Here is a 461,373-nt window from a genome sequence, read left to right as displayed (position 1 = left end):
AGAAATGGCCAATGGCGACATGGCTGCTATTTCTTATGTAAATAGCTCGCTATTTATCAATGACTCGGCAATCACAGAGGCAAATGTAACCGCTAGCAATGGCGTTATTCATGTATTAAACAAAGTGATTATGCCACCGGCTGAAGTAGGCACACCGACTAAAACTATTGCTACCGTTGCTACAGAAACACCCGCATTGTCAACACTAGTCACGGCACTGCAAGCGGCAGGATTAGTTGATACGTTCAACGATACCACTCAATCATTTACGGTATTTGCACCAACAAATGCGGCATTTAGTAAAATTCCTACCGCTGATTTAAATGCTTTATTAGCTGACACCGCTGCACTAACAGGTGTTCTAACTCAACATGTATTAGGCGCTCAAGTTGGAAGTACCGATGCATTTGCAGCCAATGGTAAAATGGTCACTACACTTGCTGAGAATATGTTAAGCGTAAACGTAGTAGATTTTACCAGCACCGAAAATACAGTAACAGACAGCGTAGCTTATGATGTAACCAATGGCAGATTAGTAACGGGAATGGCCGATGCAATGCCTGGTAAAACGCTCTACGTATTTGATAACGACTTAGGCGAGGCAATGAGTGTATGTGAAGCAGCTTGTGAAACAACGTGGCCACCCGTGCTCGGCACTGCGGCGTCTATTGAAAATATTCCGGGTTTATCATTGATTGCTCGCTCAGATGACAGCATGCAAGTCGCTTACCTTGGCCGCCCTTTATATACCTTCTCAGGTGATACGGCAGCAGGTCAAAATAATGGTCAAGCTGTGAACGATATTTGGTGGCAAGTAAGCTTACCGGCTACATCACTACAAGTCGCTGGCAGCAATGTAGCAACCACTGATATTTACACTAGCAATGGCGTTGTACACTTAATTGATACAGTGATCACAACGGCCAAATAATTAAATTTTACTGTGAGATAAGCCAGGAGTGATACTATTTGCTCCTGGCTTTTTTATATAAAAAATAGGCTTACTTATTAATACCTTGGGAGCTTGTTGGGTAACCAAAGACTACTTTTAACTTTGCTTTTAATCCCTTTGCCCTGTAAGTACTTTTAAATAAATACTGCCACTGATGAAAGGTAATTTTAATCGGGTTATTACTGTGTAGTTGACCAATAATGCCGTATTTACAGGGTTTGTTTTCATCCTCTTCGACGTAAGTGCCAAATAATTTATCCCAAATAATTAAAACACCAGCAAAGTTTTTATCTAAGTAGCCATTATTTATAGCGTGGTGCACCCGATGATGCGATGGGGTATTAAATAATGCTTCAAACCAACCGAGCTTTTTTACCACTTGCGTGTGTACAAAAAATTGATAAGCCAAATTAAGTGCCACCACAGCAAAAACAATCACAGGCTCAAAGCCTATTAATATCATCGGCAACCAAAATAGCCACATTCCCGCCAGCGGATACATTAAACTTTGCCTAAATGCCGTGGTAAAGTTCATTTTAGTAGAACTATGATGTACGACATGAGCGGCCCATAACCAATGAATATGGTGTGATGCACGATGAAACCAATAGTATAAAAAGTCTTGCAGTAAAAAAGCGCCTAATACAGTAAATACTGTTAATTCAATATCAAATAGTCGAAACTGATACAGCCAATAAAAAAACGGCATTAATAATAATAACGCAATGGCATCGGCTCCTTGATGTAATAAAGCAAGTAACGCGTTGGCTAAGCTGTCTTTTATAGCGTAGTAACGTCTGAATTTTATAAACTCAAACCCTACAAACAGCAAAAAAATAGGGCTCAGCGCCAATAAAATAATTTCAATGCTCATGGCGTTTGCTCCTGAAAATAGCTGGCTATTTTTTTAACTGCTTGGCTAACATCTTTTTTTATAAAAAAAGCCAGTATAAAATCAGGTAACCAAAAAGGTGCAATGCAACGAATATGGTAATTAACCTCAGTGAGCGATGGCTCTTCGTTATTGGTATTTAAGTAAATATCACCACGATGCTGTGCAACGGGTTTATCCCCTAAAATACGGTAACTAATGTGGCTATTATCGGCCGTTATTATTTGCTCTTTAAATGTTGTACCTTGCATTTTTATTTCTCTAATGGTGCCTTTTCCGCCACTTATTTCACCCGAGTCTTGCGGTGTTAACACTTTAAACTGCGCATTAAAAAAGCGCCCCAAATCAGCATGCGCTAATAATAAGGTGCGTAATTGTTCAGGCGTTGCTGCTACTCTCTTTTTAACGTTTACCTTAATCATTGTGTGTTTAATACTAATTTTATGGATCACTAGCATATAAAAATATTGCATGGCAAACTTGCGATTAGATGACTATTTTTTAGCTTTAGGCGACAAATGAAAACCTTAGCCGATCATTACTTTTCTAGCTGTTTGGATTACCTTGAAACCAGAGGTTTAGCTAGCCATGCGGTTTTAACTGCTATTGAATTTAACGAGTATTCCAATAAACAGCCACAACAATTGGCGCCGCGTATTAGTTTAAAAAGCTATAATGCGTTGCTTAGTTATGCACAGCAAACGTTAAATGACTCCTTATTTGGGTTTGAATTAGGAAAACAAATACGTACCGCTGATTTTGGTGTACTTGGGTATTTAATTGAATCGAGTACTAATCTAGCCAGCGCTATTACTGCATTGCTTAATTACGACAGCCTAGTGGCTAACATAGGCCGTGCTGAGTTTGCACAGCAACAAACATTTTGCAAGGTAACTTGGTTAGCCGATCCGCAGTGCAGCTCACAGGCCGTATTACGAAATATGACCGCGTGGGTAAGTGTTGTACGCCAACTACTTAATCCTCAGCTTTCGCCTAGTTGCGTTTATTTTTCAGCACATTTCTCAAACAGTGAGTTACAACAATTAGCGCAGTGGTTTAATTGTCCAGTAAAAGTTGGCGCTAGCTTTAATCAAATAGAGTTTCCAAGTAGTTACTTAACCTTACCTTTTAAAACCGATAACTCCCAGATTAACGCTGTGCTTAAGCAAATGTCAGAGCAACAGCTATCCCAGTTTAAAAGTCAGCAATTATTAACAGAAAAAATTAATCATATTTTAATGGCTAAATACGACTTGCAGGACTGTTCACTGATCATAACGGCTAGTGCTTTAAATATGACGCCGCGCACAGCACAGCGCTATCTAAAAAAAGAACAAACCACCTTTTCTGCACTGCTTGAAGCAGAGCAAAAACGACGTTTACCACTTTACATTAATCAATACCCTTTAAACACAATTGCATTTATGTTGGGTTTTAACGACCAGAGCTCATTCAATCGTGCTTTTAAACGCTGGTATCACATCAACCCACGCAACTATATAAAAAAGCACTCACTGACTTAGCAAATCAGTATCGTTTAAAAAATGGCGTAACGATAAAAACAAAGGTGTTGGCAAGTCATTAATATCGCACCAACGCCACTGTAAACATTTGTGTGGCTCTTTATTTACAGGCTCGCCACCTTCATATTTTGCCTGCACATATAAAGTAATATAGTGCTTATTTTCGGCGCTAAAAATATCGTTGGTAAAATCGAGTTTACGAATATTAGTAACAGTAAGCCCTGTCTCTTCTACGACTTCACGCACTGCACATTGCTCAACCGTTTCACCAAATTCTAAATGCCCCCCAGGGGTTGCCCAGGTATTTGCACCATGCGCACCTATACGCTCACCGAGTAAAATTTTATTATCATGCATTACTATCACTGCAACGCCTACTCTGACAACTTGACTCATTATTATCACATTTAATAGTTCATCATTTTTATATGTTACCTCATTTAAGTCATCAAACTAGTTGTTAGTTCTTTATAAACCACTGTGTTAGCTAAAAACCACACAACCCGTTCATTATTCAACCGACCATAGTCGAATATCACTCCTGATAAAAAGCGCTTAGTTTTAAATAAAGTTATATTAAATTTTGCTCAGGAGCCTTTATGTCAGGTGAATACAAGCTTTAAATACGTTTTAACTGTGTAATTAACCATTGATGAATATCGCTGTTATTTGAACGCGGATGCCATGCAGCAATCACCTTAAATGGCGGCGGTAATAACTCAATCTCAAGCGGCTTTACCTTCGCATTTGGTAATAGCCGTGATGGGTAAAACGCAATTAAATCCGTAGTATTGAGTAAATCAGGCACTGATGAAAACCCAGGTACTGACATAACAATATTTCGCTTGTAACCTTTATCAGCAAACCAGCGATCGTGAGAGCCACGTAAGTTTGCTCTAGATGCCGACACCACTAACTGCGCCCTGCTCGCAACCTCAGCCAAACTTAAAGGCAATGAGGAAGTAGGCGCATGCGCTCCTGCAATACAAATATGCTGCTCTTCAAATAATGTCTCATAGACTAAATTATCAGGAATAAATTCAACAAAGCTAATAAGTAAATCAAGCTCTCCTGCGCTGATCAACTGATTAACGTTATCGGATGCAAAATCACGAACGATCAACTTTAAATCCGGTGCTTCACGGCGTGTTATTGCCAATAACTGAGGTAAAAGTGCGGCAATCGCATAGTCTGTTGCGCTAATAGTAAAAATGCCTTTGTAGCTTTTGGGGGAAAACTGCTGCGGCACCAATAAGGCATCTAATTGGCTCAATATTTGATTAATAGGTATCTCAAGTGTGAGCGCTTTTGGCGTTGGCAACATGGTATTGCCCTGGCGTATAAATAGCCTATCATCAAATAAATCGCGCAATTTTCTCAGCTGCTCACTAATTGCTTGCTGGGTTAATCCCATTTTTTGTGCTACCTGCGATACATTTTTTAATTTAAGTAGCGTACTTAAAACGCGCAACTGCTTTATATCTAGCCTAGCAATACCATTCATAATTGTATCTAAAACAAAAAAGTGTTGTTTCAAATTGTAACTTTTAATCTCTATGCTCACCAGCATTGTTATTAGCGCAAAGTAATCAGCGCATTATTAATTTAAAAAAGGTATAAAATGAGTCAACTAAGTAAAAATATCGACAGTCTATTTTCAACAATTAATTTAGGCCCATACACACTTAAAAACCGCATTGTTATGCCACCACTGACTCGTTCACGCAGCACAGTTCCTGGCAATATTCCTAATGAAGTGATGGCCACTTATTATGCACAGCGTGCCAGTGCTGGTTTTATGGTTACCGAGGGCACTCAAATTGAACCAAGAGGACAAGGGTACGCTTGGACACCCGGTATTCATTCGGCTGAACAAATCGCAGGCTGGAAAAAAGTAACGACTGCAGTACATGCAGAAGGTGGAATTATATTTGCCCAGCTTTGGCACGTAGGCCGTGTGTCGCATACCAGTTTACAACCTAATAAAGCAAAACCTGTTGCTCCCTCAGCGATAGCAGCTGATAGTGTTAAAGTATTTATAGAAACAGGGCCAAGCCAAGGCGCTTTAGCCGACCCTAGTGAGCCTCAAGCTTTAACAACCGATGAAGTAAAAGAGCTTGTTGGCATGTATGCTCAAGCCGCTCGTAATGCGCTAGAAGCTGGGTTTGATGGTGTAGAACTGCATTGCGCTAATGGCTATTTAGTGAATCAGTTTATTTCTGAGCATAGCAATAAACGAGATGATGAATACGGCGGTTCTCTTACTAATCGTCTGCGCTTTTTAAAAGAAATTGTCGCGGCAGTCAGTGACGTAGTAGGCGCTGAGCGTTTAGGGGTTCGTTTTGCGCCCTTGTTTAGCAGTACCGATGAAACCCGCGTTTATTTAGGGCTTGTAGAATCAAACCCTCACCATACTTACATTGAAGCAATTAAAGTGCTTGAGCAAGCAGGGATTGCTTACTTATCAATTGCTGAAGCTGATTGGGATAACGCCCCTGATTTACCCGAGCAATTTTATCAAGCGGCACGCGCACAATTTTCTGGACGGATCATCTACGCTGGTAAGTATACGGTTGATAAATCTGTGGCGATGTTAGCTAAAGGCTACGGTGATTTGTTTGCCTTCGGCCGCCCTTTTATTGCAAATCCTGATTTACCAGCGCGCATAAAAAATCAATGGCCATTAAATGAAGCCGATACCAGCACTATGTATGGTGGCACAGAGATTGGCTACAGTGACTACCCTTACTACAAAAACGATTAACCAACAGGCCATGGATGGCCTTAATAAATTAGTTTTAAAGCTGACGAATCCCCACAAAATAAAAATTAATGGTAGACTCTCATGATTATTTGTGATCAAATTTTTTCACTATAAAAAAACTCACTCATAATCATGAAAGCCACCGAAATATTACACAAAGATATTGCCATTGCCTACCCTGAAATTCATAAAACACGTTTAAATACAGTCTTTACGTTTGTTAACTCAGGCTTGCGTGACCAGCGCGTTACTGTCACTTACCTAGGCCGCGGATTAAAATCATTTTCTAATACCGATAAAAAACATGATATTAAACGCGCAGACCGTTTGATTGGTAATGCTAACCTGCATCAAGAACGTCTTTGTTTCTATGAACATATGACCGAATGCTTAGTAGGCCAGCAACAACACCCACTTATTATCGTTGACTGGTCACCTATTAATGGCGGCGAAATATTTCAAGTGCTCAGGGCAAGCATACCAATGGGGGGAAGAGCGTTAACGCTCTATGAAAAAGTGTATCCTGAAAGCGAATTAAATACCGAAGCGGCTCATCAACACTTACTCGATAGCTTGGCACAGTGTTTACCTGCAGATTGTCAGCCTATTATTTTATCTGATGCTATTTTTAGAACGCCATGGTTTAAAGCCATAGAAGATAAAGGCTGGTATTGGCTTGGGCGCGTCAGAGGCAATGTGACCTTATCTAGCGACCTTGAGACATGGCGAAATTGTAAATCATGGTTTGAGCAAGCAACAGATAAACCACACCTTCTGACACAGATTTACTACGGAAAAACAGTTCGTTTCGCGTGCCAAGGTGTTTTGTTTAGAGGGAAAAACAAGGGACGTAAAAAAATCAAAAAACGGGGTGGGCAATCTCAATGTACAACGGTTAAATACCAACAACAAAAGGCCAAAGAGCCTTGGCTACTTGTGTTTAATTTACCTACACAATTTACAGATAAGCCTCAACGGATTGTGACTTTATATAAACAACGTATGCAAATAGAAGAAAGTTTCAGAGACACTAAGAATGCAAAACTTGGCATTAGTTTAGCCTTTGCAAATTCAAGAAGCGCAGAAAGGTTTGATAATTTATTGCTCATAGCGGCGTTAATGTTGTTTGTCTTATGGTGCATAGGGTACACCGTGTCGGCACAACAAGGGGATGCGGCATTACAAGCGAATACAGAGAAAAAACGACGAGTATTGTCCTATATTTATCTTGGCAAAGAAGTGGTTGATGATCCTAGGTATGAGCCTGATGGGCAGTTCATTATTTATGTGTATAGCCAGTTGTCACTTCTGACTATACAAATTGATAATTTAGGCTAAATTCGTGGGGATCTCTCAGGTTTTAAAGTATTATTTTTAAATAGTTGAAAAGCATTAAAGTAGTAATATTTTTTAATATCAATACAATAAGCCTTTATTTTTGAGACAAGGGTCTTTGGAGCATGGGTTGTTAAAATTAGCAGGCGTTAAATCAACTTCTTTGAGCCTTATAGGTGTTTGTGGTTTATTTTTATTATTAGTTCAATTTCAAGCTCAATGGCAAAGTAAGCTCTCGCTTATTAATTATTTTGTTTATCCATTACTTATTATTACTGCTGTATTTGCCACTTTGTTTAATCGTAGTCGAGTTGCGCTATTATGCGCATTTTGGCTACTTTATTTATTGTCAACAGACTACACTTTACCTTGGTCTGAGTGGCTTAAAGCACAACCTGATTGGACGTTATTATGCGCTGCAAGTTTATTAATGTTGTTAGCCGTGATAAAAGATCGCGCACTTTTATCAATACACACTGCGACCCGAACCTTATTAATTATTCTATGTGGCGGCGCAGCGTTTGCGTGGCTGGCACTGAGTCTGCATTTACAAGAGCTATCATTACAATCCTCTGTTTATACTCTACTGCTTCCTTATTTACCCATAGCTTTACCACTGTCGCTCATTGGCAGCTTACTCATTTGGCAAAGCGTAAGAACACATAACCTGACGCAAACGGCCTTACTCATCACTTTTATTGTGTGGTGCCTTAACCAACAACATATTATCGATTTTCCTTGGTCTGTCATTGCTGTGCTTATGGCTTCTTTGTATTTATTAGCGGTAAGTACTGACTCTTATTATTTAGCTTATAGAGATGATTTAACAACTTTACCGACCCGAAGAGCGCTCAACCAATTGGCTTTATCATTAGGGCGAAAATACACCGTTGCTATGCTCGATATTGATCATTTTAAAAAATTCAATGACACCTATGGCCATGATATTGGCGACCAAGTGCTTAAGCTAGTGGCAGCAAAAATGAGCGGGGTGAAAGGCGGTGGAAAAATTTACCGTTATGGGGGCGAAGAGTTTACGGTGGTGTTTCCACGTAAAACAGCTGAGCAATCGATTCCAGAACTAGAAACACTGCGCCACAATATTGCAACCTACGACATGGTGATCAGAAACCCAAAGCGCACCGATAAAAAATCTCGAAAAGGAAAACAAACAAATGACTATAAAACGGTAAACGTCACGGTCTCTATTGGCGTAGCACAAAGAACAGCAAAACAAAGCTTTGACGAGGCTCTAAAAAATGCTGATTTAGCGCTTTATAGAGCTAAAAAGAAAGGCAGAAATAACGTTAGCCAATAATGCTTTTATAACGCGGCACGCTAACCTTAATCATAGCGTGCCCAAAGGCAACTAGCTTTACCTGCAATTTATTGCTTTTCAATCACCGCTTTTAAATTATTTAATGCAGCAACAGAAAAACCACGGTCGTAAAAGTAAGTAATTTTACCCTTCTCATCCAGCAGTATGACGCGACTATTATTAGGGTTTTCGTTGCCAGTGAATGCTTGAACTTTATCGCCATCTTTGTAAATTGTGATCACCCCACCCCACAACTCTTTGGGGATCCCTTTGCGCATACCGCTATCGATTAAGGGGCTAAACATACGAGGAACCATACCCTGAATGGTTGGCAACTCATAAGCGGTGACATCCACTGCACTCATGTCTAAACCAATCAACCAGCGGTCAATATCAAATTGGCTATCTTGTTTATAACCAATTAATAACAAGGTATTTGGATTGTTAAAGTCATCGGGGATGGTAAATCGCTTTTGTTCTAAGCTTTCTCCCGTCACAGTGGGAAATTGCTTACCAAGTAGTGCTTGGTTTGGATACTGAGTTGAACAGCCACTCATCACTACAATAATCACCAGTGCCATTATTGCCTTTAACATACCTACACTCCCTCTTTTAAATAAAAACTAAAGTGAACAAATTAACTTAATGCTTCGTAATATGCTTACGATTTTAACGGTAATTAAGATCTTACTTTCATCGAGTAAACGCCGTTTTTAAAGAAATACAATAATATGGGTTAGTTTCTTCAACAATGCGCTCATTCATTATACTTTAATATTATTAGTATATTCATTTTAATTCTATTCCATAGCGAAAGTGTATTTTGTTAACGTCTTACAAAGCGTTAAAGTGCCGCGCTAATTCACAGCTATAAAAGAGGGTACCATGTCGCTTGCTGTATTATTAATGTTGGCACTATTTGTTGGTTTGCTGTTCGCGATTTATCTTTTTTCGCAAAAAAATAGTTCTTTATCTCGTACCGTTTTATTTGGCTTAGTGCTTGGCAGCACCTTTGGTTTAGCCCTACAGTTTTTGTTTGCCCACTCTCCAGAGGCGATTAAAGAAATACTCAGCTGGGTAAGCATAGTTGGTAAAGGCTATGTCGGTTTATTAAAAATGATCATTATGCCATTGGTGTTGGTATTTATGATTGCCGCTGTGGTAAAACTCGAAAATCAAGGCTCTCTGGGTAAAATATCCTTTATTAGCATTTCTGTTTTACTCTTCACCACTGCAATTGCCGCTTTAGTGGGCATTGCCGTAACCTATGGATTTGATTTAAGCATAGAAGGGCTGGTTTCGGGTACTCGTGAAGCCGCTAGAATGGACACCCTACAAAGCAAAGCTGCGAATGTAGCTGATTTAAGTGTGCCACAAATGCTACTGAGTTTTATTCCTGAAAACCCCTTTGCTGATTTAAGTAATCAACGTTCAACTTCTATTATTGCCACGGTTATATTTGGTGTACTTGTTGGTATTGCGGCGCGCAAAGTCATGCTTGAAAAAGCAGATCTTGCCAGCCCAATTCGTAACGGCGTAAATGCGCTACAAGCCATTGTGATGAGCTTAGTTCGTATGGTGATTGCACTAACGCCATATGGTGTTGCAGGTTTAATGGCAAGTGTAGTGGCAAACTCAAGCAGTAGTGATATTTTAAATTTACTCGCCTTTATTGTGGCCTCGTATGTGGCTATTTTATTGATGTTTGTTGTACACGGTTTACTACTTAGTTTAGTAGGCGTTAATCCAAAGCATTACTTTGAAAAAATATGGCCAGTACTCACCTTTGCATTTAGCTCGCGCAGTTCAGCGGCCTCTATTCCAATGAACATCGATGTGCAAATTAACCAATTAAAAGTGCCACCTGCAATCGCTAATTTATCGGCCTCTTTTGGTGCCACTATTGGTCAAAACGGCTGTGCGGGTATTTACCCTGCCATGTTGGCTATGATGGTCGCGCCTAGTGTAGGAATAGACCCGCTTACATTTGAGTTTATTTTACCGTTAATTGGCATTGTGGTTATTAGCTCATTTGGTATTGCAGGTGTCGGCGGTGGTGCCACCTTTGCTGCGCTGGTTGTATTACCCACCATGGGACTACCCATAGAGGTGGTTGCACTGCTTATTTCTATCGAGCCACTAATCGATATGGCACGCACAGCGCTTAATGTATCGGGCTCTATGGCCTCAGGTGTTATCACCAGTAAGTTAATTAAGGTAGAATAAGCATTTTAATCTATTAAAAGCTCAGCAATCGCTGAGCTTTTTTATAACGATCACTACCTTTCATATAATCCATTTATTTAATCAGCTTCCATCAAAAAATCATTTTTATAGATTGCAGCAATCGCTTTATTTCGCACACAGTTTTTAGCTCCTTTACTATACTATTGCCGTTGCTAAGTCATTCATGCTTAGGTAACAACGACTTGAATGAATTAACAGCCTGCTAATTTTTAAATTATTAGGCTTTATGTTTAATACGCTTTGTATAACGAAATTCGTTAACTTTAAGGAAGCTGACAATGAAAAAACGATCATTTACTAAAAAAGCGCTTGTTGGATTTATAAGTATGGCACTTATATCTGGCTCTGCTTTTAGCCAAGAAAAACCACAAATGTCTAAACCACAAGGTGCTGTAGGCATGGGTGAGGCAAAAATGGGCGCAACCAGAACCAATCAATTTTGGTGGCCAGATCAACTTAACTTATCTCCACTTCGTGATCATGATGAACGCTCAAATCCTTATGGTAGTGATTTTAACTATGCAGAAGCATTCAATAGCCTAGATTTAGACACAGTAAAAAAAGATATTGATGCCCTACTCACCGAATCTCAAGATTGGTGGCCGGCAGATTTTGGTAACTATGGGCCATTTTTTATTCGTATGACTTGGCACAGCGCAGGCACCTACAGAACGCTTGATGGTCGTGGCGGCGCAGGCGGTGGTCAACAACGGTTTGAACCGCTTAACAGCTGGCCAGACAACGTAAGCCTAGATAAAGCACGCCGTTTACTTTGGCCAATTAAGCAAAAATACGGAGAAGCACTTTCATGGTCAGACTTAATCGTATTAGCGGGTAACGTTGCCCTGGAAAACATGGGGTTTGAAACCTATGGTTTTGCCGGCGGCCGACCAGATGACTGGGAACCAGACATGGTTTACTGGGGTCCTGAAGTAGAAATGCTTGCCAGCGATCGTGAAGATGTGAGCGGTAAATTAGAGCGCCCATTAGGTGCAACGCACATGGGTTTAATTTACGTAAATCCTGAAGGCCCAAAAGGCGTTCCGGATCCAATTGGTTCAGCTAAAAATATTCGTGTTGCGTTTTCACGCATGGCCATGAACGACGAAGAAACCCTAGCACTTATCGCCGGTGGCCACACCTTTGGTAAAATGCATGGTGCGCACAAGCCTAAAGATTGTGTCGGTGCAGAGCCTGCAGCAGCAGGCATTGAAGAACAAGGGTTAGGCTGGAAAAACAAGTGTGGTAAAGGCCACTCTGAAGATACGGTATCAAGTGGCCTAGAAGGCGCATGGACACAAGCACCAACGCGTTGGTCATCACTGTACTTGAGCAACCTGCTTAACTTTGAGTGGAAACAAACACGCAGCCCAGCGGGTGCTATTCAGTGGATCCCAACAAATGAATCACTGCATAATGCCGTACCTGATGCGCACGTTAAAGGTAAATTTAATCCACCAGTAATGACTACCGCCGACTTAGCGTTAAAGTTTGACCCTGAGTATCGTAAAATTGCTGAACGCTTTTTAAATGACCCTAAAGAGTATCAACTTGCCTTTGCAAAAGCTTGGTACAAATTAACGCACAGAGATATGGGACCGGCCCGTCACTTTTTAGGTAAAGAAGTGCCTAAAGCAGAGCTAATCTGGCAAGATCCAATTTCAGCAAAGACGCAATCAAACATAGATGCAGATGCTGTGAAAGAGCTTAAAGCCAGCATTTTAGATTCAGGTCTTAGCGTATCAGAGCTAGTACGTGTTGCCTGGGCTTCAGCTGCAAGCTACCGTGATTCAGATATGCGCGGTGGTGCCAACGGTGCGCGTATTGCGCTTGCACCACAAAAGGATTGGGCGGTAAATAATCCGGCCGAAACCGCAAAAGTAATTAAAGTATTAAAGGCGATTCAAGCCGACTTTAACGACAGCTTATTTAGCAAAAGCCAAGTATCACTGGCCGATTTAATTGTACTTGGTGGTAATGCAGCGATTGAAAAAGCAGCGAAAGATGCAGGTTACACAGTAGACGTACCGTTTAATGCCGGCCGTGGCGATGCCACGCAAGCGCAAACTGACGTTAATGCATTTAGTTTATTAGAGCTGCCTGCCGATGGCTTTAGAAACTACTTTGACGCTGAGCAAAGCTACAAATCGCCCACTGAAATGCTAATAGACAAAGCCGATCAGCTTGACCTAACCGTGCCTGAAATGACCGTGTTAGTCGGCGGCTTACGCTCACTTGGTGCGAACTATAAAGGCACTGACTATGGCGTATTTACTGATAAGCCAGGCACATTAAATAACGATTTCTTTGTTAATTTATTAGATATGTCGACGGTTTGGAAAAAGTCATCCGATGCGGGGATTTATCAAGGCTTTGATCGTCAATCAGGTGAGCAAAAGTACACTGCCACTTCAGTTGACCTTATCTTTGGTTCAAATTCAGAGCTGCGTGCAGTTGCCGAAGTATATGCTTTTGATACCTCTAAGCAAAAGTTTGTAGAAGACTTTGTTGCCGCATGGACTAAGGTAATGAACTTAGACCGTTAATAACCATTAAGTAATACAACCATAGCGCTGCAATTAATTGCAGCGCTTTTTTGTCAGGTTACTTTAAAGCAATCACCCGCTCACGCAAGTCATCAGCATTTACGTTGTCAGCAGCAACCGGCTCTCCTATGGTCACAGTGACCAACGACCACTTTGGTCTAGGCAACCGCCATTTTGTTTTTCTGCTAAACATACTGCCCCATAAGCCATCTAAATGAACAGGAATAACAGGCAACGGTGTACGCTGAATTATTTTTTCAATGCCACGACGAAACACATCGACCTCACCATCACCACTGAGTTTACCTTCAGGAAAAATGCCCACCAGCTCCCCACGTTCCAGCGCCTGAGCTATGTCATCAAAAGCTTTATTAAACGCTTTTGGGTTGGCCTTTTCGCTATCAATTGGTATTGCTTTAGCCATTTTAAACAACCAATTAAGTGCTGGAGAATAGTAAATAGGCGCAAATACCACAAACCGAATCGGCCTAGGTGACGCCGCTAAAATAAACATCCAATCAACAAAGCTAACATGGTTACTTACCACTACCGCAGCTCCCTCATCGGGAATATTAAGCTCGCCTTTAGTGCGTACTCGGTACATACAAATTGCTAAAATATAAATAATAAAACGTAAAAAGAACTCAGGCACTTTAGTGTATATATAAACTGATATTAATAAATTAAGCCCTGCTAATAGCAACAATAATTGTGAAATTTGCCAGTGCAACAGCGTTAAAGTAACAATACTTAAGATGGCACTGCCCACCATAAAGAGTGCGTTTAACACATTATTAGCAGCAATAATTCGTGAACGGCTGTCTGGGTGAGTGCGCTGCTGAATGAGTGCATAAAGAGGCACCGTATAAAAGCCAGCCGCTATACCAATTCCAGCCATCCATACAAAATGCCATAGCATATCGCCAGTATTAATCACTTGCTCTAGGGTAAGCTGCAACTCATTAACTTGGCGATAAGATTCGATGTTAGGCTCTTGGCTCAATAAATATAAGAACAGGGTAATTAACAGTGCACCAAATGGCACAATCCCCAACTCAATTCGCGAACGAGATAGCTTTTCACATAACAAAGATCCCAAAGCAATGCTCAAAGAAAACACCACTAATGCTGAGGTAACCACCAGTTCATTACCTCCCATTCCATGTTTTACGTAATTAGGGAGTGAGGTTAAAATGACGGCTCCAATCAGCCAAAACCAGCTGATCCCCAGTACTGATTTACCCACCGACTCGGTTTGTGCGTTAAGCGCATTAAATACACTTTTGGTTGAAGTAACAGGGTTAAGTGATACCTTTAAGTTAGCATCATTGGCAGCACTTTTTGGGATAAAACGGCTGCTCAAATAGCCAATAATCGCCAATAATCGCCAAGCTCACTATCGCTATACTAATATACACAGGACCTGCTGTTTGAGTTATATAATAGGTGCCAAATACGGTGCCTAATAAAATAGCCACAAAGGTACCTGATTCAACTAACCCATTCGCTTTTGTTAGTTCATTTGAGGCCACGTGCTGCGGTAAAATAGAGTATTTAAGTGGCCCAAAAAAGGTGCTTTGCAAGCCCATTAAAAATACCGTGGCTAGCATAAGCCAAACCTGCTCGGTTAAAATCGATACTACACCCACTAGCATAATTGGAATTTCGCACAACTTAACCATTCTTATCAGCTTTGATTTTTCAAGCTTTTCGGCAATTTGCCCCGCCAAACCTGAAAATAAAAAAAACGGCAAAATAAATAATCCTGCAGCCACATTAGAGTAAAAGGCACCATCGGCTACTGTAGCAGCCTGAAAGATTAGAATAAGAAGGATAGATTGCTTGTAAACATTGTCATTGAGTGCTGAGAAAAACTGTGTCACGAACAGAGGCAAAAATCGTTTACTATTCAGCAAAGCTCCTTGATATTGCTGTTTATTTTTCTGCATTAGGATCTCTTAAAAATTAGCTACAGCGGTTAGATTATCATTTTAGGTAAAAAATACGAACCCACTTTTAATAACTTACTGATGCAATCAAAAAGTCAACCTCAACAAAAATGGCTGACAAATGAACAACTCAACTAAATCTTACGTATTGATTGTTTATAGGTTGTAAATAAAGCACCTGTGTTCTAAAACTAAAAGGTGACTAAAAAAAGGAGCATCTTTATGCCAACTACCAACACGATAGAAAAAGACACAAAATTTGCACGCTGCCTAGAGTGCAACAAAGTAAATACATTCGCCGCTTTTCACTGGCTTTCATTAGCATTTAAAGATATGGCGCGTGCGCCCATGCTGAGCTTGATTTATGGCTTAATCTTCACCCTAATCCCTATTGCGATTGTTTACTCTGTTGTACTTACTGACAGCCATCTCGCCATTTTACCTGCCACTGTAGCCTTTGCACTAATAGGCCCCGTATTTGCAGTTGGCTTATACGATGTAGCATGGGAGCTTGAAAAAGGTCACAAACCCACATTAAAGCATTCACTTAAATCAATGTTTCGTAACCCAGTAGGTGAGTGGGGGTTTGCGGTTTTACTATTGGTAATTATGATAATCTGGATGCGACTCGCAGCGATAGTACACGCACTTTACCCAAGCCATGCAAACCCAACATTTGAGGAGCTTTCTGCATTTTTGACTATAGGCAGTATTATTGGCGGTATTTTGTTAGTGAGTGTGTTTGCAATCTCAGCGTTTACTCCACAAATAATGATGGAAAGACGCGTAGATATTATGACTGCGGTTGTATCTTCAATACATGCGGTTAAAGAAAACTTTGCTGCCATGGTTGTGTGGTCTATTTGTATATTTGTACTCGTGGCGCTTGGTTTTGCAGCAGGTGCTGCAGGTTTTATTGTTATTATGCCACTTCTTAGTTACGCCAGTTGGCATGGATACATTGCGGTAATTAAAACTAAAACCCCCCGTGGTTATGAATAAATTTTGCTCTGATTTTTAACCTTCTTCATACCATCATCTTATTGAGATGATGGTATCTATACAAATAAACTGCAAGAAACATTGATCTTAACAAGGTAAGAAGCTTAAAAAGCGCGCTAATATAAGCCTGTATAGTTAAGAATATAAAAGGAAAAAAAATGATTCATAACGTGACAGATTTAATGACACCTAATCCATTTTCATTAAATGTTAAAAGTACTTTGCACGACGCCCATAATTTAATGAAAGATAAAAACGTCCGTCATATTCCTGTCATCGACGACGACGGTGCGTTTGTTGGTATGCTTACACAAAAAATAATGGTCGCAAAAGTTATGGGAATCATGGCAACGTTCGGCGCAAATGCATTACAACGCAAAGAAAAACTAACTAAAGTAGAAGATATTATGGTGAGTGACTTCGTTAGTGTCACCCCTACTCAGCCTTTGTCTGATGTTGTTAAGTTTTTTGTAGAAAACCGTCATGGTTGCATGCCTGTTGTTAGCGAGCAAGGCAAGCTAGTAGGTATTTTAACATCCTCTGACTTTGTACGTTTAGCTGCTGCATTATTATCTTAAACCGTTAGATTTAATGGCTGCGTATTGACTCAACAACACGCAGCTGTTTTAAAACCTTTTTCATATAGCCAAACCACGAACAGCTTGTTAATGTAAGCTCCTAAACCTATAACAGTTATTATTACAAGGTAATATTGCTTATGGCTAATCAATTAAATGTACTCGGAACCGCGCTGCAACTATGCTGTGGTAATGGTGGCTATACTCGTGAAGGGTTTTGCTATGTGCCTGATTCTGATTTTGGTAATCACAGTGTTTGCGCCATTATGACCGATGAGTTTCTACAATTCTCTAAGGCGCAAGGTAACGACCTAATAAACCCTAACCCTTTGTATGATTTTACTAGTTTGAAAGCGGGTGATAAATGGTGTTTATGCGCGGTGCGTTGGTATCATGCTATTGCTGCCAATGTTGCGCCCCCTGTTGTACTTGAGGCAACAAACCAAAAAGCGCTTGAGATTATCCCACTCGATATATTAAAAGCCCATCAATATACCAGTTAGATTATAAATTAAGTTGTAATACGTAAACACTACAACCACCCTTTATGTTTAAAAAATAAATAAGGAGCAAACCCCGATAACAACATAACGCCAATGGCGAATGGGTAACCCCACTGCCATTGCAGCTCTGGCATTATATTAAAATTCATTCCGTAAACACTGGCCACAACAGTGGGCGGTAAAAAAACCACTGAGGCAATAGAAAAAGTTTTGATAATTTGATTTTGTTCAATATTTATAAAACCTTGCGTTGAATCCATTAAAAAATTCACTTTATCAAACAAAAAAGTGCAGTGAGACATTAAAGTATCTATATCAAGTACAATTTCTCGAAGCGATTCGCGCTCTTCATTTTGTACACCTAAACGACGTATTAAAAACGAAATATTGCGCCGCGTATCCATTAAACATAAACGCACCTTGCCATTAGCATCTTCTAGGCGTGCAATACGACTAACGGCTTCTTCTAAATTAGAATCGTCGTCTTCAAGTACATAAGCACTGAGTTTTTCTAACTGATGATGCATATCTTCAAGCATATCAGCATGGTTTTCGACTTTTTGGTCAAATAAGGTAATTAGTAACTGTTTTGGTGTGTCGCACATTACTTGACCTTTGCGTGCTCTTAAGCGCAATAACCGAAAGTCAGCTAGTTCATCATCACGAATAGTCAGTAAACAGTTATTTTGTAATAAACAGGCAACAGTGACTGTGTTAAAACGCCCCTCATTAGGTGACATAAACAATGCATGTACATGCAAACCTTCATTATCAACAAAGCAACGCGATGACGCTTCAATCTCTTGAACATCGCCAGATTCAGGAAACGTTATATTGAGCGTTTTTGCTAAGGTATTTCGCTCATCTTCTGTTGGGGCTATTGTATCAATCCAATGAGCAGTTCGGATTAATATCTCAAGGGGGGTGTCAGGCGAAGCTGATAATTCTTTAATTACCCCTCGTTCGATAGAAAAAAACCTTAGCATGCCCTGCTCCTTTAATAGCAAAATAAATTAAGTATATGTAACAGATGATTAATCAACAATGACTACACTCAATAAGGTTGTTCTGTTTTGCAAAATTTACAAAAATATGCATTTTTTTCATTATTATTAGTGTTGATATAATTTAACTGCCAAAAAAATAAAATTAAAATATTATTTTTCAATAACTTAAAAACACCACAGACGGCATAGCTATTGCTTTAGTAAGTGTAAGCACGTTCGTTATCGCAATTAAACACTCATATGAGTAAAACGAACACTCTTTTAGTAATAGCAGGAGGAATGATGAGTAACAGTAATAATGCAAATAAAGTCGCTGAATTTACCGCCCCAGGTGTAGAAAATGAATCAGCAAATAAAGCAATATCTGTTCTAGAAAATCGCATGGTAGCACTAATTGATTTACAGCTAACCTTAAAGCATATCCACTGGAATGTAGTGGGCCCAAACTTTATTGGTGTACACGAAATGCTTGATCCACAAGTTGAAGCTGTACGCGAAATGACAGACACTCTAGCCGAGCGAATAGCTACGTTAGGCGGCGTGCCAGTAGGAACACCAAAATCGATTGTGGACCGTAGAACGTGGCAAGATTATTCAGTTGGTAAAGCGCTGGTAACTGAGCATTTAGGTGCTTTAGACAAAGTATATAACGGCGTTAACGGTGATCACCGTAAAGCCATAGAGCCTCTTTCTGAGCTTGATCCAGTTTCTGAAGATATGATCATCTCGCAACTTGCTGAACTAGAACAATTTCAATGGTTTGTACGTGCTCATATAGAATCATCTACTGGTCAACTTACTAACTAATTTAGCAATTAAGCTTAAATAATGGCTTAATTTAAACAAAGGCTCGGCATTAACATGCTGGGCTTTTTTCGTATCAACAAAGCAATAATCAATACTTTAATTCAAGATGTTATTATTTTTTACATAAGCAGTAATATTGCTCAGTTAATAGCTATATAATAAATTTACTATCAAAGCGTTACTACTATTAGCAGGAAATTTCAGTGCTGTCGCGTTTATATAATTTTATGCCCGGTTTACAAACGTTGTTTAATTATCAGCGTCAATGGCTTGCTGACGATGTGCGAGCAGCGTTATCAGTAGCATCCGTCGCGTTGCCTGTGGCAATTGCTTATGCCCAGCTTACGGGTGTAAATGCCGCTGTTGGCTTGTATTCTTGCATATTACCTATGATGTTGTATGCGCTATTTGGCACCTCTAAACAACTTATTGTTGGCCCAGACGCCGCAACATGTGCTGTAATTGCTGCAGTTGTAACCCCTTTGGCAGCAGGTGACAGCTTTAAACACTGGCAATTAGTGATCACCATGACCGCAATGACCGGCTTTTGGTGCTTTATAGCCAGTCGCTTTAAGTTAGGTGTATTAGCCGACTTTTTATCAAAACCGATATTAATGGGATTACTAAATGGTGTTGCCATTACTATTATTGTTGGTCAGTTTTCAAAAGTGTTTGGTTTTACGTTTGATGAACGCTACTTACTTGAGCGCTTAAGTAGTATTACCTCCTATTTATCACAAACTCATATCCCAACTTTACTAATGGCTTTATTTACTCTGGGTATTTACTTTGCTATTAAGCGTGTTAAACCAAGTTGGCCAGCTTCTATGCTGGCAATTTCTCTAACGGCACTGTGTGTTTGGCTATTTAACTTAGAACAATTCGAAATAAAAACCATAGGCACAGTAACCGGTGGTTTGCCCATATTTAATTCGCCAGTATTTGATATTGGGGTTATACGCGAGCTGGTAATACCGGCACTTAACCTAGCAATTGTTAGCTTTGTGAGTATGATGCTGACCGCAAGAAGTTTTGCAGCAAAGAATGGTTATGATATTGATGCAGACAAAGAGTTTAGAGCTTTAGGAATTGCTAATTTAGCATCAGCGTTATCACAAGGCTTTGCCGTTAGTGGGGCCGATTCTCGTACTGCAGTAAACGATAACGCTGGCGGTAAAACCCAATTAGTATCAATAATAGCAGCGGTAATAATTGCTATTATTGCTTTATTTTTAACGGCTCCCCTTGAGTATATTCCAAGCGCAGCATTGGGAGTTGTACTTATTATTGCTTCGGTTCACTTACTCGATTTAAAGGCGTTATGGCAATTAAAGTTTAAGGATAAACAAGCATTTTACTTAGCGTTAGTCACTCTGTTTGCAGTGCTATTCATTGGTGTTATTCCAGGGATCACACTTGCTGTATTATTAGGTTTATTTCAGTTTATTCGTACTGTAATGCGTCCATCAGACACTATATTAGGTATTGATGTTAAAGGTGTCGTAAGAAGCATTGACGAGACAGACAAAGCCAAAGCTGTCCAAGGCGTTTTTATATATCGCTTTAACTCCCCCTTAACTTATTTTAATGCCAGTTACTTTAAACGCCGCTTGCTAGAACAATACGCAAAACAAAAAAATGATATTGAATGCGTTATAATTGACGCAGTGCCTTGTTTTACCCATCTTGATTTAAGTGTCATGAGCATGTTGGCAGATTTAGATGTGATCTTTAAAAAACGGGGTATTCGATTAGAGCTTGCTGGAAGAAAACGTCAATTACTCACGTGGTTTAAAGCCGCAGGTATTACATCTGGTAAAGATGGCATTTATGTTCATTCCGATCTTTATATAGCGCTTAAAAAAAACAGCGTTAGTCAACATATTACGCAAGCCACCTTATTTAGGTCGCAAACAGAGCAAGAGCCTAACACCAGCTAATTGGAGGCTTACTCCTTACCACAAAGGTAACTATTGGTGATTTTACTACAAATAAATACTAACAGCTTTGTGGAAAAATAATTATTACCAGCTGTTTTTACTTACTTTATTCTGCATTAACCATATTTTCAAATTTCATACCGGTTAATTTAGTCAGCACTTTAATCACATAAATAAAAATACCAATCAACATTACCATAGAAGGAATCGCAATAACGGGGTAACTCAATAAGGTCATTTCACCAAGCTGTTCGTTAAATTCCACACTGCCCGCGGGGCTGGTTACAATCCATTTAGCCAACATGTAATTCATAGTTGATGAAAAAACAAACGTAAGCGCTAACAAATAATTAGCCTTGGTAATTTTTTGCTTAAAGATTTGCGTGTTACCACGTACATCTAAGGCATCGTAAATAGTATCTAGCTTAAATAAAAGTGAGTTTAATAAAAGTTTTGCCAACAAGGGTTTACCAAAAAATCCCGACATTAACACTGTAAAACCAATAATCGCCGGAATAGCCGCTTCTTTAATGGCTAGCCACTCAACATCCATTTCAAATAAAGCAATTCCACCTGTTAATAAGGTACTTAAAAAGCCTAAAAGTGAAATAAAATTTAACGAGCCCGCTTTAATAAAATCATAAACACCGTAACTGATCGGAAATATAAGCGCCACAATTAATCCGGTTACATTGCCTAAATACTCAGGGCCAGTAAACTTCATCAAAATAACTGAAGGAATAATAATATTAAATACGATTTCGATAAGCGGATTATTTTTTTTACGCTTGTTTATGGATTGATTATTACTGGTCATTTTTAATTCCAAAAAATATTACGACTGACATTAACTTACTCAACTAAACAAAAAAGCACTGAAAATTACCCTGCTGATAATAACTGGAATGTACTCGCTATTCTAGCCTGTACCGCCAAAGTATTAATTTATATAAATCTTTATGCCATGGTATTGCTGATTATTGCATTGAAATCAAATTATTTATAAATACATAAATACTAATTTTAACAACTTGGAAAAACGATCGATTTACTCTAGTATCTAGTGGTCTTATGTAACTATTTATATTTTAATGAAATCATTTCTGTCGCTGTATTTTGCCAATTTATTTTTAATTATTGGTACTGGTTTACTTACTACTTATTTGGCCCTTTATTTGGGTAAACAAGGCACGTCCACCTTTTGGATTGGCTTAATGACCTCATGTTATTACCTCGGCTTATTACTGGGTTCTAAACTTGGCTATCATCTAATAAAATCGGTAGGCCACATTAGAACCTTTGCTGCCAGTACCGCAGCAGTAACAGCCTGTGTTGCTGCACATGGTGTAAGTGACAACGTTTATATTTGGTTAGCTTTAAGGCTGTTTGTTGGCTTAGGTATGATGTGTAATTACATGGTGCTTGAAAGCTGGCTCAATGAGCAATCGGCGCCTGAATCGCGAGGCCGAGTATTCTCGTTTTATATGATCACGTCTTATTTAGGCATGATTTTAGGGCAATTAGCACTCGCTCAATTTCCAGAGTTGGGTTATGCGCCACTGTTTTTAGTGTGCATGGCGTTGGCCATTGGCATTATTCCCATTTCGATCACCCGAAGAATTCACCCAAAACCTTTAAAGCCTATAAAAGTGAGTTTACTCGGTTATGCTAAAAAAGTGCCGCAATCACTCACCGCAGTTCACTTTGCGGGCATTATTAATGGCAGCTTTTATGGTCTGGCGCCAACCTTTGCTAAATTATCGGGCTTTGATGCCGCTGAAATTGCTATTTTTATGTCACTTACTATTTTAGCGGGGTTATTGGCACAATGGCCTATGGGAATGCTTTCAGACCGCATTCGTCGCAGCGTGTTAATACGCACTAATGCCGTTGCTATTGGCTTGATAAGTTTAGCATTTTTCATACTCCCTATGTCGCAGCAGCTATCGTATATATTAACCTTTATATTTGGGTTGTTTGCCTTTACCTTGTATCCGCTTTGTTCAGCATTAGCCAATTCGCGGGTTGAAGACGAGGAGCGCGTAGGCGTGTCATCAGCATTACTTGTCGCTTTTGGTGCAGGTGCCGCTCTAGGTTCAACCGCGAATGCACAGGTTATGACCTACTTTGGACACCAAGCGTTATATGCGTCTATTTCGCTATTAACCATAACCATGTATTTATTGCTTACATTTATTAACTCTAAACAAAAAGTAGAGCAACCAGAGCCCAGCGATTATGTGGTGGGCACTTCCGATGTAACCAACTCGCCACTGGCTGCCACCATGGACCCGCGTATTGAAGAAACCACCGCACAAGATCAAATGCTGGTGGTAGATGAAGATGATTACGAAGAAGTAAATGATGAGTCTTTTGAACACCCCCAAGGGGAGCTGTTTAAAGACCTTCAAGAAGATGACGTGAAAAACTAATTTTCACTGCTTTTAAAAAATATAAGCTAAACATCAATTAAACGGGAGTAAACATACTCCCCTTAATTGTTTTATATTTTAAGCACACGCGTAAAGTAAATAGCCAGTTACCCTACAGCTACCGAAAAGCATTATTAACATGACGCGAGCAGGTTTATAGGCATTAAAAAAACACATAACTAAATATGCCAATAATTGCACCATAGATCAGCATTGGCAGCACTGTTTTTTTGATCACCACGCCTTCTTGGTTATTTAAACCAACAATACTCGCCACCGCGATAATATTACTTATACAGACCATATTACCCATTGCTGCACCAACGGACTGTAGTGCAAGTATTAATGTAGTCGGTAAACCAACCTGCTGCGCTATGCTGTATTGAATACCAGCAAAAGTTAGGTTAGAGACCGTTGCGGAGCCGGAAAAAAATGTTCCTAAGGCACCGAGAAAAGCCGCAAACAAGGTCCAATTCTCGCCACTCAGTTGCGCAAACGATTGCGCCATATAAAAAATTGGCGCGTTGTGTTCACCTAACATCATAAAATTAACCATGATCAATGCCCCCAGTAGCGCAACACAAGGTAAAACGATTCGTTGCGCTGTTTCATGGCACATTTGTTTAACTTGTTTAGCGCTCATTTTTAATAACGGTAAACACACCATCACCACGAGTACAAACGGAATAACGGCAGGTACATACAGCGTTTTATACGACCAGCTAACCCCAGTGGCAAAAATATCTTGCAGTGAGATTATTAAGGCTGCACTAAGTTGAAATTGTGCAAAACTCAAATCAGCCGTCAACCAGGCACTGTCGTTATTTAACCAGTCTTTGATGCCTAATTGTTGAATTCGCGTAAGCAATAAAACAATCATCAGTAACAATAATGGCGATAACGCAATAAGCAGTGTTTTGCGCGAAATGTTCACGCTGCGCGTTATCTGTTTGTCTGCGGCGCTTAAACCAATATTAAATTTAGCAAACACAACGCTCAGCACTAAGCCGATAGCGCCACCAAGCAAAGAAGGAAATTCGTAATTCCACTGCGCTATCCACCAATAAGGTAACACGCAGGAAAAAACACTTAAGTAAATATAGATCCCATTGCGACGGATCACCTCTGCAGGTAACACAAACCGCAAGGCAATGGGCACAATGATCATTGCCGCAATAACATGGCATAATGCAGTCCATTGCGATATAGCCAGTATTTGCTCCGGTACTAAATTTAAACTCGAAAAACCAAACCATGTAGGTGTACCCACAGCACCAAACGAGACCGGTACAGAGTTTAATATTAAAGTAAATACCACAACTTTAAGCGGCGCAAAACCCAGACCCACTAATAAAGGAGCTGCAATAGCCGCTGGCGTGCCAAATCCAGAGGCACCTTCAATCATAAAAGCAAACGCCCAACCGATGATCATTAGTTGCGCAACAGGATTACTGCTTATTGATTCTAACCAGCTTTTAATCGTTGCCTCAGCACCAGAAATAGCTAACAGTCTATTGAGCAAAATAGCACCGGCAATAATAGAAATAGGCGTAGCAACCGATAAACCACCAGCAAGTGAATTAGCGGCGACTAACTGCCAATCAGCGCGAAAATAAACTAGCTGTAAAAACCCAGTTAATAACGCCATGGCTGGCAGCGCAATATATGAAGGAAGCGGATCACGCTTAGTCATTAACCAAATTAAAAGAATAATCGGTAAAGCGGCTATCACGGTATTCATCAACACATCCTTATTGATATCAAGCTATTTACTGTCAGCAATTAATCAGCTCTAAGCAAAAATTAAATAGTTTAAAGCGCGGCTCACGAATAGCGAATAAAACCAGCGTACACCAATTTTAGAGCCAGAGCCGCTCTTTTAAAACAAATCGCGGTGGTCAAACAAATCGTGGTGGTCAGGTCTTTCTTTTTGCCACAAACAAATCGTGGTGGAAACAAATCGTGGTGGTCAGGTCCTGAGGGATCCCCACATTTTTTATCCAAGCTACAAGCACTCACGGCAATCCTTATTTAATTGGTTGAGTGCTTCTAAAAACGTTTTCAATTTTATTTTATAGCCAAATTTTTCGAAGTATTGCGTTCCTAAACTAAAACAAGACAGCACATTTCTATCCTTTATCGTATTCGCCTGAAAGCTTCTATGCACATTCAATATTTTTGCCGTTAAACCTGCTAGCCAAAGGATAAAATTAGCAATTAATGCAATCAATAATGCGACATTCAAGCGGCCTTTTTCATAGCTACGACAATGACGTAAGTTCAAGCCGTTACTTGTGTTTTTTAAGTCTCTAAAGGACTCTTCTATTTGCATTCGTTGACTGTAAATTTTAACAATATCTTGTGCTGAATAATTAATATTGCACAATGAGGTAAATAATAACCATGGCTCCGTCGCACCTTTAGCATATTTCAAGCTTACGCTGCTGCGAATAGTTTTTCCTCGAAGGTTTTTCTTCTTTCTTTGTTTAGGTTTTGATTTAAATAAGTAAAAGTGACCACTCAATGAATTGGCTTTAGCGAGTTGTGTTTCAAATAAATAAGCGGGTCTTGCAGTTGCTTTTGAGTAAAGTGTTTTGACTGGTGACCAACATGTATCATCTTCTGGCTTTTGATATTGTGTTTGATGCCTCACTCTGCCTACAAAATCCCAACCAAATTTAAGCACTAACTTAAACCAAGGATTGCGAAATCCTGCATCGGTAACGATGATCGGCTTGCACTCAGAAGGCAATATTGATTTAAGTGTTTTGAGGAAATCCTTATGCACGCTTTGCTTCATGTATTCACATTCACGAAAACTTTGCTCATAGATTGTCATTGCTCGACCTTTAACTGGGACTGCTGCCCGTAATAAATGAAACTCGCCACAGGGTGTTAACCCAGACCAATCAATCGTCACGCATGGACGTCTAATTTGACCAATCACGCGGCGAGTGATTTCTTGGTAATAGTGGTTGCGGGAGTGCTGGACGCGAGGGTTGCCAAATAACCTATCCATTCGTTTAATAGTGTGTTTAACCTTCGCGTTGCTCTTTAGTTTTCGCCCTAAAGCAGCAATGGATAAGAACTTATGTTGGCAGAGTGTTTCTACCGCTTTCATTAATGTGCAGTGGTTACGCTTATCAATAATACCAGCTGTATTAGAAAATGTTTTATGTAATAATTTACTCAAGTGCATAGTCGATTTACTTTGTAATTTCTTTGGTCGGAAAAAACATATAAGATCAGAATTGGCTGTGCACTTCAACTATTTTTTACATTATCTTATTGATTTATATTATCAAATTGTGGGGATTCGTCAGGGTCAGGTCTTTCTTTTTGCCACTATTTTACTTATTCGAGAATAATGCAGCTGAAAATAATCGCCAACCTCTTTCAACGTATACCCGCCAGATGCATAAGCAGCTCTTATGGCATCATTACGGTTATTAAACCGTTGAGCATATTCTGCTAATGGTAATGCTGCTCTGCGCCTTTGCTTTTGGGGCACTTCCGATAAATCGCCTTCCTGCTCTTTAAGTAATTCTAAATGCTCCTTTACAAACTCAGCACTACCTAAAAACACCTGATTTGAAATATTTCCCCAAGGATCCAGCCCTTTTCCTTGCTCAACAAACTGCGCAAACTTACGCTTGGCTATTGTTTTATACTTTGCAAATTGCAATAACATTTTATCTACCGCAAGCCATTGGGGAATAGGCGCTTGGCCCATCACAAAATGCCAACTACTCCAAGGCCACTCCGATAAGTTATCAACCATTTTCGCTCTGATTGGGTTTAAAACAATATACCTAGTTAACTCTAATAAATACCTATCTTTATCAACTAATATAGCTTTATAACGCCCTTGGAATAAATGCCCTACACGTCGATGCTTTCTATTAAACCATTGCGTATACACACCGTTTAATTGTCGCATCCCTTTGCTTAAATTTGCATCCGGCGTTTCGACTAATAAATGGTAATGATTGGTCATTAAGCAAAAAGAATGGATCACCCAATTATAGCGCTCACAAACATCTCCTAAGGTTGTTAAAAACCCTTCAAAATCGGATTCATCTAAATAGATAGGTTTTCTTTCATTCCCCCGTGAAGTTATGTGATATAGCGCACCCGCAAACTCTAATCTAAGAGGCCTTGCCATCTTTTCACCTATCAATTTGTATAAATTAATACCTAAAGATTAGCCGCAACCAACAAAAAGGCAAGAAGAAAGACCTGACCCTGAGGGATCCCCTTACCCATTAATGTCTGTTAACAATTACAAGTAATAATAATTGCATATATATGGCTTTTTGTTTATAAATGTCCTCGGAACGGATTCTTGAATAATGTAATAAGCTTATCAGTGTAAATACATCCCAAGTGTTCGTTTAATTATTTACCCACTACGAACATTGGAAATTTCATGTTAAAAAATAAAAAACACTTAGCAACAGCTCTAATAGCTGCACTTGCAGCTGCCACTTTATCTGGTTGTGCAACTACCTCGTCAAAGGCTATAGACACACCAACAGTAGCAACTTACAACACCACTTACTCTGGCACCAAGAGTAAATTAGTTGTGGGTCAATTTGTAAATCGCTCAAGTTTTCAAAATGGTATTTTTTCATCAGGCCAAGATCGTTTGGGTAGCCAAGCAAAAACAACCTTAATGAGCCACTTACAACAAACTAACCGTTTTAGTGTGCTGGACCGCGACAATATGCAAGCACTTGCAGAAGAAGCTAAATTAACAGGCGCAAAACAAGTAATTAGCGGTGCAAAATTTGTAGTAACCGGTGATGTAACTGAGTTTGGCCGTAAAGCGATTGGCGACCGTCAATTATTCGGTTTACTAGGAAAAGGCAAGTCGCAAATTGCATACGCCAAAGTAACACTTAACATTGTTGATGTAACAACATCAGAAGTTATTTACTCAGTCCAAGGTGCTGGCGAGTATAGCTTGTCAGAGCGTGAAGTAGTTGGCTTTGGTAGCACAGCTTCATACGATGCAACATTAAACGGAAAAGTACTCGATTTAGCGATTCGGGAAGTTGTAAACAAACTAGTTACTGGTCTTGAAGCAGGTCAATGGGGTAGTAAAGCATGAAAAAACTAATCGCTACCGCTATAGTATGCGTCGCGCTTACTGGGTGTAATAACACCAAAGAACCGCTTTATTATTACGGTGACTACAACAGCGCCGTTTACGCCTATTTAAAGGCAGATGAGGTTTCGGTTGAAGAGCAAATAACCATTCTAGAGCAGGTTATTGCTGATGCAGCTAATAACAGTAAAGCAATAGCACCAGGATTACATGCTCATTTAGGTATGTTGTATTTTGATACAGGCAATGCTGTGCAAGGTATTGCTCATTTTGAAACAGAAAAACAATTATTTCCTGAATCAGTTCAGTATATCGACTTTCTTCTAAAATCGGCAAAGGGTGCTTAATATGCGTTATTTAAAGCTCATCTCTATCGCAACATTATTAACAGCACTCGCAGGCTGTGTATCACCACCACCAAGCCATGATTACAGTGCATTTAGACAAGCAGATCCTCATTCGATTCTTGTGTTACCCCCTTTAAACAACACACCAGAAGTAATCGCGCCATATAGCGTAATGACGCAAATGATGACCCCTATAGCTGAATCTGGTTTTTATGTATTCCCGGTCGCGGTTGTTGATCAAACCTTTAAAGGTAATGGCTTAACGGTTGCAAACGATATTCACCAAGTGCCAGTTAAAAAGTTACATGATATTTTTGGTGCCGATGCAGCCCTGTATATCAATATTGAAGAATACGGTACTAGCTACGTAGTTATTTCAAGTGAAACAGCGGTTACTGTATCAGCCAAACTTGTTGATTTACGCACTGGCGAAGTACTTTGGCAAGATAAAGCCAGAGCGTCATCTGCAGAGCAACAAAACAATAACACTGGTGGTGGCTTAGTCGGTATGCTGGTTGTTGCAGCTATTAATCAAATTGCTGAAACAGTGAGTGATAAAGGCTTTGAAATTGCTGCAATTAGCTCTCATCGTTTACTTTCATCAGATACATACAATGGCTTATTGTATGGTCCACGTTCGCCAAACTATGGCCAGCCGGCACTAAGTGAAAAGAAACAATAACTTGCAAAAACGTAAGTGATAAAATATAAAAAGGCCGAGTTAAATACTAACTCGGCCTTTTTAATAAATTAAATTTTTAAAACTATTTCACCCCATTTCTATTTGCCAGCCGTTATAGCTCTTAAACAACATAATAAGTTAATTTGGAGCGGCTTATGCACACACTTGAATTCCCTAAAAACCCCATGTTCAAAACATCAACAGCTGTTATTGGCGGTGCTACGATGACCTTTATCGCATTCGCCTTTATGCAATACTTAATTAGTGGCGAACAAAGAGCACCTATCAAATTGGGTGATGATATTACTGCTGAGATTTTTCAAGCGCCAGAAGATAAACAAACCACGCATATTAAAAGAATACCGCCCCCACCCACACCTAAAATGCCGCCTAAAGCACCACCACGTGTAACACCTAGTAATGAGCCAATAACAGCAATAAGCACAGCACCACCCATAGTAATTGACAGATTTGGTGATAATATGAAGCAAACACTTACCCGCCCTACGGGAGATGCTTCACCCATTGTGCGTATAAATCCTAAATACCCAACTAGCGCAGCACGTGATGGTATAGAAGGCTGGGTGCAACTTAGCTTTAATATTTCACCCACAGGTGAAGTGATTGATGCCACGGTAGTAAATTCCGAGCCAAAACGCATATTTGATCGCGAAGCACTTCGCGCCATTAAACGCTGGAAATATCGCCCAAAAGTAATTGAAGGTGTGGCACAATTACAAACAGGTCAAACCGTACAGCTTGATTTTAAATTAGACAGTTCGCAGTAAAGGAATAAGCGCCTATGCTATTGAGTATTAAGTCATGGTTATTTGAAACGCCAAGCAAAGACTGCATGGCGCGGTATGCAAAAAGTGGCGACAACCGCCACTTAGAGCAGCTTATTGCCTTATACAGTAACGATTTATATCACTACCTAGTTACCCAATCTAATACACATTTAGCATACGACGTAAGCCAACAAACATGGCTAAAAGTTATTGAAAAGCGCTACCTTTACCAAGCACAAACCACGCCTAAAGCCTGGTTGTTTCGACTCGCACGTAACACATTAGTAGACGAATACCGTAAACAAAAACACTTTGTAGAGCTTGACGAAAACAGCCAACTGCCTGCGCAAAATGACAATCAAAGTGAATTAACAAATAGTGATTCGCATATAGGTAACACACACATAAGTTACGAAGCATTTAACACAGCGCTCAAGCAACTTAGCTTTGTGCAGCGCGAAGCCATCACCCTACAACAAGAAGGCTTTAGCCTTGCCGACATAGAACTTATAACGCAAAGCAACGCCCAAACTATAAAAACAAGGCTACGCTACGCCAAGCAAAACCTAAAACAATTATTGGGAGACTATAATGAATAAGCCTGATGAGCAGTTTGATGAAAAGCTCACACAACATTATAACGAGCGAAAAGCGCGCACCAGCCTTTCGCACGCTCAGCAACAGGCGTTAAAACACTCCGTAATCCAAAAACAACCTAAAAAGCTTGGCTTTGCCCTGCAACTCACAAGTCTTACCTGCGCATTGGGATTACTGGCCTTTATAGTGCTTGACAGTAACAACGTGATAAATACTGCCCCTAAAACCGTATTAAACACCATAGACATACACGACTACTCGTTTATAACAACGCATGAAATAGATCAAACAGGTAACTACGCAAGCACCATAACGCAAAAAAAACGCGCGCTCGACACTCAACTAGCAAACGATTTACACCGCCATCAACAACACTACATAGAATACGGCACGCTCGTAAAGGTCGATAACGACTGGTACATAGCCAGCTGTAATGACGAGGTACTGGTACAAATTAAGCAGTCACTGCTCAGTGATTTAAAAGGGAAGCATGCAGTTGAAAGTAATATAAATACCGGTGACATGCTCGCTATAGCACATAACGGCAAAGGGCAGATAATTGCGCTGAAGCATGCGGGAGATGGGGTTAAGATGTGTAGGGGGGGATTTTTACCACAACAATAAGCAGTAATATAAATCTAGATTTTTGACGCCTGAAGTCAAAATTTTGATCTCACACTTTGGGCTCTATATAAGTGTTTTAGGGATCTCAAGTCTGTATGGGTGAGGCCAATTCTAAATAAGTGTAACAGAATAAGTATACAAGAAAGTCAAATTTTGGGTTTGAGCGCCTCTACATTGATTAGGCCAAAAAGCTCATCAATGTTAAGGCGCTTAAACGGTAAAACTCAGGTGGATTCTACCCAGTAAAACTTCCGTGCATAGGACAGTGATACCTTTTTACGCTGGTGTGTGTGGCTGCCAACAGCCATTAAGGTTACCTGATGCGTTCAAAATTAGTATACTTCGTTACTAAGCTTAGAGTCTAGCTCTTTGGCGAAATTAAAATTTTTCCATTTGGTAAACCAAAAGGTGTTAATTTCAACTATTTTCTTCACGCTAGAAGTTGGTATCCCATACTTTTTCAATAGTGACTTTTTATAGCTAACATCTAAAAATGGGCAAGCTATCAAATCTAATGTCAAATGTACCATTTCTGAATCAGATGTTAACGTGTCCGCTCTATTTATATAAAGCTCATTAATGTACTCCATCAAGGTACTTTTTATCGGCTCGTAGCGCTTTTTGTTACATATATAAAATAGCAAAGTGGTTATTGAGAAATAATTCAAATCACTCTCGAGTTTCAGGCTTTCTTCACTTTTAGCAATATTGAAATATTTAATTAGAGTAGCTTCATCCAACCAATAATATTTACCAAGCTGTCGTAGCAATACCAATAGATAAAGTGTCTCAATAGGTGTGAACTTATTAACCGAATATTTGTTTAAAATCGAACATGTATTATCAAAAATGCATTTAAAAATAATATGTTGAAACTCGACTCCTAACTTCTGATCTTTTATGAATAAAATTATTTGCTGAATTATTCTACAAAGCTTTATCGTGCTATTCACCCTAGGAGCAACAGAGTAGGTAAAGTAAGTAAAATTAATTATTGATACCAATGCATTAATTAGCTGGCGAGCTGTTGACTCATTTTCCTGAATTGTTTTGTAATCAAGAAGAATCTTTTTGGTCTTCTTTTCTATTATAGCCAAAGAATAGTTTAGTATATCTGAATAAGTTACGCCTGAATCAGCCAAGATAGACTTAAAGTCTGTAGATAGACTACTCTGATTAATGTAAATTGTGCCTTCTTTAAGCTCTTCTTCATTTTCATTGGTTTTCTTTTCAATTTTATACTCAAGTTTTTCAGATATGAGGTTCGCGATTTTTTTCTTTGCAATCGTGATTGGTGTTATTATTGGCCGCGAATAAGTCTCCTCTTTGTGCTTATTCAATGAGAGCTTATAAACTTTCAACTTTACTTGTATAATGTCTCTGATTGTATTAAAGATATTTTCATCATTATAAAAAATAAAATAGTCGTCTACATATCGATATATTTGAAAATCCCTGCCAAGAAGGAGACCATACTTGTCTGATCCGAGATCTTCAACTACTTCCCTATCTGTAGCCTGCATGATTATCTCTGCAAATATTCGCGAAAGTTCAGGCCCTATAATTATTCCATTTGTTTCGTTATAATTAACTCTCTGCATTAGCTGATCAAACTTATACGCAAAAGTGCCCTTTGTCGTATCTAAATTTTGTTTTGCATAAGTTTTTTTGAATACTGCCCACGCCATTGAATGTGTGTAAATCGAATCAAAACATTGTGTAACGTCTAGTTTTGAGAGGTAATTAAATCGCTTTTCACACCAGTGATGATCTTGAGACTCATAGAACTCAAAAATGTTCTTGTATTTTTTATAAACAAAAAATGACCGTAAATTTTCATAATCTTGCCCCTCTACTTCAATCTGTGAGTCATCCTTATCAAAGCTCTCCATAAGTGACTTCGAGTCTATGTAAGTACATCCAGCAACCCTCTTTGCAGAGCGTAAACTCAAAGGACTTAGATCCGAGTAATATGTAATCAAATCCTTGTATTTATCATAGAAATCTACAGCTAATATCTGCCCTTTTGGATGAATAACAGATAAATATCGAAATTCGTTATGCTTATGTGAGATAGGAAAAGTAAAAGAAATTGAAGGTAATTTACCGTAACCGATATCAGTTTTTACATACTTAATTCCAATGTCTTCATAAAAAGTAAGTGGAGTTGTTTGCTCAAGACCTAAAAGTAATAGTATAAGCTGATCTAAAGGTTGATTCTTTCGTTTCCATGAGAAGTTCTTTCCGTCATGCTTTAAATTGTGCTCAACTAAAAAGTTGTAAAAGTGTCTATTCGAAAAAGTGATTGGAACTTCGAACGGAGAAAAGTCCGATAATACAGCTCTTTCGATTGGAAAATTTATTGATAGCGCTTTCTTAGCCATTGTCCCATCCTTTTGAAACTAAACTTAAATCCTTCATATCAAACTTTCTAAAAATCTGATTTTCAAACCCTTGTTCAAATGACATCTTTTGAAGACGCTTTTTAAGCTTAAGATCAGGAAGTAAGGTCAGTTTATGCTTTAGAAACCTGTCTAACGCTACTAAATCAGAAGTGTCAGTAATGAACTTGTTACTAAAAAAAACACCTACAAAAGCGTTTGACTTACTATTGAGAAGTCTTGTATTTCCAGTCAGAAAACGAATTCTTAAAAATAAATTTCTGCAAGCAACTCTTGGCGTATTTTTGTACTCTTTATCAAAGTAATTGAACGATTGTATAAGTCTATCCTTCAATTTGTTTTTTTTCTTGCAACTCAATTTAATAGCGCAAGATTCATTTTCGATTTTGAAATGATAACCAAGATACTCAAAACTTCTAGGACTACCGTTTAAGAGATCTAGCTCTTCAGTTTTATCATTTAATAGGTAAGCGCTCAATTCTGCGCGTATATTGACAATTATGCTAATTGATCGCTGTTGCTGATATTCCATGGCAGCAGCGCGTCGATTTGCTCTACCGTTTTTGCATAAGGTAACTTGGTTAGCAAGTCATGAAGATACTGATACGGCTCAAGGTTATTAAGCTTGGCACTTTCTACGATGCTGTAACACACCGCGCTGGCATGGGCACCCTGTGGGGTGTCGGCAAACAGCCAAGCTTTGCGCCCAACCACGAACGGGCGAATGGCATTTTCGGCTAAGATATTGCTGATGCGCAGCTCACCACAGGTGCTGTAAACCGTCAGTTTTTTCCATTGGTTCAGCATGTAGTGAATGGCGATGCCCGTTAAGCTGTCTTTGGGCACTTTGTTCACGTTGGTATCGAGAAACGCTTTGATGTCATTTAATATCGGCACGCTATTTTGTTGCCGATACGCTTTGATGTGCTCAGCCGTGAAGTCTGTTTGTTTCTCGCTTAGGTCGTTTATCTGGCGCTCAATATTGTAGAGCTTTTTAATCAAGGCGAGTGCCACGGCAGCCTTGCCGACGTTGTTGGTTTTTTTCTTTGGCGCAGCGTCGAAGGCATCTTTAAATTTGCGCCGTGCATGGTCCATGCAGCCCACACTAATAAGGCTATATTTTTTACACGCAGGACTGTACCCATCATAACCATCAGTTTGCAGGTAGCCTTTAAAGCCCTCGAGTAATGTCAGCGGTACTTGGCCGCTACGCGACGGGTCGTAGTCATACAACACGCTTTGTTGCCCCGGCAAACCGCCAAGGGAAACCCACATGTATTTCTTGGAGGTCGCGGCTTTGCCGGGCTCCTTCAATACTTGTAGCGGCGTTTCATCCATCGCAATAACGTTGCCTTCATGGTGTTTGTCGCGCATCAGGTTAATGATGGGCTGCAGCACGTTGGCCGATTTCATCACGTAATTGGCCAAGGTGGCGCGGGAGATGTTGCCGCCATAGCGCGCGAGCTGCTTTTCAATCCGATATAACGGTAAACCATCCACGTATTTAGCCGTAATGGCATGGGCGATTAAACCAATACTGCCCATGGCGCCTTTGATGGGGTGTTTTGGCAGTGCAGCCGCCACGATTTTCTGGCTTTCTTCGCCTTGCCCGAACACCGCTTTTTCCTGCATGTATTCCAATACGCGAATTTTAGCGGGGATAATGTCTAATTCTTCTTTAACCTTGGCGAAGAAGGTGCTTTTAGCGCCGGTTTTTTCCTTATCAGTAAGGTATAAGAAGATTTGTTCACGGGGTAAATCAGCCGCGAACGGTTTACGGCCACGTGGTGTAGAGGGGGCTTTTTTATTCGTGTTAGTGGCCAGCGTTTCGTCTTGCTCATGAGCAATCACATCAGGGTCGGTGACTAACTCGGCTTCATCAAACAACAAGAACTGCCCTTGGCCGATTTTTTCACTGCTGGGGGCAAAGCGTTTTAATTTGAGGTGGCGCACCACCTCTTCTAAAATATCGATGCGACTCGCTTGAAATTCGATGCGCTCAAACTGCTCTCTATTCACACGGACTTGCTCTGCTAACTGAGCACGAAGCAACTCAATTTCAGTTAGATTTTTAGAAGAGGAAGTCACGATACAAACAGCCTTTAACGCCTTATTTTAACTGGGCTTATTGTATCAAAACAGGCTGTTTTTGTCGCTAAAAAACTGACTCAAATTGCAATTTTTTATGGGGTTTCATCAGGTTAATATCATAGCCATCGAGTAACCAATTAAGTTGTTGCCCCGTTAAGTTTACCAGCTCATCAGGGCGCTTGGGCCACTTAAATTTATCCTCAGTTAACGCTTTGTAATACAGTACAAAGCCATTATCTTCCCAGAATACGCATTTGATTTTGTTGCGCTGTTTATTGGTGAACGCATACAGCTCACCACTAAACGGGTTGTGGCCTAATTGCGCTTCAATCAAGGTGCTTAAGCCGCGATGAGACTTGCGAAAATCAATCGGCTCACAATATAAGTACACGCGCGGTAAATGCGGAGGGTCAGGTCTTGTTTCTTGCCAAGACCAAACACCAATCTCACGTTTAAAACCCTCCCCCCTTCATCACGCCCTGAAAATAAGTAATTGATGAGTAATGCATTTCATGAATGAAATGAAAGCCATGCTTGCACATAGATGTGTTTTCATGGTGTTTACGCTTAAATTAATTGTGTTTTGAAGGATTAAGCGGTGATGCTCGGATGCGCTGGGAGGTGACGAATAACCGAAGCGCAGCTTCGCTGTATGAGGAAGTGGAAGCAAGGATGAATTACTTGCAGCAGAGCTAAGTTTGAAAAGCTATAGTCCCTCTTTGGCTGCTGTCGCCAGCGCGACAAAACCTTGAATAAGGCTTTTAATGTAGGTCGCGGATTTATCCCGACAAAAGTTAGCAGTAAAAACCAATCGAAAAATCACACACGTCAGCAAACTTAGCGTCTACAGTGGTAAAATTCATTTATCGCCCTAAAGGGCGACCTACAATTTAAACTAAGCCTGTTGAGTTTCGTTGCACTCTAGCCAACCTACAATCACACGCGCCAGCAAGCTCAGCGCCTACGGTGATATCCTTGATCTCAGTGTTAAACCATTCGTGGCTAAAGTCATCTTATACAAGTAAAGTAACACATACTCTTGGCTATTGAGCGAGTAAGCATATTTGTGATTTGTTGGGTTTCGCTACGCTCTACCCAACCTACAAAACAATTAAGCTCGTTACTAAGTAAGCCACAAACGTGAGGCCGCCGCCCACTAACGCATAGGGTAACTGGGTTTTAACGTGGGTGAGTAAATCACAGCCTGAGGCGATGGCCGATACCGCGCTGGTGTCGGATATAGGCGAGCAATGATCGCCAAATATACCGCCACCCAAAATAGCGCCTACCACCAGCGATGGCGGTAAACCAAGTGCTTGAATAAGCGGTACGCCAATGGGAATGAGTATGGCAAACGTGCCCCACGATGTACCTGTAGTAAATGACATAACCGCGCCAGTTAAAAACAGCACCGGCACAATTAAATATATTGGTAAGTAGTCGCCAACCAGTGATGCCACAAATACGCCTGTACCCAGCTCTTTTAAACTTGCGCCAAGCGTAAGCGATAACAATACAATGCTGACCAATGGTAATAGCTCACCCATGCCTTTAAAGCCGGTATCGACTAATTGATGGTGAGTAAACTGGCGTGAGCTAATCATTAAACAATACGCCACAACAATAGCCAACACCGTGGCATACAACACCGATTTTGAACCACTGCCCTCGGCAAGTACCCCGTTACCGGTGTAAAACATAAAACCGACCATACTAACAATGAGCGTTAACAGTGGCACTAACATAAAGCGCGCTTTAGAGCCGGTTACTTCTTCTTTTAGTTCGGTTTTTTGTAGCTCTAATGTTTGCTCAGCTACTTTCATTGGGCCATGCACTTTATCAAAGGCGATAGTATAAAAAACAATAACTAAGGTGATTATAGCGTAAAAGTTATAGCCTACACTGCCCCACAATACCGATACCGCCGATTCGCCTAATTCATAATTACCCAATAAGCCCAATACAAATGCGCCCCAGCCGTTAAGCAAGATTAAAATACATACCGGAGCGCTGGTACTATCAATAATATAAGCCAAACGCGCGCGGCTCATTTTAAACTTGTCGAACAGGCCACGCGATAAAATACCCGAGGTAAGCACACTTAAGTTTGACTCTATAAATACTGCAATGCCGGTAAACATAGTTAAAAAACCCACTTGGCGCTTACTTTTAGCAACGCCTTTATTCATCAGTAAATTAACCGTGGCAGCCACCCCGCCCGACTCGCGAATATAGGCAAGTAAGGCACCAATTAAAATCTGAGAGATCCCCACGAATTTAGCCTAAATTATCAATTTGTATAGTCAGAAGTGACAACTGGCTATACACATAAATAATGAACTGCCCATCAGGCTCATACCTAGGATCATCAACCACTTCTTTGCCAAGATAAATATAGGACAATACTCGTCGTTTTTTCTCTGTATTCGCTTGTAATGCCGCATCCCCTTGTTGTGCCGACACGGTGTACCCTATGCACCATAAGACAAACAACATTAACGCCGCTATGAGCAATAAATTATCAAACCTTTCTGCGCTTCTTGAATTTGCAAAGGCTAAACTAATGCCAAGTTTTGCATTCTTAGTGTCTCTGAAACTTTCTTCTATTTGCATACGTTGTTTATATAAAGTCACAATCCGTTGAGGCTTATCTGTAAATTGTGTAGGTAAATTAAACACAAGTAGCCAAGGCTCTTTGGCCTTTTGTTGTTGGTATTTAACCGTTGTACATTGAGATTGCCCACCCCGTTTTTTGATTTTTTTACGTCCCTTGTTTTTCCCTCTAAACAAAACACCTTGGCACGCGAAACGAACTGTTTTTCCGTAGTAAATCTGTGTCAGAAGGTGTGGTTTATCTGTTGCTTGCTCAAACCATGATTTACAATTTCGCCATGTCTCAAGGTCGCTAGATAAGGTCACATTGCCTCTGACGCGCCCAAGCCAATACCAGCCTTTATCTTCTATGGCTTTAAACCATGGCGTTCTAAAAATAGCATCAGATAAAATAATAGGCTGACAATCTGCAGGTAAACACTGTGCCAAGCTATCGAGTAAGTGTTGATGAGCCGCTTCGGTATTTAATTCGCTTTCAGGATACACTTTTTCATAGAGCGTTAACGCTCTTCCCCCCATTGGTATGCTTGCCCTGAGCACTTGAAATATTTCGCCGCCATTAATAGGTGACCAGTCAACGATAATAAGTGGGTGTTGTTGCTGGCCTACTAAGCATTCGGTCATATGCTCATAGAAACAAAGACGTTCTTGATGCAGGTTAGCATTACCAATCAAACGGTCTGCGCGTTTAATATCATGTTTTTTATCGGTATTAGAAAATGATTTTAATCCGCGGCCTAGGTAAGTGACAGTAACGCGCTGGTCACGCAAGCCTGAGTTAACAAACGTAAAGACTGTATTTAAACGTGTTTTATGAATTTCAGGGTAGGCAATGGCAATATCTTTGTGTAATATTTCGGTGGCTTTCATGATTATGAGTGAGTTTTTTTATAGTGAAAAAATTTGATCACAAATAATCATGAGAGTCTACCATTAATTTTTATTTTGTGGGGATTCGTCAGAATTAAAATACTAAATATGAGAATACGGGTATTACCAGGCGAGCTTGCCACTGCCACTATGCGCTCAATACTATTTAAAAACGTGGTAAATACGCTATTGCCTTCGCCTTGCAGTGCAAGTAAAAATTCCGATGAAATAACCGCAACAAGTAACGCCATAATCACTTCTTTGCGCCAAAACACAATAATAATGGCAATCAGTGGCGGTAAAATAGAATACCAAGACATAGCTAAACCTTTTTAATTTTTATAATAAACGCGGCTTTAACAGCCTTGGTTAGTTAATAGTAAGCAGTTAACTTAATAGATTTAAACAATTAAGTCACTTACTGAGTTTGCTGATTTAAAAATGCCTCATAAATTAATGAAATAACAGAGCCATATTGAGCGGTTTCATAGGTTTTACCCACAAACTGATAACGTTTTTCACTGCCTTTAATTGGTGAATGGCGTGCATTGGTAAGTAAAATGATGGCTAAATCGTAAGCAGGATCAATCACAGTCACTGTGCCAGTCCAACCTGTATGCCCATAAGCCTGAGCGCTCGCGTACGGGCCAAAGTGCCAACGCCGCGCCTGATTATTACCCGCAAGACGAAAACCTAAGCCGTAGGTTTCATCACTGCTTTGTGGGGTTAAAAATTGCGCTAAGCTACTGGCATTAAATATTTGCGTATCACCATAACCGCCTTTGTTTAGCAGCACTTGGCATAAAACGGCTAAATCGGGGGCATTACTAAACAAGCCCGCATGGCCTGCTACGCCATCCAGTGAATAAAAAGCTCGTTCGTCATGCACCTGCCCTTGCAATACATGGGTACGAATATTATCAAAATGAATTCGCCCATCGCGGGTATTACCGCCAAGCTCTGTGGCGGCAAATTGCTGGCGATTAAAGCCTTTTTTAAGCGGATTAAATAAAGTGTTTTTCAATTTTAAAGGCGCATAAATATGCTGCTCTAGGTATTCATCGAGTGGTTGGCCACTAATGCGTTCAATTAAAACGCCTAAAATCATGTAATCAATATCAGAATAAACATGCTGTCCGCTTGGCTCATTGGCTAATGGCACGCTGGTGAGCAGTAATTGTTTAGTGGTGTCGCTGGCTTGTGAAAAAAACGCCTCGCCGTAAGCGGTGTCTTTACGGTGAAAGTCGAACACCGGTGGATAGCCTGCTTTATGAGTGAGTAAATCTTTTATTTGGCGATACTCTCGTCCATCGCCTTGATATTCTGTTAAGTAATCACTCACTTTGTTATTGATATTTAACCGCCCTTCGCTCACCAGTTTCATTAGCGCAAAGTTAGTGGCAAATATTTTAGTGTTTGAGGCTAAATCAAATAAGGTATTTGTTTGCATTGGCTCTGGGCGCAATAACATTAAATCATTTTGCTGATATTGCTTAGCATCGCCATACGCAGTTAATTTTAATAACTTACCCGCTTTAATTACCGCTAATACCGCACCAGGAAAGCCCGCTGCAACATCTTTTTCTATTAGCTTGTCTACCTCACTAAAATCAACCGTTTTAGCCGCTGAGCTATTTAGAGTAGCAAAGGCAAATCGCAGCGTTAAACTGCCGTCTGCAGGCTGAATATTCGCCACTTTAAAGGTGTTAACCCCATTATGAGTATATTGCCCTAAATTAAAATCGTACTCGGTGTTAGCGCGTAAAGGCTCATTAAGAGAGAGCTTTTTATTATTGATGTATATATCGGCGCTAACCGCACTGACATTTTGTAGCAATAGTTGTCCACGGCCACGGTAGGCTTTAAAAATGCCGCGGTTATTTACATATTCTCTGCTGCTGGGGTTTGCATCTGGAAAAGTCGCAATCACCTGAGCATTAGCTAACGCATTGATATTTTTAACCGTTAAAGGGCGTTCTGATTTAATAGCGGTGGAGCCACTGCAACCAGCGATAATAATGCTCAGCAGTAATATAACTACTTTATAGTACGTTTTATTATTTATCATTTTTAAAGCCCACTGCACGCTTATTAATAAAGCAAATAAGGCGCTCTTTGCTGTTTAAATTGCGCAAGCCCCGCTTGCCAACTTTGCTTAATTTGTTGTGCCGATTGGCCCGCTTCGATGGCGAGTCTTAATTTATCGGTGCCTGCGAGTTTATCCATAAAATCGGCACGTTCAAAAAATAGCTGTTTAGCCTGAGTCAGTTGCTGGTAAGCATGTATTAAATAATTTAAATTTAAGCCTGTGGTTTTACTATGGCGTAAATCAATCCCTTTCACTAGCTGGTCTTTAAATTTAGGATTAAGCGCTGCGCCTTTTATTGAGCGAGGGGTAAAACTAAAGCTCCCAAGCGCGACTGGCGAATAGCCTATTACCTGAAAGGCAAAATCGGTTCCTCTGCCAATACTTATAGGTGTCGCTTCAAAAAAACACAACGAAGGGTACAGTGCAACGGCCTGATCGTTAGGTAAATTAGGGCTTGGTTTTACCGGCAAACTATATGGTGTTGTGCGGGTGTAGCCGGCAACAGGGATCACGTTTAGCTTTAAATCACGAGCCTGATTGATCCAGCCCTCGCCCTTGATCATTTTAGCCAGCTCGCCTACTGTCATGCCATGTAAAATAGGAATAGGATGCATCCCCACAAACGATTTAAATTTTGGCTCTAATAACGGGCCATCTACATAAGCAATGTTAGGGTTTGGCCTATCAAGTACAATAAATTCAACGCCCTGCTCAGCCGCGGCCTCCATCATGTAATGCATAGAGCTTATGTAAGTATAAAAACGTACGCCCACATCCTGAATATCAAAAATAATCACATCAAGGTCGCTAAGCACAGCGGCGCTTGGCTTTTTGTGTTTACCGTAAATAGAAATTAGTGGAATACCAGTTTTGTTATCAACAGCGTTTTTAACATGCGCTCCGGCATCATGATCGCCCCGAAAGCCATGCTCAGGGGCAAAAATTTTAGTGATGGTGATATTTTTAGCCAATAAGCTATCAACTAGATGCGTTTGCCCCACTACGGATGTTTGGTTAACCACCAGCCCAACTCGTTTATTTTTTAATAGCGGTAAATACAAAGCAAATTGCTCTGCCCCAACACTAATGGCATGGTTCGCTTCATTAGCGTGTACGGTAAGTGTAAACATGGCGCTTATTATAAAAAACAAGGTAAAAAATATGGCCTTAAACATACAGCAAGCTCCTTTTAAACAAGACGTTTAAAATAACACAGTTTTAGGGATTAGGGATTAAGTGTCAGCTAGTAAATAAAACACCGCGTTTAATCTAAGCGCGGTGTTTTATATTTGTAGCAGCGAGTTCACCTCGCGTCTGTTTCAAGTTTTAGGTTTTAGGTTTTAGCAATGAGAAGCTGCGCTTTTAGATAAGTGGCTGAATGTAAAATTTGGCGATGTGTGGTTAGGTTTAACTAATATCTGATATCTGATAGCTTTCTCAAATTTCAGGCACAAAAAAACCGACTTAGCGTCGGCTTATTTATGAAAGTGGTGGGCGCAGGACGTATCTTGCAAGAGTGAACCTCCGACTGCTTGGTTCGCAGTAAGTTACTCTACCCACATCCACGCTTTAATTTATTTCAGACATAAAAAAACCGACTTTCGTCGGTTTCTTTTCTATTAACTTTAATAGTAATAGAAAGTGGTGGGCGCAGGACGTATCTTGTAAGAGTGAACCTCCGACCGCTTGGTTTGTAGCCAAGTACTCTATCCCATTTTTACTTTATTTTAGGCACAAAAAAACCGACCTAATGTCGGCTTATGTATGAAAGTGGTGGGCGCAGGAGGATTCGAACCTCCGACCGCCTGGTTCGTAGCCAGGTACTCTATCCAGCTGAGCTATGCGCCCACTTTCATATTTACTTATTTATACTCTTAATAAGAGTTCTAATTAAAGTGCTGGGCGTAGGACGTATTTAATAACAATGAACCTCCGACCGCTTGGCTTTAGCCAACACTTTACTTATTTAGACTCTAAGTGAGAGTTGAAAGTGGTGGGCGCAGGAGGATTCGAACCTCCGACCGCCTGGTTCGTAGCCAGGTACTCTATCCAGCTGAGCTATGCGCCCACTTTCATTTTACTTATTTAAACTCTAAGCAGAGCGTTCTCTAAAAGAGAATAAAGTATGGTGGGCGCAGGAGGATTCGAACCTCCGACCGCCTGGTTCGTAGCCAGGTACTCTATCCAGCTGAGCTATGCGCCCATACTTTATTTTACAAGATTCGCCATTAAAAATGGTGGAGAGGGAGGGATTCGAACCCTCGATAGAGCTACAAACTCTATACTCCCTTAGCAGGGGAGCTCCTTCGGCCACTCGGACACCTCTCCGTCTTGTGGGGCGTATAATAAAGATTTCAGAAAATATGTCAAACAATTTTCTGACAAAAGTGACTATATGACCATAGATTGCACATATGCTTAGCATTAAACTTAAATTAGTTTGATATTTAATCAGGTTAGGTATTTGAACTACCTGAGTTCACGCCCATTACTGGGACTAATTCATCCGTAAGTTCAGCGAGATATTGCTCTTGGTAGCCCAATTTTTGAAACTCAGCAATACACGCACGGTAATATACTTGTCGCTCTTGCTCTGTGGTGTTCTCGTTAGATGAGGGTTCTGCACGTTTAACTTTCATATTATTTCTCTAAGTCCTTTAGAAATTTTATTTTTTCGACTAAGAATGGCGGCGTATAAATTTTGGCCATAGTCTAGCTAAAAAATTCACATAAATACAACATAATGTTTAAAAAACAATCATATTAAAAAGTTATATCACTGCTGTAATGTTGCTAAGCAGTATCGCTACACTACACTTGCGAAACTGAATTAAAGATTAACTCACTTTTATATCTAGACTTCATTATCAATGTGAAAACAATTAATTAAAAGAGTTAACGAGCAGTTTAGGCAATGTCTCACAAACAATAAGGCAAAAAAACGCCGCTAATTAGCGGCGTTGATAATTTTTGGTTTATCCCTGCAGGTTTAGTCAGCTTGTGGGCGCATATGCGGGAATAAAATAACGTCTTTAATCGTTGATGAATCCGTAAATAACATCACTAAACGGTCAATACCAATCCCTTCACCGGCAGTCGGCGGTAAGCCATACTCAAGTGCGCGAATGTAGTCCTCGTCATAATGCATTGCTTCATCATCACCGGCGTCTTTTTCTTCAACTTGACGAGAAAAACGCTCTGCTTGATCTTGTGCATCATTAAGCTCTGAGAAACCATTGGCTAGTTCACGGCCACCCACAAAAAACTCAAAGCGATCCGTTACAAATGGGTTTTCGTCATTACGACGTGCAAGTGGAGACACTTCCCATGGGTAACCGGTAATAAATGTTGGCTGAATAAGCATGTGCTCAGCGGTTTCTTCAAATATTTCACATAAGAACTTACCTGGGCCCCATACGCAGTTTTCAGGAATTTTAACGTGTACTTGTTTAGCGTACGCTTTTAATTGTTCAAAATGATTTTCTGGGTCGTTAAATACTGCCGCATCAAACTCAGGGTTATATTTTAAAATAGCATCTGCCATGCTTAAACGTGTGAACGGTTGACCAAAGTCATACTTTACAGAGTCAACAACATCGCCGTTTTCATCTTTAGTGGTATTAACCACAATAGGGCTACCTAATACGTTAGTTGCAACCGTACGTAACATGTCTTCGGTAATGTTCATTAAATCAATGTAGTCAGCGTAAGCTTGGTAGAATTCAATCATGGTAAATTCTGGATTGTGACGCGTTGATAACCCTTCGTTACGAAAGTTACGATTAATTTCAAATACGCGATCAAAGCCACCTACCACTAAACGCTTTAAGTAAAGCTCAGGTGCAATACGAAGGTACATATCAATATCAAGTGCATTGTGGTGCGTCACAAATGGACGTGCTGATGCGCCACCAGGAATAACCTGTAGCATAGGCGTTTCTACTTCCATAAAGTCACGCTCTGCTAAAAAGCGACGAATACCTTCAACAACCTGCGAGCGAATGCGGAATGTTTCACGCGTTGCTTCGTTAGTAATTAAGTCAACGTAACGTTGGCGGTATTTTGTTTCTTGATCCGATAGGCCATGAAACTTTTCAGGAAGTGGACGAAGTGACTTAGTCAGTAGTTCATACTCAGCCATGTCTACGTATAAATCGCCTTTACCCGATTTATTAAGCGGACCTTTAACACCTATAATATCGCCAATATCAAGCTGGCCATATTTTGCTTTTAAATCTTTTTGTACGTCTTTAGATGCGTAAACTTGTACACGGCCTTTCATATCTTGAATAGACATAAACGGACCACGTTTAGCAAGAATACGACCCGCAACCGATACTACGTGCTGTAATTCGATTAACTCTTCTTTAGTTTTATCACCAAACTCAGCCTGCAAATCTGCCGTGTAATGCTCACGACGGAATGTGTTTGGATGACCGTTGGCTGGGCAATTTTCGCGAATAGCGTCTAATTTGCCGCGACGCTCAGCGATTAACTTATTTTCGTCTTGGATTTGATCAGTCATTTTTTAGCTCTTTTTTAGCTTGGTGGTTATAAACCAGATTTTAAGCTGGCTTGAATAAATTTATCTAAGTCGCCATCGAGTACGGCTTGCGTGTTGCGGTTTTCAATGCCGGTACGTAAATCTTTAATGCGCGAATCATCAAGTACGTAGGAACGAATTTGACTTCCCCAGCCAATATCAGACTTGTTGTCTTCTTGGCTTTGCTTTTCCGCATTTTGTTGCTGCAGCTCAAGCTCAAATAATTTAGCTTTTAGCTGTTTCAATGCTTGGGCTTTATTTTTATGTTGTGAACGCTCGTTTTGACATTGCACCACGGTATTGGTGGGTACGTGGGTAATACGTACCGCCGATTCTGTGGTATTTACGTGCTGACCACCCGCGCCTGATGCTCGATAAACATCTATACGTAAATCAGCCGGATTGATATCAATTTCAATGTTGTCGTCAACTTCTGGATAAACAAACGCGGACGCAAACGAGGTATGACGACGGCCACTTGAATCAAATGGGCTTTTACGTACAAGACGGTGTACGCCTGTTTCAGTGCGTAACCACCCATAAGCATATTCACCAGAAAAACGCACCGTTGCGCCTTTAATACCGGCCACATCGCCATCGGTCGCCTCGACTAGCTCAACTTTAAAGCCTTTTGCCTCACCCCAGCGTAAGTACATACGCAGTAACATATTACACCAGTCTTGTGCTTCGGTGCCGCCTGAGCCTGACTGCAAATCAAGATAAGCATCGTTTGAATCGTGAGGACCTGAAAACATACGACGAAATTCAAGGCCTTCTAGCTGCTGGTTTAAATCAGCCAATTCACTTTGCGCTTCATCAAAGGTGTCTTGATCTTCGGCTTCAACAGCCAGTTCAAGTAACCCTTCTACGTCGTCAGTACCCGCTACTAAGGTGTCAATGGTTTCAACAACCGCCTCGAGTGCTGACTTTTCACGACCAAGGGCTTGTGCGCGCTCAGGCTCATTCCATACGGCTGAATCTTCAAGTTCGGCGTTAACTTCTTCTAAACGTTCTTGTTTAAGAGCGTAGTCAAAGGTACCCCCGAAGCAGTTCAGTACGTTCGCGAATTTCCTTGATTTGATTAATCACAGGATTCACTTCAAACATGGTCATTACTCCAAAAATGGCTAGGTTATTACGCACTTAAAAAAGGGACCGAGCGCAATTAAAAATCATCAAATAATAAAAACGCCCGATTTTAACAAAAAACCGCGCGTTTTATTAGCCTTTTATGCATGGTTTGAAGAACTTTTTTAGCCCACTTTTTCAAGCTCTCTTACTATTAGTTGTAAGCTAAATTTACCTCTAAACTCATTTATATCGAGCTGGTAGGCTACTTTAACAAACTGCGCCTCAGTATCTGGCCACGCTTTTACATCAATGCCAAAAGCAATGGCGTCAACTAAGCGTGCTGATTGATGCTTTAACACCAGCTTTAAGTGTTTTTCACCCACAATACGTTGTTGTATTATTTCAAAGGTATGCTCAAATATTGGCTCAGGAAACTGCTGCCCCCATGGGCCTGATTGTTTTAAGAGCTGCGCAAAGTCCATGCTAAAGCAATCATTAGGTAACTCGCCATCGGTAAACACAATACAGCGTTTACTTTCTTCACTCAATTGCGCGCTAACCGCACTATCAAAGGCACGTTTAAACTCTGTAAACTGCTGCTCATTAATAGTTAAACCTGCCGCCATTGCATGGCCACCAAATTTATTAATTAAGCCGGGCTGGGCGGTGTTTAATCCCTCTAGTAGGTCGCGCATATGCAAGCCTTCAATTGAGCGACATGAGCCTTTTATTTCACCGTTTTCGCCTCCCGCAAAAATCACTGTTGGGCGGTGGTATTTTTCTTTTAAGCGCCCCGCTAAAATACCAATAACCCCTTGATGCCAATCATCTTGGTATAAACAAATGGCATCGGGCACACTGTTGTCTTTGAACGCGAGCCTATCGAGTACCGCTTGCGCCTCTACTTGCATGCCTTGCTCTATTTCACGTCTGGCAAAGTTTAAGCTATCAAGTTCACCGGCTATTCGCCTTGCTTGATTTATATCACTACTAAGTAAGCAGGCTATACCTAAACTCATGTCATCTAAGCGCCCTGCTGCATTTAAGCGCGGCGCCAATGAAAAACCAAAATCACTGGCACTTAAACGGGCTGCATTACGATTAGCCACTTCAATGAGTGCAGTGATACCTGGGCGGGTTTTACCACTGCGAATACGCGCCAAGCCTTGATGCACTAACGTGCGGTTATTCGCATCGAGTGCCACCACATCGGCCACCGTGCCAAGGGCAACAATATCAAGCAAATCGGCAATGTTTGGCATGGGGTGTTGTTCAAAATAGCCTTGTTCACGCAGTGCGCTTCTCAGGGCTATGAGTAAATAAAACGCCACACCAACACCCGCTATCGACTTAGAGGGGAAATCACAGTCATGGCGATTAGGGTTAACAATGGCATCGGCGTTAGGCAGTTGTTCGCCTTGTAAATGGTGATCTGTTACCAGTACTTTTATGCCCGCTGCTTTAACAATATCAATCCCCGCTATACAGGAAATACCGTTATCTACGGTGATCACTAAATCGGGCCCCATAGTCACTATTTGCTCTGCCAATGCGGGGCTTAGGCCATAGCCTAAACTAAAACGATCTGGTACTAGGTAATCTAAATTCGCAAAACCAAACATCGCCAAGCCTTGCATTAAAGTCGCGGTGCTGGTTGCGCCATCGGCGTCAAAGTCGCCCACAATCAGTATTTTGCTTTGCGCTTGCAATGCATCAATTAATAGGTGGCTGGCTTTGTCTATATCTTTAAATAATTTAAAGTCGAGTAAGGTCGCCGCACTATTGTTTAATTCATCGGCATGAGAAACATTACGCGTGGCGTATATTTGCTTAATAACAGGGTGAAGATGGTTCGGTAGGTGAGAGTCGTCAACGGGTTCTCGCGCAATGATCATTTTTTTCATGCTGATTTTTAACTTATTATATTCATAATTAAAGACAAAAAAAGGCCATTAAGGCCTTTTTAAACACATACTTGCAGTATTAAATTAACCTGCTTTATTTGCCTCAAGCGCAGCACTTAATGCCGCCGCTGGTTGGTAACCTGGGATCATCGTGCCATCTTCTAAAATAATGGCCGGTGTACCACTAATACCAAAACTCTGGCCTAACTGATAATGCTCTGCAATCGGTGCGCTACAATTTTTTACTATTTTCGTATCTGAACCCGCTTTGGCTTCAGTGAGTGCTTCTTGCTGATCTTTCGCACACCACACATTCATTAAATCTGCATAGGCTGGCCCTTGTAAGCCACCGCGTGGAAACGCTAAATATTTAACTGTAATGCCCGCATCAAGTAAGTCATCTAATTCACGGTGCAATTTACGACAGTAACCACAGCTAATATCAGTAAATACCGTAATGCTATGCTTCTCTTCGGGCGCTTTGTATACAATCATTGAGTCTTCATATTCTTTTAACCCCGATTGGCGCACACCATTGAGTGCTTGCTCGGTTAAGTTATTACGGTTGTTTAAATCAATTAGCGTACCTTGCATTAAAAACTGACCGTCTGAACTTGCATACAGCACGCCTTTGTTAGTGATCAATTCTTTTAAGCCTGCAACCGGACTTGAATTAATTTGTTTAACGGTTACCCCAAGCGCAGCAAATTTTGTCACGATAGGATCATTGACATCGGGTGTTATTGCAACGCCATTAGCAAAGGCGCTCAAACTAGTGCACAACATGGCACCTGCTAACATTAATTTTTTCATAACGGGTTCTCTATCTTAAAAATACTTATCTTTTATATGACCGACATAGTGACAAAAAATTCGCTTAAGCGCGAGGATGATGTTCTGCATGCACCGATTTTAATCGCTCGTTCGCCACATGGGTATAAATTTGTGTCGTTGATAGGTCGCTGTGACCAAGCATCATCTGTACCACTCTTAAGTCAGCCCCATGATTTAACAAGTGCGTTGCAAACGCATGTCGCAAGGTGTGGGGTGATAACGGCGACTCAATGGATGCCAAAATAGCATAGTGTTTGATCCGATGCCAAAAAGTTTGTCGTGTCATGCCCACTCCTCGCTTAGAGGGAAATACAAAATCGGTGGCATGTTTTATCATTTGTGCGCGCCCGAGCTTTAAAAATTGCTCAAGCCAGTACATGGCCTCTTCACCTAATGGCACTAGCCGCTCTTTGTTACCTTTACCTTTTACAAACACCACGGATTGGCGCAAATTTATTTGCTCCATTCTAAGCCCCACCAGCTCAGTTACCCGCAGGCCAGTTGCATACAGTAACTCCAGCATGGCTTTATCGCGCAGCCCCATTGGCTCTTCAATATTGGGCGCACTTAATAACGCGTCTACTTCGGCCTCCGAAAGTGTTTTTGGTAACGACTGCCCTGCCTTTGGCTGAGCAATATTCACCATCGGTGAGTCGCTAATTATTTTTTCACGCACAAAATACTGATAAAAACGTTTTAATGCACTAATACTACGTGCTGTACTGCGTGGTTTTAGCCCTAAATCAACGCGGTGTGCTAGGTAACTTTCGACGTCAAGGCTGGTTACCGTCATTAAATTTTCGCCTTTTAAAAACTGGCAAAACTTGTCTAGATCACTGCGATAAGCGCTCAACGTGTTCTCACTTACGCCTTGCTCTAAGTAAAGATTATCTAAAAAGCGCTCTAAAAAATCGCTATTGCTGCTTAGCTCAGTATTTTGTTCAGGTAAATCGTCAGATAACGTTGTCACAGTGTGATCTCATGTTGGCAATACCACGGGAGAAGGTATCAATTAAAAATACCTTACGGTAAACTTGAGCCTATCATAACAGGCAATTACACAGTGATAAATACGATGCAGATTGGTTTATTTTTTGGTTCTACTACCTGCTATACAGAAATGGCGGCAGAAAAAATACGCGATATTATTGGCGCCGACATTGTCAGCTTACATAATATTAAAGACGAGCCGCTTAAAAACGCTGAGCAATATGACTTTATCATTTTTGGTATTTCGACGTGGGACTTTGGCGAAATTCAAGAAGATTGGGAATCAAAGTGGGACGACATAAAAGACGTTGACCTAAATGGTAAAACCATTGCCTTATTTGGTATGGGCGACCAGCAAGGGTATGGCCAATGGTTTCAAGACGCATTAGGCATGTTGCATGATGAAATAAATGCCCAAGCCATTACTCAACTTGGCTTTTGGCCGAACGACAGTAATTATGAGTTTGAAGCGTCTAAAGCCCTTACCGAAGACGGTAAACAATTTGTTGGTTTAGCGCTTGATGAAGACAGTCAATACGAGCTAAGCGATGAGCGCATTGCCACGTGGGTAGAACAAGTGATGACAGAGTACGCTGAAACCCTATAACTCAGCGCTATTGCAAAGAGCGCTGCCATGCAGCGCTTTTTAATTTTTAACTATTCTACTTTTAACCAGTATTGGTTACGGTAAAAAAAGCCCACATAACCGCGCACTTCAAGTTTTTCGCCATTTTGCTGCGGTGTTAAACGCACGCTGTAGGTTTTACCGTTATTTGGGTCGAGAATTTCACCGTCTTCCCAACTCCCGTCACCGGCATAAGTTACATCTTCAATAATAGTCATGCCTAACATAGGCTGATTCTTTTTATCACCATCGCACTCAGTGCAAAGCGCATCTTGCTTATTTTTATTAAGTATTGTTTCAATTTTGCCAGTCAGCACGCCATTTTTCTCAGTAATGCGCACGTACGACTTTGCTTGGTTGGTCTCTTCGTTAATAGTTTTCCAAAGCCCAACCGGTGTGGGGTTAGCAAACACACTATAAGTGTTAAATAAGCTGCCCGCTAAAAGGGCTAGTAATAGTATTTTTTTTGATTTTTTAGTTAATAAATTCATCAGATTACTTTAAACATGAGTCAATAATGGCGCCATACTAACAACTCTAAATAAAACACTCTACGTAAAAATGCTTTAGGTATACACCTTGGTATTACATGTTTAAATAAAACGCCTTGCACAGTGAAATGTAATCTTGGCTGTAAGTATTATTTAGCTCCCTTATGCATAAGGTACTTTTACTTACCTCGCTATTATCAAAACTAAACGTCATCAAACTGCGGCTAAAAGGTTTATTTGGCATAGCTTGTACTTGGCAGTGACGGTTTAAATACAGCCCTTGCTGCTGCGCCAAGGTTATGAATAACTGCGCCTCTTCGCTGGGCAAAATTAAATTAAAGTGTGCCTGTTTATGCGTTAAACGTTTAAACGCAGCGATGAGCTCTACAAAGCTCAAACCATCAGTATGGCGAGCAATATTACGCGCTGCATTATCACCTTTTAAACTGTGATTAAAATAAGGCGGATTAGCGATAACGCAATCAAATAAAACCGTGGGCTCAAACTGCTGCACGCCCTGATGAGAAATAGTAATATCTGGCCAAGGACTTTGCTGGCAATTTTGTAAAGCTTGCTGGTAAGCGGCTTTGTCAATCTCCACCGCACTCACCTTTAAATGTGGCGCTCGTTGCTTACACATTAACGCCAGCAACCCTGTACCGGTTCCTATATCAAGTAACGAACTCGCCCCGCTTAAATCAGCCCATGCACCCAGTAAAATACCATCGGTAGAGACTTTCATGGCGCACTGGTCGTGCTCAACCTTAAATTGTTTAAATGCAAAACCAGACATTTTTTCACCTTTTCATTCACCAAGTAGGTTTAAGTGCGTATAATTAGCGGCAATTGTCCCCTATTTTTGACACGCTATGCAATTTTCTGATTTTGATCTTGATGATAAGCTACTTAATGCTATTAACAAAATGGGTTTTGAAACCCCAACGAGCATTCAACAACAAGCCATTCCTGAGGCGTTACAAGGGCGCGACATTTTAGCATCGGCTCCAACCGGCACGGGTAAAACGGCGGCATTTTTAATTCCGGCAATTCAATATTTAATGGATTTTCCGCGTCGCGATCCGGGCTTTGCGCGGGTATTAATTATGACCCCAACACGCGAGCTTGCTTATCAAATTCATGAGCAATGTGAAATACTTGCAAAGCAAACCCAGTTAAAAATCGGAGTCGTTACCGGCGGTATTAACTACGGAACACATAAAGAAATTTTTGAAAACAATAACGACATTTTAATCGCTACCCCTGGGCGATTAATGGAATATTTAGAAACTGAAAACTTTCACGCAGAAAACGTAGAAATGCTCATTCTAGATGAAGCAGACCGCATGTTAGACCTGGGCTTTCGTAAAGAAATGATGCGTATTTGTGAAGAAGCAAAAAACCGTCGCCAGTGCTTTTTATTTTCAGCAACCCTTGAAGGCGACAGCGTAGAACGATTTGCAGAGCAAATTTTAAACGATCCAGCGCTGCTTGAAGCTGAATCATCACGTAAAGAAAAAGCGAAGATTCATCAATGGGTACATTTAGCTGATGATTATCGCCACAAACTTGAGCTATTAGTTAATACCTTAAACGGCCCTGATGTAAGCAAAGCAATAGTGTTTGTAAAAACCCGTGAGCGCCTAGAAACTTTAATTGGTGAACTGACCAATAACGGTGTAAAAGCCGCGTGGTTACGTGGCGAAATGCCACAAGATAAACGCATGAAAGCCATGGAAAACTTCCACAGTGGTAAAACGCGGATTTTAGTCGCTACCGACGTGGCAGCACGCGGCATTGATGTTGCTGACATTAGTCATGTGATTAACTTTGACATGCCGCGTACCGCAGATGTATACGTACACCGTATTGGTCGTACAGGCCGTGCTGGTAAAAAAGGGATTGCGATTTCACTCATTGAAGCGCACGACATTGGCATACTTTACAAAGTAGAACGTTACATAGAGCAGAAGCTAAAACGTCGTGTATTTAAAGGATTAGAACCAAAGCACAAAGAAGCCAAGCCACCGGTTAAAAAGCGTAAAGATTTAGTAAAAATGAAAGCGAAGAAAAAAGCCAAAGTTAAAAAGAAAAAGTAACATTAACTTTATTGCCATAATTTAAGCTTAGCTAAAAATCTAAGATACACAAAAATAACGCCAACATAACAAGCCATGCAATGCATGGCTTGTTATATATTTTAAAACCTGTGTTAGTTTTGCTCTTCGCGCAAAAATACCGGCTCAAGCTCTTTGGTGGTTGCCTCTGGGCTAAAGTAATAACCGGCCACGGTAAACTCTTTAAGCTGACTCAATTGCGTAACTTGGTTTTCGATAATGTAACGCGCCATCATGCCGCGTGCTTTTTTAGCGTAAAAGCTAATCACTTTGTATTGGCCGTTTTTACAATCTTTAAAGTGTGGCGTAATGATTTGTGCGTCAAGTGTTTTTTTATCTACCGCTTTAAAGTATTCGTTAGAGGCTAGGTTTACTAAGTATTGTGCATCTTGCGTTGCTAGTACGCCGTTAAGTTTATTCGCAATTACACTGCCCCAAAACTCATATAAGTTTTTACCCCGGCTGTTTTCAAGTTTTGTTCCCATTTCTAAACGATAGGCTTGCATTAAATCAAGGGGTTTTAACACCCCGTATAAACCCGAAAGTATACGCAGGTGACCCTGTGCGTAATCAAGCTGCTTAGCAGTGAGTGTATTAGCATCTAAACCGCCGTAAACATCGCCATTAAAAGCAAGTACCGCTTGTTTGGCGTTATTAGTTGTAAACGGCTGCGCCCATTCACTAAAACGCGCAGCATTAAGCCCTGCGAGTTTATCGCTAATTTTCATTAAACTTGAAATTTGTGCTGGCGTTAGTTCACGGCATACTTTCATGAGCGCTTCACTGTGCTCAAGTAATTCAGGCTGAGTGAACTTATTTGTTGCGGGTGGCGTGTCGTAATCAAGATTTTTTGCTGGTGAAATAACAGTGATCATAGTTAGCTATTGACTTGTAAATTATTTAATGTCAATTTCAACATTAAATTAAACGAAAAGCACGTTTTGTTTAAAATTATCCTACCTAAAACTCAACCGTTACCGTTTTTTTATTGATAAGGACATAAGACCTATCAAGCATTGTTACACTGTTGCAGTATAGTTATATTAAGGTAGATAAGATTTTCTTTTAACATGCTTGGAATGAGGAAAAACAAATGACTAGCGCTCTACAAAGGCTTAAACAACATTCTTCTATCGTGGCCGACACGGGCGACATAGAAGCAATAAAAAAACATCAACCTGAAGATGCGACGACTAATCCATCGCTACTTTTAAAAGCCAGCGAAATTGAAGCTTACAAACCTTATCTAGATAAAGCATGGCAATATGCAAAAGAAACCGAGCAACTGCCGGCAAAACAGTTAGAACTCGCTTGCGATTATTTTGCTGTATTAATTGGTAAAGAAATTAGCGCCATTGTACCGGGTTATATTTCTACTGAGGTTGATGCACGTTTATCATTTGATACCCAAGCAACGATTAACAAAGCACACACTCTCCTAAGTCTTTACGAAAAAGAAGGCGTAAGCAAAGACAAAATTTTAATTAAAGTAGCGTCAACCTGGGAAGGTATTAAAGCGGCTGAGCAATTAGAAAAAGAAGGCACTAAGTGTAACCTTACTTTATTATTTAGCGACGCTCAGGCACGCGCCTGTGCTGATGCAAACGTATTTTTAATCTCACCATTTGTTGGCCGAATTTTAGATTGGCACGTGGCAAATGGCATGGAAAAACCAACCGACCCACTACAAGACCCAGGTGTACAGTCGGTACGTAGTATTTTTGAGTTTTACAAACGTCACGACTATAAAACCGTTGTTATGGGCGCAAGTTTTCGTAACACTGGTGAAATTATTGCTCTTACAGGTTGTGACAAGCTCACTATTAGTCCTAACTTATTAGAAGACTTAGGTAATCTTGAAGATGCACAAGAATATTTGCTTGAAACAGATATTCCTAAAGAGCCAAAACCAGAGCCGCTTAGCGAAGCACAGTTTCGTTGGTTACATAACCAAGATGCGATGGCAACGGAAAAACTAGCTGAAGGTATTCGCGCATTTGCTGATGCCCAAGAACAATTAGAAGCGCGCTTTACAGCGATGTAATTAATAGCGGCTTAACTTGTTTAAAAACGTCGCTTTTTGCGGCGTTTTTTATACCTGCAACTTTATTTTAAATATTCGCTTTGTCCCCATTTAAATGCCGCCCTCATTGATCTTCATCAAAACACCATCCATTAGTAACAGTTTTGTCACATTTATATTCTATTTTATTTATAGTTGTGGTATTAATACTGCTAATACTGCTGAGGTTCAAAAAGTGGTCAATAGGAGATAATCAATGGATAGCCTAAATGAAATAATAGAAATATTAGACGGTTCTGATACATCGAAAAAAACCTCTCAAAAAAATAAAAAAAGAAAATGGCGCGAAATAGAAGCAATAAAAGACAGACAACGATTGCGCAAAGAACTACAGGAGCTCGACTATTTTGCAGACAGTGTTGCTATTGATGAGTTGGAGTTTTGATCTACAAATCCTAATAGCAACTAAAAAGGCCTTCATTTATGAAAGCCTTTTTTAATGCCTGTTACACTTGCCAATTAATCGGTTGTCCACCGTTTGCTTGCAACAATGCATTAGTTTTTGAAAAATGCTGACAACCAAAAAAACCGCGGTGAGCCGAAAGCGGGGAAGGATGTGGCCCCGCCAATACATGATGTCGCTGACGGTTAATACTTTTACCTTTTTTTTGTGCGTGTGCGCCCCACAAAATAAACACCACATTTTGGCAGTGCTCATTTATATGCGCAATTACCTTATCGGTAAATTGCTCCCAACCTAAATGTTTATGCGAGTGGGCTTGCCCCTGCTCGACCGTGAGTACCGTGTTGAGCAAAAACACACCTTGCTCTGCCCAACGTTGTAAATAACCATGTTCTGGTGTAATAAAGCCATTAATATCAGTGGTTAATTCTTTATAAATATTTTTAAGTGAAGGCGGCAGCTTTTTAATCTCAGGTAATACTGAAAAACATAAGCCGTGTGCTTGCCCCTCTCCATGGTAAGGGTCTTGCCCCAATATAACTACTTTAATATTACGCAGTGGGGTTGCATCAAACGCGCTAAATACCTGTGATTCAGGCGGGTATACAGCAATCCCTTCAGCTCGTTTATTGGCAACATATTCAAGGGTTTGCTGCATATAGGTTTGCTTAAGCTCTTGATTTAAAAAGGATGCCCAGTTGTTCATAATTGACTCTTAATAAATTCTCTCGATGCCTCTACTTTATCACACATCTGTATAAGCCCATCGAGCATTCTAGGGGTAAAACGATGTAATAAATCAGCATTGACGCTAATAAACTGCGCATACTTAACCGCCGGAATTTCAGGCCATAGCTGCCAATTAACATCAGGTATTACGTGCGTGGATTTTTCATCAGGGATAATAATAATCTGTGGTTTCGCAACGATTACATTTTCAATGCTAATTTGTGGGTAATCGGTATTGCTGTCTGCAAATACGTTTTTTACTTGGCAGGTTTCGATTAACTGATTGATCCAGGTATTTTTTGAGACTGTCATCATAGGCTCTGGCCATAATTGATAAAACCCACTAAGCGTCGCTTTGCCTTGCTGCTTAGTTTTAATCGCATTAAGCCTGATTGTAAATGCCTTAGCGACTTGTTTACTTTGCTCAATATGGCCGGTTAGCTGGCCTAGTTTAAGTATTTCTGCTGCAACATCGTCAATAGAGCGGGGCTCACTGACATGCAATTTAATTCCTAAACGTTTTATCTGTATTAAATCTTCAGCCTGATTACCTCCTTTCCAAGCAATCACCAGGTCGGGTTTAAGCATCAGTAGTTTTTCAATGGAAATGCCATTGTAACCGCCAATACGCTCAATTTTTCTCGCTGCTACTGGGTAGTCGGCATACTCAACCGTGCCCACAATCATATTGCCAGCGCCAATTGCAAACAAGTTTTCAACTATATGTGGCGCTAACGCTACAATACGCAGCTGATTACCCGCCAAAGCTTGCGGCGCACTTAAAATAACCAGTAGAAGCCCTATTACAGCGCGCCTAATCATTAATAATCAAAGCCTTTTAACGCTTTTACACCTGATTCAAAAGCATGTTTTACATTACGCACTTCACTTACGGTATCGGCAAGGTCAATTAAGGTGCGATGCGCAGCACGCCCAGTAATAATCACCGACTGCATCGGCGGCCTATTGCAAATTGCAGCCACCACTTCATCAAGTTCAATATAACCATAGGTCACCATATAAGTAAGTTCATCGAGTAATACCACATCAATACTGCTGTCACTTAGCATACGTTTTGACGCTTGCCATGTTGCTTGCGCAGCCAAGGTATCGGCTTCTTTATTTTGCGTATCCCAGGTAAAACCGGTATTCATAACAGCAAATTCAACCCCTGCACCTTGCAGTAAATTACGCTCACCACACTCCCATGTGCCTTTAATAAACTGACACACGGCGGCTTTTTTACCGTGCCCAACACAACGTGCAACCACACCAAAACCAGAGGTTGATTTGCCTTTACCATTGCCGGTAATAACCTGAAAAATACCTTTTTCTTGTTGCGCTGCGGCTACTCGTGCATCAACCTGTTCTTTTACTTTTTGCTGGCGCTGTTGGTGCTTATCGTTATTTGATTCACTCATTGTTACCCCCTTGATAAATTTTAATAATACAGTCGACGCTGATGAAAATACAATATACTCAAAAAGAACAAGCTACCGATAGCCGCGGTAACCACGCCGATTGGAAGCTCTTGATTACTCAATAGCGAGCGAGCGAGTACATCGACCCATACCATAAAGGTGCCCCCTACTAATCCTGTTATTAATAACCCAACACTGCTGCCCTGAGAGATAAAAAAGCGCACTATATGTGGCACCATTAAACCCACAAAACCAATTCCGCCACAATTTGCAACCAATACGGCGGTGATCAGCGAGCTTAAAACAAGCATTAAAATTCTAAAACGATGAACACGTACGCCAAGCGTTGTTGCACTTTCATCACCTAACAACATCGCATTAAGTTGGCGCTTAAAGCCCAACATTACCGCTGTACATACCATAATCACTAAAGCAGGTAACAGCAACGATTGCCACTGTGCCCGCGCAAAGCTACCTAAAGTCCAAAATAATATAGCCGCAACGGCTTGCGGGTCGCTCCAATAGAGCAGCAAACTGGTAAACGCACTAAATAAAAATGATAAGGCCACCCCTGCCAACAACATCGACTCAACTTGCGCGTTGCGCTGGCTGCCTGCAATTAGAATTAATAACCCCATAGCCACTAAACTGCCAATTAATGCAGCCCCTGATAAGGCAATGCCTGCCCCCATTCCCACAAACGACATTAAAATAACCACCCCTAATGAAGCCCCCGACGAAATACCAAATAAATAAGGGTCTGCTAATGGATTACGGGTGACAGTTTGTAGTATTAAACCAGCAATCGCTAAGCCAAAACCCGCTAAAAAGGCCAGTAATGTGCGCGGCATTCTTAACTCAATAATGATGCGGCTAGTAAACGAAGGCTCGTTGGTAAACATTAAACTCTGATATACCTCTATCAATGAAGTGGGGGCTGCGCCAAAGCCAAGTGCTATAAATAAACTTAATACAGCGCATAGCAGTGTGATGATTAACGCAACTAAGTGGTTAGGGGTAGCCACCATGTTATTGGTATCCATAATAATAAGTAATGTGTGGAATAGCGTCGCCACTGGTGGCTATTTGAGGGTGAGTATTCACTTGTGCGCAAACACCAAAAACGTGGTCAAGCATTTGTTCGGTGATCACCTTATTAGGCTTACCGACATCAATGATTTCTCCGCTTTTAATTATTACCAACTCATCGCACATTGCTGCGGCTAAATTTAAGTCGTGAAATGAGGCAAACACAGTAATTCCTAAAGATTTAGCCAGCTCCATGAGCTGAATTTGATATTTAACATCGAGATGGCTGGTCGGTTCATCCATAATCAGTAATTGTGGTTGCTGTACAATAGCACGGGCAATAAACGCACGCTGTTTTTCACCCCCCGAGAGTGAGTCAAATAACTGAGTGCTATGCGATTGAAGCCCAACATGATTAATCGCCTGCGCTATTTTTTGTTTATCTGCTTGAGTGGTTGAGCTAAATAGCGTTTTATGAGGAGTAAGCCCTAACGCCACGACATCGAATAACGAGAGATTAAATTGCAGCGGCGTTTCTTGTAATACAACCGCGACTTGCTTGGCGTAGTCTTCGCTTTTTAGCTGCCAAATATTAGTATTATTCAATTTAATTTCACCTGCTGATGGCCGATTAAATCGATATAAACACCGCAGTAAACTTGACTTACCCGCGCCATTAGGGCCGATTAAGCCAATAAACTTCCCACTTTCAATGCTCACATTAATGTGTTTAAGAATTGAGGTAGAGCCTACCTGCCAAGAGACGTTATTAACGGTTAAAAGCGGTGAATTTTTCGAGGTTTGAGTGTGCAAATAATTACCCTAGGCAGGAAAACACCCACACTCAGTACGCATAAGTACCAAAAATAAAATGAGTTAACCCGCTCGTTAAATGAAGTTTTAAGGCATTTGTATCTGACTTACAGTAAAACTGCTTACAGTTACGGGAATAGTTGAGGAATTGAACCTCATTCCAAATGCTTTGCTATTATGCGCAGATAAGCAAATAATTTAAAGCAAAAAAAACGCACTCAACTGAGTGCGGTTAAAAATGAAGGGGGAGTAAAGCGTCACTTAAAATTTATATTCTATACCTAAACCTAGGTAATCTTGGTCAACATTATTGTTCATATCAAAGCTTGAGTAAAAACCAAATACCTTGAAGTTTTTATTAATATTATGATCAACACCTACCGATACCGCGCTTTTATCATCACTGTTATCAAAATCCATTACTTGGTATTGTACTTTAAACGTGTTGTTACCCATAAGGTAAGCAGCATTCACTAAGTAACCATCGGCTTCAGCGCTGCCATCTACTTTTTCTTGTGTTTGGTACATAGCGCCTAATTTAAAGTTTTCAATTTTACCTTGTATTGTTGCACGTATTACATCGTAACCGTTTACTTCACTGTCTGCAGCAATAGCAGCATATACAGCGCTCTTTTTAAGGCCTGCGTCACCGTAAGTTAATGCTACGGAGTAACCATTTTTTGCATCAATATCATCTTCTGCAATAAATGATGCTAATACTTTAAAGCCTTCATAACTGCTTGAAGCATAGGACACTGAGTTACCTAAACGGTTTTCACCTTTGAAGGTATTTTTAATATCGCCCTCAAGGTCATTAAATAAATCAAGCTTACCTTGCGCTTGTTTCAGTGCTGTATCGTTGCGACCAATGACTATTTCTCCAAACGCTCCTTTTAAGCCTACATATTGATTACGCGCTGAAATATTATCGTCATCGCCTTTTGAATCAGCATCAGACACATCCACTTGGAATTCAAACTTGTAAACAGCCTCTAAGCCGTCTGAAATATTTTCAGACCCTTTTAGCCCCAAACGAGATGCATTACTTTTAATTTCAGTGAATGACCCTTTACCCTCATCAGCTGATTGAACAGTTACATTTGCTTTACCGTAAATAGTTACTTCTGCAAATGCATTAAACGATACACCACTGAGTAGAGCAAAGCATACGCTCGATTTTACAAATTTCATGTTATTTCCTCGATAATCACAAAGACTCACTTTTAAAACAGCAGCAGTGTGCCACCACTAAATGACAAAAATATTACAACAGACATATTTATGACTTTAAAGGTTAATAAAAGTGTATTAATTATGAAATTAAAATAACATAAAGCAATTATTTAGCGACTACTTACTTTTATCAGATAAATTTGGTGTCATCTGCAACAGTAAATTAACCAAGGTTTCTATTAACTCTTTTTGTTCATTATCTTTATGATAGGCAATAAATACCTCTCTTGAGGTATTTTCTACCCCTTTAACATGAAAAAGTTCGCCCTTTTCTAAATAATCTTTAACCAATACCTGCGGAATAAACGCACTGCCGCCACATTGCAGTATTAAATCAAGCGCAATTCGCCCTGTACTGGTTCTAAAATAGGGCGGCGTTTTACCAGTAAACTGACGTGCATGCCAAAGCGAAAATGCAGTTCCCCAATCAACATACACATACTGATTATCGAAAAAGTTATCCGCAGTGGCAGTATCATAACCACTGACCGGAATAATAGGTAATTCGCAAATTCGCTCAACAACGAGCTCATCAACTTTAGGCGGGTCAAATAAAATAGCGATATCTAGCGTGCGTTCAAGTAACAATCGAGTGCTTTCTTGCTGTGCTTTAACCTCTGCCACCAGCGATACACCCGGCATTGCCGATACAATATTAGTAATGCCAAATTGTAAAAATGCATCCCATATATTCGGCGTTCCCGCTAAGCTAATTTGCTTACGCATATTATCTGCAAGTGCAACATCCACTTTCGCACGTTGCATGCCCGTAATAATCATCTTTGCGTGGGGCAACAAACGTTCGCCAGGCGCGGTAAGTTGAATATTATTACGTTGACGAATAAATAAATTTACCCCCAGCCCTTGCTCCAATTGGCGAATTCTGAAACTCACCGCAGACTGGGTTATATATAGGTTTTCTGCTGCTTTACCAAAGTGGCGCGTTCGCACAACTTCGACAAAGGTTTTTAATAAATCTATGTCCAATTTTTTATCCTCACGATAAAAATATTTTGTTTAAAAAAATAGCGATTATGTCCCATACTCCAGTTAATAATTGGCATGAGGGTACAGCTATGAGCAATGATATTTCACTACTTCGTCAAGCATTTGTTAGTCAACGTCATTTTTACGATGACCAAAACTTTCCCCGCGGATTTAGCCGCAGCGGGCACTTTACCCTGTTAGAGGCAAGTATATTAGAACAACATGGTGTTGTTTTAAAAAATTTGTATAACAAAACAATCGAACCACAAAATGACCACCAGCAACAATTTGTAAATGCTGCAAGTGGCATAATAGAGCCTAGCAACCCAATAGAGAAAGCATGGGTTAAATATTTAAAACTAACGACGTGTAAAACTAAGTTTCATACTTTGTTTGGTCGCTCAAAAATTTCAAGCCCGGCACCAATAAGCCAAGATTACTACTCTGAGGCTGATAACCTTTAAGTCATTACGATAGTTGCATTTTGGCGTTTTAGCAGTTACAACTTGTATAAGCAAATATTTTTGTAAAATATTAAACAGGGTCGTTAACTGGTGCATAAAATACTTATTATTGAAGACACTCCGACGATTGCGCGCGTGCAAAAGCATATCGCGCAAAAGGCGGGTTTTGAAGTTGATATCGCAAGCTCGTTAGCTGAGGCTAAAAAGCTAATAAATAAGTTTCGTTATTTTTGTGCGGTGGTCGACTTCATATTACCTGACGCGCCAAAAGGTCAGGCAATACCCTGTACAGTTGCTGCAGATATTCCTACCATTGTTATGACAGGTAATATTGATAAGCAAACTCGTGATACAGTCGAAAAATACCCGATCATCGACTACATCATTAAAGGCAATAATCAAGCCTATGAATACCTTCAAAAACAACTCTACCGCCTTCCACGTAACGAACGAGTTAAAGTGCTGGTTGTTGATGACTCACTATCATCACGCCAATACATTTGTAGCTTATTAACCCGACATAAATATCAAACCTTTCAAGCAACCGATGGGATAGAAGCCCTTAAAGAGCTTGAAAACACACCTGATATTTCAGTCATTATTACTGACAAAGAAATGCCCAATATGGGAGGGATTGAGCTGTGCAGTGAAATAAGGCGTCTGTACGGTAATGGCGAAAAAGCTGTCATAGGTATTTCAGCTGTTACTTCATCCAATCTATCCGCTTTATTTTTAAAAAATGGCGCTAATGATTACTTATACAAACCCTTTAACAGTGAAGAGTTTTATTGTCGGTTAACTCAAAACGTTGATATGCTTGAGTATATAACCACTATAAAACGCCAAGCCAATACCGACTATTTAACTAAACTACCAAATCGCCGCTACTTTTTTGAAAAAGCGAATGATTTTTTAAACGAATTAACAAAAAGCCAAACACCCGCCATGCTCGCGATGCTCGATGTTGACCACTTCAAAGCCATTAACGACACCTTTGGCCATGATGCCGGTGATGAAGTACTTAAAAAGCTGGCGACATCACTTAATCAGCATTTTGAAAATCAGCTTATTGCACGCTTAGGTGGCGAAGAATTTGCGGTGCTTTTTACACAATCCACCAAGCAAAAAGCGTTAAACCAATTGGAAGAATTTAGAGCCTTTATTGAGTTTAACAGCCATAAATTTAGCAAAGATAATATTAATTTTACACTGTCGATAGGCTTCAACCACAGTGAAACCGATCAAATTGACGAGCTATTAAAACAAGCTGATTTAAAACTCTACAAAGCAAAAGAGTCGGGTCGCAATAAAGTGGTTAGCTAAACCACACCAGAGGCAATGATAGCGGCCTTTTTTCGTTTACGCGACTGATGGTATGAATCCCAACTAAAGATAGCCAGTGCACTCCAAATACAAGCAAAAGTAATCACGCGTTCAGCATCAAATACTTCACCGTAAAACACCACCGCTAAAATAAACATTAAGCTGGGGCCTATATACTGAAAAAAACCGAGTGTTGTGTACTGTAAACGTTTAGCCGCACCAGTAAAACACAATAATGGCAATGTAGTCACTATGCCCGCACTCACTAAAAGTACATTGGTTAACCAATCGTTGGTCGGTAAATTAGAGGTTTCGGTGGGTAGCATTAACCACCAGTAGATAAGTGCAACAGGGAGCAAAATAAATGCTTCAATTAAAATACCCGGCAATGCATCTACTTGTAGTTTTTTACGCAATAAACCATATAACGCAAACGAGGTCGCCAACGAAAACGCGACCACCGGAAATGAGCCAAAACTAATTAACTGTAATAAAACGCCGGTAAAAGCCAATGCAACGGCTGCTCCTTGTAGTTTACGTAATCGCTCGTTTAAAAATACCATGCCAAGCAAAACATTTAATAGAGGATTAATATAGTAACCTAAGCTAGCATCTAACATATGGTTGTTATTGATGGCCCATATAAACAAGCCCCAGTTAAACCCCAGTAAGGTGGAGGTAATAACTAACATCAAAATAAGTTTAGGCTGGATTAAAATGCGTTTAATTTTATCCCAGTAGTTGAGCACACTCACCACTAAAACTAAAAACACAACAGACCAAATAACACGATGCATTAAAATTTCAAATGCTGACACATGTTGGATCATCTTAAAATAAATAGGTGCTAGGCCCCACATAAAAAAAGCAAGGCAAGCGAAAATAGCGCCCTTTCGCTGCTCAATATCAGTCGACATAATAAACACTTGATGATTTAAAAGGTAGTCAGTTTAACTCCCTCTTACTTTTTAGCCAACTAAATACGTGCCCGTACCAAAAGCAATTTGTACTGACTGCTCGTTATGTAACTCCATTCGGCACACACAGACTTTATTTCCTGAACGAATCAATTTTGCACTGGCAATAAACACCTCGCCTTTGCCTGGACGTAAATAATCAGTACGTAAATCTATGGTGCCAAGTGTTGCTAATTTTTTATGTACACTAGGCAAGTCAGCATCATCTAGCTTTCCTATCACACTGGCTGCTGCCAACATTCCGCCCACATTGTCGAGCACCGCTGAAATAACCCCACCATGAAGAATTTTTTGCGCTGGGTTGCCTATTAACACATCTTGCCAAGGAAAGGATATTTTAGCTTGTTCCGTACTGAGTGACTCCACCGCTATTTTTAAAAATTGATTAAAAGGCATATTATTTACAAACAGCGCCCCAACTTGGTCAATCAACATTTCTTTATTCATTATTATTCTCTATGCTTTAAAGTGGTACGATGAGTAAAGCACAACTGGAAGCTGTTGTAACCTCTTTGATTATCATTAGCTGATGTTTAATGAAAGCTAAAGACATCCTGATAAAAAACCACTAAAATAGCGCCAATGAATACACAACCCCCCTCTTCTAATACGCTGGTGCGTAAACCCGAAACTGTACTCAAACAAGTGTTTGGTTACAGTGAATTTCGCGACGGTCAAAGTGCTGTGATTGATGCCGCCATTAATGGCCAAGACTCGTTAGTTTTACTGCCTACCGGTGGTGGTAAATCGGTGTGTTACCAAATACCTGCATTAGTATTAGAGGGAGTATGTATTGTTATCTCGCCGCTTATCTCTTTGATGCAAGATCAAGTCACTCAATTACAGGCACTTGGCGTCAAAGCGGCTTATATAAATAACAGCCTAGCCCGTGAAGAGCAGCAATTAGTGTATCAACAGCTACATCAGGGGTTAATAAAATTACTCTATGTTGCCCCAGAAAAAGTGCTGCAGAGAGAGTTTTTAGAGCGACTGTCACATTTAAAGGTAAGTTTGTTTGCCATTGATGAAGCGCACTGTGTTTCTCATTGGGGTCACGACTTTAGGCCGCACTACTTTAGATTAAATGAACTTAAACAACGTTTTGCCCATGTGCCTATGATGGCACTGACAGCCACCGCCGATAAAGCCACTCGTTTTGATATTGTTGAACAATTAAAGTTACAGCAACCTTATATTCATACTGGCAGTTTTGACCGCCCAAATATTCGTTACACCATAGAAGAAAAATTTAAACCTATGGTGCAATTGTTGCGCTACTTAAAAGAGCAAAAAAATCAAAGTGGTATTATTTACTGTACCAGCCGCAAACGTGTTGACGATATTGCCGAAAAGCTCGCTGATGCAGGCTTAAACGCAGCAGCTTATCATGCTGGAATGAGTAACGAGCAACGTCAGTTTGTGCAAACAGGCTTTGCCCGTGATGATATTCAAATTGTGGTTGCCACTGTAGCCTTTGGTATGGGAATTAATAAACCAAATGTACGCTTTGTGCTGCATTATGATATTCCAAAAAGTATTGAAGCTTATTATCAAGAAACAGGCCGTGCTGGGCGTGATGGACTTGCTGCAGAGGCCATTATGTATTTTGATCCTGCCGATATTGGTCGTGTTCGCCGCTTTTTTGAAGACATTGACGATGAACAACGCCGCCGCGTAGAAGAGCAACGATTTAATGCTATGGCCAGCTTTGCAGAAGCGCAAACCTGTCGTCGACAAATATTATTAAATTACTTTAGCGAATACCAACGTGAGCCTTGCGGAAACTGTGATATTTGCTTAAATCCACCTAAAAGCTTTGATGGCACCTTGGTTGCCCAACAAGCGCTGTCGTGTGTATATCGCGCGCAGCAACGGTTTGGTTTGGGCTACATAGTCGAATTATTACGCGGTGCTAACACCAGCCGCATTCGCGATAACAACCATCATGAGCTCAGCACCTACGGCATAGGTAAAGATAAGAGCAGTGAATTTTGGCTGAGTATTTTACGCCAGCTTATTCACCAAGGACTATTAAGCCAAGATATAACCCAAGGCGCTTCGCTAAGATTAACGGAAGCCGCACGCGCTATTTTAAAAGGTGAATATGCGCTACAACTGGCCGAGCCTCGCCTGCAAGCTAAACATGTTTATCAAGATAAACTAGCGAAATTTAATTACGATAAAAAACTATTTGCTCGCCTGCGTGCATTACGCAAAGAGCTGGCCGATGCTGATGATGTACCGCCTTATGTGGTATTTAACGATAAAACGCTGGCCGAAATGGCGCAGCTTATGCCTACTAACGACAGTGAATTTTTAAAAGTGTCGGGGGTTGGTTTTACTAAATTAAACAAATATGGCGGTGAGTTTTTAACCGCAATTCGACATTATCTAGCAACGCAATAAGCCTTCTATGACCGAACTTGAATACGATCACACACATCAATGTATTATTGTTAAACCGACAGAGCTGCCGCACGATGAAGACTTTGAGTTGTGGGGTACGCTATTTTTACATGCAGATAATATCAGCATTAGTGAATATGCCGCTGGTGCGGATCGTCATCAGTTGCGCTTTAGCTATGCTAACCACACGTTTAATCTCAATTTTGAGCATTACAGTCAAAGTCTCTGGATTAATGGCGAAGGCCAAGATGCCGATAACTTGTTGGCAGCGCTAACATTTTATTTAACTTAAAATTGTAGTTTACCGCTTGTTAAAACAATAAAATAAAGCCGTGCTTTTACTTACATATTAATAACAATGATGTAAGCTTATATTAGATGAAAGCTTATACTAAGTGTTTTATTTTGCAAAATAGCGCTAAAGAGGATTAATGGTAAATAGAAAATGGATTACATGTAATTGTTTTAGCCTTTCTATTTTGGGTATGTTGATGCTCGATGTTTGTGCGCAAGAAGCGCCATTAACCCAAAACTGCACTGATGGCGACTCCACGCAAACGTATGAAAATAATCTGCGTCGTCAAATTGAATCACCAACGCTAACCCTCACAACAAAAAGTAATGCGCAAATAGCTTCTATTACGCTTAAAAAACTCAACGTATTTAATACCGAGCTCGAGGCTGAAAATAACGCATTGTTTCGCTTTGCAAATCGGGCGCATATACAAACTGAGCCCGAGGTAATTAAGAGTATTTTATTATTTCAAACCGGTGATGCTTTTAATCCAAAAACCTTGGCCGAATCTGAGCGATTACTTCGCAAACAAAGCTATTTATATGACGCACAAATCATTGCCAACGAAAACTGCGATGGCGATATTGATGTAGTTGTTATTACTCGCGACTTATGGACTTTACTGCCAGAGCTTAGCTTTAGTCGCAGTGGCGGCGAAAATAAATCAAGTATTGGCTTTCGTGAATCGAACTTATTTGGTTGGGGTAAAAGGCTATCGTTTGCACGCAAAACCGACAGTGATCGTAACGGCTATTTATTTGTTTACGATGATCCAAATATCTTATCAACTCGCTACCGCGGGCGAATAGAGTACGCCGATAACAGTGACGGTAAAAGCCATTTAGTTGAATTAACCTACCCGTTTTATGCCATAGATACACCTTACAGCTATGGTGCCCTGAGTTATTCAACCCAGCGAGAAGAAGCCTTGTATCTTAGAGGCGAAAAATTCAGCGAATTTGAACAAACAACCGACTTTAACCAAGTGTTTTTTGGCCACGCTAAAGCCCTAACTCATAACTGGACCCAGCGCCTAACCATTGGTTATATTGACGAGCAGCAAACATTTAAAAGCATCGATGAAACCACGATTCCGCTGGCTCACGATAGGCAGCTTAGTTACCCTTATGTAAGCGGACATTGGTTTGAAGATAACTTTATTAAAGTGCGTAACTTTGACAGTATTTATCGTACTGAGGATTTAAATTTAGGCTGGAATATAAAAGCCACACTGGGCTACTCTGATAAGTCAATCAGTAACGACGATAGCCGTGCTGTTTACTCGTTTAATTTTAATAAAGCCCATTTTAGTGGTGAGAATACCCTTTGGCGCTTTTATGGGGATATTCAAGGCTATTGGAATAACGAGCAAAAACAACTCGAAAACTTACTCACCACCAGCCAAATTCAATATTATTTAAATACCAGTATTGATCAATCTTGGTACGTAAAAGCTAGGCTGCAATACGCAAAAAATCTTACTAATGATAAACAAATTACCTTAGGCGGTGAAACAGGGTTACGTGGTTACCCTATGGAGTTTCAACACGGGGATCGTAGTTTTTTAATTAGCTTAGAAAAGCGCTATTACTGGGAATATGACTTACTGCAGCTATTTAAGGTCGGTGGTGCCGCCTTTTTAGATGTTGGCCGTGCATGGTACAACAGCAACTCGAATACTCAATATCAAGTTGAAAACACCCCAGTGCTCAAAAATGTCGGTTTAGGTTTACGTCTTGCACCAAGTCGCGCCAATGCAGGTACCATGATCCACCTTGATATTGCAGCCCCATTAAATAAATACCATGATGTTGACTCTGTTCAATGGTTACTCAGCGTAAAAAATTCTTTTTAAAACACTACTGTGCACTGAGCTAAAACGTTACACTTTGCGCATATTATTATTGTGAGAGTATATTTTGGAATTAATCACCCTTTTAGAACTTTTGGCCGCACAATATAAACTTATCGTTACCATTATTGCACTATTGAGCTTTCCACTGTTGCTAAAAGTAACCACCAAGTTACTCGAAAAAGCCATAAGAGGTAAAATTGATTTACATCGAAAACACCGTGCTGAGCTGCTGTTAAAAATAATTTTAGCTTTTGTTATGCTCTGTTTAGTACTCGTTTTTTGGGGAATAGAGCTACGCGGCTTGCTGGTATTGGGCTCTTCATTATTTGCCATGTTAGGGGTAGCGCTGTTTGCTGCTTGGTCATTGCTGAGCAATTTAACTGCTTTCTTATTAATGTTTATACAAAATGATTGCCGCGTTGGCTATTGGGTCAGAATTGTTGATGGTGCTAATGCCATTGAAGGGCGTATTATTGAAATGGGCCTCATGAATGTTTTATTAGAACATATTGATGGCCATCGGGTTATTTACCCTAATAATTTGTTTGTTACTCGTCCTGTTTTGGTATTGAACAAAGCGCCTAAACCAACAAAGGCGCTGGCAATCAAGCGCGTTATTGGCCCTAAATCACGTAGTTAACATGTTAAAAAAGCCAGTTGAGTTAAAAATCAGACTGGCCTTTTATTCACTTTTATATTTAACAGTTAATTATTTAATTCGGCCGTTTTTAGCTCATCATCTAAATCACTGATCTCATCAATAAAGGTTTCTAACTGCTGCTCTACCAAGCTATTTGAATGAGCAAAATAAGCAATGTGGAATACAGCATCACCTTCATTCACCAGTGGCATAGTTTGCTGACCAATAACAATGCCACTTCGAGGAGCGAGCAGTTCAAGCTCTGAATCACCTAGCGGGCTACTAATGTAGGCTAATATTTGCCCTTTAGTAACACGCTCTCCTAATGAGACCTGCGCCCTTACTATGCCATCAACCTCTGCACGCACCCAACTAGTGGAGCTGGCAATAACAGGATCTGGTAGCTTTTTAGGGCGCTTACCACGCATCATTTTTAAATGACGCATTACATAATCGACCCCTTGCACACCTGCAGCAATCGCAATTGGGTCAAAACGCAGCGCTTCGCCTGCTTCATAGGTAATTACAGGAATACCTAAATTAGCCGCCTCACTGCGCAGTGAACCATTGCGTAATGACGCATCTATCACTGCGGGAGTACCAAAAGCCTTAGCCATTTGTGCGGTTGCTTCATCGGCTAAATTAGCCCGTATTTGCGGTAAATTAGTGCGATGAATCGCGCCAGTATGTAAATCAATAATATGCGTACAATGCACAGCAACTTGATTAAAAAACATATACGCCATGCGACCTGCTAATGAGCCCCGCTCAGAACCTGGGAAACTGCGGTTCATATCACGACGATCGGGCAAATAACGCGACTTATGAATAAAACCAAATACATTAACAATAGGTACAGCAATAAGTGTACCACGCAGCTGGTTAGCGTCGATTTTAGCGAGTAATTGGCGCACAACTTCAACACCATTGAGCTCATCACCATGTATTGCAGCGCAAACCATTAATACAGGGCCTTGCAAAACACCGTTAACCACTTCAATAGGAATATTAAGTGGTGAGTGGGTGTAGAGTTTTGCAGCTTCAAGCGCTAAGGTTTTACGCTCACCCACGCCAATGCTTTCACCTAATAGGGTAAAAGCTTTATTAACTTTAACCTTTGCCACGAGTTGCTGTTCCTTTACTTGCGGCATTTTTCTCAATGAAGTCAATCACCATGCCTGCAATATCCTTACCTGTTGCTATTTCAATTCCCTCAAGACCTGGTGAAGAATTTACTTCCATTACCAAAGGCCCACGTGATGAGCGAAGTAAATCAACCCCAGCTACATTTAAGCCCATTGCTTTTGCAGCAGCGACCGCTGTTTTACGCTCCTCTGGTGTAATACGCACCAAGGTTGCACTGCCACCACGATGCAGATTTGAGCGAAACTCACCCTCTTGGGCTTGGCGTTTCATTGCTGCAATCACTTTATCGCCGAGTACAAAACAACGAATATCCGCACCACCCGCTTCTTTAATATACTCTTGCACCATGATGTTTGCTTTTAAGCCCATAAACGCTTCAATAACACTTTCTGCTGCTTTGCGCGTTTCAGCAAGCACTACACCTATACCTTGAGTCCCCTCAAGTAATTTAATAACAACAGGTGCACCACCTACCATTTCGAGTAAATCTTTAACATCATCTGGTTTACAGGCAAAACCAGTGACCGGCATACCCACGCCTTTGCGTGATAGTAGCTGTAATGAACGTAACTTATCGCGCGAACGAGAAATCGCCACAGATTCATTAACCGGGTACACCCCCATCATTTCAAACTGTCGTAATACCGAACAGCCATAAAAGGTAACTGATGCACCAATACGCGGCACAATAGCATCAAAATCATTTAAGTTTTCGCCGCGATAATGAATTTCAGGTTGCTCTGAGTTTATATTCATGTAGCAGCGCAATGCGTTAATTACTTTTACTTCATGGCCACGCTGCTCAGCCGCTTCAATTAAGCGACGAGTTGAATACAAGTTTTTGTTACGAGATAAAATACCAATTTTCATAGTTAAAACCTTAACTAAGTTAATTTGAGCGTCGCGCTAAAACCCAGCGCTGCTCAACATGTTCTTATAATAAATGAGATAAAGCCGGATCAACGACTATTCTATTTTCCATCGCAGTGCGCCCTAACAGCATTCTAAATTTCATTGACGCACGACTGGTTAATGTTATTTCTATAGGCCAGCTATAAGCGCCTGCATGTAGTGTCGTTTCAATAAAGTACCGAAGTTCTTTTTGTCCGCTTGAACTCGTAACGTACTTCATTTTTTTCACTTTTGCATTGCAGGTAATTTGCGTTTGCTCGTCTTCTTGCAATGGTTGCGCTATAAATTTAACCCATTTTTCGCCATTTACTTCATATTCTTCAATATTAATTGCATGAATACAGGAAGTGCGGGCGCCAGTATCGATTTTTGCTTTAATTCGATCGATACCTAATTCTGGTAAACCCAACCACTCACGCCAACCGACTGTTATCTTTGTCGTCATAAATACGCCTTTAATAAAAAGTGTCTTATACGCTACAACCGATAAAACACCAACAAAATAAACTAATCCAATCGACAAGCTAATTTAATTGACCTTTAAAGTTAACTCGTTTAACAATGCAGGTATAACAATCGTGCCTAACAAGAATAAGCACAATTTATTTACACTTAGTTAAATCTTACCGCATTCTCAGTAAATGCTGAATGTTATTTACTCATCTGAGTTAACTATATTAAAAATACACCACTATGAGAAGTTATTATGATTAACGGTTTATTACACGCACTTATTCTTAATGAAAAAGGCGGCGCGCGTGCCATCGAAAATAACGAACAACTGCACCAATGGCAACCAGCAAAAGGTAAGCTTTGGGTACATATGGATTATAGTCAAGATGAAGCTGTTCAGTGGCTAAAAAACTGTAACTTGTTAAATGACTACGAGCTGGAATCACTCACCGCAGATGAAACTCGCCCACGAATTACTCCCACTACCAATGGTCATATGCTATTTTTGCGCGGAATTAATCTAAACCCAGCACAAAGTCCTGAAGATATGGTGTCTATTCGCCTATTTATTAATAAAGATGTGCTGATCACTACCCGCAAGCGCCGGTTATTATCAGTACAAGATATTTTGACCTCACTAAATAATAACGAGGGACCAAGCAGTATTTCTGAGCTTGTGTGCTCACTGACGCAAAAGCTCACCTCGCGAATGCACACCGTAATTGATGAGCTCGATGAAAATTTAGATAAATTTGAAGAAGAAATCGATGAGCCAAGTAAAAAGTTTGATAATCAGGGCTTATCGCAACTTCGCAGGCAAACAATAGCGCTTAAACGTTATCTAAAACCACAAAAAGAAGCACTTAGTAATATGGTTAATAATCATTACCCATGGCTTTTTGATGATGATAAAGCCAAATTAAACGAAACTACCAATTTACTTATTCGCTATTTAGAAGAGCTAGATAGCGCAATAGAGCGCGCGCAGGTTATTCAACAAACTATCACAAACCAAGTGTCTGAGCAGTTAAATCAACGCATGTATGTAATGTCGGTAGTGGCGGCTTTATTTTTGCCGCTGGGGTTTTTAACTGGATTATTGGGCGTTAATGTCGGTGGTATACCGGGCACAGAAAGCCCTTATGCGTTTACTACGTTTGTGGTGTTATTAGTTGTACTGACAAGCGTTATTGGTATTTACTTTAAAAATAAAAAATGGCTGTAGTTTGCTTTTAAAAACCTAGGCACAAAAAAGGCGAATATCGAGCATTCGCCTTTTCCTTTGGTTGCGCCTTACTCCTGAAAGTAAGTGCCCCAACCGTCGTATTCTACATCGCATTCAACCGCAAGCTGCGCGAGCTTATCAACGTCTTCCATTATCACGTCAACATCTAACTCGGCCTCAATAACAATATCAAAACCCCAAATTTTTTCACCCTCTTCAAGCTCAAGTTCTGCTGGCTCTTCAACATCATAACCTAGTTTAAACGCAGCCAATGCCGCCTGTTCTAACTTAGCAAAATCTTCGCTTACAAAGTGGTGCTCTACTTCGTAAAGAATCTCCGGATCAGAACCATCTTCAAGTAATGAAGTTACGATGTCTTCACTTATTTCACGCCAGTTTTCCATTATTTCTCTCTCACTTGAGCATCTAACTCTGTTATTTTGGTAGCCATAATACGGTGTACATTTTTAGCATGTTCGCGCACGCTAATGCTATTATCAAGTATTATAGGGGCTAACATTTCGATATAAATTGTACCATTATCCCATCGGTTTAGTTTAATGGTTTTATCGGTTGTGCTCATACACACTGGCACTACCGGCACACCTGCACTCATTGCCGTGTGAAAAGCACCGGTTTTAAAGGGTAATAAACCACGCCCGTAACTGCGTGTCCCCTCTGGGAACATCCATACAGATAACCCTTTTTGCTTAATTTTAGCGGCTGCTTTAGAGATGGTTCCCGCCGCCTTTGAACGATTTGACCTGTCGATTAATATATTACCTGACAACCAGTATAACTGACCAAAAAAGGGGATCCATTTAAGATTTTTTTTGCCAATAGTTACACAATTTTGCGGCACCATAGCTGCAATGGTAAAAATATCATAATTATTTTGATGATTCGCTACATAGACAGCAGGCCCCACTTTAAGCGCATCCGGATGATATTTAAGTTCTAATTTCACCCCGAGCATTCTAGCCATTGAACCAAACAAGCTCGATACAATATGCATATTATTGGGATGAAATGGTCTGAAGATTGATAACAACAAACCAAAAAAACAACTTAATACTATAAACAACAGCATCAAAAAAATACGTATAACAGCTAGCAAGTGCGCCTCTCCAATATAACCACCCTGATCGATTTCTTTATTATAACGTTATTTCAAACTAATTAATCAGCAGATTAACGTTGATCATAGTCTAAACTTGGTTCATCCGTTTGTTGAGGCGTTAATTCCACCACGGCCTCATCAACGCGCTGTAATCCACGAGGTAACTTATTACCTCTGCGGCCTCGCTCACCGTGATAATGCTCAAGATCGCTCGGTTTTAGGGTTAATTTTCGCTTACCTGCATGCAAGGTGACACTGCTGCCTTGCGGTACAACGGCTAATACCTTTACAAACTCTTCGCGCGCTTGCACTTTAGCACCGGGAATGGAAATAATTTTATTACCCTTACCTTTACCTAGCTTAGGTAAGTCACGCAGTGGGAATAATAACATGCGACCTTCGTTAGAAATCGCCATACAGTAGTCGGTAGCCACGTCGTTAACCCGAATTGGCGATAACAACACCCCGCCTTTTGGTACACTTACTAAGGCTTTACCATTTTTGTTTTTACTGACTAGGTCTTTAAAGTCAGTAATAAAGCCATAACCTGCATCAGAGGCCATTAACAATACTTGGGCGTCTTCCCCCATTACAACGTGTTCAAAGCTCGCACCTGAGGTTAAGTTAAAGCGCCCTGTCATCGGTTCACCTTGGCTTCTTGCTGAAGGTAAACTATGGGCATCGCTGGCAAATGCTCGCCCTGCTGAATCTAAAAACACGGCAGGCTGATTACTTTTGCCCCGCGCTGAAGCTCTATATCCATCACCGGCGCGATAACTTAACCCCTCAACATCTAAGTCATGACCTTTACCAACACGGGCCCAGCCTTTGTCTGATAGTACGACAGTCACCGACTCTGATGGAATTAAATCTTTTTCACTGAGGGCTTTTGCTTCGACACGCTCAATTACAGGGGAGCGGCGATCGTCACCGTACATTTCTGCGGCTTCTTGAATTTCTTTTTTCAATAAGGTCGACATCCGACGGTCTGAACCCAATGTTTGCGCTAATTTGTCACGCTCTTTGGCTAATTCGTCTTGCTCACCACGAATTTTAAACTCTTCAAGTTTGGCTAAATGACGAAGTTTTAATTCTAAAATGGCTTCCGCTTGAATATCGGTTAACTCAAAGCGTTCCATTAATAAGGGTTTAGGCTTATCTTCAGAGCGGATAATCTCTATTACTTCATCAATGTTTAAAAAGGCAGCAAGTAAACCCTCTAAAATATGTAATCGTGCCAGTACTTTATCGAGTCGGTATTGTAAACGACGACGCACCGTTTCGCGTCTAAAGGTCAGCCACTCAGTTAAAATACTGCGTAGGTCTTTAACTTGAGGGCGGCCATCTAAGCCCAACATGTTTAAGTTTACGCGATAGTTTTTTTCAAGATCGGTGGTCGCAAATAAGTGCGCCATTAAGGGCTCAGCTTTAATTCGATTTGAACGTGGCACAATCACAATACGCGTTGGGTTTTCATGATCAGATTCATCGCGTAAATCGGCCACCATTGGCAGCTTTTTAGCATTCATTTGCGCTGCTATCTGTTCAAGTACTTTACCACCCGAGCATTGATGCGGCAGCGCTGTGATAACGATATCGCCCTGCTCTTCACAATACACAGCACGCATTTTAATTGAGCCACGGCCAGTTTTATAAATTTTGTGAATATCAGCCTTAGGAGTAATTATTTCAGCATCAGTAGGATAATCTGGTGCATGCACCAACTCCAGTAGCTCTTCGAGTTCTGCTTTTGGTTTATCAAGCAATAAACAACAGGCACTGGCCACTTCACGTACATTATGCGGCGGAATATCGGTGGCCATGCCTACGGCGATACCGGTTATTCCGTTAAGTAAAATATGCGGTAAACGCGAAGGCATTACAACTGGCTCGTTCATAGTGCCATCAAAATTTGGCGTCCAATCAACGGTCCCTTGGCCTAATTCTTTAAGCAATACTTCAGAGAATTTAGATAAGCGCGCTTCGGTATAACGCATTGCCGCAAACGATTTAGGATCATCCGCTGCCCCCCAGTTACCTTGACCATCGACTAACGGATAGCGATAAGAAAACGGCTGCGCCATCAGTACCATGGCCTCATAACAGGCACTATCACCATGAGGGTGGTATTTACCTAATACATCACCCACGGTGCGGGCTGATTTCTTGTATTTGGCATTTGCCGATAATCCCAATTCGCTCATTGCATAAATAATGCGACGTTGTACTGGTTTTAGGCCGTCACCTACGTGCGGTAAAGCACGATCCATGATGACGTACATTGAATAATTTAAGTAGGCGTCTTCGGTAAAACGCCCCATTGTTTGCTGTTCAATTCCTTGCATTAGCAAGGTATTTGTATCACTCATTAAAGCTTACCTAGTTTTTCTTATAGCTTACGCGGTAAATTACGTTAGCGTAATCATCGCTTATTAATAGACTGCCATCATTTAATTGTGCAAATGCTACGGGGCGGCCAAATATTGTTTCGTCTTGCATAAAACCTGTGATCAATGGCGTATACTTTGTAACCTTGCCATTTTCTATGGTTGCCACAGTCACCTTATAACCCACCTTTTTAGAGCGGTTCCACGAACCATGCTCAGCAACAAATAGCTGTTGTTTATAACTGTCAGGGAACTGCTTACCGGTATAAAAGTGAATCCCTAATGGCGCAACATGTGCGTCCAGTGCTAAGGCAGGCTGGGTGTAGTCAGCAATATTTTTACCTTCACCAAATTCGGGGTCAAGAATAACGCCCCCATGTACGTACGGAAAACCAAAGTGCTCTTGCTCTTTAGTGACACGATTTAACTCATCAGGTGGAATGTCATCTCCCAGCATGTCGCGGCCATTATCACTAAACCACAGCGTTTGCGTGACAGGGTGAAAGTCAAAGCCCACGGTATTACGCACACCTTTAGCTAACGTTGTGATCTCTTTAGTCTCGGTATTTAACGAAAAAATACGACCAAAGCGGGGATCGTCTTCACAAATATTACACGGTACGCCCACCGGAATAATAAGCTCGCCGTTAGGGGCAAAGCGTAAAAATTTCCAACCATGATGGCGCTCAGAGGGTAAATCGCTATAAAACACTTCAAACGTTGGATTTTTTAAGTGTCTGTCGATATTTTTAAAACGAATAATACGGTGTACTTCAGCGACATATAAGTCACCGTCTTTGATGGCTAAACCTGAGGGCATATTTAACCCCTCTGCAATGACTATTGTTTTATCTGCGACACCATCACTATTATGGTCAATCAAGGCATACACATTACCTGCCTTACGTGACCCTGCATACACTATACCTCGGCTTGAAACTGCAATTTGTCGTGCATTTTTAATATCATCTGCAAATAAACTAATTTCAAACCCCGGAGCTGCCGTCAGTTTGTCGAGTATATTTTTCGCCATTACTGGCGATGATATGAAAACCAGTAACAACAATGTGCTAAATAATGTTTTCATTTATCTCTCCTGTTTTAAGCCCAAAGGCTTGTTAAACCTGCGCCTTGTTGCCGTGATCTTCTAACCATTGACGGCGATCTGATGAGCGTTTTTTGGCCAGTAGCATATCCATCATTTCCATTGTTTGCTCTTCTTCATCAAGCGTTAACTGCACTAAACGACGAGTATTCGGATCCATGGTTGTTTCACGCAATTGTAACGGGTTCATTTCACCCAAACCTTTAAAACGCTGTACGTTGACCTTGCCACGTTTTTTCTCTGCTTCTATACGGGCTAAAATACCCGTTTTTTCCTCTTCATCAAGTGCGTAATAAACATCTTTACCAATGTCGATTCTAAATAGCGGTGGCATAGCAACATACACATGCCCTGTTCTAACCAATTGTGGAAAATGACGAACAAATAAAGCACACAATAAGGTAGCAATATGCAGCCCATCCGAGTCAGCATCCGCTAATATACATATTTTATTGTAACGCAACCCAGATAAGTCACTCGAATCGGGGTCTATACCAAGCGCCACTGAAATATCATGCACCTCTTGAGAAGCCAAAATTTGTCCTGACTCAACCTCCCAGGTGTTTAAAATTTTACCTCTTAAGGGCATAATTGCTTGGAATTCACGATCTCGCGCTTGTTTTGCCGAGCCGCCTGCTGAATCACCCTCGACTAAAAACAATTCTGTGCGGTCATTATCTGCGGCGCTACAATCGGTAAGCTTACCCGGTAATGCCGGGCCTGAAGTAACACGTTTACGTACTACTTTTTTAGCGGCGCGTAAACGACGTTGTGCATTAGAGATACACAGTTCAGAGAGCAACTCAGCGGTATCTGTGTGCTCGTTTAGCCATAAGCTAAAGGCATCTTTTACTACTCCAGATACAAACGCGGCACACGAACGCGATGATAATTTTTCTTTAGTTTGGCCTGCAAATTGGGGATCTTGCATTTTAACCGATAATACATAGCTACAACGCTCCCAAATATCATCTGGAGTTAGCTTTACGCCACGCGGTAATAAATTTCTAAACTCACAAAACTCACGCATTGCCTCTAAAAGCCCTTGGCGTAGGCCGTTAACGTGAGTCCCCCCTTGCGCAGTAGGAATTAAGTTTACGTAACTTTCTGCTATTGATTCCCCCCCATCAGGCATCCATACCACGGCCCAATCAGCACCTTCAATAGAACTTGAAAATTCACCGACAAAGGGGTCTTTAGGCAGTATTTCATACCCTTTAATAGCTTCTATTAAGTAGTCTTTTAAGCCTGTTTCGTAAAACCACTCTTGGGTTTCTTTCGTTTGTTTATTTACAAACTTAATACGCAGCCCTGGGCATAAAACCGCTTTGGCTTTTAATAAGTGGTTAAGTTTAGTCAGTGAAAAATTAGCTGAATCAAAATAGCTGGTATCTGGCCAAAAACGAACCGTAGTACCGGTGTTGCGTTTGCCCACGGAGCCTATAACATTTAAATCTTCAACTTTATCGCCATGCTCAAAAGCCATTCTAAATTGCTGTGCATCACGGCGAACAATAACTTCTACACGAGTAGACAGTGCATTGACTACGGAAATACCTACACCATGTAAACCACCTGAAAACTGATAGCTTTTGTTTGAAAATTTACCCCCGGCATGCAGTTTGGTAAATATGAGTTCAACCCCAGAAATACCTTCCTCTGGATGAATATCGATTGGCATACCACGGCCATCATCACTCACTTCCAGTGAATTATCCTCATGCAGAATGACATCAATACGCGTTGCATGCCCAGCCATTGCTTCATCAACACTGTTATCTATAACCTCTTGGCCTAAATGGTTTGGGCGCGACGTGTCTGTGTACATGCCTGGGCGACGTTTTACCGGCTCTAATCCATTAAGTACTTCAATGGCTTCGGCGTTATAATTTTGTTGTGTCATAGTTTTTATCTTTGTATACGCTAATTATTTCTAACTGATTTTAAGAAAATCAACAATGTTTGAAAAAGCCCGCTCAAAGCCATTAAAGCTATGATCACCGCCAAATTCAATTAACTGTTTGCATTGTGAGTAATACGTTATTGCGTGTTGAAAGTTTAACACTTCATCCCCTGTTTGTTGTAATAAGTACAGCAGCTCAGGAAACTTTAACTCTGTCACCGTTAATGCTTTTAGAGCATCTATATGACGAGATTGTAATTGGTAATTATAATCTTGGTACGGATTATAATTAGGCCCAAGTATAGGCGTTAATAAAGTATCTGGGGCAACAGCGGGATTAATTACCACCGCAGGAATATGATAACGCTGCGATAAATACGTGGCAAAAAAACCACCTAACGAGCTGCCTAGTAATACCGTATTTGGTGTTAACAATTGTTCAAGCGTTATAATCGCCTCTATAGGCTCATGATTTAAACGCGGCACACAATAATCAACATCATAGTGTGCCATAAGCTCACCAAAGCGCACAGCTTTATATGATTTCTCAGAGCTATTAAAACCGTGAATGTAAATTACCCGTTTAACCATACCACTTCCGTATGAATATGCACTTGTTGTTGCTCAGCATTTAAATACAGCATGCGATAAGCGGCCCCTTTATCGTGTTGCTGCCATGTAGCACTGTGTTTGGTAAATTGAATAGAACTGGCGGGTGTGGCGTAAATATCAAGCCCTCTAAATTGTTGATGATAATCATTATGAACATGCCCATGAAACAGCGCATCAACCACCGTACTATTGACCAATAAATTTAATAACTGCGGCCCATTTTCAAGCATATGTTTATCTAAATAACCATTAATAGGCAATGGATTATGGTGACAAAATACAACATGGCGACTATGTGAATCAACTAAACATGCAGTAATTTCCTCTAAATGCGCAGCGGTTATCCATCCAGCAGGTGTATCGCCTTTAGAGTTTAGCAATACAAGTTCAACCCCAGGTGCCACAATATGTTTAGCCCGTTGTATTTGCCCACCGCTAATTAAATTAAGCATCTGAATGTCATCATGGTTGCCAGGAACCCAAAATACGGGACAGTTTAGCTCACTGTTATGGATGATATCTGCAAATAATAAATAGGAATTCAAGCTGTGATCTTGAGTTAAATCCCCCCCAAATATTAAAGCATCAGGCTGCTGATTTGCTATATCAGCTAACGCCTTAGTAAAATGCTCAGCAGTATTAACCCCAAAATACTCGGCATGTTTATCACTAAAAAGGTGACTGTCAGTTATATGTGCAATTCGTAGCTGAGCGTGTTCAAAGCGATAGGTGTCATCAAACCAAGCCATTATTTATATCCCAATTAAGTGTTGATTGACCTCTTTCAACACATGCCACTAACCAGTCATATAAAAAGGCGTTTAACTGATACTTTTCATCTTTTTGATGCATTTTAGGATTAGGGTAACCGTAAGAAGGCTTAATGCGTTGGTGATAATCATGATGAACAATTTCTGCAACTTTGGCATCGTTATACAAACGAGCCGTTAAATATAATGGTGTTATACCTTTGACCATTCCTGTTAACTGTTTAATAGATATATCAAGGGTGTACTTGGCACTATGATCTATATTAATAACAAATTCACTGTGGCCTAATTTGATTTCTCTAACACTACCGACCGCTCGCTCGTGAGGTAATAATTTTAAAAGGCGCACATAATTATGCTCACAAAGCGTTAAATACTTTGGAAGACTTTGAATGTATCGATTAGTGGTTAAAAGTGCTGTCAAAATACCGCCATTTTTATTAAAAATTAAAAACTATGCCCATTTTTTACGTATCTTATCGCGATTTAGTGCTAACCATTGCAAGCAAATTACAGTGGCCGCATTATCTATTTCACCGCTATTGAGTCGCTCAAGTGCTTCATCTAGCCCCATAATGTGAGTTTTAATATCTTCACCTTCGGTTTCTAATCCATAAATGCCGGTACTCATTTGGCTTAAATCTGCCTGAGCTAAATATAAAAACAAACGCTCTGTGGTGCCACCAGGGCTTGAAAGGTACGACAGCATAAACTCAAGTTTTGTTAAGTTAAGCCCGGCTTCTTCAAACGCTTCTTTTTTCACCACCAATTCGTAATCTTCACTGCCATCAGTCATACCCGCTATACATTCTAACAGCCAAGGCGTGTGTTTGCTTTTAATTGCGCCAATTCGAATTTGTTCAATTAGCAACACTTGCTCAGTCAGCGGATCATAGGGTAATACCGCTACCGCATCACCGCGCTCAAGAATTTCACGGCGAATAACCTCAGACTCTCCACCGGCAAATAAAGCGTGTTTAAATTGATAAAGATTTATTTTAAAAAACCCTTTATACAGGTTTTCAATCGGTTTTAAGGTCACATCGTCATGAGTAAATTTAATACGACTTTTATTCGCCATCTTATTTTTCCTTTTTAAAGCGCAAAGACATTAGCGCCATTTAGATATATATTCTGTTACACTTGAAAACGTTATTTTACGAATTTTTTTTTAGTTATTAGGTAAAACAGGTTAACATACCCCTAGTATAAAAATTGTCTAAGGACCGAACATCACATGAAAAAAAACATCCTTGCAGCATTGGTTAGTTTATCATGCGCATTGGGCTCAACCGTAGCCAATGCTGAAGATTTACTTCACGTTTTTGAAATCGCAACAGCCAACGATCCTACCGTTTTAAAAGCAAAAGCCCAAGCCGATGCACAATCATACCAAAGCGATCGCGCTATGAGCGCATTGTTACCGCAAATAGGCTTGAATATGGGTTATGAAAAAAGTGACTCAACCTCTTTTCAAAGCGTAGGCGATTTATCAAACCAAGTTAAAGTAGAAAGTGACACCGATCAATTTACACGGGGCATTAATTTAAGCCAAACCTTGTTCGATTTAGGTGCATGGAATTCGTTAGGTATTGCCGACAAACAAGCACTGCAAGCGAGTGGCCAATACGACTTTGCTAAACAAAACTTAATTGTGCGTGTTGCTGAAGGCTATTTTAACGTATTAAGCGCTATTGATAACCTAGAGTTTGTGCAAGCAGAAAAACGCGCCATTGAGCGTCAACTAGAACAAACGAAACAACGTTACGCTGTGGGCTTAACCGCTATTACCGATGTACATGAAGCACAAGCACAGTTTGATAACTCAGTAGCGCAAGAAATCATAGCGAATAACGCGGTAGAAACAGCACGTGAGCAACTACGTGAAATTACGGGTAAATATCACGCAAAGTTAGATATGTTAAACACTGATACGTTTTCAACCGTTAAGCCAAATACGCCTGCGGCTGATTTAGTGAAAATTGCAAAAGATAAAAACTTAAACCTGCAAGTGTCTAAAATAACGGTTGATATTGCTAAAGAGCAAATTGAACTTGCTAAAGCTGGTCATTATCCAAAACTGACCTTGAATGCCAGCTACGGGGATTCATTAACCGACCGTGAAATAAATGGTACTCGTTTTGACAGCCAACCTCGTTCAGATTCAAGCTCTATTGGGCTAAATTTCAGCGTACCACTGTATTCAGGTGGAGCCACTGTTGCTGCCACTGATCAAGCGCGGGCATTTTACGTTGCTGCGAGCCAAGACTTTGAAACCAACTATCGCGCCGTTACTCGCTCTGTTATTACTTCTTACAATCAAGTGGTATCTGACATTGCGACCTATAAAGCACTTGAACAAGCCGTTGTCTCGGCTCAAAGTGCGCTTCAAGCCACAGAAGCGGGTTTTGAAGTAGGTACACGTACCATTGTTGATGTGCTCGTAAGTACGCAAAATTTATTTAATGCAAAGCGTAACTTAGCTAATGTACGTTATCGCTACGTAGTATCAACACTTCGTTTAAAACAAGCCACCGGCACATTAAATCGTGAAGATTTAGTCGGTATAAACCAAGGTTTAAATGCCGTAAACTAAGCACTTTTAGTGTACTCACTAAAGCCAGCTTTTTGCTGGCTTTTTGTATTTTTGAGTGCATAGCGTTAGACTAGGGTCTGTTGGCCTTTCAAGGTTAAATTTGCAGCAGCCTGTTTGGTATTTAGGCAAGGCAGAGCCTGTGTGGTGTGGTTATTCCCCATAAATAGGCGATAACGCAGCATCAATGCCAAACAGGCGCTGCCCGAAGGGTTCTGCCTAGGGGCGATTAACTCTTTGTTGCTCGGTTTTTACTTAGCCCACTAGGTTAAAAACCTCGCGCCGCGATTAAATCGCCCCTAGTTTGAACAAATTTTAATCCGCAAAGGTCAACAGACCCTAGCATTTTTTATTTTAGAGAAATTTTTTGTGGTCAACTCATCCCCTTTTAAAGCCTCTTTTTTAGGTCCTCGTTATTGGCTAACATGGATTGGCGTGCTTTTTTTATACTTAGTTTCTTGGTTACCACAAAAGCTACAATTAGCTATGGGTAAACAGCTCGGCCGTTTAATTTATAAATATATGAAGCGCCGAAAACACATTGCTGAAGTTAATATTAAACGCTGTTTTCCAACGATGAGCGAAGTTGAGCAGCAAAATTTAATCCTACAAAATATGGAAAATACTGGTATTGCCATGGTTGAAACTGGTATGGCTTGGTGGTGGCCAAAGTGGCGGGTCGAAAAAGTAGTAGGATCGTTTAAAGGGCTTGAGCACTTTGAGCGAGTACAACAATCTGGAAAAGGTGTTTTATTACTTATTCCACATGTGCTTCACCTTGAGATGGCCAGTCGAGTGATGGGATTAAAATGCCAAGGTGTTGGCTTTTATCGTCCGCATAACAATCCGCTTATGGAATATTTTACGACTAACGGGCGACTTCGCTCTAATGAATACCTTATTGGAAAAAAAGACGTAAAAGGCTTATTAAAAGCACTCAAAAATAAAAAAGTCTGTTACTACTTACCCGACCAAGATTATGGTCGTAACCGCTGTGAGTTTGTGCCATTCTTCGCAGTACCCGATACTGCAACAACCACCGGTACACTGATGTTTGCGGGCAGTAAAAACTGTGAAACAATGAGCTTAATCACTCGCCGTGATAATGATGGACAATACCACTTAGAAATAATTTCTGAGCTTGAACATTTTCCAAGCGGTGATGATAAAGCCGATGTAATACGTGTTAATCAGCGCATGGAACAATCAATAAATGCCGCCCCTGAGCAGTATATGTGGCTACACAGGCGTTTTAAAACACGACCAGATAAAGACGCGCCTTCTTTTTATTAAAGATAGGTTATTAAATAACAACAATGAGTAACGACTATGTGGTTTTGGATTAAATATTTAATTTTAGCGGTTTTGTTAATTGGTGCGGCCATTTACTTTTTACTAAATGGCGCTTCAGTACTAAATTATCAACAAACCACCAATGCTGCAGCGGATGGGTTATCACGGTTTTATGCCTCTATTCGCGATAAAGTAACTATCGACAAAGATAATGAAAAGTTTGTTATTAAACTTGATAAACCCGATTTAAGTCTCGACAGAGCGCTTAATCAGCGCTCTTTTGTGGCCGAGCCTATGCCCCTAAATTGGAGTGGTGAGGTGGGGCCGCGTCGCTTTCAACGTGATTCAACCTTACGTACGGTACTGACTCAATATGCCAATAATGAAGGTATTACTTTATTGTGGTACTTAGATAAGGATTACGTAATAAAAGAGCACTTTCGTATAGATGGTAGCTTCAATTCCGCTTTGTATCGCGTTAGTCGCTCTATTAATGATGACTTTGTAAACGAAGTGTACGCGTATTTTTGCCCTAAACAACGCGCTGCGGTTATTACCGAATTACCCTCTGAATTTGTGCGTTCAAATTGTTTAAAATTAAATAATTAAAATACTGAGCGCCTAATTATTAACTAGTCCAGCTCAAATACAACTTTCCAAATGGTACTGACGTTATTAATGTTTTCACTAAACTGCTGGCGTTTTACGCAGCGACCTTGCTGATTCAGGCTTAACACATGGTAACGTGAACGATAATCTATATAAGCTTGAACCAGCTGCTGTTTTTGTATATCACTAATACAGCCTATTTTAGCAGCATCGGTTAAAATTCTAACGTTATCAGAGTTTTCACATAAATGGCTATGCTCATGCGCATGCTTAAGCACTAAATATTGAGTTATAAACTCAATATCGGTCATCCCCCCTGCATCTTGCTTTAAGTCAAACTGCTGAGCATTGCCTTTGGCTAAATGACCACGCATTTTTTCGCGCATATTAATTACGTCTGTTTTTAAAACCTCAACATCGCGCTTTTGACACAATATATCGGCGCGAATTTGGGCAAATCGCTCTATTAGTTCAGCTTGGCCTAGTATCAGTCGGGCTCTGACTAACGCTTGATGCTCCCATGTCCACGCCTGGGTCTGCTGATAATGATTGAAGCTCTCTAAATTAATAGCTAATAACCCAGAAAGTCCTTCTGGGCGCAGGCGAGTATCTAATTCATACAAAATACCTGAAGCGGTTCGGGTATTAAATAAATGCATTAATCGCTGTGCAAGCTTTAAATAAAACTGCCTTGAGTCAATTGCTTTATCGCCACTTGTGTAACTAGTGCCGTCATGATTATGGACAAATACTAAATCTAAGTCAGAATCGTAACCCACCTCAAAGCCACCGGTTTTACCATAAGCAATAACGGCAAAGCCTTTATGTTCAACACTGGTATTAGGTGGCATGCCAAAGCGTTTTACACAATGATACCAAGCAATATTGACAGCCTGCTCTACTATAGCCTCAGCGAGCGCGGTTAAGTGATCGCTTACTTTCATTACATCAATAATGCCTGTGGCATCCGCGGCTGCTATTCTTAATTGATGAGTTTGTTTAAACTGACGAAGTGCCTCCATTTGTTGCTCAAGATCGTCATGTTCGATACGTAAAAAATACTGCCTTATTTCGTCTTTGTAGGCCGTTAAAGGGGTTGGTTGATAAAGTACCGCAGGGTCGATAAGCTCATCGAGCAATATTGGATACAAGGAAATATGCTCACCAATCCATTTACTATGACAACATAATAAAACCAGTTGCTTTAATGTTCCTGGATTTTCATACAACAGCTCTAAATAAGCAGTGCGCGAAATAATTTTATTGAGTATTTGGCAAACTGAGGCAAATACGCTGGCACTGGCATTAAAGTCACTTAGCTGTTTAAGTAATGCAGGCATTAATTTGTCGAGAATATCACGACCTCGGTTACCTACTTTAGCTTTAGAAAGACGCTGTTTAAAATCATGCAAGGGGGTTTGCCACTCATCTCTAGGATCAGTTAAAAAGCTGACATCACCGTGATCCCACGTACTAATAAACGCCCCTTCACAGGTATCAAGCGGTTCTGTTTCTGCACCTATCACTTGGGTAAACTCATTATGAACCTGACTCATAACATGCTCGATTTTTTTAAGCGTTGCCGTAAAGTCAGGCAGCTCAAGTAACACATTTAATCGTTGTTGATTTAACTCATCATCAGGTAATGTTTGCGTTTGTTGATCATCAAAAATTTGTAGGTATTGCTCTACTTTACGTAAATATAAGTAGTTAAATTTCAAGTCGCTAGCTTCAAGCTCATCAATCACTTGACTAAGGGATAGCTCTTTTAATGCAATTAATAAAGATTGCGTTTGTAAATTGGCTTCTCTGCCGCCTCTGACCATTTGCAAAGCTTGAACAATAAACTCCACTTCTCGAATGCCACCCCCACCTAACTTTATATTATTAGTTAAGCGCTTACGCCGCACCTCTTGCGCAATCATAAGCTTCATTTTTCTGAGCGATTCAATCACCGAAAAATCAATATAACGCCTATATACAAAGGGCCTCAGTAAAGTATTAAACTCCTCCCAATAAATATTAGGCGTGCCAATTAAGCGTCCTTTTAACATCGCGTAGCGCTCCCAATCACGTCCTTGCTCTTGGTAATAATCTTCAATGGCATTAAAACTCATCACCAATGGACCACTTTCACCGAATGGTCGCAAACGCATATCAACCCGAAACACTTGACCGTCTAGGGTGCATTGATTAAGTGCTGCAATCAGTTTTTGCGCTACCTTGGTATAAAACACAGAGGCCTCAAGAGAGCGACGCCCCCCTTGGGTTTTAACATTGCGAGGGTATGCAAAAATAAGGTCGATATCAGATGAGTAATTAAGCTCTTGCCCACCTAACTTGCCCATGCCTAGTACCATTAATGGTAACGAATTGGTGTATTCATCTAATGGCTCACCGTTAGTTTTAGCCACATTTTTGTAAGCCCACTGGTTAGCACTGTCGATCAATTTATTGGCAAGTTCACTGATATATTTAATACTATCGTCAATCGGATTAGCACAACAAATGTCTAAAAATGCCACCTTTAGCCAGTATTTTTCTCGGTATTGGCGAAGTAATTGATGACATTCATGCTCTTCTATTTTATTTATGTCGAGCTGTGCAAAGGGATCTGAGATTTCTCTATTGTTAATTTCTTGCTCACATAACAACCAAGACAGTAGCCTAGGTTGAGAGCTTAAACTGCGCCAAGCAAAATCACTTAACGCTAACAAACGCACGATTTGCTGCTGTTTTTGTTGCTTTGAGTACAGCGCTTCAAAACGTGTTTCGCCCAGTTTTTGTAATCGAATCGGCAGCTGCGTGTTGTTACTCATCAATATCCTCTTTTATCTCACCAATAACCATACTAGAATGATTAAAAACCTATCAAGGTAAATACTATTAGGAACACCATGTCATATTTGTCATTATCTAACACTAGTTTAGTTGCGATTGCTATTAGTTTTGTTGTTATTTGTATCATCATCATCAGTTTAAGAATTATTACTCAAATAAAAACAAAACAAGCACTTAAAGAAGAATTAGCACAACATGATAACTTTGCAATGGGGATTAGTTTTGCCTGTGAAATATCAGTTGTGATTGCCACTGTGGCATTTTTGTTTGACGAAATAAGCATTAGTACCGCCCAATCAAACCCGTTAAAGGTAATTTTGTTAATTGTGCTGTTATTTTTATTTATAAAAATGGGGCATTTAATTCATCGTAAATGGATATTAAGTCGTTTTAATGAAGAAGCTGCAATATTGAAACAAAACGTCTGTGCAGCTATGGTTGATTCAGGCATGTTGATTGCAAATTGTATTTTAGTGCTGGGTTTATATACGTGGACACACACACAAGGCTTTAGTAATTTATTAATAGCCTCGGTAAGCTTTTTTGTTTTACAAGGGTTGTTTGCCCTAGATAGTAAAATACGCGAATATCGCTTTGCTAAAACCAATCAAGGCGCGTCATTACAAAGTAATTTTGGCTTAGAAAATACTTCAATCGGTATTCGCTATGCGGGTAAGTCAATTGGTTTGGCGCTTGCTGCGTATGCTGGTTTATCAAGTGCGGCATTTCAAAGCGGTAAAATGGTAGAAAATTTATTCACTTTAGTAATGCACTGCGGTGTGATGTGGTTATTACTGTACTGTTTAACGTATATTATAAAAATTATCGCAATGCCAAACATTGATACTGCACATGAAGTTGATCATCAAGATAATATTGGCATTGCATGCATCGAGTTTGCTGGATTTTGTGCTATTGGTTATTTATTGATAAGTATGTTTTCAATTTAGTACCAAACTGATTAAATTAAGCCGTTACTAAACGTCCCTATTTGATATTCTAGTAAATTAACAGGGACTATAGGCATGTGGAAATTAACAAGGACTTTAGGCATATGGAAATTAAAACAGCGAGTTATCTATTAATTGATTTAGACAACGAGTTTAGTCATTCATTTATTAAATACTACATAAATACAAATGCTCCAGAAAAAAAAGATATCATCATTGCTGGGGCTAATACTCAAAAGCTGGTTAAAATGATGTTTGACGAACTCGTTAAAGATTTTTGCTATTGCGATATTAAAAACGAAATAAGCGTTTCTGAGCTTGCCAACTACTTACACGAACACCACAATATTCAGGGTGTGCTGTTAAATCAAACAGACTACTTACTAGCCGAGGATACACAACGCTTTATTTATAATTCACTACATGAAAAACGTTACATGATCATTCAAACAGACCAAGGATATAACATTAAGCCCATAAATGAAGAGTGCCATTCAAACTATTTGTTCTGTGATACCGATATAGCTCAAACCTCAGAAGAACTAACAGAGCTTACAGTCCCTTAATATGAAAAATAAATAATTGCACCTAAGCCTTTGCTTACTTACCATAGCGGAATATAACTTCTATGTAAAAAGTGATTAATCATGCGAGTGCCTCATATTTATCAATCATCACCGATTGCTGTTAACACCCCTTTAAACCTTGACGATGACGCAGCAGGTCATGTAGGCCGAGTGCTGCGTATGAAAGTAGGCGAACAGGTTTCTGTTTTTAATGGTCAAGGGGGGGAGTTTCTCAGTGAAATTATTGAAGTGAGCAAAAAAAACGTCGTCGTTATGCCCCTTGAATTTAATCCTCATGATGTTGAATCGCCACTAAAGATTCATTTAGGCCAGTGTGTATCTCGTGGCGATAAAATGGATTTTACCATTCAAAAGTCGGTTGAACTTGGCATCACTGAAATCACGCCTATTTTTAGTCAGCGCTGCGGCGTAAAACTCAGCGGTGACCGCCTAGAGAAAAAACATCAACAGTGGCAAAAAATAGCCATTGCCGCTGCAGAGCAATCGGGACGTAACTTTATACCCATAATCAACCCACCCGTTGCTTTAAAACATTGGCTGGAACAGCAAACTGATGCAATTAAGTTAACCTTGCACCCGCGCGCCGAGCACAGCATTAAAACAATTACCGTCCCCGATGGTGGCGTGCGTTTTTTAGTCGGCCCTGAAGGCGGTTTTACCGATGATGAAATGGCGCAAACTAAACAACAAGAATTTGTAGATATTCGTTTAGGTCCACGAGTACTGCGAACAGAAACAGCGGCTTTAACCGTTTTAAGCGCACTGCAATTACAATTTGGCGATTTAGCTAATTGAAATAACTAAAAGCACCCACATATCAGAGTTACAGTTGTAAAAAACAGATAAATTAAGGCACAGCGCATGGCAATTAAGTTAGGTATTATTTCAGATCCTATTAGTGGATTTAATATTAAAAAAGACACCGGTTTTGCAATGATGATGCAAGCGCAAACCCGTGGCTACGAAATTTACTATATGGAAATGGATGATTTATCGCTGCGTCAAGGCAATGCCTACGCCACTGCAGCCAAAGCTCAAGTTTTTGATAACCCACAAAAGTGGTATCAACTTGAAGAAAAACAAACCATAGCGCTGGCTGATTTAGACGTTATTTTAATGCGCAAAGACCCCCCTTTTGATACTGAATATATTTACGCTACATACATTTTAGAGCGCGCTGAACAAGCCGGTACATTAGTGGTTAATAAACCTCAAAGCTTGCGCGACGCCAATGAAAAACTCTTTACCGCTTGGTTTAGTGAACACACGCCTGATACCTTAGTTACACGTAGTCAAAAGCAAATCCGTGAATTTTTAGCGCAGCATAAAGATATTATTTTAAAACCGCTTGATGGCATGGGCGGTGCTTCTATTTTTAGAGTAAAAGCCGATGATGCCAATATTGGTGTAATATGCGAAACCTTAACTGAGCATGGCAGTCGCTTTGCGATGGCGCAAAATTATATTGAAGAGATCACTCAAGGCGATAAGCGTGTATTAGTTGTTGATGGTAACGTTATTCCTTATTGTTTAGCGCGTATCCCACAAAATGGCGAAACACGCGGTAATTTAGCCGTAGGTGGACGCGGCGAAGCACGCCCTATTAGCGCATCAGATCTTAAAATTGCCGAGGCCGTTGCCCCAACGTTGAAAGAAAAAGGCTTAATATTTGTTGGTTTAGATATTATTGGCGATAAGTTAACCGAAATTAACGTCACAGCCCCAACCTGTGTAAAAGAAATTGAAGCGGCCTACGATATTTCTATTACTGGCATTTTATTCGATGCCATAGAAAAGAGGTTGAGTAAATAACGCCAAACTGTTCTAAATTATTACCTAGTTTATCGCTATAAACTTGAATAAGTTTTTAGTTCTAAAAACATCGGACTATGCCATACTCAATATTCAATAATTAAAAGGGTAAAAATTATGCAGTCATTAGAAAATCACTTTTTAATCGCAATGCCATCAATGCAAGACCCTTTTTTTAAACGTGCCGTCACGTATATTTGTGAACACAATGAAGAAGGCGCTATGGGGCTTGTCATCAACCAGCCTATTGATGTTACCGTAGGTGAATTACTGGACAAAATTGAGATTGATAACGATAAATCTCAGCATGCTGCTCAGGTAAGTGTATTTGCTGGCGGGCCAGTAAAAACCGACCGTGGTTTTGTGCTGCATTCACCTAAACCTGGGTACTCGGCAAGCCAAAAATTGAGCAGTGATATTATGATCACTACCTCAAAAGATGTATTAGCAACCTTAACAACTGCTCAAGCGCCAGAACAATTTATAATTACATTAGGTTATTCCGGTTGGGAGCAAGGCCAGTTAGAGCAAGAGCTACTGGATAATAGTTGGTTAATAATTAAAGCCGATCCTAAAATAATTTTTGATACACCCGTAGAAAAACGCTGGGAAATGGCTGTCTCTATGCTTGGTTTTGATATTGGTCAACTGAGCCCTGAAGCCGGGCATGCTTAGCGCATACTATTATTAAAGAAATACATGACTAAAAAAACAGTAAAACCGCAAGGTGAGCGCACCGTGATGGGATTTGACTTTGGCACCAAAAGTATTGGTATTGCTATTGGTCAGGAACTGACCGGGAGTGCCACCAGCTTAAAGGCAGTCAAAGCCCAAGATGGCATCCCTAATTGGGATGACATTGCTGTACAAGTAAAAGAATGGCAACCCGATTTAATGGTTGTCGGCCTGCCGCTTAATATGGATGGCACAACACAGGATGTGACGTTTAAAGCCAAAAAATTTGCTAATCGACTGCATAATCATTATGGCATTGAGGTTCAAACTCAAGATGAACGCTTAACCACTGCCGATGCTAAAGCACGATTATTTGAACGTGGCGGCTACAAAAACTTAGGCAAAGGGAACGTAGACAATATGTCTGCGGTGATCATTTTAGAGAGCTTTTTTGAAACCCGTTATGGTTAATACATTATTCAAACATACATAAAAAGCGCTCTAGGCGCTTTTTTTATTTAACTTGGTTTTAAACAAATTTTAATCAGCAAAGGTCAACAAACCCTAAGTGACTTAGGTCATATTACCTTTATCATCAAGGCCATCAATGGTCACACCTTGTAAAAAACCTGCGCCTTGTTGCTCATTATTACGCAGTTTAATCATTAAGCGTAAGTCATTTGGTGAATCAGCATGATGAAGTGCATCGGCGTAGTTAATACGTTGCTGTCTGTAAAGCTCAAATAAAGCCTGATCAAAGGTTTGCATGCCCATCTCTGTTGATTTAGCCATGGTCTCTTTAATACCACCAATATTCCCGTTTTTAATTAACTCACTGACCATGGGCGTATTAAGTAATACCTCGATTGCAGCTACACGTCCCTCACCATCTGAGGTTGGAATGAGCTGCTGAGCAATAATGGCACGTAAATTAAGCGCTAAATCATATTTTAATTTATCGTGCTTTTCTTTTGGCACCAAGTGCATAATACGGTCTATGGCTTGGTTAGCGTTATTGGCATGCAAAGTAGCAACACATAAATGCCCTGTCTCTGCAAAGCTCAATGCATACTCCATGGTTTCTTGCGATCGAATCTCACCAATTAAAATAACATCTGGCGCTTGGCGTAAAGAGCTTTTAAGTGCTGATTCAAAACTTTCAGTATCTAAACCCACTTCTCGCTGAGTAATAATGCTCTTTTGGTGCTCATGCACAAACTCAATCGGGTCCTCTATGGTTAATATATGCCCGCGCTGATTACGATTTCTGTAGCCAATTAATGCTGCCAGTGATGTTGACTTACCGGTGCCGGTGCCACCTACAAATAGCACTAACCCACGCTTTGACATAATGACATCAGTCAGGGCTGAGGGTAGCCCAAGATCTTTAACATCAGGGATTTCAGTCACTATTCGGCGAATAACCATACCCGCTCTGTCGCGCTGCCAAAAAGCAGAAATACGAAAGCGCCCTTCACTGGTCGCAATCGCAAAATTACATTCTTTGGTATTATGAAATTCAGCTTTTTGTTTATCGCTCATCGCCGATTCAACCAACTCTAACGCCTGTTCATCAGTTAATTTTTGATCGTCAAGCGGCGTAAGCTCGCCATTAATTTTAGCGCTAATCGGCAGCTGACTCGACACAAATAAATCAGAGCCTTTTTTGTCGATCATTACATGTAAAAAATGATTTAAAGATAAAGTCATAATAATTCCTTAAGCGCTAAACTGGGTTTTATCTTGCGCTTTTGCATACGCCGCTGTGTGAGTAATGATTCCACGATTAACTAAGTTTGTTAAACATTGATCCATGGTTTGCATTCCCAGTGACGCACCCGTTTGAATAGATGAGTACATTTGTGCAATTTTATCTTCACGAATTAAATTACGAATCGCCGGCGTTGCCAGCATAATTTCATGGGCCGCCACTCGCCCCCCCCTACTTTTTTTATCAATGTTTGCGAGATAACCGCACGCAGTGATTCAGAGAGCATAGAGCGGATCATATCTTTTTCTTCACCAGGGAATACATCAATAATACGGTCTATCGTTTTAGGGGCTGAAGTTGTATGCAATGTGCCAAACACCAAATGACCGGTTTCAGCCGCGGTCATTGCAAGGCGAATGGTTTCTAAATCTCGTAACTCCCCCACTAAAATAACATCGGGGTCTTCACGCAAAGCACTTCGCAGAGCGTTAGAAAAACTATGTGTGTCACGATGTACTTCTCGCTGATTAATTAAGCTTAGCTTATTGTCGTGCACAAATTCGATAGGATCTTCAATGGTTAGTATATGTTGATGCTTAGTTTGATTAATGTAATCAACCATCGCCGCCAGTGTGGTCGACTTACCTGACCCCGTCGGGCCGGTCACGAGCACTAAACCGCGCGGGTTATCTGAAATTTGTTTAAATATTTCAGGCGCGCCTAAATCCTCAAGTGATAAAACATCACTAGGAATAGTACGAAACACCGCAGCAGGACCCCGATTAGAATTAAAGGCATTTACACGAAAACGTGCTAAATTAGGCACTTCAAAAGAAAAATCAACTTCGAGATTTTGTTCATAGTCCTTGCGCTGGTTATCATTCATAATGTCATAAACCAGACTACTGACTTCTTTATCTCCAAGTGCTGGTATATTAATACGTCGCACATCACCATCAACACGTATCATAGGTGACACCCCTGATGATAAGTGCAAATCTGATGCTTTATGTTGCACACTAAATGCCAATAATTCGGTGATATCCATTTATGACTCCACAACTAACTGATAAATATATGGTTACAATAGCAGAACGACTCACATCCGCCTACGCTAGAATTGCAGAGGCAGCGCATAATGCACAGCGTAATAGTGACGACATAACGTTACTCGCAGTATCTAAAACCAAGCCTGTCTCTGATATTATGGCAGCTTATGAGCAAGGGCAACGCCAATTTGGTGAATCTTATGTTCAAGAAGCTGTGGATAAAATAGCGCAACTTGACACATTTAGCGATATTGTTTGGCATTTTATTGGCCCCATTCAGTCAAATAAAAGCGCCTTGGTGGCCAGTCATTTTGACTGGGTACAAAGTGTCGATAGACTAAAAATAGCAAAGCGTTTAAACAGCCAGCGTCCTCAAACAATGCCCCCACTGAATGTACTTATTCAAGTCAACATTAGTGAAGAGGAGGCAAAATCTGGTTGTCAGCCAGGTGAAATTACTGAGCTCGCCCAGTATATTGATCAATGCGCGCATTTAAAGCTGCGCGGATTAATGGCTATTCCCGCTAAAAGTAACGATGCAAACACGCAAGTTCAATATTTTGAGCAATTACAAACTTGCTTTGATAAACTACAGGCCCAATATCCTCATATAGATACGCTGTCGATGGGGATGAGTAACGATGTAGAAGCTGCCATAGCGGCAGGTTCAACCATGGTGAGGATCGGCACAGATATTTTTGGAACACGAACTTAAAAGGTGATAACAGACATATGTCAGATAAAAAAATCGCATTTATAGGCACAGGTAATATGAGCTACGCCATCATTGGTGGCATGGTAAAAAACGGCTTTAACGCAAACAACATTATTGCAACCAACCGCAACCAAGAAAAACTAGCGAAGGTCGCAGCAGATTTCAAAGTGCAAACTACCCGTGACAATAACGAAGCACTGCGCGATGCCGATGTCATTGTTTTGTCTGTTAAACCACAAATGATGGGCGACTTATGCCAGTCGTTTCAAGATTCAGGCATCGATTTTAGTGATAAATTATTTATCTCAGTCGCTGCAGGCTTAACCGTTAAACGCTTGCGTGAGATGCTTGGCCAAGATGTAAAAATGGTACGTTGTATGCCAAATACGCCGTCATTACTTGGCCGCGGGGTATCCGGTTTATATGGCGCAGGCGAAACCCAAAGCGAGCACGAGTTTGTACAACAAGTATTTGAATGTACTGGCATTGTTGTTTGGGTTGAAAAAGAATCACAAATTAACGATATTATTGCTGTTACCGGCTCTTCACCGGCTTACTTCTTCTTATTTATGGAAGCCATCGAGGAAAAAGCCAAAGCACTTGGGTTTAGTGATGAAGACGCGCGCCGCCTTGTACAACAAACCGCCCTTGGCGCAGCTGAAATGGCCCTTAGCCAACCAGATATTACTATTTCGCAATTACGCGCTAATGTAACATCTAAAGGTGGAACCACCCATGCTGCTGTTGAGCATTTAAAAAATAAAGGCTTAACCCAAACCGTTGCCGATGCCATGGATGCGTGTATTACTCGTGCACAGCAAATGGAACAAGAACTTTAATTTTATTTAACTCATTAGCGTTAAATAACGTTATAACCTATTGAACGATACTAAAGGTTACACTATGAATGCCATGCAATTTTTAATTAGCACCTTGTTTGATCTATTCTTAATGGTGGTACTGCTGCGCTTTTGGCTACAGTGGGCAAAAGCCGACTTTTACAACCCAATGAGCCAATTTGTGATCAAAGCTACGTCGTTTGCAGTTAACCCACTGCGAAAGGTTATTCCGGGGGTGGGTGGGCTTGATTTAGCCTCTTTGCTACTGGCATTTATAGTGGCTGTGGCAAAAATAAGTACCTTAATGTGGCTTATTTATAGTTCTTGGGCTGTTGGCCCAGTATTAATACAAGCGCTGATAACGGTTTTAAAAGAAGGTTTAAACTTAGTCTTTTGGGTGTTAATTATCCGCGCTATTTTAAGCTGGGTAAGCCAAGGGCAAAATCCTATGGAAGCAGTATTCCACCAGCTTACTGAGCCAATGTTAAAGCCAATACGTAAAATTTTACCACCACTTGGTGGCTTAGATTTATCGGTACTGGTGGTGATCATCGGGATTCAGTTTTTACAAATGCTGCTGATGGACCTTTTAGCTTAAGTAACATAAGAGGCCTAGCGCCTCTTTTTTGGAGTTAACTATGCATAAATTTATAACGTTTTGTTTTATCGCAGGTCTCGCTCTGGCATTTAATGCCTACAGCGCACAAGAACAAGGTGCCCAATACAAAGAACTGGGTCCTTGGCAAGTTCACTATATTGCTTTTCCATCCACATTTATTCAGCCGCAAATAGCTAAAGCGTACGGCCTTGAACGCAGCGGTTATAAAGGCATTGTTAATATTTCTATTTTAAAAAATGATGCTGATAAAACAGCGCAAAAAGCAACATTACAAGGCACCGCTAGAAACTTATTAGGTAATAAACAAAGCCTCAATTTTAAAGAAGTGGTTGAAGGCGACTCTATTTATTATCTTGCCCAAGTCGATTACACCAACGAAGAAATTTTACGTTTTGAAATTGAAATTAAACAAGATAACCAATTTCAAACCTTACAGTTTCAGCAAAAATTTTACGTAGATTAAATATGACCAACACCTTAGTCCTTGCAACCGGTAATCCCGGTAAAGTCAGTGAGCTGGCTAACATGCTCAGCGCACTTAATATAAATGTTGTGCCACAAAGCGACTTTAATGTCAGTGACGTAGCCGAAACGGGCACCACGTTTGTAGAAAACGCGATAATCAAAGCACGCCATGCGGCTAAAATAACAGGGCTGCCCGCCCTTGCTGATGATTCTGGGTTAGAAGTTGATAGCTTACATGGCGCACCTGGTGTTTACTCAGCCCGCTTTGCCGGTATTGGGGCAAGCGATCAAGACAACATAAATAAGTTACTCACGGATTTAGGCGATAACCCTAATCGTAGTGCCCGCTTTTGGTGTGTATTGGTATTGATGCGTCATGCTGATGACCCAACCCCACTTATTTGTAGTGCCAGCTGGGAGGGCGAAATTACCCTCACCCAGCAAGGTGAAGGTGGCTTTGGTTACGATCCCATCTTTTTTGTGCCCTCAGAAAATTGCACCAGTGCCGCACTAACAAAAGCGCAAAAAAACGCACTAAGCCATCGCGGCCAAGCACTTAAAATGTTACTGCAAACGCTACAACACAAAGGCGGCCTGTGAACCTTCCCCCACTGAGCCTATATGTGCACGTACCATGGTGCGTGCAAAAATGCCCTTACTGCGACTTTAATAGCCACGGCCAAAAAGGTGACATTCCTGAAGCTGAGTATGTGCAGCACTTAATTGACGATTTAAACGCTGATTTACACTTAGTACAAGGGCGTAAAATTCACAGTATTTTTATAGGTGGCGGCACGCCAAGCCTATTAACCGGCGCGGCATATACTCGTTTACTTAACGAAGTCGATAACCTAATTGGCTTAAGCGATAACTGTGAGATCACCCTTGAAGCAAACCCCGGCACCGTAGAAACGAATCGATTTAAAGACTATGTAAAAGCAGGCATTAATCGTATTTCTATCGGCGTGCAAAGCATGCAAAACGATAAATTAAAAGCCTTAGGCCGAATTCATGGCGCCGATGAAGCCAGTTATGCCGCACAGCAAGCCAATGAAGCGGGGTTAAATAGCTTTAACCTTGATTTAATGCACGGCTTACCCGGGCAGTCACTTGATGACGCGCTCAGTGATTTAAAACAAATTATTGCGCTTAATCCACCGCACATTTCGTGGTATCAGCTCACCATTGAGCCCAATACACAGTTTGCTTCAAAACCACCTACTCTGCCACAAGACGAAATCTTATGGGATATTCAAGAGCAAGGCCAAGCACTGTTAGCACAAGCAGGCTATCAGCAATACGAAATTTCAGGGTATGCAAAACCGGGCTATCAATGCCAACATAACTTGAATTATTGGCGGTTTGGCGATTATCTTGGCATTGGCTGTGGCGCTCATGGTAAGGTCACAGATGCGAAAACGGGGGTGATAACACGCACTGAAAAGGTTAAACACCCTCGGGGCTACATGGACATAATTAAACCCTACTTGTACAAAAGCTGGCAGGTAGAGCAAGACGACTTAGCGTTTGAGTTTTTTATGAATCGCTTTCGTTTAATTGAGCCATGCCCTATAAATGATTTTAATGCGCTAACGCAGCAGCCACTGCAAAGCCAACAACATGCACTAGACAAAGCCATTAATGCCGGTTTACTTACAAAAACTGACCGTCATTGGCACGTTACACTCCAAGGGCAACGTTTTTTAAATGATCTGCTCGCGTTATTTGTTTAGTGATAACAACAAAAGGAATACTAATGCGTAAACTTACTCTAATTGCTGCCACAGTTAGCGTGGCACTGCTTGCAGGTTGCCAGCAAGCAACACAACAGTCCACGCCAGCTCCTGTGGTTCAGGCACAAACTGTGCAAAGTGAAATTGATAAAGCGAATGCTTTTTTTGAAGACACCTTTAATCGTGATGTAATGAGCAGTCCGGTTTATCAAACCTACATGGGCATCAAAAAAGATTATGATAAATGGGATGACAACAGCGAAGAAAAAGCACGTAAAGACCTAGCACAAGCTAAAACGGATCTTGAAACACTTAATAACATCAATCGCTTACAATTAGATACAGCAACTCAAGTAAGCTATGACTTAAAAAAACAAGCTCTAGAAGCCAGCATTGCCGATTTTAAATGGCGTTACCATAACTACCCAGTTAACCAAATGTTTGGTACCCACTCTATGGTGCCGGCTTTTTTAATTAACCAGCATCAAATTAGCAACGTAAAAGAAGCCAATGATTACATTGCTCGTTTAAATGGGGTACCGGGTGTATTTGATCAACTTATTACCGGCTTAGAGATTCGCGCTGATAAAAATATCATCGCGCCTAAATTTGTATTTCCACACGTTATTGATTCAAGCAAAAACATCATCAAAGGTGCACCGTTTGAACAGGGTGAAGATTCAACGCTTTTAGCTGACTTTAAACGCAAAGTAAATGCCTTAGAAATTGACCAAGCTGAAAAAGATGCACTTATTAATAAAGCGACAGACGCATTAAAAACAGCGGTTAAACCGGCCTACACTAAGCTTATTAATTACATTGCACAGTTAGAAAAACGTGCTGATGAGCGTGATGGCGCTTGGAAATTTCCTGATGGCGAAACGTTTTACAATAACGCCCTTAAACGTACCACCACCACAGATCTTAGCGCAAAAGAAATTCATGCTATTGGCCTTGCTGAAGTGTCACGTATTCATGATGAAATGCGTGTCATTAAAGATAAAGTCGGCTTTGAGGGTGACTTAAATGCCTTTATGCAGTTTATGAAAACAGACGCGCAATTTTATCTAGCTAATACTGAAGCGGGTAAAGCGCAGTACCTAAATGAAGCGAAAGGCTTAATTGATAATATGAAAACACGCTTAGATGAGCTGTTTATTGTAAAACCAAAAGCCGACATGATTGTAAAACGTGTTGAAGCCTTCCGTGAAAAAGCGGCAGGTAAAGCGTTTTATCAACAACCTGCACCGGATGGTTCGCGTCCAGGTATTTACTACGCCAACCTCTACGACATGGAAGCCATGCCAACTTATCAAATGGAAGCCTTGGCTTATCATGAAGGTATTCCGGGTCATCACATGCAAATTGCTATTTCACAAGAACTTGAAGGTGTGCCTAAGTTCCGTAAATTTGGCGGTTACACAGCCTACATAGAAGGCTGGGGGTTATACTCAGAATTACTACCAAAAGAAATGGGGCTTTACCAAGACCCCTACTCTGACTTTGGTCGCTTAGCCATGGAATTATGGCGTGCATGTCGTTTAGTGGTTGATACCGGTATTCACGCAATGAAGTGGACTCGCCAAGAAGGGATTGATTACTACGTTAACAACACCCCTAACGCCACTTCTGACGGCGTGAAAATGGTTGAACGTCATATTGTAATGCCATCACAAGCAACGGCTTATAAAGTAGGTATGCTGAAAATTTTAGAACTACGTGAAGATGCTAAAAAGCAACTTGGCGATAAGTTTGATATTCGTCAATTCCACGATGTCGTTCTTAAAAATGGCCCAGTCCCATTAAATGTACTTGAGAACTTTGTAGATGAATGGATTGCCAGTAAACAAGCTTAATTGTTAATTAGGTATACAAAAGGTCGCTATTGCGACCTTTTGTGTTATAAAGCAAAAATTTAAGCTAGGATAAGCTTAATTCCAATTGCATTACATTTGTATTTCTGAGGATACTAGGATGGATTTGAGCATACAGCTACTTGATGCGCGCATTAAACAACAACAGTTTAGTGAGCTTGACAATGACTTTAAAAAACTCACTAGCGCACAACAAACCATGCAGCTTAATTACCTGTTTGAAAGCGCACTGCGCATGAGTATTAAATACGATTTTATGCAAAATATCGCTGTGCGCATTTTAACCACTAATACGCCGCCTGCTCAGTTTATTGAGCAACTAACCAGTTTAGACGCACTGAGCTTTTTTACCCCTGCACTTAAATTAAATAAAGGATTTATTAGTACCGATGACGCTGGCAATAACGCCTTACATAATGTGTTTAAGCAAGCAAAGCCTACACAATTGCCTTTTAACTATGTTCGCTCGTTAATGTTATTTGAATCTAACGAAGAACTATTAGAAGCGTTAGCACACACAAATCAGCAAGGGCTGACTGCGGTTGCCAGTTATATTGCCTATGCACATAAACCAAACATACCCGTAAAACATGAATTTTCAGCCTTACTGGCATTAATGGAAATAGAACAAAAGCAAAACCCTACAGCAAAACTACAGTTGCTTGAGGCATTAAAAAGTAATCCCCCAAGCGAAATAACCTTACTGCTAAGTGCCGCTTATTTACAGCGCTCTACCAAGCAAGTGGCAGCGTTAATCTGATAGGTAATATTCTACGCTGGTAACAACACGTACATTTTTAATTTGCGGTGTGTTTGAATCCCGATCGCTAATACTAAACTGACCTTGGCGAGCAGTTTTAATTTTACCTAAGCGTGAATTTGAATCTTTGGCAAACTTATCGGCCACTTCACGGGCCTTTTCTGTGGCTTCTTGCACCATCATAGGTTTTATATCGTTAAGCCCAGTAAAAATATACTCAATACGGGTTTGATAGTTATCTTGTACTATGGCAATGTTTTGTTTTGCTAACTGACTTACTTTGCTCAATGCGTTTTTAACTTTATCGGGGGCATTAGAATATACAATGATATTAGAGCTAACCACATACCTAAACTTTTGATTATCGTTCGCGTATTCACGTGCTTGTTTATCGATGATAGATTGCGTACCTGTTGTTATTTCTTCATCATCAAAACCATGTAACTTTAAAAAAGCGATCACTGCATCGTTTTTTTGCTCAACCCGCTCAACTAACTTTTCAAGGTTGTTGTCGGCATCATTAAACTGCAAAGGCCAAATAACCGTATCTGCAAGCACTTCACGTTCCGCTAAGCCTTTGACCTGGACGGTACGCTCCATCCCTTTAATATCAAGCGCGGCTCCTTTGACAATAAAACCCAACGCAATTAAGCCAATACTTAGGCACATCGCTGCCACAACAACGGTTACATTCGATATTTTATTCACCTTACTCTCCTTGACTGATATCAATAATCGGCATATTCACGCTCGAAAAAAACTATAAAACAGGTTACATTGAGAAAGTACATAACGCAAAGTTTAATCTGCCAAGGAAACGCAATGAGTTTAAAACGTATTAGTCAGTTTTTTAATCCAAGCTCAGTCGCTGTTATTGGCGCATCAAATACCGCAACGCGAGCTGGTAATGTGGTAATGCGCAACCTACTGCAAGGCGGGTTTAAAGGGCCGATTATGCCCGTTACACCTAATCATACTGCAGTGCATGGCGTGCTGGCTTACCCAAGCATTGCAGCGTTACCAAAAATACCTGATTTAGCCGTTATCTGTACCAACAAAAACACCCTAATAGAAATTATTGAGCAACTTGGCACGCTTGGCTGTCATAGTGCGATTATCATTGCTGATGGCCTTACTATGATTCAAAAGCAGGCGCTTAAAGACTGCGCGGCAAAACACAAAGTAACGCTGCTAGGCTCAAATTGTTTAGGGTTACTCATTCCCCATATAGGTTTAAATGCAAGTTTCTCCCACACCGTTGCGACATCTGGAAAGCTGGCTTTTGTGTCGCAATCAGCAGCCGTTTGCTCGACTATTCTTGACTGGGCAAAAAATAAAGAAATTGGCTTTTCCTATTTTATATCTATGGGGGATTGTTTAGATATTAAATTTGACGAAATTCTCGACTTTTTAGGCCGTGATGCTAAAACCAAAGCGATTCTACTCTATATAGATAATATTAATGATATTCGTAGCTTTATTTCTGCCGCTCGTGCCGCGGCATTTTCTAAACCGGTTATTGCCATTAAAACAGGTAGAACCAGCGCAGGCGCGCGCGCCGCTGAAATACACACCGGCGGAAAACAAAGCTCAGATGCGGTGTATGATGCGATGTTTCAGCGCGCGGGTATGCTAAGAGTAAAAGATTTGCGTGAGCTTTTTGCCGCGACCCAAACCTTGGCAATGCACCCTAAATTATTGCAAGTAGAGCAGCTAACCATATTAACTAATGGGGGGGCCCTGGTGTGATGGCCGTTGATGAACTCATTCAAAGCTCAGGCAAACTTACCCAGCTAAGTGATGCCACACGCGATGCGCTCAATAACGTCATCCCGCATTCAGATACAGTTACCAACCCAGTAGATATATTTGGCGATTCGGCCCCGGTGCGTTATAAGCACGCATTAGAAATACTGCTAAACGCTAAAGAAGTTAAAAACTTATTGATTATTCACACCCCTTCGGCATTAGCACCCAGTGAAAGTTATGCCCACGTTATTGTTGAAGCCCTTAATAAGTTGCCCAAAATGGCTCGCCCATACGTTATTACTAACTTTATGGGTGAAGATGCCGCCTTTGCAGCCAGACGCATCTGCGCTAACAACGCCATCCCCACCTACCGCACTCCCGAAGGAGCGGTGGGGGCGTTTATGCACTTAGTCAGCTACCGTCGAAACCAAAAACACTTAACCCAAACACCTGAATCAAACACCGATGATGCCACTATCAACAAAGTCGCCGCTAAAGCAGCGATTAAAGAATTTTTAAATGATCAACAACACTACTTATCAACCCATCAAGCAAGTCAAATTTTAAGTAGCTACGGCATAGATTGTATTCAAACCGAGGTGGCTTACACCCCCACCGAAGCAAAAGAACAAGCAATAGAACTGGGCTTTCCGGTGGCATTAAAGCTGATAAGCCCCAGTATTCCCTCTAAGTCTGAAGTCGGCGGCGTAGTACTTAACCTCAATGATGCACAAGAGGTAGAGCAAACGGCATTTGCCATGTTACTGAGAATAAAAAACACTTACCCTGATGCCATTATTGATGGTTTTTCGCTGCAAAAAATGGCCCCACGAGCCGGTGCAAACGAGCTGCGTATAGCCATTAAAACAGAGCCTAATTTTGGCCCCGTTATTTTATTAGGGGAAGCCGGCACTGGGCTTGAATATGCTCAAGCTGCGGTCGCATTGCCACCACTTAATATGAACTTAGCTAAGTATTTAATTGCCGCGGCTCATGATAAAGGGGTACTTAAAGATCGCGTTCTGCCTGAAAAAGTAGATAAATATCGCTTGTGTGCATTACTCACGCGAATATCTCAATTAATTATCGATCAACCCGATATTACTTCGTTAGAGCTTAACCCTATTTTAGCCAGCAATGGGCAGTTTTTGGTGCTCGATGCCACCATGAACTTGAGTCAGTATCAAATTCAAGCACACCGAAAACGTCTATCTATTCGCCCCTACCCTATCGAATTGGTTGAAACGGTAACCTTAAAAAATAACACCTTAGCAACACTCAGGCCCATCAAACCAGAAGATGAGCAAGCACACCAAGAATTTGATCGTTCTTTAACGAAAGAAGACCGATATAAACGCTTTTTTGGCGAGTTACCACAGTTTAATCACGATCAACTCGCTAAAATGACACAAATCGATTACGACCGTGAAATGGCGTTTATTGTTACTCAAGCTCAAAACGAGCAGCAACTAACATTAGGCGTCTCACGAGTGATTATGGATCCTGATAACTTACAGGCCGAATTTGCCATTGTGGTGCGCTCAGATTGCCAAGGACTTGGATTAGGGCGTATCTTAATGAATGCAGCCATTGCTCACTGCAAACGCCAAGGAGTAAAAACCATTGAAGGTATTACACTGCCAGAGAATACCGGTATGATTGAACTGGCCCGTAAACTTGGGTTCAAAATTAGTCGTGATTTTGAAGAAGGCAGTATCAATATGCTGCTGACGTTGTAAGAAACACTATGCATACACTCAGACACACAATTGCACGAATATTTGAATCATCCGGGAAATATCGGCGAGCTGGCCATATTTTAGATATCCTACTCATTATTATTATTATGATTAATGTAGTGGCAATTGTACTTGAATCGGTACGTTCCATCGCAGCTAAATATGCTAGCGAATTTTTAATTTTGGAACTAGTATCGGTCAGCATCTTTACCATTGAGTACCTGATACGCACTTGGACTTGTGTTGATCGAACTAAGTACGCAGCAATGGACTGCTCAATGACAAAAAAACGAATTAAGTATATTTTATCACCCTTAGCGATTATTGACTTAATGGCTATTTTACCTAGCTTATTAATGTTTTTCTTTGCTATGGATTTACGTTTTTTACGCGTGCTACGGTTATTGCGGATATTTAAGCTCACTCGCTATTCCCGCGCAATGCAACTGTTATTGCAAGCATTTATTGATGAGTCGAGCTCATTATTAGCCGCTTTTTTTATTATGTTTGTCATGCTGATTCTCGCCTCTTGCGGTATTTACTTATTGGAGCACGATATTCAGCCTGACAAATTCGGGTCTATTCCTGCAGCAATGTGGTGGGCAATGGCAACCCTTACAACTGTAGGTTATGGCGATGTTGTGCCTATCACCCCTGTAGGTAAGCTATTCGGAGGGGTAATAACCTTAGTGAGTATGGGAATGGTAGCCATACCGACGGGCTTATTAGCATCGAGTTTTTCAGAGCAAATACGCAAACGCCGTCAGCTATTTGAAGATGCTACCCACGAGAAAATAACCGATGGTAAGCTCTCTGACAAACAGTTACATCACCTTGAAGAGCTGCGTTATAAGCTCGGGCTAAGTAAACTAGAAGCCAATAAAACCATTAACGCCGAAGTTAATAAACGCAGCTCACATTTATTTTGTCGCCATTGCGGTAAACGCCCTTAACAAAGAGATGCGCTTTAGGCCTTTGAAAATACAGCTTGCCAGTCGTGCTCAATTAGCCCGAGCACCTGTTCTTTAGGCACAGCTTCACTAAACAAGTAACCTTGAAAGTAGCCACAGCCTTGGGCTTTTAAAAAAGCCAATTGGTGCGCGCTTTCAACACCTTCTGCGATACACTCTTTACCTAAACTGCTGGCTAAAGTTAGAGTGGATTGAATAATCGCTTCGTTATCCGAATCAATCCCGATATCTTGCACAAAACTACGATCAATTTTTAAAACATCTATTGGGAAGCGCTTTAAATAAGTTAATGAAGCATAACCAGTGCCAAAGTCATCCATATACAATTTACAGCCTAACTGTTTTAATAAATCCATATTTTTAACTGCATGCTGTGAGTCTCGCATCAAAATAGACTCTGTTATTTCAAATACAATAGCCTCTGGCGGCAGGGCCGCGTTATTCAACGATTGGCGAATTTCAGGCACAAGTCCTACAAACTCAAAATCGAGCGCTGAAAGATTAATTGATAAATATAAATCAGGACATACTGTGCGCCAGTCGGTCAATGCTACTAATGCACGCTTAAACGTTTGCAGCATTATTTTAGTAATTAAACCAATATTTTCAGCCACATTAGCGAGCTCTTGGGTATTCGCTAACTGGTTTTCAGGCCAGCGTAGCAACACCTCAAAGCCCACAGTTTTTTGCGTAGAGGCGTTAATAATGGGTTGATAGTAATTACAAAATTGATTGTCTTGATACGCTTTAATCAGTTGCGATTCTAAATGCAGTGTTTTTTCAACCTGCTGATTCATCTCTTGTTTATAAAACTTATAGCTGCTCTCTAACACTTTTTTAGCGTAATAGAGTGCGACATTTGACGCCTTCAACAACGCTTTATACTGCACTGCATCATCAGGGAAAATAGCCACACCAATACTTAAATGTACTGAGACACTTTGCTGGCTTATTTCGATGTCTTTACTCACGCAATCCATTAACTTGGTACATATGAGTAATACTTCTTCTATTTGCTGAATATCTTCAACTAAAATAACAAATTCATCACCGCCTAAACGCGCAACGCTGTCACAGGGGCGTAATGCTGTCTTTAAGCGGTTTGCTACTAACTTTATGATCTCATCGGCGCTTTGTGTGCCAAATGAGTCGTTAAAATACTTAAAACGTTTTATGTTGACGTGCAACAAAGCCACTTTACAATGATGACGACGGGCCTGACCGATGCCATGCATGGCTCTGTCGTTAAATAAGGTTTTGTTTGGCAGTCCAGTCAGAGCGTCGTAATTTGCCAATATATGCAGCTCATTTTCAGCGACCTTTTGCGCATGAATATCGGTTAAGATCACTATGTAGCTACTCAACCTTTGGCTTTCATCAGCAACTGCGCTTATTTTAACCAACACATGGCGTTGCTCTTTGTTTGCCAGTACCACGGTGTCTTCACATGAAAAATGCTCTCCTACTTCAAGCTTTTGCATAATTCGTAAATAGTCAAAGTAGCTGCTGCGTGTCATCCCTAAATTAAGTAAGCGGGTTGAACGAGGCTCTGCTGATAAGCCAAAAGCGCTTTGCAGCGATTTATTTGAAGCGCGTATACTAAAATTTTTATCTAAAATAAACACCCAATCTCGGGTCTGTTCAAATGCAGCGGTAAATAAACGAGCATGTTCCTCAAATACCATTTCGCGTGTCATATTGGTATAAGTACCTGCTACCTTTTGCGGTGTATTTTCATGCCATTCAACCACTTTGCCAAAATCTTTATACCAGCGCCAGTGCCCTTTGGCATGGCGTAATCGGTAGGTACAATTAAAATACCCCTTATCAGTTGATAAAAACTCTAACCACTCTAATCTAAAAATAGCCCGCTCATGCGGATGAATTTTCTCTAAGTAACCATCTAAACTAACAGAGTCATCTTCATAGCCTAATTCATTAACTAACCTAGGCTGATAAATATTAAGCTGATCCGATTGCCAATCCCATACACCTGATTCACTGCCCTCTAACGCGAGCTTTAAACGTGCCTCGCTATCTTGGCTCTCTTTATGGGCAGCTAATAAAATACGCTGTATTTTATTACGTCGCATTACCCAAACACTTATTATGGTAATTAGAATAATTGCATACAGGGCTAAAAAGTATGGTGCTCGCCATAAAGGATAGTTTACTTTAATGTTTAAAATAGCAGGCGGTGTATAGGCACCGGTTAGGGGGTCTTTTGCCCATACTTTGAACTGGTAAGTGCCGGGGTTTAATTTAGGAAATACCACACGATTATTACGCGTGTAACTCTTTTTGCCTTTATTGAGCTGATACTCATAAATAATACGCTCTTGAAAGCTAAATGACATCGCTGAAAATGCAATCTCAAGCCCTATATCATCATGATTTAAAGTAATATTCTCTAATGGTTGTTGTAAGTTAATAGACAAGTCTCGAGACATTAAATTAATCCGAGTTATATTCACATGGTTCAATAAACCTTGGCTATTTTTATTCTCTTTGGGGTCAAAGTAGGTAAACCCTTTGAGGCTACCGTAGGCAATTCGTCCATCATTTAATTTAACCATAGCACCACTGTTAAATTCAGCAGAGAGCACCCCATCTGATGATGTAAACTGCTGAAAATGAAGTGTTTTAGGATTTAATCGCCATATGCCTTTATGGCTACTCATCCAAATCATTCCCTCTTCATCAAGCACCATACCGTATAATAAAGTACCTAACTTATTTTTATCTAAATCAATGGTGTGTACTAACTCATAAGTGATTGCATCAATACCAATGAGCCCAAAATTAGATAGAGACAGCCACAGTATATTTTGTTCATTTACCACGTAGGAAAGAATACTCACCGCCACATTGTCATGATGCTCAGGTACTTTATAAATAGTGTTCAGGCTCAAATCATTAGGATTAAATTGATATAAAACACCGCCACTGAAAAATAATGGCCATTTAGGCCGTGTTGGTAATGGCGGTAAAAAGCCATGCGCTAAAAATGGATCAAATTGTGTCAACTGCCCTTTTAAGTGAGTTAAAAGCCGACTATCAATATTATATTGAAACATGCCGTGATCAGGATGAACAAAATATAAATCCCCATTCGCTAGCAATGTCATGCCATGCACCCAATCATTTAAAAAAACTTGATTAGCAATATTGGCGGTTTTTGGCTTGGTAAGTTGTTGGCTTTGCGGGTCAAAAATAAACAATCCTCGGTTTGAATGTAACCAGAGTTTATTTTTATAAGGCATAATTTTGAAAATAGTAAACTCAGTGGTCAATAAATCGGCTTTATAGTCTTTTAAATACACATCTGATCTATTATTTTTCAAATCGACGGCAGTTAAGCCATTGTGCGTGCCCAGCCATAACTTATTTTGATACTCAGTTATTGCCCATACAGAGTGGTGTGATAGCCCATCACCTGTTAAAACATTACCTTCTATATTATAAAATTTATAATTGTCACTGGACAAATAAAAGGCACCATCAGTTTTTGTTGCTAGCCATACTCCACCCGACTTATCTTTAACCATATCAATAATACTGGTATCAGCAAGCGTATATTTACTCTGCTGAATACGTTTATTTTTAACAACCTCTGCGGTGCTTAAGTTAAAACTCAGTAAGCCTTTATCTGTCGCTAAATCAAGCACGCCTTGTTGATTATCAATATCCCAAATATTCAAATCAGTCAGTAATTTTTTATTTTTGAATGCCTGGTCGTAATCATTAAACATTGCATCTAAATTACTAATATCAACAGCGTATAAACCCTTAACAGCACCTACAAGCAACTGATTATGATTGCCAAGGGCAAATGACTTCACATTGTTTTGATAAATGTGCACATCGGCTTCGCTCAAATGCTCTAATGGTCGCACTTGCTCAGTTGCTATGTTAAAAACATACGCACCATCGGTGCTACCAATAAAAATATAATCCTTGTAATGAAACAAAGTGCGCACAAACGCATTTTCAAATTGCTCAGGAAGTTTAAAAAAAGGCGTAATAGAGCCGCTATCTATATCCAGTTTCGCGAACGCACGTCCTTGCCCAATCCATAAAGTTTTGTCATCTGTGGCAAGCATAGTAAAAACAGACTGCTGCAAAATTTGCTCTTCAGTCACTGGTTTTTCTAAATACTGCTGGTAGGTATCTGTTTGCGGATCGTATCTAAACAAGCCGGCCAATAAAGACGCTATCCAAATATATCCTTGTTGATCTTGGTATATACGGTCAATAATCGCTTCTTCCAACTCACCATTTGGACCATTAATTGGAATAACCTGATAACCATCATAACGATTTAAGCCACCTTCGGTAGAAAGCCATAAATAGCCATTCTTATCAATAAGCATAGTATTAACGTAACTTTGAGATAAACCTTCGCTTGGGGATAACCGTTTAACTTGCGCTGTTGCTACAGCGCTTATGAGCATAAATAGCACAAATATGGCCATAACAAAGCTATTAATACTCATGAGTACCCTATTGCTGGTTAATGATTGATGATTGGCTGAAATTTAATACGATGATATTTCGGTGCGTGTTTTTTTGCACGGCCACAAACTTTACATAAGCTATAAAACTTATTTGCCAAGGGCATTTTAATTGATTCTAATTGTTTAAAAACCAGCATAATAAGCAGACTCTAGCTAAGCATAATTGCCAAATAATGCTCAAACTTCTGTTTTAAAACACCTTGCTCAGCCACTGGACGGCTATGTAAAGTGTTGTAAACTTGCTCGCGTGTTTTTTTTCCGCGTTTAATTTGATAAGCCCAAAATGAAGCCTCATAATCTAGCTGAATTTGATACTTTTGCTCGCGCGGCAGTAAGCATAAGTTAAACGACATAAATTACCTGTTTTTACTAATCATAATGATATTCAGAGTATAGCATCGGAGTCATGGCTAAACTTGCGCTTTTTAACTTTTAAACGTAGATTGATAGCGTTTTTGTCCTTCTATGGAAACACTGTGATTAAATACGTTCTTCAATGCATAATGCTGTGTGGCTTACTAGCGCCATTTTTCACTTTAGCAAACACACAACATATGCTATTCAATCGCCCAGCAGATACACCACAAGCTCGCTATGTTATTGAGCTGATGACTATTGCATATAAGGAACTTGGCTATGCTGTACATATTATTGACTTTAATCATCAAAGTGCGTTATCTGCTGCCAATAATGGCACCCTTGATGGCCAATTAGGACGGGTTTCAGCTATTAGTCAACAGTATACAAATCTGCATGCGGTTAACTTTCCACTGTTTGAATTTAACCTTGTACTATTAAAAAATTGTCAACAATGTACCTTTGAGCAGCTAAATAGTATAGCTATTCAAGCTGGTTACCCAGCGGTACAAAGTTACTTAAATAAGCGCTCATTTATTGGTGATGTTATTAGCGTGAAAAGCGTGACTGCGCAGCTCAATTTACTCACTCAAAAAAAAGTACAAGGGGTATTATTACTCGACTTTTTATTGTCGACTAAACATCCTCAGTTTGATGCTAATCAATTTCAAATGGAAATACTTGCACCGATCAAGAGTTTTCATTTTTTACATGCTCGCCATAGTGCATTAATACCGAAACTTGAGGAGCAACTGCATAAATTAAATGAAAATGGCACTCTACGATTACTCAGAGCTAAATATAGCCTTGATTAAAAGCCAAAATCGTCCTGCTTAGGCGAAACTGGCTGCTCAATAAGTGCTTTGTGTTTTTGTAAATAACGTTTGTAGCGCTGCTGGCATAAGCTTAACACCTTCTTTTTTTGCGCATTAGTTAATGAGTTCCATGAAAACCGCTCATCACGACTGCGATAACATCCTTTGCAATAACCTCGATTATTGACTAAACAAATACCTTTACAAGGGCTAGGAATATCAAATATTTCAATTTGTTGCATTTCACCCTCCGGTATTAAAAGCATAGTTTGAGTATAGCGCTATTTTTGCGCAAAAAAAAGCAACAAATTAATTGCTGCTTTTATTTTAGTCTGCTCAAGCTGTTAATTACTGCTCACAGCTTTGTTCATGAGTTTGTGTTTTTCGATGATAGGGCTTAGCGTACATAGCTAACACCAGCTGTTTTAACTCTTCTGGCACTTTGGCCAAATGCGCTTCAAATTGCGCCGCATCATTTTTATCAATGGCCACTTCAGTACTGCCACCGGCAATAAAGTTACCTGAGTGTAAGTAAAACGAATCAATAATTTGCTTATCAATAGTTTTTGCTAATTCTTCAGCGCTATCGCAGTGCGATTCAATAGGTTGGCCAAACGATAAATGCACATGCCCTTTGGCTGAACTAAATCCTTCAACAATGCTGGCAATATCTTCACCCGCCGATTTTACATATTTACCATGATGCTGTTTATGGTACAGCTCTTTTGCTTTAGCAATTGCACAAGGTTCATATTGGTAAGATATTGCAACGGGCACTATTTTTAGCTCTTTAATATATTCGCCAAACTCTTTTTTTTGTTTACGGCCATTAAGCTGCAACATTTTTAATAACGCAGGATCGGTTTGATCTACGCCATCTTTTGCGCGTCCTTCTTTTTGCGCAATCCAAATTGAATGCCCGCTTTTAAGCGAATCATAAATATAAGCCGATAGCTGAGTGAGTGCTTTTAACATCTCTTTAGGAGCTTTTGCTGAGCGTTTTACAATAAAGCTTTTATTTAAACGCATAAGCTCAGTAATATAAGGAATTTGCAATAAATTATCGCCAATCGCAATTCTGACTGTTTTCATTTTATGTTGATATAGTCCCCAATTAACCAGCGCGGGGTCTAAAACTATATCTCTGTGGTTTGAGACAAAAAGATAGGCTTGATCTGGATTTAATGCTTCTAAGCCCGAAAAAGTAACGTTTGAGGTTGTGCGTTTTACTAATTTATTTAAATAATGCGCCACTTCATTTTGTACATCTTCAACTGTATTAACTTTGCCCCACTTTTTACGTAACTGATGTTTTATTATGGCGCGTGCTAAAAATCCAACGGCGGATATAAAGCGTGGCAAATTGTACTTTGCAATTACATCAAGAAACGCATTATCGTTAATTAATCGCGTTAATGAGGCGGCAACTTCATCGTCATTATAAGGTCTTATATCTGCGTACTTATCTTCTAATTCAATCATTTACTGCATCTATAAAGTTAAAAAAACGGCACGTAAAATACGTACCGTTTATATTCTATAGGCGATTATAACTCAGGCAAACAAAAATGCGAACTAAGTCACACGATTGCTTTTAGTTCAAAATTAATAAGCGCTGTTAAAAGTACTTATAGAACAATTGATTAAGCAATGCTCTTACCAGTTATTTTTCGCTTTGCTTGCCACGCTTTCGCTACTAAACGCAGCATAAGTGCCATTAAAATAACGCCGCAAATAAAGCTTAACCAATGGGGCAGTACTTCATGCTCTTCACCGAGTAATGGGGTGACAACAAAGCCAAACTCAGCCACTAAATAATCAGTTAAAAAACCAAATATTAGCGCCACACCAATCACCCCAGTTAAATAAGCGGCCACAGCACGTTTACCAAGTTCATTTGCCACAACACCCAATGTAGCGATATTCGTTGCAGGCCCTGCGAGCATAAACACTAACACCGCCCCCGGAGATACCCCGCTCAATAATAAGCCAGCGGCAATGGGCGTAGATGCGGTGGCACAAATATACATGGGTATACTTACCAATATCACCACCAACATGGCAACAATACCGCTGCCCCATTGCGTTAAAAATGACTCTGGCACATAGGTTTGTACCAGTGCCGCAAAGAACAAACCAATCATTAACCACACCATGGTATCTGATAACAGTTTATTACAGCTAAAGCTTATCGCTTGTTGCATCTTTTGCCATGAACTTTGTGATGTTGCGCTTGGTGTATCGCAACAGCTGGTTTTAGCTTCAGGTTTTACTGGTTTGGGTGCACAACAACTCGCTTTAACTTCAGGTTCAACTGATTTAGACGCACAGCAACTGGTTTTTGCTTTAGGCTCCGCTGGTTTTGCTTGCTGCTTGTCAGTATCTCGTCCTACTAATACACCTGCAACAATGGCACTGCAAATTGCAGCAATAGGTCGAATAATCGCCATAAATGGGCCTAATAACACATATGATACTGACACCGAATCAACCCCAGTTTCAGGAGTCGACACTAAAAACGCAGTGGTCGCACTTTTTGAAGCACCAGCACGTCTTAAGCCAATTGCAGCAGGAATAACACCACATGAACACAACGGCATTGGTGCGCCAATTAAAGCGGCTTTCACTGTGGTCCAAAAGCCTTCTTTACCTAAATGCTTATTTAAAAAATTTACCGGTAAATACACATTTAATAACCCAGCAATCAGCAAACCAAGCATTAACCAAGGGGCAGATAATAAAAATAACTGCCAAAAGTTATTGAGTAAGTCCATCGATGTCCTCCAAAGTGGTTAATATTGAACAGTTATCTGCGGGCTCTTAGCCGCCACAGCATTTATCAGCAAGCACTGATAGCGATTGATGAAAACGTGTTAGTTCAGCAATGCGCTCTGCAACGAGATCACGCTTTTGTATTGTTAACTCTTTGACTTCATGGCATGAGTGCTGATGCTTTTTAAATTTAATTTGCAGCAACTCTTTGATCTCAGCCAAGCTAAAGCCAACATTTTTAGCGCGTAAAATAAATTCCATTTGCTTTAATGCTGCTTCACTATAATCGCGATAACCAGCTCCGGTTCGACTTGATGGCGTTAACAAATTATGTTTTTCATAGTATCTTAGAGTATCGGTAGAAACACCTAACTGATTAGCAAACTGACCTATTTTCATCTGAGTCTCCAATGAGTCTATTATCAACTGATGTCAACTATAAACCTTAGAGTACACATCAAGGTCAAGCATTAAAATTATTTTATTTAATAAGGACAGCACATGAATATTACTCTTCTCGATACTGCCACATTAGCAGGTACATCACTTGAACCTTTTCAATCACTTGGCAATTTCACCAGCTACCCACTAACCAGCCCAGCACAAGTATTAGCGCACAGTGCAGGCGCTGATGTGTTGATCGCCAATAAAGTACTACTAAATCGCGAAACATTGGCAAAACTTCCTGAGTTAAAGCTCATTTGTGTTGCCGCTACAGGCACCAATAATGTTGATTTAAATGCCGCAAAAGACTTAGGCATTGCAGTCACTAATGTTGCAGGTTATTCAACCCCCTCCGTTGTGCAACACACCTTTTCGCTAATCACAAATTTATTAGGCAATACTCACCGCTACCAGGCTGATTGCCAACAAGGCGCATGGCAAAAAAGTGAGATGTTTTGTCGACTTGATCACAGCTTTAATGACATTCAGGGTAAAACGTTCGCTATTATTGGCGGTGGTACTTTAGGCAATGCCGTATCTAAAGTTGCAGAGGCATTTGGCGCCCATGTAATTATTGCAGAGCGCAAAGGCGCCGCCTGTCGTGAAGGTCGCACACCTTTTGAAACAGCAATAAAAATAGCGGATATTATTAGCATTCACTGCCCACTTAATGATGAAACGCGCGACTTAATTACCCTTGCTGAATTAAAGTTAATGAAGCCAACAGCGCTCATTATTAATACCGCACGCGGTGGGATCATCAACGAAGCCGATTTAGCACACGCCTTAAAAACCAATATTATTGCTGGTGCGGGCGTTGACGTACTGACCAAAGAGCCTGCTGAGCAAAGCAATCCACTGGCTAATTACACAGGCGATAACTTATTACTGACCCCGCATATAGCGTGGGCCAGTACAGAATCTATAGTGCGTTTAGTAAAAGAAGTGAGTTTAAACATTGCCGCATTTGCTCAACAAGCATCGCGTAATCGCTTAGTTTAATGCTGTAAAAGTAAGTTACAAAATAACTAAATGGCTTTTTAATTTTATTTTTAAAAAACACTTTTAATTATTGTTGGCTCAAAACTCACGCGAGAACATGAGCCAACATAGTTTGTTATAAATTTTCCTCCGCAAATGAAGCTAGCCTGCTACGTACCACGCCATTAAGATTAACCGTAGCGCCACCTTCAAAATGCTTAAATCGCTCCACAATATAGGTCAATCCCGAGGTAACAGCGGTAAGATAATTACTGTCAATTTGCGCTAAATTACCGGTGCAAATAAGCTTAGTGCCTTCTCCGCAACGGGTAATAATGGTTTTTAGCTGAGAAGCGGTTAAGTTTTGACTTTCATCTAAAATCACCACCGCATTTTGAATACTACGGCCACGCATAAAATTCACCGACTTAAACTGGATATTGGCTTTTTCCATAATATAGTTGCGACTCGAAACTGGGTTTTCATCGCCTTTGTGCAGTACTTCTAAGGTATCGGTAATGGCAGCCAACCAGGGCGCCATTTTTTCTTCCTCGGTACCCGGTAAAAAGCCAATCGATTCAGCAATTTCAGGCGTGTTTCGAGTTACAATGACTTTGTCGTAAATGCCTTTTTCTATTACCATTTCAAGCGCACAAGCTAAGGCAAGTAAGGTTTTACCACACCCTGCGGGGCCGGTTAAAATAACAAGTTCAATAGAGGTATCAAGCAGTGCATCGAGCGCCATTGCTTGGTAAATATTTTTTGGTTTTATTCCCCAAGCGCTTTGATGCATTAGTCGCTCTGCACCAATATCTTTAATGGTAATGTGCTCACCATCATACGATTTAACTCTCGCAGCAAACTGATCGCCATCATCAAGTAAATATTCATTACAAAACACATCAGGAATTAAATCTTTAGGGATATGATGAACTGTTTCACGCCCGTGTTGCTCAGTGTTGCACTGACCAACATGCTGCCAAAAATCTCCCTCTATCTTTTTGTAACCACTAGTAAGCAAAGCAATATCGTCAATGAGTTGATCTGTACGATAATCCTCAACATATTTAAGCCCCGCCCCTTTGGCTTTTAAGCGCATGTTAATATCTTTAGTCACCAGTATCACTTTTTTATCACTGTGCTGGTTTTGTAAATGCACTGCGCAGTTAATGATACGGTGATCATTTTCATTGCCTGGTAAACCAGAAATAGAATCAGCAAATAAATGATCGTTTACTACAACTAGACTCCCGGTTAAACCAACTTTTTTATTACTTGGCAAGGCGACGCCTTGTAACATTTGTTCAGGAGTTGCTTGGCTTAATACACCATCAAGGCCACGAATTGCGACCCGAGCGTCGCGACTCACGTCATGCTTTCTGTCCTTTATATGATCAAGCTCTTCTAACACCGTCATGGGAATAACCACTTGATGCTCTTGAAAAGACAAGTATGCCAGGGGTTCATGAAGCAATACATTGGTATCTAACACATACATTTTACAATCAAGGTTTGACGTTTTTCCCATAATACTTTCCTTACGTTTTATGATTTTTATGCTATACCCAATAAACTAATCAATAAACATAATTAACTACTTAGGTATAGTTTGAGTTTAGTCTATTTATCATAAAAGTCTGTTTTATGACAAATATCATTTAGTTTGAATTTCCTACTAAAAATGCGCGCCAATAGGCGCTTACAGGTGGGAATAATTATTACTTATAAAATTAATTAAAAGTCAGGCAACTCGCGCCTTGCAGTGGTGATATCTAACAGGTAACATAGCCGCCTTTTTCTTCATAGACGAGACATACATGAATTTTTCCTTAGGTCAGCGTTGGATCAGTGATACAGAGTCAGATTTAGGATTGGGCACCGTTGTTGCTATTGATGGTCGCCAGGTCAGTATTTTATTTCCTGCCAGTGGTGAAAACCGTGTTTATTCTTCTGCAGAAGCACCCGTGACCCGTGTAGCATTTAATCCTGGTGATGTGATCAAAAGCGTTGAAGAATGGGAACTACAGGTTGAATCTATTGAAGTGCAAGGCGAATTACTGTGTTATCACGGTGAACGTATTGATAACGGTGAAAAAGTACAATTAAAAGAAACCTTTTTAGATCATTTTATAAAATTTAATAAACCACAAGACCGTTTATTTGCAGGTCAAGTAGACCGCTTTGATCGGTACACTTTGCGCTACCAAACTTGGTTACACCAATTTGAACGCCAACAATCACCCATTAAAGGTTTAATTGGTCAACGCGCTAACCTTATTCCGCATCAGCTATATATTGCCCAAGAAGTGGGTAAACGTTTTGCGCCGCGTGTATTACTCTCTGATGAAGTAGGTTTAGGTAAAACCATTGAAGCTGGGATGATTTTACATCAACAAATTATTACTGGCCGCGCCAGCCGTGTGCTCATTATTGTACCTGAAAACTTACAGCACCAATGGTTAGTAGAAATGCTACGCCGTTTTAATTTACACTTTTCTATTTTTGATGAAGAGCGCTGTGACGAAGCCTTTGCTGATTCGCCAAATGTATTTGATACCGAGCAACTAGTACTTACCAGCCTTGAATTTTTAACTAAGAAAAAACGTTGGTTTGAACAAGCAACGTTAGCCGACTGGGATTTACTGGTTATTGATGAAGCCCATCACCTAAGTATTAACAACAACAAACCCAGTGCGGAATACCAGCGCATGGCAGAGCTAAGCCAAGATATTCCAGGGCTCATTTTATTAACAGCAACGCCTGATCAGCTTGGTCATCGTAGCCATTTTGCGCGCTTACAGTTACTCGATCCAGACCGTTTTTACGACTACGATGTGTTTAAAGAAGAAGAAGCAAATTACAAAGACGTTGCACAGGCCGCTAATCAATTACTGCAAGAGCAAGCATTGGATGACAGCGCCAAAGCCACATTGATTGAGCTATTAAAAGAAACCGATATCACCGATATTCTTGAAAAAGCACAGCAAGGCGACCTTGCTGCACGTAAAGAAATTTTAAATATGTTATTGGATCGTCACGGTACTGGGCGTATATTATTTAGAAATAGCCGCAGCGGTATTGATGGCTACCCAAGTCGTAAGTTACATGCCTACCCTATGGCTTTACCTAAGCAATATAAAACAGCAATGACCGTACTCGGTAATATGAGCGGCATTCAAAATGCAGAGCTCAGTGCTCAACGTGCCCTGTTCCCTGAAAAAATATTTCAAGAATTTGAAGGCCAAAGCGCCAGCTGGGGTTTATTTGACCCCCGCGTAGATTGGTTAATTGACACGCTAAAAACGCTCAAACGTGAAAAAGTACTGCTTATTTGTGCTAAAGCCGAAACAGCCATTAGCCTAGAGCAAATATTACGTGAACGCGAAGCAATTAAAGCGTCGGTATTCCACGAGGGCATGTCGATTATTGAACGTGACCGTGCTGCCGCATTTTTTGCCGATGAATACGATAACGCACAAATACTGCTGTGCTCTGAAATTGGTTCAGAAGGGCGTAACTTCCAGTTCTCGCATCACTTAGTGTTATTTGATTTACCCCTAAACCCAGATTTACTTGAACAACGTATTGGCCGATTAGACCGCATTGGACAAACACAAGACGTTAATATTCATGTGCCTTATTTTGAAAACACTGCACAAGAAGTGCTACTGCGTTGGTACAACGAAGGGCTAGATGCGTTTGAAAGCACTTCAACTACAGGGCAGTTACTGTACAAAGAGTTTAGTGAAGATTTACTTGAATATATTGCAGCGCATAATTGTGACGAAGATGAGCTAGATCCATTACTTGAACAAGTTGCACAGAAAAATGCGGTATTACGTAAACAAATGGAAAGTGGACGCGATCGCTTATTAGAGTTGCATTCATCAGGGCAAGGCGCTGCTGATTCGCTCGTGGATGAGATTGAAAAGCTGGATAATCGGTTTGAATTGCCAAGTTACATGATTAATGTGTTTGACACCTTTGGCGTAAGCCAAGAAGATAAAGGTGAAAACACTATTATTTTAAAACCCACTGAGCATATGTTAAATGCCTCATTTCCTGCGTTAAAAGAAGATGGCATGACGGTGACGTTTGACCGTGATACTGCGCTTTCGCAAGAAGATGTGCACTTTATTAGTTGGGATCACCCTATGGTGCAAGGCACTATGGATATGATTTGCGATGATGACTTTGGCAGTGCGTCAGTGGCGTTACTTAAAAACAAAAAGTTACCACCTGGCACCTTTTTTGTTGAGTTGATATTTGTTGCCGAAGCCATGGCACCAAAAGTACTGCAAGTGGGCCGCTTTTTACCGCCTACCCCAATTCGTATATTACTCGATAAGAGCTGCAATAACTTAGGTGAAAACGTTGGCTTTGATGGTTTTAATCAGCAACTTTCTGCGGTAGGTCGTCAAACAGCGAGTAAATTAGCGGGTGCATTACAAAGTGCGGTACACCCGATGATCGACACCGCAAAAGATATGGCGCAGCAAAAGTTGGATGTTATTCGTGCTGAAGCATTAGCCAAAATGCAAACATCGCTAAATGAAGAGCAACAGCGATTAGTTGCACTGAAGCAAATTAACCCAAACATTCGCCAAGAAGAAATTACCTTTTACGATAAACAACGCAATGAGCTAACCGCACATATTGAAAAAGCGCAGTTAAAACTCGATGCCATTCGTTTGATAGTGGTTTCGCACTAAGGAATCTAGTTGTCAGTTGTCAGTTGTCAGTTGTCAGTTGTCAGTTGTCAGTTGTCAGTTGTCAGTTGTCAGTTAAAGATTACTAACGTGGGTGTATTGAAAGAAAGCGCGGTATTTATATCGCGCTTTTTTCATCTAGACATGTCAAAAACGCCACTTCGCTATAAGCGAGTTGTTATATAATTTAACATTCAAAAAATATTTATAAATCAATGCCATTCATCAGTATCTTGACCGCCTAAAATAGCCATTATTTCAACATCCGTTGCTGAAATTCTGTAATAAATACTGTCTGAGCCACAAACGGCACGCCAATAACCTGTACGAATATGATCAACTGATTGGTAGCAATAAGGATTGGCAGCTAGCTTTTCAAACATAGAAAAGAAACTGTAAAAGTAAATATCTGCTTGCTGTTGTGAAAATGCTTTGCAACCATATTGATAAATACGACGTAAGTCTTCTTTGGCATCGTTTGAAAGTTTAAATGTGCGCACTACTTAATGCTTGCTTTAAATTCTGCTAACATTTCATCGGCAGATTGAGCACTAAAACCGCTCTTTTCTGCGTTAGCAAGCTTACTATTTATAGCTTCAGCCCTTCTTGCACGGCGAATTAAATCATTTACCAATTCACTTTTATTTGCGTAATCACCGATGTTCTCAACGTGATTACGTAGCCATAAATCATTTTGTTCAGTAAGTGAAATACTTTGTCTTGCCACAATAAATTTCCAAAATGTTAATCTGGTGCAATTTTACACCAGATTAAAAAATATGCAATTAAACTTTTACCTTTTCCCTTGAGCCTTTGCGTTCACTCCACTAAAATAGCGCACTTCAAAATCACTGAGGTCTGCCGTGTTAGTTAATTACAATCCCCCTATGAGTCCGTATTTAACTATACTGTTTCAAGACGATGATTTACTTATTATAAATAAGCCTAGCGAGTTACTCACCGTCCCCGGTAAAGACCCAAAACACGCCGATAGCTTAATTAATCGTGTGAACCGTGTTTTTCCTAGTGCTAAAATTGTTCACCGTTTAGATATGGCCACCTCTGGCATACTGTGCTTAGCAATGAATAAAGCCGCGCATCGGCATTTAAGCATGCAGTTTCAAGAGCGTGAAACTGCAAAACGCTATATTGCCCGAGTTTATGGGCAGCTTGAAACTGAAATAGGCTCAGTTGACTTACCCCTTATTTGTGATTGGCCAAATCGCCCTAAGCAAATGGTTGATCACGACAACGGTAAACCTTCACTTACCCACTTTAAAGTGCTGGAGCACGAAGCGGATGCAACCCGCGTAGAGCTGACTCCCATTACTGGGCGCTCACACCAATTACGCGTGCATATGTTAAGTTTAGGCCACCCTATTTTGGGCGATCGTTTATATGCCCATAAAGACGCGCTCGCAGCGGCTCCTCGATTACAGCTTCATGCACAAATGCTGCAACTAAAACACCCTGTTACAGAGCAAGTTTTAACATTTGAAGTGCAGCCCGAATTTTAAATAAACCTGCAAATAGCTAAACTTTTATAACTCTGCGCCGATACTTAACTACTGTTTATTATTTAGGTTGATTATGGTTGTTGCGCAATTTATAAAAAAGTCACTCTTGGCGTTATTCGCTGGGTGCTTGTTAATGCATTGGCAAACGGGTGCCGTTGAGCATATTTCGCCAATGCCATACTCAACCATCATTGAAAAAGATATTAAACGCTTAGCGCCAGGGGATGAAATTAAAACCGTTGAGCTTGGCGAGACCGCATTTTTAACCTTGTATCGTGAATACATGAGCGCCGATTTTAGAGGGGTAGTGATCCTCATCCCCGATTGGCAATCAACCCCTACCAACAATGCCGGGATGAATTTTTTACGTAAAGAGCTAAACACTCATGGTTTCACCACCTATGCGATGACCGTGCCCGATATTAACTGGCAAACAGTTAATGATAATGAACAACAAGCCAATGAACCCGCTTTAACAGATAACACCGCAACCGAGCCCCCTCACTATGTTGATTACATTGAGCAGGTCGATATTGAAGTGTTAGATAACTACAAAACGAATTTAATTTCTCGCTATGAGGCGCTTTATCAGCAAGCAAGTGCTGTTTCTAGCGATATTGTTGTGATTGCTCAGGGGACAAGTGCTGGGGTATTAATGGAATATTATGCTGATTTTTCAGATTTACAAATTAACGCTTTTATTAGTTTAAGTAGCTTTTTACCCAATACAAAACGTAATGCACGCTTAAGCCAAACCACCTCTTTGGTGACACCCGCATTATTGGATATTTATTTTTCAGGCGATCATAATGATATTTTAATGAATCTTAAAAATCGTCAGCGTTGGGTTAACCGCAACGCTAAATTTGACTATCGCCAGCGTCAGTTATTTGGTTTACGCGATGCGCCTTCGCAACATGCTCGTTTAAGCAAAGAGATCGACGGCTTCTTACGCCGCCTTTTTTAAATACTCGTAAGCCGCTTGAATATCTTGGCTTTTTTTAACAGCGACTTCCATCATATGTTTAGGTAAACCTTGCGATACCAGTTTATCAGGATGGTGCTGCGACATAAGTTTACGATACGCCACTTTGATATCTCGTTGCGATGCTTGTTTATCTAAACCAAGTAGCGCTAATGCTTGTGAGCGGTTCATGTCATTACTTGGCGGTACACGGTGCCCTGAGCCTTCGCGATAACTGCTGCTTTGGCTTTGTTGCTGTTTATAGCGTTGTTGTTGCTGCCTAAAATTAAACTCTGCTTGATAACGTTTTAGTACAAAAGCAAAATGCGCTTTAGATACGCCCAGCTGTTTGCTTACCTCTTGTAATAATTGCTTTTCTTGTGTGGCAAGTACCCCATCAGAAAACGCCATCTGAATTTGAATTTCTAAAAAAAGTTGCAATAAATCATAACGTTTAGCAAAGCGTTCTTTAAAATCATAAACCGTGTCTTTGAGTGAAAAGTCGCTGTCTTTACCCGATTGAAACGCGTGTTGTGCTTCACGGCGTTCGTCGCCTTTTAAGCCCATTTCATCCATAAACAACGTCGCCGCTTTAATGTGGGTTTCATTAACACGGCCATTCGATTTAGCAATATGCCCCATCACCGCAAAGCAACTGGAAAAAAACAGTGCTTGGCGCTCGTTAACATCATCACCCTTAAATAAGTTAGAAAAGCCCCCCGCTTTATCAAAGTCTTTTTTGAGGCTTTTATCAAACATATGCCCTAGGTATAAGCCTAAAATGGCACCAAATATTTTGCCAAACATAAAACCAAAACAGAAACCGAGAATTTTTCCCCACATTTTAAAACTTACCTCTATGTTTTATATTTAGCTTATGATGCTAATTGTTGGTTAAGAGCCGATAAACGCTCTGGCGTACCTACATCGTCCCATTGGCCAATATAGAGCTCGGTGGAGACTAAATGTTCATTTAATTTTTCACGTAACAAAGGCCCTAACAGACGAATGCCTGGAGCTAGCCCCTCAAAAAAATCAGCTTGATAGCGGCCTATCCCTGAAAAAGTATATCGCTGATCACCTGTTAGAAAGTGGCTTAATGAAAAATCGCCCTCGGGATTATGTGCAGGGTTTTCAACTAATACGATGTGTGCTTCTTTTGGCTGTAAATGCAGCTGCATTAATGCACTGACATCGTAGTCACTGTAAACATCACCATTAATAACAATAAATGACTCCCCTAATAACGCCAGTGCTTGAATAATACCACCAGCGGTTTCAAGCCCGCCTGACTCTTCTTGGCTATACGTTATATTAACGCCCCATGCACTGCCATCAGCAAAATAGCTCTTTATTTTATCTCCATGCCACGCAAGGTTTATCACAATTTCAATAATGCCTGCTGCTTTTAGGCGCATAATATGATGCTCAATAAGCGGTTTACCTGCCACGCATAACATAGGTTTTGGCAACTGTGCGGTGAGCGGCATCATACGTTTGCCACGTCCGGCGGCTAAAATCATGGCTTTCATCGTTGCTCCTGCTTTAACCGCTGTTGCACCTTTTGCACCACGCTAGTTTTTATCCAAGCCGATAAGTCGCTAAGCTCAGGGTATTGTGCCGCCACCTCTATTACGTATTCAAGTGTCGGGAGAATATTTGCTAAGTACCCTTTTTTACCATCTCGAAGATACAGGCGACAAAAAATACCGGCAGCTTTTAAATGACGCTGTAAGCCGGTTAAATCAAACCAATATTTAAATTGTACAAATGACTGATGAGTAACTAAACCTTGGCGCTTAAATTCGTGATAACCAAACTCAAGTAACTTTGCAAGTTCATGCTCAGGTAATTTAAAATAACAGTCTCGCAAGAGTGACACTAAGTCGTAGCATAAAGGGCCTTGTACCGAATCTTGATAATCAATAATCGCCCATTGTTGGCCGCAGCGCATAATATTACGGCTATGGTAATCACGGTGCATAGTAACTTTGGGTTGCTCAAGCAGTGTATTTATTAGCAGCGCGGTACTTGTTTGCCAAATGTTTTGCTGCTCATCACTGAGTTCTGCGCTAATAAAGTCATTAACCAGCCAATTTTTAAAAATATCCAGCTCTAATGCAATAAAGTCACGGTCATAAGCAGCCATTGCTGGCGAACCCGGTGTTTTTGCCCATTGCGCGCTTACACTAATCAGCTGCTGATAATAATCGCTGCGATTAGCCTCCTCAAGTAAGTCGGCTAAATGGGTGCTGCCCAAATCACTTAAAATAAAAAAGCCCTGCTGCTCGTTACTATAAATAATACGTGGCAACAAAAAACCCTGCTCAGAAAACACTTTGTTTAATGCAATATAAGAAACATTGTTAACTTTTTTGGGATCTGAATCCATGACTATAAAATCACTATTTTCAGTACTTAACCGGTAATAACGGCGAAAACTAGCGTCAGCGGTTATTGCATTAAGTGTACAAAATTGCTCACTAAAGTGGGTATAAATAAACTGTTGTAGTCTCTCAAAGCGTGTCATTTTATAAGCTATCTATTTTTCACTAATTACTTTGCCTTTGTTTTCCTTTATTATATATAGCTTATAACTAATTACAGAGCATAAAGGTCAATAAATGAGCAAAACCTGGGGCATTTTGATGCTAAGCGTACTGAGCGCACCATCGTTTGCCGAAACTGAACTGACACACAATCTTTGTGGCACTTCAATGCAAACCAGAGCTTGGCAACCGCTTGCAGGCCTTACGCTTGGAACGGTTGATATCAGCGCTGACGATGTTGAACTTTTAGGCACACAAAGCGCTGAATTTACTGGCAATGTAGATATTAACACCGTTAACATGAGTTTGTCCGCACAATCAGCATTGATTGATAAACAACGCGGGCTACTCAATGCCACCGGCCCAATTATCTATCGCGATTATGTGAGCAAAGTTCAAAGCGCAGGCTTAAATGCAGATTTAAACAACTCAACATTTAGCTTGTTAGGCGCACAATATAGCCTAACACAACAGCAAGGCAAAGGCGGCGCAGAAAAACTCACCATTGATAAGTCTGGCTTAATGCTGATGAATGCAAGCTTTACCGCCTGCCCTGGTGAAACGCCTGTCTGGGCGATTGAAGCCGATGAAATTAATCTGTCCCGTGAAGAGGGTTGGGGTGAAACGTATAATGCCATATTACGTATTTTAGATACGCCGGTACTCTATCTACCCTATTTTACTTTCCCACTCGATGAACGACGCAAATCAGGCTTGTTAACGCCTAGCTTTTCAAGCTCCGATCGCTATGGGTTAGAAACCATTACGCCTTATTATTGGAATATTGCGCCAAATTACGATGCCACAATTACACCTCGTTATATGTCGCGCAAAGGCTTGCAGCTACAAACTGAATTTAGGTATTTAACACAACAGCACCAAGGTTTGGTCGCTATAGAGTATTTAAATAAAGACGATTCTGAGCCTGAGCTTGACCAGCGTTTTTTGTTTCATTGGCAGCAAAAAAGTTATGTGGGTGAAAACTGGCGTGCCAGTGTTGATATTACCAATGTCAGTGATGACAACTACCTCACTGATTTAAACTCAGCCTATGCAAGCAAAACCGATACTCAGCTTTATCGCACTGGTTCACTTACTCACATGGGCGAGATGTGGCGTACTGACATAAAAATACAAAACTTTGAAGTGCTGGGCGATCACTTAGAATCATACACTGCATTACCACAAATTAGCTTTACGCAAACCACACCGTGGAAAGTTAATTATTTTGATTTTAGTGTTTCAGGCGAAGTCAGTCATTTTACTAACAGCTCAGCGGTTATTGATCAAGCGACTCGTGTACATATAGAACCTAAAGTGCAATTTGATCACAAGGAGTATGCGTGGTCATTTTTATCTGAAGTGAGTTTATTGCAAACCAACTATAAACAAGACGGTGATTTACAAGGAACTCAGTACAGTGAAAATGTTTCGCGAACACTGCCTAAGGTGCGTTTATATTCTCAACTTAATTTTGAGCGTGACACTTCACTATTTATCGCTGACGGTATTCAAACCTTAGAGCCACAAATTCAGTATTTATACACCCCTAACAAAGACCAATCTGACATTGGTTTATTTGACACCACAAAGTTACAAGATGACTTTTTTGGGTTGTTTAGAGATACGCGTTTTTCAAGTGTTGACCGAATTGCTGCCGCAAATCAATTTACCCTTGGGGCTACAACCCGTTTATTTGATAATAAAAATGAGGAAGTATTTAACTTCAGCGCGGGGCAAATCTTTTATTTAAATGACTCGGCTAAACCCACAGAGCAAGGACCAAACAGCAACAGTAACTACAATGCCTTGTTTGCAGCGCAAACCATGTTACATTGGCATCGCCGCTGGTATTTATCCGGTGGTATTCAGTACGACACAGATGGCAAACAAATTATTCAGTCAAATTTAACCTTAGACTATAAAGGTGACGATAATCAACTAGTGCAATTGAACCATCGCTATGCAAATGATGTCTCAGGAAATACAATCGAACAAGCCGGTTTATTTACTAGTATCCCTATCAGTGATGAATGGCAATTTATTGCAAGTTACCATCGAGATCTTGATAATAACCGAAGTATTGAAGCATTTAGTGGATTACAGTACGAATCGTGCTGTTGGGCGTTCCAAATTACCGGTCATCGCCAAATTGAAACTGATTTAAATCAGTCAATTGGGCAACCCCAAGCCACTTTTGATTCAAGTATTCGTTTAAATTTTGTATTAAAAGGTCTTGGTAGCAAAGGTCGTTATGATGCTCAAAAACTATTACAACAAGGTATTTTTGGTTATCGTAGGCCGTATTTTCTTAATGACTAAAGCGCTTTTTTTATAGTAAAAATTTACAAATAACTATACCAATTTAGACGCATTTAGCATTACAACAGTACTATTAGTAAGAGTAGTAAAAAGAATATGAATTTAAAAAAATTATTAACATCAGCAGTTTTAACGTTCAGCTTATGCCAAAGTGTATTTGCCGCCCCAGTCGAAATAGATAAAGTAATTGGTATTGTAAACCAAGGCGTTATTTTAAAAAGTGAAGTTGCCACTATTGTTGAACGTGTAAAAAAACAAGCACAAGAGCAAGATCAGCAGTTGCCAAAAGACGAGACCTTGCGTGTTCAAGCAATCGAACGTTTAGTAAATCAAACCTTAATGATGCAAATGGCTGAACGCATGGGGTTAGAAATTTCAGATAGTCAACTTGACCAAACGCTCGCCAACATGGCAAAAGAGCAAGGCGGCACTATCGCTGATTTACGCCGTACTATTGAAGCCTCAGGTGAAAGCTTTCAAGCCTACCGTGAAGAAATTCGTAAAGAGATCACCACTCAACAGGTTACTCGTGCCAACGTAGACCGCCGTATTTATGTAAGTGACCAAGAAGTTGACAACTTACTAAAAATTATGGATAGCCAAGGTCAAAATGCAGAAGAGTATGATATTGGCCACATCCTTATTGATATTCCAAGTGGGGCAAGTGCAGAAGATGTTAGCTCTGCAAAAACGCGAGCGGATAAAGTGATTGAGCTATTGCAAGATGGCCAAGAATTTAAGCGTATTGCTATTTCATCATCAAGCGGGTCAAAAGCCCTAGAAGGCGGCCAGTTAGGTTGGATGGGTATTAACGAAATGCCCTCGCTATTCGCTGAGGCTGTAAAGGGCAAGAAAAAGGATTCAATTATTGGCCCTCTTCGCTCTGGTGCAGGCTTTCACATCATTAAAGTACAAGATGTACGTGGTCGCCAAGTAGTAGAAACCACTGAAGTTAAATCTCGTCACATCCTTATTAAGCCTTCAATTATTTTAAGCGAAGAAAAAGCGCGCACTATGTTAGCTGGCTTTGTTAAAGACTTACGCGCAGGCGATGCCGACTTTGCAGAACTTGCTAAAGCGCATTCACAAGACCCAGGCTCGGCGCTTAAAGGCGGTGAATATGACTGGACCGATCCAACAACTTACGTTCCCGCGTTTAGAGATACATTGCTATCACTTGAGCAAAACGAGATCAGTGACCCATTTAGAAGTCAGTTTGGCTGGCACATAGTGCAATTATTAGACAAACGTATTGCAGATAAAACCGAGCAAGCTAAACGCAACCGCGCACATGGCATGTTGTTTAATCGTAAATTTAAAGAAGAAAGCTTTAACTGGCAGCAAGAAATGCGCGAACAAGCCCATGTTGAAATTTTCCCAATAGACGAATAATTATGACCTTAAGAATTGCGGTTACCCCTGGTGAGCCCGCTGGCATTGGTCCAGACTTGCTACTCAAATTGGCACAGCATAGTTGGGATGCACAACTTGTTGCCATTGCTGACGCGTCGCTATTAAAGCAGCGAGCTAAACATTTAGGCCTAAGTATTAAGTTAATTGAATTTAATGAACACGCTAAAGCCACGCCAACCGCTGCTGGCAGTTTATACATTAAACAAATTGATTTAGCCGCCCCTGTTGAAATGGGGGTGCTTAATGACGCCAATGGCCAGTATGTTTTAGATACATTACGCATTGCTAGCGAAAAGAATATGGATGGCACGTTTGATGCCGTAGTTACAGGCCCTGTGCATAAGGGGATTATTAACCAAGCTGGTATTTCTTTTAGTGGCCATACTGAGTATTTTGCTCAGCAGTCAGGCACAGCCGATGTGGTTATGTTGTTAGCTACTGAAGGATTGCGCGTAGCTTTGGTAACAACGCATATTCCGCTTGCCTATGTTGCTCGTGCTATTACACAGGAGCGACTCATTAAAGTGGCTAGCATTCTAAATCATGACCTAAAAACCAAGTTTGGTATTGAGCAACCGAGAATCTTAGTGTGTGGATTAAACCCCCACGCCGGAGAAGACGGTCACTTAGGTCGAGAAGAAATAGACACCATAACCCCAACGCTTGAAATATTAAGGGCAGAGGGAATGAACCTAATTGGCCCTTTACCAGCCGATACATTATTCCAAGATAAATACCTAAATGAAGCCGATGCAGTGCTGGCTATGTATCACGATCAGGGATTACCTGTGTTAAAATACAAAGGATTTGGTAAGTCAGTGAACATAACACTGGGGCTGCCATTTATTCGCACCTCAGTTGACCACGGTACTGCGCTCGATTTAGCCGGTACAGGCGACGCTGATGTTGGCAGTTTTGAATTAGCGATCCGCGAAGCAATTAAGCTCGCCCATGAAAAAGCACAGAATCAATGACCGATAAAGTACACTTAGGACACCGCGCCCGTAAACGTTTTGGCCAAAACTTTTTATTCGATGAGTCAATCATCGACAAAATCGTTAGCGCTATCGATCCCCAGCCGCAAGATAATTTAGTAGAAATTGGCCCAGGCTTAGGCGCTATTACCGAGCCTGTTGTTGATTTAAGCGGCCACTTAACCGTTGTAGAGTTAGATAAAGATTTAGCCCAGCGTTTAATTGAACACCCATTTTTAGGGCCAAAATTAACCGTAAACCAAGGCGATGCAATGAAGTTTGATTTTGCAAGCCTAGTTAAAGATGACAAAAAGTTAAAAGTATTCGGCAACCTACCGTACAACATTTCAACCCCTTTATTGTTCCACCTTTTTGAATTTGCTGATCATATTGAGCACATGCACTTTATGCTGCAAAAAGAAGTGGTAAAACGCATGGTAGCAGGCCCAGGTAGTAAAACCTTTGGTCGTTTGAGTGTGATGACTCAGTATTATTGTAATGCAATGCCTGTGGTAGAAGTACCGCCTGAGTGTTTTAAACCGGCGCCTAAAGTCGATTCTGCGGTTATTCGCTTAATCCCTAAAAAAGCACAGCAACGCACCGCTAAAAGCGTTAAAATATTAAACACCGTTTGTTTAGAAGCGTTTAATCAACGCCGTAAAACATTACGCAATAGCCTAGGCAACCTGTTAACCGCTGAAGAGTTAACTAGCATTGGCATTGATATTACTTTGCGTGCTGAGAGCCTATCGTTACAACAATTTATTGATATAGCTAACTGGATTTATGACAACAAGCAGTAATATAGGATCACCTGTAAAGGTATCTGTAGAAACATTTTATGTACAAGAGCAGTCGCAACCTGAACTAAATAAGTTTGTGTTTGCTTACTCCGTTACTATAAAAAATCACAGCTTATGCAGTGCAAAACTGTTAAGACGCTATTGGTTGATCACTGATGCCAATGGCAAAGAAGTTGAAGTGCAAGGCGAAGGGGTGGTGGGTGAAACGCCTAATATTGCCCCCGGCGAAAGCTACCGCTATACCAGCGGAGCAATAATAGATACACCGGTAGGCACCATGCAGGGTTATTACACCTTACGCAACGAATTTGGTGCTGAGTTTGAAGCGCCTATAAACGTGTTTCGTTTAGCCTGCCCTAATATTTTACACTGATAAATACAATTAACGATGGCCGACTATGCAATAGGTGATTTACAAGGCTGCTTTAACGAATTTAATTTATTATTAAAGCAAGTCAACTTTAACCCTAGCAAAGATCATCTTTACTTGGTTGGTGACATTGTGGCTCGTGGCCCAGACTCCAAAGCCTGCCTTGATTATATTTATCAACATCAAGACAGCATAAGTGTCACTTTAGGCAATCATGATTTACATATGATTGCCTGCTATTTAAATAAAGTAGCCCCTAACCCCAAAGACAAACTAGCTACACTGTTTAGCAGTAGCAAGCTCCCCCACTACATCGCGTATTTGCAAACGCAGCCTTTAGCACTTTATTTAGAACAATATCATTGTTTTATCTCTCATGCAGGGCTTAACCCTGATTGGTCATGTACGCAGGCTATTGAACAGGCCAAATTTGCACAGCAGTGCTACCGTGCTGACAACGCTCAATTCTTTTTTAAACACATGTACCAAGCTCACCCCTTAAAATGGAGTGAGCAACTTAATGACGCCGCTAAATTTCGTTATATTGTTAACTACTTTACCCGTATGCGCTTCATTACACCTGATAATTTGCTCAATTTTAATGCAAAAGAAGCAACAACAAATTCGTCATCTCTTATTCCTTGGTTTGCTCATCCAAAAATTGTTAACACGAAGCATGCGCTGATCTTCGGGCATTGGGCTGCTCTTGAAGGCAAAACGCCCTACAAACACCTTTATGCCTTGGATACTGGCTGCGTATGGGGTGGGTCAATGACTTTAATTGAACTGCAGAAAAAACAAAAATTCTCACAAAAATCACAACTTTTGTCTAAATAAACTGAAAAAATTCAATACATCTGTTAAGTTTACGGTTGGATGTTAAATTGCGTAATTACAAAATATTCACAACAATCGAATATCTGTACTTTCTGTACTAAGCTAGTAATTAAATTTCGTAGTCAATTTAACGACAAACCATTAACAGTAAAATTTAATTATTTTTAATTACTTAACTTATTGTTGAAAGCGCCGATAAGTTTTAATAGACGTATTTTTGAATGGAAAACCATATGAATCTAACAGTGAGTCAACGTATTTGGGGTGGTTTTATATTTATCACTTTATTACTTTTAATTATTGGCGGTAACTCTTTAATAAAAATAGCGAATATTGATCGTTCTACCCAAAAAGTTAACCAGTTATCACTGCCTGCATTAAATAAGAGCGCCCAATTACAAGCTGAATTTATTATGATGAGTAAGGCAGCTCAAGCAAGTTTCCATACTTCATCAGCTCAAGAACTGGCACCAATAAAAGCAAAAATAGAAGAGCAAAAGCAGTTATTTGATAACTTACACCGCGAATTACAACACGTTGTTAAAGATGATCCGCAATTAAATAAAAGCAGCCTAGAGGTTGAGAAAACCTATCAAAGTTTTTTAAGTATTATTGAAAACTTACTCAAAGATAAAAACACCCAATTAGTTTTAAATAAAAAATTAAAGGCGCAATTAGAAGCTATTGAACTAGCAGCAGAAGATGCGAACTCTGTGGTACTTGATATTATTGATATTGAAGGGTTTGAAGATAATTACCCGCGTGCTTACCAAGCAGCAAATAACCTAGAGAATAACTTTGTATCAGTAGTAACAAGCAGTACCGATATGTTAACAGTTAAAACCCTTAACACGCTTGATATTGTTAAAAATGAACAGCTATATTATTTTGAAGAGGTGGTTCGTACAGTTTCGCTTATAAAGCCCGCAATAGAGCAAAACCATAGCAGCCTATTTAATGACCTAAAAAGCTATGTTGATACACTTGAAACAAATATTTTAAGTAACGACAGCCTCTTCGCGAACAAAAAGCGCCTTATTGATGCAATTAGTACAACCCAACGTGAGTTAGAAAAATCAGAGGAAGCAACGAAAACAGCGCTAAGCCAAATTGATGAGCTTGTATTGCAAGCCAGTAATGTAGCATTCACCTTACAAAAAGGTGTTCGTAGTGATGTAGACTCTGCTAACTTATGGACTTGGATAGGCATGATCATCGCGACCATAATTGCTGTTCTTGTCGCTATTATGACTGTTAATCGGATCACTAAGCCATTAGCAGAAGTAAATCGAGTATTGGATATTGTTGCCAGTGGTGACATGACTCAGCGCCTAGATGACAATGCCAAAGACGAATTTGGCGAACTATCTAAAAGCTGTAACACATTAATTGATAGCTTACGCAGTTTAATTACCGGTATTATTTCACGTTCAACTCAACTTGCTGCCGCTTCAGAACAAACATCAACAATTACTGCTGAATCGAGCAAAGCGATTAGCAATCAACAAGCACAAGTTGAACAGGCTGCAACTGCAACGACTGAAATGAGCAGCACATCACAAACGGTAAGTAATAGCGCGCAACAAGCCCTAAACGAAATTAAAAATGCGGATAAAGAAGCAGAACGCGTAAAAGGCATTTCAAATCAAAATAAAGCAACGATAGAACAGCTGGCCCGCGAAGTAGACGAAGCATCAAGCGTAATTAATAAACTACACAAAGACAGCGCATCAATAGGCAGTATTTTAGATGTTATTCGCGGGATTGCCGATCAAACTAATTTACTGGCACTAAACGCCGCTATTGAAGCTGCTCGTGCAGGTGAGCAAGGTCGAGGCTTTGCGGTGGTGGCAGATGAAGTAAGATCCCTTGCCAGTAAAACACAAGAATCGACTCAAGAAATTCAATCTATGATTGAATCATTACAATCAGGGGCTGAAGAAGCGGTTAAAGCCATGGAACAAGGTAAAGATCGCGCCGTTTCTTGTGTTGAACAAAGCGATTTAGCCAATAGCGCCCTTGATTCGATAACGCTTGCAGTATCACAAGCGCATAATGTCAGTGAAGAGATATCAACAGCAGCACAAGAGCAACAACAAGTATCACAAGAGATCAGTGAACGCTTAGAGTCTATTGTGGCTATTGCAGAGCAAACAGCAGAAGGTGCTGCACAAACAAATATTTCAAGTTCAGAAGTGGCTAAATTAGCTGAAGAACTGAGAATATCGGTAGAGAACTTTAAAGTATAAATATACCGAGCTGTAAGTAACGATAAGCGACTTACAGCTCATCCTCAAGCACACTTAATAAAACACCGAGCTACCTCCTCAGCGACTCATACACAAAGCCTAATACCACACCAAAAGCCAAACACCGTCTACTTTTTCACTTAAGCTACTTAATACTCATAACACTATGTATATTTACATAATCTAGAGCGCCGAAAACGGCATGAACAAAATGACATGACCCTAAGCGCTTAGAATAAGCTAATGAGTGATTAACCTGATGGTTATAAATGCGGAAGATATAATAAGAGAATTTAAACACAAAAAACCCAGCATAGGCCGGGTTTTTACATTTCTGAAAGAAAACTAAATTACTTGATTTTAGCTTCTTTGAAAATCACATGTTTGCGAACCTTAGGATCGAACTTTTTGATTTCCATTTTTTCAGGCATGTTACGCTTGTTCTTGTCGGTAGTGTAAAAGAAACCAGTACCAGCAGTTGAAACTAAACGGATTTTATCGCGCATAATTCAGTTCCTTAAACTTTTTCGCCACGAGCACGGATTTCTGTAAGAACCGTGTCAATGCCTTTTTTATCGATAATACGCATACCTTTAGTCGTGGTGCGTAATGTTACAAAACGTTTTTCACTTTCAACCCAAAAACGGTGCGTTTGTAGGTTAGGTAGGAAACGACGTTTAGTCGCGTTTCTCGCGTGTGAACGGTGGTTACCAACCGCTGGACGCTTACCTGTAACTTGACATACTTTAGACATGTCTATATATCTCCAATAATTTCGCTCGAGCTTAATTTTCCCTAAGGCCATGTATTTGTGCCCTAGAGATAAATCGAAAGGGCGCTCTTTATACAGCTTTTACAGGCAAAGATCAAATTCTGATCCTATCCAACCAGCTCATGTGTAAATTTGATAGCGGCTAATTATAAAGATCGAATGCCCTTAGGGAAAGTAAAAACTGCATTTAAATTAAACTAATTTGCCAAAACTCACTAAACCGCTCATTTTTAGCACATATATGTAAAGGATAAAATTAAATCAGTCCTCGTTCGGCAAACGATACACATTTTTCACCACCAACAATAATATGATCCAACACATTTATGTCGACTAATTGCAGCGCTTGGCATAATTTATTAGTAATTAGCTTATCGGCTTGACTCGGTTCTGCAATACCACTGGGGTGATTATGCGCAAAAATAACGGCTGCAGCATTGTTTTTAAGTGCCGCTTTAACCACTTCACGCGGATAAACACTGGCAGCGTTAATCGTACCATAAAATAATATTTCATCTTTTAATAAACGATTTTGGCTATCAAGGTACAACACCATAAATATTTCTTGTTGCAGTCCTCGCATTTGCAAGGTTAAATAATCATAAACGGCTTGCGGAGAGTTAAAAATAGCGTCACGCACAAAACTCTCTTGCATATATCGCTGACTTAACTCAAGCACCGCCTGCAGCTGCACATACTTTGCCATCCCCAACCCTTTTTGTGCACAAAACTCATCCATACTGGCATTGAATAAATTGTGTAGGGTTTTATTTTCATTTAGCAGGTGCTGTGCAAGCTCTATCACATTCATACCAGGTAAACCGGTACGTAAAAATATAGCCAACAACTCGGCATCACTGAGCGCTTTTGCACCTTTTTCTAGTAACTTTTCGCGAGGCCGCATTGAGCTGGGCAAAGAGGTTAATTGCATTACTCATCCTTGAAAATCAACAGTACTGTATAACTGTAATGCAAAATTTAAATTAAGCATCATAAATATCATTTTATCTTAGCTGTCACGCTCAAGATTTGTTATTTTAGCCAACATATTTTATAAAATTGACGAACAATCATGATTAGTTTAACAAATAAAAAAATAGTGCTGGGCATTAGCGGTGGCATTGCAGCCTATAAATGTGCCGAACTTGTAAGACGTTTAAAAGAGCATGGTTGTGACGTTAAAGTAGTAATGACTGAATCAGCAAAACATTTCATTACCCCACTGACTATGCAAGCTGTCAGTGGTGAGGTGGTGTCTGACTCTTTACTCGACCCATCTGCTGAGGCGGCCATGGGGCATATTGAATTTGCTAAATGGGCCGATTTAATTTTAGTTGCACCCGCTACCAGTAATATTATCGCAAAAATGGCTGCAGGCATTGCCGACGATTTACTTACTACCTTGTTACTTGCTACACCGGCTAAAGTGGCTATTGCCCCTGCAATGAACCAACAAATGTATGCCCACCCTGCCACACAAGCAAATATAGCAACACTTAAAGCGCGTAATGTTGCAATATGGGGGCCTGGCAAAGGCGAACAAGCATGTGGTGATGTAGGTGCAGGTCGAATGCTTGAGCCACATGAGCTTGTGATCTTATGCACTAAGCCGGCTCAACCACAACTATTGGCGGGTAAAACAATTACGATTACAGCGGGCCCTACTCGAGAGCCCTTAGACCCGGTTCGTTTTATATCAAATAACAGCTCTGGAAAAATGGGTTATGCATTGGCGCAAGCTGCACTATTATTTGGCGCACACGTAAACTTAATTTCAGGCCCGGTAACTATTACAGCACCGCAAGGCGTTAATTTAATTAATATAGAAAGTGCTGAGCAACTATTGCAAGAGTCACTCAATTACGCTCCTCAATCAGACGCCTTTATTGGCTGCGCGGCTGTAGCCGATTACCGCGCAGCAAATATCGCCACACAAAAAATGAAAAAACAAGGCGATGAACTCACTCTAAACTTAGTAAAAAACCCTGATGTAATAGCTGCGGTCGCAAACCTCACACAAAACCGCCCCTATACAGTAGGCTTTGCCGCTGAAACTGAAAATGTTGCCAACTACGCCAAAGGTAAACTTAGCAATAAAAAACTCGATATGATTTGTGCCAATGACGTTTCACAAAGCGGCTTAGGCTTTAACTCTGATCAAAATGCATTAACACTCTATTGGCAAAATAAGCAACTAAATTTGCCTGCAATGAGCAAAGCTGAAATAGCAATAAAAGTGATCGAACAACTTGCTAAACGATTATAAAAGGCTGGAAACAAACTGAATAAAACATTAACATAATGATGCCCTGCGACTAATTAGTGTAATTATACGACGCTAAAATAACGTATCGTATGCGCAGTATCAGAGCTTCACAGTCTAGGCATATAGCTGTGTTATCGCACATTTATGTAGAAAAATAACTATTAAAAAAGGAATGTTCATGCCTGCGACAAAAAAAAGTAATCGCAAAGAGCAAATACTGCAAGCACTCGCACAAATGTTAGAAACCAGCCCAGGTCAGCGTATTACCACAGCCAAACTTGCCGCAGAAGTTGGCGTATCGGAAGCCGCACTATATCGTCACTTTCCTAGTAAAGCGCGGATGTTTGAAGGATTAATAGAATTTATTGAAGACACCTTACTTTCGCGTATCAATCTTATTTTAGATAACGAAAAAGAAAGCAAAGCACGCATATACAACACCTTATTACTGTTACTCACCTTTGCTGAAAAAAACCCGGGGATCACTCGTATATTAACCGGCGACGCCCTACAAGGTGAACAAGAGCGATTACGTGAACGTGTACAAGGTTTATTTGAAAAACTAGAAACGCAATTGAAGCAAATTCTCAGAGAACGTAAATTACGCGAAGGTAAAAACTTTCAAAGCGATGAGTTAACCCTCGCTAATTTCTTGCTGGCCTATGTAGAGGGTAAAATGAACCAGTTCGTACGCAGTAACTTTAGCGCCCAACCTAGTGAACAATTTGAAAAACAATGGCCAGAATTACAAAAAATTTGGTTATAAGGTTTTAGGCCCGTAAAAAAAACACAGTGTTTATAACCCCCTGTAGCAGCGGGTTTACCCCGCGTCGGGTTTAAGTTCTAGGTGTTAGGCCCGTAAAAAAACACAGTGTTTATAACCCCCTGTAGCAGCGGCTTTACCCCGCGTTTTTTAAAGGTTAAAGAGCAGTTTTTAGCTGTCAGTCGTCAACGTTCAGCAATGGATTACTCTGTGCAGAGCATCGGTGGTTCAAAGCAAAAGTTAACGGGTTACGGGCCTAAAATCTAACACCTAATACCTAACACCTAACACCTAACACCTAACACCTAGAGCTTAAACCAGACGCGGGGTAAACCCGCTGCTACATAACTTAAACTCGCTGCCCGTTGCCCGTAAATCTAACCTTTAACCTTTAACCTTTTACCTGTCATTCCGCACCCCTATTTTGAATTAAACCTGCTCATTAATTGAGCGGTTAGACTGTTGTTGTTAAAAAATACTTGACGGCGATCCCTATATTTGATCTATTACTCTCTTTTGAGAGCGCGTATTTATGTCTATCCCTTATGCCCAAAAACTCGAACACCACGGCTTAGTTGCTGGATTTTGTCACGATCTAGGTTTTGTCGATATGATTGATAACGCACTCGGTGGCGTGGCGCCTGAGCGCAACATCAGTTGTGGTCAATTAGTGTTGGCTATGGTGCTAAACGGCCTAGGTTTCACTGGCCGCACACTGCATATGTACAGCGAGTATTTTCAAGGCAAGCCGCTTGATAGATTAATTGGTGAAGGCGTAAAGTCCGAGCACATCAACGACGATGCGCTTGGTCGCTGTTTAGACACCTTATATGAATACGGCGTATCGAAGCTGTATCAGCAATTGGGTGAGGCGGTGGTAGAGAAATTAGGGTTACAAACCGAAGCTTTACACCTTGATTCAACAAGCTTTCATTACGATGGCAAAGCGACAAGCGAGCCTGATGATGACGAACCAAAACCTATCCGTATCGCGAAAGGTTATTCGCGCGACCATCGCCCTGAGCTCAACCAAGTGATACTCAATCTTATCTGTGAGAACCAGTCAGGCATTCCGGTTTATATGAAGCCTGCCAGTGGCAACAGCAATGATATGGAAGGCTTTAAACAGATTGTAAAGGCACATATTGGCAGTTTAAAAGCCGCGCAAGCCAGCCGCTACTTTGTGGCCGATGCCGCCTTGTATGTGCAAGAAACCATTAAAGATTTACATACTCAAGGCCAACTGTTCATTACGCGGGTACCGCAAACCCTCAAAGAAGCTAAAACCCTTGTTAAGCAAGCGCCTAACTTGAATTTCACCCCTATCTCACCTGGCTATGAAGGCGTGAGTTATGACAGTGAATACGGGGGGGTGAAACAAAAATGGCTACTCATTCGCAGTGAGCAGGCGTATAAGCGAGAGCAGCATAACCTGAACAAGCGTATGCTAAAAGCCGGAGAAGTTGCCCGCAAAAGCTTTAAAAAACTGTGCCAACAACGCTTCGCTTGCCAAAATGACGCACAAAGCGCCCTTATAAAATGGCGAGGTAAACAAGCGGTATGTGATGTGGATGCAAATGTTGTTGAAGTAGCCATTTTTAAGGGAGCAGGACGCCCTAAAGCAGGGCAGTTACCTGAGCGTATCGAGTATCAGATAACAGGCGTGTTGTGCACACTGTTAGCGGCACGGGAGAGTGCGTTGCAACAATTAGGGTTATTTATTATTGCCACCAATGATGTGAGCGAGCACCTTGATATGGCCAGCTTGTTGAGCAGTTACAAAGCGCAGCAAAACGTGGAAAAAGGCTTTCGCTTTTTAAAAAGTCCCGACTTCTTAACCAGCGCCATTTACCTTAAAAAGCCTGAACGCATTGAAGCCTTACTCATGGTGATGACCTGCTGCTTAATGGTGTATGCAGGGCTGGAGCACCAAATCCGTAAAACCTTGGTGGAGAAAGACTGCTACTTCCCCACGATGAAATACAAGCCGGGCCAACGCCCCACGGCACGCTGGGTGTTCCAGTGCTTCGAGCATATCATCATCATGTACATACCAGATAAACCACCCATAGTGGCGAATATGCAACCGCGCAATCAAACCATTGTTGATTGCTTGGGTGAAAAATATCAGCGGATTTATTCTTAAAATGGGTGCGGAAGATCGGTTTTACCTTTTACCTTTTACCTTTTACCTTTTACCTTTTACCTTTCATTTTTAACCTCTCATCTCTGCCCTGCTACCACTTATCGTATCTACTCGAATTGTTATTAAAACTCGTTACAATAAAATAATGTTAAAAAACGAGAATCTACAATGAAAACACAACTCACTCTTATAGGCTGTGCCCTTATTACGGGCTTAACGAGCGCCAGTGCCTTAGCAAATAAGCCATTAGAATTTAAAGACGTATTTGATTTTAAGTCTGCAAAAGGCACACAGCTGTCTGAAAATGGCCACGTTTTATCTTTTAGTGTAACGCCTTACCGTGGTGAAGCCATAGGGCAAGTTTACTCGCTAAGTAATAACAAGCTTATTGCTGAGGTAGAGCGAGGCACTCGCCCTACAATTAACAAAACGGCGAACTGGGTCGCATTCACTCAAGTGCCTACCCTACTTGAAAAAGAAACCACTAAGAAAAAAAGCGACTTAAAAAACCATCTAGTATTAGTAAATACCCAAACCGGTGAGCAGCAAAAATTTAGTGATGTAACAGACTATGTACTTGCAAATAACGGCCAGTGGCTAGCCTATCGTAAAAATGAAAACACTGACGACGATGATAAAACGTCTAACAGCGATAGCGCTATCACTGCTGATAAAAAAGATAAAAGCTACCCGTTAGTTATCGTTAACTTAAGCGATAAACGCACCCATACTGTTGAAAATGTATTTACTTATGCTATTAGCGCCACCAGCGATCAGCTATTAGTGAGCCAAAGCTATGTGGATGGTAACAATAATCAAATTACTTTATTTTCACTCGATAATTTTACCAGCACCGTATTAATTGATGAGCCAGGTGTGGTTGCCAGCAAAATAGTGTGGCATCCAATCGATAAGACTGTTGCATTTACCTTGGGCAACTATGTAAATGATGATGCGCGCAGGCGCCAGTATGAATTAATACTATGGCAAAACGAGCAATTAACGACAATTCAATCACCCGATCCAAAGTGGTTATTAGGTAAAACAGCAACGTTAACGTGGTCAAAAGATGGCAGCCGTTTGTACTTTGAAAACCGCCCTCAATTAGCAAAAAAAGTTAAGCAAAAAGCATACACTAACCAGTCATCCTTGTATGATTTTGATGTTATTCGCGATCAAAAAAAGCTTAATGTATGGCACAATAACGACGCTCAAATTAAACCTCGCGAAGAACAACAATGGAATGAAAATAATAAAAACCGACATTATACGGCGGTATATCATGTAAACTCGCAACAAGTTGTACAGTTAAGCACACCCACTATGCCAGAGCTGGCGATTAATACTGAGCGTGCGACTTCATTATTAGGGTATTCAAATTTAGCCCACCTTGAAAAAGTAATGTATGGCGGTTTTTTTGCTGACTACTTTGCGGTTGACATAAACACCGGTAAACACACTCCCATTATCAACAACACCCCTTTTAGACCAAGCCTTGCGCCCAATGGCCAGTTTGCTGCTTACTTTGATAATAACCATCTACAACTTAAAGACTTAGCTAATAACAAAGTAAGTGTTTTAAGCAAAGCAATTAACGCCACGTTTGCCGATGATAAACATGATTACCCATCTAAACAGCCAGGCTATGGCTTTGCAGGCTGGCTTAACGATAGCAGCGAAATATTGGTGTACAGTAAATACGATATCTGGTCATTTAATGTCAATACCAAGCAAGCTAAACGCTTAACTAATGGTAAACAAAGTAACACTCAGTACCGCGTGATCACGCTTGATAAAAACCACGTTGGCTTTAATAACAATGACACCCTCCTACTTTCTGCGATTAATTTACAAAGCAAGCAAAGTGAAGTGGCTAAACTTAATTTAGCAACCCTTGAAGTCACTAAAGTACTTACAGGTAACAAGCGATTTGATGTCATTAAAAAAGCCAAAAATGCCGACACATACTTATTTACAGAACAAACATATCATCAGTTCCCAGATTTTTATCACACAGACTCTAGCTTTAAACAACCACAACGTATTACTGAGTTAAATCCTCAAGTTAGCCAATTTTCGTGGGGAGAAAAACCCGAGTTAATTAGCTACAAAGGCTTTGATGGTGAAGACTTACAGGGGGTATTAATCAAACCCGCTGGCTATAAAAAGGGTGATAAGGTGCCTGTTGTGGTGTACTTTTATCGCTACATGAGCCAACGCCTGTATGACTTTCCTAAAATGGAATTAAATCATCGCCCTAACTTCCCAATGTTTACATCAAATGGCTACGCTATATTCTTACCTGATATTCGCTTTGAAATAGGTCACCCCGGTAAATCATCAACCCAAACTATGATTAACGCCACTCAAAAGCTGATCGATTTAGGCATTGCTGATCCTAATAAAATTGGTTTACAAGGGCACTCATGGGCGGGCTATCAAAGTGCGTTTATGATCACCCAAACCGATATGTTTAAAGCGGTAGTATCGGGCGCACCGGTGTCTAATATGACCAGTGCTTACAGTGGTATTCGCTTAAAATCAGGACTTGCACGACAGTTTCAATACGAAACAGGGCAAAGCCGTATTGGCAAAAACTTATTTGAAGCCCCTGAGCTTTATATTGAAAACTCACCGGTATTTTTTGCAGATAAAGTAAATACCCCTATCTTGATTATGTTTGGCGACAAAGATGATGCGGTGCCATGGCATGAAGGTGTGCAATATTACTTAGCGCTGCGCCGCGCAGGTAAAAACGCCACATTTTTACAATATGAAGGCGAACCACATCATTTAAAGCAATTCCCGAATCAGGTGGATTTTTCAGTGCGCATGATGCAGTACTTTGACCATTACCTAAAAGGCAAACCTGCTGCCAAATGGATGACACAAGGCGAGGCTTTTAACGAAGAGTAACCTTCTTGAGCACTCAAAGCCCCCAGTAAAATAAAACATACGGGGGCTTTATACTATAGCGACAAGATTCTAAAAAATAACTTTGCTATTTATACTTCTCTATAAAGCCTAATATGAGTAATACTATTGATATAAAAATAATAAAGAGGCGTTAAATATGCTGGATTTTTGGTACAAAGGCCTGCCACAGCACCCAAAAGATCATAAAGATTTTTGGCGCACACGTTTAATTGCTCATTCATTATTAACAGCAACCTGCTACTTTTTAGTTTTAACCCTACTCAACCTGTTCTACTTTCACAGTTACGATATTGCTTTTATTGATGCGCTTGGCTTAGTTATATCATTAGCTATTTATAAATGGTTTAGTAAAACAGCAAATGTAAGTGCTGCGGCATGGGCAGTGACCTTTATGGTCGTTAGCCTAATTTTGACATTTGTTATCTCTGTAAATGGCCTTGCTCACTCTTTATTTTGGGCAACACTAATTCCTCCTTTTGCATTTTTCCTCGTTGGCAGAAATTGGGGGAGCATTTTCAGTGCCATTGCTTTTTGTATTTGCGCTTATTTAACTTATAAACAACAGCAGCTAACGGTGACTATAGGACTCGGCTCTTTGTTTAATATTATTGAGGTCAGTATTGCCCATATCGTCATCTTCAGATTTTATGAAAAAACGCGTTTTTCTGCGTATGCACATTTAACAACGCGTAATATAGAAATTCAACATCTCGCTGAAACAGATAAACTAACAGGGCTTTATAACAGACAAAAATTTGACTATGAATTGTCACAGGTTATTACTAACAGTCAAGGGACTAAAGCCGTAAACTGCTTAATTATTTGTGATATCGATCATTTTAAAGATATAAACGATAACTACGGCCATCTAGTAGGTGATAAAGTTTTAAGCGAATTTGCCAATTTAATTAACGGTAAAATACCAAACCATTCGCTAATTGCACGTTGGGGAGGGGAAGAGTTCACGATTATTTTACCAAATACGTCACTCACGGATGCAGTAACACACGCTAATGAGTTAAAGGAATACATTTCGTCTCATCCTATTGCAAACATTCCGCTCACAATGAGCATAGGGATTGCCGTCATCAATTCAGACGATTCGGTTATCAGCGTATTAGAACGTGCAGATAGCGCGTTATACGAAGCTAAAAATAATGGCCGTAACTCAGTTCACTTTAAAAATTGATATATCAAAAATAAACCATAAAGAACTACAATAAATATAAAAAACCATACTAAAAAACCATTCAAACTGACTTTTATACTCAGTTAGCGTATCCTAAACCCTGATTTAAATAACCTCTATAACGAAATGAGCAATACCACTCCCCCATTTTCGATTTCAGCGAACATGACTCACAGTATTATAAATATTAGCGAGATGTTAGGTAAGATCAGTGCATTATATTCTCCAGCAATTCTTGAGCACTATAAGCAACAAAAAACCGCCTCTTTGCAAATGAATAACTCTGAGCGTCAATTCACAGCATCTGAGATGTCAAATCCAGATAACTTATTAGCCTTACATCGTAACTTAATCAAAAATAGGAATGAAAAACCGGGCTGTTATAGAGTACACAGTTTAGCGTTAAAAAATGGCTTGCAAATGGCACCTCAAGCAATGCGAGTGCCACAAATGATAAAGGAATTATTTGCTTGGTTTAAAACAACCGCGCATCATCCTTTAATTAGCAGCACAGTATGTCATTACGAATTACAGTTTATTCAACCTTTTGCACAAGGAAATACTGAGGTCGCGTGTAGGTGGCACTCTCAGCAGCTGTCACAGTGGCATCCACTATTTTTATTACTAAATATCAATAATGTTATCGCTACAACCCATCAGCATTACTATGAAAGCATTAACCTAAGTACCCAAGCCGGCGATTCATCCGTGTTTGTTGAGTATATGTTAGAGGCCTTATTTGCAGCGCTGACTTTTTTAGAAAGTGATTTAAAATCAATAACAAAAAACAACCCCCCCACAAGAAACCCCTCAAGTTGAGAGTATTGTAAATGCAGACTTACAAGCCCCCCAAGTCATCGCTTTAATTAATGTATTTAACCAAAGCGAAAAATCACTAAACCGACAAGAACTACAAAATAAGCTAGGGTTAAAAGATCGTAAACATTTTAGAGAGCGTTACTTAAAGCCAGCAATTGATGCAGGCATAATCGAAATGACTATTCCCGAAAAACCGAACAGCAAAATGCAGCAGTATAAACTTACCCAGACGAGTTAAAAACAGAGTAGGAATAAACGCCACCTCAAAGATGAATTGACGTGTTAATACGCAGTTTGTAGCTAAATTCTATAATTGTTTGAAAAGAACTTGCTTTATTCAATTATAAGTGAAGACAGAAACCCTCTGTATCCTGCATTTTTAGCATGTTATTTTTATAGTGTTTTTAATAGTGAATCTACAAAGAATTGTACTAATTCACCCTGTATTCTAAATACTTTAACAAGTTACCTTGCTTTATTTAAATCAGATATATAACAGTAAATTTATCTAGATGAAAATGTAAAATTTCTAATTGAGCAAACGCATCAATAGGGTCCCCCTCTCGTACTTCAGAGCGTAAATGCAGTACTGAATTACCATACTCAATGGATTAATCACAAATAATACAATGTAATTAAATTTACTGAGTACGTTTATGCGTTAATTAACTTAAATTGCAATGAAAGTACACTTAAATGTTATGAGCTCATATGGCGACTTTTTTTAAAAATATCATGGTTTTTTGATCGCCAAACAAATCAAATAAGGGCCGGAGATTCTGGGTTGTTAAAGGCTTTTACTTTGATCCTATTGCGGGTACAATAAAAAAGTAAATAAAAAGTTAATAGTGTTTTCGCAAATCTTATAGATAGTCAAATTCACGGCAATCCCTGAGTACACGCATTAAAGCACATGACTTCTGTTGATCCGAAATTCTTGTTACAAACATTTGTTATCAACAGCCTCTAATTAAAAATGAATAAAGGAAGAGTAATATGATGGGTAAAAAAAATATTATTAACAAATATAACGTCAACTGATTTAAGCACATTATTAAACATACTAAATAAGGAAACCTATAACGTATTTCACCTACTGCCGAAGCAACTCGAGACAGAACCCCCCTTCCTATTCGACCTAATTATTACAGGTACGGAGCACTTATCGATAAATAAAAAGCAAACCCCACTCTCTGATATAACAGAAAGGATTACGCACAAACAATTTATTACTCCACCTATCCTTGCATTAACTAATATAAACACAGACAACCGAACATGGTTATTTGAGCAAGGTATACATGATTATATTTTTACACCGATTATTGAGCCCGAGCTGTTGTTACGTGTCAAGTTAGCCTTGCTTTTTCAAAAGGAAGAGACAGCAATAACTGAATGCATGGCCTGTAGAGAAAAATCAAAACAGCTACTTTTACTAAAACATAACTTAAAACTTGATCCCATCTTCGCTTTAGCAGAAAAATCCGCATCGTACCTATTATCGGAAATGGCGAATGATATTTCAATATCAACACTTATTCGTCACATGGGCACAAATCGAAATAAGCTTTCTTTTGCTTTTAAAACCCACTATGGCGCCACCCCATTAAATTGGATTCGAGAGCAACGCATGCTGCATGCAGCACAGTTACTTACCTCTACAGATCAAACCATTTTAGCTATTTCCCACGCCGTGGGTTACCCAGATTCCAATAACTTTTCTACTGCGTTTAGAAGAAAATATCAATTATCCCCAGTGCAATATAGGCAAAAACAAAAAAGTCATCAAACAAAGAATACCATGCAAAGGGCAAAGGTATAAACACTAGGAGGTGGATAATGTTAACTCCTCTTCAAAAGCGCTGTAATTACTCAAAAGAGTTGAGAGATAAAAAGTACTTATAAAGAGAGTTCAAAAAATAGCGTGTGGTCTTTTAACAGCCGTTTTGGCTGTTATTAGTTCACATTTATAGAAGGTATAACGTAAATAAAGTCCACTAATGGACTTTAACACCATGTTATAGGTAATAAACAAAGCCTATTACAGATAAATTAAAAATAGATGTTGGAGAGAAATATGATTAGTGAAAATACTGTAGTAAATACGCAAATTATTGATGCAATTATTTTATATCACAGAAAAAAAATAGTGCCCGCAGGTGGTTTGGGTATTGTACTTAACGGTACGATTCTCGAAATTTCCTATGGTTATAATAATGTTCAAAAAGGCAAAATAGCAATGGATAGGAATCAATTTGAGATAACCCAAGTGACAAACTCGCATGGCAATTTAGTGAACTTGATAAGCTATAATCATTTCGGAAGCAATAAAACTAAACAAAAATATATCGATGCATTAAAAGATACTAACTTGAGCGATAGTAAAGAACATGTGTCTGCATTGATAATACTCACATCGGAATCTTGTAGATCACAAATGGTGTCTAGTGCCCTGACTATCCTCTTGAATAATGGACCAAACTTCGATGATGATGTCTGGGCTGGATTAGAGTTTGCTTTCAAGAATTATGGTTCTACTGCGAAACATATGGGGTTTAATATTCAGGCAGGGGGAGAGCCATGGTCATGGTTAAGTTCTTCCAATTACCTAAGCTACATTAAAAGTGACACATTTACGGGAGATAAAAAGGTAGCCACTGCCCGAATAAATGCTGTGGAGAAATACATTAATTCAAACTAATTCTGTTCCCCAACTACTTAAGCCGTGTAGCATAGTATTTAATTAACAAATCGATTGACCTTACATTAACCTACTGTTGCATATGATTTTTTCATCTTGGCGTCTAAGTAAGCACATTAAAAACTGGGAGACCGAAAATAATCCCATAACAAAACCTAAAGCCCATTAAAACGGGTTCTAGCTCAGGCAACTGAAGAAAGCCTATAACAATTAATGAGATCTAACAAATTATTGGAGACAAAAAATATGACTTACAGTTTTAAAGATGCAGCAAATGCAATGGTAATAGAAGAAATGGAATGTGGTGAAGGTAAAAGGATTCAATTTACACCTTTTTCATCTTGTCTTGGTGTGGTAAGTCGCAAAGGAGATCTACTAACAGGAATACATTTAGTAGAAGTTGACACACAAGGTCTATTTAATGATGAAAAGGCGAATGCAGTTAAAGACAAAATAAATGGTTGCGATGAATGGTTTTTTGTCGGATTTGTAACAGATTGGGCATCTGGTAATACAAAAGATCAAGTCGATATAATAAAGACTGTTCCAAAGCAAAAAAACTCTGTTGATTTAGGTGATGGGGTATACGGGGCAAAATGGGAATTTAATGAATTGGCCTATCTAAAAGCGCCAAAGTATTTGAAATTGTAATAATTTTTCGCCTGTAAGGTACGTATGGCTTGAGCAAAGTGCGTGCGTTTCGCTTAAGCCTATAAAAAAACTAAAACCTATTAAAATGGGCTTTAGCCCAATTGATAACTATAGTAATGAAGATCTAACTCCGAAGTATTGAGAGTAGATTTTCAATTAAACTATTTTAGCCATACTTAAATAGAAGGAACTACAATGAAAGATTATAAAGTCGTAGGATATTTCAATGGAAGTGTCACAGTAGATAGCGTGACAAAATGCATCGGTGGTTATACAGATGTTATATTTTCACTTTGGGTAAGCCCTGAACAGGGAGTTGCCGGCGCAGCTGTATCTGCGGTAAGTAACTCAGACATTATAAATTCAGTGAAGAAAGCGGGGAAAAAGTGTATTTTGGCTGCAGGCGGCTCAACTTACCTACCTGAAGTAGCAGATCTACAACATGCTAAAGAGTATGGAAAAGCCCTTGCCGAATACGCCCTAGCAAACGGTTTTGATGGGGTAGATTTAGATATTGAAAATATTCAAATGAATCAGCAGACCTTACAATGGTTGGCTGCTGTGACGAACGCAGTTGCCGGTGTCGCAACTGAAAAAAACCACGCTGCAAATATCTCACGCACCTCAGGCACCTTACTTTCATAAGTTCGAAGGCTATGCAAAACTTGAAGAGCTAACTGCTGGTAAAGTCGATTACTACAATATTTAATACTACAATCAGGGATCTTATGCTTATCAAGCATATGAAGATTTCAGCTCTATATTTGACATTGAATATCTAGGTGTAAGTAATGAAACATCAGTAAAAAGCATTATAACTCAAGACTCACCAAAGGTCCCCTTTGAGAAAGTGTTATTGGCAAACCTATCACTAAAGACGATGTCGGCAGTAGCAACAGTACTGGTTATATACCTACAGGTGCGTTAGTAGACATTTTGAATCAGGCTAAAGCACGAAAAATTCCATTTGGTGGGGTAATGGGCTGGAAAATTGATAGTGATATCTACGGAATTTGGGGTGAAACTCTGAATAAATGCTTAAATGGAAGTAAAGCCTAATAGCATCAAAAATATTGACATTAAAGCAATCAAAGTGAGGTCAAATAAAATTGCCATCACCTTTGCTGCTTTATACTTCCCTCTAATTTATTCTTATTTAATCAACTGATTATAAATAACCTTTAAAGTAGCTAGATTTAAACCTCAATACATAACCCTCCCATAATATCTATTTTATTTATCATTAAAAATGACGTAAGCAAAGAAAAAATAACCTCATATAAAGGTTTATTATTTCGATATTTATATCATTTATCTGGCGATATCGCATAAATAATATATAAATATGGAGAAAATATATGTTGCATTATCAATTACAACAACTACAAGCAGTACCGTTAGCGGCCAATATTACAGCTGCAATAGAGGAAGGAATAAATGGCATAACGGGATGGCACAATTTATTTCAACAACCCGCCTTTGCTGAATACCGAATTAAAGTCGTAACTACCGATCAATTGCTTGGCTTTAATGGCATAACAGTACCCAACCTATATCTGAATACGGCTAATAATATCGTTTACACAACGGCACTAGCTAGAAGGTTAGCTTTACTAGCTAATGATGTTGACCGCACCGATATGGTGATTTTTTTAAACTCAACCGAAATAAATAATAATACAAATCCTCAAAACTTTGCCCGTATTCTCGCTATGCATGAATGTTGTCATGGGTTAGGATTTCTAGGGCTATGTAATATAGTAAATAATGGCGCAGGTAATATTGGGCAATACTCAAGTGACAGCCTAATAGCTGCCATTCAACCATTATTAAATGGGCTGGTTGCTCATTATGCTCTTGCTGATATAGATGTTTTAATTCCATTTTGGAATGATCTTAACAATCCTATGAATCCAAATTCGGCAGTAAACCTCAATGGCCACCCGACAGTATTCTGTCAACTCTGGAATAATGCACCCGTCAACAATACACCATCGCTGGCTAATCGTTTGCGTGGTCTAAATAATGCTGGTCTACTAGCAGAGAGTTTTCAGCTTACAGCCGGTGGCGTTGCTTATGACATATTTACTCCGATCCCTTTTCTTCCCTTCACATCCGCAGACCACCTTCAAGCACATTATAATCACTGTTTAATGCGAGCAGGAGGTATTCCTGATCAACCCGGCGGTGTCGATGCTATTACCATGGCAATAATAAATCAGTTAGGCTGGTAGAAACCCACTTTATATTGACAATTTATTAACGAAAGTGAATAAATCAAAGAAAAGTGAATATCTAGCAAAGGTTTTAGTGTGTTATATGACCTAAATTAATTCCTGTGCTAAGCAAAACGCTCAAAGCATAAATAGTTATTAACTATAAATTTTTATTTAATAACTTAATACTCAAATAAATAAGAGAAATATAAAATGGCTCAAGAAAATATTAAATTAAACTTTATCAACCGTTCTAACGATATCAATAATAGTGAAGTCGTTATTTTTCAAAAAAACGTCGCGGAAACTTTTGACGAACTAGCTGTTGCTTGGCGAGTTATTCAAAATTGTGGCCGTAACGATAACCACCCTTTTAATTACCCGTTGCAATTTCAGGTCTGTGCAAGTGATTCATATGGTAACTATTCACCAGAATTTACTGCCTATGAAGGTCAATCCTTTGAAATGGTCAAAGATACCTCTGGTGATGTGTTGCAGCTATCGTCAACACCTGCAGTATCTCCACAGGAAGTTGAAATAAAAAACAATTTAAGTACTGGTGCTATGAATGGGAATATTTACCGTGATGGTAAACTACTGGCTGCGAAAACCAATATTGCACCGGGTCAAAAGGGGGTATTCCAATTTCAACCACGAATATTTATTGGTACTGCTTCTCAAATAGTCGAAGGAGACGTTATGAATTCGGCAATTATTCAGCAAATCAATACTGAGCTTAACCTTTTTGGTATTCAAAGTGCTGACATTGTGATGACTGGCGGTGGTTCAGGACCTAGTGCGACAGCATTTAGTTTTCATTTAGAAAATATTAATAAATAGCAGTATCATCCAAATGTTGTAGGCTATTTATTTAGCCTCAACATTTTCACACGCTAAAAAACTTACATTCATAAGGACAAATAACATGGCAAACGACCCAACTTTACAAATATGGCAATCTGGTGACTGGAGCAAACGTCCAAATTCGGAAGCCCCCTATAATGGTATCGAAATTTCCGGATTACCTGAGTACGATGAAAACGGCATGTTGGTATCAGTAGCTGTAACACTCACCGATTACACACTTAATAAACAAGGTGTTGCTAGTATTATTCCTGAACTAACCGTTTTTGCTGGTCGAGTTGATATTATTGCACCTATAGCGCAAACATCGCCACCTAGCTCTCCCCCTAAACCAAGTAGTGACTTCACTATAAAAGGCTGGGTCTCTCTTGAACCTTCTGGTGTTAATGTTTGCTTAAGGATCAATTTAAGCTACGGTTTAGAACACTTAATAAGAGAAGAAATTGGTTACGTAATGTGTTTTGATTTAACAGCCGTTTAGTAATTGCTGATACACCATCAGGATTAAGAATACTATGTTTACTGATATTTGCTCAGGGCAAACGGGTAAAAAACATACAAGTACTTTTTGATCATTTGACCGATCCTAATGATCGTGGTTTATAATAGTCTTTGCCTGTACAAAACATGAAAGAAACGACTATCAGCCAAGCTTTTAATCAACTAACCGATCCAAGAAACTCTGCCAGTGTCCGCCATCCACTTATTAATATTCTGAGTATCGCTATTTGCGCTATTATCAGCGGTTGCAATAATTTTAACGAGATAGAAGAATACGGAAAGTCAAAAGTAAAGTGGTTACGGAAATTTTTAGACCTGAAAAATGGTATTCCTAGTCATGACACTTTTAATGACGTACTCAATCGCCTCAACCCAACTGAATTTAATAGCGCATTTACCAAATGGGTCACTGAAATAAGTAAGAATAAAGAAGGAGTGATTGCTCTGGATGGTAAAGTAATGCGCCGTACATTAGATAAAGCCTCAGGTATGCCCGCAACTCACTTAGTCAGTGCATGGTCTGTTGAGAATAATTTTTGTTTAGGACAAGTTAAGGTTGCTGATAAATCGAATGAAATAACCGCTATCCCCATTTTGCTTGAGCTCCTTGACATAAAAGGAGCAACAATTACAACAGATGCCATGGGATGCCAGTATAAAATCGGTGAGCAAATAATCTCTAACGAGGGTAACTATGTGCTTGGACTTAAGGGGAATCAAGGGGAGATTTATGATGACGTTAAACTACATTTAGATACCCAGCTCAACACGCAATTTAAAAATATCCCACACAGCGTGCATCGTTCACTAAATGGTGATCACGGGCGAATAGAAAATAGAGAGGTTTGGTTAACGACAGAAGTAGATTGGTTGGTAGCACGACATCCACGATGGAAAAGCTTAAAAAGTATTGCCGTAATATGCTCAACACGAGAGGTAAATGGTGTAAGTTCGAATGAGAAGCGGTATTATCTTAGTAGCCATAAAGATAAAGACGCTGCATTTATTGCTGATGCTATCCGTAGTCATTGGCATGTGGAGAATAAATTACATTGGCAACTCGACGTTAGCTTTAATGAAGACCAAAACCGTTTACGCAGTGGGTATGCAGCTCAAAACATCGCGTTAATTAATAAAATAGCACTTAATCTATTGAAGAACGAAAAAAGTGCAAAGGTTGGAGTGAAAAGCAAGCGCTTGAAAGCGGGTTGGGATAATGTTTATATGATGAAAGTGCTAACCGTTGGGCTAACTGTATAAAATCAACCCGTTTGCCCTGGATATTTGCTTTACTAACATGTCAACCAATAATCATCGGCCTAGGGTAACGCTATTCCAGCGGAACCTATTTGGAAATATTAACCAAATGCTGGCATGGAAGGTGATAAACAACTGCAATTATCAGTGGACCCACCCTTTTCGTATAAATTGGGCCTATGAGTATCAATTATTCGACGCTTACGGCAACGTTAGCGCTATAAATTCTTTATCTGCAAATAATAAGCCCGATATGGGAAACGGTGGTATTGCTATAGACTACCAATCTGATCATGTTATTTTTCAAAAAACTATGGAGAATAAAGTTGAGGGTATTAACCTTATTAAGAATAAACGCATTATTGCCGCTCAAAAAATTGACTTTAATAACCAAGTAAAATTTGAGTTATCGACAACTATTTATATTTGTGCTGATTTAAGAGCTCAACAAGGTGGAATGATTCATCCTGGTGATTTAAACGTCAGTTTAAACAAGTTAGATATCTCCGAGAACAAGAAGGTCAACCTCATTATGCAAGGAGGACAACCTGGAGAATTTTCTAAACCGTTAAAATTTTTAATACGTTAATTGCGTATTAATTACTTGCAAAATATTTCTATTTTCTCTCTTTAAATATGCGATAAGCGAAATACCCATCATTACTTTTATAACAAAACGGGTGTGAAAAATCTTAAGGATAAACTGAAAATGAACAAGAATAGTACGATAATTGGTGTTTATATTGATTTACAAACAACCAGCCTTCAACTACATAATGTGTTATACCACTTGCACCTAAATGCAGCAGAAGTTAAAAATGCGACACTGCTTTTATTATTGGATCAGCCAAATGAGCAGCTTAAGCAAACTATTCAGCAATTGCCCTATTCAGTTATCGAATTAAACGCACAACAAAGCGGTCACGTGTATTACTTTAACCAGCTTATTGCACAACAAGCCGACTATTATGTATTTATAACCTGCGAGATGTTGCTAGCACCACATAGTCTTAAATTATTATTGTCGGAATTCACGTCAAACGAAAATATTGGCTTAGTAGGCCCTTCAAGCAATAATGCTTGGAATCAACAAAGTTTGTATCAGGATGAATCTCCTAAAAATATTAACTTATTGCTAAGAAGTCAAAAACTTCAGTATAAATTTAACCCTCTTTCAAATACAGAATCATTGTGTCCATTATTAGAGTCTTGTTTTGTACTCAATCAAGCCGTAATTAACACTATTGGTTATGCCGATGAAGATTTTAAAAATGGATTTTGTTGGGAAATAGACTACCAACAAAGGGCTATTGAGGCCGGATATGATGCTGTATGGGTAAAAAATGCCTACGCTCATAAATTCTACTTTACTGATAATACGAACAGAGACAAAACCTTCTTAGCAGACTCACGGTTGCTAAGCATGAAGACTGATAAATATTCAACTAAAGTAAAAGATTACTACTTGCCATCAAAACAATTGAATAAGGAAGATAAACCATTAATCTCCTGCATTATGCCAACGCAAGATAGAGCTAATTTTGTCAAACAGGCTATTGTCTACTTTTCACGACAAGATTACCCACATACCGAGTTGATCATTGTCTATGATACGCTAACAGACTTACCCACGGGTATTGAACAATTTAGTAATATTTATTGCATAAAATCACCAGAGAGATCCAGTATAGGCTACAAACGAAATATGGCAGTAAAACTTGCTTGTGGTCAGATTATTGTGCACTGGGACGATGATGATTGGTATGCCAACAACAGATTATCTGAACAAGCCAAGCCTATTTTACAAGGAGAAGCTGATATAACAGCCTTATATAATACTGCTTTTTTTAGCCCTTCTCGTTGGGAGGCATGGGAGACGAGTTCAGATTTATATAATGACATGTTTGTAAAAGGAGTGCATGGCGGTACATTGATGTATACACGTAAGTGTTTAGGTCACTCTCAATTTCTTGACATTTCACTTCGCGAAGATGCTGTGCTGTTGGAAGAGTTAATTAATAAAAAAGCACGTTTAGCAAAAATAGACGGCTGTAATTTATTTATATATTTACGTCATGATACCAATAGTTGGTCTTTTGAAAGTGGTCAGTTTAAAAACAAAAATGGTTGGATAAAGACTGATGTTTTTTCTTTATTGGCAAGCGATCTAACATTTTATCGTCAATATTATGAAGCAGTGAAAGAGGAAACTATTGCCCCATCACCGACAAAGCATCTTATTGGGGAGCAAAGCTCTTTACCCAAAGTATCTTGCATTATGCCAACCAAAAATAGAAAGCAATTTGTCGTCAAAGCAATCCAACATTTTTTAAAACAATCCTACAATAACAAGGAATTAATAATTGTCGATGATGGCAATGATCCTGTAGATAAACTCATACCTTCTAATATAAATAACATTAAATACTTAAAGCTGACGAATCCCCACAAAATAAAAATTAATGGTAGACTCTCATGATTATTTGTGATCAAATTTTTTCACTATAAAAAAACTCACTCATAATCATGAAAGCCACCGAAATATTACACAAAGATATTGCCATTGCCTACCCTGAAATTCATAAAACACGTTTAAATACAGTCTTTACGTTTGTTAACTCAGGCTTGCGTGACCAGCGCGTTACTGTCACTTACCTAGGCCGCGGATTAAAATCATTTTCTAATACCGATAAAAAACATGATATTAAACGCGCAGACCGTTTGATTGGTAATGCTAACCTGCATCAAGAACGTCTTTGTTTCTATGAACATATGACCGAATGCTTAGTAGGCCAGCAACAACACCCACTTATTATCGTTGACTGGTCACCTATTAATGGCGGCGAAATATTTCAAGTGCTCAGGGCAAGCATACCAATGGGGGGAAGAGCGTTAACGCTCTATGAAAAAGTGTATCCTGAAAGCGAATTAAATACCGAAGCGGCTCATCAACACTTACTCGATAGCTTGGCACAGTGTTTACCTGCAGATTGTCAGCCTATTATTTTATCTGATGCTATTTTTAGAACGCCATGGTTTAAAGCCATAGAAGATAAAGGCTGGTATTGGCTTGGGCGCGTCAGAGGCAATGTGACCTTATCTAGCGACCTTGAGACATGGCGAAATTGTAAATCATGGTTTGAGCAAGCAACAGATAAACCACACCTTCTGACACAGATTTACTACGGAAAAACAGTTCGTTTCGCGTGCCAAGGTGTTTTGTTTAGAGGGAAAAACAAGGGACGTAAAAAAATCAAAAAACGGGGTGGGCAATCTCAATGTACAACGGTTAAATACCAACAACAAAAGGCCAAAGAGCCTTGGCTACTTGTGTTTAATTTACCTACACAATTTACAGATAAGCCTCAACGGATTGTGACTTTATATAAACAACGTATGCAAATAGAAGAAAGTTTCAGAGACACTAAGAATGCAAAACTTGGCATTAGTTTAGCCTTTGCAAATTCAAGAAGCGCAGAAAGGTTTGATAATTTATTGCTCATAGCGGCGTTAATGTTGTTTGTCTTATGGTGCATAGGGTACACCGTGTCGGCACAACAAGGGGATGCGGCATTACAAGCGAATACAGAGAAAAAACGACGAGTATTGTCCTATATTTATCTTGGCAAAGAAGTGGTTGATGATCCTAGGTATGAGCCTGATGGGCAGTTCATTATTTATGTGTATAGCCAGTTGTCACTTCTGACTATACAAATTGATAATTTAGGCTAAATTCGTGGGGATCTCTCAGTACTTAAAGTTAAATTCACACCATTCTATAGGTAATAAACGTAATATCGCTAACGAACTCGCCAGTGGTGATGTCATTATTCACTGGGATGATGATGATTGGATGGCTAAAGACTGGATAGCTACACAAGTTCATGCTTTATTAAGCTCAAAAGGCGATATTACTGGGATAACCAATGTCTATTATTTCGATCCTAAAAAAAGACTGGCTTGGCTTTATTCTTACCCGCAATCAGAGCGGAATTGGGTATTAGGCGGCTCGCTTTGTTATTGGAAAAAGTTCTGGATCAATAATCAATTTAAACACCAAACAATAGGTGAGGATGCGGAATTTTTATGGACAAAAAATACAAAAAAAATTATTCCTCATCAAGAGTATTCAGGCTATGTAGGTTTTGTTCATAGTGATAACACCTCACCAAAAGACACTAGCAGTCATTATTGGACTAAAGTTGATCCACAGTATGTACAGGCATTAATGAGTAATGATAAATCTAGCTAACCTTAAGTTTCATGCATTAATTTTATAAAGTTCATATAGGGAATTAAAATATATTATGGATAACAATACTTCATTTGCAATAATGCCAATTGTTTCGGCCATAGACGACGGAGCATTCGGCCAGGAAATATTATTACGAAAATTTAACTCTATACCACTTGAAGTATTTAATCGTAATCCAGAACTATATACAGAGTTTTCATTTGAACTTCTCACTGAAATATTCAAAATTGATGCAACTAAAAATATCAGAACAGAAGCTGAGCTGCTATTTATAAACTTTACTGTAAAACAGTTCTTATCAGCTGCCACACTAGATTTTTTAACTACTGCGCATACAAAAAATACTAGGTTGCACAATATTGTTATCGAAATTACAGAACAAGAATTACTCTATAGCGATGTGCGTATACAAGAGCGAATATTACTTTTTAAACGCTTTGGTTGCCTGTTTGCCATTGACGATTTTGGAACTAAACATTCAAATTTTAAAAATGTCTTTGACCTTAACCCAAATTATATAAAGTTAGATGGTGACATGATTTTTCAGTATTGCCAAACCGATGTTTGTGATTCTGCGCTTGTTAAGTTAGTCGCTTTTTGTCATGAGCTAGGCGCTAAGGTTATAGCTGAGGGCGTTGAAAATATTGATATATATAAAAAAGTAAAAGATATGAATATAGATTATGTGCAAGGATATTATTTAGGAAAACCAGAGTTAATTCCCTCAATAAAATAGACTGAAAATGTACAACAATAATAAGGGGTGAAGCATTCATCCCTTATTATTGCTCCTAAACATTTACACGTACTGCCCGGCGGCAAATCCACAGCTCCATGCATATTGAAAATTATAGCCTCCAAGCCAACCCGTTACATCGGTTACTTCGCCAATAAAATAGAGGCCTTTGGCTTTTTTAGCCTCAAATGTTTTAGAGCTTAATTCATCGGTATCAACCCCCCCTAATGTAACCTCTGCGGTTCTATAGCCCTCGGTGCCATTAGGTTTAATTTGCCACGCATGAATATAAGCAGCTAGCGCATCTATTTGACTATGCGTCAGTTGGTTAATATTACAGTCGGGGAGCGCTTTACTGTCATGGAGTATTTCTATAAAGCGCTTGGGTAGGATAGTCGCTAGGCTATTTTTTAATGATTTTTGTGCTTGTGTTTCTCGCCAATCAGCTAGCTGTTGTTTTAAGTCTATTTCGGGCAATAAATTAATCGTCACCGCCTGTCCTGCTCGCCAAAATGAGCTTATTTGTAATATGGCAGGCCCCGATAAACCGCGGTGAGTAAATAAAATATTTTCTTTAAATACTGTGCCATCTTCGCTTGTCACTTCACAAGGAATACTAATACCTGAAAGCCCTTCAAAGCGCTCTTTATCGTGTTGATGTAAAGTAAAAGGGACTAAAGCCGCCATGGTGGGCAATACGTTCAGGCCAAACTGCTCTGCAATTTTATAACCTATTGGCGTAGCGCCAAGTTTAGGCATAGTTAACCCACCCGACGCAATCACTAGCGACTCACAGGTCAGTGTTTCTTGTTCAGTGGTCACACTATAGCCGGTGGCTGTTTTAGCAACATTTAATACTTCGCTGCGCAGCTTAATAGTAACGCCCGCCCATTCACATTCGGTTAGTAAAATATCAACGATGTCTTGTGCGCTATTATCACAAAATAATTGCCCCAATGTTTTATGGTGATATGCCAAACCATGGCGGTCGACAAGCTCTACAAAATCGTGCTGGGTATAACGGCTCAAACATGATTTAACAAAGTGTGGATTAGCACATAAATAATTACTCGGGCTGGCGTTTTCGTTAGTAAAATTACATCGCCCGCCACCACTAATTAAAATTTTACGGCCTGGCTTTTTACCCATATCAAGTACTGCAACGCTTCGGCCGCGGTATCCCGCTTGGGCTGCACACATTAAACCAGCGGCTCCTGCACCAATCACTATTACATCAAGGTGAGTCATTTAGTTATCTCTTTAAAACTTTTGCTAATTATAACAAAATTTTGATAACAACCAGATAGCTTTATATTGTTCTTAATTTATCAATAAAGACTAATTAATAATAAAAAAAACCTAATACATTAGAACCATTAATAATAAGAAATAAAATACAAAACAATTGAAAGCGCACTAAACACACGGTTATAACTAAATAAGATAGGTACATACGTATTTAATATTTCAAAATTATTAACAGATCATTTACCTTTGTACCGCTTTGTGGATTACCACAGATAATAATAAAACTAAGGATAATTATGACTTTTAATAATTCATTTAAAAAATGCGCTGTTGCACTGACAATAAGTACTCTCTTTGCTGCAAGCTCAAGCATGGCAAATCCAGCGCAAGCAATCGCTCCTTCAATGGCCGAGACCTCGGCCAAACTGCAAAATCAAGGTGGGTTTGAAACGCAATTTATCATTAAGTATAAAAATAATAGCGATATGCTAAGTACTTCAAGCCTTGATACAACACCAGCAATGATGAATAAAAAAGCACAGAGTTTTGTAAAAAATTTCACGTCTAAAAAAGGCAAAGTTAAAGCAAAATATATTCGTGCAATGGCGTTGAATAACCACCATGTTATGCGTGCAGATAAAAAACTTAATAATGATGAAGCCCAACAGTTCATGCAAGAAATGGTGGATTCTGGCAACGTTGAATATATTGAAGTCGATCAAATGTTACAACCATTTGCAACACCAAATGATCCGCGTTTTGATGATCAATGGCATTACTATGAGCAAGCTGGCGGCTTAAACTTGCCTACAGCTTGGGATACAGCAACAGGTAGTGGCGTGGTTGTGGCTGTTCTTGATACTGGTTATCGCCCCCACGTAGATTTAAACGCTAATATTTTACCCGGTTACGATATGATTTCTAACCTATCGGTAGCTAATGATGGTAATGGTCGTGATAATGATGCGCGCGATCCGGGTGATGCAGTAGCAGCTAATGAGTGTGGTACTAACGGTGCACAAGGTTCTAGCTGGCATGGTACTCATGTTGCGGGGACCGTAGCCGCTGTAACAAACAATGGAGAAGGTGTTGCAGGTGTTGCTTATGATTCGAAAGTAGTACCTGTTCGTGTATTAGGTAAATGTGGTGGTTTAACCTCAGATATTGCTGATGGTATTATTTGGGCGTCAGGTGGCAATGTAGCGGGTACATCTACAAATACTAATCCTGCGGATGTGATCAACATGAGCCTAGGTGGCAGCGGTTCATGTAATTCAACCACGCAAAGTGCTATTAATACGGCACGTAATAATGGCAGTGTTATTGTTGTTGCCTCTGGAAATAGTAACGATAATTCAACAAACTATAATCCAGGTAACTGTAATGGCGTTGTTAATGTTGCATCGGTTGGGCGTAACGGTGGCCGCGCTTATTATTCTAACTACGGCAATAATATCGATGTAGCGGCACCAGGCGGCGCACAAAACTTTGCAAATGATTCTGAAGGTGTTTTATCTACTTACAATTCAGGCTCAACAACACCAACAAGTGATAGCTATGGCTTCTCTCAAGGTACTTCTATGGCAGCTCCTCATGTTGCGGGTGTTGCAGCACTGATCAAGCAAGCAAAGCCAAACGCGACCCCTGATGAAATAGAAAATATTTTAAAAACAACTACGCGCGCTTTCCCTGCCACTTGCACTAACTGTGGAACCGGTATTGTTGATGCTGCAGCCGCTGTTGCCGCGGCGTCAGGTAGCACACCCCCTCCATCAACAGGTGATAAAGAGCTGGTGAATGGTGAAGTTAAAACTAGATTAAGTGGTGCTGCAAGCACACAAGACTTTTACACTATGACAGTGCCAAGTGGCGCAACTAATGTCACTTTCACTATGAGTGGTGGCACCGGGGATGCTGATCTATATGTACGCGCTGGCAGCAAACCAACAGCTTCTACGTATGATTGTCGCCCATATCAAGAAGGCAACAATGAAGAATGTTCTATCGATAACCCTACAGCGGGTACATACCACGTAATGCTAAACAGTTACTCTGCTTATTCTGGTATTAGTTTAGTTGGTAATGTTACAGGTGGCGGGTCTGGTACACCTCAAGCAGGTGGCGGAACAGTCAATGATGTCTCTGCGACTGCTGGGCAGTGGAAACATTACACATTAGATGTGCCAGCAGGTATGGCTAACTTTACAGTGACAACATCTGGTGGCACAGGCGATGCCGATTTATTCGTTAAATTTGGTAGTCAGCCAACAGTTTCAAGCTATGACTGTCGTCCTTATAAAACGGGAAACGCTGAAACCTGTACTTTTAGCAATCCACAAGCGGGCACTTGGCACTTAAGTGTTAATGCCTATCAAACATTCTCTGGTTTAACCCTAAGCGGTCAATACCAACCATAGTCCATTCTCTTTTTAAACAAAAAGCCGATACAAAAAGTATCGGCTTTTTATTTTTTTAGTTGAGTAAAAGCTTATAAAAAGTACTTCATTGGCAAGTATTTGCATACCGTCGCCTGTCAGCTGCGTAACACTAACGAATGGTAACGTTTGGTTTTTTCCGTACCATCCTATTAATTTCTTAGTGTAAATAACTTAGCAAATATTGAATATATGTAAAAAAAAGATCTTCATCTAATTTTCACTCAATAAACAATCATCCATCTACATATAACGACTAAGCCAAAAGTAAAAATACACTAGCGCTAATAATAAAATAGGTAAAGTAGCATATTGTACGCGAGTCACACTTTGTAATTTAGTTCGTTTATAAGTCATCATAACTCCTGTTACTGACAATCCAGTTAAAGCTAAACCAAACACAAACCATATTAGCTTAGTTAATAAGCCGCCAAAATAGCCAAAGTGAAGAGGATCGGCATATTCGTTTAAATAATTTGTAGTACTCATTGTTGCAGGGTAATGACTGTTTAAGACCTCTAATGTAAGTGGATGAAGTTCTACTTTGTAAGCGCGATCGCGTAATAAAGGGTTTTTTCCTACACCTTTAAAACGCAGAACGCCGGTATTATTGGATGGAAATTGTACAGCGGTAATTTGCCAATTTGGCAGAGTTTTCTTTGCTATCCCAAAAGCCTTTAAAAACTGCTCATTCGATATAAAATTATTTCCTTCAAACTGCGTCATTACAGTAACTTTGGCTGATGGGGGTTCTAACCTCTTTCCACTAACAGCTGCACCAAACTCAAATAGATACCAAAAACTAGTCACTATGATAATACTTATAAACCATATTCCCCACAGGCCAAATACCTTGTGTACATCACTGAGTAAAATTCTCGCTCCTTGCCTTATACGAAAACGCCACAAAGCAGTTTTCCAGTTACGAGTTGTTTTTAGTCCACTATAAAGTGAGATACATAAAATAAATGCAAAAAATGTGACGATAGGTAAACCTGGAAAAGCAGGCATAAACAAATAACGGTGGAAGTCACGGAAAAACCGCTGTACTGTTAAAAGTGATATATCACCAGTGACTTGTTTGGTCCACTGATCTACATGTACATAGCGATCTTTCTCTGGAACTAATTCAACCCGTGCTCGAAACGTAAAATAATCACTGCCCATGCTATCTATAGTCTTTATCCGTCCTTTAGGATAAGCAAGCTTAATAGCCTTATACATATCCTGCCAATCTTTGTCGGCAAGCTTTTGAGGATTTTCAGGCACTGAATATGAACGCATCTCATCAAAAATAAACCAATCTATCTCATTAGAAACGGTAGCAATAGTGCCTGTAGCTAAAATTGTAAACATCAAAATAGCAAGTTGAAATCCAACCCAAGCATGCCAATCATAGAGTTTACGCAAAGTTTTTCGTTGATTAGTTTTTCTATTCATAGCATTACCAAAATGAAGGACTGAAAACTCAGCCCTTCATACCCAATTTACCAATTATATGTAAACTCTAAAGTTACATTACGTGGATCACCAGGAAAATGGCCTGTTCGGCTTATGAAGCCTGACTCAGCGTATTCTTTATCAAACACATTATCAATTCTAAACAAAATACTGTAATTATTGACTTCATAAATGATAGATGTATCCGCGATAAAATAAGATTGTACCTTTTGTCCTGATAGACTTAACTGCTCATCGACATAACTCCCACCTACTGCAAAAGCAAGATCCCATTCAGGAATTTGATAACGTGTCCAAAAACCTAATTGATTTTGCGGTGCATTAGCAAATTTATCACCAACCCTATTGCCAATTCCACCACCGCCATTGTCATTTGTAATACGCGCATCATTGTAAGCATATGCTGCACTTACCACCCAATTAGCAGTCATATCTGCAATAACTTCAACTTCAACTCCTTTACTTGTCACTTCACCAACAGCAGCAAGATTATCAATTCCATCTTGCTCTGGATCAATACCTGTATTTTGCAATAAGTTTTGACGTGTAATTTGATAACCTGCGATTCTTAATAACGTACTGCCATCAAAAAGTTCAGCATTTATACCCGCTTCAATAATATCGCCCGTTGTAGGATCAAACGGTCCACCAGCTTGCGGATTTTGACTTGATACTCCTTGTGGTTCATAAGAATCAGCCCATTGACCGTACAGTGAGATATTAGGCATTATCTTATAAATTCCGCCTATGCGATAAGTCGTATTGCTATCTTCAAACTGAGCATTCCCCGATTTATCTTCAAAGTCATCAAAACGTATCCCCGCTACAAAAGTAAACTTTTCCCAAGCAAGTTCATTGAGTATATAAGCACCGTTACGTGTTTGCTCGGTAATTCGCTCAGGTCTGAATTGCACATCATATTGGTCGGGTTGTGTTTCACCATAATTTGGCCTTTGCAATGTTAACGGCAGTATATCTGTTGCCAGTGACTTGCCACTTAAGTATCGCTCAATATACACAGGGTCTAATGCAACACCGCCCAATAGTGCATATTGCTCACCAGAGTACAAGTCTAAGCCAAATGCGGTGCGTTGTTGGGCTCCTAACATTTGCGTTTCATAGACAAAGTTGGCGGCAAAAGAAAGCTCCTCATTTTCTCTGAGTTGATCACGAAACTCTCGCCCCACCAAGTCAATTATGCCATCTAGATTAACGTCTATGAGCGCGCGAGGTTCGTGGTAATTTTGTTCTTGTTCATTTTCAATGTAACGAATCGCCGTATAGTAACTGAGGCTACCAGTTAACTGACCCTCCAGAGAAGCTTGTAAAACGTCAGAGTTTAAATTTAAAAAGTCTGATGCTTCGTTATGATTCCAACTAATATCAGTTAAAAAGTTACCATTATCATCGACAGGAACGCCACGTAATCTATTTGCATCTAGATCTTGACTATAATGCGTATACTGTAAAATCAATTTAGAATCATTAAAATCGTAGCCATAACCGGCATCGAAAATAGCGACTTCACTGGCGCTATTATCACGGTAAGTATCTTGCTGCTCATAAAATGCCCCCACTCGAACACTTTGCGAATCAGTAATCGCCCCCGTTATTTCTGCTGAACCGCCTAAGCGATTATCTGTGCCAGTAATAAAGCGTGCATTAGCACTGAATTCCGAGTCAGGCTTTTTCGTAATGTAATTGAACATACCACCTGGGGCACCTGGACCGTACAACATTCCCGTTGGCCCCTTAAGAAAATCAACACGCTCTACATTAAATAGCTGTGGTACATTAAAACCAACGTAGGGGTCGCCTCGCAAACCATCAAAATAAATTTCTTCTTGGCGAAATCCCCTAGCAGTTACACCGGCGTAACTAAACTGGCTCACACCTGCAATGTTGCGATACAGATCTTTTGCATCTCGTGCACCTTGGTCACGGATCAGACTTTCATTTATTGTGGTGATCATCTGTGTTGTATTAAGCGGATCTGTAACTAACTTGCCAGTACTTGACTCGCCATTTCGATATAAGTTCACAGCGCGACTTTCTACCGTGATTTTTTCAATATCTGCATCAATTTTATTTATTTCTGTCTGTGCAATGGTAACAGGTGATAAAATAGTGCTAATAAATGCAGCTAACTTTGTAATTGATTTCATTTGATTGATACACTTGAGTTAAAAGTTGAAAGCAAATGATAACAATTTACATTATCATAATAAAGTAATTTCCTTTAAAGGGTACATTAGTTCAATAATATATTGAAGATGCTTTAAGATGTTGACGACCGATAAGCTGATTAAAGTATTTTGCTATTTCACCAACTTAGTTTTTAGGATTATTATCTGTAATACTTTTAAGTTCATTGCTCTGAATTAAAAATGCGAATCCATCACGCAACTGGCGTAAAGTTTGTAACACTTGACTGCATTGCACCCAATGAACACTCAGAGCAAGAGCCACTAAAACAACAATAAAAGAAGAGTAAGGGAAGAAATACATGTGGAAAATATCATCAAAATTATGTATTAATAAAATACTTTATTATAATGACACTTAGATGCAGAAAAAAGTAAACCAAAGGACTAAGCTAGTAATAAAAAACCGCGTATCAACGCGGTTTTTTTAACTTTTTATGAAGCTGCTATAAACTAAAGACCTGCGCGCTCTTTAATGATAGGTATTAATGCAGAGCCAGCATGATTTGCTTCTGCCCACGCAATAACTGCGCCATCTTCAAGTGAGCTCTTAGGTAAGTTTTTAACGATATATTCACCGGTATCAATTGCATTACTAGCGATAGCATGACGTAGTAAATTATTACCATCGCATAATACAGCATCGTAAATATTGCGTATTTTCACACGCGAACTTTTCAATGTACTGCGCAAACGGTTTTTGTCATCTGCAGCAATGTATTCACACGCTGAAATAGCTAATTGATCGTTAGCGCTTGCAGGCGCAGTATAAGCGAAAGAACCCGCTGCAACGGCAGCAACCACAACTAGCTTTGGTAATTTAATCATTGATTTGACACCCTAATTAATACTTTATTCGTATTCGACTGTTTATTATTGTATCAACATGCCCAGATTTTGGCAATAATGTTAAGTAATTTTATTTAAAGTTACGAATTTATAACTATATTTGTTTTTATCATCTGGCGTCATTAATAATTCATTTTCAATTTGCCAGTTTGCAACACTTTGATAATCAGGAAACTGGGTATCGCCTTCAACATCCAAATCAATCAAAGTTAAATAAAGTCGCTGTGCCTGCTGTAAAAACTGCTGGTAAATGTTTCCGCCACCAATGATCATTACTTCATCAACGTCATTAACAAGTTCTATCGCAGCTTCAGGCGTGGTGACTGTTTCAATGCCAGCAGCCTGATACTTACTGTTGCGCGAAATAATAATATTACGACGCCCTGGTAACGGCCGTCCTATCGATTCAAATGTTTTACGCCCCATAATAACGGGCTTGCCAGTCGTTATCTTTTTAAAGTGTTGAAGGTCACTCGGCAAATGCCATGGCATTTTATTGTCTAAGCCTATTACACGATTATTTGCCATTGCTGCAATCATTGAAATTATCACACTGAATACCCAATACTTTATTATTAATTAAAGAAAAAGGAGCAGAAGCTCCTTTTAAATGTATCATTTTAATTAACGCTCGTAGATAACTTCTACGTCGTAATCATCTTCATTCCAGTCATCCCAATCATCATCATCGCCTTTGGTGGCTTTTTGATGATAGGTATCCCACTTAAATTCAACCTCTTCATCAGCCACTTCAACAAACTTTTCTTTTGGCATGTTATCAAGTAGCGTCATAATGTCTTGGATAAGTGGCTGCGTGTTTAATTTATTAATCGCGGCAATACTGTAAATATTTTCAGATTCACCTAACTCTTCTGCAATTTGCTCACATAGGGCTTTAGCTTCATCCTCAGGCAATAAATCAATTTTATTAAAGACTAACCAGCGTGGCTTTTCAGCAAGCTTAGGGCTGTACTGATGAAGTTCATTGATGATTGCAAAGGCATTATCAACAGGATTTGATCCATCAACCGGCATAATATCAATGATGTGCAATAACACACGACAACGCTCTAAGTGCTTCAAAAAGCGAATACCTAGGCCTGCACCATCAGATGCGCCTTCAATCAAACCAGGGATATCGGCAATCACAAATGATTTGTTTGCTTCTGGACGTACCACACCCAAATTTGGAATAAGCGTAGTAAACGGATAATCTGCTACTTTTGGTTTGGCAGCAGATACACTGCGAATAAAGGTTGATTTACCTGCATTTGGTAAGCCCAGTAAGCCAACATCAGCCAGTAGCATCAGCTCTAATTTAAGGTTACGCACTTCACCGGGTGTACCCAATGTTTTTTGACGTGGCGCACGGTTTGTACTTGATTTAAAACGCGCATTCCCCAAGCCATGGAAACCGCCTTTTGCAACCACAATTCGTTGACCATCTTGGGTTAAATCCCCTAATGACTCTTGTGTGTCAACGTCAATAATACGCGTACCTACTGGCACCTTAACCATTAAGTCTTCACCTTTTTTACCAGTACAATTACGGCTTTGTCCATTGGTACCGCGCTCTGCTCGGTGAAAACGCTCAAATTGATAGTCAATAAGGGTATTTAAGTTTTCATCAGCTTGTAGATAAACACTACCACCGTCTCCACCGTCACCGCCATCAGGTCCACCATCTGGAACATATTTCTCACGACGAAAAGACACGATGCCGCTGCCACCGTCACCAGCTTCTGCGCGAATTTCTACTTCATCTACAAACTTCATGATTACTCACTTTAGGGATTGGCTTGTTAATAACTCTATTATATACCTAAGTGGCCTATAGAGCACACCGAGCATAAAAACACTTGGGTATATATTGAACCGTACTTAAAACAAAAAACCCCGCAATAGCGGGGTTTTTTAACTACCTTACTGATTACTCAGCTACAATAGTTACGTATTTACGGTTTAAGGGACCTTTTTGTTCAAACTGAACTTTACCATCTGCTTTTGCGAAGATAGTGTGGTCTTTACCGATACCTACGTTTGCGCCAGGGTGAAAACGAGTTCCACGTTGACGAACAATGATGCTACCCGCTAAAACTGATTCGCCACCAAAACGCTTAACACCTAGGCGTTTGCTTTCTGAATCGCGACCGTTACGAGTACTACCAGCTGCTTTTTTATGTGCCATTTCTAAGTACCTCTAATTAAGCGCTAATGCTAGTGATTTTAACTTCAGTGAACCATTGACGATGGCCCATTTGCTTACGAGAATGCTTACGGCGTCTAAATTTAACAACCTTAATTTTCTCACCGCGACCATGTGAAACAACCTCAGCTGTTATTTTACCACCGTTTACGAACGGTACACCAATCTCAATCTTCTCACCATCAGCAACTAAAAGTACTGAATCAAATTCTACTGCCGCACCAGTTTCAACGTCTAATTTTTCAAGACGAATCGTTTGACCTTCAGTCACACGATGCTGTTTACCACCACTTTGGAAAACCGCGTACATAATTAACTCCGTCTGTGCACCCTCAAATCGGCGCAACTAAAATATTCTTCGATAGGGCGCGAAGTTTACGCTAACGCGAAATAACTAGCAAGCCTATTTTTATAATTAAATGAATAAAAAGTAGCTGCATTGAGAGCAATTCAATATTTCCTCTATTTTATATTAAAATCCCCCTTTGCCAAGCGCTTTTTAACGGTTACAGAAAATAAATTAGTAATAGCAAAGCCAGCCTATATAGTTCAATTAACCGCCAAAGGTGATTCAAAATTAAACCACGCTGTTTAAGCAATTATTAACAAAGTTAATGGGGCATTTAACCTACTTAAGGGTGTTTTTTTAAGGAATCACCACAAAATATCGAGCTAATGCATTTTTTGTTGTACAATCTGCGTCGTTCACACATTAAAATTGGCTCGGAGATCAATGGATATAAAAGCTATCCAGGCGTTAATCGAAAGCGATATGAATGACGTCAATCAACTAATACATGCGCAAATGTGCTCAGATGTGGCGTTAGTTAATCAACTTGGTTTGTATATTGTTAACAGCGGTGGCAAACGAGTGCGCCCTATGTTGGCTATTCTAGCGGCTAAAGCGCTAGGCTACCAAGGTAAAGATCATATTACGCTGGCAACTATCATTGAATTTATCCATACCGCAACGCTTTTACATGATGATGTGGTTGATGAATCAAACCTGCGCCGTGGCACCCCCACAGCAAATGCCGAGTTTGGTAATGCTGCCAGTGTACTGGTGGGTGATTTTATTTACACTCGCTCGTTTCAACTAATGGTAGGCCTTGGCAAAATGCAAATAATGCAAGTGTTGGCTGATGCAACCAATATTATTGCTGAAGGCGAAGTACTGCAATTAATGAACTGTAATGACCCTGACACCACTGAAGCCAGTTATATGCAGGTTATTTACTCTAAAACGGCTAAGTTATTTGAAGCGGCAACTGGGCTGGCAGCCATTATTACTGAACAAAATGAGCATATTTTGGAAGCGCTTAACTTGTATGGTATGCATTTAGGCACGGCTTTTCAGTTGGTAGACGATGTTTTAGATTACAACGCAAATGCTGACCAACTGGGTAAAAACATTGGCGACGATTTAGCCGAAGGCAAACCAACACTGCCGCTAATTTATGCCATGCAACACGGTAATAAGCAGCAAACACAGTTAATAAGAGACGCGATAGAGCACAGTAATGGCATGGATCATCTAGATGAGATACTTGCTGCACTTGCTCACACTAACGCCCTTGAGTTCACAATGCAAAAAGCAGAGCAAGAAGCAGAAAAAGCAATTGCCTGTTTAGATTGCTTAGCTGAGTCGAGTTACAAGCAAGCATTGATCAGCTTAGCCCGTATAGCGGTTGACCGCGACCACTAATATTAGTGAACCTCTTAATAAGCATTAAGAGCAAATAAATTCCGAGCAACAAAAAAGCCTGCAAATGCAGGCTTTTTAATGCATCATTTAGGCTATTGCGCCATAAAATCAACACCTTCTTTAATATCTTTTTTCAACGTTTCAAGCATGTCATTTTTAGCTTGCTGTTCAAATGCGCTTAGTGTGCCGTAAGAAAGAACTTCTTCTACGCCATTTTTACCTAAACGTATTGGGTGTGCAAAGTACTCTGCATCGCCATTTTCAACGGCAACGTATGCGTAGTCCACAACGTCTTCACCTTGTAAGCCTTTAACTAAAGACATACAAAAACGTGCAGCAGCAGCACCCATAGATAATGTTGCAGAACCACCGCCCGCTTTGGCATTAACGACTTCAGTACCCGCATTTTGAATACGTGGAGTCAGTGCAGCCACTTCTTCATCAGTGAAAGTAACACCTTCAACTTGAGAAAGTAATGGTAAGATTGTTGTGCCTGAGTGGCCACCAATGACAGGCACTTTAACACTTGCTACGTCAACGCCTTTAAGTTCAGCAATAAACGCTTCTGAACGAATGACATCAAGTGTTGTGATACCAAATACACGCTTAGCATCGTAAGTACCTGCTTTTTTAAATACTTCAGCAACAATTGGTACCGTGCCGTTTACTGGGTTAGTAATAATACCTACCAGCGCTTTAGGACAGTTAGCAACAATGCCTTGTGCTAATGTTTTGATGATACCCGCATTAACGTTAAATAAATCAGCACGGTCCATACCTGGCTTACGTGGCATACCCGCTGGGATAAGCACGATGTCACAACCTGTTAATGCTTTATCTAAATCGTCAGCACCAAACCCTGCCACTTTAACATCTGTTGGGATGTGAGAAAGGTCAACAGCAACACCCGGAACTACTGGCGCAACATCATATAGTGATAATTCAGAACCTGCTGGTAAGCCTGTTTTTAATAATAAAGACAACGCTTGACCGATACCGCCTGCAGCACCTAATACAGCAACTTTCATTGGAATTCTCCGTAATTTGAGGTAGGAAATCTTTGTGGTTCCTAAGATAAAGAAATTAACCGCTAAAGACAAATTTATCCTGCTTATTTTAGCTATATTTTCGACCATAGTTGTAAACTTTGCTGTTTAAACACAGCTAAACGGCAACTTAACTAAACAACTGCTGCATAATTATGCATTTTTGTGTAGAATTTGCCGTATCGATAACATAACTAATTAGACATTATGCAACCACAAGATAAACAAGAAGCATTGGTTAAAGCTTTCAAGGCACTTTTAAAAGAAGAAAACTTTGGCTCACAAGGCGAGATAGTTGACGCGTTAAAAGAACAAGGCTTTGATAACATTAGCCAAAGTAAAGTGTCGCGAATGTTAAGTAAGTTTGGCGCGGTACGCACCCGTAATGCAAAACAAGAAATGGTGTACTGCTTACCCGCCGAAATGGGTGTACCAACAGCCAAAAGCCCATTGCGCCAATTAGTTATTGATATTATGCATAACGAAATGATGATTATTATTCGTACCAGCCCAGGCGCTGCTCAGCTCATTGCCCGCCTACTCGACTCATTAGGAAAAGCAGATGGCGTATTGGGCACAATTGCTGGCGATGACACTATTTTTATAGCGCCTGCGAAAATATCAGAAATAGATCTAACACTGGAACGTGTGCGTATTTTGTTCGACACGGTTTAACCAATGAACATTGTCATGTTAATGGCTAAACCATTCCTGACTGGTTTTATAACTGCTTTAAAAACCGTACTGAAGGCGCAAAAAACGCAGACCCCATATCTGCTTGAGTAAAATCAAGCCAGTGATCGTAGTGCTCTTTGTGCCCTAATCGACTGTTTAATACCTTTTCAAATGCATCCCCTTTAGCAGAGCAAGTAATAAGCAACATTCCTTGCTCATACACATCGCCATACGGCATACTTTGGTTTAATAAAAGTGCCTGGCCCTGCTCATCTTTTAACTCACTTCGGGTTGCATGACTGCTTTGAGTTGCGGGGCTGATCAGGGTATTGTCGAGACGGGTACGCCCCATTATTTGCTCTTGCTCGTTAAGCGACAAGTGCTGCCATAGGGTTAAGTCATGTTTGTAGCGCTGCACATGAATATAACTGCCTTGATCTTCAAAACTCTCGGGCTTATTAATTAACGCAGTTGCACGTTTTTGACGACCATGCGGGGTGTCGCCGGCATAAATAAAGCCATTAAAATCACGACCATCTAAAAAGCGAAAGTTACGAACTTGCTCCACCAGCTCAACATCAGGGGTAAAAAGCTTTAATATTTGCAGTGCAAACAGGTGATTCACATCTTCTCTGTCAGAGCGAATTTGTATAAATAAATCGCACGGCCTTGCACTCATCACAAAATCGCTATGGGTTATATTAGGAAAGCTCTGCAACTCGCGGGGCATAAAGTCGGGTAAAATATGCGGCCAATATTGCGCGCCAATAGCGACCATGCAAGACAGCATAGCTTCAGAGAATTGATCACTAAACTCATCTTCAATGTCGCTCACTTTTTTAAGCTTAGCGCGCAGTGATTCGTCGTGACCATCAAGGACATTAAAAAATAAGTGCAAACCATGTAAGTTTGCTTCAGCACAAATCCCTGATTGCGCTTGCACCATTATTATTCCTTACTTTTTAGAGCAAAACACAGCGAAAAACAATTAGCTATTGCTTAAAAAAATTCACCGTGTGCGGTTTTATTTTTATTATAACCTGTTCATTAATGTTAAATGACTGGCCATACTGGGCTGCAACTTCTATTTCTTGTTCTGCAACAACCACGGTATAAACATAAGCGGAGCCAATAAAGCGGCTGCTTAATATAGTAGCGCGCTCACACTGATGCTCACTCTCATTATTAGTGGCAAGTTCAAGTTGATGCGGGCGCACATAAATAACCCCCTTAGAGGCTATTGCATGCGGCTGTGATTGTGTTGATTCAACCACACCAAATTGCGTTTTATAGTCAGTAGCCGTTAATACAGTTGCGCTTAAGTATATGCCCTGACCCAGAAATTCTGCAACCTCCTTTGAACTTGGTTGTGCAAAAAGCTGTTCTGGCGTGCCTTGTTGTGCAATTTTACCTTGGTGCATAACCGCAAGCGTATCAGCAAATGCAAACGCCTCTTCTTTTGAGTGAGTAACAAATACCGCAGACACTTGCTGCGCTTTAATAATCCGCCTAATGTCGGCAATTAATTCAAATCGTACTTGAGTATCAATATTAGAAAATGGCTCATCAAGTAGCAATAGGCTAGGTTTATAAGCTAATGCACGCGCAATCGCTACTCGTTGCTGTTGGCCACCCGAAAGTTGATGGGGGTATCTATCGGCGCAGCCAACCAAATGCACCAGCTTTAGCATTTCATCTACGCGCGCCTGTTTATCAGCTTTGCTAATCTTGCTGAGTCCAAAGGCAATATTATTGGCCACGGTTAAATGCGGAAATAACGCGTAATCTTGAAACATCATGCCAATATTACGATGCTCCGGTGATACAAACGTGTTGGCATCGCTGACTAACTTACCATCAATAAATACCTGCCCTTGCTTGGCTTCAAGTAACCCTGCAATGGCTTTAAGTGTGGTAGTTTTACCGCAGCCACTGGCACCGAGCAAACACACTATTTCGTCTTTACCTAAAATTAAATCTAAGTCATCTATAACCTTAGTCCCGTTATATGCATAGCTCACGCCTTGTAAAATCAAACTACTCATTTAACTACGTTGCTCCATTGAACGGTTAATAAAATATAACGGAATAAAACCCACCACCACAATAAACAGCGCTGATATAGAGGCCAGCTCTAATTGCTCATCACTTACATATTGAAATACATGCGTTGCTAAGCTTTCAAAGTTAAAAGGTCTTAGCAGTAAGGCGGCGGGTAGCTCTTTCATGCACTCAATAAACACCAATAAACCGGCAGTTAATATCCCCCGGCGTAATAACGGTAAATGCACCAAAGCCAGCGTATTACCTAGGCTTTTTCCCATTGATTGACTTGCCATATCAAGGGAGGGGCTAATGCGTAAAAAGCTCGACTCTATGGCGCCATGGGCAACGGCATAAAACCGAACTATGTAGGCAAAAATAATAGTCAGTATACTGCCGGTTAATAGCAACCCAATGTCTAAATCATAAGGGGCTAACATTTGGTTTACGGTGTTTTCCAGCAGTGTTAGCGGCAGTAAAACGGCAATTGCTAATACTGTGCCCGGTAAGGCATAGCCTGTACTTGCTAAACGCCCAGGTAGTAGCGGATTTGCTTGTTTTGCAATGCGCTGGTAAAACACCACTAACACACTCAGTATAATAGTGACCACACTGACCACTGCCGCCACTTTTAAACTTTGCCATGCATAGCTAAAAAATTCACTACTCCAGGCTTGCTCAAAATAAGTAATTGCATACTTAAGTAACACAACAATGGGAATAACAAACGAAACAATTAAAATAAAGCTACAAAAGCCAGTAGCAAGCCATGCAGATTTACCTTTAAGAATATAAAGCGCCTCACTGTTAACACTCGACTGGCGTTCAAATACCGCTTGATTACGACGGCTAAAACGCTCGGTGATCAAGGCTAAAAACAACAGTAATAACATCACCCCTGAAATTTTTGCGGCCGCAGTTAATGAGTAATACCCAAACCAAGTATCATAAACGGCGGTGGTTAATGTACTAACAGCAAAATAGCTGACGGTCGCAAAATCAGCCATGGTTTCCATACTGATTAACGCAAGTGCCGCCACAATGGCGCCACGGGATAACACAAGGCTGACTTTAAAAAAGCTTTTCCATGCACTTAAGCCCATTAATTGACTGGCTTGGACTAGCTTAAAAGACTGTTCACGTAGCGCGGTTTTAAATATTAAATATAAATACGGGTAAAGTACCAGCGCAATCATTACAATCGCGCCGGGTAAAGTACGTATATCAAAAAACCAATAATCATCTGGCGATTGCCAACCAAACCACTCTCGTAAGGTTATTTGTACGGGTCCGGCATAATCGAGTAAATCGGTGTACACATAAGCAATAATGTAGGTTGGCATGGCAAGGGGCAGCATCAGCGCCCATTCAAATTGTTGTTTACCAGGAAAGCGGCAATAGGCGGTTAACCAACCCAATGGCAATGCAATCAAGCAGCTAAGTAAGCCAACACCTATAATAAGCAATACAGTGTTACTTATATAGTCCCACAACACGGTATTCCATAGGTGGGTAAATACCTCTGAATCGCCTTGTAAAGATTCTAACAGTAAAAAAAACAACGGGGTCGAGAGCAATAACCCCGTCGACCACGCAATAAGCTGCCATTTCGACAGCTGAAATTTATAAGTCATTAAAGATCGAACTTCACCTCATCGATTAGCTTTAAGGCTAACGGACGATATTTGCTAATTTCATCAAGTGCTAAGCTATCTTCCTTAAAGCTCCCCCATGATGCAACCAAGCTTGAAAGTTTAACACCAGGCTTAACCGGATACTCCATATTGAGCGAGGCATACATATTTTGCGCCTTATTGTCGGTCATAAACTCTATCAGTTTCAAGGCATTTTCAGGATTTTTAGCATACTTAGTGATAACCGCACCCGACACATTTATGTGTGAGCCACGATTTGTTTGATTTGGAAAATTAATATTAACCGCATCTGCCCATGGCTTTTGCGCTTCATCTTGCAGCATTTTACCTAAGTAATAGCTATTGCCTAAGGCTAGATCACATAAACCTTCTTTCACGGCTTTAACTTGAGCGCGATCGTTGCCTTGCGGCTTACGCGCTAAATTTGCCTTTACACCCTCTAACCATGTTTTAGCCTGGGCCTCGCCATGATGAGCAATCATAGACGCAACCAAGCCTAAATTGTATGGATGTTTGCCAGAGCGAGTACAAATTTGACCTTTGTATTTTGGCTCGGCTAAATCTTCATAGCTCAGGTTAGGTAATTCACCTAAACGCTCTTTTGAAGAGTAAACATTACGCACACGCTTGGTAAGTGCCACCCACTGACCGTCACCATCACGAAACGCCGCAGGCACATTATTGTTAACCTGTTCACTGTTTATAGTTTGCGTTAATTTTAATTCTTCTAGCTGAATTAACGCACTAAAATTAGACGTTAACACCAAATCGGCTCGACTGTGCTTACCTTCACGCTTAACACGCTCTATTAAGCCATTTTTAGCAAACACCACATTGGTTTTAATACCGGTTTGTTGTGTAAAATCATCTAAAATAGGTTGAATCAAAAAAGGTTGTCTAAATGAGTAAATATTCACTACATCAGTTGCAACAGCAGGTGCCGAGATAATAAACCCAACAATAAGCGCGAGTGTTTTTTTCATATTGTCTACCTAACTAATAATTATTATCATTAATTTTACCGCGATGAACTAAAAAGTGCACACTTTATATAATCAGCTTGTCAAAAATACGCCCAAAAAAGAAAATCCTTGTAAGATATCTCTTACGCTGGTGACAGCAAATGAGTAAAAACACCTTGTATAACACCCATAAAATTAATTAACCCATTGTATTTTAAGTTTTTTTAAAATATTTCATTTGTAATAATATAAATCATTAGCGGTTTTATCCTACATTTAACACTAATCTCTCTTTATAATTAATCCATAAATAAGCAACGACGCTTACCGAGTAAATGGAAACGGATTAACTACTCGAATACCAAGGTTTGGTTTTTTGGGATTACAGGGATTACAGGACAGGCTCAGGATGAGTATCGCAATGGAGTGTTATATAAAGGATAGCGTTAGAGTAACGCGTAAAGGATAACAACACGGAAAAGTTGTAGCTAAAGGATAGAGAATAAAAGGACAGGCCTTTAAAGTAAAACAAGGACGTTATAAAAAGGCGGTGCACTCGGATGTGCAATAAGGATGGGTAATAGCTTTTACCTTACAGGATGTTTAGGAGTTAAGGATACAGGCTCGGATAGTCTAAATTACATAGAACTAGAAAGTAATATTGTAATAACAGGGAACGTAAAAATTGGAGTTGATTAGGTTCAATTGCAGGATGCAACAAAGTTAGAAGATTCCGCAAGCGCGACTAGCAATGGTTCGCGCTTTTCTTTTGTCTAAAATTCAGCGCTCAGCCAAAATTATACATATTAAGACTATGATCAAGCATTAAACTCAGTTTTTTATACCTATTCGCTTAATTAAGAGAGTTAATTTCCTCAAAAAGATTAAGTATTATTCAGGCCTGCCTTTATTGCGCTTTCCTAGCAAATAAGCATCACGAAATTTAATAAAATGCTGCTCTAATTTAGTACTTGCGTCAGTTTCATTTGCTAATGCTAACACTATAATCGCTACTTCGGCAGTACCTAGTTGATGAGCATGCGGCGCTACACGTAAACGATAATCAGAGAGCTTTTGTGCAGTAATAGAAAGCACAGGTAAATTATCTAAATAAGGGCTTTTGCGGATCATTTTTTTAGCTTCGCGCCATGTACCATCTAAAAATATAAACAATGGTTTTTTACCTACAAGCGGCTCAACTTGCGTTACCACTCTATCTGTTTCGACATCTTCGGCAGGAAAAATCACAAACGCTTGATATGTCTCATCATTCAATAATGCTAACAAAGCAGGATCAGGGTCGGTTCTATCCCAGCGAAATGCGTGGTTATCAGGCACTATTTGTGCAATTAAGCGCCCGGTGTTAGACGGTTTAAAGCTTTCATTATGATACATCAGTAAACAAACGGCAGCGTCGCAGTTTGCGTACTCAGCGCCCTCACAAATACAGTAATGCTTGGCAATTAAGCATTGCTCACAGCGGATCATTTTTCCACCCCGGGCATTAAATTCGCGTCGAGATTCACTTATTTGCTGGGCACGTAATGCTAAAACTGAATTTTTTAAGCCTTGGGTCACTGTGATTAATTACCTGTAAATTGAACGGCGAGTATTGTAGCTAAAATCAAAGGGAATAGATATCAGCGGGCAGCGGGCAGCTATAAAAACAAAAAACCCAAGCCGAGGCTTGGGTTTTTTATTGCGGTTAACTAAAAAAATTACTTTTTCTTTTTAACTGCTTTTTTATTGGGTAAATCAGTGATTGAACCTTCAAAAATTTCAGCCGCTAGGCCAATTGATTCGTTCAATGTTGGGTGAGCGTGAATAGTAAGTGCAATGTCTTCGCCATCTGCACCCATTTCAACTGCTAAACCAATTTCGCCCAGCATTTCACCAGCGTTAATACCAATCATAGCACCACCGATTATACGGCCACTTTCTTTATCAAAGATCAGCTTAGTCGAACCTTCAGTACGCGAAGATGCAATTGCACGGCCCGATGCTGCCCATGGGAACACCGCTGTTTCAATGCTTAAGCCTTGCTCTTTAGCTTCTTTTTCGGTAACACCTACCCAAGCAATTTCTGGGTCTGTATAGGCAACAGAAGGAATACACTTAGGATCAAAGTAATGTTTTTGACCAGAGATAACTTCAGCTGCAACATGGCCTTCATGAACCGCTTTGTGTGCAAGCATAGGTTGGCCAATTAAATCACCAATTGCATAAATATGATCAACGTTAGTACGTAATTGCTTATCAACATTAATAAAGCCACGCTCATCAACATTTACACCGGCTTTGTCTGCATCTAACAAGTTACCATTTGGTGTACGGCCTACCGCAACCAGTACTTTGTCGTAACGTACTGGTTCTGCTGGCGCATTTTTGCCTTCAAAGCTAACATATAAACCGTCATCTTTTGCCTCAACACCCACAACTTTAGTTGACAGCATGACATTAAATTTATCGCTAACGTATTTTTGATAAATTTTAATAATATCTTTATCGGCAGCTGGAATAAGTTGCTCTGCAAATTCTACAACATCAATTGCAGAACCTAGCGCACGATAAACCGTCCCCATTTCCAAACCGATAATACCGCCACCTAACACAAGTAGTTTTTCAGGGATATCTTTAAGCTCTAACGCACCCGTTGAATCAATCACGCGGTCATCTTCAGGGATGAAAGGTAAACTTACAGGCTTAGAACCGGCTGCAATAATCGCGTTATCAAAAGTAATGGTTGTTTTACCGTCAGCACCTTCAACGTCTAGGGTGTTACTACCAGTAAATTTACCGTAACCGTAAACCACTTTAACTTTACGCATTTTAGCCATGCCGTCTAGGCCATTTGTAAGCTGGCCAACAACAGACTCTTTCCACGAGCGAATTTTATCTAAATTAATTTCTGGTGCACCAAAAGTAACACCGTGAGACGACATTTCTGCTGCGTCATCAATTACTTTAGCTACGTGTAAAAGTGCTTTAGAAGGAATACAACCAACATTAAGACATACACCGCCTAATGTGTCGCGAGATTCTACTAATGTAACTTCTAAGCCCAAGTCAGCAGCGCGGAAAGCCGCAGAGTAACCACCAGGTCCACCGCCTAGTATTACAACTTGAGTTTTTAATTCGTTGCTCATGCTATTACCTTTATTGTTTGAACGGGACAAAGCCCGAGAATTTAACTGCCCTGTTTCTGCAAGGCAGAAAGGGCATTTGTGCAAATAGTGTATCACTGCAAATGGAAAAAATCCCAGCAAAAAAGCACTGGCTAGGATTTGATGCTATTTGCAATATGAGTGTATCTAATTCCTATAACAATCGTCTTGTTAATAACATTAGTGGCATTACATCACCAATTGACGAATATCACTCAAATAACTTGCAAGTGTAGCAGTAAACCGTGCTGCTAATGCACCGTCAATCACTCTATGGTCGTATGACATAGAAAGCGGAACCATTAATTTAGGCTCAAACTCTTTACCATTCCATTTAGGTTTCATATCTGACTTAGACACACCTAAAATAGCAACCTCTGGCGCATTAACAATCGGCGTAAATGCCGTACCACCAATGCCGCCTAAACTTGAAATAGTAAAACAACCGCCTTGCATATCTGACGAGGTAAGTTTACCGTCGCGTGCTTTAGCAGATACGTCCATTAGTTCACGCGATAATTCAATAATGCCTTTTTTATCAACATCTTTAAACACTGGTACAACTAACCCGTTTGGCGTATCAACCGCTACCCCAATATTAATGTACTTTTTAAGAATTAAGCTTTCGCCATCATCAGAAAGTGACGAGTTAAAGGTAGGAAACTCAGCAAGCACTTTAGCGGCTGCCTTCATTATAAATACCAACGGGGTAATTTTAACACCCAGTTTTTTCTTCTCGTTAAGCGTATTTTGCTCTTTACGGAACACTTCAAGGCTGGTGATATCCGCTTCATCAAACTGGGTAACATGAGGAATTTGTACCCAATTACGGTGTAAGTTTTTACCCGATAGCTTTTGAATGCGAGACAGTTTCTTCTCTTCAATTTCACCAAACTTAGCAAAATCAACTTTTGGCCATGCAATTAAACCAAGTTCACCGCCACCCGCATTGCCTTTAGCCGCCGGTGCTTGGCCAGACTCTACTTGCTTAACCAGCTGCTTAACATAGTTTTGCACGTCTTCTTTAACAACTCGGTTTTTACGTCCTGAGCCTTTTACATTGGCAAGGTTAATACCGAATTCACGGGCTAAACGACGAATCACTGGCGATGCATGCGCATACGCGTTGTTCTCTGCAAAACTGTCATTACTTGCTTGAACTGATTGAGACTCACTTGGCTTAGACTCAGGTTTAGATTCTGCTTTTGTCTCTGATTTTGGCTCAGCTTGCTTTGCAGGCGCTTCGCTTGGTGCACTTCCTGCCACTTCAAATACAAAAATTAATGAACCTGTTTTAACTTTATCGCCAGTCGCAACTTTAATCTCTTTTACCGTGCCCGCAAAAGGCGCAGGTACTTCCATGGCGGCTTTGTCGCCTTCAACGTTTAAGATAGATTGCTCTTCATCTACGCTGTCGCCTACCGCAACCATGATTTCTGTCACTTCAACTTCATCGTCACCAATATCAGGTACACTCACTTCTTTTGTGCTTGATGCTGACTCGGTAGCTGACGACTCTTTTGCAGCAGGCTTTTCTTGTGCTGTTGAATCACTTGCAGGCGCACTTGCGTTATCACCACCAGCAATTTCAAAAACAAACACTAACGAGCCGGTTTTTACTTTATCACCGGTGTTTACTTTAATCTCTTTTACTGTGCCCGCAAACGGTGCTGGCACTTCCATGGCCGCTTTATCGCCTTCAACGTTTAAAATAGATTGCTCTTCGTCTACGCTGTCGCCAACCGCAACCATTATTTCCGTTACTTCAACTTCGTCATCGCCAATATCTGGCACAGTGACTTCTTTGGTTGACGAACCCGATGAGGCAGAAGGCGCTGCTGCTTCGGTTTTTTCTGCTGTTTTTTCTACTGTTTTTTCATCAGCGCCAGAATCTTGCGCTTCGCCTTCAAATAAAAACACTAAACTGCCTGTGGTAACCGTATCGCCCACGTTAACTTTAATCTCTTTTACCGTACCGGCTTGATCAGCAGGTACTTCCATTGATGCTTTATCGCCTTCAACCGTTAGTAATGATTGATCAACCTCAACCTTGTCGCCAACGCTCACTAGTATTTCGGTTACTTCAACGTCATCATCACCAATATCGGGTACTTTAATTTCAATACTCATTGCAAACCTCTTATGCGTACAGTGGATTTAGTTTGTTGGTGTCGATGTTGAACTTTTTAATCGCCTCAACAACCACTGACTTTTCAACGTCACCGCGTTTAGCAAGTTCAGATAATGTCGCAACTACCACGTAACTTGCGTTAACTTCAAAGTGACGACGTAGGTTTTCACGGCTGTCAGAACGGCCATAACCATCTGTGCCCAGTACTTTGTAGTTAGTGCTTGGTATAAATGAACGCGCTTGTTCTGCGTAGTTTTTCATGTAATCGGTAGCAGCAACAGTGACTGAATCGTTTAATACGCTAGTGATGTACGGCGTTTTTTGCTCGCTTTCTGGGTTAAGCATATTAAAACGCTCAACGTCTTGACCATCACGGGTAAGCTCATTAAATGAAGTTACTGAGTAAACATCTGAGGCAATCCCGTAGTCATCACTTAAAATAGCCGCCGCTTTGCGCACTTCAGTCATAATAGTACCTGAGCTTAATAGCTGTACGTTGGCTTTTTTGCCTGCGTAGCTTTCAAGCTTATAAATACCCTTACGTATACCTTCTTCAGCGCCCTCTGGCATAGCTGGTTGATGGTAGTTCTCGTTCATTAATGTAAGGTAGTAATAAATATTTTCTTGGTTTTCACCGTACATACGACGAATACCGTCTTGTATAATTACCGCTACTTCAAATGCATAAGTAGGATCGTAAGAAATACAGTTAGGCACTGTGTTGGCAAGAATATGACTGTGACCATCTTCGTGTTGTAAGCCTTCACCATTTAGCGTTGTACGCCCGGCTGTAGCGCCTAATAAGAAACCACGTGCTTGCTGATCCCCTGCCATCCAAGCCATATCACCCACACGTTGAAAACCGAACATTGAATAGTAGATATAAAATGGGATCATTGGTAAATCGTTAGTGCTGTATGATGTTGCCGCAGCAACCCACGACGACATTGCACCTAACTCGTTAATCCCTTCTTGTAATACTTGCCCTGACGTTGCTTCTTTATAGTAAGAAACAATATCACGGTCTTGAGGGGTATAGTTTTGGCCTGAAGGGTTATAAATACCAATCTGACGAAACAACCCTTCCATCCCGAACGTACGCGCCTCATCGGCAATAATTGGCACAATATTTTTACCAATGCCTTTATCTTTTAATAACACATTAAGTGTACGTACAAAGCCCATTGTTGTTGATATGTCACGTTTTTGCTCTTCAAGTAATGGCTTAAACGCATCAACTTCGGGTAACTGTAGTTTTTCTGAAAATTTAGCAATACGCTTAGGTGTATAACCTTTAAGTGCCTCGCGGCGTGCATGCAAGTATTTATGCTCAGCAGAATCTTTTTCAAGCGTTAAATAAGGTAGCTCTTTTAGCTGCTCTTTTGATACTAAATCTTGTAAGCCTAAACGATCACGTAAATGTTCAACATGGCTCATATCCATTTTCTTCACTTGGTGAGCAATGTTTTTACCTTCAGCCGCTTCACCCATGCCGTAACCTTTTACTGTTTTAGCAAGGATCACGGTTGGGCGACCTTTGGTTTCTTCTGCTTTTTTAAACGCAGCAAACAGTTTTGACGGCTCATGACCACCACGCTTAAGCGCAAAAATTTCATCATCGGTCATATCTGCAACCAATGCCGCGGTTTCAGGGTAACGCCCAAAGAAATGCTCACGTACGTACGCGCCATTTTTTGCTTTGTAGGTTTGGTAATCACCATCGACTGTTTCGTTCATCAATTGTAATAATTTACCTGTGGTGTCTTTGGCTAATAAAATATCCCAGCCACTGCCCCAAACAAGTTTAATAACGTTCCAGCCAGCGCCTTTAAATAGCCCTTCTAGCTCTTGAATGATTTTACCATTACCCATTACAGGGCCATCAAGACGCTGTAAGTTACAGTTAATTAAGTAACACAGGTTGTCTAGCTTTTCACGGGCAGCAAAAGAAATTGCGCCACGTGATTCTGGCTCATCCATTTCGCCATCACCTAAAAACGCATACACACGTTGGTTTTTGGTGTCTTTTAGACCGCGGCCATCTAAGTACTTTAAAAAACGCGCTTGGTAAATAGATGCAATAGGACCTAACCCCATAGATACCGTGGGGAACTGCCAAAACTCAGGCATGAGTTTAGGGTGCGGGTAAGAAGGTAAGCCTTTGCCATCTACTTCTTGGCGGAAATTATCAAGCTGCTCGGCGCTTAAACGCCCCTCAACAAATGCACGCGCATAAATGCCCGGAGAAATATGCCCTTGATAATAAACTAAATCGCCACCGTCAACGTCATTAGGGGCTTTAAAGAAATGGTTAAAACACACTTCATAAAATGCAGCCGACGATTGGTAAGACGCCATATGGCCGCCTAAATCGAGATCTTTTTTCGAGGCACGCAATACAATCATAATCGCGTTCCAGCGAATAATTGAACGAATACGGCGCTCAAGATTTACATCCCCTGGGTAGGCAGGTTCTTGGTCAACCGGTATTGTATTAACGTAGTTTGTGTTAATGCCTGTTGGCATATCTACACCGTCTAAGCGGGCTTGCTCTAACACTTGCTCAAGTAAAAACTGAGCGCGTTCAACACCTTCTTCGCGCACAACCGATTCAAGAGCTTGTAACCACTCTTGTGTTTCTAGCGCGTCTACGTCAATTTTATTGACTTCAGACATATGGAGGTTTCCTTATGTTTAAAATACTAATTTTGTGTATTGAATATGTCACTATTAATTAAAATTAAAAGTAACTGTACTTGCTTAATGTTGTTTGGTGCGTCTTAAACTACGTTCAATTCGAGAATGCTCTTTACCCGCTTCAAGCAATGCTTCTTCAATATAGGCTAAATGCGCATTACTCGCTAAACGAGCTTGTTCAGGATTACCGTCAATCACCGCATCCATTAATAAACGCCTGTGCTCGGCTAATTGCTGGCTTATATCTGACTTTTTAAGTAACACCGTTAAATTTTGTAAAACATTTTGCTCAAGTAGGCTTTGCATACCTCTGACTAAATGCAATAACACTACGTTATGAGACGCCTCAGCAATGCAAAAATGAAAGTCATTAATCGCTTTGGCTTTTTGCTTTAGTTCATCTTTAGCTAATGCAATCTGCTCAAAGCTTTGTTTTACTTTTGCAAAGTCGTTGCTTGTTCCGCGAAGTGCCGCGTAATAAGCCGCAATTCCCTCTAGCGCATGACGAAATTCTAATAAATCAAACTGCGATTCGGGGTGTTTACTGATCAAATCAAACAACGGATCAGTGAGCCCTTCTTCCAATTGATTTTTTACATAGGTGCCACCACCTTGGCGCCGAGTTACCAACCCTTTTGCCTCAAGCTTTTGAATGGCTTCACGCAACGACGGGCGCGACACTTCAAATTGCTTAGCAAGTTCACGTTCCGGTGGTAACTTTTCTCCTGGTGCTAACGACCCCTCAAGAATCATGTTCTCAAGTTGCTGTAAAATAACATCAGATAATTTTGCCGCTTTAATTTTTAAAGACATTAATCAACGTCCGCGTTGTATAAGTGCTAGCAGCCCGTTTTATCAGGCTTTCAGCTGAATAACTCAACCAAAAAGGTAAATTGGTCATACCAAATTTTGACATACGTTATCAAAAACCGCGATTACTGTCAATTTGCATAGCTTTTAAAGCCCTAATGCAGCGTAACGCAATTTAAACAAAGTTTAAATTATAGACAGATAACTAACAGTAAAAAAAGGGAAATAATAAGAAAAAGCAAATGGTCAGACCAGCTAATTTAAATTTTCGGGGTTCGGCAATAGGATAAAACGTTGAGCAATTTGCAAACATATTTTTACAAGGCGGGAGTTTACCTCGCGCATGTATAGGTTAAAGGTTTTAAGCCCGCAGCTCGTAGCCCGCAAGAAACAGTAAAGTGCGCGGCATAAAGCCCCGCCTACGATTAACCCAACACTATGCTTAGCTTAATCTCTGCCTAGAACCTAAAACCAGGCACCAAATATATTTATTTTTTGAACCACAGAGGGTACAGAGGCGCTTCGCGCTCCACAGAGGGAACAACCATTGATTGTCACTTACTCTGCATTCTCTGTGGTAAATAAATTACTTAAAAACTATTACACAAAGAAAGGATAATGAGGGTAAAGAGGTTTTAAGCTCGTTGCTCATTACCCGCAGCTCGCCAACACCAAGCTAAATACAGTGCTGGGCTTAATCTCTGCCTAATACCTATAACCTAATACCTGCTCTTTAACTCAGCCCACCAAACAAGGTCATTAAGGCAATAAGCGCAAGATAAAACAGTACGTTGCGCTTAACTAGTTTTATCATACAGGTGGCTTCAAAAGTACAGCCGTAGTAGCGCGCTTCAATTTGCTCGCAGGCCAGTGCTGTACAAGTAACCACCTTACGATTAGGGCTTGAAAAATCAAGCACATACTGCAACCAACAGCTAGTACCTTTATTAAAGTTACCAATCACCAAATAACCAAAGCTGGTAATTCGGGCCGGTAACCAGTCAAGCCAAAACAGCAAGCGATGAATAAGCTTAAAATGTTTAGCGATTACTTCATCACGGTTATCACTGACCAAGTCAGCAAACGTACGCACTAACGCATAAAATACCGCACCAGCAACGCCTAATACCACAAACCAAAATATTACCGCGCAATAAAACCGAAAATTAACCCACGCCAGTGTTTGTCCTACGGTTTCACCGCCTTTTTGCTGCTCAGTGCGTTTTTGCCCTAATTGCAGTGCATACAAAGACGCCGCCGTTTGATCGCCGCGTGTAAGTGCATTTAAGTACGACTTATACAAAGCTCGATGCTTAGCACAACCAAAGCACACCAATAACACCACCACATTAAAAGCAAGCTGCCACAAAACAAAATCAGATAAAAAATACAAGCACGCTATTACAACCACAGGCAACAACAACCAAATTAAAAACCCTGTGGCGGTGCCAAATAAGCCTTTATTGGTTAATAAGTTAAGGCTGCGAGTTAAGTAGCCATTAGCATAATAGCTTATTTGCCAATGGGCAGAGCGCGCACCTAAACGCTCAAGTATCAGTGCTATTATTATTGAAACCAAAATCATGTTGTTACTCGCTTAACTTAATTATTTAATTAGTTTAAAAAACTTACGCCAGTCAAAGCTTATGCCAGGGTCAGTTTTACGCCCGGGGGCAATATCACAATGCCCCACTATATTACTGGCTGTAATGTTTGGATAGTGCTGCATAATGGCGTCAACCAACCTTGCTAAACTTTGATACTGCGCCTGCGTGTAAGCAATGGTATCGGTACCTTCAAGCTCTATACCTATACTAAAATCATTACAATTTTGTTGTCCGGCAAAACTAGAGCGCCCCGCATGCCATGCACGCTTGGTAAAAGGCACATACTGTATAATTTCGCCACAGCGCTTAATAAAACAATGCGCCGATACCCTAAGCCCAGCTAAATCACTAAAGCTAGGGTGTGCATTGCAATCAATACACCCCATAAATAAATCATCAACATACGGGGTATTAAACTGCCCCGCCGGCAATGAAATATTGTGAATAACCAACAGTGAAATATCACTATTAGCGGGCCGCTCGTCAAAGTGGTTACACACACGCTGTGATAAAGTACTTATAACCCCAGAAGAATCTATGTTCATACTGTATCATTTAAAATTCACATAACTCGATGCTAATTGATCTTTAAGCAAAATGGTAGGGGTTCGGGGTTCAGGGTTCAGGGTTCGGGGTTCGGGGTTCGGGGTTCGGGGTTCGGGGTTCGGGGTTCGGGGTTCGGGGTTCGGGGTTCGGGGTTCGGGGTTCGGGGTTCGGGGTTCGGGGGTCGGGCTTCGGGGGTCGGGCTTCGGGGGTCGGGCTTCGGGGGTCGGGCTTCGGGGGTCGGGCTTCGGGGGTCGGGCTTCGGGGGTCGGGCTTCGGGGTTTTAACCCGCAGTGCCTGTAGCAGCGGGTTTACCCCGCGTTTGTTTGTGTTTTTTTATTTTATGCTTTGATAAACCTTAACGCGACATAAAGTCGCTGCTACCTAAAATATCACACATTTGTAGCAGATGTATGGACTCCTCCCCATTAACGAGAGAGTACGGTATAAAGAAGTTGCAAAAAATCTTTTACCCAATAAGGAGTCCATACATGACACAGTCTAATTTAATTGCTATTGATTTAGCAAAAAACATTTTCCAAGTAGCGCAGTTTAAAGGCAATAAACTCAAATCTAATAAAGCAGTTAATCGCCAAGCATTACTTGAGTTATTAGTTAAAGCAAAACCATCAGTTGTTGCGATGGAGGCATGCGCAAGCGCTCAATATTTTGCACGCACAGCGCAATCCTTTGGTCATGAAGTCATGTTGCTTGACCCTTTATTTGTTAAAGCATTTAGACAAGGCCAAAAAACAGATGCAAACGATGCAATCGCAATCGCCGTTGCTAGTCGAGCCCCCAATGTTCGCTCATGTAAAATTCTTACCATTGAAGAGCAGGCTTTACAATCACTTAGCAAGGTAAGAGCGTTAGCAGATAAACAAAAAATTCAATTATCAAATCAAATACGCGGTTTGCTACTTGAGTTTGGTATTGTGATTAACCAAAGTGAAGCCGCATTTAAAGCAGCCATACCGGATATTTTGGAAGATGATGAAAATGCACTGCCGCTAGAACTAAAACATGCGCTCGCGCTGAGTTACGCTCTTTATAAACAGCAGTGCGACAATAAAGTAGAGTTGCAAAAACAAATAGAGCGTATTTCAAAACAAAATGATGGCTGTCAACGCTTAATGGCACTTGAAAGCGTCGGCCCTATAACGGCTATCGAGCTCCTGTCTTTTTTAGGCAATACATCACAGTTTAGTGACGCAAGAGGTGCAGCAGCGTGTGCGGGTGTCACGCCATTACAATACTCAACAGGGGGTAAAGCAAAAATAGGCCGAATTCCAAAAAGACGAGGAGGCGCATTAAGACGCAATCTTTTTTTAGGCGCCCGTTCGGTTGTCAGTAAATTAAAAAATAGAGAAGCCAGGACAGAAAAAGAGCGGTGGATAAAAAACCTACTTACACGCAAAAGCGTCAAATGTGTTGCTATCGCATTAGCAAACAAAACAATGCGAACAGCCTATGCTTTACTTAAAAATGGAACGAGTTATGAGCCAACATTACTGACAGCATAAAATAAAAGAGTAAAAAGTCAGTAAGCAACAGAATTGAACAAGCCAAGATAGAGCATTGAGTGGTGAGACCCACCCTTGAGAGCCTGAAAACCCGCTAGTGTACGAAGATACCGTTTAGCAGATAAGGCACAAGGGCGCGAAAACATCAAAGTGGCCGAGGTAGCGCCTCATTAGAGCCCGTATATAAGCACGCAATCACATCATCTTAATGCAAAAAAGGCTTGTGCAATTGGAGGAGTCCATATAAGCGGGTTCACCCCGCGTTTTGATTAAAAATGCGCGAGGTAAACTCCCGCCTTGTATTTGGTTAACACCGAGGTTTAATGTTTAACCTTTAAAAACGCGACATAAAGTCGCTGCTACAGGGTTATAAAAGGCGATCTTTCCACTGCTCAATAGGCAGTGGTTTTGAAAATAAATAGCCTTGAAATAAGTTACAGCCGCGTTGCTTTAAATAGTTGAATTGGGCAGTTTCTTCGACGCCTTCTGCTACGCTGTTTACGCCAAGCGCTTTGGCCATGTCGATGATCATATTAACAATGGTTTTGCTAGAGTGATCTTCAGTATCCATAATACCGTCAACAAAGTATTTATCAATTTTAAGCTCTGAAATAGGCAGCTCTTTTAAGTAACTCAAACTTGAATAACCGGTGCCAAAGTCATCTATTGAAAACCTAAAACCTAATTTATTTAGCTCTAGCATCGTATTTTTTACCAACTCTATATCTGAAACTAAGGTGGTTTCGGTCAATTCAATAATTAAGCTTTGTGGTAACACTTGCCACTTTTGTACGCTGGCTAGTAGCTTTTCTTTAAAATCAGAGGCGACTATTTGTTTGGCGCTTATGTTAACCGCTATGCGGGTGCTTTTTTTTAATTGGCCTACTTGATGCAATAACTGGCAAACCCGATCAATCACCCAATCGCCAATTTTAATAATTGCCTCGCTTTCCTCTGCTATCGGTATAAATTCAGCAGGGCTTATAAAACCAAGCTCTGGTGAATGCCAACGTAGTAATGCTTCAGAACAATGAAAACTATGTTCATCAGCAAACTGTGGCTGAAGGACCAGTTTTAACTCGTCGCTTTTATCGACATTTATTAGCAAATAACGAATTTTATTGGTGCGTTCATAACGTTTTAACGCATCTAAATCAGCGAAATAATAGCCAAAGGGCGCCAACTTTTTAGCTTGTTTTAACGCATACTCTAACTTATTAAACATGGAGTCGTATGAGTCTTTACGTGGATCGATAATAGCGCTGCCTAAAGAGCCGCTTAATACTACGTCAAAGTTGCTGATCTGATGGGTAAAGTTATCTAACGCTAAAATTTTTGCATCTATTTTTGGTTGCTGCTGCTCTAAGTCAACTAAACTAGCGCTTGGGTAACTACTGATAATTAAAAACGAGTCAACACCATTTTTATAAAGCTTATAATCACCCTCAATTGCTTTAGAGAGTTTTTTAGCGGCTAATATGAGTGCTTCGTTACCGGCTTCAATACCATACTTAAAGCTGACGAATCCCCACAAAATAAAAATTAATGGTAGACTCTCATGATTATTTGTGATCAAATTTTTTCACTATAAAAAAACTCACTCATAATCATGAAAGCCACCGAAATATTACACAAAGATATTGCCATTGCCTACCCTGAAATTCATAAAACACGTTTAAATACAGTCTTTACGTTTGTTAACTCAGGCTTGCGTGACCAGCGCGTTACTGTCACTTACCTAGGCCGCGGATTAAAATCATTTTCTAATACCGATAAAAAACATGATATTAAACGCGCAGACCGTTTGATTGGTAATGCTAACCTGCATCAAGAACGTCTTTGTTTCTATGAACATATGACCGAATGCTTAGTAGGCCAGCAACAACACCCACTTATTATCGTTGACTGGTCACCTATTAATGGCGGCGAAATATTTCAAGTGCTCAGGGCAAGCATACCAATGGGGGGAAGAGCGTTAACGCTCTATGAAAAAGTGTATCCTGAAAGCGAATTAAATACCGAAGCGGCTCATCAACACTTACTCGATAGCTTGGCACAGTGTTTACCTGCAGATTGTCAGCCTATTATTTTATCTGATGCTATTTTTAGAACGCCATGGTTTAAAGCCATAGAAGATAAAGGCTGGTATTGGCTTGGGCGCGTCAGAGGCAATGTGACCTTATCTAGCGACCTTGAGACATGGCGAAATTGTAAATCATGGTTTGAGCAAGCAACAGATAAACCACACCTTCTGACACAGATTTACTACGGAAAAACAGTTCGTTTCGCGTGCCAAGGTGTTTTGTTTAGAGGGAAAAACAAGGGACGTAAAAAAATCAAAAAACGGGGTGGGCAATCTCAATGTACAACGGTTAAATACCAACAACAAAAGGCCAAAGAGCCTTGGCTACTTGTGTTTAATTTACCTACACAATTTACAGATAAGCCTCAACGGATTGTGACTTTATATAAACAACGTATGCAAATAGAAGAAAGTTTCAGAGACACTAAGAATGCAAAACTTGGCATTAGTTTAGCCTTTGCAAATTCAAGAAGCGCAGAAAGGTTTGATAATTTATTGCTCATAGCGGCGTTAATGTTGTTTGTCTTATGGTGCATAGGGTACACCGTGTCGGCACAACAAGGGGATGCGGCATTACAAGCGAATACAGAGAAAAAACGACGAGTATTGTCCTATATTTATCTTGGCAAAGAAGTGGTTGATGATCCTAGGTATGAGCCTGATGGGCAGTTCATTATTTATGTGTATAGCCAGTTGTCACTTCTGACTATACAAATTGATAATTTAGGCTAAATTCGTGGGGATCTCTCAGTACTTAAAGTTAAATTGAGCGAGTTTATCCATGTCTAATAATGATGCGTAAATATAACTATTATCCGATCTTCCGCACCCATTTTAAGAATAAATCCGCTGATATTTTTCACCCAAGCAATCAACAATGGTTTGATTGCGCGGTTGCATATTCGCCACTATGGGTGGTTTATCTGGTATGTACATGATGATGATATGCTCGAAGCACTGGAACACCCAGCGTGCTGTGGGGCGTTGGCCCGGCTTGTATTTCATCGTGGGGAAGTAGCAGTCTTTCTCCACCAAGGTTTTACGGATTTGGTGCTCTAACCCCGCGTACACCATTAGGCAGCAAGTCATTACCATGAGTAACGCTTCAATGCGCTCAGGCTTTTTCAGGTAAATAGCGCTCGTAAGGAAGTCGGGACTTTTCAAGAATCGAAAGCCTTTTTCCACGTTTTGCTGCGCTTTGTACCTGCTCAGCAAGCTGGCCATATCAAGATGGTCGCTAACATCATTGGTGGCAATAATAAATAACCCCAGTTGTTGTAAAGCGGCTTTTCTGGATGCCAGTGGTGTGCATAATGCACCCGTAATCTGGTATTCGATACGCTCAGGTAACTGCCCTGCTTTAGGGCGTCCTGCTCCCTTAAAAATGGCTACTTCAACAACATTTGCATCCACATCACATACCGCTTGTTTACCTCGCCATTTTATAAGGGCGCTTTGTGCGTCATTTTGGCAAGCGAAGCGTTGTTGGCACAGTTTTTTAAAGCTTTTGCGGGCAACTTCTCCGGCTTTTAGCATACGCTTGTTCAGGTTATGCTGCTCTCGCTTATACGCCTGCTCACTGCGAATGAGTAGCCATTTTTGTTTCACCCCCCCGTATTCACTGTCATAACTCACGCCTTCATAGCCTGGTGAGATAGGGGTGAAATTCAAGTTAGGCGCTTGCTTAACAAGGGTTTTAGCTTCTTTGAGGGTTTGCGGTACCCGCGTAATGAACAGTTGGCCTTGAGTATGTAAATCTACAATCGTTTCTTGCACATACAAGGCGGCATCGGCCACCAAATAGCGGCTGGCTTGCGCGGCTTTTAAACTGCCAATATGCGCCTTTACAATCTGTTTAAAGCCTTCCATGTCATTACTGTTGCCACTGGCAGGCTTCATATAAACCGGTATGCCGGATTGGTTCTCACAGATAAGATTGAGTATCACTTGGTTGAGCTCAGGGCGATGGTCGCGCGAATAACCTTTCGCGATACGGATAGGTTTTGGTTCGTCATCATCAGGCTCGCTTGTCGCTTTGCCATCGTAATGAAAGCTTGTTGAATCAAGGTGTAAAGCTTCGGTTTGTAACCCTAATTTCTCTACCACCGCCTCACCCAATTGCTGATACAGCTTCGATACGCCGTATTCATATAAGGTGTCTAAACAGCGACCAAGCGCATCGTCGTTGATGTGCTCGGACTTTACGCCTTCACCAATTAATCTATCAAGCGGCTTGCCTTGAAAATACTCGCTGTACATATGCAGTGTGCGGCCAGTGAAACCTAGGCCGTTTAGCACCATAGCCAACACTAATTGACCACAACTGATGTTGCGCTCAGGCGCCACGCCACCGAGTGCGTTATCAATAATATCGACAAAACCTAGATCGTGACAAAATCCAGCAACTAAGCCGTGGTGTTCGAGTTTTTGGGCATAAGGGATAGACATAAATACGCGCTCTCAAAAGAGAGTAATAGATCAAATATAGGGATCGCCGTCAAGTATTTTTTAACAACAACAGTCTAACCGCTCAATTAATGAGCAGGTTTAATTCAAAATAGGGGTGCGGAATGACAGCTATTATTTAAGCTGGCGCTTTGCAGTAAACTTCTGCATTCGCGTTCAAACCAGCGTTTATTTTTTAAGCCAGTGATAGGATCTGAGTAGGCTAAGTTATAGATGGTATCTTGCGCTTTGAGTTTTTCACTTATATCACGCACTACGCCAATGTATTCTATTGAGGTATCGTTGAGTGCTTTGGTAAGCGACAACTCAATTTGAAAAATAGTACCATCGCATTTACGAGCGGGTAATTGCCTACCCACACCAATTATTTTAGCTTCCCCCGTTTGTTCATAATTTTGCATATAAGAATGGTGTTTAGAGGCATAGGGTTCGGGCATTAAATTATTTATAGATAGCCCTAACATTTCGCTGTGCTTGTAACCAAACATACTAAGCGCTGTTTTATTACAGTGAACAATAACCCCTTTTTGGTTAATGGTAATAACCGCATCGTTAAGGTTGTCTAAAATGGTTTCAAGGCGGTTGTTTTTATCTTCAACATTGGCTCTTAAATCGTACTCTACAGTAACATCTTCAATGGCCCCCTGAACGGCTGTTAAATTTTTATTATTAAAAACAGGGTGCCCACTGGTACGCACCCACTTAGTTTGCCCTTTCGCATCTATAAATTTAAAGTCTTCACAATAGGGTAAGCCAAGAGTTTGTAAGCGCTCGAAAAGCTGACGAATTCGCGATTGTTCCTTTTTGCCAGCATAATACCCAAAAGCTTGAGATGGGGTGAGTTTAGTATCGCTCGAGAGCCCGTAAATTTTATAAGCCTCTGGCGAGTAAAGTAACTCATCCGTTACCACTTTATATTCCCATGTGCCTACTTTAGCCATGCTTTGTACAGCATTAGATAATAGTGTTTGCGAACTTGATTTATTTTCTAAAAAGCATTTTTGCAAGTAAACCCCTGCATAGTTTGCAACTGTCATTCCGCACCCCTATTTTGAATTAAACCTGCTCATTAATTGAGCGGTTAGACTGTTGTTGTTAAAAAATACTTGACGGCGATCCCTATATTTGATCTATTACTCTCTTTTGAGAGCGCGTATTTATGTCTATCCCTTATGCCCAAAAACTCGAACACCACGGCTTAGTTGCTGGATTTTGTCACGATCTAGGTTTTGTCGATATGATTGATAACGCACTCGGTGGCGTGGCGCCTGAGCGCAACATCAGTTGTGGTCAATTAGTGTTGGCTATGGTGCTAAACGGCCTAGGTTTCACTGGCCGCACACTGCATATGTACAGCGAGTATTTTCAAGGCAAGCCGCTTGATAGATTAATTGGTGAAGGCGTAAAGTCCGAGCACATCAACGACGATGCGCTTGGTCGCTGTTTAGACACCTTATATGAATACGGCGTATCGAAGCTGTATCAGCAATTGGGTGAGGCGGTGGTAGAGAAATTAGGGTTACAAACCGAAGCTTTACACCTTGATTCAACAAGCTTTCATTACGATGGCAAAGCGACAAGCGAGCCTGATGATGACGAACCAAAACCTATCCGTATCGCGAAAGGTTATTCGCGCGACCATCGCCCTGAGCTCAACCAAGTGATACTCAATCTTATCTGTGAGAACCAGTCAGGCATTCCGGTTTATATGAAGCCTGCCAGTGGCAACAGCAATGATATGGAAGGCTTTAAACAGATTGTAAAGGCACATATTGGCAGTTTAAAAGCCGCGCAAGCCAGCCGCTACTTTGTGGCCGATGCCGCCTTGTATGTGCAAGAAACCATTAAAGATTTACATACTCAAGGCCAACTGTTCATTACGCGGGTACCGCAAACCCTCAAAGAAGCTAAAACCCTTGTTAAGCAAGCGCCTAACTTGAATTTCACCCCTATCTCACCTGGCTATGAAGGCGTGAGTTATGACAGTGAATACGGGGGGGTGAAACAAAAATGGCTACTCATTCGCAGTGAGCAGGCGTATAAGCGAGAGCAGCATAACCTGAACAAGCGTATGCTAAAAGCCGGAGAAGTTGCCCGCAAAAGCTTTAAAAAACTGTGCCAACAACGCTTCGCTTGCCAAAATGACGCACAAAGCGCCCTTATAAAATGGCGAGGTAAACAAGCGGTATGTGATGTGGATGCAAATGTTGTTGAAGTAGCCATTTTTAAGGGAGCAGGACGCCCTAAAGCAGGGCAGTTACCTGAGCGTATCGAGTATCAGATAACAGGCGTGTTGTGCACACTGTTAGCGGCACGGGAGAGTGCGTTGCAACAATTAGGGTTATTTATTATTGCCACCAATGATGTGAGCGAGCACCTTGATATGGCCAGCTTGTTGAGCAGTTACAAAGCGCAGCAAAACGTGGAAAAAGGCTTTCGCTTTTTAAAAAGTCCCGACTTCTTAACCAGCGCCATTTACCTTAAAAAGCCTGAACGCATTGAAGCCTTACTCATGGTGATGACCTGCTGCTTAATGGTGTATGCAGGGCTGGAGCACCAAATCCGTAAAACCTTGGTGGAGAAAGACTGCTACTTCCCCACGATGAAATACAAGCCGGGCCAACGCCCCACGGCACGCTGGGTGTTCCAGTGCTTCGAGCATATCATCATCATGTACATACCAGATAAACCACCCATAGTGGCGAATATGCAACCGCGCAATCAAACCATTGTTGATTGCTTGGGTGAAAAATATCAGCGGATTTATTCTTAAAATGGGTGCGGAAGATCGGTTGCAAAACTTAATAATGTCGATTTATAAGGCTCAAGAGTTTGCTGAGCATTACAATAAAGCCCCACTAACACGCCGGTTAATATGCCATCGTCATTTAAAATAGCGGCACCAATATAGGCATTGGCATTAACTGTTTGTAAGAGTTTATTTTCAGGGTAACAAAGCGTTAAGTCATGAGTGATAAAACACAGCTCTTGCTTTAAAAGTGGCTCACAAGGGGAGCCTTTTAACTAGTAAGAAAAGTTCTCAATAATATTGCCGCGGTGTAAAACTAACTGTGTGGTCGCTAATTTATTTTTATCAACAGAGGCTATAAACAAGTAATCAGCTTTTATTTCTTGTTGCAGCGCACTCAATTGCGTACTTAAATTTGCACATTGCGAATACGATGCATCATTAAATATGTCTGTATTTGAGCGTTTGCTAGCCTTGCTCACTTTATTACCCTACTTTAAAAGAAAGGCCAAGCGAGGCTAATGCCTTAGAGTGCTTTTCAATAGCAGCAGATTCTGCACCAACACAATCTGCCTGTGCTAAATTATCTGAAGACGCACTATTAATATTTGCAATATTGCGGCTAATTTCTTGCGAGACCATACTTTGCTCCTCTGTAGCTGTTGAAATTTGTGTTGCTAAATCAGAAATATCCGTAATAGCGGCATAAACTTTAGTGACGACATCTTGCGTGTTGCGTGTTTCTTTTACACAGCTGTTAGCCGCATTTTTACCTACTTCCATGGTTTTAGACCAGTTGAGTAAGGTAGATTGCATTTCTGATATCGACGTTTGAATTTGCTCTGTAGCTGTGTGTGTTCTGCTTGATAATGCACGCACTTCATCGGCAACCACAGAGAAACCTCTCCCATGTTCACCTGCTCGCGCAGCTTCAATAGCGGCGTTAAGTGCAAGTAAATTAGTTTGATCAGCAATGCCTTGAATTTCCTGCATTATGCTGCCAATTTTTTCAGCCTCTTTTGCAAGTTCAACAGCAGAACTTGCTGATTTTTCAACCTCAGTAGCCAATAACGACACCTCTCGCATTGTGCCAGACATGGCTTGTGTTGCTGTTTCACAATCTTTATGTGCTTGCTGTACTCGCTGATTGGTCACTAAGGTGTTTTTTGCTACTTCATCTATTGAATGAACCATTTCTTCAACGGCAGAAGACACTTGTTGTAATTCTGCCGCTTCTTTTTCAACGCCGGCCTGCGCTGCTTCGGCGCACATTTTAAGTGAATCAGCCCCTTTGCTAAGACTTAAGGTACCATCAATAATACGACCAACAATGGTGGTGACTTTACCCTCAAGCAATTTAACCTGAAAATCTTTAAAGCTGAGGCTATCGCTACCAGAGTAAACATGACGAGAGACACTATCAGTGCCTTTTCTGGTTTTTTTTAGCGCACTTTGTGAGCGAATGAGTTCTTCATAAAAAATAATAAAAGGCAGCGGTACAAACAACAAGCATAACCAAAATAGGTAACTGGTTAGCCACGCAATTAACGCAGCACACCCTATAAATAGCGGGTACTTTAATGCGGTGATTTTTTCACTTAAGGGGGTAATTGATTGGCCCTTGTTTAAACGTTGATAAAGCTTTTGTGCACGATTTTTATACTCTGGAAGGAGTTGTTGACGAACTGATTGATACCCCACTTTTTTGCCGTTTTCATAAATAGGGGTAACAAATGCATCCACCCAATAGTAGCGGCCATCTTTACATCTATTTTTTACGGCTCCTCGCCATGCGGTATCACTTTTTAAATTAGACCACATATCAGCAAATGCAGCAGAAGGCATGTCGGGATGACGAACCATATTATGGTTTTTTCCAACGAGCTCATTAATTGTATACCCTGAAACGTTGCAAAAATTGTCATTTGCATAAGTAATAACACCACGTAAATCTGTCGTAGAAACTAACTCTTCGTCAATGCCAAATGAAACTTCCTGGTCTACTGTTGCTTGATTCTTTCTACTCATATTGATGGCTACTTAATTTGATTAAAGCGTAATTTTTGCGGATGTTAGTTTATTATTGTTTGAAACACAACTGCACCTCGTTACTAGATTCTGGCTAAGATAGATGCCAAATGATTAAAATATACATTTTAAAAACATAAAGTTACAAAAAACAATAAACTCTGTTAAAAACTTACTAGCAAAGTTTAGACGTTATAATATGGGTTAGCCAAAAAATGACAAAAAAAATGCCACCAAATGGTGGCATTTACACACGGGGGTATTTCTACTTATAGAAATTTGTTACTTTGTACCTATTACAAAAAAGTAACATTATAGCTAACTTCAAGCAAGCAAAACTGCCTAACTGTTAACTCATTAAACCAGTGGGTTATATTTTAATGCAGACGTATTTTTCTTCTAAGTACTCATCTAACCCTTGATGCCCGCCTTCGCGCCCAAGGCCTGATTGCTTTACCCCACCAAATGGCGCAACAGGGTTAGAAATAACCCCTTCATTTACTCCTATCATGCCAAATTCTAGCCCTTCACTTACACGGTAAATTTGTTTGATATTTTGACTATAAAAATACGCAGCTAAACCATAAGGTACATCGTTAGACAGTGCTAAAACTTGCGCTTCGTCATCAAACGGGATCACACTGAGTACTGGCCCAAACACCTCTTCGTGGTAAATATCCATGTGTGTAGTAACATTCGTAAGTATTAATGGATTTTGAAAACTACCACCTAAATTGCTGTTATCTCCAATTAGCGTAGCGCCTTTATCAAGCGCATCTTGAACGAGTTGTTGTACTTTTTGTTTAGCCTCGGGATATATAAGCGGGCCAATATCAACATTGTCCTCAAAACCGTTTGCCACTTTTAATGCTGCAACTTTAGGGGTTAATTTTTTTAGCACTTTATCTATAATACTGCGATGAATAAATACACGGTTTGCAGCAACACATGCTTGACCACTGTTTCTAAACTTAGCGGCCATTAATCCATCAATGGCATCGTCAATGTCGGCATTATCAAAAATAATAAATGGGGCATTACCGCCAAGTTCCATTGAAGTACGTTTTATTGTAGATGCACATTGCGATAGCAATTGCTTACCTACTCCGGTAGAGCCAGTAAAAGTAAACTTGCGTACCACCTCTGAGTCAGTCAACATTTTGCCAACTTTTTTGGCGTTTTGTGATACCAGCACATTAAATGCGCCTTTAACAAAGCCAGCTTGATCAGCTAAGTACGCTAAAGCAATCGCGCATAATGGGGTGTGCTCAGAAGGTTTTAAAATGAAACTACAGCCAGCAGCATAAGCGGGGGCCACTTTTCGAGTTACCATAGCAACAGGAAAGTTCCACGGGGTAATGCCAGCAACAACTCCAACAGGTTGTTTATAACTGGTTAAACGGTGGGTGTTATCGGTGGCGGGGATCACATCACCATAGCTTCGCTTGGCCTGCTCTGCAAACCACTTTATAAAACCAGCACCATACTCTATTTCACCGAGAGATTCTTTAAGCGGTTTCCCCTGCTCTTTAGTCATAAGGGTTGCCAGTGTTTGTTTGTGTTTTATTACCAAGTCATACCAGCGCATTAAGGTTTCACTTCGCTCGGTGGCATTAGTGGCTTTAAGCTTTACAAAAGCGCTTTTTGCGGCGTCAATCGCATTATTTACACCTTGCTCGTCAATGTCACTAACCTCTATGATACTTTTTTCGCTAGCGGGATCAATAACGCCAAAGCGAGTATCGGTTTTATAAAACTCACCGTTTATAAACGAGTCTGAAAAAATAAGATCATTCAAAATACACCTCCTAAATAAGCTTCGGGTTTCGGGCTTCGGGTTTCGAGCTTCGAGCTTCGAGCTTCGAGCTTCGAGCTTCGAGCTTCGAGCTTCGGGCTTTGGGCTTCGAGCTTCGGGTTTCGGGTTTCGGGTTTCGGGTTTCGGGTTTCGAGCTTCGAGCTTCGATTAAAAAGCCTTGTGGTTAACGCTGCAAGGTTTTTAATTTTAATTTACCCGCGCCTCATAACCCGTCGCTCGTAACCCTTTACCTTGGCTTTTAACCTTTAAAAAAGTCGCGGGGTGAACCCGCTGCTACACAATTCCGAGGATTTTCAAGCTTAACCCGCGACTCGCAGCCCGAAGCTCGTATACTTTCGCCTTTAACTCTTAAAAAAGACGCGGGGTAAACCCGCTGCTACACAATTCCGAGGATTTTCAAGCTTAACCCGCGACTCGCAGCTCGTAACTCTTTACCTTTCGCCTTTAACCTTTAACCTTTAAAAAAATCGCGGGGTGAACCCGCTGCTACACAATTCCGAGGGTTTTCAAGCTTAACCCGCGACTCGCAGCTCGTAACTCTTTACCTTTCGCCTTTAACCTTTAACCTTTAAAAAAATCGCGGGGTAAACCCGCTGCTACACAATTCCAAGGGTTTTCAGGCTTAACCCGCGACTCGCAGCCCGAAGCTCGTATACTTTCGCCTTTAACTCTTAAAAAAGTCGCGGGGTAAACCCGCTGCTACACAATTCCGAGGGTTTTCAAGCTTAACCCGCTGCTACTTATACAAACAAAAAAGCCGCGGTGTTAAACAGCGGCTTTTAATATAATAGTCATTAATTAAAAACTAGTGATCTTCATTAACGATATTGAGATTGTACTTGGGTATTTCAACCACTAAGTCTTCATCTCTAATAATTGCTTGGCAACCTAAACGTGACTCGGGCTCTAAGCCCCAGGCTTTATCTAGCATGTCATCTTCTAGCTCGTCACTTTCATCAAGTGAATCAAAGCCTTCACGGATCACTAAATGACAGGTGGTACACGCACATGATTTTTCACAGGCATGGGGAATACTAATGCCATTTTTAAGCGCGACATTAAGCAGCGTTTCACCAGCCGGGGCTTCAATTGCAGCGCCGTCAGGACACAACTCCGGATGAGGAAGAAAAACAATTTGTGGCATTCTGATCTCTCTTATATATTGTCTACTGACTGCCCGGTGAGGGCTTTTTTAATTGATGCATCCATTCTGCGTGCGGCAAAATCACTACTCGCGTTATCCATTTTCTCAATAGCGGCTTTTATTTCATTTGGTTGTTGCGCACTTTGGCGTACTTTTACAAGCTCGCTTATTTCAGCTTTTAACACCGCTAATTGCTCAGGCTCAAGTAAGTCGCCATCGGCTGCTAATGAGGCTTGCATTGCTTCTATTACACGAAGCGCTTCAACTTGCTGCTCTTTTAACATGCGTGCTTGCATATCCCCTTTGGCATTGCTCATTGACTCTTTTAGCATATTCGCAACTTGGTCATCTGACAAACCAAACGACGGTTTAACTTGAATTTCTGCTTGTATACTGGTTGATTTTTCCATAGCTGAGACGCTTAATAAACCGTCTGCATCAACTTTAAAGGTAACACGAATATGCGCAGCACCCGCCGCCATGGGGGGGATACCTTTTAAGCTAAATTTTGCAAGCGATCGGCAATCGTCAACTAGTTCACGTTCACCTTGCAGTATATGCAACGACATAGCCGTTTGACCATCTTTAAAGGTGGTAAATTCTTGTGCGCGCGCAACCGGAATTGTGGTGTTACGTGGAATGATTTTTTCAACCAAGCCGCCCATGGTCTCCAGCCCTAACGACAGTGGCAACACATCGAGCAATAACATATCTGAGTCAGGTTTATTACCAACCAATACGTCAGCTTGTAGCGCAGCACCGAGTGCAACAACACGATCAGGGTCGATTGAGGTTAGTGGCTCTTTATCAAAAAACTCACCGACTTGAGTTCGCACTAATGGCATACGGGTTGAACCACCTACCATTACAACTTGCAATACTTCTTGGTTTTCAATACCGGCATCTTTTACTGCACGACGACATGAACGGAGCGTTTTTTTAACCAGCGGCATTGCCAACTCGTTAAATTTTTCACGCGTTACTTCAACCATGTATTTTTCATTGTCGAATTCAAGGCCAACATTTACTTTTTCGTATTGGCTTAGTGCTTCTTTACAGGCTTTGGCTTTATTAATAAATAAACGCAACACCGAGGGCGATAATCCCGCTACACCAGTTTGCTGTTTAAGGTAATCCACTAATAATGAGTCAAAGTCATCGCCGCCTAGACTCGAATCGCCGCCAGTAGCCAATACCTCAAACACACCTTTATTAAGGCGCAATATAGAAATATCAAAGGTACCGCCGCCTAAATCATAAACAGCAATAATACCTTCTTGAGCGGAATCTAAGCCATAGGCTACCGCGGCTGCTGTCGGCTCGTTTAATAAGCGCAATACGTTTATACCTGCCAGTTCTGCCGCGTCTTTAGTGCTTTGACGTTGTGCATCGTCAAAATAAGCAGGGACGGTAATGACTGCGCCAAGTATTTCTTGGTTACCAAAGCTTTGCTCTGCTCGCACTTTAAGTGCGCCTAAAATATGACTTGAGGCTTTAACTGGGCTGATTTTCCCAGCTGCGGTGTCAATGGCAAGTGCGCCATTATCATCACAAAATTGATAAGGCAGCTGACCATAGCTTTGCTCTATTTCTGCTTGCGTTTTACCTAAAAAACGTTTAACTGAAATAAGCGTATTAAGGGGATCGAGTGTAGCTGCTTGCATTGCATCATTACCCACGGTAATGCCGCCTGCTTGATAACGCACTACCGATGGTAACATTGCTTCGCCTGATTCATCAGTAATAGTGCGTGCTTCGCCACTTTGTACGGTTGCAACCAATGAGTTTGTGGTGCCTAAATCAATGCCAATCGCTAGTTTATGTTCATGTGGTGCCGCGCTCTGCCCCGGCTCAGCAATTTGCAATAATGCCATAATGCTCTTTAAACTCGTGTTGCTTGCTTTACAGCAAGTAATTAATCGTCAAATAAACTGTCTTCAATGCGTTCAAGTTCGTCTTGTAACTTATATACAAATTTTAGTTTGCGAATGTTGTCGGCGGCGTGTTGATACTGTTGCTCATCGTTGCTTGCAAGTTGCTCAGCCAGTTCGTTGCTATACTGGGCTTTTAATTGCGTTATTTGCGACTCAAAATTAGCAATTGCACTCTCTGGTTCATTTGCAGAGGCAAGTTCTTCAAGCTCCTCACGCAGTTCCATTTGTTGCATCAGGAATATTGGATCTTGCAGTGTTTGCTGCTCAGCGCGAATATCAACGCCAAGTTCACTTAACATGTACTCTGCACGTTTAACCGGGTGCTTAAGTGTTTGTAGCGCGTCGTTAATTTCAGCGGTGCTTTGTACCGCCATTAGTTTATCACGACTGCTGGCATTAGCATGGCGATCAGGGTGTACAGCACGTTGTAATTCTAAGTAGTGCTTGTTGATCATTGCCAAATCAATATTGTAGTCAACCGGTATTGCAAATAACTCAAAATAACGCATAACTTCTCACAAATAACAAAGCCCTACATTAATTGGCAGGGCTTATTTATACCTAATCAACTTAGGTACTAAGAACATATTTACGCTTAAACGGTAAAGCTTTCGCCACAACCACACTCATCAGCTTGGTTAGGGTTATTAAATTTAAACCCTTCATTTAAGCCTTCTTTAGTGTAGTCGAGCTCAGTGCCATTGATATAAACTAAGCTTTTAGCGTCAACAATTAAGGTCACACCTTTGGCTGCAAATGTTTCATCGTCGTCATTAAGCTCATCAACAAACTCAAGCACATAAGCAAGACCTGAACAGCCCGTCGTTTTAATGCCAACTCGTAGGCCAATGCCTTTGCCACGGTTTGCTAAAAATGATTGTACGCGGTTTGCTGCCGCATCTGTCAATGTCACTGCCATGAAAATCTCTTAGTTTGTATGTTTGCTTTTGTAATCTGCAATTGCTGCTTTAATTGCGTCTTCGGCTAAAATTGAGCAGTGAATTTTCACTGGTGGCAATTCTAGCTCTGCACTGATATCGGTGTTTTTAATGGTTGCCGCTTCATCTAATGTTTTGCCTTTAACCCACTCTGTTACCAGCGAAGATGAGGCAATTGCACTACCACAGCCGTATGTTTTAAATTTTGCATCTTCAATTATGCCATCTGCCGATACTTTAATTTGCAGTTTCATTACATCGCCACATGCTGGTGCGCCAACCATACCCGTTGCCACTGACGGATCATTTTTATCTAGTGCACCTACGTTACGTGGGTTTTCTACGTGGTCAATTACTTTGTTGCTGTAAGCCATAATTCTATCCTCATTACCTGCTAGGTATGAACGCCACTAATTAGTGATGCGCCCATTCAACTGAATCTAAATCAACACCTTCTTGGTGCATTTCCCAAAGAGGAGACATTTCACGTAAACGACCAATAGAGTTTTTGATTAGTTCGACGGTATAATCAATCTCTTCTTCGGTCGTAAAACGGCCAATACTAAAACGAATCGAGCTATGTGCTAACTCGTCGTTGCGCCCTAAAGCACGCAATACGTAAGAAGGCTCTAAGCTTGCCGACGTACAGGCTGAACCTGACGACACTGCAATATCTTTTACTGCCATTAATAACGATTCACCTTCAACAAAGTTAAAGCTGATATTAACAATACCTGGCACTGACTGATCTTGTGTACCGTTAAAATACACTTCGTCCATATCGGTTAAAATACCATCGATTAAGCGTTTACGTAATGCACTGATGTGCGCATGGTCTTTTTCAAAATCTTGCTTTGCAATTCTAAATGCTGTGCCCATACCGACTAGCTGATGCGTTGCCAATGTACCAGAGCGCATACCGCGTTCATGACCGCCACCGTGCATTTGAGACTCAAGACGTGCACGTGGTTTACGACGAACATACAAAGCACCAACGCCTTTAGGGCCGTATGCTTTGTGTGCTGAAAACGACATAAAATCTACTTTGGTTTGCTGCACATCGATTAACACTTTACCCGCGCTTTGTGCTGCATCTACGTGGAACATAATTTTGCGTTCGCGACACATTTCACCAATGGTGTTGATGTCTTGAATTACACCAAGCTCGTTATTTACATGCATAATACTGACAAGTACGGTATCGTCACGCATAGTGTCGGCCAGTTTTTGCAAATCGAGTAAGCCGTTTTCTTCAACGTCCATATAAGTTACTTCAAACCCTTGACGCTCAAGCTCACGACAGGTGTCGAGCACTGCTTTGTGTTCAGTTTTAGCGGTAATAACATGCTTACCTTTTTTCTTGTAAAACTGAGCGGCACCTTTAATGGCAAGGTTATTTGATTCTGTTGCACCCGATGTAAATACGATTTCACGTGGGTCTGCATTAATTAAATCAGCAATATCGGTGCGCGCCTGATCAACAACTTCTTCAGCTTGCCAACCAAAACGGTGTGAACGCGATGCTGGATTACCAAAATTACCGTCCATAGTCAGGCATTGCATCATTTCTTTGGCAACTCGTTCGTCAACAGGCGTAGTTGCTGCATAATCTAAATAAATCGGTAACTTCATTTCTCTCTCCGCTGCAGGTCAACCTTAAAGTTGACAGCTTACTTGAATATTTTCCAACTGCTTAATTGCATCCTTAACGCTGTTTTCTTGGCGAAGCGCGACGGCTTTAACGTCGGCTTTTTCAACCAGTTCAGCTAAGGTAATATTATTTAAAAATTCTTCTATTCGAGCGCTTAAGTCTGACCACAATGTATGGGTTAAACAACGCATGCCGCTTTGGCAACCAATATCGCTTCGCTGACAGCGTGTAGCGTCAACAGATTCATCTACCGCATTAATCACATCGCCAACAGAAATAACGTCGGCTTTGCGCCCAAGTAAATAGCCCCCACCAGGGCCCCTAACAGAGCTAACTAGTCCATTTTTACGTAAACGGGCAAATAACTGCTCAAGATAAGACAAAGAAATTTCTTGTCGCTGCGAAATGTCTGCAAGCGCTACAGGGCCGATATTTGCATGTAGTGCAACATCCAGCATGGCTGTAACGGCATATCTGCCTTTTGATGTTAACTTCATAACGCCCCCCACACAAAAGAGTGCAAATTTTAATTACCAGAGTAAATTAGTCAAGTATTATTAGTTCTAGGTTCTAGGTTCTAGGTTCTAGGTTCTAGGTTCTAGGTTCTAGGTTCTAGGTTCTAGGTTCTAGGTTCTAGGTTCTAGGTTCTAGGTTCTAGGTTCTAGGTTCTAGGTTCTAGGTTCTAGGTTCTAGGTTCTAGGTTCTAGGTTCTTCAAAGTTTCAATACTTGAGTATTTTAGTCAAGTATTGTGCTTATTGTAATTACCTGAGCATTTTAGTCAAGTATTAGTGTGAGGTCTAATACGATTCTATATAACCAATCACTATTTTATAGACTTGTTTATTGAGGTAAGAATACCTCGTAAAATATTCATCTCTGCGTCTTCTGGGCGCGCTCGGTTAAATAAACGGCGTAATTTAGTCATTACCATGCCTGGGTGCTGTTTGATAATGAAGCCGGTTTTGAATAATGTTTCTTCAAGGTGCTCATAAAACAACTCTGTTTGTTTAGATGACGGGTACTCTGTATCGTCTTCAACTGTTTGCTTTGGCTGTTGATTTAAAAATGCCATACGAGTTTCATAACATAGTGTTTGTACGGCCATCGCTAAATTAAGCGAGCTATATTCTGGGTTAGCAGGAATACACACATGGTAATTACACAGTTGTAACTCTTCATTAGTTAAGCCGCTGTTTTCACGACCAAACACCAAAGCAACCGGGCCATTAACGGCTTCGCTAACTAGTTTTTCTCCACACTCTCGTGGCTCAACCATTGGCCAAGACAACGTGCGCGAACGGGCGCTGGTACCAATAGTTAATGCACAATCAGCAATGGCATCAGCAACACTATCAACGATTACCGCATTACCTAGTACATCGGTAGCACCGGCAGCAAGCGCACTGGCGTGACTGTCTATTTCACAAGCAGGGTCTACAAGGTATAACTTTGATAATCCCATGGTTTTCATGGCACGTGCCGCTGAACCAATATTACCAGAATGCGAGGTATTAACTAAAACAATGCGAATATCATCTAAGATCATTACAGTGCTACTTATCGAGTACAAAAAAATTGCGCAAATTCTAACATGAAAACGCGCACAGATCCTATCTTCAATAGTCGAGATCTAAAAGAACAGTTCGAGCTACGAGCTACGAGCTATAAACCCTAGCTCCTAATCACTTCCCTAGCACTAGCACCTAATCCCTTTAATCTCTTACTCTGTATTTTATTTACCTCTGTGGTAAATAAAATAACTAAAAAATATAACAATAAGCCACCCTGTGGCTAACGTAAGCAAGCTCTACGCCTACAAAATATTTTAATTTACCCACGCCCCGAATGTCGCTGCAAACAAACTATGGTTTCAGCGACACCGAAGCCCGTCGCTCGTGGCCCGTTAGCCTTTAACCTAAACCATCGCGGCTTTTACATACACATCAAAGCGGTTCTTTTTAGTTTTGATTTGCATGCTGGGGGGTTTATCATTTAAAAATGGCGCGTAATCGGGGCGTTTAACCACAACACGTTTGCTGGCGAGGGGATAAGCAAACTCGAGCAAGTCATCGGCATCGTTATCAGCGCCCACTAATTCTTGAAACACCCGCATTTCTTTTTTAACCAGCGCTGATTTTTCACGGTGCGGAAACATCGGATCTAAATATACGACATCAGGTATGCTGGTGCATTGGGCAAGTAAGGTATGGCTTGAGCCAAAAATTAGGCTCATATTTTGCTGCATCCATGGGCCTATTTCACTGTCGTTATTAGCGCGTTGCAGGCCATCGTATAACAGCGCGGCAACCACTGGGTGGCGTTCATGCAAAATGACTTTACACCCTAATGATGCCAGTACAAAACCGTCGCGGCCAAGGCCTGCTGTGGCATCGAGTACAACTGGGGTAGCGCCCTTATTTAGGCCAACGGCTTTAGCTATTGACTGCCCTTTACCACCACCAAATTTACGTCTGTGTGCAGCGCCACCACTGACAAAATCAACGTTAATAGCCCCTAATTTAGGTTCATCGGTTTTGTACAGGCTTAGTCCTTTATCATCGTAATGCAAGCTAAAACCACTGCTTTGCTCTGCCCATTGAGCAAGCCCAAAGCGTGTTTCTAGCTCATTTAAATAGGGCCGACATTCTTTAAACGCACACTGTATAACCACTTTACACTCCGACGATAAATTTCATCGCCATTATACCCAAACAACGCCCATTTACGAAGTTCGTAAAGTTTACAGTTTAAAAAAGCTCAATATCGTTATTTTCACTCACTGGCTGTTGTTTTGCTAGGTGCTTGTTTTCTTGGGTCTTAGCAATAAAGTCGTTACGTTTTTGCGCCACTTTTTTTAATTGGTGTTTAATAAAAGCTAAATTGTTACTGGTGGCAACAAGCTGTTGTGATGTATGGCCGAGCTTGGTAACTCTCTCTTTAAGTTGTGAATAGAGTGGCTGTTGTGACTGCGTTTTAAGCAATGATTGCAATTGCTCTACTTGATCTGACAATTGTTCAATCGCATTACTTTGCATTGCATTTTGATTATCTAGCTGAACAATAACATCTTTAAAAGCGCCTGTTAGCTCTGTGTCACGCATTAATTGATGTTGGTACTGCTGTATGGTGGCTACTTTTTCGTTGGTGATTTCTAAAATATGTGGAAACAAATCTTTATAACGCCCAAACAATGCAGGCTTATCCATTGGCATATTTTTAACTAACAATGAAATATTAGGATAATTTATAATCGTGCTGTGACCAATATCCACAAACCGGCTGGCATTTTTATGTTGAATTAGTAACTCTTGCTCTAATGGGCATACACCTGTCTCTTGGCTATAAAATATGCCTTGTTTATTTTGCCAAAAAACCACCACAATATTAAGATTTAACGCAGTAAAAAAATTTAAAAAGTATTCACTTAATAGTTCTAAATTATCCGCATGATAGCTTTGACATACAAAGCGTATGATTCGCCCCATGTCACCCGTTTCTATCATCGCCATTTTAGCGGTTTTATTGGCTTTTGCGATATCATGTTGTAATGCAGCGCATTGCTGGCGATATTGATAAAGTATTTTAATTCGCGCCATAAGCTCTTGAGCATTAAAAGGCTTTAGAATGTAGTCTGCTGCGCCAACGCTGAATCCTTTAATCCGCTCGGCCTGCCCCACTTTAGACGATAAAAACATCACAGGTATATCTGATGTGGCTTTATTTTGCTTTATGCTTTGACATACCTCATACCCAGACATGCCCGGCATTTCAACATCGAGTAAAATAATATCAGGATTATATTTGTTTGCTTGCCTTATGCCATCGTCACCATTTTTGGCATGGATCACTTTACAAAATCCAGCTAAAGACTCTTCAATAATGTGGTGCATTAATTTATCGTCATCGATTGCGAGTATTAACTTTGCCATGCGTTAGTTCCTTTAAGTCTTTTGTTCAAAGCATAGTACGACAGGTTAAGATTACTAAAAATATTCAACTATATTCTTTAAGTAAGCTGTATTTTAGGCAATTAAAAAGCGCCATTAAGGCGCTTTAGTTAATTAATTTGTTGATTAAGCAGCTATGCCACTGTGGCGCAACAGTGCATCAACACGGGGCTCACGACCACGGAAGTTTTTAAACAGTGCCATTGGTTCTTCACTGCCGCCTTTTTCAAGAATGTGCTGCATAAATGCTTGGCCTGTTTGTGGATTAAAAATGCCCTCTTCTTCAAATTTAGAATAGGCATCCGCCGAAAGCACTTCAGCCCATTTATACGAATAATAACCGGCGCTGTAGCCACCCGCAAAAATATGACTAAAGCTATGCTGAAAACGGTTAAACGCCGGTGCTTTTATTACTGAGGTACGACTACGAACATCGTTTAGCATGGCTTGGATGTTACAGGGTTTATCTGCATGATAATCGTGATGAATTTTAAAATCGAATAACGAAAACTCAAGCTGTCTTAACATTTGCATACCTGAGTTGTAATTTTTAGCCGCAAGCAATTTATCAAGCAACTCTTTAGGCAGTGGCTCGCCCGTTTCAAAGTGCCCCGAAATAAAGCTCAATGCCTCTTCCTCGTAACACCAGTTTTCTAAAAACTGACTTGGTAACTCTACTGCATCCCATGCTACGCCATTAATACCGGCAACGGGGGCGGCATCTACTTTAGTAAGCATATGATGAATACCGTGACCAAACTCATGAAACAGTGTGGTTACTTCATTGTGGGTAAACAAAGCTGGCTTATCGCCAATCGCTTTATTAAAGTTACACACTAAGTAGGCAACTGGTGTTTGAAGTTCTCCATTAGCGCGCACTTTACGCCCCATACAGTCATCCATCCACGCGCCACCACGTTTGTGATCGCGGGCGTACAAATCTAGATAAAAACGACCGCGCAAGGTGTTATTACTGTCTACAATTTCAAAAAAGCGTACATCTTTATGGTAGCTATCAAAATCAGTTACTTCTTTAACACGAATGCCGAATAGGCGATTAACGGTTTCAAATAAGCCACTCAGTACTTTATTTGCTGGGAAGTACGGGCGAAGTACTTCATCTGAAATCGCGTACTTTTCTTGTTTTAACTTTTCACTGTAATAACCAAAATCCCACGCCTGCAGTTCACTAATACCATGCTTTTGCTCGGCATATTCTTGCAGCTCTTTAAGCTCTTGCTCTGCTTGTGGTTTAGATTTAGCGGCTAAGTCTTCTAAAAATGAAAACACTTGTGCGGGTGATTCTGCCATTTTTGTGGCTAATGATTTTTCAGCGTAGTTATTAAAACCTAATAGTTGTGCCAATTCATGACGCAGTGCAAGCTCTTCACTCATAATTGCCGAATTATCAAACTCTCCCGCATTGGGGCCTTGATCGGATGCACGTGTAGAAAACGCAGTGTATGTTTCTTCACGCAGTTGACGATTATCTGCATAGGTCATAATCGGCAAATATGAAGGGAAATCTAGGGTAAATACCCAACCATCTAGCTCTTTACTTTTTGCGGTGTCGGCAGCCAGAGCAAGCGCAGACTCTGGTAAACCTGCTAATTGGCTTTCATCGGTAATATGTTTATGCCAAGCTAAGGTGGCATCCATTACGTTGTTACCGAATTTTGAGGCAAGCTCTGATAAGCGCGCACTAATTACGCCGTAACGTTTTTGTTGCTCAGGATTTAATGCAATGCCTGACAGTTTAAAATCACGCAGTGCGTTAGTAATGGTTTTTTGCTGTGCTGTGGTGAGTGCTTTAAACTCATCGCTGTTATAAAGCGCGTTATAAGCTGCATATAACCCTTGGTGCTGGCCAACAAACGTAGAATACTCAGAAATAAGCGGTAAACATTGCTCGTAAGCGTCTCGTAATTCGTCGTTATTCATCACCGAATTTAAATGTGATACTGGCGAGAACAAACGCGATAACTTATCGTCAGCTTCTTCAAGTGGTAATACTAAATCGTTCCAAGTGTATGATTGCTTGGCTAATACTTCATCTATTGCACTACGGCAGTGCTCAATCCCTTTTTTTAGCGCTGGTACTATATGTTCAGGCTTTATTTTTGAAAAAGGCGGTAAGCCCTCCAGACCAATTAAGGGATTTGTTTGTGTATTGCTCATAGTTAATCTCAATTTTTGCAAATATAAAAAAGAAGTTGGGGCAAAATACGTAAATACAAGAGGAAGCGCTCACAGGCGCTTGATCTGAACTGCCTGCGTTTTCGTTTGATTAAGCAGACCCAGGCGAGTGACTTGCTTATTGCTTATGGTATCATCAACACATAATTGTTAAATAAACTATTTAGAGGATTAAACATGGCTCAGCATTTTGACTACATTGCTATTGGTGGCGGTAGTGGTGGTATTGCATCAGCTAACCGTGCAGCAATGCGTGGCGCAAAAGTGGCACTTATTGAAGCAAAGCACATGGGAGGCACCTGTGTTAACGTAGGTTGCGTACCTAAAAAAATAATGTGGCATGGCGCTCAAATTGCTGAAGCAATTAATCTTTATGCCCCTGACTACGGATTTGATATAGAAGTGAAAGGCTTTGACTGGTCAAAACTGGTAGAAAGCCGAGAAGCCTATATCTCTCGTGTTCATAAAGGCTATGACAGCGGCTTGGCTAAAAACGGCGTTACCGTTATTAAAGGCTTTGCAAAATTTGTAGATAGTAAAACCGTTGAAGTCGATGGCGAGTATTACACAGCTGATCATATTCTGGTTGCTGTAGGCGGACGCCCAACCATACCTAATATTCCGGGTGCGGAACATGGTATTGACTCAAACGGCTTTTTTGAGCTTAACGAACACCCCAAGCGCGTTGCCGTAGTGGGCGCCGGTTATATTGCAGTAGAAATTGCCGGTGTACTACACAGCCTAGGTACACAAACCCATTTATTTGTTCGAAAAAGCAAGCCACTGCGTACCTTTGACCCTTATATAATAGATACTTTGGTTGATATTATGGCTAAAGAAGGGCCAACGCTTCATACTGAATGTTCGCCAAAAGAAGTGGTTAAAGAAGCTGATGGCAGTTTAACTATTCATTTTGAAAATGGTTATAGCGAAAATGTTGATCAGGTTATTTGGGCAATTGGCCGTACACCAACAACCGATAAAATCAATTTGGCTGCCGCAGGCGTAGAAGTAAACGAAAGTGGTCATGTAAAAGTAGATGAATACCAAAATACCACAGCTAAAAATGTTTACGCAGTGGGTGACATTATTGAAAATGGGATTGAACTTACCCCCGTGGCAGTTAAAGCGGGCCGTACTTTATCGGAGCGTTTATTCAATCAAGACCTACCAAATGATTTAAAAATGGACTACACCTTAGTTCCTACAGTGGTATTTAGTCATCCCCCCATTGGCACCATTGGTTTAACTGAGCAAGAAGCGATTTCTCAATACGGCAGCGAAAACGTAAAAGTGTACAAATCTACGTTTGCAGCTATGTACACCGCAGTTACTCAGCACCGCCAAGCCTGTAACATGATGCTAGTGTGTGCAGGCGATGATGAAAAAGTAGTCGGCTTACACGGTATTGGCTTTACGGTAGATGAAATGATTCAAGGCTTTGCCGTGGCCATGAAAATGGGCGCGACTAAGGCCAATTTTGATGCGGTTGTCGCACTGCATCCGACTGGATCTGAAGAATTTGTTACCATGAGATAGGTTCGAGCAGTTTAAAAGCCTTGTAGTTCATGCTGCAAGGTTTTTTATTTGTAAATAAGCAAATTTACGCGAGGTAAACTCGCTGCTACGTAACCTCAACTCGTGTCTCGTAGCCCGTTAACTCTAACCTTCGTATTTTAAGCTAAATGCTCTTTAGCTAAATACTCAAGCGATTGCATTTCTTGCAGGCGGCTTATGCAGCGTTTAAACTCAAAGTTTAAATTGCCTTGAGTATACAGTTCGGTGATTGGTTTTTCTGCAGAGATGATTAATGTTACATTGCGCTCATAAAATTCATCTACTAAGGCAATAAAACGCCTTGCTGCATCATCATTGTTTTGCCCTAGCTGTTTTACGTTTGATAAAATAACGGTGTTGTATAAACGGCTTATTTCCATGTAATCAACTTGGCTTCGCGCTGTTTCACACAGTTCGCTAAATTCAAACATCACTATACAGTCTGATACTTTGCGGGTTTTAATCATCCGCCCTTCTATTTCAATGGGGGTATCTACTTTACCAACTTCGGGTGAGAGCTTGTCAAAATATTCGAATAGGTTTTTATCGGCTTGCTCATCAAGCGGACTATGAAAAAGCTCTGCTTGTTCAAGTGTACGTAATCGATAATCGATACCTGAATCAACATTAACAATTTCAGTGTGTTTATTCACTAAGGCAATGGCGGGTAAAAAGCGAGCACGCTGCAAGCCATTGCGGTATAAGTCGTTAGGCACAATATTTGATGTGGCCACCAGTACAATACCGCGAGCGAATAACGCTTCCATTAGGCCGCCGAGTAACATGGCATCGGTAATGTCTTGGACAAAAAACTCATCAAAACAAATAATGTCGGTTTCAGCTTTAAAAATATCTGCTACTGTTTCTAGAGGGTTGCCCGTGTTGTTTAACTTTTTAAGCTCATTGTGTACTCGGTGCATAAAACGATGAAAATGCACTCGCATTTTTCTGTCACCAGGCAGGGCCTCGTAAAAAGTATCAACTAGGTAAGTTTTACCCCGCCCTACGCCACCCCAAAAGTATAAGCCTTTAATGGGCTCAGGCGCTGTTTTATTAAATAGCGTTGCAAAAAACCCTTTAGACTGCGGTTTTACTTGCGTTAAATCGTCGTACAGACGCTGTAAATGACGAACTGCATTTTCTTGTGCTGCGTCATATACAAAGTCATCACGTTGAAGGTCTTGCTGGTATGTTTGCCAAGGAGTCATATCTATTTACAGTTAAAACACAGTTTAATTTGTAAAGCATATTAACACGCATCACTACTCAGGGTATATTAGAGATAGTATGAATTATTATTGAACTAACTATTTTTAGTTATTTTCGCAAAGAGGTGAATTTATGGGTACATTTACATGGGTAGGTTTAGTAATAGTGGTTGCTATTGCTGCATTTTTCATTGGTGCCTTTGTCACTAAAAAACAGTTTAAACAAGATGAGTTAGAGCAACAAGCAGAGCAAGCTAAACATACTTTAGAGCAGTATCGTCAAGATGTAGCCGATCATTTAGCGAATACGGGTAAGCTTGTAAATAAAATGAAAGAAAATTACGACCAGTTATTAACTCATGTTGAAGAAACCAACCAGTTATTACTTGAAGACAGAAACAAAGCCCCTGCTGAGCCGTTTTTCTCTAAAGAAACCACTGAACAGTTACAAGCATCGCTAAAAGAGCGCAGCTCAGATCGCTCTAACGCCGATGCCCAACCAGCTGATTATGTATTAGGTGAGTCTGGTTTATTTGCCGGTGATAAGAATAAATCTAAAGTATCTTGATGAACTTTTTTTTGACCCCATAGTCTTTAGTAATAACAGCTTTGTTGTTTCTATACTTTTTTAAGGCTGCTTTTTGCAGCCTTTTGCTTTTTTAAGTGGAGTAAACCCTGACTATGAAAATGAAATTATCACTTATTAGTGCCGCTATTTTATCTACTAGCTTATTATTAAGTTCAACCGCCTCATTTGCAAAGTTGCCGATTGCTGTTAATGGCCAACAATTACCAACACTTGCTCCTATGCTTGAGCAAATTACGCCGGGTGTGGTGAGCATTCAGGTTTCAGGCTCTAAAGAGGTACGCAGACGTGGCGACCCTCTCGATTTCTTTTTTGGTAACCCACAGCCACGCAGTCAAAAACGCCAATTTAGCGGATTAGGCTCTGGGGTTATTATTAATGCAGACAAAGGCTATGTGGTAACCAATAACCACGTAGTTCAAGATGCTGAAAAAATGGTGGTCACCCTTGAAGATGGTCGCGAATACGAAGCAACAAAAATTGGCAGCGATAAAGAATCTGATATTGCGCTTTTGCAAATAGACGCCGAGGATTTAACGGCGATTACACTGGCTAATTCAAATAACTTACGTGTGGGTGATTTTGCTGTAGCCATTGGCAACCCTTTTGGCTTAAGCCACACGGTTACCTCAGGTATTGTTAGTGCATTAGGGCGAAGTGGTTTAAATATTGAAGGCTATGAAGATTTCATTCAAACCGATGCCGCGATTAACCAAGGTAACTCAGGCGGCGCTTTAGTGAATTTAAACGGTGAGCTAATAGGCATTAATACTGCCATTTTAGGTGCATCGGGTGGTAATGTGGGAATTGGTTTTGCCATTCCATCTAATATGATGAAAAACTTGGTTGATCAAATTGTAGAACACGGTGAAGTACGTCGTGGCTCGTTAGGTATTTCAGGTCGCCCGCTTGATGCTGGACTTGCCAAAGCACAGCAGCTTGATGTTAAACAAGGTGCTTATGTTATGCAGGTAATGGATGATACCGCAGCCAGTAAAGCCGGTATTAAAGCAGGCGATGTCATTATTAGTATTAATGGTAGTGAAATTAGTGGCTTTCATGAACTACGTAGCAAAATTGCCACTTTAGGCGAAGGCCGTGAGGTACAACTTGGGATTTACCGCGACGGTAAAGTCAAAAACGTGAAAGTGACTTTAGATGGTGCCTCGGGGATAACCGCGGCCGGTGAAGAGTTACACCCTGCATTCCAAGGTGCAACGCTTGAAAACGTTAATAAAAACAAGGTAAAAGGCATTGAGGTCACTTCTGTCGATCCTCGCTCGCCATCAGCACGTGTTGGCCTTGAAGAAGGTGACGTTATTGTGCAAGTAAACCGCCAGCGAGTTGAAAGCATTCGTGACATGAACCAAATTATTGAAGATATTCAAGGTAATATTGTGCTAGGTGTAAAACGTGGACGTGAGTCTATTTTTGTATTGATTCAGTAATAATATACCCAATAAATACAATAAAAGTAACAGCGGCACTTGCCGCTGTTATTTTTTTTGTGCCATCATAAAGGGATTGCTCACTAACAATAAGAATACCGTGCTAAAACTTCTAAAATTTGTACTTCCCCCTTTATTTGCCGGTTTAGGCATTGCTTTTTTAGTGGTTTTTTTCAGCCCTAACATGCGCACTGCATTACTACCTAACGTTGCGCTACCAAGTGCGATGACGACAAGCCATTTAAGTTTTTCTGATGCGGTAAAACAAGCTGCGCCATCGGTTGTGACTATTTTTTCAGAAAGTATTTCTAAAGAGCCACGCTATAAACGTCAAAATACCGTGCAAGAGTTAGGTTCTGGGGTAATTATGTCACCTGACGGTTATATTTTAACTAATTACCATGTGATTAATAATGCCGATCAAATACTGGTTATACTCACCGACGGTAGACGATTTTTTGATGTACAGCTTATTGGCTTTGATACTATTACTGATTTAGCCTTATTAAAAATAAATGCCAATCATTTACCGGTTATTCCTATTAACGATAACTATGCTGCGAGCGTAGGCGACTTAGTATTGGCAATTGGTAACCCGCTCAACTTAGGGCAAACCATTACTCAAGGGATCATTAGTGCTACCGGTAAACAAAAAATCACCGACAGCCCCTTTAATAACTTGCTGCAAATGGATGCCGCTATTAACGTTGGTAACTCAGGCGGCGCCTTAGTAAACTCTAACGGCGACTTAGTGGGGATCACCTCAGCGCAATTTAAAACCCGTGAAAACTTAAATATACAAGGGATATTTTTTGCTGTGCCTTACACGCTTGCTAAAGAGGTAATGGGTAAACTTATTCGCCATGGTCGCGTAGTTCGTGGCTATTTAGGCTTTGAGGGCACCGCAGTAGATAGTACAGGTAAAGAGGTCAATGATAGCTTAACGCCTGTGGCAGGTATGCGCATTACTAATTTAGACCCTTTAGGCCCTGCCTGGCAGGCGGGTATTGAAGAGCAAGATATCGTGATTAAAATTGCAGGACTTTCGGTCGCCAACCCACAAAATGTGTTGAAAAAAATAGGCAGTACCGAGCCTGGAAAAGAGATTGAGTTTGAACTTTACCGTAACGGTGAAATAGAGAAAATAATGGTGAAGGTGGCAGAACTAGAAACCAAGCTATAAGACTCTTATTTTTTTCAGGTATAAAAAAACGCGATATTTCATCGCGTTTTTTTATGTTGTTTTACTAGCTATTTCTGCGCTTAATATTAGCCCCTAATGCACTGAGTTTATCTTCAATACGCTGGTAACCTCTATCAACATGATAAATTCTATCTACAATAGTTTCACCTTGAGCAACAATACCCGTTAAAATAAGGCTCGCTGATGCACGTAAATCGGTTGCCATAACCTGTGCACCGGTTAAGCTTTGTGTTTCACCACAAAACGCGGTATTGCCTTCTAAGCGAATATTGGCTCCCATACGTTGTAACTCAGGCACATGCATAAAACGATTTTCAAAAATAGTTTCGGTAATGGTGGCACTGCCATTAGCTACCACATTTAACGCGGTAAACTGCGCTTGCATATCGGTTGGAAAACCCGGATGCGGCATGGTTTTAATATTTACCGCTTTGAGCTCTCGATTACGCATATCAAGGTAAATACTATCATCATGCACTTCTAATAACGCATTGGTTGCACGTAATTTTTCAATCACGGGCTCAAGTGAATGAAAATCAGTCATTTTACACAGTACTTCACCACCGGCCATGGCAGCTGCGACCAAAAAAGTACCGGTTTCAATACGATCCGGTAATATGCGATGCTCACATCCCGATAAACGCTCAACGCCTTCAATTTCGATACGACTAGAACCCGCCCCGCTAATTTTAGCGCCCATCGCAATTAAGCAATTCGCTAGGTCGATAATTTCTGGCTCACGCGCCGCATTTTCTAACACCGTTTTACCATCAGCAAGCGTTGCCGCCATCAGTAAGTTTTCGGTTGCGCCTACGCTGACCATTTCCATGAATACTTCAGCCCCTTTTAAGCGCCCATCCACGGTGGCATTAATGTAACCATTTTCAACTTTTATGTGAGCGCCCATCCGCTCTAACCCTTGAATATGAATATCGACCGGGCGTGCACCAATAGCGCAACCACCGGGTAATGATACTTTTGCCTCACCAAAACGGGCAACTAACGGCCCTAATGCAAGCACAGAGGCCCGCATTTGCTTAACTAACTCATAAGGCGCTAATGTGCTATTTACCGTTGCGCCATCAATAATGAGTGCATCGCCCTGCCAATGAACCGTTGCGCCCAGTGTTTTTAATAATGCTTCGGTAGTAATGATATCGCGAAGGTGCGGTACATTGGTAAACGTGCTTTTACCATCCGCTAATAAAGCGGCAAATAAAATAGGCAGGGCGGCATTTTTAGCGCCAGAAATAGTTACTTCACCAGCCAGTGAAGTGCCACCTTGAATTACAAATTGATCCATCTAAGGGGCCTTATTTATTGCGGTAAAATGAATTTTTGCTCGCGTTTCCACTCTGTTGGAGTAAAAGCGCGAATAGAAACAGCATGAATGGTACCGTCTGAAATCGTATTCATTAATGGGCCATACACTAACTGCTGCTTTTTAACGCGACTTAATCCGTCAAAGCATTCGCCCACCGCGATTACTTCATAATGGCTACCATTGGCTTTTACATGTACTTCAGCTAGTTGAAGTTCGTCGCGTAATAATGTTTCTATTTGACTCGTTTGCATAACTCTCACTCAAATAAGGTTGTAACCTGACCTAACTGCATAAGATTTTGCAGTTGTTCAGGTGGGTTTTGCAATTCAAGGCGAATACCTTGTTGCTTAAATTCTGTAAAAGAGTGAATTAACCAAGCTAGGCCGGCTGTGTCAACCTTTGTGACCTCACTTAGGTCAAAATAGAGGGTTTTATGCTCAGTTTTTTGCCTAGGGTTCAGAAGTCGTTCATTGCCAATTGAATTATGAGTCAGCTCACCACTAACTCGTAAATGCTGATCATCGACTTGGCTGATTGCCAATTTACTCATTTGTGTCATTGCCTCTAAATTGCACCGGTAACTTACTTTTTTGCTCTAGCAGGTCGCTGACATGATCAATGCCTTGTTGGCGTAAAATACCTTGCAGCTCACTTTGTTTCGCATCGAGTAAACTAATGCCCTCAGCAATCATGTCATACGCTCGCCACTGCCCACTTCTGTCTTCACGTACTTTAAAATCAATTTTAATATCAGGTTTACCCGCTTCTACAATTTTAGTTTTTACCACCACCACATTTTTGCCTTCAAATGGCTGTTCGGCAGCAAATTCAACATGTTGGTTAGTATATTGGGTAAACACGCCAGCATAGGTAGCAACTAGGTACTCTCTAAACGCACCAATAAAGCGCTGAATATCTTCTATTGCCTTTGCTTTTTCTGCTTCATCGGTAATAGCACGCACCTTAGATACTTCAGCGCCTAACATACGAAGAGCGGCATATTTGTAGTCTATGTAAGGCATTAACTCTTGTTCGACGATAACGCGTAAGTGCTCTTTATTGTCAATAATTAATGGTTGATCTTTAGTAATACGGGCAAAGGTATTGTCAGCGACTTGGCGAACCATTTTATTAGGATCAACCAAATTGACTTCATCTGCATGTACGCCTTGTATTAGCGTTAAACCTACCAGCGCTAAACTTGCTAAAAATATTTTTAACATAATAATTACTCACTACCTTGATTGAATAAAAACTGACCAATTAATTCTTCCAGCACTAATGCTGACTTAGTATCTGTAAATGAATCACCTTTGCCAAGTGCTTTACTTTGAACGCCAAATAAGTCGTCAATTGCTTGATCATCTACGGTGTTTTTTACATCTTTACCTAAGCATCGTTGCTCTGCTGACCCTGATGCGATGACAGGGTTAATCCCTAAATATTGTTCACCTAAAATACCCGAAGTTAAAATAGCGATTGAACTGGTGTCTGAAAAACGACATAAATACTGCGCATCTATGCTCATATTTACTACAGGTAAAAACTCTTGTGGGTGCACATAGATTGACTCTACACGACCAATAACAACACCGCCTACCTTGATGGGTGCACGTGTTTTTAATGACCCTATATTTTCAAACTTGGCATTTAATGTGTAGGTTTCACCTGAGCCACTAATGCCTGAATTAGCGACCTTAAGCGCGAGCATTGAAAACGCTAAAATGCCCAATGCTACAAAAAAACCAACTAAAATTTCTAATTTCCGTGAATTCATTATTTAATACCCTATTAGCTGGTAAACATTACCGCTGTCAAAATAAAGTCAAAACCCAATACCGCTAGTGATGAGTGCACCACTGTTTCTGTTGTTGCCTTGCTGATCCCCTCTGATGTGGGAATACAGTCATACCCTTTATAAAGCGCAATCCAAGTCACAACAATGGCAAACACGATACTTTTAATTAAACCGTTTAGTACATCTTTTTCAAACGACACCTGCGATTGCATAATAGACCAAAAGCTTCCGGTATCGACCCCTAGCCAATCAACGCCCACCAAATGAGCACCAATGATAGCCACCGCCGAAAATATTAACGCCAGCAATGGCATGCTAATCAACCCCGCCCAAAACCGAGGGGCTATAATTCGCCTAAGGGGATCGATGGCCATCATTTCAAGTGATGATAGCTGCTCGGTGGCTTTCATTAAACCAATTTCAGCAGTTAATGCACTGCCCGCTCTACCGGCAAATAAAAGTGCAGTGACCACAGGCCCTAGCTCACGCAACAAACTCAGTGCCACTAAAGGGCCAAGGCTATCTTCTGCGCCATAATCAACTAATACGGTATACCCTTGCAATGCCAATACCATGCCGATAAATAACCCAGAGACCACAATAATTAATAACGATTGTGACCCCACCATATACAATTGGCGCACCAATAAGGGGGTGCCTTTTTTAAAATTGGGTACATGCCATAATGCACTAACAAGCATTTGGGTTGAGCGCCCGAGTGCAGCAAACCGCCCCAGCGTTTTATGACCTATTTTTTGTAGTAAATCCAACATTACTGCTGCTCTCCTAACAGTTCATCTGCATAAGCTTGTGCTGGATAATGAAATGGCACTGGACCATCTGATAACCCTTTTAAAAACTGCTGAACAAGAGGCGATTTATGCTCTCGCATCTCATCTGGGGTGCCGCTGCCAATCACACCTTGATCGGCAATAATAATAACGTGGTCAGCAATGCTCATCACTTCGTTTACATCATGCGTGACGATTAAAGAAGATAAACCGAGCACCTCATTCAATGATTTGATTAGCTTAACCAACACGCCCATTGAAATAGGGTCTTGTCCCGCAAAAGGCTCATCATACATAATAAGCTCAGGGTCAAGGGCAATAGAGCGAGCCAAGGCAGCTCGTCGTGCCATACCACCGGATAACTCTGAAGGCATTAAATCTTTAGCGCCACGCAACCCCACAGCCTGCAGCTTCATTAACACCACCAAACGAATTAAATCTTCGCTAAGCTTTGTGTGTTCGCGAATAGGAAATGCGATGTTGTCGTACACCGACATATCAGTAAATAAAGCACCGCTTTGAAACAACATACTCATACGTGTGCGCGCTGCGTAAAGCTCTTTACGCGACATAGCAACAATACTGTCGTTTTTAAATAAAATATCACCGGAGTCAGGTTTAAGCTGGCCACCAATTAAGCGCAGCATGGTGGTTTTGCCAATTCCACTTGGCCCCATAATGGCAGTAATTTTACCTTCAGGTACGTTAAAACTCATATTTTTATATATGATTCTACCGCTTCTTGAAAAGGTAACATCCTTGACTTCTACTATTGATTGCGACAAGCCGCTCTCCATTACAATATTTTCTCATTTGTCTATTTTAAGGGTTTTTTAACCAAGATGGAAAAAACAATTCGTAAGATTTTGTAATACTATTGTTAAAACGGCTATAAGCTTGATTCAAACAGCCTTAACACCCGCTTAAACAACCAAACCAATACGACTAATTATTTTTTTAGTAACCGCATTATGTATTACAGCTTACTCTTTTACTTATACTTTTATCATGGCTTTTGTTACTATCTTCGCCATCTAAATTTACAACAACTGGCTTATCACAATGGTTACCTCGTTCGTCATTTTAATTCTTGGTTTTGCGGCTCTCGTATACAGTGCAGACAGGTTTGTTTATGGCGCAGCAGCGCTGGCTAAAAACTTTGGCGTACCCACCCTAATTGTAGGTTTAACTGTGGTAGCTATGGGCTCATCTGCTCCTGAAATGATGGTATCAGCGTCAGCTGCACTTGCCGGTAAAACCGATACTGCCGTGGGTAATGCGGTTGGTTCTAACATCACTAATATCTTGCTCGTTTTAGGTATTACCGCCCTTTTGAGACCCTTATCGGTGTCTTCTGGTACCTTAAAACGTGAGATCCCGCTAGTACTATTGGTGTCTATTGCTACATGGTATATTTTTTCAGATAACTACTTTTCATTTTTTGAAGGGGCAGCCTTATTATTTGGCTTTGTGGTTTTTATTAGCGGGCTTATTTTCGTATCGCTAAGAGCTAAAAACCAAGACGACCCGTTTGTTAATGAAGCATGCGACGAAGTACCTAACAACGTACCTACTAAAAAAGCAGTTTGTTGGTTAATATTCGGTATGATTTTATTGCCAATTAGCTCACATTTTTTAATTGGCTCAGCGGTCGATATTGCTAAACATTTTGGTTTAAGTGACTTAGTAATTGGTTTAACCATTATTGCCATAGGCACTAGTTTACCTGAACTTGCCGCCTCTATTGCTAGTGTACTTAAAAATGAAGATGACTTAGCGCTGGGTAATATTGTTGGTTCAAATATTTTTAATATTTTAGCGGTATTACCGCTGGCAGGCTTAATTAACCCATCAGTAATTGACGCCTCTGTTGCCAGCCGCGATGTTATTATTATGATAGGTGCAACATTGGCACTCATTATTATGTCGTTAAAATTTAGAGGCCAGCAACGTATCAACAGACTAGAAGGTGGTATGCTGTTGGTCGCATTTGTGGTTTACCAAGGTTATATTTTTAGTCAAGTAGGGTAATTCATGGCAACGCTAAACTTTATTCAACAAGGGCTGCGCGTTCTTGATATTGAACGTCAAGCACTCAACGATATTGCACAATACGTTGATGACAGTTTTAACCAAGCCTGCCAATTAATGTATGACTGCTCAGGTAGGATTATTGTGATTGGTATGGGCAAATCTGGCCATATTGGTAATAAAATAGCAGCCACGCTTGCTAGTACGGGTAGCCCCGCGTTTTTTGTACACCCTGGTGAAGCCAGTCATGGCGATTTAGGTATGATCACTAAAAACGATGTGGTGATACTTATTTCTAACTCTGGTGAAACCAGCGAAGTGCTTAATATTATTCCGGTATTAAAACGCATTGGCGCTAAAATGATTGCAATGACGGGTAATAAGTCCTCAACCATGGCAACATTGGCAAACGTGCATGTCTGTATTAAAGTTGAGCAAGAAGCCTGCTCATTAGGTTTAGCTCCCACAGCCAGCACCACAGCAACACTTGCTATGGGTGATGCAATGGCCGTGGCATTATTAGAAGCGCGCGGCTTTACCGCTGATGATTTTGCCCTATCACACCCCGGTGGTAGCTTGGGTAAGCGCTTACTGTTAACCTTAAAAGATGTAATGCACAGTGGTGTTCACACGCCCATTATAAATGAAACACAAACAATTAAAGACGCCTTAATAGAAATGTCAGCTAAAGGGCTTGGCATGACAGCTATTGTTGACAACAAAAAACAACTCGCAGGCCTATTTACTGATGGCGACTTGCGTCGTATTTTAGAGCAACGTGTCGATATTCACAGCACTGAAATTAATGTTGTCATGACTAAATCATGCACAACAGCTACACAAGATATGTTAGCCGCTGAGGCATTAAATATTATGGAACAAAAGCGTATAAATGGCTTAATCGTCATAAATGAACAAAACCACCCCATTGGCGCACTAAATATGCAAGATTTACTAAAAGCGGGAGTGCTGTAAATGCAGTTTGCGGATCTTTATCAACCGTTAAGTGATGATGCCAAAAAGCGCGCAAAAAAAGTAAAGCTGTTAATTTGTGATATTGACGGTGTGTTTTCTGATGGCCGTATTTACCTTGGCAACCAAGGGGAAGAGCTTAAAGCATTTAACACTAAAGATGGCTTTGGCATTAAAGCGCTTATTACTAGTGGGTTTGAAGTGGCGGTGATCACCGGTCGCCATTCACAAATAGTTCAGCAACGTATGAGTAGCCTAACTGTACAACATATATACCAAGGCCAAGAAGATAAACTTATAGCTTATCAACAACTAAAACAAAAATTAGCACTAAGCGATGAGCAAATTGCCTACATAGGTGATGATGGCCCTGATATGCCAGTAATGGAAAAAGTTGGGTTTGCAGTGGCCGTTAACGACGCCCACCCACTTATTAAGCGTTTATCACATTATATCACTCAGCAGCCGGGTGGTTTTGGTGCAGTAAGAGAGTTAACAGACCTACTTATGCTTGAAAACAACAAACCGCTTACCAGCCAAGGAAGCAGTTCATGAATGTAGCGCGCATTATACTGAGCGTTTTATTCATAAGCTGTATGGTTTGGCTCTGGTATCCTTACTTTATTCAAGTCGATATTATTACAAATGAGCAAACACAAGTTATTGCCAAGCCCGATTATACCGCCATTGAACTAAAACAAACGGCTTATAATAATCAAGGTAAAATAAGCCATAAAGTGACAGCGATAAAAATGGAGTTATACCAGCAACTCGGTTTTACTTTTTTTGAGCAACCTATATTTACCTTGTACAACGAGCGGCAAACTTGGCGTATTAATGCCGATGAAGCCACCCTCTATGACGATAAACTGCTGATTTTAGAAGGCAATGTAAAAGCTCAGAATTTAATAGATAACGCCATGATTGACTCTATCACTGCCGACAGCATCAATGTAGATATAAAACTGCTAACCATGCAGTCACAGCAGAGCGTTGTTATTACAGGACCTAATTTAAAAATCACGGGGAAAGGCCTTGAGGCCGATTTAAAAACCGAAGTGATTAAACTTATTAACCATACGCGAACCCTATATTATGACCAATAAACTACTTAAAATTTTAATTGTTCCTTCACTATTGATTGCTTTTCATAGCAATTCAGCCGACACGACTGCAGAGCCTGCCGCTAATCAAATCTCAATTAGTGCAGACAGGCAAGAAGGTCAGTTAAAAGAAAACGTTGGCATTTTTGAGAAAAATGTTGAAATTATACATGGCAATCGCCGTATCACCGCTGATCGCTTAGAAGTACATAAACGTGATGACTTAGGCGAAAACAAACAACTTTTAATTGCCACGGGCAGCCCTGCCTATTTTGAAGAAAAACAAGCGAATGGCAACATCATGAGCGCCAGCGCTAATGAAGTTCGTTACGATGTATCGCAGCGCTTTTTAACCTTAATAGGCGATGCCAGCATAGCTCAAGCAGGACAAAAAATAACGGCAAAAAGCATCACTTACGATATAAAGCAGCAGTTGATTAGCGCTGAAAAAGACGAGGATTCAACAGACCGTGTACATACTATTTTAGTGCCACTTGAAAGCAAAAAAGTAGGTGATAAAGGCCAACCATGAGCATATTAAAAGCAGAGCTATTAGCAAAAAGCTATAAAGGCCGTGAAGTGGTTAAAAACGTAGGGTTAGAGGTTGAAGCTGGCAGTATTGTGGGCTTATTAGGCCCTAATGGTGCAGGTAAAACCACCACTTTTTATATGATTGTCGGCCTTGTACCGAGCGACAAAGGTAAAATATCAATTGATGACAAAGACATTACGTTATTACCAATGCACAGCCGAGCGCGTTTAGGGATTGGTTATTTACCACAAGAGTCATCAATTTTTAGAAAGCTGACAGTTTATCAAAACTTAATGGCTATTTTAGAAACACGTAAAGAACTAAACAAGCAACAGCGCGAAGAGAGCTTAAATAATTTACTCGATGAATTTAGTATTCAGCATATTCGCGAAAGCCAAGGTATGGCTTTATCGGGTGGTGAGCGTCGACGCGTTGAAATTGCCCGCGCTTTAGCTGCAAACCCTAAATTTATTTTATTAGACGAACCCTTTGCTGGGGTCGATCCTATTTCTGTACTAGATATCAAAAAAATTATAGAACATCTTAAAAATAGGGGGATCGGGGTACTAATCACTGACCACAACGTCCGTGAAACACTTGATGTTTGTGAAAAGGCCTACATAGTTTCTCATGGGGAGTTAATTGCATCTGGCACACCCGAGTACGTATTAAACGATAAAACAGTACGCGATGTTTATTTGGGCGAGCAGTTCAGGCTGTAATAGTGTGTTATTCCACTAAGCATCTGCTAAGATTAATTATACTAATTTATAAGGATTGTTAGAGATAAATGAGGCAATCATTACAGCTGCGCATGGGCCAGCAACTTACAATGACCCCACAATTGCAACAAGCCATTCGCTTATTGCAGCTCAGTACATTGGATCTCCAGCAAGAAATACAAGAGACGCTCGACAGCAACCCTTTGCTTGAAGTAGAAGAACAAGACTATAGCGAAGATACGGCAGGTAAAAACGAACAAAAAGCGGATAACGATGATTTAACGCTAAGTGCTTCAGCTGACGATAAACCGAGCGAGTTTGAGCAAGATAGCGGCGAAGCCATGAGTAAAGACACCATTAGCGATGATATGGCAATGGATGTGACATGGGATGAATATATGAGCGCAGCGCCAGCGGCTTCATCTGGGCCTATGCCTGAAGACGAATCTATTTATCAAGGCTCCTCGACAGAAACACTGCACGAATATTTAATGTGGCAACTTCAACTTACGCCATTTAGCCCAACCGATGAGGCTATAGCGATTGCCATTGTTGAAGCGGTAGACGATTCAGGTATTTTAACCCTTAGCTGTGAAGAAATATTAGAGAGCTTTAATCAAGAAAGCAGCGATGAAGAAGTTGAACTGGATGAAATAGAAGCCGTGTTAAAACGCATTCAGCTGTTTGACCCTGTAGGTATTGCTGCGCGTAGTTTACAAGAATGTTTGTGTATTCAGCTAAATCAGTTTGACAAAAACACGCCTTTTTTAAATGAAACAAAAATGATTTTAACCAGTCATATTGATCTATTGGCAGCACGTGATTATCGCACGTTAATGAAAAAAACAAAGCTCAAAGAAGATGAGCTTAAAGAGATCATGAGGCTAATTCATACGCTCAACCCGAGACCGGCAGACACTATTGTTAGAGAAGAGTCTGAGTATGTTATCCCTGATGTATCGGTTAAAAAAATTAAAGGGCGTTGGGTGGTTGAGTTAAATCCAGATAGCATGCCTAAGATCAGAGTAAACAGCCAATATGCGGCTATGTCGCGTACGGTTAAATCAAGTGGTGATAGCCAGTTTATTCGCTCGCACTTACAAGAAGCAAAATGGTTTATAAAAAGCTTAGAAAGTAGAAACGACACGCTACTTAAAGTGACTAACTGCATTGTTCAACAACAACAGGCTTTTTTTGAGCATGGTCCTGAGGCAATGAAGCCTATGGTACTTAATGATGTTGCTGAAATGGTAGAAATGCATGAGTCGACCATATCGCGAGTAACCACACAAAAATATATGCACACACCACGCGGTATTTTTGAACTTAAATATTTTTTCTCAAGCCATGTAAGCACAGAAAATGGCGGAGAATGTTCGTCTACAGCAATACGCGCATTAATTAAAAAGTTAATCGCTGCAGAAAACTCAGCCAAACCATTGAGTGATAGTAAGATTGCAGATATATTGGCTGAGCAAGGAATTAAAGTAGCGAGGAGAACCATTGCAAAATATCGCGAATCTCTCGCTATTCCCCCGTCGAATCAACGCAAAAGCTTGATTTAAGGCGTACAACAAAGAGGAAATGTTTATGCAACTTAACTTAACTGGTCGTCATGTAGATATTACCGACTCGCTCAGAGACTATGTAAGCAGTAAATTTGCTAAGCTACAAAGGCACACTGACCACATAACCAATGTGCATGTTATTCTCGATGTAGAAAAACTAAACCAAAAAGCTGAAGCAACCGTTCATGTTAGTGGTGCTGAAATTTTTGCCTCTACCGAGCACCAAGATATGTATGCCGCTATAGACTCGCTGATTGACAAGCTAGATCGTCAAGTAATTAAACACAAAGAGAAACTTGCTCGACACTAACACTATGAAACTAAGCTCACTTATCTGTCAGGACTGCAGTAAAGCTGCGGTCCTTTTTAATAGTAAAAAAAGAATTTTAGAATTTATCAGTGAATTGGCCCACAATAAACTGCCCTATCTAACACAACAAGATATTCTTAATGCATTAACTGCTAGAGAAAAATTAGGCAGTACAGGGATAGGTAAAGGCATTGCAATTCCTCATGGGCGTATGAGTGGAGTACAAGAGCCACTAGCCTTGGTTTTAGTAAACGAAACGGCCATTAACTTTGATGCGATAGATAACCGACCTGTGGATATTTTTGTCGCTCTCATTGTGCCAGACGGTGATAATCAACAGCATTTAAAAACGTTAGCGACTATTGCTGATAAGCTCAGCAACAAGGCGTTTTGCAAGCAGTTACGCAGTGCAAAATCCGATAATGAGTTGTATCAGATAATTGTAAGTGAATCGTAGTAACAATAAAGGTGATAAATGGAGTTAATAATTATAAGCGGTCGCTCAGGTTCTGGTAAATCTGTTGCGCTGCGCGTGGTTGAAGACTTAGGTTATTATTGCGTAGACAATATTCCTTTAAACTTATTGCCAGCATTAGTGCGTAGTGTTTCAGACAGCTACAATAAAATTGCTGTGAGTGTAGATGTGCGTAATCTCCCTAAAGAGCAGCAGCAATTTAATGAAATTATTGAATATTTACCTGGTTTCACTAAACCCACGGTCTTTTATTTAGACAGTGACGATAAAACATTAATAAAACGGTTTTCAGAAACAAGGCGTCTTCATCCTCTATCTATCGATTCATTGCCACTTGATTTAGCTATAAAAAAAGAAAAACAATTGCTCGATGTATTACTCAATCACGCCAACTACATCATTGATACCACAGATTTAAGTGTGCATCAGCTTGCTGAATCGATTCGTGAAAAAATACTCGGAAAAAAAGATAAACAACTCATTATTACTTTTGAATCATTTGGCTTTAAACATGGCATCCCCAAAGAAGCAGACTACGTATTTGATGCTCGTTTTTTACCAAACCCACATTGGGAACCCGAACTTAAACCGCTTACAGGGCTTGATCAACCAGTAAAAGACTACCTAGCCAGTCACAGCATAGTGCAAAAGTTTACTTGGCAAATTCAAACCTTTGTGCAAACTTGGCTGCCTCATTTGGAGCGAAATAATCGCAGCTATTTAACGATTGCTATAGGCTGTACTGGGGGTCAACATCGCTCTGTTTATTTAGCGCAAACTATCGGTGAGAGCTTCGCTACGAGCCACCCTAACGTAAAAATTCGCCACCGAGAACAAGAATAAAATTCACTCAAACGAGAATAAGTAATGCACTTAGAAAATACATTTTTAATAAAAAACAAACTAGGCTTACATGCTAGAGCTGCAACTGTTCTCGCTCAACTTTCTGTGCAGTTTGATGCCACTATCACCTTATTTCAAGATGATAAACAAGCCGCTGGTGACAGTGTACTTGCACTTATGTTGCTCGAAAGCAGCCAAGGAAAAGAAGTGAAGGTGGTGTGTGAAGGCCCTGATGCAGAGCCTGCACTTAATGCAATAGGTGAACTGATAAACCAAAAATTTAATGAGCAAGAATAAAACGACTCATTGTTAAATAACCCTAAGCAAGCGTTAATACTGGTTGAGGTAATTTAGTAATATAAAGTAAAATAAGTAAAAAATTGCATATTACTTATGCCCATCATTGTGTAATAACATTTAATTAAGGACGCCAATGCCTGAAGCTTTAGAACAAGATATTCCACTACAACAGCTAAAGCAGGTGACTAAGTCACTCAATAGTGGTCAATTTGTTCAAGTTAGGCGCATGTTAGCAAAAACGGCACCTTGTGATACCGCCCTTCTTTTAGAATCATCTCCGCATAAAATTAGACGCATGCTCTGGCAATTAGTCGATCCTGATGTACAAGGTGATGTGCTTGAAGAGCTTTCTGAAGATGTACGTTTGGGTATTATTGCGCAAATGGCACCTGAACACATTGCCGCAGCAACAGAAGACATGGGCCATGATGATTTAGGGGAAGTACTGCGCAGCTTGCCTGACAATGTTTACAAAAATGTTGTTAGCGCTATGGATATTCAAGATAGAGAACGCGCAACGCAGGCTTTATCGTATCAAGAGCGCTCTGCTGGCGCATTGATGAATACCGATACCGTTACTATTCGCCCAGATGTAACTCTGGATGTTGTACTGCGTTATATTCGCTTACGCGGTGAGCTACCAGAGGGCACGGATGACTTATACGTTGTTGATAAACATAACTGCTTTTTAGGCGCCCTATCGCTGAGCACTTTATTAACTAATCCTCCTGAAAAAATTGTTCAGGATTTAATGGATGAAGACTGTGAGTCTATTCCCATTTCAATGGACGAAAGCGAAGTAGCACAATTGTTTGAGCGCCATAACTGGATATCGGCACCGGTTGTTGATGACAATGCACTTTTACTAGGGCGTATTACCATTGATGATATCGTCGATGTTATTCGTGAAGATGCAGAGCATAGCCTACTTGGTTTAGTCGGTTTAGATGATGAAGAAGATACCTTTGCACCGGTGTTAAAAAGTTCAAAAAAACGCTCTGTATGGCTAGGAGTTAACTTACTTACCGCATTAGCAGCAGCCTTTGTAGCTAGCTTTTTTGAAGGCACACTGGCTATTTTACCGATACTTGCGGTGCTCAATGGTATTGTGCCATCTATGGGCGGGGTAGCGGGTAGTCAATCTCTGACACTAGTGATACGTGGTATGGCTGTGGGCCATATTAATCAAACTAACCAACGTTTTTTAATGCTCAAAGAGCTCGCCATTGGCGCATTAAATGGCGTGTTATGGTCTTTGCTTATCGCAAGTGTTATAGCAATATGGCAATGGGATTTAATGCTTGGCGCGGTACTTGCCTTTGCAATGTTTATGAACTTAGTGGTTGCCGGTGTCGCTGGTGCATGTATTCCTATTTTACTTAAAAAAATGAACATAGACCCCGCATTGGCCGGCAGTGTAGTACTAACAACCGTGACTGATATTGTGGGTATATTTGCCTTTTTAGGCACCGCCACATGGTTGTTAGTTTAATGGCTTAATATACGTTTATATAGCAAAACACCGCGTGAATACGCGGTGTTTTACTTTATACTATTTTTTTAACCTGATGGTTATAATCCAAAGTTCAAGTTATTTAGCGCGTTGGCGATTACCACCCACCTTAGGTTTAGTGTTTGCCTTTTTAAACTGGCTAAACCCCGTATGGCGAGTAAGCGCAGGACGACCACTCTTATTGCCTTTACTGCCTTTAGTTTGCTTTTCATCTCGGCCTTCTTCTGGCACTAAACAATTAGGGCCTTTACCAATGAGTTTGGCTTTGCCCATACTGCGAAGCGCCTCACGGATCATGGGCCAACCTGCAGGATCATGATAACGTAAAATAGCTTTATGCAAACGACGTTGACGCGCCCCTTTGGGTACTGCAACTTGCTCAGTATTATTTTTAATATTACGTAACGAGTTCATCTCAGTGTGATAAATGGTGGTCGCATTAGCCATCGGTGATGGGTAAAAGTTTTGCACCTGATCAAGCTTAAAATCATTCGATTTTAGCCACAACGCCATATTAACCATGTCTTCATCTTTAGTCCCTGGGTGAGCAGAAATAAAGTAAGGAATTAAATACTGCTTTTTACCCGCTTCTTTAGAGTACTTATCAAATAAGGCTTTAAATTCATCATAGGCACCCATACCCGGCTTCATCATTTTTGATAGTGGGCCGTCTTCTGTGTGCTCTGGTGCTATTTTTAAATACCCGCCCACATGATGAGTCACCAGCTCTTTAACGTAGCGAGGATCACGTACAGCAAGGTCATAACGCACGCCCGACGCAATTAAGATCTTTTTGATCCCCTTTACCTCACGTGCTTTTTTATACAAGTCGATAGTGGGTGTGTGGTCGGTATCCATATGGTTACAAATATCAGGATAAACACACGACAAGCGCCGACAGGTACTTTCTGCTTTTTTACTGGTACAACGCAGTTTGTACATATTCGCTGTCGGTCCACCTAAATCAGAGATAACCCCTGTAAAGCCAGGTACTTTATCTCTAATTTGTTCAATTTCTTCGATAATAGACTCTTGAGAACGACTTTGTATTATACGCCCCTCATGCTCGGTAATAGAACAAAACGAACAGCCACCAAAACAGCCACGCATAATGTTTACCGAGGTTTTAATCATATCGTAAGCAGGGATTTTATTATCACCATAACTTGGATGAGGAATACGCTGATAAGGCAGCCCGAACACCGCATCCATTTCATGTGTTTCAAGTGGATAAGCTGGCGGGTTCACCCAAATAGAACGCTCACCATGGCGCTGAAATAACGCTCTTGCACAACCTGGGTTCGTTTCTTGATGCAAAATTCTTGAGGCATGGGCATATAAAGGTTTGTTAACACTCACTTGCTCAAATGCAGGTAATTTAACATAGGTTTTTTCCCAAGGCTTAAGGCGTGCAGGCTGAATAGTAATTGGTTTTGCAGCCTGTGCTTGTAAATCAATACCGGCTTGCTTAAATTCTGATTTAGCACAGCCAACATCATCCGCACCATAGGGATTAGGAATAGGGTCTATTTTACCAATTTTATCAATGGCGGTTGAATCACTTCCGCGCCAACCAGGCAAAGGCTCTTTACGAATAACCGCGGTGCCTCTGACATCTTGAATAGTATCCATGGTTTCACCGGCAGCGATACGGTGCGCCACTTCAACTAATGGGCGCTCGGCGTTACCATAAATTAAAATATCACCCTTAGCATCAAACAATACACTACGACGTACTTTTTCTTGCCAGTAATCGTAATGAGCAATACGGCGCAAGCTGGCTTCAATGCCCCCTAAAACTAGCAACACATCTTTATAGGCTTCACGACAACGCTGTGAGTATATGATCACTGCGCGATCTGGGCGTTTACCGCCTATATTTCCTGGAGTATATGCATCATCATGGCGCATTCGTTTTTCAGCGGTATAACGATTTATCATCGAGTCCATGTTACCGGCTGTAATACCAAAAAATAAATTAGGCTTACCCAACGCCATAAATGCATCTTTAGAGTGCCAATCGGGTTGAGCAATAATACCCACTCTAAAACCTTGCGCTTCAAGCACGCGGCCAATTACAGCCATACCAAAACTAGGATGGTCTACATAAGCATCACCGCTAATAATAATAATATCGCAGCTATCCCAGCCGAGCGCGTCCATTTCTTCGCGTGTAGTAGGTAAAAATGGAGCCGTACCATAACACTCAGCCCAATACTTGGGGTATGAGAATAAGGCACGCTCAGCTTTTAATGTGCTCATAAAATTGGCCGTTAAATACAAAAGGCGAAGATTATATCCTATCGACACCCTTGTTGATATAGCGCAAAATGGAAGCACTAATTAAAAACATACTATTACTAAAACAAATAAATCATCTATATTATTAGGGTCTGTTGACCTTTGCGGATTACAATTTGTTCAAACTAGGGGCGGTTTAATCGCGGCGCGAGGTTTGTAACCTAGTGGGCTAAGTAAAAACCGAGCAACAAAGAGTAAATCGCCCCTAGGCAGAACCCGAAGGGCAGCGCCTGTTTGGTATTGATGCTGCGTTATCGCCTATTTATGGGGAATAACCACACTACATAGGCTCTACCTTGCCTAAATACCAAACAGACTGCTGCAAATTTAACCTTGAAAGGTCAACAGACCCTACACTGCTAATGTCTACTTTTAGCATCACACGAGGTAGATAAAATAGATAAAAGTAATCGGCAGTGCGCTAAACTATTAAGTTATTAAAGGCTGTTAAATTAAATGAGGAATACCTATTAAACTATTTAAAAAATTAATCCAGCTTTTGGTTAGTTTACTATTGGCTTTTGTTGTTATTGGATTACTGTTACCACAGCATTATCATGTGCAAAAAAGTATCAAAATCAATGCGCGCCCTGCCGTTATCAAATCATTAGTAGCAGATTTTTCACACTGGTATAAATGGTCGCCTTGGCAACAAATAGACCCTAATATTGAATTTAATATTGGCGAGCCAAGTACAGGTACAGGCGCCTATCAATCTTGGCGTGGTAAATGGGGGCAAGGTGAAATGACTATATCTTCATTAAGTGCCAATGAAATTGTATTTAATGTGTTATTTAATCAAGAACATATTATCACGAGTAAAATGCAATTTAACCAACAAACCAAAATCGTAACTTGGCATGTAGAAGGGCAAGCAACAGCGCCGCTGATTTCGGGTTATGTTGCTATATTTGCTGAAAATATATTAGCTAATATAGTCACCTTGGGGCTGAATAACTTAAAAACAGTGGCTCAACTGAGCGATCCTCAAACAATAATGGAAAGTCATGATAGTCAAAACCGCACAAGCCCGCATTAAGCTTGCTAATATTATTGAGTTATTATAAATTTACTCAAACCGGTGATGAAATGTTTAAGTTAATGAACTACCCAGTTAATAAAGTGTACAAACAGTTAATTGGTTCAGCATTTGAAGGGGAGTTTGAATTAGTATGGCACGCTTTAAAATAGCCAAAAAAAAGCCACACAAGGTGGCTTTTAAAATAGTTTTTACTTAAAAGTGCACTTGCACGCCGGCAAATGGACCTGACGCATCAATATTTGTATTAATATCATCTACATCATCAAGCTCTAAAGTCATTGAACGGTAACCCGCTCTAAGTGCTACATCGACGGCTAAATTATCAACAAACTGCCATGCAATACCCATTTGATAATCTTGCACCTTGCTGTCATCAATGGCCAAAAAACTGCCTTCCGCAAACACACTTAAACCAGTAAATGGTAAGCCAGCTTCAAAACGGCCGTAAGCTAAAGGCACTACACCAGAAAATTCTTTTAGCTCAGTAAAGTTAGGACCACCCTGTTGTGAAGTTCCGGTAACAACAATCTCACCATCAAACTGCTTTGCATTTACACCTAAATCAATAGAGATTAAATCGTTATCAAAAATCTCATAATAAAAAATATAATCAATATGCGATAAATCAGTCACTGAGTTTACATCAGTACCAACAACATAATCGGTGCCATTAAAAGTAAATGTATCTTCAAGCAGCGTTGAACCCGCTAATTCAAGCTCAGTGTATTTTAGTTTTAAGTTTGGCACTAACGGTACTGGATGCTCTAAAGCAGCATAGTAGCTTACAAAAGTTTCGTCTTCAAAATTGAAGTTTTGCAACGCGTTATTATTGTCAGAAAAACGACCTTCATTATCTGATTTCCAACCATCAACCCCTACATACAAACCTAATAGTGTGTCGGCTTGTGCAACGGGTGCTAAACATGCCATTGAAATAGCCGCTGCTATACAATACTTTTTCATTTTTTATCCTTGTTCTAATAATTGACTAAGCTCAATCAATGCCGCATTGGCTCTAGAAATATAATTTGCCATAACCAGCGAGTGGTTAGCAACATAACCAAACCCATTGCCATTTAGTACCATAGGGCTCCAAACCGTTTCTTGGGTGGCCTCAAGCTCTCGGGTAATTTGTTGTAAACTAATACGGGCATTTTTATTTTCAAGCACATCGTTAAAGTCATGCTCAATTGCTTGTAAAAAATGCAATAGCGCCCAAGTTGCACCACGCGACTCGTAAAAAACATCGTCTATTTTTAACCAGGGTGTTTTTACCTGATGCTGCAATGGCCCAAGCGTTGCTTGTGTATTGGCAGCATTGCCCGCTAAATCTGTATTTACTTTATCTTGCCCAACACTGGCGCTTAACCTTTGACTTAAACTGCCTAAGCGTTTTTCAACTTCTTTTAGCCACGTGCGAAGATTATCAGCACGAGAATAAAATTGGCTCTCGCGTGATTGGTTATTTGCAATATTGCTCCGATACGTAATTAAATGATCTACCCCTTTTTGGTATTCACCCTCAGCACTTGGCCAAGCCCACGCTTGTGCACTTATATTAAATTGCGGTTGCGCCTTTTTTAAAGAATCATTTTCAGTAGATTGAGATTGCGAACGGCTAAAATCTTTTCGCATAGACAACGACAAATCGCGCACCATTTCTAATGCGCCATATTCCCATGCCGGCATGTTGTCCATTATGACACTTGGTGGTAACACATCATTTGATAAATAACCGCCACGCTTATTTAATAACGTATCGGTAACAGTGATGAGTGTTGAGGTGGTTATATAACCTGTAACAAGTTGTTCATTGCGTTGCTGTGCTTGTTGCTTTGCATTTTCTAAAACATCAAAGCGTGCAGGCTCTATGCTCCAATAAACTGAAATAGCGTAAAACAACACTAACAACAATACTAAGGCAGTCGTTATTTTTCCTTTGTGCTGTAACATTTATCCTCCTAATGATGAGTATGTGCTTTTGATGATTTTACCGGCTTTGCCAGCGATGCCAATGACACTACTTTAGCAGATGTAAATACACGATTTCCATCATCAAAATATAACGTGAGTTTGCGCTCTTGGCCTACATTTAGCGGTTCTTGTGGTTCAAATACCATTAAATGATAACCGCCTGGCTTAAAACCAAGCTGTTGATGGGCTTTAATTAGTAATGATTCCACTTTTTGCATTTTCATCATGCCATCAGCGTGTACGTGCTCGTGAATTTCAACGCGGCCTAAACCATCAATAGTGGCTTTTGTGAGCGTTGCTGGCACGTCGCTATGATTAGTTATTGTTAAATAGCCGACACTTGCTTTGGTTGCTGGTAAAAACGCTCTTACTTGCGCATTGCTCACCTGCAACTGCGCTACTTCATCGTTGTGCTCATGCCCCTCGTGCGCCATTAACGAAGACGAAAAAAAGCCTATCATTAATGCATTCGCTATCGAAATACATTGTTTCATCATCATTAAAATCCTTGTTAAAACAAAAAAATACAATTCAAATTTAGCATAATTCTCGTACATTAGGCAGTAAATTTAAACTTACGAGGCGACTTTTTTATTGTCTGCGATTAACCAACATAACCCTGCTACAAATAATAATGGCCACGCGATCATCAATGATCCGAATAGAAAAGCTAAAATCGTACCAGCCAGTGCCACCATCGCCGCACCAATTAACCCCATAGTAACTAAAGCAACAACCGCAATAACAACAATAATAGCTATTAATGTGCCAATTAGCTCTATCCCTGTCCAGCTAATATCGGAGATCCATAGCGGAAACTGCCACACATCAAAGTGAATAATTGAACCACTGTTAATAAAAAACAGTACAACAATGACTAGGGTCTGTTGACCTTTGCGGATTAAAATTTGTTCAAACTAGGGGCGGTTTAATCGCGGCGCGAGGTTTGTAACCTAGTGGGCTAAGTCAAAACCGAGCAAAGCTTCCGCGTCCTGCTCACGCCCCTTACCTACATCCATGTAGGCAACAAAGAGTAAATCGCCCCTAGGCAGAACCCGAAGGGCAACGCCTGTTTGGCATTGATGCTGCGTTATCGCCTATTTATGGGGAATAACCACACTACATAGGCTCTGCCTTGCCTAAATACCAAACAGACTGCTGCAAATTTAACCTTGAAAGGTCAACAGACCCTAGGCACACGGCGAATGTTTTCATGCTGCTCTCCTTACACTGCTTTTTCTTCAAGACAACAGTGGGCAATTAAATAACTTAGCGCCACTGCAAATGGAAAACTTAAAAATAATAAAACAGTCACTAAGCGAGTAGACCATACCGGAAAGCCTAGTCGGTAAGCTAACCCACTACAAACGCCTGATATTTTTTTGTTAAGTGTATTTTTGTACCAACGACGCTCTGTATTAAAACGAATCATAATAATCTCCTTAAGCTGTTTGTTTGTTGCTTATTTGGCGTCTTATATTCTTTTCTTCACATAAAAGTGCCACTGCTGTACTACGGCACTCATTAAGCGCTTCTTGCATTTCGGTAAGCATTAAATTGAGTAATTTTTCTGAGTCTTCTGCTTTATCAAGCATGGCAACGATATTTGCTTGAATGACGTCATTTACGCGGTTAACTATGCCCATGGTATTCCCCTAGTGATTTTTATTTATACATCAACAGGGTTCCAAGAGTTGTGCCAACAACATAAAGTTGTTTTATTTTCATTAAATATCATATTGTTAAATGATTTTTTTGTGAATAAATTGATGACTCGTCACTGAATAAAATTAAGTCGAATTGGCTAATAAATTAAAATTTTGACCAAAATTTAGGATCAAAAAAAGCCACTTAAAGTGGCTCTTTTCTATACAGAGAATCTGTTATTCGGGTACGTAACTTAGTGCTTTATCCATAACACTCAAATCAGCTTGCTTGCCGTGGCCATTTTCAGATAAATGGCGTCTAAAACCACGCGCACCGGGTTGCCCCTGAAAAATACCCAACATATGGCGGGCAACATGCCAAAAATTAGCGCCTAAACGCATCTCTTGTTCAATGTAATCATACATAGAGCGTACAACATCATGGCGTGACTGAGTATTAGCAGCTTCACCGTATATTTTTTCATCAACGTCATTTAACATAAATGGATTACTGTAAGCCTCTCGCCCAACCATCACCCCATCGATGTACTGTAAATGCGCAAGGCTTTGCTCAATGGTTTTAACACCGCCATTAATACTTAAATCAAGTTGTGGGTAATCTTTTTTAAGCTGGTAAACACGGGGGTAGTTAAGCTCAGGCACTTCGCGATTTTCTTTTGGACTTAACCCTTTCAGCCATGCTTTACGGGCATGAATAATAAAATCATCACAGCCTACTTTATGCGATGCTTCAATAAGCGCACATAAAAATTCATAGGAGTCTTGCTCATCAATACCGATACGCGTTTTTACCGTAACCGGAATATTGACTTCACTTTTCATGGCCGCAACACACTCTGCCACAAGCTCTGGCTCTGCCATTAAACAGGCACCAAAACGCCCATTTTGTACCCTGTCTGACGGGCAACCTACATTAAGGTTTATTTCATCATAACCCCGTTCGCCTGCAAGTTTGGCGCATTGCGCTAACGCTTGCGGATCTGAGCCACCTAACTGCAATGCTACTGGACCCTCATGCTGATTAAAGTGCAAGTAATCACCACGGCCAAATAAAATAGCCCCTGTGGTGATCATTTCAGTGTACAGCACCGTGTGCTTTGTCATTTTACGATGAAACGTACGACAGTGACGATCAGTCCAATCGAGCATAGGTGCCACAGAAAAGCGTCTATTTAAAGTACGTTTATCCAAAATGTTGTCCTCGAAAATTTATAATTTAAGCCTAGCTTAAAAGGCGCTGCATTTTACACAAAAGCGCTATGCGCAGCAATGTTAAGCAAACACCTGCAAGCCAAAGTATTGCGCAATACCATTTAAAATATTGGTTACCGCAACTGAGCTTAAAATTAATCCCATAATTCGACTAATAATACTTGCCCCACTGTCGCCTATTATTTTATGTACATGCGTAGCCAGTAACAACAAAACGAGTACCACTACTAAAACGGCTAGCATCATTGATGAGGTAATCATTTGCTCAACCCAAGTGTATTCTTCATTACGCGTCATTAATACTGCACCTAACATAGCGCCTGGGCTTGCTATTGAGGGAATAGCCAGCGGAAAAATAGCGGTTTCAGTGCTGCCCTTAGCACTTTTAATTTCAGCTTCGGGCTTACTTTCACCAAACGTCATGGAGAGTGCAAAAATCAGTAGAATCAAGCCACCGGCTATTTGAAATGCCGACAGGGGAATATCAATCACATTGAGCAATTGCTCGCCAGCAACTACAAAAAATAACAGCACTAAAGCGGATACACCCACGGCCTTAAAAATCACTTTACGCTTAAACTTGTCGTCATCACCCCGAGTTACGGCAATAAAAACCGGAATTGTGCCAATCGGATCGATAACCGCAAAAAAGAAAATAAATATGGCTAATAGTTCATGCATTAATGAATACCTTTCACAAAAGCGGTTAATAAAACGCTGCAACTACAATACAGTATGTTAGTATATCACGGCAGAGTAAGGATGAGAGAAGATGAATATAGAATCACTCGTAAGTAAAGCAAAACAAGTATGCGACAACCGTGGTGCGCGATTTACACCTATTCGCGAGAAGGTATTTCGTTTATTAGCAAGTGCACAAGGTGGTGTAGGTGCATACGATTTACTAGAGCAATTGAAAGTCACTGAAACAGGTGCAAAACCTGCGACTATTTATCGTGCTTTAGACTTTTTAGCCGAACTCGGTTTTATTCATAAAATTGAAAGCACAAATGCATTTATGCTGTGCCATCATTTTGATCATATTCATCCTGTACAGCTATTAATTTGCGATACCTGCGGATTTGTTAAAGAATTACACTCAACGGTAATTTCTCATGAACTCAATAGTTTAGCAGCTGAAAGTGGCTTTGTCGTTTCTGGGCAAACAATAGAAGCACATGGTAAATGTGATTCTTGTCGAGCGTAGTTGAGCGACTGAAGCTATACTTTACGTATAATATTTATTTGTACCAATTTAAGGATTCATTGTATGAATGTAGAGTTCATTAATCCATTTTTATCTTCTTTGATTAATGTATTGAGCACCATGGCTCAAACTCAATTAAAACCGGGTAAACCTCGAATTAAAACTGATGAGGTAGCCTGTGGTGATGTGTCAGGGTTAATTGGTATGGTAGGGCCTCAAACCCGTGGCTCATTTTCAATCACTTTCGACGAAGGTTTAGCGCTAACTATTATGGAGCGCATGTTAGGTGAGCGACCAGCGGGTGTAAATGAAGAAGTAACCGATATGGTCGGCGAAATCACCAATATGGTTACCGGTGGTGCTAAAAATTTATTAGGTGAAAAAGGTTATGATTTTGCCATGGCAACACCCGTTGTTGTGTCTGGTAAAAACCACACTATTACCCATAAAAGTGACGGTAAAAAAATCATCATGCCATTTACCAGCGATGCAGGTAATGCATATATTGAAGTAAGCTTTGATAAGCTATGAGCTGGTCGCAAACTACGATTACATTAAAGCCTCGCTCGCGGGGCTTTCATTTAATTGATAATGAAATGCTTTCTCAACTTCCACAATTGAGCAAATTAAAAATAGGTTTATTACACTTATTTATTCAACACACCTCTGCCAGCTTAACCATTAATGAAAATGCCGATCCTACCGTGCGCATGGATATGGAAAGCCACTTCAATCAATTTGTGCCAGAGCGCCAACCTTATTATCGCCATGACTACGAAGGCGATGACGACATGCCTGCCCATATAAAAACCAGTATCTTAGGCTGCGAGTTAACCATACCTATTAGCCATGGCCTGTTAGCGCTGGGAACTTGGCAAGGGATATACTTAGGCGAACATCGTGACCATGGTGGGTCTAGGCGGATTATTGCAACGTTGCAAGGGCAAGTTTAAAAGCTATCAGGAAAAACATATTACCACTGCTGATTAAGTAAAATTATAATTTGCTTTAATTTAAGCTAGTGGATTAATAAAGAGTGGATGTTTACTTTGAAGAGATTGGACAGCATACGAAGATCGAACTGCTTATGACTTAGTTTGACCTTGGCATGTTTTTTAAATTACTTAAAGAAATTGGAGCGGCACACGAGGCTCGAACTCGTGACCTCGACCTTGGCAAGGTCGCGCTCTACCAACTGAGCTAGTGCCGCATTCAAAATAGTCAGTAATTTGTCCGTTGGTGCGCGACGGGTCGCGTTCAACATTCTGGCAACTGAGCTAGTGCCGCATTCTAGGTTCTAGGTTCTAGGTTCTAGGTTCTAGGTTCTATCAATATTAAACCTTGTTCCTTTAACCTTTCATCTTGAATCTTTATTTCTTCTGCAATTTCTTTGGTGAGAAATTGGAGCGGCACACGAGGCTCGAACTCGTGACCTCGACCTTGGCAAGGTCGCGCTCTACCAACTGAGCTAGTGCCGCATTCAAAATAGTCAGTAATTTGTCCGTTGGTGCGCGACGGGTCGCGTTCAACATTCTGGCAACTGAGCTAGTGCCGCATTCAAAATAGTCAGTAATTTGTCCGTTGGTGCGCGACGGGTCGCGTTCAACATTCTGGCAACTGAGCTAGTGCCGCATTCAAAATAGTCAGTAATTTGTCCGTTGGTGCGCGACAGGTCGCGTTCAACATTCTGGCAACTGAGCTAGTGCCGCATTTTAAGTTCTAGGTTCTAGGTTCTAGGTTCTATCAATATTAAACCTTGTTCCTTTAACCTTTCATCTTGAGTCTTTAACTTAAGCATACTAACCCCGTGGGGTTTATCGTCTTAAGCGGGGCAGGATTCTACAATAATTAGGGGGCTTTGCAAGTATTTTTTATAAATTAAAAAACTTTTCTCGGTAAACCTTTAATTCCATAATCGAATCTTTAATGTCGTCTAGCGCTAAATGCGACCCTTTTTTATTCACTTGGGCCAATACCTCGGGTTTCCACCGGCGCGCAAGTTCTTTAATCGTACTTACATCAAGATTGCGATAGTGGAAAAAATCTTCAAGCTCACGCATATACTTATTCATAAAGCGGCGATCTTGGCCAATCGAATTACCACACATAGGCGACGCACCAGCAGGCACCCATTGTTTTAAAAACGCCAGTGTCTGCTCAACGGCATAAACTTCATCAAAGGTGCTGGCTTTACAGCGTGCTGTTAGCCCTGATTTGCCATGCTGAGTTGTACACCACTCATCCATGCCATCAAGTAGTTCATCACTTTGATGAATGGCAATGGTTGGCCCTTCAGCTAATATATTCAGATCAGCATCAGTGACAACCGTTGCAATTTCAAGTATTTTGTCAGTCTCTGGTTCGAGCCCGGTCATTTCCAGATCGAGCCAAATTAAATTTGATTCATTAATAGTCATAATTACCTTAAACGGTGCTTTTCTTTTATACCAACGTATTTCGATATATCATATTAGCATCAACCGTCGAGCTAAAGCTTTTTTTGGCAAACTCGACATTTAACTCAGGTTATAGGCCTAAAGTGGCAAAACAGAAAAAATTAAGTAAAGGTCAATCCCGTAGGATCAAGGCCAATCATCAAAAACGTTTATCGAATGCCGATGCAAAACCAGCAAAAGCCGGTCCGCAACAGTGGCAAACAGATAATTTAGGCCAAGTGGAAAATGCGATTGTCATTAGCCGCTTTGGCCAACATGCTGACGTAGAGACACAAAGCGGCGATGTTTTGCGTTGTAATATTCGCCGTACTGTATTGAACTTAGTGTGTGGCGATGAAGTATTATTTCGCCGTGCAAAAGTAAGTGAAGGTGATTTAGCGGGCGTTATTGAAGCAACCCAAGAGCGCCGTTCACAACTCACGCGCCCCGATTTTTACGATGGCGTAAAAGTGATTGCCGCTAACATTGATCAAATTTTAATGGTCTCAGCGGTATTGCCAGAGTTTACGCCAAGCATTATTGACCGCTACCTTATAGCCTGTGAAGATATGGGTATTGAGCCGATTTTAGTGCTTAATAAAATTGATTTAATTGACGAAGCCGGGCTTAATGAAATTCAACAAACCCTCGACATTTACCGTAAGCTTAATTACCAAGTGCTACTCGTTAGCAATGTGACAGACGAAGGTATTAATGAGCTAAAAGAAGTACTTGCTGGCAAAAACAATATTTTTGTTGGCCAAAGTGGGGTGGGTAAATCCACCTTGGTTAATACCGTACTTCCTGATGCTGAAATTTTAACGAAAGAAGTGTCTGAAAACAGTGGGCTTGGCCAGCACACCACCACGGTATCGCGCCTGCATCATTTGCCCAGTGGCGGTAATTTAATTGATTCACCGGGTATTCGTGAATTTGGACTTTGGCATTTGGATGTTGAACGAGTGACATGGTGCTTTAAAGAATTTAGAGAGTTTATAGGCGGATGTCGCTTTAGAGACTGTAAACATTTAAACGATCCGGGCTGTATTATTAAACAAGCGGTAGCCGATGGCGACATTTCAAAATTACGCTTTGAAAGCTACCACCGTATTTTAGAAACCATGGCCGATGGCCGTGCTGGCGCGCGTGCGCCCCGCGTATAATTAGGGAAAAACCTGTGAGTTTAGATAAATTTAAAATCGCCATGCAGTATGCCATGCCAAAGCACTTTATTTCTCGTGTAGTAGGTAAACTTGCAGCTGCAAAAGCCGGCGCATTAACAACCACATTAATTAAATTATTTATTAAACAATATAAAATAGATATGAGCGAAGCTAAATATTCAGATCCAGCTCATTACAAAAGCTTTAATGAATTTTTTACCCGTCCGTTAAAAGACGGTGTGCGCCCTATGGTTGAAGATGACGATATTATTATTCACCCAGTAGATGGTGCAATTAGCCAGCTTGGCGATATTGTTGACGGCCAACTTATCCAAGCTAAAGGCCATGATTACAGCTTACAAGCATTGTTAGGTGGCTCACAAGACGACACAACCCCATTTTTAGGCGGTAAATTTGCAACTATTTACTTGGCACCAAAAGATTACCACCGTATTCATATGCCAATTGATGGCACGTTAAGCAAAATGATTTATGTACCGGGCGATTTATTTTCAGTAAATCCACTTACCGCGCAAAACGTGCCAAATTTATTTGCCCGTAACGAGCGTGTAGTGGCTATTTTTGAAACTGACATTGGCCCGCTAGCTATGGTTTTAGTAGGCGCAACCATAGTTGCCAGCATAGAAACTATTTGGGCAGGCACAGTAACGCCACCAGCGGGCAGTGATGTGTTTAGCTGGAACTATCCCACTAAAGGCGAAAACGCAATTACCCTTAAGAAAGGGGAAGAAATGGGTCGCTTTAAGTTAGGCTCAACAGTTGTGCTTGCATGGGGTGCAGATAAAGCCGACATTTTAGATGATCAACACCCTGAAACGGTAACCCGTTTAGGCACTGCGTTTGCAAAAATTGATGATTAATAATTAGTACCAGTTGTCAGTTGTCAGTTGTCAGTTGTCAGTTGTCAGTTGTCAGTTGTCAGGTCGAGATTAAAAAACACCGTGTTTATTTTCTATAATCACGGTGTTTTTCTTGTAGACGTAGAGCTTGCTCACGCTATAAGTGACGCTTTTCATTACTTATACCCGTTACATTCTTTACACGCTAAATCCTTAGTTATTTTAAAATGCTGTTGCTTTAAGCTTAATGCGTCAAAGGTTATAAACACACTCCCCTCAAAATGACCTAACAACATATTTAGGGTTAACTGTGCCTGCATAGCGCCAATAACACCAAGCAAGGGGCTAATAACGCCCGCATTATCACAATTAATAACTGGATTAGCATCGTTTTGTGGAAACACACAACCATAGCAAGGGCTATCAGTTTGCCTAAAATCAAAGCCCATTAATTGCCCTTGAGTTGCCAGCGCGGCTGCAGAAATAAGCGGTGTTTTACTGTTTATGCAAAAACGATTTACCGTGTAACGAGTTGCAAAGTTATCAGAGCAATCAAGTACAATATCGGCGTTAATTAATAGCACATCACTATTGGCATTAGTCAACTTTTGCGAGTGAGTCACTATATTTATTTGATTGTTAAGACTAGTAAGCACCTTCCCTGCTGCACTTACTTTTTGTTGCCCTAAGTGGTTAACTTTGTACAGTATTTGCCGCTGTAAATTAGAGAGCTCAACCGCATCGTCATCAATTAATATTAACGTGCCTATGCCAGCAGCCGCTAAATACAGTAGCGCAGGACTTCCTAGCCCACCTGCACCTACCACAGCAACGGTTGCCGCTTTAAGTGTTAACTGCCCCTCAAGCCCCACTTCTTTTAATAATAAGTGACGGCTATAACGCAAGGTTTCTTTGTCACTCAGTTGCTGCATTTGCATGTCAGCAAGTAGACTCATTCATTACGGCTTGTAGGGCATTAATTGCCTGTACATAATCATCAGCCTCGGTAATAGCACGCACCACGGCCACACTGCCCACGCCAGTTTTAGCAACATCACGTGCTCTGGTTAAATTAATACCGCCAATGGCCACAGTGGGGTAACTTTGCATAAGCGGTACAAATTTATTGAGTTTTTCAAGCCCTTGTATTTGCCCTGTCATGTCTTTGGTCGTGGTTGGGTAAATAGCGCCAAAGGCCATATAGCTTGGGCGGTAATTATGCGCACGAAGCATTTCATAAAAACCATGGGTAGAAAGTCCAAGTCGAAGGTCCGCTTCTTTAATCGCAGCCAAATTTGCGCTTGTTAAGTCTTCTTGACCTAAATGCACACCATAAGCGCCATGCTTGATTGCCAACTGCCAATAATCATTAATAAACACATATGCATTGTGTTGTTTGCCTAAAGCGACGGCGCTTGCGACTAATTGCTCAAGTTCCTTCTCGCTTTTGTTTTTAACCCTTAACTGCGCTGTTTTAATACCACTTTGTAAACACTTTTCTAACCATTCAATGCTATCAACTACCGCATAAACCCCAAACTTTGTGCTTTCACACGCTGCAAAGTCGGCGGCCATATTAAAATCAAGCGGCACATCAAAATCCAGTTCATCGCCTAACCAACTACCCGGCTCAATCACTTGAGGATAATGCGCTAAATCGGTAGGAAACTGCGTTTGTGCGACAGGGCCTATGCCCTCGCCATATCGAACCGATTGCTTTAACCCTTGGTTTATATAGGCTTTAGCTAAAATAAACGCATCTTTTAACGGGTAGTCTTTTGCAAGGCACGCAGCAATTACTGACGCCATACTGCACCCTGTACCATGGCTATGAGGAACTTGAATTTTTTCATTACCTAGCCAATAGTCTTCACCATTTTGTGTGCAGTAATCAATACAATACCCGCTTGGGTAATCCCAGTGCCCACCTTTAATCACCACCGCTTTTGCGCCCCATGCCATTAACTTACTCGCTGCTTCTTTAATTGCTGCGGGGCCAATTAAATACACACCGGTTAATAACTGGGTTTCGTGGATATTTGGGGTAATTACATCTACTAGCGGTAATAAGCATTCTTTAATCGCGCTTACGGTGTCTTCTTCTGTGAGTAAATCGCCGCTTGAAGCAATAGCCACAGGATCATAAACAATCACAGGCGGCGTGGGCCATTTGTTTTTGTAGTGACTTATATGCTCACTAATTAACTGAATTTGCTGTACATTGGCAAGCATACCAATTTTAATCACTTTGGCTTTCATGTCTTTTTCAAGCGCCAATAGCTGCGATTCAATTACATCGGTAGATACTGCATTAATCGCCTCAACACCTAAGCTATTTTGCGCGGTAAGCGCGGTAATTGCCGTGCAACCATGCACACCAAAACTTTGCATTGCCTTAATATCAGCTTGAATACCTGCGCCGCCGCCAGAATCGGAGCCCGCGATTGTCCACACTACATTTGTCATATTTTTATTTCCTTACTGCTGATGCCAAAATGGCATCCCCATTGTGGGGGTTGAGGGGGCTGCAACGTCTTTCTCGGGCATCGCTTTGGCATTATACGCAAAGCGCCCGGCCTCTACCGCGGCTTTAAATGCACGGCTCATAGTCACTGGGCAACCCGCCCCTGCAATGGCTGAATTTAGTAATACTGCATCATACCCTAATTCAAGTGCTTGGCAGGCATGCGATGGTAAACCTAACCCCGCATCAACTATTAATGTTGTATTAGGAAGGCGCTCTCTAATGGTTTTTAAATTATAACGATTTAACAACCCTTTACCCGTGCCAATAGGTGCACCCCATGGCATTAGCACCTCACAGCCTAATTGGTTTAAGCGCTGACACAATACTAAGTCGTCAGTACAATAAGGCAGCACTTTAAAACCATCATTAATTAAAATTTCAGAAGCCTCAAGCAGTGCAAAGGGATCGGGCTGTAAATTATAGTCATCACCAATTAATTCCAGCTTTATCCAATCGGTAGCAAATACTTCTCGGCACATTTTAGCCAAGTTAATTGCCTCTTTAACACTGTGGCACCCTGCGGTGTTAGGCAGTATTTTAAGCCCAGTATTTTTTATTAGTTGCCAAAAATCATCCCCTGCTGCTGCACTTTGCTGGCGCCTAAGTGACACGGTGACTATCTCAGCGCCTGAGGCTTTAATTGATTGCGTCATTATATCTGGTGATGGATATAATGCAGTTCCAATTAACAAGCGGCTGTTAATTGGCTCACCATAAATGGTTAAACAGTCTTTGCTTTGCATAGCACTACCCACCTTGAATAGGTGACAGCAACTCAATACTGTCACCTTCATTTATAACAACGTTGCTATGGCGGCTCTGAGCAATAAACTCCCCATTTACAGCCACGGCATAAGGCGCCATTGCACCAAAATTTTTTACTATTTCCAGCAGCGTCTGACTAGTCACATTTAAAAGCTCACCATTAATTGTAATGTTCATTTAAGACTCACTCTATTTGCGATAATGCTTGTGCCACAAGTGCAGGGGCTAACATATAACCGTGGCGATACAAGCCATTAATACTGATAACCTTACCCATTTTTTTTACCTGTGGGCGATTGTCGCTAAACGCTGGGCGCAAACCTGTTTGAATATTTAATAATCGCGCTTCGGCAAAGCCACTATGAACGGTGTAGGCCGCCGACAATAGTTCGAGGGTTGAGCGCACCGTTGCAGGACCTGTATCTTGCGATTCGATTTCCGTCGCGCCTATTACGTATTCATAATTGGGCTTAGGTGCAATATAAATAGGGTAACGCGGATGCATTAATCGTACAGGACGGGTTAAATTAACCTCAGGGGCGTATAACCTTGCCACCTCGCCGCGCACACCTCGAAGTGACCGATCTTGTTTGGCTCCAAGCCCTCTGCAATCAATAATGTAATCAAACTCTCGATTATTGACTTTGTCATCAAAAATACTCGCGCGTTGATTAAACACAAACTTTACTTTGCGCTTATTAAGCAATCTAAAGCTGGCTTTATAAAAGGCTTGGTTATCGATTTGTGCTTCACCAGGTAAAAATAACCCTTGGTTAAAGCGCCCTTGCAACTCAGGTTCTAAGTTGGCTATTTGCTGCGCATTCACTGTTTCAGCCCTAAAATGAGCGAGTGGCTTTATTCGCTGCGCAAAGCTTTGTAAATCACCTTTATCCTGCTGATGCGCCACGACTAATGTGCCCTGCTGCTGAAAAAACACCTCACTGTTTAATTGCTCTAAAATAGCAGGCCAACGCGCAATAGAGTCCACTCCCATTAAAGCTAAATCATGCTCACACATAACAGATTCAGCTAAGGGTGCCAGCATCGCCGCCGCCACTTTACCGGCACTGTTGTGAGTATGTTCATCATCAGCTTCAAACACGGTTATACGGTGCTGCTTACTTAACTCAAGCGCCGCCAACCGCCCCGCTAAACCAAAGCCCACCACCGCAATGTTATAAAACATAAACACTCCTACATTTAGCTACGAGCCTCTAGCTTTCAGCTGTCAGTAATGCACCCCAGCTTCTATGCTGCTTACTTTGTCGCTGATAGCTGATAACTGAAAGCTGCGCTACAGCGCTTTATGGTAAATCTCTGAACCTGTTTGCTTAAACTCTTCAGACTTGGCTTGCATTTGCGCTTCTACATCAAGCATTTTTATTTCAATGGCATCACCTACGTTATTAGGATCAATACCGCGCGCTTCTAAATCTTTTGCGTAGTCGCGTACCTCTTGGGTTATTTTCATTGAACAAAATTTAGGGCCACACATAGAGCAAAAATGCGCCACTTTACCTGATTCTTGTGGCAGCGTTTCATCATGATATTCACGAGCACGAACCGGGTCTAAACCAATGTTGAATTGGTCGTGCCATCTAAACTCAAAGCGCGCTTTTGATAAGGCGTTATCTCGCTCTTGTGCACCAGGGTGACCTTTGGCTAAATCGGCGGCATGGGCGGCAATTTTATAGGTGATCAGGCCTTCTTTTACATCTTCTTTATTGGGCAAACCTAAATGCTCTTTTGGTGTTACATAGCACAGCATGGCACAGCCATACCACGCTATTTGCGCTGCCCCAATCCCTGAGGTGATATGGTCATACCCTGGGGCTATATCGGTCGTCAGTGGGCCTAAAGTATAAAACGGCGCTTCATCACAATGTTTAAGTTGCTCATCCATATTGGCTTTGATCATATGCATTGGCACATGCCCTGGCCCTTCAATAAACACTTGTACGTCATGCTTCCACGCTATTTTAGTTAGCTCGCCTAAGGTACGCAGTTCACTAAACTGTGCTTCGTCGTTGGCATCGGCAATAGAGCCTGGCCGCAAGCCATCACCGAGTGAAAAACACACATCGTATTGTTTTAAAATTTCACAAATGTCTTCAAAATGCGTGTATAAAAAGTTTTCTTGGTGATGCGCTAGGCACCACTTGGCCATAATCGAGCCGCCACGCGACACAATGCCGGTTACCCGTTTTGCCGTCATAGGCACATAACGCAGCAATACACCGGCATGAATAGTAAAGTAATCAACACCTTGCTCGGCTTGCTCAATCAACGTGTCACGAAATATTTCCCAGGTTAGGTCTTCAGCAACACCATTTACTTTTTCCAGTGCTTGATAAATAGGTACAGTCCCGATAGGGACTGGCGAATTACGTACCAACCATTCTCGGGTTTCATGAATGTAACGCCCAGTAGATAAATCCATAACGGTATCGGCACCCCAACGGGTTGACCACACCATTTTTTCAACTTCCTCTTCAATAGATGAACCGACTGATGAATTACCAATATTGGCGTTAACTTTCACTAAAAAATTACGACCAACAATCATGGGTTCGGTTTCTGGATGGTTTATATTATTAGGTAAAATAGCGCGACCACGCGCTATTTCAGCACGCACAAATTCAGCAGTAATAAACTGTGGAATACTCGCCCCAAAAGACTCCCCTTTATGCTGCGCTGCAAGTAACTCCTCACGTATTTGCGCACGCCCCATGTTTTCACGTATCGCAACATATTCCATTTCAGGCGTAATAATTCCTTGGCGAGCGTAGTGCATTTGGGTGACGTTTTTACCCGCTTTTACACGGCGAATTTTTGGTAAATGCTCAAAGCGAATATGATCAAGCCCATCGTCAGCCATACGCTGCTGCGCAAACTGTGAGGTTACCGACTCAAGTATTTCGGTATCACCGCGGTTTTCAATCCACTGCTCACGGTATTTATTAAGCCCTTTACGTACATCTAATTCAAAATTAGGGTCAGTGTATGGGCCTGACGTATCGTAAACACGCAATGGCTCATTGGGCTCATATACTGGGTTTTCATCTGTGCCACCTATGAATGTATCGCTTAATGTTATTTCGCGCATACCCACACGCACGCCTGGCTGGCTGCCTTCAACGTACACTTTGTGAGAGCTTGGGAACGGCTGACCAGTTAAGTTATAAATATAATCAGATGCGGCCGCACGGGTTTCGCGGCGGGTGGCTTTATTGGTTGTGTTTGACATGACTTACCTCATTGCTTAAGGATTGTCTTGTCAGATATTCCGATGGAATAGAGAAAGATCGTAAAGTCGCTTTTTGCCACTTTGCAGCCTAAGGTGGATGTTGCTTTTTTGTGCGCATAAAAAAAGACGCACAAGCGTCCTAGTTAGGCAGCTTGTTCCCTACGCAGGTATTAACCTGATCAGGTTCACGGATCCCGCTTTCGCGATCTCAGCCTAAATAAAACTTAGGCACTCCGACAAGTATTAATGTATAAATTTTGTTCGTTGATTTGAGGGTAACAACCATCAAATCGACTTTTAGTGTACGTTAGTTAAAAACGACTCGCAAGAGGCAAACTTAAACTCATATTTACTTAGTAATAAACAAATAAGTATGCTTACCTTGAACAACAAGTTGCTGCGGCTGAATTTTTATCAGCGCGCCCTGTTTTAGCGTTTGCAGTAACTGTTGTTCGAACGCATCAAGCTCTTCACCACACGATTTACGTGTCATGCCTAACTTACTAATACGAAGTTGACTATCTTGTAATTGGCCTTCACCAAAAAACTTATTGCAGCCAGCAAAGCCATTAACCTGCAATGCATCAATAAAGCTCACCGACGCACTAAAAGAAGGGGCTACCGCTAATCCATCGACACGAGATAACTGCCATTGAGTATGCTTTAGTTGCTCGTTAGTCACCATATTTGTTGATACGCAACCTACACACAGACCAATTATAAGCATCGGTATTGCTACTAATTTCATGTTATTACTACTTATTGTCTAATTAGTGTAATAATACCAATATTTATAGGGTTTTTCCGTTAAAAAAGCATATTTTTAATGTAAATATTTATATTAAAAAAGTTAAGTTTTTATTTTAAATACATTTTCTATTTGCGGTGGTAAAAATGGCCGACCTTGTGCGTTTAACGAAGTACCAATTACCAAGGCAGTAAGCATTACTGTTTCATCGGGTTTACGGATTAGCGTTTGCTTAAAAGCAAATTTTAAACGGCTGATCCGCACAGGCTCTACAATCACATAAAATGCATCACCGGGTTTTAAAGACTGCTTGTAATCCATTTCGCTGCGGATCACTACAAGATTCACTTTATCTTTGGCTAATTGAGCAAAATCAATTCCTTGGGCGTATAAAAATTCATGCCGAGCATGTTCAAGGTAATTAAAGTACACACTATTGTTTACTATGCCTTGTAAGTCGCACTCATAATCACGTACCTTAAAGTCTACTTTAAAGGTCATATTAGTAATCCCAATTATTTAACGTATAATTGCCGCGTTTATAGCACAAGTGTTGAAATAATTGCTACCATGCAAGTCCCTAAAATGGAGTTAAGTAACCTAATGAATTTACGTTTGTCTTTAATTACAGCCACGTTATTACCGCTATTCGCTGCCCCAATCTACGCCAATGCAGATGACACTGACCTAGAGAAAATCATTGTTACTGGTGACTTTCAAAAAGAAAATATTCAAACCTTAAGTGCCAGCGCAAGTCTATTCTCTGAAGATGAAGTAAACCTCAGAGGGGCTACTTATTTAGATGAAATGCTAGCAAGCGCTGCCAATGTAAATTTTGCTGCAGGCGCATCTCGCGGTCGTTATATTCAAATTCGCGGTGTTGGTTTACGCTCACAATTTGTTGATCCAATAAATCCATCTGTTGGCTTAGTGATTGACGGCATTAATTACTCAGGCTTAGGCGGCAGTTCATTATTGTTTGATATTGACCAAGTCGAAATTTACCGTGGCCCACAAGGCACACGTTTTGGCGCTGATGGCATGGCAGGTATGATCCAAATGCAATCAGCATCTACCACCATGGACCCTAGCTTAAAATTACATTTAGGGGCAGGCACTTTTAACAGCCATGAAGCAGGTATTGCCGCCAGCACAAGTTTAACCGATGATACCAATGCTCGTGTTAGCTACTTTCGCAGAAAATCTGACGGCTATGTAGACAATCTTTATTTAAACGATGAAACACAAAATCAAGATGAGCAGGTTGCACGCTTTAAATTAAATAGTCAGCTTACAGCCAATTTAAATTCAGAGCTGAACCTGCACTATATCGATATTAATAATGGCTATGACGCATTTACCCTCGATAATTCTCGCAATAGTATTGCTGATCAGCCAGGCGAAGATAATCAACAAAGCTATGCCGTTGGCCTTAAAAACACTTATACCGGTTTTAACGCGTTTGATGTGAGCTTAAACCTTTCAGCCATTGATACTGAGCTTTTTTATAGTTTTGATGAAGACTGGGTATGTAACGATGAAAGTAAGCCGCAATTATGCGCTGCTGGTCTGCACCCTGATAGCTATAGCTCAACCGATATTTACAGCCGCGATCGTGATGATCAAGCACTCGATCTACAATTTAATGGTAAAGCAGGCAATTGGGTTGCGGGTATTTACTACCAAAACCGCGATGTTGACCTAGAGCGCCAATATACCTGGTTAGCCAGCCCATTTGCTTCAATCTATGAAACCAATAATATGGCAGCTTATGGCCAATTAGCCACAGCAATTGGTCCAAAAACAACGCTAATTACTGGCTTACGTGTTGAGCAATATCAAGGCGATTACACTGATAGTAATGGTTTTGTACAAGAAACAGACGATATCATGGTTGGCGGTAAATTAGCCCTTGAGTATCAAGTAATCGATCGTACCATGATCTACACTAGCCTGACTCGCGGCTACAAAGCCGGTGGTATTAATTCAGAAGCGCTTGCTAAAGCAAAAGATGAAGGCTTAAACCTTGACGCCGACTTTTTTAAGCAGCACACCAGTTTTGATCCAGAATATTTATACAGCGCAGAATTTGGTGTTAAAGGCGCATCACTTGATGAAAAACTAACGCTACGATTAGCTGCATTTTATATGCATCGCGACGATATACAGCTCAAAGCATGGCAAGTGTCAGATCAACAGTTTACCGGCTATGTCGCCAATGCAAGTTCTGGCAGTAATTACGGTCTTGAAATTGAAGGTAGCTATCAGCTAACAGCAAACTTGTTTATTACCGGCAGTGCCGGTTATTTAGACACTAAAATAAATGACTTTGTAACTAAATCGGGCTTAAATCAAGACGGTCGTGAGCAAGCACAAGCACCTAAATACCAGTATGCGTTTACAGCGCGCTATAACTTAACCAATTCGCTGTATGCAATGGTGGGTGTTGAAGGTAAAGATGATTATTACTTTTCCGATAGCCATAATGCACAAGCACCAAATACAAACTTAGTGAATGTCAGTCTAGGTTACGAAGCCGATATGTGGGCTGTACGCGCATGGGCACGTAATGTGTTTGATGAAAACGTACCGACTCGCGGTTTTGAGTTTGGTAATAATCCGCTAGATGGTTACGCAACCCAAACTTATACACAATTAGGTGAGCCGCGTGTAGCTGGCGTTACGTTTACACTTAATTTGTGATACCGTGACTAGTTGTCAGTTGTCAGTTGTCAGTTGTCAGTTGTCAGTTGTCAGTTGTCAGTTGTCAGTTGTCAGTTGTCAGTTGTCAGTTGTCAGTTGTCAGTTGTCAGTTGTCAGTTGTCAGTTGTCAGTTGTCAGGTAGAGATTAGAAAACACCGCGTTTAATGCAAACGCGGCGTTTTTATTTGTAGGCGTTGAGCTTGCTAACGCGAGAAGCGCAGCTTTTAATTATTTTAAATTTAACACCTATAACATGAACCTCGCAACCCGCAACCCAAAGCGATAATTCACCTAAGCTCTTGCTACATCAAAGGCAATCACTTCTTTTATTTTTTGTTTATGAGTTGCTAGCATAACCAACCTATCAATCCCTAAAGCGACACCGGCACAGGATGGCAAACCATGCTCTAGTGCTGCAATTAAGCGCGTGTCCATAGGGACTTGTTTTAAGCCATTGGCGGCGCGATAAGCGTTGTCTTCATTAAAGCGTTTAGCTTGCTCTTTAGCATTAGTAAGCTCGTTAAAACCGTTCGCCAACTCCATATTTTTATAGTAAAGCTCAAAGCGCCCTGCTACTCGCTGATCGTGCTCACAAATTTGTGCCAGTGCCGCTTGTGATGCGGGAAAGTGATACACAAAACAGGGCTTATCTTGGCCAATCATGGGCTCTACTTTCATACAAAATAATAATTGCAGTAAGGTATCTTTGTGAGTCTCGTTTTTAGCGATATCAGCAAATCCATACTCACAGGCAAGTTGTTGTAGTTGTTCAACCGACGCTATGAGCGGATCGAGTCCGAGTATCTTTTTAAACGCGTCTTGATAAGTGATCCGTGTTGCAGGCTTTACGGCTAAAACAAGTTGCATTAGCTCATCTATTTCGTCCATTAACGCAAACTCATCAAACCCTGGGCGATACCATTCAAGCATAGTAAACTCAGGATTGTGATGACTGCCCGCTTCTTCATTTCGAAATGCCTTACAAAGCTGAAAAATAGCGCCTGAGCCGGCCGCTAACAAGCGTTTCATCGCAAACTCTGGTGATGTTTGCAAAAACAGGAGCAGCCCATCAGCGTGGCCTGGGCCCACAAATGTAGTATTAAAACTGGCTAAATGCACATCGGTGACACTGGCAGCACTTAAACTCGGTGTTTCAACTTCCATTACATTACGGGCATAAAAAAATTCACGAATGCTGCGCATAATCACTGCGCGTTGCTTGAGTATCTCTATGCTGGCACTCGGCGCCCACAGATCTGCTGACATATTTTCTCCAAAAAAAATCCCAGCTTAAGCCGGGATTTAATTAATAAGGCGGGTTACTGCTTACTTAACACGGCTTACGTATTCACCGTTACGGGTGTCTACTTTAATTACTTCGCCAATTTGTACGAATAATGGAACACGTACTACAGCCCCCGTGCTTAGCGTTGCTGGTTTACCACCCGTGCCCGCTGTATCACCTTTTAGGCCCGGATCAGTTTCAGTGATCTCAAGCTCAACAAAGTTTGGTGGTGTAACCGCTATTGGGCTGCCGTTCCATAACGTAATAGTACATACATCGTTTTCAACTAACCATTTACCTGCATCGCCCAGTGCTTTTTCATCAGCAGCGATTTGTTCAAATGTTTCGTTGTTCATGAAATGCCAAAATTCACCGTCTGTGTATAGATACGCTAAATCGGTATCCATTACATCAGCACCTTCTACCGATTCACCCGATTTAAAGGTTTTTTCAAGTACCTTGCCAGAGATAAGCTTACGGATACGAACACGATTAAACGCTTGGCCTTTACCCGGTTTTACCATTTCATTTTCTAAGATACTGCAAGGCTCGCCGTCCATCATAATTTTTAGGCCGCCCTTGAACTCGTTGGTGCTATAATTCGCCATCGTTTCCTCTATTTATATTTTTTCGAGTAATCTACGTGCCAATGATACAAAGAAATGAAGCAAATTTGCATAAAAACTGGCAAAAAGAATTAGCAAATGTTGTTACTTGCCCAAAAGTGTTGTTAGAAATGGTCGGTTTATCGAGCCAAGTCCATGAAAACGACATAAAAGCGCGTAGCTTGTTTGCTGTTCGGGTGCCATTGCCTTTTATAAAAAAAATTCGTCACGGCGATGCGAATGACCCTTTATTGCTACAAGTTATGCCTCGCCACCAAGAATTTTTAACTAAGTCGGGGTTTAATAAAGACCCGCTGCTTGAGCAAGATAACAACCAACCAGGCCTGTTACATAAATATAAATCGCGGGTTTTAGTGATGTTTAAAACCGGTTGTGCGGTAAATTGCCGCTACTGCTTTAGACGCCATTTTCCTTATCAAGAAAACCAGTTAAATAAACGCAGCCTTATTGATGCATTGAGCTATATAAAATCTGATAAAAATATTAATGAAGTGATTTTAAGTGGTGGCGATCCACTGATGGCCAAAGACGATGCCATTAGTTGGTTTTTAGATGAACTTGAGCAAATACCACAAATTAAACGCATGCGCATACACAGCCGCTTGCCAGTGGTTATTCCTGCACGTATTACTGAACAATTATGTGAAAGATTAGCAAAGTCGCCATTAAAAATTATATTCGTTAATCATATTAACCATGCAAACGAAATAGATAACGATTTTAAAAACGCCATGCACATGCTCAAAAAAGCCAATGTGTTGCTGTTAAATCAGGCGGTTATTTTAAAAGATGTCAATGACTCTGTTGATGCACAAATAAACTTAAGTGAAGCGTTATTTGATGCTGACGTACTCCCCTATTATCTACACTTACTGGATAAGGTAGAGGGTGCAAGTCACTTTGATATTGAACAGCAACAAGCAATAAAAATCCAAGCAGCGCTTTTAGAGGCACTGCCTGGGTTTTTGGTGCCTAAACTAGTACGAGAAATCGGGGGTCAAAAAAGTAAAACCCCTATCGATCTCAAATTAGTTTAAACATAAATGTTAACATTATTTCCAAGTGATGCAGTGACCGACTTAGCCGGTGTTTGCGCACTTGAGGATTGTGTAGCACCTTCAATAAGCGCAAGTGCAGCGGCACCATCAGCTTGCTGTTGCTTTTTAGATAAAGCAGCAGTTAATACTTCTGCGCCTTGGCCTGCACCAGGCATTGTAGGTAGATTTCCACCTGATATATTCATAACTCACACCTGACTTTTAAATGTAATACACGTATCATAGTCGCTGAATTGGTAAATTACTTTACCAGCCCACTTAAGTATATATCGGCAACATTGCACTAAGCTTTAGGAAAACCATGGATTCTATAATTGAACAACTCAACGCTAACTTAAAAATTGTTTATCGTCAGGCACTTGACGCTGACAAAAAACTCGATGAGTTACAACAACAAGGTCACGGAAAATTTAAAGCCTTATTTGCCGAGGACGCTGGATTTAGTTTTGAAGCGAAACGTTTTAAGCCTTACGTTTTAGACGTTGCCGCTGATGTGGAAAGCTTATCGAGCGACGGTTTTGATGAAGAAAAACTAAAACAAGCGGTGATTAAACTACAAAGTTTACTCACGCTGTTAGCGACCTTTAAATAAGCATTAATGATTTATTTGCAAAGCGTCTAACAAAGTAGATGCTTTGCATTTATCAGCTAAAACCTACTTAATAGTTGGTAAAATTTGCTCACCAAACCACTCAGTCAATAAGCGTTTTTCGTAGTAAAATGCCTCATCTCGACCCATTTTAATTTTATCCATAAAGCCCATATCTTTTAAGCTTACGTTATCTTCTTGTGCGACAACGCCATTTTCATCACTGAGCACATAGTTAAATTCAATCCGCGGGAAGTGAATCGGTTTAACCACTCGAATTTCGTTAACACCGCCATAGCGCACATCACCGGCTAAATCTAAATCGGTCACTTCAATTTTTAAACTGTAATTTTTAGGAAGCTGCTCACTAAGTTTTGCAAAGTGTTCATCAATGCTTTTGGCTATGTGCTTGTGGTAAGAACCTTTGGTTTGGTTTGATGGGCGAACATCGCGATAATCATTAAAGTCATGCCATTTAACTTGAGCCTCACCCGCGCAAACAACACTCGGTAGCGCAATAAAGAGTAACATTGCTATTTTTTTAACTGAGTTCATACGTTTCTCCAACGAGTATGCTGATCATTGTGATCAAATGAATATTTTACAAATTGCTACACCTCACTTTAGCAATTACATATGAACTATAACTTAATCTTGATGCCAAGGTGTTATTTAAATTGCACAAAATGCAATCAAAAGTACCAATCAAAAGGTCACTATTAAAAACAAATAAAATAATACATGTAAAAATTCATTATTTATGGTGAAATTAACGTCATTGAACAAAGGCTTCCAAGGAACATTCATGGCAATTTTAGTAACCGGTGGTGCAGGCTACATTGGCTCACACACCGTTTTAGAACTTTTACAGCAAGGCAGCGACGTTATCGTGATTGATAACTTAAGTAACGCCTCTGAAGAATCACTTGAAAGAGTGAAAAAAATCACTGACAAAGCAATTACTTTTTATCAAGGTGATATTTTAGATAAACCCTTTTTAGACTCAGTATTTGCAAAGCATACTATTGACAGTGTGATTCATTTTGCTGGCCTAAAAGCCGTGGGAGAATCGGTTGTAAAACCCATTGAGTATTATCAAAATAACGTACAAGGTACCCTAACACTAGTTGATGCTATGCGTGATGCGGGGGTATTCAAACTAGTATTTAGCTCATCAGCCACGGTTTACGGTGACCCTGCAAGCTTACCCATACGCGAAGACTTTCCCGTTGGCGGTACAACCAATCCGTACGGTACATCTAAACTGATGGTTGAAATGATGCTGCAAGATATCGCGAAATCAGATGAGCGCTTTGCGTTTGCTATTTTGCGCTACTTTAATCCTGTGGGCGCACATGAGTCAGGCTTAATTGGTGAAGATCCTAATGGCATTCCTAATAATTTATTACCCTTTATTTCACAAGTTGCGGTTGGCAAATTAAAGCAACTTGCTGTATTTGGTGACGATTATGATACGGTTGATGGTACTGGCGTACGTGATTATATTCACGTTGTAGATTTAGCCCTTGGGCATTTAAAAGCACTTGATAAAATAGCCGCAGAAACCGGCGCACTTGTTTATAACCTAGGCACTGGGAATGGCTATTCAGTATTACAAATGGTCAATGCGTTTATTAAAGCCAGTAAGCAGGCTATACCTTACACTGTATCACCTCGTCGCCCTGGTGATATTGCAGCCTGTTATGCTGCGCCAGAAAAAGCACTTAGAGAGCTGGGCTGGCAGGCAGAGCGAGGCATTGATGTGATGATGCAAGATACTTGGCGCTGGCAATCAAATAATCCAAATGGATACAGAAAATAGAGGTTTTAGGTTTTAGGTTGATATGAGCCTAAACCTTATACCTAGCACCTCTTTTTTACCTCTACCAATTTTGCATTTCTACAATCCGTGACTGGGTTCGCGCATATTCAAAACTTAACTTTTTACCTTGGTATAACTCGTTTATGTCAGCCGGTGCATTAATTACCAGTAATTTGTGGCAATCGTAAAACTCATCGACTAAGGCCTGACGAATCCCCACAAAATAAAAATTAATGGTAGACTCTCATGATTATTTGTGATCAAATTTTTTCACTATAAAAAAACTCACTCATAATCATGAAAGCCACCGAAATATTACACAAAGATATTGCCATTGCCTACCCTGAAATTCATAAAACACGTTTAAATACAGTCTTTACGTTTGTTAACTCAGGCTTGCGTGACCAGCGCGTTACTGTCACTTACCTAGGCCGCGGATTAAAATCATTTTCTAATACCGATAAAAAACATGATATTAAACGCGCAGACCGTTTGATTGGTAATGCTAACCTGCATCAAGAACGTCTTTGTTTCTATGAGCATATGACCGAATGCTTAGTAGGCCAGCAACAACACCCACTTATTATCGTTGACTGGTCACCTATTAATGGCGGCGAAATATTTCAAGTGCTCAGGGCAAGCATACCAATGGGGGGAAGAGCGTTAACGCTCTATGAAAAAGTGTATCCTGAAAGCGAATTAAATACCGAAGCGGCTCATCAACACTTACTCGATAGCTTGGCACAGTGTTTACCTGCAGATTGTCAGCCTATTATTTTATCTGATGCTATTTTTAGAACGCCATGGTTTAAAGCCATAGAAGATAAAGGCTGGTATTGGCTTGGGCGCGTCAGAGGCAATGTGACCTTATCTAGCGACCTTGAGACATGGCGAAATTGTAAATCATGGTTTGAGCAAGCAACAGGTAAACCACACCTTCTGACACAGATTTACTACGGAAAAACAGTTCGTTTCGCGTGCCAAGGTGTTTTGTTTAGAGGGAAAAACAAGGGACGTAAAAAAATCAAAAAACGGGGTGGGCAATCTCAATGTACAACGGTTAAATACCAACAACAAAAGGCCAAAGAGCCTTGGCTACTTGTGTTTAATTTACCTACACAATTTACAGATAAGCCTCAACGGATTGTGACTTTATATAAACAACGTATGCAAATAGAAGAAAGTTTCAGAGACACTAAGAATGCAAAACTTGGCATTAGTTTAGCCTTTGCAAATTCAAGAAGCGCAGAAAGGTTTGATAATTTATTGCTCATAGCGGCGTTAATGTTGTTTGTCTTATGGTGCATAGGGTACACCGTGTCGGCACAACAAGGGGATGCGGCATTACAAGCGAATACAGAGAAAAAACGACGAGTATTGTCCTATATTTATCTTGGCAAAGAAGTGGTTGATGATCCTAGGTATGAGCCTGATGGGCAGTTCATTATTTATGTGTATAGCCAGTTGTCACTTCTGACTATACAAATTGATAATTTAGGCTAAATTCGTGGGGATCTCTCAGGACTAAGGCTATAAAACGCCGTGCTTCATCATCGAGCGTATGCTCATCTAACAGCTGCTTTTCTCGCTGATAGCTGTCTTCTATACCATGCACAATCACTTTACCGGTTGCGTCTTTGCCCATTATTGGCACATTGGCGATATACACCACTGCAAATTGCTGAGCTAAAAACATGTAATCATTGGCGCTGCGAGGGCCTGAACACAATGCCATAAAATCAATCAGCAGTGCATCGTTAGCTTTTAATAAATAGGGAACTGCGCGGCCATGCACAGTCATTGTATTATCACGTGTTGTTTGAGGATACTTGGTTAAAAACCCAGCTTCAAACTCAGCGTGGGGCAAATTAACAAAATAATGACGGCTACTTATCCCGTACCTAAAGCGGTGGTCTTCCTCCCCCGCTACGTTAATGACATGACAATGTGCATTTATTAAATCGATAGTTGGTAAAAATCGCGCGCGTTGCAGGCCGTTATAATAAAGTTGTTCCGGTTTTGCGTTAGAGGTTGCAACTAGTACCACACCTTGTTCAAACAAAGCGTTAAATAACCGAGCCATGATCATGGCATCACCAATATCACTGACAAAAAATTCATCAAAGCACAGTACCTTTATCTCTTTGGCCCACTGTTTAGCAATTATTTGCAGTGGATTTTTGTCCCCTTGTAAGTTGGCCAATTGAGCATGAATTTTTTCAATAAAATGATGGAAATGTAGGCGCTGCTTTTTCTCTGTAGGTAAGTTTTTATAAAATAAATCCATCAACATAGATTTACCCCGGCCAACGGGACCGTATAAATATACCCCTTTGATTAACGGTGCTTTTTGCCACCAGCTTGTGGGCTGGTTTAATTGCTCACTTAAAGACTGTAACGCACTCACGGCTTGGTGCTGCGCCACATCAAAATCAAGCTCTCTTGATAAGACTTTGCTATGGTACAGGCTTAAAATTTCTGTGCTGGGCTCTGTCATGGTATTTCACTATCCGCTATACTCGCCGCCATTGTAGCCGACTAAAAATGTGAACAACATGAAATTCCCTTGCCGTTTAGATAAGTTTATTAGCCATTTAGCAGAGTTACCACGCTCAAAAGCCCGCGCAGCAATAAAAAGCCAAGCGGCTAGCGTAAATGGTGAGCTGATAACGGCATTCGACTTTCAAGTTAGTCAACAAGATGACGTGCTGTTTTATAATGAGCCATTAGTGTTTTTAGGTAAACGCTACTTTATGCTCAATAAGCCGGTAGGTTATGTATGCGCTAATTCAGATGAGTTACATAAAACCGTATTTGATTTACTTGATGAACCAAACATGGGCGATTTCCATGTTGCTGGGCGTTTAGACATAGACACGACAGGCCTAGTGCTTATTACCAATGATGGCGAGTGGTCACACAAAATCACCTCACCTAAAAAAAATAAATTTAAAACCTATTTGGTCGAAACCCAAGAACCGATCACCGATGATGCACTGCAGCAATTACGCGACGGTGTGCAGCTTCACAATGAAAAAGAGTTAACTCGCCCTGCTATTGCTGAACGCTTGGGGAATTATGGTTTACGCTTGTCTATTTCTGAGGGTAAGTACCACCAAGTAAAACGTATGCTAGCAGCGGTAGATAACAAAGTGGTTGAATTACATCGTGAACAAATTGCGGGTATAAAGTTAGGTGAAGATTTGGCTGCAGGTGAATACCGCCCATTAACTGCCGCAGAGATAAAACTGTAAGGTTGTTTAGGTGTTTAGGAAATGGCTTCGGGCCACTCACCTGCCGCTCTAGGCTCGCAGCTCGTTGCCTTTTATAATTTTCTTTTTTAATCCTGAGAGATCCCCACGAATTTAGCCTAAATTATCAATTTGTATAGTCAGAAGTGACAACTGGCTATACACATAAATAATGAACTGCCCATCAGGCTCATACCTAGGATCATCAACCACTTCTTTGCCAAGATAAATATAGGACAATACTCGTCGTTTTTTCTCTGTATTCGCTTGTAATGCCGCATCCCCTTGTTGTGCCGACACGGTGTACCCTATGCACCATAAGACAAACAACATTAACGCCGCTATGAGCAATAAATTATCAAACCTTTCTGCGCTTCTTGAATTTGCAAAGGCTAAACTAATGCCAAGTTTTGCATTCTTAGTGTCTCTGAAACTTTCTTCTATTTGCATACGTTGTTTATATAAAGTCACAATCCGTTGAGGCTTATCTGTAAATTGTGTAGGTAAATTAAACACAAGTAGCCAAGGCTCTTTGGCCTTTTGTTGTTGGTATTTAACCGTTGTACATTGAGATTGCCCACCCCGTTTTTTGATTTTTTTACGTCCCTTGTTTTTCCCTCTAAACAAAACACCTTGGCACGCGAAACGAACTGTTTTTCCGTAGTAAATCTGTGTCAGAAGGTGTGGTTTACCTGTTGCTTGCTCAAACCATGATTTACAATTTCGCCATGTCTCAAGGTCGCTAGATAAGGTCACATTGCCTCTGACGCGCCCAAGCCAATACCAGCCTTTATCTTCTATGGCTTTAAACCATGGCGTTCTAAAAATAGCATCAGATAAAATAATAGGCTGACAATCTGCAGGTAAACACTGTGCCAAGCTATCGAGTAAGTGTTGATGAGCCGCTTCGGTATTTAATTCGCTTTCAGGATACACTTTTTCATAGAGCGTTAACGCTCTTCCCCCCATTGGTATGCTTGCCCTGAGCACTTGAAATATTTCGCCGCCATTAATAGGTGACCAGTCAACGATAATAAGTGGGTGTTGTTGCTGGCCTACTAAGCATTCGGTCATATGCTCATAGAAACAAAGACGTTCTTGATGCAGGTTAGCATTACCAATCAAACGGTCTGCGCGTTTAATATCATGTTTTTTATCGGTATTAGAAAATGATTTTAATCCGCGGCCTAGGTAAGTGACAGTAACGCGCTGGTCACGCAAGCCTGAGTTAACAAACGTAAAGACTGTATTTAAACGTGTTTTATGAATTTCAGGGTAGGCAATGGCAATATCTTTGTGTAATATTTCGGTGGCTTTCATGATTATGAGTGAGTTTTTTTATAGTGAAAAAATTTGATCACAAATAATCATGAGAGTCTACCATTAATTTTTATTTTGTGGGGATTCGTCAGTTTTTAATCCCTTCCTTGTCTGAAACCTGACGCCTAACACCTGCCCTTACGATTTTATCTGTACTAAATCAAAGTCTGTCATTCCGGGCACAATGGCTTGCAGGCGGGATTCTGTGATATCGAGAGAGTTTAAGCATTCACAGTATTCAGAAGCTTTCAGTTCTAATTGATGGGCTTTTTTCTGCAACGATTTATCGATTTCTTTAGTGATGATATCCATGCGTTGTCCCATGTCGTTCATGCGATCTTCTATGTTTCCCTCTCGAGATTTAAACGCATCACCAAGCGACATTAAAATAGCGCCTAACGAACCATGAACTGCAGAGTGTATTTTTTGGCTAATTTCTTTAGTAAAAAAGTCATCAATTTTAGAAAGAGATTGAGGTGCTATAAAAAAGAAGTCGTCGCCGCGCTTAAATTTATCCATAAGTGCGCGTTCAACATATTGTAATTGGGTTTTTAACACTTCGGGCTCTTTGTCTGACATGCCCTCAACAACATGCTCTATTGCACTGAGTCCCAGGTTTACCCCGTCAGTCGCTAAATCAACCAGCTCAGGAACCGTTTGACGAATTCCATTGCTAAATTGTTCTAATACTTTACTTTCATCGTTGCTTAAATCGACCCAATAACCACGAATAAATAATTGATTATTATTGTTTATTTGTACCCTAGTTTGACCTTTATCAACAATCCGAATAACGTCATCGGTAATAATTAAACCGTGGCGAAGTTCAACATCACATTGTTTTTGTGCGAGTGCATTATTACTTAAAAGTGCCAGTGATAACGCCAATATCGAACGAGATAAAAACGCCATAAACACCTCAAAAAGACTAAAATAGGGGGCAGCTAGATTAACAAAAAACCAACTTTATGCAAGCAAAAGTAACACCCTAAAAACAAGGCACCATGAAACGTAACGTTTACACAGCACCTTTATAGTCTCGCTTTTAAGCTCAAATAGGTGAGCCCGGTGGGATAGGTAATGCTTTAAAGTTATCAGGCCATTGGCCTGTTGTTAAAAACTGATTAATTTGCGCCGCTAAATAGTCTTTAAATGCGCTGTCGCCCACGTCAGGATGACTCAGTAAAGAGTGTTGATTAAACTCATCCGCTAGTTTGCTTAGATAAAAATGCAGTTGCGCTTGTACTTCAGGGCTAAGTGCATCATTAGCGACAAGATCAGCCATGGCTTTTGCCGTTAAATATTGTACTCGCTGTGTTACTTTGCCGGTCATAGTGGCAGGCGCTGAGACATTAAATACTTGCTCATTTAACTGTTTTAGCAGCGCATCTAAGCTATAAAAGCGGTTATCACGCGCTTGCTGCTGCGCTAAACGATTTAATCGTTGAGCATTAAGCAATAACGATAAACTATGCTGCACCGCTACTTCCGGCAATGCAAGTGCATCCATGGTTAAGCCGGTACGACCCACTATACTTTCTCGTGATTTAGACTCGCCATACGCTTTAGGTACAATCAACGAAAGTATCGACTCAGGCAGGGTTAAGTTGCTTGCTTTTAGGGTTGCTAAAATGGCATTTACCGCTTGCTGTTGAGTCTCTTTGGCAACAACTTGTGCGCCTTTAATCTGTGCGTCACCGCGTATTTCATAGTCATAATCAACGCCCGCGATAAGCTTCGCGACCGCTTCAACTTGATAACGGTGAAACAAATAAAGCGGCACCAGCTTTTCTTCTAGCTGTGACAGCGCAACCCCGGTTTTTATATTATTAATACCAAACTGCCCTAAGGCTTGCTTACGGACATCAAGCACTCTTAGTAGCTCTTCACTTGGGTTGCTGCCGTTATCCCAAAGATGAGCCGTAGGGTGCGCACCGCCTTTTGCTCGAGCATCACGGTCAGAAATAAACGCCAAACCTTGCGCTTTATTCTGCTGTAAAATAGCGGCGAGCCCTGCACCTTCATCTTGGCCGGTAAAGTCACTGTAGCCATATTTGATAACTTGAGTATCCCATGCTCCCATGCCTTTAGCGTAACCTTGGGAGACGTCTAACTGGCCATTATCCGTAAAACTTAACAACGGATGTGGGTAGTCCATCACCGAGGCACGATTATTTACTGACGCAGCAAAGTTGTGCGCAATCCCCAGTGTATGACCAATTTCGTGAGCACTGAGTTGACGAATACGATCAAGTGCCATTGCATGTAAGGTGCTTGCCACTTCATTGCCTGTTAAATATGGCGCGGCTAATGACTCAGCAATTAAAATATCTTGACGTACTCGCAGCGAACCCAGTGTGACATGGCCTTTTATAATTTCGCCAGTACGCGGGTCTATAATTGAACTGCCATAAGACCAGCCTCGAGTTGCCCGATGCACCCACTGAATAACGTTGTAGCGCACATCCATGGGATCAGCATTTTTTGGCAGTACTTTAACTTCAAAAGCATTTTTATAACCTGCTGCATTAAAGGCGTCATTCCACCATTTTCCGCCTGCTAATAAAGCCGTTTTTACCGGCTCAGGTACACCAGGGTCTAAGTAATAAATAATAGGCTTTACTGGCTCACTAACTGCTAGGCTTGGATCTTTTTTTATTAAACGATGGCGCGGAATGTAACGCACATACATAGACTCATCGAGCCCAGCTGCATAATTTTTATGCTCCACACTCCAATAACCTGATTGTGGGCTAAATTGTCGTGGCGTGTAATTATCATCAGGTAATTGAATGAGTGAATGGTGCATATGCACGGTTAGCGCGTATGGGTCAGCACTCACTTGGTGTACATATTCACCTGGTTTTGCCCCTTTAAAGGTGAGAATGGCTTCAAGTTCAGTATTTTTTAAAAATGCTTTAGAACGATTCATATACACCGCACTGCGTGATTCATCGAGGCTAAACTGCCCTTGTTTGCGTGCAGCTAAAGTGCGGCTTACCCCGTGAACATCACTTAGTAAATAAGGGGTGTAATCAATTAATGCGGCATTATCATCTTGCGCTACAACCTTAAAACCCGCCAAAACACTTGAAGCAAAAGCTTCTTTAACGCTTTGTTGCTCATCTAAATTACTGGTGTTAGCCCGATAGTAAGTATTCACAGCACGCAACATCACTTTATTGCCAAAGCGCTCAAACTGAACCAAATAGGTGCTGCCCAACTGCCCCCTATCTAAACCAATATCGTTAGAGCCAACACCATAAGGTAAGCTATGTTGTAATAAAAATTGTTGTTCAAGTTTATCGACTTTTAAATACACATTGCCGTTTTGTGTGTCGTAAAAAAAAGAAAAATAACCCGGAAAATGGTTCATTTTTTCAGTAAATTCGTCAATAGACTTAATTGCTGCGTGCGCTTGAGTTATCATACACAGCAGCACAGTAAAGAGTATGTAACTTAGTCGTGATATTTTTTGCATAATCTTATCTTTGTTATTAGCGTTTTAAATGCGATGTAGGTACCCCATTATAGGGGGTTATATATACAATACCGTTATTTAAGACGAATTTCAGCGCTCTAAACTAATCTCTCTCACATTATGATTAGTTTTAACACGTTACCAGGAAAAAAGAATGCGTAGACTCCCTCCAGTATTACTAGAAGATGGCTGTTCAAGAGAACTTTTGTCGTTAATTCGTACTATTTTAGCGGCATGTAAAGAAATTTCATTTCGTGTCGGTCAAGGCGAATTATCGGGCGTGTTGGGCTCAACCCTCGATGAAAATATTCAAGGCGAAACACAAAAGAAGCTCGATGTTCTGTCTAATCAGTTGTTAAAAGATATATTACTGGAGTCGGGGACCGTTAAAGCGATAGCTTCCGAAGAAGAAGATTATACCGTTGCCGGTAACCCAAACGCCGAGTTTATTGTAGCCTTTGATCCACTTGATGGATCGTCAAACACTGATATTAACTCACTGGTAGGCACCATTTTTTCTATCATGAAAGCCCCTGTGGGCTCAGATGCTGCCGATGAAAAGATTTTTATGCAACCAGGTCGCCAACAAGTAGCAGCGGGTTACGTGTTGTATGGCCCATCAACGATGCTTGCGCTAACCACAGGTAAAGGCACCCGCATGTTTACTTTAGATAAAACCCAAGGTAGTTTTTTACTTACTCAAGATTATGCAAAAATTCCAGCACAAACCAATGAGTTTGCAATTAACGCCTCTAACCAGCGCCACTGGCAACCGGCTATGCAAAATTACATTAACGACTTACTGGCTGGTGATGCAGGCCCGCGCGCTCAAAACTTTAATATGCGCTGGATTGCCGCAATGGTTGGCGATGTGCACCGTGTACTTAGCCGTGGTGGTTTATTTACTTACCCTACCGATACTAAAGATCCTAATATGCCTAATAAACTGCGTTTACTTTACGAGGCAAACCCAATGGCAATGTTAGTAGAGCAAGCGGGTGGAATTGCTTCAACAGGCACTGAACGCATTATGGATATTCAACCTAATGCGATTCATCAGCGTGTTGCGGTTATTTTAGGCTCTAAAGACGAAGTAGAAACGTGCTTGAGCTATCATAAATAGGTATCAGGTATCAGGTATCAGTTGTCAGTTGTCAGTTGTCAGTTGTCAGTTGTCAGTTGTCAGTTGTCAGTTGTCAGTTGTCAGTTGTCAGGTTAGTAAAATAAAAAATCGCGCTTGTCACAAGCGCGATTTTTTATGTGTAATTAAACAAAGTGAGAAGCTGTGCTAACTTTTGATGAGTCAGCTCGCCCATTTGTTCGCTATTACTCAGCGCATAAATAATACCTTCATGTTCAGTGCTATCTATATCGGTTCTTGATTCAATGACATTAGCCCAAAGCGCTAATTCATCAAGATCGATTTCATCGTTTACACAGCGCTTAAGTACGTCAATTAATATTGGGGTTGTTAACTGATAAAGAGGCTCGGCGCTGTGTGCAACACTTGACACTAGCACTGAAATTGCTGCGTCTCTATGCTCACCAAAAGTAATAAATTCAGCTAATGCTGTTTGTGTGTTCATAATATTTGTTATTCTATATTTATTCTGATTCAAAAAAGTACTTATGACTTCACTAAACTGTGCTCACTGCAATAACTCACTGACATGTAATGTAAATAATATATCAGCATGCTGGTGTAGCGAGCTACCCACTATTTTACCACTCGATGATACAGCAACCCGCTGTTTATGCCGCCCATGCACTGTTGCTAAAATAAATCGCTATTTAGAAACTATATATACTCAGCCAATTAAAACCCAAATAGCTTTCGCCAAACAATTTAGAAGCAATGATAATTTAATTGAAGGGTTAGATTACACCATGCAAAATAGTTACATGGTGTTTAGTAAGTGGTATTTTTTAAAACGGGGTACTTGCTGCAAAAATGGTTGTAAAAATTGTCCCTACCGTTAATTTACTCACCTACTGCAATGGGCAGTGAACTGTCGGCTCCCCACTCACTCCACGAGCCATCGTACACACTTAAATTACTATAGCCGCATTCATCGGCGAACAGCGCAAGCGCACAGGCAGTAACGCCCGAGCCACAGCTAAATTGTAACTGTTTTGCATTACCGACTAATTCACTAAACTTTGCCTGTATGTATGCGAGTGGTTTTGCATCACCATTTTCTAATAAACTAGTTAAAGGTAGCGAATGGCTATTAACAATATGGCCGCTGCGCATTCCGGCTCTTGGCTCATTACTTTTGCCGGTAAAGCGCTCATAAGCACGTGCATCTAAAATAACAGTGTCAGTATCTTCTATCGCACTGAGCACTTCATGCTTACTAATAAAGTAGCCAGGCTGGTACTGAGCAATAAAGTTACCTCTCGCCGATGACTGTGTATAACCAGATTGAACAGGGTAACTTTGTTCCAACCACTTAGCTAAACCACCACTAAGTACCTTGACGTTATCAAACCCCATGGCTTTAAACATCCACCATGCTCTGGCGGTACTAAATAAGGGTTGATCTTCATACACCACGACTAAAGAATCCGTGTTTACACCCGCTTTTTGCATCACCTGAGTAAATTGCTCGGCACTGCACAGAGTATTGGGTAATGGGTTTGCAGTATCTGCGAGTTCTTTTTTGATATCAAACCGTTGTGCTTTAGGCAGTATAGCCTTGGGTGAATATTCCCCCGCAGCTGAGGGACGCAACATCCCCGCATCAAACACCACTAAATTTTGATTGTTAATTTGTGCATAAAGTTGCTCACAACTAATCATATTTTTCATATACTTAGGGCCTAAATTTTAATAATTTCACCACGCAACGGCGCCATTTTTGCTAAGATTTTATTTTGCACCGTATGTGGAATATTTTGCTCATTCATTGCATTTATTAATAAGTCGACAACGTGATTGAAGTCTTTTTCATTTATATTCATGCCAGTATGAATAGCAACCATAGAGTCACCTTTATATTCACAAGGCCCATCGGCTAGGGAGCATAAATGGCTAATAAACCCTTGTCGAAAGTGACTGATATTACTGTGCTCAAAGTAATGAAATACCTGTTTGTCATTACCTATTTGTGTAATAAAACTATCAGTTAGCTTCTCAATCCCAGCTTGTTCGCCAAGCAGCTGATACAAAGAAGTGTTGGGCTGTGTTGTACACCCTGTAAGTAAGCTTAAACAACAAAAAATAAATACTCTCAGTTTCATTACCAATACCCCGTAACCGATAAATACCAGCCTGTTTGATTATCAACACCGGCGATGCGTCCCAAATCTAAATATGCAGCTGTTACACTTACATGCTTATTAGGCATCCACGCGATAAATAAATCACGCCAATCTTGCTCTCCCAACCCTAAGTTATTGGCTTTTTGCCGATACTCAATGCCAATAGCTAATTCACGATTTAAAAACACCGCAGTACTCGCTTCTAGTAATATATGGCTACCTTCATTAGTACCGCCATATCCGAGCAACCCCAATTGATTGGCTTTACTATAACGGGTGGTCACATTCCAAAACCAGTTGTACCCAGCAAGTGCCCCTAAATGGAGTTTACTGGCTGCTAAGTACACGTCAGTACCGCTGGTTTTTTTAGCACCCACTAGCTTTGCAACTGTGCCATCGTCCAGTGATTTATGCTGCACACCCATACTTAGTTGTGGCCATTGGCTGTAAACTATATCACCGTATAACCGAATTTTGGCACCCGTAATTGACTGCTCTATTTCTGTATTGAGCGCAGGCACATCAAACTGCTGCACCGCGTAACTAAGCTCCACACGATTGAATAGATTAAGCTGCATACCACAAACATCTAGACGATAGTCAGTCACATCAGCACGACTACAAAAGCCATTAACAGCCCATTCATCCTCACTGGCATAGCCCGCTAATTGTGCCCAAGGTACTAAACCTCCACCAGCACTGCCTTCAATTTGTGAAACGCCAGGTGTTGCTAGTAGCTTGCCCGTTGCAGCTACAGTTAACGTACTGCAAAGTAAGAGTGTCATGCTCAGTAAAAATTTAATGTACACGCTGATATTCCTCTAACCATTGTTCTAGTTGTTGTGCTTTTAAAGGGCGACTAAGGTAATAACCTTGTGCATGATCGCATTTCATTTCAAAAAGTAGCGATAAAGACTCTGCGGTTTCTACCCCTTCAGCCACAACAGAAAAACCAAGCTGATGACCCAATGTGATTGAAGAGCGCACTATATATTGATCTTTTTGTGATTCATGAAGCTTTAAAATAAAACATTTATCTAACTTAAGCTCATCTATGGGTAGCATTTTTAAGCGCCCTAATGATGTTTGTCCTACACCATAATCATCTAATGAAATTTTAACCCCAATGCTTTTTAAGTCTTCTAACGCTTTAATACCTTGCGCTTCATTTTCGATCATATCTCGTTCTGTTAACTCAATCGTAACAGAGCTAGGATTTACCCGGTATTTTTTTAACGTAGCGACTAACAAACTATGAAAGCCCGAATGAGCAATATCTTGAGCAGACACATTAATGGCGGCTTGCAAATAAATCTCTCTTTTATTCCACCTAGCTATTTGCGCAATAACTGTATCAACAACCCAAGAGGTTAGTTCCACAATTAATCCAGATTGCTCGGCTAAATCAATAAACACCTCAGGTGACACCCAACTGCCATCTTGTCGTTGCCAACGAATAAGTGACTCAACTTTATCAATTTTCTGACTGTTTATATTGAGCTTAGGCTGATAGGTCATGAATAATTGTCCGTTATCATCATCAATCGCTTGTTTGAGTTCATCGAGCATGATTAAACGGTCTAAATGGGCTTCGTCTTCACCATTTTGGTAGTAATGTAAACTTTGTTGACTCGTAGTTGCCGCATCAACTGCAATCAAAACACGTCGCATTAAATCGTCAGCCTTAACACCTTGAGCAGGATATTGAACAATGCCTGCATTAAAACGCAGGCTTATTTTTAAACTTTTAATCTGATAAGCTACCTGCAATTGCTGGAGTAAATCGGCCACTGCACATTTTACTTGCTCAACCTCAACACAAGGGTAAACCGTTAAAAACTCATCGCCGCCAATACGCGCATGAAATCCACCAAGTTCATCAGAAAATTGACGAATACGGTTTGCCACGGCAATTAAACACTCATCTCCAACTTGTGGGCCAAGCTTGTCGTTTATATGTCTTAAGCCTTTGATATCAATAGCAACAAGTGTATATCGCACATCGTTAGTGAGCCGTTTAGCTAATAAATCTAGCATGGCTGAACGATTATAAAATCCCGTTAAGGTATCGTGATGTGCTTGAAAGCTAATTTGCTGTTCACGTTTATTAATATCATTACCCATATTATTAAAAGCGCTAATTAGGGTTTCTATCTCGCTGCTTTGTTTTTTGCCTTCAAATTTAAACCGGTAGTCACCTTTAGCAAACTGCCTGGCAATAACCGCTAATTGCGACAGCCCTGAGGTTAAATTATTAGCCAGCAAACTACTGGTGATCACGCCAAACAACATGGTCAATACAGCGAGTGTGATTAACGTTAATAGTAATTGCTCAATATCGCGATAACTCGAAGTTAAATCGGCGCTAAGCAGTAAAGTAACTGGGTGCGATTGCAAAGAGGGTAAAGCTATTTGTTGATTTTCATAAATCAAGTATTCATTAAAAAAATGAGCCGTAGTTTTATTGGTAAAGTACGCTATTGGTTGAAAGTTTTCTGTTTGAGATGCTAGCGAGCTGGTTGCAAAGTCATCTAGTTGCGCAACAAAACTCACCTCCATACCGGTTAAGCTTTTGAGTTCAGTAACCACAGCCGATGTTATTTTAAACCCCACTAGGCTATACGCTATGGTTCTGGGTGTTTTAATGGGTAATAAAATCACTTGATAGAGCTGATTATTCAATACCACAAAGCTCGATTGTTCAGAATTATTTAATAATTCATCCATCAAAGGTTGTAAGTTATCGGCAAAGCTTTGTGCATTAACATTCGCTGAGACTAACCGCCCTGATAAATCGAGCAACAGCATAAGATCTGCATTGATCCGTTGGCTATGATTGTATAGCACACTGCTGATAGTGGCTGCATCGCGAGTGGCAACCGCTTGTTTAAAACCAAAATCAGCGGTTAACACCTTAGCAGCAGTTAATAACAGACTTTCTTTTGATTTTAGATATTGTTTATAGACGCTTTGCGCAACCGTTATATTTTGCTGTACTTTTTCTGCCTGAAATTTACTCGTAGACCACCAAGAGCTGAGTAAGCTCACTAAGGTAGTAAGCAATACTAAGCCAACGCACAATGCTGTTATACGGCTGCGTAAATTATTGAGCATTACCTTCCCTAAACTGACTGCCAAAGGTATTACTAGGAGCAGGTGTAGATGTATTTACAGTAAGTGATAATGGCTCAGAGGATTCTATATTAAACATTTTTTTATTATCCAAAGAGGCCGTTTGTAATGAATGCCAAACACTGGCTTGCACAGGAAAAGAGTCTACTTGGAGTGTTATATTGCCTTTATCGTCACTTGTGTATACCTGCTTACTGTTAGCCACATAAATATAGCCCACCATGGAGTCATGGATATTACACCCCAAAACAACGACACCTTGACGATCAAACTTAATTGGCTCTTCAGGCTGGCCAGAATAGAGCTTTAACTGAAACGGCTTCGCCTGTGAAAATGAATAAACATGATGACGAATATTGTCACTATTTGGAAAATTAACGTACTGATCTTGTTGCACAATAAGCAGCTCGGGTGAAAACTGCTTATTAACTTGATCCATTACCGCAATAGGTAAATTACTCGCAGCTTTTGAGGAGGGTGAATGATTTATTTCGACTACCGCATTCGGTAATGCTTGCCCATGCTGATCTTTAATAACCATATTAATGGTGTTGCCAAAGGCCGATACACTAAACAATGCTCCCAGTACTAATAAATAACAACGTTTTGTAATAACTTGCGATGCTCGCACTAACATAACCACCCCCAAAAATTCACCATAGGTTAAGTTAATTAGAGACGAGCACTAATTGCAAGAATTATAGCTCAGTTACTTAAAATAAATACTTTTTTACTAGTGAAAATGAGCTTTGCTATTGAGTTTAACGTACTCGCTAATGGTTAATTAAACCGTAATCCGCATCTAAAATTGCAATCACTTCTTGGCGCGGATCATTGGGTATAACGATCTCTTTACCAATAATTTTGCTAGCTATACCCACATAAGTATCAGACACTTCAAGCATTACTGACTCAGGCAAAATATAATCTTGTGCTAATTTTTCACGTTCTGCCATACGATCTTTATTTAATAACACATCGCTCTCTGGCACGTTATTAATTAATAACTGGCGGAAGCCTTCTTTTGAGTTTTCAATAATTTTGCCATCTTTATAAGATGCTTCATCCCAAATGCGTGATGAATCGGGAGTCCCTACTTCATCAATATAAATAAGTTGCTGCACGCCGTTCATGTCTTCTACGTAACCAAATTCAAATTTGGTATCAACAAAAATCTGCCCAAGCCTAGCTAACTCATTACTGATAAGTTCAAACCCTTCTACCAATAACTTTTCGTATTTGGTGACATCATCAGCCGATTTAAAATTAAAAACGCCTAAGTTATTTGTAATATTCTCACGCGTGATATTTACATCATCAACAGCAGGAATATCAGCCACTCCTTCTATAATACCTTTAGTAGAAGGAGTAATGAGTACCTGTTCAAGCTTTTGATTCGCGTTTAAACCTTCTGGAAGTTGCAAACCACAAAAGTGTCGTTCGCCTTTAGCGTAGTCACGCCACATACTGCCGGTTATATACTGGCGAGCAATCGCTTCAACTTTAACTGTACTGGCTTTACGAACAATCCATACATAAGGATGAGGAATATCCACAATATGATTGCCAGCCAAACCCGCTTTATCAAACATGTTAAACCAATGAGCAGCCACTGAGTTTAATGCAATCCCTTTACCTGGCACGCCATTTAGGCCATTTTCAGCTTGCCATATGCAATCAAAAGCAGAAATTCTGTCTGAAATAACCATAATAGCTAATTCAGTATCGGCAGGGATGTTATAGCCTTTCTCATTTATTAAGCGTTTACTATCTGCATCGGTTAACCAATAAACTGAACGCACTTTACCGCTGTGCACTTTACCTTTGATACGAATGGGTAAGTCATCGTTTACGTCTAAAACTTTATAGCTAGTCATGCTATCTCCGGGGTTTGGCATGCTCAAAGAGCAAAGTATGGAATTGGGGTTAGGCGCTCTATAATAATCTAGCCAACCACAAAGCTCAATCTTAGGCTAAAAACAAATCATCTCAGTATATTTATCTAGCTGGCGCATTGGGGTAAACTTGCATGATGACTTGCCCTGAGGAGCTAGCTTGAACTATTTAACTGCCACTAAGAATAAGAAATATTTAATGTATATTTCTCAAAATTATTCCTACGCTATTTTAAGACCATTGCAAGCAGAAATACTAGCCCAAGGAGGGGAAGTGAAATGGTTTTTAGAAGGCGATGATGTTAATCCTGACTTTCTAAAAAGTGATGAAAAAACGCTAAACTCCATCCACGAAATAAACCAATGGGCGCCTGACGCAACTTTTGCTCCAGCGAACTCCATCCCGACCTTTTTCCCCGGAAAGAAAGTGGCTGTTTTTCATGGCTTTGATGCAGGAAAGCTAAATAAAAAAGGTCAAAACGATCACTTTAAAGTGCGGGGCTGCTTTGATTTATATTGTACGCAAGGCCCAAATACAACCACACCATTTACAGCATTACAAAAACAGCTGGGCTATTTTAAAGTAGTAGAAACAGGTTGGCCCCCTCTTGATCAGTTTTTTAATGGTAACTCAACGCCTAGCCATATTGATGAAATAGACCCTCGCCCAACGGTATTGATCTGCTCTACATTTTCAAAGCGGCTCTCTCTTGCACCTAAACTTTATGAACAAATAAAACACTTTAGTGAAAGCGGTAAGTGGCGATTATTAGTTCAGTTTCATCCTAAAATGCCGCAAGAGTGGGTTGATAAATACAAAGCACTGAGTAATGACAACCTCACTTTTGTAGAAACAGATAATGTTATTCCATTACTGCAATCTGCCGATGTGATGCTGTGCGACACTTCATCAATATTACTGATGTTTTTAGTACAACGAAAGCCTGTGGTGACCTTTTGTAATAAAGCGCCTGAAAAACACTTGCTGGATATTACGGATAAAAATAACGTTGAAGCCGCAATAGACTATGCACTAACTTACCCAAAAGAGCTTATAGATAATATTGAAGCTTTTTGCCAAGAGTTACACCCCTACACAGATGGTAAGTCAAGCCGACGGGTACTTTGCGCAACTAATGAGTTATTACACAGTAATGAAAAACTCAAAGCTAAACCGTTTAATATTATTAGGCAATTAAAAATGCGTAAAAAACTCAACTACTGGAGTTGGTAAGGCGATATGATTAATCTTGAAAATGTGTCTTTTAAATGGCAAAAAACCGCAGTCAACCCAACTCTTGCAATCAAAAAGCTTACTATTAATAAAGCAGAGCATGTTTTTGTACATGGCCCAAGCGGCAGTGGCAAATCCACCTTACTGGCATTATTAGCCGGTATCAATACAACCACTAGCGGCGAGCTTTGTGTTTTAAAGCAAAATCTAAGTACACTGACTAACGCTCAGCGTGATGCCTTTAGAGCCGATCATATTGGCTATATTTTTCAAAGCTTTAACTTACTACCTTATTTAACGCCATTGGAAAACGTGTGTTTAGGGTGTCAATTTTCAAAAAAACGTCAGCAACAGGTGCTCAGCCAAGCCGATAATTTACTCAGTGAAGCAGCTCGATTGCTCAATGCACTGGGGTTAGAAGCACACTTTCATAATCAAAATGTAGCCACGCTTAGTATTGGCCAACAGCAGCGAGTTGCTGCAGCACGCGCATTTATAGGTAGCCCTGAGCTTATTATTGCTGACGAACCCACTTCCGCATTGGATACCCAAAATCGCGAAGGTTTTATTAAGTTACTATTTGAACAAGCTAAAAATAATAACAGTACCCTCGTTTTTGTCAGCCATGATGAAACATTAAAGCCACTATTTAGTCGCACAATCGACTTAGTTAATTTGCAAGGTGATGTATGATTTTGTTTAAACTTGCTTATAAAAGCGTGCTAAATAGGCGTGCCAGCGTGTTACTGACCTTACTGACAATTGCGATTAGTGTGATGTTATTGCTCAGTATTGAACGCGTTCGCATTGACGCAAAAAGTAGTTTTAGTAATACCATTTCGGGTACTGATTTAATTGTGGGCGCTCGCACGGGTGATATTCAATTACTACTCTCTTCGGTGTTTAGAATTGGCCATACGAATAATGGAGTGAGTTGGCAAAGCTATCAATATATTACAAAACAGCGCGGAGTTAAGTGGAGTATTCCTATCAGCCTAGGAGATAGCCACAAAGGTCAGGCGGTATTAGGCACCACACTTGATTACTTTAATCACTACCGATTTGCCAAAAAACAGCCTTTAGAGTTTGAGCGAGGACAGGCTTTTTCCAGTATAAACGAAGTGGTAATAGGTAGTGAGGTTGCAAAAAAGCGCGCTTATCAAATCGGCGATGAAATTGTGATTTCTCATGGTATGGGCAACACAAGCTTTCATCATCATGACGATAATCCTTTTAAAGTTGTTGGTATTTTAAAGCCCACCGGCACCCCAGTAGATAAAACCTTGCATGTGCCACTGGCAGCCATTGAACTGATCCATGGCGCTGAACACAGCACACACGACGATCATCATGACCACTCAAGCCACGCATTAATTGGTCACCCACAACAAATTACTGCTTTTTTAATGGGCTTCGACTCCCCGCTTTATACGCTTCAAATTAGGCGTAATATAAACCAATATAAGCAAGAGCCTCTACTAGCGATTATGCCCACAGTGACACTAAAAGAGCTTTGGGAAATGCTGGCAATAATAGAAAAGATACTACTGCTATTTTCATTTGTGGTGGTTATTATAAGCTTGCTTGGTATGTTAACCACACTACTTGCTAACCTTAATCAACGGCGCAGAGAGCTGGCAATATTGCGCTCTGTGGGCGCACGCCCATGGCAGTTATTTTCACTGATCAGTATGGAGTCACTACTCACTACCTTTTTAGGCTGCTTGGTAGGCTGCATTTTATTTTATACACTTATGGGCACGACGGCGAGTTACTTACAAAGCCAAGTCGGGGTGAGTATTAATATCAATATGCTCTCTGGCTATGAACTCACTTTGATTGGCGTTATTATGGCTGCGGGATTCGTTATTGGCTTGATCCCCGCGACACGCGCTTACTTTTATTCTCTCAGTGATGGTATGAGTATAAAAATATAAACTTTAGGATGATCATGACGTTGTTTAAAGTAACTACACACTTTTTAATGCTATTAAGCGCAGTGCTTATTAGCTTTGCTAGCATTGCAAATCCACCCAAGGAAATTTTTTGGGAAGATTTAATCCCACAAGGCCATGTGCAAATAGACACCCAAGCACAAGCAAATCACGAAGGCAGTGAACAAAACTGGGTGCAACCTGATTTAGACGCGCCAGTTGTTAAAGCGCTTGATGGACAGTCTGTGAGCCTACCTGGTTTTGTTGTGCCACTTGAAGGCGACAGCGAACTCATTACCGAGTTTTTATTAGTCCCTTATTTTGGCGCCTGTATTCATGTTCCCCCACCGCCACCAAATCAGCTGGTTCATGTGACCATTAAAGGCGGTGTCCCTATAGACAGTTTATACGATGCAATTGTTGTAACGGGCGTTATTAAAACGCAAACTTGGTCTGGCGAAATAGCCCAAGTAGGTTACACAATGCAAGCAGTCGGTGTTGCTCCCTTTGAGCTTTAATTCTTAAAATAAAAAACCCACTATAAAGTGGGTTTTTTATTTTGTTCTATCAACCACCCGTTCTAATATCCCGCTCAAGTTCAGACTGCGTTTTCACTGGATGACAAGTCGACTTCACTGTGCTCTTATTGCTTTCATCTTCGTCAGAGCTAAAGATTGTATAGTTATAGTCAGTCTCGACTTCGCCACCTAAACACTCATGCTCTGCAAATACTTCATCTCCATAACCGTCTGGTACTTCTTGTGATGCACACCCACTGAGGATCAGAAGTGATATTAAAATTGACATTACTTTCATATTTATCTCCTTAAAAAATACTGTGTAAATTACAGCTCATACTTAAAATGCCATGAAGGAAGCTTGTTAAGTATTGGTAAAAGTGCTTTTTCTTTCCTTAAATTGCTACGCTCTCTCTCTAACTGCTTTCGCTCTCGACATAACTCTTTACTTTGGTTACTTGACGGTTTATCACTCGCTAATTCATTACTAATAGATTGTAACCGCCAATTAATATTCTTAAGTCTATCATCTATTTCGGCTTTCCTTGCTTCAAATTGATAACGTTCATTACCCTCTTGCCATGCTTTTCTAAACTGTGTGTCATTACAAACCCCGTTATACGCATCGCCTCGTAAACCGAGGGTAAAGCCATTTTCAGGCTGACAAAAGGCTGCGAGTCCCTGTTTGTAACCAACTTGATAATCATCTAATTTTGCAGTGATGCCAAATTCACTACAAGCGGATATGATTTCTCTGCCTTGCTCAAAAGTATACCCTTGCTCACCATGACTAAAGCCTAGATTTGTCCAATTGGCCTGTATACATTCATCCTGAGACAAAGAAGAGCACCCTGATAGAGATAGTAAAAATAAAATGAACATACAACGGCTAAACATACTATTTCCTATAGTGTCATAGATTATTCAAGTACCTATTTTAAGAGATATTCATTTAAAGTGAATAATAAAAATGTAACAAGCTATTCTCATAAAGCTGGAATGTAGAATAAAAAAAACCTTGAGAGTATGCACTTTCAAGGTTTTATTTATACCCTGTGGTAGTCAAAAAAATTAAGCGGTGCCGCCTACCGTTAGATTATCTATTTTCAAACTTGGCTGGCCAACTCCTACAGGTACACTTTGACCGTCTTTACCACATACCCCTACGCCTTTATCTAATGCTAAGTCATTACCCACCATAGAAATTTGCTGCATAACCTCAGGGCCATTACCAATTAATGTTGCGCCTTTAATTGGCTGAGTAATTTTACCATTTTCAATTAAATAAGCCTCTGAGGCACTAAATACAAACTTACCCGAGGTGATATCCACTTGGCCGCCACCAAAATTTGGTGCAAACACGCCTTTTTTCACACTGCTAATAATATCGGCTTGACTATGCTCACCGCCTAACATGTATGTGTTGGTCATACGTGGCATAGGTAAATGAGCGTACGATTCACGACGGGCATTACCCGTTGGGCTAACGCCCATCAAACGGGCATTCATTTTATCTTGCATGTAGCCTTTTAAAATACCGTTTTCGATAAGTACGTTATAAGCCGCAGGCGTGCCTTCGTCATCAACATTAAGAGAACCACGGCGATCAGCTATTGTGCCATCATCAACCACAGTACATAGCTCTGAGGCAACTTTTTGCCCTACTTTACCACTAAACGCAGACGCGCCTTTACGGTTAAAATCTCCCTCTAGGCCATGGCCTACAGCCTCGTGTAACAATACGCCTGGCCAGCCATTGCCTAATACCACTTCCATCGTGCCTGCTGGAGCATCAATAGCCTCTAAGTTTACTTTAGCTTGACGCACAGCTTCTTCTGCAAAGCCCATCCAGCGCGGCTTGCCATCAACAAGCTCTTTAAAGTAACCATAATCTAAGCGCGCACCACCGCCCGCACCGCCACGTTCACGGCGACCATTTTTTTCAAGTAACACAGAGCAATTTAAACGTATAAGCGGACGGATATCGGTCGCAAAGGTGCCATCGCTGGCTGCAATTAATACCTCCTCGTATACCGCAGACATAGAGCTAATGACTTGCTCAGCACCGGGGGCTAATTCGCGAATATAATTTTCAAGTTCACGTAACAAGTTAACTTTATCAGTATCGCTCATGCTAGAGATTGGCTGATGCGGCGCAAACTGCTGCTTTGCAGCCACATCGCTAAATACTTTAACCGCTTTATCTTCACCGGCATCGGCAATACTGCGTGCAGCGGTGGCTGCTTTGTTTAACGCTTCAAGGTTTATTGCATCTGAGTACGAAAAACCAGTTTTTTCACCGCTTACCGCCCGCACTCCCACACCACGCTCAACGTTATAAGAACCCTCTTTAACTAGGCCGTCTTCTAATACCCAAGACTCATGATGGCTCGATTGAAAATAAAGATCGGCATAATCAACTTTGTGCTGGTGAATATAAGCTAATGTTTTTTCGAGTTCTCCTCGATTTAGCTGGCTGTCGTGTAATAAATGCTGTTCAACCGAATTCATAATAATGGCTCTCTAAATCGTTGGTGAGATTGCAACGGCATATCTCGTCTAATTTTGTGTAACTGGTTTAAATCTACGGTGCAACTAATAAAACCAAGCCCTGTTGGTTTTTCACTTAATGTTTCACCCCAAGGCGATACCATTAAGCTGTGACCATAAGTTTGCCTGCCGTTTTCATGCGTTCCATATTGCGCTGCCGCAATAACATAACATTGCGTTTCTATGGCACGCGCTGTAAGTAGCGGCTGGCCAATGCGCTTTGCCTGTTGGAACAGTGAACGCACTGGGTACTAATATAATTTCAGCGCCTTTGCCCACTAATGCGTTAAATAAACCAGCAAAGCGCAAATCATAACATACTGTTAAACCAATTTTACCAAAAGGAGAATCAACAACCACAATCGCATCGCCTGCTTGGGTAAAGTCGGATTCTCGGTAGCTACCGGTTTGGTCATCGACCTCAACATCAAACAAGTGTATTTTGTTATAGCTTGCAACAATATCGCCTTGGTTATTAAATAAATGTGAGGCCCCGTGGTACTTATGCTGATTATACGGCTCTGGCAACGTGCCAGCATTTAACCAAATATTGTGTTTACGGCACAATTCACTGAGTTGCTGTTTATACTGTTCAATACGCTGTGATACTAAAAGCGTATCAGTGGCGTGTTTACTAAACACTAAAAATGCTTCTGGTAAACACACTAGCATAGGACGAGCTGTCGGTAAGGTTTGTAATGCCTGTTTTAATTTTGCAATATTATCGTCCGGGTTTAAGCCTGAGCACATTTGTAATGCAATAATCACAGGGCATAGGTTTACATTTTGCTTATTCATCGTGCTGCGCTAATCTCGGCATCTTTAAGTTTTAACTCTGAAGATGCTTGGGGCTGATTTTGTGCAGCTTGCGGCAAGGTCACTTCTCGGCTCTTACGATCTAACTCTTGTACCTGAGGATCGTTCATTTTGCCTGTCACTTTAAAGTTGATCTCTGAGATCACTCTCGCAGAGTGAATCACTTTATCAATTGCTAACGCGGCAAGCCCCGTAACCGGATTGACCATCCACGCCACAATCACCGGAATACTTGAGGTTACTTGCGGCGCCACCGCTAAGTCGTAGTCTATTTCAAGGGTGTTTAAATTTGCATACCCTTTAATAGAAAGATCGGCTGGCACCCCATCCATTTTTGTATCTTGGGTATAGGCAATGCCTTTATCTATCTGCATAGTGCCTTTCATGCTGTTATAAAAAAAGCCTTTAGAAAATACATCTCTAAAATCTAGCTTTAATTTACGCACTAACGAATCAAGGCTCAGTAATGAAAACACCCTTGAACCGCCATCACTAACCTCGGTTAGATGGCCCTCGCCTAAATCCCAGCTGATTTCGCCATCCAAACTAGCAATATCTGGGCTATAAGGCGCAGCTTGCCAATTTAGCTGATAATTTAGATTAGCCTTTGAGTCTTTGATGGTGGTGGTAATGTCAAACTCATTAAATAACGCGCCAATATCATCACTTTTAAGTTCACCCGTTAGTGCTGTTAACCCGTTTTGCCATTGCCCTTTGGTACGCAATATATGCTCGCCTTTATCAACCACTAGCTCAGAAATAAGCAGCTTTTTACCATCGCCTAACAACGAGGCGCTTACTTTATCAAGCTGATAATGGCTCACTTTACAATCAGCGCATTCAAATTCAATAGCCGGTAACCTTGTGAGCCATGCAAGTTGCTCAGGGGTTGATTTTTCGCTCGACTGCTCTGTTTCGGACTCTAAAAAGTTAAGCCTTAAATAATCGCTGTTAATTCGAATCGGCTGACTGGGTTGCTCGCTAGGTATAAATACCTCAGCCCTTAATTCTTTGGCATTAAGCTTTAATTGCAAATTATTATTTAAGGGTGATAAACGCATATCAAAATCATTAAACTGCATGCCACTAACATTAAAACTGTCAATATTCGCAATCACTTCATGCAAAGGTGGCATCACGCTTGGCGATGTGTTTTGAGGCTGCGTTTTAGCCACACTGATAATTTGGTCGATTAAATCAATCCAAGGTAATAACTCACTCTGCGCTAAATTAATGCTCACCGCTAAATCTTGTGAATTAAGCCCTAAATCTTTGTTGCCGATTATAAAGTGAGCATTGGAGAACTGTGATTTTGTATTGTCTAAAATGGCATTAAAATAAAATAGTTCATTGATGTTTGCGGTGATCAAATTAGATATATCATCGCCTTGAATAACCGCACTCAGTGGCCAAGTTTGCTCACTACTTTTTGTGTATTCCTCAGGCAGGGAACTACTTAAGCCTGTTAGTGGCGACTCTACTTTGGCAAGGTAATTAAACCCTTGCTCAGTAAAATTAAGCGCTAAATCAATAGTAATATCACTTTGTCCACTGAGGTAACCGTCTAAAATTCCTTGACCACTCTCAATCAGTGTTTTTGCATCAAGTTGGGCATTTATATTAATATCAGCGCGATAATCCGCTGCATTGCTATCACTGCTATAGTTAATGGTTAGCGGCATGCCAAGCCATGTAGCCGTGGCATCAGTTAGGTTTATTTGCTGATTTTTAAAACTAAGCTCCCCCTTTAAATGCTCAAGTGAAATACCAGGCGCTGAAATGTAGAGGGGTGAATCGAGTAAATTAACCGTACCACTGACACTTGCTCCATCCTCAAACTGTGATCCTATCAACAGCTCAATGTTTGCTTTGGCAAGCCCCTTTCCTTGTACTACATCGAAAATATCAGCTAAAGGGTTTGCTAGGGGGGTAGCGGAAAAAAAATCGTGCATTTTTTCAAGCTCTGCTTGCTTATCAATATTAACCACTAATGGCACATTACCCATTAAGTCATCCATACTGACATGCACACTATTGCCAACGTCTAGATTAACAAGTTGTCCTTGCTGGCTGTAAATATCCATACGTTCATTCGCAAAATGCAGTTTAATACTGGCATTAGTGACTGCAGGCCATGTCGGATCAAATTGATAAGTGGCGTTATCAATTTGCGCTAATACATCAAACTGCCCAGAACCATCTTTAAACGGAAATCCAGATAATGGACCAGAAAACAATACTTGCGCATTCGATACTTCACCTGCTTTTATTGCACCATTTAAATAACTAACTAGCTCTGGGCTCATTAAAGTTAAAGGAAAATAGTGGCCAGCAACATTGGCATCCGGTGCAAATGCCTCAGCATATAAATCTAAGCGTGGCGCATCCCCTAAGCTTAATTGCATCTGTGCGCTTAAAGTCACTTCATTGTTATCAAACCAGAGATTATCACTGCTTATATGCCACTTACCTGAGCGCTTAGCTAAATCCAACTCAATATTTAGCTGGTTATACTCAATATCTTGGCTAAAACTAGCACCTGTAATTAAACGACTGTTTTCACCAAAAATAGTAATGTGGCCATACTGCTGATTAACCAGCCCATTAACCCTTAAAGATTGTGCCGCGGGTATGGCGTTGTTTTCTTTCCAGCTAATCTCATCAGCATCAAACCATAGCTGCCATTGCTGATCGTTAACAAACTCAAAGTACGCAGTTTTAATTTGTCCACGGGGTTGACGTGCTAAAAAAGGGGTTAACTCACTAAAGTTAGTTAATTCAGCTAAATCACTCAATAAGGTTAAATCGAGTTGCTGAAACCATACTTTACTTTGTTTACCTAGTAAGGCTTCAAATTCAAGGCTTGGCCAAGTGGTGCCGCCCGTGCTAAAAGCTAAGCCGGTGCTTTTTAACCGCCAGCTATTTTGCTCTGGATATAAATGAAACCCACCCTCACTGAGGCTTACCTTTTGTGTTTGTTCATTGAGTTGCCAATTTACCGCACTGGGTAACCACTGCACTTTTACATCACTTATTAAGCCTTGATCTAACTTTAGCCAGGCTTGTAAATTTAAATCACTGTGTAATTGCTGCTTTTGAGTATTAATATACTGGGCTAACCAATTTGACACATCAACCTGGTTAGCTTGCACATACAGATCACCCACCATTTGCTCTAAGGTTTCACCTTTGAGCGCAATACGCGCATCAAAATTACCGACCGAAATACCTGGTAATGCAAGGCTACCACTGCCAAGATGCTGTTTATCTTGGTTTTGCCATACAATATTTTTCAGTAATAGTTTGCGCTCTTTGTTATCTTCTAATATAAAACTGATACTGGAGTTTTCTATTGCAAAATGACCTGTTTCGCCTAAAAATAGCCCTTCTATTAATTCTTTTTGCTCAAATGACACATCATCTTGGTTACCTGCGAATAAATTTGCAACATTGACCTTAGTATGAAAACCATTAATCACAAAGTAATTCGATTTAAGTTGTAGTGACTTTAAACTTTCCCAGAGGTTTAACTCTAAACTCGTTTTAGCAATGGTCAAAGAGATAGGTGAAGTTTGGTTATCTTTAAATGACAATTCTTCGAGCACTAAGGCGGGCCCATTACCTTGCCAACTTGCTGATATAGCGCCTATCGATAAGCTAATATCAAACTTGCTATCTAGGTAACTTTCTATATCACCTTTGTAGTCGTTCGCGTAGGGTAAAGTATATTTTAAAACAGAAACGATAACGGCCAGTAGTACTAATATTACAGCACTGATTTGCCATAACTTTCGCACACAAAAAAAACAGGCCGCTTTAAATTTCATTACATCATTACCACATCAAACTGCTCTTGGCTGTATAAGCTTTCTGTTTGAATATTAACTTGCTTACCAATAAAGAGTTCTAATTCGGCAAGATTATGATACTCATCATTTAATAATGCTTCGCATACTGCAGGCGCAGCATAAACCACAAATTTATCCGCATCATAAGCACGATTAACCCGCACTATTTCACGTAACACTTCATAGCAAACGGTTTCGACTGTTTTTTGTGAACCACGACCAGAACAGGCAGGACACACATCACACAGTACATGCTCTAAACTCTCGCGAATACGTTTGCGGGTCATTTCAACTAAGCCCAATGCCGACAAACCATTAATATTGGATTTAGCTCGGTCTTTAGACAGCGCAGATTCTAATGAGTGCATTACGCGGCGTTTGTGCTCATCGCTTAACATATCAATAAAATCGATAATAATTATACCGCCTAAATTACGCAGTCTTAGCTGACGCGCAATAGCAGAGGTTGCCTCTACATTGGTATTAAAAATAGTTTCTTCAAGATTACGGTGGCCAACAAAAGCACCGGTATTTACATCAACGGTGGTCATGGCTTCAGTTTGATCTATGATCAAGTACCCCCCGACTTTAAGGTAACTTTTCGATGCAGTGCTTTTTGAATTTCACTTTCAACATCAAACAAATCAAAAATAGGACGCTCTCCAGGGTAATACTCAAGCACTTGCGATAAAAGCGGTACAAATTCCTCGGTAAATAACTTTAACTCTTCATAGGTCAGCTTAGAGTCAACACGAATACGCTCCATATCTTCGCCCACATAATCGCGCAACGTTCTAAAGGCGAGCGTTAAATCTTCATGAAGTATACTGGCTTTACTGGTTTTTCTGCGACGAGAGACTATTTTTCCCCACAGTTTTTTTAAAAAAGCAGCATCGTGTCTAAGCTCAACCTCACTGGCCCCTTCAGCCGCCGTTCTAACAATAAAACTGCCGTTTTCATCACCATACTCAGCAACAATTGTCTTTAATCTGGCGCGTTCTTCTTCTGTTTCTATACGTTGACTCACGCCAACATGGGTTGCATCAGGCATAAACACTAAATAACGTGAAGGAATAGTGATATCGGTAGTTAAACGCGCACCTTTACTGCCCAACGGATCTTTAACTACTTGCACCATAATATACTGACCTTGACGCACAAGCTCACGAATATCTTGGACTTTTTTTATCGGCTCGTCGTCAACACCTTCCACAATAGAAGCGCTATTGACAATATCTGAAGCGTGTAAAAAAGCTGCTTTTTCTAACCCTATATCAACAAATGCGGCTTGCATACCGGGTAACACGCGGCTTATTTTACCCAAGTAAATATTACCCACTATGCCTAAGTTGCCAATACGCTCTAGCTGGATTTCTTGTAACACACCGTTTTCGATTAGGGCAACGCGGCTTTCGCTCGGCGTGACATTGATCAGTAATTCTGTACTCATGCTACCCTCTTAAAAATGTATGTAATAATTGCTCTGTCTCATATAAAGGTAAGCCCACAACGGCAAAATAGCTACCTGAAATATGGGTTACAAAGCGCCCACCTAATCCTTGGATACCGTAACCACCGGCTTTATCTTGAGGCTCACCAGTTTGCCAATAAGCCTGTATTTCTTCATCACTGAGTGTTTTAAATGTTACATCAGTACTGACCACACAACTGAGTACTTTATCTGATGTAGCAAAAGCGATGGCGGTTAGCACTTGGTGCGTACTTCCTGATAAGCGTTTTAAGGTGTGGGTAAAATCATATTCATCCTGTGGTTTACCTAAAGATTGATTATCAATCACTACCACAGTATCACTGCCTAAAACAGGCCGATCGGTAAAACCTTGTTCCACCCCCATTTGTGCCTTTAAGCGTGCTAAACGTTCAACATAATCATATGGACGCTCATTCGCAAACTGACTTTCATCTGCATCTACGCTAAATTGTGAAAATTCAATACCCAATTGGGTTAGCAGCTCTTTACGACGGGGAGACGCGGAGGCTAAATATACTGCGCAAGTCATTATCTGATCCTAAAGTGTCTTCGGTATTTTCTAAGTAATAAAAATACCCAAATCCAGCTCAACATGCCTGTTAAAACAGGCCATAAGTAATGTGGACTAAAATAAACGCCAAGTAAAAAGTGGTTTAACCAAAATTGCATTAAATGATAAAGCGTTAAGAATAAGCCTATAAGTAGGCTTTGTTGCCACAATGAAAAATTACGAATTTTTTGAAAGTTACTTGCTGTAACAAAAATACACACTGAATAGGTTAATGAATTTACTCCCAAAGAAGAGCCTGTTGCTAAATCAATGAGTAACCCAACAACCCACGCTGTACCAATATTTAGTCGATGCGGTAAAGCTAAAGACCAGTACATCATTACCAACAACACCCAATCAGGACGAAATGGCTCAAGTGAAAAGGGGAACGGCATTAACGCCATCACCAGTGCGAAGAAAATACTTAATGCAATTAATAGCACTTGACGGTTAATCATCTGCCATTAACTCCTGCTTGCTTATTTAACCACAATATCACTAATAACCGAATTCGATCTAATTGAGCAATCGGCTCAGCAAATACCTGCGCAAAAGGTTGCCCTTCATCACGCGTTATCTCTGTTATTACAGCGACTGGGTAACCTTCTGGAAATGTGCCACCAAGGCCCGATGTAACTAATACATCACCAATGCGCACATCCAAACTATGCGGCACATGTGACAATTTTAGTACGTTAATTTTACCAATACCTTCAACCACTGTACGTACGTCATTACGTAAAATACGAACAGGTGTTGCATGAGTGGTGTCTGTAATTAATAAAACGCGTGAAGTGGTTGAGCCTACTTTAGTTAATTGACCAACCACGCCCATATCATCAATTACGGCTTGGCTTTCACTTAGGCCATCTGTAGTGCCACGATTTATGACCACTTGATGACTATAAGGATTTGAATGAACAGAAAGTACCTGAGCGATAATTTTACGATTCGAATGCTTTGAAGAAGACCCTAGCAATGCGCGTAGTTTTTGGTTTTCTTTAGCTAAAAATTCATATTGCTGTATTTGTTCGCTTTGCAATACTTGCTTTTTTTTAAGCGCTTCATTTTCACTCAATAGTTGCTCACGCGTATGCAGGCTTTTAGCGCTAAAACTAAATACTTCGTAGGGCAAATTAGCCACATACATAAGTGGGCTGACTAAAGTATTTAAACTGGTGCGAATATTCGCCCCACCTTGCGTGTACTTATCCCCAAGCATCAACACGATACTCAAAAGCACTGCGACAAAAAGTCGCAGTTGTAAAGATACCGTTTTTTCAAACATTGATTTCATTAATCGTAACTAAAAACGTCACCACCATGTACATCAATCATCTCAAGCGCTTTACCACCACCACGTGCTACACAGGTTAATGGATCATCAGCGACTACCACTGGGATGCCTGTTTCTTCCATAAGAAGACGGTCTAAATCTTTGAGTAACGCGCCGCCGCCAGTCAATACCATACCATGTGCAGAAATATCAGATGCTAACTCAGGTGGTGACTGCTCAAGCGCAACCATAACCGCACTTACAATACCCATTAGTGGTTCTTGTAAAGCCTCTAAAATTTCATGTGAGTTAAGGGTAAACGAACGAGGTACACCTTCTGCAAGGTTACGCCCTCGCACTTCCATTTCCACTGGCTCGTCTGTTTTAAACGCAGAACCAATTTGGTGTTTAATGTTCTCAGCAGTCGCTTCCCCAATTAAACTGCCAAAGTTACGACGTACATAATTAATAATGGCTTCGTCAAACTTATCGCCACCAATACGCACTGATGATGAGTAAACAACCCCATTAAGTGAAATAATAGCGACTTCTGTTGTACCGCCACCAATATCAACAACCATAGAACCCGTTGCTTCAGAAACAGGCAAGCCAGCACCAATAGCAGCGGCCATAGGCTCTTCTATTAAATAAACTTCACGGGCACCGGCACCCATTGCTGATTCACGAATAGCACGTTTTTCAACCTGCGTGGCTCCACAAGGCACACAAATAAGCACCCGTGGACTTGGTCGCATAAAGTTATTATTGTGAACTTGTTTGATGAAATGCTGGAGCATTTTTTCAGTGACATAAAAATCAGCAATTACACCATCTTTCATAGGCCGAATGGCTTTAATATTACCAGGTGTACGCCCTAACATTTGCTTCGCTTCTGTACCTACAGAGGCAACACTCTTAGGCCCCCCGGCGCGCTCTTGACGAATAGCAACAACTGAAGGCTCGTTTAATACAATGCCCTCTTCTTTTACATAAATTAGGGTATTGGCTGTACCCAAGTCGATCGATAGATCGTTTGAAAAAATACCACGGAGTTTTTTAAACATGAGGCTGGATGACCTTTGAAATTCGTTCTTATTTTAGCTACGTTTGCATTAACATTCTCAACGCAGTGAGCAATTTAAAGCGCAGCCGTCTTTATAACTATTAAAAAGAGGAAGCACCGCTTCCCCATAAATTATTCTTGTTCGCTCATTAAGCGAAAACCAATGTAATTTGATCTAAAATCTGGCGCTATAACTAAACGCGTAGATGCACGAGCAAGGCTAGGTGCAAAATTCCATGCGCCACCTCGAACTACCGCATCTTTATTATCCGACTGACTCAGAGTCCATTCCCATACATTACCAACCGTATCGTATAAACCAAATTCATTGGCAGAAAAAAACCCAACAGGTGCGGTGCGCTTATTAGACCACTCGCTACCACACCAACCACAATTGGCTAAGTTTTTTCCAATTTCGTTGCCCCATGGGTATTCAGTTTCACTACCTGCACGCGCCGCATATTCCCATTCAACTTCCGTTGGTAAACGGTATACTTGCGCTGTTTTTTCAGAAAACCAATCGGCATAGGCTTTAGCATCATTTTGCGATAGACACACAGCAGGGAACTCGTCAGTTTGCTCAAAACCAGGATTACGCCAATTCAACTTAGCTTCCCACACTGGTTCGCCATTAAGGTAATAAGCGCAGCCTTGGTTTTTTTCAGCCTCGGTCTTATATTGCGTTTCGTTTACAAAAATTTCAAATGCGCCAACGGTGACTTCCTTGCTTTGCATAACAAAAGAATCACTGATTATTTTTTCAACAACCGGGCGTTCATTTTCAAGCCCATTACCGTTTATATCACCCATTTTAAATGAACCAGCGGGTATAATTAACGCTGTTGGATCTACGCTTGGTGCTTTTGTATCGATTTCCATGCCTTTAGGGCAGTCGGCTTGTATTATTTGCTCTCGCTTTTTTGTCGGTACAGCAATCGACTCAGATTTTTTTTTCAATTTAGCAAAAAGCGTTCGTGTTGTTTTTAAATCAATACGCGCTTTATAAGGGATATAACCGTCCTTGCGAATCTCTAATTTATGCAATCCACGCGGTAAACTTGTTACCAACCGAGTTGAACCAACATGAATATCATTGATAAACACTTCATCACCATACACATTAGAACGCAAGGTCAGCTGAATTAATTTATCCTGTTTTTTATCAGCGACTGCTTTAGGCTTTTCATTAACTGGTTTGTCGACAATTTCGACTCTATTATTATCCGTATTTTCGCTGAATGATAACTGACTATCTGAAAAAGTTGCACCATAAACTGGCTGATAAGTAGTGGCTAACGGTGTGCCATATTCTGAACAGAAGCTGTTGTTTACACTTAGTAAATGACATAAACGACTACTGTTTACATCGCCTCGCATCGTCACACTTAAATTGACGTTATAATCGCCTTGGCCACTAAATGCACTGTTAATAACATGGCTACTTAAAATCTGGACTTGTGCGCCCGACATATCTCGCTTAGGCTCAACAAGCTTCTTTTCTGTTAAGTTTTCGAATACTTGATCGATAAAACGTTTGGTTGCTATTTTCAACCCCATTTGTTGGCCACTTTGCTCACATGCCGCGAGTGTTTCGGTACGCTTACAACTAACTATGTGGTTAACTTCTAGCGTGCCTTCACGGGTAAACTCATTGCGTAATCGCTCTACTCTCGCTGTAGTGTATTGCGTTTTTAACGTTTCAATCGTGTTTTGAAGCGTATGTTTTGCCGCACGAATTTGCTCGATATCTTTACGGTGAGATGCAATTGCCGCCAATTGCATAGAAATATCATTTTTGTTTTGTTCGTGATCAACAACGGCTTTTTGATAACGCGATTGTGCAGGAGTAATATCAAGCGATGGGTTATCAACTAAACGACGATACACATCATTCATCGCATCCAACGCTTGATTTTTTTCTTTATCAAGCTGCGTTAAGCGTGTTCGAAGCAACTCCAGTTGAGTTTGCAGTTGGGTTTCTTCTTTTAAATACTTATCGAGCATCGTCGTTGAACGAGCGTATTCGGTTTGTTTCGTATTAATCTCTGATTCTATTGTATTTACAGTCGTTGTATCTTGTGCAAATACTGAACTTACAAAAAAGCTAGCAGAGATCAACACAGATAAAGGAGCAATTCGCATATATTCCAGTCCCAAAAAAGCGGCAATTATTTGGTTATTATTATTTTTATAATAAAACCTTATGCTATGTACTTGCAGCACAAAACACAAGCTTTGTTCATTTATTATCTCAGTTTACAACTATTAGCCCGTTTCATGCCAGTAAATAACCGTTTCATTTGTACTAAATAGTTAATTTATTTAACAACAACGAAATTTACCTACATTTTATACCCCTAAAATCTCAATTTAGTCGAGTATTCATATTTTTAAATTTGCCTAAGTAGTAAAACATGAGTCAAAATAACTTCATTGCGTCCCTGACTAAACAAATAACCAATAAAAAAGGGTGATAATGTCAACACCGTTCAGCATTAATGAAAATAGTTATTTACAAACAATTACCTGTAAATTACTAACGGACAAAAAAATAACTTTTAGCATTAAACGCGATGATTTATTACACCCTCTTATCAGCGGTAATAAATGGCGTAAACTGAAATATAATTTAGTCCGTATGCAACAGCTCGGTAAATCAGAATTGCTTACATTTGGCGGGGCTTTTTCGAATCACATCCATGCGTGTGCCGCAGCAGGTAAAGAATTTAATCTCACAACTCATGCAATAGTGCGCGGCCCAGTGCTAGATACAAATAATCCAACGTTAAAATTTGCCAAGCAATGCGGTATGCAGTTACATGCAGTGAATCGTTTAGCGTATCGACAACGACATGATAAAACCTATTTGGCAGCACTTCAGGCTCAATTTCCTAATGCGTATATTCTTCCCGAAGGCGGCACTAACCACTTTGCTATAGAGGGATGTAAAGAACTAGCCCAAAGTTTACCCGAGCACGATTACTTGATCTGCCCAACTGGCAGTGGCGGGACCTTGGCAGGATTAATAGAAGGTAGCTCAAGCAAAACCAATATTTTAGGTATAGCTGTTTTAAAGCAGGCCGATTATCTTCGAAACGAAATACGACTTCTTAGCCCTAAAGCAAAATCACAAAGTAATTGGCAACTTTTTACTCAGTTTCATGGTGGCGGGTATGGCCACTTTTCAGCTGAACTGTGGCAGTTTTGCCAATATATGCAGCAACAACATCAATTACCATTAGAGCCGATTTACAGTGGCAAAATGATGTACGCACTTTGGCAGCTTATTAATGATGATTATTTTTCCCCAGGTAGCAAAATTATTGCACTCCATACCGGAGGGCTGCAAGGTTTAGAAGGATTAAAATACCGTGAGCTCATATAAACTAGGGTCTGTTGACCTTTCAAGGTTAAATTTGCAGCAGTCTGTTTGGTATTTAGGCAAGGCAGAGCCTATGTAGTGTGGTTATTCCCCATAAATAGGCGATAACGCAGCATCAATGCCAAACAGGCGCTGCCCTTCGGGTTCTGCCTAGGGGCGATTTACTCTTTGTTGCTCGGTTTTGACTTAGCCCACTAGGTTACAAACCTCGCGCCGCGATTAAACCGCCCCTAGTTTGAACAAATTGTAACCCGCAAAGGTCAACAGACCCTAATGAAATGCAACTTGAGTATAATCAGGCAACAGATTAGAAAAATACTTACCTTGCGCGCCATTAATACCTATATTTTTTAATAGCTGAAGCTCCGAGTATGTTTCTACATTAACAGCCACCACTGATAAACTTAATAACTTACTGATATGTACAATACCGCGAACATGTTTTTGCTGTAAATGACTACGCTCTATGCCATGAACAAGTTCAAACGCTAAATTAAGCCCCGATATTTGCTTATTATGAGTGAAATTAAAAATGCTGTTACTACTGCTAACATTGTCAATTACTATATTAAAATTTAACGCTGCTATGGTTGAAAAAGCAGCTTGTAAACGACTTTGATTAGTTAAATAGTCAGCCTCAGTAATCGAGAACTGCAGTGTATGCTGGTTTTTCAAGTCACTAACATTAGCACTTAACCAAACCCAAAACTTACTATTAAACCAATTTCTAGGGTGTAACTTAATACTGATAACTGACGGAGATCTTTCTATGTGTAATAGTTTTTTAATTTGCAAAACAATTGCCTGATCAAATAATAAAGCTTCATCATCATTATAAAACTGACCGATACTTTCTTGATTAAGTAATTGCTTGTTTGTCTTGTCGCTATTTTTAATTAAAATATGGTGTTTCATAATAGCGCCACTATCGAGCTCAAACACAGGTTGGAATATAATCGCCAGCTTTTGTTTTTCAATTCGCTGCGTTATTAGACTTTTGTCATGTTTTTGGACATGACCATAATTTAACGCTAATTGATGATAATGCTTAACTCTGCTTTGTACTGAAAGAGTGAGTGCCGATCTTGCTAACTGATACACCATCACCTGATCAGCACCTGGGTAGTAAGTACACACACCGACTTTTATATGTTCTTCTGTCGTTCTTGGGGTCAGAATATAAGCTGCGTTAATAATGCTTTTATGTAAATGTTTAGCACACCTATGTTTATCAATCGCGCTAACGCCTTTGAGGGTAAAAGCGAAATTACCTGGCGTTAGTAACTTAACAGATATTTCATCAGTATTAATAAAACCTTTTGCTAACAATACCTTAAGAGTCGCTTGTAAGTCAGTATTTGCATCAAAATGACACTTACACTGCACAAGGGCAAACATGTCATAGGTATTTAACATTGTCGAACTACGCGAAGTGCCTGAAGGTACATTTTGCACAGCGTGCTTTAAAGAACCGATATTTGCGGGGTGGTTAATCTTTTTAGCCGCTTTTTGAGGGTTATCCGTTATCGTTATATTAGAACTCGACTGCAAAAGCTTATAGTGCTTAACACCAAACACGGTGATTAAAATTAACATATCCAAAATTAAAAACAGATGTCCATAAGTGTACCAAACAGGCCATGAGTAAAGAACAACGCTTTTTTGATTATAACTATAGTGCTGTTTTTGTATGCTCATGAAGTACTTAGCATAAACAGGGGTTTTGCTTGGTGTAAGCATAAAAGACGTATTAGCAACCATGGTAATGAGTGCCTGTTGATCAAGTGACGGCTGCTGTTGTATTTTTTTAACTAATGCTAAACCATCTTGCTCACTTTGATATTTAAGTGCAGAACTCAAGCCACTATTAAAAATAATCCATAAAGCGATACACAGAACATAAAACAAAGCGTTTGAGTTAATGCTGAAATTGAATTTACTCACCTTCATAACTTACTACTCACTAAATAAGTTATTAAAGTGTTGTCTACTATCTTCAATTCTACAAGGTAAGGATCAAAGTTTAGCGATCACTTTTAATTAAATCGCTCTAAGTTTTTAATAATAAAAGCCCTTATAAAAGGGCTTAATCAAAATTCTTTACAGAATACGTCTTAAGTATTAGCTAGAACGGGATATCGTCATCAAAATCAATGGTTGGTTCCATTGGGTTTGATGCGCCACCTTGCGGTGCATTTTGTGGCTTAGGTGCAAACCCACCTTGCTGTTGCGGTGCATTATTTTGCTGTGGTGCAAAACCACCTTGCTGCTGTGGTTGGTACTGGTTATTTTGCTGCGGCGCTGGTTGCTGAGCAGGTGCAGATTGTTGCTGTGGAGCATAACTGCCTTGCTGGCTATTTTGGCCTTGGTTATTTTGATCATAACCACTGCTTTGTTGCCCGCCCTGGTTGCCTTGATAACCGCCAGCTTGTTGACCACCTTGATAACCACCACTTTGCTGGTCGCCACCGCGTGAACCTAACATTTGCATTTGACCTGTAAAGCCGTCAACCACAATTTCTGTAGTGTATTTTTCTTGGCCCTGTTGATCAGTCCATTTACGGGTTTGAAGTTTTCCTTCTACGTAAACTTGCGATCCCTTGCGACAGTATTCACCTACAATTTCAGCTAACTTGCCAAAAAATACCACACGGTGCCACTCAGTTTTATCAACCATTTGGCCAGTGTTTTTATCTTTATAGCTATCTGAAGTTGCTAAGGTAATATTTGCTACACCATTACCGTTAGGCATATAACGCACTTCAGGATCTTGCCCTAAATTACCAACCAAAATTACTTTGTTCACACCGCGTGCCATGGAACCATCTCCTATAAACGTTAGATTAAACCAGCCACTCTGCGGGCTTGGTCTAGGTCAAATTCTTTATCATTAATCTTTAAGTAGCTACGACTTTCATCGCGAACTACGGTTGCTTCTATTACCCCAGGTAAAGCAACTAACTGAGAAGCCAGCGTTTGCGCCTGCTCTTCAGAATCTAATTGGGTCATTAAACTAATAACTTTACTTTTTGGTGGGACTTGCATTTTCCACGCAATAATAAGCCATATTACCCCAACAAGTGCTGCCGCGGCAAATACAGCTTGCGTACTGGTAGTTTGTGCAACATATCCACCTAACATGCCGCCTAAAAAAGCCCCTAAAAACTGGCTAGACGAATACCCCCCCATGGCTGAGCCTTTTTGGCTTGCAGGGGCAATACGCGACACTAACGCTGGCATTGTTGCCTCTAAAAAATTAAACGCGACAAAATACAACAGCATACAAACTGCAATACCAACAACGCTATTTGCCCACATAGACATGCTTAACATGCTGACTATTAAAACCACAACTGAGCCAATGAAAGCTTGTTTTTCTTTCTCTTTTTTAATTGCCACTATCATTACTGGCACCATCAAAATAAATGCTAAAAATAAAACTGGAATATAAAGCTGCCAATGGTTTTCGGCCACTAACCCATCGCTAATCAACTGGCTCGGTAGTACTACAAAAATAGTCGTTAATGTTAAATGCAGCAATAAAACGCCCGCATTTAAACGCGCGAGTTGTGGGTGTTTAATAAGCTTTTTAATATCGCTGAAACTGGCAAGCGTATCGCCCTTAGGGGCTTTATTTACAGCGCTGGGCACCAGCATAGTGACAATAAAAATACCCAATACAGCCAATATAGCGGTTAACCAAAATACCCCCGCAATACCCCATGAGGCGGCTACTAATGGCCCAAGCAACATAGCAAAAGCAAAGCTCATGCCTATGCTCATACCTATTACTGCCATTACTTTTGGTCGTTGCTCATCACGGCTTAAATCTGATGCAAACGCTAATAATGCGCTGGCTATAGCTCCCATACCTTGTAAGGCACGCCCTACGGTTACCATTTGGATAGACTCTGCCAAAGCGGCTATTACTGAGCCCAAAGCAAATACCACTAAACCACCTACAATAACTTTTTTACGTCCAATTTTATCGGACAATCGCCCCATTGGAATTTGTAGTACGGCCTGCGTTAAACCATAAGCACCAATTGCAAAACCTATCCAGATAGGTGAAAACCCTTCTAGCGATTGACCATAAATAGCTAAAACAGGCATCAGCATAAACAAGCCGAGCATTCTAAATGCAAACACACTCGCTAACGATACGGCGGCGCGTTTCTCTCGTGAATTAAGTGAAGATGCGGTCATTATTTGCGTGATCTTACTGTGTGAAAAAATTAAGCAAAGATTCTAACACAAGCTTGGCAATAATTAATCGTCAATAACTAAGGATTTTTTCAATGATCAAGGATTAATATTGCAGCGTATTATGCGATACTGAATAAATAATTTTGGCAATAAACGAGATAGCATGGAAAACATTGAAGTCCGAGGCGCCCGCACGCACAATTTAAAAGACATCAGCCTAACCATCCCACGTGATAAACTAATCGTTATTACTGGTTTATCTGGTTCAGGGAAGTCATCACTTGCATTTGATACACTGTATGCAGAAGGGCAACGCCGGTATGTTGAATCACTTTCTGCTTATGCAAGGCAGTTTTTGTCATTAATGGAAAAACCCGATGTAGATCATATTGAAGGCCTTTCCCCTGCTATTTCTATCGAACAAAAATCAACGTCGCATAATCCACGCTCAACCGTGGGAACCATTACTGAAATTTACGATTACCTACGTTTAATGTTTGCCCGCGTTGGCGAGCCTCGCTGTCCGACGCACGACTTACCTTTGGCAGCACAAACAATTAGCCAAATGGTCGATACCGCATTGGCGCTTCCCGAGGGCACTAAGTTAATGCTGCTTGCCCCTGTGGTTAAAGACCGCAAAGGTGAACATGTAAAACTGTTAGAGCAACTTGCAAGTCAAGGTTACATTCGTGCGCGTATTGATGGTGAGGTATGCGACTTATCCGATCCACCCCCATTAGACTTACATAAAAAGCACACCATTGAAGTAGTAGTAGACCGCTTTAAAGTAAAAGACGGTCAACAACAGCGCCTCGCCGAATCGTTTGAAACGGCGCTTGAAATGTCTGGTGGCGTTGCCAATATTGCCTTTATGGACGACAGCAGCAAAGAAGAAATGCTGTTTTCGGCTAATTTTGCCTGCCCAACCTGTGGCTATGCGATGACCGAGCTAGAACCTCGCTTGTTTTCATTTAATAACCCAGCCGGGGCTTGTCAAAGTTGTGATGGTTTAGGTGTGAGGCAATACTTTGACCCTAATCGTGTGGTTCACAACCCTGAAATAAGTTTAGCTGGCGGTGCAATTAAAGGCTGGGACAAACGTAGTTTTTACTACTACCAAATGCTACAAGCGGTTGCCCAGCATTACGACTTTGATTTAGATGTGCCTTATCAAGCGCTTGCAAAAGAACATCAAAAAATCATTCTAGATGGCTCAGGTGATACTAAAATTGCATTTAATTATCGCAATGACCGCGGTGATTTAATTACTCGTAATCATGTATTTGAAGGCGTGTTAAATAACATGAACCGCCGCTACCGCGAAACAGAGTCAAACTCGGTACGTGAAGAGCTAGCCAAGTACCAAACAAGCCAAGCATGCCCTAGCTGTAAAGGTTCGCGTCTGCGCCAAGAAGCGCGCAACGTATTTATTGGTCAAACTAACTTACCGACCATAACGCATATGAGCATTGGCGAAGCCATGAGCTTTTTTGAAGGCTTACACCTAACTGGGCAAAAAGGCCAAATTGCCGAGAAAATTTTAAAAGAAATCCGCGACCGTTTATCGTTTTTAATTAATGTAGGCCTAAATTACTTATCACTTGAGCGCAGTGCCGACACCCTCTCTGGTGGTGAGGCGCAGCGTATTCGCTTGGCGAGCCAAATTGGCGCTGGGTTGGTTGGTGTTATGTATGTGTTGGATGAACCATCTATTGGTTTGCACCAGCGCGATAACGACCGTTTATTAAAAACCTTAGTGCATTTACGCGATTTAGGTAACACCGTTATTGTTGTAGAACATGATGAAGATGCCATTCGCGCCGCTGATCATATTATTGATATTGGCCCGGGTGCAGGCGTTCATGGCGGTTATGTTATTGCTCAAGGTACACGGGATGATATTTTAGCCAGTAAAGATTCTATTACTGGGCAGTTTTTATCCGGTGTACGTAAAATTGAAGTCCCTAAAGAACGCCATGCCACAAATGATAAGTGGTTAGAACTATTTGGTGCTAGCGGTAATAACTTAAAAAATGTTGATTTAAAAATACCGTTTGGACTAATGACCTGTATCACGGGTGTATCTGGATCAGGTAAATCAACACTCATTAACGACACGCTATTTAAACTCGCTCACACCGAACTTAACGGCGCAACCACTGCAGAAGCGGCACCTTACAAATCAATTGCAGGACTTGAGCACTTTGATAAAGTAATTGATATTGACCAAAGCCCTATTGGCCGCACACCGCGTTCCAATCCAGCTACTTATACCGGTATTTTCACGGGTATTCGTGAACTATTTGCAGGCACTCAAGAAGCTCGTTCACGTGGTTACAAAGTTGGTCGCTTTAGCTTTAATGTTAAAGGGGGGCGTTGTGAAGCGTGCCAAGGCGATGGCGTTATAAAAGTAGAAATGCATTTTTTACCTGATGTTTATGTACCGTGTGATGTGTGTAAAGGTAAACGCTACAACCGAGAAACTTTAGAAGTACAATATAAAGGTAAGAACATTAATCAAGTGCTCGACATGACCGTTGAAGACGCTCACGACTATTTTGACAAAATACCCGCAATAGCACGCAAACTAAAAACATTAATAGATGTCGGATTATCTTATATTCGCCTTGGGCAAGCTGCCACTACGCTTTCGGGCGGCGAAGCACAACGAGTAAAACTCGCTCGTGAACTTTCCAAGCGTGACACCGGCAAAACCTTATATATTTTGGATGAGCCAACCACGGGACTACATTTTGCAGATATAGAGCAGCTACTTGTGGTACTTCATCGCTTACGCGATCACGGTAACACCATTGTGGTTATTGAACATAACTTAGACGTGGTTAAAACAGCTGACTGGGTTATAGACTTAGGCCCTGAAGGCGGAGCCGGTGGTGGTGAAATACTCATAGCAGGCACACCAGAAGACGTGGCTGAATGTCAGCGCTCACATACTGGGCATTATTTAAAACAGCTATTAAATAAATAGCGCAAATACACTTTAGATAAGGAAAATCGGTGTTAAGGTATTATAAAATTGTAAAGTGGCGCGCTAATAAGCAGTTTAAACAACAGCAAAAAAACTGGCAGCCACACAAAATTAAACTACTAAGCCAGATAAAAAGCATATGGTTTAACCTTAACACCGCGCAAAAGCTCTATTAAATCACCCGCCGAACAAGAGCAAGCTATAGAAAAATTGAGTGAGCAAATAGAAAGAAAACTCCCCATGTCAGAAAATGAAGAAGCAAAAACAAAAGCCTTTGGGATTAGCTTAAGTGGCGAAGATGATAACACCCAATCAGTTAAGCAATTTTTAGATACCAAAGGCTACTTTGAACGCAGTAAACGCTTAATTGCTATGTTTGCTTATAGCTATGAAGCAGACAGCTACTCTCGCTGTAAAAAATCGAAAGAGAGTAAGGCAATTGAGCTTAATGATTACGAAATTGTTGAAATAACCCCTGATAGTACGATGCATTATGGCTATTCATTTATTGTAAAGGCGTGTGAATCACCTGCATTTAAGGCTGCTAATTGAAATCATTAAGCTAGGAATATAAATAATTGTTAAAAATCAAAGTTAACTTGTACAGGATAGTGATCTGATAGCTCATTGTAATAACCATCATGATAGTAATGACCATCACTTAAATTCCAACTTCCTTTTAAATAATGCCAATATTCCTTGCTACTTGCTTTAAGGTATCGAACCGTCATATTTGCTGCATTAGTTGGCTGTTTATGATCGCGATGCCAAAATACATAATCGAGTGTGTCGTTGTAATCGAGGCTATACTGAAAATAATAAGCATTTGCTTTAGTGAACCAGTTATATTTTGCCGAGAATGAACCAACAGCAGGCGTTTTAAAGTTCAACTTTACGCGTGCAATTTCAAGCATATCAGCCACTTCATGCTGCTTGCTCCACTCAACGTTCATATCACCACCTATGATGATAGGCTCGTTTACGGTATATTTTCAGCCACAATAAAATCTTGAATTTCACTAAGCTGCCCCATACGCACCTGATGCGCTTCTTCAGTGTTATCATCATGAGAAGCCTGTAAATGAGTGCCAATTAAGTGGTAGCGCTGGTCATCTTTTTCTATTTCAATATAGGCAAAGCCTTTATTTGCCATATAATCCCAACTGCCACTTAGGCTATTATTAAACACATGAGCCTTTTGTGAAATTATGGGGTATTTAGAAAGAATAACCACCCCGCCTCGAATAACAAACGGGCTACTTGAGCAGCTCCCCGTTAGCGCATCCCAACCGCTGCCTTTGCAGTCTTGCCCAACATTAGCCGTTTGGTAAGGGTACTGGGTAGCTAATGTAGCCAACGCTTGCTCTGCTTTGTCATTAAATACTTCACTGACTAAAATAATATCTGGGTTATCGTTTAACGACATTAAAGCATCAGGTAATTGCTGCGCGCGGTTAGCCTGATCCCAATCTTGTACATTTAACTGCATAATATTATAGGCCATCACATTAAGTGAGCCTGCCATACTATGTGCACTCAACATCATCAAAGTACCTGCCACGGCTTGCTTTATTATTTTCATTTTCCCCTCCAATAATTCACAGTATTATAATTTTAGTTATAGTATTTAATCGCTTATAAAACGATTAAACGGTATATAGTGAAAATCTCGAAGGGTAACGGTAACGCTTCTAAGTGTCAGATTAATTGCACTAAAGCGCTATTTATATGAAGCTTTTTTTGAGCTTGTAAGGCTTTTTTAAGACAGTATTGTTAATAAACCTGCTGAATGGCAGACAAAAAGGCGAGCAAATAAAAGTAAGCTAGGTGCTTAACTTTGTTGAAAAATCTATTTTTTAAAGGCTGATGCTAAACCCTGCCAACCTGTACTTTATACCCTTTTACAACGTAGCTACGGCTTGCTAGTTAATACTTTTAATTCTACAAAAAATTTTGTGCCTGTCCTATTTTCCTACTTTGTGCCTGTCCTATTTTCCTCTACCTGTCCTATTTCCCTACCTAATAATACTTATTTCATAAAAAACATACCTACTTGTACGTTAATTTAATGTTGGCATCAAAAATGCTCACAATGTTAAACAATGATAATTATTGCTTGGAGTGGATATGAATATTAATGGAATAAGCCAACAACAAAATATACTTGTTAATTACAGTAATCAACAAACAACAACGGAGAAAATTCAACAAAAATCAAATCGAGATACTGTAACGATCAGTGAAGCAGGTAGCAATTTATCTATAAGTCAAGATATTAAATCAGAAAATATAGAACGTATGAATAGAATGCTTGGTAATGCTAGAAATGATCCTGATTACGCAAAAACTCTTGCTAAAGATTTAGCTCATTCAGATTTTTTGATGAGCGTTGATATATCAACTATTTCAGAGAGTGGGAATATTTCAGTAACTCGTTATAGCAATGGTGATTTAATTAACAAAGCATCAACCCGATCTTCCGCACCCATTTTAAGAATAAATCCGCTGATATTTTTCACCCAAGCAATCAATAATGGTTTGATTGCGCGGTTGCATATTCGCCACTATGGGTGGTTTATCTGGTATGTACATGATGATGATATGCTCGAAGCACTGGAACACCCAGCGTGCCGTGGGGCGTTGGCCCGGCTTGTATTTCATCGTGGGGAAGTAGCAGTCTTTCTCCACCAAGGTTTTACGGATTTGGTGCTCCAGCCCTGCATACACCATTAAGCAGCAGGTCATCACCATGAGTAAGGCTTCAATGCGTTCAGGCTTTTTAAGGTAAATGGCGCTGGTTAAAAAGTCCGGGCTTTTTAAAAAGCGAAAGCCTTTTTCCACATTTTGCTGCGCTTTGTAACTGCTCAGCAAGCTGGCCATATCAAGGTGGTCGCTCACATCATTGGTGGCAATAATAAATAACCCCAGTTGTTGTAAAGCGGCTTCTCTGGATGCCAGTGGTGTGCATAATGCACCCGCAATCTGGTATTCGATACGTTCAGGAAATTGTCCGAGTTTAGGGCGTCCTGCTCCCTTAAAAATGGCTACTTCAACAACATGTGCATCCACATCACATACCGCTTGTTTACCTCGCCATTTTATAAGGGCGCTTTGTGCGTCTTTTTCGCAAGCGAAGCGTTGTTGGCACAGTTTTTTAAAGCTTTTACGGGCAACTTCTCCGGCTTTTAGCATACGCTTGTTCAGGTTATGCTGCTCTCGCTTATACGCCTGCTCACTGCGAATGAGTAGCCATTTTTGTTTCACACCACCGTATTCACTGTCATAACTGACGCCTTCATAGCCTGGTGAGATAGGGGTAAAATTCAAGTTAGGGGCTTGCTTAACAAGGGTTTTAGCTTCTTTGAGGGTTTGCGGTACCCGCGTAATGAACAGTTGGCCTTGAGTATGTAAATCTTTAATGGTTTCTTGCACATACAAGGCGGCATCGGCCACAAAGTAGCGGCTGGCTTGCGCGGCTTTTAAACTGCCAATATGTGCCTTTACAATCTGTTTAAAGCCTTCCATATCATTGCTGTTGCCACTGGCAGGCTTCATATAAACCGGAATGCCTGACTGGTTCTCACAGATAAGATTGAGTATCACTTGGTTGAGCTCAGGGCGATGGTCGCGCGAATAACCTTTCGCGATACGGATAGGTTTTGGTTCGTCATCATCAGGCTCGCTTGTCGCTTTGCCATCGTAATGAAAGCTTGTTGAATCAAGGTGTAAAGCTTCGGTTTGTAACCCTAATTTCTCTACCACCGCCTCACCCAATTGCTGATACAGCTTCGATACGCCGTATTCATATAAGGTGTCTAAACAGCGACCAAGCGCATCGTCGTTGATGTGCTCGGACTTTACGCCTTCACCAATTAATCTATCAAGCGGCTTGCCTTGAAAATACTCGCTGTACATATGCAGTGTGCGGCCAGTGAAACCTAGGCCGTTTAGCACCATAGCCAACACTAATTGACCACAACTGATGTTGCGCTCAGGCGCCACGCCACCGAGTGCGTTATCAATAATATCGACAAAACCTAGATCGTGACAAAATCCAGCAACTAAGCCGTGGTGTTCGAGTTTTTGGGCATAAGGGATAGACATAAATACGCGCTCTCAAAAGAGAGTAATAGATCAAATATGGGGATCGCCGTCAAGTATTTTTTAACAAAATTCGATCAACCGCTCATTTAATGAACTAATTTAATTCAGATTTAGGGTGCGGAATGACAGATCAACAATAACAAGTGTACATAAATGGGAAAATGAAGCTGAACAATATAAAAAAGATAACATTGAGTTATATAATGCAGAGAAAGAAAAAGGTACATCTGATATAAATATAATTATGATGATAATGGAGAAAAATATGAATTTACCAGAATCATTTAGAAAACAGCAAGGTAATGATTATTTATAATAATTTAATGAAGAAAATTTACGAGAAGCGAAGACATAAAGCCTAACATTTTAGTATTTATGCGACACGCTGTTTGTGTTGTAGTGTCGCTTGTTGGATTGAGGCGCTACCTGCTCGGTGTGTCAGAGTTGGTGTTGTTTATGCTATGGACTTTATATATAGAAAGGCTTTTTAGAGGCTCTAGCTAAATCAGCTAATTTAATAAGCCTACCTATTATAATTTAAGCTTTCCCTGCGTTACTCAGCGTTTATTATGTGATTATTAAACCGAATATTTAACCATTAAGCAATGATATTTTTCTTACGCACAGTCGCGACAAGCCTGAGCAGTTAAGCAGGTTAACTCATTGATTTGATGCAGCAAGCTAGGCCGCTAACTCGTTCGAACTATTTCATTCGTTGCCACATCTAAATTTATCACTCCAATAACCACACATTACTGGCAACATAGTCCTGATGCTCATCCGTGACATCTAAGTCGCATATTGCTTCATTATTTGCACTTAATATTTCTTTTAGTGTAATTCTCATCGTATTTTAAGTATTTGTTACAACATATTCATGAAAGCCTTCAGTTTCTGGGGGTTCAACCTTTAACACGTCCCTAATTGGTAATTTCGCAAAAAGTGTTTCCCAAAATTTTAGTGCGTCTCGGTCATTTTCATAAACAGACACATGCCAATTCAATACGTTATTTAACATTAACTGGCGGACAACATGCAAAGCGATACCTTTAGAGCGATATTTAGGTAAGATAAAAATATCTGACAACTCAGGCATTTCACGCGCTAATATTTCTGTTGGCTCCACAGTTACAAAGCCCGAGATAATATCATTAACAACAATTAGGTAAGCGTTACAGTCTTCTTCACCCAGAGCAACATCGCTAAGGTATTCTTCATCAATATCAAATCGCCCAGTACTATCGATATCTTCATTATCAAAAGCACTTTGGTGATATTGATAAAATTGCCAAAGCATAGAAAATGCTGGTAAATCTGTTTTATTTAATTTTCTGAGTACTATGTTCATTTTAACCTCTAACGAGGCTGTAGAATAACTCCAACAGCCAAATTCAATTAAAAAACGAGTTCCTGAAATTAACTCTAAGCGTTTTTAAAGTATTAGGTAATGCATTTGAAACCCATAAAACAAACTGTTTTTCTTAAAAAAGAGTAATTCTACAGCCTCAACGCTTTGCTAAGCGGCGAAAAATTGCTGGCTAAAATTAGCGAGGGACGAGCAAAAGCCAACTTTCTTGTCCGTTTAAGCAACTTGCTAGCCGTTTTAAGTCGGTATTTTGTATTTTTTTGTCAAAAAACCACATAAAACTGGCAGCCTATTGCAGGTTAGTGCTAACATGACTTTAGAAATAATACTATGGAATACCTTAAAAATGCTAATTGAATTTACAGTTAAAAACTATCGCTCTATTAAAGAGAGGCAAGTATTTAGCATGGTAAAAGCAAAAGGTGATGAGTTAGAAAAAGATAACTCTTTTTTGCCAGAAGCCACTAATACTTCTCTACTTCGTTCGGCTGTTATTTATGGTGCGAATGCTGCTGGCAAATCAAACATAATCCGAGCATTAATGGATATGGAGTTTATTGTTAGAAACTCCTCTTCTAATACCCAAGAAGGAGACTCTTTACCAATCACGCCTTACCTTTTTGACGAAGAAACAATGAATGAAGCTTCTGAGTTTGAAGTTGTTTTTATTAGTGAAGGGATTAAGTTCCAATATGGTTTTTTGGCTACAAAATATAAAGTGTTAGAAGAGTGGCTAATTGCATATCCTAAAGCTAGACCTCAGAGGTGGTTTTCTAGAGTTTTTGATACAAAAAATGATCAATATGATTATAAATTTAGTGAGCACTTGTTAGGTACAAAAAGTGTGTGGATGAACTCCACCCGCTCTAATGCTTTATTTTTATCCACGGCTGTTCAATTAAATAGTGAGCAACTTAAACCTATTTTTAATTGGTTTAAAGAAAAATTACGTCCGACTAATGTTAGTGGTTGGGGACCTAGTTATACCGCATCTTTGTGTGAAAATGATGAAACAAAAAAACAAGTTTTAGATTTTTTACAGTCTGCTGATTTTAATATTGATGATATCGAAATTGAAACTGAGAAGTTTAATCCTAAATCTCTTCCTGATGAACTACCCGATATTGTAAAAGAACAAATCTCAAAAGAGATGAAAGGAAAGGAAGTAATTGATATTAAGACAGTACATAAAACAAAATCAGGTAAGAGAGTTCCTTTAGACTTTTCAGAAGAATCTGATGGTACACAAAAATTCTTTTCTTTTGCTGGTCCTTGGATCGATATCCTTCAAAACGGATATATTTTAATTGTTGATGAACTACATGATAATTTGCATCCTAAGATGGTTAAATATTTAGTGAACCTTTTTCACAGCACCAAAACAAACCCTAAAAATGCTCAATTGATCTTTACAACTCATGAAACATCTATTCTAAATCAAGATGTATTTAGACGCGATCAAATCTGGTTTTGTGAAAAAAATAAACATCAAGAAACTTCTATTTACCCTTTAACTGATTTTAGCCCTAGAAAAGAACGTGAAAATTTAGAGGTGAGCTATCTTTCAGGGAGATATGGCGCTTTACCATTTATTAAGAACATTAATAAACTAGGAGCGTAAAATGGGGTCAGAGGATTTGCAACATAAAAGAAAAGCGAAAGCTACTCGAGATCTTAAACGTAGAGCTTCTAGACGTTCTTCATATGACAAAGTTCTTATCGTTTGTGAAGGTGAAAAAACAGAACCGAATTACTTCACTGAGCTTGTAAATTATTACAAACTAAATTCTGCAAATGTTGAAATTGATGGTTCATGTGGCTCTAGCCCTAAAAGTGTTCTTAAAAGAGCTGAAAACTTAGCAAAAACTGAACAGGATAAGGGAGATGGCTATGACCGAATTTACTGTGTTTTTGATAAAGATTCCCATGAAACTTATGAAGAAATGAAAGCTAAAATAGCATTAAAAAAACCAGCGGGTTTATTTTTTCATATTGTTTCAATTCCTTGTTTTGAATATTGGTTATTACTCCACTTTCAATATACAACAAAACCATTTAGTGCTTCAGGTAACTCAAGTATTTCAAACGAAGTATTAAAAGAATTAAAAAAAGTAATGCCTGAATATTCTAAAGGAGATGAAAAGATATTTTGTGCATTACTACATCAACTTGAATTTGCTAAGCAAAATGCACAACGAGCTTTAATTGAAGTCGAAAACAATTTTACTGATAATCCATCGACTCATATTCACGAATTAGTGGATTACCTCCAAAATTTGCAAAACGGCTAACGCCGCCAGCACGCGCGACTTTATAGTGAAGGCGAAGCCCCAACGAAAAAGACGTCGCCGTGACTGCGATTGTTATGTCTTGCCTGCTTCATACGCTGCTTTTGATATATGCGTAAACAAATGAACCAATAATAGAACTTACAATGCCAAGCGTTAGAGCAAACACGCTAGATATAGCAAGTGCTGTAATCGGGTGCTTTTTTACATGGCCAAGCACTCTGAAATACAAATCTTTTTTGATGCGTCTAATGTCGCTTTGGGTATTTTCAATATCAGACTTTGAAACTTTTTCCTGCTTTAGTCTCTCTTGACACTCATCGCATATTTGCGGATTGTGACACGAAGCAACCAAATCGGTTTTTATGCCATTCATGTCAAAGAGACATCCACGAGTTTCATCATGAGTAAAGCCGGGTACTTCATCGAAATCAGGGATTCGGTTTCCTGCACGTCTAAATAGCAGCGTGTATGCGTATAGCAAACGATAAACAACATTTTCTATTGGTATATTGTAATGCTCGAGAATGTCCTTGATTTCGTGGAAAGTAAATACAATTTGATTATTTTCAAGCCTTCGCGAGTACCAGTTATCTTCAATAGGAACATTTACAATGGCGATCATGAAGTCAGCATTGAATTGCTTTGGGAGCTGTCTTGTTACTGCGCTATCGGAAAACTCCCACTCTGAACCGTCAGAATCACAACGAAGCGCATAATTATCGACTTCTTCGACTACCTCGAAAGTCTTAGAGGTCCATTTTTTTATTTTCTTTGGCTGGAACTCTAAAGGCAAGTGTCCTATTAATACCAGCTTAATCCTAACTTTACTCATGAGCTTCCTTTAGAGACATAACATTTATAGTGCGCTCATCGCGCATATTTCTGCCGATGCCACGCTTATGTATTTAATAAATCATTTTTAACAAATAACGTAATGCATTGCTATATATAATTTTTTATTAGTACTTAAGCTATCCATAAAAGAGAAAATGCGTTCTCTATTTAAATTATATTGCTGATCAGTAGGTATATAGACTTGGTAACCGTTAAAAAAGTTAATCAAACAGGGGATGCTCGGTTGCTTCTTTATTACGACAACAATACAGGCACGTATAGCTGTCTACTTTATTTGCGTTAATGAAACTTAGCGGGGGTTACTGTTATAAATAAAAGCCAGATGTTCTTTATGGTTATGACTATCTGGCTTTATCTGATTGATTATTAACAAGCGTTACGGGCGTGGAATAAACCCAACTGCATCATACACCGCTTTTAATGTTTTTTCAGCGCGGGCGCTGGCTTTTTCAGCCCCTGTTTTCATGATGTTGTTTAGTAAGGTTTGATCTTCGCGAATTTCTTTAAAGCGCGCTTGAATTGGCTCTATCATACTCACAACAGCTGCTGCTGTATCTTTTTTTAGGTGGCCGTACATTTTGTCTTCGTATTCAGGAACTAACTCTGCAATGGGGCGTTTAGTGGCAACACTTAGCAGTGTAAGTAAATTAGAGACGCCTGGCTTTTCGCTTCGATCGAAATAAATACGGGCTTGCTCGTCAGAATCGGTGACTGCTTTTTTAAGCTTTTTCTCGATTTTTTTCGGCTCGTCTAACATCATAATAAAGCCATTTGGATTTTCATCTGACTTAGACATTTTCTTCAGTGGATCTTGTAGGCTCATTACTCGCGCCCCAAACTCAGGAATATAGGGCTGTGGCAGTGTAAAAATATCGCCATACACATTATTAAAACGCGTTGCAATGTCGCGCGTTAGTTCAAGGTGCTGCTTTTGGTCTTCACCTACCGGTACTTTATCTGCTTGGTACAATAAAATATCGGCGGCTTGCAAGGCCGGATAAGCAAATAAACCTACATTGATGTTATTGGCATGCGTGGCCGATTTATCTTTAAACTGGGTCATGCGGTTAAGTTCGCCCATTTGCGCATAGCAGTTTAATACCCAACCAAGTTGCGCATGCTCAGGCACCTGAGATTGTACAAATAATGCCGCTTTTTCTGGATTAATGCCACATGCTGTGTATAACGCAACGCCGTCGAGTACGCGACCGCGTAATAACGCTGGATCTTGACGTACGGTTATTGCATGTAAATCTGCAAGCATAAAGTAGCTATCATATTCTTCCTGTAGCTTAACCCACTGGTTAATAGCACCAACATAGTTGCCTATTGTCATACCACCGGTTGGCTGCATGCCACTTAATACTACTGGTTTACTCATGATTTTCCTTTATTTTTACTTAATTAAAAATGCTTAACGCTGTGTTAGTGCGGGTATTATAGCTAAGAAGTTATCGCATAGGTACTGCGGATTATAGTCCGCTAACTGCTCACCCTGATGATACCCGTAAGTAAGCGCTATCACATCAATATTAGCTGCTTGTGCCGCGAGTATGTCACTTTTTGAATCGCCAATCATAATGGCTTTATCAGGCGAAATATTTAACGCTTCGCAGGCAAATAAAAGCGGCGCAGGAGACGGTTTTTTTGCCATGTCGTCGCCACATATAATTACTTCAAAATGATGACGTAAAGCCAGCTTATCTAATAGCTTTTCTGTAAATTGGCGGGCTTTATTAGTGATCAAGGCTTTGCGCATACCACTTAATGCCGCCAGCCCAGTTTCAACATGCTGGTACAACACGCTGTACTCTCCAACCTGCTCATTGTAATGTTGATAAAATAGATTAGTAGCCCGTTCGCTTAACGCCTCGTCAAGGTGCTCGCTAATGTGCATATCGCCACAAAGGGCACGTTTAACTAACACTTCAATGCCATTACCTACCCAGCTTTCAACTAACCGCTGGCTAACAATTGGGAATGCTAAGTCGCTAAGCGTTAAGTTTAAGGCCATGTACAAGTCGTACACGCTATCAACTAGCGTGCCGTCTAAATCGAATAATGCCGCCTCGTATTTCATTATTTAACACTGTTTAATTGTTGGCGCATTTCATCAATCACGGTTTTATAATCAGGCTGATTAAAAATAGCAGAGCCGGCCACAAACATATCTGCCCCCGCCTCAGCCGCCGCGGCAATATTATCTACTTTAATGCCGCCATCAACTTCTAAACGAATATTTCGCCCTGAATCAACAATGCGTTGCTTTGCCTCGCGCAATTTCTCAAGCGTTTGTGGAATAAAGCTTTGCCCACCAAACCCCGGATTTACCGACATTAATAAAATCACATCAATTTTATCCATAACATGGTCAAGGTAACTTAAACTCGTAGCAGGATTAAACACTAAACCAGCTTGGCAGCCTTGATCTTTTATTAACTGCAAGGTGCGGTCAATATGCTCACTCGCCTCTGGATGAAAGGTAATAATTGATGCACCCGCCTGCGCAAATTGTGGAATTAAACTGTCTACCGGTTTTACCATTAAATGTACATCAATCGGCGCTTTTATCCCGTAGTCGCGAAGTGCTTTACATACCATTGGGCCAATGGTTAAGTTAGGTACATAATGGTTATCCATTACATCAAAATGGACGACATCAGCCCCTGCGGCTAACACTTTGTCGACATCTTCGCCTAATCGTGCAAAATCGGCAGATAAAATAGAGGGCGCTATTAAGTATTTTTGTTCGCAATTGAGCATCGCTAATCCGTTAATCAATAATTTATGGCGTTAATGTAACTTAATTAGCGAAGTTACCCAAGTAGCACCTTTAAAAATAGCGCCAAATCAGTCGCGCTCAAGCCTTATTGTTAGTGCTCATGACAAAGGGGTATACTCAGGGGGTGAGTCTTTTATAATTTAAAACAGGGCCTGTTTTTAAGCGGGTGCCACTAAGTATTTAAAATACAATAAACACTACAAAAATAAAGTGTATTATTTAAGCAGGTTTTGCTATGCTCTTTTCAATACTAAATAGTTAGGTTTATATATGCGTGCTTTTAAAATTGGAATATTAATCACGTCGGTAAGTGTTATTATTGGGGCAACGTCGCTTTGCTCAAATACTAAGCAAGATGTAAGCTTAGCCAATACTTGTCTTCATAAAGAGCAAATCAAGGCTGTTAATACTGGCGTAAATCGTTGTATTGAACTTGAAGAAAGCTCTTCTTGGGTGTCTTGGTTAACCGGCGATAGCCGCAGTGCTCAATTTCATTATTTAGACTTGTTAGAGTTATTAACAGGCACTGATGACAAGCACAAGCCCTCTTCTATTAAGCCTTTATTTTAATTAATGCAGCATTTTTTTAGTGCGTTACAAAGTGTGCTGGCTGCATTTTTTGGTGTTCAATCTGAAGATAAACGCAAAACAGACTTTAAGCACCACTCCCCTATTACCCTAATAGCCATTGCTGTGGTGCTTTTTGTATTATTTGTACTGGCTATTTATGCAACCGTGACTTCGGTGCTAAGTACATAGCCATTAGCTCATCCACTTTATTTCGTGAACCGCCTTTTGGGCTAATTGTACGTTTAACCTGAATTTTATCCAGTGATGCTTGGCTGTAAATTTTGCGTGTCCACGTCGTATCATGGTTTGAAATAAGAACAGGGGTGTTATTCTCAAATGCAGCTTGCTCAGCCAAGTTGGCTAAATTGGCCTGATCATCTAAGTTAAACCCGCCTTTAGCATACGAGGTAAACGATGCTGTTTTACTTAACGGCACATAAGGCGGATCGCAATAGATCACCGCATTTTTAGGCACCAATTTAAATACGTCATCGTAGCCTAGGCAGGTAAATGTTGCTTGTTGCGCTTTGCTGGCAAAAAAGTACATTTCTTTTTCGGGAAAATAAGGCTTTTTATATTTACCAAAAGGCACATTAAAAATACCCTTTAAGTTATAACGACATAATCCGTTATAGCCATGGCGGTTCATATATAAAAATAAAATGGCTCGCTCGTACACATCGCGGCTTTGGTTAAACTGCACGCGATAATCGTAATACGCATCACTGTGGTTATTTAAATCAACAAACAGCTTTTTAGCATCACTAATAAACTCATCCGGCGAACGTTTAAGCTCTTTGTATAAATTGATTAAATCAGCATTTATATCGTTGAGTATGTAGTGTTTAAAATTGCTATTTAAAAACACGGAGCCCGCGCCAACAAAAGGTTCAACCAAGGTATCTGCATGCTTACTTGCTTGATTTAGTCGCGCGTTAATATCTTCAACTAGGCTGTATTTTCCGCCAGCCCATTTAAGGAAGGCTCTACTCTTTTGCTGCATTGGCTCTTTACTTCAATTCGGTGTTGCGCGATTTTACACTAAAGCCAGCAAATTTACTGATCAACTCGTGCAATTTCTTGTTTTATTTTGCTCATTTTTTTATAAAAAGGTTTATTTATTCTGACCTCAGCAGGAAGTGCTTGCAGTGCTTGTTTTGCCTCATTTAAATTAGCAAAACTGCCTGTTGTTACCACCCACCACATTTTATCATTTCGTTTAGTTTGATAGGTATGAGTTAACCTTTGTAGTTTATTTTTTGCTATAAACTCAGTGGCCACTTGCTGCTGTGTTACCGCTAATAGCTGAATAACAAAATTATCTGCAGGTTGTGCTAAGTACCAATTACTGGGTATTTTTACTGTTTGACTTTGCTGTTTTGTCGCTGTTGGTATGCTAATGGCTTTTTCTTCAGTTAACGGCGGTGCTGGTTTTAGTTGTTTAACCACCGCGGCTGATTCTGTTAGGCTATCGACAATGGCAGACACGTCATTGTTAGCGCTTTGTTGTGTTGGCTCGTTAATTATTGGCGCTGGTAATGTAACATCGTCCGACGCAACAACCTGCTGTGGTTTATTTTCAATCGCTTGTTTAGTTGTAATAGCCGTTGCAGTGACTTGTTCGGTGCTTTGACGATTAGCGTTTTTCCACCACTGGGTCATATCAGCTTTGTAAACAAGGCCGATAATTAATAGCATAATTATCAGTAATAATGTCAGTAACTGTAGCCGCCATGACACTTTATCTTTTACGATAATATCTGCAACTTGCTCTGTAGGCTGCCATGCTAATAATAAACTCGGGTTACCTTGGGCTTCAATTAAAAAGGTTTGAAAAACCGGGTCTTCATCATAAGGTAAGTTAGTAAAATACCCTTTCATTAATTGTTTACTTTCAACTAAATTTAGTGGCTCTAGGTGAATATTCACCACACTTTTAAATGCCAATGTAGATTGTGAGGCAATCATAATATAAAGCACATTAGGCGCATTTTTTGATAACAGTTCCAGCTCTGCTATCAGCTCATCAGATAGATGCCTACCACCATCAATAACCCACAAACACGCGCCACACTGCTGTCGTTGCACTAAGTGATAGTAGTTTTGCGATAAACTTAAATTGTGGTCAATTAAAGGGGCGCTAAAACTTTGTTCTAGTAGCTGAGTCATTAATTGTACGTCAGTTAATTGCGCGCCAACTTGTACAAATGCTTTATTAAAATCGCTATATTTGTCAGTAATAAAAGTTTCAAGTAAATAACTTTTACCTAAACCAGAGGTACCTAACAAAACAATCAAGTTTTGACCATATTCAAATTGCAGGGCGATTCTATCCACCAAAGCCGCACGGCTTGGTAAAATTTGTGACTGCATTTATTGCTCGATCAATGCTCTGACTTGGTCATCAGATACATCATCTACTAATGCACATTGGCCAAATTGGGTGGGTAAAATAAATCGGATTGTGCCTTTTTTGTTCTTTTTATCTTTGCGCATATGCAGTAAAAACTGCTCACTGGTCATGCCGTTTGGTATTTCAATTGGCAAGTTATACTGTGCTATTAATCTAGTAATACGCTCTACATCGTCGGGGGTTAAATCTTGGCGAGTGTAAGCAAGTTTGGCAGCAAGCACCATACCTGTTGCAACTGCTTCACCATGCAGCCATACGCCATACCCCATTTGAGCCTCTATTGCATGAGCAAACGTATGCCCTAGATTCAACAGCGCTCGAAGACCTTGCTCTTTTTCATCTTGTGCAACAATCAGCGCTTTAATTTCACAGCACCTAAAAATTATGTGCTGTAAACACGCTTCATCTAACTGTTGTAATTGAGTGACATGTTGCTCTAAATAAGAAAACAGCTCAGTATCGTAAATCAGCCCATACTTAATAACTTCAGCCATCCCCGCTGCAAACTCGCGTGTTGGCAAAGTATGCAACGAACGCGTATCAATAAATACAGCTTGAGGTTGATAAAAAGCCCCAATCATATTTTTGCCTAATGGATGGTTTACTGCTGTTTTGCCGCCAACAGAAGAATCAACTTGCGATAATAACGTGGTCGGTATTTGAATAAAAGGCACGCCACGCTGATAACAAGCGGCAACAAACCCGGTTAAATCACCGACAACGCCACCACCGAGTGCAATTAAACAGGTGTCGCGACCGCAATTATTCTCAAGTAGAAATGCCGAAATTTTTTCAAACCAAGTGAGTGATTTATATTGCTCACCATCTGGAATAATAAAATGTAGTGGGTTTAGCTGTGCTAATGATTCAAGCAACGGCTGTAAATACAAGGGTGCAACAGTATCATTAGTAATGATGATAGGCCGACAATCACCAATATGACGGGTTAGGCGGCCTGTATCTTGAAGTGCAGATTGACCAATATAAATAGGGTAACTTCGCTCGTCTAAATTAACAGTTAATTCAAGCATGCAGAGTTATTCCTTTTTAATACTGGCTTTTAAAAATCCAATTTCTCGATGATTTGGTTAGCAACAACTTTTGCGCTCTGCTCATCAGTGCGAACAACAAAATCAGCAATTTCTATATACAATGGTTCACGCTCTTCTGCTAAGCGCTCAAGTACATCACGAGGTGCTTCTTCTGTTTGCAATAATGGGCGACGCTTATCGCGTTGCGTACGTGCAACTTGTTTTTCTATGGGTGTCTCTAGGTATACAACAATACCACGAGCCGAAAGCTTATTTCGGACTTCTTTACTCATTACTGAACCACCACCGGTAGCAAGAACAATACCTTGCATTTCGGTTAAATCGCCAATAACAGATTCTTCACGAAGTCTAAAGCCTTCTTCACCTTCAAGATCGAACACCCAGGCAATATCTGCGCCCGTGCGACGTTCGATTTCTTGATCAGAATCAACAAATTCAAGGTGTAATTGGTCAGCGATGTGACGACCAATCGTACTTTTGCCAGCCCCCATGGGGCCAACTAGGAATATATTACGTTTCTCAGCCATATCTTTTAGTACAAACGAACTCTAAAATTTGAAATAAAACCCCGCCTAACGACCTGGCCCCAAAATTAAGAAAGGGATTATCTCAGCAATTGGTCGGGTATTTCAAGTCAATTAGGATAAAAAGCCATATAACGAGTAATTAAACCAAATAATCACTCACTGGTTAACAAAAAAGCACTTTGTTATAGGCAAGTTTATCTTCTAGGGTTAAAATTTATGCAATTAAGCGTCATTGTTTATAGCAACATAAAGTTTCACATAAGTATTTTGTAAAATCTTAGTCGCCAATACCAAACAAAGGCTTATTTTGCACCCGCAGTACAGTATATAAATTAGCTTATATACTGCCTAATTGTACATCTATAGGGAGTAATCACACCATCACAACCGGATTAATAGTATAGCTATCTAAACGCGTAATGTGCTTAGATAGCTTTATAGTAATTAGTCTATTTGAATTTTAGGTGTAACAAAAATCAGCAGTTCGCGCTTTTCATTAAATTCGCTCGTGCTTTTAAATAATCTTCCTACGTAAGGAAGGTCGCCCAATAAAGGTACTTTTTTGGTCGAATTAATAATTTGCTGTTGGAAAATACCACCCAACACCACCGTTTGTCCATTCTCAACCAATACTTGAGTCTCAATTTGTTGTGTATCAATAGCGACCGCCGGTCCGGTTCCGGTTTGAACTGTATCACCACGGGTATCTTGAGTAATGATTAAATTTAAAATAACTTTATTGTCTGGGGTAATGTGTGGTGTTACTTCCAAGCTCAATACAGCCTTTTTAAAACTAACCGTGGTTGCGCCGCTTGAAGCTGATTCTACATAAGGAATTTCAGTACCTTGCTCAATACGCGCTTTTTGCTGATTAGCAGCCGTTATACGCGGACTTGCAATAATCTCCCCTTTGTTCTCTTCTTCAAGGGCCGTTAATTCTAAATCTATCAATGTTCCATTAGCGAGCTTGGCTATATGCATACCAATACTTGCCGATGGATTAGCTACGGGTAAGTTAACATTAAGTCGATCGGAAATATTTGGAATATTCCCATTAGAAATGGCATTGGCCCCCTCTAATGTGCCTGATACACCATCAGAACCTTGTTGATCACTAAACCCCCAACGAACGCCTAAATCTTCGGTTACATTGTCACGTACGGTTACCATACGCGCTTCAATAACCACTTGTTTAACGGGAATATCTAGGGTTTCAACCATACGGCGAACACTTGCGATACTTTTTGCGGTATCTTTCATTAGGAGTGTATTGGTACGTTGATCAACAGAGACACTGCCTCTGGCTGTAATAATACTGTTGGTGTCTGTTTTTAATAAATCAGCAAAATCTTCTGCTTTTGCGTAATTTAAGCGAATATATTCACTGTAAAGCGGCTCTAAATCTTCAACCTGCTGCTTAGCTTTTAACTCTTTGGCTTCACGAGCTGCAAGCTCTTCAGAGGGGGCTACCATCAAAATAGAGCCATCCATGCGTTTGTCTAAGCCTTTTATTCTTAATACCACATCTAAAGCTTGATCCCAGGGCACGCCATCTAAACGAAGGGTGATATTGCCAGTCACAGAGTCACTTGTTACCAAGTTAAAATCATTATAGCCCGCAATAATTTGTAGCACAGCACGTACAGAGATATCTTGAAAGTTAAGCGTCATAGGGCGGCCTAAGTACTCTTTACCGCCATCTAAAAACGCATTTTGTGTTTTATCTTTCTCAACTGTTAAAGTGAAAATATTTTCAATTTGTTGATACGTATAGGAAAACGCTGTATTGGGCTCTATGACTATGCGGGTAAGGTTATCTTCTTTAAAGGTCTCAATACGGCTCACAACAGTACCAAAATCAAGCACATCAAGTTGGTACAATAAATCGTCTAAAATATCGGTATGATGAAACTCTGCAATAATTTTACCGCCACGCTCATTAACCTCAATAGCAGCTTGAGTGTCTTGCAAATACACGAGTACTTTTGCTTCGCCCTTTTCACCACGACGAAAGTCAATGGCTTGAATTGTGTTAATGTAATTAGACGTAAACGTTGGCTTATCCTCACCACTCGTTGATGCTTGTGCTGTTAACGGATTATCTGAAATCCTTATTGAAACTAAGTTATTAGTCACGTGTGTTTGGTAAATTTTTAATCGCTCAAGATTTATTGTTACTTTTAAACCTGCGCTGGTCATCATACTCGTAATATTACTAACACCCGCTTGATTTATAGCGATATTTGTCAGTTTTTCATCTAATTCTACGCCATCGAATAACAACTCTATGCGCGCAGGACTATTAAAAACCTGTACTGTAGGTTGTTGCTGTATTTTTTCATCAAATACCAACTGTAATTCAGTCTCACCTTTTAGCAATGGGTTGTATCGAACATCATAAAGTAAAGGGGCTGCACTGGCTGCTTTTGCTATCAGTAATAAAAAAACAAGCAATAAAGCAGAGAAAATACGATGATATGAATGCCCATCTTTGTACATACAAGAAGTACCTTTTTTGTTATTAATTTGCGCCATCGGTCGCTGCCTCTAACATTTCTAATTTAGTCAAACGTTCTTTCCAACAACCTGACCCATCGGGGATTAATTCTACTAGTTCAATATAATCACTGTTAACACGACTTACCTTTCCATCATAAGTGCCTAAATAATTACCCACTGTGACTCTATGTAAAGTGTCATCAGCGGCGGTTATAAGCGCCCATGTTTTACCGCTTGATCCTATGGTGCCCTTCATGGCTAAGTTATCTAATGGGTACTTTTCCAGAGGTTGGCGAACACGCGCTGAGTCTGGGTGAAGGCAGTTTTTAACTTGTATAAGCTTATTTTGTATTATTTCAGGCTCTGGTGCGACAAAAGGACTACGTAACTGTTTTGCGTTATATGCAAAATGTTCAAACTCCACCAGTTCAGGTATTTTTTCTACACGTGCAGTGGTATTAGCCTTAATTTGATCAATAAACTCTTTTTGCTCCGATGTATCTTCGTTACAGCCATTGAGCAACATCATCATGATAACGGTAAACAACAGTTGCTTCATTACCTTATCCCTTCTTCATAGCGGTAAGTTTTTGCTACCACACTAAAGGTTAGTTGCTTTTCACCAGATGATAAAATAGAAAAATCATGTAAACTGACAATTCTTGGGAGTTGAGCTACTTTTCCTACAAACTCACCAAATTCATGATAAGTCCCAACAACTTCTATTTTTATCGGCAGCTCAGTATAAAATTCTTTTTCAACCTCAGGTAACCACCCAATTTTTAAAAACGTTAGTCCACTCGTTGTCCCCACATAAGAAAGGTCATCGAGTAAACCTGGTGTTTCATTTGAGGTAGGCAAACGTTTTAATAATTGAGAGAACTTAGCTTCCATTTCAATCATTTGCTCTCTGTAAATATCAAGTTTACTGGCAACCGCATATTTAGCTCGGTAAGTTGTCCGTAACTCGACTTCTTTAGCAACCGCACTATGGTAGCTGTCAATTTCATCTGACACTAATAAACTGTAACTAAAAAACAACACTAAACAAGCAACAAAAGTACCGCATATTGCTTTGACTATAAGCGGCCACTCGCCTATGTTATCGAGTTCTATTTCATTCCAGTCAATCTCTGTAAACGATTTTAAATCAAGGTTCATCACGCGCCTCACCTATTTGGCCAAATGGTTTAACATAAAACTCCATATTAAAATCGCTAAGTAAACGTGAAGATTTATCACCAGCAATAATCCCTTGCATAATTGGACTCTCTAGTAGATAAGAGCTTTGTACTTGTCGAAGCATTGTCGATAAGCGATTATTTGACTCACTTTTACCAGAGACATAAATTTGACGTCCTTTGCGCTCCAACTTGGTTAAATAAACCCCTGCAGGCACTATTTTTGCTACCTCATCCATTATTTGCGTGCCTAGATTACGGCTGCTTTGTAACTCTTCAATTAAACGCATTCGTTGTTGTAGATTTTCTTTTTTCTTATCTAAATCTCTTATATCGCGTATTTTTTCATCTAACGTTGTGATTTCTGAACTAAGATAATTATTTTTTAGCGCCTGCCCTTCTTTTAAGCCGCTATAAAATGCGCTTAATGCATACATACTAATAAAACATATAATAACGATTGCGACGAGTAGTGTTATAAACTTCTTTTTAGACTGTTCACGCTGCAGTTCACGCCAAGGTAATAGATTTATATGTGGCATGATGAAAAGCTCCTCAACGCTAAGCCGGTTGCAATTGCAAATTGAGTACGGTGACGGTCTATAATGTGACGGTCAACTTTAGGCGATATTTCCATTTTATCAAAAGGCTCAACAACAACCGTATGTATTCCTAGCTCTTCAATTAATAACCTATCAACCCCCTTTATCATTGCAGAACCGCCGGTTAATACTATGTAATCCAGTTGTTCTTTACCTGTTGTGGTTAAAAACATTTGTACCGCACGACGAACTTGTTGTAGCAGTGATGTTTGAAAAGGGGCTAACACTTCAAAGGTGTAGTTAGGCGGTAAATCACCCGTTGTTTTACCAATTTCAGCTTCATCGAAGCTTTTATTATAATAAGCAACAATACTGTTGGTGTATTGATCACCGCCAAACACTTGGTCTCGGGTGTAAATTGTTTCACCACAATGCACTACACTGACTAAGGTCAGCACAGCGCCAATGTCGACCACCGCAACGTTTTTTTCATAAGCATCCGATGGTAGCTGCTGATAATAAACGTCCATAGTACGACTCAAAGCGTAACTTTCGACATCAACAACTTTGGTTGCTAAATTTGCAGCACTAAGTGCGGCCACTCTCGCTTCAACGCTTTCTGTTCTAGCTGCAGAAAGTAGCACATTTATTTTGCTCGGATCAGCTTTGTTAATTGACAGCTTTTCAAAATCCAGACTCACTTCATCTAATGGGTAAGGAATTAAACTGTCTGCTTCTATTTCAATTTGCGACTCTAATTCAGCGTCGCTTAAGGAAACATCCATGAAAATTACTTTTGTTATCACTGTTTGACCAGATACCGCAACGGCTGCAAATTTTAGTGATTTTGGCAACTTGCGTTTTAACTTGGTTATCACATTACCAATGGCTTCAATATCTTGAATACTACGCTCACTCATGGCGCCTTTTGGCATAGGTTCAATTGCAAGTGCTTCTAGTCGAAGCCCAGTTTCTGTTTCACTTAAAAGCACAGCCTTGATAGAGTGCGATCCTATATCAATGCCTACCATCATGGGTGATGGTTTTTTTATTAGTTGACTTAGCATGTTTGCAACTTTGCCTTTGTTTTAATAATAAACAAGTTATAATTATATCTTAAAAAATATGATTCAATTTTTAATCAATATATACTAGCAGTCTCAACCTGTAATTGGGAGTCCGTTTAGGGAAATATCAGTGATTTTAATCAAAAGAACTTTACAATTTTTCATCATTTGTGCGCTACTTGCACTAATTACTTTACTTAGCCTTTATTACTTCGTTAAATCAGACATTCCCAGCGTGCAAGTTTTAAAAAACGTGCAATTACAGACGCCGATGCAAGTATTTACCAAAGACGGACTTTTAATCAATCAATTTGGTGAAAAAAGACGGATCCCAGTAACCATAGACCAAGTTCCTAAACCTATGTTACACGCTTTTTTAGCAACTGAAGATAGTCGCTTTTATGACCATATTGGTGTTGACCCGATTGGTATTGTACGCTCAGCGCTAGTGCTTATTTCTACCGGTGAAAAAAAGCAAGGCGCCAGTACCATTACCATGCAGCTGGCACGTAACTTCTTTTTAACGCGAGAAAAAGCCTACATTCGTAAAGTAAAAGAAATATTTATTGCACTGCACATAGAAAACCTTCTTTCAAAAGATGAAATTTTTGAACTTTACCTAAATAAAATAGAATTAGGAAACCGCGCTTTTGGCATTGGTGCGGCGGCGCAAGTTTATTACGGTAAAGAACTAAAAGAGTTAACACTGGCACAAATGGCAATGATAGCAGGTTTACCAAAAGCGCCATCGGCACTTAATCCTATTCGTAATCCTGCAAGAGCCAAAGACAGAAGAAATGTAGTTTTAGGAAGAATGCTCCAAGAGAACTATATTTCCAAAACACAATATAATGAAGCCATAAACCAGCCAATTACCGCATACTTTCATGGCGCTGAAATCGATTTATATGCGCCGTATATTGCAGAAATGGTACGTGCAGAAATGGTGGCACGCTATGGTATAGATAAAGCCTATAATTCAGGATTTAATGTTTACACCTCGGTTGAATCGCATGTTCAAAAAGCCGCGCAAACAGCCTTAGTTAATAATTTACATGCCTATGATATGCGCCATGGTTTTAGGGGCCCAGAAGCCATTTTATGGGATCCACAATCAGAGCCTACACCACCTGAGTCTACACTATTAAATACTTTAAAAAATGTGAATGAATTAGGGCCTTTAAAAACCGCTGCGGTTTTAAATGTGTATGATAAAAGCGCAGACGTAATACTTAAAAGCGGCGAGCGCGCAACACTCACTTGGGATAATCTTAAGTGGGCACGTAAATTTATTTCTCGTTATCGTCAAAGTTATGCCCCTCAAAACGCCAGCGATATATTGACCCCTGGTATGCAAATATGGCTGCGAAAAAATGACGATAACCGCTATATTTTAAGTCAAATTCCTGAAGCTTCGAGCGCTATTGTTTCTTTAGATCCACAAAACGGACGTATAAAAGCCATTGTTGGTGGCTATAGCTTTGAGCAAAGCCAATACAACCGCGCAGTACAAGCAAAACGCCAAGTAGGGTCTAATATTAAGCCCTTTATTTATTCTGCCGCGCTTGAAAAAGGCTATACTTTAGCGTCAATTTTAAATGATGCGCCTATAAACCAATGGGATAAAAGCCAAGGCGTTGCATGGCGCCCTAAAAATAGCCCTGCAATTTATAATGGGCCAATTCGGATTCGTCGCGCGTTAGCACAATCTAAAAATGTAATTTCGGTGCGTTTGTTACGCGGCGTTGGTTTGCAAAGTACCGCTGATCATTTATTAAAATTTGGTTTTAAAGATGAAGATATAAACCGCAGTGAGTCGCTGGCATTAGGCAGTGCATCTATTACCCCTCTTGAATTAGCAAGAGGCATGAGCACCTTTGCTAATGGCGGGCATTTAATTGAGCCGTACTTTATTTCACAAATTCAGGATGCGTTGGGCAACACCTTGTTTGAGGCTGATCCGACTGTTGTTTGTAATGATGAAGCATTAGTCACAAACCCTTCAATGCTAAGTGAGCAGTTAACACCAAACTGTGCGCCGCAAATTATATCTAAACAAAATGCGTTTTTAATTGCCAGCGCCATGAACAGTGCTATTTGGGGTGGAGGTAGCTGGGCAAATAAAACCGGCTGGAGTGGTACCGGCTGGCGTGCGCAAGCACTAAAGCGTCGCGACCTTTCGGGTAAAACAGGCACCACCAATGACTCTGTTGATACTTGGTTTAGTGGCTTTAACCACAATGTTATGACATCAGTATGGGTTGGCTTTGATAACCCAGGTAATACCTTGGGGCGCTCCACCTATAATAATAACCTAGGAAGTGGTCAAATCTCAGGCGCAGAATCTGGCGCTAAAACAGCACTGCCTGCCTGGGTTAATTTTATGGCAGTCGCACTTGAGGGGCAGCCAGCGGCGCCTATTGAGCCACCTGAAGGCTTAGTGTCTATTCGCATTGATTTAGAAACCGGGCTTTTAAGTCATAAAAATGATTACACTAGCCGTTTTGAATACTTTGAAAAAGGCACCACGCCTACAAAATATATATTATCTCAGCCAACTGATGTGTTTGAAGAAAACACTAAAACTGAAGAAGAACTGTTTTAAAGAGTGTAAATCTCAAAAGGGCCGCAACTTGCGGCCTTTTTACATAAAGAGGTGTTAGTTAATATTTTGCACCAACCAATATAAGTCTGAATGAACACCTGCAGCAGTGACTTCTTTACCGGCGCCGGGGCCTTGTATTACCAGCGCATTTTGGTTGTACCATTGAGTGTTAATCACAAAAATATTATCACCAGGCGTTAAATTAGCAACGGCTTCGCTTTTTGGTACATAGGCAACTCCTACTTTTGCATTTAGCGTGTTGTTTTTAAACGCTAATAATCCGGTGTAACACAATACAGCATTTTGCTGTTGAGCCGCTTGCGCATGCTGCTTAATAAACGCATCTAAACTTGCTCTGTTATCAAGGAAATCATTCCAGCTGCCTTCACTTAGCTCATCGGGCATCAACGCCGATAACGAAATATCGTCAAGCTCTAATTCAATACCTAATTCACGCGCCAAAATAAGCAACTTACGTTGCATATCTCGCCCAGATAAATCTTCTCGTGGATCAGGCTCAGTAAACCCTAAAGCTTGCGCTTCAAGCACTAAATCTGAAAACGCTTTACTGCCATCATACTTACTGCATAACCATGACAATGTACCTGAAAACACACCTTCAATACGTGTGACTTTATCGCCACTATTTTGTAAATCGGCAAGTGCAAAATTAATCGGCAACCCTGCTCCCACACTGGTATTATAACGCCAATGTAAGCCACGTTGCGCTAAGCTTTCCCGCAGTGTTTTATACCAAGCAAGCGATGCAGTACCCGCGTATTTATTAGCACTAATTAAATGACAGTTTAATTTAACTAACTCCCTATAAAGCTGACTAAAATGTTCACTGGCGGTAATATCTATCACTACCTTATGTTCATATTCTAGGGTATCAATGTATGACAACAAGTCGGCTTGTTGATAGCCGCTTGCATGGTTTTCCCATTGATGTTGCCAGTTTTCACTGTCTAACCCGTTGGCATTAACCAGCATTTTTTCAGAGCGTAATAACGCGACTAATTTAATATTAAAACCCGACGACAAACGCGCTAATTGCGCCGGGAGTTGACGCATAAATTCAGCGCCAACATTACCAAGTCCTGCAACAATTAAAGCTATTTCTTGTGCTTTATTAATGAGTTTGTCATGCAACAGGCTAAGCACATCACTCTCGAGTAGTTGATCGGTTAACAGTAACGTATACCCCTGACCAGAATGAGTAAAACGAGGTTGGATTGATTGTGCCTGCAATAAAGTTTCACTTTGCTTACCGACCGACACTAAATCTTGTTCTGGTGCAATAATCGCTACACCATTTAAATTGGATTCACTAATATTAGCGCGCCCAGCAAAATAATTAACCACTTGATGTGTCGCTAACGCGGGAACCACTAAATAGGTTTCGCCAGCTTGCTCAAAGTGATGCAAACTATGCTGAATAAGCTGGCTAATATACGCTACCTCACCTTCACTCAAATCATCAACGGTGAGTAAATCAACATTATTAACGCTTGTTAAAAAACGTTTTTGTTTACATAGCCCTTGTTTAACAATTTCGGTATAGCTGCCATAAGGGTCGTAACTACTGCGAACCACTAGTGCTATATTGGTATCTTTTAATGGCGATAGTGTTTTAGCATGTAATACAGGATTACCTAATCTGGCTAATAAATTAGCTTGTTCACGACACACCCGCGCGTATTTAACTGCATTGGCTACCTTGCGAGGATCGGTACTAAACACACCTTGGGTATCAGTCCAAATAGAGACTTTTTTGGCATTGCAATACCGAGCTAGTAAAGTGGCACTGTAATCACTGCCATTTCGCCCTAGCGTAACTGTTTCACCTTTTGAATCTGCGGCGATAAAGCCAGTAACCACATTAATTTTATTCGCTACTATGGCTTTTAAACATTGTTGCTGATTATTAGCATGCTGCAGCTGCCCTGCATTTAGGGTAAATAACTGCCTAGCGTCGTGAGCGCAAGCACTCACGTTAAGCTGCTTTAAGTAAGCACTTAATAACCTAGCAGACCACAGCTCGCCATGAGCTAATAACCAAGCTTCATCTAATCTGCCTTGCTCTGCACCCTTAGTAATAGTACTTAGCTCACTAGCAAGCATATCAAGCGCTTTATGCCTTGCGTTTGCCGTTAATAATTGCTCAATAAGCGCGATTTGATGATTACTTAATAACAACACTAAATCAGCAACGGCCTGGTTATCTTGTTGTTGATAGCTTTGCCACAACTTAACTAAGGTATCTGTGGTTTTACCGGCCGCCGATACCACTACACAGTCTCCTGCGTTTGCGTGAGTCAAAACTATATTTGCGACACTTTTAAAGCGTTCCGCTGAGCTTAAACTCGAACCCCCAAATTTATGAACCTGATTTACCATATTTATACTAACTCAAATTAATGTTTTATATTTTTAAAATCACTATGCACTACCATAGCGCTGGATGTGCTGCGTTTAACTTTGCAGAACCAAAAGACTCACTAGCACCATTTTTTGCAGTTAGAGCGGTATCAGCCAGCCCTGGGCGTACTAAATTAAACACTCGGTCTAAGTCGGCCAGTAAGTCATTTACATCTTCAATACCTACAGAAATACGAATAAGGGTATCGCCTACTCCGGCCTCTGCACGGGCGGTTGCGTCCATGCCTGCATGGGTCATAGTCGCAGGGTGACAAATTAAACTTTCTACTCCCCCTAATGATTCCGCTAAACTAAATTCATTTAAGGAAGTTAAAAACGCGGCGGCATCTTCAATATCGCCTTTTATATCAAAACTGACCATAGCACCAAAACCAAGCTGCTGCGCCTTAGCAAGCGCATGTTGAGGGTGCGACTCAAGACCTGGGTAGTAAACCTGAGCAACAAACTGGGAATTTTCTAAATACTGTGCAATGGCGAGTGCGTTTTCTTGGTGTTGCCTTAAACGTACATTTAAAGTGCGCAACCCCCTAAGGGTTAAATAGCTATCAAATGGCGCCCCGGTAATGCCAATGTTATTTGCCCACCAAGCAAGCTCTTCACCTAACTCAGCATTTGCTGCGATAACCGCGCCACCAACAACATCAGAATGACCATTAATATATTTTGTGGTTGAATGCACCACAATGTCAGCGCCAAACTTAATCGGGTTTTGTAACGCTGGCGATAAAAACGTGTTGTCGGCGGCAACCAATGCCCCACACTGTTTGGCAATGTCCGTCACCGCTTTAATATCTGTTAAACGTAAAATAGGGTTACTTGGTGTTTCAATCCAAATCAGCTTAGGTTTAATAGCAAGAATATGCGCTAGACTTTCACTTTTGGTAAAATCGATTACTTCAAGCTTTAATAAACCGCGTTTTGCTAGCGAAGTGAATAAACGGTAGCTGCCTCCATAACAATCATGGGGGATCACTAACGTATCGTCACAATTGAGTAACTGGGTTGTTAAATGAACAGCCGCCATGCCCGTTGCAGTAATGATGCCTTTCGCACCACCTTCAAGCTCTGCAAGTGTTTGTGCAAGAATGTCACGATTAGGATTGCCGCTGCGACCATAATCATAGTCACGTTTTATATTAAAGTCAGCAAATGAGTAAGTTGTTGATAAATAGAGCGGTGGAACAACTGCGCCATGGTGCTTATCAGCATCTACCCCACTTCGAACAGCAATTGTTGCCGCATTTTTTTTACTCATTTTTACCACCTTGGCCATTTTGGATGTTTAGACGTCTAAAATTTAACGCATGCGATTTAAGATGTCAAAACATTTAAGTGTCTGGATGGCTAAATAACTAGTGTTTGACTATCTTATTTAAATCGATAGAATTTCACCCATATTCACACGTTTTTATGGCGTGTGAGCAATTAATAATCTGAGGCAACGATACATCTTATGGCTAAATGGAATGGTGAATATATTCACCCATACGCAGAACACGGGAAAAAATCCGAACAAGTAAAAAAGATCACCGTTTCGATCCCGCTAAATGTATTAAAAGTACTTACTGATGAGCGTACTCGCCGTCAAATAAACAACTTGCGTCATGCAACAAATAGCGAGCTTTTATGTGAAGCTTTTTTGCATGCATTTACAGGGCAACCTTTACCTAATGATGATGATTTACGTAAAGATAACGTAGAAAAAGTACCTGAAGAAGTGAAGAAAATAATGCAAGAAATGGGACTCGAAGTGCCTATTTTAGATGAAGACTAGATATATTTAGCTATAAAAAACCTCAGCAAATGCTGAGGTTTTTTGTATTAATTTATACTTAACGATTATGCCATGTAGTTTTCTGGCATATCAATTTGTGCAACACCTGAGTCAACCGCAGCCTGTGCAACAGCTTTAGCAATACGTGGTAATAAACGTGGATCCATCGGTTTTGGTATAATATATTTAGCACCAAACTCTAATTTATCAATGCCTGATGCAGTGAGTACTTCAGCCGGTACTGGCTCTTTAGCAATACTGCGAATTGCCTCTACAGCTGCAATTTTCATCTCATCATTTATTACACTGGCACGCACATCTAACGCACCACGGAAAATAAACGGAAAACACAATACGTTGTTAACCTGGTTAGGGTAATCAGAACGACCTGTCGCCATAATTAAATCGTTACGTGCGGCGTGTGCTAATTGCGGATCAATTTCAGGATCTGGATTTGAACAAGCAAACACAATAGGGCGATCAGCCATTAATTTTAAATCTTCAGGGGCTAATAAATTAGGACCCGACACACCGACAAACACATCGGCGTCTTCGATTACATCTTGCAAAGTGCGCTTGTCGGTATTGTTTGCAAATAGCTGCTTATATTCATTTAAATCATCGCGGCGAGTGTGGATCACGCCTTTACGATCTAACATATAAATATGTTCACGCAACGCGCCACACTTAATTAAAAGCTCCATACAGGCAACAGCGGCAGCACCGGCACCTAAACAAACAATAATCGCATCTTCAATTGCTTTACCTTGTACCTCAAGCGCATTTAGCATACCCGCTGCCGTTACAATAGCTGTACCATGCTGATCATCATGAAACACGGGAATACTACAACGCTCAATAAGTGCTTTTTCTATTTCAAAACACTCAGGCGCTTTAATATCCTCTAAATTAATACCGCCAAAGGTGTCGGCAATATTTGCAACTGTGTTAATAAAATCTTCGGTAGTGCGGTGCTTAACTTCAATATCTATCGAATCTAACCCAGCAAAACGCTTAAACAATAGCGCTTTACCTTCCATAACTGGTTTTGAAGCGAGTGGGCCTAAGTTACCTAAGCCTAAAATTGCAGTGCCATTAGTAATAACCGCAACCATGTTTCCTTTACCAGTATACTTATAAGCATTTGCTGGATCAGCGGCAATTTCACGAACAGGTTCTGCAACACCTGGACTATATGCAAGTGCAAGGTCTTTAACCGTTTCAGCGGGCTTGCTCAGCTCAATACTGATTTTACCTGGAACGGGATGGGCATGGTAATGTAGTGCTTGTTCACGAAAATCTGACATAACGCGATTATATCCTGCAATTTGAGTTAAAGTGAGAGTAGCTTTTTCTTACGATACCCTTATTATTTTTAAATTCCAAGCAATATCAGGTCTATCCTGTTATGTGCTAGAGATGTTAATTTTAAGTGATTTATCAGCAACTTCTCTAGGGTCTGCTGACCTTTCAAGGTTAAATTTGCAGCAGTCTGTTTGGTATTTAGGCAAGGCAGAGCCTATGTAGTGTGGTTATTCCCCATAAATAGGCGATAACGCAGCATCAATGCCAAACAGGCGCTGCCCTTCGGGTTCTGCCTAGGGGCGATTTACTCTTTGTTGCTCGGTTTTTACTTAGCCCACTAGGTTACAAACCTCGCGCCGCGATTAAACCGCCCCTAGTTTGAACAAATTTTAATCCGCAAAGGTCAACAGACCCTAGATTATCCTGACATTTTTAAAAAATATAGAGAGTATTGGCTATTTTGTCTGCAAATGTTTATACATACTCAAAATAACAGCAGGAAATAGTTATGCAAAAATAATAAATACAAAGTTGCTATAAAAGCAGGGAAGAAAGTAAATTTTAGCCACAAAAAAAGCACCCTAAGGTGCTTTTTTTTCATAGAAACAAAAAATTATTTTTTGCTGCTAAGTGCACCGAAGCGCTTGTTGAAGCGATCAACACGGCCGCCAGTGTCTATATTCTTTTGCTTACCAGTGTAAAACGGGTGGCACGCAGAACATACATCTAAGTGAATGTCTTTACACAGAGTAGAACTAGTTTCGAATTTATTTCCGCATGAACAAGTTGCAGAAATTACTTCGTACTTAGGGTGAATACCTTCTTTCATAGGAACCTCTAGTTAAGGCCGCATCGCTCTCCAAACCCGAAGTCTGGTACCATACGTCGTTAAAACAAATTTATTGGGCGCGAATTTTATCCAACAACCAACATACACACAAGCTTTAATTAACCTTTTTGCTAAAAAGTCGGCAACCCTCATTGATTGCTGATTTGTGGGTAGGCTTTTAATGCTATTTTTAGTACATTAAGCCATTACGTTTCTTAGTTGAGTTGTTATGCGTTTTGTTGAAGTTGCAATAAAAGTCCCCCTACCTCGCACCTTTGATTACAAAGTGGATGAGCAATTGTTACCACTAGTTCAATTACAGCCAGGTATGCGTGTACTTGTCCCTTTTGGCAATCAACGTAAAGTAGCGGTTATTTTAAGCTTAAAAGAGAACACGGAAGTTCCTGAAAACAAAATAAAATCTATTATTGACGTTATTGACGACACCCCTATTTTATCTGCGCAACATATTGAATTGCTTAGGTTTACAGCGCGTTATTATTGTTATCCGCTAGGTGAAACCATTCATATTGCGCTACCCAGCGCGCTGCGCCAAGGTGAATGCCCTGACAAAACCAGTATAAATATGCTGACGTTAACCGAAAAAGGAGCGCTTTTACCGTCTTTAAAAGCCAAAACACAGCTTAATTTGCTTAAGCAATTATCTGCATCGGGCAAGTCATCATTAACTGAACTCAAAGCACTCGGTTTTAATAAAAAAACCATTGATAGCCTGTTAGATAAAGAGCTTGTAATGCAAACCATTGAACATGATAATCAATGGCAGCACAAAGCACCTAGCGTTGGTAGTAAGCCTCGTTTAAATAAAGAACAAGCCATTGCTTGTACGGCAATCAATCAAAGTACTGGGTTTAATAGCTTTTTGCTCGAAGGTGTGACTGGCAGCGGAAAAACAGAAGTTTACCTGCAGTGCCTTGAAGACGTTTTAAAACGCGGTGAACAAGCTCTAGTACTAGTTCCTGAAATAGGGCTAACCCCACAAACGGTAAACCGCTTTAGACGTCGCTTTCCCGATACCCCTATAATGTTATGGCACTCAGCATTAACTGATAACGAACGCCTACAAACATGGCGATTTTGTGAAAAAGGCAGCTGTGCTGTTGTAATAGGTACACGTTCGAGTATTTTTCTGCCATTTTTAACACTTGGAATGATTGTTGTAGATGAAGAACACGATTCGTCGTTTAAACAACAAGACACCTTACGCTATCATGCCCGTGATTTAGCAGCGTATCGTGCGTATCAACATCAAATTCCGCTTATTTTAGGCAGCGCCACGCCTGCTTTAGAAACGCTGCACAAAGCAATTAATAATAAATACCAATTACTCACATTAAGTGAGCGCGCACAAACCGCCACTGACAATCAGTTTAAGCTGCTTGATATGAAGGGCCGACCCGTGCAAGCTGGTATTGCACACGCAAGCCTTGCAATAATGCGCCAACACCTAAATAAGGGTAAGCAGGTGATGGTATTTTTAAATCGCCGTGGATTTTCCCCTACGTTAATATGCCATGAGTGTGGCTGGTTGAGTGCGTGTAACCGCTGCAGTACCAGCGCCACCTTTCATAAGGCAATTGGCCAAATGATTTGCCATCACTGTGGTGATCAGTATCACGTGCCGCATCAATGCCCTGATTGTGGCAGCACACAAATATTTCCTAACGGTAAAGGCACCGAACAAATAGAAGAATTTTTAAGTAACGAATTTGCAGATACCCCGATTAGCCGTATCGACCGCGATTCAACAAGGCGTAAAGGTAGCCTAGAAAAAGCACTTGATGAAATAAACCAAGGTGGCGCACGTATTTTAGTTGGTACACAAATGCTAGCTAAAGGTCACCACTTTGCGGATGTAAGCTTAGTACTTATTTTAGATGTAGATAGTGGCTTGTATTCGTGTGATTTTAGAGCAACTGAACACTTAGCGCAGTTAGTCACTCAGGTTGCCGGACGAGCTGGCCGCTCTGGTGAACCCGGTGAAGTATTATTACAAACGCACTTTCCCGAGCACCCGTTATTACAAGATTTAGTGAATAATGGCTATCAAGATTTTGCCCGTTTTGCCCTCACCGAACGAAGCGATGCACAGCTTCCCCAATCACCAGTATGGCGATTGTTCGGGCGCAAGGGCATAACATTAAACAAGTCGTCGATTTTCTGACAGATTTGGTTCCTGTAGATGGGGTATCTGGTATACAATTGCTCGGACCTGTTCCCGCCCCTTTAGAGAAAATTGCGGGAATGTATCGTTTTCAATTACATATTCAAGCGCAAGAACGACGCATATTACACCCGTATCTTGCACAAATGGTTGATTATCTCAGCACCAGCAAACTTGCTCAAAAAATTCGCTGGAGTTTAGACGTAGACCCTACAGACATGATTTAGGTAAGGCCACACATAACACCATGGCACAGCACGATTATATTAATAAAAAACCCAAAAATAGAAAAAATAGCAAACAACAACCAACTAAAAAACCTTTCCCAATTTTGTTGACCGTTATTGCATTATTACTCGTCGGTGGTTTTGCGTACGGATTATGGTTTGTTAAAAACAATGCCGACCCTGAACTTGTTGAAAAACAAGCAAGCCCAACACCTGAAAAACAAGTAGAGATAGCTAAACCACAGCCGCCAAAGTTTATTAAAGAAATTAAAGAGCATGAAATTCAAGTGAAAGTGAAAGAACTTGAACAAAAAGGCCCCTATGTCATGCAATGTGGTTCGTTTAGAACTTATGACCAAGCTGAAACTTTAAAAGCTAAAATAGCCTTTGCAGGGCTAATTTCAGAGATAAAAAAAACCACAGGCACCAATGGTATTTGGTACAAAGTTCGTTTAGGGCCTTATGAAACCAAGCGTCAAGCCGAAAGTGATAAAAACAAACTTAAGCGAATTAATATCGTTGGCTGTGGAATTTGGGGTTGGACTTGAATTTAAACCATTCACCCATATAACCTCTTCATAATCGTTTTTTATGCACTGCCCCATGCAGCGCAATGATGAGGAATAGCATGACTACAATAGTAAGTGTACGCCGTGATAACAAAGTTGTTATTGGCGGTGACGGCCAAGTTTCCCTTGGTAATACAGTAATGAAAGGTAACGCCCGAAAAGTTCGACGTCTTTATAATGGCAAAGTAATCGCTGGTTTTGCCGGGGGAACTGCCGATGCTTTTACGCTTTTCGAACGCTTTGAAAGCAAATTAGAAATGCATCAAGGCAACCTCACTAAAGCCGCTGTAGAAATGGCAAAAGATTGGCGCAGCAATCGTGCACTGCGAAAACTTGAAGCTTTACTTGCCGTTGCTGATGAAACGGCTTCGCTAATCATTACCGGTAACGGTGATGTAGTACAACCAGAAAACGACCTAATTGCCATTGGTAGCGGTGGTAACTTTGCGCAATCTGCCGCCACGGCCCTACTAGAAAACACCGATTTAAGCGCGCGTGAAATTGTAGAAAAAAGCCTCACAATTGCCGGCAATATCTGTGTATTTACGAATAACTTTCAAACTATTGAAGAATTGTAATAGGAACTCGCTATGTCTGATATGACCCCAAGAGAAATTGTTCATGAGCTTGACCAACATATTATTGGTCAAACTAAAGCGAAAAAAGCAGTTGCTATTGCCCTTCGTAACCGCTGGCGCCGGATGCAGTTAAATGAAGACTTACGCGCAGAAGTCACGCCAAAAAATATTTTAATGATAGGCCCAACAGGTGTTGGTAAAACGGAGATTGCTCGTCGATTAGCCAAACTTGCTAATGCGCCCTTTATCAAAGTTGAGGCGACTAAATTTACCGAAGTAGGTTATGTGGGCAAAGAAGTTGAAACTATCATTCGTGATTTAGTCGACGTTTCAATTAAAATGACCCGCGAACAACAAACTAAAAAGTTCAAACATCGTGCCGAAGAAGCCGCTGAAGAACGTATATTAGATGCACTATTACCTCCCGCTAAAGATCAATACGGTGACGTTCAGCGAGATGAAAACTCATCAACACGCCAATCATTTCGTAAAAAATTACGCGAAGGCCAGTTAGATGACAAAGAAATTGATATTGATTTAGCACAAGCACAGCCTAATATTGAAATTATGGCGCCTCCTGGCATGGAAGAGATGACCAACCAGCTACAAGGCATGTTTCAAAATATGGGCGGCGATAAACGCACTAAACGTAAACTTAAAATTAAAGAAGCATTTAAACTTCTAACCGAAGAAGAGGCTGGAAAATTAGTTAATCCTGAAGAATTAAAGGAACAAGCTATTTTTGCAGTAGAACAAAACGGTATTGTGTTTATTGATGAAATAGACAAAATTTGTAAACGTGGTGAAGCCTCAGGGCCAGATGTAAGCCGCGAAGGTGTACAACGTGACTTGCTGCCACTTATTGAAGGTTCTACCGTTAACACTAAGCATGGCATGGTCAAAACTGATCATATGTTGTTTATTGCCTCTGGCGCATTCCAAATGTCTAAACCATCAGACATGATCCCTGAGCTGCAAGGTCGCTTACCTATTCGTGTTGAGCTTGAGCCACTTACAGCCGATGACTTTAAACGCATCTTAACTGAGCCACACGCATCACTGACAGAGCAGCAAAGAGAGCTACTTAAAACCGAACAAGTAACTATCGAATTTAGCGATGATGCGATTGAGCGTATTGCAAAAGCGGCATGGCAAGTAAACGAGAAAACTGAAAATATCGGGGCTCGTCGTCTGCATACAGTGATGGAAAGGTTAATGGAAGAAATTTCATATGACGCTTCTGAAAAGGCGGGTTCTAGCCTAGTAATCGACGCCGCCTATGTTGAAAAACATCTAGGTGCGCTGGTTGAAGATGAAGACTTAAGTCGCTTTATTCTTTAATTGCAAATATAACGCGTTATACTAAAAGCCTCCCTTTGGAGGCTTTTTTACACATTGAGATAACGATGAAACAAGTAACTAAAGTGCACTATCATAGTGTGAGTAAAAACCTAGATGTTTTTTTTGATGATCATTCAAAAGCTATATTTAGTACCGAGTTTTTGCGTGTCCATTCTCCCTCAGCAGAGGTTCAAGGCCATGGCTCTGAGCCTATGAAACTAGTACTTAATAAACAGTCTGTAGGCATTAAAACTATCACGCCGGTCGGGCATTATGCATTGCGTTTAGCGTTTGATGATGGGCATAACAGTGGGCTATTTAGTTGGCACTATTTTGCTATATTACAAGCTCAGCAAACAGGCTTATGGGATACGTATTTGGAGCGTGTTAAACAACACGAAAATAACAAAGACAGCGTACCAATAAAGTTTGTTCCTTAAACTTTATTGGTTTTATAAGGCTTAAACTTTATACTTTGATATTGCTTGATGCAACACCCTTGCTTGCTCAGATACTTCTTCGCTGGTTTGCGCATTTGTTAATGAATGGGCAGAGGCTCCTTCAGCAATATCACGAATACGCACCACGTTTTTATTAACCTCTGATGCGACTTGGCTTTGCTCCTCTATTGCTGTTGCAATATGTGTACTCATTTCCATAATAGTTTGTACATCGTTAGTAATTGAGCTTAACAACTCACCCGCTTTTGTGGCTTGCGTCGCACTTTCGCCTCCTTGTGTACGACACTGATGCATAATACTTACAACCTCTTGCGTACGCTGTTGCAAGGTGTTGATTATACCTTCTATTTCGCTGGTAGACTCTTGCGTGCGCTGTGCAAGTGAACGAACCTCATCTGCTACAACCGCAAAGCCACGGCCTTGCTCGCCGGCTCTAGCCGCTTCAATGGCCGCATTTAATGCCAGTAAGTTAGTTTGCTCTGCAATTGCACGAATAACATCAAGCACTGATCCAATCGTTTCACCATCTTTTTCTAACTGCGATACCACGCCCGATGCCTTTACTAAAGAGTCTGATAACGCATTAATATGTTTAATAGTCGACTCTACTTCAACTTGACCTTGCTGAGCGCTTATATTGGTAGATTCTGCTTTTTTAGCCGCGGCTTCAGTGTTATGCGAAATATCTTGAATCGTTGCCTGCATTTCTGTGGCCGCGGTTGCCACCATATCTGCTTCATGCAATTGCTCTTGCATACCTGAGCTGGTAGCTGCTGTTGTCTTCGATAGATCTTCAGTGGCAAGATTTAGTGTTTTTAATGCTGTGTTTACTTCATAAATAAGATCTTTAAAATCACTAATTAGACTATTAAAGTCGATAGTCATTCTAGTTACTTCATCTTTTCCTTTGTGTTCAATAAATAAACTTAAATCATTATTTCGTCTGATCTTATCAATCGCTTTGTAAACCTTTTCAATTGGCTGAATAATCGAACGGCTGGTTAAGTACACAAGCAACATAACAATCACGCTAGCCACAACAAATATAATTATTGCTGATAGTTGTGTTTGTTGAGCCGTTTTACTTACTTGCTCTTTAGTCGCCTCAGTGATCAAAGAAACCACGTCATCGCTTTTGTTGACACTCGCCCTCATTTTACCTAAAGCGCCCGAGTTAAGATCGACACCTAGTGCAACTTGCGCCTTAACTAATTGGGTAAATTTAACTTGGTAATTATTAAATAGTTTGATTATTTGAGTACGTACGTCATTGGGTAACTCGGCAGCATTGACTTGTTGTTTTAACTCACTAGCCAAATTATTAAATCGATCTAAATATTTGATATCTAAACGCAACATAAAGTCTTTTTCTGCACGGCGAAGCTGTAACATAGTTGTAAGTAGCTGGTAGTTATTTTGCTCATAAAGCAGTGTTTCTATATTGTGCACAGCCTGGCGGAGTTCGCCATAAAGCGCATCTTTTGAATGCAAACCAATTGTTCGTTGCAGTTTTACAACTGATTCAAAGTCTTCGTTGTACTGCTTTACAAGCGAAGAGAGTTGATTTACTTGCTCAGTCGCAAGTCTTAAATCAGAAGACAATACCGTTAACTTTTCTAGTTTTATTTGTAACTGTTCATATTCTTGAGTAAACAGCTCAAGCCTTGATTCATCTTTATAAAACAAGAAGTCTTTTTCATATTTTCGCATCGTCAGTTCATGAACATTTAGATCTTGTGAGTACTGAAGCGTCTCATTTAATTTCAGCATAATGCGAGATTGATAAATGATAATAAACAGCATCACTATCATTGCTAAGCCAACAACCAATGCATTAAGTTGTAAACGACGTTTAATGCTCATATTTTGTAACAAATTCATTTTAAATACCTATTTATATTTGCCAGCGCAAAATAATGTGATGCTTTGTTTTGTTTAAATCATTAATTTTGACTAAAAGTAAAAGGGATCGCCGGTAAAATTTAACCATTAACAAATTCCCTTTAAACAAATGGGCAATATAAAACCATTAGCCTAACAACAGTATTGCTCAATTTCATAACTCTTGCCACTGATGAATAAGATAAAGAACCTTATCAAAAATGTAGCGCATCATTTTATGATAAAAAAATGACATATTTATGAAAAAATTATTATTTTTGTACTTAACTTAGTGCTGATTAAGGCTAAATTTACTGCGATTCAGTCGTTGTTATTGCATGTAAGGAGGGTATACTAAGTGACTAACTTATGTATCTTTTGAGGATAAAATAATGGATTACAGCACTTCTGATTTATGTGACCACTTTGCTGATGTGGTTGATGTGCTTGAACCTATGTTCATCAACTTCGGTGGTAAACACAGCTTTGGTGGCCGCATTAAAACAATAAAATGTTTTGAAAATAATGAGCTTATTCGTCAATTACTTGCTCAAGATGGTACTGATCAAATTTTACTTATTGACGGGGGTGGTTCAACCCGCCGAGCATTAATTGACATTGAGTTGGCTGAACTAGCGCTTGAAAATAATTGGCAAGGTATCATAGTGTATGGCGCATTGCGTCACGTTGATGAACTTGAAGAACTGGATATAGGCATTCAAGCCATTGCTTCAATTCCAGTTGCCGCAGACAGTGAAGGCGCAGGTGAAAGCGGGATAGGCGTTAATTTTGCTGGCGTATCATTTTTTGATGATGACTTTGTTTATGCCGACAGTACAGGTATTGTGCTTTCCGCTGAAGAATTAGAGCTGGAAATTATAGAACTTTAACGTGACTGTTCATCTTAAGATATATAATGAAAGCACGGTTGAGCGCATTTGCACTCACCGCGCTGGTGAGCTAAAAGCGTGGCAGTCAATGGCATTACTTGATGCCGAAGACAACATTCAGCAAGCGCTAAATGACGCTGTGCAATTTGGTATGCGCTTTGTTTTACTGGGTGTTTGCGAAGATATTGGACCTAGAGCCAATCTAGGTAAAGGCGGAGCACAGCATGCTTGGCCAGCTTTTTTACAACACTTTTTAAACCAGCCTCACAATCACGCTATCGCCATGCAAAAAGTGCTACTACTTGGCGAGGTAAACCTCGATGACTTAATGGAACAAGCGCAGCTGCTTGATAATCAAAACCCTGATGACTTAGTTCAACTTCGCACTCTGTGTGCTGAAATAGATCTGCGTGTCGAAGCAGTTTTAAGCCTGATTTTTAAAGCAGGGCTTGAACCCATTATTATTGGCGGTGGGCATAATAACTGTTTAGGTATTATTCGCTCGCTTGCCAAACATAACAACAGCGCAATTAATGCCATTAATTTAGACCCCCATGCCGACTTTCGAGAGTGTGAAGGCAGACACAGTGGCAATGGATTTGGATATGCTTATCAAGAGCAGCATCTGAAAAATTACCATGTTATTGGTTTACATGAGCTTAAAAACAATCAGGCCATTTTTAATGCCATGCACAGTGCAAATTTTAGCTACACCAGCTATCAAGCTATTAATGTTAGGCGAGCAATAAACTTAACGGATGCAACAAATAATGCACTAAATGCATTTGATAACGCCCCGTTAGGAGTGGAAGTTGATTTAGATAGCTTAACGAATATGCCTGCAAGTGCATTTAATTATTGTGGATTTGATGTGAGTGACGCTGAGCATTATGTTTACTTAGCTGCAAACAACCACCGCAGTGCATATTTGCATTTATGTGAAGCTGCCCCTTCACAACACCCTCAATCTATAGCAGCCGGTAAATTACAATGTGGCCAAGTGATCAGCGCTTTAGTGAATACCTACTTACAAACAAAACACAGTCTTTAAAGCTCTTGTGCCTCTAGCCACTGTTTAACCCAACTTATTAGTCCTAAACTGCTTAAAGGGTGACCAAAATAATACCCCTGTGAAGCATAAGCATTTAAACTTTTTACAAATTTAAGTTGATCTAAGGTTTCCACTCCCTCAAAAATCACTTTTGTTTGTTGCAGGTTATGCATTTCAACCATGCCACTTACTAAGCTGCGTATGTTACTTTGATTACTAAAGTCGGCGGTTAATGCCGGAGACACTTTAATATATTCCACTGCTAAACTGGGTAATTTAGAGAGCAATACTGGATTATCTCCCAAACCATCAACGCACACCTTTAAACCTAAACTGTTTAGCCTTGCAATCATGGCTCTGCCTTTATCATCAAGGCTAATAAAAACATGTAGCGGGCACTCTATAATTAAATCGCCTGGCCTTAGTTGATACTCACCAATAACCCCATAAACAAAATCAACAAACTCTTCATTGAGCATTTCGGGGCCAAATAAGTTAATACTTAAAGGCACTGACATTCCTTTTATACGAAGCGACTTGGCCAATTCACCAGCTCGTTTAATTACGAAAGTCGCGAGTGAATAACCAAGCCCTGCAATTTTAATATCATTAATAAATCGACTCGCTGATATAGTACCTTGTGTTGGGTGTTGCCAGCGCAGTAACAACTCTAAAAATTCAACTTGACCATCGTTGTTTCGAATCACAGGTTGAAAAAACAATTCAAATTCATCGGCGAAATTAATATTTGCTAATTCAGTTAAACGCGCCTGCTGCTGTATATGCTCAATTGTCATTTGTTGATGATATGCCACTATTTGTTTACTTGGCTGGCTATCAAGCGCTAAGTAAGCATGACTAATAAAATCATCAAAACTATCGTTATGGTGATCACAGTGAACGTAGCTCGCTCTTACTTTTACTTCAATAGTGCAATTAGCCACGTTAAATGGTTTTAAGGTAGCGCCAATAATTTGCTCTATAAGCTGTTGGTGCAAATGATGATGGTTTTGCAGATCACAAATAAATGCAAAATTTAACCCGCCCAAATGCGCTAACTTAGCGTGCTGGGCAAGGTAATACACTTGCTCACTGTCTAATAAATTTTTTATTCTATTTGCTGACTGGGCAAGCAGTAAATCACCAAAATCTCGACCTATATGCTGGTTAACTTGCGTAAATCCCTCTAGCCTTAACACGACAAGCGCAGCTTTTAATACACCTTCACTGGTAAGCTCATTATACTTTTGACGTAATTGTTGTTTATCGGGAAAACTGGCTAAGGGGGAGTCTTCAACAAACACCTCAGGTTTGGTTTGCGACTTAAAAGGCGCAGCAACCGGCGATTGATTATTAGTTAACAAGCCACTTACGCAGAGCATTAAAATAGCTAAAACAAGCCAGGCTAAATGCACTGTAAAAAAGAGGTAGCCTATTAATAATAATAAAAACAACCCTGTGGCAAAGGCACTTATTAGACGTGGCGTTTTTTGCTTTAGCAAATTCACATGATATAAATTAAATCCAAACCCTAGGGCCAATAAAATAGCAAACCAAGATATGGCAGTGCTTACCATAGCTAATCCAACAAGCCCAGTGTATAAAAAACCGAGCCGCTGAATATTACTTTTTACCGTTAATAAGGTAGCAACCATAGCCATTAAAAGTGCGCCACTTAAAAAAATGGCTAAATTGCTACCGCTCAATAACATTTCATCCATAGCTTAAGCACTCACTGACATCAAAAAAAACATAGATTTAAGAGTTAATTTTATAAAAACTAACTAAGTTTACCCAATATCCATAAATTTAACAGTTTATTTACCCCAAACTGATAACTTAGTTGTGCAGGATGATCTATTTGCCAGTGTGCTATATCTGCACGAGCGCCTACTTTTAATACGCCTCTATCACTAAAACCTAAAGCACGAGCCGCGTGCGCTGTTACTCCAGTTAATGCTTGCTCTGGGGTGAAATTAAATAAAGTACAGGCCATATTCATCATTAATTGTAATGAACATAACGGCGATGTACCGGGATTAAAGTCACTGGCAATAGCGATTGGCACCTTGTATTTATTTAACAATTCAATTGGCGGGTATTTAGTCTCTTTTAAAAAATAAAATGCGCCAGGCAGTAATACCGCCACAGTGCCTGCGTTTGCCATAGCTTTTACGCCTGCTTCATCAAGGTATTCTAAATGATCCGCCGACAAGCCATTATATTGCGCCACCAGCGTTGCCCCTTGTTGATTAGATAACTGCTCAGCATGACATTTAACTGCCAAACCATACTTTTTAGCCGCGTTAAATACACGTTGTGTTTGTGCGTAACTAAAACCAATCCCTTCACAAAATACGTCCACTGCATCCACTAAATCATGTTCAACAAGCGTACTTAACATTTCATTACACACTAAATCAATGTAATCATCACTGCGGTTTTTAAATTCTAAAGGAAGCGCATGTGCCCCTAAAAAGGTGTTTACCACTTCAATGGGATGATGTTGATTTAATAGCCTAGCAACCTCTAATATTTTTTTCTCATTGTGTATATCAAGCCCATATCCAGACTTAATTTCAACCGTTGTTACCCCTTCGGCTAACAGCGCATTTAAACGATCTTTAGCCATTACAAACAGCTGTTCGTGATCAGCTTCTCGGGTTGCTTTAACCGTACTTGCAATCCCCCCCCCTTGCGCGGCTATTTGCTGGTAACTGACTCCTTGCAAACGTTGCTCAAACTCCTGCGCACGGGAACCGGCAAACACTAAATGAGTATGGCAATCAATTAAGCCAGGGGTTAACCACTGCCCTTTAACACTTAATATTGGCGTAGTTAGTACATCAAAGTTAGGTAACTTAGTTTGCTCACCTAGCCAGACTATTTTTCCATTTTTAATTGCTAACGCTGCATTTTCTATCGCTCCATAAGGCGCATCAATATTGCTATCCATAGTGGCAATATTGGCATCTGTGAGTAATAAATCGATATCATTTAATTGTGTTGTGAATTCTGTGGCCTGCATAAGTCTCTCCATGGTGGTGTAAAACGAGTCTAACAACACATCTTGTATATACAAGATAATTATGCCATCTTATTCCGTATTGTTTATTTTTAAGACACTAAAAACACCCTATGGCAACAGCTAAATTTATGCAAATAAAACAGTTTATTGTAGATAAAATACGCAGCGGGATTTGGCTTGAAAACCAACGTGTGCCCTCAGAAAATGAGCTAACGAAACAATTTGCAGTAAGTCGAATGACCGCACGTCGGGCGCTAAGTGAACTCACTGATACCGGAATTTTAACTCGCAGCCAAGGACTAGGTACCTTTGTCGCAAGTTTTAAGTCGCAGTCGTCATTACTGGAAATAAAAAACATAGCCCATGAGGTCAAAGAGCGAAACGGAAACTACAGCTGTACTATACATGTGCTTGAATCAATTAAGGCAGTGGCGCCTATTGCAATTGCTCTAGGCGTTGACATAGACAGTGTTGTTTATAGAAGTGTATTAGTTCATAACGAAAACGACAGTCCTCTACAAGTTGAAGAGCGCTTTGTAAACCCGCCACTTGCAAAGGATTATTTACAGCAAGATTTTACGACCCTCACTCCACATGAATACCTATCAACGGTTGCCCCTTTAACGCAAGCAAGGCACACCGTAGAAGCAATCACGCCAAACAATGAAGTATGTCAATGGCTTAACTTATATAACGAAGAGCCTTGTTTACAAGTGATCCGCCGCACTTGGTCGGTTAACGGCATTGTGAGTTTTGCACGACTTATATCGCCGGGCAGTAAGTATCGTTTGGGCGGACAATTAACATTTAAAAATAATAAAGCGCACAACGCTTAATAACACCAGACAGGAGAGCACAATGAATCATCGACTAGACACAAAGCGCACAATACGCGCGCAACATGGCAATCAAATAACCACAAAAAGCTGGCAAACCGAAGCAGCTAAACGCATGCTAATGAATAATTTAGACCCTGATGTTGCAGAGCACCCTCAGGCTTTAGTAGTGTATGGTGGTATTGGCCGTGCAGCACGTGACTGGCCAAGCTATGACAAAATAATTGCCACGCTTGAACGCCTCGAAGATGACGAAACCTTATTAGTACAATCAGGTAAGCCTGTAGGTGTATTTAAAACTCATAGCAATGCGCCTCGAGTGTTAATTGCAAACTCCAACCTTGTTCCGCATTGGGCTAACTGGGAACACTTTAACGAGTTAGATAAAAAAGGCTTGATGATGTACGGCCAAATGACCGCAGGATCTTGGATTTATATTGGCTCTCAAGGCATTGTACAAGGCACTTATGAAACCTTTATAGCAATGGCAAAACAGCACTTTTTAGGCAACCCTAAAGGTAAATGGGTATTAACAGGTGGCCTAGGTGGTATGGGCGGTGCACAGCCATTAGCGGCCACCATGGCAGGATTCAGTGCCTTAGTGGTGGAGTGTGATGAAAGCCGTATCGATTTTCGGATAAAAACAGGGTATGTCGACGTAAAAGCCACAGATCTTGAACATGCTCTAAAATTAATAACCGATGCTTGCATAAAAGGTGATGCGCTTTCTGTGGGGTTACTGGGTAACGCCGCCGATGTTTTTAGTACTTTAGTAAAAAGCGGGGTTACCCCCGATATAGTCACCGATCAAACCTCAGCGCACGATCCACTTAATGGCTACCTGCCACAAGGCTGGAGTATGGAGCATGCTGCAAAAATGCGAATCGATAACCCACAAGCGGTTGTAAAAGCCGCTAAACAGTCAATGGCGGTGCAAGTAAAGGCGATGCTGGCACTACAACAAGCCGGAGCAGCGACCACCGACTATGGTAATAACATTCGTCAAATGGCACTCGAAGAAGGCGTAAGTAATGCCTTTGACTTCCCAGGCTTTGTACCTACTTATATTCGCCCATTATTTTGTGAAGGTATTGGCCCGTTTAGATGGGTAGCCCTATCTGGCGACCCTGAAGATATTTATAAAACCGATGCCAAAGTAAAAGAACTTATCCCTGATGATACGCATTTGCATAATTGGCTCGACATGGCGCGTGAGCGAATTCAATTTCAAGGCTTGCCTGCACGTATTTGTTGGGTTGGTCTAAAAGACAGAGCACGCCTTGCTGTTGCCTTTAACGATATGGTTAAAAGCGGTGAGCTCAAAGCACCAGTCGTTATAGGGCGAGATCATCTCGACTCAGGCTCGGTTGCCAGCCCTAATCGTGAAACTGAAAGCATGAAAGATGGATCCGATGCGGTCTCAGATTGGCCACTATTAAATGCACTGCTGAATACCGCAGGCGGGGCTACTTGGGTATCGCTTCATCATGGCGGTGGTGTCGGCATGGGCTTTAGTCAGCACTCTGGTGTGGTGATTGTTGCCGATGGCAGTGATGAAGCAGAGCAGCGTCTTGCTCGAGTATTGTGGAACGACCCTGCCACTGGTGTAATGCGCCACGCCGATGCCGGTTATGAGATTGCACAAAACTGTGCGCAACAACAAAACCTCGACCTACCAATGCTTAATAAGGATAAGTCATGATTTCATACACACTGACACCCGGGACACTTGATTTACATACCCTAAGAAAAATTAATCAATCAGCCGTTAATTTAACACTCGCTAGTAAGGCAGCTGAGCAAATAGCAGCCAGTGCTCAAACAGTGCAAAACGTAATAAACGAGCACCGCACTGTGTATGGTATTAATACCGGCTTTGGTTTACTAGCCAATACTAAAATAGCGGATGATGAGCTTGAGCTATTACAACGCAGTATTGTGCTTTCACATGCTGCCGGTATTGGCGAATTAATGGATGACAACACTGTTAGGTTAATGATCACCCTAAAAATAAACTCCTTATCACGAGGGTATTCTGGTATTCGCTTAGCTGTGATTGAGTTTTTTATACAATTGCTTAAAAATGAAGTTTACCCCTGCGTGCCAAAAAAAGGCTCAGTGGGTGCATCCGGCGATTTAGCTCCCCTTGCACATATGTGTTTACCTCTATTAGGTGAAGGGCAAATGCGTTACCGAGGTGAGCTGATAAGCGCTGCACAAGGGCTAAAAATTGCAGGCCTTGAACCTCTTACATTAGCCGCTAAAGAAGGTTTAGCCTTATTAAATGGCACCCAAGCATCCACCGCATTTGCGCTACAGGGATTATTTAGAGCCGAAGATTTATATGCACAAAGTTGCGTTATTGGCGCTATAAGCATAGAAGCGGCCATGGGCAGTCGCGCACCATTTGATGCTCGCATTCATGAGGTGCGTGGTCAACGTGGGCAAATTGATACCGCCCACGTATTTAGAGAACTCCTGCACACCCACTCACAAATAAGCGACTCACATATTAATTGTGAAAAAGTACAAGACCCTTATTGTCTGCGTTGCCAACCGCAAGTACTTGGTGCGTGCTTAACCCAAATACGCCAAGCTAGCGAGGTGCTTTTATGTGAGTCAAACGGAGTAACCGATAACCCACTGGTATTTGCAGATGTAGGAGATATTATCTCTGGTGGTAACTTTCATGCAGAGCCCGTTGCAATGGCTGCAGATAACCTTGCGATTGCCATTGCTGAAATAGGCGCTTTAGCCGAGCGACGTATTGCACTACTAATAGACTCTAATTTGTCAAAATTACCGCCATTTTTAGTGGAAAACGGCGGGGTAAACTCCGGCTTTATGATTGCTCAAGTTACCGCAGCAGCGCTGGCCTCTGAAAATAAATCCTTAGCACACCCAGCGTCGGTAGATAGCTTACCGACTTCGGCTAATCAGGAAGATCACGTGTCTATGGCAACTTTTGCAGCACGGCGACTGGTTGATATGGCTAATAATACCCAAGGCGTACTGGCAATTGAATGGCTTAGTGCTGCTCAAGGGCTTGAATTTAGAGCCCCCCTGCGCGCATGTGATAAAGTAGAAAGTGCCAAAGCATTACTGCGCCAACATGTTAGCTATTACGATAAAGACCGGTATTTTGCTCCCGATATTGAAGCGGCTAACACGCTGCTAGGTGAAGGTAAGTTGTGTGACTTTATACCTCACTCACCCTTACCTTCTTATCATGAATGATTTACAACAGTTAAATACCAAACTGATAGCTAAAACCTAGCGCTTCTATCGCTGAGCCAATAATTTTGCGCTCAGCGACATCATCACTACTAAAACGTGGCACTTGTGTACCATACAGCGCACACTTTTGCGCATAATAATCTGCTTTTGTAGGATGTGCGGGGTTAACCACATTATAAATACTTTGCCCTTGCGACCAATTTTTAAGCACCGCATAAATCGCATTGATCACATCTTGCTGGTGCACCATATTAACCACTTGCTGGCTTGACGTATTGAGCTCTTTAGCTGCCACAAAACGGCCAGGCTCTCTGTTTGGTCCTAGTAAACCCGCTAAACGAAGTACTTTACCTTGGCGTTCAAGCACTTGCTCTTCAGCATCATATAACTTTATTTGTCGTTCATTAGTGCATGAAATATCGCTGCTCTCAGTGTATACACCAGGCTCTTGATCATAGACCCCAGTGGATGAGCACAGTAAAAAACCTTTGCAATTAAGCTCAGTAGCTAGCTTTAATGCATGTTCAAGCACTTGCGAATAATCACTTTCACTGTCTCGACTGCGAGGCGGAATGGCACATACCCAATACGCATTTTGCAAATCTAGTTGGTGCTGTAAGTCACCGTTTTTTAATACAAACTGGCGTTCAAACTCAAATTGATGGGTGTCACTACGATGAGTTCCTTGCACTTGCCAACCGTGTTTTTGTGCATCAATACATAAGGCCTGACCAAGCCAACCCGCACCAAGTACAACTAAATTGTTATCATTGAATTTCACTTTATTGTCCTTTATCAAAAGCACAAAGTTACCTGCAAACTGAATGAGTATCAATGCAAGGCTACTTTGCTAAGTACATAAGACGATTAACGCTTGTTTTTAATTTATTCAGCACCATATATTCAAGGTGTTGTTTATTTGCAATATAAATCGAAGTTAGCTGCACAACACTATTTCTATCACCATGATCTGTTTTTTCTGTTTTAAATGAAGATCTTTTTCTTGAGGTAGTTTGATGTTTAGCAGAGTCTGGTATAGTAGCACAGGTAATAAGCAGTGCTTTTCAAGCAGTTTAATACAAAATTGCTAATTAATGTGTCCTAAAGGTTAAAGAATACATTAATTATCAATTGTAAAAGAAAATGGGTTAGTCGATGCACGGCTAGCAAAAAAATACATTGTAACGGTTTTATCATGATATCTAATTTATTTACCAAGATTTTTGGTAGTCGCAATGATCGCACTATTAAAAATCTAAGAAAGACGGTCGCACTGATCAATGCACTTGAAACGCAACTAGAAGCGCTTTCAGATGAAGATTTAAAAGCTAAAACAGCTGAGTTTAGAGAGCGTTACGATAACGGACAAAGCTTAGACGATATTCTACCAGAAGCATTTGCTGTGGTACGTGAAGCGTCAAAGCGGGTAAATGGTATGCGTCATTTTGACGTACAGCTACTCGGTGGCATGGTTTTACATCAAGGTCGTATTGCAGAAATGCGTACCGGTGAAGGTAAAACACTCACAGCAACTCTACCTGCCTATTTAAATGGTTTAACGGGCAAAGGTGTCCATGTTATTACCGTCAATGATTACCTTGCCAAGCGTGATGCTGAAACTAACCGCTCATTATTTGAGTTTTTAGGGTTAACCGTTGGTTGCAATGTACCAGGCATGATGCCGCAACAGAAAAAACAAGCCTACATAGCCGACATTACTTACGGTACTAATAACGAGTTTGGTTTTGATTACCTGCGTGACAACATGGCATTTAGTATAGATGAGCGCGTACAACGCCCATTATTTTACGCCGTAGTGGATGAAGTCGATTCAATCTTAATTGATGAAGCACGAACGCCGCTTATTATTTCTGGCCCAGCTGAAGATAGCTCAGCGTTATACACTGAAATAAATACCATAGTTCCTCTACTTGAATTACAAGAAAGAGAAGACGAGGAAGGGATTGAAGGCGATGGTGATTTCACCATAGATGAAAAATCTAAACAGGTTCACCTAACTGAACGCGGGCAAATAAAAGTAGAAGAGCTACTTAACGAGCGCGGCTTAATTGAAGCAGGTGAAACACTGTATTCAGCAACGAGTATTACGCTACTTAGCCACGTTTATGCTGCTCTTCGTGCGCACAAGCTTTATCAAAAAGATGTTGATTACGTTATTAAAGAAAACGAAGTCATCATTATCGATGAGCACACAGGTCGTTCAATGGAAGGGCGTCGTTGGTCAGAAGGTTTACACCAAGCTGTAGAGGCAAAAGAAGGTGTAAAAATTCAAAACGAGAACCAAACATTAGCCTCTATTACTTTTCAAAATTATTTCCGCTTATACGAAACACTAGCAGGTATGACCGGCACAGCCGATACAGAAGCGTTTGAGTTTCAGTCTATTTATGGTTTAGACACCGTTGTTATGCCAACAAATAAACCCATGGTCCGTGATGATCGTGCTGACTTAGTGTACTTAACCCAAGAAGAAAAATACGAAGCCATTTTAGCCGACATTAAAGACTGTCAAGAACGTGGTCAGCCAGTACTTGTAGGCACTATCTCAATTGAAAGCTCGGAGTATTTATCGCAGTTTTTACGCAAAGAAAAAATTAAGCACAATGTACTGAATGCTAAATTCCACGCACAAGAAGCAGATATTGTTTCGGATGCGGGCTTACCAGGTACAGTCACCATTGCCACCAATATGGCTGGTCGTGGTACCGATATTGTACTTGGTGGTAACTGGAACAGTGAAGTTGAAAAACTTGAAAACCCCACTGACGAACAAATTGCTGAAATTAAAGCCGCATGGAAAATTCGCCATGATGCAGTCATTGATGCCGGCGGTTTGCACATTATTGGTACAGAACGCCATGAATCACGTCGTATCGATAATCAGCTACGTGGTCGTTCTGGTCGTCAAGGTGATGCAGGTTCGAGCCGTTTTTACTTATCGATGGATGATGCATTAATGCGTATTTTTGCCGGCGAACGCATGACTAACATGATGCGTAAGCTAGGCATGCAACGCGGTGAAGCGATTGAACATCCGTGGGTTAACCGCGCGATTGAAAATGCACAGCGTAAAGTAGAAGCACGTAACTTTGATGTTCGTAAACAATTACTTGAGTACGATGATGTAGCAAACGATCAACGTCGTGTGGTTTACTCTCAACGCAACGAATTGCTTGAAGAAGGTGATATTTCAGAAACGATCACGGCCATCCGTGGTGATGTGCTCGCCGGTGTGATTGATCAATACATTGCACCACAGAGCTTGGCTGAAATGTGGGATATACCTGGACTTGAAGAGCGCTTAAAGCAAGATTTCTTAATTGAGCTGCCTCTTTCACAGTGGTTAGCTGATGACAATAAACTATACGAAGAAAAGCTTCGCGATCGTATTGAAGAAGCGGTTGAGCAAGCTTATAAGCAAAAAGAGCAAATGGTCGGCGACTCTGTGTTACGTCAGTTTGAAAAAGCGATTATGCTACAGAGCCTTGACCAGCATTGGAAAGATCACCTTGCTGCTATGGATCACTTACGCCAAGGTATTCACTTACGTGGTTATGCACAAAAAAATCCTAAGCAAGAGTATAAACGTGAGTCGTTTGAATTGTTCTCTGAAATGCTAGAAAACTTAAAAATCGATGTTGTTGGTATTTTAAGTAAAGTCCAAGTACGTGCTGAAGAAGATGTTGAAAAAGTAGAAGAACAACACCGCAGAAGTGAAAATGCACCTCGCGAATATCAGCATGAAGAAGTAGAACATGTAGGTGGTGAAACACCAAAAGGCGCTCAGGTTATGGCGCGTAGCGAGCCAAAAGTAGGTCGCAACGATCCATGTCCATGTGGTTCAGGTCAAAAATACAAACAATGTTGTGGTAAATTAAAATAACACCACTTTGTTAAGTTAGACAAAAAGCGACGCTTGCGTCGCTTTTTTTATGTGACAAAAAAGGGAGAAATAATGACTAAGGTAATTATCAATGTTGCTGTGGGTGTAATTAAAAAAAATAACAATGTGTTTATTTGTAAACGAGCAAATGAGCAACACCAAGGTGGCTTATGGGAATTTCCAGGCGGAAAAGTAGAGCCTAGAGAAAGTGTGTTTCAAGCGCTAAAGCGTGAACTTTTAGAAGAAGTAGGACTAACTATTCATAGCTCAAGCGAACTTGTTACCATTGAGCATGACTATGGCGATAAATGCGTACGACTTAATGTGCATGTGGTCAGTAACTTTAATGGTCAAGCACATGGCGCCGAAGGGCAACCGAGTGAATGGGTAAGTATAAACGAACTTGATAACTATGAATTTCCTGCTGCCAATATCGAAATTATTAGCGCCATAAAAACGAAATATAGCTAACCTAATTTTTGGTTGATTTATCAGCAACAAAAAAGCCAGTGAGCTTAATCTTCACTGGCTTTTTTATTATGCGATTACATTACCAAATTTTTACGCGATCTTCAGGCTTGATATACATTTTATCGCCCTCTTTAACATCAAACGCTTGGTAAAATTCTGGCATGTTCGACAAAATACCAATCACGCGATAATGACTCGGTGAATGTGAATCGGTCATTAAACGATTACGCAATGCTTCATCACGGTATTTACGACGCCAAATTTGCGACCAGCCCATAAAGAAGCGTTGGTCGCCCGTATAGCCTTCAATAATTGGCGCTACAGATTCACCCAGCGATAGCTGATAGGCTTTATAAGCGACGGTTAAACCACCTAAATCACCAATGTTTTCACCCAGTGTCAGCTCCCCATTAACGCTGGCATCTTCAAACGGTTTATATTGATTATACTGGGCCACTAAAGCAGCACTGCGCTGTTCAAACTGCTTAAGGTCTGACTCGCTCCACCAATTACGTAAATTGCCATCACCGTCGTATTTTGCACCTTGGTCATCAAAGCCATGGCCTAACTCATGACCAATAACCGCACCAATGGCACCATAGTTAACCGCATCATCCGCTTCTAAATTAAAAAACGGTGGCTGTAAAATCGCCGCAGGGAATACTATTTCGTTATTTACGGGATTGTAGTAAGCATTCACTGTTTGTGGCGTCATATGCCACTCAGATCGATCAACTGGCTTACCTAATTTAGAAATCATATCTGCATAAGCCCACTCACTGTAGCGAATATAGTTACCGACTAGTTCATCAGGGTTAATCGCTAAATCTGAATAATCTTTCCATTTATCTGGGTAACCTATTTTAGGGGTAAACTTATCCAGCTTTTCTTGCGCCGCAATTTTTGTTTCAGGGCTCATCCACTCAAGGTTTTCAATTGCCACTGAATAGCCTTTAATCACGTTATCAACTAATTCTTCCATGCGCGCTTTTGCCTCTGGCGGGAAGTTTTCTTTAACGTAAACTTTACCTAAAATTTCACCCAGTACGCTGTTTGATGCATCAACGGCTTGCTTCCAAAGTGGCGCCTGCTCTTCAACACCACGTAAGATGGTACTGTAAAAATTAAATTTTAAATCCACTAACTCTTTATTAAGCAACTGTGCGTAATTACTCACAAGGTGAAACTTTAAGTAGTTTTGCCAAACCGCTAAGTCAGTATTTTTGTAGATGTTAGCAAGCGCTTCGAAATAACTAGGCTGACTCACAATTAACTCTTGGACATCAATGCCTACTGCTTCAAAGTAAGCACTTAAATCAAACTCACCCATTAGCTCATTAGCAGCAGCAACACTCATTTTATTATAAGATTTTGTTGCATCACGGCTTTGTACTCGGCTCCACTGGGCATCAGCAAGTGTCGTTTCAAGGTCAAGTATTGCCTTAGCTGCATCAGCGGCATTATTAACGCCAGCTTTAGCTAAAATATCGGTGATATAGGTTTGATAAGCCGCGCGAATTTTTGTGAATTTTTCATCATCTTTTAAATAGTAATCACGATCAGGTAAACCCAGTCCCGCTTGATAGGCATAAAGCGCATTTTCACTTGAGTTTTTAGCGTCATTGTTTACATACCAACCAAAAGGAAGATCTCCGCCTTTAACTTGTAGCTGTGCCATGAGTGTGACAAGTGCGGCTTTATCTTTCACTGCATCAATGCTTTTAATAGCCGGCTCAAGTGGTAACATCCCTAACTCTTCACGTGCATTTTCAGCCATGTAGCTAGTATAAAATGCGCCGATCTTATATTCATCTGAACCTGGCTTTGCGCTGCTATTGGTACTGGCATTTTCTAGTACCGTTTTCATTGCTTTTTGCGATTCATCATATAACTGTGAGAACGACCCATAGTTTGACTTATCGCCAGGTATTTCAGTGTTTGCTAACCATTGGCCATTTACGTGATAATAAAAATCATCCTGTGCGCGGACGCTTTCATCGATATTTTGTAAATCAACACCTAAGGCACGAGGGGTTGCCACCGGTGCGGTCACTGTTGTTGCTTCTGCTTGCATTTCTTGTGGCTTTTCATCGCAGCCCACTAAACCTAACGCCAATGCAATACTGGCGGCAGTCATTGTTATTTTTTTCATAAGAATTCCGTCTATTAATTAGAATAAATACGCATTTCATTAAGATTTGATAACTCAAAAAACAATAGGATGCAGTCTATTACCTGCTTAATGAAATACGCATCAGCTACAACCTAATTTAGGAAGTACTACCTAAGCATCATAAACCTGATTTAAATAACAATAAAATTGAATATGTAACAAAGTATTTTAAGGTAAAAAGGCCATCAATAACTCAAATTAAGACTACGGCTTTTTTTTACCATGTAAAGCTAAGCGCTGCAGCTTTTCTTTTAATGACGGTGGAGCTGAATCGGCGATAGCATTTAAATAATCAGCCGTTTGTTCACTCATTCTAAGGGAGTTAGTCGATTTGCCATCAGCTGCTTTAGGGCGGCTGCTTAAACGTTGAGTCGCCTGTGGATTGGCAATAATTTTTATTTGCCCAAGCTCCGCCATACCTGCTGCTCTAAAATGAGATTGCATATCCATTTTTAAATAATTAAGCCTAAGCGCAATAGGCGCTGAGACAGCTTCTATCATTAAAGTGCCATCGCGGTAATTACTCACTCGGCATTTATCGCCTAGTTTAGGGCCTAAAAAATCTCGCAACAATTGTTGCTGTGTATCCAATGCTTGGCTTTTCCCCGCGTAGGCTGCTAAACGGCTATTTAGCCCGGCCATAATATCGGTTAACGGTTTTGGCGCATATCTATCTTTAGCCATATTACACCTTAAAAACACCTAAAGTGGGCTTGCTTAAATTAAACTAAATTTAAGCAAGCGGATTGGTATTAAGCTCCTGCTACTTGCATTTGTTCAATCAGTACAGAACCGGTTTGAATACCGCCGCGACGCTCTATATCGCCACCAATAGCAGCAATACCTTTAAACATATCTTTTAAATTACCAGCAATGGTAATTTCACTTACTGGGTACTGTATTTCCCCATTTTCAACCCAAAATCCAGCGGCACCGCGCGAGTAGTCACCGGTTACAGTATTTACGCCCTGCCCCATAAGCTCAGTAACTAATAAACCTGTGCCCATGGTTTTTAATAATGCGCTTAAATCTTGATGCGTTTGCTCAACTAACCAATTATGAATTCCGCCAGCATGCCCTGTTGGGGTCATATTCATTTTACGTGCCGCATAGCTTGCTAATAAATACGTTTGCAGCTCACCGCCGTGGATGATTTCTCGGTCTAAAGTTTTAACCCCTTCGCTATCAAATGGCGATGATGCTAACCCTTTTAGCAAATGCGGCCGCTCTGAAATATTAACCGTGTTGCTAAATACTTGTGTGCCTAGGCTATCAAGTAAAAAACTTGATTTACGATACAATGCACCACCGCCAATGGCTGACACTAAATGACCAAACAACGAGTTAGCAATATCAGCTCTAAAAATGACCGGCACCTTCATAGTACCTAACTTTTGACTGTTTAGCTTAGCGAGAGTTTCTGCGGCAGCTTCAAGCCCCACACTTGCTGCGTCCTTCAACCCAGCCTGATCGCGAGAAATGGTATAAGCTGAATCACGCTGCATATGCTCGCCTTCTTTACCTATCACCATAGTGCTGATGCTATGACGTGTACGCGGGTAACCTGCAATTAAACCATGACTATTACCATACACTCGCAGCCCTTGATGCGAAGAGAAGCTAGCACCATCTGAATTAACAATGCGCTCATCGGCATTTAATGCGGCTTGCTCTGCGCTATGGCATAAATCAATTCCTTGCTCAGGGGTTACATCCCAAGGATGAAACAAGTCTAAATCTTTAGGGGCAAACTCGAGTAATTCTTTATCCGCAATACCATTACACGGATCGTCTGAGGTAAATTTAGCAATATCTATGGCTTTTTCGACCACAGTTCGCAATGTTTTTGGATTTAAATCAGCCGTTGAGGCAGAGCCTTTGTTATTGCCAACATACACACTAATACCTAGACCACCATCTTGGTTAAACTCAATGGTTTCTACCTCGCCCATGCGCGTACTTACCGATAGCCCTGAGGTGCTCGACATAGCCGCTTCGGCAGCAGTGGCACCGAGTTTTTTAGCGTGTTCGAGTACTTCTAAAACAGCCTCTTTTACTTGAGAAATTTGCGAATAAATTGGATCTTGATGTTGGCTTTTCATAAATTCTGTCCTGAGCCTCGAAGGCCATGTTGCACACATTTTTTATATTTAAATGCTAACACACTCACTGCACCACATCAGCTAATATTAATCACTAAAAGAATCGCGTATAATAGATTAAGTTATTTTTATTTAAGAGCGCCCCATGGCAAAGAAAAAAGGCAAGCCTGCTGAAATTGAAGAAGAAATTATATATGTATCAAAAAGTGAACTTAAGCGCGATGCGCAAGAGTTTCATCAGTTAGGTTCTGAAATTGCCAAAATGGGTAAAAAGCAGCGCGAACGCCTGCCGCTCAATGATGACTTAATAGAAGCAATGGTTGTCGCTGATAAAATTAGTAATAAAAGCGATGCTTACCGTCGTCATTTAAATTACATCGCAAAAACTCTTCGTACTGTAGAAAACATCGAAGAAATTAAAGCGATTATTGACGTAATGCTTAATAAAAATAACCAAGCAGAGGTTATGATTAAAAAAATTGAGCAACTGCGCAGTGATTTAATTGAGCAAGGGGATGACCTGATCAACGAAACAATTGAACAATACCCTGCGCTTGAGCGCCAAAAAATGCGCCAACTAGTGCGTAATGCCGCCAAAGAAGTCAAAGATGAGAAGCCTGCTAAAGGTTACAAAGAGCTATTTCAGTATCTTAAAGACGCCATAATGTAACGCAGCCGCATTACATACTAAAAAGGTGCTGCGGCACCTTTTTTTGTTGTAGATCAAAGCCGCCTTCCCTTTGCTTTTTTACAATACGCAGCAACTTAAAAGATAAGGTGCGCGTGATGATTAAACTTCCTCAATGGGATCAAAATTTAATAAATAAATACAATATATCGGGCCCGCGTTACACGTCCTATCCGACTGCACTTTCATTAGCTGAGGGGTATCAGCAGCAAGACCTGATCAGTGCCATTGAATCATCGCAAACCCGTGCTTTGTCTTTATATATTCACATTCCGTTTTGTAGCCAGCTTTGTTACTACTGTGGCTGCAATAAAGTGATTACCCGCCATCAATCTAAAGCCGATACCTATTTAGACTTTTTAGCCAAAGAAATCGCCGCCCAAGCACCACTGTTTCAAGATTATCAGGTTGAACAATTACATTTAGGCGGTGGTACACCGACCTTTTTAACCGCAGTACAAATGACGCGCTTAGTGACACTACTAGAGCAACATTTTAACTTTAGCGATACTTGTGAGCGCGGTATAGAAATAGACCCCCGCTCACTGGCTGATAATATGCTAGTTGATTTAAGCGCCTTGGGCTTTAATCGAGTATCGTTTGGTATTCAAGATTTTAATGACGAGGTGCAGCTAGCAGTTAATCGTCCGCAGCATGTTGATAATGTTAAACAGTTAATTACCCAAGCAAAACAACTAGGCTTTAAGTCGATTAATGCTGATATGATTTATGGCTTACCACTACAAACACCTGAGAGTTTTACGCAAACTATTGAACAGCTTATTGCCTTAGACCCTGATCGCGTTTCAGTATTTAACTATGCTCATTTACCGGAGCGTTTTGCCGCCCAACGTAAAATTAAAGACGCCGATTTACCCAGTGCGCATAATAAGCTCACCATGTTTAAAAATACCCTAGCGCAAATGACCCAAGCAGGTTATCAATTTATAGGTATGGACCACTTTGCAAAAGTTGATAATGAGTTAGCCATTGCCCAAAACAACGCTCAACTGCATCGTAATTTTCAAGGCTACACCACTCATGGCGAATGCGACTTACTGGGCTTAGGTGTTTCATCTATTTCTCAAATAGGTACAGCCATATTACAAAACAAAAAAGAGTTAAAACATTATTACCAAGCAGTCGACGAGCAAGCTGGCAGTGCCATTAATAAAGGCATGCATTTAACAGAGGATGATCTAATTCGCGCCGATGCGATTAAACAGCTTATTTGCCAGTTTGAGCTTGATATGACCGTATTTGCCAACAAACATAAGATTAGTTTTAACGACTACTTTAAAGACGCTTTAAAAGCACTGGCACCATTAATTGCCGATGAAATGGTGACAATAGAAAACAACCTAATTAGCGTAACACCAAAAGGGAATGTGTTTATTCGTATAATTTGCATGTGCTTTGATGCGCATTTACAAAAACAAATAAATGCCACTCGGTTCTCACGCGTAATTTAAAAATAGCAGGCATAAAAAAAGCAGATCAAAATCTGCTTTTTTTGTTTATGCTATAAAATCTAGCCGCTAGTTAAAAACCACGTTTTCACTGCCTTGCGCCGCTTTGAACTCAACAATAATTTTTTCACAGTCGGCTTTAATTTCATCACTAAGCGACTCTTCTGCGCGCCAGCGCGCGGTATCTTGCTGAAAAATTTCTTTTTTAGCGTATTTTTTACGTGAATCATGAGTTGGCATTTCTTTTACCACATCGTACATTTTATAAATGCCAGGATACGCAGTCGTTAAGTCACGCTCAGTTTCAAAGCTGTATTGCGACATCAATACCCAAATACGTAAACAGCCCTCAGAATACTCACATTGCTTTTCATTCATCGCACGTGCAATTAAATGAATACTATCGGCTAACTTCGCATTACGCTTTAAACGCGACTGCTTTAACTTTTGCTGTTGCTCTGCTTGTTTTTTACTAATTAGCTTTTTTTGCATATTTAGCTTATAGAGCAATTGACCCGCATAAAATGCTAAGCCCGCTATAATAGCAGCACCTACAACTAAAGCTAAGATCACCGCTGTACTCATTACGTATCCTTATTACTTATCATCGTCATCATCTAGCCATTCTTTAGCGAGATCATTCGATAGGTATTGATCAAAGTCAGAGTTAGTTTCTTCATCGCTGAGGTCATCTTCAAACTCGTCTTCATCGTCAATGCCCAATAATTTACACAGTACTTGATGACGCGCTATACGGCTGTTGAAATACTTTGCATCTTTACCGGTGAGCATTTCACCTTGTTCATGACGCTCAACTAATTTAAGTAAGCGCTCATCATTTTCAAGTGCTTCTAATTCTTGTTCAGGCGTTAACTGCGGTTCAACCGCTTTTTTAAGCTCTGCCACAGGCTTAAGGTTACGTTTCATTTCAATTTTTGGTTCAGTAGCTGGTGCAACTAATGGCACTGCTTTTTTACTACCAACGCGTTTATCTTTAGAAGTTGAACCTGTTTTTTGAGTATCATTACTCAATGCATCCGGTGCATTACGCGAACCAGGCTTAGCGCCCTTGGTTTTTTTAACACGTTGCTCTTTCAATGCGCGCATTTCTTTAAGCTTATCTTGGCTTAAACGCACAGGGCCATTTGATGGAATTTTACGTGACTTTTTCTTTCTACTCATAATCTTGTTCATCTCACTTAAGAGGTTTTGAGCGACGCGCAACTAAATGGGCATCGCGGTGCTGGCCTAGCCAGAAGAGTTCGGTTTGCGTTTTTGAGGTTGGGCTTCTCTTGTAACGCCAAAGCATAGTTAGATGCTTTTTTTAAACGGTGTGTATTGTAACAGCACAAATAAAAAGGCGGTAGAGAAAACATCTCTACCGCCTGCTAATTTGAGCGCCATTATATGGACACTTCTCCCTTCGACTTTTAGTCTTTATTATTTTTATTATTATTATTTCTTTATCCGTATTTTTGTTATTTATCTTCCGTGTAACATTCCATTTTGTTTTTATTATTAAACTTCCATGGGTTTTTATTATTTTCGGTCTTCCTAACGCTTTGTTGATATTTCCTTTGATAACACCATTAATGTGTTATTTAATCGTGCCGCGCCACTATCCTTGTAACGTTTTCCTATTTGTTATTGTTGTTACGACAGGGAAAAATTTACTCGTTAATATTTTTGTTACAACTAATTTATATCTTTTTTCTTGAATCAAATACAAAGAAAAAGATCAAAAAATATAAATTACAATAAGTTAGCCCAATAAATTAAAATAAAATGAGATTTTTCTCACACCAAAGCATGGTCAATATCTTACAAGGAAAAGCGCTTTATCGGTCATAGCAGACACAAAAAAAGCAGCTAACGCTGCTTTTTACACTAATTGACAGTGTATTATGTTAACAACATCTAAATAAATACGACTTTAGTGTAGACCACCAAGGTATTTAGATAATGTTTCAATGTCTTTGTCAGTTAATTTCTTTGCAATGTCCTGCATAACACCATTTAGGTCATTATTACGAACACCATCTCTAAACTGTTCCAGTTGTGACTTGATGTATTCTGGATGTTGGAAAGAAATTTTTGGGAATTTCGCTAACGATGAACCATTACCACGTGGACCATGGCATGCAGCACATGATGGAATTCCGCGTTCAGCGTCACCTGCTTTGTACAACATAGCCCCTGTTGCTTCAACATCTTTAGGCGTAGCACCTTCAGACATATTTAAAGAAGCAAAATAAGCAGCCAAGTCTTTCATATCTTGGTCGCTTAATGGCATTGCCATACCGCTCATTACTGGATTCATCCGACCTTGCTTACCACCTGAGGTCATGCCTAATTTAAATTCAGTAAGTTGCTTATATAAGTAATCCGCATGTTGGCCTGCAATTTTTGGGTAAATGTTAACCGGCGCGTTACCGTCTGGGCCATGACAAGCCGCACACGTTGCTGATTTTTCTTTACCTGCGTTTACATCGCCATCAAATGCTGTTGCGTTGCTTGCTGACAACGCACCAAGCAATATAGTTAAAGATAGTGCTATTTTTTTCATGGTGAATTCTCTGTTTCCGACCCTGTATCATCTACAATATGGATGTTGTGATTGTTACATTCTACACGATATTAAATTCTCTGGCACGTTTTCTACACATATTAAACCTATTAATTATAAGGTTTTGAATAAAATTAATAGCTAAGTCAATTAAATTGTACCGTCGGCAATGGTTTTCCATGTTTAAATACGCTTTTTAATAGCTACTTAATAGTATAAAATACGCGCCACGGGTGAATTTAGTTTACTCTACGTTATTTTTTTAAGTTTTAGGAGAGCCTGTGCTCAAATCTCGTATCAAGTATAACACTGCGTCTTTTGTTACAAGCGCGCCAGACATCACTAAATTACCTGCTGATACGGGAATTGAAGTCGCGTTTGCCGGTCGCTCTAATGCAGGTAAGTCAAGTGCACTTAACGCACTAACCGATCAAAAGCTAGCGCGTACCAGTAAAACACCAGGCCGCACTCAGTTGATCAACACATTTGAATTAGCCGATGTTGATAATATGCGCCTCATAGACCTACCGGGCTATGGGTTTGCAAAAGTACCCATTGAAATGAAAAAGAAATGGCAAAAATCGCTAGGAGAATACCTGCAAAAACGCCAAAGTTTAAAAGGGATTGTGGTATTGATGGATATTCGTCATCCATTAAAAGATTTAGACCGCGACTTAATTAACTGGGCAGTAAGCAGTGAAATTCCGGTATTGGCACTCTTGACCAAAGCCGATAAGCTAAAGCAAGGCCCGCGTAAGTCTCAAGTTCTTAGCGTACGTCGTGAGTTAAGTGAATTAGAGGGTGATATTACCGTTCACGCATTTTCATCACTTAAGGGCACCGGCTTACCAGAAGTTGCTAAAAAGCTTGATGAGTGGTTTTTAGGCCCAATAGTTGCCGTTCCACCGGCTGAGTTAACAGCACCCGATAGCGAATAATCACTGTAAGTAAAATTTCTGCAGTGCGGAAGTAATAAAATAGCCGAGCTCATCTGTTTCGGCTATTTCAGCCCACTGATAAAACACATTTCTTGCAACTCGCGCAAAACAGCCATAGGGTAATTGCATATAAGGCACAGCCGTACCTTTGTAGTCGTTAATATAAAGTGACTCAGAGCGACTTAATAACCAAGTCCGTTGTAGGTTATCAATACAGCAAATAACACTGCCATCAGATGTCGACTCACGATGCCAACTTACAATAATAAAGGGCGCATCCTTCACTTCAATCGCGATTTTTTCTACCGGTGTTTTTAAGTAAAACTGCTCATCTTCGTTGCATAATACACTGGCAAAAAGTTTCACCATTGATTGGCGAGTAATTTCACTACCGCCATAAAACCATTTACCTTGCTCATCAATCAATAATGGTAACTGCCCGCAGTGAGCGGGCTGCCATTGTTCGAAAGATTTGCTTGGCTCGCTTAGTTGCTTACTAAGCTCATTAAGTGAGATCACTGCTTTTTAAAGGTAAGCGCAAATGTAACCGGCACAGCAGTAGCAATTGCCGGTAAACCCGCTAATTTTTGTAACTGCATAATACCTTCAGTAATCTTAAAATCTTCGCTATTAATAATAATAGGGGTTAAAGACGCCACACTTAAGTCACTATTTTGTGCACTACTGACTAATACATCAACCACTAGCGATTTTTTTTGACCATGAAAGTCTAACTCTGCATTAATACCTTTTAATAAATGCTGACCTGGTTGCTTAATAAGTGATAATTTATCCGATAAATCAGCGGTTAAAATAGCGCTTGCAAACGTGTCAGATTCAAACAAAATTTTACTCAGACGTTCATTACGAATAGGAATAAAGGTTTCTGCTGAGGTGAGATCAACGTTCACGCTAAGCTCACCTTGCTCACTCAGTTGTCCTGCTAATTGAGTAAAGTGATTCGCTTCAGCAATGCTGTTACTTTTAATAGAAACAAAACTTAATTGGCTTTTATCGTTCAGTAGTTGCCAGTTTGCCGATGCGACACCTGAAACGAGTAAACATGACAAAGATAAACCTGCTATAGCTAACGTTTTAAACATAATGCACTCCTAAAATAAAAAAACTTATACTGGTAAAATAAATACTTTGATCAGCCTAGCTGAAAATCATTAGTGACTGTGGGGCAAAACGACAATGCAAAGTAAGCTGATGTTATCATTTAAAACGCGAAGTGCAATTAGAGAATAAATTTAACGCTTGGCAGTCAAGCTATAAAAAAACAGCCCATCAAATAAATGACAGGCCGATATAGCAAACTGGGGAGAAGCTATCAATACGTTGCATCTTACGATGCATCATCAACAGGATGTCCTACAGGATGAGGACGGGCGGCACTTTACCAAAAGCAAGCATAGAAATACAAGCATATTATTGATAATCGAAGCGAATTGACGAACCACTAACGATTTACTACAAACCGCTGTTTAGTTTAACCTTTTATTAACCTTTAAGCCTATAAAAAGCGCCTGATGGCGCTTTTAAATAATACTTTTTAAACTCTGTATTTGCCTATATTAAAACCATTACAGGAGCGCTAAATTAGTGTGCTTGTTCCCAGTTATCACCTTCGTCAGCTTCAACAATAAGGGGGACATCTAACTGTGCCGCTTGTGACATCAGCTCACAAATGTGTTTGGTGTATTGCTCGGTGCATTCTGTTTTGATCTCAAATACCAATTCATCGTGTACCTGCATAAGTAACTTAACCGTATTAGGTGGTTGCTGATTAACCCAAGTATGTACACTTAGCATGGCTTTTTTAATAATATCGGCCGCAGTGCCCTGCATCGGTGCATTAATTGCGGCGCGTTCAGCCCCTTTACGACGTGCCCCATTGCGCGCATTAATTTCTGGTAAATGTAAGCGACGACCAAAAATGGTCTCCACGTAACCATTTTCTGCCGCTTTTTCACGGGTTGTTTCCATATACTCTAAAACACCAGGGAAACGCTCAAAGTATTTATCGATATAATGCTGCGCTTCATGGCGAGGCACATCAAGTTGACGCGCCAAACCAAATGCCGACATCCCATAAATAAGACCAAAGTTAACCGCTTTAGCTTTACGACGCATGTCTGTGGTAACTTCTTCAAGCTCAACCCCAAATACCTCAGCAGCCGTGGCACTATGAACATCTAAGCCATTTGCAAACGCATTTAATAATCCTTTGTCTTGGGACAAATGCGCCATAATACGCAGTTCTATTTGACTGTAATCGGCCGCCACAATTTTATATCCATCGGCAGCAATAAAGGCTTCACGAATACGGCGTCCTTCCTCTGAGCGAATAGGAATATTTTGTAAATTAGGATCGCTTGAACTTAATCGACCGGTTGCTGTTACTGCCTGATGATAAGAAGTATGCACACGTTGTGTATGCTCATTCACTATCACGGGTAATTTATCGGTGTAGGTTGATTTAAGTTTAGATAAACCACGATGCTCAATAATCACTTTAGGCAATGGGTAATCGTGTGCTAACTCTTGCAATACTTCTTCTGCGGTAGAAGGTGCGCCTTTGGGTGTTTTTTTAATAACTGGCAGTTCGAGTTTTTCAAACAACAATACCTGTAATTGCTTTGGTGAGCTTAAGTTAAACGGCTCGCCTGCAATTTCAAATGCTTCTTTTTCAAGCTCAAGTAATCGCTCACCCAAACGTTGGCTATGGGCTGCCAACATCTTGCTGTCGATCGCCACACCAGTGCGCTCAATATCAGAAATAACGCTAACTAGTGGCATTTCTATATCTTCAAATACCGATTTAAGTTTTTCATCTGCTTCAAGTTTTGGCCATAATACGTGGTGTAAACGAAGCGTAATATCGGCATCTTCTGCCGCATAAGGTGCCGCTTTTTCAAGCTCAATTTGATTAAACGTGAGCTGCTTTTTGCCTTTTCCTGCAATGTCTTCAAAGCTAATGTTTTTGTGGCCTAAATATTTAAGTGCCAACGAGTCCATATCGTGACGCGTGCCTACACTATTAAATACATAAGACTCCAGCATAGTATCGAACTTTATGCCTTTAAGCTCATAACCTGCATTAGCCAGTACGCTTTTATCGTATTTTAAATTCTGACCTACTTTGGCTTTATTTTCATCTGCTAGTATAGGCCCTAACTTTTGCATCACATATTCAAGGCTTAGCTGCTGTGGTGCACCTGGGTAATCATGTGCTAGGGGTAAATAAGCCGCTTCCCCTGCTTTAATCGCAAAGCTCATGCCCACCAATTGCGCTTTCATATACTCTAAACTGGTGGTTTCAGTATCAAAAGCAAATAGCTCAGCGTCATTAAGCTGCTCAATTAAGGCATTAAACTGTGTTTGCGTTAAAATCGTTTCATAGTGCGCATCTTCCACTTTTGGCAGCTCATTCGCTTGCGTGGGTACTGCTAAGTGTGTGTCGGTATCTTTTGAGTTGTCTAGCAGTTCAGCCAGCCAACGACGAAACTCACATTCGCCGTATAAAGCAATTAATTCGTCTTTATTGGGTGTTTGCAATTTAAAAGTATCAAGATCAGATTCAACCTCAACATCACATTTAATGGTGGCAAGATCATAGCTTAACGGTAAATGATCAATCGCCTTTGTAAGCTTTTCACCTATTTTACCTTTAATATCAGCTGCATTATCAATGACACCTTGAAGCGATCCGTACTTTTGCAACCACTTAACCGCTGTTTTAGGCCCACATCCCTCAACGCCAGGAATGTTATCGACTTTGTCGCCCATTAAAGCTAAATAGTCGATAATGAGTTCAGGCCCAACACCAAATTTTTCAACCACGGTGTGGGGATCTGAAATACTGTCGGTCATGGTATTAATAAGGGTGACATGTTCATTGACCAACTGCGCCATATCTTTATCACCGGTCGATACCAATACATGACGTTGTTGCTCAGAGGCAATGCGTGCAAAAGTACCAATGACGTCATCGGCCTCCACACCTTCAATACTGATTAACGGAAATCCCATCGCTTTAATAATACTGTGCAGCGGCGCTATTTGAGAACGCAGATCGTCAGGCATTGGCGGGCGATTCGCTTTATAGTCGCTGTACATGTCATTTCTGAAAGTTTTACCTTTAGCATCAAATACCACCACCATATGGGAGGGATCGTATTGTTTGATCAAACTTTTCAACATATTTACCACGCCATAAATAGCACCGGTGGCCTCACCTTTAGAATTGGTTAAATGTGGCGGCGAATGATAAGCACGAAACAAATATGAAGAGCCATCAACAAGAATAAGCGGGTTTTCGGGGATCTGAGCCATGGTAAAATTGGATCCTAAATACAAAAAAATGATATGGATGTAAGCATGCCACAAGGCAATAAATAAAACGACAGTGAATTAATGACAACAATAGGACTACACTTTTAATAAGCTGTGGATAACTATGTAGATAACACCCACACTCAATTTATCCAAAGCATATTAAAACACTTAGATTAATTTGTAATGTATTGTTTTATTTAAAAAAAGATAATGCGAGGTTCTTTTTTATTATTTTTTTACCAATGTGGAAAAGCATTAAAACTGTTACTGATGTTGTAACCCACTTTGATTACTTACGTCCATTTAAATAACTGAATGAACATTCTAGCATAATGGATCAAAGATCATAGCGATCCTTTATAATTTTTTTCCACCTCACTGGTCACTAAATAGCATATAGCGCATAACAACTTACTTTGCGGCTAAAAAATCGGCAAATAAATTTTTAAATCCGCTGATTGGTCGTGTTAAACTTTATAAAGGTGACTTAAATGGAGCAAAATAATATGAAAAATGTAGCGGTAATTTTAGCGGGCTGTGGCGTGTTTGATGGTAGTGAAATTAATGAAGCCGTACTTACTTTGTTACATATTGAAAAAAATAACGCTAAGTATCAGTGCTTTGCACCAGACATAGAACAATATCACACCGTTAATCACGTCTCTGGTGAAGAAATGATAGAACCGCGTAATGTATTAGTTGAATCTGCGCGTATCGTGCGCGGCAACATCAAGCCACTTAGCGAATTAGACGCGACAGAATTTGATGCTTTAATTGTTCCTGGCGGTTTTGGTGTAGCTAAAAATTTATCTGACTTTGCTATTAATGGCACTAACGCTAAAGTAAATACCGATGTACTTTCAGCTTGTAAAGCATTTGCAAAGGCAAACAAAGCCACTGGTTATATGTGTATTGCTCCGGCTTTGCTACCATTTATTTACAACCAGCCCACGCTTACTATTGGTAACGATAGCGATACGATAAAGGCTTTAACTGCCTTGGGCGCTGAACATATAGAGTGCAAAGTAGAAGATATTGTTATTGATACAGACAATAAATTGGTGACAACGCCTGCCTATATGTTGGCGCAATCTATTTTAGACGCCGATGCAGGAATCGATAAGCTAGTGCGTAACGTATTAGCTATGAGTTAAGGGTTAAGAATTTTTATCGCATTAAAATGCTTAATAGTACTGTTTTATAATTTAACTACACACTAAACCATGTAATTTTATTGAGTTAAGACAATCATTAGTCGTATTTATAAATAAAATCGACGCTGAACATTTTATAAATGACTTAGTGGGGTTATAATCGGTTTAAATTTCCGTCATTTAAAATCGTGATTGATCACGTTCAAATTGAAGTGGGCAAGGCAAAATGAAAAAATTTACAGCTGCGGCATTACTTATGTTAGCAACCACCGCATACGCACAGCCATATGATAACGCTATGACTGAAGATGCAATTAAAAAACGTTTAGCGCCTATCGGTGCTGTTTACTTTGAAGGTGAAAAAGTGGCAGTTGCTGCACCAACAGGTCCTCGTTCAGGTGAACAAGTATATCAAGCAGCTTGTTTCGCTTGTCATGGCACTGGCGCTCTGGGTGCACCAAAATCAGCCGAAGACTGGGATGTCCGCCTTGCTAAAGGTAAAGATACATTATTAAAACATGCCATAGACGGGTTTAACGCAATGCCACCTCGCGGCACCTGTATGGATTGCTCTGATGATGAAATTAGCGCAGCAATCGATTTTATGACAGCTAAATAATCCAACCATACGCTATATAAACGAAAGGCTTACTCTCTAGTAAGCCTTTTTTGTTTCTAATTAACGACTTTTAGCGGCATAATTTAGATAAATATCTACTTGACGCAAAATACTAAAGGTGGAACTATAGTGATTAATAACTATACGAAAAATATAATTGGTTAATATCATTGGAAGATAAACTTACTGTACCAAATAGCCTAGTGCACCAAAATAAAAGACTAAAAGCACTACTGAAAAAGTACAAACATGCCTACCACCTCCATAATGCACTGATACAACTATCAGAGCAGGCAAGCACTGTCGCTGAATTAACCTTACTCTACCCTGCTATTCATGACATATTACAAAAATATGTACCCAGCAAAAGCTTTTATGTGGTGCTTTTAGAACCGCAATCACAACAGCTGGAATTGTCTTATTTTTCAGATGAAAAAGATGGTATTGCGGTGGCGCTTGATCAAAATAACAACTTTGAGGAAGGCGCTACAGGGTATGTTTTCAAACAAGGTAAAACCAGTTATTTTACTAAGCAACAAATGCACGATGCGGCACAACAAGGTTTATTTAAAGCGCTGGGCACTCCTGCAGAACACTGGGTGGGCGTTCCCGTTTATCAAGAAAAACACATTATCGGTGTGTTAGCGGCGCAAAGCTACGATACTGAGCAAGGTTATAGTGCGCAACAAATAAACCTACTTGAGGCGATGTCACTTTATTTAGCCACTGCTATTGAACGAGTTAAAAAAAGAGAGCTGCTTGAATCAGAGGTAAAACTTAGAACTCGTGCATTAACACAGAGCAATGAGGCTTTAAATCTTGAGATACAGCAACGAAAAAGCGCACTGCAACGTCAACAAATACTGTTTAAAATTTCAGAATTGACAACTCAAGCTGAGAATATAGATGACGCGTACTTTAAAATACATCAAATAATAAAAACCATTACTTACGCAAAGAACCTGTATATCGCCCTATACGACAAAAAATCAGGATGGATTAGCTTTCCTTACAGTGTTGATGAATTTAAAGGCAGCACTCAACCAAGACGCTTTGCAAAAGGTTACAGTGAGCTGGTGATCAGTACCGAAGAAACACAAATAATTCACCCGCAAAGAGCACAAGAATTATTAAATAGCGGCATTGTAAAGCGTGAAAAACCGATAGATGAATCGAAAAGAGCCACCAGTTGGCTAGGCGCTCCACTTAAGACCTCGCAAGGCGTTATCGGCTTAATTGTGTGCCAAGCCTATAACAATGAACATCTTTTTACACACGATGATGCTGAGCTGATCACCTTTGTATCACACCAAATTGCTAGCGTGCTACAGACAAAATTAGCTTCGCAAGCGCTAAAAAAGAGCCATCAAGAGCTAGCCTCTCGCGTGAACGAAAAAACCCAAGAATTAAGTCAAGCAAACTTACAGTTGCAAATGCAGATTGAGGAACGTAAAAAAATAGAACAACAGCTCTACCACGATGCTCATCATGATTCATTAACGGGCTTGCCAAATCGTAGCTTATTTTTAACCCAACTTGAAAAAACCCTTCAGTATTATCAACGCCATACTGAAGCGCATTTTGCAGTGCTGTTTATTGACCTTGATAAATTTAAAGATATAAACGATCAACTTGGTCATCATGCCGGTGATGAATTTTTAATTAATGTCGGCACGCTTTTTTCACAGTGTATTCGTGATCATGATTTATTAGCACGTTTAGGTGGAGATGAGTTCGTTATTTTACTCACTCATTTGACCGAACCAAATCAGGCTGAAGATGTTGCTGAGCGTATAATTAAAATTATGCAAAAACCATTTTGTAGCAAAGGTATATGCGTGCAAGGTGGTGCAAGTATTGGTATTACCTATTCAAAACAAAGTTATAAACATACGGATGAAATTATTCGTGATGCCGATGCAGCTATGTATCATGCTAAAAATTTAGGTAAAAATCGATTCGAGCTATTTCATCCACTGCTCGCTGAGCCGGTGATGCAACATGAGTCACACACATTACATTATCTTGATGTTTTACCTATGAATTTTCGTAGCTCAGATATCATTACCTTTAATGAACATTATCAGAGCGCAGCGTTACTTGAGGCTTTTAGTGAGCATCCGGTGCTTGGCTTTACCAGCTTTGATATTTTAAAAAAGTTTGCTAATGATAAAGAGCAGCACGCAAAAGTTGAATTAAACCTCATTAAACAGGCTTATCAACAGGCGCAAAATGCCAAAATAGCCGTTGCGCTTTTGCCTTGTTCAGGTTTACTTCTGGAAGAGCATGAGTTTTCTTTACTAACCGCTACGCTAAAACAGTTTTTAAACATTGAGCAACTTTGCTTATTATTTGATGAGCAAGAATTGCGTTACGCCAGTGCGGTGCAATTGGATAATCTAAAACAACTTAAAAAGTTAGGATACTCTATTGGCTTAAATAACTTTGCAAAAGACAAATGCGAACTTAATTTAGTAACCGAGATAGCGTTTGATTATTTACTGCTAAGTTCTACCTTTAGTAAACGAGTATTACAACAAGCACACTACGATTTACAGTTACAAGGTGTGCTGGCGATTACTAAACTTAAACGTGTTAACGTGATTGCTAAAGGCCCATCCATATTAAACTTCAGAGCTCTCTTAGATAAACACGGTCTAAATTTATTCGTTGCTAAACAGTACCCACTAAAAAGCACGCTACCTGCGGCACTTAAAAGCTCAAATTAAAGTAGCTAAAAACCAATACTATTGCGGTTTTTTTAGCATGGCTCTTAAATTTGCAACCCGAGCTTGGCCTTTTTCCATACGCTGTGCTTGGGTGTTAGGCGCTTTTTTATTTTCAAACGCTAAGTCATCTTGCGGTAACTCTTGGACAAATCGACTGAGCTCTGTTTGTGATGTTTCACCAAATTGACGACGAATTTTAGCATAGGTTAAAGTCAGCTCTTGTTGCGCACGGGTAATACCTACATACGCAAGGCGGCGCTCTTCATCCACATTATCTTCATCAATACTCACTTGATGTGGCAACACCCCTTCTTCCATTCCGACCATAAATACATAAGGGTATTCGAGTCCTTTTGAAGCATGCAGCGTGAGTAATTGCACTGCATCCGCCTCATCTTCCTCTTCATTACGCTCTAGCATATCGCGCAGGGTTAATTTACTCACCACTTCAGCTAACGTCATGGGTGGATTATCGGCATCGCCAGTGAGCATATCGGTGATCCAACGGTACAGCTCAGACACATTTTTCATCCGCATTTCGGCGGCTTTGGCACTTGGTGATGACTCATATAAATAGGCTTCATAATTAATATTACGCACTAAATCTTTCACTGCTTCTAAGGTATCACTACGCACTGCGTTATCCGAAAGCTCCACCACCCAACGTGCAAACCCGGCTAATGCATTTAATCCACGCCCTTTTAATCTATACCCTAAATCGTTATCAAAGCAGGTCGCAAACAAGCTTTGATGTTTTTCATTGGCCAATGTACCTAGCTTTTCAAGAGTCACTGTACCGATTTCACGTCGTGGCGTGTTTACAATTCTTAAAAAGGCATTGTCATCATCTTGGTTCACTAATAAACGCAAGTACGCCATAATATCTTTAATTTCAGAGCGGGAAAAAAACGACATCCCGCCACTAATTTTATAGGGTATACGGTTACTCATTAACGACTTTTCAAAGCCACGTGCTTGATGGTTACCTCGATACAAAATAGCGTAATCTTTATAGCTGGTGCGTTTCATAAATTTATGAGAAATAATTTCTGCAACCACGCGCTCTGATTCATGCTCCTCATCACGACACGCAATCACTTTAATTTGCTCACCATAACCGAGTTCACTAAAGAGTGTTTTTTCAAACTCGTGAGGGTTATTTGCAATTAATATATTAGCCGCTTTAAGAATACGCCCTGCACTACGGTAGTTTTGCTCTAATTTTATTAATCTTAGTCCTGGGTAATCTTTACTTAGTAACACCAAGTTTTGCGGACGGGCGCCACGCCAAGAGTAAATAGACTGATCGTCATCTCCCACTACGGTAAACCGTGCCCGCTCGCCCACCAGCAATTTTACCAATTGGTATTGGCTGGTGTTGGTATCTTGATATTCATCAACCAGTAAATAACGAAAGCGCTGCTGCCAACGTTCACGTGACGTGGTATCGCTGCCTAAAAGCAGTGTGGGGATCATAATTAAGTCATCAAAGTCGAGTGCGTTATAAGCACGTAGTTGATTTTGGTAGCGTGCATATAACTGAGCAAATAACGCTTTTTGTGGCTCTCTGGCTTCGCGAATAGCTTGCTCTGGTAAGATCAGCTCATTCTTCCAGCTACTAATTTGCATTTTTAGTAGCTTAAGTAAGTCTTTGTCTTTTTTAAGCTCATCTTCGGTTAAATCGCCAAGTAATTGATTGGTATCTTGGTCGTCAAACAGCGAAAAACCGGGTTTAAACCCGAGTGTTTTTAACTCTTTTTTGATGATCTCAAGTCCTAGCGTGTGAAACGTAGAAACCCATAAACCTTTCGATTCTTGTTTGCCTAGCGTCTGCAAAACCCGCTCGCGCATTTCTTTAGCCGCTTTGTTAGTAAAAGTAACCGCCGCAATATTACGCGCTTGATACTCACACTTTTGTACTAAGTAAGCGATTTTATTAGTGATAACTCGCGTTTTACCCGAGCCTGCGCCGGCTAATACCAAGCAAGGACCACTAATATACTTTACCGCTTCATCTTGTTTAGGATTGAGTTTCATAACACGACCAGGTAATTGCAAAAAGACGGGCAATTTTAACGTAATCACTACAATACGCCTAGCCAATAAGGTAATATTAGTTACTATCATTTTAGGTAACAGGCAAGGGACGAATATGATTAACCCAGCAAAACTTGAAGAAATTGCGAAACAAATCACTAGCAATATGCCACAAGGCGTAAAGAATTTAGCTGAAACACTTGAAGGAAAGACTAAGCAGGTGTTACAAAATAAGCTTGCCGAAATGGACTTTGTAAGCCGTGAAGAGTTTGATATTCAAAGCCAAGTACTCATTCGCACCCGTGAAAAGCTCACCGAGCTAGAAGCAAAAGTAGCAGTACTTGAGCAGCAATTATCAACAAAAACAGACGCTGAATAACTAATTTAACGTGTAAAAAGCAGCTTAGGCTGCTATCTACTCAGCTATTCAAATAACTCATCTAATATATAATAACCAATGGGTTGCTGTTGTTCTATGCTTACTTTAAGTAGCTTTTTAGCAACCTGCTCACCGGTAATGGGTCTGTAACGTTTGAGGGGGCCAAAACACGTTAGTAATGGCAGTAAAAACCTAATTGACGACGCGATAAGCTGACTACATGCGAATAGCTAGGACACGCTAGCAGCTGTTGTAACAATTGACTGCCCACTAAGCCCGTGCTGCCGATAATTACCGCCGTTTTAGCCATACTAGGCGTGGCTGTCCGCAGACTTGTTCAACACATGCTGTACTGCTTTTTTATAGCTAGTGCATTCTTCTTCGGCGCAGCTTACTACTGATTCTAAATCGTGTAAGTGACCGTTTTCTAAGCCATACACCCAACCATGCACCGTGAGTTCTTGACCTCGTAACCAGGCATCTTGAACAATACTTGTGCGCGAAACATTACGTACTTGCTCAATCACGTTAAGTTCTATTAAACGGTTCAGCCGCTGTTTTTCTGGTATTGCATTGAGTTGCTCTAAATGCTTTTCTTTTACATCACCAACGTGGCGTAGCCAATTATCAATAAAGCCAAAGCGATCTTCGTTTAATACCGCTTGTACACCACCACAACCATAATGACCTACAACCATAATATGTTTTACTTTTAATACTTCAACCGCATACTGCATAACCGATAAGCAATTATGATCGGTGTGCACCACCACATTAGCAACATTACGATGTACAAATAATTCACCTGGCAGTAAATCAACAATTTGATTGGCAGGAACCCGTGAGTCTGAGCACCCTATCCATAAATATTCTGGGTTTTGTTGCATCGATAAAATTTTAAAAAATTCAGGGTTCGCTTCGCTCGTTCTCAATGCCCAGCGTTTATTATTTTCTAGTAAGTTATTTAAATTTCTCATTACATCTCTTTTAGGTCGAAGGCGTTAAACTGGCTAAAATTAAAATATTACGAGGTGTTAATTGCTTCTCACAAAATGTGTTAACCCTGACGTTATAGCCTTGCTGTTGCAAATATAAAGCACGATCGAGTACAAGCCAAACTTCTATTGCTCTTCTAAACACATGTCGAACCAGTTCAACTCGTTCTGTTACCTTTTTTCGCGCCTGCCCAATCAGTAAAAACTTATTATAATCAACATCTTTTGGTAATTTTAAAGCTTTTTTATCAGCAGCCCAAACACAAAATGATGCAAATGAATCTGAAAATATCGCCTTATTCACCGATGGTACGCTAACATACACCGACTCACCAGTAAGTGACTTTCTTAGCGCATCAAACCCGAGTCGCCACTCAACTTCTGTTTTTCGTACTTTGCCTATTCGCGAAGGGGCTGTAACCGTTTCTTGCAAGGCGAGCTTTAAATCTCTATGGGTTAAATTAAGTTCACTTTGCTTTGCATACTCGCTCATTGCTTGGTAATTATTGTCGGTAAATAAATGATAGCAACAAGGTGAAAAGCTAATTTGGGCTACTTTTGCCGCACTGGCTTGGTGCATAAAAGTTTGATGTAACGCGCCGCAAGCATGTAAAGCAACGGCATGAGTGTGTGGATTAAAAAAGTCACAAGTGTTGTCTTTTAGCACATCCGCTTGACTAAATTGCATAGCAAGCCCTTGTTGCTGTGCACTTTTTTGTCCTTGTTCACATAAATGAGATTGCAGCTCTATACTGTGTACACTCGGCGCGCCATTAAAAGCCAACATTCTCCCTAAATGCCCTTTGCCTGCACACCACTCCAAAATAGGCTGATTATTGGCAGGTAGTGCACCGACAAAGTCTTGAAGCTGAGTAAACTTTCGTCCTTTAATACCATTACTGATCCAAAACGGATAATCGGTTCGACGGCTTGTTATGGCAGGGAGTGAAGCTAGTTGGCTTAATTGTTCAACACCAGGTATAAAAGATGAAAAAAAATGATAGAGCTGCTCTTGATCAGTATCTAATTCAGCGACCGCCTCATCAGATAAAGCCGTTAAGGAAGCATGCAATTTTGGCCAAGGTAAAGTGTCAAAATCAAATGCAGTGCACTGCCAATACGAACGCGTACTGCTTAGTAAAGAATCAAGGGCAAAAAATTGCTCAGTTAAAGTCATAACAGCTTAAAATATAAAAAGAGACATATAATTATACCAGTTCAGTAGCCCCTAATTAAGCTGTTATTTTGCTGGGCATTTACAACTTGAAAGTGGTTTTTTTGGCTTTTGCTATTAGTGATAGACTAAGTCGCACTCTTTTTTAAATATCAACGGGTTTTTAACATTAATCGCAAATAAAGCGGGATAGAAATAATACTAATAATAATCGCCGCAATCAGCATCCACGATAACTGTAAACTCTCTTGTTTTTTATATTTATAAATAAAATCGGCTTTTACTTCGTCAAACTTTGTTTGGTCAATCTCATATAAATCAGCAATTAAACGCCATTTTGCCATCGACATATTCCCCACGTTAGTGCTAGGTGGGGCAATATAGTCTTTTAGTACTTCTGCTTCATAAGCTAATTGATGAAAGCTGCGTTCAGGCGCATAAAACTGCTGAGTAACAGCAATGGCTTCATCCATATTCATTAGCGCGTAACGCCAACCTTTTAAACTCGCTTGATAAAATTTTTCTACCGTATCACGGTGGTACTTAACCATATCATCACTGGTAAATAAAATATCTGCGTATACGTCCATACCATAACGTTGTGGACATATTAGCCGATGGGCAATGCCTTGCTGATCCATATAATAAGGTAAGTCAGTGACATACACCTCCATGGCATCGATGTTATTTTCCATCCATGCTTTTTGTAATTGCTTGCCTTTATGTATCGCTAGTTTTTCAATATCAATGCCACTGCGCTTGAGCATAGTTAATAGCTCTGAGTTACTCTCTTTACTCACCTCACTGACTCGTTTATTGGTAAAATCACGGGCATGAAAAATATCAGAGCTTTCTTTGACCATCCAGCAATAAGGGGAAAACTGTAATATGGCAGCCATAGCAACAAAGGGTTTGCCAGCAATTCGCTGCTGTAAAATACCAGAATGGGCCACACCAAACTGCGCTTCGCCTCGCTCTATTGCACCAAAACTATTGGGTCGTTTTGGATCTGCAGGCACGATAGTGACCTCTAAACCAACCTCATCATAAAAGCCTTTTTGCTGCGCCATGTAATAGCCCGCAAATTGAAATTGATGCGTCCACTTTAATTGTAGTGTGACTGATTCCTGCGCCATTAGCTGGCTACAAAACAAGCAGGCGCTAATTATTAATCCTTTAAATAACAAAGAAAGTTTCCAAAAAACGTAATGATTATCGTAACTGTAAGTAAAGCAGCTGATAAAGCAAGCATCCGCAGAAGATGCTTGTTTAAAATAGGGTTATGCTAAGGCGAGCTTTTCAAGCTTTTCTGCGTGAGGCTGTGTAGTTAAAAACTGGGTAAAACAGGGGTTATGAGTTTCGTCTTGCACACTGTAACCTAAGCGATTTAAGTGCTCATTAAACATCTCATACTGGCTTGGTTCAATGGCAAACCCTGCGAGAACATTGCCTGTAGACCCACCATGATTACGATAATGAAATAAAGTGATATTCCAATTACTGCCTAGCGTATCTAAAAAGCGTGCCAATGCACCTGGATACTCCGGGAACTCAAAGCGTAATAAGCGTTCATGAAGTTGCTCTGGCGCTTTACCACCGACCATATAACGCACATGAAGCTTAGCCAATTCGTTATCTGACAAGTCGCAAAATATATATTTATTGTCAGTAAGGCTTTGCTTAAGCTCTTCAAGCTCTGCTAATCCTTGGCGCAGTGCAATACCAACAAAAATTTGCGCTTCACCTGGTCCTGCATAACGGTAATTAAATTCGGTAATAGCGCGCCCACCTAAGGATGCACAAAATTGTTTGAAGCTACCGCGTTTTTCATCAATGGTCACCGCTAATAACGCTTCGTTTTTTGCACCTAGTGCTGTACGTTCAGCTACATAACGTAAGCGATCAAAATTTAAGTTAGCACCAGATAAAATAGCGGCTAAATTTAATCCTTTTAGTCCTGATTGTTGACACCATTTTTTAAGCCCTGCGGTTGCCAATGCGCCTGAAGGCTCGGCAATGGCTCGGGTTGATACAAAAATGTCTTGCATGGCAGCACATATTTCATCATCAGATACGGTTACCACTTCGTCGCAAAACTTTTGCGCCAGTCTAAATGTTTCGCTGCCAATAATTTTAACCGCAACCCCATCGGCAAAGCTTCCGACTCGGTCAAGCTCTACAGGCTCGCCTGCTGCTAAAGCAGCTTTTAAGCAAGCGCTTTCATTTGCTTCTACCCCAATCACTTTGATATCTGGGCGTAGCGATTTAATGTATACCGCCATGCCTGCCAGCAATCCACCGCCGCCAACGGGAATAAATACCACGTCTAAATCGTTAAGCTGTTGCATAAGTTCACGGGCAACCGTGCCTTGACCAATAATCACATCGGGGTCATCAAATGGCGGGACAAACACCCCGTTTCGCTGCTCAGTTAACGTCAGAGCATACGCCTTTGCAGCATCAAATTGATGACCATGCAATACCACTTCCCCGCCCAATGCCCTTACCGCATTAACCTTAATTTCAGGCGTGGTTACGGGCATAACAATGGTGGCTTTATGCCCTAAGTGTGACGCACTCAGCGCCACCCCTTGAGCATGGTTACCTGCCGATGCGGTGATCACCACCGAGCCTTTTGGCAGCTTATTTAATTTATTAAAAGCACCGCGTAATTTAAACGAGTACACGGGTTGCTGATCCTCACGTTTTAACCAAACATGATTACCTAATTGTGCACTCAATTCGGCCATTTCACTCACCTCAGTCACTTTAGCTAAAGGCTCCATATTGGCTTGAATAATAGCGCGAAAATAATCGAGTTCTTGAGAAACCATAACTAGCTAAGCTCCTCCAGTTTGGCTAAATCGCGAACCGCGCCTTTATCGGCACTGGTTGCAAGTAGCGCATACGCCTTAAGCGCAGATGATACATAACGGTCGCGATTAAGCGGTTTATACGCTTGTTTACCGCGCGCTAATTGTTTTTGCCTACGCGCTTCGAGTTCCTCATCGCTCAACGCTAAAGTGATTTCGCGAGTAGCAATATCGATGATAATTTTATCACCATTTTCAACATACGCTATTGCGCCACCGCTGGCAGCCTCGGGAGAAACATGACCAATTGATAAACCCGATGTGCCGCCTGAAAAACGCCCATCAGTAATTAATGCACACTGCTCTGCCAAGCCTTTTGATTTTAAGTAGCTGGTTGGATACAACATTTCTTGCATGCCAGGGCCGCCTTTAGGGCCTTCGTAGCGAATAACCACTACATCGCCAGCTTTTACTTCGCCATTTAAAATCCCTTCAACTGAATCATCTTGAGATTCATACACAACCGCCGTGCCTTCAAAATGCAGCATTTCATCAACCACCCCAGCACTTTTAACAATACAACCATCTACCGCTAAGTTACCCGCAAGCACCGCAAGCCCGCCATCTTGACGAAATGCATGCTCAACACTGCGAATACAGCCATTAACACGGTCGTTATCCCCTTCATCCCAACGGCATTCTTGGCTCATGGCTTTGGTGGTACGAATACCCGCCGGGCCTGCGCGGTAAAACTTTTGCGCCGCTTCGTTATTAGGATCGGTTGCATCCCATTTTTTTACCAGCTCACCCATGGTCATACCGGCAACATGATTAACCGATAAATCGACCAAGCCAGCTTTACCCAGCTCACGTACTATGGCCATCATGCCACCAGCGCGGTGTACGTCTTCAATGTGGTATTGCGCAGTAGCGGGGGCAACTTTACATAAAAACGGCGTTTTACGTGAAAGCTCATCAATGTGCGACATATCAAAATCAACACCGGCTTCTTGCGCTGCCGCTAATAAATGCAATACCGTATTTGACGAGCCGCCCATAGCAATATCAACCACCATAGAATTCATAAATGCGGTTTTGTTAGCGATGGCACGAGGCAGCACGTCTTGGTTATCTTTTTGGTAATATTCGCGGCATAAATCAACAATGCGGGCGCCCGCTTCAACATACAGTTGCTTGCGGTCTTTGTGGGTCGCAAGCGTTGTCCCGTTACCCGGCAGTGCTAACCCTATTGCTTCTAATAAACAGTTCATTGAATTGGCAGTAAACATCCCTGAACATGACCCACAAGTAGGACATGCTGAGCGTTCAACCTGCTCTGAATCGGCATCACTTACCGATTCATCGGCGCCTTTTACCATGGCATCTACTAAATCGAGTTTAATATCTATATTGGCTAATTTAGTTTTACCCGCTTCCATTGGGCCGCCCGATACAAAAATAACTGGTATATTTAAACGCAGCGCCGCTAACATCATCCCAGGGGTGATTTTGTCGCAGTTTGAGATACAAATCATCGCATCAGCACAATGGCCATTGACCATATACTCTACCGAGTCGGCTATTAAATCGCGCGATGGCAATGAATAAAGCATGCCGCCGTGGCCCATGGCAATACCGTCATCTATGGCGATGGTATTAAATTCTTTTGGTACGCCGCCCGCTTCAGTGATAGTTTCAGCCATCAGTTCACTGAGCTGATTAAGATGCACATGCCCAGGTACAAATTGTGTAAATGAGTTAACCACGGCAATAATTGGTTTACCAAAGTCGGTGTCGGTCATGCCTGTTGCACGCCATAATGCTCTTGCGCCTGCGCGTTTACGTCCTTCTGTGGTGGTTGCACTTCTTAATTTAGCCATAGTTACCTCAGTGTTTGCCGCAATCAATGCGGGCATTCCTCATTCTAAAAGTTGGTGAATAACCAAATAGTCAGTTACTCGTAAAATTTGTTACATTTGCTGTTAAACAGCCTGTTGCTGTAAGTTTTGTAGCGTCACGTGTTTCACATCAACCAGCTTATTTAACTGACTGGTAAGCAGGTAAATTGGTTTATCGCTATCAACTGTCATGGCCATATTATATTGGCCATCGTCCATATTGAGCTGTAAGTGAGTCAAATCAAAACCACGATGACGCACCACACGTAAAAAGCGCTCGATTGCGACACTTTGGCTTTTTAAAGCAATAGTTAAACTGTGTTTCATTGTGCTTTCTCCGTTATCATCTCATCGTTAGCAGCCCCAGGTGGAACAAGTGGCCATACGTTTTCTTTATCATCGATACACGCATGAACAATATAAGGCCCGTCGCTATTTAGTAAGGCCGTGATTGCATCATCCATTTGGTTTGCGTGGGTAATGGTTTGCCCAGGAATACCAAAAACAGCCGCTAGCTGCACAAAGTCAGGGTTATCTGAGAGGTTAGTTTCGCTATAACGCCCTTCAAAAAATAGCTCCTGCCATTGGCGCACCATACCTAAACGTTGGTTATCCAAAATTAATATTTTTACCGGTAAATTATTACGACGAATAGTGGCAAGCTCTTGGATATTCATCATGATTGAGCCATCACCGGATACGGTGATCACAAAGTCATCTTTTCTCGCTATTTGTGCGCCGATTGCCGCAGGTAAACCAAATCCCATAGTGCCTGCACCGCCACTGCTTAAGTGATTGCATGGATGATTAAATTTCATGTGCTGGGCTACCCACATTTGGTGCTGACCCACATCGCAGCAAACAACACTGCTGCGTGGCATACGCTGGCTTAGTTGATTTAACAAATAAGGAGCAAACACTTTTTCACCCGGATAATCGTAGCGCCATGCATGCTTAACCATCATTTGTTTATTATGATCGCACCACGCCTTTGGCGTAACCACGCACTCAAGGGCAGGAAGTGAGGTTTTTAAATCAGCAATTAACGACGCCTTTACTGGTTTACGTTTACCAACCTCGGCTGCATCTATGTCTAAATGAATCACGCTTGCTTTTGCAGCAAACTTAGCTAAGTTGCCTGTTACACGGTCATCAAAGCGAGCACCAATACACACTAGTACATCACATTCTTGCACCGCTAAATTAGCCGCTTGACCACCATGCATACCTAGCATGCCTAAATCATATTCGTAATCAGGTAATACACTGCCCAATGCTTTAAGGGTTGAAACCGCTGGCATTTGGGTTTTATTTAAAAATTGCATTAACTGTGCTTGTGCATCAGCGGCATGGACACCGCCACCAACATAGGCAACAGGCTGTTTGGCTTCACTGAGTAATTGATTGGCGATAGCAACTTGGTTTAAATCAAGTTGAGGCAAGTATTCATCAGCCGCTAACCAAGGTTTAAAAGGCACCTGCGCCATTTGAATGTCTTTGGGGATATCAACTAAAACAGGCCCTGGTCGGCCGCTTTGTGCTAAATGCATTGCCTCTTGCAGTATTTCGGCTAAATCTTCTGCTCGCTCAACCATGTAGCTGTGTTTTGTGCATGAAAGCGACATACCCAACACGTCAATTTCTTGAAAAGCATCAGAGCCAATCGCTGCGGTTGGTACTTGTCCGGTGATGGCAAGTAAAGGCACTGAGTCCATCATGGCATCTGCCAATGCGGTAATTAAATTTGTAGCGCCTGGGCCTGATGTTGCCAAGCACACACCTAAGCGTCCTGTGCTGCGAGCATAGCCCACGGCGGCAAACCCTGCGCCTTGCTCATGACGAGTAAGATAATGTTTTACAGGCGCACCATATAACGCATCGTAAATGGGCATAATAGCACCACCTGGGTAGCCAAATACTTCATCTACGCCGTGTTTGGCGAGTAAATCGATTGTTAGTTCTGCGCCTGTCATTAGTAAATCCTCATTCCTGTGTGACAACCCATTAAAATTTAACTCTAAAACTAAAAAGCCCCCCGGACGGTTAAGTGCGGAGGGCTTTTCAATGCTTAGTTTTTTAAAGCACTACGAAGCCCTCGCGGGAATAATCACCACGATAATAATCAGGACTAGGTTAAGTGCATTTTTAAGCATAAAATTCAGTACCATTTAAGATTCAGTCATTGCGAACATTTTATTTCGCTGTCTTTTTATATTAGTACCGCGCTCAGAGCGGCAAGTCAACACCCAATTTAATTCAAAATAATTACAAAAACACACTTACTAAGGTGTTAAAATTCAATTAAATCCAATTGAATAGATTTTTTATTCCTTTATTTCAGTACAGGTAATTCATTATTCTTATAATAGAAAATTTGGGTTTGATTAATTTTTAGTAAACCGCCCCATTTTTTATCTAACAAAATAAAAATAAATCGAGTTCTTAAGCGTTTCTTAAGCGTTTCTTAAGCGTGGCAGCCTAGCATAACAACGTTCACTAAAAAGAGGCGTGTTATGAACTCAACTTTCAAACTCAGTAAGCAACCGCAAGCAAAGACTAAAAAATGCTTTTATTTTAATTGCAGTGCCAATGCATTTATTATTTTTATGGCTTGTTATTACGGCTTAGTTATTAATATTCCATTTATGCATGGTGCGTTTAGCGCTATTACCTCGTTGCACACGTTTTCATGGCTATTTTTGTTTTCTGTGCCGCTACTACTGATTTGTTTGTTAATCATATTCTTTTCAGTGGTTTCTATTCGGGGAATATTAAAACCCATTAACTACTTGCTGCTAGTGCTCTCGAGTGCGGCGTTATATGGCTCATTGAACTACGGTGTGGTGTTTGATTATTCCATGATACAAAACACCGTCGAAACTGACTCCAGTGAAGCGTTAAGCTATTTAAACCTGCAACTTGTTGGCTTTTTACTGCTTTTTGCCGCATTACCTGTCTTTATTTTGAGTAGAATAAAAATAAACTGCGCCCGTCCATACAAAGAAGTTATTAGCCGTCTTAAACTACTTTTAGCAAGCTTTGCACTCATTGCGTTAGTGGTCGTTAATTTTTACGCCGATTACGCGGCAACAGGTCGTAATAACCGTATTCTTAAAAAACAAATCATTCCATTTCAATATCTCTCTAGTGGCTACAAATACGCCCGTGACCAGTTACTTTATAGCGATATTGAATTTAAAAATATTGATACCACACCAACTTTAACATCGCCAAGTACAACACGAGTTACTGTCATAATGGTAGGTGAAACTGCGCGAGCTGAAAATTTTGCCTACCAAGGCTATGAGCGTAATACCAACCAATATACACAAAAACATAATGTCACTTATTTCGATAACGTATCGTCGTGTGGCACGGCCACGGCAGTGTCAGTACCGTGTATGTTTTCACTGCAAACTCATGCCAATTTTTCTCGTTTAGACAGTGATAATCAGCAAAACGTGATTGATTTGATACAACAAGCAGGTGCAGATGTCTTGTGGGTTGATAATAATAGTGGCTGTAAAAACATCTGCACGCGCGTACCTACCATTAATATTGACACTAAAGCATCCGAACTATGTGATGGTAAATACTGTTTTGATGAAGCGTTACTAACCCCACTAAAGCACAAGCTTGCCAACTTGAGTCAGGCTAATACGGTTATAGTGCTGCATATGATGGGTTCACATGGGCCCACTTACTTTAAGCGCTACTCTGAAAAATTTAAACAGTTTAGCCCTACCTGCGACCGCAGTGATATTCAAAACTGCAGCGCTGAAGAACTGATTAATACTTACGACAATACAATTGCCTATAGTGACTTTATCAACGCTCAAGTTATTGAACAATTAAAGGCACTGCCAGCCAATATTGATAAGCAATTACTGTATGTGTCTGATCATGGTGAGTCGCTTGGTGAAAATGGCGCGTACTTACATGGCTTCCCCTATGCATTTGCACCAACAGCTCAAACCCATGTACCTCTTTACATCTGGGCTGATGAGCATAATCAGCGCATCACAGCCAAGTGTCTCAACAACTTAAATAGCACTTTAGCGCAATCACACGATGCTATTTTTCACACCCTTTTAAACTTAACCGGTGTTGCGAGTAAAACCTACCAAACCTCAGAAGATTTACTGGCGTCATGTCAAACGATTAACCATAGCGAAACTAAAATATGAAAAATAAAACCGTTATAAAACGCCAAGGCCTAATGCGCCTAATTTTTACCTTAAGTCACACATTTAATGGCCTAAAATGGATGAGCCGATTTGAAGCTGCTTTTCAACAAGAGTTGATTTTATTTAGTTTGTTAAGTGTATTTGCCTGCTTGCAAGAGATTACTTTAAGTAGCAAATTAATATTGATTGCCAGCTTATTGTTTGTGTTATTTGCTGAGTTGGTCAATACCGCAGTCGAAGTGGTGGTTGATCGCATCGGCAGCGAATATCATGAGCTATCAGGCCTAGCTAAAGATATTGCATCAGCCAGTGTATTTATCGCCATGCTTATTGCTATTTTAGTTTGGTGGTCTGTGCTATGGGCTTAATCAGTAGCGCTAAAAAAGTACTGGGGCCATTGTGGGTTTTAGCGGTATTTTTTTTCGTATTCTTAAGCGTGCTAACTTTTGCACGATTAGGTTTAAGTTTGTGGCAAAGTGGCCGCGTATTTACCGAAGGCGCCTGGCACTTTGTTTTTGTAGGCGGTTTGCGTGTTGATATAGCCACATTATGCTACATCATAACCCCCGCTTTATTACTAACACTTGCAGCACATGCCCTCAAATTAACCGCTTATATTCGAGGAGTCGTAAAGTGGTATTTAGTGATAATGGCTGCAATGTTAGTATTTTTTGAGGTTATTACACCCACGTTTATTAACGAATACGACTTACGCCCTAATCGCTTATTTATTGAATACCTTATTTATCCTAAAGAAGTCTCTAAAATGATTTTTTCAGGTTACAAACTCGAAGTCCTCTTCGCTGTTTTAGCGCTCGTTTTCACCATTAAATTTGCTAACAAACTTCTTACTCAGCAATGGCAGAACCGCTCTTCACTAGGGGCAATAAAACTATCACTATTAGCTGTTATTATATGTAGCCTAACACTCTTAGGCGCTCGGAATTCATTAGGGCATCGCCCATTAAACCCCGCTATGGTAGCGTTTTCGACCGACCACTTGCTGAATGACCTCACGCTTAATTCATTGTATAGCGTAGCATTTGCGTTTAAACAACTCGCCAATGAGCACTCAAGTCAGGCCTATTATGGCAAAGTACCTCAAGATGAGTTACTCGCCACAGTGCGCAATACCATGCAAAACCCTCAAGCAATATTTAATAATCCAAATGCCCCTACCCGCACTTTTCATCAGGCAAGCTATCAAGGTAAAAAGAAAAACCTGGTTATTATTCTGCAAGAAAGCTTAGGCGCTCGCTATGTAGGCACCTTAGGTGGCTTACCCTTAACGCCTACTATAGATGCGCTTTACCAACAGGGCTGGGGGTTTGATAACCTATATGCTACTGGCACTCGCTCTGTACGCGGTATTGAAGCAGTTATAACCGGCTTTACACCGACTCCCTCGCGCGCGGTTGTAAAACTCGATAAATCACAGCGTAACTTTTTTACCATGGCTGGCTTTTTAAGTAAGCAAAACTACCACACCCAATTTATTTATGGCGGAGAAAGCCACTTTGACAACATGCGTAGTTTCTTTTTGGGTAACGGCTTTAGTGATATTGTTGATAGTGAAAGCTTCGATAACATTGATTTTAATGGTTCATGGGGCGCATCTGACGAAGATTTATTTACTCAAGCAGATAAAGAACTCAATAAATTACAACAACAGCAAAAGCCGTTTTTTAGTCTGATTTTTAGTAGTTCTAATCACAGTCCTTATGAATTTCCGGACGGTAAAATTACCCTGTTTGAACAACCAAAGCAAAGCCGTAATAACGCCGCTAAATATGCAGATTATGCCTTAGGCACATTCATTGAAAAGGCGAAAAAATCATCTTACTGGGACGATACTGTGTTTATAGTGATTGCTGATCACGACTCGCGCGTGTCTGGTTCCAGCCTTGTACCTATCGATCACTTTAGAATTCCTGCGGTTATTTTTGGCAACGGTATTAAGCCCAAACGCGATCATCAATTAGCCAGTCAACTGGATATTCCCACTACCTTACTGTCGCTTATTGGCGCCAGCGGTGAACACCCAATGATTGGTCACGATCTCACACAAACTGTGGCCAAAAACAAGCAGCGTGCAATGATGCAGTACGATAAAAACTTTGCTTACATGCAAAACGACAACGTGGTTATTTTGCAGCCAGATAAACCGGCAACCACCTATATTTATAAAAATAAGCAATTACACCCCAGACATAACGATAGCGCACTCATTAAGCAAGCTCGTGCACTGGCTAATTATGGCAACATGGCCTACAGCAATAATTGGTATCAATAACACCGAAAAATGCCTGATTGATTAATCAGGTATTTTTACGTTACCTACAAAGTAAACTAAGTTAGTATTTATAAAACAACTTAAACTTAGTTAGGATTTTATGAAGGTGTCATTACGTATCAGTCATTTATTTATGGTGTTATTACTTTTAGCCTTTAGCGTTAATGGCTATGCAGCACCGGCTCTATTCAAAATAGAAAAACAAGGCGCTAGCTCGTATTTATTTGGCACAGTGCATGTAGGTGATGCCAGCATGAAAGGGCTGCCACAACAAGTAACTCGCGCACTGGATAACAGTAATCAAGTTATCGTTGAAGTGGATATTAGTAAACTCTCCCCATTACAAATGCAGCAACGCTCTATGCCGTTTATGCTGCTTACCAATGGGCGCACATTGCAAAGTGAGCTTTCAGCAAAAAATTATCAACAACTCAAAGATTACTTTGCAAAAAAATCGATTGATATTGCCATGTTCAACAGCTTTAAACCTTGGGCTGTTATGTTAACTATGATGCAAATTGAATTTCAAAACGCCGGCTATTCAGATAAAAACGGCATTGATAAACAAATACTCGAGTACGCCCAAAAGCACAGTATTAACATTGCACAGCTAGAAACCATAGAGCAGCAACTGCAAATGTTTAATGGCTTAGAGTCATTAAACAATGCCATGATGACAGAAACCTTTGAGCAACTAAGTGATATTAACACTTACTTTATTACCCTTGTGGATGCATGGAAAAAGGGAGATATGCAAACCTTAACCAGCTATTACCACACCAGCTTTGATGATAGCCAGTACGGCCAACAAAGCGAACGAGCAATGCTGATTGAGCGTAATAATAATTGGATGACTCAGCTAATCCCTAAACTTAAAAAAGGCAATGTATTTATTGCAGTGGGTGCGCTGCACTTGGTTGAGCAGCATGGTCTGATAATACAACTTCAGCGCAAAGGCTTTAGCGTCACTCGCCTGTGATTATTCACAAAGAAGATAAGAGGCGCGCGCTTTAGAGCAAAAAGATACTAGGTTCTAGGCTATTCGTAGGTCGTGCTTTAGCGCGTCTATTCCATTAACTAAAAACTGTCGCCATAAATGACGACCTACAAGATGAATAGTTAGGTTTTGTGCCTCATGGATTCAAGCCATAATTTTTTGATGGCTTAATAATGCCCCTAGAAAACTCACTTCATTTTGAGTACATACAGCACACTGCTTTCTTTGCCCGAAGCCCGTAACTCGAAGCCCGAGGCTCACAGTATTAACGATTCTCTAGTCGATTATAATCAAACATCCCAAATTCAACACCTCGATACTGACGAGCTACTTGATGTAAAATATCGCTATATTGCCAAAATTGCGGGTGAGTTCGACGAATCGCAAACTTAGACTTTAAAGCGCGATAATCAGTTTCCACTTGCATCAATGGTAACTGCTCTGCAAAGGCTTTAACCTGTTGTGGGTTATTTAAATACCAAATTGCTGAAGGGTAATCACCTATAAAACCTGGCACAATTGTCACCGTGTCTTCTTCATAAGCACGCTGTGCACCTTCGTTTAATAGGCTTGAAATATTATAGTGCGCGTTATGATGAATAATTGTATAAGCTTGGTGCTCATTTTGCTGTTTGACTAAAACAAAAGATAATTGCGGTAACAAGTTAATTGCTTTAACAGGCATTACATTAATCGCATTTAATGGCTTTGGTACTTTTTTGTAATTATAACGAGGGCTTAGCGCTGACTGAAGGGTCTGTTTAATCAAGCCATACAACTCTGACTGTGGCTTATCTGTTTGATAGTTAATTCCACTTGGCTGACTAAACTTACCGCTATTGTCAAAAAAAGTCGATAAGCTAGACGGTGATTTACGATACCAGCTATGCTTTATGGTCTCACGCTCTGATTCAGGTAATAACGCAAGAAAGTTTTGTTCACCTTCTAAGCGTAAAAAGTCCATATATAAACGCGTCACCAACTGATGGCCAACATTGCCATAAACATCAAATCCTGCCACTAACAAGTAATGAATACGCTCAAATAATGCATAATCTAAAATCCACATGGTTTTAGGTTGTTGGCCTATTAAGCCTTTCACTACAGTTGCACTATCAAAGTGGCGAAAAATGGTCAGTGCTGCATTTTGGTTATTTCCTTCTCCTTTCCATAACAGATCAGTGGTTAAATGCTCACCATTTTTGAATAGTTTATTAGCAAGCGCCACCTTCGCTTTTAAATAGCGCTTTTCGCGTACTGAATATTTTACCCAATTAGATAGAGGAAACGCATTGCTTTGCACCGCTGCGGGTAACTCTAACGCATCTTCATATTGCATTAGCATCTCACCTACCTCTGGAGTCGCTACTTTTTTAGGATCTGCAAACGCCACCCAAAAATGATCATTAATCACATTCAACGCTATTTGACCACGACAAACAGGGCCTTTAATAAACCCCATAATTATCAGCTCAGCCTCATCAAGCATAAATTGGTATCTGGCATTAACTGGCAAAGCTTCAAAAGTTTTAAATGGATTTGAGGCAAGTGCGGGTTCATAGCTTGGTAATTTATCAACGGGGTAATCTGGCGCAATGAACTGCTGATAAAGACGCGCTAGCTTTTCATTATTTAACTTAAGTGGTAAATGTGTTTTAGATAAAATGGTCGAACGCTCTTGCATTAGCCGGTAATAAATACGCTCTACGTCAGGGTTATCGTAAGGGCGACGTAAATTAATCGGCTTAATATCTTCGCCCGGTGGGGTACTTGAGCGCACCAACTTAAAAAAGCTAGGCGTGTCAGTATCAATAAAATAAATATTGGCTAAAAACCAATGCTCATAAATATAACGCGCTGATAACTGGTACTTTAAACCATCTTGATTTAAAAACTCCTCCCAGTCTTTTACGTGCATTTGCTCAAGGGCTGATGGCGACTTTATATGCGCCATTTTACCGCCTTTTTTCATCCAGTTTTGTAAGTGCTGAAATTCTTCGGTTGATACGCCTGGCAAGCCATAAGGCATACCCCCATGAGGTTGCTCATCAGCTAGCTGGTCAAATTCTTCCATCGTCGTACAGCTTTGCTTGCGGTTAAGCGAAAAATCAAAACGCGCATCTAATATATCATCCTCTGGCAAAGGTGAACTTTGCTTTAATACCAGTGTATTAAATAATACACTGGCTGCTAAATTAGCTTCTTCGGTTTGTATTCGCTCGTTTAATACTGGACTAAACTTTTTATCACGCCATTGTTCAGTCGTGGTTGCATCAAATAGTAATCGGCTAGGTGTTGTAGCTAATAACCGAGTGCCATCGTACACCAACTCTTTACTAAGTCCTCTGTCAATACCTTCAGGGGACGATAGTTTTAGTTGGCAAGGCGCATCATAACAGCCATGACACACCACGCAGCGCGTATCTATCACTGGCTTTACGTGTTGTAAGTATTCAGCGCCGTCGCCACTATTAGCGGCAACGATGCGCGCTTGTGTTTTTTCGGGACCAAATAGATCGCTAAAATGAGTATTACCTAAATAAGCACAACCGCTTAAAATAATTAGTGTCAATGTGCTTATAATCGCCTTTTTCATTACTCAATCTCGTCGCCTAAATCAAATGTAGGCATCATATCTATTTGAGGAGATACAAACGTCAGATTATCAAGTGTAGTCACTGCAGCACTTAATAGAGGGCCTTGAGTTATAGTTAACTGGACGTCATGATCGCTTTGCGTTTCTACGCTTGAAAAGCTTGAGTTGATAATACTCAATTCATAGTCAGCAATGCTAATGCCAATACTACTGTCTGCTCTGGGGTTCTGACACAGCTGAGTAAGTAGCTCATCAGTTAAAATTACTGAAACTTGCAAGTCAGGTTGTGCTAAGTCACGCGAACTTAGTGTTTCATCTAAAATAAATAAAGGAAGGGTTAAATTACTTTCTTGCTCTAGTTCCATTGGACTCTCTGCGCTACTGACTATTTATTAATTATTATAACAAGGTTCCAACTTAAATAACGATAAACAAGTCTTAAAATAGCCTCGTTAATTTATAAACGGTGCGTTCAAAGCTGTTAATGTGTCTAAATCAGACTAAGCTGCTGATAGCTGAAAACTAATCGCTTTGCTTCAGGCATTAAAAAACCCGAGACTAAGCTCGGGTTTTTTAGTATTAATTAGCTAGGCTAATTATTACTCTACGATAGTTGCTACAAAGCGCCTACGCCTAAGGTAAGAGCGCCACCTTCACATGACACAAATTACAGGCATTAAAAAAGGCCACCTAAGTGACCTTTTTCCAACAATTAACTTAGACGTTAATTATTACTCTACGATAGTTGCTACAACACCAGCGCCTACAGTACGACCACCTTCACGGATAGCGAAACGAAGACCTTCATCCATCGCGATTGGCGCGATTAGTGTGACTGTCATCTTAACGTTATCACCAGGCATTACCATTTCTACGCCTTCTGGTAACTGTACGTCACCTGTTACGTCAGTTGTACGGAAGTAGAACTGTGGACGGTAACCTTTGAAGAATGGCGTATGACGACCACCTTCATCTTTCGAAAGTACGTATACTTCTGAAGTGAATGTTGTATGTGGGTTGATTGAACCAGGCTTAGCTAGTACTTGACCACGTTCAACGTCTTCACGCTTAGTACCACGTAATAGTGCACCGATGTTCTCACCAGCACGACCTTCGTCAAGCAGCTTACGGAACATTTCAACACCAGTACACGTAGATTTAGTTGTATCATGGATACCAACAATTTCTACTTCGTCATTGATGCGGATGATACCCGCTTCAACACGACCAGTTACAACAGTACCACGACCTTGGATTGAGAAAACATCTTCGATAGGCATGATGAATGGCTTATCGATGTCACGCTGTGGCTCTGGAATGTAAGAATCAAGTGCGTTTGCAAGTTCAATGATCTTGTCTTCCCACTCTTTCTCGCCTTCTAACGCTTTAAGCGCAGAACCAGCGATTAGTGGTAAGTCATCACCTGGGAAGTCGTATTCAGTAAGAAGTTCACGCACTTCCATTTCTACTAGCTCAAGTAGCTCTTCATCATCAACCATGTCACATTTGTTCATGAATACGATGATGTAAGGAACGCCAACTTGACGAGAAAGTAGGATGTGCTCACGTGTTTGTGGCATAGGGCCATCAGTTGCAGCTACTACTAAGATAGCGCCGTCCATTTGAGCAGCACCGGTGATCATGTTTTTAACATAATCGGCGTGTCCAGGACAATCTACGTGTGCGTAGTGACGAGTAGGCGTATCGTATTCAACGTGTGACGTTGAAATTGTGATACCACGCTCGCGCTCTTCTGGAGCGTTATCGATTGATGCGAAATCTTTAGCAACACCGCCGTATACTTTTGCAAGTACGTTAGTGATTGCTGCTGTTAGTGTCGTTTTACCGTGGTCAACGTGGCCGATTGTACCTACGTTTACGTGCGGTTTTACGCGTTCAAACTTTGCTTTTGCCATCTTAAAAAATTCCTAATAAAGAAATTAAAGTCTAACTCACTATTAAGTTAGACAAGCTAAAAATCATATTACAGCGCGAGCTGAAATTATTGTATCTGCAACCTGCTTAGAGGCCTCGGCGTACTTCAAGAACTCCATAGAGTATGAGGCACGACCTTGAGTTGCAGATCGTAAAGCAGTCGCATAACCAAACATTTCAGATAGTGGAACTTGCGCATTTATCTGCTTAAGTCCACCGAGTGCATCTTCCATGCCTTCGATCATGCCGCGACGACGGTTTAAGTCGCCAACTACATCACCCATGTTTGCTTCAGGAGTGAGTACTTCAACCTTCATTACTGGCTCTAAAAGTGCTGGGTTCGCTTCAAGCGCCCCTTTTTTCATTGCCAGTGAACCTGCTATCTTAAATGCCATTTCATTCGAATCTACATCATGGAATGAACCATCATATAAAGTCGCTTTCACGCCAAGTAATGGGTAGCCTGCCAGTACGCCTTGAGACATTTGCTCTTGGATACCTTTATCTACCGCAGGGATGTATTCTTTAGGAACTGAACCACCAACAGTTTCGTTAACAAACTCATAAATTGGCGCTTCATCATCCGAAATATCCATCGGTTCAAGTTTAAGCCAGACGTGACCATATTGACCACGACCACCTGATTGACGTACAAACTTCCCTTCAACTTTAACAGTTGAACGAATAGCTTCTCGGTATGCAACCTGCGGCTTACCCACGTTACATTCAACACTGAATTCACGTTTCATACGATCGATGATGATATCAAGGTGAAGTTCACCCATGCCAGAGATAATCGTCTGGCCTGACTCTTCATCGGTTTGTACGCGAAAAGATGGATCCTCAGCCGCTAGTTTACCTAGCGCAATCCCCATCTTATCTTGGTCAGCGATTGTGCGAGGCTCAACCGCAACAGAGATAACTGGTTCAGGGAATTCCATCCGCTCAAGCGTAATAATAGAATTCGGATCACACAGTGTTTCACCTGTTGTTACGTCTTTGAGACCAATAGCCGCCGCGATATCGCCTGCGTAGACTTCTTTGATCTCTTCACGTGAGTTTGAATGCATCTGAACGATACGACCAAAACGCTCACGCTTACTTTTTACTGGGTTATATACCGCATCACCCTGTTTAACAGTTCCAGAGTAAACACGGAAAAAGGTCAAGGTGCCAACAAACGGGTCTGTTGCAATCTTAAATGCAAGTGCAGCAAACGGCGCTTTATCATTAGCAGGGCGTTCCTCTTCGGTTCCATTCTCAAGGATACCTTGGATTTGTTTCACTTGTGTTGGTGATGGCATATATTCAACAACGCAATCAAGCACAGCTTGAACGCCTTTGTTTTTAAATGCACTACCACAAGTAACTGGAACAATCTCATTAGCTAATGTGCGTTGACGCAAAGCATTTTTAATTTCTGCTTCACTTAACTCTTCACCTTCTAAGTATTTATCCATTAGTTCTTCTGTTGCTTCAGCAGCGCTTTCAACTAAATGAGCGCGCCATTGCTCAGCTGATTCCAGAAGTTCTGCCGGTATCGCCTCATAAGAGAAAGTCATACCCTGGTCCGCTTCGTTCCAGTTAATTACTTTCATTTTTATCAGGTCAATAACACCTTTAAAATCGTCTTCCGCGCCAATTGGCAACTGGATTGGAACAGGCGTTGCTCCAAGACGAGATTTCACCTGGCTAACCACCGCTAAGAAGTCAGCGCCCGTGCGATCCATTTTATTTACGAAGATCATTCTCGGCACTTCGTATTTGTTCGCTTGACGCCAAACCGTCTCAGTTTGCGGCTGCACACCCGATGAAGCACAAAGAACAACTACCGCACCATCGAGTACGCGTAAAGAACGCTCTACTTCAATAGTGAAATCGACATGCCCTGGAGTATCAATAATATTGATACGATGGTCGTCAAATTGCGCGTCCATCCCTTTCCAGAAACACGTTGTTGCAGCAGAAGTGATTGTGATACCACGCTCTTGTTCCTGCTCCATCCAATCCATAGTTGCGGCGCCATCATGCACTTCACCGATCTTATGAGAAAGACCCGTGTAGAACAAAATACGTTCTGTTGTGGTGGTTTTGCCTGCATCTACGTGAGCAACAATACCTATATTACGATAGCGCTCAAGTGGAGTTGTACGTGCCATAAAATCCTCTTAAAGGTTAAGGACAGATTACCAACGGTAATGAGCGAATGCTTTATTCGCTTCAGCCATACGGTGAACGTCTTCACGTTTCTTAACCGCAGTGCCTTTATTATCAGAAGCGTCGACGATTTCTTGAGCTAAACGTAAGCCCATAGATTTTTCGCCACGCTTACGTGCAGCGTCTACTAACCAACGCATACCTAATGCGTTGCGACGTACTGGACGTACTTCAACAGGTACTTGATAAGTAGAACCACCTACACGGCGAGATTTAACCTCTACCTGTGGACGGATGTTATCAAGTGCTGTTTCAAAGATTTCTAGGTGCGACTTGCCTGATTTCTCAGCAGCCACGTCTAGCGCACCATAAACGATTTTTTCAGCAGTAGATTTCTTGCCATCTAACATTACGATGTTAACGAATTTAGCAAGAAGCTCCGATCCGAACTTAGGATCTGGAAGAATTTTACGTTGACCTATTACGCGTCTTCTAGGCATTTTGTATCTCCGGTTTATTCAGGTTTGCTCTTTCGAGACAATAACCCAAAACAATAATTAATAATATTTAGTGCTTGGCCTTACTAACGGAATACAATTAGCCTTTAGGGCGTTTTGCACCGTATTTAGAACGAGCTTGACGACGGTCGCTAACGCCTGCACAGTCAAGTGCACCACGTACAGTGTGAAAACGCACACCTGGTAAATCTTTAACACGACCACCACGGATTAGGATTACACTGTGCTCTTGAAGGTTATGACCTTCACCACCGATGTATGAAGTTACTTCGAAACCGTTAGTTAAACGTACACGGGCTACTTTACGTAACGCCGAGTTTGGTTTCTTAGGTGTAGTTGTATATACGCGAGTACATACACCACGCTTTTGCGGACACGCTTTAAGCGCAGCTGAGTTACTTTTAGTAACCTTGCTACGACGTGGCTTACGCACTAGCTGGTTAATAGTTGCCATTTAAATAGCTCCTGAAATTAAAATTACTACTGAAAAAAATAAAAAATCCGCCCTTGTTTTACGAGCATGTTTTAAACGTGCAAGTAAACGGGTGGCGGAATTTTAATGAGCAAAGATTGAGCTGTCAACCTAAACCGCTAGCAAGGCAGTAGATAACTGCCTTGCTAAATCCTAATCTATTGATTAGGTTCAGTTTATTGATTTCCTGACATATCAGCGTTTAAAGCATCGGTAAGTGCTTGAGTTGCCTCTTCTGCACTGACTGTTTGCTCTTCAACAACAACTTTACTCTGCTTACGACGAGCCATACGCTCTTGGTGATACGCAAAACCAGTACCGGCTGGGATCAGTCGACCCACAATTACGTTTTCTTTCAGACCGCGTAGTTCATCGCTCTTACCATTTACAGCGGCTTCTGTTAGGACACGCGTGGTCTCCTGGAATGAAGCTGCCGAGATGAAAGATTCTGTGGCCAGTGATGCTTTAGTGATACCCATTAACTGGATTTCATACTTAGCTGGTAATTTGCCTTGAGCTTCAAGGTCGCGGTTTGCGATATTCACGCGTGCCACTTCGATTTGCTCTCCGGCTAAAAATTCACTATGACCGCCGTCTAGAATGATACATTTACGGATCATTTGACGGATAATTGTTTCAATGTGCTTGTCATTGATCTTAACGCCTTGCAAACGGTAAACCTCTTGCACTTCGTTAACGATATAGTTAGCAACATGAGTCACACCACGTAAACGCAAGATATCATGCGGTGATTCTGGACCATCGGCGATAACTTCACCTTTAGACACTTGCTCACCTTCAAACACGTTAAGTTGACGCCACTTCGGGATCATTTCTTCGTAATGATCGCCTTCAGCAGGGGTAATAACTAAACGTTTCTTGCCTTTAGTCTCTTTACCAAAGCTAATCGTACCAGTGATCTCAGCTAAGATAGCTGGCTCTTTTGGTTTACGCGCTTCAAATAAGTCGGCTACGCGTGGTAGACCACCCGTGATATCACGTGTTTTCGAACCTTCTTGCGGAATACGTGCTAACACGTCACCTGGGTTTGCAGTCGCACCGTCAGTGACTTCAATCGTAGTAAATGAAGGAAGACGTGTTTCTTGCAAGCCACGCTCATCACTTTCGATGATAAGCTTTGGTTCTTTCGCATTCGCTTTAGAAAGATCTTTGACAACAACACGAGTCAAACCGGTTAGTTCGTCAGTTTGTGCTTCTGTGTTTGAATCATCAATATCACTAAACGATACTTTTGATTTATGCTCAAGAACAATTGGGTGACTATGCGGGTCCCAAGTAGCGATAATATCGTTACCTTTAACTTCTGCATTGTCTTGCACTGTTAATACCGCACCGTAAGGTACTTTATAGCGCTCTTTCTCACGACCATAACTATCAATAATAGTTAGCTCAGTAGAACGAGAGGTAATAACAATTTTACCCTCTGTGTTTAATACATATTTAGCATTATGAAGTTTTAATGTACCGTTAGTTTTAACTTGTACATTGTTTTCAGCAGACGCTCTAGATGCCGCACCACCGATGTGGAAGGTACGCATCGTTAACTGTGTACCCGGCTCACCGATTGATTGCGCCGCGATAACACCGACTGATTCACCCGCGTTGATGATATGACCACGTGCAAGGTCACGGCCATAACACTTAGCACATACACCAAAGTCGTTATCACAAGTGATAACTGAACGTACACGAACTTCATCTACTGAGTGCTCTTCTAACAGGTCACACAGTTTTTCATCAAGCATGATATTGCGTTCTACAAGTACCGTATTAGTACCTGGAATTACAACATCCTCAGCAACAACACGACCTAGTACACGTTCACGAAGTGCTTCTACAACGTCACCACCTTCAATAAGCGGTTTCATTGTTAAGCCATCTTCTGTGCCACAATCGTCCTCATTGATTACCAAATCTTGTGCAACGTCTACTAGACGACGCGTTAGGTAACCCGAGTTCGCTGTTTTCAATGCGGTATCGGCAAGACCTTTACGCGCACCGTGCGTTGAGATGAAGTACTGAAGTACGTTTAGACCTTCACGGAAGTTAGCCGTGATTGGCGTCTCGATGATTGAACCATCTGGACGTGCCATTAGACCACGCATACCTGCTAGCTGACGGATCTGAGCGGCACTACCACGCGCACCTGAGTCGGCCATCATAAACACGGAGTTAAATGAGGCTTGCTCTACTTCTTCGCCTTTAGCATTGATTACCGTGTCTTTTGACAAGTTGGCCATCATTTCACGTGATAAGTTTTCATTTACACGTGACCAGATATCAATAACTTTATTGTACTTTTCACCAGCGGTTACTAGACCTGACTGGAATTGCTGGTTAATTTCAGTTACTTCAGCTTCTGCCGATTCAATGATCTGTGCTTTAATTGGCGGGATAACTAAGTCATCAATACCAATTGAAACACCTGACTTCATTGCGTAATGAAAACCGGTGTACATAATTTGGTCAGCAAACAAAACAGTGTCTTTTAGACCAAGACGGCGGTAACACTCGTTGATTAACGACGATATTTGCTTTTTACCTAAGGCTTGGTTAATTGACTCATACGGCATGCCTTTTGGTAAAATTAGCGACAAAATTGCACGACCAACAGTGGTATCGATAACAGTGATAGTGTCTTCAACAACACCGTCTTCGTTTTTAACTGATTGGCTAATACGCACTTTCACAATAGCGTGAAGGTCGGCATTACCACTGCGGTATGCTTTTTCTGCTTCTTTAGGGTCTTTAAATATTGCACCTTCGCCTTTGGCGTTAATGCGATCGCGCGTCATGTAGTAAAGACCTAATACAACATCCTGTGAAGGAACGATGATTGGCTCACCATTAGCTGGCGATAAGATGTTGTTTGTCGACATCATTAACGCACGTGCTTCTAGCTGTGCTTCAATTGTAAGCGGTACGTGTACCGCCATTTGGTCACCATCGAAATCGGCGTTATAGGCCGCACATACTAATGGGTGCAAATGGATTGCTTTACCTTCGATAAGCACAGGTTCAAACGCTTGGATACCCAAACGGTGAAGTGTTGGCGCACGGTTAAGTAATACTGGATGCTCACGAATTACTTCATCTAGCACATCCCATACTTCGGCAACTTCACGCTCAACCATTTTTTTAGCAGCTTTGATTGTCGTAGCCATGCCACGACGCTCTAACTTGCCATAAATAAATGGCTTGAAAAGCTCAAGAGCCATCTTCTTAGGAAGACCACACTGATGAAGCTTAAGTGTAGGACCTACTGTGATTACAGAACGGCCTGAGTAATCTACACGCTTACCAAGTAAGTTTTGACGGAAACGACCTTGCTTACCTTTGATCATATCAGCAAGCGATTTGAGAGGACGTTTGTTAGAACCTGTAATTGCACGACCACGACGTCCGTTATCAAGTAGCGCATCGACCGCTTCTTGTAACATACGTTTTTCGTTGCGTACGATAATATCAGGTGCTGCTAAATCTAGTAGACGCTTAAGACGGTTATTACGGTTAATAACACGACGGTAAAGGTCATTGAGATCAGATGTCGCAAAACGACCACCATCAAGTGGTACTAATGGACGTAAGTCAGGTGGCAATACTGGCAGTACTGTCATGATCATCCACTCAGGATTGTTACCTGATTGGTGGAATGATTCCATTAACTTAAGACGTTTAGTGATCTTTTTACGCTTGGTTTCAGAGTTAATTGTTGGTAACTCTTCGCGCATTTCAGCAATTAATTGCGCAAGATCGAGTTCACGCAGTAAGTCTAATACTGCTTCAGCACCCATCTTCGCTTCAAATTCATCGCCGTGTTCTTCAAGTGCATCTAGGTATTCTTCTTCACCTAATAACTGACCACGCTCAAGCGTTGTCATACCAGGCTCAGTTACTACGAATGATTCGAAGTAAAGAACACGTTCAATATCACGAAGCGTCATATCAAGCATTAAGCCGATACGTGACGGTAATGATTTTAAAAACCATATATGTGCAACCGGGCTCGCAAGGTCAATATGACCCATACGATCACGACGCACTTTAGTGAGTGTTACTTCAACGCCACACTTTTCACAGATCACACCACGGTGTTTAAGGCGTTTATATTTACCACATAAACACTCATAATCTTTCACTGGGCCGAAAATACGGGCACAGAATAAGCCATCGCGCTCAGGCTTGAAAGTACGGTAGTTAATAGTCTCAGGTTTCTTTACTTCACCGTATGACCATGAACGAACCATGTCTGGTGAAGCAAGACCAATGCGAATTGCATCGAATTCTTCGGTCTTATTTTGTTGCTTCAGAAACTTAAGTAAGTCTTTCACCTTAGCTCTCCTGTCGGAGTTAATCTTGAGGACGGATGATTTCGTCCCTACATTCTATTGAGCCGTAACAGGTGCTGTAGTTAACTACAGCACCTAATTGGCTTAATTTTCTTCCAACTCGATGTTGATACCCAGTGAGCGGATTTCTTTGAGCAATACGTTGAACGATTCTGGCATACCTGGTTCCATTTTATGGTTACCATCAACGATGTTTTTATACATCTTAGTACGACCGTTCACGTCATCCGATTTCACTGTTAGCATTTCTTGTAGCGTGTAAGCAGCACCGTAAGCTTCAAGTGCCCATACTTCCATCTCACCAAAACGCTGGCCACCGAACTGTGCTTTACCACCCAGCGGCTGCTGAGTAACAAGGCTGTAAGAACCAGTTGAACGCGCATGCATCTTGTCATCAACTAAGTGGTTCAGTTTCAGCATGTACATGTAACCTACGGTTACTTGACGTTCAAACTGATCGCCAGTACGGCCATCATAAAGTGTAACCTGACCACTACGAGGGTAGCCAGCTAGTTCAAGCATGTCTTTGATTTCGCTTTCTTTTGCGCCATCAAATGCAGGAGTAGCGATTGGTAAACCACCTTTCAAGTTTTCAGCTAAACGACGGATTTCGTCATCAGAGAAACTAGCAATATCTACAAACTGGCGAGATTCACCAATTTCATAAGCTTGCTTGATGAACTCGCGCAGCTCATGAACTTCGCGCTGCTCTTTCATCATTTCTTCAATACGCTCACCAATACCGCGTGCAGCAAGACCCATGTGTGTTTCAAGGATCTGACCGATGTTCATACGCGATGGTACACCTAGTGGATTTAGTACGATATCAACCGTGCGACCTTTGTCATCGTATGGCATATCTTCTACTGGTACGATAGTCGAGATAACACCTTTGTTACCGTGACGACCCGCCATTTTATCACCCGGTTGGATACGACGTTTAACAGCAAGGTATACTTTTACAATTTTAAGTACGCCTGGCGCTAAGTCATCACCTTGAGTAATTTTACGACGCTTGTTTTCAAACTTTTTCTCGTACTCAGCTTTAAGCTCATCGTACTGTGCAGCTAGTTGCTCAAGTTCAGCCTGCTTGTCTTCTTGTGCAAGGCTTTGAGTAAGTAGTTTTTCAGCATTGAGTGACGCTAAGTTGTCTTCATCGAAGCCCGCTGCAACTAGTAACGTGCGAGCACGCTCTAAAACACCTGACTCGAGAATACGGAACTCTTCGTTGAAATCTTTCTTCGCATCGCGAAGTTGCATTTCTTCAACTTCTAACGCACGTTTATCTTTTTCAACACCATCACGGGTAAACACTTGCACGTCGATTACAGTACCAGTTACAGAATTTGGTACACGTAAAGAGCTGTCTTTAACATCAGATGCTTTCTCACCAAAGATAGCACGTAGTAGCTTTTCTTCCGGTGTTAATTGCGTTTCGCCTTTTGGCGTCACTTTACCTACTAGAATATCGCCGCCTTTAACTTCAGCACCAATATAAACAACGCCTGATTCATCAAGCTTGCCTAGAGCAGATTCACCCACGTTCGGGATATCTGCTGTGATCTCTTCTGAGCCTAATTTAGTATCACGAGCAATACACTGTAGTTCTTGAATGTGGATTGTGGTTAGACGATCTTCTTCAACTACACGCTCAGATAGTAAGATTGAATCCTCGAAGTTGTAACCGTTCCATGGCATGAATGCCACGCGAAGGTTTTGACCAAGGGCTAAGTCACCTAAGTCTGTCGAAGGACCATCTGCTAACACATCGCCACGAGTAACCGGTTCACCAACCATACATGTTGGTTTTTGGTTAATACAGGTATTTTGGTTAGAACGTGTGTACTTGGTTAAGTTGTAGATGTCGATGCCCGCTTCACCAGGGATGCGTTCTTCTTCATGTACATTCACAACGATGCGACTTGCGTCAGCATACATTACTTCACCACCACGTTTAGCAACAATCGTTACACCAGAATCTTTCGCTAGTGTTAACTCAATGCCAGTACCTACTAACGGCTTATCCGCTTTTAATGTGGGTACAGCTTGACGTTGCATGTTTGAACCCATCAATGCACGGTTAGCATCATCGTGTTCTAGGAACGGGATAAGTGCAGCCGCTACAGAGATCACCTGTTGTGGTGATACATCCATATATTGCTGGTCCATGCGACCCATAAAGGTAGATTCACCTTTGTGACGACATGGAATAAGTTCATCTACAAACTCATTGGTTTCGGTTAAGTTTGAGTTCGCCTGGGCGATAACAAACTGACCTTCTTCAATGGCTGATAAGTAATCAACTTCATCAGTTACTACACCATCTACCACTTTACGGTATGGTGTTTCTAAGAAACCGTAATCATTGGTACGTGCGTACGTAGACAATGAGTTAATTAGACCGATGTTTGGACCCTCAGGCGTCTCGATTGGACATACACGACCATAGTGAGTTACGTGAACGTCACGTACTTCAAAGCCTGCACGCTCACGCGTTAGACCGCCCGGACCTAATGCAGAAATACGACGTTTATGCGTTACTTCTGATAGCGGGTTATTTTGGTCCATAAACTGTGATAACTGAGATGAGCCGAAGAACTCTTTAACCGCTGCCGAAATAGGCTTAGCGTTAATAAGATCTTGGGGCATTACCGCATCTAGGTCACCTAAGCTTAAACGCTCACGTACAGCACGCTCTACACGCACTAAACCTACACGGAATTGGTTCTCAGCCATTTCGCCAACACTACGTATACGACGGTTGCCTAAGTGGTCTATATCATCAACATCGCCAACACCGTTACGAATAGCAATCAATACTTTCATAACTGCAACGATGTCTTCTTTGCTTAATGTGCCAGGGCCTGTGTCTGAATCGTAACCAACACGGCTATTGAACTTCATACGACCTACAGTTGATAAGTCATAGCGTTCTTCTGAGAAAAATAAGTTCTCAAATAAGGCTTCAGCCGCGTCTTTTGTCGGTGGCTCGCCTGGGCGCATCATGCGATAAATTTCTACTAGTGCTTCTAAACGGTTGCTTGACGAGTCAATATTTAATGTGTTTGACATGTAAGCGCCGCTGTCCACTTCATTGATATATAAAGTATCAATTTTAGTGTGACCTGCTTTAACCAACTCAGCCATCATTTCAAGCGTTAGCTCGTCATTCGCAGTAGCAATGATTTCACCTGTTGATTCATCAACATAGTTCTTTGCTATAATACGGCCAATGATGTACTCGTGCGGTACTTCAAGTTGATTAGTGCCTTTTTTCTCGATGCTCTTGATGTGACGAGCCGTAACACGACGACCTTTTTCAACAAAGACTTCACCGTCTTCGCTCTTGATATCAAAAGCAGCAGTTTCACCACGTAAACGTGAAGGCACAAGTTCCATAAGAACTTTACCGTCAGTTACTTCAAACGCAGTAGTATCGAAGAAAATATCTAGGATTTCTTCACTCGAGTACTCAAGTGCACGTAAAATGATAGACGCCGGTAATTTACGACGACGGTCAATACGTACATATAAGTTATCTTTTGCATCAAACTCAAAGTCTAACCATGAACCACGATAAGGAATTACACGTGCGTTATACAGCACTTTACCTGATGAGTGAGTTTTACCGCGGTCGTTATCAAAGAATACACCAGGGCTACGGTGTAGCTGAGAAACGATAACACGCTCTGTACCATTGATTACAAAAGTACCGGTATCGGTCATGAGCGGAATTTCGCCCATATAAACTTCTTGCTCTTTAATGTCTTTAACTGTGCCTGGAGCTTCTTTGTCCATTACTACAAGACGCAGTTTCACGCGAAGTGGAGCAGAATAAGTCACACCGCGAATTTGACATTCTTTTACATCGAATACTGGCTCACCAATACGATAACTTACGTATTGAAGCTCAGAATTTCCCGAGTAGCTTTTAATTGGGAACACAGAACGGAAGGCAGCTTCCAAACCATGATCGCCATCAGCGTCCGGGACTAAGAATTTTTTAAACGATTCTAACTGCGTCGACAGTAAGAAAGGTATATCCAAAACTTGTGGACGTTTACCAAAATCCTTACGGATACGTTTCTTTTCAGAATAAGAGTAAGCCATGGGGTTCCTCAGCTTGCTAATCTTTGACCCGACCTGTTCTTGTAAGAACAGACTTAACTGGCATCTATGCCAAGATGTACAACATTTCACTGTTGTTCCAATTTAATCCCACCTCAACACTAGCAAACTATAAAGCGTTGAAATTAAAGAATAAATCAGATTTTATTTGCACTATAAGAATAGTCACTCCATAGCGCAAAAAGGCCGGTGATTAAATAATCACCAGCCCTTGCCTGATTTCTCAGACAGCGAACTTAGCAAAAGCTAAATTACTTAACCTCAACTTCAGCACCAGCTTCAGTAAGGTCTTTAGCAAGTGCTTCAGCTTCTTCTTTAGATACACCTTCTTTAACAGGTGTAGGAGCCGCTTCAACAAGTGCTTTAGCTTCTTTCAGGCCAAGACCCGTTGCGCTACGAACAGCTTTGATTGCAGCAACTTTATTAGCGCCAGCGCCAGTAAGAATTACGTCAAATTCTGTTTTCTCTTCAGCAGCTTCAGCAGCAGGACCTGCTACCATAGCAGCTGCAGCAGTTACGCCGAATTTTTCTTCCATTGCTTCAACTAGAGCAACAACGTCCATTACTGACATTTCAGCAATTGCGTCAAGGATTTGGTCTTTAGTTACAGACATTACAAATTTCCTAATAATTAACGGGCTCTAAGGCCCAAATAAATTTACACCGAAAAAAATTAAACAACTTAAAATTAAGCAGCTTGCTCTTCTTTCTGTACACGTACCGCTTCAATTGTTTTACACAATTTGCCAGCAGACGCTTCTTTCATAGCGCTCATTAAGCGTGCAACAGCTTCGTCGTATGTAGGTAGGGTTGCAAGCATAGCTGCATCTACTACATTACCTTCAAAAGCGGCCGTCTTAAGTTCGAAATGCTCATTCTTTTTCGCAAAATCTGAAAAGATACGCGCAGCAGCACCTGGGTGCTCTGATGAGAAAGCGATTAAGCTTGGACCAACTAATGAGTCAGAAAGGCACTCAAATTCTGTTCCTTCAAAAGCACGTTTTGCTAACGTATTACGGACAACTTTCATCCATACGCCATTTGCGCGTGCTTCTTTACGAAGGGCAGTAATTGCACCAACTGTTACACCACGAGAATCTGCAATAACTGCAGAAAGAGCACCATTGGCTGCTTCGTTGACTTCAGCAACAATTGCTTTTTTGCCTTGAAGATTTAAAGCCATGGGTGTTACTCCTGGTTTAATGGGTTACCGTACATCGGCTTCCCTGTTTTACTCTTCCCCGTCAATAAAGATGGAGATGCTTTTTACGGCGAGAGCCAGAAGATTAGGAAAAAATCTATCTGGGGATTCACACCGTCTACGTAGGTAAAATTAAGGCCTAAGCCGCCTACGGTCTTGGACGGAAGTTCAATTTATCGCATCAACCAAAGGCTTAGCGAAATTATGAACTTCAACCCGAATTCTTTACTTTGCGACTAATTAAATTAATCAACAAAATGGCGCGAAATTATAGTACAAATTTCACGCCATGTAAACACTTAATTAAGCAACAACTGTGCTTAAAGTGCCTTGGTCAACAGAAACACCTGCGCCCATTGTTGTAGAGATAGTTACTTTTTTCAAGTAAACACCTTTTGCTTGTGAAGGTTTAGCCTTCTTAAGCGCAACAATAAGAGCTTCAAGGTTTTGTTGTAACTGCTCAGCAGTGAAATCAACCTTACCAATCGTAGTGTGGATGATACCATTTTTGTCATTGCGGTAACGCACTTGACCTGCTTTCGCATTTTTAACTGCTTCTGCAACATTAGGTGTCACAGTACCCGTTTTAGGGTTTGGCATTAGACCACGTGGGCCTAAGATTTGACCTAGTTGACCAACAACACGCATAGCGTCTGGTGATGCAACAACAACGTCAAAGTTCATCTCGCCTTTTTTAACAAGATCAGCAAGATCTTCCATGCCTACTAATTCAGCACCGGCTTCTTTTGCAGCTTCTGCGTTAGCACCTTGTGTGAATACAGCAACACGCACGTCACGACCAGTACCGTTTGGCAATACTGTTGCGCCACGAACATTTTGGTCAGATTTACGAGCATCGATACCAAGGTTAACAGCAACGTCAACACTTTCTACGAATTTAGCTGTTGCTAGTTCTTTTAAAAGAGCAACTGCTTCGCTGATTTCGTAATCTTTAGTCGTTTCCACTTTTTCGCGGATAGTACGCATACGTTTAGTTAATTTAGCCATTATCTTAGTCCTCTACGTTCAAGCCCATCGCACGCGCAGAACCTGCGATAGTGCGAACCGCAGCTTCTAAATCAGAAGCTGTAAGGTCTGGTTTCTTTGTCTCAACGATTTCTTCAAGTTGAGCACGAGTTACTGTGCCTACTTTTTCAGTGTTAGGACGGCCTGAACCAGATTTGATACCTGCAGCTTTCTTAAGTAAGTAAGCAGCCGGTGGCGTTTTCATGTCGAACGTAAATGAACGGTCGCCGTAAACAGAGATCACTACAGGAACTGGAGCGCCTTTTTCGATAGACTCTGTACGTGCGTTGAACGCTTTACAGAATTCCATGATGTTTACACCGTGTTGACCTAGTGCTGGACCTACTGGAGGACTAGGGTTAGCCATACCAGCAGCAACTTGTAGCTTGATTAGAGCTTCAACTTTCTTAGCCATTATAAATACCTCATTAGGTGGGTCTTAGCCTTGTGCGCGCGAGGACGCGTACTCTAGCGGCTTCCCAGTTTAAAAATTGGTTTCTCACTTTTTAGTAAGCAGTTAAACAAACGTTTTCCCTGAATACAAAAAGGCCGCTGATTATAAGTTAATCAGCGGCTTTTTTCAAGCTTCGCGCCAAAAATTAAAAAAACTTTTAACACAATGCGTTAAATCAATTACCTATCTTGCTCAACCTGACCAAACTCAAGCTCGACCGGTGTAGAACGACCAAAAATAAGCACCGATACTTTAACACGGCTTTTTTCGTAATCAACTTCTTCCACTACACCGCTAAAGTCAGCAAATGGACCATCAGTAACACGAACCACTTCACCGGGCTCAAATAATGTTGCAGGTTTTGGTGCTTCTGCATTTTCTTGTAAGCGGTTAAGAATACGGTCTGCTTCTTTGGTGCTGATAGGGGCTGGACGATCAGACGTACCACCAATAAAGCCCATAACACGTTCAGTGCTATTGACTAAGTGCCAGCTTGCATCGTTCATATCCATTTGTACTAGCACATAACCTGGGAAGAATTTACGCTCAGATTTACGCTTTTGACCCGCACGCATCTCAACAACTTCCTCTGTAGGCACTAACACTTCACCAAAGCTATCTTCCAGGCCTTTGATTCTAATGTGCTCTAATAATGTTTGAGCAACACGCTTCTCATAACCTGAGAAAGCCTGTACTACGTACCAACGTAGTTTCTTTTCGTTATTCTCATCCGACATGGGATCAGATCTCCAATCCAGTTAAAAAGCCTACAGCGCGGAATAAAATGCCATCTAATCCCCAAAGGATAAGTGCCATAATCACTGTTGCAACCATTACAATTAATGTCGTGTGCGTTGTTTCTTGACGCGTTGGCCATACCACTTTGCGTACTTCAATACGCGCTTCTTTTGCAAACGCAAGAAAAGTACGCCCCTTAAAGGTTTGCGAAGCAATAGCTAAACCCGCTGCTATAGCAACCACAACGCCAATAGCACGTAGTAATACAGACTGATCTGCAAACATATGGTTACCAACGACTGCGCCTGCAAGTAGCGCAATTGCTACTAACCACTTTACTGACTCCATCGCACTCGATGGCGTTTCTATATTCGTGCTCATAATATTATTACCTTAACTACAGACACAACAACCCTGCACGTCGACAGGGTTAATCCTTTAAAATCTAAACTTAAAAACAAGCTTACCTAAACCGATTTTTAGTTCTAGACTTTAATCACTTTTTAAAAAAATTGGCAGGGGCGGAGAGATTCGAACTCCCAACCGTCGGTTTTGGAGACCGCTGTTCTACCAATTGGAACTACGCCCCTGCAAAGTGGATGCCTATTATACTTACGCAATTCATTAACACAAGAGCAAAAAGGCCCCCATAACTTAAAATCTTCGTCGTTGATAAATTTATCAATCTGATAATCAGATATATTTTACCCTCAGCACTTACTTGCACGTATTTTAATGAGAACGTGCTTTTAATCTACTCGCAATAACTCACCACGATAAAAATCACATAATAGCCAAATTTGTTCAAATTGATGGGTATTTGGAAAGCCTACTTTTTTAATTGCCGCTTCAAAGTCACTCTTATGCCAAATAGTACTGGCGTTACGAATTAACAACCATGTACGTTTTGAGTAATAACGTTTAGTTACTTTTTGTTTTAGTAAGCGCGCTAATGCAGATTGTAATCTGTGTTCATTTGGTTGTTGCGCCATATCAGCTAAATCACGCTGCATTTGTATCGACAGTGGCCGGCCTAACACGGCCATGGCTTCCGTTTCACTGGCATATAAATGCGCTACTTCTATATCAAGCTGCTGATTTCCTTGATAACAGCTTACATCGGGTCTATTCGGTTCATTGTGCCAAATATGGCGCATATGAATCCCCGTTTGCTGCTCATAACATCGTAAAAACAACTTTGTTGCATCATGCTCTAGTTGTTGTTTTTCAACATCACTGCTGCGTTTCATTCAATACCTTATAAACATCGTTTAACAAACTTGAAGCGCCCAACCTAAACGTACCCGGTGATAAATAATCATCCCCCATGATCTTAGTTGCCAGCTGTAAATAAGCATTTGCGTCTGTTGTTGTTTTTACTCCACCTGCAGCCTTAAAACCAACCAGCTTTGACGATTCTTTAATAATTTTAAGCATGATTTCAGTTGCTTCAAGGGTGGCGTTAACCGCAACTTTACCGGTACTGGTTTTTACAAAATCAGCGCCACCTTGAATCGCAAGTTCGGTTGCTTGTGCGATCAATGCCGGCGTTTTTAGCTCGCCACTTTCAATAATAACCTTAAGTTTAGCGCGACTACCACATACCTTCTTACTTTCGCTTACGTATTCCAGCACGGTATCTGCTTCACCTTTTAAAAGCGCTTTATAAGGAATAACTAAGTCAATTTCATCCGCCCCGCGCTCTATGGCTACTAACGTTTCATTAAGTACTTCATTGAGTGGCGCATCACCAGAGGGAAAATTAGTGACTGTGGCCACTTTTACATGGCTTAATAAACGATTAGCGAGTGCAATTTTTGCATCATCAACAAATTCACTAAACACACAAACCGCTGCCGGTGTGCCTAGCTTTGGGTTTATACTGTTTACTAATGCGTTAATACTAGCTTGACTATCATCAGTGTTTAAACTGGTTAAGTCCATTAAGCTAACAACTAGCGTGGCGTTTTGAGTATTATTTGTCATTTTATGCCCATGAAATTGTGTGACCTTAAACTATATATGCATCATAGCTTAAACTCGCTATAGCTCATAACCAAACACTATAAGCGGGTTTTTTATACTAAACATCACTTTCCCCCTTAATAAATACGATTTAGACCTAAAAAACACGTTTAATATAACTTTTGAGTATATCAACTAAGATTTAATTATTTTTTACTTCTCAATAGCCGCTATATTCTGCCTATCAGTTAAACACGTTATTATCTTTTTAGGGGCGTTATTCAGTGCAATATTTACCTATCTTTACCAAACTCGACAACAAGCCCGTATTGGTAGTTGGCGGTGGAGAGGTTGCCTTGCGAAAATGTCGTGCATTTTTAAAAGCACGTGCTGCCGTAACGCTCGTCGCCCCTTGGTTTTGCGATGAATTAAAAGAACATGCGCACAACAATGAAGTGACGCTCATAGACGCTTATTTTGAAGAGTCACACCTTGATGGCAAAATGTTGATTATTGCTGCCACCGATAATGATGCAGTTAATAATACCGTGTTTGAGCTTGCTAATGCGCGTAATGTGTTTGTAAACGTGGTGGACGATCAGCCCAAATGTACCTTTATTTTTCCTTCTATTGTTGATCGCAACCCTATTACCATTGCAATCTCAAGTGCAGGTACGGCGCCAGTGCTAGCAAGACGTTTACGAGAAAAGCTAGAGACACTCATTCCGCAACATATTGGTCCACTCGCTAATTTAGTTGGGGGCTTTCGCGATAAAGTAAAACAACGTTTTAAGCACTTTGCCGATCGTCGTCAATTTTGGGAAGGCGTATTTGATTCATCGGTTGTTAGCAAAGTTCAAACCGGTGATACCCAAGGTGCGCAGCAACAACTCGAGCAAATGCTAGATGCCAAAGTTGAACCTGAAGGCGAAGTATATATTGTAGGTGCCGGTCCTGGCGATCCTGAACTGCTCACACTAAAAGCTTTGCAACTAATGCAACAAGCAGACGTGGTGGTATATGATTACTTAGTATCTGATGAAATCATGGAATTAGTTCGCCGCGATGCTGATTTAGTCTGTGTAGGTAAACGCTTAGGCGATCATAGTGTTGCCCAAGAAGATACCAATCAGATGCTGGTCGACTTTGCTAAACAAGGTAAAAAAGTATGCCGTATCAAAGGGGGCGACCCATTTATTTATGGCCGTGGTGGTGAAGAAGTACAAGTGCTGGCAGCCAATCACGTGAACTACCAGATTGTACCGGGTATAACGGCAGCGGCTGGATGTAGCGCTTATGCGGGTATTCCACTCACTCATCGCGACCATGCCCAAGCCATTCAGTTTATTACCGGCCACTGCAAAAAAGAAGGGCAAGAGTTGGATTGGCAATCACTTGCAAAACCAAACCAAACATTGGCTATTTATATGGGCGTGATTAAATCGCCGCATATTCAAGCCGAGCTATTAAAACATGGACGAGAAGCAACCACACCCGTGGCAATTATTGAAAACGGTACCCGTAAAAATCAACGCGTGGTTACTGGGCAGTTAAGCCAGCTAGCGCAGCTAATTGATCAGTATGATATTATTTCACCGGCATTACTCATTATTGGTGAAGTGGTTTCGCTGCATAAAGAGTTGCATTGGTTTGGTGAAAAAGCACAAATAAGTAGCTTTGCTCAACCGCTCACAGACGTGGCGTAATTTAACAAATTTTAATTTAATCATTTTAGTAGGACGACCAACAATGGCTTTAACTCACCTTCAGCAACTTGAAGCTGAAAGTATCAAAATCATGCGCGAAGTCGCCGCTGAGTTTGAGAACCCAGTAATGCTTTACTCAATCGGTAAAGACTCATCGGTACTTTTACATTTAGCACGTAAAGCATTTTACCCTGCAAAAATTCCGTTCCCGTTATTGCATGTAGACACTAATTGGAAGTTTCGGGAAATGATTGAATTTCGCGACCGTTTAGCCAAAGAATATGGCTTTGACCTGATTGTACACAAAAATCCAGAAGGGATAGCAATGGGTGTCGGCCCCTTTACTCACGGATCAGCTAAGCATACTGACATCATGAAAACCCAAGGATTAAAACAAGCGCTTAATAAATACGGTTTTGATGCCGCTTTTGGGGGGCTCGCCGAGATGAAGAAAAATCCCGTGCTAAAGAGCGTGTGTACTCATTTCGCGATAAACACCATCGCTGGGATCCTAAAAACCAACGCCCAGAGCTTTGGAATACTTATAACAGCCAAGTAAACCCGGGGGAAAGCATTCGTGTGTTTCCACTGTCTAACTGGACTGAACTGGATATTTGGCAATACATTTATCAAGAAAATATTGAAATGGTGCCACTTTACCTTGCTAAAGAGCGCCCAGTTGTAGAACGCAATGGTACTCTAATCATGGTAGATGACGAGCGTATGCCGCTTAATGAAGGTGAAGTACCGCAAATGAAATCGGTTCGCTTTAGAACCTTAGGCTGTTACCCACTCACTGGCGCGGTTGAATCAACAGCCAGTAGCCTGACAGAAATTATTGAAGAAATGCTGCTATCATCGTCATCTGAACGTGAAGGTCGGGTGATTGATCATGACTCAGCAGGGTCAATGGAGAAGAAAAAACGTGAGGGGTATTTCTAATGTCTAAACTAAATAACGATACATTTAACGAAGTAAAAGAAATTGGTATAGACGCTTACCTAACACGTCAACAAGATAAGAGCTTATTACGCATGCTAACGTGCGGCAGCGTTGATGATGGTAAATCAACCCTGATTGGTCGCTTGCTGCACGACAGCCACCAAATTTATGAAGATCAGCTAGCGGCACTGCATAAAGATAACGAAAAAGTGGGTAATGCTGGTGAGGAGCTTGATTTAGCACTGTTAGTTGATGGCCTACAAGCTGAGCGTGAGCAAGGTATAACCATTGACGTAGCGTACCGTTATTTCTCAACCGCTAAACGTAAGTTTATTATTGCCGACACCCCAGGGCATGAGCAGTACACCCGTAACATGGTAACGGGTGCATCAACCAGTGATGTAGCGATTATTTTGGTGGATGCCCGTTATGGCGTACAAGTACAAACTAAACGCCATAGCTTTATTTGTGACTCATTAGGCATTAAACAGTTTGTGGTTGCGGTAAACAAAATGGATATTGTTGATTTTGACGAAACCGTTTATGAGAAAATTAAAGCCGATTATTTAAAATTTGCCGAGCAACTTAGCGTAACAAATATTAAGTTTGTGCCTATGTCAGCGCTTAAAGGCGATAATGTAGTAACCCGCTCTGCGCACACGCCTTATTACACCGACAAACCATTGCTTGAGCTATTAGAAGACTCACCTGCCGCTGAAATTGATACCGGCTTTGAAGCGCGTTTGCCTGTGCAGTATGTGGTACGCCCTAATTTAAACTTTCGTGGTTTTCAAGGCACGCTTACATCGGGCAAATTACGCGTTGGCGATGAAATAAAAGTATTACCTTCAGGTAAAACCTCCAATATTAAAGAGATTGTTACTTTTGATGGCAACCTTGATACCGCAGAAGCGGGCCAAGCAATTACGGTTACTCTTAATACTGAGATAGATATCAGCCGAGGTGATGTGATTGTACCGGCAAACTCGCAAGCCCAAGTAACCAACAAACTGCAAGCTAAAATTGTGTGGATGCACGAATCGCCATTAATGTTAGGTAAAAGCTATAACCTAAAACTAGGCAGCAAAAACACCTCGGCTATAATCACTAAAATTGATCATACCATTGATGTAAACACCCTAGAGCATGGCAGTGCAAATTCATTACAGTTAAATGAAATTGCGATTGTGACACTGGAGCTGACCGAGACTATTTTAGCCGATCAGTACCATCATAATCATGAAACCGGTTCGTTTATTCTGATTGACCGTTTATCAAACTTAACGGTGGCTGCAGGAATGATTGAGCAAGTACTGCAAAGTGAAGAGAATGCAGGACAATTTAGCGACTTTGAAGTTGAGTTTAATGCCCTCGTACGCAAGCATTTTCCACATTGGCAAGCGCTTGATATTTCAAAGCTATAACGTTTAATGAACGCCTGTTAGGAACATTTAAAGCATGGTAGAACAGCTCATTTTAACAGGCATTATGTTGCTTTTAGTCGGGTGCCTTTTTGGCACCCGCATTAATCCAGCGTGGCTATTTGTCAGTGCCATAGGCACCAGCTACCTAACAGGATTAATTGATTTAGAAAACATGCTGGTTAATTATACTAACCCGTCATTAATCACCCTGGTGTTATTAATTTTAGTGTCGATAGCGATAGAAAAAACCACGCTCATTCAACGCTTAGCCAAATCGTTATCCAGTGGCAGTTTAGTTAAATCAGTCACTAAGCTTGGGCTTTCTACGGCTTTTTTGTCTTCCTTTACTAACAACACCGCAGTGGTTGCCTCGTTAATTACCGCCATAAAAGATAACCCAAACCACTCCCCTTCAAAGCTGCTGCTACCTTTATCGTACACCGCTATTTTAGGCGGCACGATAACCCTCATCGGTACCTCTACTAACTTAATTGTTAACGGCTTCGCAGTAGATGCGGGGATGGCACCATTGGGGTTTTTCGATTTTACCTTAGTGGGTTTGGGCGCACTCAGTGTGGGCTTAATCACTATTTTAGTGATGCTAAAATGCCTGCCCGACAACGGTAAAAACAGCCATGAAGTGGTGCCTTTTTATCTAGAAGGGAAAGTGCAAACCGGCTCTAAACTAATAAACCGCACTGTAGAAGAGAACGGTTTACGCGATTTAAAAGACTTGTTTTTGGCTGAAATTATTCGCGATGGCAAGCGCATTTGCGCCGTGACACCTCAACATATTCTTCAACAAGATGACATACTGCTATTTGTAGGCGATATAAAGTCGGTGCCTTTGCTTACTCGTTTTGATGGCTTAAAAGTGGTACACGACAAACATGAAAAAGACATAGAACACCTCGTTGAAGTGGTCGTTAGTCAGTCGTCTAAATTAATTGGTAAAACAGTAAAAGAGGCCCGCTTTAGAGAGCAATTTCATGCGGCCGTTATTGCTATTCGTCGAGGGCATGACCGCTTGCAAGGCGGGCTTGGCCAAGTGCGCTTACAAGCGGGTGATTCATTAATCCTCGCACCAGGTAAAAGCTTTTATGACTTAACTAACTTAAAGCGCGAATTTGTGTATATTTCAGGGCTTGATTTACAAACTCATCTGGGTGCAAAGCAATCAAATATTGTATTGTTAAGTTTTGCCGGTGTGCTGGGGTTAAGTATTTTAGGCGCCGTACCGCTGGTTAAAGGCTTATTAGTGTTACTTATTGGCCTGATGCTGTGTGGTACTATTAAGCTCAGTGAAATAAAACGCCGCTTTCCTATTGAGTTACTTGCCGTGGTAGGCAGCGCCATAGGTTTAGCTAAGTTAATGATAAGTACCGGTCTTGCGGGGCAAATATCTGACGGATTATTTTATGTATTGGGTGATTTTGGTCCCTATGGCGCATTTATCGCTATCTTTTTAATGACGGTGTTATTTACAGAGCTCATTACTAATAATGCAGCAGCAGCGCTGTCGTTTCCGGTGGCTTATTCATTAGCGATAGGTTTTAACGTTGAGCCGCTGCCGTTTATTATGGCGGTAGCATTTGGTGCTTCAGCTAGTTTTATTTCACCGTTTGGTTATCAAACCAACTTAATGGTGTATAGCGCAGGTAACTATCGATTAAAAGACTATGTGATGATGGGGCTTCCCCTTTCAATTGTTTATTCAATTACCGTACTGACTTTGATCCCGCTGGTATTTCCGTTTTAATGCCAGCGCTTATAGCATAAAGAGACACTGCAAATGGACAACAATATTGTTTGGCATAATTACGCCACCACTAAAATACAGCGTAGCGAGCAAAAAAAACATAAGAGCGCTATTATATGGTTTACTGGTTTTTCTGGCTCAGGTAAAAGCACCGTTGCCAACGCATTAGAAGCGGCACTCAATCAGCAAGGTGCCCATACCTATTTATTAGATGGTGACAATGTGCGCCATGGTTTATGTAAAGATTTGGGCTTTAGCGATGCCGATCGCGTTGAAAATATCCGCCGCGTAGGCGAAACAGCCAAGCTCATGGTAGACGCTGGTTTGTTAGTCCTTACTGCGTTTATATCTCCTTTTAAAGCTGAACGCGACATGGTTCGTGAGTTAGTTGATGCGGGTGAGTTTATCGAAGTATTCATCGATACCCCGCTTGAGGTGTGCGAAAGTCGCGACCCAAAAGGCTTATACAAAAAGGCGCGCGCCGGTGAAATTAAACACTTTACCGGAATTGATTCAACCTATCAGCCACCGGTTAATCCTGAAATAATTTTAGATACCAGTAAAAACACCCTAGACCAATCGGTAGCTCAACTGATAACGTATCTAAAACACCAGCATATACTATAGGCCCAGCTAATGAATCAAACTGAACTGCTAGAAGAAACCCTTATTCTTGCCCGCAAAGCGGGTAGCGCGATTATGGGTATTTACAACAAAGACTTTAACGTTGAATACAAAGCCGACGAAAGCCCGGTAACCGACGCCGACTTAGCAGCTCATAAAATTATTAGCGCAGGGCTAAAAAAGCTCACTCCCGATATCCCTGTGCTTAGCGAAGAAAGTGCCGATATAGGCTGGGATGTACGCCAAACCTGGAAAAGCTACTGGCTAGTTGACCCAATCGATGGCACCAAAGAATTTATAAAAAAGAACGGCGAGTTTACTGTTAATATTGCCCTAATCGAAAATGGCAAACCGATTTTAGCCGTGGTTGATGCCCCTGCACTGGGTGTATCGTATATTGCAGCTGAGGCCATTGGTGCTTTTAAAGACAGGGGCGATGAGCGCATCGAGCTTAAAGTCACCACCAAGCCTAACAAAGGCCTTATTCGTGTAGTCGGTAGCCGCTCACACCCCTCTCCTGACCTAGCTGAATTTGTAAAACGCTTTGATAAGGTGGAAATGGTATCTAAAGGCAGCTCACTTAAACTGTGTTTAGTCGCCGAAGGCAGCGCCGATATTTATCCACGCCTAGGCCCAACCTGCGAATGGGATACCGGCGCAGGCCACGCCATTGCCGAAATAGCCGGTGCAAAAGTCACTAAACTCGACGGCAGCCCGCTTATTTATAACACTAAAAATAAATACTTGAACCCGTATTTTATTGTTTCGGCTTTAGAAGAGTAAAAGCTAAGAGTTGCGGGCTACGGGCTTAGAGTCGCGAGCAGCTCAATGGCAATTTAAACACCGTAAGTTGGGTTGAGTGAAGCGAAACCCAATGAATACTTAAATTACGAGCTATGGGCTTAGCGTCGCGGGCAGCTTAATGACAATTTAAATATCGTAGGTTGGGTTGAGTGAAGCGAAACCCAACGAATACCTACGGGCTACGGGCTTAGAGTCGCGGGCAGCTTAATGACAATGTAAACACCGTAGGTTGGGTTGAGTGAAGCGGAACACAACGAATACCTACGGGCTACGGGCTTAGCGTCGCGAGCAGTTCAATGACAATTTAAACACCGTAGGTTGGGTTGAGTGAAACGAAACCCAACATCTACTTTCATTTAAATGAATACATATAAACACTTCATCCCTTTCAAAATCCTATCAAAAGTGATTATTAATCATTCATCACGCGGCATATTCCTGCACTAATTGCTCATCTTTTAAACACTGTTTCATATTCGTGACAGTCAGTAACTAATACGCTACAACAAATTTATATCCACGACATAAAAACACATGAAATGTATGGTTAAAAGCTATATTCTTCGGCGCAATTATTATGATAAATAATGGATACACACACATGACAACATCTCAAGGTGCAACGCTTTCAAATGCACCAGCACACGACGCACACACGTCTAAATCAAAATGGAATCTGCACGATACGCAGTGGACACTGAGTCTTTTTGGCACCGCTGTAGGTGCGGGTATTTTATTCTTACCGATTAACATTGGTATTGGTGGTTTTTGGCCGCTGATTATTATGGCGTGTTTAGCCTTTCCGATGACCTTTTTAGCCCACCGTGGCTTGGCGCGTTTTGTATTATCGTCAAAAAATAAAGAGGCTGATTTTACCGATGTGGTAGAAGAACACTTTGGCGTCAATGCGGGTCGGCTGATCTCCTTGTTGTACTTTTTATCAATTTTTCCTATTTTGCTAATTTATGGTGTCGGTTTAACCAACACGGTAGACAGCTTTATGGTTAATCAACTAGCAATGGAGTCGCCCTCCCGCGTTGCTTTATCGGGTATATTAGTGGCGCTAATGATTGGCTTAATGATGGGCGGTGAACGCTTAATGCTGCGCGCCTTTGCTATTTTAGTGTATCCGTTAGTAGGTATATTATTCTTTTTATCGCTGTATTTAATCCCAAGCTGGCAAATGCCAGATACCACCTTGCCTGAGCTAGGTAGCTTTAGCAAAACACTGTGGTTATCAATTCCTATTATTGTATTTTCGTTTAGCCATGCAGCGGCTATTTCAAGTTTTGTTAATAAACAACGCAGTCACTACGGCAATATAGCCACCACTAAGTCAGAGACGATTTTAAAGCGCACTAGCTTATTACTCATTACCTTTGTTTTGTTATTTGTATTCTCATGCGTGTTATCGCTTACCGGTGACCAAATGGCAGAAGCTAAAGCGGCAAACGTCTCTGTGCTATCTTACTTAGCTAATATTACCGATAACTCGTTTATTGCAACGCTGGGACCTTTGGTTGCCTTTATTGCTATTATGTCGTCGTTTTTAGGTCACTTTTTAGGAGCACGCGAAAGCTTTACCGGATTAGTCACAAAACACTCACGCATGAGTCCTAAAGTGGCTGACAAAGTGGGTGCGGTACTGATGTTTTTTGCTATTTGGTTTTGTGCGGTTAAAAACCCAAGCATACTGGATATGATGGATCAGTTATCAGGGCCAATCATCGCGATGATTTTATTCATTATGCCCATGATTGCAGTTTACAAAGTGCCTAGCTTACAAAAATACCGTAACCGTTTAAGTACCTTATTTGTACTGGCGGTTGGTTTGTTAGCTGTGTGTGCGTTACTGTACAGCATGCTTAGCTAAGCCGTATTGAGTAAACAAGCCCAGCGCATTTTGCTGGGCTTTTAAGATACAAAAATGGCGCTCAGTGAGCGCCATTTTTATTTAATGCGTTGTTATTATTCTGTATCGGGCAGATTACGACCGTAGAATATTTCTTGCATTTCACGCGTTAGTTTTGAGCGAATTTCTTCTTCTTCACCATCTGACAAATCATCAGTAGATAAACCAAATAAATAGGTATTTAAGTCGGTTTCTTTTAACATCATTTTGGTATGAAATAGGTTTTCTTGATACACGTTCACGTCCATCATTTGGTACGCTTCTTTGGTATCTTCTGTCATGAAGTTTTGAATCGAGTTAATTGCATGGTCTATGTAATGTTTAACGCCGTTTATATCACGGGTAAAACCACGCACGCGGTAGTCAATGGTGACCACATCAGACTCTAAACTATGGATTAAAAAATTTAATGCCTTTAGCGGTGAAATAATCCCGCAGGTTGATACTTCAATATCGGCGCGAAAAGTACAAATACCATCATCAGGGTGTGCTTCAGGGTATGTATGAACACAAATGTGGCTTTTATCTAAGTGTGCAACCACAGAGTCAGGTAACGGGCCCGGCGCTTCGTCAGCATCATAATTTTGCTGCTCTTCTACAGGCTCTTCTGAAACCAAAATAGTAACACTGGCACCTTGGGGCTCATAATCTTGACGTGCAATATTTAGTATATTGGCACCAATAATGTCAACCACATCACCTAAAATGTCGGTTAGTCTATCTGCACTATACTGCTCATCGATATATTCAATATATTCTTTACGTTGTTGCTCTGTCTTTGCATAGCAAATATCGTAAATACTAAAGCTCAAGCTTTTGGTTAAATTATTAAAGCCATGAAGTTTAAGTTTATCGAAGGGTTTGTTCATAATAAACCAACCTATAAATTAGTGAAATCTGCACCTGCAGATGAAAAGTTCGCGGATTTTATACGAATTTCACTCACGGAAAAAGTGTTATTTTCCCTGTTCTTCAACAACTTCATGGCTGTGCGTAATTTCTACTGTTTTATCAAGCATTAATGCAACTGAGCAATACTTCTCTGCAGAAAGCGAAATTGCTCGCTCTACGTGTTTTTCAGACACATTGTTACCTGTTACAACAAAGTGTAAATTAATCTTTGTAAATACTTTAGGTGCTGTTTGTGCCCGTTCAGCAGTTAATTGCACATTTACTGATGAGAAATTTTGCTTGGCTTTTTTTAAAATGCTCACCACATCAACCGATGAACACCCACCGACTGACATCAATACCATTTCCATAGGGCTAGGTGCTGCTCCCTCACTCCCAGTATCAAATACTACATTATGATTAGAATCAGAGCGCCCGATAAAAGTACTTCCTTCAACCCATTTAACATTTGCTTGCATTATTTTATCTCAATCGTTTTTTGTATTCGTTACACGCAAACACTCGCGCACCTAAAGTAAAGTTGCGAGTAAAGCGTGGTTTTAAAGGGGGGGAATATTAATTAATGGCGTTATCGAATAAGTTTTTTACTAACCCAGCAAACTCGTCAATAAAGGCATGCTGTTCAACTGTTACAGTATGAGTAGTAACGCTGCTTAGTACTTCTTGTAAATCGTAAACAATACCGTCAACCTCGCGAACAATTTCACTTCGCTGTTCGGTTGTTAATTCTGTATGCTGCTGACATATGCGCATCACATTTTCGGCAACAACATCCTCAATTAATTCAATAACTGTAGGTGCACCTGGCTTTATTTCGCCTGGTTTCTCAAACAATGCTAAATTTTGAGTTAGGTACATTATTAAATCATCGTACCCTTGCCTGTTTAAAACCATTATCTATTCACCTCACAAATACTGATTGCTTAATTTAAGCAGAAAGCGCTGATAATTGCTAGCTTTGTGAGATTGCCATACAAAAAAAGCAGCCGAAGCTGCTTTTATAATAATTAAGGATGGGCCTTAATCGATTTTTAAGCCAGGGCTTAGTGTTGCTGGCATGGTTACTTTTTCAAGTTCCACTGAAGCAACAGGGTATGCACAGTAATCAGCGGCATAATAGGCGCTTGCTCTGTGATTCCCTGAAGCACCAATACCACCAAACGGCGCTGCACTTGATGCGCCTGTAATAGGACGGTTCCAATTAACAATACCCGCACGAATACGACGTAAAAAATGATCGTAATCGGCTTGATTATCACTGAGTAGGCCAGCTGATAAACCAAAGCTGGTGTCGTTTGCTTTATCAATTGCTTGGTCAAAATCATCAAAACGAAATACTTTTAGAAGCGGACCAAAGTGCTCTTCATCTGGGAAATCACTAATCGTTGTACACTCAATAATGCCGGGGGTTACAAAGCCAGTATTTGCTGTGTGCTCAAGCTCAACTAACACTTCCCCCCCATGGCCTTTAACTCATTTTGTGCTTTAACCATACCAGCGGCGGCGGCTGTTGAGATCATAGCGCCCATAAATGGTTGGTCAACATCATCGTAATTACCGACTTTAATTGCTTTAGTGGCAGTAATTAAGCGCGCTAAAATTTCATCGCCTTTAGCACCTGTTGGTAAAAACAGTTTACGCGCACAGGTACAACGTTGGCCGCTTGAGATAAACGCTGACTGCACAATATCGTGCACTGCCGCTTGCGTATCTTCTACGTCTTTCACGATGAGTGGATTATTACCGCCCATTTCAAGTGCTAAAATTTTACCTGGTTGGCCTGCAAACTGTTCATGTAAAATATGACCGGTACGTGAAGAGCCCGTGAAGAATAAACCATCAATGCCTTTATGTGACGCCAATGCTTTACCTGTTTCTACTTCACCTTGCACTAAGTTAATAACCCCTGCTGGTAAACCGGCTTTTTCCCATAATTTAAGGGTTAGCTCAGCCACCATAGGTGTGAGTTCAGACGGTTTGAATACCACGGTATTACCGGCTAAAAGTGCAGGTACAATATGGCCATTAGGTAGGTGCCCAGGGAAATTGTAAGGACCGAATACAGCCACAACCCCGTGTGGTTTGTGGCGGATCATGGCACGGCCTTGCGGCATGGCATTTTCAACATCACCAGTGCGCTCTAAAAAAGCTTTTTCAGCAATGGCAATTTTACCTACCATAGCACCCGCTTCGGTGCGTGTTTCCCATAGCGGTTTACCCGTTTCTTGTGCTATCGCCACAGCAAGCTCTTCGCTGTGCTCTTTTAACGTTGCAGCAAAGGTTTTTACAATCTCTAAGCGATCGCTAAAGCTTTTATTAGCCCAGCTATAAAATGCTTCACGTGCTGATGCCACAGCGCTGTCTACTTGCTCAGCGCTGGCGGCCGATGCCTGCCAAATAACATCGTTATTTGCAGGGTTAACTGAGTTAAATTCTGTGCCTTGACCTGATGACCATTGGCCATTAATAAATTGTGCAGGATGAGTCATATACTTTCTCCTAAATTAAACTGGGGTAGCAGTAACAAAGTCGCCCGATTTTAAATGTAATGCATCGGCAAGTTGTTGTGTGAGTACGAGTCGTTCTGAGCGTGAATCAAATGCCATAGGCGCAACCGTTGCTCTAAAATCTTCAAGCTTGTCATTAGCGAGCAACACCATGGTGTCGCCTGTCATGGCGCCAATTTCAACACTAAAGTTTTGTGCATTACGTACTGTGGCAATGTTATCTACTTTTGCTTCAACCGTTGGGCCGGCATCAAAAATGTCAACGTAGCCGTTAAACGTAAAGCCTTCACTTTTTAAAAGCTCAATAGCAGGACGGGTATTGTCATGCACTTGACCAATAACCGCTTGTGCTTCTTTACTGAGTAAATTTACGTAGATTGGGTATTTAGGCATAAGCTCTGCAATAAATACTTTTTGCCCTATTCCTGTTAGATAATCTGCGGTTGGAAAATCCATTGAGAAAAAGTGCTCTTCTAACCACTGCCAAAAAGGACTACTGCCGTTTTCGTCAGATACACCGCGCATTTCAGCAATGACCGTTTGTGCAAATCGTTGCTGATGTTGCTTTATAAACATAAAGCGTGCTTTTGAAAGCAATTTACCATTACAATTTTTGCGATAGCCGTCTTTTAAAAATAACGTGCACAGCTCTGTAGCGCCGGTATAGTCGTTACAAAGGGTGAGAATATCAACCGCTTTATATACATCTAGCGTGCGCGAAGAGTGAATCACTTTACTCAAATGGTAATGATAAAATGCGTCATCTAAGCCAACAGCGGCTTCAATACCTGAAGTACCGACGACTTCACCAGTGTCAGTGTCCTCAAGTACAAATAAGTATCCCTCATCACCGGGTTGTGAGGTCGTTTTTGTAAATGAGCTAACTGAATGCGCAATCTTCTTTTGTAATAACGCTTCATTATTAGGTAAAGAAGTAAAGCCATGTCCCGACTCGTCGGCGATAGTTACTAAAGCTGCATAATCACTTTTTTGGATTGGGCGAAGGATCATCATGAATCCGCTTACTCCCTTATATATAACGGTAAATAGAAACGGCAGGGCAAAACCAAGTTTGCCCCTAAAGACGTTGAATCAGCAATTACGCATTAACAACGTGAGCGACTGCTTTTTCAAAGCGTGCCATGCCTTCGCGAATATCAGCTTCTGGTATTACTAAAGAAGGTGTAAAACGAACCACATCAGCGCCTGCTACCAGCGACATTAAGCCATGCTCAGTACCGGCTACTAAAAACTCTTTAGCACGGCCTTTGTATTGCTTGTTTACTACCGCACCGATTAACAAACCCTGACCACGAATTTCACTAAATACATGGTATTTTTCGTTAATCGCATTAAGTAGCTCAGTAAATAACGCCGCTTTTGCTTTAACGCCTGCTAGCACTTCTGGGGTATTTACGGTATCAAATGCAGCTTCTGCAACTGCACACGCGAGTGGATTACCGCCGTAAGTAGAACCATGTGTACCTACTTTAAGGTGTTGTGCAATCTCAGTGGTTGTTAGCATAGCACCAATAGGAAAACCGCCACCCAATGCTTTTGCTGAAGTTAAAATATCAGGCACTATATTTAAACCTTGGTAGGCGTAAAGATCACCCGTACGGCCAACACCTGATTGTACTTCATCAAAAATAAGCAATGCATTGTGCTTAGTACATAAATCACGTACGCCTTGAGCAAATTCATCTGTGGGCGAAATAATACCGCCTTCACCTTGAATGGGCTCCATCATTACCGCACAGGTATTATCGTTAATAAGCGCTTCAAATGCCGTAAGATCATTGTAGTCACAATGAACAATGTCACCAGGCTTAGGACCAAAACCATCTGAATAAGCCGCTTGGCCGCCCACAGTCACAGTGAAGAATGTACGCCCATGGAAACCTTTATTAAAAGCGATAATTTGTGATTTTTCTGCGCCAAATTTATCAAGCGCAAACCGACGCGCTAATTTAAGCGCTGCTTCATTTGCTTCTGCGCCTGAGTTTGCAAAGTAGACTTTTTCTGCAAACGTCGCATCAACCATTTTTTTAGCTAGGCGAAGTGCTGGCTCATTGGTCATTACATTTGCTAGATGCCAAATTTTTTCGCCCTGCTCTTTTAATGCACCCACTAATGCAGGATGGCAATGGCCAAGACAGTTAACGGCAATACCACCAGCAAAGTCGATATACTCTTTACCTTGTTGATCCCATACACGAGAACCTTCGCCTCGAACAGGAATTACGCTTGAAGGTGCGTAGTTAGGAACCATTACGTGATCAAATAATTCGCGATTGACTGTCATTTTATTTCCTCTTAATTGTGTGCATCACAAAGCAGTAAAATAGGGAGTGATTATTGCTAATAACCAAATGTGTCGGCAAAAATGAATGAGTTAATATTTGCCTAAAACTACGTTGTGGTTCAATTTTCAGACGCTCATTATTTCAGAAATTTAGGGGGATGTCTCTTGAAAAAACTTTCATGCACCCCTTTAAAATAAAGGGCTTAAGATATTATTTCATAGATAGTGAATAACTATTTGATAGCCAACACTAAGCCACTTTTACCTTAGCAAGCGCTTCTACAACGAAAAAAGCATAGGCTTTATAAACTAAGCAGACGTGAATAAGTAGAATTAAAGTGAATGAATAGTCGCAAAAAAATTAACAAATTTAATCAATTTGCAGCGCAAAATTTGTAAAATTAGTGGTTTGTAGAGTATCAAGTTCTACTTTAGTGAATTGATAGTAGTTAAACCAGCTTTGTAATTCATCACCTTCAATGAGTTGATGTTCTTTTAAACCTAAGTACTGGGAATAGCTATAAGCTTTACACATGACCTGTGTCAAGGGTAGCAAAGTATCGCCTTTATTAACGCCATTGTTTAACTGCTGCATAACCGTATTAAATGGTAAATGCTTTAAGGCCATTTTTTCAATAACTCTGGCACTCACCCCAAGCGATTTTTCATTGAGAATGGTTGCCAAATAGAGTGGTTCAGGCTTAAGTGCCAGCAACACATTGTGCAGGTTTTTATTTCCCTCATCACGTGCGCGCATTATTTTACCTTGCCAAACGTGTTCGAACACGTTTAAGTACAAACGCACTAAAGCAATTTGCCCTACATTGAATAACATACCCAATGTAAATGCATGCATAGGATTAATACCATTAAGCTCAGCTATTTTTTTCGCAGCAAGCGCACACGACATCGTATTATCTTTCAAGCGACGTTTTAATAGTGAAAATGGTTCGGTACTTAACGGCATCCAATGGCGCACTGCAAATGTAGGCACAACGAGTTGTAAGTTATTTAAGCCAATGTAACGCAGTGCTAAAGCGGGGGTATCTACTTTTACCGACGTATCTTTGCTACGGTGCTTACGGTAAAAAGGTAAATTAACTAAAGTAACTAAATCTCGACCTAGCCAACTTAAATTATTAACCAAAGGCTCTAAACGCCCAACTGATGCCGCGCGAGTGGCGAGTATATCGAGTATGGCACACACATTATCGTCTATGCCTATGGTATCTTTGATAACTGAATCAATATTCTCAAGCCGTTTAGTAATGAGCGATTCAATCGTGCGGTGCAAATTTTGACTTGTTTGCGCTTGTAACTTTTGATGCGCCGAACTTTTTTGTTGCCGCTGCTGCGCTGCGGCGGCTTCTACTTCAAGTAAAGTGCGTTTTTCTAACGGTTTGCCATCATTAAAGTCTAAAGTATGAATAAAGCCAATTTGTTGATTAGCAAAACTATGACCCAACAGTAAATCATACGAGCGTTGATTTAATACTTTAACAATGCGCTGTTGCTGCAATTTATCGGTCATAAGTGATGTACCTTCACAAAGAAGTAAAAAATAAACCTAAAAGCGAGTTAAAAAATTATTAAGTAAAGCTAGCCCTTGCTCAGTTAAAATAGCCTCGGGGTGAAACTGTACCCCTTCAAGCGCGAGCTCTTGATGCAATAGTCCCATAATTTCATCACGTTGCCCAGCTATGCTTTGCGTCCATGCTGTTACCTCACACGATTTAGGTAGAGAGTGTGCTTCAACAATTAAAGAATGATAACGACACACCGTAAGCGGGTTAGGTAACCCTTTGAACATACCTTGATGATGGTGATAAATAGGTGACGTTTTTCCATGCATGACCTGTTTAGCGCGCACCACTTTGCCTCCTAATGCCTGAGCAATAGTTTGGTGCCCCAAGCAAATACCCAATATAGGATAAACTCCTTTAAATTGCTCTACCACAGATAACGACACCCCAGCTTCACTCGGGTTTTTAGGCCCAGGAGAAATCACAATATGATCAGGGTTTAACTGTTTAATCTCACTCAAGGTTATCTGGTCGTTGCGCTTAACTAATACCTCTTGGTTTAAACGCTGAAAATATTGTACTAAATTGTAGGTGAACGAGTCGTAGTTATCGATCATTAAAAGCATGTAATTAAGCACTCAAATAATTAGCAGGTAATAGTTACCCGCATATTCTAACTGAAGCCTTAACAGGTGTCAGTGTTTTACAATCTAGCAAGCACAAATAGACTCGTTAATGATCAACAGCGGTTGATTTATCTTAAATCAGCCCAAGATCTATTGTATGGGCAACCCCCTAGTCACTGACCGTTTTTATATAACGTGATGTGTATTATGCAACAGCGTATTTAATACGCAAAAACAAGGAGTAAACTATGTTAGGCGAAGACCATTCATTAACGAAAGACTTTCCTGATTACACGCAAACGATTTCTAAACTCAACGCGAGCAACTCCACTTTTGCAGCTAAAGCAAAGCAATACAATAAAATAGATAAAGAAATTCGGGTGCTTGAGCTACAAGACTCACCTATTGATGACGAAGCCATGCAGCAGCTAAAACACGGCAGAATGGTATTAAAAGATTGGTTACATCAACAGTTAACAGAGGCTAATTAATTACTATTATTTGGCGCCTATTAAACAATAGGCGCCAATATTGAGCTTTCATCCCCTCCCCAGCCTTGCGCTCATCTATAATTTTAACCATTGTGCTGTAAAAGCATTGCTATTCGTTTAGCTTAAAGACAAGCTGTCTTTATCTACATTAAACAACACTATTTTTATGTCCAAATACATACTCTCGATTGACCAAGGAACGACAAGCTCTCGGGCTATTTTATACACTAAAGATGCCGAGGTTTTTGGTACAGCTCAACACACCTTCCCGCAGCACTTTGTACATAATGGCTGGGTTGAACATGACCCTGTAGATATTTGGCAAACCGTGTTAACCAGCGTTAAAAACGTATTATCGCAGCAACAAGTCACTGCCGCCGACATTATTGCCATCGGCATTGCTAACCAACGAGAAACCACCTTAGTGTGGAATAAAAAAACCGGGCAACCTATTTATAACGCGATTGTGTGGCAAGACCGACGCACCAGTGAGTACTGCGATAGTTTACGTCATGCTGGGCATACACAAATGGTGAATGATAAAACCGGTTTAGTGCTCGATCCTTACTTTTCTGCAACCAAAATTCGTTGGATTTTAGATAACGTCACTGGCGCTAAAGAGCAAGCACAGGCAGGTGAACTGGCCTTTGGTACGGTAGATAGCTACTTACTATGGCAATTAACCGACGGTAAAGTGCATAAAACCGATGCCACTAATGCCTCACGAACTTTACTGTTTAACATTCATCAGCAATGTTGGGATGAAGAGTTACTCTGCTTATTTGATATTCCAGTATCTATGTTACCTGAGGTAATGGACTCAGCCGCTGACTTTGGGGTGACTGCAAGCGAGCTATTTGGTGGTGAAATTCCAATTAGCGCCATTGCGGGCGATCAACAAGCGGCTTTAATTGGCCAAGCCTGTTTTGAAGAAGGGATGGCAAAAAGTACCTACGGAACAGGTTGCTTTTTAATGCTTAACACCGGTGAAAAAGCGCTTAAGTCAAATAACCGTTTATTAACCACTGTTGCGTATCGACTCAATGGCAAACCAACTTATGCCATTGAGGGTAGTATTTTTATGGCCGGTGCCACCATGCAGTGGATTGTAGAGGGTTTAAAACTATTAGAAAATGCAGGTGAAAGTGAAGCCCTCGTCAAAAATGTTCCCTTGGATCATGGGGTATTTCTGGTTCCCTCTTTTACAGGCTTAGGTGCGCCCTATTGGGATGCAAATGCCCGAGGCGCAATTTTGGGCCTAACCCGAGATTCAGGCATTAGCACCATAGTCGCAGCGGCCTTGCAATCGGTGGGCTATCAAACCAAAGATTTACAAAAAGCCATGGAGGGTGACGGGCTTCGCCCTAGCATATTACGCGTTGATGGCGGCATGGCAAACAATAATTGGGCAATGGCATTTTTAGCCAATATTTTAGGCGCCAGTGTTGAGCGCCCAACCCTAACCGAAACCACCTCACTAGGTGTTGCTTACTTAGCAGGCCTGCAAACTGGCGTGTATAAATCAACGGCACAGCTTGCCAGCATGTGGAAAAGCGATCGTCGTTTTGAACCTACCATGAGCAGTGAAGAGCGCAACGATTTATATGCAAAGTGGCTACATTGCATTGCACAAGTTAGACTCACTAATAGCAGTGACAGCTCTGGTTAATAAGGGAATCTATGAACGCACACGACAACGAATATGATTTACTCATCATTGGCGGCGGTATCAATGGGGCCGGAATAGCGGCAGATGCTAGTGGTCGCGGATTAAAAGTACTCCTGTGTGAGCAGAATGATTTAGCGTCTGCCACTTCTTCCAATAGCAGTAAGCTTATTCATGGTGGGCTGCGTTATTTAGAAAATTATCAGTTCAGGTTAGTTAGAGAGGCATTACGTGAACGTGAAATACTATTAAAAAAAGCCCCGCATATTATGTGGCCGCTGTCATTTCGACTGCCGCACCAAACACATTTACGCCCTTCTTGGATGATTCGTCTGGGGTTATTTATTTACGATCACCTAGCAAAACGTGACACCTTACCCGCCTCAAAAGCGATTGAATTTGACAACAATAGTGTAGTACTTAACAACAGTATAACTCATGGCTTTGAATACGCTGATGGCTGGGTTGATGACGCACGTTTAGTGATTTTAAACGCACAGGCAGCTCATAATTTAGGCGCCACCATTGCAACACGTACACGCTGCATTAAAGCAACCCGTAATACTCATGATTGGGATGTGATTTTAGAGCAACAAGCCAGCAAACAGCAACTGCACATTAAAGCCAAAAGTATTGTAAATGCAGCGGGTCCTTGGGTCGCGTCATTATTTGAAGATGTATTTACTCAGCCCTCACCACATACTATTCGCCTTGTTAAAGGCAGTCACATTGTGGTGCCTCGGATCCATAGCCAGCTGGTTGCCTATATTTTACAAAACGAGGATAAACGTATCGTGTTTGTCATTCCTTATGAGCAAGATTACTCATTGATTGGCACCACAGATGAAGAATACACCGGCGATATTGCTGAGGTGAAAATTAGTGAACAAGAAATACAATACCTGATCAGTATTACCAATCATTACTTTAAGAACGTCATAAGCGCGGCCGATATTGTGCACACATTTAGTGGTGTGCGCCCACTATTAGATGACAAATCAACAGATGCTCAAGCAGTCACCCGTGATTACAAGCTGATATTAAACAACGACACTAACAGCGCCGTATTATTGAGTGTGTTTGGTGGCAAAATTACCACTTATCGAAAGCTTGCAGAAAACGCCGTTAATCAATTAGCCCGCTTTCATCCAAAAATGAGTGGCCCATGGACGAAAGATGCGCCTTTGCCCGGCGGAGACTTTAGTAACCAAGCACACCTTAGCGCACAGTTAGAAAGCAGCTACCCATGGTTGCCAATCGACACCTTAAAACGCATGGTTCGCAGTTATGGTACGCTAAGTTATCAAATACTGGATAACAGCAAATCAATCGGCGAATTAGGCTATCATTTTGGTCACGGTCTGTATGCCCAAGAAGTTGATTACTTGATCAAGCATGAGTGGGCAAAAACCAGCGCTGATATTCTATGGCGCAGAACAAAGCTTGGGCTGCGCTTTAATCAAAAGCAAGTAATAGCCTTAGGGCAATACCTAACTAAACACCCTGCTTGTCACAGCTAACTCGCTGTAACAAGATGATCGTTCAATGCGCCCTTTTCATCAGCCGCAAGGGTTTGCTTTGCTTTGCTTGCAAAGTCATAACGTACCATCACCGTTTTACCAATGGCGCAGCATTTACCTTGCTGCCATGCTTCTTGGCGGATCACAAATGAACTATTACCAATCAGCTCTATGCAGGTGTTAATCGTCACCTCATGGGCATAAAACAGCTCACCGACAAACGATACTTCTACTTTAGCAATAATTAACTTCCAGTTGTGTGGATTGAGATCAGGGGTAAAAAATTTAAAAATAGGGACTCGGGCGGCTTCAAACCAAACGGGGAGTACGGTATTGTTAATGTGTCCGAGTGCATCCGTTTCGCTAAAGCGCGGCATCACTTTTTCAGTAAACATAATAATCCAATAATAATTAAACAGGTAACTCATGACGGACTTTATCCGCGTGTATGACAACGCGCTCAGTAATGACTTTTGCGATCACTTTATCACTACCTTTTCGCAAAGCCCGCATATAAAACAAGGGATGACATCGGGCGGCATAGATCTTAATAAAAAAGATAGCCACGACTTATATTTAAACAATCATCCTGAATACGCAGAGCAATTAAAACATATTCAACAAACTACTGCACAGTATGTTTTTAATTACATTGAAGAACATATTTTTATGATGATTGGCGCATTTGGTTTAAAGGTATACCACCCAAAAACAGGGCAACCGGTTGATTTAACCCACGCAAACTATGACGAAGTGGGTAAACCGCAACTTCCTTTATTGGTGCAGCAAATTTTTCGACTCGGTAATATTCAAGCGCAAAAGTATGAGGTAAATAAAGGCGGTTACCCGTATTGGCACAGTGAAGTGTACCCGCAGCTACAACATAATGAAGCGCTGCATCGCGTATTATTATTTATGTTTTATTTAAACGATGTAGAACATGGTGGCGAAACCGAGTTTTATTATCAAAATCGTAAAATAGCTCCGAAAAAAGGCACCATGGTGATTGCCCCTGGTTACTTTACTCATACCCATCGTGGTAATAAGCCAGTGTCGAATGATAAATATATTTTAACCTCATGGGTGCTGTTTAACCGTGCAGAGCAAATATATGGGCAACCACAATCCTGAGCGGTAAGCGGTAAGCGGTAAGCGGTAAGCGGTAAGCGGTAAGCGGTAAGCGGTAAGCGGTAAGCGGTAAGCGGTAAGCGGTAAGCGGTAAGCGGTAAGCGGTAAGCCAACTTGAGTGTTGCACATTATTATGTCAACACTTAAAAAGGTCTCGGGCAGCTTAAAACTTACCGCTTATGACTTATAACTCTAATTATGACTTATAGCTGACAGCTTCAAATCAGTTCATCAAACAAATCAAATAACTTATCTAGCTCTTCGATGGTGTTGTAGTGCATACAGCCAATGCGTACAACGCCGCCAGTATCCAATACACCCAATTGCTTGCATAAGCCTTGCGCGTAGAAGTTACCATCCCACACACATATATGTTGCTTCCCTAAAAACTCAGACACCTGACGTGGCTCCAGCCCTGCAAAGGTTAAAGCAAAAGTTGGGGTACGTTCAGCTAAACGCTCTAAATCATCAATACCAAACAACTTAATACGCGGGTAATTAACAAGGCGTGTTAAAAAGTATTCACTGAGCGCCATTTCGTGTTGCTTTGTTTTAGCAAACGCAACAGTTAGTTTTTCACGACGCGAATGGTTGTCATCAAGTTCGCTTATTGCCGCAATATAATCAACCGCCGCAATAAAGCCCGCAAGTGCTTCAAAGCTTTGTGTGCCAGTTTCCCAACGACCTGGAGCAACATCTTTTGCAGGTTCTACTTTATAAGGTGTAAACCCTTCTAAATGCTCAGTTTTACCATAAACAATGCCTAAGTGCGGGCCAAAAAACTTATACGCAGAGCAAGCTAAAAAGTCGCAATCGAGTGCTTGTACATCAATCAGTTCATGGGGTGCATAATGCACTGCATCAACATACACCAACGCACCCACATTGTGAGCCAGCTCTATAATACGTTTAATATCGTTAATAGAGCCCGTGGTATTTGAGGCATACGTAACGGCAATCAATTTAGTGTTGCTGTTTAGTAGGCTTTCAAAATGCGCCATATCTAAACTGCAGTCAGCTTCATTAATTAGCGCAGTATTAACCACAGCGCCTTTATCTTCAGCGGCTTGCTGCCAAGACGATACATTTGAAAAGTGATCGCTATTGGTTACAATAATTTCATCACCTGCTTGCCAATTACGCGAAATAGCGCGGCTAAAACTAAACGTTAAGCTGGTCATATTTGGGCCAAACACAATATTTTGTGCACTGGGTGCATTTAATAAATCAGCCGCGGCTTGACGCGCATTGGCCATTAGCTCAACCGTTTTATCACTTGAGAAAAACGCCCCCCCAAGTTTGAATTGTAATGTCCTAAATAAGCGGTCATGGCACTTAGTACCGATTGAGGTACTTGTGAGCCACCTGGCCCATCTAAAAATACCGGTGACTTACCATCAACAGTTTGCATTAAAGCGGGAAATTGCGCGCGCAGTTGCATTAAATTCATTTTATTTCTCTTAAGCAGTTAGTACAAAGCAATCCAAGTAACCTGGTTTGTCGGCATCAATTTTGTTCATTGGTGTGGCGTTATGCCATACCTGACGGTCATTAATTAGTGCAAACATACCGTCTTTTATTTCCATTTTAAAACAAGGCTCGGCTTGTTGGTTTTCGTATACCAATAGTTCACCACCTTCTAAATTTTCGTGAGAAACACCACACACACATACATGATCAAACCCATCTTGATGCACCCCTTCTGGGGCTGCTGGCGTATCGCTATCAATGGCAAGCATTCTAAATTGGTGAATTTCAATATCACGGTCTGCGTCAATGCCAGTGATCGCTGCAAATTCGCTAACAATGCTTTTCATGCCATTTGAATCAAGTAAGCTTTGCTCTAAGTTTTCGTAAGTACGCTCAACATTACCTTGAAAGGTATTAATCGAATCGTCTTGTACAAACGCTTTGGTCGCTTGAAGATTAAGCTCACCATTTTGTAGTTTAACCACTGAATAACGGCGTTTACGAAATGCACCATCTGCATAAGGATTTGCAGGTAAGTTATCAAAAGAAGGTTTAACCAAATCAATATTGGCTTGGTTAATAAAACGAAGTTGCAGTAAATTCTGGTTGTTTAATGCGGTCATAAAATCCTGCTTATAATAATGATAATATTTGCAGGGATTTTAATGCATATAGAAAGGATTTTTTGCTTTATTATCTGCATTAATCCCGACATTTAACGAGAATTAATACTTCCATCCAGTAAATATAGCATTATCTATCTAATATTTTTATAGCTAATAAAAAACCCGCTAAAGCGGGTTTTTAAACAAACACTATTATTATACCGCTTGTTGGATAATCACCTTGTCCGCTTTTTTAGTGTACTGAGGCATACGGTGGAAGTTCAAATAACGATAAGTATCGGCTGCGGTTGCGTTAATTTTTGCAGCGTATTGTTGATACTCAGCAGGCGTTGGTAACTTACCTAAAATTGCTGCCACGGCTGCAAGCTCTGCTGATGCTAAGAATACATTTGCGCCTGTACCTAAACGGTTAGGGAAGTTACGTGTTGAAGTAGATACCACCGTTGCTTTATCTGCAACACGCGCTTGGTTACCCATGCACAATGAACACCCTGGCGTTTCAATACGTGCACCAACACGACCAAAGATACCGTAGTAACCTTCATCAGTCAGCTGGTCTTTATCCATCTTCGTTGGTGGCGCAACCCAAAGCTGTGTTGGAATACGCCCTTTAAAACCATCGAGTAACTTACCCGCTGCACGAAAGTGACCTATATTGGTCATACAAGAACCAATAAATACTTCATCGATTTTCTCGCCAGTTACCTCAGACAGTAAACGCGCATCATCAGGGTCATTTGGCGCACACAGTACGGGCTCTTTAATCTCAGCTAAGTCGATTTCAAGCACATGTTTGTACTCTGCGTCTTTGTCAGCTTCCATAAGTTCTGGGTTAACTAACCATTCTTGCATTGCAGTAATGCGACGTTCAATGGTACGTACATCGCCATAACCTTGAGAAATCATCCACTTAAGCATAACAATGTTAGACTCTAAGTATTCAGAGATTGACTCTTTTGAAAGCTTAACAGTACAACCCGCCGCTGAACGCTCTGCTGATGCATCTGATAATTCAAACGCTTGCTCAACCGTTAAGTGCTCAACCCCTTCAATTTCTAATATACGACCAGAAAATTCATTAATTTTACCTTTTTTCTCAACCGTTAATAAGCCTTCTTTAATACCGAAGTAAGGGATTGCATGCACAAGATCACGTAGTGTAATACCTGGTTGCATTTGACCTTTAAAACGCACCAAAATTGACTCAGGCATATCAAGTGGCATAACACCGGTTGCTGCTGCAAACGCTACCGCACCTGAGCCTGCTGGGAATGAAATACCTAATGGGAAACGAGTATGAGAATCTCCCCCGTACCTACGGTATCGGGTAACAACATCCGGTTTAACCATGAGTGAATAACACCATCCCCTGGGCGTAGTGATACACCACCGCGGTTCATGATGAAATCAGGCAGCGTGTGATGCGTATTAACATCAATCGGTTTAGGGTAAGCCGATGTATGACAGAAAGACTGCATGGTTAAATCAGCTGAAAAACCTAAACAGGCTAAGTCTTTAAGCTCATCGCGAGTCATCGGCCCTGTCGTATCTTGCGAGCCAACAGTGGTCATTTTAGGCTCACAGTATTGGCCTGAGCGAATACCGGCAACATTACATGCTCTACCCACCATTTTTTGCGCTAATGTAAACCCTTTATCAGTCACTTCAGTCACTGCGGGTACTTTAAATACGTCACTAGCACCTAAACCTAGTGAGGTACGTGCTTTATCTGTAAGACCACGACCAATGATCAGCGGAATACGACCACCTGCACGCACTTCATCAAGAATTACGTCTGATTTAAGTGCAAATGTTGAGATCACCTTATTGGTACCGTGACGCTTAACCACACCTTCATAAGGGTAGATATCAATTTGGTCGCCCATATTGAACTCATCAACATTTAATTCAATTGGTAATGCACCTGAATCCTCCATGGTATTGAAGAAAATAGGCGCAATTTTATTACCTAAACATACTCCACCAACACGCTTGTTTGGTACAAACGGGATATCCTTGCCCATAAACCAAAGCACAGAATTAGTGGCCGATTTACGCGAAGAACCGGTACCGACAACATCACCAACATAAGCCAGTGGTAAGCCTTTGGTTTTTAATTGTTCAAGCTGAGTGATTGGACCTACTTCACCGTTTTTGTCAGGATGAATACCATCGCGCTCAGTTTTAAGCATGGCTAACGCGTGAAGAGGAATATCAGGGCGTGACCATGCATCGGGGGCAGGTGATAGGTCATCAGTATTAGTCTCGCCCGTTACTTTAAACACAGTAACGGAGATTTTTTCAGCCACTTTGGGCTTACTAGTAAACCACTGCGCATCAGCCCAAGACTCTATAATTTGTTTAGCGTATGCATTACCGGCTTTGGCTTTTTCTTCTACATCATAAAACGCATCAAACATTAATAAGGTGTTTGCAAGGCCTGTTACTACAATTGGCGCTAACGCTTCGTTATCAAGTAGTTCAATCATGGGAGCAATATTATAACCACCCAGCATAGTACCCAGTAATTCAGCAGCTTTTTCTTTTGATATCAATGGAGAAACAGTTTCACCTTTTGCAACAGCGGCTAAAAAGCCGGCCTTAATATATGCTGCATCATCAACACCTGCTGGTACACGGTTAATGAGTAGTTCTAGTATGAATTCTTCTTCACCTGCCGGTGGATTTTTAATTAACTCAATAAGATCAGCCGTTTGCTGAGCATCTAATGGCGCGGGTACAATACCTAATGTGGCACGCTCTTCTACGTGTTTACGATATTCTTGTAGCACAATATTACCCTCTTGGTGACCTGAAAGACTATCGATTATAAAGCTTTTAAATATAGATGAAAATCCATCCAGTCAAGCAAAACATTATACTCATTATAAATAATATGAATAACTGTTAAGTAAAACACCATTCATATGAATACCAATTAACTGCGAATCATTACTATTTATTAGACATAAAAAAACCCAGCTGAAGCTGGGTTTTTAATAAATTTAAAAAATATTAACGCTTAACTGCTACTTTTTGAACAGATGTGATCTGTGCTTCTACACGACGATTTTCTGCATTTGCTTGTGCTGTATTTGCAGGATTTTTCAAACGCTCTTCCCCATATCCTTTTGTAGAAATACGGTTTTGTGCAATACCATCTTTGATAAGCTCTTTAGCAACATCTTCTGCGCGTTTTTTAGATAACGCCATATTGTACTTTGCATCACCCGATGCAGAAGCATGGCCTTCTAATACAACCGTTGCATCAGTATATTCTTTCATAAACTGAGCAACTTGAGCGATGTCATTAAAATATCTATTCGGTACTTCAGCAGTATCAAAAGGGAAAGTAACTAATAAGTTAACGGTCACTTCTTTCTCTTCATATACAGTACAGCCTAAGCTATCAACGGCATCTGTCATTGGCGTATTAGCACATTTGTCGTCACCATCGTAAATACCGTCGTTATCGCTATCCATTGGTGTGGCGGCTACTACAGGCTCTGGTGCAGGCTCAACAGCGGCTGCCGGTGCGGTGTTTTGACCAAAAAAGTAGTTTATACCTAATTTAGCGCCTACATCGGTATAGCCTTTATCAAGACCTTGGTAAACACTGGTTTCAGCATTCACAAATAACCCGTCAGTGATAAAATGACGGTAACCTACACCAGCATTAGCAAATGTATTTTCATCTACAACATCAATCTCTTTTAGGCCAAATAAACCGTAAAAAGGACCGCCACCAAAGTGGTAAAGTGCATCAATACCGTAACGCTCGCCGTCGATATTGTTGCGATTATTAAGTACTTTGTCGTGTGCATTAAAGTCCATATCAGCGTATTCTAAACGCGCACTCCAGTAATCGTTAAAGCGGTAACCAAGCTCTGCGCCCCAACCTGTTGATTCGTTAACGTCAAGACCTGCTTGCTCACGCATGTTTTTCCATGAAGCGTCATAGTAGTCACCAAACGCACCGATGTAAAAACCTTCTTTTTCAGCAGCGAATGATGATGCGCTAGTTGCAGCTAACGCGATGGCAATTGTAAGTGATTTTAATTTCATTGTTTTCTTCCCAGTTTAACAACTAAAAATGTAGCTAATTAAGTTTTAGCTCTACCTATTCTTTATACAATACCAAAGCATTTGTTAATCAATACTTAACGTAGAATATATTTTTCAATATTTTAAATAAACTTAAACGGTTTAACTGTATACCGTTTTGCAAATAACAGTGCAAATGGCAAATAATCGTTTTCAAACCATTCGAACGCCAGCCTTTATAAACATGATGATAGCACCCGTTTATAGTTTGCCCTATAGATAAACACTGCCATAGTAAAAATGATCCTTCATATTTACTTTAACACATAAAAAAAATACTCAAGTACCACAAAATGTACGGTAATTTTTATCATCTTCTGGGGGCTTTTGAAACTCTTTAGCTTCCACACTGCTCATGTAAGGTGTCGCCATCACTTTACTAAAGCGCGCTAGCAGCTCACTACTGCCCTGAGTAATATACTGAGTAATAATGTCTTCGATAAGATGATTACGTGGAATAACACTCGGATTTGCTTGTCGCATCATCTGATAGCTATGCTCACCTGTGTATATTTGCCACAGTTTAACCCACTCACTAAGGACTGATGGTATTTCAGCTTGTCCATTTAACGACTCGGTTAAGGTATTAAACGTATTAGTGTAATCAAGCTGGTGCTTTTTCAATAACCCTAACAACTCCCCCACCAACTCATTATTTTTCTCATGCGCGACTGTTAACCCTAACTTTTGCGCCCACATAGCGCTAAATTGTTGATCAAATTGCGTTGAAAAATCTGCAATTAAAGGGGTCATCATTGCCACCGCTTGCTCATCATCGTCACTTATTAAAGGCATTAAGCTTTCGGCTAAACGTGCGCAGTTCCAACTAGCCATATTTGGCTGATTACCAAACGCGTAACGCCCTTGTTTATCAATAGAGCTGAACACGGTATCAAAATCAAACTGATTCATCATCGCACATGGGCCATAGTCTATGGTTTCACCACTAACAAGGGTGTTATCCGTGTTCATAACGCCATGAATAAAACCCACCCTCATCCAACTCACAACTAATTTAACTTGGCTGTTAATCACTGCGGCTAAAAAATTTAAATAACGCTGAGCGCCCGTACTATTAATCTCAGGATAGTGTCTTTGAATGGCTGAGTCGGCCAAGTTTTTTAAGCTAGCAACATCACCTTGGGTGGCTAAATATTGAAACGAGCCCACCCGTATATGACTGCTTGCGAGTCGCGTTACAATAGCGCCTGGTTGTGGCGGGTTACGATAAACCGTTTCGCCACTGCCCACCACAGCCAAACAACGGGTTGTAGGTATGCCAAGCGCATGCATTGCCTCACTCATTACGTACTCACGAATGGCAGGGCCTAACGCACAGCGGCCATCTCCACCACGTGAGAATGGCGTAGCGCCAGCACCTTTTAATTGAATATCCCAAAGCTGGTTTTTATCATCGCTAATAGCGCCTAACAAGTGCGCCCTGCCATCGCCTAAACGAGGAGAAAAATGCCCAAACTGGTGACCAGAATACCCCAGCGCAACGGCAGGAATAGCTTGGATTTCATTGCCACTGAATATGTTTGCGCATGACTCGCTACTGACCTGTATATTAAATTGCTCTGCTAAGCGATCGTTCCATAACAATAATTGTGGCGCTGCCACTTTGGCCGGATGATCAACAAGGGCAAAACCCTCACCAATGTCGGTATACCTTGGCATTAATTTCATCATTAATCCTATTGTTGTTGGCTTATTCCCACTCGATTGTCGCCTACACCATAAGCAACAATTAAGCTTAGCTCTTGCATACTTAAGCCACTTTGCTGCTGTAGTTGATTAAAAAAAGCTTGTGCTGCGCTCAATGATTTTTTAGTTTGCAACCCACCATCAATAATTTTGTGTGCACGTAAATAACCTTCTACATCTCGAGAAAGTAAAAAAGTATCTTTCCCTAAGGCACGCAGAGTATACGGGCCCGTATTCCCCCCTAAACGCGCGCCATGTTTTTTTAAATACGCCCACAAGCCAATAATATCCTCGCTTGGCCAACTAGCAATAAACTGACTAAAACTGCCATGCTGCTGTGCAATTTCATGGATCATGTAGGCATTTTCAGTAATGGTTTTTACTTTTTTAAAATTACGTACAATCCGCTCATCACTGGCTTTTTGCTCAAGCATATCCGGTGGCATCATCAGTAATTTTTCAACATTAAAGTCCCAAAAAACCTCTCTAAAGCCACTCCATTTACTATTAATCACCGACCAATAAAAACCACTTTGAAATACCTTGCGAGTAAATTCTTCTAACCAATCATCATCACTTAGTGCAATGAGTTGCTGTGTTGATAAGGGTTTTGCAAGTAATAACTTAAGCATTTTTTCAGAGCCCTTTCGCTCTACTGCTCGCTTATAAATATCGCTAAATTTTTCCATCTGCTTAATGCCTTACTTCGACCATAGTACTAGTGTACGAGAAAAGCAGCCAATACGTAACAGCTGTCAATTAAGATGAATTAACCTGTATTTAGTCACTTGACACCTAGACGGCTAAAGTGGTTTAATCGCCTTACTTACCCTATTACATTGTATTTGCTAATTGGTTTTTCAACAGCAAGTGCAAAGGGCTGGAAGAGGTGCGTTATTCAGGTAGCGTATGTTAGGAGCACAAACTCCATTGAGCATACGTAAGGGGAATTAACGCCGAGAGGTAATACTTTTTGTGAAAGGTTACTTCGGGCGACTAGGTTGAATCCTAGCGACTGTCACCAATAACATATTTGGTGGAGAGCTTCTGGTCTTAGTATAATAAGGCCATGCGCCCTGTTATTTAAGCCCATTCGCTCTTCGAATTATTCATTCGAACGATGTTAATGCGGCTGTATTCATACAATGCCTTAACTCTTCGAATTACTTATAAGTTCGTGAGAGATGATCAATAACTTCAATTTAAACGACTATCCATTGTGGACTGCGCTGATCACCCCATTTGATCAAGATGGCCTCGTTGATTACGCAGCATTAAATACCCTAGTAGCTGAACAAGAAGCGGCCAATAATGGTATTTTGTTACTAGGTAGCACAGGTGAAGGCTTAGCCCTTACCCTCAAAGAGCAACAAGCGATTGTTGAACATGTTTGCCAATTGGCACCAACCGTCCCCTTAATGGTTGCCGTTGGCGGCATGAACCTCAAACAGCAGATAGCTTGGGTTGAATACTGCAACCAATTACCTATTCACGGTTATTTGCTGGGCTCTCCCCTATACGCCAAGCCAGGCGTAGTTGGCCAAACCCACTGGTTTGAAAGCTTGCTTAATGCCAGTAAGCACCCTTGTATGCTTTATAACGTACCAGGGCGAAGTGCGGTTGATATTCCACCAGCCGTTATTAGCAACTTAAAAGATCATAAAAACTTATGGGCGCTTAAAGAAGCCAGTGGCGACATTGCCAAGTTTGAAGGCTTTAGAAATGCAGCCCCAGCGCTTGCTATTTTTAGTGGCGATGACGCGCTAATGCCATACTTTGCCCAAGCTGGCGCAAAAGGTTTAGTGTCTGTGGCTGCGAATGCGTGGCCTGTACAAACCCACGAGTTTGTAAAACGTAGCCTCAGTGGCCAGCACCCCAATTTATTTGCCGACTGGTCACAAGCCATTCAAAGCTTGTTTGCCGTGGCAAACCCTATCCCCGTTAAAGTATTGATGTATTTACAAGGGCGAATTAACAGCCCGTATTTGCGGCCACCTTTAACGCACCTTGAGTTAACGCAAACTGATTGTATTAACAACGCAAACAACACCATTTTATCTTGGCATTAAACACAGGTTTTTATAATGAGCTGGTTAGCACTATTAAATAATTTAGAATCGGGCGCAGTACGCGCAGCAACACAAGACAAAAGCGGCCAATGGCATGCAAACGTTGCCGTAAAACAAGGTATTTTAGAAGCGTTTAAAAACGGCACCAATACTGAATTTCCAGGTGGTTTTGTTGATAAGCACAACTTGGCACCACAAGAGTTTACCGTTGAAAAGGGTGTCCGTATGGTGCCCGGTGGCTCAAGTGTGCGCCGGGGGGCACATGTTGCCAAAGGGACTATTATTATGCCGCCTGCCTATGTAAACATTGGCGCATTTATTGACGAAGGCACTATGGTAGATAGCCATGTACTTGTAGGTTCGTGTGCTCAAGTGGGCAAAAACGTGCATTTAAGTGCTGCGGTACAACTAGGCGGTGTACTTGAACCAATAGGTGCAAGCCCAGTGGTAGTAGAAGATGATGCATTCATCGGTGCAGGCTGTGTGATTGTCGAAGGCGTAGTGGTAAAAAAAGGTGCCGTACTTGCCCCAGGCGTACGTTTATCAGCAACCATTCCTGTATACGATTGCGTCAATGAGCGTCAACTAGATAAAGGCGAGCCAATTCCAGAATACGCGATTGTTATTCCTGGTTCTCGTCCGGCATCTAACGCATGGGCTCGCGAGCAAGGTTTAAGCATGTCATGTGCATTAATCGTTAAATACCGCGATGAACAAAGTGATGCCTCATTACTACTTGAAGAGGTTTTACGTTAATGAGCTTTTTGAGCACGCATGTTAAAAACGCCATCACTGAGCTATCAACTAAACTTGATACGCCATTTTTTGTTTACGACCTTGATACATTAAACGCACATTTAGCGCGTTTAGTGACGCAAACTGAGGTAAAACTGTGGTATGCCGTAAAAGCTAACCCATTATCTAAAGTGATTCAACGCTTAGATAACGCAGGTTTTAATTTTGACGTGGCAAGCAAAGGCGAACTTGAACAAGTACTTGCGCAAGGCATTAACAGCGAGCGCGTGCTCAATACGGGGCCTGCAAAGAGCCCTAAACAAATTAAACACTTTATTGCGCGTGGCGTGCGTATTTTTGTTGCCGAAAGCCTCAATCAAGTACGTTGGCTGAATGAGCAAGCCATTGCTCAACAATGCCAACTGCAAGTGCTGCTACGTGTACAACTACGCTGGCCTGAAGGTGAAAAAAACCCCCTTGGTGGCGATAGTCTTACCCCCTTTGGTTTAGGCTGTGACGAATGGCAAACGCTAAATACTAGCGACTACAAAGCACTTAGCTTTGACGGCCTGCATATTTTCCAGTGGGGTAATATGCTCAGTAGTGACAAGCTCGCCGAGCTTTGGTCACAAATGGTTGCACCACTGCAACAACTTGCTAGCGATTTAGCTATTCACTTAAAAGTACTCGACTTAGGCGGTGGTTTAGGTATTCCTTACACGCTTAATGATCCGACTCTAAGTTGGGATAAACTCATTACAGCCCTTGCAAAAATTAAACGTGATGCTGGCGTTGAAGAGCTGTGGATGGAGCTTGGTCGTTATGCGGTGGGTGAATGCGGCCATTACGCCACAGCGGTGGTTGAGCGCAAATTAAACTACGGCCAACAACAAGTCATTATGAGTGGCGGCATTAATCATTTATTACGCCCTGCCGTCACCAGCCAAAATTTCCCAGCGCAGTTATTACGTGACTCAACAGCAGCAAATCAAGCAATGAGTTTATATGGCCCCTTATGCACCGCGCTTGACTGTTTAGGTAAACACCAATTACCAAACGATTTAAATGAACAAGACTGGTTAGTGTTTAGTCAATGTGGCGCGTACGGCTTTAGCGAAAGCATGCCGTATTTTTTATGCCATGAACTCGCTGGTGAATACGTGATACACAATGGCGAGCTTAACTGTGTTCGCCAAGCAGAAGCCGCTAGCTACTACTTAAGGTAATTGAAATGAGTATGACAACTGCAATCAGTCAAGCAAACATCGTGGTTGGTGAAGTCGCCAACGGCCTGCCGCTGACAATTCCTGTGTATCGCTTAAAAGGTGATGGCACAGGCCCTAGTGTGTATATACAAGCCAATATGCATGGCGCTGAAGTGCAAGGCAATGCGGTTATTTATCAACTACTTGAGCAGCTTAAAAATCTTCAGCTTAAAGGTGATATCACCCTCGTGCCGTATGCTAACCCAATTGGTTGTAATCAAAAATCAGGGGAGTTTACCCTTGGCCGCTTCGATCCAATCACTGGCACCAACTGGAACCGCATGTATCACTGTAATAATCAGCTGGCGAGCCAATTTGCCGAGCAATACCGTGATGCCGATGAGCAAAGCTTAAAAAGTGCGTTTAAAGCCACACTGATTGATGAGGTAGATCAACAACTCAACGGCCCAGCTTATCGATTAACTACCGGTAAGCGTATTGCCCTTAATTTACAAAAACTCGCGCACCAAGCTGATATCGTGCTGGATTTACACACCGGGCCTATTTCAAGCCAGCATTTATATTGTCCAGATTACGCCAAGGCCAGCGCCAGCTATTTCAACATTCCCCATGTTTTGTTCATTCCGAATGACTTTGATGGCGCCATGGATGAAGCCAGCTTCTGCCCATGGTGGCAGCTTACCGAGGCATTAGCTCAGCAAGGCCGTGAGTTTAACGTGCAAGTTGAAGCGTTCACGGTCGAGCTTGGCAGCCAAGAAAAGATAAATTTAGCTGCCGCTTTTAATGACGCCAATAGCATTTTAAGTTACTTAAACCATAAGCAAGTATTGCTTGATGCACCACACCAACCAAAACAAATGGTTCGCTACGGCTGTCATTTAAATGATTACCTTGCTTATTATGCGCCTATGGGCGGCATGGTTGAATATATAGCGCCGCTTGGCGGGCATATTAAAGCCGGCGAGCCAATTGCTAAAGTATTGCGTATGGAGCGCTACCTCAGCGAGCAGCCTCTACAAACCCTCACACTTGATTGTGACGCCATCGCGATTTTGCACTTTGCCTCAGCAAGCGTAAACCAAGGCACTGAACTTTATAAATTTTTTACTAACGTATTTGAGCTTTAATTTTTATGTAAAGCTCAACCCTTCTCATTGCGTGAGAGTGTACTGGTTAATTATCAATCAGTTACATAGTAAAGGCGACTTAGGTCGCTTTTCTTTTTAGAAAAGCGCTCATTAAAACACTAAAAAAGCGTTATAATAAAAAATATTTTATAACACTCTCTATCACTCACCAAGGAACTATAATGGGCTGGCGTCACTGGATATTACTTTTAAGCTTTTTTAGCGTCACTGTTACTGCTGAGGAAACAGCACAAAATGAGCAAGACAATAACCTCGAACTGGTAAAACAATGTATTTTAAACGAAGCTATTGCCGGCGACGGTGAGCAAACACTCAATCAACTTCGTCAAAAATGTTCTGCACTAGAAGAAAGTAAACAACTTACCGCCATAGACAAACGTCAAGCACGCGAAAAAGTAAGTCAAAAAAATCGTAATGTGATCACACCACACAAGCGTAATTATATTTTACCTTTATCTTATGTTTCTAATCCAAATGCCCGCCCTTTTGACTACCTTCAACCAACAACTGAACAACCAGTTGGTGAACAAATTGATAATTTAGAAGCTAAGTATCAGATTTCAATCAAAGTGCCTTTGTTTGATGATTTTGATGACCAAGACCAAGCTATTTTTTTTGGTTTTACGCTGCAGTCATATTGGCAATTATATAACAAAGGTATTTCTTCACCATTTCGTGAAACTAATTACGAACCAGAATTATTTTGGATAAATTATCTCGACCAAGAACATGTTTTATGGGGCGACGAAATGGCTATTGTGTTAGGTATTTCGCATCAGTCAAATGGCCGCAGCCTAGCTAATTCTCGTTCATGGAATCGAATATATGCCAATTTTATTTGGGAAAATGAAGGGTTTGTATTTAGCTTTAAACCTTGGTATCGCATTCCTGAAGACAGAAAAAAAGATCCGTTAGACTCACGAGGTGATGATAACCCATATATTTATAAATATATGGGATACTTTGAGTTTTCAGGTGTTTACCGCTATCACGAAAATGAATTTAGTTTTATGACTCGAAACAATTTAAATTCAGATAACCGTGGTGCCATTCAGCTTGATTGGTCATTTCCGTTATGGGGAAGAGTACGCGGCTATGCGCAATACTTTAATGGCTATGGTGAAAGCTTAATTGATTATAATGCTAATATTGAACGCGTTGGTGTAGGCATATTACTCACTGATTTACTGTAATAACCAATTATAAAAAAGCCAAGCAACTCGCTTGGCTTTTTCGTTTATTATCATTACTTTTTAACCACAAACTGCCCTTCAAACTGAGCAACGACCTGATCACCATCAAAAATAGTTACCGGTACTAAATAACTTACCTTACCTTCTGACTCTAACTCAGCTAATTTACCTTTACAGCCGCTTAAATCAACGCAGCCCCTAGGGTCGGTATTAAGCGGCTTTAAATACTTGATATTAGCATCGGCTAACACTATGTTCCCTTCAAGCCCCGCCTCTTTTAACGCTAAATAAGTAGCCCCCCACCCAGTTAACGTGGCAAGGCTATAAATAGAACCCGCAAACATGGTGTTATGCAAATTTAAGTTAGCATTTAAATCTGCGCGAGTGGTAAATTGCCAGTCAGTGTAACTTTCTACTTTTATACCCATTGCATCACTGATGGGAATTGATTCACGCCAGGTGTTTTGCAGTACTTGGGTCCAATTAGGGTGGCGAAACCAACCCGGCTCACTCGGTTTAAGTTTAACCATTTTATAATGCTGTACATCGCCATAAGCTAAATGCGCTTTTTCTTTATTTTCGTAGCCATGACGCTGATAAAATTCGAGCGCGCGTTCACGAGCAAATAACACCAATTCATCGGCATCTTGGTTCCATGCAATTTTTTCTAGCTCATGCAATAAGCGGCTACCAATATGTTGATTGCGGTTGCCCTCTGCGACCGCCATATAACGTACTTGCGCCTGCTGCTGATTATTAAAGTGCAAACGAGCAACACCCAATACCTCACCGTCTTTATTTTTAATGAAACGATGCTCTGCCTCTTGCTCTAAGTCGTCTTGTTCAGAGCCCCGCGGCTCTCCCCATGGAGCACGTAAAACCTGCCAGCGTAATTGATAATAGGCTTGCCAGTCTTCACTACTTTGTGGTGTTGTCACCTGAAACATAATCACTCCTGTTGTGCTAATACCGTACTTTAAAACGCCGCTGTTCATTGCTAAAAAATCACATCAACAGACTACGGCTATTTATTATTGCGACCTACCATACTCCATCTGATAAAAACTTGGAATACGACTTTGGTGAGCAATACAAAATATCTGCATGTTATAAAAAGCGACTCGCAAATTGGCGCTTTAGATTGACTCGTCTATGCTGATGTAACTATGGAACATTTTTTTGAAGACAGCGGTGCAGTTAAACACAGCTTTATTGAAGATTGCCATCGCATCGGGCAATTACTCTATTGGCACAAATATGGCGCCGATTGTATTCAGGTGCGCCAGCATAAACAGTTACGTTGGTTATTGATAAACGAAACACTGCAGTCTGTGGTAGAGAAAAGCAGCCCAAGCCATTTACTGTTTCCACACTTACAATACTTAGCGCAATTATGGCAACCACTTCCAGCACCAAACGCCATACTAGAACTTGGCTTAGGCGGCGGCGCTATCCGCAATTACTTACAACACACCTACCCTGATAGTCAGCTACTATCTATAGAGAAAAATCCGAATATCATTCATTGCTATAAACGTTTTTTTGGTGGTGATCATGCATCGAATTTACGTTGTTTTGATGCTGAAGCTTTATTGGAGAATAGCCCACAATATAATTGGATCATTCTTGACCTGTTTAGCCAATTAGATGCACCGTTATTTTTATATAAACATCGCTTTTACGAAAAACTACGCAACGCTTTAGCTAAAAATGGCTATTTATTTATTAATTTTTTATCCCAGCATGATTCGCAACTAAAGCAGTTAGAACATTTATTAATCACCACTTTTGGTAAAATACCTAATATTGAAAAAATTCCAGGTTATGCCAACAACATTGTAGTGATCAAAAAATAACGTTTAATCTTAACTACACTTTTAGATTAAATGTCACTGGCCCATCGTTGCATAAACTCACTTGCATATCCGCAGCAAACTGCCCTGTTGCAACAGCTAATCCAGTTGCTTTTGCTTGGCTAACAAAATACTCATAAAGCTTGTTTGCTTGAGTAGGTGTTGCCGCAGATGAAAAACTTGGGCGCATGCCTTTTTTGGTATTGGCCGCCAGCGTAAATTGCGATATCACCAACAGCTCGCCTTGTATGTCTTTAAGACTGAGGTTCATTTTATCGTTTTCATCATTAAAAATTCGGTAATTAGTGACTTTATGTAATAACTTATCGGCAATGCCCTCATCGTCTTCTTTTTCGACCCCTAACAACAATACAATGCCTTGCTTTATTTCACCAACAACCTGCTGCTCAATGACAACGCTTGCGTGTGTTACGCGTTGAATTAATCCCTGCATTTACTCTGTATCCTCTGCTTGTTGCTCTTTTTTATTGTAGTGCCGCATGTTAATGCACACGGTAAATTCAGCACCTAGTAGCACCACCACCCACGATAAATATACCCATACAAACAAAATAGGAATGGTGGCTACCGCGCCGTAAATTACTTCGTATGATGGAAAATGACTAATGTACAGAGCAAAACCTTTCTTGGTTAGCTCAAATAACAAGGCAGCAAACAGCGCACCGGGAATAGCGGCTTTAAATGATACCCGCGTATTAGGGACTAAGGTGTAGAGCATAATGAAACCTACCATAGAAATAGCATAAGGTAATAGTTTCAATAAAAAACCACTAAACCCTGGGATCCCTTGATCGGCAAACGACACAAGCGAAACGATATACGAGGTCACACCAATACTCGCACCGAGCAGTACCGGCCCTAAACTCAAAACCATCCAATACACAGCAAACGATATCATCATCGGACGCTTTTTCTTTATTCGCCAAATACGATTGAGTGTGGCATCGACATTGCGGATCAATAACAACGCAATGGCTGCTAAAAAGCCAATACCAACCGCCGTCATTTGATTCGCATTACCAGCAAATGAGCTAATATGCTCTTTAATAACATCGGAAGAAGTGGGCACAAAATTAGTAAACAAAAAGCCCTCAATGGCTAAACGCGTCGACTCAAACCCAGGAAATGCAGAAAATATTGCCACACCTACCGCAATCAGCGGAACCAGCGATAACAAAGTAACATAGGCTAAATACCCTGCATTTATGGTTATTTGATCGTCAATACAACGAGTTAAATATTGCATCCACCAGCCGGGCTGCTGCTTTAGAAACACCTTAACTTGCTGTTTATAATGGAAGAGCTTATCATTCATACAATTAACTTTGTTGGTGAGCTTTAGATTATAATAACAATCGAGGCCATAATTTACAGCATTAAACTCGTAAATAGGAATTCAGATGAAAAAACAAACATTATTAGGGACAACTATATTTGCGTTAATGCTTATGCTGTCTGGGTGTCAGTCTGCTTATTATTCAGCAATGGAGAAAGTAGGCGTGCATAAACGTGATATTTTAATTGACCGCGTGGAAGAAACAAAAGACTCACAACAAGAATCTCAACAAGAATTTCAGTCAGCACTTGAACGACTGACCACATTAATTAATTTTGATGGTGGTGAGCTAAAAGATGCTTACAACCAGCTAAATAATGATTATGAGTCAAGCTTACAAGCCGCAAATGAAGTTTCTAATAATATTAATAAAGTAGAAGATGTGGCCAATGCCTTGTTTGATGAATGGAGCGATGAGCTAGAACAATACACCAGCGCATCACTTAAACGCCAAAGCAGTAAAAAACTTAATGCCACTAAACGACAATTAGATCAACTTCTTCGTTCAATGCGCAGTGCTGAGAGTAAAATGGAGCCGGTATTATCATCCCTTCAGGATAACGTACTCTACCTCAAGCATAACTTAAATGCGCAAGCGGTAGCGGCTATAAAAGGTGAATTTACTAACTTAAAACGTGATATTAAAGTGTTAATGGATGATATGAATAAGTCGATTGCTGATTCAAATAAATTTATTGAGCAAATGAATAAAGCAGGGTAAATCAGCTGCGAGTTGGCGAGTTGGCGAGTTGGCGAGAAAAGAATACATTAAGCCTGCGATTTCGCAGGCTTTTTTATTGTTATATCTTGTTACTTTTTAAGTGTTTTTTCATCGGCTATTTTTGCTACACTTCTACCTAATCAGAATTATAAAAACATTAAACAATGAAAATACATGCAGTTAGTTTAATTATCGCATCAAGTTTATTAGCTGCGTGTAGCACGGCTAATCATGTGCAAAAAATTGCTGGTGCTGATACCGTTGTGCCACTGCATCAAAAGGGGGAGCGCGCAGGGCGCTACCACAACCTTTATCCAGGAAAAAAACTTACCTTATAAGCTGTGAAAGTGATTGTTACCCAAAAAACGCGAGCTTGATATGTGATACAGCTTCTGAAAACTGTCAATATCAAGGTAAGCAACCAAATCCACAACTCAATACTGGCTTCACTGTTCGTTGGCTCGGCCATGCCGGATTTATGATCAACACCCCCAACGGCCAACAGGTGGTATTTGATCCGGTAAAAGAGCAATTTGACTCCCCTGTTGATTTAGCCTTCCGGCTTGTCGATGGATTTTACCGCAAACCTGGGGACTGGCTTAGCGAAAGCGAGCTTAATAATCTAGACGCAGTAATTTACTCGCATCTTCATTACGATCACTTCAATAAAGCTGATATTAAAGAAATTGGCAATCAGCCTCGCTACTTAACCCCGCTCGGGATGGCAGATAATTTTCCAGCCGGTGGTTTTAACATTAATGAAATGGCTTGGTATGCAAATACTAAAATTGATGATCTAACCATTCATGCCCTACCTGCACACCACTTTAGCAGCCGAGTGCTAGTACCCTTTATTTACGAAGATCACGATAAAGATTTATGGAATGGTTGGCTGCTTGAACAAAATGGCAGCACCTTATACTTTGCAGGCGACACTGGCTACTCCCAGCATTTTAAAGATATTCAACAAAAATATGGTGATCTAGATATCTGCCTCATACCAATAGCTTCTTATTACCATGAAGAAAACGGTAACTGGTATCGTTATGTACACACCACTCCAGAAGATGCCTTAACAGCCGCACAAGAGCTTAACTGTAAAATCTTGATACCTTGGGGTTATGGCAACTCAAGTTGGCAGATGGGCGATCACAGCAGCCATTCGGCACTGCTGCGTTTATTACACATGCATAAAAAAATGAACTCGCAAATCCCGCTGTATATTTTAAATGAAGGGCAAAGTATCGCTTTATAACGCGACACTTGGGTACTGATACGATTGCTGCTAATTTTATAGCTAAACATTGTGTCTATTGTTTTCAATTTTTATTTCGATCACTATTGCTGTCATTCCGCACCCCTATTTTGAATTAAACCTGCTCATTAATTGAGCGGTTAGACTGTTGTTGTTAAAAAATACTTGACGGCGATCCCCATATTTGATCTATTACTCTCTTTTGAGAGCGCGTATTTATGTCTATCCCTTATGCCCAAAAACTCGAACACCACGGCTTAGTTGCTGGATTTTGTCACGATCTAGGTTTTGTCGATATTATTGATAACGCACTCGGTGGCGTGGCGCCTGAGCGCAACATCAGTTGTGGTCAATTAGTGTTGGCTATGGTGCTAAACGGCCTAGGTTTCACTGGCCGCACACTGCATATGTACAGCGAGTATTTTCAAGGCAAGCCGCTTGATAGATTAATTGGTGAAGGCGTAAAGTCCGAGCACATCAACGACGATGCGCTTGGTCGCTGTTTAGACACCTTATATGAATACGGCGTATCGAAGCTGTATCAGCAATTGGGTGAGGCGGTGGTAGAGAAATTAGGGTTACAAACCGAAGCTTTACACCTTGATTCAACAAGCTTTCATTACGATGGCAAAGCGACAAGCGAGCCTGATGATGACGAACCAAAACCTATCCGTATCGCCAAAGGCTATTCGCGCGACCATCGCCCTGAGCTCAACCAAGTGATACTCAATCTTATCTGTGAGAACCAATCCGGCATACCGGTTTATATGAAGCCTGCCAGTGGCAACAGTAATGACATGGAAGGCTTTAAACAGATTGTAAAAGCACATATTGGCAGTTTAAAAGCCGCGCAAGCCAGCCGCTACTTTGTGGCCGATGCCGCCTTGTATGTGCAAGAAACCATTAAAGATTTACATACTCAAGGCCAACTGTTCATTACGCGGGTATCGCAAACCCTCAAAGAAGCTAAAACCCTTGTTAAGCAAGCCCCTAACTTGAATTTTACCCCCATCTCACCTAGCTATGAAGGCGTGAGTTATGACAGTGAATACGGGGGGGTGAAACAAAAATGGCTACTCATTCGCAGTGAGCAGGCGTATAAACGAGAGCAGCATAACCTGAACAAGCGTATGCTAAAAGCCGGAGAAGTTGCCCGCAAAAGCTTTAAAAAACTGTGCCAACAACGCTTTGCTTGCGAAAAAGATGCGCAAGCAGCCCTTGGCAAATGGCGTGGCAAACAAACGGTCTGTGACGTCGATGCGAGCGTTCTCAAGGTCGCTGTTTATAAAGGCGCAGGACGCCCTAAAGCAGGGCAGTTACCTGAGCGTATCGAGTATCAGATAACCGGCGTGTTGTGCACACTGTTAGCGGCACGGGAAAGCGCGTTGCAACAACTGGGGTTATTTATTATTGCCACCAATGATGTGAGCGACCACCTTGATATGGCCAGCTTGCTGAGTACTTACAAAGCGCAGCAAAATGTGGAAAAAGGCTTCCGCTTTTTAAAAAGTCCCGATTTTTTGACCGGCGCCATTTACCTTAAAAAACCCGAACGCATTGAAGCCTTACTCATGGTGATGACCTGCTGCTTAATGGTGTATGCAGGGCTGGAGCACCAAATCCGTAAAACCTTGGTCGAGAAAAAATGCTACTTCCCCACAATGAAATACAAGCCGGGCCAACGCCCCACTGCACGCTGGGTGTTCCAGTGCTTCGAGCATATCATCCTCATGTACATACCAGATAAACCACCCATAGTGGCGAATATGCAGCCGCGCAATCAAACCATTATTGACTGTTTAGGCGAAAAATATCAGCGGATTTATTCTTAAAATGGGTGCGGAAGATCGGCTATTGAGTTATAAACAAACTAAACATTTGAGAATGACATGAAAACAGTCGCGCTTACTTTAAGCCTATTAATGAGCAACGCCTATCAGTATTGACGGTGTGGCTGAAAATACATGGGACAAAGCCAAGTGGCACTCTATGCCTCATTTAATGGATGCCACACTTCCATCATCAGAAGCCGACTTTAAAGGCCGCTACCGTTTATTATGGGATGAAAATTACTTGTATTTGCAAGCCGATATTGTTGATGATGTGCTGATTGATACTCATCCAAACCCTACAGATAAATACTGGGACGATGATGCCTTAGAAGTCTTTATTGATAGTGATGCATCCGGCGGCAACCATCAATTTAACCATACCGCATTTGCCTATCACATCGGCCTTGATAACCAAGCCGCCGATTATGGCCCAGATAAAAAAGCCCACTTATACACAGATCACCTAGTTAGTAACTGGAAACGCGATACTCAAGCGCCTTATAATATCACGTGGGAAGTGGCCATTAAGCTCTACCCGAATGATTACCAAGAAGGCGCGCAAAACACCCCGCTTAAATTAACGGCAAAACAAGTGATCGGCTTTATGCTCGCTTACTGCGATAACGACGGCAGTGAAGTACGCGAACACTTTATGGGCTCTCACGAAATACAACCCGTTAACGGTGACAGAAACCGTGGATTTATAGATGCCAGCGTGTTTGGCAAAATTACCTTGTTACCGAAAAAGTGATTAGCTCACACAAAACTCAAAAGGCGCTGCGCTTTAGAGGAAAATGATACTAGGTTCTCGGCTATTTGTAGGTCATGCTTTAGCGCGTCTATTCCAATAACAAAAAGACTGTCGCCATAAATGACGACCTACAGCATAGATAATCAGGCTTTGTCGATCATGGATTTAGTTTAATGAATCTACTGCACTGCGGCTTGCAGGAAAAAGGTTATTTATAGGTTTTGGTGCGAGGTTTGGAGTTTTTAAAATCTAGCGCCTTTCACCAACAGCGATTACTAACATCACTCTACCCTACTACACTGTTCTAATCTGACAGCTTAAAACTGATAGCTTATCTTACAAACACTAAAAAGCCGCTGTACTTTGCAATACAGCGGCTTTTAAAATCATTGTTCTAAATTAATAGATTATGACTTAGGCGCACGACCCGCACGTTTACGTTCATTTTCAGTTAAATGACGTTTACGAATACGGATGTTTAGTGGAGTTACTTCCACAAGCTCATCATCAGCAATAAACTCAAGCGCTTGCTCAAGTGTGTAGTTAAGTGCTGGTGTTAATGTTTGTGCTTCATCTGTACCTGATGCACGAACGTTAGTAAGTTGCTTACCTTTAAGCGCGTTAACGGTAAGGTCATTATCACGGCTATGAATACCAATAACCATACCTTCATACACTTCAACACCGTGACCGATGAATAAACGGCCGCGCTCTTGTAAGTTAAATAAGGCGTTAGTTAGTGCTTTACCTGTTGCGTTTGCAATCATTACACCGTTCTTACGAACACCTAGCTCGCCACCTTTGTGCGGACCATAATGATCGAACGAATGGTACAGTAAACCAGAACCCGATGTCATCGTCATAAATTCAGTTTGGAAACCAATTAAACCACGGCTTGGGATCATAAAGTCTAAACGCATACGGCCTTTGCCATCTGGAGACATGTCAGTTAGCTCACCTTTACGAAGACCAATTTGCTCCATTACAGAACCTTGGTGCTCTTCTTGACAGTCAATGGTTAATGTTTCATACGGTTCTTCTAATACACCGTCAACAGTACGTAGAATTACTTCTGGGCGAGAAACAGCAAGTTCGTAACCCTCACGACGCATGTTCTCGATTAAGATACCTAAGTGTAACTCACCACGACCCGATACACGGAAGCTATCTGGGTTTGCAGTATCTTCAACACGCAGTGCTACGTTATGAACTAATTCTTTGTCTAAACGCTCACGAATATTACGTGATGTTACAAACTTACCTTCTTTACCACAGAACGGAGAGTTATTAACAGAAAATGTCATGGTTACTGTCGGTTCATCAACACTTAACGGTGGTAATGCTTCAACATTGTTAGGACAACAAACAGTATCAGAAATCTTAAGTTCGCCAATACCGGTTACCGTTACGATGTTACCAGCATAACCACGCTCAGTTTCGATACGCTCAAGGCCTAAGTAGCTTTGTACCGCACCAATCTTGCCATTACGCTTTGACCCATCGGCACTGATAATAGTTACTTGTTGGTTAGGTGCAACAGAGCCACGTTTAATACGGCCTATTCCAATTACACCAACATAAGAGTTGTAATCAAGTTGCGAAATTTGCATTTGGAAGTCACCTTCAGGATCGGCATCCGGCGGTGATACTTCGTCAACAATCATCTTAAACATAGGTTCCATGTTATCTGATGCTTGGTCTAAATCGAGTGTTGCCCAACCATTGATTGCTGATGCGTAGATTACTTTAAAGTCTAACTGCTCATCAGTTGCACCTAGGTTGTCGAATAAATCAAATATTTGATCCATAACCCAATCAGGGCGTGCACCTGGTTTATCAATTTTATTAATAACAACGATTGGCTTTAAGCCTTGCGCGAATGCCTTTTGCGTTACAAAACGCGTTTGTGGCATTGGACCTTCTTGAGCATCAACAAGTAGCAATACTGAGTCGGCCATCGAAAGTACGCGTTCAACCTCACCACCGAAGTCAGCGTGTCCAGGAGTATCTACGATATTGATATGGTAATCATTCCAAGAAATAGCGGTGTTTTTCGCTAAAATGGTAATACCACGCTCTTTTTCAATGTCGTTCGAATCCATCACGCGCTCTTCATTACCACCGCGTGTTTCTAATGTACCTGATTGTTCAAGTAGTTTATCAACCAGTGTTGTCTTACCGTGGTCAACGTGGGCGATAATTGCTATATTTCTTAACTTTTCGATGCTCATATATTCACTTAGAGAAATTCAATCTCATTGATCCTGCAGGGGCTAAACGTTCTCACCTGCGCTTTCACGAGATGTCCCAGCATAGGATTTTAAAGGGGCGCATATTATCCCCTATAAATGAGATGGATGAAAGTTTATCCAAAATAAAAATGCAAACTTTCTTAACAAAATAATTAAACCCTTGTTTTAAAATAATTAATTGTAGTAATTATTTTTAAGATATTGATGTAAAAAATAGCTTTTTGGCTCATTTAAAGCAATTTAGCTAAATATTTTATATTTTCTTTGTGATAGCCTAAGATGATTATTTTACAAACAATTATCGCTCTGTAAATTTTGCACCATGTTGGAATAATTACGCACCAAAACAGTGCTTAATACGTGTATTATTTACTTTACCTATATTTTTTTATATGAAAAACAATAAATTAAAATAATGGCATAAAATCAGCTTGTACATAGCTAACATATCTAAGCAGCAATAATAAAACCCAATAGTTGGAGGACACATGTCAC

At 40.8% G+C, this 461,373-nt stretch carries 397 protein-coding genes, 7 tRNA genes, 18 pseudogenes and 3 riboswitches (2 of these 425 running past the window's edge); of the genes and pseudogenes, 176 read left to right on the top strand and 246 right to left on the bottom strand.

Annotated elements, in window-relative coordinates:
* Positions 1–931, top strand: the 3' end of a protein-coding gene (locus AC6H44_RS02395) for a fasciclin domain-containing protein (RefSeq protein ID WP_500737269.1). The gene continues 1,259 nt to the left of window position 1, outside the view; the window shows 931 of its 2,190 coding nt (coding positions 1,260–2,190); its start codon lies off the left edge, out of view; its stop codon occupies positions 929–931.
* A gap of 70 nt (positions 932–1,001) precedes the next feature.
* Here the strand turns inward: AC6H44_RS02395 and AC6H44_RS02390 are convergent, their stop codons facing one another.
* Both AC6H44_RS02390 and AC6H44_RS02385 read right to left on the bottom strand, forming a co-directional pair.
* A complete protein-coding gene (locus tag AC6H44_RS02390; protein ID WP_500737267.1) occupies positions 1,002–1,826 on the bottom strand; it encodes a sterol desaturase family protein in 825 nt (274 codons plus the stop codon).
* Entirely contained in the window at positions 1,823–2,317 is a 495-nt protein-coding gene (locus AC6H44_RS02385; RefSeq protein ID WP_500737266.1) for an SRPBCC family protein, read from the bottom strand. Before AC6H44_RS02385 ends, AC6H44_RS02390 begins: the two co-directional genes overlap by 4 nt.
* Before the next feature lie 45 nt (positions 2,318–2,362).
* Here AC6H44_RS02385 and AC6H44_RS02380 point away from each other — a divergent pair, with 45 nt between their 5' ends.
* Positions 2,363–3,367, top strand: a complete 1,005-nt coding sequence (locus AC6H44_RS02380; RefSeq protein ID WP_500737265.1) for an AraC family transcriptional regulator — start codon at positions 2,363–2,365, stop codon at positions 3,365–3,367.
* Here the strand turns inward: AC6H44_RS02380 and AC6H44_RS02375 are convergent.
* Positions 3,356–3,763, bottom strand: coding sequence for a nucleotide triphosphate diphosphatase NUDT15 (locus tag AC6H44_RS02375; protein WP_500737263.1), 408 nt, complete (start codon positions 3,761–3,763; stop codon positions 3,356–3,358). The genes AC6H44_RS02380 and AC6H44_RS02375 overlap by 12 nt on opposite strands.
* 223 nt (positions 3,764–3,986) lie before the next feature.
* Complete coding sequence (locus AC6H44_RS02370; protein ID WP_500737262.1) at positions 3,987–4,904, bottom strand: LysR substrate-binding domain-containing protein; 918 nt, start codon at positions 4,902–4,904, stop codon at positions 3,987–3,989.
* A gap of 84 nt (positions 4,905–4,988) precedes the next feature.
* Here AC6H44_RS02370 and AC6H44_RS02365 point away from each other — a divergent pair, with 84 nt between their 5' ends.
* From AC6H44_RS02365 to AC6H44_RS02355, 3 genes are all read left to right on the top strand, one after another.
* Positions 4,989–6,131 (top strand): alkene reductase, encoded by a 1,143-nt coding sequence (locus AC6H44_RS02365; RefSeq protein WP_500737261.1) that lies wholly within the window; start codon positions 4,989–4,991, stop codon positions 6,129–6,131.
* Positions 6,132–6,263: 132 nt separating this feature from the next.
* Complete coding sequence (locus tag AC6H44_RS02360; protein WP_500735106.1) at positions 6,264–7,469, top strand: IS4 family transposase; 1,206 nt, start codon at positions 6,264–6,266, stop codon at positions 7,467–7,469.
* A gap of 127 nt (positions 7,470–7,596) precedes the next feature.
* On the top strand, positions 7,597–8,784 hold the full coding sequence (locus AC6H44_RS02355; RefSeq protein WP_500737260.1) for a GGDEF domain-containing protein: 1,188 nt from the start codon (positions 7,597–7,599) through the stop codon (positions 8,782–8,784).
* A 68-nt stretch (positions 8,785–8,852) separates the two neighbouring features.
* Here AC6H44_RS02355 and AC6H44_RS02350 read toward each other — a convergent pair whose 3' ends face one another.
* Positions 8,853–9,380 carry a hypothetical protein gene (locus tag AC6H44_RS02350; protein ID WP_500737259.1) on the bottom strand — a complete coding sequence of 176 codons (528 nt, stop codon included), beginning with the start codon at positions 9,378–9,380 and terminating at the stop codon, positions 8,853–8,855.
* Positions 9,381–9,669: 289 nt separating this feature from the next.
* Here AC6H44_RS02350 and AC6H44_RS02345 point away from each other — a divergent pair, with 289 nt between their 5' ends.
* A complete protein-coding gene (locus AC6H44_RS02345; protein ID WP_500737258.1) occupies positions 9,670–11,010 on the top strand; it encodes an L-cystine transporter in 1,341 nt (446 codons plus the stop codon).
* 299 nt (positions 11,011–11,309) lie between these two features.
* Positions 11,310–13,577: a catalase/peroxidase HPI gene (katG, locus tag AC6H44_RS02340; RefSeq protein ID WP_500737256.1), complete on the top strand. Its 2,268-nt coding sequence runs from the start codon at positions 11,310–11,312 to the stop codon at positions 13,575–13,577.
* Between the two features lie 58 nt (positions 13,578–13,635).
* Here katG and AC6H44_RS02335 read toward each other — a convergent pair.
* Positions 13,636–15,526: pseudogene (locus AC6H44_RS02335) on the bottom strand (MFS transporter).
* Positions 15,527–15,748: 222 nt separating this feature from the next.
* Between AC6H44_RS02335 and AC6H44_RS02330 the strand changes: the two are divergent.
* From AC6H44_RS02330 to AC6H44_RS02320, 3 genes are all read left to right on the top strand, one after another.
* The gene (locus AC6H44_RS02330) at positions 15,749–16,528 is read left to right on the top strand and encodes a DUF2189 domain-containing protein (protein WP_500737254.1); all 780 of its coding nucleotides are present in this window, start codon (positions 15,749–15,751) and stop codon (positions 16,526–16,528) included.
* Positions 16,529–16,686: 158 nt separating this feature from the next.
* Positions 16,687–17,106 (top strand): CBS domain-containing protein, encoded by a 420-nt coding sequence (locus AC6H44_RS02325; RefSeq protein ID WP_500737253.1) that lies wholly within the window; start codon positions 16,687–16,689, stop codon positions 17,104–17,106.
* 140 nt (positions 17,107–17,246) lie between these two features.
* Positions 17,247–17,609, top strand: coding sequence for a DUF2237 family protein (locus tag AC6H44_RS02320; protein ID WP_500737252.1), 363 nt, complete (start codon positions 17,247–17,249; stop codon positions 17,607–17,609).
* 29 nt (positions 17,610–17,638) lie between these two features.
* Here AC6H44_RS02320 and corA read toward each other — a convergent pair whose 3' ends face one another.
* Positions 17,639–18,595: a magnesium/cobalt transporter CorA gene (corA, locus tag AC6H44_RS02315; RefSeq protein WP_500737251.1), complete on the bottom strand. Its 957-nt coding sequence runs from the start codon at positions 18,593–18,595 to the stop codon at positions 17,639–17,641.
* A 303-nt stretch (positions 18,596–18,898) separates the two neighbouring features.
* Between corA and dps the strand changes: the two genes are divergently transcribed.
* Complete coding sequence (dps, locus tag AC6H44_RS02310; protein ID WP_500738360.1) at positions 18,899–19,423, top strand: DNA starvation/stationary phase protection protein Dps; 525 nt, start codon at positions 18,899–18,901, stop codon at positions 19,421–19,423.
* Positions 19,424–19,626: 203 nt separating this feature from the next.
* Positions 19,627–21,363 (top strand): SulP family inorganic anion transporter, encoded by a 1,737-nt coding sequence (locus tag AC6H44_RS02305; RefSeq protein WP_500737250.1) that lies wholly within the window; start codon positions 19,627–19,629, stop codon positions 21,361–21,363.
* Between the two features lie 106 nt (positions 21,364–21,469).
* Here the strand turns inward: AC6H44_RS02305 and AC6H44_RS02300 are convergent, their stop codons facing one another.
* Positions 21,470–22,180 carry a VC0807 family protein gene (locus AC6H44_RS02300; protein WP_500737249.1) on the bottom strand — a complete coding sequence of 237 codons (711 nt, stop codon included), beginning with the start codon at positions 22,178–22,180 and terminating at the stop codon, positions 21,470–21,472.
* 274 nt (positions 22,181–22,454) lie between these two features.
* Here AC6H44_RS02300 and AC6H44_RS02295 point away from each other — a divergent pair, with 274 nt between their 5' ends.
* Positions 22,455–23,795 (top strand): MFS transporter, encoded by a 1,341-nt coding sequence (locus AC6H44_RS02295; protein WP_500737248.1) that lies wholly within the window; start codon positions 22,455–22,457, stop codon positions 23,793–23,795.
* Between the two features lie 163 nt (positions 23,796–23,958).
* On the opposite strand, the gene AC6H44_RS02290 is transcribed toward AC6H44_RS02295, so the two are convergent.
* The 3 genes from AC6H44_RS02290 to AC6H44_RS02280 all read right to left on the bottom strand — a co-directional run bounded on the left by AC6H44_RS02290 (position 23,959) and on the right by AC6H44_RS02280 (position 27,960).
* Positions 23,959–25,536 (bottom strand): L-lactate permease, encoded by a 1,578-nt coding sequence (locus AC6H44_RS02290; RefSeq protein ID WP_500737247.1) that lies wholly within the window; start codon positions 25,534–25,536, stop codon positions 23,959–23,961.
* A gap of 264 nt (positions 25,537–25,800) precedes the next feature.
* Positions 25,801–26,994: an IS4 family transposase gene (locus tag AC6H44_RS02285; protein WP_500737246.1), complete on the bottom strand. Its 1,194-nt coding sequence runs from the start codon at positions 26,992–26,994 to the stop codon at positions 25,801–25,803.
* A gap of 126 nt (positions 26,995–27,120) precedes the next feature.
* Positions 27,121–27,960: an REP-associated tyrosine transposase gene (locus AC6H44_RS02280; protein WP_500737244.1), complete on the bottom strand. Its 840-nt coding sequence runs from the start codon at positions 27,958–27,960 to the stop codon at positions 27,121–27,123.
* A gap of 264 nt (positions 27,961–28,224) precedes the next feature.
* Between AC6H44_RS02280 and AC6H44_RS02275 the strand changes: the two genes are divergently transcribed.
* The 6 genes from AC6H44_RS02275 (at position 28,225) to AC6H44_RS02250 (ending at position 31,943) form a co-directional block, all read left to right on the top strand.
* A complete protein-coding gene (locus tag AC6H44_RS02275) occupies positions 28,225–28,908 on the top strand; it encodes a CsgG/HfaB family protein (RefSeq protein ID WP_500737242.1) in 684 nt (227 codons plus the stop codon).
* Positions 28,905–29,252, top strand: a complete 348-nt coding sequence (locus AC6H44_RS02270; protein WP_008111382.1) for a DUF4810 domain-containing protein — start codon at positions 28,905–28,907, stop codon at positions 29,250–29,252. Before AC6H44_RS02275 ends, AC6H44_RS02270 begins: the two co-directional genes overlap by 4 nt.
* A 1-nt stretch (position 29,253) precedes the next feature.
* Entirely contained in the window at positions 29,254–29,934 is a 681-nt protein-coding gene (locus AC6H44_RS02265) for a DUF799 domain-containing protein (RefSeq protein WP_500737241.1), read from the top strand.
* A gap of 155 nt (positions 29,935–30,089) precedes the next feature.
* On the top strand, positions 30,090–30,722 hold the full coding sequence (locus AC6H44_RS02260; RefSeq protein WP_500737240.1) for an energy transducer TonB: 633 nt from the start codon (positions 30,090–30,092) through the stop codon (positions 30,720–30,722).
* A gap of 14 nt (positions 30,723–30,736) precedes the next feature.
* Positions 30,737–31,321 (top strand): sigma-70 family RNA polymerase sigma factor, encoded by a 585-nt coding sequence (locus tag AC6H44_RS02255; protein ID WP_500737238.1) that lies wholly within the window; start codon positions 30,737–30,739, stop codon positions 31,319–31,321.
* A complete protein-coding gene (locus AC6H44_RS02250; RefSeq protein WP_500737237.1) occupies positions 31,314–31,943 on the top strand; it encodes a hypothetical protein in 630 nt (209 codons plus the stop codon). Before AC6H44_RS02255 ends, AC6H44_RS02250 begins: the two co-directional genes overlap by 8 nt.
* A 332-nt stretch (positions 31,944–32,275) precedes the next feature.
* Here the strand turns inward: AC6H44_RS02250 and drt3b are convergent, their stop codons facing one another.
* The 19 genes and pseudogenes from drt3b to xerD all read right to left on the bottom strand — a co-directional run bounded on the left by drt3b (position 32,276) and on the right by xerD (position 51,330).
* Complete coding sequence (gene drt3b, locus AC6H44_RS02245) at positions 32,276–34,327, bottom strand: antiviral reverse transcriptase Drt3b (RefSeq protein ID WP_500737235.1); 2,052 nt, start codon at positions 34,325–34,327, stop codon at positions 32,276–32,278.
* A complete protein-coding gene (locus AC6H44_RS02240) occupies positions 34,320–34,877 on the bottom strand; it encodes a hypothetical protein (protein WP_500737233.1) in 558 nt (185 codons plus the stop codon). The genes drt3b and AC6H44_RS02240 overlap by 8 nt, the downstream gene beginning before the upstream one ends.
* Positions 34,844–36,433 carry an IS66 family transposase gene (gene tnpC, locus AC6H44_RS02235; protein WP_500737232.1) on the bottom strand — a complete coding sequence of 530 codons (1,590 nt, stop codon included), beginning with the start codon at positions 36,431–36,433 and terminating at the stop codon, positions 34,844–34,846. Before tnpC ends, AC6H44_RS02240 begins: the two co-directional genes overlap by 34 nt.
* A 67-nt stretch (positions 36,434–36,500) precedes the next feature.
* Positions 36,501–36,827 carry an IS66 family insertion sequence element accessory protein TnpB gene (gene tnpB, locus AC6H44_RS02230; RefSeq protein ID WP_500737231.1) on the bottom strand — a complete coding sequence of 109 codons (327 nt, stop codon included), beginning with the start codon at positions 36,825–36,827 and terminating at the stop codon, positions 36,501–36,503.
* 709 nt (positions 36,828–37,536) lie between these two features.
* A pseudogene (locus AC6H44_RS02225) lies at positions 37,537–38,703 on the bottom strand (Na+/H+ antiporter NhaC family protein); the annotation flags it as partial.
* 10 nt (positions 38,704–38,713) lie between these two features.
* The gene (locus tag AC6H44_RS02220) at positions 38,714–39,919 is read right to left on the bottom strand and encodes an IS4 family transposase (protein ID WP_500735106.1); all 1,206 of its coding nucleotides are present in this window, start codon (positions 39,917–39,919) and stop codon (positions 38,714–38,716) included.
* 92 nt (positions 39,920–40,011) lie between these two features.
* Positions 40,012–40,239, bottom strand: a pseudogene (locus AC6H44_RS02215) (Na+/H+ antiporter NhaC family protein); the annotation flags it as partial.
* 98 nt (positions 40,240–40,337) lie between these two features.
* Complete coding sequence (gene pbp4b, locus AC6H44_RS02210; protein WP_500737230.1) at positions 40,338–41,987, bottom strand: penicillin binding protein PBP4B; 1,650 nt, start codon at positions 41,985–41,987, stop codon at positions 40,338–40,340.
* 23 nt (positions 41,988–42,010) lie between these two features.
* Positions 42,011–43,183 carry an exo-beta-N-acetylmuramidase NamZ family protein gene (locus tag AC6H44_RS02205; protein ID WP_500737228.1) on the bottom strand — a complete coding sequence of 391 codons (1,173 nt, stop codon included), beginning with the start codon at positions 43,181–43,183 and terminating at the stop codon, positions 42,011–42,013.
* A 596-nt stretch (positions 43,184–43,779) separates the two neighbouring features.
* Positions 43,780–43,856: transfer RNA gene (locus AC6H44_RS02200), tRNA-Arg, on the bottom strand.
* 143 nt (positions 43,857–43,999) lie between these two features.
* A tRNA-Arg gene (locus AC6H44_RS02195) sits at positions 44,000–44,076 on the bottom strand.
* A 58-nt stretch (positions 44,077–44,134) separates the two neighbouring features.
* Positions 44,135–44,211: transfer RNA gene (locus AC6H44_RS02190), tRNA-Arg, on the bottom strand.
* A gap of 32 nt (positions 44,212–44,243) precedes the next feature.
* Positions 44,244–44,336: transfer RNA gene (locus AC6H44_RS02185), tRNA-Ser, on the bottom strand.
* Positions 44,337–44,464: 128 nt separating this feature from the next.
* A complete protein-coding gene (locus AC6H44_RS02180) occupies positions 44,465–44,647 on the bottom strand; it encodes a hypothetical protein (protein ID WP_500737226.1) in 183 nt (60 codons plus the stop codon).
* A gap of 350 nt (positions 44,648–44,997) precedes the next feature.
* Positions 44,998–46,533, bottom strand: coding sequence for a lysine--tRNA ligase (gene lysS, locus AC6H44_RS02175; protein ID WP_500737225.1), 1,536 nt, complete (start codon positions 46,531–46,533; stop codon positions 44,998–45,000).
* Between the two features lie 26 nt (positions 46,534–46,559).
* Positions 46,560–47,658 (bottom strand): peptide chain release factor 2 gene (gene prfB, locus AC6H44_RS02170; protein ID WP_500737224.1). Its coding sequence is split into 2 segments (ribosomal slippage): positions 46,560–47,582 and positions 47,584–47,658, totalling 1,098 coding nucleotides; the frame shifts between segments, so codons are not numbered across the junction.
* Between the two features lie 146 nt (positions 47,659–47,804).
* On the bottom strand, positions 47,805–49,526 hold the full coding sequence (gene recJ, locus AC6H44_RS02165; protein ID WP_500737223.1) for a single-stranded-DNA-specific exonuclease RecJ: 1,722 nt from the start codon (positions 49,524–49,526) through the stop codon (positions 47,805–47,807).
* Positions 49,527–49,610: 84 nt separating this feature from the next.
* Positions 49,611–50,339 carry a bifunctional protein-disulfide isomerase/oxidoreductase DsbC gene (dsbC, locus tag AC6H44_RS02160; protein WP_500737222.1) on the bottom strand — a complete coding sequence of 243 codons (729 nt, stop codon included), beginning with the start codon at positions 50,337–50,339 and terminating at the stop codon, positions 49,611–49,613.
* Between the two features lie 64 nt (positions 50,340–50,403).
* Positions 50,404–51,330, bottom strand: coding sequence for a site-specific tyrosine recombinase XerD (gene xerD / locus AC6H44_RS02155; RefSeq protein ID WP_500737221.1), 927 nt, complete (start codon positions 51,328–51,330; stop codon positions 50,404–50,406).
* 105 nt (positions 51,331–51,435) lie between these two features.
* Between xerD and fldB the strand changes: the two genes are divergently transcribed.
* Positions 51,436–51,957: a flavodoxin FldB gene (gene fldB / locus AC6H44_RS02150; RefSeq protein WP_008467792.1), complete on the top strand. Its 522-nt coding sequence runs from the start codon at positions 51,436–51,438 to the stop codon at positions 51,955–51,957.
* A gap of 50 nt (positions 51,958–52,007) precedes the next feature.
* On the opposite strand, the gene AC6H44_RS02145 is transcribed toward fldB, so the two are convergent.
* Complete coding sequence (locus tag AC6H44_RS02145) at positions 52,008–52,466, bottom strand: DUF2147 domain-containing protein (RefSeq protein ID WP_500737220.1); 459 nt, start codon at positions 52,464–52,466, stop codon at positions 52,008–52,010.
* A 94-nt stretch (positions 52,467–52,560) separates the two neighbouring features.
* The gene (locus AC6H44_RS02140) at positions 52,561–53,259 is read right to left on the bottom strand and encodes a tRNA1(Val) (adenine(37)-N6)-methyltransferase (protein ID WP_500737219.1); all 699 of its coding nucleotides are present in this window, start codon (positions 53,257–53,259) and stop codon (positions 52,561–52,563) included.
* A gap of 76 nt (positions 53,260–53,335) precedes the next feature.
* On the opposite strand from AC6H44_RS02140, the gene srmB reads away from it, so the two are divergent.
* Positions 53,336–54,562 carry an ATP-dependent RNA helicase SrmB gene (gene srmB, locus AC6H44_RS02135; protein WP_500737217.1) on the top strand — a complete coding sequence of 409 codons (1,227 nt, stop codon included), beginning with the start codon at positions 53,336–53,338 and terminating at the stop codon, positions 54,560–54,562.
* Between the two features lie 113 nt (positions 54,563–54,675).
* Here the strand turns inward: srmB and yaaA are convergent, their stop codons facing one another.
* Positions 54,676–55,455 (bottom strand): peroxide stress protein YaaA, encoded by a 780-nt coding sequence (gene yaaA, locus AC6H44_RS02130; RefSeq protein ID WP_500737216.1) that lies wholly within the window; start codon positions 55,453–55,455, stop codon positions 54,676–54,678.
* Positions 55,456–55,673: 218 nt separating this feature from the next.
* Here yaaA and tal point away from each other — a divergent pair, with 218 nt between their 5' ends.
* Together tal and AC6H44_RS02120 are read left to right on the top strand one after the other, a co-directional pair.
* Positions 55,674–56,624, top strand: a complete 951-nt coding sequence (gene tal, locus AC6H44_RS02125) for a transaldolase (protein ID WP_500737214.1) — start codon at positions 55,674–55,676, stop codon at positions 56,622–56,624.
* A 235-nt stretch (positions 56,625–56,859) separates the two neighbouring features.
* Positions 56,860–57,048, top strand: coding sequence for a DUF3545 family protein (locus AC6H44_RS02120; RefSeq protein WP_500737212.1), 189 nt, complete (start codon positions 56,860–56,862; stop codon positions 57,046–57,048).
* Positions 57,049–57,109: 61 nt separating this feature from the next.
* Here the strand turns inward: AC6H44_RS02120 and ung are convergent, their stop codons facing one another.
* The 7 genes from ung to AC6H44_RS02085 form a co-directional block, all read right to left on the bottom strand.
* Positions 57,110–57,772, bottom strand: a complete 663-nt coding sequence (gene ung, locus AC6H44_RS02115; RefSeq protein ID WP_500737211.1) for a uracil-DNA glycosylase — start codon at positions 57,770–57,772, stop codon at positions 57,110–57,112.
* Entirely contained in the window at positions 57,769–58,617 is an 849-nt protein-coding gene (locus AC6H44_RS02110) for a cobalamin-binding protein (RefSeq protein ID WP_500737210.1), read from the bottom strand. The genes ung and AC6H44_RS02110 overlap by 4 nt, the downstream gene beginning before the upstream one ends.
* A complete protein-coding gene (cobO, locus tag AC6H44_RS02105; protein ID WP_500737208.1) occupies positions 58,617–59,216 on the bottom strand; it encodes a cob(I)yrinic acid a,c-diamide adenosyltransferase in 600 nt (199 codons plus the stop codon). The genes AC6H44_RS02110 and cobO overlap by 1 nt, the downstream gene beginning before the upstream one ends.
* Before the next feature lie 20 nt (positions 59,217–59,236).
* Complete coding sequence (locus AC6H44_RS02100; protein ID WP_500738359.1) at positions 59,237–60,259, bottom strand: FecCD family ABC transporter permease; 1,023 nt, start codon at positions 60,257–60,259, stop codon at positions 59,237–59,239.
* Positions 60,246–61,058 (bottom strand): ABC transporter ATP-binding protein, encoded by an 813-nt coding sequence (locus AC6H44_RS02095; protein ID WP_500737207.1) that lies wholly within the window; start codon positions 61,056–61,058, stop codon positions 60,246–60,248. Before AC6H44_RS02095 ends, AC6H44_RS02100 begins: the two co-directional genes overlap by 14 nt.
* Positions 61,059–61,134: 76 nt before the next feature.
* Positions 61,135–61,272, bottom strand: a riboswitch (cobalamin riboswitch).
* A gap of 47 nt (positions 61,273–61,319) precedes the next feature.
* A complete protein-coding gene (locus AC6H44_RS02090) occupies positions 61,320–62,249 on the bottom strand; it encodes a porin (protein ID WP_500737206.1) in 930 nt (309 codons plus the stop codon).
* Positions 62,250–62,408: 159 nt separating this feature from the next.
* On the bottom strand, positions 62,409–63,278 hold the full coding sequence (locus tag AC6H44_RS02085; RefSeq protein ID WP_500737205.1) for a LysR family transcriptional regulator: 870 nt from the start codon (positions 63,276–63,278) through the stop codon (positions 62,409–62,411).
* 89 nt (positions 63,279–63,367) lie between these two features.
* On the opposite strand from AC6H44_RS02085, the gene AC6H44_RS02080 reads away from it, so the two are divergent.
* Together AC6H44_RS02080 and AC6H44_RS02075 are read left to right on the top strand one after the other, a co-directional pair.
* A complete protein-coding gene (locus tag AC6H44_RS02080) occupies positions 63,368–63,742 on the top strand; it encodes a MaoP family protein (protein ID WP_500737204.1) in 375 nt (124 codons plus the stop codon).
* A gap of 87 nt (positions 63,743–63,829) precedes the next feature.
* Positions 63,830–65,065 (top strand): GGDEF domain-containing response regulator, encoded by a 1,236-nt coding sequence (locus AC6H44_RS02075; protein ID WP_500738358.1) that lies wholly within the window; start codon positions 63,830–63,832, stop codon positions 65,063–65,065.
* On the opposite strand, the gene rarD is transcribed toward AC6H44_RS02075, so the two are convergent.
* Positions 65,062–65,982: an EamA family transporter RarD gene (rarD, locus tag AC6H44_RS02070; protein ID WP_500737202.1), complete on the bottom strand. Its 921-nt coding sequence runs from the start codon at positions 65,980–65,982 to the stop codon at positions 65,062–65,064. The two genes, AC6H44_RS02075 and rarD, sit on opposite strands and share 4 nt — an antisense overlap.
* 51 nt (positions 65,983–66,033) lie before the next feature.
* Complete coding sequence (locus AC6H44_RS02065; protein ID WP_500737200.1) at positions 66,034–66,489, bottom strand: thioesterase family protein; 456 nt, start codon at positions 66,487–66,489, stop codon at positions 66,034–66,036.
* A gap of 135 nt (positions 66,490–66,624) precedes the next feature.
* On the opposite strand from AC6H44_RS02065, the gene recQ reads away from it, so the two are divergent.
* The 4 genes from recQ (at position 66,625) to AC6H44_RS02045 (ending at position 71,238) form a co-directional block, all read left to right on the top strand.
* Entirely contained in the window at positions 66,625–68,448 is a 1,824-nt protein-coding gene (recQ, locus tag AC6H44_RS02060; RefSeq protein ID WP_500737199.1) for a DNA helicase RecQ, read from the top strand.
* A 7-nt stretch (positions 68,449–68,455) separates the two neighbouring features.
* Positions 68,456–68,740 carry a DUF3630 family protein gene (locus AC6H44_RS02055; protein WP_500737197.1) on the top strand — a complete coding sequence of 95 codons (285 nt, stop codon included), beginning with the start codon at positions 68,456–68,458 and terminating at the stop codon, positions 68,738–68,740.
* Positions 68,741–68,879: 139 nt separating this feature from the next.
* Positions 68,880–70,598 carry a BamA/TamA family outer membrane protein gene (locus AC6H44_RS02050; protein ID WP_500737196.1) on the top strand — a complete coding sequence of 573 codons (1,719 nt, stop codon included), beginning with the start codon at positions 68,880–68,882 and terminating at the stop codon, positions 70,596–70,598.
* 64 nt (positions 70,599–70,662) lie between these two features.
* Complete coding sequence (locus AC6H44_RS02045; RefSeq protein ID WP_500737195.1) at positions 70,663–71,238, top strand: mechanosensitive ion channel domain-containing protein; 576 nt, start codon at positions 70,663–70,665, stop codon at positions 71,236–71,238.
* A gap of 65 nt (positions 71,239–71,303) precedes the next feature.
* On the opposite strand, the gene AC6H44_RS02040 is transcribed toward AC6H44_RS02045, so the two are convergent.
* The 3 genes from AC6H44_RS02040 to AC6H44_RS02030 all read right to left on the bottom strand — a co-directional run bounded on the left by AC6H44_RS02040 (position 71,304) and on the right by AC6H44_RS02030 (position 73,741).
* Positions 71,304–72,362, bottom strand: a complete 1,059-nt coding sequence (locus AC6H44_RS02040) for a succinylglutamate desuccinylase/aspartoacylase family protein (RefSeq protein WP_500737193.1) — start codon at positions 72,360–72,362, stop codon at positions 71,304–71,306.
* On the bottom strand, positions 72,349–73,254 hold the full coding sequence (gene rimK / locus AC6H44_RS02035) for a 30S ribosomal protein S6--L-glutamate ligase (protein ID WP_500737192.1): 906 nt from the start codon (positions 73,252–73,254) through the stop codon (positions 72,349–72,351). The genes AC6H44_RS02040 and rimK overlap by 14 nt, the downstream gene beginning before the upstream one ends.
* Positions 73,255–73,318: 64 nt before the next feature.
* A complete protein-coding gene (locus AC6H44_RS02030; RefSeq protein WP_500737190.1) occupies positions 73,319–73,741 on the bottom strand; it encodes an ATP-dependent zinc protease family protein in 423 nt (140 codons plus the stop codon).
* Positions 73,742–74,002: 261 nt separating this feature from the next.
* Between AC6H44_RS02030 and zntB the strand changes: the two genes are divergently transcribed.
* Positions 74,003–74,974 (top strand): zinc transporter ZntB, encoded by a 972-nt coding sequence (zntB, locus tag AC6H44_RS02025; RefSeq protein WP_500737188.1) that lies wholly within the window; start codon positions 74,003–74,005, stop codon positions 74,972–74,974.
* Between the two features lie 68 nt (positions 74,975–75,042).
* On the opposite strand, the gene rraB is transcribed toward zntB, so the two are convergent.
* From rraB to AC6H44_RS01980, 9 genes are all read right to left on the bottom strand, one after another.
* Positions 75,043–75,378 (bottom strand): ribonuclease E inhibitor RraB, encoded by a 336-nt coding sequence (gene rraB / locus AC6H44_RS02020; protein ID WP_500737186.1) that lies wholly within the window; start codon positions 75,376–75,378, stop codon positions 75,043–75,045.
* A complete protein-coding gene (locus AC6H44_RS02015) occupies positions 75,378–76,091 on the bottom strand; it encodes a 1-acylglycerol-3-phosphate O-acyltransferase (protein WP_500737185.1) in 714 nt (237 codons plus the stop codon). The genes rraB and AC6H44_RS02015 overlap by 1 nt, the downstream gene beginning before the upstream one ends.
* 74 nt (positions 76,092–76,165) lie before the next feature.
* Positions 76,166–78,463 carry a DNA topoisomerase IV subunit A gene (gene parC / locus AC6H44_RS02010; protein ID WP_500737184.1) on the bottom strand — a complete coding sequence of 766 codons (2,298 nt, stop codon included), beginning with the start codon at positions 78,461–78,463 and terminating at the stop codon, positions 76,166–76,168.
* Between the two features lie 10 nt (positions 78,464–78,473).
* A complete protein-coding gene (locus tag AC6H44_RS02005) occupies positions 78,474–79,568 on the bottom strand; it encodes a PQQ-dependent sugar dehydrogenase (RefSeq protein WP_500737182.1) in 1,095 nt (364 codons plus the stop codon).
* Positions 79,569–79,599: 31 nt separating this feature from the next.
* Positions 79,600–81,489 (bottom strand): DNA topoisomerase IV subunit B, encoded by a 1,890-nt coding sequence (parE, locus tag AC6H44_RS02000; protein ID WP_500737180.1) that lies wholly within the window; start codon positions 81,487–81,489, stop codon positions 79,600–79,602.
* A gap of 30 nt (positions 81,490–81,519) precedes the next feature.
* Complete coding sequence (locus tag AC6H44_RS01995; RefSeq protein ID WP_500737178.1) at positions 81,520–82,080, bottom strand: YqiA/YcfP family alpha/beta fold hydrolase; 561 nt, start codon at positions 82,078–82,080, stop codon at positions 81,520–81,522.
* Positions 82,065–82,850 carry a metallophosphoesterase gene (locus AC6H44_RS01990; protein WP_500737177.1) on the bottom strand — a complete coding sequence of 262 codons (786 nt, stop codon included), beginning with the start codon at positions 82,848–82,850 and terminating at the stop codon, positions 82,065–82,067. Before AC6H44_RS01990 ends, AC6H44_RS01995 begins: the two co-directional genes overlap by 16 nt.
* Positions 82,837–83,295 (bottom strand): DUF1249 domain-containing protein, encoded by a 459-nt coding sequence (locus tag AC6H44_RS01985; protein ID WP_500737176.1) that lies wholly within the window; start codon positions 83,293–83,295, stop codon positions 82,837–82,839. The genes AC6H44_RS01990 and AC6H44_RS01985 overlap by 14 nt, the downstream gene beginning before the upstream one ends.
* Positions 83,296–83,325: 30 nt before the next feature.
* Positions 83,326–83,952, bottom strand: a complete 627-nt coding sequence (locus AC6H44_RS01980; protein WP_500737175.1) for an NUDIX domain-containing protein — start codon at positions 83,950–83,952, stop codon at positions 83,326–83,328.
* Positions 83,953–84,108: 156 nt separating this feature from the next.
* On the opposite strand from AC6H44_RS01980, the gene tolC reads away from it, so the two are divergent.
* The 3 genes from tolC (at position 84,109) to AC6H44_RS01965 (ending at position 87,366) form a co-directional block, all read left to right on the top strand.
* Entirely contained in the window at positions 84,109–85,467 is a 1,359-nt protein-coding gene (gene tolC / locus AC6H44_RS01975) for an outer membrane channel protein TolC (protein ID WP_500737174.1), read from the top strand.
* A 366-nt stretch (positions 85,468–85,833) separates the two neighbouring features.
* The gene (gene lpxL, locus AC6H44_RS01970) at positions 85,834–86,757 is read left to right on the top strand and encodes an LpxL/LpxP family Kdo(2)-lipid IV(A) lauroyl/palmitoleoyl acyltransferase (protein ID WP_500737172.1); all 924 of its coding nucleotides are present in this window, start codon (positions 85,834–85,836) and stop codon (positions 86,755–86,757) included.
* A gap of 36 nt (positions 86,758–86,793) precedes the next feature.
* A complete protein-coding gene (locus AC6H44_RS01965; RefSeq protein WP_500737171.1) occupies positions 86,794–87,366 on the top strand; it encodes a toxin co-regulated pilus biosynthesis Q family protein in 573 nt (190 codons plus the stop codon).
* Positions 87,367–87,389: 23 nt separating this feature from the next.
* Here AC6H44_RS01965 and glnE read toward each other — a convergent pair whose 3' ends face one another.
* Complete coding sequence (gene glnE / locus AC6H44_RS01960; RefSeq protein ID WP_500737169.1) at positions 87,390–90,185, bottom strand: bifunctional [glutamate--ammonia ligase]-adenylyl-L-tyrosine phosphorylase/[glutamate--ammonia-ligase] adenylyltransferase; 2,796 nt, start codon at positions 90,183–90,185, stop codon at positions 87,390–87,392.
* 78 nt (positions 90,186–90,263) lie between these two features.
* Between glnE and AC6H44_RS01955 the strand changes: the two genes are divergently transcribed.
* The 6 genes from AC6H44_RS01955 (at position 90,264) to ruvX (ending at position 94,702) form a co-directional block, all read left to right on the top strand.
* Positions 90,264–91,157 carry a DUF350 domain-containing protein gene (locus AC6H44_RS01955; protein WP_500737168.1) on the top strand — a complete coding sequence of 298 codons (894 nt, stop codon included), beginning with the start codon at positions 90,264–90,266 and terminating at the stop codon, positions 91,155–91,157.
* Positions 91,158–91,261: 104 nt separating this feature from the next.
* Positions 91,262–91,723: a hypothetical protein gene (locus AC6H44_RS01950; RefSeq protein WP_500737166.1), complete on the top strand. Its 462-nt coding sequence runs from the start codon at positions 91,262–91,264 to the stop codon at positions 91,721–91,723.
* Between the two features lie 81 nt (positions 91,724–91,804).
* Positions 91,805–92,539 carry a 16S rRNA (uracil(1498)-N(3))-methyltransferase gene (gene rsmE / locus AC6H44_RS01945; protein WP_500737165.1) on the top strand — a complete coding sequence of 245 codons (735 nt, stop codon included), beginning with the start codon at positions 91,805–91,807 and terminating at the stop codon, positions 92,537–92,539.
* A gap of 66 nt (positions 92,540–92,605) precedes the next feature.
* Positions 92,606–93,556: a glutathione synthase gene (gene gshB / locus AC6H44_RS01940; RefSeq protein ID WP_500737164.1), complete on the top strand. Its 951-nt coding sequence runs from the start codon at positions 92,606–92,608 to the stop codon at positions 93,554–93,556.
* 117 nt (positions 93,557–93,673) lie between these two features.
* On the top strand, positions 93,674–94,231 hold the full coding sequence (locus AC6H44_RS01935; RefSeq protein WP_500737163.1) for a YqgE/AlgH family protein: 558 nt from the start codon (positions 93,674–93,676) through the stop codon (positions 94,229–94,231).
* Positions 94,232–94,255: 24 nt separating this feature from the next.
* Complete coding sequence (gene ruvX, locus AC6H44_RS01930; protein ID WP_500737161.1) at positions 94,256–94,702, top strand: Holliday junction resolvase RuvX; 447 nt, start codon at positions 94,256–94,258, stop codon at positions 94,700–94,702.
* Between the two features lie 102 nt (positions 94,703–94,804).
* Here the strand turns inward: ruvX and AC6H44_RS01925 are convergent, their stop codons facing one another.
* Complete coding sequence (locus AC6H44_RS01925) at positions 94,805–95,941, bottom strand: PilT/PilU family type 4a pilus ATPase (RefSeq protein WP_500737159.1); 1,137 nt, start codon at positions 95,939–95,941, stop codon at positions 94,805–94,807.
* Positions 95,942–95,950: 9 nt separating this feature from the next.
* Positions 95,951–96,990: pseudogene (locus AC6H44_RS01920) on the bottom strand (type IV pilus twitching motility protein PilT).
* A gap of 2 nt (positions 96,991–96,992) precedes the next feature.
* On the opposite strand from AC6H44_RS01920, the gene AC6H44_RS01915 reads away from it, so the two are divergent.
* From AC6H44_RS01915 to AC6H44_RS01880, 8 genes are all read left to right on the top strand, one after another.
* Complete coding sequence (locus AC6H44_RS01915) at positions 96,993–97,706, top strand: YggS family pyridoxal phosphate-dependent enzyme (RefSeq protein WP_500737157.1); 714 nt, start codon at positions 96,993–96,995, stop codon at positions 97,704–97,706.
* A gap of 17 nt (positions 97,707–97,723) precedes the next feature.
* Positions 97,724–98,545, top strand: a complete 822-nt coding sequence (gene proC / locus AC6H44_RS01910; protein WP_500737156.1) for a pyrroline-5-carboxylate reductase — start codon at positions 97,724–97,726, stop codon at positions 98,543–98,545.
* Between the two features lie 64 nt (positions 98,546–98,609).
* Complete coding sequence (locus tag AC6H44_RS01905; RefSeq protein ID WP_500737155.1) at positions 98,610–99,143, top strand: YggT family protein; 534 nt, start codon at positions 98,610–98,612, stop codon at positions 99,141–99,143.
* Between the two features lie 40 nt (positions 99,144–99,183).
* Complete coding sequence (locus tag AC6H44_RS01900; protein ID WP_500737153.1) at positions 99,184–99,627, top strand: DUF4426 domain-containing protein; 444 nt, start codon at positions 99,184–99,186, stop codon at positions 99,625–99,627.
* A 2-nt stretch (positions 99,628–99,629) separates the two neighbouring features.
* On the top strand, positions 99,630–100,229 hold the full coding sequence (rdgB, locus tag AC6H44_RS01895) for an RdgB/HAM1 family non-canonical purine NTP pyrophosphatase (RefSeq protein WP_500737152.1): 600 nt from the start codon (positions 99,630–99,632) through the stop codon (positions 100,227–100,229).
* The gene (hemW, locus tag AC6H44_RS01890; RefSeq protein WP_500737150.1) at positions 100,226–101,362 is read left to right on the top strand and encodes a radical SAM family heme chaperone HemW; all 1,137 of its coding nucleotides are present in this window, start codon (positions 100,226–100,228) and stop codon (positions 101,360–101,362) included. The genes rdgB and hemW overlap by 4 nt, the downstream gene beginning before the upstream one ends.
* Before the next feature lie 23 nt (positions 101,363–101,385).
* Positions 101,386–103,218, top strand: a complete 1,833-nt coding sequence (locus AC6H44_RS01885; RefSeq protein ID WP_500737148.1) for a DUF885 domain-containing protein — start codon at positions 101,386–101,388, stop codon at positions 103,216–103,218.
* Positions 103,219–103,336: 118 nt separating this feature from the next.
* Positions 103,337–103,996: a hypothetical protein gene (locus tag AC6H44_RS01880; protein WP_500737146.1), complete on the top strand. Its 660-nt coding sequence runs from the start codon at positions 103,337–103,339 to the stop codon at positions 103,994–103,996.
* Here the strand turns inward: AC6H44_RS01880 and AC6H44_RS01875 are convergent.
* Complete coding sequence (locus tag AC6H44_RS01875; protein ID WP_500737144.1) at positions 103,988–104,704, bottom strand: SIMPL domain-containing protein; 717 nt, start codon at positions 104,702–104,704, stop codon at positions 103,988–103,990. The genes AC6H44_RS01880 and AC6H44_RS01875 overlap by 9 nt on opposite strands.
* 114 nt (positions 104,705–104,818) lie before the next feature.
* Here AC6H44_RS01875 and AC6H44_RS01870 point away from each other — a divergent pair.
* Positions 104,819–107,484: pseudogene (locus AC6H44_RS01870) on the top strand (bifunctional acetate--CoA ligase family protein/GNAT family N-acetyltransferase).
* Between the two features lie 8 nt (positions 107,485–107,492).
* The gene (locus AC6H44_RS01865; RefSeq protein WP_500737142.1) at positions 107,493–108,437 is read left to right on the top strand and encodes an ion transporter; all 945 of its coding nucleotides are present in this window, start codon (positions 107,493–107,495) and stop codon (positions 108,435–108,437) included.
* A 14-nt stretch (positions 108,438–108,451) separates the two neighbouring features.
* Here AC6H44_RS01865 and AC6H44_RS01860 read toward each other — a convergent pair whose 3' ends face one another.
* Complete coding sequence (locus AC6H44_RS01860; protein WP_500737141.1) at positions 108,452–112,951, bottom strand: EAL domain-containing protein; 4,500 nt, start codon at positions 112,949–112,951, stop codon at positions 108,452–108,454.
* Between the two features lie 170 nt (positions 112,952–113,121).
* The gene (locus AC6H44_RS01855; RefSeq protein WP_500737140.1) at positions 113,122–113,325 is read right to left on the bottom strand and encodes a DUF3283 family protein; all 204 of its coding nucleotides are present in this window, start codon (positions 113,323–113,325) and stop codon (positions 113,122–113,124) included.
* Between the two features lie 123 nt (positions 113,326–113,448).
* Between AC6H44_RS01855 and AC6H44_RS01850 the strand changes: the two genes are divergently transcribed.
* On the top strand, positions 113,449–114,144 hold the full coding sequence (locus AC6H44_RS01850; RefSeq protein ID WP_500737139.1) for a transporter substrate-binding domain-containing protein: 696 nt from the start codon (positions 113,449–113,451) through the stop codon (positions 114,142–114,144).
* Here the strand turns inward: AC6H44_RS01850 and AC6H44_RS01845 are convergent.
* From AC6H44_RS01845 to zntR, 4 genes are all read right to left on the bottom strand, one after another.
* On the bottom strand, positions 114,141–114,386 hold the full coding sequence (locus tag AC6H44_RS01845; RefSeq protein WP_500737137.1) for a DUF1289 domain-containing protein: 246 nt from the start codon (positions 114,384–114,386) through the stop codon (positions 114,141–114,143). The two genes, AC6H44_RS01850 and AC6H44_RS01845, sit on opposite strands and share 4 nt — an antisense overlap.
* 106 nt (positions 114,387–114,492) lie before the next feature.
* Positions 114,493–115,626, bottom strand: a complete 1,134-nt coding sequence (locus tag AC6H44_RS01840; protein WP_500737136.1) for a 1-acyl-sn-glycerol-3-phosphate acyltransferase — start codon at positions 115,624–115,626, stop codon at positions 114,493–114,495.
* Positions 115,627–115,787: 161 nt separating this feature from the next.
* Positions 115,788–116,918 carry an SO_0444 family Cu/Zn efflux transporter gene (locus tag AC6H44_RS01835; protein ID WP_500737134.1) on the bottom strand — a complete coding sequence of 377 codons (1,131 nt, stop codon included), beginning with the start codon at positions 116,916–116,918 and terminating at the stop codon, positions 115,788–115,790.
* A 46-nt stretch (positions 116,919–116,964) separates the two neighbouring features.
* The gene (gene zntR, locus AC6H44_RS01830) at positions 116,965–117,315 is read right to left on the bottom strand and encodes a Zn(2+)-responsive transcriptional regulator (RefSeq protein ID WP_500737132.1); all 351 of its coding nucleotides are present in this window, start codon (positions 117,313–117,315) and stop codon (positions 116,965–116,967) included.
* A gap of 102 nt (positions 117,316–117,417) precedes the next feature.
* On the opposite strand from zntR, the gene AC6H44_RS01825 reads away from it, so the two are divergent.
* Positions 117,418–118,362 carry a D-2-hydroxyacid dehydrogenase gene (locus AC6H44_RS01825; RefSeq protein ID WP_500737131.1) on the top strand — a complete coding sequence of 315 codons (945 nt, stop codon included), beginning with the start codon at positions 117,418–117,420 and terminating at the stop codon, positions 118,360–118,362.
* Between the two features lie 115 nt (positions 118,363–118,477).
* Here the strand turns inward: AC6H44_RS01825 and AC6H44_RS01820 are convergent, their stop codons facing one another.
* Positions 118,478–119,869, bottom strand: a complete 1,392-nt coding sequence (locus AC6H44_RS01820; protein WP_500737130.1) for a PhoH family protein — start codon at positions 119,867–119,869, stop codon at positions 118,478–118,480.
* A 289-nt stretch (positions 119,870–120,158) separates the two neighbouring features.
* On the opposite strand from AC6H44_RS01820, the gene rapA reads away from it, so the two are divergent.
* The gene (gene rapA, locus AC6H44_RS01815) at positions 120,159–123,053 is read left to right on the top strand and encodes an RNA polymerase-associated protein RapA (protein WP_500737129.1); all 2,895 of its coding nucleotides are present in this window, start codon (positions 120,159–120,161) and stop codon (positions 123,051–123,053) included.
* A 209-nt stretch (positions 123,054–123,262) separates the two neighbouring features.
* Here rapA and AC6H44_RS01810 read toward each other — a convergent pair whose 3' ends face one another.
* Both AC6H44_RS01810 and AC6H44_RS01805 read right to left on the bottom strand, forming a co-directional pair.
* Entirely contained in the window at positions 123,263–123,550 is a 288-nt protein-coding gene (locus AC6H44_RS01810; RefSeq protein ID WP_500737128.1) for a type II toxin-antitoxin system RelE/ParE family toxin, read from the bottom strand.
* Positions 123,550–123,777, bottom strand: coding sequence for a ribbon-helix-helix domain-containing protein (locus AC6H44_RS01805; protein ID WP_033103989.1), 228 nt, complete (start codon positions 123,775–123,777; stop codon positions 123,550–123,552). Before AC6H44_RS01805 ends, AC6H44_RS01810 begins: the two co-directional genes overlap by 1 nt.
* A gap of 136 nt (positions 123,778–123,913) precedes the next feature.
* On the opposite strand from AC6H44_RS01805, the gene rluA reads away from it, so the two are divergent.
* Together rluA and AC6H44_RS01795 are read left to right on the top strand one after the other, a co-directional pair.
* Positions 123,914–124,567, top strand: a complete 654-nt coding sequence (gene rluA, locus AC6H44_RS01800; protein WP_500737126.1) for a bifunctional tRNA pseudouridine(32) synthase/23S rRNA pseudouridine(746) synthase RluA — start codon at positions 123,914–123,916, stop codon at positions 124,565–124,567.
* A gap of 73 nt (positions 124,568–124,640) precedes the next feature.
* Positions 124,641–125,534 (top strand): DUF3530 family protein, encoded by an 894-nt coding sequence (locus AC6H44_RS01795; RefSeq protein WP_500737125.1) that lies wholly within the window; start codon positions 124,641–124,643, stop codon positions 125,532–125,534.
* On the opposite strand, the gene djlA is transcribed toward AC6H44_RS01795, so the two are convergent.
* Genes djlA through AC6H44_RS01780 form a run of 3 tightly spaced genes read right to left on the bottom strand, consistent with a single transcriptional unit; the run spans position 125,517 to position 128,061 of the window.
* The gene (gene djlA, locus AC6H44_RS01790) at positions 125,517–126,374 is read right to left on the bottom strand and encodes a co-chaperone DjlA (RefSeq protein WP_500737123.1); all 858 of its coding nucleotides are present in this window, start codon (positions 126,372–126,374) and stop codon (positions 125,517–125,519) included. The two genes, AC6H44_RS01795 and djlA, sit on opposite strands and share 18 nt — an antisense overlap.
* 32 nt (positions 126,375–126,406) lie before the next feature.
* Positions 126,407–127,063 (bottom strand): N-acetylmuramate alpha-1-phosphate uridylyltransferase MurU, encoded by a 657-nt coding sequence (gene murU / locus AC6H44_RS01785; RefSeq protein ID WP_500737121.1) that lies wholly within the window; start codon positions 127,061–127,063, stop codon positions 126,407–126,409.
* Complete coding sequence (locus AC6H44_RS01780) at positions 127,060–128,061, bottom strand: aminoglycoside phosphotransferase family protein (RefSeq protein ID WP_500737119.1); 1,002 nt, start codon at positions 128,059–128,061, stop codon at positions 127,060–127,062. The genes murU and AC6H44_RS01780 overlap by 4 nt, the downstream gene beginning before the upstream one ends.
* Positions 128,062–128,155: 94 nt before the next feature.
* Here AC6H44_RS01780 and lptD point away from each other — a divergent pair, with 94 nt between their 5' ends.
* The 7 genes from lptD to AC6H44_RS01745 all read left to right on the top strand — a co-directional run bounded on the left by lptD (position 128,156) and on the right by AC6H44_RS01745 (position 137,048).
* Positions 128,156–130,402: an LPS assembly protein LptD gene (gene lptD, locus AC6H44_RS01775; protein WP_500737118.1), complete on the top strand. Its 2,247-nt coding sequence runs from the start codon at positions 128,156–128,158 to the stop codon at positions 130,400–130,402.
* A 96-nt stretch (positions 130,403–130,498) separates the two neighbouring features.
* Positions 130,499–131,794 (top strand): peptidylprolyl isomerase SurA, encoded by a 1,296-nt coding sequence (surA, locus tag AC6H44_RS01770; RefSeq protein ID WP_500737117.1) that lies wholly within the window; start codon positions 130,499–130,501, stop codon positions 131,792–131,794.
* A 2-nt stretch (positions 131,795–131,796) separates the two neighbouring features.
* On the top strand, positions 131,797–132,789 hold the full coding sequence (gene pdxA / locus AC6H44_RS01765; protein WP_500737116.1) for a 4-hydroxythreonine-4-phosphate dehydrogenase PdxA: 993 nt from the start codon (positions 131,797–131,799) through the stop codon (positions 132,787–132,789).
* Entirely contained in the window at positions 132,786–133,592 is an 807-nt protein-coding gene (gene rsmA / locus AC6H44_RS01760) for a 16S rRNA (adenine(1518)-N(6)/adenine(1519)-N(6))-dimethyltransferase RsmA (RefSeq protein ID WP_500737115.1), read from the top strand. The genes pdxA and rsmA overlap by 4 nt, the downstream gene beginning before the upstream one ends.
* Positions 133,576–133,965 carry a Co2+/Mg2+ efflux facilitator ApaG/CorD gene (gene apaG / locus AC6H44_RS01755; protein WP_500737113.1) on the top strand — a complete coding sequence of 130 codons (390 nt, stop codon included), beginning with the start codon at positions 133,576–133,578 and terminating at the stop codon, positions 133,963–133,965. The genes rsmA and apaG overlap by 17 nt, the downstream gene beginning before the upstream one ends.
* 15 nt (positions 133,966–133,980) lie before the next feature.
* A complete protein-coding gene (locus tag AC6H44_RS01750) occupies positions 133,981–134,799 on the top strand; it encodes a symmetrical bis(5'-nucleosyl)-tetraphosphatase (RefSeq protein ID WP_500737112.1) in 819 nt (272 codons plus the stop codon).
* 233 nt (positions 134,800–135,032) lie between these two features.
* The gene (locus AC6H44_RS01745; RefSeq protein WP_500737111.1) at positions 135,033–137,048 is read left to right on the top strand and encodes a methyl-accepting chemotaxis protein; all 2,016 of its coding nucleotides are present in this window, start codon (positions 135,033–135,035) and stop codon (positions 137,046–137,048) included.
* 350 nt (positions 137,049–137,398) lie between these two features.
* On the opposite strand, the gene rpmG is transcribed toward AC6H44_RS01745, so the two are convergent.
* From rpmG to radC, 3 genes are all read right to left on the bottom strand, one after another.
* Positions 137,399–137,554, bottom strand: a complete 156-nt coding sequence (gene rpmG / locus AC6H44_RS01740) for a 50S ribosomal protein L33 (RefSeq protein WP_369620681.1) — start codon at positions 137,552–137,554, stop codon at positions 137,399–137,401.
* Positions 137,555–137,565: 11 nt separating this feature from the next.
* Positions 137,566–137,802, bottom strand: a complete 237-nt coding sequence (gene rpmB, locus AC6H44_RS01735; protein WP_008464111.1) for a 50S ribosomal protein L28 — start codon at positions 137,800–137,802, stop codon at positions 137,566–137,568.
* A gap of 274 nt (positions 137,803–138,076) precedes the next feature.
* Positions 138,077–138,751, bottom strand: a complete 675-nt coding sequence (gene radC / locus AC6H44_RS01730) for a RadC family protein (protein ID WP_500737108.1) — start codon at positions 138,749–138,751, stop codon at positions 138,077–138,079.
* A 141-nt stretch (positions 138,752–138,892) separates the two neighbouring features.
* Here radC and coaBC point away from each other — a divergent pair, with 141 nt between their 5' ends.
* From coaBC to AC6H44_RS01630, 20 genes are all read left to right on the top strand, one after another.
* The gene (gene coaBC / locus AC6H44_RS01725) at positions 138,893–140,086 is read left to right on the top strand and encodes a bifunctional phosphopantothenoylcysteine decarboxylase/phosphopantothenate--cysteine ligase CoaBC (protein ID WP_500737107.1); all 1,194 of its coding nucleotides are present in this window, start codon (positions 138,893–138,895) and stop codon (positions 140,084–140,086) included.
* A 178-nt stretch (positions 140,087–140,264) separates the two neighbouring features.
* Complete coding sequence (slmA, locus tag AC6H44_RS01720) at positions 140,265–140,852, top strand: nucleoid occlusion factor SlmA (protein WP_500737106.1); 588 nt, start codon at positions 140,265–140,267, stop codon at positions 140,850–140,852.
* Between the two features lie 529 nt (positions 140,853–141,381).
* A complete protein-coding gene (locus tag AC6H44_RS01715) occupies positions 141,382–142,995 on the top strand; it encodes an IS1634 family transposase (protein ID WP_500736039.1) in 1,614 nt (537 codons plus the stop codon).
* A gap of 168 nt (positions 142,996–143,163) precedes the next feature.
* Positions 143,164–145,911 (top strand): S9 family peptidase, encoded by a 2,748-nt coding sequence (locus AC6H44_RS01710; RefSeq protein WP_500737105.1) that lies wholly within the window; start codon positions 143,164–143,166, stop codon positions 145,909–145,911.
* Positions 145,912–146,068: 157 nt separating this feature from the next.
* Positions 146,069–147,121: a GGDEF domain-containing protein gene (locus tag AC6H44_RS01705; RefSeq protein ID WP_500737104.1), complete on the top strand. Its 1,053-nt coding sequence runs from the start codon at positions 146,069–146,071 to the stop codon at positions 147,119–147,121.
* Between the two features lie 165 nt (positions 147,122–147,286).
* Positions 147,287–147,940, top strand: a complete 654-nt coding sequence (locus AC6H44_RS01700; RefSeq protein ID WP_500737102.1) for a Fic family protein — start codon at positions 147,287–147,289, stop codon at positions 147,938–147,940.
* A 4-nt stretch (positions 147,941–147,944) separates the two neighbouring features.
* A complete protein-coding gene (locus tag AC6H44_RS01695; protein ID WP_500738356.1) occupies positions 147,945–148,178 on the top strand; it encodes a Fic family protein in 234 nt (77 codons plus the stop codon).
* Between the two features lie 1,161 nt (positions 148,179–149,339).
* Positions 149,340–149,762 carry a helix-turn-helix domain-containing protein gene (locus AC6H44_RS01690; RefSeq protein ID WP_500737101.1) on the top strand — a complete coding sequence of 141 codons (423 nt, stop codon included), beginning with the start codon at positions 149,340–149,342 and terminating at the stop codon, positions 149,760–149,762.
* A 255-nt stretch (positions 149,763–150,017) separates the two neighbouring features.
* A complete protein-coding gene (locus AC6H44_RS01685; RefSeq protein ID WP_500737100.1) occupies positions 150,018–150,641 on the top strand; it encodes a hypothetical protein in 624 nt (207 codons plus the stop codon).
* A 246-nt stretch (positions 150,642–150,887) separates the two neighbouring features.
* Positions 150,888–151,292, top strand: coding sequence for a hypothetical protein (locus tag AC6H44_RS01680; RefSeq protein ID WP_500737099.1), 405 nt, complete (start codon positions 150,888–150,890; stop codon positions 151,290–151,292).
* 195 nt (positions 151,293–151,487) lie between these two features.
* Positions 151,488–151,937 (top strand): glycoside hydrolase family 18 protein, encoded by a 450-nt coding sequence (locus AC6H44_RS01675; protein ID WP_500737098.1) that lies wholly within the window; start codon positions 151,488–151,490, stop codon positions 151,935–151,937.
* Positions 151,938–152,650: 713 nt separating this feature from the next.
* Positions 152,651–153,526: a hypothetical protein gene (locus AC6H44_RS01670; RefSeq protein WP_500737096.1), complete on the top strand. Its 876-nt coding sequence runs from the start codon at positions 152,651–152,653 to the stop codon at positions 153,524–153,526.
* Between the two features lie 195 nt (positions 153,527–153,721).
* Positions 153,722–154,348 carry a hypothetical protein gene (locus AC6H44_RS01665; RefSeq protein WP_500737095.1) on the top strand — a complete coding sequence of 209 codons (627 nt, stop codon included), beginning with the start codon at positions 153,722–153,724 and terminating at the stop codon, positions 154,346–154,348.
* Between the two features lie 85 nt (positions 154,349–154,433).
* Positions 154,434–154,853, top strand: coding sequence for a hypothetical protein (locus tag AC6H44_RS01660; protein WP_500737094.1), 420 nt, complete (start codon positions 154,434–154,436; stop codon positions 154,851–154,853).
* A gap of 146 nt (positions 154,854–154,999) precedes the next feature.
* Complete coding sequence (locus AC6H44_RS01655) at positions 155,000–156,133, top strand: ISAs1 family transposase (protein ID WP_500737093.1); 1,134 nt, start codon at positions 155,000–155,002, stop codon at positions 156,131–156,133.
* Positions 156,134–156,170: 37 nt separating this feature from the next.
* The gene (locus tag AC6H44_RS01650) at positions 156,171–156,719 is read left to right on the top strand and encodes a hypothetical protein (protein WP_500737092.1); all 549 of its coding nucleotides are present in this window, start codon (positions 156,171–156,173) and stop codon (positions 156,717–156,719) included.
* A gap of 120 nt (positions 156,720–156,839) precedes the next feature.
* On the top strand, positions 156,840–158,609 hold the full coding sequence (locus AC6H44_RS01645) for a glycosyltransferase (RefSeq protein WP_500737090.1): 1,770 nt from the start codon (positions 156,840–156,842) through the stop codon (positions 158,607–158,609).
* Between the two features lie 47 nt (positions 158,610–158,656).
* Positions 158,657–159,862, top strand: coding sequence for an IS4 family transposase (locus AC6H44_RS01640; RefSeq protein WP_500735106.1), 1,206 nt, complete (start codon positions 158,657–158,659; stop codon positions 159,860–159,862).
* Between the two features lie 4 nt (positions 159,863–159,866).
* The gene (locus AC6H44_RS01635; RefSeq protein ID WP_500737089.1) at positions 159,867–160,382 is read left to right on the top strand and encodes a glycosyltransferase; all 516 of its coding nucleotides are present in this window, start codon (positions 159,867–159,869) and stop codon (positions 160,380–160,382) included.
* 55 nt (positions 160,383–160,437) lie between these two features.
* A complete protein-coding gene (locus AC6H44_RS01630; RefSeq protein ID WP_500737088.1) occupies positions 160,438–161,121 on the top strand; it encodes an EAL domain-containing protein in 684 nt (227 codons plus the stop codon).
* A 63-nt stretch (positions 161,122–161,184) separates the two neighbouring features.
* Here AC6H44_RS01630 and AC6H44_RS01625 read toward each other — a convergent pair whose 3' ends face one another.
* On the bottom strand, positions 161,185–162,369 hold the full coding sequence (locus AC6H44_RS01625) for a BaiN/RdsA family NAD(P)/FAD-dependent oxidoreductase (RefSeq protein WP_500737087.1): 1,185 nt from the start codon (positions 162,367–162,369) through the stop codon (positions 161,185–161,187).
* Positions 162,370–162,665: 296 nt separating this feature from the next.
* Between AC6H44_RS01625 and AC6H44_RS01620 the strand changes: the two genes are divergently transcribed.
* Positions 162,666–164,786 (top strand): S8 family peptidase, encoded by a 2,121-nt coding sequence (locus tag AC6H44_RS01620; RefSeq protein WP_500737086.1) that lies wholly within the window; start codon positions 162,666–162,668, stop codon positions 164,784–164,786.
* 261 nt (positions 164,787–165,047) lie between these two features.
* Here AC6H44_RS01620 and AC6H44_RS01615 read toward each other — a convergent pair whose 3' ends face one another.
* The 7 genes from AC6H44_RS01615 to rplU all read right to left on the bottom strand — a co-directional run bounded on the left by AC6H44_RS01615 (position 165,048) and on the right by rplU (position 171,834).
* Positions 165,048–166,244, bottom strand: a complete 1,197-nt coding sequence (locus tag AC6H44_RS01615; protein ID WP_500737085.1) for a PepSY-associated TM helix domain-containing protein — start codon at positions 166,242–166,244, stop codon at positions 165,048–165,050.
* 47 nt (positions 166,245–166,291) lie between these two features.
* Positions 166,292–168,430 (bottom strand): TonB-dependent siderophore receptor, encoded by a 2,139-nt coding sequence (locus AC6H44_RS01610; RefSeq protein WP_500737084.1) that lies wholly within the window; start codon positions 168,428–168,430, stop codon positions 166,292–166,294.
* A gap of 492 nt (positions 168,431–168,922) precedes the next feature.
* A complete protein-coding gene (locus tag AC6H44_RS01605; RefSeq protein ID WP_500737082.1) occupies positions 168,923–169,297 on the bottom strand; it encodes a DUF3718 domain-containing protein in 375 nt (124 codons plus the stop codon).
* Between the two features lie 81 nt (positions 169,298–169,378).
* A complete protein-coding gene (folA, locus tag AC6H44_RS01600) occupies positions 169,379–169,870 on the bottom strand; it encodes a type 3 dihydrofolate reductase (RefSeq protein WP_500737080.1) in 492 nt (163 codons plus the stop codon).
* A gap of 72 nt (positions 169,871–169,942) precedes the next feature.
* The gene (gene cgtA, locus AC6H44_RS01595) at positions 169,943–171,094 is read right to left on the bottom strand and encodes an Obg family GTPase CgtA (RefSeq protein WP_500737079.1); all 1,152 of its coding nucleotides are present in this window, start codon (positions 171,092–171,094) and stop codon (positions 169,943–169,945) included.
* Positions 171,095–171,248: 154 nt separating this feature from the next.
* Positions 171,249–171,506: a 50S ribosomal protein L27 gene (rpmA, locus tag AC6H44_RS01590; RefSeq protein WP_008114963.1), complete on the bottom strand. Its 258-nt coding sequence runs from the start codon at positions 171,504–171,506 to the stop codon at positions 171,249–171,251.
* 16 nt (positions 171,507–171,522) lie between these two features.
* Positions 171,523–171,834: a 50S ribosomal protein L21 gene (gene rplU / locus AC6H44_RS01585; protein ID WP_002957748.1), complete on the bottom strand. Its 312-nt coding sequence runs from the start codon at positions 171,832–171,834 to the stop codon at positions 171,523–171,525.
* Between the two features lie 423 nt (positions 171,835–172,257).
* Between rplU and ispB the strand changes: the two genes are divergently transcribed.
* The gene (gene ispB / locus AC6H44_RS01580) at positions 172,258–173,229 is read left to right on the top strand and encodes an octaprenyl diphosphate synthase (RefSeq protein ID WP_500737078.1); all 972 of its coding nucleotides are present in this window, start codon (positions 172,258–172,260) and stop codon (positions 173,227–173,229) included.
* A 92-nt stretch (positions 173,230–173,321) separates the two neighbouring features.
* Here ispB and mdh read toward each other — a convergent pair whose 3' ends face one another.
* Positions 173,322–174,257, bottom strand: coding sequence for a malate dehydrogenase (mdh, locus tag AC6H44_RS01575; RefSeq protein ID WP_500737077.1), 936 nt, complete (start codon positions 174,255–174,257; stop codon positions 173,322–173,324).
* A 225-nt stretch (positions 174,258–174,482) separates the two neighbouring features.
* On the opposite strand from mdh, the gene argR reads away from it, so the two are divergent.
* Entirely contained in the window at positions 174,483–174,950 is a 468-nt protein-coding gene (gene argR, locus AC6H44_RS01570; RefSeq protein WP_008466460.1) for a transcriptional regulator ArgR, read from the top strand.
* A gap of 46 nt (positions 174,951–174,996) precedes the next feature.
* Here the strand turns inward: argR and AC6H44_RS01565 are convergent, their stop codons facing one another.
* The 11 genes from AC6H44_RS01565 to ampD form a co-directional block, all read right to left on the bottom strand.
* The gene (locus tag AC6H44_RS01565) at positions 174,997–175,896 is read right to left on the bottom strand and encodes a Dyp-type peroxidase (RefSeq protein ID WP_500737075.1); all 900 of its coding nucleotides are present in this window, start codon (positions 175,894–175,896) and stop codon (positions 174,997–174,999) included.
* Positions 175,897–175,942: 46 nt separating this feature from the next.
* Positions 175,943–176,995, bottom strand: coding sequence for an ABC transporter ATP-binding protein (locus AC6H44_RS01560; RefSeq protein WP_500737073.1), 1,053 nt, complete (start codon positions 176,993–176,995; stop codon positions 175,943–175,945).
* Positions 176,996–178,627 (bottom strand): ABC transporter permease, encoded by a 1,632-nt coding sequence (locus AC6H44_RS01555; RefSeq protein WP_500737071.1) that lies wholly within the window; start codon positions 178,625–178,627, stop codon positions 176,996–176,998.
* Positions 178,627–179,631, bottom strand: a complete 1,005-nt coding sequence (locus AC6H44_RS01550) for a Fe(3+) ABC transporter substrate-binding protein (RefSeq protein WP_500737070.1) — start codon at positions 179,629–179,631, stop codon at positions 178,627–178,629. The genes AC6H44_RS01555 and AC6H44_RS01550 overlap by 1 nt, the downstream gene beginning before the upstream one ends.
* A gap of 870 nt (positions 179,632–180,501) precedes the next feature.
* The gene (locus AC6H44_RS01545) at positions 180,502–181,188 is read right to left on the bottom strand and encodes a tRNA-uridine aminocarboxypropyltransferase (protein WP_500737069.1); all 687 of its coding nucleotides are present in this window, start codon (positions 181,186–181,188) and stop codon (positions 180,502–180,504) included.
* Between the two features lie 140 nt (positions 181,189–181,328).
* Positions 181,329–182,756: a dihydrolipoyl dehydrogenase gene (gene lpdA, locus AC6H44_RS01540; RefSeq protein WP_500737067.1), complete on the bottom strand. Its 1,428-nt coding sequence runs from the start codon at positions 182,754–182,756 to the stop codon at positions 181,329–181,331.
* Positions 182,757–182,963: 207 nt separating this feature from the next.
* Positions 182,964–184,904 carry a pyruvate dehydrogenase complex dihydrolipoyllysine-residue acetyltransferase gene (aceF, locus tag AC6H44_RS01535; protein ID WP_500737066.1) on the bottom strand — a complete coding sequence of 647 codons (1,941 nt, stop codon included), beginning with the start codon at positions 184,902–184,904 and terminating at the stop codon, positions 182,964–182,966.
* Positions 184,905–184,914: 10 nt separating this feature from the next.
* A complete protein-coding gene (gene aceE, locus AC6H44_RS01530; protein WP_500737064.1) occupies positions 184,915–187,581 on the bottom strand; it encodes a pyruvate dehydrogenase (acetyl-transferring), homodimeric type in 2,667 nt (888 codons plus the stop codon).
* A gap of 84 nt (positions 187,582–187,665) precedes the next feature.
* Positions 187,666–188,415, bottom strand: coding sequence for a pyruvate dehydrogenase complex transcriptional repressor PdhR (gene pdhR, locus AC6H44_RS01525; protein WP_500737062.1), 750 nt, complete (start codon positions 188,413–188,415; stop codon positions 187,666–187,668).
* 730 nt (positions 188,416–189,145) lie between these two features.
* Complete coding sequence (ampE, locus tag AC6H44_RS01520; RefSeq protein WP_500737060.1) at positions 189,146–189,997, bottom strand: beta-lactamase regulator AmpE; 852 nt, start codon at positions 189,995–189,997, stop codon at positions 189,146–189,148.
* Positions 189,998–190,018: 21 nt separating this feature from the next.
* Positions 190,019–190,564: a 1,6-anhydro-N-acetylmuramyl-L-alanine amidase AmpD gene (ampD, locus tag AC6H44_RS01515; RefSeq protein WP_500737059.1), complete on the bottom strand. Its 546-nt coding sequence runs from the start codon at positions 190,562–190,564 to the stop codon at positions 190,019–190,021.
* Positions 190,565–191,053: 489 nt separating this feature from the next.
* Between ampD and AC6H44_RS01510 the strand changes: the two genes are divergently transcribed.
* Complete coding sequence (locus AC6H44_RS01510) at positions 191,054–192,085, top strand: IS110 family RNA-guided transposase (RefSeq protein WP_500736053.1); 1,032 nt, start codon at positions 191,054–191,056, stop codon at positions 192,083–192,085.
* Between the two features lie 367 nt (positions 192,086–192,452).
* Here AC6H44_RS01510 and AC6H44_RS01505 read toward each other — a convergent pair whose 3' ends face one another.
* Positions 192,453–193,661 (bottom strand): putative bifunctional diguanylate cyclase/phosphodiesterase, encoded by a 1,209-nt coding sequence (locus AC6H44_RS01505; RefSeq protein WP_500737058.1) that lies wholly within the window; start codon positions 193,659–193,661, stop codon positions 192,453–192,455.
* A gap of 33 nt (positions 193,662–193,694) precedes the next feature.
* On the opposite strand from AC6H44_RS01505, the gene AC6H44_RS01500 reads away from it, so the two are divergent.
* Complete coding sequence (locus AC6H44_RS01500) at positions 193,695–194,900, top strand: IS4 family transposase (protein WP_500735106.1); 1,206 nt, start codon at positions 193,695–193,697, stop codon at positions 194,898–194,900.
* 102 nt (positions 194,901–195,002) lie between these two features.
* Here AC6H44_RS01500 and AC6H44_RS01495 read toward each other — a convergent pair whose 3' ends face one another.
* Positions 195,003–196,616, bottom strand: coding sequence for an IS1634 family transposase (locus AC6H44_RS01495; RefSeq protein ID WP_500737057.1), 1,614 nt, complete (start codon positions 196,614–196,616; stop codon positions 195,003–195,005).
* A gap of 104 nt (positions 196,617–196,720) precedes the next feature.
* Positions 196,721–197,671 carry a PAS domain-containing protein gene (locus AC6H44_RS01490; protein WP_500737056.1) on the bottom strand — a complete coding sequence of 317 codons (951 nt, stop codon included), beginning with the start codon at positions 197,669–197,671 and terminating at the stop codon, positions 196,721–196,723.
* Between the two features lie 122 nt (positions 197,672–197,793).
* Here AC6H44_RS01490 and AC6H44_RS01485 point away from each other — a divergent pair, with 122 nt between their 5' ends.
* Entirely contained in the window at positions 197,794–199,407 is a 1,614-nt protein-coding gene (locus AC6H44_RS01485; protein ID WP_500736039.1) for an IS1634 family transposase, read from the top strand.
* A 251-nt stretch (positions 199,408–199,658) separates the two neighbouring features.
* Here AC6H44_RS01485 and AC6H44_RS01480 read toward each other — a convergent pair whose 3' ends face one another.
* The 14 genes from AC6H44_RS01480 to prlC all read right to left on the bottom strand — a co-directional run bounded on the left by AC6H44_RS01480 (position 199,659) and on the right by prlC (position 215,020).
* Positions 199,659–199,865, bottom strand: coding sequence for a hypothetical protein (locus AC6H44_RS01480; RefSeq protein ID WP_500737055.1), 207 nt, complete (start codon positions 199,863–199,865; stop codon positions 199,659–199,661).
* 4 nt (positions 199,866–199,869) lie between these two features.
* Positions 199,870–201,411 carry a methyl-accepting chemotaxis protein gene (locus AC6H44_RS01475; protein WP_500737053.1) on the bottom strand — a complete coding sequence of 514 codons (1,542 nt, stop codon included), beginning with the start codon at positions 201,409–201,411 and terminating at the stop codon, positions 199,870–199,872.
* 370 nt (positions 201,412–201,781) lie between these two features.
* Positions 201,782–203,209: an NAD-dependent succinate-semialdehyde dehydrogenase gene (locus AC6H44_RS01470; protein WP_500737051.1), complete on the bottom strand. Its 1,428-nt coding sequence runs from the start codon at positions 203,207–203,209 to the stop codon at positions 201,782–201,784.
* 823 nt (positions 203,210–204,032) lie between these two features.
* Entirely contained in the window at positions 204,033–204,371 is a 339-nt protein-coding gene (fdx, locus tag AC6H44_RS01465; RefSeq protein WP_500737050.1) for an ISC system 2Fe-2S type ferredoxin, read from the bottom strand.
* An 11-nt stretch (positions 204,372–204,382) separates the two neighbouring features.
* On the bottom strand, positions 204,383–206,245 hold the full coding sequence (hscA, locus tag AC6H44_RS01460) for a Fe-S protein assembly chaperone HscA (RefSeq protein WP_500737048.1): 1,863 nt from the start codon (positions 206,243–206,245) through the stop codon (positions 204,383–204,385).
* A gap of 41 nt (positions 206,246–206,286) precedes the next feature.
* Positions 206,287–206,814, bottom strand: a complete 528-nt coding sequence (gene hscB / locus AC6H44_RS01455; protein WP_500737047.1) for a co-chaperone HscB — start codon at positions 206,812–206,814, stop codon at positions 206,287–206,289.
* An 86-nt stretch (positions 206,815–206,900) separates the two neighbouring features.
* Positions 206,901–207,224 carry an iron-sulfur cluster assembly protein IscA gene (gene iscA / locus AC6H44_RS01450; RefSeq protein ID WP_500737046.1) on the bottom strand — a complete coding sequence of 108 codons (324 nt, stop codon included), beginning with the start codon at positions 207,222–207,224 and terminating at the stop codon, positions 206,901–206,903.
* 9 nt (positions 207,225–207,233) lie between these two features.
* A complete protein-coding gene (iscU, locus tag AC6H44_RS01445) occupies positions 207,234–207,617 on the bottom strand; it encodes a Fe-S cluster assembly scaffold IscU (protein WP_500737045.1) in 384 nt (127 codons plus the stop codon).
* A 40-nt stretch (positions 207,618–207,657) separates the two neighbouring features.
* Entirely contained in the window at positions 207,658–208,875 is a 1,218-nt protein-coding gene (locus AC6H44_RS01440) for an IscS subfamily cysteine desulfurase (RefSeq protein ID WP_500737044.1), read from the bottom strand.
* 24 nt (positions 208,876–208,899) lie between these two features.
* Positions 208,900–209,391, bottom strand: a complete 492-nt coding sequence (gene iscR / locus AC6H44_RS01435) for a Fe-S cluster assembly transcriptional regulator IscR (protein ID WP_500737042.1) — start codon at positions 209,389–209,391, stop codon at positions 208,900–208,902.
* A gap of 327 nt (positions 209,392–209,718) precedes the next feature.
* Positions 209,719–210,441, bottom strand: coding sequence for a tRNA (cytosine(32)/uridine(32)-2'-O)-methyltransferase TrmJ (gene trmJ / locus AC6H44_RS01430; protein ID WP_500737040.1), 723 nt, complete (start codon positions 210,439–210,441; stop codon positions 209,719–209,721).
* Between the two features lie 369 nt (positions 210,442–210,810).
* Complete coding sequence (locus AC6H44_RS01425; protein ID WP_500737038.1) at positions 210,811–211,566, bottom strand: class I SAM-dependent methyltransferase; 756 nt, start codon at positions 211,564–211,566, stop codon at positions 210,811–210,813.
* 76 nt (positions 211,567–211,642) lie between these two features.
* Positions 211,643–212,824: a response regulator gene (locus AC6H44_RS01420; RefSeq protein WP_500737036.1), complete on the bottom strand. Its 1,182-nt coding sequence runs from the start codon at positions 212,822–212,824 to the stop codon at positions 211,643–211,645.
* Between the two features lie 144 nt (positions 212,825–212,968).
* Positions 212,969–215,020 carry an oligopeptidase A gene (gene prlC, locus AC6H44_RS01415; protein ID WP_500737035.1) on the bottom strand — a complete coding sequence of 684 codons (2,052 nt, stop codon included), beginning with the start codon at positions 215,018–215,020 and terminating at the stop codon, positions 212,969–212,971.
* A 195-nt stretch (positions 215,021–215,215) separates the two neighbouring features.
* On the opposite strand from prlC, the gene gorA reads away from it, so the two are divergent.
* Complete coding sequence (gorA, locus tag AC6H44_RS01410) at positions 215,216–216,577, top strand: glutathione-disulfide reductase (protein ID WP_500737033.1); 1,362 nt, start codon at positions 215,216–215,218, stop codon at positions 216,575–216,577.
* A gap of 137 nt (positions 216,578–216,714) precedes the next feature.
* Here the strand turns inward: gorA and zapE (AC6H44_RS01405) are convergent, their stop codons facing one another.
* The gene (zapE, locus tag AC6H44_RS01405) at positions 216,715–217,803 is read right to left on the bottom strand and encodes a cell division protein ZapE (RefSeq protein ID WP_500737032.1); all 1,089 of its coding nucleotides are present in this window, start codon (positions 217,801–217,803) and stop codon (positions 216,715–216,717) included.
* A gap of 133 nt (positions 217,804–217,936) precedes the next feature.
* Between zapE (AC6H44_RS01405) and AC6H44_RS01400 the strand changes: the two genes are divergently transcribed.
* From AC6H44_RS01400 to AC6H44_RS01390, 3 genes are all read left to right on the top strand, one after another.
* Positions 217,937–218,371, top strand: coding sequence for a Z-ring associated ZapG family protein (locus tag AC6H44_RS01400; RefSeq protein ID WP_500737031.1), 435 nt, complete (start codon positions 217,937–217,939; stop codon positions 218,369–218,371).
* A 113-nt stretch (positions 218,372–218,484) separates the two neighbouring features.
* The gene (locus tag AC6H44_RS01395; RefSeq protein ID WP_500737029.1) at positions 218,485–219,837 is read left to right on the top strand and encodes a Do family serine endopeptidase; all 1,353 of its coding nucleotides are present in this window, start codon (positions 218,485–218,487) and stop codon (positions 219,835–219,837) included.
* 100 nt (positions 219,838–219,937) lie between these two features.
* Positions 219,938–221,020 (top strand): trypsin-like peptidase domain-containing protein, encoded by a 1,083-nt coding sequence (locus AC6H44_RS01390; protein WP_500737028.1) that lies wholly within the window; start codon positions 219,938–219,940, stop codon positions 221,018–221,020.
* A 64-nt stretch (positions 221,021–221,084) separates the two neighbouring features.
* Here AC6H44_RS01390 and murA read toward each other — a convergent pair whose 3' ends face one another.
* From murA to AC6H44_RS01355, 7 genes are read right to left on the bottom strand one after another with little or no spacing between them, the layout of a single operon-like run.
* Complete coding sequence (gene murA / locus AC6H44_RS01385) at positions 221,085–222,344, bottom strand: UDP-N-acetylglucosamine 1-carboxyvinyltransferase (protein ID WP_500737026.1); 1,260 nt, start codon at positions 222,342–222,344, stop codon at positions 221,085–221,087.
* A 14-nt stretch (positions 222,345–222,358) separates the two neighbouring features.
* A complete protein-coding gene (locus AC6H44_RS01380; protein ID WP_500737025.1) occupies positions 222,359–222,616 on the bottom strand; it encodes a BolA family protein in 258 nt (85 codons plus the stop codon).
* 5 nt (positions 222,617–222,621) lie between these two features.
* On the bottom strand, positions 222,622–222,915 hold the full coding sequence (locus AC6H44_RS01375) for an STAS domain-containing protein (protein ID WP_500737023.1): 294 nt from the start codon (positions 222,913–222,915) through the stop codon (positions 222,622–222,624).
* Positions 222,908–223,588, bottom strand: coding sequence for an MlaC/ttg2D family ABC transporter substrate-binding protein (locus tag AC6H44_RS01370; RefSeq protein WP_500737021.1), 681 nt, complete (start codon positions 223,586–223,588; stop codon positions 222,908–222,910). Before AC6H44_RS01370 ends, AC6H44_RS01375 begins: the two co-directional genes overlap by 8 nt.
* Positions 223,589–223,593: 5 nt before the next feature.
* Positions 223,594–224,142, bottom strand: a complete 549-nt coding sequence (gene mlaD / locus AC6H44_RS01365; RefSeq protein WP_500737020.1) for an outer membrane lipid asymmetry maintenance protein MlaD — start codon at positions 224,140–224,142, stop codon at positions 223,594–223,596.
* A 14-nt stretch (positions 224,143–224,156) separates the two neighbouring features.
* A complete protein-coding gene (mlaE, locus tag AC6H44_RS01360; RefSeq protein ID WP_500737018.1) occupies positions 224,157–224,936 on the bottom strand; it encodes a lipid asymmetry maintenance ABC transporter permease subunit MlaE in 780 nt (259 codons plus the stop codon).
* Positions 224,936–225,751, bottom strand: a complete 816-nt coding sequence (locus tag AC6H44_RS01355; RefSeq protein ID WP_500737016.1) for an ATP-binding cassette domain-containing protein — start codon at positions 225,749–225,751, stop codon at positions 224,936–224,938. The genes mlaE and AC6H44_RS01355 overlap by 1 nt, the downstream gene beginning before the upstream one ends.
* Positions 225,752–226,016: 265 nt before the next feature.
* Here AC6H44_RS01355 and AC6H44_RS01350 point away from each other — a divergent pair, with 265 nt between their 5' ends.
* The 12 genes from AC6H44_RS01350 (at position 226,017) to mgtE (ending at position 235,302) form a co-directional block, all read left to right on the top strand.
* Positions 226,017–226,985, top strand: coding sequence for a calcium/sodium antiporter (locus AC6H44_RS01350; RefSeq protein WP_500737014.1), 969 nt, complete (start codon positions 226,017–226,019; stop codon positions 226,983–226,985).
* A gap of 3 nt (positions 226,986–226,988) precedes the next feature.
* Positions 226,989–227,960, top strand: coding sequence for a KpsF/GutQ family sugar-phosphate isomerase (locus AC6H44_RS01345; RefSeq protein WP_500737012.1), 972 nt, complete (start codon positions 226,989–226,991; stop codon positions 227,958–227,960).
* Complete coding sequence (gene kdsC, locus AC6H44_RS01340; protein ID WP_500737011.1) at positions 227,961–228,512, top strand: 3-deoxy-manno-octulosonate-8-phosphatase KdsC; 552 nt, start codon at positions 227,961–227,963, stop codon at positions 228,510–228,512.
* Complete coding sequence (lptC, locus tag AC6H44_RS01335) at positions 228,509–229,063, top strand: LPS export ABC transporter periplasmic protein LptC (RefSeq protein ID WP_500737009.1); 555 nt, start codon at positions 228,509–228,511, stop codon at positions 229,061–229,063. The genes kdsC and lptC overlap by 4 nt, the downstream gene beginning before the upstream one ends.
* Positions 229,053–229,592 (top strand): lipopolysaccharide transport periplasmic protein LptA, encoded by a 540-nt coding sequence (gene lptA / locus AC6H44_RS01330; RefSeq protein ID WP_500737007.1) that lies wholly within the window; start codon positions 229,053–229,055, stop codon positions 229,590–229,592. The genes lptC and lptA overlap by 11 nt, the downstream gene beginning before the upstream one ends.
* On the top strand, positions 229,589–230,314 hold the full coding sequence (gene lptB / locus AC6H44_RS01325; RefSeq protein WP_500737005.1) for an LPS export ABC transporter ATP-binding protein: 726 nt from the start codon (positions 229,589–229,591) through the stop codon (positions 230,312–230,314). Before lptA ends, lptB begins: the two co-directional genes overlap by 4 nt.
* A gap of 68 nt (positions 230,315–230,382) precedes the next feature.
* Complete coding sequence (locus tag AC6H44_RS01320; protein WP_500737004.1) at positions 230,383–231,879, top strand: RNA polymerase factor sigma-54; 1,497 nt, start codon at positions 230,383–230,385, stop codon at positions 231,877–231,879.
* A gap of 25 nt (positions 231,880–231,904) precedes the next feature.
* Positions 231,905–232,192 (top strand): ribosome hibernation promoting factor, encoded by a 288-nt coding sequence (gene hpf, locus AC6H44_RS01315; protein ID WP_500737002.1) that lies wholly within the window; start codon positions 231,905–231,907, stop codon positions 232,190–232,192.
* 4 nt (positions 232,193–232,196) lie between these two features.
* Positions 232,197–232,649 carry a PTS IIA-like nitrogen regulatory protein PtsN gene (gene ptsN, locus AC6H44_RS01310; protein ID WP_500737000.1) on the top strand — a complete coding sequence of 151 codons (453 nt, stop codon included), beginning with the start codon at positions 232,197–232,199 and terminating at the stop codon, positions 232,647–232,649.
* A gap of 18 nt (positions 232,650–232,667) precedes the next feature.
* Positions 232,668–233,510 (top strand): RNase adapter RapZ, encoded by an 843-nt coding sequence (rapZ, locus tag AC6H44_RS01305; RefSeq protein WP_500736999.1) that lies wholly within the window; start codon positions 232,668–232,670, stop codon positions 233,508–233,510.
* Positions 233,511–233,534: 24 nt separating this feature from the next.
* Positions 233,535–233,807 (top strand): HPr family phosphocarrier protein, encoded by a 273-nt coding sequence (locus tag AC6H44_RS01300; RefSeq protein ID WP_500736997.1) that lies wholly within the window; start codon positions 233,535–233,537, stop codon positions 233,805–233,807.
* 136 nt (positions 233,808–233,943) lie between these two features.
* The gene (gene mgtE / locus AC6H44_RS01295) at positions 233,944–235,302 is read left to right on the top strand and encodes a magnesium transporter (protein ID WP_500736995.1); all 1,359 of its coding nucleotides are present in this window, start codon (positions 233,944–233,946) and stop codon (positions 235,300–235,302) included.
* 99 nt (positions 235,303–235,401) lie between these two features.
* Here the strand turns inward: mgtE and AC6H44_RS01290 are convergent, their stop codons facing one another.
* The gene (locus AC6H44_RS01290) at positions 235,402–237,585 is read right to left on the bottom strand and encodes a YgiQ family radical SAM protein (RefSeq protein WP_500736994.1); all 2,184 of its coding nucleotides are present in this window, start codon (positions 237,583–237,585) and stop codon (positions 235,402–235,404) included.
* Positions 237,586–238,114: 529 nt separating this feature from the next.
* Here AC6H44_RS01290 and AC6H44_RS01285 point away from each other — a divergent pair.
* Positions 238,115–238,663 carry an SRPBCC family protein gene (locus AC6H44_RS01285; protein ID WP_500738355.1) on the top strand — a complete coding sequence of 183 codons (549 nt, stop codon included), beginning with the start codon at positions 238,115–238,117 and terminating at the stop codon, positions 238,661–238,663.
* Between the two features lie 8 nt (positions 238,664–238,671).
* Positions 238,672–238,815: pseudogene (locus tag AC6H44_RS01280) on the top strand (DUF2806 domain-containing protein); the annotation flags it as partial.
* 43 nt (positions 238,816–238,858) lie between these two features.
* Here AC6H44_RS01280 and AC6H44_RS01275 read toward each other — a convergent pair.
* The 8 genes and pseudogenes from AC6H44_RS01275 to AC6H44_RS01240 all read right to left on the bottom strand — a co-directional run bounded on the left by AC6H44_RS01275 (position 238,859) and on the right by AC6H44_RS01240 (position 244,200).
* On the bottom strand, positions 238,859–239,629 hold the full coding sequence (locus AC6H44_RS01275) for a TIGR04219 family outer membrane beta-barrel protein (RefSeq protein ID WP_500736992.1): 771 nt from the start codon (positions 239,627–239,629) through the stop codon (positions 238,859–238,861).
* Between the two features lie 3 nt (positions 239,630–239,632).
* Positions 239,633–240,619: a DUF2333 family protein gene (locus AC6H44_RS01270; RefSeq protein ID WP_500736991.1), complete on the bottom strand. Its 987-nt coding sequence runs from the start codon at positions 240,617–240,619 to the stop codon at positions 239,633–239,635.
* An 8-nt stretch (positions 240,620–240,627) separates the two neighbouring features.
* On the bottom strand, positions 240,628–241,137 hold the full coding sequence (locus AC6H44_RS01265; protein WP_500738354.1) for a copper chaperone PCu(A)C: 510 nt from the start codon (positions 241,135–241,137) through the stop codon (positions 240,628–240,630).
* Between the two features lie 78 nt (positions 241,138–241,215).
* Positions 241,216–241,515 (bottom strand): hypothetical protein, encoded by a 300-nt coding sequence (locus AC6H44_RS01260; protein WP_500738353.1) that lies wholly within the window; start codon positions 241,513–241,515, stop codon positions 241,216–241,218.
* A gap of 350 nt (positions 241,516–241,865) precedes the next feature.
* Positions 241,866–242,072 carry a PspC domain-containing protein gene (locus AC6H44_RS01255; RefSeq protein ID WP_500736989.1) on the bottom strand — a complete coding sequence of 69 codons (207 nt, stop codon included), beginning with the start codon at positions 242,070–242,072 and terminating at the stop codon, positions 241,866–241,868.
* A gap of 16 nt (positions 242,073–242,088) precedes the next feature.
* Positions 242,089–242,286 (bottom strand): annotated as a pseudogene (locus AC6H44_RS01250) (PspA/IM30 family protein); the annotation flags it as partial.
* Positions 242,287–242,523: 237 nt separating this feature from the next.
* Positions 242,524–243,456, bottom strand: a complete 933-nt coding sequence (gene dusA, locus AC6H44_RS01245; RefSeq protein ID WP_500738351.1) for a tRNA dihydrouridine(20/20a) synthase DusA — start codon at positions 243,454–243,456, stop codon at positions 242,524–242,526.
* 123 nt (positions 243,457–243,579) lie between these two features.
* A complete protein-coding gene (locus AC6H44_RS01240; RefSeq protein ID WP_500736988.1) occupies positions 243,580–244,200 on the bottom strand; it encodes a MarC family protein in 621 nt (206 codons plus the stop codon).
* 91 nt (positions 244,201–244,291) lie between these two features.
* Here AC6H44_RS01240 and AC6H44_RS01235 point away from each other — a divergent pair, with 91 nt between their 5' ends.
* The 3 genes from AC6H44_RS01235 to AC6H44_RS01225 all read left to right on the top strand — a co-directional run bounded on the left by AC6H44_RS01235 (position 244,292) and on the right by AC6H44_RS01225 (position 245,679).
* Positions 244,292–244,726 (top strand): transcriptional repressor, encoded by a 435-nt coding sequence (locus tag AC6H44_RS01235; protein WP_500736987.1) that lies wholly within the window; start codon positions 244,292–244,294, stop codon positions 244,724–244,726.
* 63 nt (positions 244,727–244,789) lie between these two features.
* The gene (locus tag AC6H44_RS01230) at positions 244,790–245,257 is read left to right on the top strand and encodes a chemotaxis protein CheX (protein WP_500736985.1); all 468 of its coding nucleotides are present in this window, start codon (positions 244,790–244,792) and stop codon (positions 245,255–245,257) included.
* Positions 245,254–245,679: a secondary thiamine-phosphate synthase enzyme YjbQ gene (locus AC6H44_RS01225; RefSeq protein WP_500736983.1), complete on the top strand. Its 426-nt coding sequence runs from the start codon at positions 245,254–245,256 to the stop codon at positions 245,677–245,679. The genes AC6H44_RS01230 and AC6H44_RS01225 overlap by 4 nt, the downstream gene beginning before the upstream one ends.
* A 181-nt stretch (positions 245,680–245,860) precedes the next feature.
* Here the strand turns inward: AC6H44_RS01225 and AC6H44_RS01220 are convergent.
* The 3 genes from AC6H44_RS01220 to orn form a co-directional block, all read right to left on the bottom strand.
* A tRNA-Gly gene (locus tag AC6H44_RS01220) sits at positions 245,861–245,936 on the bottom strand.
* Positions 245,937–246,128: 192 nt separating this feature from the next.
* Positions 246,129–246,204, bottom strand: a tRNA-Gly gene (locus tag AC6H44_RS01215).
* A gap of 393 nt (positions 246,205–246,597) precedes the next feature.
* Positions 246,598–247,143, bottom strand: coding sequence for an oligoribonuclease (orn, locus tag AC6H44_RS01210; RefSeq protein ID WP_500736982.1), 546 nt, complete (start codon positions 247,141–247,143; stop codon positions 246,598–246,600).
* Positions 247,144–247,265: 122 nt separating this feature from the next.
* Here orn and rsgA point away from each other — a divergent pair, with 122 nt between their 5' ends.
* Positions 247,266–248,324 carry a small ribosomal subunit biogenesis GTPase RsgA gene (gene rsgA, locus AC6H44_RS01205; RefSeq protein ID WP_500736981.1) on the top strand — a complete coding sequence of 353 codons (1,059 nt, stop codon included), beginning with the start codon at positions 247,266–247,268 and terminating at the stop codon, positions 248,322–248,324.
* Between the two features lie 14 nt (positions 248,325–248,338).
* Entirely contained in the window at positions 248,339–249,205 is an 867-nt protein-coding gene (asd, locus tag AC6H44_RS01200) for an archaetidylserine decarboxylase (RefSeq protein WP_500736980.1), read from the top strand.
* 155 nt (positions 249,206–249,360) lie between these two features.
* Here the strand turns inward: asd and AC6H44_RS01195 are convergent, their stop codons facing one another.
* From AC6H44_RS01195 to AC6H44_RS01160, 8 genes are all read right to left on the bottom strand, one after another.
* A complete protein-coding gene (locus tag AC6H44_RS01195; protein WP_500738350.1) occupies positions 249,361–250,116 on the bottom strand; it encodes a HesA/MoeB/ThiF family protein in 756 nt (251 codons plus the stop codon).
* A 7-nt stretch (positions 250,117–250,123) separates the two neighbouring features.
* Positions 250,124–251,650 (bottom strand): thiamine phosphate synthase, encoded by a 1,527-nt coding sequence (thiE, locus tag AC6H44_RS01190; protein WP_500736979.1) that lies wholly within the window; start codon positions 251,648–251,650, stop codon positions 250,124–250,126.
* A 12-nt stretch (positions 251,651–251,662) separates the two neighbouring features.
* The gene (locus AC6H44_RS01185; RefSeq protein ID WP_500736978.1) at positions 251,663–252,454 is read right to left on the bottom strand and encodes a thiazole synthase; all 792 of its coding nucleotides are present in this window, start codon (positions 252,452–252,454) and stop codon (positions 251,663–251,665) included.
* A gap of 4 nt (positions 252,455–252,458) precedes the next feature.
* Positions 252,459–252,653 (bottom strand): sulfur carrier protein ThiS, encoded by a 195-nt coding sequence (gene thiS, locus AC6H44_RS01180; RefSeq protein ID WP_500736977.1) that lies wholly within the window; start codon positions 252,651–252,653, stop codon positions 252,459–252,461.
* Positions 252,654–252,660: 7 nt separating this feature from the next.
* On the bottom strand, positions 252,661–253,662 hold the full coding sequence (locus tag AC6H44_RS01175; protein WP_500736976.1) for an FAD-dependent oxidoreductase: 1,002 nt from the start codon (positions 253,660–253,662) through the stop codon (positions 252,661–252,663).
* Positions 253,663–253,770: 108 nt separating this feature from the next.
* Complete coding sequence (gene thiC, locus AC6H44_RS01170) at positions 253,771–255,723, bottom strand: phosphomethylpyrimidine synthase ThiC (RefSeq protein ID WP_500736975.1); 1,953 nt, start codon at positions 255,721–255,723, stop codon at positions 253,771–253,773.
* A gap of 139 nt (positions 255,724–255,862) precedes the next feature.
* Positions 255,863–255,969, bottom strand: a riboswitch (TPP riboswitch).
* A gap of 103 nt (positions 255,970–256,072) precedes the next feature.
* Positions 256,073–256,471, bottom strand: a complete 399-nt coding sequence (locus tag AC6H44_RS01165; protein ID WP_500736974.1) for an META domain-containing protein — start codon at positions 256,469–256,471, stop codon at positions 256,073–256,075.
* Positions 256,472–256,573: 102 nt separating this feature from the next.
* Positions 256,574–256,972 (bottom strand): acyl-CoA thioesterase, encoded by a 399-nt coding sequence (locus AC6H44_RS01160; protein WP_500736973.1) that lies wholly within the window; start codon positions 256,970–256,972, stop codon positions 256,574–256,576.
* Between the two features lie 102 nt (positions 256,973–257,074).
* Between AC6H44_RS01160 and AC6H44_RS01155 the strand changes: the two genes are divergently transcribed.
* The gene (locus AC6H44_RS01155) at positions 257,075–259,174 is read left to right on the top strand and encodes a TonB-dependent receptor (RefSeq protein ID WP_500738349.1); all 2,100 of its coding nucleotides are present in this window, start codon (positions 257,075–257,077) and stop codon (positions 259,172–259,174) included.
* A gap of 291 nt (positions 259,175–259,465) precedes the next feature.
* On the opposite strand, the gene epmA is transcribed toward AC6H44_RS01155, so the two are convergent.
* Positions 259,466–260,440: an elongation factor P--(R)-beta-lysine ligase gene (gene epmA, locus AC6H44_RS01150; RefSeq protein WP_500736972.1), complete on the bottom strand. Its 975-nt coding sequence runs from the start codon at positions 260,438–260,440 to the stop codon at positions 259,466–259,468.
* Positions 260,441–260,500: 60 nt separating this feature from the next.
* Complete coding sequence (gene efp, locus AC6H44_RS01145; RefSeq protein WP_010390517.1) at positions 260,501–261,067, bottom strand: elongation factor P; 567 nt, start codon at positions 261,065–261,067, stop codon at positions 260,501–260,503.
* 41 nt (positions 261,068–261,108) lie between these two features.
* Here efp and epmB point away from each other — a divergent pair, with 41 nt between their 5' ends.
* Entirely contained in the window at positions 261,109–262,122 is a 1,014-nt protein-coding gene (gene epmB / locus AC6H44_RS01140) for an EF-P beta-lysylation protein EpmB (protein ID WP_500736971.1), read from the top strand.
* Here epmB and AC6H44_RS01135 read toward each other — a convergent pair.
* The gene (locus tag AC6H44_RS01135; RefSeq protein WP_500736970.1) at positions 262,119–262,328 is read right to left on the bottom strand and encodes a hypothetical protein; all 210 of its coding nucleotides are present in this window, start codon (positions 262,326–262,328) and stop codon (positions 262,119–262,121) included. The two genes, epmB and AC6H44_RS01135, sit on opposite strands and share 4 nt — an antisense overlap.
* A gap of 116 nt (positions 262,329–262,444) precedes the next feature.
* Here AC6H44_RS01135 and AC6H44_RS01130 point away from each other — a divergent pair, with 116 nt between their 5' ends.
* Complete coding sequence (locus AC6H44_RS01130; protein ID WP_500736969.1) at positions 262,445–262,735, top strand: prephenate dehydrogenase; 291 nt, start codon at positions 262,445–262,447, stop codon at positions 262,733–262,735.
* Between the two features lie 63 nt (positions 262,736–262,798).
* On the opposite strand, the gene AC6H44_RS01125 is transcribed toward AC6H44_RS01130, so the two are convergent.
* The gene (locus AC6H44_RS01125; RefSeq protein ID WP_500736968.1) at positions 262,799–263,287 is read right to left on the bottom strand and encodes a DUF3016 domain-containing protein; all 489 of its coding nucleotides are present in this window, start codon (positions 263,285–263,287) and stop codon (positions 262,799–262,801) included.
* A gap of 250 nt (positions 263,288–263,537) precedes the next feature.
* Between AC6H44_RS01125 and galE the strand changes: the two genes are divergently transcribed.
* On the top strand, positions 263,538–264,554 hold the full coding sequence (galE, locus tag AC6H44_RS01120; protein ID WP_500736966.1) for a UDP-glucose 4-epimerase GalE: 1,017 nt from the start codon (positions 263,538–263,540) through the stop codon (positions 264,552–264,554).
* A gap of 61 nt (positions 264,555–264,615) precedes the next feature.
* Here galE and zapE (AC6H44_RS01115) read toward each other — a convergent pair.
* A pseudogene (gene zapE, locus AC6H44_RS01115) lies at positions 264,616–264,759 on the bottom strand (AFG1/ZapE family ATPase); the annotation flags it as partial.
* Between the two features lie 92 nt (positions 264,760–264,851).
* Between zapE (AC6H44_RS01115) and AC6H44_RS01110 the strand changes: the two are divergent.
* On the top strand, positions 264,852–266,057 hold the full coding sequence (locus AC6H44_RS01110; protein WP_500736204.1) for an IS4 family transposase: 1,206 nt from the start codon (positions 264,852–264,854) through the stop codon (positions 266,055–266,057).
* Positions 266,058–266,076: 19 nt separating this feature from the next.
* Here AC6H44_RS01110 and zapE (AC6H44_RS01105) read toward each other — a convergent pair.
* Positions 266,077–267,051: pseudogene (zapE, locus tag AC6H44_RS01105) on the bottom strand (cell division protein ZapE); the annotation flags it as partial.
* 58 nt (positions 267,052–267,109) lie between these two features.
* On the opposite strand from zapE (AC6H44_RS01105), the gene rsuA reads away from it, so the two are divergent.
* Positions 267,110–267,808 carry a 16S rRNA pseudouridine(516) synthase RsuA gene (gene rsuA / locus AC6H44_RS01100; protein WP_500736965.1) on the top strand — a complete coding sequence of 233 codons (699 nt, stop codon included), beginning with the start codon at positions 267,110–267,112 and terminating at the stop codon, positions 267,806–267,808.
* A gap of 111 nt (positions 267,809–267,919) precedes the next feature.
* Here rsuA and AC6H44_RS01095 read toward each other — a convergent pair whose 3' ends face one another.
* The 3 genes from AC6H44_RS01095 to AC6H44_RS01085 all read right to left on the bottom strand — a co-directional run bounded on the left by AC6H44_RS01095 (position 267,920) and on the right by AC6H44_RS01085 (position 272,606).
* Entirely contained in the window at positions 267,920–269,125 is a 1,206-nt protein-coding gene (locus AC6H44_RS01095) for an IS4 family transposase (protein WP_500736204.1), read from the bottom strand.
* Between the two features lie 138 nt (positions 269,126–269,263).
* Positions 269,264–270,037, bottom strand: coding sequence for a YggN family protein (locus AC6H44_RS01090; RefSeq protein ID WP_500736964.1), 774 nt, complete (start codon positions 270,035–270,037; stop codon positions 269,264–269,266).
* 139 nt (positions 270,038–270,176) lie between these two features.
* Entirely contained in the window at positions 270,177–272,606 is a 2,430-nt protein-coding gene (locus AC6H44_RS01085; RefSeq protein ID WP_500736963.1) for a zinc-dependent metalloprotease, read from the bottom strand.
* A gap of 154 nt (positions 272,607–272,760) precedes the next feature.
* Here AC6H44_RS01085 and AC6H44_RS01080 point away from each other — a divergent pair, with 154 nt between their 5' ends.
* Complete coding sequence (locus AC6H44_RS01080; RefSeq protein ID WP_500736962.1) at positions 272,761–273,729, top strand: class 1 fructose-bisphosphatase; 969 nt, start codon at positions 272,761–272,763, stop codon at positions 273,727–273,729.
* Positions 273,730–273,862: 133 nt separating this feature from the next.
* Here AC6H44_RS01080 and AC6H44_RS01075 read toward each other — a convergent pair whose 3' ends face one another.
* Positions 273,863–274,192, bottom strand: a complete 330-nt coding sequence (locus tag AC6H44_RS01075) for a hypothetical protein (protein WP_500736961.1) — start codon at positions 274,190–274,192, stop codon at positions 273,863–273,865.
* Positions 274,193–274,235: 43 nt separating this feature from the next.
* On the opposite strand from AC6H44_RS01075, the gene AC6H44_RS01070 reads away from it, so the two are divergent.
* A complete protein-coding gene (locus AC6H44_RS01070; protein WP_500736960.1) occupies positions 274,236–274,586 on the top strand; it encodes a DUF5522 domain-containing protein in 351 nt (116 codons plus the stop codon).
* A gap of 1 nt (position 274,587) precedes the next feature.
* On the opposite strand, the gene AC6H44_RS01065 is transcribed toward AC6H44_RS01070, so the two are convergent.
* The 6 genes from AC6H44_RS01065 to AC6H44_RS01040 form a co-directional block, all read right to left on the bottom strand.
* Complete coding sequence (locus AC6H44_RS01065) at positions 274,588–275,418, bottom strand: sulfurtransferase (RefSeq protein ID WP_500736959.1); 831 nt, start codon at positions 275,416–275,418, stop codon at positions 274,588–274,590.
* 11 nt (positions 275,419–275,429) lie between these two features.
* The gene (locus AC6H44_RS01060) at positions 275,430–275,849 is read right to left on the bottom strand and encodes a group I truncated hemoglobin (RefSeq protein WP_500736958.1); all 420 of its coding nucleotides are present in this window, start codon (positions 275,847–275,849) and stop codon (positions 275,430–275,432) included.
* Positions 275,849–276,655 carry a DUF3034 family protein gene (locus tag AC6H44_RS01055; RefSeq protein ID WP_500738348.1) on the bottom strand — a complete coding sequence of 269 codons (807 nt, stop codon included), beginning with the start codon at positions 276,653–276,655 and terminating at the stop codon, positions 275,849–275,851. The genes AC6H44_RS01060 and AC6H44_RS01055 overlap by 1 nt, the downstream gene beginning before the upstream one ends.
* Positions 276,656–276,668: 13 nt before the next feature.
* On the bottom strand, positions 276,669–278,984 hold the full coding sequence (locus AC6H44_RS01050) for a bifunctional diguanylate cyclase/phosphodiesterase (RefSeq protein WP_500736957.1): 2,316 nt from the start codon (positions 278,982–278,984) through the stop codon (positions 276,669–276,671).
* Positions 278,974–279,639, bottom strand: a complete 666-nt coding sequence (locus AC6H44_RS01045) for a methylamine utilization protein (RefSeq protein WP_500736956.1) — start codon at positions 279,637–279,639, stop codon at positions 278,974–278,976. Before AC6H44_RS01045 ends, AC6H44_RS01050 begins: the two co-directional genes overlap by 11 nt.
* 136 nt (positions 279,640–279,775) lie before the next feature.
* The gene (locus AC6H44_RS01040) at positions 279,776–280,879 is read right to left on the bottom strand and encodes a phosphoribosylaminoimidazolesuccinocarboxamide synthase (RefSeq protein ID WP_500736954.1); all 1,104 of its coding nucleotides are present in this window, start codon (positions 280,877–280,879) and stop codon (positions 279,776–279,778) included.
* Between the two features lie 217 nt (positions 280,880–281,096).
* On the opposite strand from AC6H44_RS01040, the gene AC6H44_RS01035 reads away from it, so the two are divergent.
* Genes AC6H44_RS01035 through AC6H44_RS01020 form a run of 4 tightly spaced genes read left to right on the top strand, consistent with a single transcriptional unit; the run spans position 281,097 to position 284,583 of the window.
* The gene (locus AC6H44_RS01035; protein WP_500738347.1) at positions 281,097–282,131 is read left to right on the top strand and encodes a CDP-glycerol glycerophosphotransferase family protein; all 1,035 of its coding nucleotides are present in this window, start codon (positions 281,097–281,099) and stop codon (positions 282,129–282,131) included.
* A gap of 6 nt (positions 282,132–282,137) precedes the next feature.
* Positions 282,138–282,824, top strand: coding sequence for an ABC transporter ATP-binding protein (locus AC6H44_RS01030; protein WP_500736953.1), 687 nt, complete (start codon positions 282,138–282,140; stop codon positions 282,822–282,824).
* Entirely contained in the window at positions 282,821–284,068 is a 1,248-nt protein-coding gene (locus tag AC6H44_RS01025) for an ABC transporter permease (protein WP_500736951.1), read from the top strand. The genes AC6H44_RS01030 and AC6H44_RS01025 overlap by 4 nt, the downstream gene beginning before the upstream one ends.
* Before the next feature lie 14 nt (positions 284,069–284,082).
* On the top strand, positions 284,083–284,583 hold the full coding sequence (locus tag AC6H44_RS01020) for a DUF3299 domain-containing protein (RefSeq protein ID WP_500736949.1): 501 nt from the start codon (positions 284,083–284,085) through the stop codon (positions 284,581–284,583).
* A 49-nt stretch (positions 284,584–284,632) separates the two neighbouring features.
* Here the strand turns inward: AC6H44_RS01020 and AC6H44_RS01015 are convergent, their stop codons facing one another.
* From AC6H44_RS01015 to AC6H44_RS00965, 11 genes and pseudogenes are all read right to left on the bottom strand, one after another.
* On the bottom strand, positions 284,633–284,881 hold the full coding sequence (locus AC6H44_RS01015) for a hypothetical protein (protein WP_500736948.1): 249 nt from the start codon (positions 284,879–284,881) through the stop codon (positions 284,633–284,635).
* 29 nt (positions 284,882–284,910) lie between these two features.
* Complete coding sequence (locus AC6H44_RS01010) at positions 284,911–285,423, bottom strand: DUF2799 domain-containing protein (RefSeq protein WP_500736947.1); 513 nt, start codon at positions 285,421–285,423, stop codon at positions 284,911–284,913.
* Between the two features lie 231 nt (positions 285,424–285,654).
* Positions 285,655–287,094 (bottom strand): metalloprotease TldD, encoded by a 1,440-nt coding sequence (gene tldD, locus AC6H44_RS01005; protein WP_500736946.1) that lies wholly within the window; start codon positions 287,092–287,094, stop codon positions 285,655–285,657.
* Positions 287,091–287,931: pseudogene (locus AC6H44_RS01000) on the bottom strand (carbon-nitrogen hydrolase family protein). The gene tldD and the pseudogene AC6H44_RS01000 overlap by 4 nt, the downstream one beginning before the upstream one ends.
* Positions 287,928–291,776 (bottom strand): YhdP family protein, encoded by a 3,849-nt coding sequence (locus tag AC6H44_RS00995; RefSeq protein WP_500736945.1) that lies wholly within the window; start codon positions 291,774–291,776, stop codon positions 287,928–287,930. The pseudogene AC6H44_RS01000 and the gene AC6H44_RS00995 overlap by 4 nt, the downstream one beginning before the upstream one ends.
* Positions 291,776–293,080: pseudogene (locus tag AC6H44_RS00990) on the bottom strand (ribonuclease E/G). The gene AC6H44_RS00995 and the pseudogene AC6H44_RS00990 overlap by 1 nt, the downstream one beginning before the upstream one ends.
* 168 nt (positions 293,081–293,248) lie before the next feature.
* Positions 293,249–293,818 carry a Maf family protein gene (locus AC6H44_RS00985; protein ID WP_500736944.1) on the bottom strand — a complete coding sequence of 190 codons (570 nt, stop codon included), beginning with the start codon at positions 293,816–293,818 and terminating at the stop codon, positions 293,249–293,251.
* Positions 293,818–294,297, bottom strand: coding sequence for a rod shape-determining protein MreD (gene mreD, locus AC6H44_RS00980; RefSeq protein WP_500736943.1), 480 nt, complete (start codon positions 294,295–294,297; stop codon positions 293,818–293,820). The genes AC6H44_RS00985 and mreD overlap by 1 nt, the downstream gene beginning before the upstream one ends.
* On the bottom strand, positions 294,294–295,136 hold the full coding sequence (mreC, locus tag AC6H44_RS00975) for a rod shape-determining protein MreC (RefSeq protein WP_500736942.1): 843 nt from the start codon (positions 295,134–295,136) through the stop codon (positions 294,294–294,296). The genes mreD and mreC overlap by 4 nt, the downstream gene beginning before the upstream one ends.
* Positions 295,136–296,179, bottom strand: a complete 1,044-nt coding sequence (locus tag AC6H44_RS00970; protein WP_500736941.1) for a rod shape-determining protein — start codon at positions 296,177–296,179, stop codon at positions 295,136–295,138. Before AC6H44_RS00970 ends, mreC begins: the two co-directional genes overlap by 1 nt.
* Positions 296,180–296,310: 131 nt before the next feature.
* Positions 296,311–298,320: an SUMF1/EgtB/PvdO family nonheme iron enzyme gene (locus AC6H44_RS00965; RefSeq protein WP_500736940.1), complete on the bottom strand. Its 2,010-nt coding sequence runs from the start codon at positions 298,318–298,320 to the stop codon at positions 296,311–296,313.
* A 334-nt stretch (positions 298,321–298,654) separates the two neighbouring features.
* Between AC6H44_RS00965 and AC6H44_RS00960 the strand changes: the two genes are divergently transcribed.
* Positions 298,655–299,563 (top strand): 1-aminocyclopropane-1-carboxylate deaminase/D-cysteine desulfhydrase, encoded by a 909-nt coding sequence (locus tag AC6H44_RS00960; protein ID WP_500736939.1) that lies wholly within the window; start codon positions 298,655–298,657, stop codon positions 299,561–299,563.
* A 267-nt stretch (positions 299,564–299,830) separates the two neighbouring features.
* Here the strand turns inward: AC6H44_RS00960 and AC6H44_RS00955 are convergent, their stop codons facing one another.
* The 3 genes from AC6H44_RS00955 to AC6H44_RS00945 all read right to left on the bottom strand — a co-directional run bounded on the left by AC6H44_RS00955 (position 299,831) and on the right by AC6H44_RS00945 (position 303,766).
* Positions 299,831–301,420: an EAL domain-containing protein gene (locus AC6H44_RS00955; protein WP_500736938.1), complete on the bottom strand. Its 1,590-nt coding sequence runs from the start codon at positions 301,418–301,420 to the stop codon at positions 299,831–299,833.
* A gap of 265 nt (positions 301,421–301,685) precedes the next feature.
* Positions 301,686–302,378: a single-stranded DNA-binding protein gene (gene ssb / locus AC6H44_RS00950; RefSeq protein ID WP_500736936.1), complete on the bottom strand. Its 693-nt coding sequence runs from the start codon at positions 302,376–302,378 to the stop codon at positions 301,686–301,688.
* A 20-nt stretch (positions 302,379–302,398) separates the two neighbouring features.
* Complete coding sequence (locus AC6H44_RS00945) at positions 302,399–303,766, bottom strand: MFS transporter (protein WP_500736934.1); 1,368 nt, start codon at positions 303,764–303,766, stop codon at positions 302,399–302,401.
* 163 nt (positions 303,767–303,929) lie between these two features.
* On the opposite strand from AC6H44_RS00945, the gene uvrA reads away from it, so the two are divergent.
* Positions 303,930–306,755, top strand: coding sequence for an excinuclease ABC subunit UvrA (gene uvrA / locus AC6H44_RS00940; RefSeq protein WP_500736933.1), 2,826 nt, complete (start codon positions 303,930–303,932; stop codon positions 306,753–306,755).
* Positions 306,756–306,995: 240 nt separating this feature from the next.
* A complete protein-coding gene (locus tag AC6H44_RS00935; protein ID WP_500736931.1) occupies positions 306,996–307,307 on the top strand; it encodes a hypothetical protein in 312 nt (103 codons plus the stop codon).
* A 29-nt stretch (positions 307,308–307,336) separates the two neighbouring features.
* Here AC6H44_RS00935 and AC6H44_RS00930 read toward each other — a convergent pair whose 3' ends face one another.
* From AC6H44_RS00930 to AC6H44_RS00915, 4 genes are all read right to left on the bottom strand, one after another.
* Positions 307,337–307,708, bottom strand: coding sequence for an exonuclease/endonuclease/phosphatase family protein (locus AC6H44_RS00930; RefSeq protein WP_500736930.1), 372 nt, complete (start codon positions 307,706–307,708; stop codon positions 307,337–307,339).
* A 26-nt stretch (positions 307,709–307,734) separates the two neighbouring features.
* Positions 307,735–308,337: a sphingomyelin phosphodiesterase gene (locus tag AC6H44_RS00925; protein WP_500736928.1), complete on the bottom strand. Its 603-nt coding sequence runs from the start codon at positions 308,335–308,337 to the stop codon at positions 307,735–307,737.
* 908 nt (positions 308,338–309,245) lie between these two features.
* Positions 309,246–310,859, bottom strand: a complete 1,614-nt coding sequence (locus tag AC6H44_RS00920; RefSeq protein WP_500736926.1) for an IS1634 family transposase — start codon at positions 310,857–310,859, stop codon at positions 309,246–309,248.
* An 853-nt stretch (positions 310,860–311,712) separates the two neighbouring features.
* A complete protein-coding gene (locus tag AC6H44_RS00915) occupies positions 311,713–312,207 on the bottom strand; it encodes a GNAT family N-acetyltransferase (protein ID WP_500736925.1) in 495 nt (164 codons plus the stop codon).
* A 328-nt stretch (positions 312,208–312,535) separates the two neighbouring features.
* On the opposite strand from AC6H44_RS00915, the gene AC6H44_RS00910 reads away from it, so the two are divergent.
* Complete coding sequence (locus AC6H44_RS00910) at positions 312,536–313,846, top strand: AAA family ATPase (RefSeq protein WP_500736923.1); 1,311 nt, start codon at positions 312,536–312,538, stop codon at positions 313,844–313,846.
* Between the two features lies 1 nt (position 313,847).
* A complete protein-coding gene (locus AC6H44_RS00905) occupies positions 313,848–314,516 on the top strand; it encodes an RloB family protein (protein WP_500736922.1) in 669 nt (222 codons plus the stop codon).
* 88 nt (positions 314,517–314,604) lie between these two features.
* Here AC6H44_RS00905 and AC6H44_RS00900 read toward each other — a convergent pair whose 3' ends face one another.
* From AC6H44_RS00900 to rpe, 4 genes are all read right to left on the bottom strand, one after another.
* Positions 314,605–315,348 (bottom strand): hypothetical protein, encoded by a 744-nt coding sequence (locus tag AC6H44_RS00900; protein WP_500736920.1) that lies wholly within the window; start codon positions 315,346–315,348, stop codon positions 314,605–314,607.
* Positions 315,349–315,747: 399 nt separating this feature from the next.
* Positions 315,748–316,752 carry a tryptophan--tRNA ligase gene (gene trpS / locus AC6H44_RS00895; protein WP_500736919.1) on the bottom strand — a complete coding sequence of 335 codons (1,005 nt, stop codon included), beginning with the start codon at positions 316,750–316,752 and terminating at the stop codon, positions 315,748–315,750.
* Between the two features lie 33 nt (positions 316,753–316,785).
* Complete coding sequence (locus tag AC6H44_RS00890; RefSeq protein ID WP_500736918.1) at positions 316,786–317,451, bottom strand: phosphoglycolate phosphatase; 666 nt, start codon at positions 317,449–317,451, stop codon at positions 316,786–316,788.
* The gene (gene rpe / locus AC6H44_RS00885) at positions 317,451–318,134 is read right to left on the bottom strand and encodes a ribulose-phosphate 3-epimerase (protein WP_500736916.1); all 684 of its coding nucleotides are present in this window, start codon (positions 318,132–318,134) and stop codon (positions 317,451–317,453) included. Before rpe ends, AC6H44_RS00890 begins: the two co-directional genes overlap by 1 nt.
* 289 nt (positions 318,135–318,423) lie before the next feature.
* Here rpe and AC6H44_RS00880 point away from each other — a divergent pair, with 289 nt between their 5' ends.
* Positions 318,424–318,723: a hypothetical protein gene (locus AC6H44_RS00880; protein ID WP_500736915.1), complete on the top strand. Its 300-nt coding sequence runs from the start codon at positions 318,424–318,426 to the stop codon at positions 318,721–318,723.
* Between the two features lie 3 nt (positions 318,724–318,726).
* On the top strand, positions 318,727–318,912 hold the full coding sequence (locus AC6H44_RS00875; protein ID WP_500736914.1) for a DUF2970 domain-containing protein: 186 nt from the start codon (positions 318,727–318,729) through the stop codon (positions 318,910–318,912).
* Here the strand turns inward: AC6H44_RS00875 and AC6H44_RS00870 are convergent.
* From AC6H44_RS00870 to AC6H44_RS00830, 9 genes are all read right to left on the bottom strand, one after another.
* A complete protein-coding gene (locus tag AC6H44_RS00870) occupies positions 318,875–319,726 on the bottom strand; it encodes a Dam family site-specific DNA-(adenine-N6)-methyltransferase (RefSeq protein WP_500736913.1) in 852 nt (283 codons plus the stop codon). The genes AC6H44_RS00875 and AC6H44_RS00870 overlap by 38 nt on opposite strands.
* Positions 319,727–319,779: 53 nt before the next feature.
* Positions 319,780–321,096, bottom strand: coding sequence for an SPOR domain-containing protein (locus AC6H44_RS00865; protein ID WP_500736911.1), 1,317 nt, complete (start codon positions 321,094–321,096; stop codon positions 319,780–319,782).
* Entirely contained in the window at positions 321,097–322,167 is a 1,071-nt protein-coding gene (gene aroB, locus AC6H44_RS00860; RefSeq protein WP_500736909.1) for a 3-dehydroquinate synthase, read from the bottom strand.
* Positions 322,168–322,196: 29 nt separating this feature from the next.
* Positions 322,197–322,715, bottom strand: a complete 519-nt coding sequence (aroK, locus tag AC6H44_RS00855; protein ID WP_500736907.1) for a shikimate kinase AroK — start codon at positions 322,713–322,715, stop codon at positions 322,197–322,199.
* Between the two features lie 444 nt (positions 322,716–323,159).
* Positions 323,160–325,250, bottom strand: coding sequence for a type IV pilus secretin PilQ (locus AC6H44_RS00850; RefSeq protein WP_500736906.1), 2,091 nt, complete (start codon positions 325,248–325,250; stop codon positions 323,160–323,162).
* Complete coding sequence (locus AC6H44_RS00845; RefSeq protein WP_500736905.1) at positions 325,237–325,773, bottom strand: pilus assembly protein PilP; 537 nt, start codon at positions 325,771–325,773, stop codon at positions 325,237–325,239. The genes AC6H44_RS00850 and AC6H44_RS00845 overlap by 14 nt, the downstream gene beginning before the upstream one ends.
* Positions 325,773–326,375, bottom strand: coding sequence for a type IV pilus inner membrane component PilO (locus AC6H44_RS00840; protein ID WP_500736903.1), 603 nt, complete (start codon positions 326,373–326,375; stop codon positions 325,773–325,775). The genes AC6H44_RS00845 and AC6H44_RS00840 overlap by 1 nt, the downstream gene beginning before the upstream one ends.
* Positions 326,365–326,937, bottom strand: a complete 573-nt coding sequence (locus AC6H44_RS00835; RefSeq protein ID WP_500736902.1) for a PilN domain-containing protein — start codon at positions 326,935–326,937, stop codon at positions 326,365–326,367. Before AC6H44_RS00835 ends, AC6H44_RS00840 begins: the two co-directional genes overlap by 11 nt.
* Complete coding sequence (locus AC6H44_RS00830; RefSeq protein WP_500736900.1) at positions 326,925–328,004, bottom strand: pilus assembly protein PilM; 1,080 nt, start codon at positions 328,002–328,004, stop codon at positions 326,925–326,927. Before AC6H44_RS00830 ends, AC6H44_RS00835 begins: the two co-directional genes overlap by 13 nt.
* Positions 328,005–328,134: 130 nt before the next feature.
* Between AC6H44_RS00830 and AC6H44_RS00825 the strand changes: the two genes are divergently transcribed.
* Positions 328,135–330,609 (top strand): penicillin-binding protein 1A, encoded by a 2,475-nt coding sequence (locus AC6H44_RS00825; protein ID WP_500736899.1) that lies wholly within the window; start codon positions 328,135–328,137, stop codon positions 330,607–330,609.
* A gap of 54 nt (positions 330,610–330,663) precedes the next feature.
* Here AC6H44_RS00825 and metL read toward each other — a convergent pair whose 3' ends face one another.
* Together metL and metB are read right to left on the bottom strand one after the other, a co-directional pair.
* Entirely contained in the window at positions 330,664–333,009 is a 2,346-nt protein-coding gene (gene metL / locus AC6H44_RS00820; RefSeq protein ID WP_500736897.1) for a bifunctional aspartate kinase/homoserine dehydrogenase II, read from the bottom strand.
* A gap of 49 nt (positions 333,010–333,058) precedes the next feature.
* Positions 333,059–334,306: a cystathionine gamma-synthase gene (metB, locus tag AC6H44_RS00815; RefSeq protein WP_500736896.1), complete on the bottom strand. Its 1,248-nt coding sequence runs from the start codon at positions 334,304–334,306 to the stop codon at positions 333,059–333,061.
* A gap of 198 nt (positions 334,307–334,504) precedes the next feature.
* Here metB and metJ point away from each other — a divergent pair, with 198 nt between their 5' ends.
* On the top strand, positions 334,505–334,825 hold the full coding sequence (metJ, locus tag AC6H44_RS00810) for a met regulon transcriptional regulator MetJ (RefSeq protein WP_500736894.1): 321 nt from the start codon (positions 334,505–334,507) through the stop codon (positions 334,823–334,825).
* 65 nt (positions 334,826–334,890) lie between these two features.
* On the opposite strand, the gene AC6H44_RS00805 is transcribed toward metJ, so the two are convergent.
* Positions 334,891–336,132 (bottom strand): malic enzyme-like NAD(P)-binding protein, encoded by a 1,242-nt coding sequence (locus tag AC6H44_RS00805; RefSeq protein ID WP_500736893.1) that lies wholly within the window; start codon positions 336,130–336,132, stop codon positions 334,891–334,893.
* A gap of 611 nt (positions 336,133–336,743) precedes the next feature.
* The gene (gene rpmE, locus AC6H44_RS00800) at positions 336,744–336,959 is read right to left on the bottom strand and encodes a 50S ribosomal protein L31 (protein ID WP_500736891.1); all 216 of its coding nucleotides are present in this window, start codon (positions 336,957–336,959) and stop codon (positions 336,744–336,746) included.
* Positions 336,960–337,188: 229 nt separating this feature from the next.
* On the opposite strand from rpmE, the pseudogene priA reads away from it, so the two are divergent.
* The 5 genes and pseudogenes from priA to AC6H44_RS00775 all read left to right on the top strand — a co-directional run bounded on the left by priA (position 337,189) and on the right by AC6H44_RS00775 (position 342,299).
* A pseudogene (gene priA, locus AC6H44_RS00795) lies at positions 337,189–339,371 on the top strand (primosomal protein N').
* A gap of 20 nt (positions 339,372–339,391) precedes the next feature.
* Entirely contained in the window at positions 339,392–339,919 is a 528-nt protein-coding gene (locus AC6H44_RS00790) for an SPOR domain-containing protein (protein WP_500736889.1), read from the top strand.
* Positions 339,920–339,999: 80 nt separating this feature from the next.
* Positions 340,000–340,518 (top strand): ATP-dependent protease subunit HslV, encoded by a 519-nt coding sequence (gene hslV, locus AC6H44_RS00785; RefSeq protein ID WP_500736887.1) that lies wholly within the window; start codon positions 340,000–340,002, stop codon positions 340,516–340,518.
* A 12-nt stretch (positions 340,519–340,530) separates the two neighbouring features.
* The gene (gene hslU, locus AC6H44_RS00780; RefSeq protein ID WP_500736886.1) at positions 340,531–341,859 is read left to right on the top strand and encodes an ATP-dependent protease ATPase subunit HslU; all 1,329 of its coding nucleotides are present in this window, start codon (positions 340,531–340,533) and stop codon (positions 341,857–341,859) included.
* Between the two features lie 65 nt (positions 341,860–341,924).
* Complete coding sequence (locus AC6H44_RS00775) at positions 341,925–342,299, top strand: gamma-butyrobetaine hydroxylase family protein (protein WP_500736885.1); 375 nt, start codon at positions 341,925–341,927, stop codon at positions 342,297–342,299.
* A 21-nt stretch (positions 342,300–342,320) separates the two neighbouring features.
* Here AC6H44_RS00775 and AC6H44_RS00770 read toward each other — a convergent pair whose 3' ends face one another.
* On the bottom strand, positions 342,321–344,201 hold the full coding sequence (locus AC6H44_RS00770) for a methyl-accepting chemotaxis protein (protein WP_500736884.1): 1,881 nt from the start codon (positions 344,199–344,201) through the stop codon (positions 342,321–342,323).
* A gap of 392 nt (positions 344,202–344,593) precedes the next feature.
* On the opposite strand from AC6H44_RS00770, the gene rraA reads away from it, so the two are divergent.
* Positions 344,594–345,091: a ribonuclease E activity regulator RraA gene (gene rraA / locus AC6H44_RS00765; RefSeq protein WP_500736882.1), complete on the top strand. Its 498-nt coding sequence runs from the start codon at positions 344,594–344,596 to the stop codon at positions 345,089–345,091.
* A gap of 1 nt (position 345,092) precedes the next feature.
* Entirely contained in the window at positions 345,093–346,142 is a 1,050-nt protein-coding gene (locus AC6H44_RS00760) for a formimidoylglutamase (RefSeq protein ID WP_500736881.1), read from the top strand.
* Here AC6H44_RS00760 and AC6H44_RS00755 read toward each other — a convergent pair.
* Positions 346,139–347,863, bottom strand: coding sequence for an EAL domain-containing protein (locus AC6H44_RS00755; RefSeq protein ID WP_500736879.1), 1,725 nt, complete (start codon positions 347,861–347,863; stop codon positions 346,139–346,141). The two genes, AC6H44_RS00760 and AC6H44_RS00755, sit on opposite strands and share 4 nt — an antisense overlap.
* Positions 347,864–347,922: 59 nt before the next feature.
* A complete protein-coding gene (gene hutI / locus AC6H44_RS00750) occupies positions 347,923–349,170 on the bottom strand; it encodes an imidazolonepropionase (RefSeq protein ID WP_500736878.1) in 1,248 nt (415 codons plus the stop codon).
* Between the two features lie 110 nt (positions 349,171–349,280).
* Between hutI and hutC the strand changes: the two genes are divergently transcribed.
* From hutC to hutH, 3 genes are read left to right on the top strand one after another with little or no spacing between them, the layout of a single operon-like run.
* Entirely contained in the window at positions 349,281–350,006 is a 726-nt protein-coding gene (gene hutC / locus AC6H44_RS00745) for a histidine utilization transcriptional repressor HutC (protein ID WP_500736877.1), read from the top strand.
* Positions 350,007–350,028: 22 nt separating this feature from the next.
* Entirely contained in the window at positions 350,029–351,708 is a 1,680-nt protein-coding gene (gene hutU, locus AC6H44_RS00740) for a urocanate hydratase (RefSeq protein ID WP_500736875.1), read from the top strand.
* Positions 351,705–353,243 carry a histidine ammonia-lyase gene (hutH, locus tag AC6H44_RS00735; protein WP_500736873.1) on the top strand — a complete coding sequence of 513 codons (1,539 nt, stop codon included), beginning with the start codon at positions 351,705–351,707 and terminating at the stop codon, positions 353,241–353,243. Before hutU ends, hutH begins: the two co-directional genes overlap by 4 nt.
* A gap of 10 nt (positions 353,244–353,253) precedes the next feature.
* Here hutH and AC6H44_RS00730 read toward each other — a convergent pair whose 3' ends face one another.
* Positions 353,254–354,024: a Rossmann-fold NAD(P)-binding domain-containing protein gene (locus AC6H44_RS00730; RefSeq protein ID WP_500736872.1), complete on the bottom strand. Its 771-nt coding sequence runs from the start codon at positions 354,022–354,024 to the stop codon at positions 353,254–353,256.
* Positions 354,025–354,438: 414 nt separating this feature from the next.
* Between AC6H44_RS00730 and secA the strand changes: the two genes are divergently transcribed.
* Both secA and mutT read left to right on the top strand, forming a co-directional pair.
* A complete protein-coding gene (gene secA / locus AC6H44_RS00725; protein WP_500736871.1) occupies positions 354,439–357,147 on the top strand; it encodes a preprotein translocase subunit SecA in 2,709 nt (902 codons plus the stop codon).
* A 72-nt stretch (positions 357,148–357,219) separates the two neighbouring features.
* Entirely contained in the window at positions 357,220–357,618 is a 399-nt protein-coding gene (gene mutT, locus AC6H44_RS00720; RefSeq protein ID WP_500736870.1) for an 8-oxo-dGTP diphosphatase MutT, read from the top strand.
* 79 nt (positions 357,619–357,697) lie between these two features.
* Here mutT and AC6H44_RS00715 read toward each other — a convergent pair whose 3' ends face one another.
* The 3 genes from AC6H44_RS00715 to pmbA all read right to left on the bottom strand — a co-directional run bounded on the left by AC6H44_RS00715 (position 357,698) and on the right by pmbA (position 361,893).
* Positions 357,698–359,770 carry a M13 family metallopeptidase gene (locus AC6H44_RS00715; protein ID WP_500736869.1) on the bottom strand — a complete coding sequence of 691 codons (2,073 nt, stop codon included), beginning with the start codon at positions 359,768–359,770 and terminating at the stop codon, positions 357,698–357,700.
* Positions 359,771–359,995: 225 nt separating this feature from the next.
* A complete protein-coding gene (locus tag AC6H44_RS00710; RefSeq protein WP_500736867.1) occupies positions 359,996–360,475 on the bottom strand; it encodes a DciA family protein in 480 nt (159 codons plus the stop codon).
* 68 nt (positions 360,476–360,543) lie between these two features.
* Entirely contained in the window at positions 360,544–361,893 is a 1,350-nt protein-coding gene (gene pmbA / locus AC6H44_RS00705; RefSeq protein WP_500736865.1) for a metalloprotease PmbA, read from the bottom strand.
* A 145-nt stretch (positions 361,894–362,038) separates the two neighbouring features.
* On the opposite strand from pmbA, the gene yjgA reads away from it, so the two are divergent.
* Together yjgA and hemN are read left to right on the top strand one after the other, a co-directional pair.
* Positions 362,039–362,563 carry a ribosome biogenesis factor YjgA gene (gene yjgA, locus AC6H44_RS00700; RefSeq protein WP_500736864.1) on the top strand — a complete coding sequence of 175 codons (525 nt, stop codon included), beginning with the start codon at positions 362,039–362,041 and terminating at the stop codon, positions 362,561–362,563.
* 116 nt (positions 362,564–362,679) lie between these two features.
* Positions 362,680–364,053, top strand: a complete 1,374-nt coding sequence (gene hemN, locus AC6H44_RS00695) for an oxygen-independent coproporphyrinogen III oxidase (RefSeq protein WP_500736863.1) — start codon at positions 362,680–362,682, stop codon at positions 364,051–364,053.
* A gap of 66 nt (positions 364,054–364,119) precedes the next feature.
* On the opposite strand, the gene AC6H44_RS00690 is transcribed toward hemN, so the two are convergent.
* From AC6H44_RS00690 to AC6H44_RS00680, 3 genes are all read right to left on the bottom strand, one after another.
* Positions 364,120–364,635: a DUF2489 domain-containing protein gene (locus tag AC6H44_RS00690; protein WP_500736861.1), complete on the bottom strand. Its 516-nt coding sequence runs from the start codon at positions 364,633–364,635 to the stop codon at positions 364,120–364,122.
* Between the two features lie 12 nt (positions 364,636–364,647).
* Positions 364,648–365,232: a Der GTPase-activating protein YihI gene (yihI, locus tag AC6H44_RS00685; RefSeq protein WP_500736860.1), complete on the bottom strand. Its 585-nt coding sequence runs from the start codon at positions 365,230–365,232 to the stop codon at positions 364,648–364,650.
* Positions 365,233–365,983: 751 nt separating this feature from the next.
* Complete coding sequence (locus AC6H44_RS00680) at positions 365,984–366,616, bottom strand: c-type cytochrome (RefSeq protein ID WP_500736859.1); 633 nt, start codon at positions 366,614–366,616, stop codon at positions 365,984–365,986.
* Positions 366,617–366,897: 281 nt separating this feature from the next.
* On the opposite strand from AC6H44_RS00680, the gene yihA reads away from it, so the two are divergent.
* Complete coding sequence (gene yihA / locus AC6H44_RS00675) at positions 366,898–367,554, top strand: ribosome biogenesis GTP-binding protein YihA/YsxC (protein WP_500736858.1); 657 nt, start codon at positions 366,898–366,900, stop codon at positions 367,552–367,554.
* Here the strand turns inward: yihA and AC6H44_RS00670 are convergent, their stop codons facing one another.
* From AC6H44_RS00670 to polA, 3 genes are all read right to left on the bottom strand, one after another.
* Positions 367,555–368,073 (bottom strand): DUF1285 domain-containing protein, encoded by a 519-nt coding sequence (locus tag AC6H44_RS00670; protein ID WP_500736857.1) that lies wholly within the window; start codon positions 368,071–368,073, stop codon positions 367,555–367,557.
* A complete protein-coding gene (locus AC6H44_RS00665; protein WP_500736856.1) occupies positions 368,070–368,657 on the bottom strand; it encodes a YceI family protein in 588 nt (195 codons plus the stop codon). Before AC6H44_RS00665 ends, AC6H44_RS00670 begins: the two co-directional genes overlap by 4 nt.
* Positions 368,658–369,156: 499 nt before the next feature.
* Positions 369,157–371,892, bottom strand: coding sequence for a DNA polymerase I (gene polA, locus AC6H44_RS00660; RefSeq protein ID WP_500736855.1), 2,736 nt, complete (start codon positions 371,890–371,892; stop codon positions 369,157–369,159).
* 509 nt (positions 371,893–372,401) lie between these two features.
* On the opposite strand from polA, the gene elbB reads away from it, so the two are divergent.
* From elbB to AC6H44_RS00645, 3 genes are all read left to right on the top strand, one after another.
* Positions 372,402–373,049, top strand: coding sequence for an isoprenoid biosynthesis glyoxalase ElbB (gene elbB, locus AC6H44_RS00655; RefSeq protein ID WP_500738346.1), 648 nt, complete (start codon positions 372,402–372,404; stop codon positions 373,047–373,049).
* A 226-nt stretch (positions 373,050–373,275) separates the two neighbouring features.
* Entirely contained in the window at positions 373,276–373,668 is a 393-nt protein-coding gene (locus tag AC6H44_RS00650) for a c-type cytochrome (RefSeq protein WP_500736854.1), read from the top strand.
* A gap of 170 nt (positions 373,669–373,838) precedes the next feature.
* The gene (locus AC6H44_RS00645) at positions 373,839–376,397 is read left to right on the top strand and encodes a diguanylate cyclase domain-containing protein (RefSeq protein WP_500736853.1); all 2,559 of its coding nucleotides are present in this window, start codon (positions 373,839–373,841) and stop codon (positions 376,395–376,397) included.
* 18 nt (positions 376,398–376,415) lie between these two features.
* Here the strand turns inward: AC6H44_RS00645 and rep are convergent, their stop codons facing one another.
* Positions 376,416–378,434, bottom strand: a complete 2,019-nt coding sequence (rep, locus tag AC6H44_RS00640; protein WP_500738345.1) for a DNA helicase Rep — start codon at positions 378,432–378,434, stop codon at positions 376,416–376,418.
* 115 nt (positions 378,435–378,549) lie between these two features.
* On the opposite strand from rep, the gene ubiK reads away from it, so the two are divergent.
* On the top strand, positions 378,550–378,813 hold the full coding sequence (ubiK, locus tag AC6H44_RS00635) for a ubiquinone biosynthesis accessory factor UbiK (protein ID WP_500736852.1): 264 nt from the start codon (positions 378,550–378,552) through the stop codon (positions 378,811–378,813).
* A 311-nt stretch (positions 378,814–379,124) separates the two neighbouring features.
* Here ubiK and can read toward each other — a convergent pair whose 3' ends face one another.
* From can to ilvG, 7 genes are all read right to left on the bottom strand, one after another.
* Positions 379,125–379,790 carry a carbonate dehydratase gene (can, locus tag AC6H44_RS00630; protein WP_500736850.1) on the bottom strand — a complete coding sequence of 222 codons (666 nt, stop codon included), beginning with the start codon at positions 379,788–379,790 and terminating at the stop codon, positions 379,125–379,127.
* Positions 379,791–379,800: 10 nt separating this feature from the next.
* A complete protein-coding gene (locus AC6H44_RS00625; protein ID WP_500736849.1) occupies positions 379,801–380,985 on the bottom strand; it encodes a methyltransferase in 1,185 nt (394 codons plus the stop codon).
* Between the two features lie 149 nt (positions 380,986–381,134).
* Positions 381,135–382,118: an ABC transporter substrate-binding protein gene (locus AC6H44_RS00620; RefSeq protein ID WP_500736848.1), complete on the bottom strand. Its 984-nt coding sequence runs from the start codon at positions 382,116–382,118 to the stop codon at positions 381,135–381,137.
* Between the two features lie 144 nt (positions 382,119–382,262).
* Positions 382,263–383,816, bottom strand: coding sequence for a threonine ammonia-lyase, biosynthetic (ilvA, locus tag AC6H44_RS00615; RefSeq protein WP_500736847.1), 1,554 nt, complete (start codon positions 383,814–383,816; stop codon positions 382,263–382,265).
* A gap of 2 nt (positions 383,817–383,818) precedes the next feature.
* On the bottom strand, positions 383,819–385,675 hold the full coding sequence (gene ilvD / locus AC6H44_RS00610; RefSeq protein ID WP_500738344.1) for a dihydroxy-acid dehydratase: 1,857 nt from the start codon (positions 385,673–385,675) through the stop codon (positions 383,819–383,821).
* Positions 385,676–385,777: 102 nt separating this feature from the next.
* Positions 385,778–386,020, bottom strand: coding sequence for an acetolactate synthase 2 small subunit (gene ilvM, locus AC6H44_RS00605; RefSeq protein WP_013463861.1), 243 nt, complete (start codon positions 386,018–386,020; stop codon positions 385,778–385,780).
* Positions 386,017–387,666 carry an acetolactate synthase 2 catalytic subunit gene (gene ilvG / locus AC6H44_RS00600; protein WP_500736846.1) on the bottom strand — a complete coding sequence of 550 codons (1,650 nt, stop codon included), beginning with the start codon at positions 387,664–387,666 and terminating at the stop codon, positions 386,017–386,019. The genes ilvM and ilvG overlap by 4 nt, the downstream gene beginning before the upstream one ends.
* Before the next feature lie 540 nt (positions 387,667–388,206).
* Between ilvG and AC6H44_RS00595 the strand changes: the two genes are divergently transcribed.
* The 4 genes from AC6H44_RS00595 to AC6H44_RS00580 all read left to right on the top strand — a co-directional run bounded on the left by AC6H44_RS00595 (position 388,207) and on the right by AC6H44_RS00580 (position 393,152).
* Positions 388,207–389,880, top strand: a complete 1,674-nt coding sequence (locus AC6H44_RS00595) for a phosphoethanolamine transferase (protein ID WP_500736844.1) — start codon at positions 388,207–388,209, stop codon at positions 389,878–389,880.
* A complete protein-coding gene (locus AC6H44_RS00590; RefSeq protein ID WP_500736843.1) occupies positions 389,877–390,248 on the top strand; it encodes a diacylglycerol kinase in 372 nt (123 codons plus the stop codon). The genes AC6H44_RS00595 and AC6H44_RS00590 overlap by 4 nt, the downstream gene beginning before the upstream one ends.
* A complete protein-coding gene (locus AC6H44_RS00585; RefSeq protein WP_500736841.1) occupies positions 390,239–392,173 on the top strand; it encodes an LTA synthase family protein in 1,935 nt (644 codons plus the stop codon). The genes AC6H44_RS00590 and AC6H44_RS00585 overlap by 10 nt, the downstream gene beginning before the upstream one ends.
* A 100-nt stretch (positions 392,174–392,273) precedes the next feature.
* Positions 392,274–393,152 carry a TraB/GumN family protein gene (locus tag AC6H44_RS00580; RefSeq protein WP_500736840.1) on the top strand — a complete coding sequence of 293 codons (879 nt, stop codon included), beginning with the start codon at positions 392,274–392,276 and terminating at the stop codon, positions 393,150–393,152.
* Between the two features lie 283 nt (positions 393,153–393,435).
* Here the strand turns inward: AC6H44_RS00580 and AC6H44_RS00575 are convergent, their stop codons facing one another.
* The 17 genes from AC6H44_RS00575 to deoC all read right to left on the bottom strand — a co-directional run bounded on the left by AC6H44_RS00575 (position 393,436) and on the right by deoC (position 414,751).
* Positions 393,436–395,766: a fatty acid cis/trans isomerase gene (locus AC6H44_RS00575; protein WP_500736839.1), complete on the bottom strand. Its 2,331-nt coding sequence runs from the start codon at positions 395,764–395,766 to the stop codon at positions 393,436–393,438.
* Positions 395,766–396,131 (bottom strand): hypothetical protein, encoded by a 366-nt coding sequence (locus AC6H44_RS00570; RefSeq protein ID WP_500736837.1) that lies wholly within the window; start codon positions 396,129–396,131, stop codon positions 395,766–395,768. The genes AC6H44_RS00575 and AC6H44_RS00570 overlap by 1 nt, the downstream gene beginning before the upstream one ends.
* Positions 396,132–396,497: 366 nt before the next feature.
* Positions 396,498–397,682, bottom strand: coding sequence for an elongation factor Tu (gene tuf, locus AC6H44_RS00565; protein ID WP_500736836.1), 1,185 nt, complete (start codon positions 397,680–397,682; stop codon positions 396,498–396,500).
* Between the two features lie 63 nt (positions 397,683–397,745).
* Positions 397,746–399,860: an elongation factor G gene (gene fusA / locus AC6H44_RS00560; RefSeq protein ID WP_500736835.1), complete on the bottom strand. Its 2,115-nt coding sequence runs from the start codon at positions 399,858–399,860 to the stop codon at positions 397,746–397,748.
* A 27-nt stretch (positions 399,861–399,887) separates the two neighbouring features.
* On the bottom strand, positions 399,888–400,358 hold the full coding sequence (rpsG, locus tag AC6H44_RS00555) for a 30S ribosomal protein S7 (RefSeq protein WP_010555004.1): 471 nt from the start codon (positions 400,356–400,358) through the stop codon (positions 399,888–399,890).
* A gap of 97 nt (positions 400,359–400,455) precedes the next feature.
* On the bottom strand, positions 400,456–400,830 hold the full coding sequence (rpsL, locus tag AC6H44_RS00550) for a 30S ribosomal protein S12 (protein WP_002958885.1): 375 nt from the start codon (positions 400,828–400,830) through the stop codon (positions 400,456–400,458).
* A gap of 194 nt (positions 400,831–401,024) precedes the next feature.
* Positions 401,025–405,200: a DNA-directed RNA polymerase subunit beta' gene (rpoC, locus tag AC6H44_RS00545; RefSeq protein WP_500736833.1), complete on the bottom strand. Its 4,176-nt coding sequence runs from the start codon at positions 405,198–405,200 to the stop codon at positions 401,025–401,027.
* Positions 405,201–405,302: 102 nt separating this feature from the next.
* Positions 405,303–409,328: a DNA-directed RNA polymerase subunit beta gene (gene rpoB, locus AC6H44_RS00540; protein ID WP_500736832.1), complete on the bottom strand. Its 4,026-nt coding sequence runs from the start codon at positions 409,326–409,328 to the stop codon at positions 405,303–405,305.
* 269 nt (positions 409,329–409,597) lie between these two features.
* Complete coding sequence (gene rplL / locus AC6H44_RS00535) at positions 409,598–409,960, bottom strand: 50S ribosomal protein L7/L12 (protein WP_064668694.1); 363 nt, start codon at positions 409,958–409,960, stop codon at positions 409,598–409,600.
* Between the two features lie 74 nt (positions 409,961–410,034).
* On the bottom strand, positions 410,035–410,529 hold the full coding sequence (gene rplJ, locus AC6H44_RS00530) for a 50S ribosomal protein L10 (protein WP_500736829.1): 495 nt from the start codon (positions 410,527–410,529) through the stop codon (positions 410,035–410,037).
* A 321-nt stretch (positions 410,530–410,850) separates the two neighbouring features.
* The gene (gene rplA, locus AC6H44_RS00525) at positions 410,851–411,555 is read right to left on the bottom strand and encodes a 50S ribosomal protein L1 (protein WP_500736828.1); all 705 of its coding nucleotides are present in this window, start codon (positions 411,553–411,555) and stop codon (positions 410,851–410,853) included.
* 4 nt (positions 411,556–411,559) lie between these two features.
* On the bottom strand, positions 411,560–411,988 hold the full coding sequence (rplK, locus tag AC6H44_RS00520; RefSeq protein WP_008108462.1) for a 50S ribosomal protein L11: 429 nt from the start codon (positions 411,986–411,988) through the stop codon (positions 411,560–411,562).
* Positions 411,989–412,206: 218 nt separating this feature from the next.
* Positions 412,207–412,764 carry a transcription termination/antitermination protein NusG gene (gene nusG, locus AC6H44_RS00515; protein WP_500736827.1) on the bottom strand — a complete coding sequence of 186 codons (558 nt, stop codon included), beginning with the start codon at positions 412,762–412,764 and terminating at the stop codon, positions 412,207–412,209.
* Between the two features lie 4 nt (positions 412,765–412,768).
* Positions 412,769–413,146: a preprotein translocase subunit SecE gene (gene secE, locus AC6H44_RS00510; RefSeq protein ID WP_500736826.1), complete on the bottom strand. Its 378-nt coding sequence runs from the start codon at positions 413,144–413,146 to the stop codon at positions 412,769–412,771.
* Positions 413,147–413,278: 132 nt separating this feature from the next.
* Positions 413,279–413,355 (bottom strand) — tRNA-Trp (locus AC6H44_RS00505).
* A 159-nt stretch (positions 413,356–413,514) separates the two neighbouring features.
* On the bottom strand, positions 413,515–414,015 hold the full coding sequence (locus tag AC6H44_RS00500) for a hypothetical protein (protein ID WP_500736824.1): 501 nt from the start codon (positions 414,013–414,015) through the stop codon (positions 413,515–413,517).
* A complete protein-coding gene (gene deoC / locus AC6H44_RS00495; protein WP_500736823.1) occupies positions 413,999–414,751 on the bottom strand; it encodes a deoxyribose-phosphate aldolase in 753 nt (250 codons plus the stop codon). Before deoC ends, AC6H44_RS00500 begins: the two co-directional genes overlap by 17 nt.
* Positions 414,752–415,014: 263 nt before the next feature.
* Here deoC and cysG point away from each other — a divergent pair, with 263 nt between their 5' ends.
* The 7 genes and pseudogenes from cysG to AC6H44_RS00460 all read left to right on the top strand — a co-directional run bounded on the left by cysG (position 415,015) and on the right by AC6H44_RS00460 (position 423,862).
* Positions 415,015–416,436 carry a siroheme synthase CysG gene (gene cysG / locus AC6H44_RS00490; RefSeq protein WP_500736821.1) on the top strand — a complete coding sequence of 474 codons (1,422 nt, stop codon included), beginning with the start codon at positions 415,015–415,017 and terminating at the stop codon, positions 416,434–416,436.
* 43 nt (positions 416,437–416,479) lie between these two features.
* A pseudogene (cysD, locus tag AC6H44_RS00485) lies at positions 416,480–417,378 on the top strand (sulfate adenylyltransferase subunit CysD).
* Positions 417,378–418,802: a sulfate adenylyltransferase subunit CysN gene (gene cysN, locus AC6H44_RS00480; protein ID WP_500736820.1), complete on the top strand. Its 1,425-nt coding sequence runs from the start codon at positions 417,378–417,380 to the stop codon at positions 418,800–418,802. Before cysD ends, cysN begins: the two are co-directional and overlap by 1 nt.
* A 34-nt stretch (positions 418,803–418,836) precedes the next feature.
* The gene (locus AC6H44_RS00475; RefSeq protein WP_500736819.1) at positions 418,837–420,561 is read left to right on the top strand and encodes an SLC13 family permease; all 1,725 of its coding nucleotides are present in this window, start codon (positions 418,837–418,839) and stop codon (positions 420,559–420,561) included.
* A 33-nt stretch (positions 420,562–420,594) separates the two neighbouring features.
* On the top strand, positions 420,595–421,188 hold the full coding sequence (cysC, locus tag AC6H44_RS00470) for an adenylyl-sulfate kinase (protein ID WP_500736818.1): 594 nt from the start codon (positions 420,595–420,597) through the stop codon (positions 421,186–421,188).
* A gap of 9 nt (positions 421,189–421,197) precedes the next feature.
* Positions 421,198–421,968, top strand: coding sequence for a 3'(2'),5'-bisphosphate nucleotidase CysQ (gene cysQ, locus AC6H44_RS00465; protein WP_500736817.1), 771 nt, complete (start codon positions 421,198–421,200; stop codon positions 421,966–421,968).
* A gap of 622 nt (positions 421,969–422,590) precedes the next feature.
* Complete coding sequence (locus AC6H44_RS00460; protein WP_500736815.1) at positions 422,591–423,862, top strand: aromatic amino acid transport family protein; 1,272 nt, start codon at positions 422,591–422,593, stop codon at positions 423,860–423,862.
* 95 nt (positions 423,863–423,957) lie between these two features.
* Here the strand turns inward: AC6H44_RS00460 and speD are convergent, their stop codons facing one another.
* The 8 genes and pseudogenes from speD to AC6H44_RS00420 all read right to left on the bottom strand — a co-directional run bounded on the left by speD (position 423,958) and on the right by AC6H44_RS00420 (position 431,774).
* On the bottom strand, positions 423,958–424,770 hold the full coding sequence (gene speD / locus AC6H44_RS00455; RefSeq protein WP_500736814.1) for an adenosylmethionine decarboxylase: 813 nt from the start codon (positions 424,768–424,770) through the stop codon (positions 423,958–423,960).
* Between the two features lie 87 nt (positions 424,771–424,857).
* Positions 424,858–425,271: an OsmC family protein gene (locus AC6H44_RS00450; RefSeq protein WP_500736813.1), complete on the bottom strand. Its 414-nt coding sequence runs from the start codon at positions 425,269–425,271 to the stop codon at positions 424,858–424,860.
* A 97-nt stretch (positions 425,272–425,368) separates the two neighbouring features.
* Entirely contained in the window at positions 425,369–425,707 is a 339-nt protein-coding gene (locus tag AC6H44_RS00445) for a DUF3802 family protein (protein WP_500736812.1), read from the bottom strand.
* Between the two features lie 126 nt (positions 425,708–425,833).
* Positions 425,834–427,302, bottom strand: a pseudogene (gene astD / locus AC6H44_RS00440) (succinylglutamate-semialdehyde dehydrogenase).
* A 15-nt stretch (positions 427,303–427,317) separates the two neighbouring features.
* Entirely contained in the window at positions 427,318–428,334 is a 1,017-nt protein-coding gene (gene astA / locus AC6H44_RS00435; protein ID WP_500736811.1) for an arginine N-succinyltransferase, read from the bottom strand.
* 85 nt (positions 428,335–428,419) lie between these two features.
* On the bottom strand, positions 428,420–429,625 hold the full coding sequence (locus tag AC6H44_RS00430) for an aspartate aminotransferase family protein (RefSeq protein ID WP_500736809.1): 1,206 nt from the start codon (positions 429,623–429,625) through the stop codon (positions 428,420–428,422).
* Between the two features lie 370 nt (positions 429,626–429,995).
* Positions 429,996–431,156 carry an HDOD domain-containing protein gene (locus AC6H44_RS00425; protein WP_500736807.1) on the bottom strand — a complete coding sequence of 387 codons (1,161 nt, stop codon included), beginning with the start codon at positions 431,154–431,156 and terminating at the stop codon, positions 429,996–429,998.
* Positions 431,157–431,192: 36 nt separating this feature from the next.
* On the bottom strand, positions 431,193–431,774 hold the full coding sequence (locus AC6H44_RS00420) for an anthranilate synthase component II (RefSeq protein WP_500736805.1): 582 nt from the start codon (positions 431,772–431,774) through the stop codon (positions 431,193–431,195).
* Positions 431,775–432,022: 248 nt separating this feature from the next.
* On the opposite strand from AC6H44_RS00420, the gene AC6H44_RS00415 reads away from it, so the two are divergent.
* The 3 genes from AC6H44_RS00415 (at position 432,023) to glpD (ending at position 435,451) form a co-directional block, all read left to right on the top strand.
* On the top strand, positions 432,023–432,265 hold the full coding sequence (locus tag AC6H44_RS00415; protein ID WP_500736804.1) for an HP1242/YdcH family protein: 243 nt from the start codon (positions 432,023–432,025) through the stop codon (positions 432,263–432,265).
* Positions 432,266–432,431: 166 nt separating this feature from the next.
* Entirely contained in the window at positions 432,432–433,934 is a 1,503-nt protein-coding gene (gene glpK / locus AC6H44_RS00410) for a glycerol kinase GlpK (RefSeq protein WP_500736802.1), read from the top strand.
* Positions 433,935–433,945: 11 nt separating this feature from the next.
* Positions 433,946–435,451, top strand: a complete 1,506-nt coding sequence (gene glpD / locus AC6H44_RS00405; protein WP_500736800.1) for a glycerol-3-phosphate dehydrogenase — start codon at positions 433,946–433,948, stop codon at positions 435,449–435,451.
* On the opposite strand, the gene AC6H44_RS00400 is transcribed toward glpD, so the two are convergent.
* A complete protein-coding gene (locus AC6H44_RS00400; RefSeq protein WP_500736798.1) occupies positions 435,448–435,846 on the bottom strand; it encodes an acyl-CoA thioesterase in 399 nt (132 codons plus the stop codon). The genes glpD and AC6H44_RS00400 overlap by 4 nt on opposite strands.
* A 31-nt stretch (positions 435,847–435,877) precedes the next feature.
* Between AC6H44_RS00400 and AC6H44_RS00395 the strand changes: the two genes are divergently transcribed.
* A complete protein-coding gene (locus AC6H44_RS00395; protein WP_500736797.1) occupies positions 435,878–436,582 on the top strand; it encodes a 2OG-Fe(II) oxygenase in 705 nt (234 codons plus the stop codon).
* 215 nt (positions 436,583–436,797) lie between these two features.
* Here the strand turns inward: AC6H44_RS00395 and AC6H44_RS00390 are convergent.
* From AC6H44_RS00390 to AC6H44_RS00365, 6 genes and pseudogenes are all read right to left on the bottom strand, one after another.
* Positions 436,798–438,029, bottom strand: a pseudogene (locus tag AC6H44_RS00390) (cysteine desulfurase-like protein).
* Positions 438,030–438,039: 10 nt separating this feature from the next.
* A complete protein-coding gene (locus AC6H44_RS00385) occupies positions 438,040–438,672 on the bottom strand; it encodes a 2OG-Fe dioxygenase family protein (RefSeq protein WP_500736796.1) in 633 nt (210 codons plus the stop codon).
* A gap of 198 nt (positions 438,673–438,870) precedes the next feature.
* Positions 438,871–441,467, bottom strand: a pseudogene (gene acnB / locus AC6H44_RS00380) (bifunctional aconitate hydratase 2/2-methylisocitrate dehydratase).
* A 223-nt stretch (positions 441,468–441,690) separates the two neighbouring features.
* Positions 441,691–442,740 (bottom strand): OmpA family protein, encoded by a 1,050-nt coding sequence (locus tag AC6H44_RS00375; RefSeq protein WP_500736794.1) that lies wholly within the window; start codon positions 442,738–442,740, stop codon positions 441,691–441,693.
* Positions 442,741–443,058: 318 nt separating this feature from the next.
* Complete coding sequence (locus AC6H44_RS00370; RefSeq protein ID WP_500736792.1) at positions 443,059–444,468, bottom strand: protein adenylyltransferase SelO; 1,410 nt, start codon at positions 444,466–444,468, stop codon at positions 443,059–443,061.
* A gap of 8 nt (positions 444,469–444,476) precedes the next feature.
* Positions 444,477–445,175: a DNA-3-methyladenine glycosylase I gene (locus tag AC6H44_RS00365; protein WP_500736790.1), complete on the bottom strand. Its 699-nt coding sequence runs from the start codon at positions 445,173–445,175 to the stop codon at positions 444,477–444,479.
* A gap of 187 nt (positions 445,176–445,362) precedes the next feature.
* A riboswitch (Lysine riboswitch) is annotated at positions 445,363–445,541 on the top strand.
* Between the two features lie 129 nt (positions 445,542–445,670).
* On the opposite strand from AC6H44_RS00365, the gene dapA reads away from it, so the two are divergent.
* From dapA to AC6H44_RS00340, 5 genes are all read left to right on the top strand, one after another.
* Positions 445,671–446,555 (top strand): 4-hydroxy-tetrahydrodipicolinate synthase, encoded by an 885-nt coding sequence (gene dapA, locus AC6H44_RS00360; RefSeq protein WP_500736789.1) that lies wholly within the window; start codon positions 445,671–445,673, stop codon positions 446,553–446,555.
* 15 nt (positions 446,556–446,570) lie between these two features.
* Positions 446,571–447,311 carry a 2,3,4,5-tetrahydropyridine-2,6-dicarboxylate N-succinyltransferase gene (locus tag AC6H44_RS00355; protein ID WP_500736787.1) on the top strand — a complete coding sequence of 247 codons (741 nt, stop codon included), beginning with the start codon at positions 446,571–446,573 and terminating at the stop codon, positions 447,309–447,311.
* Positions 447,311–448,516 (top strand): PLP-dependent decarboxylase, encoded by a 1,206-nt coding sequence (locus AC6H44_RS00350; RefSeq protein WP_500736785.1) that lies wholly within the window; start codon positions 447,311–447,313, stop codon positions 448,514–448,516. Before AC6H44_RS00355 ends, AC6H44_RS00350 begins: the two co-directional genes overlap by 1 nt.
* 5 nt (positions 448,517–448,521) lie before the next feature.
* Complete coding sequence (locus tag AC6H44_RS00345; protein WP_500736783.1) at positions 448,522–449,643, top strand: succinylglutamate desuccinylase/aspartoacylase family protein; 1,122 nt, start codon at positions 448,522–448,524, stop codon at positions 449,641–449,643.
* Between the two features lie 182 nt (positions 449,644–449,825).
* Positions 449,826–450,857: a phospholipase A gene (locus AC6H44_RS00340; RefSeq protein WP_500736781.1), complete on the top strand. Its 1,032-nt coding sequence runs from the start codon at positions 449,826–449,828 to the stop codon at positions 450,855–450,857.
* A gap of 53 nt (positions 450,858–450,910) precedes the next feature.
* On the opposite strand, the gene AC6H44_RS00335 is transcribed toward AC6H44_RS00340, so the two are convergent.
* Positions 450,911–451,804 (bottom strand): bifunctional GNAT family N-acetyltransferase/hotdog fold thioesterase, encoded by an 894-nt coding sequence (locus AC6H44_RS00335; protein ID WP_500736779.1) that lies wholly within the window; start codon positions 451,802–451,804, stop codon positions 450,911–450,913.
* A 219-nt stretch (positions 451,805–452,023) separates the two neighbouring features.
* Between AC6H44_RS00335 and AC6H44_RS00330 the strand changes: the two genes are divergently transcribed.
* Entirely contained in the window at positions 452,024–452,713 is a 690-nt protein-coding gene (locus AC6H44_RS00330) for a spermidine synthase (RefSeq protein ID WP_500736778.1), read from the top strand.
* 13 nt (positions 452,714–452,726) lie between these two features.
* Here the strand turns inward: AC6H44_RS00330 and dtd are convergent, their stop codons facing one another.
* Both dtd and AC6H44_RS00320 read right to left on the bottom strand, forming a co-directional pair.
* On the bottom strand, positions 452,727–453,164 hold the full coding sequence (gene dtd / locus AC6H44_RS00325) for a D-aminoacyl-tRNA deacylase (protein WP_500736777.1): 438 nt from the start codon (positions 453,162–453,164) through the stop codon (positions 452,727–452,729).
* On the bottom strand, positions 453,165–454,046 hold the full coding sequence (locus AC6H44_RS00320) for a virulence factor BrkB family protein (RefSeq protein WP_500736776.1): 882 nt from the start codon (positions 454,044–454,046) through the stop codon (positions 453,165–453,167).
* 85 nt (positions 454,047–454,131) lie between these two features.
* Between AC6H44_RS00320 and AC6H44_RS00315 the strand changes: the two genes are divergently transcribed.
* The 4 genes and pseudogenes from AC6H44_RS00315 to AC6H44_RS00300 form a co-directional block, all read left to right on the top strand.
* Positions 454,132–454,788, top strand: coding sequence for a DUF2959 domain-containing protein (locus tag AC6H44_RS00315; protein WP_500736775.1), 657 nt, complete (start codon positions 454,132–454,134; stop codon positions 454,786–454,788).
* 164 nt (positions 454,789–454,952) lie between these two features.
* Positions 454,953–456,043: pseudogene (locus tag AC6H44_RS00310) on the top strand (MBL fold metallo-hydrolase).
* A gap of 218 nt (positions 456,044–456,261) precedes the next feature.
* Positions 456,262–457,875 (top strand): IS1634 family transposase, encoded by a 1,614-nt coding sequence (locus AC6H44_RS00305; RefSeq protein WP_500736774.1) that lies wholly within the window; start codon positions 456,262–456,264, stop codon positions 457,873–457,875.
* A 94-nt stretch (positions 457,876–457,969) separates the two neighbouring features.
* Positions 457,970–458,626 (top strand): annotated as a pseudogene (locus tag AC6H44_RS00300) (CBM9 family sugar-binding protein); the annotation flags it as partial.
* Between the two features lie 407 nt (positions 458,627–459,033).
* Here AC6H44_RS00300 and typA read toward each other — a convergent pair.
* On the bottom strand, positions 459,034–460,857 hold the full coding sequence (typA, locus tag AC6H44_RS00295; protein WP_500736773.1) for a translational GTPase TypA: 1,824 nt from the start codon (positions 460,855–460,857) through the stop codon (positions 459,034–459,036).
* Between the two features lie 509 nt (positions 460,858–461,366).
* Between typA and glnA the strand changes: the two genes are divergently transcribed.
* On the top strand, positions 461,367–461,373 hold the beginning of the coding sequence (gene glnA, locus AC6H44_RS00290) for a glutamate--ammonia ligase (RefSeq protein ID WP_500736772.1). Its footprint extends 1,400 nt past the window's final position; the window shows 7 of its 1,407 coding nt (coding positions 1–7); it begins with the start codon at positions 461,367–461,369; its stop codon lies beyond the right edge, outside the window.

The sequence above is a fragment of the Pseudoalteromonas sp. TAP-3C genome, from assembly GCF_059888565.1.
Note: the sequence above shows the minus strand (reverse complement) of the source record. Positions and strands in the feature narration are given on the sequence as shown.

Coding starts and splice junctions, on each gene's coding strand:
- AC6H44_RS02390 (WP_500737267.1), bottom strand. CDS start 1,826: ATGAGCATTGAAATTATTTTATTGGCGCTGAGCCCTATTTTTTTGCTG.
- AC6H44_RS02385 (WP_500737266.1), bottom strand. CDS start 2,317: ATGCAATATTTTTATATGCTAGTGATCCATAAAATTAGTATTAAACAC.
- AC6H44_RS02380 (WP_500737265.1), top strand. CDS start 2,363: ATGAAAACCTTAGCCGATCATTACTTTTCTAGCTGTTTGGATTACCTT.
- AC6H44_RS02375 (WP_500737263.1), bottom strand. CDS start 3,763: ATGAGTCAAGTTGTCAGAGTAGGCGTTGCAGTGATAGTAATGCATGAT.
- AC6H44_RS02365 (WP_500737261.1), top strand. CDS start 4,989: ATGAGTCAACTAAGTAAAAATATCGACAGTCTATTTTCAACAATTAAT.
- AC6H44_RS02360 (WP_500735106.1), top strand. CDS start 6,264: ATGAAAGCCACCGAAATATTACACAAAGATATTGCCATTGCCTACCCT.
- AC6H44_RS02350 (WP_500737259.1), bottom strand. CDS start 9,380: ATGTTAAAGGCAATAATGGCACTGGTGATTATTGTAGTGATGAGTGGC.
- AC6H44_RS02345 (WP_500737258.1), top strand. CDS start 9,670: ATGTCGCTTGCTGTATTATTAATGTTGGCACTATTTGTTGGTTTGCTG.
- katG (WP_500737256.1), top strand. CDS start 11,310: ATGAAAAAACGATCATTTACTAAAAAAGCGCTTGTTGGATTTATAAGT.
- AC6H44_RS02330 (WP_500737254.1), top strand. CDS start 15,749: ATGCCAACTACCAACACGATAGAAAAAGACACAAAATTTGCACGCTGC.
- AC6H44_RS02325 (WP_500737253.1), top strand. CDS start 16,687: ATGATTCATAACGTGACAGATTTAATGACACCTAATCCATTTTCATTA.
- AC6H44_RS02320 (WP_500737252.1), top strand. CDS start 17,247: ATGGCTAATCAATTAAATGTACTCGGAACCGCGCTGCAACTATGCTGT.
- corA (WP_500737251.1), bottom strand. CDS start 18,595: ATGCTAAGGTTTTTTTCTATCGAACGAGGGGTAATTAAAGAATTATCA.
- dps (WP_500738360.1), top strand. CDS start 18,899: ATGAGTAACAGTAATAATGCAAATAAAGTCGCTGAATTTACCGCCCCA.
- AC6H44_RS02300 (WP_500737249.1), bottom strand. CDS start 22,180: ATGACCAGTAATAATCAATCCATAAACAAGCGTAAAAAAAATAATCCG.
- AC6H44_RS02295 (WP_500737248.1), top strand. CDS start 22,455: ATGAAATCATTTCTGTCGCTGTATTTTGCCAATTTATTTTTAATTATT.
- AC6H44_RS02290 (WP_500737247.1), bottom strand. CDS start 25,536: ATGAATACCGTGATAGCCGCTTTACCGATTATTCTTTTAATTTGGTTA.
- AC6H44_RS02285 (WP_500737246.1), bottom strand. CDS start 26,994: ATGCACTTGAGTAAATTATTACATAAAACATTTTCTAATACAGCTGGT.
- AC6H44_RS02280 (WP_500737244.1), bottom strand. CDS start 27,960: ATGGCAAGGCCTCTTAGATTAGAGTTTGCGGGTGCGCTATATCACATA.
- AC6H44_RS02275 (WP_500737242.1), top strand. CDS start 28,225: ATGTTAAAAAATAAAAAACACTTAGCAACAGCTCTAATAGCTGCACTT.
- AC6H44_RS02270 (WP_008111382.1), top strand. CDS start 28,905: ATGAAAAAACTAATCGCTACCGCTATAGTATGCGTCGCGCTTACTGGG.
- AC6H44_RS02265 (WP_500737241.1), top strand. CDS start 29,254: ATGCGTTATTTAAAGCTCATCTCTATCGCAACATTATTAACAGCACTC.
- AC6H44_RS02260 (WP_500737240.1), top strand. CDS start 30,090: ATGCACACACTTGAATTCCCTAAAAACCCCATGTTCAAAACATCAACA.
- AC6H44_RS02255 (WP_500737238.1), top strand. CDS start 30,737: ATGCTATTGAGTATTAAGTCATGGTTATTTGAAACGCCAAGCAAAGAC.
- AC6H44_RS02250 (WP_500737237.1), top strand. CDS start 31,314: ATGAATAAGCCTGATGAGCAGTTTGATGAAAAGCTCACACAACATTAT.
- drt3b (WP_500737235.1), bottom strand. CDS start 34,327: ATGGCTAAGAAAGCGCTATCAATAAATTTTCCAATCGAAAGAGCTGTA.
- AC6H44_RS02240 (WP_500737233.1), bottom strand. CDS start 34,877: ATGGAATATCAGCAACAGCGATCAATTAGCATAATTGTCAATATACGC.
- AC6H44_RS02220 (WP_500735106.1), bottom strand. CDS start 39,919: ATGAAAGCCACCGAAATATTACACAAAGATATTGCCATTGCCTACCCT.
- pbp4b (WP_500737230.1), bottom strand. CDS start 41,987: ATGATAAATAATAAAACGTACTATAAAGTAGTTATATTACTGCTGAGC.
- AC6H44_RS02205 (WP_500737228.1), bottom strand. CDS start 43,183: ATGTTTAAGGCCATATTTTTTACCTTGTTTTTTATAATAAGCGCCATG.
- AC6H44_RS02180 (WP_500737226.1), bottom strand. CDS start 44,647: ATGAAAGTTAAACGTGCAGAACCCTCATCTAACGAGAACACCACAGAG.
- lysS (WP_500737225.1), bottom strand. CDS start 46,533: ATGACTGATCAAATCCAAGACGAAAATAAGTTAATCGCTGAGCGTCGC.
- recJ (WP_500737223.1), bottom strand. CDS start 49,526: ATGAAAAAAATGATCATTGCGCGAGAACCCGTTGACGACTCTCACCTA.
- dsbC (WP_500737222.1), bottom strand. CDS start 50,339: ATGAAAAAATTAATGTTAGCAGGTGCCATGTTGTGCACTAGTTTGAGC.
- fldB (WP_008467792.1), top strand. CDS start 51,436: ATGCAGATTGGTTTATTTTTTGGTTCTACTACCTGCTATACAGAAATG.
- AC6H44_RS02145 (WP_500737220.1), bottom strand. CDS start 52,466: ATGAATTTATTAACTAAAAAATCAAAAAAAATACTATTACTAGCCCTT.
- AC6H44_RS02140 (WP_500737219.1), bottom strand. CDS start 53,259: ATGTCTGGTTTTGCATTTAAACAATTTAAGGTTGAGCACGACCAGTGC.
- srmB (WP_500737217.1), top strand. CDS start 53,336: ATGCAATTTTCTGATTTTGATCTTGATGATAAGCTACTTAATGCTATT.
- yaaA (WP_500737216.1), bottom strand. CDS start 55,455: ATGATCACTGTTATTTCACCAGCAAAAAATCTTGATTACGACACGCCA.
- tal (WP_500737214.1), top strand. CDS start 55,674: ATGACTAGCGCTCTACAAAGGCTTAAACAACATTCTTCTATCGTGGCC.
- AC6H44_RS02120 (WP_500737212.1), top strand. CDS start 56,860: ATGGATAGCCTAAATGAAATAATAGAAATATTAGACGGTTCTGATACA.
- ung (WP_500737211.1), bottom strand. CDS start 57,772: ATGAACAACTGGGCATCCTTTTTAAATCAAGAGCTTAAGCAAACCTAT.
- AC6H44_RS02110 (WP_500737210.1), bottom strand. CDS start 58,617: ATGATTAGGCGCGCTGTAATAGGGCTTCTACTGGTTATTTTAAGTGCG.
- cobO (WP_500737208.1), bottom strand. CDS start 59,216: ATGAGTGAATCAAATAACGATAAGCACCAACAGCGCCAGCAAAAAGTA.
- AC6H44_RS02100 (WP_500738359.1), bottom strand. CDS start 60,259: ATGGATACCAATAACATGGTGGCTACCCCTAACCACTTAGTTGCGTTA.
- AC6H44_RS02090 (WP_500737206.1), bottom strand. CDS start 62,249: ATGAAATTTGTAAAATCGAGCGTATGCTTTGCTCTACTCAGTGGTGTA.
- AC6H44_RS02080 (WP_500737204.1), top strand. CDS start 63,368: ATGAGCAATGATATTTCACTACTTCGTCAAGCATTTGTTAGTCAACGT.
- rarD (WP_500737202.1), bottom strand. CDS start 65,982: ATGTCGACTGATATTGAGCAGCGAAAGGGCGCTATTTTCGCTTGCCTT.
- AC6H44_RS02065 (WP_500737200.1), bottom strand. CDS start 66,489: ATGAATAAAGAAATGTTGATTGACCAAGTTGGGGCGCTGTTTGTAAAT.
- recQ (WP_500737199.1), top strand. CDS start 66,625: ATGAATACACAACCCCCCTCTTCTAATACGCTGGTGCGTAAACCCGAA.
- AC6H44_RS02055 (WP_500737197.1), top strand. CDS start 68,456: ATGACCGAACTTGAATACGATCACACACATCAATGTATTATTGTTAAA.
- AC6H44_RS02050 (WP_500737196.1), top strand. CDS start 68,880: ATGGTAAATAGAAAATGGATTACATGTAATTGTTTTAGCCTTTCTATT.
- rimK (WP_500737192.1), bottom strand. CDS start 73,254: ATGAAAATTGGTATTTTATCTCGTAACAAAAACTTGTATTCAACTCGT.
- AC6H44_RS02030 (WP_500737190.1), bottom strand. CDS start 73,741: ATGACGACAAAGATAACAGTCGGTTGGCGTGAGTGGTTGGGTTTACCA.
- zntB (WP_500737188.1), top strand. CDS start 74,003: ATGATTAACGGTTTATTACACGCACTTATTCTTAATGAAAAAGGCGGC.
- rraB (WP_500737186.1), bottom strand. CDS start 75,378: ATGGAAAACTGGCGTGAAATAAGTGAAGACATCGTAACTTCATTACTT.
- parC (WP_500737184.1), bottom strand. CDS start 78,463: ATGAGTGATACAAATACCTTGCTAATGCAAGGAATTGAACAGCAAACA.
- AC6H44_RS02005 (WP_500737182.1), bottom strand. CDS start 79,568: ATGAAAACATTATTTAGCACATTGTTGTTACTGGTTTTCATATCATCG.
- parE (WP_500737180.1), bottom strand. CDS start 81,489: ATGACACAACAAAATTATAACGCCGAAGCCATTGAAGTACTTAATGGA.
- AC6H44_RS01995 (WP_500737178.1), bottom strand. CDS start 82,080: ATGGTTAAACGGGTAATTTACATTCACGGTTTTAATAGCTCTGAGAAA.
- AC6H44_RS01990 (WP_500737177.1), bottom strand. CDS start 82,850: ATGGCTTGGTTTGATGACACCTATCGCTTTGAACACGCTCAGCTACGA.
- AC6H44_RS01980 (WP_500737175.1), bottom strand. CDS start 83,952: ATGGCGAATAAAAGTCGTATTAAATTTACTCATGACGATGTGACCTTA.
- tolC (WP_500737174.1), top strand. CDS start 84,109: ATGAAAAAAAACATCCTTGCAGCATTGGTTAGTTTATCATGCGCATTG.
- AC6H44_RS01965 (WP_500737171.1), top strand. CDS start 86,794: ATGTGGTTTTGGATTAAATATTTAATTTTAGCGGTTTTGTTAATTGGT.
- glnE (WP_500737169.1), bottom strand. CDS start 90,185: ATGAGTAACAACACGCAGCTGCCGATTCGATTACAAAAACTGGGCGAA.
- AC6H44_RS01955 (WP_500737168.1), top strand. CDS start 90,264: ATGTCATATTTGTCATTATCTAACACTAGTTTAGTTGCGATTGCTATT.
- AC6H44_RS01950 (WP_500737166.1), top strand. CDS start 91,262: ATGGAAATTAAAACAGCGAGTTATCTATTAATTGATTTAGACAACGAG.
- rsmE (WP_500737165.1), top strand. CDS start 91,805: ATGCGAGTGCCTCATATTTATCAATCATCACCGATTGCTGTTAACACC.
- gshB (WP_500737164.1), top strand. CDS start 92,606: ATGGCAATTAAGTTAGGTATTATTTCAGATCCTATTAGTGGATTTAAT.
- AC6H44_RS01935 (WP_500737163.1), top strand. CDS start 93,674: ATGCAGTCATTAGAAAATCACTTTTTAATCGCAATGCCATCAATGCAA.
- ruvX (WP_500737161.1), top strand. CDS start 94,256: ATGACTAAAAAAACAGTAAAACCGCAAGGTGAGCGCACCGTGATGGGA.
- AC6H44_RS01925 (WP_500737159.1), bottom strand. CDS start 95,941: ATGACTTTATCTTTAAATCATTTTTTACATGTAATGATCGACAAAAAA.
- AC6H44_RS01915 (WP_500737157.1), top strand. CDS start 96,993: ATGACTCCACAACTAACTGATAAATATATGGTTACAATAGCAGAACGA.
- proC (WP_500737156.1), top strand. CDS start 97,724: ATGTCAGATAAAAAAATCGCATTTATAGGCACAGGTAATATGAGCTAC.
- AC6H44_RS01905 (WP_500737155.1), top strand. CDS start 98,610: ATGAATGCCATGCAATTTTTAATTAGCACCTTGTTTGATCTATTCTTA.
- AC6H44_RS01900 (WP_500737153.1), top strand. CDS start 99,184: ATGCATAAATTTATAACGTTTTGTTTTATCGCAGGTCTCGCTCTGGCA.
- rdgB (WP_500737152.1), top strand. CDS start 99,630: ATGACCAACACCTTAGTCCTTGCAACCGGTAATCCCGGTAAAGTCAGT.
- AC6H44_RS01885 (WP_500737148.1), top strand. CDS start 101,386: ATGCGTAAACTTACTCTAATTGCTGCCACAGTTAGCGTGGCACTGCTT.
- AC6H44_RS01880 (WP_500737146.1), top strand. CDS start 103,337: ATGGATTTGAGCATACAGCTACTTGATGCGCGCATTAAACAACAACAG.
- AC6H44_RS01865 (WP_500737142.1), top strand. CDS start 107,493: ATGCATACACTCAGACACACAATTGCACGAATATTTGAATCATCCGGG.
- AC6H44_RS01860 (WP_500737141.1), bottom strand. CDS start 112,951: ATGAGTATTAATAGCTTTGTTATGGCCATATTTGTGCTATTTATGCTC.
- AC6H44_RS01855 (WP_500737140.1), bottom strand. CDS start 113,325: ATGTCGTTTAACTTATGCTTACTGCCGCGCGAGCAAAAGTATCAAATT.
- AC6H44_RS01845 (WP_500737137.1), bottom strand. CDS start 114,386: ATGCAACAAATTGAAATATTTGATATTCCTAGCCCTTGTAAAGGTATT.
- AC6H44_RS01840 (WP_500737136.1), bottom strand. CDS start 115,626: ATGATTGAATTAGAAGATAAGTACGCAGATATAAGACCTTATAATGAC.
- AC6H44_RS01835 (WP_500737134.1), bottom strand. CDS start 116,918: ATGGACTTACTCAATAACTTTTGGCAGTTATTTTTATTATCTGCCCCT.
- zntR (WP_500737132.1), bottom strand. CDS start 117,315: ATGAAAATAGGTCAGTTTGCTAATCAGTTAGGTGTTTCTACCGATACT.
- AC6H44_RS01825 (WP_500737131.1), top strand. CDS start 117,418: ATGAATATTACTCTTCTCGATACTGCCACATTAGCAGGTACATCACTT.
- AC6H44_RS01820 (WP_500737130.1), bottom strand. CDS start 119,869: ATGGGAAAAACGTCAAACCTTGATTGTAAAATGTATGTGTTAGATACC.
- rapA (WP_500737129.1), top strand. CDS start 120,159: ATGAATTTTTCCTTAGGTCAGCGTTGGATCAGTGATACAGAGTCAGAT.
- AC6H44_RS01795 (WP_500737125.1), top strand. CDS start 124,641: ATGGTTGTTGCGCAATTTATAAAAAAGTCACTCTTGGCGTTATTCGCT.
- djlA (WP_500737123.1), bottom strand. CDS start 126,374: ATGTGGGGAAAAATTCTCGGTTTCTGTTTTGGTTTTATGTTTGGCAAA.
- murU (WP_500737121.1), bottom strand. CDS start 127,063: ATGAAAGCCATGATTTTAGCCGCCGGACGTGGCAAACGTATGATGCCG.
- AC6H44_RS01780 (WP_500737119.1), bottom strand. CDS start 128,061: ATGACACGCTTTGAGAGACTACAACAGTTTATTTATACCCACTTTAGT.
- lptD (WP_500737118.1), top strand. CDS start 128,156: ATGAGCAAAACCTGGGGCATTTTGATGCTAAGCGTACTGAGCGCACCA.
- surA (WP_500737117.1), top strand. CDS start 130,499: ATGAATTTAAAAAAATTATTAACATCAGCAGTTTTAACGTTCAGCTTA.
- pdxA (WP_500737116.1), top strand. CDS start 131,797: ATGACCTTAAGAATTGCGGTTACCCCTGGTGAGCCCGCTGGCATTGGT.
- rsmA (WP_500737115.1), top strand. CDS start 132,786: ATGACCGATAAAGTACACTTAGGACACCGCGCCCGTAAACGTTTTGGC.
- apaG (WP_500737113.1), top strand. CDS start 133,576: ATGACAACAAGCAGTAATATAGGATCACCTGTAAAGGTATCTGTAGAA.
- AC6H44_RS01750 (WP_500737112.1), top strand. CDS start 133,981: ATGGCCGACTATGCAATAGGTGATTTACAAGGCTGCTTTAACGAATTT.
- AC6H44_RS01745 (WP_500737111.1), top strand. CDS start 135,033: ATGAATCTAACAGTGAGTCAACGTATTTGGGGTGGTTTTATATTTATC.
- rpmG (WP_369620681.1), bottom strand. CDS start 137,554: ATGCGCGATAAAATCCGTTTAGTTTCAACTGCTGGTACTGGTTTCTTT.
- rpmB (WP_008464111.1), bottom strand. CDS start 137,802: ATGTCTAAAGTATGTCAAGTTACAGGTAAGCGTCCAGCGGTTGGTAAC.
- radC (WP_500737108.1), bottom strand. CDS start 138,751: ATGCAATTAACCTCTTTGCCCAGCTCAATGCGGCCTCGCGAAAAGTTA.
- coaBC (WP_500737107.1), top strand. CDS start 138,893: ATGATTAGTTTAACAAATAAAAAAATAGTGCTGGGCATTAGCGGTGGC.
- slmA (WP_500737106.1), top strand. CDS start 140,265: ATGCCTGCGACAAAAAAAAGTAATCGCAAAGAGCAAATACTGCAAGCA.
- AC6H44_RS01715 (WP_500736039.1), top strand. CDS start 141,382: ATGTCTATCCCTTATGCCCAAAAACTCGAACACCACGGCTTAGTTGCT.
- AC6H44_RS01710 (WP_500737105.1), top strand. CDS start 143,164: ATGAAAACACAACTCACTCTTATAGGCTGTGCCCTTATTACGGGCTTA.
- AC6H44_RS01705 (WP_500737104.1), top strand. CDS start 146,069: ATGCTGGATTTTTGGTACAAAGGCCTGCCACAGCACCCAAAAGATCAT.
- AC6H44_RS01700 (WP_500737102.1), top strand. CDS start 147,287: ATGACTCACAGTATTATAAATATTAGCGAGATGTTAGGTAAGATCAGT.
- AC6H44_RS01690 (WP_500737101.1), top strand. CDS start 149,340: ATGGCCTGTAGAGAAAAATCAAAACAGCTACTTTTACTAAAACATAAC.
- AC6H44_RS01685 (WP_500737100.1), top strand. CDS start 150,018: ATGATTAGTGAAAATACTGTAGTAAATACGCAAATTATTGATGCAATT.
- AC6H44_RS01680 (WP_500737099.1), top strand. CDS start 150,888: ATGACTTACAGTTTTAAAGATGCAGCAAATGCAATGGTAATAGAAGAA.
- AC6H44_RS01675 (WP_500737098.1), top strand. CDS start 151,488: ATGAAAGATTATAAAGTCGTAGGATATTTCAATGGAAGTGTCACAGTA.
- AC6H44_RS01670 (WP_500737096.1), top strand. CDS start 152,651: ATGTTGCATTATCAATTACAACAACTACAAGCAGTACCGTTAGCGGCC.
- AC6H44_RS01665 (WP_500737095.1), top strand. CDS start 153,722: ATGGCTCAAGAAAATATTAAATTAAACTTTATCAACCGTTCTAACGAT.
- AC6H44_RS01660 (WP_500737094.1), top strand. CDS start 154,434: ATGGCAAACGACCCAACTTTACAAATATGGCAATCTGGTGACTGGAGC.
- AC6H44_RS01655 (WP_500737093.1), top strand. CDS start 155,000: ATGAAAGAAACGACTATCAGCCAAGCTTTTAATCAACTAACCGATCCA.
- AC6H44_RS01650 (WP_500737092.1), top strand. CDS start 156,171: ATGTCAACCAATAATCATCGGCCTAGGGTAACGCTATTCCAGCGGAAC.
- AC6H44_RS01645 (WP_500737090.1), top strand. CDS start 156,840: ATGAACAAGAATAGTACGATAATTGGTGTTTATATTGATTTACAAACA.
- AC6H44_RS01640 (WP_500735106.1), top strand. CDS start 158,657: ATGAAAGCCACCGAAATATTACACAAAGATATTGCCATTGCCTACCCT.
- AC6H44_RS01630 (WP_500737088.1), top strand. CDS start 160,438: ATGGATAACAATACTTCATTTGCAATAATGCCAATTGTTTCGGCCATA.
- AC6H44_RS01625 (WP_500737087.1), bottom strand. CDS start 162,369: ATGACTCACCTTGATGTAATAGTGATTGGTGCAGGAGCCGCTGGTTTA.
- AC6H44_RS01620 (WP_500737086.1), top strand. CDS start 162,666: ATGACTTTTAATAATTCATTTAAAAAATGCGCTGTTGCACTGACAATA.
- AC6H44_RS01615 (WP_500737085.1), bottom strand. CDS start 166,244: ATGAATAGAAAAACTAATCAACGAAAAACTTTGCGTAAACTCTATGAT.
- AC6H44_RS01610 (WP_500737084.1), bottom strand. CDS start 168,430: ATGAAATCAATTACAAAGTTAGCTGCATTTATTAGCACTATTTTATCA.
- AC6H44_RS01605 (WP_500737082.1), bottom strand. CDS start 169,297: ATGATTAAATTACCAAAGCTAGTTGTGGTTGCTGCCGTTGCAGCGGGT.
- cgtA (WP_500737079.1), bottom strand. CDS start 171,094: ATGAAGTTTGTAGATGAAGTAGAAATTCGCGCAGAAGCTGGTGACGGT.
- rpmA (WP_008114963.1), bottom strand. CDS start 171,506: ATGGCACATAAAAAAGCAGCTGGTAGTACTCGTAACGGTCGCGATTCA.
- rplU (WP_002957748.1), bottom strand. CDS start 171,834: ATGTACGCGGTTTTCCAAAGTGGTGGTAAACAGCATCGTGTGACTGAA.
- ispB (WP_500737078.1), top strand. CDS start 172,258: ATGGATATAAAAGCTATCCAGGCGTTAATCGAAAGCGATATGAATGAC.
- mdh (WP_500737077.1), bottom strand. CDS start 174,257: ATGAAAGTTGCTGTATTAGGTGCTGCAGGCGGTATCGGTCAAGCGTTG.
- argR (WP_008466460.1), top strand. CDS start 174,483: ATGCAACCACAAGATAAACAAGAAGCATTGGTTAAAGCTTTCAAGGCA.
- AC6H44_RS01565 (WP_500737075.1), bottom strand. CDS start 175,896: ATGGTGCAAGCGCAATCAGGGATTTGTGCTGAAGCAAACTTACATGGT.
- AC6H44_RS01560 (WP_500737073.1), bottom strand. CDS start 176,995: ATGAGTAGTTTGATTTTACAAGGCGTGAGCTATGCATATAACGGGACT.
- AC6H44_RS01555 (WP_500737071.1), bottom strand. CDS start 178,627: ATGACTTATAAATTTCAGCTGTCGAAATGGCAGCTTATTGCGTGGTCG.
- AC6H44_RS01550 (WP_500737070.1), bottom strand. CDS start 179,631: ATGAAAAAAACACTCGCGCTTATTGTTGGGTTTATTATCTCGGCACCT.
- lpdA (WP_500737067.1), bottom strand. CDS start 182,756: ATGAGCAACGAATTAAAAACTCAAGTTGTAATACTAGGCGGTGGACCT.
- aceF (WP_500737066.1), bottom strand. CDS start 184,904: ATGAGTATTGAAATTAAAGTACCCGATATTGGTGATGATGACGTTGAA.
- aceE (WP_500737064.1), bottom strand. CDS start 187,581: ATGTCTGAAGTCAATAAAATTGACGTAGACGCGCTAGAAACACAAGAG.
- pdhR (WP_500737062.1), bottom strand. CDS start 188,415: ATGTCTTTAAAAATTAAAGCGGCAAAATTATCTGATGTTATTTTACAG.
- ampE (WP_500737060.1), bottom strand. CDS start 189,997: ATGATTTTGGTTTCAATAATAATAGCACTGATACTTGAGCGTTTAGGT.
- ampD (WP_500737059.1), bottom strand. CDS start 190,564: ATGAACATAGATTCTTCTGGGGTTATAAGTACTTTATCACAGCGTGTG.
- AC6H44_RS01510 (WP_500736053.1), top strand. CDS start 191,054: ATGACACAGTCTAATTTAATTGCTATTGATTTAGCAAAAAACATTTTC.
- AC6H44_RS01500 (WP_500735106.1), top strand. CDS start 193,695: ATGAAAGCCACCGAAATATTACACAAAGATATTGCCATTGCCTACCCT.
- AC6H44_RS01495 (WP_500737057.1), bottom strand. CDS start 196,616: ATGTCTATCCCTTATGCCCAAAAACTCGAACACCACGGCTTAGTTGCT.
- AC6H44_RS01490 (WP_500737056.1), bottom strand. CDS start 197,671: ATGACAGTTGCAAACTATGCAGGGGTTTACTTGCAAAAATGCTTTTTA.
- AC6H44_RS01485 (WP_500736039.1), top strand. CDS start 197,794: ATGTCTATCCCTTATGCCCAAAAACTCGAACACCACGGCTTAGTTGCT.
- AC6H44_RS01475 (WP_500737053.1), bottom strand. CDS start 201,411: ATGAGTAGAAAGAATCAAGCAACAGTAGACCAGGAAGTTTCATTTGGC.
- fdx (WP_500737050.1), bottom strand. CDS start 204,371: ATGCCACAAATTGTTTTTCTTCCTCATCCGGAGTTGTGTCCTGACGGC.
- hscA (WP_500737048.1), bottom strand. CDS start 206,245: ATGGCATTATTGCAAATTGCTGAGCCGGGGCAGAGCGCGGCACCACAT.
- hscB (WP_500737047.1), bottom strand. CDS start 206,814: ATGCGTTATTTTGAGTTATTTGCAATACCGGTTGACTACAATATTGAT.
- iscA (WP_500737046.1), bottom strand. CDS start 207,224: ATGGCAGTGACATTGACAGATGCGGCAGCAAACCGCGTACAATCATTT.
- iscU (WP_500737045.1), bottom strand. CDS start 207,617: ATGGCTTACAGCAACAAAGTAATTGACCACGTAGAAAACCCACGTAAC.
- AC6H44_RS01440 (WP_500737044.1), bottom strand. CDS start 208,875: ATGAAGTTACCGATTTATTTAGATTATGCAGCAACTACGCCTGTTGAC.
- iscR (WP_500737042.1), bottom strand. CDS start 209,391: ATGAAGTTAACATCAAAAGGCAGATATGCCGTTACAGCCATGCTGGAT.
- trmJ (WP_500737040.1), bottom strand. CDS start 210,441: ATGATCTTAGATGATATTCGCATTGTTTTAGTTAATACCTCGCATTCT.
- AC6H44_RS01420 (WP_500737036.1), bottom strand. CDS start 212,824: ATGGCAAAGTTAATACTCGCAATCGATGACGATAAATTAATGCACCAC.
- prlC (WP_500737035.1), bottom strand. CDS start 215,020: ATGAGCAATACACAAACAAATCCCTTAATTGGTCTGGAGGGCTTACCG.
- gorA (WP_500737033.1), top strand. CDS start 215,216: ATGGCTCAGCATTTTGACTACATTGCTATTGGTGGCGGTAGTGGTGGT.
- zapE (WP_500737032.1), bottom strand. CDS start 217,803: ATGACTCCTTGGCAAACATACCAGCAAGACCTTCAACGTGATGACTTT.
- AC6H44_RS01400 (WP_500737031.1), top strand. CDS start 217,937: ATGGGTACATTTACATGGGTAGGTTTAGTAATAGTGGTTGCTATTGCT.
- AC6H44_RS01395 (WP_500737029.1), top strand. CDS start 218,485: ATGAAAATGAAATTATCACTTATTAGTGCCGCTATTTTATCTACTAGC.
- murA (WP_500737026.1), bottom strand. CDS start 222,344: ATGGATCAATTTGTAATTCAAGGTGGCACTTCACTGGCTGGTGAAGTA.
- AC6H44_RS01380 (WP_500737025.1), bottom strand. CDS start 222,616: ATGCAAACGAGTCAAATAGAAACATTATTACGCGACGAACTTCAACTA.
- AC6H44_RS01375 (WP_500737023.1), bottom strand. CDS start 222,915: ATGAGTAAATTGGCAATCAGCCAAGTCGATGATCAGCATTTACGAGTT.
- AC6H44_RS01370 (WP_500737021.1), bottom strand. CDS start 223,588: ATGTTAAAAATATTTTTAGCAAGTTTAGCGCTGGTAGGTTTAACGCTA.
- mlaD (WP_500737020.1), bottom strand. CDS start 224,142: ATGAATTCACGGAAATTAGAAATTTTAGTTGGTTTTTTTGTAGCATTG.
- mlaE (WP_500737018.1), bottom strand. CDS start 224,936: ATGTTGGATTTACTACAAAAAATAGGTCATAAAACGCTGGGGCGGTTT.
- AC6H44_RS01355 (WP_500737016.1), bottom strand. CDS start 225,751: ATGGAGAGCGGCTTGTCGCAATCAATAGTAGAAGTCAAGGATGTTACC.
- AC6H44_RS01350 (WP_500737014.1), top strand. CDS start 226,017: ATGGTTACCTCGTTCGTCATTTTAATTCTTGGTTTTGCGGCTCTCGTA.
- AC6H44_RS01345 (WP_500737012.1), top strand. CDS start 226,989: ATGGCAACGCTAAACTTTATTCAACAAGGGCTGCGCGTTCTTGATATT.
- kdsC (WP_500737011.1), top strand. CDS start 227,961: ATGCAGTTTGCGGATCTTTATCAACCGTTAAGTGATGATGCCAAAAAG.
- lptC (WP_500737009.1), top strand. CDS start 228,509: ATGAATGTAGCGCGCATTATACTGAGCGTTTTATTCATAAGCTGTATG.
- lptA (WP_500737007.1), top strand. CDS start 229,053: ATGACCAATAAACTACTTAAAATTTTAATTGTTCCTTCACTATTGATT.
- lptB (WP_500737005.1), top strand. CDS start 229,589: ATGAGCATATTAAAAGCAGAGCTATTAGCAAAAAGCTATAAAGGCCGT.
- AC6H44_RS01320 (WP_500737004.1), top strand. CDS start 230,383: ATGAGGCAATCATTACAGCTGCGCATGGGCCAGCAACTTACAATGACC.
- hpf (WP_500737002.1), top strand. CDS start 231,905: ATGCAACTTAACTTAACTGGTCGTCATGTAGATATTACCGACTCGCTC.
- ptsN (WP_500737000.1), top strand. CDS start 232,197: ATGAAACTAAGCTCACTTATCTGTCAGGACTGCAGTAAAGCTGCGGTC.
- rapZ (WP_500736999.1), top strand. CDS start 232,668: ATGGAGTTAATAATTATAAGCGGTCGCTCAGGTTCTGGTAAATCTGTT.
- AC6H44_RS01300 (WP_500736997.1), top strand. CDS start 233,535: ATGCACTTAGAAAATACATTTTTAATAAAAAACAAACTAGGCTTACAT.
- mgtE (WP_500736995.1), top strand. CDS start 233,944: ATGCCTGAAGCTTTAGAACAAGATATTCCACTACAACAGCTAAAGCAG.
- AC6H44_RS01290 (WP_500736994.1), bottom strand. CDS start 237,585: ATGAGCACATTAAAAGCTGAGCGTGCCTTATTCTCATACCCCAAGTAT.
- AC6H44_RS01275 (WP_500736992.1), bottom strand. CDS start 239,629: ATGAAAAAGTATTGTATAGCAGCGGCTATTTCAATGGCATGTTTAGCA.
- AC6H44_RS01270 (WP_500736991.1), bottom strand. CDS start 240,619: ATGTTACAGCACAAAGGAAAAATAACGACTGCCTTAGTATTGTTGTTA.
- AC6H44_RS01265 (WP_500738354.1), bottom strand. CDS start 241,137: ATGATGAAACAATGTATTTCGATAGCGAATGCATTAATGATAGGCTTT.
- AC6H44_RS01255 (WP_500736989.1), bottom strand. CDS start 242,072: ATGATTCGTTTTAATACAGAGCGTCGTTGGTACAAAAATACACTTAAC.
- dusA (WP_500738351.1), bottom strand. CDS start 243,456: ATGCTCGATTGGACTGATCGTCACTGTCGTACGTTTCATCGTAAAATG.
- AC6H44_RS01240 (WP_500736988.1), bottom strand. CDS start 244,200: ATGCATGAACTATTAGCCATATTTATTTTCTTTTTTGCGGTTATCGAT.
- AC6H44_RS01235 (WP_500736987.1), top strand. CDS start 244,292: ATGAATATAGAATCACTCGTAAGTAAAGCAAAACAAGTATGCGACAAC.
- AC6H44_RS01230 (WP_500736985.1), top strand. CDS start 244,790: ATGAATGTAGAGTTCATTAATCCATTTTTATCTTCTTTGATTAATGTA.
- AC6H44_RS01225 (WP_500736983.1), top strand. CDS start 245,254: ATGAGCTGGTCGCAAACTACGATTACATTAAAGCCTCGCTCGCGGGGC.
- orn (WP_500736982.1), bottom strand. CDS start 247,143: ATGACTATTAATGAATCAAATTTAATTTGGCTCGATCTGGAAATGACC.
- AC6H44_RS01195 (WP_500738350.1), bottom strand. CDS start 250,116: ATGCAGCAACTGAGTGACAAAGAAACCTTGCGTTATAGCCGTCACTTA.
- thiE (WP_500736979.1), bottom strand. CDS start 251,650: ATGACAAATGTAGTGTGGACAATCGCGGGCTCCGATTCTGGCGGCGGC.
- AC6H44_RS01185 (WP_500736978.1), bottom strand. CDS start 252,454: ATGCAAAGCAAAGACTGTTTAACCATTTATGGTGAGCCAATTAACAGC.
- thiS (WP_500736977.1), bottom strand. CDS start 252,653: ATGAACATTACAATTAATGGTGAGCTTTTAAATGTGACTAGTCAGACG.
- AC6H44_RS01175 (WP_500736976.1), bottom strand. CDS start 253,662: ATGTTTTATAACATTGCGGTGGTGGGCTTTGGTTTAGCGGGGCGGTTG.
- thiC (WP_500736975.1), bottom strand. CDS start 255,723: ATGTCAAACACAACCAATAAAGCCACCCGCCGCGAAACCCGTGCGGCC.
- AC6H44_RS01165 (WP_500736974.1), bottom strand. CDS start 256,471: ATGAAATTAGTAGCAATACCGATGCTTATAATTGGTCTGTGTGTAGGT.
- AC6H44_RS01160 (WP_500736973.1), bottom strand. CDS start 256,972: ATGACCTTTAAAGTAGACTTTAAGGTACGTGATTATGAGTGCGACTTA.
- AC6H44_RS01155 (WP_500738349.1), top strand. CDS start 257,075: ATGAATTTACGTTTGTCTTTAATTACAGCCACGTTATTACCGCTATTC.
- epmA (WP_500736972.1), bottom strand. CDS start 260,440: ATGTCAGCAGATCTGTGGGCGCCGAGTGCCAGCATAGAGATACTCAAG.
- efp (WP_010390517.1), bottom strand. CDS start 261,067: ATGGCGAATTATAGCACCAACGAGTTCAAGGGCGGCCTAAAAATTATG.
- epmB (WP_500736971.1), top strand. CDS start 261,109: ATGATACAAAGAAATGAAGCAAATTTGCATAAAAACTGGCAAAAAGAA.
- AC6H44_RS01135 (WP_500736970.1), bottom strand. CDS start 262,328: ATGAATATATCAGGTGGAAATCTACCTACAATGCCTGGTGCAGGCCAA.
- AC6H44_RS01130 (WP_500736969.1), top strand. CDS start 262,445: ATGGATTCTATAATTGAACAACTCAACGCTAACTTAAAAATTGTTTAT.
- AC6H44_RS01125 (WP_500736968.1), bottom strand. CDS start 263,287: ATGAACTCAGTTAAAAAAATAGCAATGTTACTCTTTATTGCGCTACCG.
- galE (WP_500736966.1), top strand. CDS start 263,538: ATGGCAATTTTAGTAACCGGTGGTGCAGGCTACATTGGCTCACACACC.
- AC6H44_RS01110 (WP_500736204.1), top strand. CDS start 264,852: ATGAAAGCCACCGAAATATTACACAAAGATATTGCCATTGCCTACCCT.
- rsuA (WP_500736965.1), top strand. CDS start 267,110: ATGAAATTCCCTTGCCGTTTAGATAAGTTTATTAGCCATTTAGCAGAG.
- AC6H44_RS01095 (WP_500736204.1), bottom strand. CDS start 269,125: ATGAAAGCCACCGAAATATTACACAAAGATATTGCCATTGCCTACCCT.
- AC6H44_RS01090 (WP_500736964.1), bottom strand. CDS start 270,037: ATGGCGTTTTTATCTCGTTCGATATTGGCGTTATCACTGGCACTTTTA.
- AC6H44_RS01085 (WP_500736963.1), bottom strand. CDS start 272,606: ATGCAAAAAATATCACGACTAAGTTACATACTCTTTACTGTGCTGCTG.
- AC6H44_RS01080 (WP_500736962.1), top strand. CDS start 272,761: ATGCGTAGACTCCCTCCAGTATTACTAGAAGATGGCTGTTCAAGAGAA.
- AC6H44_RS01075 (WP_500736961.1), bottom strand. CDS start 274,192: ATGAACACACAAACAGCATTAGCTGAATTTATTACTTTTGGTGAGCAT.
- AC6H44_RS01070 (WP_500736960.1), top strand. CDS start 274,236: ATGACTTCACTAAACTGTGCTCACTGCAATAACTCACTGACATGTAAT.
- AC6H44_RS01065 (WP_500736959.1), bottom strand. CDS start 275,418: ATGAAAAATATGATTAGTTGTGAGCAACTTTATGCACAAATTAACAAT.
- AC6H44_RS01060 (WP_500736958.1), bottom strand. CDS start 275,849: ATGAAACTGAGAGTATTTATTTTTTGTTGTTTAAGCTTACTTACAGGG.
- AC6H44_RS01055 (WP_500738348.1), bottom strand. CDS start 276,655: ATGACACTCTTACTTTGCAGTACGTTAACTGTAGCTGCAACGGGCAAG.
- AC6H44_RS01050 (WP_500736957.1), bottom strand. CDS start 278,984: ATGCTCAATAATTTACGCAGCCGTATAACAGCATTGTGCGTTGGCTTA.
- AC6H44_RS01045 (WP_500736956.1), bottom strand. CDS start 279,639: ATGTTAGTGCGAGCATCGCAAGTTATTACAAAACGTTGTTATTTATTA.
- AC6H44_RS01040 (WP_500736954.1), bottom strand. CDS start 280,879: ATGACTAGCTATAAAGTTTTAGACGTAAACGATGACTTACCCATTCGT.
- AC6H44_RS01035 (WP_500738347.1), top strand. CDS start 281,097: ATGTATATTTCTCAAAATTATTCCTACGCTATTTTAAGACCATTGCAA.
- AC6H44_RS01030 (WP_500736953.1), top strand. CDS start 282,138: ATGATTAATCTTGAAAATGTGTCTTTTAAATGGCAAAAAACCGCAGTC.
- AC6H44_RS01025 (WP_500736951.1), top strand. CDS start 282,821: ATGATTTTGTTTAAACTTGCTTATAAAAGCGTGCTAAATAGGCGTGCC.
- AC6H44_RS01020 (WP_500736949.1), top strand. CDS start 284,083: ATGACGTTGTTTAAAGTAACTACACACTTTTTAATGCTATTAAGCGCA.
- AC6H44_RS01015 (WP_500736948.1), bottom strand. CDS start 284,881: ATGAAAGTAATGTCAATTTTAATATCACTTCTGATCCTCAGTGGGTGT.
- tldD (WP_500736946.1), bottom strand. CDS start 287,094: ATGAATTCGGTTGAACAGCATTTATTACACGACAGCCAGCTAAATCGA.
- AC6H44_RS00995 (WP_500736945.1), bottom strand. CDS start 291,776: ATGAAATTTAAAGCGGCCTGTTTTTTTTGTGTGCGAAAGTTATGGCAA.
- AC6H44_RS00985 (WP_500736944.1), bottom strand. CDS start 293,818: ATGACTTGCGCAGTATATTTAGCCTCCGCGTCTCCCCGTCGTAAAGAG.
- mreD (WP_500736943.1), bottom strand. CDS start 294,297: ATGATTAACCGTCAAGTGCTATTAATTGCATTAAGTATTTTCTTCGCA.
- mreC (WP_500736942.1), bottom strand. CDS start 295,136: ATGAAATCAATGTTTGAAAAAACGGTATCTTTACAACTGCGACTTTTT.
- AC6H44_RS00970 (WP_500736941.1), bottom strand. CDS start 296,179: ATGTTTAAAAAACTCCGTGGTATTTTTTCAAACGATCTATCGATCGAC.
- AC6H44_RS00965 (WP_500736940.1), bottom strand. CDS start 298,320: ATGCGAATTGCTCCTTTATCTGTGTTGATCTCTGCTAGCTTTTTTGTA.
- AC6H44_RS00960 (WP_500736939.1), top strand. CDS start 298,655: ATGTCAACACCGTTCAGCATTAATGAAAATAGTTATTTACAAACAATT.
- ssb (WP_500736936.1), bottom strand. CDS start 302,378: ATGGCACGCGGTGTGAACAAAGTAATTTTGGTTGGTAATTTAGGGCAA.
- AC6H44_RS00945 (WP_500736934.1), bottom strand. CDS start 303,766: ATGACCGCATCTTCACTTAATTCACGAGAGAAACGCGCCGCCGTATCG.
- uvrA (WP_500736933.1), top strand. CDS start 303,930: ATGGAAAACATTGAAGTCCGAGGCGCCCGCACGCACAATTTAAAAGAC.
- AC6H44_RS00935 (WP_500736931.1), top strand. CDS start 306,996: ATGTCAGAAAATGAAGAAGCAAAAACAAAAGCCTTTGGGATTAGCTTA.
- AC6H44_RS00930 (WP_500736930.1), bottom strand. CDS start 307,708: ATGAACGTTGAGTGGAGCAAGCAGCATGAAGTGGCTGATATGCTTGAA.
- AC6H44_RS00925 (WP_500736928.1), bottom strand. CDS start 308,337: ATGAAAATAATAAAGCAAGCCGTGGCAGGTACTTTGATGATGTTGAGT.
- AC6H44_RS00920 (WP_500736926.1), bottom strand. CDS start 310,859: ATGTCTATCCCTTATGCCCAAAAACTCGAACACCACGGCTTAGTTGCT.
- AC6H44_RS00915 (WP_500736925.1), bottom strand. CDS start 312,207: ATGAACATAGTACTCAGAAAATTAAATAAAACAGATTTACCAGCATTT.
- AC6H44_RS00910 (WP_500736923.1), top strand. CDS start 312,536: ATGACTTTAGAAATAATACTATGGAATACCTTAAAAATGCTAATTGAA.
- AC6H44_RS00905 (WP_500736922.1), top strand. CDS start 313,848: ATGGGGTCAGAGGATTTGCAACATAAAAGAAAAGCGAAAGCTACTCGA.
- AC6H44_RS00900 (WP_500736920.1), bottom strand. CDS start 315,348: ATGAGTAAAGTTAGGATTAAGCTGGTATTAATAGGACACTTGCCTTTA.
- trpS (WP_500736919.1), bottom strand. CDS start 316,752: ATGAGTAAACCAGTAGTATTAAGTGGCATGCAGCCAACCGGTGGTATG.
- AC6H44_RS00890 (WP_500736918.1), bottom strand. CDS start 317,451: ATGAAATACGAGGCGGCATTATTCGATTTAGACGGCACGCTAGTTGAT.
- rpe (WP_500736916.1), bottom strand. CDS start 318,134: ATGCTCAATTGCGAACAAAAATACTTAATAGCGCCCTCTATTTTATCT.
- AC6H44_RS00880 (WP_500736915.1), top strand. CDS start 318,424: ATGCGTGCTTTTAAAATTGGAATATTAATCACGTCGGTAAGTGTTATT.
- AC6H44_RS00875 (WP_500736914.1), top strand. CDS start 318,727: ATGCAGCATTTTTTTAGTGCGTTACAAAGTGTGCTGGCTGCATTTTTT.
- AC6H44_RS00870 (WP_500736913.1), bottom strand. CDS start 319,726: ATGCAGCAAAAGAGTAGAGCCTTCCTTAAATGGGCTGGCGGAAAATAC.
- AC6H44_RS00865 (WP_500736911.1), bottom strand. CDS start 321,096: ATGCAGTCACAAATTTTACCAAGCCGTGCGGCTTTGGTGGATAGAATC.
- aroB (WP_500736909.1), bottom strand. CDS start 322,167: ATGCTTGAATTAACTGTTAATTTAGACGAGCGAAGTTACCCTATTTAT.
- aroK (WP_500736907.1), bottom strand. CDS start 322,715: ATGGCTGAGAAACGTAATATATTCCTAGTTGGCCCCATGGGGGCTGGC.
- AC6H44_RS00850 (WP_500736906.1), bottom strand. CDS start 325,250: ATGGCGCAAATTAATAACAAAAAAGGTACTTCTTGTATGTACAAAGAT.
- AC6H44_RS00845 (WP_500736905.1), bottom strand. CDS start 325,773: ATGAAGCAACTGTTGTTTACCGTTATCATGATGATGTTGCTCAATGGC.
- AC6H44_RS00840 (WP_500736903.1), bottom strand. CDS start 326,375: ATGAACCTTGATTTAAAATCGTTTACAGAGATTGACTGGAATGAAATA.
- AC6H44_RS00835 (WP_500736902.1), bottom strand. CDS start 326,937: ATGCCACATATAAATCTATTACCTTGGCGTGAACTGCAGCGTGAACAG.
- AC6H44_RS00830 (WP_500736900.1), bottom strand. CDS start 328,004: ATGCTAAGTCAACTAATAAAAAAACCATCACCCATGATGGTAGGCATT.
- metL (WP_500736897.1), bottom strand. CDS start 333,009: ATGGTAAATCAGGTTCATAAATTTGGGGGTTCGAGTTTAAGCTCAGCG.
- metB (WP_500736896.1), bottom strand. CDS start 334,306: ATGAGTAAAAAAAATGCGGCAACAATTGCTGTTCGAAGTGGGGTAGAT.
- metJ (WP_500736894.1), top strand. CDS start 334,505: ATGGCTAAATGGAATGGTGAATATATTCACCCATACGCAGAACACGGG.
- AC6H44_RS00805 (WP_500736893.1), bottom strand. CDS start 336,132: ATGTCAGATTTTCGTGAACAAGCACTACATTACCATGCCCATCCCGTT.
- rpmE (WP_500736891.1), bottom strand. CDS start 336,959: ATGAAAGAAGGTATTCACCCTAAGTACGAAGTAATTTCTGCAACTTGT.
- AC6H44_RS00790 (WP_500736889.1), top strand. CDS start 339,392: ATGGCACAGCACGATTATATTAATAAAAAACCCAAAAATAGAAAAAAT.
- hslV (WP_500736887.1), top strand. CDS start 340,000: ATGACTACAATAGTAAGTGTACGCCGTGATAACAAAGTTGTTATTGGC.
- hslU (WP_500736886.1), top strand. CDS start 340,531: ATGTCTGATATGACCCCAAGAGAAATTGTTCATGAGCTTGACCAACAT.
- AC6H44_RS00775 (WP_500736885.1), top strand. CDS start 341,925: ATGAAACAAGTAACTAAAGTGCACTATCATAGTGTGAGTAAAAACCTA.
- AC6H44_RS00770 (WP_500736884.1), bottom strand. CDS start 344,201: ATGAATTTGTTACAAAATATGAGCATTAAACGTCGTTTACAACTTAAT.
- rraA (WP_500736882.1), top strand. CDS start 344,594: ATGGATTACAGCACTTCTGATTTATGTGACCACTTTGCTGATGTGGTT.
- AC6H44_RS00755 (WP_500736879.1), bottom strand. CDS start 347,863: ATGGATGAAATGTTATTGAGCGGTAGCAATTTAGCCATTTTTTTAAGT.
- hutI (WP_500736878.1), bottom strand. CDS start 349,170: ATGCAGGCCACAGAATTCACAACACAATTAAATGATATCGATTTATTA.
- hutC (WP_500736877.1), top strand. CDS start 349,281: ATGGCAACAGCTAAATTTATGCAAATAAAACAGTTTATTGTAGATAAA.
- hutU (WP_500736875.1), top strand. CDS start 350,029: ATGAATCATCGACTAGACACAAAGCGCACAATACGCGCGCAACATGGC.
- hutH (WP_500736873.1), top strand. CDS start 351,705: ATGATTTCATACACACTGACACCCGGGACACTTGATTTACATACCCTA.
- secA (WP_500736871.1), top strand. CDS start 354,439: ATGATATCTAATTTATTTACCAAGATTTTTGGTAGTCGCAATGATCGC.
- mutT (WP_500736870.1), top strand. CDS start 357,220: ATGACTAAGGTAATTATCAATGTTGCTGTGGGTGTAATTAAAAAAAAT.
- AC6H44_RS00715 (WP_500736869.1), bottom strand. CDS start 359,770: ATGAAAAAAATAACAATGACTGCCGCCAGTATTGCATTGGCGTTAGGT.
- AC6H44_RS00710 (WP_500736867.1), bottom strand. CDS start 360,475: ATGGCTAAAGATAGATATGCGCCAAAACCGTTAACCGATATTATGGCC.
- pmbA (WP_500736865.1), bottom strand. CDS start 361,893: ATGAAAAGCCAACATCAAGATCCAATTTATTCGCAAATTTCTCAAGTA.
- yjgA (WP_500736864.1), top strand. CDS start 362,039: ATGGCAAAGAAAAAAGGCAAGCCTGCTGAAATTGAAGAAGAAATTATA.
- hemN (WP_500736863.1), top strand. CDS start 362,680: ATGATTAAACTTCCTCAATGGGATCAAAATTTAATAAATAAATACAAT.
- AC6H44_RS00690 (WP_500736861.1), bottom strand. CDS start 364,635: ATGAGTACAGCGGTGATCTTAGCTTTAGTTGTAGGTGCTGCTATTATA.
- yihI (WP_500736860.1), bottom strand. CDS start 365,232: ATGAGTAGAAAGAAAAAGTCACGTAAAATTCCATCAAATGGCCCTGTG.
- AC6H44_RS00680 (WP_500736859.1), bottom strand. CDS start 366,616: ATGAAAAAAATAGCACTATCTTTAACTATATTGCTTGGTGCGTTGTCA.
- AC6H44_RS00665 (WP_500736856.1), bottom strand. CDS start 368,657: ATGTTTAAAACGTTAGCTATAGCAGGTTTATCTTTGTCATGTTTACTC.
- polA (WP_500736855.1), bottom strand. CDS start 371,892: ATGGCTCAGATCCCCGAAAACCCGCTTATTCTTGTTGATGGCTCTTCA.
- elbB (WP_500738346.1), top strand. CDS start 372,402: ATGAAAAATGTAGCGGTAATTTTAGCGGGCTGTGGCGTGTTTGATGGT.
- AC6H44_RS00650 (WP_500736854.1), top strand. CDS start 373,276: ATGAAAAAATTTACAGCTGCGGCATTACTTATGTTAGCAACCACCGCA.
- rep (WP_500738345.1), bottom strand. CDS start 378,434: ATGAAACTCAATCCTAAACAAGATGAAGCGGTAAAGTATATTAGTGGT.
- ubiK (WP_500736852.1), top strand. CDS start 378,550: ATGATTAACCCAGCAAAACTTGAAGAAATTGCGAAACAAATCACTAGC.
- can (WP_500736850.1), bottom strand. CDS start 379,790: ATGAGAAATTTAAATAACTTACTAGAAAATAATAAACGCTGGGCATTG.
- AC6H44_RS00625 (WP_500736849.1), bottom strand. CDS start 380,985: ATGACTTTAACTGAGCAATTTTTTGCCCTTGATTCTTTACTAAGCAGT.
- AC6H44_RS00620 (WP_500736848.1), bottom strand. CDS start 382,118: ATGGCGCAGGAATCAGTCACACTACAATTAAAGTGGACGCATCAATTT.
- ilvA (WP_500736847.1), bottom strand. CDS start 383,816: ATGGTTTCTCAAGAACTCGATTATTTTCGCGCTATTATTCAAGCCAAT.
- ilvD (WP_500738344.1), bottom strand. CDS start 385,675: ATGGCTAAATTAAGAAGTGCAACCACCACAGAAGGACGTAAACGCGCA.
- ilvM (WP_013463861.1), bottom strand. CDS start 386,020: ATGAAACACAGTTTAACTATTGCTTTAAAAAGCCAAAGTGTCGCAATC.
- ilvG (WP_500736846.1), bottom strand. CDS start 387,666: ATGACAGGCGCAGAACTAACAATCGATTTACTCGCCAAACACGGCGTA.
- AC6H44_RS00595 (WP_500736844.1), top strand. CDS start 388,207: ATGAACTCAACTTTCAAACTCAGTAAGCAACCGCAAGCAAAGACTAAA.
- AC6H44_RS00590 (WP_500736843.1), top strand. CDS start 389,877: ATGAAAAATAAAACCGTTATAAAACGCCAAGGCCTAATGCGCCTAATT.
- AC6H44_RS00585 (WP_500736841.1), top strand. CDS start 390,239: ATGGGCTTAATCAGTAGCGCTAAAAAAGTACTGGGGCCATTGTGGGTT.
- AC6H44_RS00580 (WP_500736840.1), top strand. CDS start 392,274: ATGAAGGTGTCATTACGTATCAGTCATTTATTTATGGTGTTATTACTT.
- AC6H44_RS00575 (WP_500736839.1), bottom strand. CDS start 395,766: ATGAAAAAGGCGATTATAAGCACATTGACACTAATTATTTTAAGCGGT.
- AC6H44_RS00570 (WP_500736837.1), bottom strand. CDS start 396,131: ATGGAACTAGAGCAAGAAAGTAATTTAACCCTTCCTTTATTTATTTTA.
- tuf (WP_500736836.1), bottom strand. CDS start 397,682: ATGGCAAAAGCAAAGTTTGAACGCGTAAAACCGCACGTAAACGTAGGT.
- fusA (WP_500736835.1), bottom strand. CDS start 399,860: ATGGCACGTACAACTCCACTTGAGCGCTATCGTAATATAGGTATTGTT.
- rpsG (WP_010555004.1), bottom strand. CDS start 400,358: ATGCCTAGAAGACGCGTAATAGGTCAACGTAAAATTCTTCCAGATCCT.
- rpsL (WP_002958885.1), bottom strand. CDS start 400,830: ATGGCAACTATTAACCAGCTAGTGCGTAAGCCACGTCGTAGCAAGGTT.
- rpoB (WP_500736832.1), bottom strand. CDS start 409,328: ATGGCTTACTCTTATTCTGAAAAGAAACGTATCCGTAAGGATTTTGGT.
- rplL (WP_064668694.1), bottom strand. CDS start 409,960: ATGTCTGTAACTAAAGACCAAATCCTTGACGCAATTGCTGAAATGTCA.
- rplJ (WP_500736829.1), bottom strand. CDS start 410,529: ATGGCTTTAAATCTTCAAGGCAAAAAAGCAATTGTTGCTGAAGTCAAC.
- rplA (WP_500736828.1), bottom strand. CDS start 411,555: ATGGCTAAATTAACTAAACGTATGCGTACTATCCGCGAAAAAGTGGAA.
- rplK (WP_008108462.1), bottom strand. CDS start 411,988: ATGGCTAAGAAAGTTGAAGCTCTAATCAAGCTACAAGTTGCTGCTGGT.
- nusG (WP_500736827.1), bottom strand. CDS start 412,764: ATGTCGGATGAGAATAACGAAAAGAAACTACGTTGGTACGTAGTACAG.
- secE (WP_500736826.1), bottom strand. CDS start 413,146: ATGAGCACGAATATAGAAACGCCATCGAGTGCGATGGAGTCAGTAAAG.
- AC6H44_RS00500 (WP_500736824.1), bottom strand. CDS start 414,015: ATGAAACGCAGCAGTGATGTTGAAAAACAACAACTAGAGCATGATGCA.
- deoC (WP_500736823.1), bottom strand. CDS start 414,751: ATGACAAATAATACTCAAAACGCCACGCTAGTTGTTAGCTTAATGGAC.
- cysN (WP_500736820.1), top strand. CDS start 417,378: ATGTCTAAACTAAATAACGATACATTTAACGAAGTAAAAGAAATTGGT.
- AC6H44_RS00475 (WP_500736819.1), top strand. CDS start 418,837: ATGGTAGAACAGCTCATTTTAACAGGCATTATGTTGCTTTTAGTCGGG.
- cysC (WP_500736818.1), top strand. CDS start 420,595: ATGGACAACAATATTGTTTGGCATAATTACGCCACCACTAAAATACAG.
- cysQ (WP_500736817.1), top strand. CDS start 421,198: ATGAATCAAACTGAACTGCTAGAAGAAACCCTTATTCTTGCCCGCAAA.
- AC6H44_RS00460 (WP_500736815.1), top strand. CDS start 422,591: ATGACAACATCTCAAGGTGCAACGCTTTCAAATGCACCAGCACACGAC.
- speD (WP_500736814.1), bottom strand. CDS start 424,770: ATGAACAAACCCTTCGATAAACTTAAACTTCATGGCTTTAATAATTTA.
- AC6H44_RS00450 (WP_500736813.1), bottom strand. CDS start 425,271: ATGCAAGCAAATGTTAAATGGGTTGAAGGAAGTACTTTTATCGGGCGC.
- AC6H44_RS00445 (WP_500736812.1), bottom strand. CDS start 425,707: ATGGTTTTAAACAGGCAAGGGTACGATGATTTAATAATGTACCTAACT.
- astA (WP_500736811.1), bottom strand. CDS start 428,334: ATGATGATCCTTCGCCCAATCCAAAAAAGTGATTATGCAGCTTTAGTA.
- AC6H44_RS00430 (WP_500736809.1), bottom strand. CDS start 429,625: ATGACAGTCAATCGCGAATTATTTGATCACGTAATGGTTCCTAACTAC.
- AC6H44_RS00425 (WP_500736807.1), bottom strand. CDS start 431,156: ATGACCGATAAATTGCAGCAACAGCGCATTGTTAAAGTATTAAATCAA.
- AC6H44_RS00420 (WP_500736805.1), bottom strand. CDS start 431,774: ATGCTTTTAATGATCGATAACTACGACTCGTTCACCTACAATTTAGTA.
- AC6H44_RS00415 (WP_500736804.1), top strand. CDS start 432,023: ATGTTAGGCGAAGACCATTCATTAACGAAAGACTTTCCTGATTACACG.
- glpK (WP_500736802.1), top strand. CDS start 432,432: ATGTCCAAATACATACTCTCGATTGACCAAGGAACGACAAGCTCTCGG.
- glpD (WP_500736800.1), top strand. CDS start 433,946: ATGAACGCACACGACAACGAATATGATTTACTCATCATTGGCGGCGGT.
- AC6H44_RS00400 (WP_500736798.1), bottom strand. CDS start 435,846: ATGTTTACTGAAAAAGTGATGCCGCGCTTTAGCGAAACGGATGCACTC.
- AC6H44_RS00395 (WP_500736797.1), top strand. CDS start 435,878: ATGACGGACTTTATCCGCGTGTATGACAACGCGCTCAGTAATGACTTT.
- AC6H44_RS00385 (WP_500736796.1), bottom strand. CDS start 438,672: ATGACCGCATTAAACAACCAGAATTTACTGCAACTTCGTTTTATTAAC.
- AC6H44_RS00375 (WP_500736794.1), bottom strand. CDS start 442,740: ATGAAATTAAAATCACTTACAATTGCCATCGCGTTAGCTGCAACTAGC.
- AC6H44_RS00370 (WP_500736792.1), bottom strand. CDS start 444,468: ATGAAATTAATGCCAAGGTATACCGACATTGGTGAGGGTTTTGCCCTT.
- AC6H44_RS00365 (WP_500736790.1), bottom strand. CDS start 445,175: ATGGAAAAATTTAGCGATATTTATAAGCGAGCAGTAGAGCGAAAGGGC.
- dapA (WP_500736789.1), top strand. CDS start 445,671: ATGATCAATAACTTCAATTTAAACGACTATCCATTGTGGACTGCGCTG.
- AC6H44_RS00355 (WP_500736787.1), top strand. CDS start 446,571: ATGAGCTGGTTAGCACTATTAAATAATTTAGAATCGGGCGCAGTACGC.
- AC6H44_RS00350 (WP_500736785.1), top strand. CDS start 447,311: ATGAGCTTTTTGAGCACGCATGTTAAAAACGCCATCACTGAGCTATCA.
- AC6H44_RS00345 (WP_500736783.1), top strand. CDS start 448,522: ATGAGTATGACAACTGCAATCAGTCAAGCAAACATCGTGGTTGGTGAA.
- AC6H44_RS00340 (WP_500736781.1), top strand. CDS start 449,826: ATGGGCTGGCGTCACTGGATATTACTTTTAAGCTTTTTTAGCGTCACT.
- AC6H44_RS00335 (WP_500736779.1), bottom strand. CDS start 451,804: ATGTTTCAGGTGACAACACCACAAAGTAGTGAAGACTGGCAAGCCTAT.
- AC6H44_RS00330 (WP_500736778.1), top strand. CDS start 452,024: ATGGAACATTTTTTTGAAGACAGCGGTGCAGTTAAACACAGCTTTATT.
- dtd (WP_500736777.1), bottom strand. CDS start 453,164: ATGCAGGGATTAATTCAACGCGTAACACACGCAAGCGTTGTCATTGAG.
- AC6H44_RS00320 (WP_500736776.1), bottom strand. CDS start 454,046: ATGAATGATAAGCTCTTCCATTATAAACAGCAAGTTAAGGTGTTTCTA.
- AC6H44_RS00315 (WP_500736775.1), top strand. CDS start 454,132: ATGAAAAAACAAACATTATTAGGGACAACTATATTTGCGTTAATGCTT.
- AC6H44_RS00305 (WP_500736774.1), top strand. CDS start 456,262: ATGTCTATCCCTTATGCCCAAAAACTCGAACACCACGGCTTAGTTGCT.
- typA (WP_500736773.1), bottom strand. CDS start 460,857: ATGAGCATCGAAAAGTTAAGAAATATAGCAATTATCGCCCACGTTGAC.